Source organism: Neisseria animalis (assembly GCF_900636515.1).
GTDB lineage: Bacteria > Pseudomonadota > Gammaproteobacteria > Burkholderiales > Neisseriaceae > Neisseria > Neisseria animalis.
In genome coordinates, this window is sequence record NZ_LR134287.1 from 1554190 (window position 1) to 2015562 (window position 461373).

Sequence of the window (461373 nt, forward strand, 5' to 3'; positions counted from 1 at the left end):
AAGCATTAAACTTACCGAAAAACGCCATACAGATTGCAAAAACAGCCGCCCAAGTCATGATTTTCGGATTACTGTTTTTCGTAATCATCACCGCGCCCGTTACCTCACCGTAAGTCGTAACCGGAGGGCCGCCGATTAAACCCGCAACACACACGCCCAAACCGTCACCTGCCAGCGTCTTATCCAAACCCGGATCTTTCGCATAATCCTTACCCGTAACATTACCGATGGCCATAATACCGCCGATATGCTCGATAGCAGGCGCAATCGCAACAGGCAGCATAAACAAAGCAGCCTGCCAGTTTACCTCGGGCGTTTCAAAATGCGGCACAGCAAACCACGGCGCGGCCGCGATACCCGAAGTATCCACCACACCCAAAAACAGCGCCAGCACATACCCCGAAGCCACACCAATCAAAATCGGCACCAGCTTCATCATCTTACTGCCGAACACCGTAACAATCACCGTCACCGCAAAAGTAAACACCGCCAGCAGCAGCGACAAAGTATAGTCCATCACCTGCTGGCCGCCGGACTGCCCCATCGCCATCTGGCTGGCCGCCCCTGCCACCGACAAACCGATAACCATAATCACCGGCCCGATGACCACCGGCGGCAGCAAACGGTGTACCGCCGCCAAACCGCGCCACTTAATCAGCGCGGCAAACACAAAATACATAAAACCGGCCGCAAACAGACCGAACATGGTCGAAGGCAGCCCCCATTCCCCGATGGAATAAATAATCGGCGCGATAAACGCAAAAGACGAGCCCAAGAAAATCGGCACTTTGCGCTTGGTCAGCAGTTGGAACAGCAACGTACCGATACCCGCGCCCAACAAAGCCATCGCAGGATTAAGACCGGTCAGCAACGGCACAAGCACCATCGCACCAAACGCCACAAACAAAATCTGCGCGCCCGATACAGCCAATTTAAGTTGTTGCATGGTTAAATTCCGTTAAACACATTAAGGTTTATTATACAACCGTTCCGAAAAGAATTTCATCTCAAAACACACAAGGCCGTCTGCAAAATCCCTGTTTTCCGCCACAGCAGTCCCGCCTCCCGCCTTGCCGCGTGCCAAACCCCAACCGCCGCAAGAATTGTAAACACCGCACCGCTCTGCTAAAGTTTATCCTTTCGGAATAAATCCCTACCGAACCACCCGATCAAACCGCAGGCAAAACGGCATGAACACAGGAAAACTGAATATCGTCTTCATCGTCCACAACATGTATGTATGGGACGCTCTAAGCAATATCTACCAAGAATGTATCCGGAATCCCCAAATCAATACCTATGTCATCATCGCAAACGACGAACATTCCGGAGAAACCATCAGCCAGAAAGCATACGCTGCCAAACTAACCGAATATCTGCTGGAATTGAAAATCCCCTACTTCAAAATTCCGCGCAACGACCCCGCATTGCTGCAGAAATTTTTTGACGACATACAGCCCGACTATATTTTCCGCCAATACCCTTGGGAAGATGACTACCCCACGCTGTTCAAACTGCCGAATTTAAAACCCTACAAGCTGATTTACGTTCCCTACTTCGCCCTCGACCTGATGCACTTTGTAATCAACAATCACAACATGGAAGTCGACTCTCCTTTCCACCGGCAATGCTACCGTATCTATTGCAACAGCCCATCCATGCTTGAAGCAGGCAAAGAAGCGGAGCGACAGCGGAGCGACAGCGGAGCGACAGCGGAGCGACAGCGGAGCGACAGCGGAGCGACAGCGGAAAAATTTGTCTATCTCGGCAATACCAAGTTGGAACACATTACCCTCAACCACCAACCGCAACACAATTTCCAACGCACCGGCAAGCTCCATATCCTATGGTGTCCGCACCACAGTATCGAAGGCACGGTTAACATCGCAACCTTCACCCAAAACTGCATGGACTTCGTCAGACTCGCACAACAAAATCCGCACAGCATACACATCAGGCTGCGCGCCCACCCGTTTTTATTCGCCAAACTCGATACCATGCTTCCCCAATTATCGGCTCAATTCAAGCAGCAATGGGCGGCACTCGACAACACTTCCGTTGATGAACATTGGGATTGCTTGGAATCATTCGGCTGGTCGGATCTGCAAATTACAGACGGCGTTTCATTCCTTGCCGAATATCCGATTATCGGAAAACCCAGCATTTTCATCGAAAAAGACGGACATATGCCTTTCAATGAAAACGGCAGACTTGCCGCTGCGTGCAACCATACCGCCCGAAATATGCAAGATGTCGTCCGCTATCTGCAAGATTATTTGAACGGCAGGCTGCCCAGCAAACAAAACGAGTTGGAACGCTTCAAGCAGCGTATTTCCTATCAGGGCGCCGCAAAAAGAATTGTGCAGGATTTGCTGCAGCATACGCCGTCCGAACCCTAGCCGCCAACGCAAACCATACTGCTTATATTGCTGTTTTATAGTCGAATAAAATAAGAATGAGACAAGGCAGCGAAGCCGCAGACAGTACACATAGTACGGCAAGGCAAAGCAACGCTGTATCATTCTTATTTTAAATGACTATAGAATACATTCTGACAACAAAGGCCGTCTGCAAATCGTGCATTTTGCAGACGGCCTTTCGGGTTTGGAAGCAAACTTCTGCAGCATTACCCGATTATTAATGAGCCGAAATGAGCCAATCGGCAGCCCGAATATCAGGCAAACACCAATTTATCCCCCTCTGCCGTAACCTTAATCTCGCTCTCGGGCGCATATTGTCCGGACAAGAGGGCTTTGGCCAGCGGGTTTTCGATTTCCGACTGAATTGCGCGTTTGAGCGGACGGGCACCGTAAATCGGGTCGAAACCGGCTTGGGCAATCAGGTCGAGTGCCGCATCGGATACCTGCAGGTGCAGGTTTTGCGCCGCCAAGCGTTTTTCCAAAGATTGAAGCTGGATTTTGGCGATGCTGCGGATATGCTCGCGCCTCAAGCCGTGGAACACCACCACTTCATCAATGCGGTTAATCAGTTCGGGGCGGAAGTGTTCTTTCACATCTTCCATTACCGTTTCTTTCAGCGCATCGTAATCGTCCGTACCCATTTGCTGGATATGCTGGCTGCCGATGTTGGAAGTCATCACCACCACGGTATTTTTGAAATCCACCGTGCGGCCCTGTCCGTCGGTCAGGCGGCCGTCGTCGAGCACTTGCAGCAGAATGTTGAACACATCGGGATGTGCTTTTTCCACTTCGTCGAGCAGAATCACGCTGTACGGCTTGCGGCGCACTTGTTCGGTGAGGTAACCGCCTTCTTCGTAGCCGACATAGCCCGGAGGCGCACCGATGAGGCGGGCGACACTGTGTTTCTCCATGTATTCCGACATATCGATGCGGATCAGGTGTTCTTCGCTGTCAAACAGGAAGCCTGCCAGCGTTTTGCACAACTCGGTTTTACCCACGCCGGTCGGACCTAAGAACAGGAAGCTGCCGTAGGGCTTGTTGGGATCGGCCAGACCGGAGCGGCTGCGGCGGATGGCATCGGCCACGGCACGCACGGCTTCGTCTTGTCCGACCACGCGCCGGTGCAATACTTCTTCCATTTTCAGCAGTTTTTCGCGCTCGCCTTCCATCATTTTGGCAACAGGAATGCCGGTCATGCGGGAAACGATTTCCGCTACTTCGTCTGCACCCACTTCGGTGCGGAACAGCTTGTTGGCTTTTTTTGCTTCCGGCTGGCTTTCCGCTGCCTGCAACTGTTCACCCAGCTTCGGCAGTTCGCCGTATTCCAACTCGGATGCGCGGGCATAATCGCCTTGGCGTTTGGCCTGCTCGATTTTTACTTTCAAATCGTCGATTTGTTTTTTCAAATCGGCGGAGCTGGAAGAAGCGGCTTTTTCGGCTTTCCAGATTTCGTCCAAATCGGCGTATTCTTTTTGCAGTCCGTCGATTTCTTCGTCAATCAGCTCCAAGCGTTTTTTGCTGGCTTCGTCGCTTTCTTTGCCGACGTGCATTTTCTCCATTTTGAGCTGGATGATGCGGCGGTCGAGTTTGTCCATCTGCTCGGGTTTGGAATCCAGCTCCATTTTGATGCGGCTGGCGGCTTCGTCAATCAGGTCGATGGCTTTGTCGGGCAGGAAGCGGTCGGTGATGTAGCGGTCGCTCAATTCTGCCGCCGCCACAATCGCCGGGTCGGTAATGTCGATGCCGTGGTGGATTTCGTAACGCTCCTGCAAACCGCGCAAAATTGCGATGGTATCTTCCACGCTCGGCTCACCCACCAATACTTTTTGGAAACGGCGTTCCAATGCGGCATCTTTTTCGATGTATTGGCGGTATTCGTCCAGCGTGGTCGCGCCGATGCAGTGCAGCTCGCCGCGTGCCAGAGCGGGTTTCAGCATATTGCCCGCATCCATCGCACCGTCGGTTTTGCCCGCGCCCACCAAAGTATGGATTTCGTCGATGAAAATCAGCGTATTGCCGTCGTCTTTGGCCAAATCGTTCAATACGCCTTTCAAGCGTTCTTCAAACTCGCCGCGGTATTTCGCACCGGCAATCAAAGCCGCCAAATCCAACACCAGCAGGCGTTTGTTGCGCAGGCTTTCCGGCACTTCGCCGTTGACGATGCGCTGCGCCAAGCCTTCTACAATCGCGGTTTTACCTACGCCCGGCTCGCCGATGAGCACGGGGTTGTTTTTGGTGCGGCGTTGCAATACCTGAACGGCGCGGCGGATTTCGTCGTCGCGGCCGATAACCGGATCGAGCTTGCCGTCGCGGGCACGCTGGGTCAGGTCCAGCGTGTATTTTTTCAAGGCTTCGCGTTGGTCTTCCGCATGGGCATCGTTCACGGTTTGTCCTCCTCTGACCGCATCAATCGCGGCATTGATGTTTTGCTCGGTGGCACCGGCGGCTTTCAGGATTTTGCCGGTTGCGTCGTTTTGCTGAACCAGTGCCAATAAAAACAATTCGCTGGCGATATAGGCATCGCCGCGCTTCACGGCCGCCTTGTCCGTCAGGTTCAATACTGCCTGCAACTCGCGGCTCGGCAGGATTTCGCCGCCGTTACCCGATACTTTCGGCAGCGCGTTTAAGGTTTGCGCCAACCGGCTTTTCACTTGGGCTACATTCACGCCCGCATGCGCCAGCAGTGCAGCCGCGCCGCTGTCGGCATCGTCCAGCATGGCTTTTAACACATGGCCGGCTTCCAGATAACTGTTATCAGCCGCCAATGCCGAACTTTGGCCGTCTGAAAGTGCTTGTTGGAATTTGGCGGTCAGTTTGTCGAATCTCATTTTAAGTTTCCTTCTCTCGGAAATATTTGCTTATCCCCTATATGCGCCCACCTGTGGATAACTCAATAGCCAAATTTCAACTCTATATTATATTTTTATAATTTATTGTTTTTATAGTAAATTAATTTAACTCCTTATGTGAATAACTTTTCAGACGGCATAATGGCAACAGGCCGTCTGTAAAATCTTACCGTTTCCGTTATCCCGCAAAATACCCCGTCAAAGCAAACCGGGCAGGCCGGATTCCAGCCCGGCAGGAGCATGGTTTGGACGCTTGAAGCCCGACGGATATTCCGCTTTTACTGCTGTTACACTATAATCAGTCTGTTTCGCCGTCGGCTGCCATTTTGCAGACGGCCTGATTATTTTTTAGGAAAGCCTACCATGAGCAAAAAACGCGTTTTAACCGGCGTAACCACCACGGGTATCCCGCACTTGGGCAATTATGTCGGAGCCATCCGCCCCGCCATCCGTGCGGCGCAAAGCTCCGATGTCGAATCGTTCCTTTTCTTGGCCGACTACCACGGCATCATCAAATGCCACGACCCGGCCATGATTCACGAATCCACCCAAGCCGTTGCCGCCACTTGGCTTTCCTGCGGCCTCGATCCCGAACGCACCACGTTTTACCGCCAAAGCGACATTCCGGAAATCATGGAGCTGAACTGGATTCTGACCTGCATCACCGCCAAAGGCCTGATGAACCGCGCCCATGCCTATAAAGCGGCGGTACAGGACAACTTGAACAACGGCCAAGAAGATTCGGACCACGGCATCGAAATGGGCTTATACAGCTACCCGATTCTGATGACTGCCGATATTCTGATGTTTAAAGCCAACGAAGTTCCCGTCGGCCGCGACCAAATCCAACACGTCGAAATGGCGCGCGACATCGCAGGCCGCTTCAACCACCGCTTTAAAGAAGTGTTTACCCTGCCGGAAGTCAAAATCGACGAAAACGTCGAGCTGCTGGTCGGACTGGACGGGCGCAAAATGTCAAAATCCTACGGCAACACCATTCCGCTGTGGGAAAACGACAAAAAAACCCAAAAATCAGTCAACAAAATCATTACCAATTTGAAAGAACCCGGCGAACCGAAACAGCCCGACGAAAGCCCCTTGTTTGAAATCTACAAAGCCTTCGCCACACCGTCCGAAACCGCCGACTTCACCCGAATGCTCGCCGAAGGGCTGGCTTGGGGCGAAGCGAAAAAACTTCTGGCGGCCAAAATCAATGCCGAATTGGCCGAACCGCGCGAACGCTACGCCGCACTGACCGCCAACCCGTCGCAAATCGAAGACATTCTGCAGGCAGGTGCCGCAAAAGCCCGCCAAGAAGCCCGGGAGTTGTTGAATCAAGTGCGCGATGCAGTCGGCATCCGTGCGCTGAAATAATCCCCGCAGACAAAAGGCCGTCTGCAAAACACATACCGCACACCGGTCTTGATACGCTGTTTTACAGACGGCCTTTTGTCTGAAATGTGCATTATTTAAGCAAACAGCCGTCTGCAAAATCCGTCTTCCCACGAAGTTTTTACAGACGGCACTTGTTAAAATCTGCCGAAACCCGAGCAAATTTGACAGCAAAGGCAAAATAAATTGGAATCATTACAACAACTTATAGAAATGTTAGTCAATTTTGCCAAATGGCTGTTGAAACTGCTCGACTTTTTGTTTTAAACTAGCGTAAATAAATTATTCCCGCAGCCGTTTTCATTATGCAAAACTTTATTCATTCAGCCGCTTACTATTATTGGTACCACACAAACGTGCGGTACTCTTTTGCGCTTGTCTGAAACAAAGTTTTAGTACCAAAGCAACGCAAACCGGGCCGCCACAATTCAGGCGGCTTTGTTATATCCACAACATCCCGGCAGCCGCCTGAAATCCAAACAAACATACGATTTTAAGGAACTGCCATGAACACCGCGATTCAAACCAACTGTCAAACCGTACAGCAAACCACACCGCTGCACCGTATCCGCCTGATTACAGACGGCAATACCCACCGTCCCGACCTCTGCAACAACGACCTCCCTGCCTCAGAAACCGCCTTAATCAGCGAAGCCTTGCTGCCGCAAATCCGCACCGTTGCCACCCTGATTGCCGCTTCCCGCCACACCTTCTCCCAAACCAGCCCTGCCGTATTCACCGAAGAAGCCGACTTCTTCGCCGCCCGCATTTTGGTTTTAGGCGTGCGCCGCTTCCATCTCGACATCACCCTGCTGCCCATGCTGAAAACCGCCAATCAACGCGCCCAGTCTTTCGCACAAGCACACGCGCTGCCCTTTACCGCCGCAGAAATGCACATGAGCCTGCACGCCGGCCGCCCTGCCAACCTGCTGATCATCGAAACCGAATGCGAAATGCCCGATTGCGGCAGTTTGGTGGCCAACAGCTTGGCGTTTGCCGCGCAATTACCGCAGTTGCCGCTGTAAAATGCCGTCTGCAAACCGCACACCCTGCCGCCTGCAACGCCCTTAAAAGACATCGGAAACACCTTAAAAAATCCACAAAACCCTTGATAATTTCCGAATTTCCACTATATTAAGCGCATCAGTTCCGCATATTGCGGCAACCGCGCCGACCTACTCGGCTCAGACAACCTTTTACTGAAACAGGAACAACGATGAAAAAAACGATTGCCTTAGCCGTTTTATCCGCCTTCGCGCTGGCTGCCTGCAAAGATGACACCAAAGCCCAACTCGAAGCACAACAAAAACAAATCGAAGCCCTGCAGCAGCAACTCCAACAAAACCAAGCCGCGCAGGAAGACAATACCGTTTACGCACTCGCCGCAAACGCCGTTCAGGAAACCATTCCCGCCGAAGCCCTTGCCAACAACGGCAACGGCGAACCTGTTACCGGAACAGACGGCCAGCAATACATCTACGACCAATCCACAGGTTCATGGCTGCTGCAAAGCCTCGTCGGTGCCGCCGCCGGTGCCTTCATCGGCAATATGCTTGCCAACAAATTCACCCAAGCCAAAAACCAAAACAGCCCTGTTGCCCAACGCGCGCGCGACAGCTACTACCAATCCGCCCGCCCGAACGCGCGCACCAGCCAGCAGTTGAACACCCGCAGCGTACCGGCACAACAGCGCAATGCCGCCACCACGCCGAATTACCGTCCTACGCAGGCCGCACCGTCCAACACCCGCCGTGCCACGCCTGCCCGCCGCAGATTCGGCCGCCGACGCTAACAGTTCCCATAAAAGCCGTCTGTATATCCGTGATCGCGATGCCCTGTTTCGCGCCACAGCATATGCAGACGGCTTTTTTGCACAATCCAAACCATTCCTTGCTGTTTTACGCCGCACTCGCTCCACCGAAACAGCTTATGCCGTCTGCAAAATCGGCACTATCTCCACCCTGCCTCCGCCGTACGAGCACCATAAAAATACAGACGGCTTTTTGCATAATCCAAACTACTTCTTGCCGTTTTACACCGCAGTTGTTCCGCCGACACAGCTTATGCCGTCTGCAAAATCGGAACTATCCCCGTTCCTCCCATTCCCGCCATGCCGGAACAACGCCGGATATTGAAATATCCCGTTCCGCCCAAACATAGCCTAAATCCCTTCATTCAACCGTTTCAAACGTCTTTACAGTACAATAAGGCCGTCTGAAAAAACCACACAAGGAAAACTCATGAGCCAACACCACAAGCTGATTATTTTAGGCTCCGGTCCGGCCGGTTATACCGCTGCCGTTTACGCCGCGCGTGCAAACCTCAACCCCGTCATCATTACCGGTATCCAACAAGGCGGCCAACTGATGACCACTACCGAAGTGGACAACTGGCCTGCCGATGCCGAAGGCGTACAAGGCCCGGAACTGATGGCGCGCTTCCTTGCTCATGCGGAACGCTTCGGCACAGAAATGATTTTCGACCAAATCCATACCGCCCAACTGCAACAACGTCCGTTCAAACTCATCGGAGATATGGGCGAATACACCTGCGATGCCTTGATTATCGCTACCGGCGCTTCCGCCAAATACCTCGGCTTACCGAGTGAAGAAACCTTCGCCGGCAAAGGCGTATCCGCCTGTGCAACCTGCGACGGCTTCTTCTACCGCAACCAACCCGTTGCCGTAGTCGGCGGCGGCAACACCGCGGTCGAAGAGGCTCTCTATCTGGCAAACATTGCCGAAACCGTTACCCTGATTCACCGCCGCGACAGTTTCCGCGCGGAAAAAATCATGGTTGAAAAACTCATGAAGCGCGTAGAAGAAGGCAAAATCATCTTAAAACTGAATGCCAATCTCGATGAAATCCTCGGCGACGACAAAGGCGTAAACGGCGCACGTCTGAAATACAACGACGGCAGCAGCGAAGACATCAGCGTACAAGGCGTATTCATCGCCATCGGCCACAAACCGAATACCGACATCTTCAAAGGCCAGCTCGATATGGACGAAACAGGCTACCTGAAAACCAAAGGCGGTACCGGCGACAATGTGGGGCTGACCAACATCGAAGGTATTTGGGCAGCAGGCGACGTGAAAGACCACACCTACCGCCAAGCCATTACCAGCGCCGCCTCCGGCTGCCAAGCCGCTTTGGACGCAGAGCGCTGGTTGGACAGCCAAGCATAAACACAGGCTGTTGAAACGATAAAAGCCGTCTGCAAAAATGCCATACAGCAAACCTTAAATGTTTCCGTATTCATTTTGCAGACGGCTTTTTATAGTCGAATAAAATAAGAATGAGACAAGGCAGCGAAGCCGCAGACAGTACACATAGTACGGCAAGGCAAAGCAACGCTGTATCATTCTTATTTTAAATGACTATACATAACCGCCCGATCGGAATCAATACGATTCAGCCTTATCCGACAGTTTGCCCGAATACGCAAACATGAGGCAGAATGCAAACAATATTCAGACCGCGCAATAACGGATTTCACCCTCAAAAGCCGTCTGCATATTACCGGCAAACCGAAAGCCGAACCCGAAAAACAAATTTCAATATGCTGCCGCGGTTTGCCTCAAATTTCCCCGCTTCGGCTATAATAGGAATGCAAAACAAGTTGTTTCCATTTGGCGGTTTTTGCTTATCCGCCCCAACCCGTAAACCACCTGAAATCAGAAAGAGGTATCACAACATGGCACGTTTAACCGTACACACTGTCGAATCCGCTCCGGAAGCCGCCAAACCGCGCGTTGAAGCAGCGTTTAAAAACAACGGCTTTTTGCCGAACCTGATTGGTGTGCTGGCCAATTCTCCCGAAGCATTGGCGTTTTATCAAGAAGTCGGCAAACTGAATGCTGCCACCAGCCTGACTGCGGGCGAAGTGGAAGTGGTGCAGATTATTGCCGCCAAAACCAACCAATGCGGCTTCTGCGTGGCCGGTCATACCAAGCTGGCAACTTTGAAAAAATTGTTGTCCGAGCAATCTATTCAAGCCGCGCGCGCTTTGGATGCGGGTGCGTTTGACGATGCCAAGCTGAGCGCACTGGCTGCCTTTACCCAAGCCGTAATGGCCAACAAAGGCGCGGTATCCGATGCCGAGCTGAAAGCCTTCTTCGATGCGGGTTATACCCAACAGCAATCGGTAGAAGTGGTATTGGGTGTGGCACTGGCTACTTTGTGCAACTACACCAACAACTTGGCGCAATCCGACATCAACCCTGAATTGCAGGCGTTTGCTTGATTCGCTGATACATAAATCTTACAAAAAGGCCGTCTGCAAAATGGTTTAACGCTTCCAACCATTTTGCAGACGGCCTTTTCTTACCGTTTATCCGCGTATTACTTTACGTACCTGCGGTATGGTGTGCAGATTGTGGATAATTTGCTGAACTTGCGCCAAATCGGCAGCCTTGATGATAAACCGAAATTCGATAAAGCCTTCTGTTCCCGCCAGTCTCGAAGGGGTATCAACGGATTCGATGTCGGCTCCGGCGCCTGAAATGGCTTGAGCCATCAATGCCAGCAGCCCGTGCGTATCTTCGGATTGGATATTCAGACTGATGCGGTAGCTTTGGCCGTTCATGCTGTCCCAGTCGGCATCAAGCTGCTGCTCGGGGTCGGTTTTGAGCAGTGTCGGACAGGTATCACGGTGAATCACCATGCCTTTGTCTTTAATCAATACCGCACGAATCGGATCACCGGAAACGGGGTGGCAGCACTCTGCCAAATGAACGCGCCCGCTTTCCTGACCGTTGGCTTTGATGGGACTGAGTTTGACTTTGCTGCCGAAGTGCTGCCCTGCCAGCTCGGCGATGTGCATGGCAACGGAGGCAGGCTGGGTGTGTCCCAAGCCGACGTTGTACAGCACTTCTTCAAACGAGGTTTGTTTGTTGTTCAAATCGGCAAGGTATTTTTCTTTGAGGCCGTCTGAAAGCAAAACGTCTTTCGGCAGCAGGCTGGAGAGTGCTTTTTGCAGCAGATTTTCGCCCAACATAATCGCATCGTGGCGGTTCATGTTTTTAACATATTGGCGGATGGCGCTGCGCGCCCGGCCGGAGACGGCAAAGTTGAGCCATGCAGGGTTGGGCTTGGCGTGTTCGGAGGTGATGATTTCTACCGAGTCGCCGGTTTTGAGTTTGGTACGCAAGGGCATCATGGTGTTGTTGATGCGTGCGGCAACGGTTTTATGACCGATGTCGGTATGCACGGCATAGGCGAAGTCAATCGGCGTAGCACCTTTGGGCAAGGTAAGGATTTTGCCTTTGGGAGTAAGGATATAGACTTCGTTGGGGAACAAATCGACTTTGACATGTTCGAGAAATTCGATGGCGTTGGCGCTGCTGGCCTGTAAGTCGAGAATGTTTTTCAGCCATCTGTTGGTATGCAGCATGGCTTGGTCGATGGTATTCTCGCCGGATTTGTAAATCCAGTGTCCTGCGACACCGCCCTCGGCCACGGCATCCATTTCATGTGTACGGATTTGTACTTCAATGGGCAGACCGTAAGGGCCGACAAGCGTGGTATGCAGGCTCTGGTAGCCGTTGCTTTTGGGAATGGCGATATAGTCTTTGAAGCGGCCGGGTTTGGGCTGGTAGAGCGTATGCAGCGCGCCCAGCGCGGCATAACAGGCAGGAATGTTGTTGACAATCACGCGGAAGCCGTAAATGTCCATCACTTCGGCAAAACGCAGTTTTTTGGCCAGCATTTTCTGATGGATGCTGTACAGGTTTTTTTCGCGGCCTTTGATTTTGGCTTCGATGTTTGCACCAACCAAGCGTTGCCCGAATGCGCGCAATACTTTGCCGACTACGTCGTGGCGGTTTTTGCGGCTGTTCTGCATGGCTTTACGCAGGGTTTCGTAACGTGCCGGATGGAGGTTTTGGAACGATAAATCCTGTAATTCCTGATAGGCGTTGTTCAAGCCGATACGGTTGGCGATTTGGGCATAGATTTCGAGGGTTTCTTTAGCGATGCGGCGGCGTTTGTCGGGGCGCATCGAGCCGAGCGTACGCATATTGTGCAGGCGGTCGGCGAGCTTGACGACAATCACACGCACATCTTTGGTCATGGCCAAAATCAGCTTACGGAAACTTTCTGCCGGATGCTCCGCCTGATCGTCGAATTTGAGTTTTTCCAGCTTGGAGAGCCCGTCTACCATATCAGCGATGGTATCGCCGAACTCTGCCGCCATCTGTACCTTGGTTACGCCGGTGTCTTCCAAAACATCGTGCATCACGCCGGCGCACAATCCCTGTATGTCCATGTGCCATATGGCTAATTGGGTAGTCACGGCAATCGGATGGGTGATGTAGGGTTCGCCGCTCTTACGGGTTTGCCCGTCGTGGGCATGGAAAGCATAGGCAACTGCCCGCTCAAGCTCTGCCTGTTCGTTTTCATTCAGATAGGAAGCTGTATCAAACAGCAGATTGCGCGCTTCTGCGGTAAGGGGGTCGTAAGGAGCAGTGGGCAATGGAGCGGGCATTTTCATACGTCCTCCTCGTCAATTTCAGCTTAAACGTGCAGCAGAATATAAAAAATTACAGATACGGAAACAGAAATACAGACGGCAAAACGCTCTTACTGTTTCCGGACCATTCGCTGCTTATTGTTGGTTTTAGCGGTTACGGTTCAATAATTCCGTACCCACCTGACCTGCTGCGATTTCGCGCAAAGCAGTAACGGTAGGTTTGTTATTGCGGATATCTTCAACCAGCGGTGCATTACCGTTTTCCAACTGACGGGCGCGACGGGCCGCCACCAGTGTCAAATCAAAATGGTTAGGGATTTTAGGAGTACAGTCTTCAGTAGTGATGCGTGCCATAATAATTTCTTTCAGTAAAATGCAAAATATAAAGTGATGGGTATATTGTCGCTGTTTTTTAGAAATTTTCCAACAAATTTGCTAAAAATCCCTGTTGCGCCGTTTTTTGCAGACGGCATGAGCGGACAATATTCAGCAAATCCGCTTCAGCCTGTGCCAAATCATCGTTGACAACAATATAATCGAAACCTGCCGCCTGTTCGATTTCGTGTCGCGCTTTCGACAGGCGGGTACGGATAACTTCCTCGCTGTCGGTTGCCCTGCCTTTCAAGCGGGCAGCCAACACTTCAAAAGACGGGGGCAGAATAAAGATGCTGTGTGCTTCGGGCAGCGTACGGCGTACCTGCTCCGCGCCTTGCACATCAATTTCCAAAATCACATCAAAACCCTGCTCGCTCAAGGCATTGACACCCGCAATGCTTGTGCCGTAATAATTACCGAACACGTTGGCATGTTCCAAAAAAGCATTCTGAGCAATGAGCGCTTCAAATTCCTCCTTAGAAACAAAATGATAATGCACACCATTTTGTTCACCCTCGCGCGGCGCACGGGTCGTATGCGATACCGAAACGCGCAAATCCGCATGATTGTTCAGCAGTCGCGAAACCAAAGTAGTTTTACCTGTACCCGAAGCGGCGGAAATGATGAAAATGTTGCCTCGATTAGAATCTTTCATGATGCCCTTTACCGGAAAATTTCCGAACAATAACCTGTCTTAATCATACCACAGCAACCCGTATTTTTCGAGATTCAGACAGCAGATGCGCTGTGTTACAATATCGGAATAAACCACCATACCGACAGAATACCCACCATGTTGATACACCGCGAAGTTATGGGCGCAAACGCGCTGGCGGAAAAAATCCGCAAAATTGAAAACTGGCCGCAAGAAGGCATATTGTTTCACGACATTACCCCCGTTTTACAAAATGCCGAATACTTCCGCCTTCTTGTCGATTTACTGGTCTATCGCTACATGAGGCAAAAAATCGATATTGTCGCCGGCTTGGATGCCCGGGGTTTTATCATCGGCGCGGCACTCGCCTACCAGCTCAACGTCGGCTTTGTTCCCATCCGCAAAAAAGGCAAACTTCCGTTTGACACCTTATCGCAAAGTTACGCATTGGAATACGGAGAAGCAACAGTAGAAATCCATACCGATGCCATACAGCCGGGATCCCGCGTTTTACTGGTTGATGACTTGGTCGCCACAGGCGGCACCATGCTGGCCGGCATCGAGCTCATCCGCAAACTCGGAGGCGAAGTTGTTGAAGCTGCTGCGATTTTAGAATTTACCGACTTGCCCGGCGGTACCAAAATCCGACAAAGCGGCGCACCGCTGTTCAGCCTTTGCCAAAACCAAGGCTGCATGTAAACATCAGAAACTGCCCATACACCCATGTTTGCGCCCTTTCTTGCACCACAAAAGAGCGCAAACACGCCTTTTCAACACCCTCTGCACAGCACCTTCGCCGAAAACAACATTTCCCAATGTTGCAAATCTGCAAAATTTACCAAACTTATCAAAAATAGAAAGTCAATTTTAAAACATAAAGTTACTTGAAAAACAGTAACAAAACCATCTCAAAAACCACCACCATCTCTTCCCTATACCCTCCAAAAATCAAGCAACTTCCACCCAACATGATAAAATTAACCGATTTGAAAGTATAATATCCTGTGCGGCATTTCTGCCGACTATACCTCTTCAAGGCTGTTTGGCGGACGGCATTACCATATAAAGGCCGTCTGCTGTTTTTGATTACATTATTATGGGAAGGACAAAATGAAAACCCGTCTGAAAGTTTTAGGCGCAGGTGTTTTAGCAATTGCTCTGACAGGCTGTGTAACACAATCACGCGAATATTGGCACAATTTCGAATCCAACAAAATCGTATCCGAAGTAGGCGAAAACGATGCCGCTTTGGTATTCTTCCGCGACAACAGCGGTTCGGAAACCGCCGCCGTCAACATCAACATCAACGGCGAATACCTGACTTCCTTACAACAAAACGGTTTCTCCCAAGTAACCACCTGTGCCATGCCGCAACGCATCGGCGCATTTGTTACCGGCACCGACAACGAATACCTGCGTAAAGAAAACCAAGGCAGCTTCTACAAACTGCCGAACGGCGAAGTATCTTACTTCCGTGTAACCGTAGGTGAAGACGGCCAAGCCGTTGTTACCCCTGTTGAAGCCGAAACTGCCCTTGCAGAAATCAACACCCGCAAGTTCCAAACCAACACTCTGCCGCGCGTAGAGAAAAAGAACACCTGTGTTGACCGCACACAACCCCGCACCTACACCTTAGACGCCTCTGCCCTGTTCCACTTCGACAAATCCGGCGCCAACAACGTATTACCTAAAGGCCAGCGCGAAATCCAAGAAGTCGCACGCGACATCCGTGAATATCCGGTACGCATCCGCGCCATCGAAGTAATCGGCCATACCGATCCTCAAGGCTCTGCCGCCTACAACCAACGCCTCTCTGCCGATCGTGCACAAACCGTCGGCAATATGCTGGTACAACTGGGCGTACCGGCCAACCTGATTCAAACCCGCGGTTTGGGTGAAAGCCAACCCGTAGTAAACGGTTGTGCCGAACAACACAAAGGCAACCGCGAAGCCCTGAATGCGTGCAACCAGCCTAACCGCCGTGTAGAAATCAAACTTTACGCACAACAATAATTTTAAAAGGGGACAAAATCCATGTCTAAAAACATTACCTTAAAAATCAACAGCGCAACAGAAACGCTGGAAACCCTGCAGTTCAATACAGCAGGTAACGCCGTAGTCCGCGTACAGGCACAAAACAACGTAAACTACGAATTTACCGACCACGCTACCGGTTTCGGTCCTGAAAACATCATGACCAAACGCATCGGCGACGATCTGCACATTGCTTTTGAAGGCAGCAACATCGAACAACCCGATTTGGTTATCGAAGGCTTCTACGCACAAGAAGACAACAGCCTGTTGATCGGCCAACACGAAAACGGCGGCTTCTACCCATATGTTCCTGAAAGCGGCCAAGTCAGCGATGCAGTAACCATGCTGGCAGACCAAGTATTCTCAGGCCAAGCATTGGGCGGCGAAATCATTGCCAGCCCGCTGTGGGTTTTCAATCCTCTGTGGTTGGTAGGCTTGGCTGCTTTGGCCGGCGGTATTGCTGCCGCAGCAGGCGGTGGTAGCGGCGGCGGTTCTCCTGCTCCCGCCCCTGCCCCACAACCGGAGCCACAGCCTGAACCTGCCCCACAACCGGAGCCACAGCCTGAACCTGCTCCTCAGCCCGAACCGCAACCCGAGCCTGCTCCTGCTCCACAACCGGAGCCGCAGCCTGAACCGCAACCCGAGCCTGCTCCTGCTCCGCAGCCTGAGCCGACTCCTGTAACTCCGCCAAAATCACCAAACGTAACAACCGTTGACACCAAAACCGAACACACCGGTGTTGTTCCGCCAACCAAAGACGGCGAGCAACCTCCTGTGATCAACGACGACACTCCGACTTTCAACGGCAACCTCTTAACTCCGGGACACACCGTTACCGTTACCGTTACCCATAGCGAAACAGGTGATACACACACCGTACACACTGTAGTTAAACCTGACGGTACTTGGGAAGTGGTGATGCATCCGAACCTGCCGGAAGGTACATACACCAGCACCATTACCGTTACCGATCCGAGTACAGGCCTGACCAGCGAGCCGACCAAAGGTAACCCGTTTGTGATTGACATTACCACACCGGAACCCGGCAGCTTCACATTTACCGCAACCGATGACTTCGGTACAGTAAAAGGCACCATTGCAGACGGCTCTATCATTGACGACAGAACACCGACTTTCTCCGGTACAGGTACTCCGGGTGACACCATTACCGTAACCGTAACCGACAAAAACGATCCGAACAAAGTATTCACTGCAAAAACCGTAGTGGACGCAGACGGCAACTGGACTGTGGACATCCGCACCCTGAATCCTAATGCGACTTACACCAGCAAAATTACCGCTACCGACCCGGCGGGCAATACCGGTGAAGCAGTAAACGGCCCTGAGTTTACTCTGGAGGATCTGAATGCTTCCAAACAACTGGAAGTAATCATCAATACCGGTATTGACGGCGTTGTTGAGTATCCTGATTTGTTTGAAAAAGAAGCCGCACCGACCGTTCGCGTCTTCATCAACAAACTGGGTACTGCCGGCTACAAAGAAGGCGATGTCCTGAAAGTAACCGACCAAGCAGGCAACGAGTTGTACAACAAACCTTTGACTGCTGAAGATTTGGCGAAGAACCACGTTGAAGTATTGCTGCCTGTACCAACTGACAACACCGACGTTACCGTAACTGCAACTGTCGGCAGCGATACTGCTGTTGCTACTGCACAAACCGACCTTGCTCCTGCCGTTGTTACTGCTGTAGCAAGCACTGCTACTGTAAGTGAAGGTGAAAACTTGGTTACTACCGTTACCCTGAGCAACCAAAACGGTGTGGACAATTTGGCAGTTGAAACCAACGGCACTGCAGACGCTACCGACTTTGGCAAAGCAATCTACAGCCAAGGCGTAACCGTAAATGCAGACGGCACTGTGAATGTAGATTCTACCGTAGAATCATTCACCATCACTACACCGGTATTGACCGACGGCTTGGTGGAAGGCGCTGAAGACATCACTTACACCGTAGGCGGTGTTGCAGCCAATAAAGTAACCATCAATGACGTATTGTCTGCTTCTCCGCTGACTGTTGGCGCAGTAGAGCTGGATTTGACCGCTGCACAAGCAGACGAAGCAGCCGGCGAAGTGCGTACCTTCGGTGCTGATGCCGACCAAGTAACCTTTGAAGGTCTGTTCATCGACTTGGCTCAAGGTGCTGCCAGCGCAACGGTAGACTTGGGCAACGATGATGCTGCGGCAACCGCCGGATTCACCGCTGCTGCAGAAGCTCCGGCAGGTTACACCGCTTACGCGACAGATGCAGGCACTCAAGTGTATGTCCAAGACGGTATCGAAGTAATCTAATCTGTCTGTTATACAGATAGCAACAAAACACCCCCGAACATTCCGCTCGGGGGTGTTTTTTATCTCCGAAATACCTAGAAAAAATCTGCCTTATCCGCAAGCACGCATAATGTCTTATAGTCGAATAAAATAAGAATGAGACAAGGCAGCGAAGCCGCAGACAGTATACATAGTACGGCAAGGCAAAGCAACGCTGTATCATTCTTATTTTAAATGACTATAAATATTCAAAACACAAAATATGGGCATATCCATACTTAAAAGCCGCATTCAAACCCAAACTTCATCAATCATCAAAATACCATTTCCACTCCATTGATTAAAAATTGTCAACAAAATACATTCCCTGAAATTTCATTTCAGTATAAAATAAACGTCTGTTTGTCATTTAAAAACAAAGAAAACCAACATACAGCACATTTTGCAGACGGCATGAAACACGCAAAGGCCGTCTGCAAATCCACCAAATCAAAAATATCCATTCAAAACCACGGACCCCGCCATGACCACGACCACCGCCCCGCAGCGTATCCGCGAGATTCCCTACAACTATACTTCCTATACCGACAAAGAAATCGTCCGCCGCCTCTTGGGAGCCAAGGCTTGGGAGATTTTGCAAGACTTGCGCGGCCAACGCCGCACCGGCCGTTCGGCGCGGATGCTGTTTGAAGTATTGGGCGATATGTGGGTGGTGGAGCGCAACCCGTATCTGGTGGACGACCTGCTCGAACACCCTGCCCGCCGCGAAGCTCTGGTTCGGGAAATGTGCCACCGTCTGGGCGAAATCCAAAACCGCCGCGACGACAATCCGCTGGTAACGGAGTTGGTCAAAGCGGCAGAAGAAGCGGTGGCGCGGTTTAACGCCGGCTTTGAGGAAACCCGCCGCAAGCGCGAACGTGTTTTGGCGCGCTTGAGCCGGATTACCAAACCGCACAATATTATGTTTGACGGTTTGGCACGGGTAACGCACGTTACCGATGCAACCGACTGGCGCGTGGAATATCCGTTTGTGGTCATCAATCCCGACTCCGAATCGGAAGTCGCGCCTTTGGTCAAGGCTCTGATCGAGCTGGACTTGGTGATTATCCCGCGCGGCGGCGGCACGGGCTATACCGGCGGTGCCGTACCATTGGTAGCCGACAGCGCCGTAATCAATACGGAAAAACTGGATATCCACAACGGCGTGCAATACGTCGCCCTGCCCGGCTTGGAAGGCAAGCATCCGATTATCCATTGCGGCGCGGGTGTCGTAACCCGCCGCGTAGAAGAAACGGCACATAAAGCGGGTTTGGTGTTTGCCGTTGATCCGACTTCCGCCGATGCTTCCTGCGTGGGCGGCAATGTGGCGATGAACGCGGGCGGTAAAAAAGCGGTGCTGTGGGGCACCGCGCTCGACAATCTGGCTTACTGGCAAATGGTTAATCCGCAGGGCGAATGGCTGCGTATCGAACGCGTGCGCCACAACTTCGGCAAAATCCACGATGAAGAAACTGCTGTTTTCGATGTCCACACTTTGTCTTCAGACGGCCTCAGAATCACCAAAACCGAACGTCTCGAAATCCCCGGCCACAAATTCCGCAAAGTCGGTTTGGGCAAAGATGTAACCGACAAATTCCTGAGCGGCCTGCCCGGTGTGCAGAAAGAAGGCACCGACGGCATCATCACCAGCGTGGCTTTTGTCCTGCACAAAATGCCCAAACACACACGCACCGTGTGTATGGAATTTTTCGGCACAGTCGCCAACGCTACGCCTTCCATCGTGGAAATCCGCGACTATCTGCTCGGCCACGGTTCGGTCAAACTCGCCGGTTTGGAGCATCTTGACTGGCGTTATGTCCGTGCCGTCGGTTACGCCACCAAAGCGGCGGGCAAAGGCCGTCCGAAAATGGTGCTGATTGCCGACGTGGTGTCCGACGACGAAGCCGCCGTGCAGCAAGCCGCCGAACACATGGTGGAAATGACCCGCAAACGCGAAGGCGAAGGCTTTATCGCCGTTACCCCCGAAGCGCGCAAAACCTTCTGGCTCGACCGCGCCCGCACCGCCGCCATCGCCAAACATACCAACGCCTTTAAAATCAATGAAGACGTGGTGATTCCGCTGGAACGCTTGGGCGAATATTCAGACGGCATCGAGCGCATCAATATCGAGTTGTCCATCAAAAACAAACTGGCTTTGTGCAACGCCCTGCTGGAATACCTGCAAGGCCGCCTGCCCGTCGACAAAATGGGCACGGATCTGCCGAGCAGCGAATTATTGGGCGACCGCGCCAAACACGCCCTCGCCCATGTGTCTGCCGTCAAAGAGCGTTGGGAATGGCTGCTGGACAACATGGATGCGCCGCTGGCCGAATATAAGGCGCGTTACGGCAAAGCCGTATTCGCCAGCGAAGAAGCACAAGACCGCGAAAGCTGCTTTATCGCCTTCCGCGACTTCCGTTTGCGCGTTTCCATCAAGTCCGACGTGATGAAACCGCTGACGGAAATTTTCAGCGGCAAAACCGACACCAAAATCATCGGCGCACTGAGCAAAATCCACAGCAAAGTTGTGCGCGGCCGCGTCTTCGTCGCCCTGCATATGCACGCGGGCGACGGCAACGTCCACACCAACATTCCCGTTAATTCCGACGACAGTGAAATGCTTCAGACGGCCTATCAAGCCGTCGACCGCATCATGCACATCGCCCGCAGCTTGGGCGGCGTGATTTCCGGCGAACACGGTATCGGCATTACCAAAATGGAGTTTTTGAGCGACGAAGAGATGCAGCCCTTCTGGGATTACAAAGCCCGTATCGACCCCGACAACCGCTTCAACCGTAAAAAACTGATGAAAGGCAGCGACCTGCGCAATGCCTATACACCGTCGTTCGAACTTCTGGGCGCGGAATCGCTGATTATGGAAAAATCCGATTTGGGCACCATCGCCGAATCGGTGAAAGACTGCCTGCGCTGCGGCAAATGCAAGCCCGTCTGCTCCACCCATGTGCCGCGTGCCAACCTGCTTTACAGCCCGCGCAACAAAATCCTCGGTGTCGGCCTTTTGACCGAAGCGTTTTTATACGAAGAACAAACCCGCCGCGGCGTATCCTTAAAACACTTTGAAGAGCTGACGGACTTGGGCGACCACTGTACCGTCTGCCACCGCTGCGTGAAGCCCTGCCCTGTCAACATCGACTTCGGCGACGTAACCGTTGCCATCCGCAATTATTTGAATGACAGCGGCCACAAACGCTTCTCGCCCGCAGCCGACCTCGGCATGGCCTTCCTCAACGCCACCAATCCCAAAGCCATCAAAGCCCTGCGCGCAGCCATGATCCAAACCGGCTTTCCGGCGCAAAACTTTGCCTACAAAATCGGCAAACTGCTGCCTGTCGGCACCAAAAAACAAAAAGCCGAACCGAAAGCAACCGTAGGCAAAGCCTCCGTTAAAGAGCAGGTTATCCACTTCATCAACCGCCCGCTGCCGAAAAGCGTGCCCGCCAAAACACCGCGTTCGCTCTTAGGCATCGAAGACGATAAAAGCATTCCGATTATCCGCAACCCGCAAACGCCGGAAGACAGCGAAGCCGTATTCTACTTCCCCGGCTGCGGTTCGGAGCGTCTGTTCAGCCAAATCGGTCTGGCTACCCAAGCCATGCTGTGGCACGTCGGCGTACAAACCGTTTTGCCGCCGGGCTATATGTGTTGCGGCTATCCGCAGGAAGCAGGCGGCAACAAAGCCAAAGCCGAACAGATGTCCACCGACAACCGCGTCGCCTTCCACCGCATGGCCAACACGCTGAACTACCTCGACATCAAAACCGTCGTCGTCAGTTGCGGCACCTGCTACGACCAGTTGGAAAAATACCGTTTTGAAGAAATCTTCCCCGGCTGCCGCATCATCGACATCCACGAATTTCTGCTTGAAAAAGGCGTGAAGCTCAACGGCGTACAAGGGCAGCAATACCTTTACCACGACCCCTGCCACAGCCCGATTAAAACCATGAACGCCACCAACATGGCCAGCGAACTCATGGGGCAGAAAGTCGTTTTGAGCGACCGCTGCTGTGGCGAAAGCGGCATGTTTGCCGTCAAGCGTCCCGACATCGCCACCCAAGTGAAATTCCGCAAGCAGGAAGAAATCGGGAAAAACCTGCAAGAGCTGGGCGCACAACCCGGCGAGCAAGTCAAAATGCTCACCTCCTGCCCCGCCTGTCTGCAAGGCTTGAGCCGCTATGCCGACGACAACAACATGCCTGCCGACTATATCGTCATCGAAATGGCCAAGCATATCCTCGGCGAAAACTGGCTGGACGAATTTGTCGCCAAAGCCAATGCCGGCGGCGTAGAGAAAATACGCCTGTAAGCCGTAAGGCCGTCTGTAAAATATCCATTTTGCAGACGGCCTTCCCTGCAAGGCAACCCTTATTTAACCGCGTATCATCACCCATACAGATAAAATATCGCCGGCATAAAATACGGAATACCGCTTAACCTTACTGCCGGCATAAGCTCCACCATGAATACACTCTACCTCGCTTCCGGCAGCCCGCGCCGCCGTGAGATTTTGGAAAACTTAGGCTATACCGTCATCCGCATTCCCGCCGAGATCGATGAAACGCCGTCTGCAAACGAACCTGCCGCCGATTATGTGCAACGCATGGCGCGGGAGAAAAACGCCGCCGCCGTCGCGCAATGGTTTTGCGGACACGATGCGCCGCCCGACTGTCCGATATTGACCGCCGACACCACCGTCGCCCATCAAAACCATATCCTCGGCAAACCGGAACATGCCGGACATGCCGCCGAAATCTTGTCGCTGCTTTCGGGGACGACACATCAGGTATTCACCGCCGTTTGCGTGTATTGGCAGGGCGAAACCCGCGCCGTATTGCAGCAGAGCGATGTGCGCTTTAAAACTTTGTCGGCAGCCGAAATCCAAGCCTATACCGACAGCGGCGAGCCGATGGACAAAGCGGGCGCATACGGCATCCAAGGCTTGGGCGGCGTGTTTGTCGAACATTTGCAGGGCAGCTTTACCGGCGTGATGGGTTTGCCGGTGTTTGAAACTGCGGAGCTTTTACGCGGCTTCGGTTTGGCTGTGCCGCCGTTTGCAAAGGCCGTCTGAATCGTGGCAGCTTGGGCTTGCCGCATCTTTGGCATGTAAATCGGCCAAGCAAAGCCGGGATTGCATTCCAACCTGCAAACAGTCTGTTCCCACCATAATTTTTTCAGACGGCCTTTGTCATTCCCGTAAGGTTTTCAGTTACAATACATCCTGAAAGCAACTGATTTAAAAAGAAGCAGCATGAAAGAACACAAAGCCCGGAAGCGTTTCGGGCAGAATTTTTTGCAGGATACGCGCATCATCAGCGATATCGTCAACGCCGTGCGCCCGCAGCCCGACGATATAGTTATCGAAATCGGTCCGGGCTTGGCGGCGATTACCGGGCCGTTGGCAGGAAAGCTCAACCGGCTGCATGTGTGCGAAATCGACCGCGATATTGTCAAGCGTTTGAAAACGCTGCCGTTTGCCGATAAATTGGTGATACACGAAGGCGATGTCTTGCAATTCGATTTCAACAGCGTTGCCGGTAAGAAAAAAATCGTCGGCAATCTGCCTTACAATATTTCCACGCCGCTTTTGTTCCGTTTGGCCGATGTTGCCGACGATGTAACCGATATGCACTTTATGTTGCAGAAAGAAGTGGTCGAACGCATGGTGGCCGCGCCGAAAACCAACGACTACGGCCGTTTGGGCGTGATGCTGCAATATTTTTTCGACATGGAAATGCTGATTGAAGTGCCGCCCGAGTCTTTCGACCCCGCACCGAAAGTCGATTCCGCCGTGGTGCGTATGATTCCGGTGAAACACCGCATCGGCGAAGCTGCGGATTTCGGGCATTTTTCCAAGCTGGTCAAAGCCGCCTTCCACCAACGCCGCAAAACCATCCGCAATAATTTGAAAGACATCGCCTCCGACGACGATTTGCAGGCCGTCGGCATCAGCCCGCAAGACCGTGCCGAACACATCGCGCCGGAACTGTATGTAAAACTGAGCAATTATCTGGTGCAAAAGGCCGTCTGAAAGAATATTAAAATCATGATTAAATTCAAAAACGTACATAAACATTTTAAAGACCTGCACGTCATCAACGGCGTGAATTTGGAAGTGAAGCAAGGCGAAGTGGTGGTGGTATGCGGGCCTTCGGGCAGCGGCAAATCCACGCTGATCCGCACGGTCAACCAGCTCGAATCCATCGAAAGCGGCGAAATCTGGGTGGACGGCATCAACGTTGCCGACCCCAAAACCGATTTGAACAAAGTACGCGAAGAGGTCGGCTTTGTCTTCCAAAGTTTCAACCTTTATCCGCACCTGACCGTCTTGGAGAACATCATCCTTTCGCCGATGAAAGTCAAGGGACAAAGCCGCGAACAAGCCGAGGCCAAAGCGATGGAATTGTTGGAGCGCGTCGGCTTGGCACACAAAAAAGACGCGCTGCCGAGCCAGCTTTCCGGCGGCCAGCAGCAGCGCGTAGCGATTGCCCGCGGCTTGGCAATGGAGCCGCGCGTGATGCTGTTTGACGAACCGACTTCCGCACTCGATCCTGAAATGGTCGGCGAAGTGTTGAAAGTGATGAAGGATTTGGCACTCAGCGGCATGACCATGATGTGCGTTACCCACGAAATGGGTTTTGCCCGCGAAGTGGCCGACCGCGTGATTTTCGTCGATCACGGCCAAATCATCGAAGAAGCACCGCCGGAAGAGTTTTTCACCCATCCGAAACACGAGCGAGCCAAACAGTTTTTACAGCAGGTGATGACGCATTAAGTTTTCTGCCCCGCAAACCATCGCATCGCCTGCGGGTTTGGATATGCAGTCCGATCAGACAGGCCGTCTGAAAGCGGCGCATGATTCCGGTGCAAAAAGAGCATGATGCGCCGGAGCACATCCTATGCAAAGTTTGATTTCAGACACGCAATCCGCAGGCCGTCTGAACATGCTCATCATTTTGCAGATAAAGAAAATGATGCGTCGGGCCGATTGCCTTCGAATCCGCTTGCAGATTTGATGTTTGGCGATGCCGTACTTTTCAGACGGCATTTTCCCGCAACAGACAAGGAAAAACCATGTATTTTGTTGACCGTACCGCCGTGGTATTGAAACCGACCGCACGTTTTCTGGAGTGGCTGAAAACTGCCGATGAGGATATGCCCGATTTGACCCTGGAACAGCTGCGTACCAACTGTTCCGTGTTTCTCGTTCCCGAATTTGATGAGCCGGAGGAAGTGGTTTCCTACTTCGACGAACGCTACCGACAGATTTTTGAAGCAGAGCTGGCAGGTTGGGACACCGATCGGGCAAGATGGCCGCAAGACATGAGCCTGAAAGCATTTTGGGAGTTTTTCGATATCGAAATCCACGATATGGTATTGGACATGGAAGAAGCCGATTTAAATGTATCGCCCGTGTTCGACAATATGATGTAAGCCCATGCCTGCGCCGGATTCACAGCATACCTATCCGCCTTTTGCCGTTAGACTGCGCCCTTCGCATTTTTTGAGGTGCGCGTCAGCCGTCCTGCACATGACCGCTGCGGCCATCTGCCTGACCTGCTTCTACGGCATAATGATGTGGGCGGGTTTGGCGGCATTATCGTTCAGTGCATTTCATGCTTGGCGCGTAACCGGATTGAAACATACCGGATCCGTACATAAAATTGCCGTCAACCCGCAACTTCGCGCCGCAATTTTTATCGGGCAAAATCAGACGGCATGGGAAGCAATATTGCTGGATTCCAGTACCGTTACCGCAAATGCCCTGTTTCTGCATTGGGATACGGGCAGCCGCAAAATATGGCATGCCGTACTGCCCGATATGGCTGATGACGAAAGCTACCGCCGCCTGCGCGTATGGGTGCGTTGGTGCCAAACCAAAGACAATACGGCACCGTTGCCGTCTGCAAAAGACGATTTTCCCATGCCGTAGCCCGAACAACCCGCCGTCCCCTCCTTACGTTACGGCAAAGCAACCGGTACCGAACTTTAATCCGGCGCGAATGCCCCCATGTTATGACTTGATGAGCCTATTTTAAAACAGGCCGACCTCGGAAAAACCGCATGAAAACACTTCAAGACTGGCTTTCCCATTTAGAAACCGCCCATAGCGGCGGCCCGATTGATATGGGTTTGGAACGGATTGGCGCAGTTAAAGAACGCATGAACCTCAATCCGCAATGCCCCGTCGTCGCGGTTGCCGGAACCAACGGTAAAGGCTCGGTATGTGCTTATCTGTCGCATATCTATGCACAGGCAGGCTACAAAGTCGGCACATTAACCAGCCCCCATCTGCTGCGCTTCAACGAACGCATTGCCGTTAATACCCGACCCGTTTCCGATGAGGCGATTATTGCTTCGTTCGAGCGCATCGAAGCCGCGCGCGGCGATATTTCGCTGACCTATTTTGAATTTAATACACTGGCGGCCGTCGATATTTTTATCCGCGAAAATGTGGACGTGATGGTGTTGGAAGTCGGATTGGGCGGCAGGTTGGATGCAGTGAACGCATTTGATGCCGATTGCGCCGTCGTTACCAGCATCGATTTGGATCATCAAGCCTTTTTGGGCGACACCGTAGAAAAAGTCGGTTTTGAAAAAGCAGGCATTTTCCGTGCGGGCAAACCGGCAGTGTGCGGGCAAAATCCCCCGCCCCAATCCCTGCTCGGACACGCCGAAGCAACCGGTACGCCCCTGCTGCTGATTAAGCGCGATTTCGACTTTATCCCGTTTGAAAACGTACAGTGGAGTTACCGTTACCACCCCCATTTTGCAGACGGCCTCAAGCGCAACCGCAACGCCCTGCCCTTACCGGCATTGCGCGGCGCGTACCAAACCGCCAATGCCGCCTGTGCGCTGACTGTTTTGGAAGTATTGCACGACCAACTGCCCACAGACATCGGTGCCGTCAAGCGCGGCTTGGTACTGGTGGAAAATCCCGGGCGTTTCCAAGTATTGCCCGGCCGGCCGCTGACCGTACTCGATGTCGGCCACAACCCTCATGCCGCCCGCGCCCTGCGCCGCAGCCTGATTAATCTTGCCTTTGCCCAAAACCGCACCGCAGTTTTCAGTATGCTGGCCGACAAAGACATCGACAGCGTACTGGAAACCGTGAAAGACCAGTTTGACGAATGGCATATCGCCCCGCTCGACGTACCGCGCGGCATGAGCATCGACGCTTTACAGGAAAAACTTGCAGCACACGGCATCACACGCTTCCGTATTTTCGACAATATACAGACGGCCTATCAAGCTGCTTTGGCGAAATCCGGCGAAAATGATAGAATTGTCGTATTCGGCTCATTCCACACCGTAGCCGAAGTCATGGCGGCGTTGGCATCATAACGGCAAACGCATTCGCGCCGGAACTATTTTCCGGCACCGAGTTCACTACCCATAGGAATTTCCCATGTCTGACGATAAACAAACCGAAGTGCTGACCGGCTACGAACAACTCAAACGCCGCAACCGCCGCCGTTTGGTTGCCGCTTCCGGACTGGTAGTGCTGTCCGGCATCATGTTTGCCGCCACCATCGGCTCAGGCGGAAGCGACCGCTCCCAACAGGAAACCGTCAACGCCGAAAAAGCGCAACAAGACATACAGCCCGTAATCTTAGAGCCTGCATCTGCTGCCGAACCGGTCGAACCCATTCCAGCAGCCGAAAACAGATCTGAAAATGCAGACGGCCTGCAGGAATCCGCCGAAATCCTGAAACCGCAAACCATTCAGGGTCAGGAAGAGCCTGCGCCGCTGGTACTGATTAACGACAAACTCGTAGACAGCGACATCAAAGGTCTCGAAGAATCCGAACGCCTGTTGCAAGAAGAAGCAGCCAAACGTGCGGCGGAAGAAAAACGTGCCGAAGAGCGCCGCCAGCGTTTAGCCGAACAACGTGCCGCCAAACGCGAAGCACAGCGCAAAGAAGCAGCCGAACGTGAAGCCGCCGCGAAAAAACGGGCAGCAGAACGCAAAGCACAAGCCGAAAAAGCAGCAGCCGAACGCAAACAGGCCCAAGCAGCCAAAGCTGCCGCCGAGCGCAAAGCAAAACAAGAAGCAGCGAAAAAAGAAGCAGCCAAAACCAAACAGGCAGCCGCACAAACATCATCGGGCAAGTCTTCCCGCCAAGATTCCTCACGCGCCGAAAAACCGCAAAGCAGCCAGCGCGCCGCCATTCAGGCAGGCTATGCAGAGAAAGAACGTGCCCAAAGCCTCCAGCGCAAAATGAAAGCAGCCGGCATCAACTCTAAAATCATTGAAATCAATACCGACAACGGCAAAGTGTACCGTGTAAAATCCGAAGCCTATAAGAGCCGCGAAGCTGCCGGCCGTGATTTGGAAAAACTGCGCGTACACGGCATCGGCGGTGCGATTGTCAATGAGTAAAGCCCGATGAGCAATATTCCGCTTGCCGACATACTGGCTTTGGCCGTTATCGTTTCCTGCTTTTTCATATCGATGAGCAGAGGGGTCATCGCCGAAGCAGGTTCGCTGATTACTTGGATTGCCGCGTTTTTTGCCGCCAAAACCTTTGCCGTGCAGTTTGCCGACATCGCTTTCCAAACCATGCAGCCCCGCGCGTTGGCGGTTGCCCTGTCGTTTGTGATGGTTTTTATCGCCATACGCGTGGCGTTGTACCTGATACGCTCCCTGCTTACCTCGGCCGTATCCGCATTGGGCTTGGGCAGCGTTAACCGCCTGCTCGGCGGCATATTCGGCGCAATCAAAGGCGTACTGTTGGTTACGCTGGCGGTAATGGTCTGCTCGTTTACCGATTTGCCCTCTAGCGAAGGCTGGCAGCAGTCGTACACTATCCCCTATTTCGAGCTGCTGGCGCAAATAGTCATGCCCTATCTGCCCTACGGCGGAGCGGCAACAGAAGATTTCCTCTGACAACAACCGTTTGCAGACGGCATATTCCGCAAAATGCCGTCTGCAAACGGTTTTGATGTTCTTTATTTCAGCAGCCGGCGCAATCCGGCAAATTTCAGAACCCTCGGGTTTACCTTATTTTGGAGAAAACACCCATGTGTGGCGTATTAGGTTTGGTGAGTCATGAACCGGTCAACCAATTATTGTATGACGGCTTGCAAATGCTGCAACACCGTGGTCAGGATGCCGCCGGCATCGTAACCGCAGAAGGCAGTATGTTTCATATGCACAAAGCCAAAGGCATGGTGCGCGAAGCCTTTCGCACCCGCAATATGCGCGACCTGATCGGCAATGCAGGCATCGCCCATGTCCGCTACCCTACTGCCGGCAACGCGGGCAGCAGTGCGGAGGCGCAGCCTTTTTACGTCAGCTCGCCCTTCGGCATCGTGTTGGCGCACAACGGCAACCTGACCAATACCACCGAACTGTACGAAAACGTGTGCAACAAACACCTGCGCCACATCAACACCAGTTCCGATTCCGAAGTATTGCTCAACGTCTTCGCCCACGAACTGCGCCATGAAGTATCCGGCAACAGCGACAAACGCCTGAACATCGACAATATTTTCAACGCCGTCCGCCAAGTACATACCCTCGTTCGCGGCGCATACGGCGTGGTGGCCATGATTGCCGGTTACGGTATGCTGGCTTTCCGCGACCCCCACGGCATCCGTCCTTTGGTTTTGGGTACGCAAACCGATGCCGAAGGCAGAAAATCCTATGCCGTTTCTTCCGAGTCCGTTGCCTTCAATGCCATCGAATTTGATTTGGAACGCGACATCGCTCCGGGCGAAGCCGTATTCATCACTTTCGACGGCAAATTCTACTCGCGCCAGTGCAGCGAACACGCCAAACTCAGCCCCTGCCTGTTTGAATACGTTTATTTTGCCCGCCCCGACTCCGTGATCGACGGTGTATCCGTTTACCAGTCCCGTTTGGACATGGGCATTTCGCTGGCAGAAAAAATCAAACGCCAACTGCCGCTTGACGACATCGATGTTGTCATGCCGATTCCCGATACCAGCCGCCCCAGCGCCATGGAACTTGCCGCACACCTGCAAAAACCCTATCGCGAGGGTCTGATTAAAAACCGCTACATCGGCCGCACCTTCATCATGCCCGGCCAAGCAACGCGCAAAAAATCCGTGCGCCAGAAGCTCAGCCCGATGGAAACCGAATTCAAAGGCAAAAGTGTGCTGCTGGTGGACGACTCTATCGTACGCGGTACTACCAGCCGCGAAATCGTCGAAATGGTACGCGCAGCCGGAGCGCGCAAAGTCTATCTTGCCTCCGCCGCCCCCGAAATACGCTATCCCAACGTGTACGGCATCGATATGCCGACCCGCGAAGAATTGATTGCCAACGGCAGAACCCCTGAAGAAATTGCACGGGAAATCGGTGCGGACGGAGTAGTATTCCAAGAGTTAAGCGATTTGGAAGCCGCCGTCAAAGCCTTAAACCCGAACATCGTATCCTTCGATTCTTCCTGCTTCAACGGTATTTACCAAACCGGCGACATCGATGAAGCCTACCTGCAACGCCTTTCCGCCGAAAAAGCCGGTTGCGGCGGGCTGAAAGTGCATCCGAGCAAAATGGAGCACAGCATCAGCATCAGCAGCGATGAAGAATAAACCATACGACTGACAGCAAAAGCCGTCTGCAAAATCAAATTTGCAGACGGCTTTTTATCAAGGTTTCACCCAACATATAGTCGAATAAAATAAGAATGAGACAAGGCAGCGAAGCCGCAGACAGTACACATAGTACGGCAAGGCAAAGCAACGCTGTATCATTCTTATTTTAAATGACTATAAAAGTTTGACGCGACAACCGGCCATACGCACCCGTCAGCGCAACAATGCAAAACGCAGGAAATCGGCAAAATGATTTGCCCAATGGTATTCGTGATGAATTTCATGCGCCATGATTCGCAAGCGGATATTGTCCAGCGGGTGTCCGGTGCGGATAAGCGCCTGATAATAATGCAGCGTGCAATCAATATAGGCTTGGTTCATATTGGAAATGAAATGTGAATCTATTTCATCTCCTTCATTGGTGCCGACTTGGATAAACACGCGGCTGTTGCGGTCTATCGGGTGGTGGTGGATAAAAGCGTTGAAGTCCTGCTCGTTAAACCACGAAGCCAGCGAAAACACGCCCAAATGCCCGAAAACATTCGGGTATGCCGCGCCCATGTAGGCGGTAATGATGCCGCCCATCGAGCTGCCCGCCAGCAGGGTATGCTCCCGCTGCGGCAAGGTGCGGTAACTGCGGTCGATAAACGGCTTAACCGTTTCCACCACCCATTTCCCATACATCATGCCCATGCCGCCTGCGTGGGCAGTTTCCGGCGTAGAGCCCGTATTGGTACGCCACGGCCCGTATTCGTCCAGCCTTTGCGTACCGGCATTGTCGATGCCGACAATAATCAGCTTGGGCAAATCGTGCTGCTTTTTAACGGTCGGAATGATTTTCCACGAATGCCCCGAATAAGACTCTTTACTGTAAAACACATTCTGCCCGTCGTGCATATAAACAACGGGATAACGCGCCTCCGGCTCATTGTAATAGTCTTTCGGCAGCAATACGCGCACGCGTCGGGCATGGTTAAAATACGGCACATGAAGGAAATGCTCCTCCATTTTCAAATAATCGGGTTGAAACTGCATAAACCGTGGCTTTTCTCGGGTCAAAGCCGCGATTTTAACAGATTTAGCCTGTTAAGCGTTACGAATGTTACAATGAGGCCGTCTGCAAAATGCCCGTAGGAAGCCGTTTATGTTCACGCCCAAAATCATTTTTTTCGACATCGACGACACGCTTTACCGTAAAGAGAGCGATACCGTCCGCCCCTCGGTTGCCCTTGCATTGCGCGCCTTGAAAGCACGCGGTATCCTGACCGCGATTGCAACGGGCAGGCCGCCTGTTGCCATTCCTCCCAAAATTAAAGCCCTGATTGCCGAAACCGGTACGGATATGCTGGTTACCATCAACGGCCAGTATGTCGAGTTTCGCGGCAAGCCCCTGCACACCGCTGCCATGAATACCGATACCCTTGCCGCCATGGCTGCCTATTTCGACGGCAAAAACATTCCTTATGCCTTTGTCAACCATGCCGAAATCGCCGTTTCCGAACCCGTACCGCAAGTAGAAACCGCCTTGGCAGACATTCTGCCCGTACACCCTACCGACAAATATTATTTCCGCACCGCGCCCGTATATCAAATGCTGGCTTTCTATTCTGCCGACCGCGATCAGGAAGTGGCCGGCGACATTGCGGCGGCCGGTCTGCAAACCGTACGCTGGCACAAGCAGGCGGTTGATATGCTGCCTGTCGGGCATTCGAAAGCCCAAGGCATTACCGCCGCCATCGCCAAGCTCGGTATCGCCATGCAAGATGTCATGGCTTTCGGCGACGGCTTAAACGATGTCGAAATGCTGCAAAGCGTCGGTTTCGGCGTGGCAATGGGCAACGGTGCGGCAGCCGCCAAAGCTGCGGCGCGCCATATCTGCCCGAGTGTAGATGAAGACGGCGTTTACCGCGGGCTGAAAGACTTAGGGATTATCGACGGCTAGCCCTGCTTTCCTGTGATGGCCGTCTGCAAAATATCCGGTATTGCTTTTCCTTCCTGCGGCTTATGAATCCAAACCGTCCGTTTTCCATACCCGCAACCCTGCTCCGCTTCATATTGCCGTGCTGGGTAATCGGCGTGGTGCTTTCTTTCGCGCTTCCCGCCATACCGCATTGGGCGGTATGGCCGTCTGCATTTGCCCTGTTGGCGGCGGCAGGATTGCGGTGGCGCACGGCGTGGCTGCTGCTTGTCCTGCTGCTCGGCACGGGCTACGGCGTATGGCGTACCGAAAATGCCCTCTCTGCCCAATGGCCGCTGCACCGCTCGGAGGCGGCCGAGCTGACCATCGAAGTTGCCGACATTCCCCGCATCAATGAAAAACGGGTTCAATTTACCGCCACTGCCCGCCATTCTTCCGGACAAACATTCACCCTGCTGCTTTCAGACTACCAACTGCGCGACTGGGCAGTCGGCAGCCGCTGGCAGGTTTCCGCGCGGGTACGTCCCGTAATCGGAGAAGTCAACCTGCGCGGTTTCAACCGCGAAACATGGGCGCTGGCAAACGGTATCGGCGGCGTGGGAACGATCGGCAAAGTCCGCCAACCGCTGGCAGACGGCAGCCGCGCAAACCTTACCGCCCTCAGGGAAACCGTCAGCCGCCGCTGGCAGCATACTCCCGAGTACGGTCATGATTTTGCAGACGGCATTGCCCTGATGCGCGCCTTAAGCATAGGCGAACAATCCGCCCTGCGCCCCGAATTGTGGCAGGCGTTCCGTCCTTTGGGGCTGACACATCTGGTCAGCATTTCGGGGCTGCACGTTACCATGATTGCGCTGATGGCAGGCTGGCTGGTCAAACAATTCTTGCGCCGCCTGCCCTTTACCCCTGCCAAACCCCGCCTGTGGATACTGTTCGGCGGCTTAAGCGCTGCGCTGCTTTACGCGGGCATGGCGGGATTCGGCGTACCGACCCAACGCAGCATACTGATGCTGGCCGCCTTTGCTTGGACATGGTGGCGCAGCCGTACATCATCAGTATGGGCAGGCTGGTGGCAGGCACTCGCCGCCGTGTTATTACTCGATCCCCTTTCCGTATTGGGCGTAGGAACTTGGCTGTCGTTCGGTTTGGTTGCCGCCTTAATTTGGGGCAGCTCGGGCCGTCTGCAAATACGCGGTTTGCAGACGGCCTTGCGCGGGCAATGGGCGGCTTCGGTATGCTCCATCGTCTTACTCGGCCATCTGTTTGCCGCCCTGCCCTTAATCAGCCCGATAATCAACGCCATCGCCATTCCGTGGTTTTCATGGGTGTTAACCCCTTTGGCATTATCCGCTTCCGCTCTACCGTTTACCCCCTTGCAATGGACGGCGGCAGCCTTGGCAGAATATACCCTGCGCTTTTTATTATGGCTTGCCGCATACGCCCCCGAATGGCCGGTTGCCGCCGCCCCGCTGCCGCTTACCCTGTTTGCAGCCGCTGCTTCCCTACTAATCCTGTTACCTCGCGGCTTGGGTTTGCGCCCGCTGGCATGGCTGGTGCTGGCCGCCTTTGTCTTTTACCGCCCCGAAAAAGTCGAAACAGGCCGTCTGCAAATCACCGTTATGGATTCAGGCCAAGGCTTATCCGTATTACTCCAAACCGCCCGCCGCACTCTGCTGTTCGATACCGCCACCCTTCCTACCGCCGTTTCCAACATCATTCCCACCTTAAATGCCCTCGGCATACGCCGCTTGGACGCACTCGTCCTCTCCCATCACGACAACGACCACGATGGCGGTTTTGCCGCCGTACAACAATACACGCAACCGGCAACCCTCTGGGCAGGCCAACCCGAATACTATCCCAACGCGCAACCGTGCCGCCGCCAACAATGGCAATGGGACAACGTATGGTTTGAATTTCTTACCCTGCCCGCACACGACAACCAAGCAGACAACGACCAAAGCTGCATCTTACGCGCAGTTGCCGGCGGAGAAGCTATTTTACTGACCGGCGATTTGGCCAAAAAAGGCGAGCTGGCCTTGCTCGAGCAATACGGCAGCAAACTGTACAGCCAAGTGTTAATATTGGGGCACCACGGCAGCAACAGCGCATCTTCAGGAACTTTTCTCAACACCGTTTCACCGCAATATGCCGTTGCCTCCAGCGGCTACGGCAATGCCTACGGACACCCGACACCCGCCGTACAAACCCGCGTCAGCGCACACGGCATTACTCTGCTCCGCACCGACCAATCCGGCGCGTTGCGGTTTGAACTCGGCAGCGGCGAACCCTATCGGGGCCGTCTGCAAAAACACAAGTTTTACTGGCAGAAAAAACCATTCGATTACTATAGTCGAATAAAATAAGAATGAGACAAGGCAGCGAAGCCGCAGACAGTACACATAGTACGGCAAGGCAAAGCAACGCTGTATCATTCTTATTTTAAATGACTATAGCCTCAACCCTGCACGTCGATGCCGCCCCGCCATCCGTCCAAACTTTTCCAAACATCAAAATCCTCCCCTGCTTGTCGCTTGTTCCCGCTACACCACAACCGTTTCCATTTCACCCAACCCCAAACGCAGACGGCAGGCGATAGCAACCCTATCCGCCCAATCATCATTTTCTTCCAATCCGTCATAAAAAAAGACCATAAAAAAAACAGGGCGCGAACGCCCTGTTTTACTTTGCTCGGAAATTAATCCTGCTTGATTACCATTGGTACAACGCACCTGCACCGATACCAACGTTACCGTTGCTGTTGGCAGAGAAGTTACCTTTGATAATCCAGTTACCGCCGTCGCTCATAGACGACAGACCGATTGCCATCGCAGATTCGCCACCATAGTAGCCACCGCCGATACCCAAACCGGTTGCGCCCGGACGGGTAACTTGCGGGATAGAGCCTTGTGCAATCGCACCGGCAACACCTGCATTGGCTTTCTTACCGACATTGTCAATATCGTTTTTCAGTTGGCCCAAACCATGTTTCAACTGATTCACGTTAACAGCGTCTGTACCGTTTACACCCGGCGCAACATTGGTAATGCGGACCGGTTCGCCGTTGGCATTACCGATAGCGATGTTACCTTCGCCGTCAGCACCAATTTTCGGACCGTTTTCGCCGCCAACTTGGAGCGTATCGACTTTGATGTCTTTCGCCAAGTTGTATACCACAGCGTTGTCGTCAGCAGATTTGCTGATGGCAATATTGCCGTCAGTATTTTTCATATCCACTGTCGAACCCGGTTTCACCACAGAACCGTTTTCACCTTGAGCAGTCAGCGTGAAGCCGGAATTGTTGATTGCTTTGGCAATGTCGTCAGCAGTTGCCAATTTGCCTTCATTTCCGGCCGGAACTTGTACTTGGCCATTGGCATGTTCAAATTCCGTTGTGTGTACTGTCAAGCCTTTACCCGGCTCGTTGGTAATGGTTGTACCGTCAACTTTCACAGACAAGTCGTAGTTGGTCACGCCGGTAGCAGGATGTACGGTTTCGCGTACAGTAACCGAATCATCAGCAGAAGATACTGTGCTCTTCGCACCTTTCACCGCTGCATTCAACTGACTCATGTTTACTGCATCGTCCGGATTCACACCGGCTTTAACACCTGTGATCGTCTTACCGCCTGCATCGAGACCGTCAACAGTCAGGCTCGGGCCGCCGGCAATGGTCAGACCTTTGCCGTCCAGCGTTGCATTACCGGTAGTTACGCTGTCCAGTACCAAGTCTTTGGCAATGTCAACGGTGTAAGTAACATCGTTGTCGCCGTCACGTTTGCCGTGGGTTACGGTAACGTTGTCGCTGCCTGCTTTCACATTGGTACCTTCGGCGTTTACGGTGTAGATAGACTCACCGTTTGCACCGACTGTATGCGTAACATTGGCTACGTTGGTACCTGCGCGTACTTCAGACTTGGTTACGCCGGCCAGCGCGTTTTGCAGGTCGCCTACGTTAACTGCATTGTTCAGCATATCGCCGGAAGCGTTAATCAAGGCTACCTGATTACCGTCTTCGTCTTTCAGACCGCTTTCCAAGTTGACGATTTGTACCGGAGCACCTTGATCGCCTCGACCCAGATGGATGTTGCCTTTAGGCGTAACATCAATCTTCGTATCGCCGAAGGACAGGGAACCTGTTTCACCCAAGTTTACGTCTTTGTTCAACTGGATGGTCAGGGTGCTGCCGCCGTCTGCTACTACGTTGATGTTGCCTTGTGCAGAAACGAAGCTCGAAGTATCACCTTTTGCTTTATCGCCCACAATGTGAACTGTGCTGTTCAGTTTGTGCGGGTTCAGGGTATCGCTGTTGTTACCGGTGAAGTACAGACCGTCGTTCAGGGTCGCTACTTCTTCCTCATCACCATTCGGCTTGGTGTAGATGATGCGGGTCTTGCTCTTGCCGTCTACACCGTCGTTACCATCAAGACCTTTTTCGCCTTTACCCATGGTGAGGCTTGCATCTTTACCGTCTACGCCGTCTTTGCCGTTAACACCGTCCAAACCACGGAAGGTGATTGCGTCAGGGACGATTGTAATGCCGTCCACACCATCACGACCGTCTTCGCCGTGGAAGGTAATGGCGTCAGGCGTCAGACTGATACCGTCTTTGCCGTCTTTACCGTTGATGCCGATAAAGCCGTCTTTACCGTCTTTACCGTCTTTGCCCAAACCACCGAAGGTTACTCGGTCGTCTGTTGAGTAAGTGATGTTGCCGTCTGCTGTGTGCTCGACAATCATGTTCTTACCGGCAATCAGGGTTACGGTTTCACCTGCTCCGATGAACTCGCCGTCTGCAAGTGAGGCATCTGTGGTGTTCTTACCGTCTTTAGCTTTGTCCGCTTTCAGCGTGAAGCCTGATTTGCCTACTGCTTCGTTTACGGCAAGTTTCAGGTCGCCTACGTTAACAGCGTTGTTGTTAATCGTATCCGGTGCGTCTGTGATGGTGAAGGTATTGCCTGCTTCATCTTTCAGACCGCTGTCCAGATTTACGATTTGTACAGCTTCTGTACCGTCTTTGCCTTTACCCAGATTGATGTTGCCTTTTTCGGTTACGTCAATCTTCGTATCGCCGAAGGACAGGGAACCTGTTTCACCCAAGTTTACGTCTTTGTTCAACTGGATGGTCAGGGTGCTGCCGCCGTCTGCTACTACGTTGATGTTGCCTTGTGCAGAAACGAAGCTCGAAGTATCACCTTTTGCTTTATCGCCCACAATGTGAACTGTGCTGTTCAGTTTGTGCGGGTTCAGGGTATCGCTGTTGTTACCGGTGAAGTACAGACCGTCGTTCAGGGTCGCTACTTCTTCCTCATCACCATTCGGCTTGGTGTAGATGATGCGGGTCTTGCTCTTGCCGTCTACACCGTCGTTACCATCAAGACCTTTTTCGCCTTTACCCATGGTGAGGCTTGCATCTTTACCGTCTACGCCGTCTTTGCCGTTAACACCGTCCAAACCACGGAAGGTGATTGCGTCAGGGACGATTGTAATGCCGTCCACACCATCACGACCGTCTTCGCCGTGGAAGGTAATGGCGTCAGGCGTCAGACTGATACCGTCTTTGCCGTCTTTACCGTTGATGCCGATAAAGCCGTCTTTACCGTCTTTACCGTCTTTGCCCAAACCACCGAAGGTTACTCGGTCGTCTGTTGAGTAAGTGATGTTGCCGTCTGCTGTGTGCTCGACAATCATGTTCTTACCGGCAATCAGGGTTACGGTTTCACCTGCTCCGATGAACTCGCCGTCTGCAAGTGAGGCATCTGTGGTGTTCTTACCGTCTTTAGCTTTGTCCGCTTTCAGCGTGAAGCCTGATTTGCCTACTGCTTCGTTTACGGCAAGTTTCAGGTCGCCTACGTTAACAGCATTGTTGTTAATCGTATCCGGTGCGTCTGTGATGGTGAAGGTATTGCCTGCTTCATCTTTCAGACCGCTGTCCAGATTTACGATTTGTACAGCTTCTGTACCGTCTTTGCCTTTACCCAGATTGATGTTGCCTTTTTCGGTTACGTCAATCTTCGTATCGCCGAAGGACAGGGAGCCTGTTTCACCCAAGTTTACGTCTTTGTTCAATTGGATGGTCAGGGTGCTGCCGCCGTCTGCTACTACGTTGATGTTGCCTGCTGCGGAAAGGAAGCTGTCTGAAGTCGCTTTGTCTACGCCTTCGCCTTCAATGGTAACCAGACTGTTGAGTTTGTGTTTGTTCTCAACGTCGTTGTTACCGGTAAAGCGCAAGCCGTCTTCCAGCGTGGCCAGTTGTTTGCCGTCAAATTCAAGACGCAGTTCGCTTTCGCCGTCGCGGCCGTCCAAGCCGTTGGCGCCGTCCAAGCCCGGTAAGCCGTCAACCATTTTGAGGCTGCCGCTTTGGCCGTCTTCGCCGTTCTTGCCGTGGAAGACGATGGCTTCAGGGGTGATGGTTACGCTGTCGCCGTCTGCGCCGTTAACGCCCAGCGAGCCGTCTTGACCGTCTTTGCCCGGACCGATGTCCACTTTGTGTGACAAGCTCACTTCGAGGGCTTTGCTGCCGTCCTCGTTGGTTACAACGTTGGTGTTGATGTTGCCGTCACCTTTGATTTGGGCGGTTGTACCCAAGTCTTGTTTGAACTCGTTGCCGTTCTCGTCTTTCAGACCGTAGGCATCGGCGCTCACTTCTTTAACGGTTGTTTTCAGGTCACCTACGTTTACGGCGTTGTTCAACTGGTCGCCTGCGGCATCAGCTATGCTGAAGGTGCTGCCGTCAGGATTTTCCAAACCGCTCTTCAGGTTAACGATTTGTACCGGGCCGCCTGTGGTCGAGCCTTCACCCAGATGGATTGCGCCGTCTGTGTTGCTGCTGATGACAGGACCTGTGGTGTCGCCAAACTGTACGCTGTTGAAGTTCACATCGTCTTTAGTGGCGTAGGTGAAGGTTTGACCGTCTTGTACCAAGGTCAGGTTTTTGCCTGCTTGGAAGGTTACGGTTTCACCCGGTTTCACCAATTCGCTAGATGCACCTGTGGCGTTCTCGCCCGCTGCGGTAACGTTCCAGCCTGAGTTGTTGATGGTGTTCACAACATCGTTTGCTGACAATACCATGGTATCGCCGCCTTCGATGTTACCTGCTACGCCCAAGCCGTTGATAACGGGTGCGTCTGCTTTCGGTACGTTTACGTTGTAGATGGTTTGACCGTTGTCGCCTGTCGAGGTCGTTACGTCCGCTAAGCCGCTGCCTGCTACTTCTACGGTAGAGGCTTTGATTGCGTCTTTCAGGTCGCCTACGTTAACAGCATTGTTGTTAATCGTATCCGGTGCGTCTGTGATGGTGAAGGTATTGCCTGCTTCATCTTTCAGACCGCTGTCCAGATTTACGATTTGTACAGCTTCTGTACCGTCTTTGCCTTTACCCAGATTGATGTTGCCTTTTTCGGTTACGTCAATCTTCGTATCGCCGAAGGACAGGGAGCCTGTTTCACCCAAGTTTACGTCTTTGTTCAATTGGATGGTCAGGGTGCTGCCGCCGTCTGCTACTACGTTGATGTTGCCTGCTGCGGAAAGGAAGCTGTCTGAAGTCGCTTTGTCTACGCCTTCGCCTTCAATGGTAACCAGACTGTTGAGTTTGTGTTTGTTCTCAACGTCGTTGTTACCGGTAAAGCGCAAGCCGTCTTCCAGCGTGGCCAGTTGTTTGCCGTCAAATTCAAGACGCAGTTCGCTTTCGCCGTCGCGGCCGTCCAAGCCGTTGGCGCCGTCCAAGCCCGGTAAGCCGTCAACCATTTTGAGGCTGCCGCTTTGGCCGTCTTCGCCGTTCTTGCCGTGGAAGACGATGGCTTCAGGGGTGATGGTTACGCTGTCGCCGTCTGCGCCGTTAACGCCCAGCGAGCCGTCTTGACCGTCTTTGCCCGGACCGATGTCCACTTTGTGTGACAAGCTCACTTCGAGGGCTTTGCTGCCGTCCTCGTTGGTTACAACGTTGGTGTTGATGTTGCCGTCACCTTTGATTTGGGCGGTTGTACCCAAGTCTTGTTTGAACTCGTTGCCGTTCTCGTCTTTCAGACCGTAGGCATCGGCGCTCACTTCTTTAACGGTTGTTTTCAGGTCACCTACGTTTACGGCGTTGTTCAACTGGTCGCCTGCGGCATCAGCTATGCTGAAGGTGCTGCCGTCAGGATTTTCCAAACCGCTCTTCAGGTTAACGATTTGTACCGGGCCGCCTGTGGTCGAGCCTTCACCCAGATGGATTGCGCCGTCTGTGTTGCTGCTGATGACAGGACCTGTGGTGTCGCCAAACTGTACGCTGTTGAAGTTCACATCGTCTTTAGTGGCGTAGGTGAAGGTTTGACCGTCTTGTACCAAGGTCAGGTTTTTGCCTGCTTGGAAGGTTACGGTTTCACCCGGTTTCACCAATTCGCTAGATGCACCTGTGGCGTTCTCGCCCGCTGCGGTAACGTTCCAGCCTGAGTTGTTGATGGTGTTCACAACATCGTTTGCTGACAATACCATGGTATCGCCGCCTTCGATGTTACCTGCTACGCCCAAGCCGTTGATAACGGGTGCGTCTGCTTTCGGTACGTTTACGTTGTAGATGGTTTGACCGTTGTCGCCTGTCGAGGTCGTTACGTCCGCTAAGCCGCTGCCTGCTACTTCTACGGTAGAGGCTTTGATTGCGTCTTTCAGGTCGCCTACGTTAACAGCATTGTTGTTAATCGTATCCGGTGCGTCTGTGATGGTGAAGGTATTGCCTGCTTCATCTTTCAGACCGCTGTCCAGATTTACGATTTGTACAGCTTCTGTACCGTCTTTGCCTTTACCCAGATTGATGTTGCCTTTTTCGGTTACGTCAATCTTCGTATCGCCGAAGGACAGGGAGCCTGTTTCACCCAAGTTTACGTCTTTGTTCAATTGGATGGTCAGGGTGCTGCCGCCGTCTGCTACTACGTTGATGTTGCCTGCTGCGGAAAGGAAGCTGTCTGAAGTCGCTTTGTCTACGCCTTCGCCTTCAATGGTAACCAGACTGTTGAGTTTGTGTTTGTTCTCAACGTCGTTGTTACCGGTAAAGCGCAAGCCGTCTTCCAGCGTGGCCAGTTGTTTGCCGTCAAATTCAAGACGCAGTTCGCTTTCGCCGTCGCGGCCGTCCAAGCCGTTGGCGCCGTCCAAGCCCGGTAAGCCGTCAACCATTTTGAGGCTGCCGCTTTGGCCGTCTTCGCCGTTCTTGCCGTGGAAGACGATGGCTTCAGGGGTGATGGTTACGCTGTCGCCGTCTGCGCCGTTAACGCCCAGCGAGCCGTCTTGACCGTCTTTGCCCGGACCGATGTCCACTTTGTGTGACAAGCTCACTTCGAGGGCTTTGCTGCCGTCCTCGTTGGTTACAACGTTGGTGTTGATGTTGCCGTCACCTTTGATTTGGGCGGTTGTACCCAAGTCTTGTTTGAACTCGTTGCCGTTCTCGTCTTTCAGACCGTAGGCATCGGCGCTCACTTCTTTAACGGTTGTTTTCAGGTCACCTACGTTTACGGCGTTGTTCAACTGGTCGCCTGCGGCATCAGCTATGCTGAAGGTGCTGCCGTCAGGATTTTCCAAACCGCTCTTCAGGTTAACGATTTGTACCGGGCCGCCTGTGGTCGAGCCTTCACCCAGATGGATTGCGCCGTCTGTGTTGCTGCTGATGACAGGACCTGTGGTGTCGCCAAACTGTACGCTGTTGAAGTTCACATCGTCTTTAGTGGCGTAGGTGAAGGTTTGACCGTCTTGTACCAAGGTCAGGTTTTTGCCTGCTTGGAAGGTTACGGTTTCACCCGGTTTCACCAATTCGCTAGATGCACCTGTGGCGTTCTCGCCCGCTGCGGTAACGTTCCAGCCTGAGTTGTTGATGGTGTTCACAACATCGTTTGCTGACAATACCATGGTATCGCCGCCTTCGATGTTACCTGCTACGCCCAAGCCGTTGATAACGGGTGCGTCTGCTTTCGGTACGTTTACGTTGTAGATGGTTTGACCGTTGTCGCCTGTCGAGGTCGTTACGTCCGCTAAGCCGCTGCCTGCTACTTCTACGGTAGAGGCTTTGATTGCGTCTTTCAGGTCGCCTACGTTAACAGCATTGTTGTTAATCGTATCCGGTGCGTCTGTGATGGTGAAGGTATTGCCTGCTTCATCTTTCAGACCGCTGTCCAGATTTACGATTTGTACAGCTTCTGTACCGTCTTTGCCTTTACCCAGATTGATGTTGCCTTTTTCGGTTACGTCAATCTTCGTATCGCCGAAGGACAGGGAGCCTGTTTCACCCAAGTTTACGTCTTTGTTCAATTGGATGGTCAGGGTGCTGCCGCCGTCTGCTACTACGTTGATGTTGCCTGCTGCGGAAAGGAAGCTGTCTGAAGTCGCTTTGTCTACGCCTTCGCCTTCAATGGTAACCAGACTGTTGAGTTTGTGTTTGTTCTCAACGTCGTTGTTACCGGTAAAGCGCAAGCCGTCTTCCAGCGTGGCCAGTTGTTTGCCGTCAAATTCAAGACGCAGTTCGCTTTCGCCGTCGCGGCCGTCCAAGCCGTTGGCGCCGTCCAAGCCCGGTAAGCCGTCAACCATTTTGAGGCTGCCGCTTTGGCCGTCTTCGCCGTTCTTGCCGTGGAAGACGATGGCTTCAGGGGTGATGGTTACGCTGTCGCCGTCTGCGCCGTTAACGCCCAGCGAGCCGTCTTGACCGTCTTTGCCCGGACCGATGTCCACTTTGTGTGACAAGCTCACTTCGAGGGCTTTGCTGCCGTCCTCGTTGGTTACAACGTTGGTGTTGATGTTGCCGTCACCTTTGATTTGGGCGGTTGTACCCAAGTCTTGTTTGAACTCGTTGCCGTTCTCGTCTTTCAGACCGTAGGCATCGGCGCTCACTTCTTTAACGGTTGTTTTCAGGTCACCTACGTTTACGGCGTTGTTCAACTGGTCGCCTGCGGCATCAGCTATGCTGAAGGTGCTGCCGTCAGGATTTTCCAAACCGCTCTTCAGGTTAACGATTTGTACCGGGCCGCCTGTGGTCGAGCCTTCACCCAGATGGATTGCGCCGTCTGTGTTGCTGCTGATGACAGGACCTGTGGTGTCGCCAAACTGTACGCTGTTGAAGTTCACATCGTCTTTAGTGGCGTAGGTGAAGGTTTGGCCTTCTTGTACCAAGGTCAGGTTTTTGCCTGCTTGGAAGGTTACGGTTTCACCCGGTTTCACCAATTCGCTAGATGCACCTGTGGCGTTCTCGCCCGCTGCGGTAACGTTCCAGCCTGAGTTGTTGATGGTGTTCACAACATCGTTTGCTGACAATACCATGGTATCGCCGCCTTCGATGTTACCTGCTACGCCCAAGCCGTTGATAACGGGTGCGTCTGCTTTCGGTACGTTTACGTTGTAGATGGTTTGACCGTTGTCGCCTGTCGAGGTCGTTACGTCCGCTAAGCCGCTGCCTGCTACTTCTACGGTAGAGGCTTTGATTGCGTCTTTCAGGTCGCCTACGTTAACAGCATTGTTGTTAATCGTATCCGGTGCGTCTGTGATGGTGAAGGTATTGCCTGCTTCATCTTTCAGACCGCTGTCCAGATTTACGATTTGTACAGCTTCTGTACCGTCTTTGCCTTTACCCAGATTGATGTTGCCTTTTTCGGTTACGTCAATCTTCGTATCGCCGAAGGACAGGGAGCCTGTTTCACCCAAGTTTACGTCTTTGTTCAATTGGATGGTCAGGGTGCTGCCGCCGTCTGCTACTACGTTGATGTTGCCTGCTGCGGAAAGGAAGCTGTCTGAAGTCGCTTTGTCTACGCCTTCGCCTTCAATGGTAACCAGACTGTTGAGTTGTGTTTGTTCTCAACGTCGTTGTTACCGGTAAAGCGCAAGCCGTCTTCCAGCGTGGCCAGTTGTTTGCCGTCAAATTCAAGACGCAGTTCGCTTTCGCCGTCGCGGCCGTCCAAGCCGTTGGCGCCGTCCAAGCCCGGTAAGCCGTCAACCATTTTGAGGCTGCCGCTTTGGCCGTCTTCGCCGTTCTTGCCGTGGAAGACGATGGCTTCAGGGGTGATGGTTACGCTGTCGCCGTCTGCGCCGTTAACGCCCAGCGAGCCGTCTTGACCGTCTTTGCCCGGACCGATGTCCACTTTGTGTGACAAGCTCACTTCGAGGGCTTTGCTGCCGTCCTCGTTGGTTACAACGTTGGTGTTGATGTTGCCGTCACCTTTGATTTGGGCGGTTGTACCCAAGTCTTGTTTGAACTCGTTGCCGTTCTCGTCTTTCAGACCGTAGGCATCGGCGCTCACTTCTTTAACGGTTGTTTTCAGGTCACCTACGTTTACGGCGTTGTTCAACTGGTCGCCTGCGGCATCAGCTATGCTGAAGGTGCTGCCGTCAGGATTTTCCAAACCGCTCTTCAGGTTAACGATTTGTACCGGGCCGCCTGTGGTCGAGCCTTCACCCAGATGGATTGCGCCGTCTGTGTTGCTGCTGATGACAGGACCTGTGGTGTCGCCAAACTGTACGCTGTTGAAGTTCACATCGTCTTTAGTGGCGTAGGTGAAGGTTTGACCGTCTTGTACCAAGGTCATGTTTTTACCTGCGGCGAAGGTTACGGTTTCGCCCGGTTGTACCAACTCGCTTGAACCACCTTCTGAAGTTACATACCAACCGCTTTCGTTGATGGTTTTCGCCACTTCGTCTGCGGTAATCAGGCTGGTGGTGTCGCCGGCATCGGCTACTTTACCGCCGTTTACGGTCAGGTCGATGGTTTTAACTTTCAACTCGCCTGTTTCAGAGTCTTTTTCCAGCGTTTTGTTGTCGGTTTTAACGGACAGGTCGAACTCAGCCGCACCATTGGCGTTGGTGCCTGTCTTGATGTCTACTGACTTGTCGGTTGATACAACAGTTTCTTTTGACTCCGCTACCGTGTCTTTTAACTGTTTCACGTTAACAGCATCTGTGTCATTCTCACCCGCTTTGACGTTGGTGATGTTGACTGAATCGCCGTTCGGACCTTCTACTTTCAGGTTGCCGCCGTCAGCGGTAATCTTAGGACCTGTGTCGCCAAACTGTACGCTGTTGAAGTTCACATCATCTTTAGTGGCGTAAGTGAAGGTTTGGCCTTCTTGTACCAAGGTCATGTTTTTACCTGCGGCGAAGGTTACGGTTTCGCCCGGTTGTACCAGCTCGTTGGTGCCGTTTTCAGCTGCGGTAACGTTCCAGCCTGAGTTGTTGATGGCATTAACCACTTGGTCTGCGGTGAAGACGGTGGTATCGCCGCCTTCAACGTTTACCTGACCTGCGGTAAAGGTTGCATCGCCCGCTTTCGGTACGTTTACGTTGTAGATGGTTTGACCGTTGTCGCCTGTCGAGGTGGTTACTTGCGCCAGACCTTCGCCGGTTACTTCGGTTTTAGCCGCTTTGATGTCTTGATTGGTTTTGTCGATTACTTGATACAGTTGCGAACCGTTGATGGCATCGGTTGAGGTTGCGGTAATTTGACCTGCGGCAACGTTTTGGATTTGGCGTTCTGCGCCAACATCGCCAACAGATACCACACCTGCCGGTGTTTTACCGGCAAAGCCTGAATAAGTAACATCACCAATAGTTGCGCTTGAAGTCGGAGTGGCGGCAACTGTGGTCGAGCCTGCGCCCAAGGCTACCGAATTGGCTTCAGTTGCTTTGGCATTATGACCCAAAGAAATAGCGTTATCTGCGGTGGCAGAGGCGTTTACGCCCATGGTCATGGAGTATGTGCCTGTTGCGCCACCGATTTGGTGGTACAAACCTGCGTTATTGGCTTGTTTTTCTTGAATACGAGCGAACTTCTCTTTCAGGTTGTTCAACTCTTCTTGCAATTCCGCACGCACTTCCATATTGGTTGCAGCATTTACTTCTGCTTGTTTTGCATCAATATCGGCTTGCGTTACGCTGAACCAGTCGTCATATTGCTCTTGAGTACCGTCGTTAACGTGGGTGTAGCCGTTTTTCACTTTGGCGGCCAGAGAGAAGAGCTGAGAACCGTTTACCGCGTCGGTAGAGTCTTTGGCAATCAAACCTGCTGCCAAGTTTTGGATACGGCGTTCTGCGCCGACATCACCGACAGAAACCACGGAAATCGGTTGTGCGCCTTCAAAGTTACGACCCAAGCCTGCCCAGCCTTCGTATTCTACGCCGTTGATTTCTACTTGGTCGTAGTAAGACATACCGGCAGTATTTGCTGTTTTTGTCGTGCTGGTTACACTGTTCGCACCTAAGGCAACAGAGTATTTGCCGTTAGCAACTGAGCCTTCACCCAATGCAGTTGCAGATGTTGCAGTTGCTGAAGAACCTGCACCCACCGCAGTTGAGTCAGTAGCAGATGCTGTTGAGTTGTTACCTAACGCAGTTGAAGCGTAGCCATTTGCACTAGATTCACTACCAAATGCACTTGCCTTTTGAGCAGTAGCTTCTGATTGAGCACCTGCTGCTGTTGAGTAAATACCTGTTGCATTAGATTTATAACCCGTTGCAACCGCACCTTTTTTATCAGCCAAAGCCCCTGTACCCACAGCTGTTGATTCATTGCCAGATGCTGTAGATTTATTACCTAAAGCTGTTGAAGCATAGCCACTTGCTGTGGTTTCACTACCATAAGCACTTGAGTTTTGAGCAGTAGCTTCTGATTGAGCACCTGCTGCTGTTGAGTAAATACCTGTTGCATTAGATTTATAACCCGTTGCAACCGCACCTTTTTTATCAGCCAAAGCCCCTGTACCCACAGCTGTTGATTCATTGCCAGATGCTGTAGATTTATTACCTAAAGCTGTTGAAGCATAGCCACTTGCTGTGGTTTCACTACCATAAGCACTTGAGTTTTGGTCAGTAGCTTTTGCCAGAGCACCCGTTGCTGTTGAGTAAATACCTGTTGCTAATGCTGCATTACCTGTTGCAACCGCACTTGAGTTTGTTGCTTTTGCATCAGAACCTGTTGCAACAGCATTATTAGCTGTTGCTTGTGCATCAGTACCCGTTGCTGTTGCAGAATGACCTGTAGCATCAGATCCTTTACCTAAAGAAGTCGCATAAGTACCACTTGCTGTTGCATCTGTACCTAATGCAGTAGAAGACTGTCTGCTTGCAAGTGCATTAAAACCGATAGCGATAGAGTCAGCTTCGTTTGTAGAAGTTGGCTTAGCAATTGCACCTTCACCAATAGCAATACCGTGGTTAGCAGTTGAGCTTGAACCTTTACCGATAGCAATTAAACCACCAATATCATCAGTTTCGCTACCACCATAAGCGTTTTTACCGATTACCACATTGCCGTCTGTAGTTGCATTACCACCCATAGTGGTTTCATCGCCCGGAATATCTGATCTTGCGCCGGGACCGATTACTACGGAGTTCAATGTACCCACAGCAGCTTTACCGATGGTTACAGAGCCTTCACCCCTTGCTGTAGCACCACTACCCACAGCGATTGCAGAGCCACCATTAGATACAGCAGCAGTATTAGTGCCTTCATGAATAGAAATCAAACCATCAGCCGCTGTTGCTGCAAAGGCCGTCTGAGAAATGGCGAATGCACCAATCAGCGCAACCATCATGCGGCTTACGGTACGGCGCGCGCCTGTTGCGCTGCTGCCTTCTTTGCTGGAAGTTTTCCCTTTATTGGCAGCCAATTCGGATACTACAACTATCCGACCGGTTGCCTCGTCGTATTTTGTTTTATAAATCTTATTCATGTATTAAGAACTTTAATATTTAATAAGTGTTAGTGAATATTGTTTTCCCACACTTCCAATTCGGCGGTACTGCTGCTTCTCTTTCCATGCGGTATTTGGAAACGGCAAGGGGAGCGTATCCCCTTTTCGGGACGCTCTTGCCGCGCGCTTTGCTGCCTGCTGCTTTTTGACTTTTTTACTGGCAACAGACAAATCCCAGCAGCATTATACTGCGTTTTGCCATGGGTTTATAGTGGTTGGGCAAGATGGGAAGGAGTTGATTTGCTTTTATTTATCGGCTTTTTTGCGCCTGCTTATCTACCTGCACGGGTGTATGTTTTAAGCTGCTGAAAAAAAAAAAAAAATGGCGGGGTTTGGGGCGGCGGGGTTTGGCAGGGGATTGTTGTTTTTTTGCAATGGCAGCGAAAAAAGCTAAGGCTTTGAATTTGCGAAATTTTAGAGCTTTTATTCAGTTTTTGACAGCAGATCGGCGCGAGGCTTTTTGCAGACGGCCTTTGCGGGGGTTTGGGGGTTGGGAGCGGGAATGTGCTGCGGGGTTTTGGGAACGGGAGTTTGGCCGCTTTAGGAAGGGTAATTTTTTGATAAGTTGGGGTATGGTTTTGCAAACAACAGGTATAGTCATTTAAAATAAGAATGATACAGCGTTGCTTTTCCTTGCCGTACTATGTGTACTGTCTGCGGCTTCGCTGCCTTGTCTCATTCTTATTTTATTCGACTATATAGTCATTTAAAACAAGAATGATACAGCATTGCTTTGCCTTGCCGTACTATGTGTACTGTCTGCAGCTTCGCTGCCTTGTCTCATTCTTATTTTATTCGACTATATAGTCATTTAAAACAAGAATGATACAGCATTGCTTTGCCTTGCCGTACTATGTGTACTGTCTGCAGCTTCGCTGCCTTGTCTCATTCTTATTTTATTCGACTATATTATCGGTTTTGATTTTGGGTTTGGTTTGTTGTTTGTTTTGCAAAGGTTTCGGGCTAGGGGGATTTTGGGGGTTTTGGGGTGTTTTGTTGGGGCTTGAGCCATTGCCATTGCTCTTTGAGGGTTTGGGCGATGGCTTTTTGTTTTTCGGCGGGGGTGTGCATTCCTTGGGTTAATCGGCGGTAATCTAGGGTAAGGGCGGGGTTGTCGAGGCTGCCGCTGATTTGCAGGGGTATGGGTTTGGCTTGGGGATTGCGGGGGTTGTAGATGATCAGGGTTTCGTTGAGTTTGTTGCGGGCGAAGTCGGTATGGCCGCTGCTTAGGGCGTGCAGGCTTTCGGCATACAGGCGGGTGTTTTGGTGGCTGCCGATGCCGTTTTGTATGTTGCTTTGGTAGGTAAAGCGGGTAAAGGGGGTTTGGGGATTTTGGGCGGTTTGGTTGATTTTGCCGCTTTGGAGAATGTTGTGCAGGTCGATGCCGTGCCAGATGCCGTCTGTAATATCGAGGTTGATGCTGCCGCTCAGGGTTTGACTGATGGGGCGGATGTTTTGGGCGTTCAGGTCGATGGCGGCTTGGGCGGTACCGCTCAGGTTGCGGAAGTTGAAGGTGTCTTGCAGCAGGGGGCGGATGTGTACGCCGCTGATGTGCTGCTGCAGGCGGTAGCGGAGGGGTTGGGTGTTGGACAGGGAAAATGTGCCGTTGGTTTTGCCGCCGTAGAGTTCGGCTTGGAAGGGGGATACGGCCAGCTCTTTGCTGTTTGCGCGGATTTGGGCGGTCAGGTTGTCCATCTGCGCGCGGGGAAGCTGTATGCTGCCGATGCGGAGATTGGCGGCGATTTGGGGGGCGTTCGGCTGCGCGAGCCATGCGGGATATTCGGGGTTTGCTTGGCTGATTTCCTGCCAATAGGGGGTAAGGTTGAGCTTTTGCAGGGCAACGGCGGCTTCTATTTGGGCGATGCCTGCGGGATTGCGGCGGCCTTGTAGATTCAAGACGGCGGGGCTGCGGTCGAACAGGCCTTGGAATGCGCCCTGCCAGCTTTGGTCGGGGGCGATGTTCAGGCTGCCTTGTAGGTCGGTATTGAAATGGGGGGCGGTAGGCTCGGTAAGGGTTTGGCGGCGGAGGGTGAGCTTGAGCGGTTTGGTTTCGATGCCTGCGCCCTGCTGCCAGAGCAAGGGGGCGGCGGCGGTAAATTGGGTTTGGTGGTAAACGGTTTGGTGGCTGCCTTTGATTTCTGCGGCGGCAATGGTGGCGACTTTGGGGCGGAGGTTGGCTTTGTCGAGGGTAAGGGTGGCGCTCCAGCGGCTATGCTGGTCGGCGGCGGTAAGGGTACTGCTCAGGGTGTTGATGTGCAGCCGCTCGGGGGTAAGCTCCCATTGGGGGATTTGGGCGGTAAGGTGGAGGTTTTGATGGCTGCTGTCTGCGCTGATTATGGTATGAGCGGCTTGCAGGCGGTGCTGCTGCGGCTGCCATTGCAGGGCGGCTTCTGCTTGGATTTCTAATGGCTGATTTTGCAGACGGCCTTGGGCTTGCAGGCGGAAATCGGGTATGCGCCAGCTTTGGGCTTCTGCTTTCCATACGCCCTGCCCCTGCCATGTTACGGGGTGGGTTTGATGGGGTAAGGTGCCGCTGATTTGAAAGCGGCGGCCGTCTGCTTTTTCGGCTTGCAGGTTGAGATTGAGGGCTTGGATTGTTTGGCTGCCTGCGGGGGTTTGGATTTGCAGACGGCTGTTGGCGATAATCAGGCGGTTGACGGCGGCGCTGCGGCGTTCGGCAAGGTCTTGTATGCTCCAACTGCGGTCTTGGTTTTGCTGTATGGAGGCTTCGGCATGGTCGATAATCCATTTTTCGATGATGGGTTGGCGCTGCCAAAGGCTCTGCCATGCGAAGCCGATTTGGGTGCGCTTGATGCGGATGGCGGCATCGCGGCGGTCGGGGCGCGAGATGATGATGTTGTGCAGGGTAAGGGTTGGGCGGGGAAACCAGCTTCTGCCGATTTCGCTGTCGAAGCGAATGGTACGGCGGGTATTTTGCAGGGCTTGGTCTGCCCATGCCTGTATGCGCTCGGGGCTGAAAATGTGGTACACCGACGCGCTCATGCCGACAAACAGCAATACGGCGGCGGTTGCGCCGAAGGCTGCTAGTTTGAGGCGGTGTTTGTTGGCGTTAAAAAGGCGGTCGGGCATGGCTGGGGCGCGGAAGGGGTTTGGGCAGTCAGTATAGCAGGTCTTGGCGGCGGTTTGCAGTTTGCAGACGGCCTTATGGCTATCGGTAGCTGCTCGCCCATTGGTCGGTATATTGGGGGAGCTTGTCGAGATAGGCGGCTACGGCATCGTATTGTTCGGCGGCATCGTTGATTTGGTTGATGGCGCGGCGGACGGCCTCGCCTTCGGGCATGGGGCTGAGATACCAGCCTAGATGTTTGCGGGCTATGCGGAGGCCGTCTGCGCTGCCGTAGAAGGTGTGCATGGCTTGCAGGTGGGCAAGTATGGTGCGGCTGCATTCGGCAAGGCTGAGGGGCGGCGGCAGGGTTTTATGCGCCAAATAGTGTTTGATGTCGCGAAACAACCACGGCTGGCCTTGTGCGCCCCGCCCTATCATAACGCCGTCTGCGCCGGTTTGCGCTTGGACGGCGGCGGCTTTTTGCGGGCTGGTGATGTCGCCGTTGACCCATACGGGTATGTGCAGACGGCTTTTGACTTCGGCTATCAGGCCGTATTCGGCTTCGCCTTTGTACATTTGGGTGCGGGTGCGGCCGTGGACGGCTAAGGCGGCAATGCCGGATTCTTCGGCTATTTTGGCGATGGCGGGGAGGTTTTTGTGTTCGTCTGCCCAGCCTAAGCGGGTTTTGAGGGTAACGGGTACGGTTGACGCGCCGACTACGGCTTCGAGTATGCGGGCAACGAGTTTTTCGTTTTGCATGAGCGCGCTGCCGGCGGCAACATTGCAGACTTTTTTGGCGGGGCAGCCCATGTTGATGTCGATGACTTGTGCGCCTTGCGCGATATTGTAGCGGGCGGCTTCTGCCATCACGGCGGGGTCGTTGCCGAGGATTTGTACGGCGATGATGCCGTTTTCTGCGGAAAAGTCGCTGCGGTATTGTGATTTTTTGGTGTGCCGCAAGCTGGGATCGCTGGTGAGCATTTCGCCAACCGCCCAGCCTGCGCCGTATGCTCTGCACAGGCGGCGGAAGGGTTTGTCGGTAATGCCTGCCATCGGGGCAAGGGCGATGGGGGTTTCGATGTGGTATGTGCCGATATTCATGATGTCGGGGTTTCGGGTGGGGTTATACCGTCTGCAAAAAGCAGGTTGATGTTTTTTTCGGTTTGGCGGGAAAGTTCTTCTATGCTGATGCCGCGCAAGGCGGCGGTTTCGGCGGCAATGCGGCGGATGTTGGCCGGGGTGTTGACGGCGTTTTTCAGCATGAAGGGGCTGTCGGTTTCCAATACGATGCGCTCCGGCGGCAGCTTGGCGGCGGCTTGGCGGACTTTTTTCGCTGTCGGGTTTAGCAGCAATGAGCCGATGCCGATGTAAAAGCCGTACCGTATCAGGCTTTCGGCTTCTTCTAGGCTGCCTGAAAAGGCATGGATAATGCCGCCTTGGGTAAAATTTGCGGCTTTGACGGCGGCAATCACGGCGGCGGAGGCTTTGACGTTGTGGACGATAATCCGCCGCTTGAGCCGCTGCGCCAATTCAAGCTGCCTGATGAAAACCTGCTGCTGAACCGCCCATGCTGCTTTGTGCTGCTGGAGATAGTCCAGCCCTGCTTCACCTACCCATGCTTGCGGATATTGCTGCAACAGGGTTTCCAAGCTCTGCCAGTTTTGCTCGGATATATCGGCGGCAAACCACGGATGTATGCCGAATGCGATGCGGATTTGCTGATTTGCAGACGGCCTTTCGGGTAAATCTGCGACTTGCTGCCAATCGTGTGGCGCAGTGGCGGGAACAAGAAAGCGGTATACGCCTGCTGCTTCGGCTTCTGACAATACGCTAGGCAGGTTGTTTTGCCATACGGGTTCGGCCAAGTGGCAATGGCTGTCGGTAAAACGTATCATCGGCGGGGTTTGGGGTGGTTTGAGGTGCTTTATTGTATCGCTTTCTGCTTTTCTTTGCCCGATATAGTCATTTCAAATAAGAATGATACAGCGTTGCTTTGCCTTGCCGTACTATGTGTACTGTCTGCGGCTTCGCTGCCTTGTCTCATTCTTATTTTATTCGACTATATATATTGTGGCGTGCGCCTGATAATGCCGTCTGCAAATGGAAAAAAAGCCGCCCTATTTTCATAAGGCGGCTTTGCTGTCTTTTTGCAGACGGCCTGATTATTTGTTCAGCTCGTTTGCCAGATACAGCCATGTTTCGATAACGGTATCCGGGTTCAGCGATACGCTCTCAATACCCTCTTCTACCAGCCATTTGGCAAAATCGGGGTGATCCGACGGGCCTTGGCCGCAGATGCCGACATATTTGTTTTGCTTGCGGCAGGCGGAAATGGCCAGATGCAGCATGACTTTAACGGCAGGATTGCGCTCATCGAAGGTTGAGGCAATCGGGCCGCCGCTGTCGCGGTCCACGCCCAAGGTGAGCTGGGTCATGTCGTTTGAGCCGATGGAGAAGCCGTCGAAGTATTGCAAGAACTGCTCCGCCAGCAGCGCGTTGCTCGGCACTTCGCACATCATAATCAGGCGCAGGCCGTTTTTGCCGCGCTCCAAGCCGTGGCTCTTCAGGATTTTAATCACGGCTTCGGCTTCGCTCAAGGTGCGGACAAACGGAATCATGATTTCGACGTTGGTCAGCCCCATTTCGTCGCGAACGCGTTTCAAGGCTTTGCATTCCAAGGCGAATGCGTCGGCAAAGTCTTCGGAAACATAACGCGCCGCGCCGCGGAAGCCCAACATCGGGTTTTCTTCGTGCGGTTCGTAGATGTTGCCGCCGACCAAGTTGGCGTATTCGTTGGATTTGAAGTCGGACATGCGGACGATGGTTTTACGCGGATAAACCGATGCGGCCAGCGTTGCCACGCCTTCGGCGATTTTGTCGACATAGAAATCTACCGGAGAGGCATAGCCTGCAATACGGCTGCTGATTTCGGCTTTCAGCTCGTCGTCTTGTTTGTCAAATTCCAACAAGGCTTTCGGGTGGATACCGATTTGGCGGTTGATGATAAATTCCATACGCGCCAAGCCGATGCCTTCGCTCGGCAGGCCGGAGAAGCTGAATGCCAATTCGGGGTTGCCGACGTTCATCATCACTTTAACCGGCGCTTTCGGCATATTGTCCAAAGCAACATCGGTTACTTCTACGTTCAGCAGACCTTCGTAAATCAGGCCGGTATCGCCTTCGGCACAAGATACGGTTACTTCTTGGCCTTCAGACAGCAATGAAGTCGCATCGCCGCAACCTACTACTGCGGGAATGCCCAATTCGCGCGCGATAATCGCGGCATGGCAGGTACGGCCGCCGCGGTTGGTTACGATGGCGGAAGCGCGTTTCATTACCGGCTCCCAATCAGGGTCGGTCATGTCGGTTACCAATACATCACCCGCTTCCACGCTTTCCATTTGCGAAGCGTCTTTCACCAAGCGTACTTTGCCTTGGCCGACTTTCTGACCGATGGCGCGGCCTTCGCACAAGACTTTTTTCTCGCCGCTGATGGTGTAGCGGCGCAGGCTGCGGGTGCCGTCTTCTTGAGATTTGACGGTTTCGGGACGGGCTTGCAGGATGTAGAGCTTGCCATCGATACCGTCGCGACCCCACTCGATGTCCATCGGGCGGCCGTAGTGTTTTTCGATAATCAGCGCGTAATGTGCCAATTCGGTGATTTCTTCATCGGTAATCGAGAAGCGGTTGCGGTCTTCTTCCGGCACATCGATATTGGTAACGGATTTGCCTGCTTCTGCTTTGTCGGTGAAAATCATTTTAATCTGCTTGGAACCCATGGTCTTACGCAGAATCGCCGGTTTGCCTTGTTTGAGCGTCGGCTTGAATACATAAAATTCGTCGGGGTTAACCGCGCCTTGAACCACGTTTTCGCCCAAGCCGTAAGATGCGGTAATAAAGACAACTTGGTCGTAACCTGATTCGGTATCGATACTGAACATTACGCCCGAAGAGCCGCTGTCGGAACGCACCATGCGCTGCACGCCGGCAGACAAGGCTACGATGTCGTGTTCAAAGCCTTTATGAACACGGTAGGAAATGGCGCGGTCGTTATACAGGGAGGCGAACACATGGTGCATGGCTTCTTTAACATTATCCAAGCCGTTGATGTTCAGGAAAGTTTCTTGCTGGCCGGCAAACGAAGCGTCCGGCAGGTCTTCGGCTGTTGCAGACGAGCGCACGGCTACGGAAATATCCGGCGTACCGGCATCGGCAACCATTTTGTTCCATGCCTCTTCGATTTCGGCATTCAACTGGTCGGGGAACGGCGTATCCAAAATCCATTGGCGGATTTCTTTGCCCACGCGCGCCAACTCTGCCACATCGTCCACGTCCAATTTTGCCAAGGCTGCGGAAATACGGTCGCTCAAACCTTCATGAGCCAAAAATGCACGGTAGGCTTCGGCAGTCGTGGCAAAACCGCCCGGCACACGCACGCCTTTTTCAGCCAGCTGGCTGATCATTTCGCCCAAAGAGGCGTTTTTACCGCCTACGCGCTCGACATCGGTCATGCGTAGGTTTTCAAACCAAATTACATAGTTCTCAGCCATTTTTCATCCATTCGTATGTATGTTAAAAAAGAAATGAATCAGCCTGAATATTCTAAGTCATACAATCCCGCCCTGTCATGTATTTTATATGCGGAAAACGGCTGATGCCGTCTGAAAAATTGCGGACGTTTGCCTTGTAGTAAAATGAAACCTTATCTACCCGATATGTGGAAAACCGCTGATTTCCTTATAATTCATAGGCTTTAAAATAAGTTAATGATTTTCCGAACATTCGATAAATATGATAAATCAGCATAAAATGCTAATTTTTTCAAAATAACTTATAAAAAATGTGTATTTTAATTTTATTTAATTCTGTTGTAATGTTGTGTAATCTTTACACAATGCTTTATCTCCGCCCGTGCTCTTGATATGATAATCGCCTGAAACCCCTATTCCAAAATTTATTTTTTACAGAAAGAATACCATGACCGCACCGCGCCATATTTTCTATATTTCCGACCGCACCGGCCTGACCGCCGAAAATATCGGCGAAGCCCTGCTCAACCAGTTTGGCAATCTCGAGTTTAAGCGTTCTACGTTCCCGTTTATCGATACACCGGAAAAAGCTCAGGCGGTTGTTGAGAAAATCAGCCAAGCCGCAACCGCCAGCGGCCAGCGGCCGATTGCGTTTGTCAGCGTGGTCAATACCAATATCCGCAGCATTATCCAATCTGCCAACGCTTTCCAAATCAATTTTTTCGATACCTTTCTGCCTGATTTGGAAAAAGAACTGCACACCGAAGCAGTGCAGGCCGTACAGGGCCATCACGGTATCGGCGATACGGAACGCTACGATGCGCGCATGGAAGCGGTGAACTTCTCTCTGAGCCACGACGACGGCATCAGCGATAAAAACCTGAAAGAAGCCGATGTGATTCTGATGGGCGTATCCCGTTCCGGCAAAACGCCGACTTGTCTGTATCTGGCCATGCAGTACGGTATCCGCGCCGCCAACTATCCGCTGATTCCCGATGATTTGGAATCTTCCGATCTGCCGCGCATGATTAAACCTTATAAAGACAAAATCTTCGGCCTGACCATACAACCCGAACGGCTGCAGGCTATCCGCCAAGAACGCCGCCCAAACTCTACTTATGCGGAAATCCGCACCTGCCGCAGCGAAGTTGCCGATGCACAGGCCATGTTCAAACGCCACGGCATTCCGTTTACCAACACAACGGATAAATCGGTGGAAGAGCTGGCCGTACACATTCTGCAGGCATGCAAATTAAAACGCCGTTTCTGAACATCCGGCCTGCTGTTTGACCCATGCCGTCTGCAAAAACACGATTTTGCAGACGGCATTGCATTTATTTACTTCAAGCTGCGTTATAGTGGTATTTTAAATATTGTCTGAATCAGGGAGGATTTTTCATGATATTCCGCGCACTCGTTCCAGCGCTGCTCTTGGGTGCAGCCTTGCCTGCAAGCGCCGACACGCTGCATTACAACATCATTGAGTTTTCCGAAAGTGCCGGCATGGAAGTTCCCCGCGACACCATGACTGCTCATTTTCAAATCGAATCCGAAGGCAAGGAACGCGCTGCCGTCAATGCTGCCTTTACTCGAAAATTCAATGAATTTAACCGCAAAGCGCAAACCAAATCCTTCCAAACCGAACTGCTGAACCGCTCCGCCACACCGCGTTACCGCTACGACGATGGCAAGCGCACGCAAACCGGCTGGGTAGAAACGGCCGAATTTAAAGTAGAAAGCCGGGACTTTACCGCACTCAACCGTCTGATTGCAGAAACGCAAAACCTCGCCAACCTCCAACATACCGCTTTCAGCATTTCCAAAGCCAAGCGCGAAGCCGCCATCGACGAAGTCAGCAAAGCGGCGATTGTGCGCTTTAAAGAACGGGCGGAAACACTGGTGGGAACGCTGGGACACTCCGGCTACAAAATCGTCAAACTCAACTTGGGGCACATCGGCAGCGGTAATATCGGCGGCGCTGTGCCTCAAATGAAAATGCTCCGCTCCGCCGCACCGATGGCAGCGAGCATGACGGCAGATGCCATCGACCCTTCCTCCCCCGGTTCGGAAGAAGTCAGCATTACGGTAAACGGCTCAATCCAGTTTTAAGGCCGTCTGCATATTCCCCAAACGGCAATCCGCGGCGGTTGCCGTTTTCATTTGCGGTCATGCGGATTTCAGGTAAAATTCCCGCATATTGCAAACGAAAATAAAAACTTACGTCCGTTTATCCGCCTCCGCCGCAGAAATGATTTTCTGCCGCCGGCCAATTTCGATTTGCCCTGTCTCTACCAAGGATTTCTCATGAGCAAAAAACTCACCGCTCCGACCGAACTGCCCGACGAAGACGATTTGCGCGCCGTGCTGGCATACAATATGCGGCTGTTCCGCGTCAATAAAAAATGGTCGCAGGAAGAACTGGCCCGACAGTGCGGCTTGGACCGTACCTATGTTTCCACAGTCGAGCGCAAACGCTGGAACATTGCCTTATCGAACATCGAAAAAATGGCTTCGGCATTGGGCATATCCGCCTACCAACTGCTGCTGTCGCCGCAGGAGCGTTTGCGGCTGATGACTGAAACATACGGTGAAACCGCTCAAACCGCCGCACCGGAGCTGTCAGATTCAGATCCTGCCACCACAGCTTAAACCACCGTTGGCAGGCCGTCTGCAAAATACGCTGCGGCAGTTGCCAAACATGGAGCAAAACCATGCCTTACCGCCAAACCGCCCGAAATCTGTTCGAGCAACAACAGCAGCAAGCCATCGCCAACTTTCTGGCCAAACCGCAGCCCACCGTATTTTTTCAGGCGCATTGTGCGGCAGTAGAAACCCTTCTGCGTACATTGTGGTCGCCCCTTTTCGACGGCAGCGGTTTGTGTCTGATGGCAACCGGCGGTTTCGGGCGCGGCGAGCTTTACCCTCATTCCGACTTGGATTTGGCCATCGTCTCGACATCTGAAATTGCAGACGGCATACAGGAAAAAATCGCCCTGTTTATCCAAACGCTTTGGGACATGAAATTCAAGCCCTCGGTAAAAAGCGGCAGCGTCGCCCAACTGTGCGACAGCGCGGCGGAAGACATTACCGGCGATACGGCATTTCTGGAAGCGCGCCTGCTGTGCGGCGATGAAGCACCCGCACGGCAGCTGATACAGGAAACCGCCGCACGCCGCGATGTTACCGCCTTTATCGAAGCCAAGCTGCTGGAAATGCACCAGCGCCACAACAAATCACAAGGCTCGGGAGCGGTACTCGAGCCGAACATCAAAAGCTGTCCGGGCGGTTTGCGCGATATTCACACCATGCTGTGGCTGGCCAAGGCGCAAGGCTTGGATACCGGCTTGGGCGCATTGATTTCCCAAGCCATTCTTACCCGTACCGAAGCGGGTATGCTGTCGCAATGCTACAAACAGCTTGCCGCCATCCGTATCCATCTGCACATCTGCGCCCGCCGTGCCGAAGACCGGCTGATTTTCGATTTGCAGGGGAAAGTAGCCGAAAGCATGGGCAACCATGACGACGACCTTCGGCGCAAAAGCGAAAAACTGATGCGGATTTTCTACCGCACCGTCAAAACCGTTACCCAACTCAACGGCATTCTGCTGCCCATGCTGCAAGGCCGGGTTTCCCACCAACCGCAGCAGGCACGCTTTCCCATCGACGGCGATTATGTACAGATCGGCAATCAGATTGCCGCCGCCGATACTGCTGTTTTCCAACGCGATTCGCGCCATATTTTCAAAATTATCGAACTTTTGCAGGAGCGCAACGACATTACCGCCCTTGAGCCGCAAACGCTGCGTGCATGGTGGGCGGCCACACGCCATATCGACCGCCGTTTTTACAACGATGAAGCCAACCGCCGCCGCTTTGTCGGCTTTTTCCGCAACAGCCAAGGTTTGACTCATGTTTTGCGTTTTTTAAATTTATACGGCGTACTCGGCAGCTACCTGCCCGCATGGGAAAAGATTGTCGGCCTGCTCCAGCATGATTTGTTCCATATTTACCCTGTGGACGATCATATCCTGACCGTTGTCCACAATATGCGCCGGCTCTCGCTCGACAGCCACAGCCACGAGCTGCCTTTTGCGTCCGCGCTGATGCAGAGCTTTCCGCAGCAATCCGTGCTGTATCTGGCGGCGTTTTTCCACGACATCGCCAAAGGGCGCGGCGGCGATCATGCCATTGAAGGAATTGCCGATGCGAGACAGTTTGCCGCCGACCATTTCCTTTCCGTGGAAGAAGCCGACCTGCTCGCATGGCTGGTTGAAGATCATCTGCTGATGTCGGCAGTCGCGCAAAAAGAAGACATTCAAGACCCTGATGTGTTGCGCGCATTTTGCGAACGCGTACAAACCCACGAACGGCTGGCCGCTTTATACCTGCTGACCGTTGCCGATATTCGCGGCACCAATCCGAAACTGTGGAACAACTGGCGTGCCAGTCTGCTGGAAAGTCTGTTTCACGCCGCCACCCGCTATCTTTCCGGCAACGGCAACAATGCCAAAGCGGTCTTCAGCCACCGCCAACAAGAAGCCGTCGAGCTGCTTACCCGCGCCGGCGCACCGGAAAAGCAACAGAAAAAATTGTGGAATGCTTTGGGCTCGGCTTATTTCGTGCGCCACCAATCGCGTGAAATACTATGGCATACCGCCAATTTGGTACACGACTTTGAAACGCCGCTGATACGCAGCCGAATCCTGCCGAAAAGCGACAGTTTCCAAGTGATGATTTTTATGCCGAACGGTCCGCGTCTGTTTGCCCGCCTCTGCCGTATTTTCAGCCGCCACGGTTTCGACATTCTGGCAGCCCGTGCATTCATTACCGAGCACAACTATATCCTCGATACTTTTATCCTGCATATTCCCGCCCAGCACGATCCCGACGACTACCCCAATATCCAAAGTGCGCTGGAAGCGGAACTCAACAGCTTCATACACGGACATACCGTACTGGATCAGCAAAGCTATCATTACCGCATCAGCCGCCGCAGCCGCTTTTTGCCCCTTGCACCCAGCGTAACCATCACGCAGGAAGAAGACTACCCGGGCTGGTACACGGTTGATGTGATTGCCGTCAACCGCGCCTACCTGCTGGCCGACCTTGCCGAAGTATTCTTTGCCCACGAAGTCAGCCTGCGTTATGCTAAAATCGCCACGCTGGACGAACGTGTCGAAGACAGCTTTATCGTGTACAGCCAATGTTTGGACAACCCCAAACACCAGCAGGCGCTCAAACAGGCTTTACTGGCGCAGTTAACCGTATAAACACCAACCCGACGCACAATATGCCGTCTGCAAAAGTCTGCCACGCGGTGCAAACTTTTGCAGACGGCCTAATCATTATTCTTTATCCGTATCGGCACGATAATTACTCAAAAAAGAACATATCCTGCTGCCGCACCGTCTGAGATACCGTTTTGTCGCTTTTTTTATAGTCGAATAAAATAAGAATGAGACAAGGCAGCGAAGCCGCAGACAGTACACATAGTACGGCAAGGCAAAGCAACGCTGTATCATTCTTATTTTAAATGACTATATTTTAGCCGAGCAGATTTTTATCTCTGCCGGCTACTGCACAAACCATTTGCCCAACTGCCACACCGCCCATGCAGCCACCAGCAATCCGGCACACATTCTTACCGCTTTATGCTGCAATACCCGCTTCAGCTGCACGGCGAAAAAACCCATCGCCAACAAATTCGGCAGCGTACCCAACGCAAACGCCAACAAATACAGCGCACCCGTTGCCGCACTGCCGCTGCCCAAGGCATACAGCGATGCGCTGTACACCAAACCGCAGGGCAGCCAACCCCACAGCAAACCGACACCGAAACACGCAGGTACCGAACGTATCGGCAACAATTTGTTCAGCAGCGGATTCAATCGTTTCCACACCGGCTTGCCCAAGGCTTCGATTTTCACCGCCGCCGCCGACAATCCGGCAAGATACAGCCCCAGCAACAGCAGCAGCAGATTGGCGGCAACAAACAAGGCCGTCTGCACCGTGCGCGTTTCGTCCAGCAGCATGCCCGTCTGCCCCAGCAATCCCATCAACGCACCAATCAGCACATAACTGCTGATACGCCCCAAGTTCAATAATACAATCAAACCCAAGCGGTTAATGTTCGGCGGCAGTTGCAGCGCAAACGCGGAAGACAAACCGCCGCACATACCGACACAATGTCCTCCACCAAAAAAACCGAGCAAAAACAAAGTAAAAAGCGTTATCTCACTACTCATGCCAAACTTTCCCCAAGCAATCCGGCATTATTGTAGCGTTAAAGCATGGGGCTTTCCATACGACACGGCACTCCTCAAATAAAGACAACAACCTGCCGCTCCGGCATACGCTTTTGCAGACGGCCTTTCTGCTATAATCGCTCTATTCGAATTTTATCTTGCATACGGAACAATCATGTTTACCCAAGCCTCCCGAGAATTATCCACTGTCCGCGATTTGCTGCGTTTTGCCGTCAGCCGTTTCAACGATGCCGAATTGTTTTTCGGCCACGGCAGCGACAACGCGCACGACGAGGCTGCCTATCTGATTCTTCACACCCTCAATCTGCCGCTGGACACACTCGACCCCTATCTTGATGCCAAACTGCTGCAACAGGAAAAAGAAGAAGTTTTATCGCTTATCGAACGCCGTGTTACCGAGCGGCTGCCGGTTGCCTACCTGACCCGTCAGGCATGGCAGGGCGATTTTGATTTTTATGTGGACGAGCGGGTTATCGTACCGCGTTCATTTATCTACGAGCTGCTTGGCGACGCGCTGACTCCGTGGATCGAACACCCCGAGCTGGTACACCGCGCTTTGGATTTGTGTACCGGCAGCGGCTGTTTGGCGATTCAAATGGCACACCACTATCCCGCCGCTGAAATCGATGCGGTCGATTTGAGTTTGGACGCGCTGGAAGTGGCGGCTATTAATGTCGAAGATTACGGCTTGGAAGAACGCATCAACTTGATTCATACCGATTTGTTTGAAGGCTTGGAAGAAACCTACGATTTGATTGTCTCCAATCCGCCTTACGTTGATGCCGAATCGGTGGAATCCCTGCCGGAAGAATACCTGCACGAGCCGGAACTTGCCTTGGGCAGCGGCGAAGACGGCTTGGACGCCACCCGCCAAATCATTCTGCAAGCCGCCAAATACCTGAATCCGCGCGGTGTGTTGCTGGTTGAAATCGGCCATAACCGCGATGTTTTGGAAGCCGCCTATCCCGAGCTGCCGTTTACTTGGCTGGAAACCAGCGGCGGCGACGGTTTCGTTTTCCTGCTGACGCGCGAACAGCTTTTGGGTGAAGAATAACCCGCTTTTTGCCATACCGCCTGCCAAGCCCGAACGGTCATTTGCCAAACGCATGACAGAAAGATATAGTTTGGGGCATACAAAATGAAACAAAGCAACACCGGCAAGATTGCCCAAACAAAAGGCCGTCTGCAAATCAGCCTGATAAAGATATTCTTGTTGAATACTCTTTAGTCAAGATGTACCGTTCGCTTGATACGGCCAAATCCGTTGATAAATGCAGCAGTCGGCCGAAGCAAAGCAAAAATTGCAAACCCGCCCAAATCCCCCAACCCATGCAAACACGGCTTTTATCGGCCGTATTTGCCCATTTAAAGGAATGATGATGAAAGCACTTTTCACCCTATTGACTTTGACCCTGCTTGGTTTGAGCGCGTGCAGCGACAACAAACCGAACGAAGCCTCTGCAGTAGCCGCCGAAGCCACTGCAAGCGATGAAACCTCCATCTTTGATGAAGAAGATGAAGAGGCGGAGCAAGATGATGCTGGAGCGGTGGCAGAAGCTGTTGCAGACGAAGAAGCATTCGCTGATGAGTTCGCTGAAGACGAAGAAAATGCAACAGAATTGACCGATACATCTGCCGCAGACGAAGAAGAATCAGAAACTTCCGCAGCACCTCAAACAGATTTCCGCAAGCTGTTAGCCTCTGCAACAAAAGGTAAAATGATGTATTACACATCCGGTCTTGATGAGGTTCAAGGGTTTGATATGCTCATCAGCCAATATTGCAAAGACCCTGTAAAGAATTATCGACAAATGATCAGAACGGCCACCGCGGAATTTGGCGAACACAATGAGCGGGTGATTGTTGCCAATGGTATTTTACTTTCGATTTCCACTATATGCGTTGCAACGGAAAAAGGAGAAGAAGAGATACCGGTAGAAGAAATGCTTTTCTCCGGCAGAAATAATTGCGCGGACAAAGCGGAGAAATTAGACGGAATGTGTGATCTTACCATTGGTGAAGCCGCGATAATTTTCCTGGATAAAATTGAGAAGAAATAATCCGACTCATCTATAGTCGAATAAAATAAGAATGAGACAAGGCAGCGAAGCCGCAGACAGTACACATAGTACGGCAAGGCAACGCTGTATCATTCTTATTTTAAATGAATATATTTCACTCCATAAAAAAACCACAGACCTTTTGGCTTGTGGTTTTTTGTTTGATGGCGGAAATCGCTATCGTACTGAAAACCGCTTCAAAGCCGCCGCGTTTGTTTTCGCCAAGCCGCGTATGGACAAGTGCGTCTTCAGGGAATACATACTCTGTATGCTGTTTTGCAGACGGCCTTTAGCGTTTTTCGGTTATTCCACGATATATCCTTCTTCGTCCCATTGGATTTTTTCAACCAATCTGTCGTCTTGATACACCGATTCAGATTTTTTTGAACCGTCTGGATACCAATCCAATACAATTCCGTTTCGCAAACCGTTTTTGATGGTCAGCTCCGAGAGCAAACGCCCGTCTTCGTCCCAAGTAATAATGGCGGTCGGCTTGTCGTTGACCATCGTCATCTCGGTTTTCGGTTTGCCGTCGGGATACCATTGTTTCCAATAGCCGTTGGCTTTGTCTTTTTTGAATTGGATTTCGCTTTCTTTATTGCCGTTGCGGTAATAACGCGAACCCGTTCCTTCGCTCAAACCGTTTGCATAAGGCATCACCGCGGATTTTTTACCGTTGGGATACCAGTTGGTCCATTCTCCATCGGGTTTGCCGTTGCGGTAGCTGCCGACCATTTTCTTTTGGCCGTTGAAATGCCACAAAGTCAGCTTGCCGTTGCCCAATACCGGTACGAACTCTTTAATCTGGGCAGCCGGCACTTTATACGGATCGGAGTATTTTTTCATGGAAGGATAATAAAAATCCTGCACCTGCGCCACACCGGCTGTTACTTGATACTGGCGCACATAGGCCGCCGAAGGCATGGTTGCCGTCAGTTTGCCTTGCTGGTTGAAGTAAACCGAATGGGGCTCTGCCCAAGCCGCCGCTGCCAAACCGCCGAATATACCGGCTGTCAGCGCGCTGTGAAGAAAACGGTTCATAAGCCTTCCTGAAAATATTTGTTTGCCTGTCCGCTGCCATTATAGGCTATTCGGCCGTCTGCCGTAAGTCTTACTGCCTGAGTCTGCTTACAGCAGATCCAAAGCCTTCAATGCAGTGCCAAGGTCTTGCGCCGTTTGCTGGTATGAAACCGACAAAGTCAGCAATGCGGTGGCGGTTTCCAGATTACACTTGCCGGCATTTACCACGCCCGCCTGCCGCAACGCGCTGCCTTGTGCATACACGGCGGCTGCACAACCCTGAGCTGCCTGACTGATGTTCAACACCAAGCCCCCTTTCCGCACAAAACTGCCGACTGCTTCGATAAAACCGGCATCGGCGGGCGCATTGCCGTGTCCGTAACTTTGCAGAATCAGTCCGCGAGCCGAAGTATGCTTCAGGCCGTCTGCAATATGCCGTACCGTACAGCCCGGTATCAGCGTGCAGCAGACCACCTCCGCCTCTGCCGACGGACAGCGTACGGCAAACGGCTGCACTTCCTGAGCCCGTTGCGCCTTGATGTGATGCCAAGCCGAACCGTCCCATTCTGCCAATGCGCCGAAATGAGGATTATCGAAACCGGCGGCTACTTCCGTACTGACCTTGCTGCTGCCGACTGCGGGAAACAGTTTGCCGTCAAACGCAATCACAACCTGAGGCAGCGCCAAATCAAATGCGGCCACGGCGGTGGCCAGATTGCGCGGCGCATCGCTTCCCTCCGCGTCATAAGGCCATTGCGATCCGGTCAGCACCACAGGCTTGTCCAAGCCCTGTATGGCCAAGGCCAGCATATTGGCGGTATAGGCCATCGTATCCGTACCGTGCAGCACCAATACCCCGTCGTATTGCGGAATTTTTTCAGCCAACAGCGTCAGCCAGTTGCGCCAATCTTCCAATGTTACCGCTGAAGAATCAATCAACGGGCTGCAGACATGCCAATCGAATACCAAGCCGTCTGCAAACGGCTGCAACGCCTTGCCGACCAAAGCGGTATCGGGGCGCAGGCCGTCGCTTCCGCTGCTCATACCGATGGTTCCGCCGGTGTACAAAACAAAGATTTTTTTCGGATTCATCATTGCCATCATCTATATCCTATTCCAAACCGTTTTGCAGACGGCCTTAGCGCCTTGCCGGCAGCCTGCTGTCGGCCAGTATGCCCAGTGCCGCTTTGCTTCTGAACACCATACACAATATTTTGACTGCAAACCTTTTATTGAAGCGGCTCGGATAATCCCGCAAAGCGTAATCGTAACCCGCCGCCTGCAACCGCTCAAACAATTCCTGTCTGCCAATGCCGAGCTTCAGCATATTGACCAAATGGATAAACTGAAAAGAATCGCGAATTTCCCGCAAGCGTTTTGCCGTATCGCCAACCGCCTGAAAATCTTCCGACAACTTGCTGTAACCGCGCACCGCCGCGCCGATGTCGTCTAAAAACTTCTGATTTTGCGCTGCCGTCCGCTTTGCCCGCATCACAGACTGCGGGTTGTCGGTATAGCCATAAACCTGCTGCCCGCTCGCCAAAATACTGTCTGCATAACGCAAATAACCGAGCACAAACAAGCCGTCTTCCAAATAGCTCATGTTTTCATCAAACCGCAACGCGTGCCGCACGAGCAGCTCCCGTTTGAATACATAGGCCCAAACATACGAGGTAAACGGCACTTCGGTTAAAAAACTGTCGCGCCGCAAGGTTTTTGCAGACGGCATATAACGGCTGTCGGCATTGAAATGCAGCAAATCCGCACGGATTTCCGCCGCTTGTTCCAACAACGCTGCCAATTTGGGTGCATCGATATTGTCATCGTGATCCATAAACGCCGCATAACGCCCCGTTGCCGCCGCCAAGCCGATGTTGCGCGCGCGGCTCACTCCGCCGTTATCCGTTTCAATCAGCTTTACATTCAGCGCACGCGCTTGTGCCGTCTGCAAAAATGCATTCAAGCGCTCAGAAGTATCGTCGGTTGAACCGTCGTTAATCAGAATAAATTCGGTATCTGCCACCGCGCCGTGCAGCGCCGACAGGTTGCGTATCAAGTTGTCGATAAAACGGCTGCCGTTGTACACCGGCACAATCAGGGAAAAAAATGCCATTATTCAGCCTCAAACACATAAAAGAAAAGGCCTCCGACTGCCGAAAGCCTTTTCTCTGCGGATTATTGCACCGTACCGTTTTTCTTTGCCGCGCGCGCTGCCTTGCGGTTGTTTCTCAATTCGCGCAACTTGGCGCGGAAAAAACTCGCACGCCGGCGTTTGCGCCACCAGAACCACAATAAAACCGCCGCGCCGATACCCAGCAGGATAAAAATACCCGCTTGAAACTGGTGCACTTTAGCCATCAGCCAATCGGTATTTTTAGCACCGTATTCGCCCAAATACACCCAAACAGGCACGGAAATCAATGCCGCCAGCCCGTCCATCATTAAAAAACGCCAATAGGAAACGCCGCTGATGCCGGCGGTAATGAATACCGGCGTACGCAACCCGGGCAGAAAACGGGCAACAAACAATACCCAGTTGCCGTATTTGTCAAACTTTTCCTGCACTTGAGCGTAACGCTTCGGGGTCATCACCCGGGCAATCGGTTTGAACTTCAGGATTTTGTGCCCCCAAATCCGACCGGCGGCAAACATACAGCCATCGCCGACCAATACGCCGAGCATACCGACCAAAAACATCATGTGTACGTCGGTATAGCCCAAACCGGAAATCACACCGCCCGTTACCAGCGTGATGTCTTCGGGAATCGGCACGCCGAAACCGCAGGCTACCAGTACGAGAAATACGGCGGCATAACCGTATTCGACAAAAAACTCTTCCAAAATCGCAAACATCGGCAAGCATTCCTGAAATGGGGTCAACAGAACGCCGCCGCCTTTTTCAGACGGCTTTTCGGCAAATCGCAAACAGCTATTTTACCAACAGATACAGAAGGCTGAAAGGGTTGCAGCGAAAATACCCGCCAAGTTGCTTCCTAACCGCGCATTTCGCATGGCCGGCGGGCGTTTGCGCGCATACCGCCACGCGCCGGCAATCCAACGAATAATACTGAAAGCCGTCTGCAAATTCGGTGTTTTATGGTCTCCAAACGCCTCTTTCCGCTTTACACTTGTTTCCGTCTCCAAAATTTAATCATGCCGTAACAAATCAACCGTCCAAGCATTAAAAAAACACAACAAAGCCGTCTGCATATTTCCGCAAAACGGTTTTACAGACGGCTTTATCCCTTATCTGCTATGCCAAGGTTGTATCCAAAGCGTTGGAAATATCCTGCCAAATATCATCGACATCTTCCACGCCGATAGAGAAACGCAACAATCCGACCTTGATGCCCATTGCCGTTTTCACATCATGCGGCACACCGCTGTGCGACTGCGAATAACAATGGTTGACCAGACTTTCCACACCACCGAGGCTGGCCGCCATTTTGACCATGTTCATGTTGCGGATAACGCTGTTGGCCGCTTCTTTCGTATCGTTTTTCAGATAAACCGTTACCACGCCGCCCACACCGCGCGGCATTTGCTGTTGCGCCAGTTCGTAATGTTCGTGCGAAACCAAGCCGGGATAAAACACCTGCGCTACTGCCGGATGCGTTTCCAAACGCTTGGCAATCTCCAGCGCATTTTCACAATGCGCCTTCATACGCAAAGCCAGCGTTTTGATGCCGCGCAACACCAGCCAGCAATCCATCGGCCCCGCCACCGCACCGCTGTTGACCATCATATTCTGCAACGGTTTGGCAAGCTCTTTGGTTTTCACCACCACCACACCCATCAATACATCGGAATGGCCGCACAAATATTTGGTGGCCGAGTGGAACACAATGTCGCAACCCATCTCCAGCGGATTTTGCAGATACGGCGTGGCAAACGTATTATCAATCCCCACCAAAGCACCGGCCGCCTTCGCCTTGGCCGCCAGCTTGGGAATATCCACCAATTTCAACAGCGGATTGGACGGCGTTTCCAACCACACCATCTTTACCTTGTGCTCCGCCAAAATCCGGTCGAGGTTGTCGGGATTGCCCAAATCGGCAAACACCACGTTTATCCCCCATCGGGCATACACATCATTCAGCAAATCGTATGCGCCGCCATAAATATCGGCAACCGCCACAATCGTATCACCCGGTTGCAGGAAAGTACGCCATACCGCATCAATACCCGCCATACCGCTGGCGAAAGCAAAGCCCGCCGCACCGTGTTCCAAATCCGCCACCGTATCTTCCAACACTTTGCGGGTCGGATTGCTCAAACGCGAATAACGGTAAGGAATCTGTTCGCCGATTTCCTGCATGGCAAACATACTGTTCTGATACACCGGCGGCATCAGCGCACGGTTATGCTCATCGCAATCATAGCTGGAGTGAATGGCCTTAGTCGCAAATTTCATGGTGGTACGCCCGTTAAGAAATAAACGCTTCATTCTATCACTATCTGAAAAATAGCAACAATCAATTAAAAGCCCCTATTTTGATTTTAGATTAACCTCCACAAGTGATATAATCTCGCATTTGCAAAACCGATTTTTGCAGACGGCATAACCAAGTAAAAAAACCGTCCGAACACACACAGCGACTTATCCGCTTAATCTCTAAGGAAAACACGCATGAACGCCATTGCAGACGTGCAATCAACCCGCGACTTACGCAACCTGCCGATTAACCAAGTCGGCATCAAAGACCTCCGTTTCCCCATCATACTCAGCAGCGACGAAGGCGAACAGGCCACCGTTGCCCGCCTGACCATGACCGTCCGCCTGCCTGCCGAGCAAAAAGGCACCCATATGTCGCGTTTCGTCGCCCTGATGGAGCAGGAAACCGAAGCCATGAGTTTCGGCCACCTGCAAAAGCTGACCCGCGACATGGCCGCATTATTGGAATCCGAAAGCGGCAAAATTACCGTTTCCTTCCCGTTTTTCCGCAAAAAAACCGCCCCCATTTCCGCCATCCAATCCCTGATGGATTACGACGTTACCCTGATCGGCGAACTGGAAAACGGCAAATACCGCCACAGCATCAAAGTGCTGGTTCCCGTAACCAGCCTCTGCCCCTGCTCCAAAGAAATTTCCCAATACGGCGCGCATAACCAGCGCTCCCACGTTACCGTTACGCTGACCGTAAACGAAGAAGTCGGTATCGAAGAAATCATCGACTGCGTGGAAAATCAGGCCAGTTGCCAGCTCTACGGCCTGCTCAAACGCCCCGACGAGAAACACGTTACCGAAAAAGCCTACGAGAATCCGAAGTTTGTCGAAGACATGGTTCGCGATGTCGCCACCGCACTGATGGCAGACAAGCGAATCGAAAGTTTCACTGTCGAAAGCGAAAATTTCGAATCTATTCACAACCATTCCGCTTATGCTTATATCGCTTACCCTTAAAGCGGTATTGCCTCAAGCCACGGATATAAAAAAGGCCGTCTGTATTTTTGCAGACGGCCTTTTTATCTTTTCACGCCACTTGCTGCCATAAAATAGTGGCAGCCGTCAGGCGTTTTCCAAATAAAACGTGCAGATAGCAACAAGGGCTTTGGTTTTTGAACCGCCTGCTTTGGCTATTGCGGCATCGATAATATCCATCTCGGCAGCTTTGGCGTTAATGCCCATTACCCGACGTTCTCCGCTGGCGAGTTTGGCTTTATTGAAAGCCGCAGCGGTTTTGGCGCGTAGTTTCTTAGTAAGCAAGGCAGACCTCGTATTGTGATTGATTGGGATACTGTAGAAAAGTTATGCGCTTTGCATTGCACGGGAGAGGAAATTGCGGGGGTTTTAAAGATTGACTATGACACGTTACAACGAGCGGTAAAGCGTGAATTTGAGATGACTTTTGCGGAGTATTTTAAAAAGCACGCTGCAAAAGGGAAAATGAGCTTGCGAAGAAAGCAGTTTGAGATTGCGAAAGTGGAAATGTTTCAATGCTGATTTGGCTTGGTAAGCAGCATTTGGGTCAGGCGGATAAGGTGGATAATATAGTCGAATAAAATAAGAATGAGACAAGGCAGCGAAGCCGCAGACAATACACATAGTACGGCAAGGCAAAGCAACGATGTATCATTCTTATTTTAAATGACTATAAATTGGTTCGTGCGGGAGTTGAGCGAAAATCTGGAATGGTTTATGCGTGAGCTTTTGGCGGGCAATGCGCCGAAAATGTTGATTGAGGCACCACCGCAACACGGTAAAAGTAAAGCGGTGGTTGATGCGTTGGCTTGGCTGGTCGGGCTGAATCCTGATTACAAGATTATTTTCAGTTCGTTTTCGGAACGGCCGGGGGTTCGGGCAAACTTATAGTCGAATAAAATAAGAATGAGACAAGGCAGCGAAGCCGCAGACAGTACACATAGTACGGCAAGGCAAAGCAACGATGTATCATTCTTATTTTAAATGACTATAAAATTGCAGCGTGTGTTTGATTCGGCAAAATATCGGCGGGTGTTTCCAAATACTCAAATCTTTAACCGACCAACTTGGCACACACGGGCACAACAGAAACATCAAGGCCGTCTGCAAAATCCCAACCCGTTTTGCAGACGGCCTCAACCCCATCGATTCAGCAAACCGGCTCCAACCGGAAAAGCCGTTTTCTTCAATTTCCTGCCTACCTGCCCTGCTTTTTCCAATCATTTTCATTCATGAAAAAACATATCGAAAAAGCAAAAAAATGCACACATTCGAAAGAATGTGTGCCAAGTCTACAAAGGAGAAATAGAGGAGAAACTATTAACTGACTACTCGAACCAGCTAACGGAGCGAATTATGCCTAAATTCAGTCGGCACAGCAAGGCTTTTCTTATAAAATTTCTTAATTTCTCCATTTACACATTTTAATTATGTAATCGAATTTCAGCATCACTGTTTTGGCTTTAAAAAGGTTATCGAACGCATTACCGTGAGACTTCTCCGACATATAGTCGAATAAAATGAGAATGAGACAAGGCAGCGAAGCCGCAGACAGTACACATAGTACGGCAAGGCAAAGCAACGCTGTATCATTCTTATTTTAAAAGACTATACAAGTTCTCTTTACAGTATGGGTTGATTTACAGACGGCTTTTGCAGACGGCCGTTCAAAAACGAAAAAAACGCGCATATCGTTTCGGATATGCGCCAAGTCTACAAAGGAGAAATAGAGGAGAAAAAATCAAGCTGCTTGGTGCAACTCAATGGTTGTATTGTGCACTTTTTTAACTTTTACGTCAACAGGCCGTTTCAAAAAAGTTATGATTTGTATCAAAAAAAGCAACAAACCATATATTTTATTTCGTTTTACATTCTTTATTGATTAAATTCGATTAAAAATAACCGATTTGTTTTCCTTTTAAAATCATATATTGTTTGAGATTCGGACTGCCAAGCTGTCGGCTGCCTCATTCCGTGCTTTACGGCTGCTTTCCGGCGATTGGGTATTGAGTGAAGACCATTGCTCGCGATTGCGCGCTTTGTTGATTTCAGACGGCAATTTATCCGCCTTCCACGGGGCTTTTCCGCTACCGATGTCCATACGCGCTTGTGCCGCATGGCCGCGCGTTTGGAGGACGGAGAGCAATTCCAATGCGCGGGCAGCAAGCAATGTAAGAGTTTCTGCGCCGATATGGAGAGTTTGCCTGCCGCTGATTTTATCGGAAATATCCTGCATATTCGGCAATACGCCTCCGAGCAATCCCCCGATTGCCGTACCCAATCCGAGCGAACCGCCCAATGTAACGATGTCCAAGCCCATGCCGATTAATGCGCCGGCGGTTGCGCCTTTGCCCGTGCGGATACCGTATTGCAGTAATAAATCACTGTCGAACGGATCTTGTTCAAACGGTTGCAGCACCCAATCGTTGCTGCCGATCTCGCTGTGGTAGAAGCGGTACAGTTGCAGCAGTTTCCGCTGAAGCTGCCGTTCAAGCTGGCGTACCTCTGTTTGCATGGTTTGCAATACGGGCTCCGGAGAATCATCGGCATCGATTTCCTGCCGGTAAGCGGCTATGTCCAACAAAAAGTCGGCAATTTCATAACGCGCTTCTTTATCCAGCATTTGCCATTCTCGGCGGCGCATATCAATCAGCCTGTCTAAGGGCATACGGCTTGGCAGCATTGTGGCCAGATTGTCCCACAACCTGATTTCGCCTTCAAAATCAAAGGCAACGGTATCGAATGAGCTGTAAACGTGCAATGTTCTTCTGGCCAGCATTTCCGCCCATGCGCCCAAGTCCTGCCCGCCGGTAAAGTTAAACACGGGCATCACCGGCTTGGCGCACCAAGACAATACGGTTAATTCGTCTTTGTATTTTGCCAACACAGGCTCCCTTGCGTCCACCACATACAGTGCCATATCGCTCTGCATAAGTTGGCGCAAGACTTTGGCCTCCTGATTGAAATCTGATGCAGCCTCTTCACTGTCTAAAAAACGGTGCAGCCGCTCGATACCGTCTTCACGCGCCGAAGTATTCGTTTCCAGCCAGTCTAAAACCCCACCGGCATCTTCCAATCCGGGGGTATCATACAGGCGCACCAATGTTTCGCCCCCATCCGAAACCGCTGCTTCTTCTACATGGCGCGTGGTTGCAGGAGCATTTTTTACTTCGCCGAATGCGCCGTCCCGCAACAATGTTCTCAATAAAGACGTTTTACCCGTATTGGTGTGGCCGACTACGGCGAGAGATAAAGGTTTGGCTGTATTCATGTTTATCCACACAGTTAAAGCAGCATAGGGTCAACACATTTATGCCCATACACTGCCGATTTGAAGCTGCTATCCTTAATGAAATGAAGTTATCCGTATCCGCTGCAGGTTGCACATCGGCAAAACACCGTTGCCCATACCCAAATCATACGGCGCAAAACGAAACGCAAACCGCAATACAGCTTCTCTTTCTTGATTTCAAATGGCTGCAAATGATGTCTTGGTTATGCTTGCTGCCCATTATGCCGTCTGTATATTTTGCAGACGGCTTTTTCAGACATTATCCGAATCCGTATGCCTCAAACGCATTTCCTGCGCCAATTTCGGCGGCGCAAGCCAAGCAACCCCACGTTCGCTTAACGCCTGCTGCCATTGCACCAATCTTTCCCCGATACCGTCCGAATGCTCCGCCTCCGCCAGCAGTTGCACCACAATACCGCCTTGTGCAGCTTCCGCCAAACGCACTATCTGCCTCAACATACCGCGATCCGGCACCTGCCGCATCCGCACGCCGACAAGCAACTGCATCGGTTGCGCCGACAAGCGCGCCAACCATTCCGCTTCAGCATTCCTGTCCGCCAACACACCGCCGTCTGCCCATTCCTGCCCCAAAGTATGTCCGAACCAATCCTTATCCGGCCACTCCGTTTCCAGCATCACCGCCCACTTCGGCGCATCGCTCAAATAGATTTTTGGCGAAACCGCTTCTACTTTTTCCTGCTGCGTATCCGCGTCCACCACTTTTACCTGCCAGCGGCGGATAATATTCTGATAATACGGCTTCTCCAACGGCAGCTCCGCTTCCGCCGCCTTAAACAACACCTTGCACACCAACCATGCGGCCAAACGCGGCAAAATACCGTATGCCAGCATACTGCCGATGAGCAGACCCGACCACGCGCGCGCATCGGCAACATTACTGCCCAACCGCCCTTGCAATACCGCCGCCGAATCCGGAACAGGAAAACCCAACTTGGCCGGCAGCCACGACAACCACGCCACTGCCTGTACCGAAGCCTCATTGCTCAACAGCGTACTTTCCCAGTTGAACGTATATTGCCGCACCAGCAACAACAGCAATACCGACACCAGCATTCCCGATAAGGTTGCCAGCCAAAGGCCGTGGGTTGTCGTACCCAGCAGCCAACGTGCAGACGGCCTGCGCCATTCCTCGGCAAACAGCCGCAACAAAGCCTGATTGACCGAATCCTTGCCGCGCAGCCAAGTCGCCGGGCTCACCGCCCAACGCCCCGGTTTCAGGCGCAAACCGACAGACAGCAACCACACCGCCATCATCAGCGTATTCATGCCCAATACGCTTGCCAAAATCAGGAAAAAATTCAGACCTTGGCTGTCCATCAACAAATAAGTTGCGGAGAAACCGGTTGTAAACATCAGCGAAGCCGCCACTACCCACAGCCAAAACGACCCCGCCCGCGCCTGTTCCAAACTGTGTTTCAGCAAATGATTGCGGTCCACCATCTCGGCACGGCGGATAAGTTTCTGCTCAAAACCGCCCTCAACAGGGCGCAGAGACTCGGTAACCTGCTCGGGATCGGCAGGAAAAACATGACCGCTCTCTTCCAAAATGCGGACCAGTTCGACCAATTTGCGTTGCGGATTCAACATAACCAATAAAAAAGCCGTCTGAAAAGAAGGTTGATTTTAACACAAGCCCTTTGCAGACGGCATTTTGCTCAAACAGAAACCTTGCTTTATCCGACTTGCCCTGCCTTATTCATGATACGGCTTTGCTTTTTCTGAGGCCGCCGCATGATACAGAATCAAACAAAACGGCAGGCAGTATGATACGTCAGCCTGCGACTTCGGCAGTTCAGCCAAATTCTCTTGAAACAAGGCAAAGCAAGGCCGTACATTCCGCACCACATGACAGTATCTGTACAGACTGCGACCTGTCCGCCCGATTTCACAGCCATTTATCTATCGGCGGAAAACTTTGTCCGCCTTTCTTGCCGGTAAAAAGGCCGTCTGCAAAATCGCTGTTTTGCAGACGGCCTTTGTGTTGTTTGAGCCAAACTTTACAACACTACGGTCGGATACGAACCGATTACTTTCACAAACGAAGCACGTTCACCCAACTGCTTCAATGCCGCTTCAACCTTACTGTCAAGCTGATGGCCTTCGATGTCGATAAAAAACAAATATTCCCACAATGCCGATTTGCTCGGGCGGCTTTCTATTTTGGTCATCGAAATGCCGGCATCGGTAAAGGTTTGCAGCAGCCCCATCATGGCACCGGCACGGTTTGGAGTGGAGACGACAAGGGAAGTTTTATCGCTGCCGCTGGGCTGTGTATCCTGATGGCCGAGTACAATAAAACGCGTAGTATTGTTCGGCTCGTCTTCGATACATTGGGCGGCGATGGTCAGGCCGTAGATTTCGGCTGCGGTTACGGCGGCAATGGCTGCGGTGGTCGTATCATCGGATTCTGCAACCAAACGCGCGGCCTCGGCGTTGCTGGATACCGGAATGCGCTCGGCCTGCGGCAGATTGCGTCCGAGCCAGTCATTGCATTGCGCCAATGCTTGCGCGTGGGCGAATACTTTGGTTACACCGTTGATTTCACTGCTGTCTTTCCGCATTAAATTATGGTGTATCCGCACCACCACTTCGCCGCAGGCTTTCAATGCGGAAACAGCCAGCAAATCCAAGGTTCGGCCGATTGAGCCTTCAGTAGAGTTTTCCAATGGCGCAACCAGATAATCGGCTTGTCGGGTTTCAACCTGTTTGAAGCAGTCGTCCACCGTCATACAGGCGCGGGTATAAGCCGCATGGCCGAAATGTTTGATGGCTGCCTGTTGAGTAAACGTACCTTGCGGCCCCAAATAAGCAATGGTCAGCGGACGCTCCACCGCCAAACATTCGCTCATCACTTCCCTGAAAAGCCTTGCTACGGACTCATTCGGCAGCGGACCTTTGTTCAGGTTCTGAATACGGCGCAATACTGCGGCTTCACGCTCGGGGCGGTACACTGCCCCCGTGCCTTTCAATTCGCCGATGGCATGTGCATGGGCGGCACGTTGGTTCAGCAGCTGTAACACGGTGGCATCGATTTCATCAATCGCATCGCGGTGGGGTTTTAATTGCTCGTCAATCGACATGGCGGCTTCCTGCTGTCACTATAAATTGGAATAAACGGGATTTTAGCATTAAAAATGCCGTCTGAAAGCTGCTCAGACGGCTTATCAAGGAAAAATTTCCCGAAATTCTTATATTTCGGCATTTTGTATCAATCAGGCATTTTCCGCTTAATTTTTATTCAAAACATGGCTTTGTTTTTATCATTTTCAATCCATGCCTGATGCGAGCAAACCCACAACAAGACGATACCGCATACGGTTGCCGTCAGCATCATGCCCGCCATAACCAGTGCAGAGCCGTTGTGCAGCCAAGTCGTCAGCAGCCCCATGCTGGCAGCGATAACGGACTGGCATACGCCCAACACCGCATTCGCGCTGCCGCTTTCCTGCTTGAAATAACTCATGAAACACGCCTGTGTATTGGCCGATACCAAGCCCTGCGTGCCCACAGAAAGCATCACACACGCCACCAGCGCCCATAGCGGCGGCAGCTCGAGCAGCAATACTTGCAGCACCATCAAGGCATTGGCGGCAAACTGCACGATAATGCCCCAACGCAGAATACTCTGCGGATGCGAGCCGCTTTTCAGCCGCCACGCCGTGATGCGGTTAAAAGTTGCCATCGTGATGATGTTCAGCGCAAATATCCACGCATAACCGTGTGGCGACACATCATAAAGGTTCATGTAAACAAATGATGATTCGGTCAGGAAAGCAAACATCGAGGCAAAGCTGAATGCTTGGAAAAACAGATAACCCATCGCCGCGCGCGTCCGCAATACCCGCTTAAACCGCCCTGCCACCACAGCAAAAATATCCGCACCGATTTTTTCGGTTTTCAGCGGTTTGGGCAGAAAACGGGCCACCAACGCCAGCAGCAACAGCGTATAAACCAGCAAAAAACCGAAAATCGCCCGCCAACCGCCCAAAGCCAGCAGCAGCGACCCGACCATCGGCGCCATCAGCGGCACAATCATCAAAATAATACCGATGAGCGCAAACATCTGCGCCGCCTGCCGTCCTTCATAGTAATCGCGCACTGTCGCACCAACCACCACCACCGTCATACCGGCGCCGAATGCCTGCAACGCGCGCAGCAGCAGCAACTGGTCGGCAGTCGTAACCAATGTCAACCCGAACAGGCTGACCGCGTGCACCACCAAACCCACCAGTGCAACCGGCTTGCGCCCTTTAATGTCCGAAACCGCACCGCCGGCAACCTGCCCGACGGCCACGCCGAATAAAAACATACTCAGGCTTTGTTCGATACGGTGGATATTCGAACCGAGATCGCCCGCCATCTGCGGCATGGCAGGAAGATACGTATCAATGGAAAACGGCATCAGTGCCACCAGCATTGCCAGCAGCGTGGCCATTTGTTTTTGCGTCAGCGGCAGCACCACTTTCGTATTGCTCATAATGCTCTCTTTTTCAGGATTGCCCCGCAACCGTACGCCTCATCACCAAACAGCCTTACCGGCCAACGCCGCGCACGGTGCAAGCGAAAATGCCCGCAAGTTTCGCACTTGCAGGCATTGCTGTTCCAGCGTTTGGGTTCGCACTTGCATTTTACGGGGGGAAATTCAGACGAATGCCGTCTGCAAAATAATGATTAAACAACTTGAATGATAACATATTTTGCAGACGGCATTTCAGCCCCGCAGCTACTGTTTGCCACTTCTTGCGGCAGCATTATGCCGTCTGCAAAACAACAGCCTCGCCTCAAGGCAGATTGTTGACATTATCCCGTTGCAATTATTTGGCTTAAATCAAAAATAACAATTTTTTACAAATTATATTTAAAAATTTTATATCAATAAATAATTAAAAAATAAACTTTAAATCCAATATTTAATTTAAAAATAATAATAAATATTAAAAATAAAAAATACAAATTTCAGAATGTCAACAATTTTACAAAAATTACCCTTGTGATGAAAAAAAAACAGGCGTATATTCCGCCCTGACAAAACTATTTTTTCCTATCCACTTCAACCTTCGGAGAATTCAAATGAGCAATTTGAATACCTTGTTTGCCAATCTGAAACAGAAAAACCCCAACCAAGAGCCATTCCACCAAGCGGTGGAAGAAGTATTCATGAGTTTGGATCCGTTTTTGGCGAAAAATCCCAAATACACCCAGCAAAGCCTGCTGGAGCGCATCGTAGAGCCTGAGCGCGTCATCATGTTCCGTGTTACTTGGGTGGACGACAAAGGCCAAGTACAAGTCAACCGCGGCTACCGTATCCAAATGAACTCAGCCATCGGCCCCTACAAAGGCGGCTTGCGCTTCCACCCCACCGTTGATTTGGGCGTGTTGAAATTTCTGGCCTTCGAGCAAGTATTCAAAAATGCTTTGACCACGCTGCCGATGGGCGGTGGCAAAGGCGGTTCCGACTTCGACCCCAAAGGCAAATCCGATGCGGAAGTGATGCGTTTCTGCCAAGCCTTTATGACCGAACTGTACCGCCACATCGGCCCCGATACCGACGTACCGGCGGGCGACATCGGCGTGGGCGGACGCGAAATCGGCTTCTTATACGGCCAATACAAAAAAATCCGCAACGAATTTACTTCCGTGCTGACCGGCAAGGGCTTGGCATGGGGCGGCAGCCTGATCCGTCCGGAAGCAACCGGTTACGGTACGGTTTACTTCGCACAATCCATGCTGGAAACCCGCGGCGACAAAGTTGAAGGCAAACGCGTAGTAGTTTCCGGTTCGGGCAATGTGGCGCAATACGCTTGCGAAAAAGCCATTCAGTTGGGCGCGAAAGTCCTCACCGTTTCCGATTCCAACGGTTTCGTATTGTTCCCCGACAGCGGCATGACCGAAGCACAACTGGCCGCGCTGATCGAATTGAAAGAAGTCCGCCGCGAGCGCGTATCCACTTATGCGAAAGAGCAAGGTCTGCAATATTTCGAAGGCCAACGTCCGTGGGGTGTGAAATGCGACATCGCCCTGCCTTGCGCGACCCAAAACGAATTGGACGAAAACGATGCCAAAACCCTGCTGGGCAACGGCTGTTTCGTTGTGGCGGAAGGTGCAAACATGCCGTCCACTCTGGGCGCGGTAGAGCAATTCCTGAAAGCCGGTATCCTGTATGCCCCGGGCAAAGCCTCCAACGCCGGCGGTGTGGCCACTTCGGGTTTGGAAATGAGCCAAAACGCCATCCGCCTGTCTTGGACGCGCGAAGAAGTAGATGCGCGTTTGTTTGACATCATGAAAGCCATTCATGAGTCTTGCCTGAAATACGGTAAAGAAGGCGATAAAGTCAACTACGTTAACGGCGCGAACATTGCCGGCTTCGTCAAAGTGGCCGATGCGATGCTGGCTCAAGGTATCTAATCCCTCGAAGCCGACTGTCTGATATGGCAAAAGCCGTCTGCACACTGCATTTGAATGCAATGTGCAGACGGCTTTTATAGTCTTTTAAAATAAGAATGATACTGCGTTGCTTTGCCTTGCCGTACTATGTGTACTGTCTGCGGCTTCGCTGCCTTGTCTCATTCTTATTTTATTCGACTATATCTTGCAAACGCCATACAAACCGATAAATAATGCCGCCAAGCCGCAAACAGCAGACTTTGCATACATACCTTCCGGCAATTTTTCCGACAAAAGAAAAAGTTTCATTTTTCAGGCGGCCGGCACGCCCTACCCAAATCAGCCGCCGATTTCGGCAAACTTCTCCCAATTTGCCCGCACATAAACCGCGGCTGCTTCCAAGTCCTCGTCTGCCACCTCATAATATTCAGCATCAAGTTCTTCAAAATCAGCAAATTTTGCACGAATATCGTCCAAAGGCGTATTATTTTCAGCCATTTGCTCGATTGCTTCGCCGTGTTGGGCATATAAGGCTTTGGCTTTGTCCAGAATCTTCGGCGTCGGCTTGATACGCCAGCGGCGCAGGCTGTCGGCCACCGGATTGTAGAAAATATACTCGCCGTAACCCGAAGCAATCAGTTGCACAAACCCGCCCTCCTGAACTTGGCTGTCGAGATAGCAATAAGCCGTCAGCGTATGTTGTTCGTCATTGAGGGACAACATTTCCGCATCACCATTGCGCTCGGTATGTTCGAGATAAGCCGCACACAAGGCGTAGAGAAATTCGGCAGAATCTTGGGAATGAAAATCTTCGGGCTGAAAAAGTATGCTCATGGGAATAAGGCCGTCTGCAAATAACAAAAAACCAAATAGTGAGTATAAACCATAATACCGCCAAACAACCATATGGCGGCAGGCGGCAAAGCAAGCTATCTTATCATGCCGCCCCTGTTTTACAGACGGCAACCGCGTTGTGGCACAATCTCTGCCTATGCACTTTCTTCCCGCCTTGTGTTATTGTAGCCATACAACAATGATAAGGAAACCATCATGCACACTTTAAATTTCCGACAGCCGCGCTTTGCCGAGCTGCCCAACACTTTTTATTCGAGCGTTGCCCCCGAACCGCTGGATTCACCGTACTGGATTGCGTTGAATCATGACTTGGCGGCGGAACTGTGGCCGTCTGCAAATCCAATGGCAGACTTACAATCAGCAGAAAATCTGGCCGCTCTTTCCGGCTGTGCGGAACACTACACACCGCAACCGCTGGCCACCGTGTACAGCGGCCACCAATTCGGCGTTTATGTTCCACGCTTGGGCGACGGGCGGGCAATCTTGCTGGGCGATGCCGCCGATTCACAAGGAAAACTGTGGGAAATCCAGCTCAAAGGCGCGGGCAAAACACCGTACTCGCGCTTTGCCGACGGGCGGGCGGTACTGCGCTCCAGCATACGCGAATACTTGTGTTGCGAAGCCATGCACGGCTTGGGCATTCCGACCACGCGCGCGCTGGCGCTCACCGGCAGCAATAACCCTGTTTATCGCGAAGAAGTCGAAACAGCAGCCGTGCTGACCCGCATCGCCCCCAGCTTTATCCGCTTCGGTCATTTCGAATACCTGTTTTACACAGGGCGTGAAGATGAATTAAAACTGCTGGCGGATTTCGTTATCCGACACCATTATCCCGAATGTACGGAAGCGGACAACCCCTATTTGCTGCTCTTGGAACAAATCGGCCGCCGCACCGCACAAACTGTTGCCGCATGGCAATGTACCGGCTTCTGCCACGGCGTCATGAATACCGATAATATGTCCGTTCTGGGGCTTACTCTGGACTACGGCCCGTTCGGTTTTTTAGATGCCTACGACCGCCGCCACATCTGCAACCATTCCGACCGCGAAGGCCGCTACGCCTTCAACGCCCAACCCTACATCGCCCACTGGAACATGGCAGCCTTGGCACAATGTTTTGAAACATTAATCCCCGAAGCAGAGCTGAATCTCCTTATCGAACAATGGCCAACGGTTTTTCAGACGGCATACCTAAAACACATGCGCCTGAAGCTCGGCCTGCTGGCCGAACAAGCAGATGATGAAGAGCTTGTTGCCGACCTGTTTGCCGCACTGCAAGGGCAGCAGGCAGATTTCACGCTGTTTTTCCGCCACCTGAGCCTGCTTTCCAATGCCCACGGCGACCCTTTGCCGTCTGCATTATCCGCCTTATTTGCAGACGGCATTCCACAACAACTGGCCTTATGGCTGGGACGCTATCGCCGCCGTCTGCGCGCCGAAAACAACGAAGCAGAAGCACGCGCCCAACGCATGAACCGCACCAACCCGCTGTATGTATTGCGAAACCATCTGGCAGAACAAGCCATTGCCTTGGCGAAAACGGGAGACTACCGCGAAATCGAACGCCTGCGCCGTTGTTTGGCCGACCCCTACCGCGAGCGTGCCGAATTTGCCGATTTCGCCGGACCGGCACCCGCATGGGCGGCGGAAATTTGCGTCAGTTGCTCAAGTTGACCTGTGTATATCGGATAACAATGAAATAAAGTAGCTTGGTCAAGCTCCCCTTTCGGTAAGGTTCAGCAACGTCATCAAACCGAATGGAAACCGCTGTATTCCGCAATGCCGGTTCCATACCGCAACAAAAGCGGAGCAAACCCTATTAACCATCTGCTGTCCGAACAATACACACCAAAAGGCCGTCTGCAAAATATGTTGCGGAAACCCGTTTCCCATACTTTTGCAGACGGCTTTTTATAGTTGGATAATACAAAATGAAACAAACCGGTAAAGCCGTATCATTCCGCATTCAATAGCTATACATATGTCGGCTTAAGGATTCATAATCCGCGCCAGCAATGCTTTTTCCTTACCGGCCATATTCGGGATTTTCACCTGAATGCCGTTGCCCGGCGCGACATCGACAGGCTCGCCTTTTTTGGTCATTTGCGCCAATTTGACGGTTTCGTTGCCGCCCGGGTGGATGATTTCCAGCGTATCGCCCACGGCGAAGCGGTTTTTCACTTCCACAGTGGCCCAGCCTTCAGCATCGATTTCGGTAACGTGGCCGACGTATTGGCTTTGTTTGGCAAGCGAATGGCCGCTGAGGTAGTTTTGGTAGTCTTGTGTTTGGTGGCGTTCCAAGAAGCCGCTGGTATAGCCGCGGTTGGCCAAACCTTCGAGTTCGGCGAGCAGGCTGTAATCAAACGGGCGACCGGCGACGGCATCGTCAATCGCTTTGCGGTATGACTGGGCAACGCGGGCAACGTAATACAGTGATTTGGTGCGGCCTTCGACTTTCAGGCTGTCCACGCCGATTTCGGCCAGCTTGTGCACCACTTCGATGCCGCGCAGGTCTTTGGAATTCATGATGTAGGTGCCGTGTTCGTCTTCCATAATCGGCATCATTTCGCCCGGACGGTTGGACTCTTCAATCAGGAATACTTTGTTGGCGGCAGGGTGGCGTTGCTGGCCGTTGATGCCTTCGAAGTTTTGGTTGGCCTCTTCCTGCGCTTTGTCAAAATTGAAACCCTGCAGCAGCTTGGCATCGCCCATATCGTCTGTTTCGGCATCGTGCACTTTGTAATCCCAGCGGCAGGAATTGGTGCAGGTACCTTGGTTGGGGTCGCGGTGGTTGAAGTAGCCCGAAAGCAGGCAGCGGCCGGAATAGGCAATGCACAATGCGCCGTGGATAAACACTTCCAGTTCGATATCGGGGCATTCTTGGCGGATTTCTGCGATTTCTTCCATAGAAAGCTCGCGCGACAAAATAATGCGCTCTACGCCGACTTTTTCCCAAAACTTCACACCCCAATAGTTGGTGGTGTTGGCCTGTACGGAAAGGTGAATCGGCATTTCCGGCCATTTTTCGCGCACGGTCATAATCAGCCCGGGGTCGGCCATAATCAGCGCGTCGGGCTTCATCGCAATCAGCGGTTCCATATCAGAAACAAAGGTTTTCAATTTGGAATTGTGCGGCAGGGTGTTGACGGTGAGGAAGAATTTTTTATTGCGCTCGTGCGCTTCTTTGATGCCCTGCGCCAATACGTCGAGCTTGGCAAATTCGTTGTTGCGCGCACGCAGGGAATAGCGCGGGCTGCCGGCATATACGGCATCGGCGCCGAAATCGTAGGCGGCGCGCATACGTTCGAGACCGCCGGCAGGAAGGAGGAGTTCAGGTGCTTTCATGATGTGCTGGTTTCATTAACAATACAGTCGTTCGGCTCGGGCAATAAGACCAAGCGCCAATCCCTGCGGCAACACTCTGTGCCGGCAACGGGCAACAACTGTATTTTCAGACGGCCTGACAAGATAACTGCTTTTGCCGCCTGAAAAAATATTCGGAAAAATCAGCGGGATTATCCGCTTTTTTACCGGCAGGGTCAATTTACGCCCTGCTCCTTTTCATTCACACACCCTTATCCGACCGATATTTTTACGGGAAAAGCCGTCTGCAAATGCTAAATTTTACACTTTCTTAAAGAAAGCACGTTCAAGCGGCGGTTTTTATTGTAAAATACTCGGTTTGATTTTCAGCAATATGCACTGCATACCCGCAGAGGCGGTTTTTCTGCCTCCGCCTGCGTTTGGCACACAATATTTTTAGAGTGGCTTATGGATTTCCGTTTCGACATTATTTATGAATACCGCTGGATGTTCCTTTACGGCGCGCTGACAACGCTGGGACTGACTCTCGCCGCTACTTTGGGCGGTACGGTACTGGGTTTGCTTGGCGCGCTGGCCCGGCTGGTAAGTTTTGAAAAAGGCAGTGCGCCCGTTCGCGCGGCGGCATGGGTGTTACGCAGCATTTCGGCGCTGTATGTTACACTGTTTCGCGGTACGCCGATGTTCGTACAGATTATTATTTGGTATTTCGTATGGTTTACCGCATTGGTCAACCCTACCGATGGTCTGATTATCAGCGGGGAAGCTGCGGTAGAACTCCGCCGCGAATACGGTGCGATTATTGCCGGCGTACTTGCTCTGGCAGTCAATGCCGGTGCATACATTACCGAAATTTTCCGCGCCGGCATCCAGTCTATCGACAAAGGCCAGCTCGAAGCCGCCCGTTCACTCGGCCTGAGCTATCCCCAAGCCATGCGTTATGTGGTTCTGCCGCAGGCTTTGCGCCGTATGCTGCCTCCGCTTGCCAACGAATTTATCACGCTCCTGAAAGACAGCTCCCTGCTTTCCACCATCGCAGTTGCCGAACTGCTGTATGTTCAGAAAACCATTTCCGGACGTTACTCCGTCTATGAGGAACCGCTGTACACCATCGCGCTGATTTACCTGCTGATGACTACCTGCTTGGGCTGGTTCTTCTCCCGCTTGGAAAAACGGTACAGCCCGCAACACCGCTAACCTTCTCAAAAGCCGTCTGACAATTTTGCAGACGGCTTTATCTATTTCGCATATCCGTTTCCACGGATAACATTGTTGACAATTTCAGCCGTTTTGATACATTATCGGCTGGTTATACACTTCCATTTTTCCGTTTACCCAAGGACGAAACAAGATGTTCTCAAAAAGCATTACCATCGAACAATACGATCCCGAATTGGCCGCAGCGATGGCTGCCGAAGTCAAACGCCAGCAAGACCATGTCGAGCTGATTGCCTCTGAAAACTACGTCAGCTGCGCCGTTATGGAAGCCCAAGGCTCGCAACTGACCAACAAATACGCCGAAGGCTATCCTGCCAAACGCTATTACGGCGGTTGCGAACACGTTGATGTGGCCGAGCAGTTGGCCATCGACCGCGTGAAACAACTGTTCGGCGCGGCATACGCCAACGTACAGCCGCACTCCGGCTCACAAGCCAACCAAGCGGTTTACGCTTCCGTATTGCAACCGGGCGATACCATCTTGGGCATGAGTCTGGCACACGGCGGCCACCTGACCCACGGTGCTTCCGTAAACATTTCCGGCAAACTCTACAACGCCGTTACCTACGGCTTGGACGAAAACGAAGTGCTGGATTACGCCGAAGTAGAACGTCTGGCGCTGGAACACAAGCCGAAAATGATTGTCGCCGGCGCATCTGCCTACGCCTTGGAAATCGACTGGGCGCGCTTCCGCGAAATCGCCGACAAAGTGGGCGCATATCTGTTTGTCGACATGGCGCACTATGCCGGTTTGGTAGCCGGCGGCGAATACCCGAACCCCGTGCCGTTTGCCGACTTCGTCACCACCACCACCCACAAAACCCTGCGCGGCCCGCGCGGCGGCGTGATTCTGTGCCGTGACAATACCCACGAAAAAGCCCTGAATTCCGCCATTTTCCCAAGCCTGCAGGGCGGCCCGCTGATGCACGTCATCGCCGCCAAAGCCGTTGCCTTTAAAGAGGCTTTGCAACCCGAATTCAAAGAATACGCCAAACAGGTGAAAATCAACGCGGCCGCCATGGCGGAAGAGTTGGTGAAACGCGGTTTGCGCATCGTATCCGGCCGCACCGAAAGCCACGTTTTTCTGGTTGACCTGCAACCGATGAAAATCACCGGCAAAGCCGCCGAAGCCGCTTTGGGCAACGCCCACATCACCGTGAATAAAAACGCGATTCCGAACGATCCGGAAAAACCGTTTGTTACCTCCGGCATCCGCATCGGTGCCGCCGCCATGACCACCCGCGGCTTCAACGAAGCCGATGCCCGAGTGTTGGCCAATCTGGTTGCCGACGTACTGGCCGCGCCGGAAGACGAAGCCGTATTGGCGCGCGTGCGCGAGCAGGTAACTGCTTTGTGTGAGAAAAATCCGGTTTACGGCGCGTAACCCGTATTCCATGATGGGTTGAGAAAATCAACCTAAAAGGCCGTCTGCAAAATGCTTTATCCATTTTGCAGACGGCCTTTTCAACAACTGTACGGTTATTCTGTTTAAATCAATATAAGCAGAATAGAAATTTCATACCTCAACATTCGGTTCAAAATCTGTTTGCTGTTGTATCGTCATTGAAAACACAGAAGATACGACCTTGCCAAACCTTACTCAGAGAACGCTTGCTTCGGCTGATGAAACAGCAAATCCGCCGAATCTTTTTACAGCGCATTACCGCATTCTGTGATGGGTTGAGAAAATCAACTTAAAAGGCCGTCTGCAAAATGATTTATCCATTTTACAGACGGCCTTTTCAAGAGCTGTACGATTGTTTTATAGTCATTTAAAATAAGAATGATACAGCGTTGCTTTGCCTTGCCGTACTATGTGTACTGTCTGCGGCTTCGCTGCCTTGTCTCATTCTTATTTTATTCGACTATATTTAACTCGATATAAGCAGCCGAACCGCACTGTCTGTGGCTTTGCTGCCTTGTTTCATTTAGTATTGCCCGACCATATTTGCCGCGCGCTTTATCCGAGTAAAGTCTGAGCCGGCAAATACCGGGAAATGATGCGTTTAGGCAATCTCCAACCACATCACTTGATACGGCTTCAACACCAAATCCTGATTTAATTTAACGGTTTCTCCGCTGATTAAATCTTTGACTTGTGCCGGCATGGCCTGCAGGGTATGCGCGGAAATGGTTTGGGCAAATTCGCTGAAGTTGCCAAACGCCAACAAGGCATTATTGCGGATATAGCCGATAATATGTTTGTTGTTGGTGTTGAACGTAACCAGACGGCCGCCGTCAAAACGCTTGTTGCTCTGGCGAATCTGAATCATATGGCGCAAGCCTTGGTAAATCTGCCCTGCCGTAGTGGATTCGTCATGCCGCTGACGGTACAGCGTTTCATTGTAACGCGGCCGGTGCGCCCAGCGGCTATCGTCTGCTTTATTGTGGTCGTTATACCAATCGTCATCATTGAGCGTGCCGACTTCGTCACTCAAGTAAATCAACGGCAACCCGCCGGTACTCAAGGCGATACTGTACAACAGCTTGATTCGGTCAACGGCATGGGGATCGTTTTGCGCCAAACCGGCCAATGCTGCCGCCGTACCGCTTACGCGGCAATCGCCTGTATTCGGGTTGAATTGGAAAGGTACGCCGCGCGCAAAACTGCCGTCGAAATGGTTCACAAAGAAACGGTTCAGGAATTGGCGGTGTCCGTAGCCGTGGATACCGAAATGGGCGGCATCTTCATCGGCAAACGTCCAACCAATATCATCGTGGCTGCGGACATAGTTCACCCAAGCAGTATGTTCGGGCAGGTTGTGACGGTAAGTCAATGCTTGTTGCAGCAGGTTGACTTCCCGCGTGGCCAGCGTATTCCAGAGCAAGGCCATTTGCAAGGGGTTGTAACCGATTTGACACTCATTTTGCCCGATATACTGCACTACTTCATCAGGGTGGACAATCGCTTCGGATTTGAAGAATACGGCAGGCGCGGCAATCCGCATCACGGCATTAAACGCACGAATCAGCGCGTGCGCCTGCGGCAGGCTTTCGCAAGTCGTACCCATCTGTTTCCAGATAAATGCCACCGCGTCCATACGCAGAATATCGACACCCAAATTGGCAAGGAACATCATTTCCCCCGCCATGGCATTGAATACCCACGGATTGCTGTAATTCAAGTCCCATTGGAAGGAATTGAAAGTCGTCCATACCCAGCGTCCGTCTTCAAGTTGCGAAAAACCGCCCGGGTGTTGGTCGGGGAAAATCTCGCGCAAGGTGCGGTCGTATTGGTCGGGCATCCAACGGTCGGGGAAGATATAGTAAAAGTTGTCGTACATCGGGTTGCCGGCGGCGCATTCGACAGCCCACTCATGCTCGTTTGACGTATGGTTGAAAATAAAATCAACCACCGTGGAAATGCCTGCCTCATGCAGGGCTTTGATGACATCGCGCAAGTCATCAATCGTGCCCAATGCAGGATTGACATCCCGATAGCTGCTCACGGCATAACCGCCGTCGCTTTTACCTTCAGGACATTTAAACAAGGGCATCAGGTGCAGATAAGTCAATCCCAACTCTTGGAAATATGGGATTTTGGCTTTCAGCCCCTGCAAATCGCCGGCAAACAAATCGACATAGCAAACGCCGCCAACCTGCTTGTGCGACAGAATCCAATCGGGATCTGCCTCGCGCGCCGCATCAATCGCTTTCAATGCTTTACCGCGTTTGGCATAGCTGTGCCAAGAATTGGAAACCAACTGCTCCAGCATCGGCAGCACGGCCTCGTTACTGCCGTACACATTGTCCAACTCGTACATCAGTTTGGGAAAATGCGTATGCAGACGGCCTTCAAACGCTTTCCAGTCTTCCGACTGTTCAATGCTCTTACGCTGCTCCGGCGTGTAAACCGACAAAGTGTGGTTTTTCAAATGCTGAAGGGTTAAATCGACCTGTTGGGTTTGGGTCAGCATGGTATCGGCTCCAATTCAAAAAGCTGACATCGTTTTTCCAGACGGCCTGTAAACCGCCCGAAATCCATATACACGGCAAAACAGTAGAAAAAAAGCCTGCGCCGCTGCGGCCGGCTTTAATCGACAATATTCTGCTGTAAAATTTTTCATTTCAGTCCGGCTATCATACTGCAAGAATGCTTTATTGCCTAGCCATGCGCCCAAACAGAATCCGTCTTCTTCCAACTGTTTTCCGGCTTGGGGAAGCATATCGGACTGGCACAAAAAAATAAAGCAAAACAGTCTGCCGCACACAACGCCCATATTCGGCGGAATATGTCAAAAAAGCCCCCGAAAGGGAGCTTCTTCCTAGCTGATTAAGCAAACGGATGATGCAGAACTATGGTTTCTTCGCGATCGGGGCCGGTCGAAACAATGGCCACCGGCGCACCGCATACTTCTTCAATGCGCTTCAAGTAGGCTTTGGCGTTTTCCGGCAGCTTGTCATATTCTTTAACACCGAATGTCGATTCGCTCCAGCCCGGCATGGATTCAAAAACCGGTTTGCACTGTGCCACCAAATCCGATCCCAACGGCAGAATATCTGTCCGACTACCATCAGGCAGTTCATAACCTACACAGATATTGATGGTCTCGATACCGTCCATCACATCGAGTTTGGTGATACACATGCCCGAAATACCGTTTACCTGAATTGAGCGTTTCAAAGCAGCCGCATCAAACCAACCGCAGCGGCGCGCACGGCCGGTTACCGAGCCGAACTCATGGCCGCGTTCCGCCAAACCTGCACCGATGTCGCAGAATAATTCGGTCGGGAAAGGACCGGAACCCACACGGGTCGTATAGGCTTTAACGATACCCAATACATAATCCAGCATTTGCGGACCAACACCCGCACCGGCAGAAGCCGCACCAGCCAAGCAGTTGGACGATGTGACAAACGGATAGGTACCGTAATCGATGTCCAACAGCGTGCCTTGCGCGCCTTCAAACAACAGTTTTTCACCTTTTTGGTGTTTGTCGTTCAACACGCGGGAAACATCGGTAATCATCGGCACGATGCGCGGGGCCACTTTTCTGATAACCGCCAACACATCTTCTGCTTTGACCGGCTCCGCATTGTGCAGGTGTTCCAGTTGCACGTTGTAATAAGCCAAAATCGCGTCCAGTTTTTCCGGCAGCGTATCCAAATTCAGCAAATCGCCGACGCGGATTGCACGGCGGGCAACTTTGTCTTCGTAAGCCGGGCCGATACCCCGTCCGGTTGTACCGATTTTGCTCTTGCCGCGCGAAGCCTCGCGTGCTTGGTCGAGCGCGATGTGGTAAGGCAGAATCAACGGGCAGGTCGGTGCGATTTTCAGACGGCCTTCTACGTTTTTCACGCCTGCCGCATTCAACTCATCGATTTCGCCCAACAAGGCTTCGGGAGAAACCACCACTCCCGAACCGATGAAGCAGTCCAACTGTTCATGCAGAATGCCACTGGGAATCAGGCGCAAAATGGTTTTCTTGCCGCCGACTACCAGCGTATGGCCGGCATTGTGTCCGCCTTGGAAACGAACCACACCGGTGGTTTCCTCCGCCAGCCAGTCCACAATTTTGCCTTTACCCTCGTCGCCCCATTGCGCGCCGATTACTACCACGTTCTTAGCCATAACATACAACCTTTTAAACAATAACTTTCAAACAATCGTCAAACTTCTACAACCTGCCAAATGCCGTCTGTATTTTGCAGACGGCCTGCAACCTCGTTCGATCCGTTGTAATCAATACCGTAATCTACCACCACACATTGACCTTGCGCCCGCAATTCTTCAATCGCCTCTCCGGCTGCCGCAACATCTTTCCAATCGACGACAACGACCGACTGCCTCTCGATGGCCGGCAAGCGTCCGATAAAAGTTCGCAAATCGAAGCTGAATCCGGTCGCCGGACGGGAGCGGCCGAAATATCTGCCCAAGCCGTCGTACCGCCCGCCCCGCGCCACCGCGTCGTGGCTCTTGTCTCCGTAAGCCGCATACAGCAGGCCGGTATGGTAATTGTCTACGCGCAGTTCCGACAAATCGATGTGTACCGCGCGTTCCGGGAATGCATCGCATACCGCCTGAAGCTCGTCCAGCGCGCTGCCTACGGCAAACAAATCCGGCAACTGCGCGCGCGCCTCTACCAACACTTCTCTGCCGCCGTACAAAGTCGGCAACAGGGCAAACGCTTTCGCCCACATACCGTCGAGCTGCCATGCTTTAACCAATACGCGTACTGCTTCAGCATCTTTGTCCTGCATCAGCGCCAACAGTTGCGCCGACTGTTCGCCGTCCAAATTCGCCGCTTGCGCCAATGCGCGGAACACGCCGATGTGTCCGAGCGACAACAGCACTTCACCTATATCGGCAACCACCATGCTTTTCAACATCAGGTCTATCAACTCGATATCCGCTGCAATATCGGCAAAACCGTACAGCTCCGCCCCCACTTGCAGCGGCTCGCGCGTACTCAGGAAACCGTCCGGACGGGCGTGTAAAACCGAACCTGCATAACACAGGCGGTTGATGCCGTTATTGGCCGAAAGCAGGTGTGCGTCAATCCGCGCCACTTGGGGAGTAATGTCGGCACGGATGCCGAGCTGGCGTCCGCTGATTTGGTCGGCCACCCGAATGGTTTTCAGCGACAAACCCGCATCGATTTGGGTCAGCAGCGAACTGCTGTACTCCATCAACGGAGGCTGAACCAATTCGTAGCCGTGTACGCGGAACAATGCCAAAAGCTGCTCGCGCGCACTTTCCAACTGCCGCGCCGTTGTCGGCAGCACATCGGCGACGTGTTCGGGTAATTGCCAAGACTGCATGAAGATACCTTTTAAATTTTCAAACACCAATCGAACGCAAAAAGGCTGTCTGACTGAAGTTTTGCAGACGGCCTTTTTTGTTCTCCGCCTTGCATTCCGCCCTTTCGGCGGTTTCTCCTCCCGCCTTGCGGCAGGTTGTTCCGATTTCAGTCAAACAGCCCCGTATGACGGCACAAACCGCCGAGTTATTAAAACCAAACTTTAACATAAAACCGCAGAAAGCCAAATAAAAATTGACAATTTTCCCGCAAAGGCCGTCTGCAAAATGCCCTGTTGCCTACTCTGCCACTTTGGCGCGCACAAAAGATTCCGCCATGTCTTTCAGCGCATAACGGTCTTTCCCCGCGTAGTCCTCAGGCATAATCGGCGGCGCGAAATCCAAACGGATCCGTATCTGTTTCATCGACACAATCCGCCACAACGACACCGCCAGATTGACATCCGCATAGGAAGGCACGGTAGAACGCCGCCCTTCTCCGTCATAATAGCGCAATGCCGCCACCTGAACAGGCGCGGAAGCGTCCAGCGCAGACTGGAACAATGCGGCTTTAAACGGCAGCACGTTTTCTCCGGAAGAGGTACGCGCTTCGGGGAAAAAGCTGACGTTGCGCCCCGAACGCAATGCTGCGCCCATTGCTTGATTGATGGGTTCTATATCACGGCGCGATTCCCGATTGATAAACACCGTTCCCGCATTTTTACCCATTTTCCCCAAAACAGGCCAAGTGCTGATTTCCTGTTTGGCGATAAAACTGCTCGGACATACCGCGCTCATGGCAAAAATATCCAGCCAAGAGACATGATTGGCCACTACCAGCGTTCCCTTGCGGGAGGATTGCAGCGTATCGGTTTCCAGCTCGATGTCCAACGCCGCCAGCGCACCCCTGCCCAGCGTAACCAACGCTTCTTCCCGCTGCCGCTCGTTACTGCCGTCCAAACTGCCTAGGTTTCTGCCCGTCCGGTAGAGCCAGCGACACAAACGCAGCAAACGGCTCAAGCGTGTGGCAAACGATGCTTTTTGTGAAGTCATAAACAATTCTTTTTATATTACGGGTTTAATCAAATATTACTCAAACATACGGCGCACGGGCAATTTTACAGACGGCCTGACAGGGTCTTGCCGTACTTATTTCTGGCAAACAGCGCAATAAAACGTCCCCCGCTGGCCGATAATGCTTTTTTCCACAGGCGTACCGCAACGGCGGCAAGCCTCACCCGCACGCCCGTACACCATATATTCTTGTTGGAAATAACCGCTTTTACCGTCGCTGTTGACAAAATCGCGCAAAGTGCTGCCGCCTGCCGCGATTGCCCTGCCCAATACGTCTTTTACCGTTGCAGCCAATGTTTCACACTCCTGCTCGGAAAGAAGGTTTGCCGGACGGTAGGGAGAAATGGCGGCTTCAAACAAACTTTCATTCGCATAAATATTGCCCACTCCGACCACCAACGCATTATCCATCAAGGCGGTTTTCACGGCTTTTTTCTGCTTCTGCAGCGCACGGTACAGGTATCCGCCGTTGAAATCCGGCGACAACGGCTCCGGGCCTGCATTGTGCAGCAGCGGGTGGTATTCCGCCGCCCCCTCGTACCATAAAACCGCACCAAACCTGCGCGGATCGCGATATACCAGCAATGTGCCGTCTGCAAAAACAATATCGACGTGGTCGTGTTTGTCGGGCGCACCCGCCCTCTCATCGCCGGCAGTAAAAATTCTCAAGCTGCCCGACATACCCAAATGAATCAGCAGACAACCCGTCTGAAAACGGATAATCAGGTATTTTGCCCGACGGCTGCATTCGAGAACGGTCTGCCCCTTCAAAATTTCCGCCAAGTCGGGATGTACCGGCCAACGCAGCTTGGGCTGGCGTACGGTTACGCGGTAAACGGTTTTACCGGTAATATGCGGCTCGATACCGCGTAAAGTTGTTTCCACTTCCGGCAATTCGGGCATAATCATTCGCTCAAAAAAGTTATCATACAAAATGCAGACGGCCTTATCCGCTTTACCGCAACTCAACCAAGCATCATACAGCGTTGCCGCGCCCTGCTCAAAAACAGGCCGGTTCAGGCTGCCGAAACCGCATTCCTGTACTGTCAATATCGTCTGCGGCTTTACTGCATGGTCTCATTTTGGGTTATCCGACAATATTTCAAACCCATGCCGTCTGCAAAATACACCATCCGCTCAATCCGGCACGCGCGCCGCACCCAATACCAACACTTCTTCCATTTGCGTTTCACATTCCGGCAAAAGATGTACGCCCGCCGCCTGCTTCACCAGCACCAAACCGTACACCGCCGCACATTGCGGCCACCAGCGGTCGCCCGCCTTTTCCAAAAACTGCCAAAAACGCAAGGCCGAAAGGCTGCCTGCCGCCGGCACATACACCATGAATTTACCGTATTCTATGCTGAAACCCAAGGCTTCCGCGTGTTGCTTCAATTCAGACAGCGATAGACAATGCTCGCGCCGCGGCAGCCGTTTGCCATCGAACCAACGGCTGAAATACCATAAAGAATGCGGATTAAAACCTGTTAATACCAATCTGCCGCCCACTTTCAACACGCGCGCGGCTTCAGCCAGCGCCAACAACGGGCAGCCTGCATATTCATGAGTGTGCGGCATCAGCAACATATCTAGAGAACGGTCGGCCCATGCCGTTGCACAAACCGCCATCTCCACATCTTCCGGAACATATATAATCTGTTCGGACGGCCTCAACCAACGGGCACCCAGCTGTACGGCCAGTTGCTTTTTCTGCGGCACATGGCTGTCAAAAAATGCTTTTTCCTTTTCTGCCGCATAACGCCCTGCTGCTGTGTACTCAAACCACTGCATTCCTCACTCCCGTCCGCATCCGTCCGAACCGGCAAAATCTACCGCACCATTATAATCTCTTTCTGCACCTTTCCAACACTTACACCGCGCCCGCTGCAAATATTCCCCGGTAAACTTGACGATACGCCCGCCCGCACATTACCATCGAAAGATTAAATTTTCCCTATATTATCGATATTTAATTAGCTTTTCCTATGGCAAAATTCAAAACCATTGCATTAACCCTGTCCGGCTTATCCGTATTCTCCGTCGCACACATTCAGGCAGCACCCGCCTCCCCCAACCAAGTCGGCATGGCGATGATGCGTCTGAACGCCTCGCTGTTCGATCAGGCGAAAGCACAAACATTCGGTTCGGGCAGCCTGTGGGCATCATTGAGCAAAAACTTCCGCATGCACGAAGTCAACCCCGAAATCGTCCGCCGGCACGAAAACCGTTTTGTCAGCGGCAGCGCCTATTTTGACCGCACCATCAACCGCGGTAAGCCCTATATGCACCATATTGCAACCGAAGTAAAAAAACGCAATATGCCGGCAGAAATCGCCTTACTGCCATTTATCGAAAGCGCATTTGTTACCAAAGCCAAATCACACGTCGGCGCATCGGGCCTGTGGCAGTTTATGCCTGCAACCGGCCGCCAATACGGCCTCGAGCGCACCGCATTATATGACGGACGGCACGATGTCTATGCCGCCACCGACGCTGCTTTGAACTATTTGGAATACCTGCACGGACTGTTCGGCGACTGGTCTTTGGCACTGGCTGCCTACAACTGGGGCGAGGGCAACGTCGGCCGCGCCATCAACCGCGCCCGCGCACAAGGCTTGGAACCTACCTACGAAAACCTGCGTATGCCGAACGAAACCCGCAACTACGTTCCCAAACTGCTGGCCGTCCGCAACATCGTTGCCAATCCGCAGTCATTCGGCATAAACGTTAGCGAAATCAAAGACCGCCCCTACTTCAAAGCCTTAACTTTGGACAAACCGATCGACCAAAGCGCCATCACACGCTTGGCAGGCATCAGCGAAAGCGAATTTCTGGCACTCAACCCCGCTTTCAACGCACCGGTATTTATCCCGAAAGCCAACCGCAAACTCCTGTTGCCCGCTTCCGCAGTCGATACGTTTGAAAAAAATTACCGCAATGCCGACCCCGACAGCCTGCTGTCATGGGACATCTACACCCCGTACAGCAAAACCAGCCTGAGCAGCATCGCAGCTGAAACCGGCATGAGCATTGCCGAAATCAAACGCTTAAACGGCATCAGCAGCAACACCCTTTCCGCAGGCCGCAGCATATTGGTGGCCAAAAACACAGCTGGCAGCAAACCCGCTGCTTCCAACATCGACTTTATCAGCAACACCAGCGATTTCGCACCGGAAATATCCACCTTGGCAGCCGCTCCGCTTGAAAACACACCAAACTCCGGCGCAGCAATTGCCACCCTTATCAAGCCTGACAACTTGCCGAGTGTAACACCGGACATCATCGACCTGACCCGCCCGAGCGAAACCGCCGCACAAACCGACAGCTTCCCGCAGGAAAGCCCGTATAGCGAACAAACGCCGAAACAAATCGCTACCCTCCTGCCACAACCTACCCCACTTGACGCGGCCATCAGCGAACCGCTGCCCCTGCCTACCCAAGGCCGTCTGCAAAATGACGAAGCAGCCGACTCACTGATGCAGTTGGCAGACGGCCAAATCATGCAACACAATGCCGCCGAAGCCGTCCGCGAAGCCATCGAACAGGCTGACGCACGCGAAGCCGCCGCTCGCGCACGCGCAGAAACCCGCGCCCGTCAGCAACGGCGCAGCGAAGCACGTCTGGCACGCGCCCGCACCGCCACCGTACCCAACGGAATGCACCGCGTTGCCGAAGGCGATACCCTGTTCAACATCGCCCAACGCTACAACCTGAGCGTAGCCGATTTGATTGTGACCAACAACATCAAAGGTAACAATATCCGTACCGGCCAAATCCTGAACGTCGCCGCCGCGCCTGCCCAAGCCGTATCAAATACGCGCAACGTATCCTATACCGTAAGAAAAGGCGACACGCTGAACACCATTGCCAACCGCTTCAATGTCGAAGTCAACGACATCCGCCGTTGGAACAAAAACACCCGAACAGTCAGCCCCGGACAGCGTTTGAAACTGATGGGCAGCTAATCTCTACTGTCCATTCCATTCCGCCTAGAAAAGGCCGTCTGCAAAATATACAGACGGCCTTTTCTATATTCGACAACCGATACCTTATTGGCATAGCCGTTTGACACAACATGATACAGCGTTGCCCCCTCCTCCAAAGAGATGGTTTGGAAACCGCAAATCCGCCACATCACGAACTGCACAAATTCTCCCACCATTCCCGCCCGCGCGTGGAAGCATAGCGGACTTGTACAGCTAATGACCAACATCTGGCAATTTTCTATTTACAGAATGAGTTACCGTTTTATAGTCGAATAAAATAAGAATGAGACAAGGCAGCGAAGCCGCAGACAGTACACATAGTACGGCAAGGCAAAGCAACGCTGTATCATTCTTATTTTAAATGACTATACAATACTATCCAACCCGTTTCCCAAACAACTGTATTACTCTGTGTCAGATAACTACAATAAAAGAAATACCACCGCCTCATACAAAATATAACCGCCCCCATTTACGAAGCAAATACAGCATTACCGTTTCAAAGTATAGTCGAATAAAATAAGAATGAGACAAGGCAGCGAAGCCGCAGACAGTACACATAGTACGGCAAGGCAAAGCAACGCTGTATCATTCTTATTTTAAATGACTATAAAAAGATATTTGAACAAACTGCCAAATCATCAAACTTCGCAAACAATCCAATGTGCCAAATTTTGTGCCAACGGTATACCTGACTCAGACCGTCCCATTCCCAACAGACAACTTTACACCAAAGAAAAACCGCTAAATCTTTGAAAATTTAGCGGTTTTGGTGTTCTAGACAACTCTGGAATATGGTGTTTGGTGGAGGCGGGGGGAATTGAACCCCCGTCCGAAAGTCCTCTACAAAGCGTTCTACATACTTAGTTGTGTCTATTTGAAATCTTATTTTCCTCGCGCCGACCAACAGGCTTTTGGAAAACCAGTTACCTTAAATCTCATTTCCTGCCAAGTAACCCGACAGAAAACCAGTCAATGTAAAATGACGTTGCGGTAGCCTAAACTACACAGCCCATTGACCAACTGCTGCAACGGCAGGCCTTAAGCGGCCAGTGCGTAAGTTTCGTCGTTTGCGACTATTTTCGTTCAGTGTTTTACGGGAATCTGAGACCCCGGTATGCCCGCATCTGCTTCGCAACCCCCGTCGAAACCAAGATCGCCCCCAGATAGGAAAGTGCGATTATACGCGTGTTTGGGGGATTTGCAAACGGACTGTGCGAAAAAGCCGTCTGCAAAATGCCAAATTTACAGACGGCCTTTCTTCATTTATCCGCTTATCCCACCAGCTCTTTACGCAGCTTGCGGGTAACGTTCATCATGGCTTGCAGCTGCTCGACGGTTTCTTTCCAACCGCGTGTTTTCAAGCCGCAGTCCGGGTTTACCCACAAACGCTCTACCGGCACCACTTCCGCCGCTTTGCGCAGCAGATGTTCGATTTCCGCTTCGGTCGGTACGCGCGGGCTGTGGATGTCGTATACGCCCGGCCCGATGTCGTTGGGATATTCGAACTCGCCGAATGCGGTCAGCAGTTCCATATCGGAGCGCGACGTTTCGATGGTGATTACATCGGCATCCATAGCGGCAATGGCGGGCAGGATGTCGTTAAACTCGGAATAACACATATGGGTGTGGATTTGCGTGCTGTCTTCGCAGCCTGTCGACGACAGGCGGAAGGCTTCGCCCGCCCAGGCCAGATAGGCATCCCAATCGGCGCGTTTCAGCGGCAGACCTTCGCGGATGGCGGGTTCGTCAATCTGAATCACTTTGATGCCTGCTTTTTCCAAATCCAATACTTCGTCATTCAATGCCAAGGCGATTTGTTTGCACACGGTGGCGCGCGGAATGTCGTTGCGCACGAAAGACCATTGCAGAATCGTTACCGGACCGGTGAGCATGCCTTTCATCGGGCGTTTGGTCAGGCTTTGCGCGTAGGTTGACCACGCTACGGTCATCGCGTTCGGGCGGCTGACATCACCGAAGATAATCGGCGGTTTCACGCAGCGGCTGCCGTAGCTTTGCACCCAGCCGTATTGTGTGAAGGCAAAGCCGCTCAACAGCTCGCCGAAGTATTCCACCATGTCGTTGCGTTCGGCTTCGCCGTGTACCAACACGTCGATGTCCAGCTTTTCCTGCTCTTCCACCACCAGTGCGATTTCTTTTTTCATTGCCGCTTCGTAGTCGGCAGCACTCAGTGCGCCTTTTTTAAACGCGGCACGGGCTTGGCGGATTTCGGTGGTTTGCGGGAACGAACCGATGGTGGTGGTCGGCAGCGCGGGCAGGTTCAGCCATGCCTGTTGTGCTTTGATGCGCTCGGCAAACGGTGATTTGCGCCGGTCGGCATCGGCAGGCAGCTCTGCGAGGCGGCGGGCTACGTCGGCACGGTGGATTTCGGTGCTGGCGGCACGCGATTCGGCGGCAGCGCGGCTGGCGGCAAGTTCGGCGGCAACTGTTTCGCGGCCTTGGTTCAGCGCGGTTTTCAAAACGCGCAACTCGTCGGTTTTCTGCAGGGTGAATGCCAGCCATGAATACAAATCGGGCTTGCCGGCTTTCAGTTTTTCTTCCACCGACAAATCATAAGGCGTGTGCAGCAGCGAGCAGGAGCTGGAAATCCACAAACGCTCGCCCAGTTTCGCTTTCAAAGGCTCCAAAACGGCCAATACTTTTTCCAAATCGGCACGCCAGATGTTGCGTCCGTCGATTACACCGGCAGACAAAACTTTGCCGTAGTCGGCAAACGCGTCCAGCTGCTCGGGGGCGCGTACCAAGTCGATATGCAAGCCGTCAACCGGCAATTCTTTCAGACGGCCTGCGTGTTCGGCAACCGAGCCGAAATAAGTCGAAAGCAGGATTTTGGCGTTGGCTTGGCTCAAGGCAGCATAAGCAGTTTCATACGCGTCCAGCCATTCCTGCGGCAAATCCACCGCCAGCGCAGGCTCGTCGATTTGAATCCATTCCGCACCGGCCTCTGCCAAAGCAGTCAGGATGCCAACGTAAACCGGCAGCAGTTTCGGCAGCAAATCCAAACGGTTGAATGCGGTCTTGCCTTTTTCTTTACCCACCCACAGGAAAGTCAGCGGGCCGACGATGGTCGGTTTGGCATTCAAGCCCAATGCTTTGGCTTCTTGCAGCTGCTGCACATAATGCGCGGCATTGGCTTTGAATTCGGTGTCGGCGTGAAACTCAGGCACGAGGTAGTGGTAATTGGTATCGAACCATTTGGTCATTTCGATGGCGAATTGGTCTTTATTGCCGCGCGCCAGTTGGAAATACTGTTCCAAAGTCAGGTTTTGGCTGTCGAAGCCGAAACGCGCCGGAATCGCGCCGGTCGCCACCTGCAAATCCAAAATGTGGTCGTAAAACGTAAAATCACCGACGGCAACGAAATCGGCAGCGGCTGCGGCCTGATGCTTCCAGTTTTTCTCACGCAGGCCTTTGGCCACTTCCAACAACTCTTGCCCGCTGATTTCTTTGCGCCAGTATTTTTCTTGGGCAAATTTCAATTCGCGGAATGCGCCGACGCGCGGGAATCCTGAAAAATGTAAAGTAGTCATGGTCATTCTCCTGTTGAAATCAAAATATCCGAATCTGTTTCAAAATCTTTCTGAGGCCGTCTGTAAAACATAAGGCCGGTCATGCCGCATCTGCCTGCGGGCGCACGCCCAAGATATGGCAGATGGCGTAAGTCAGCTCACTGCGGTTTAAGGTGTAGAAATGGAAGTCTTTTACGCCCTCGCGCGACAATACCTTCACCATATCGCTGGCCACGCTGGCGGCCACCAGGTTCCTCGTGCCTTGGTCGTGATCCAAACCGTCATACATCCGCGCCAGCCAGCTCGGGATTTTGACATTGGTCACTTTCGCCATTTTGCCCAATTGTCTGAAATTGGTTACCGGCAAAATGCCCGGCACGATTTCGGCATCAATGCCCACCGCTACGCAGCGGTCGCGGAATCGCAGATAGCTTTCCACATCGAAGAAAAACTGGGTAATCACATGGCTGGCGCCGGCATCGACTTTGCGTTTCAAATTAATCAGATCGGCCTGTGCCGATTTGGCCTCGGGGTGCACTTCCGGATACGCGGCCACCGAAATTTCAAAATCGGCCACATCGCGCAGCAAGGCCACCAAGTCCGATGCGTAAAACGGCTCTTTTGCCTGATAACCCGCCGGTTCGTCGCCGCGCAGGGCGACAATGCGGCGGATGCCGCTGTTCCAATAATCTTGTGCAATCCGGCGCAATTCTTCCGGCGCGGCATCGATGCCGGTCAGGTGCGGCGCGGCTTCGATGCCGGTTTGACGCTTGATGTTTTTCACAATATCGTGCGTCCGCGCCCGCTCGCCGGAGTTGGCACCGTAGGTAACGGAAACGAATTTCGGGTTCAGCACTTTCAAACGGTCGACCGAGTTCCAAAACATCGCAGCCATTTGCTCGTTTTTCGGCGGGAAAAACTCAAACGAGACATTGATGTCGCTGCCCAATTCAGCCAAATTATGATTCAGCGCATTAATTTCTTTTGCATAGCTCATGATGTTTCACCTCTCCAACGGCTTTATTGCTTTGTTGTTTGAGTGATATTAAATCCGCCAAGATTATGAGTCAATTTATAAATTTTACAGATAAATATTAATTTTATTCATATTAAAATAATGGTAAAAATTCAAAAAATAAAATTTACCTGTTTAAAATAAATGAGTTATATAAAAAGGCCGTCTGTAAAATACCTATATTTTTACAGACGGCCTTTTAAAATAATTTGATTTGAACCGATAAACCCTGCTTGAGCACTCATGAAAAATTTATCGGGAAATATGAATAAAATCAATACAACCGCCTGAAAAGCAGACGGCTGTCGAGTCGATACATGCTGTATTATCTGCCCAAAATATTCCGCACAAACCGAGGTTCGCGCTTGATGAGATACCACATCAACGGCACATTGCCCAAGGCAACAATCAGATACAGCAAGGTAATGCTGTCGAACAGCATCAGCAATACCGCGCTCAATACGGCGGCGCATACCATAAATACGCCGTTGACAATATTATTGGCGGCAACGGCATGGGCGCGGAAAGTTTCACTGGAGGCCGTCTGCAACCAAGTATAAAGCGGCACGGAGAAAAAGCCGCCGAAAAAGCCGATGAGCAGCATCACCAGCATTACCGGATAAGCGTTACCCTGCGATAAAAACCACATGATCCCGTTTAACTCGTGAAAACGCTGCCCGTGTGTCAACCATACCAGCAGCAAGCCGCAAACCGTCAGCCCCATTGTTCCGAACGTTACCAAGCCCAACACCAAGCGTTCGCGGCTGAATTTGGCACACAATACCGAACCGGCCGCAATGCCGATGGAAAACAATGCCAACATCAAGTTGAACACATTATCGTTGCCGCCGAGATGGATTTGGGTAAACGTCGGCAGCTGGGTGGTATAAACCGAACCGACAAACCAAAACCATGAAATACCGATGATTGCGGTGAATACCGGCTTTTCCGCCACCGCTTCGCGCATCAATGCCGCCGTACCCTTGGCAATATTCGCCTCAATTTTGATTTGCGACACTTTTGCCGGTACAGACGGCATAAACAAACTCGCCAATGTTCCGGCCGCCGCAACGGCCAACACAATCATACCGACAATATGCGGCGGAATACCGGCAACGGCCGTACCCAAAATCTGCCCGAACAGAATCGCCAAAAACGTACCCGATTCAATCAGGCTGTTGCCCATCATCAACTCTTTATCGTTGAGATAATCAGGCAAAACAGCATATTTGAGCGGGCCGAACAGCGTTGATTGCGTGCCCATGCAAAACAGGCAAAACAGCAGCAACGGCGCCGATTGGATATAAAAACCGAATGCCGCGGCCGCCATCACCGCAATCTCCAACACCTTAATCCAACGCGCCAAAACCGCCTTGTCAAATTTGTTGCTCAACTGCCCGGACAATGCGGAAAACAGAAAATACGGCAAAATAAACAACAACGCCCCCAAATTCAGCATCTGGCTGGGCGGCAGCATATCGTTTTGTCCCAAACCGTAAAAGCTGATCATCACAAACAGCGCGGTTTTGAACACATTGTCATTAAATGCGCCGAGAAACTGGGTGGCAAACAGCGGCGCGAAACGGCGGCTGGTTTGGAAACTCAAATAATCTTTTTTTACACTCATTGCGGCTCTTTATCATTCGGCTGTCGGTGTGCCGTAGAATCATCGTCCATCAGGATACGGTGTGCGGGCCCTTCCAAATCATCAAATTGGCCACTTTTGCCCGACCACCAGAAAAAATAGCCGATAATCAACGCCAACAGAATACTCATCGGTATCAGAATAAACAAACTTTCCATTACATTGTTCCCGTCAAATCATTCAACACCAACACCTGTCCCCCCACCGTCAGATACTCGTTGCGGATACTGCCGATATTGTATTCCCCGTCAAACAGCTCCACCCGATCTTTTACAATCCGCCACGACAACGGCGCTTCCACCGACTGCAACGGCTCAAGCACCGCTTCTGCCGCACGGTCGGAAGAAGGCTGCTCCCGTTGCAGCTTCACAACGAAACTGCCGCTCTGCGGCTGATCCTGCCATTCCTCGTCGCCTGCCATCACCAAAAAACCCAAATGATCGCCCGTTTGGGTATGAATACTGAAATAATTCATGACAAACTGCCTTTAAACACAACGGAAAGCCGTCTGCAAAACCAACCATCTGATTTGCAGACGGCCTATCCTCAAAAAATAACAACCGATACAAGGCAGCACAGCGCCGACAACACGAATACCACCGACACCGCCGCCATCGACATTCCCCAACTGCCCGTCTTAACTTCCGATACCCGATTACTGGTTATCGCGTATCCACTTAATCCAACGCTCAAACAAATCCGGCTCCAGCGCGGCAATCACCGAGCGTTTGAACACATGCTCCCCGCTCCAAAAGTCATCGCCCTCCAGCGTACTCAAACAACCGCCCGCTTCTTCAAAAATCAACGCCCCTGCCGCATAGTCCCACAGCTTCTGCCCGCCGTGCACATACACATCATAACGCCCCGAAGCCAGATAACACCAATCCAGCGTACTGCTGCCCATACTGCGTATCGTACCGAACGGCGCGAGCGTATTCATACGGCTGGAAAGTTTGCCCGAACGCAGATATTTGATTTCCACGCCCGCAATCGCCTCATTCAACTGCTTCTTTACCCGGCGCAACGGCAGCTGCGTACCGTTCAAAAACGCCCCTTCCCCGCTGGCCGCATAAAAACATTCCCCGCTGACCGGATTGTAAATCACACCGTATTGCGCGCGCCCGTGCTTCACATAGGCAACGGAAATCGCAAAATGCGGTAAGCCGTTGATAAAATTATTCGTACCGTCTATCGGATCGACAATCCACAAACCATCGTCTTGGGAATGCAGCCGCCACAAGTCCGTCTGTTCGCGCGCCGTCATTTCCTCGCCCAACATCGGGCTGTCGGCAATCAGCGGCAAGGCCGCAGCAAACGCACGCTGTGCCGCCAAATCCGCCTCACTGAGCATACTGCCATCGTCTTTGAGGTAAGACGGCGTATTCAAAAAACGCGGCATCACCTCGGTTTGAGCAATATGGCGCACCACGTTTTGCAGTTGGTATAACACTTTTTATCCTTAAAATATTGCTATTTCAGCACGAAAACGCCATCATATCGGCATTTATCCCGTACTTTTCCGCACATTATACGCCAACACGGACGAAACACTATGCCCCGCTTCTATCTGAATGCGCCGCTTGCTGCCGGACAGGCACTCGACCTGCCCGACAACATCGTGCGTCATCTCAACGTCTTACGCATGAAACCCGATGAAGACATCACGCTGTTCAACGGCAACGGCAAGGCTTATCCCGCCAAATTATACAATTTGGAAAAACGCCGTGCCGCCGCCGAAATCCTGCGGGAAGAAACGCAAAACAACGAATCGCCGCTCGACATTACGCTGATACAGTCCGTATCCAGCGGCGAACGCATGGATTTCACCCTGCAAAAAAGCGTCGAACTCGGCGTTGCCGCCATTCAGCCCGTTATCAGCGAACGCTGCGTGGTACGGCTGTCGGGGGGGCGCGCCGACAAACGTGTTGCCCGCTGGCAGGAAATTGTCATTTCCGCCTGCGAACAAAGCGGACGCAATACCGTTCCGCAAGTATTGCCGCTATGCTCTTTACAGACGGCCTTGGCGCAAATGCCGTCTGCAAAAACCAAGCTGCTGATGAGTTTGAACCGCGCTCAAACCCTCAAGCAGATTACGCCGTCTGCAGACGGCATCATCTTTATGGTCGGCCCCGAAGGCGGCTGGACGGCGCAAGAAGAACAGCAAGCGTTCGATAGCGGCTTTCAAGCCGTTACTTTGGGCAAGCGTGTTTTGCGTACCGAAACCGCCTCCCTCGCCGCCATTGCCGCCATGCAGACCTTGTGGGGAGATTTCGTCTAATCGCCTGATTGTCTGATTGCCCGACTGTCGTAATATATAGTCGAATAAAATGAGAATGAGACAAGGCAGCGAAGCCGCAGACAGTACAGATAGTACGACAAGGCAAAGCAACGCAGTATCATTCTTATTTTAAAAGACTATACAGACGGCATCCAATCCCAAACCGCCTCCCAAACAAACCTGCTATCTCCCCTTTCCACCCGTTTCTGCCGGCACAAGCAAACAAAAAGGGAAAAACGGCCGTCTTTCCCTTTCTGGCTTTATTTGATGGTCGGAGAACGCATGAAGACAATCCAACCGCAAGCAATACGGAGCGGCGGCGTACGACACCGACAACTCAATCAAGCTCCCCTGCTTCGGCAAGGTGCGGCAACACCGTCTTATTCCGTGTCAAATATAGTCGAATAAAATAAGAATGAGACAAGGCAGCGAAGCCGCAGACAGTACACATAGTACGGCAAGGCAAAGCAACGCTGTATCATTCTTATTTTAAATGACTATAACCATATTTTGCAGACGGCATTACCGCCCGCTTGGTTTAATCGCTGAGGTTTTTCCTTCTTTTTGCAGCCTCACCGGCTTCTTCCATCGACTGCTTCAACTCTTCCCAAGTAATCACTTTGCCGGCTTGCGGACGGAAAGTAAATTCCGGCTTGCCATAGCGGTCATACACCGTTTCCGAAACCACATTCAGCGCCAGCTTGCCGCCGTTTGCCTGCACATATTGGCGTGCGGCTTTCAAACGGCCTTTACGGTCGAAATACAAATCGTTGTACAGCGGACTGCCCAGCATTTTCTCCATGCTGAACGGCAATGCCTGCGGATTGATCCTATCCGCCAAAAATTGACGTACCGTCTCATACCCCTGCGGATAAGTACCGCGCTCAGGTGTTTGCTGCAAACGGTTCATTTCCGCATCGAATACTTCGGCAAAACGCTGCGCCATCAGTTTTCGGTTGTGGCTGTCCAACACATAATGCACGCGGTAACGTGCGCCGTGTTTGCTGCCGAACGCATCCATTTTTTCCAGCGTATAGGCTTCGGGCGGCAGCGCGCCGAAAGACGCGGCATTGGCTTTCAACAAGGCTTCGGCGGCATGATTCAGCGGCAGCCCTGTGCGGATTTCTTCGGGAAGCAATACTTTCAGCGGCTCGTCCACCAAGCGGCGGCGCATGGGTTCTTCGACAAAAAAGCCGGTAATCAGCGGGAAGGTAGCGGGAAAATCGACGGTCAGGCTGAAATCGTTGCCGTCCAGCAGCATCGGAAACGATACGCGGTGGTATTCATTGCGGTTGTCCAACTCCAACACCGGTACGACTTCAACTTTCTTACGGCTCAAATCCACCGCCCCACTGTATTTGAACTTGGCATTGCTCAAATACGCCTGAGCCCCCTGATAGGCCTGCAACATATCCGCCGCCTTGCCGCCGATGTTGTTCACTTCCCTCAACATCTCCAAACGGGACAAGGCTTCATAGTCTGCCATGCTGTCCCATTGCTTATCGGCAAGCGTTTCTTCGTTTTCCGGCTCGTGTCTTGCCTGAAACGGGCGGGCTGCCACCTGCTTCACAATGCCTTGCCCCGTCGGGCTGGTATAAGCACGCAGTTCGCCGTTGAAGTTGAAACTGTAATCCTGTTTCAACAGTCGGTTTTGTGAAATTTGAACCATTTCCCGCGCCGACTTGCCGTCCAACGAAGTACACGCGCTCAAACCGAATGCGGCTGCCAAAACAAACAATAAAGGGCGTTTCATCACTTTCTCCTTTGTTTTAAATGTTTTAAAAATATTCTTAGCCAACCATACCGGCTTGAGCCATCACCGTACAAGGCCGTCTGCAAAATGCACCGGTGTCGGCAATTTGCAGACGGCCTGTCGCCAAACCGTTTCAAGCAGTTACAAACCAAACAACGACTTATCGCCTTTCCCTTCGCGGATTAATTCCGTGCCGTCGGTCATATCGATAACAGTAGTCGGTTCCGTACCGCACCAACCGCCGTCAATCACCAAATCCACCGAATGTTCCAAACGGTCGCGGATTTCGTAAGGATCGGTCAACGGCTCTTCATCTTCCGGCAGCATCAAGGTACAACTCAACATCGGCTCGCCCAATTCGGCCAGCAAAGCCAGCGCAATGGTATTTTCAGGAACGCGCAGACCGATGGTTTTACGCTTGGGGTGCAGCGTACGGTTAGGTACTTCTTTGGTCGCCTGCAAAATAAAAGTATAGCTGCCGGGCGTAGCGGCCTTGAGCTGGCGGAACTGGCTGTTGTCCACCTTGGCATAAGTACCCAACTCGCTCAAATCGGCACACATCAGCGTAAGATGGTGGCGTTGGTCGATTTTGCGAATATCGAGAATTCTTTCCATCGCATTTTTCTCGCCAAGACGGCAACCGAGCGCATAACAGGAATCGGTAGGATAAACAACCACACCGCCGTTGCGAACAATATCTGCCGCCTGCTTAATCAAACGCTCTTGCGGGTTATCGGGGTGAATGGCGAAAAACTGTGCCATGATATGAATCCTTACTGCTGTTTTATCGTAAAACCGACATTGTAAAACTTATTGATTGGAAATACAAAAAAGCCGTCTGCAAAATGTACCCGTGTCGGCAATTTGCAGACGGCTTTTGAATATTCGTTTGTCAGCGGAATAAATCAAGTGCCTTCACAAACACCATCACCACGCCGTAAACCAGCGGAATGCCCACCAACGCCCACCGCCACCATACGCCGAAGCCGCCGCGCGAAACATTCTCACTGATTAAATAAGCATCGGATACCGCCGTTTCATCATCGGGATTGCCGCTGTACGCCGCCGCTGCCACATCTTTTTCATGGTGTTTCTCATGCACGGCCTTCACACACAGATTACACAGCAAGCCCAGCAGCAGCAAAGCCGCCATGATATACATGGTGACGCTGTATGCCTGCGCCGCGGGTACGCCGCTGTCAATCTGGCTTTGGCGGATATAGTTGACCAATACCGGGCCGATAACCGCCGCAGTTGACCAGGCCAGCAGCAGACGGCCGTGAATCGCGCCGACTTGGTAAGTGCCGAACAAATCCTTCAAATAAGCGGGAATCGCGGCAAAACCGCCGCCGTACATCGACATAATCACGCAAAAGCCCGCTACAAACCACACTTTGTTACCGCTCCCGCCAATCGACGGCACAGCAAAATACAGCAGCGAACCGAGAACGAAAAACACGGTATAAGTATTCTTGCGGCCGATTTTATCCGACACGCTCGACCACACAAAACGCCCGCCCATATTAAACAGGCTCAGCAGGCTGACAAAGCCCGCCGCCGCACCCGCACCGATTGCCGCCTGCCGTCCCACCGAAGCCTCGGAAAACAGCTCCTGAATCATCACCGATGCCTGACCCAACACGCCGATACCGGCGGTCACATTCAGGCACAACACCCAAAACAGCAGCCAAAACTGCGGCGTTTTCATGGCCCGGTTCACATTCACATGATTGCTGCTGACCAACTTGCCGCCGGCTTTCGGCGCGACATAACCCTCCGGTTTCCACCCCTCGGCAGGCACGCGGATGGTAAACGCGCCGAACATCATCAGGGCGAAATAAAACACCGCCAACACCCAAAATGTCTCGGCCACGCCCACCGAAGAGGCATCCGCAAAATGGTTCATCAAAGCCACCGACAAAGGCGAAGCCAGCATCGCGCCGCCGCCGAAGCCCATAATCGCCAAGCCTGTCGCCATACCCGGCTTGTCGGGAAACCACTTCATCAGCGTGGATACCGGCCCGATATAGCCCAAGCCCAAGCCGACACCGCCGATAACCCCGTTGCCCAGATACAGCAAAACCAGATTGTGCGTACTCACGCCGAGTGCCGACACGACAAAGCCCAAAGCAAAACAGCAGGCCGCAACAAACATCGCCTTGCGCGGGCCGACACGCTCCATCCAAGTGCCGAACAGAGCCGCCGACGCGCCCAATACCGCCAGCGCGATACTGAAAATCCAACCTACCGTCGTCAGCCGCCAGTCGTCAGGAGCAGATTCGGTAATGCCGATTACTTTGGTCAGCGGCGCGTTAAACACCGAATAAGCATAAATCTGGCCGATGGACAAATGCACCGCCAACGCGGCAGGCGGCACCAGCCAACGGTTGAAACCCGGCTTGGCAACTGTGGCCTCACGGTCTAAAAACTTCATAATTACCTCGGATAATAAAGAGAACGGAACTTCTGTTTTGCAGACGGCATCAGGCAGTATTGTCGCCGCCTTATGCCATTGCCGCAAAAGGCCGTCTGCAAATCCATAAAATGCTTGCTGCCTGAAATGCAAAAACTCCACAAGGCGGCCGCGTACAGCCGCTGTGGAGGTTTTAATCAAACAGGGTTTGATGGTCGAATCATACAAAACGAAACAGAACATGAAGCCGCAGCATCCCGGCAGGCTTGCCGTGTCGGCGGCGGCTATTTTGTTAAGCACTTGTTATGCGGTGAAACAGCCATACAAACAGCAAACTTCACATACTTTATTTTACACGATTTGTATGCGGTTTAGGATATGCAGGCCGCCTGCTTCAATGCTGCCGCTGCCTGTTTGGCATCATCTGCCTGTGTAATCGCGCTGATGACTGCTACGCCGTCTGCACCTTGTGCAATCAACGGCTTGATGTGTTCCTGTTTGATGCCGCCAATCATCACAACCGGTATGGTAATGCCGGCTTTTCGCGCTTCGCCGATACACTCCATGCCGGTCGGTGCTTGGTGCTTTTCTTTCGATAATGTCGGGAATACCGGCCCCAAGCCGCAATAATCTGCCACACCTTCAGCCTGCGCCTGACTCAGTTGTTGCAGATTGTGGGCGGACAAGCCGATAATCATCGGCTTGCTTATTTTTCGCTTGATTTCGGCAGGGCTGATGTCTTCCTGCCCCACATGAATGCCGTCTGCATTTAAGGCCACCGCCAAATCCAAGTCGTCATCAACGAAAAAAGGAACGCCGTAACGGCGGCAAAGTTCGCGGCATTGTGCGGCCAATGCCCGCTGCTGCTCGGGAAAGTCTGCCAGCGAGTTCTTGCCTTTGTCGCGAAACTGGAAACAGGTAATCCCGCCCTGCAAGGCCTGTTCCAATACCGATAAAAGATTATCGGCACGATTTGCAGACGGCCTGTCGCAATCTTGCGAACCGGCAACAAAATAACATTTCAGTATGTTTCTGATGTCGTTCATGGCCGCTCCTGTTTGATGCGTGCATAAGCCCAGTGGTTGGTCGGCCCGTGTCCTGCGCCGATATTCAGCGAATGTTCGATGGCTGCGCTGATAAAGTCTTTAGCGGTTTTTACCGCTTGCAGCAGCGGTTGCCCTTTGGCAAGCTCCGCGGTCAGGCAGGCAGAAAACGTACAGCCTGTGCCATGAGTATGCCGTGTCGGGAAACGGGGGCTTTCCAGTACAAAATCCCCTTCCGGCGAAAAAATCCAATCGCGGCAGACTTCACTTTGCGACTGCTGCAAATGCCCGCCCTTCAGTACCACGGTTTTTACCCCCATATCCTGCAACACTGCTGCGGCTGCGGCGGCACTGTCATCGTCGCAGACGGCAATACCGGTTAAGGCTTCCGCCTCCGGAAGGTTCGGTGTAATCACCTCAGCCAGCGGCAGCAGTTCCGTTTTCAGAGCATGAACGGCATTTTGCTGCAATAAAGACGCACCGCCTTTGGCAATCATAACGGGATCCAAAACCAGACGGCCAAAATCATATTCCGCCAATGCCTGCGCCAAGCAACTGATGATTTCCGCATTGCCGAGCATACCGATTTTAAAGGCGGAAATATCGAAATCTTCGGCTACGGCTTTCAGTTGTGCCGTGATGGTCGGCAGCGGCACAAGGTGTACGTCAAACACGCCCAGCGTATTTTGCGCGGTAACCGCAGTCAACACCGAAGTGCCGAACACGCCCTGCATCTGAAAGGTTTTCAAATCTGCCTGAATACCGGCACCGCCGCCGCTGTCGGAGCCGGCAATCGTCAGTGCTTGAGCAATCTTATTCATAAACAATCCTCGCATTTTGTTCGATAACGGCAGCAGACAATGCACCCAATTCATTCATCAGATTCACGCCGAACTGCCCCAGCTCTGTCGGTTTCAGCGACGCGGCGGCCAACTCTCCGGCCACGGCATAAGCCGTACATGCTTCACAAACCGCCTCAAACACTTTACCCTCCGCTACCGCAGCGAATGCACCGCATACCGCACCAAGCAAACAGCCGGATGCTGTAATGCGGGTAAACATCGGCGTGCCGTTATGGATTTTTGCCAAACGCAAGCCGTCGCTGATGTAATCGGTTTTGCCGCTTACAGCCGCGACACAGCGGTATTGTTCCGCAACGCGCCTTGCAATGGCGGCAACATCTGCCTCGCCTTCCCCGGCATCTACGCCTTTTGCCTGCCAAGCAACGCCGGCAAGGTGCGCCAACTCGCCCACATTGCCGCGAATTACCTCAAATTCCACTTCTTCCAGCAAACACGCCACCATTTCACGCCGGTAAGGTGTTGCCGCCACGCCGACAGGGTCGAGAATCACCGGAATGCCGGCGCGGTTGGCACTCTTACCGGCCAAAATCATGGTTTCCGGATCTTTGCCGCTGAGCGTGCCGATGTTGATAACCAGCGCGCGGCTGATTTGCGGCAAAGCCTCCATTTCTTCCAGCGCCGCAGACATCAGGGGCGACGCACCTATGGCCAGCAAACCGTTTGCCGAAAGGTGGGCGGCTACCGTATTGGTAATATTGTGAATCAGCGGATTTTGCCGACGGATTTGGTCTAAATAAACAGATTTCATACTGTTTTCCTGTCTGTTGTCGAAAACGGGAACGAACAGGGGAAAACGAAGAAGATAGAGAAAGAAGAACGCACGAAGCGGCAGAACAACAAGAAAAACCGAATATACTTAGTTTCCTACGTCAGTATTAACTGCATCAGGTTCACGGGTATCTCTCAGCTTCTTCAAAGCACCCCGACTAAATCAAACATTCCGATTTATGCCGTCTGCAAACCGGCTTCCTGTTTGAGGAGCGGTTCAAACGACCGCCCTATTATACCCAAAGAAAACACCGTGAAAAAGTCCCTCCCCGACTACTTTTCAGACGGCAGCGAAACACGCTATCATCGCTTTTCTATACAAGGAAACACCATGCAAACCCAAAAAGTCATTACCCACATTACCGCTTGGCTCAAAGACTATGCCGCCAATGCCCATGCGAAAGGTTTTATTGTCGGCGTATCCGGAGGCATCGATTCTGCCGTTGTGTCCGCACTTGCCGCCCGTACCGGTATGGACGTATTGCTGCTCGAAATGCCCATACGCCAACAAGCCGACCAAGTCAGCCGCGCGCGCGAGCATATGGCGGATTTGAAACAGCATTATCCAAACGTAAACTGCCTGACCATCGATTTAACCCCTACGTTTGATACCTTCGCCGCCGATGTAGACGTTGACGAAAACGATTACCCTGCCAAAGCACTCGCGCTGGCAAATGCCCGCTCGCGCCTGAGAATGCTTACCCTCTATTATTACGGGCAAATCAACAATCTGCTGGTTACCGGTACGGGAAATAAAATCGAAGACTTCGGCGTGGGATTCTTTACCAAATACGGCGACGGCGGCGTAGACATCAGCCCGATTGCCGATTTGACCAAAACCCAAGTTTACCGGCTTGCCGCTGAGCTTGATATTGCAGAATCCATTCAAAAAGCCGTACCGACCGACGGCCTTTGGGATACGGAGCGCACCGATGAAGAGCAAATGGGCGCAAGTTATCCCGAGCTCGAATGGGCGATGAGCGTTTATGGTACTTCCAAACCCGAAGATTTCAGCGGCCGCCAACGCGAAGTATTGGAAATCTACACCCGCCTGCACAAAGCCATGCAGCACAAAATCAATCCGATTCCCGTCTGCACCATTCCGCCGGAATGGTTGGCGTAATCCCGAGCGTTCAAGCAGGCTGCCGATAGCAATAAGCCGTAACGGTGTTCCGGCGATATACCGGCTTTATCGCTTGCTTCTGCAAACTGCCTGAACGCACAGCCCAAAAGAAAACACCAAAAGGCCGTCTGCAAAATCCTCATTTGATTTTACAGACGGCCTTTTACAGCAACAATGCCACCCAATCACTACTTTCCTGCTGCAAACAACATACGCCGACTGTCCTATCTTGCGGTCGGTACCGTTATTTCACGCAAAATCATACGGCGTTACTGAACTTTGCACGAAAGGAGCTTGAAAGTCTGCTGATCCGTTATTTGTACAGTTTGCGGACTTACGGTCTTGTGTTGTGCTGCCCAAGTCTAAAACATTAAAACACCAAAAGGCCGTCTGTAAAATCTTTAATTGATTTTGCAGACGGCCTTTATTCGACAGGCAAGCCTTAAGCCTTAGCCTGCCAAGAGTCTTTCAGCGTAACCGTGCGGTTGAACACGGGTTGTTCCGGGGTATGGTCGTAGCGGTCGGTGACGAAATAGCCCAAACGCTCAAACTGCCAGCGGCTTTCCGGCGGCAGCTGTGCGGCAACCGGCTCGGCGTAAGCAGTGATTTCCTGCATGGATTCGGGGTTGAGGAAATCGGTAAACGGCAGGTATCCGCCGTCTTCTCCGCGCACGGCATCAGGCCGTTCGACGGTAAACAGGCGGTCGTAGAGGCGTACTTTGATTTCGGCGGCGTGTTCGGCCGACACCCAATGGATGACGCCTTTTACTTTGCGGCCTTCGGGATTTTTACCCAAAGTATCGTGGTCGATGGAGCATTTGAGTTCGACAACCTTGCCGTTTTCGTCTTTCACGGCTTCGTCGCATTTGATGACATAGCCGTGGCGCAGGCGCACTTCGCCGCCGGGGGTCAGGCGTTTGAAGCCTTTGGGCGGAACTTCGGCAAAGTCGTCGGCTTCGATATAGATGGTGCGCGATACGGGAATGTCGCGCTCACCCAAGTCTTCACGGTTGGGGTGGAAGGCGGCGCGGCGGCTTTGGGTTTGGCCGTCTGCAAAATTGGTCAGCGTGACTTTGAGCGGGTTCAATACCGCCATCAGGCGCGGCGAGGTGTTTTCGAGTTCTTCGCGCACCGCGCCTTCGAGTACGCTCATGTCAACGATGTTTTCGGATTTGGAAATGCCGACGCGTTTGGCAAACAGGCGCAGGCCTTCGGGCGTGTAGCCGCGGCGGCGCATTCCGGAGATGGTGGGCATACGCGGGTCGTCCCAGCCGGAAACATGGCCGTCTGAAACGAGCTGGTTGAGCTTGCGCTTGGAGGTGATGGAATACAGCAGCTCCAAACGGGAAAACTCATATTGGCGCGGGCGGGTGGCGTGCGGCGCGGGAATATTGTCGAGCACCCAGTCATAGAGCGGACGGTGCGCTTCAAATTCGAGCGTGCACAAAGAATGGGTGATGCCTTCGATGGCGTCGGAAATGGCGTGGGTGTAGTCGTACATCGGATAGATGCACCATTTGTCGCCGGTGTTGTGGTGGCGGGCGCGGCGGATGCGGTAAATCACCGGATCGCGCATATTGACGTTGCCCGCCGCCATGTCGATTTTCAAACGCAGGGTTTTGCTGCCGTCTGCGAATTCGCCGTTTTTCATACGCATGAACAAATCGAGGTTTTCTTCAATGCTGCGGTCGCGATAAGGGCTGTTTTTTCCCGGCCCGGTCAGCGTGCCGCGGTATTCGCGCATTTCTTCGGCGGTCAAATCATCAACATAGGCTTTGCCGTCCCGAATCAGACCGACGGCGTAATCAAACAGGCGGTCGAAATAATCGGATGCGTAACGCGCTTCTCCCGCCCACTCAAAACCCAGCCAGTGTACGTCTTCTTTGATGGAGTTAACGTACTCTTCGTTTTCTTTTTCCGGATTGGTGTCGTCGAAGCGCAGGTTGCACAAGCCGTCGTAAACATAAGCCAGACCGAAGTTCAGGCAGATGGATTTGGCGTGGCCGATGTGCAGGTAGCCGTTGGGCTCCGGCGGAAACCGTGTTTGGATAGCGGTGTGTTTGCCGCTTTGCAAATCTTCTTCGATAATGGTGCGGATAAAATGATTATCGGCAAATTGTTCTTTATTCAGCATAATTTTCTTTTGTCTGGTTGGCTTTCAGACGGCCTCCGCGCCCGTTTGGCGGTTTGGCCGTCTGCAATCGAAATCGGTAAACGCTTATTGTACCTGACTTGTCGGGTTTGATAAATCGGCAGGCACCAGCCACTCGACAGCGGCGGCTTGCAGGATTTTTTGCATGGCGGCTTCGGGCGCGCGGTCGGTAAATACTTTGTCGAATTCGGTAATATTGCCGAGCCGCACCAAGGCATTGCTGTTGAATTTGCTGTGGTCCACACCGAGAAAACGCACGCGCGCATTGTTCATCATCGCCTGCATGACGCTGACTTCCTTATAATCGTAATCCAGCAGCGATCCGTCGGCCTCCACGCCGTGGGTACTCATCACGGCATAATCGACTTTAAATTGATTGATGAAGTCAACGGTTGCCACGCCGGTAACGCCGCCGTCTATGGGACGAACCACACCGGAAGTGATGATGACGGTATAGTCGTCGCGGGCGGAAGCCATTGAGGCAACATAAATATTATTGGTAATAATCCGTAGGTTTCTGCGTTTTTTAATCAAGGCGGCGGCAACGGCTTCCATTGTGGTGCCGATGCTGAGAAACAACGAGGCATTATCGGGAATCTCTTCGGCAATTAATTGGGCGATGGCGTTTTTTTCGTCCTGACGGCTGTTGCGCCTGCCCTGCTGCAATTCGCTTTCCAACACGTCGCCTATGGTCGCGCCGCCGTGGTAGCGGCGCAAAATGTTTTCTTCGCTGAGAATATTGATGTCTCTGCGTATGGTTTGCGGCGTAACGTCCAGCGCGGCGGCAAGCTGCTCGACCGACATATAGTGCTGCTCGCGTACGAGGGTGATGATGTTTTCATGGCGTTGGATTCGAGGTTTCATAGATTCTCTCTGTGTTTTTCATTTTTATCATGACGATGCCGTCTGCAAAACGGCACGTTGTGATTGTGCCAAATTCTGTTAAGCCGCTCAACCGAAAGACGAAAAGACGACCATTAAAAACGGGGCAGCAACATTGACGATAAAGCCGAAACTGATTGCCAGCGGCACGGCCTGCAAACCGCCCGAGCTTTGGATAACGGGCAAGGTAAAGTCCAAACTGGTGGCACCGCCCGAGCCGACCGCCGCGCTGGGGTGGCGGCGCATCAAAAACGGGATAAACACCAAAGCGAAAAACTCCCGCCCCAAGTCGTTCAGCAGCATGATACTGCCCCACACCGCGCCGTAAGCCTCGGTCATCACCAAGCCTGAAAGCGAATACCAGCCGAAGCCCGAAGCCATCGCCAGCCCCTTCGTCCACGACACTTCGGGTATCAGCGCGGCAAACAGCAAACCGCCGGCCAAGGAAGAGGCCATCATAATCATAGCGGTTTGCACGCCGCGTTTGTTGATTAATACTTGGCGCAGGATAACGCCGCTGCCGTTCAGTTGTACGCCCACCAGCAGTATCAACGCCATCAGGCAGTACATTCCCAAATTTTCAGACGGCAGCCAAATATTCGCCAAAACTTTGCCGAGTAAAAATCCCAGCACCACGCAGCCTACCTGCTTGATGCTGCCGGAAATGCTGACAGCGGCTTTTTTGCCCGTACCTTGAGTCTGCCACGGGTAGCGGCGGTCAAACCACATCAAAGCTGCCAAATTCGCGCCGATGGTGCATACAAACAGCAAAACTGTCGTCCCCAAAATCGTATGAATCTGCCCGCCGAGATTTTCCACCCGCGACAGTGATACGCCGATAAGCAGCAGCACCGCGTACACCAAACCCGACAACATCTTGTCAATCACCGGCAGATAAGATTTCGGCACTTTAACAAAAAAACCGAGAAACATCGGTGTCAGCACCGATACCAAAGTAATCAGACTTTCCATAAGCGTCAAACAGATAAAACAAAACCGCCCGCAGGCGGAATCATGGAACAACACAGAATTCGGCAAGGCAGTAAAGCCGCAGACAGTACGGGCAGTACGTTATAGCACGGTACGCCGTCATTCTGTATCAAATGACCATACGGGACAATACAAAAGGCCGTCTGCAAAACCGCTTGCGGAAAGACAGCGTTCGGCCCGAAGCAAACAGGAATTTCAGACGGCCTTTACCGCCTGAAATTCCTGCAAATTTACCTTATTCCGAATAAGTAAACTTTGCACGTTTGACGTTACACAGCAGCTCGTAAGCAATCGTACCGGCCGCATCCGCCACCTCGTTGGCGTTTACCGTATCGCCCCACAGCTCGACTTCGCAGCCCAAACCGTCTTGTGCGGCATCCAGCTCCACCATCATCATGTCCATAGACACCCTGCCGATAACGCGGCTGCGGATACCTTCTACGGCAACGGGGGAATTTGTGGAGGCGCGGCGCGGATAGCCGTCTGCATAACCGCAGGCAATCAGACCGATTCGCGTAGATTTACTCGTGTAAAATGTTGCGCCGTAGCCCACCGGCGAGTGCGGCTGCAAGACCCGTTCGCCGAAAATCCGGGTAGTCAGGCGCATCACCGGCTTAAGCCGCTCATCAACACCTCCGAACGGCGAAATACCGTACAGCGCGATACCCGCCCTGCCCCAATCACGGCGCGCTTCGGGTACGTTTAAGATTGCGGCGGAGTTGGCAAGGCTCTCTTCGCCCGGCAAATCTTCGCAAGCCAAGTCAAAAGCCTCCAACTGCATTTCAGTCATGCCGTTTTCCGGCTCGTCCGCACAGGCGAAATGACTGAATTTCACAATCTTGCCCACGTTCCGGCACTGCTTCAACGCCGTAAACGCCGCCGCATAATGATGTGGGAAAAAACCGGCGCGGTGCATACCCGAATCCATTTTCAACCAAACATCAACCGGCTGCTGCCAATCGTGTGCAATCAACGCTTCCAACTGCCATTGGCTGCAAACCGCCGGCCAAAGGCGGTATTTGTCTACTACGGCATATTCTTCCGCCTCAAATACCCCCTCCAGCAATACAATCGGCTGCCCGATACCGCTTTCCCGCAACTCTACCGCTTCATCAAGCGTTGCCACGGCAAAGCCGTCTGCCAAATCCGCCAATGCGTGTGCACAGCGTACCGCACCATGACCGTAAGCGTTTGCCTTGACCACTGCCAACAGCCTGCCGCCATGGACGGCTTTCAAGGTTTGGTAATTATGGCGCAGGTTATCCAAGCGGATTCTGGCATTTAAAGGACGCATAACGGCTTCTCCGGTTGTTTTCAGACGGCTTGGTTTGGGATTATAAAGCGGTAGTACAGTTTTTCAAAATATTTATACATTAACAAAGGCAGCCTGACACGGCTGCCTTTCAGATAATGCTTTATACGTCGTAAGTCCCCATAACGCTTGCGCTGGCCAAAATATGTCCCTGCATGGCAAAGTGCAAATCATTAAAACGGAAACCGCGCGGCAAATCCAACACCGTATCCAAGGCATACACAATCAATTCGTAGCGGTGGCGGCAGTTCGGCGGAGCCATGCCGCCGTAGTAAGAAGCCTCATCGATATCGAATTTGCCCAATACACTTGCCCAAGAATTAGCCCCTTGAGTGTAATCTTGTGCGGAGATGCTGTCGTTTTCCGCTACAACGGTACGCTTCAAATCGGAAATCAGCCAGTGTATCCACACAAAACCGCTGGCGGTAATCGCATCTTTGTCCTCCAACACCACCGCGAAAGACTGCACCCCCTCGGGAGCATCGGTAATCTCGAAGGGAATCGAATAAGTCGGCATACCGTTCGGGCTGAATTGGCTGCCGCGTTTGCCGTATTTGTCGGCAAATTCGCCGTTGACAATCGCTGTCGTATGAACTTTCATTGCTTCTCTCCTCTCAAAAAAGACCATGGCAGAAACCCGATTGTAGCGGATTTTTCACGGTTTATGACAATCTCCCGAAACACTCGGCAAACAAAACCGCCCATCTTGCCCGAAATGCGGTTTTGCAGACGGCCTGAAGCCGCCGGAATGTTATAATTCCCTACCTTTCCCGAGTGCAAAAACCTTATGAAACTCAATCCCCAACAACAAGCCGCGGTCAATTATCTCGGCGGGCCGCTTTTGGTGCTGGCCGGTGCAGGCAGCGGCAAAACCGGTGTCATCACCCAAAAAATCAAGCATTTGATTCTCAACGTCGGCTATCCTGCCCATCAAATTGCCGCCATTACGTTCACCAATAAAGCCGCCAAGGAAATGCAGGAACGCGTGGCCAAAATGCTGCCCAAATCCCAAGCACGCGGGCTGACGATTTGCACGTTTCATTCTTTGGGCATGAGAATCCTGCGCGAAGAAGCCGGCGCACTCGGCTACAAAAAGAATTTTTCCATTCTCGATGCTGCCGACAGTGCCAAAATTATCGGCGAACTGCTGGGCGGCAGCGGCAAAGAGGCCGTATTCAAGGCGCAACACCAAATTTCGCTTTGGAAAAACGGCTTGCAATCACCCGAACAAACTTTTCAGACGGCCTCCGACGAATGGGAACGGCAGATTGCACAGATTTATGCCGGTTATCAGGCCACTCTGGAAAGCTATCAGGCGGTGGATTTCGACGACCTGATCCGTCTGCCGGCCCTTCTTTTGCAGCAAAACAGCGAAATCCGCCACAAATGGCAGCTGCGTCTGCGCTATCTGCTGGTGGACGAATGCCAAGATACCAACACCTGCCAATTTACGCTGATGAAGCTGCTTACCGGTGCGGAAGGCATGTTTACCGCCGTGGGCGACGATGATCAGTCTATCTACGCATGGCGCGGCGCGAATATGGAAAACCTTCGCAAAATGCAGGAAGATTATCCGCAGATGAAAATCATCAAATTAGAGCAAAATTACCGCTCCACCGCGCGGATTTTGAAAATTGCCAACAAAGTCATTGAAAACAATCCCAAACTGTTCAAAAAAACCCTGTGGTCGCAATTCGGCATGGGCGAAGTGGTGAAAGTAGTTGCCTGCCAAAACGAACAACACGAGGCAGAATGGGTGGTCAGCCAGATTGTGAAACAAAAATTAGTCGGCGGCGACAAAACCCAATATGCCGATTTCGCCGTGTTGTATCGGGGCAACCACCAAGCGCGTATTTTTGAAGAAGCCCTACGCAGCGCGCGCGTTCCCTATCAATTATCGGGCGGACAAAGTTTTTTCGACAAAGCGGAAATCAAAGACGTTTTGTCATATATCCGCCTGATTGCCAACCCTAACGACGATCCGGCTTTCCTGCGTGCCGTCACCACGCCCAAGCGCGGCATCGGAGACGTAACACTGGGCAAACTCAATACCTACGCCCATGCCCACGAATGCAGCCTGTATGAGGCGGCTCAAACCGAAGAAGCCCTCGGCCTGCTCACCCCCGCCAACCGCGAACACCTGCAAACATTTATGAACATGATGGAGGCCTACCGCAACCGTGCCGAAGCGGCGGATGCCGGTGAAATCATTACTAGCCTGCTGGAAGAAATCGGCTATGAAAACCACTTGCTCAACAACGAAGAAGGTAAAGCCGCCGAAATCAAATGGCGCAATGTCAGCGACCTGACTTCATGGCTGGCGCGCAAAGGCGAGCAAGACGGGAAAAACATCATCGAAATCGCCCAAACCATCGCACTGATGACGCTTTTAGAAGGCAAAAGCGAAGAAGAAACCGATGCGGTCAAACTTTCCACCCTCCACGCTTCCAAGGGCTTGGAATATCCTTATGTTTTTCTGGTCGGCTGCGAAGAAGGCATTCTGCCCCACAACGACAGTATTGAAGAAGGCAACGTCGAAGAAGAACGCCGCCTGATGTATGTCGGCATTACCCGCGCCAAACGCCAGCTTACCCTGACCCACTGCATCAAACGCAAGCGCATGGGAACATGGCACTTCCCCGACCCCAGCCGCTTCATCGACGAAATGCCGCCCGAAGACATCAAAATTCTGGGCAGGAAAGGCGGCGAACCCATCGTCAGCAAAGAAGAAGGCAAAAGCCATCTGGCAAGCCTCCGCAGTATGCTGGCGGCCAAAAGAGGCTGAACAGCCCGTGTCCCGGCAAGACAAAGGCCGTCTGTAAAATGCAGCACTATCCGAATTGGCGATGTGCCGGTTTTGCAGACGGCCTTTCGACAGCGTTTTGCTTTGATTTCAATAATTTTAATCGGAAGAGATCGGGTTTGTAGACTGCCCGCAACAGCCGTGTTACACTCCTGAAATCAAGAAGAATGAAAATTGTTTTCTGCAACCCTATCCAAACGGAATAAAAACATGAAAAAATATCTGCCCTTTTTACTGCTCCCTGTGTTTCTTGCTGCCTGCGGTGGTGCATCAGCGCCGCAAACCAGCTTCAAAGACAGCTTTATGGAAGGTTGTATCGAACAAGACAGCGATAAAGAACTCTGTTCTTGCGTTTATTCCGAACTTGAAGACAAATACGGCAAAGAGCACTTAGAAAAAGTAGGCCAAGACGAATCGCTGGCCGATGAAGAAATGGTTGAATTTATTGCCACATCAACCATGACCTGCATGGGCATCCGATAAATCCGCTCCTGCCGGATTGTCGCCAAAGCATAAAAATATATGCCGTTTTAATTTTTATGTGTTTGCATGGCTGTTCCGGCTGCTTGAGCCTCGCATAAATGCCGTCTGCAAATCAAACTTTCAGGCGGCATTTTGCTATAATCCGCTTTTCTTTTCACGCTGCATCTGCCATGTCCGCACCCAAAGCATTTGCCATACTCGGTCCGACTGCCGGCGGCAAAACTGCCCTTGCCCTCCAAATCGCCGAACATCTGCCGGTAGAAATCATCAGCTTAGATTCGGCGCTGGTGTACCGCGATATGGATATCGGCACGGCGAAGCCCACTCTCGAAGAACGTTCTGCCGCGCCCCATCATTTGATTGACATCATTTCCCCGCTGCAAAGTTACAGCGCGGCAGAGTTTGTCCGCGACTGCACCCGTTTGGTTGTTGAAATCCATGAGCGCGGACGTTTGCCGCTGATTGTCGGCGGAACGATGATGTATTTCCATGCGCTGACCGCGGGTTTGAACAATCTGCCGGAAGCGGATGCGGCAACCCGTGCTGCGTTGCAGGCGGATAAGGCTGCGTATGGTTTGAGTTATTTATACGAAAAACTGAAAATATGCGACCCCGACAGCGCAAGCCGTCTGCAACCGGCCGACAGCCAACGCATCGAACGCGCCTTGGAAGTCTTTATGCTGACCGGCAAACCGTTAAGCCGCCATTTCGCCGAGCAGCAGCAATACACGCCGCCGCTGGATTTGCACACCATTGCCCTCATTCCGGAAAACCGCGCCCTGCTGCACGAGCAAATCGGCAAGCGTTTCGACAGTATGCTGGCACAAGGATTTCTTGATGAAATGCAGATGTTGCGCGGAAAATATCCCGAACTGACTGCCGATATGCCGTCTATGCGCTGCGTCGGCTACCGTCAGGCTTGGGATTATTTGGAAGGCTTGGAAAATTACGCCGATTTTGTCGAAAAAGGCAAAGCAGCCACCCGCCAGCTCGCCAAACGCCAACTGACTTGGTTGCGGAAAATCCCGCTTTCTGCCTCGCTCGATCCCTACGGCGGTCAAGACTGTTTCCCGACAGCCGAGGCATTGCTCAAGCAGCATTTCGATGTATGATATATAAAGTTTGATTCCGCCAACGCTTATCCGTAACCCATCTTGCCTGTTCCTGCACCGCGCCACAACCCACAGCCATGCTTGCTACCCCGCCTATTGCTCCGAAAACTCTGGCCGCGCTTCATTCCCTCGGCATCCGTACCCTTGCCGATTTGCGCGGGCATGGCTCCGTGAAAACATTTTTGCTGCTGAAAGCTGCCGGATTAACCGTTACCTTCAGCACCTTGTGGCAGCTTGAAGCCTTATCGTCGGATATTCCTGTCGGGGATTTGAGTGATGCCCAAAAAGAAATATTGAAACAATCCGTGAAAAACCACGCCCCCGTTGCCGTGTTCCCCGCACTGCCGGAAATGGAAAGATTTATGCAGACGGCCTTAGAACAGGCAAAACAGGCGGCGGCGCTGGGTGAAATACCGGTAGGAGCGGTAGTGGTTAAAAACGGCGAAATCATCGCGGCGGCACACAATGCCTGTGTCAGCAGTTGCAATATCAGCCAGCATGCCGAAATCCGCGCCTTATCGCAGGCAGGTGGAATGCTGCAAAACTACCGCCTCGAAAATTGCGATGTGTATGTTACTTTAGAACCTTGCAGCATGTGTGCCTCCGCGCTGATACAAGCACGGGTGAAACGGGTTGTCTACGGTGCGGCAGAACCCAAAACCGGCGCAGCGGGCAGCGTGGTGAACCTGTTTGCAGATACCCGTCTGAACAAACATACGGCCATCTGCGGCGGCATATCGGAACAAGCCTGCCAAGCAGTTTTGCAGGATTTTTTTGCCGCCAAACGCCGGTAAGGCCGTCTGCAAAACCAAGCGCCGCGCACCAACCCAAGCTGCGTTATAATAACGCCCTGCCAATTTGTATTGATTTATCCGCCATGAACCCTTCGCATTCCCTGCTTGTCCGCTGGCTCATTGTCTGCCTGATTCCTTTGGCCACCCTGTTGTTTTTTCATTTGTTTCCGCCGCATAACGATCCGACCCAATATCTGATTAACGGCATCATTTTTGCATGCGAAGCCACGTTTTTATTTAAATTCGTACTGTTTGAAGTCATCAAACATCATTTGAAGCAGGAGCCGGAACTCAAAAGAAAGACTGCTTGGCTGTTTGCCCCGATTGTGCTGCTGATTGTTTACCTGTTTCACTATTTCGGCGCATTCTGATTTGCAGACGGCCTCTCCCTACCTGAAATAATAAGGACATTTCCCACCATGATTATCCACCCGCAATTCGATCCGGTATTAATCAGTATCGGCCCCGTAGCCATCCGCTGGTATGCCTTGAGCTATATTGTCGGCTTTATCCTGTTTATCTGGCTCGGCCGCCGCCGTATCGCCCAAGGCAATACCCTGTTTACCCGCGAACTGCTCGATGATTTCCTCACTTGGGGCATTCTCGGCGTGATTCTCGGCGGACGTTTGGGCTATATTCTGTTTTACAAATTCTCCGACTACCTCGCCGACCCCGTCAGTATGTTTAAAGTTTGGGAAGGCGGCATGTCGTTTCACGGCGGCTTTTTGGGCGTGGTCGTGGCGATGTGGCTGTTCAGCAAAAAGCACAAACTCGGTTTTTTGAAAACCATGGACTTCGTTGCGCCGCTGGTACCGCTGGGCTTGGCTTCCGGCCGCATCGGCAACTTTATCAACGGCGAATTGTGGGGGCGCGTGACCGACATCAATGCCCCGTGGGCGATGGGTTTTCCGCAGGCGCATTACGAAGACGTTGCCGCCGCCGCACACAATCCGCAGTGGGCGCAATGGCTGGCGCAATACGGCATGCTGCCGCGCCATCCGTCACAACTTTACCAGTTTGCATTGGAAGGCATCTTCCTGTTTGCCATCGTATGGATTTTCTCCAAAAAAACACGCCCTGCAGGACAAGTCGCCTCCCTGTTTCTCGGCGGTTACGGCTTTTTCCGCTTTATCGCCGAGTTTGCCCGCCAGCCCGACGACTACCTCGGCCTGCTGACTCTGGGCTTGTCGATGGGACAATGGTTGAGCCTGCCAATGATTGTTTTAGGCGCAATCGGTTTCATTTATTTCGGTAAGAAAAACCGTTTGAATTGATGATTAAAACAACATCAGGCCGTCTGTAAATTTCGCTTCCCGATTTGCAGACGGCCTTGTAGGGAAACTTCATGCAAAAACACATCTTATCCCTCGACCATAAAACCATTTCCGTCTATCCCGCCGAGCAAGCCGATTCTCCCCTGCTGCTGACCTTTCTCAGCCAAGCAGAATCCGATGAGCTGGCCGCATCAACCGGCAGACACATCACACTCGTCAGCATCGACGAACCCCAGTGGGAACGCGCCTTCACACCGTGGGCCGCCCCTGCCGCATTTAAAAAAGCACCCGATTTCAGCGGCGGTGCCGACGACTATCTGACTTGGCTGACAAACAGCGTATTGCCCGAAGTCCTGCAGACTTATGCCTTGCAGCCGCAATGGTACGGGCTGGCAGGCTATTCGTTGGGCGGATTGTTTGCCGCTTACGCAGCTTATCAAAACACACCGTTTACCCGCTTTGCCTCCGTATCCGGCTCATTGTGGTTTGACGGCTGGGCAGAATTTATAACGCGCAACCACCTGCAGACTTTGCCGCACCAAGCCTATTTTTCCGTCGGCGATAAAGAAAAAAACAGCAAAAATCCGCGTATGGCCGTCGTCGAAACCCATACCCTCGCCACACAGCAAAACTGGCAGGAACAAGGTGTACACTGTATTTTCGAGCTGAATAACGGCGGCCACTTCGAACAAGTACCGCAACGCATGGCAAAAGCAATAGCTTATTTATCAACCAACGCAACTGAAAATATCTAGTTATCTGATACCAAATGTTACAGCCTTGCCGTACCTGACTCAAAAAGTATAACCAAGCTGCTGGAACAGCAAATCTGCCAAACCGTATATCCCCTACGTCCACAGTTTTACCACCTTGTTTCATGCAGAAACATCCGGCTATACATAATCAAAAACCAGTAAAAGGCCGTCTGCAAAATGCCTGTTTTGCAGACGGCTTTTTATTCTTTACAGACCGGTTTTAAAAGCAATCCTCCGGCACGCGTACCCAACCTTCCATAATCACGCGCGCGCTGCGGCTCATCACGGCTTTTTTCGCCGTCCATTGGCCGTCTGCAAATTCTGCCGCCGCGCCGACGCGCAAGGTGCCGGAAGGGTGGCCGAAGCGCACGGCTTCGCGCTCGCCGCCCCCTGCCGCCAGATTGACCAGCGTACCCGGAATGGCGGCGGCGGTGGCGATGGCGACGGAAGCCGTGCCCATCATGGCATGGTGCAGTTTGCCCATCGACAGCGCGCGCACCAGCAAATCGATGTCGGTAGCTTTAATTTCTTTGCCGCTGGAGGCGGTGTAGCCGGCAGGCGGGGCGACAAAGGCGATTTTCGGCGTGTGCTGGCGGGTTTCCGCTTCTTTCAAATCCTGAATCAAGCCCATTTTCAGTGCGCCGTAGGCACGGAGTTTTTCAAAAAATGCCAATTTATCCGCATCGCCGTTGATGTCGGACTGCAACTCGGCAGCGGTGTAGCCGATGTCGGCGGCATTCACGAATACGGTCGGAATGCCCGCGTTAATCAGGGTGGCTTTCAGACGGCCGATTTCGGGAATGTCCAATTCGTCAACAATATTGCCGGTCGGGAACATACTGCCCCCGCCGTCGGCCGGATCGAGAAATTCAATCACTACTTCGGCGGCGGGGAAGGTTACGCCGTCGAGCTCGAAATCGCCGGTTTCCAATACTTCGCCGTTTTGCATCGGTACATGGGCGATGATGGTTTTGCCGATATTCTTCTGCCAGATGCGGACTGTACAGATGCCGTCTGAAGGAATTTTGCTTTTGTCCACCAAGCCTTGCGACACGGCAAACGCGCCCACGGCGGCGGTCATGTTGCCGCAGTTGCCGCTCCAGTCGACAAAGGGCTTGTCGATGGAAACTTGGCCGAAAAGGTAATCCACGTCATGACCGGGCTCTTGCGATTTATCCAGAATCAAGGCTTTGCTGGTGGACGAGCTGGCATTGCCCAAGCCGTCAATCTGCTGTTTGTAGGGGTCGGGGCTGCCGAGTACGCGCAATAAAATCTTATCGCGCGCCTCACCCGGCTGCTGTGCCGCCTCGGGCAGGTCGGTGCGTTTGAAAATAATCCCTTTTGACGTACCGCCGCGATAGTAAACGGCGGGGATTTTGATTTGCGGCATTTTACTCCTCCTCTGGGTTTTCCATGGTTCTGCCCATGAATAATGTTTTTTCAGACGGCCTTTCAATACCATGCCGTCTGAAACAGACGGTAACTGCGGCCCGGATGGAGCATCCGGTTTCCGATAATTTTATTGGGCGGTCAAACCACCCTGCCATTCTACGGCTTGACTGTTGCAGTATGCGCCGAGGCGCATCCTATGCCTGCCAACCCGATATTTCCAATTATTCCGTTGGATTTGCAAGCCAAGCTGCCGTTTTCCTTATAAATTTTCAGACAGGCATTGTGTTTTCAGACGGCCTCGACATATTCACTGATTTCAATCAAATTGCCGTCGGGGTCGCGGATATACAGCGAGCGGATTTTTCCGGCCGCACCGGTGCGTGCAACGATGCTCTCTATAATCGGTACACCTTTGTCCTGCAATTCTTCAATAACAGCTTCAAGCGGCGTTTCGCTAATCAAACACAAATCCACCGCACCGCAAGTGGGTTTGTCCGCTTTCGGCTCGAACTCTTTGCCTTTTTGGTGCAGATTGATTTTCTGATTACCGAACTTCAAGGCTTTGCGGTTTCCCAAAAAGGTTTCTTCCTGAAAACCGAGGATTTGTGTGTAAAACGCGATAGTGCGGTCAATATCGGCAACGGTGAAAACAATGTGGTCGATATGGGAGATTTTCATCATTTATCCTTTTTTCAGACGGCCTTTTGGACGGCAGACCGTCTGAAATCAAATAACATGCTGTCCGGGTTGGCAAACCTGCCTACTGCCCATTTCTAAAATCGGTTTAGCCTTTCGCCAACCGGACAATCCGCCATGCACCCGCGCAAACCAGCACGAATACCGCCGCACCGACCACCAGATCGGGATAACGCGAAGCACTCATCCAAGTCAGTATGCCCGCAGCAACTACGCCTAGATTAATAATGATGTCATTGGAGGTAAAAATCATGCTGGCACGGATATGGCTCTCTCGGCTGCGGCTGCGGTTCAAAATATGCAGACACCAGGCATTGGCACACAAAGCCAGCAGCGACACGGCTATCATCAGACGGAAATCAGGCAGCATTTCCCAACCGAAAAACCGGTACAGGGTTTCCGACAACCCGACGAATGCCAAACCGAACTGGAACACACCCGCCGCCAACGCCACCCTTTTTTTCGCCAACGCGCCTGCACCGACGGCCAGTAATGCCAGCAGATAAACAAAGCTGTCGGCCAGCATATCCAGACTGTCCGCCAACAGACCCATCGAACCGGCCAGCAGCCCTACGCCGCATTCTAGCAGGAAAAATACGAAGTTTACCGCCAATACGCGGTAAAGCAGCCCGCGCTCCTGCAGGTTTTCCTCATCCCGCCCTGCCGCTTCCGGAGGCAGACTGTCGGCGGCCTCGTCTGCGGCAATGCTGCTGCCGAAATCCAACGTATCCAGCGCGGCCAGCAAAACGGCCGACTGATTCTCGTGATATGCCGTCATTTCCCGTGCGGCAATATCAAAAGACAGATAACGGATACCTTCCACCCCTTCCAAACGCATCCTAATCAGCCGCTCTTCCGACGGACAGTCCATCTTGGCAATTTTAAAACGGGTTTTCCTCATTACGTTTCTCTTGTTTTGCTTTCAGACGGCCTCGTAAAGGTATGGAAAACAGGCCGCTCTCCGGATTATCCGTCCAGATATATTCAATATTCCGCTCAATCTCTTCCGCTACTGCCCTACCGGAATGGTCTGCAACAAATCCCAACTCCATATCCATCCCTGCCGACATATCTGACGGCGTATACAACCTGCCGCCTTGCCCAACGCACAGACGACTGCCAATCCACCCCCACCCGTAATTCCCACCCGGCCAAACGCTTTTTATTTTATCGGAAGCAGCATGTTATCCGTCCGAACACCCACAGACGGCGGGTTTGGACGGACTGCCAAAGCAGCCGTTCCATACCGCCGTACCGTCTTCGTTCCGCCCGTATTTTTCTGTGTGATTCGGCTATATCTCAAAAAGGGAATATCGGGCATTTATGCCCGGCCTTGTACCGAACAGCCCGTATCATAAACAGGCGGCATCCGCCCGGCCGCCACCCGTACCCGGCCAAGGCCAACAACCGCAGCATAGCTTAAGGAGCGGACGGGCAACTCACCAACGCAACCGAATGCAAGGCAGGTTTATGATGAGTACGCAAAACTACGGCGGTACCGACATCGCCAAATGAAATTTCGTCATCGGCATCACGTCTTCACCAAAGACCGAAACCAATAACGAAAAATGACTTCTCCATACCGTCGGATACCTGAAAAAACATCAGATTCCACTCATGGCGATGGAAAGCACCGGCAGGCTGGAAATCCCCTACGGCATTGCAGATTTTCAGACAGGCATTATTTTTCTAATCCAACCTACTTTTCAGACGGCCTGATTACACCAATGCGGCGGGCCGGTAAGCCCGCCTTACGCCGCTAAGCCGCATTGCCTTCCAAAAAGTCCTGCGCGAAGCGTTGCAATACGCCGCCCGCTTCGTAAATCAGCACTTCTTCGGCGGTGTCCAAACGGCTGGTTACGGGCACTTCGACCGTTTCGCCGTTTTTGCGGTGAATGACCAAGGTCAGGTCGCCGCGCGGGGTGCGTTCGCCGATGACATCGTAGGTTTCGGTGCCGTCCAATTCGAGCGTATGGCGGTTTACGCCTTCTTTGAATTGCAGCGGCAGCACGCCCATGCCGATGAGGTTGGTGCGGTGGATGCGTTCGAAACCTTCGGCCACGATGGCTTCCACACCGGCAAGGCGCACGCCTTTGGCCGCCCAGTCGCGCGACGAGCCTTGGCCGTAATCCGCGCCTGCCACGATAATCAGCGGCTGTTTGCGGTCCATATAGGTTTCGATGGCTTCCCACATGCGGGTAACCCGGCCTTCCGGTTCGATGCGGGCGAGCGAGCCTTGGCGCACCGTGCCGTCTTCGTTTTTCACCATCTCGTTGAAGAGTTTGGGGTTGGCGAAGGTGGCGCGTTGGGCGGTGAGGTGGTCGCCTCGGTGGGTGGCGTAGGAGTTGAAGTCTTCTTCGGGCAAGCCCATTTTCGCCAGATATTCGCCCGCCGCGCTGGCAGGCAGGATGGCGTTGCTCGGCGAGAGGTGGTCGGTGGTGATGTTGTCGGGCAGAATTGCCAGCGGACGCATACCTTTGAGGGTGCGCTCGCCCGCCAATGCGCCTTCCCAATAAGGCGGACGGCGGATGTAGGTAGACATCGGCCGCCAGTCGTAGAGAGGACTTGGGGCTTTTTCGGCAGCTCCGGTGTCGAACATGGGGATGTACACGTCGCGGAACTGCTGCGGTTTCACATATTCGGCGACGATTTCGTCGATTTCTTCGTCGGTCGGCCAGATGTCTTTCAGGCGGATTTCTTTGCCGTCTGCAATACCGAGCACGTCGTTTTCAATGTCGAAACGGATAGAGCCTGCAATCGCATACGCCACAACCAGCGGAGGACTGGCCAAAAACGCTTGTTTGGCATAAGGGTGGATGCGGCCGTCGAAGTTGCGGTTGCCCGACAACACGGCGGTGGCGTACAAATCGCGGTCAATGATTTCCTGCTGGATTTTCGGATCGAGTGCGCCGCTCATGCCGTTGCAGGTAGTGCAGGCGAAAGCGACGATGCCGAAGCCGAGTTTTTCCATTTCAGGCAGCAAACCGGCTTCTTTCAGATAAATTTCCGCCACTTTGGAACCCGGTGCGAAGGAAGATTTCACCCACGGCTTGCGGGTCAGGCCGAGTTTGTTGGCGTTGCGCGCCAGCAAGGCGGCGGCGACGACGTTGCGCGGATTGGAGGTGTTGGTGCACGAGGTAATCGCCGCGATAATCACCGCACCGTCGGGCATTTTGCCGTCGGCCGGGGTTTCGTAAGGTTGAGCCAAGCCTTTGGCGGCCAAGTCGGCGGTGGCAAAACGAGCGTGCGGGTTAGAGGGGCCTGCCATATTGCGTACTACGGTGGACAGGTCAAACTTCAACACGCGCGGATATACGGCACTCTCCAGCGCGTCCGCCCACAAGCCTGCGGTTTTGGCATAGTTTTCCACCAGCGCGACCTGCTTTTCATCGCGGCCTGTCAGTTTCAGATAATCAATGGTTTGGCGGTCGATGTAGAACATGGCGGCGGTCGCGCCGAATTCGGGAGTCATATTGGAAATGGTGGCGCGGTCGCCGACCGACAGGCTGCGCGCGCCTTCGCCGTAGAATTCGACAAATGCACCGACCACGCGCTCTTTACGCAAAAACTCGGTCAAAGCCAGCACAATATCCGTTGCGGTAATCCCCGGCTGGCGTTTGCCGGTCAGCTCCACGCCGACAATATCGGGCAGGCGCATCATGGAAGCGCGGCCGAGCATCACGGTTTCGGCCTCCAAACCGCCCACGCCCACGGAAATCACGCCCAATGCGTCCACATGCGGGGTGTGCGAATCGGTGCCCACGCAGGTATCGGGGAAGGCCACACCGTCTTTCACCTGAACCACGGGCGACATTTTTTCCAAGTTAATCTGGTGCATAATGCCGTTGCCCGCCGGAATCACGTCCACATTTTCAAAGGCGGTTTTCGTCCAGTTGATAAAGTGGAAGCGGTCTTCGTTGCGGCGGTCTTCGATTTCGCGGTTTTTACGGAAAGCATCGGGGTCGTAGCCGCCGCATTCCACGGCCAAAGAGTGGTCGACAATCAGCTGGGTCTGCACCACGGGATTGACCTTGCTCGGATCGCCGCCTTTTTCCGCAATCGCATCGCGCAAACCGGCCAAATCCACCAGCGCGGTCTGCCCCAAAATATCATGGCATACCACCCGCGCGGGGAACCACGGGAAATCCACTTCCTGCTTGTTGTCGATCAGTTGGGTCAGCCAAGACTGCAAAGTCGGCAAGTCAACCTTATCGGCGCGGTTGACCAGATTTTCCGCCAAAATGCGGCTGGTATAGGGCAGCTTGTCGTAAGAACCCGCGCGGACTTCCTCGCACGCGGCACGCGCATCGTAGTATTCCAGATTGGTGCCGGGCAGGGGTTTGCGGTATTTTGCGTTGGTAGTCATGATATTTTTCCTTTGGGTTGTGTTTTTCTTTTGAACAAAATCAAGGGTACTGCTGTTTTGCAGACGGCTTTTTCAGAGGTAAGGCCGTCTGCAAAATGAAACGGTACGGCTATTGCCGTTTGCGGCGGGAAGGTATGCCGAATATGTGTAATGCCAAACCCGCCATCACAATCCCCATACCCGCCCAATGCCAAATGCCCAAACGCTCGTTTAAGACAACGTAGCCGACCACAAGGGCGAATACGGGCACAAGTAAGGCAAACGGGGTAACTTTTCCGGCCGGATGACGGGAAAGCACCGATCCCCAAGCCGTGTATCCGATAAGGCTGGAGCAATAGGCCAGAAACACAACGCCTGCCACGCCTTTAATGCTCAGATTTCCGATATGGTTCACGATGCCGCTGCCGCCGTATAAATATAGGGAAGCGGCGGCAAACGCGGCAAATGCCGATACACTGCCCCACACCACCAGCGCCAGCGGAGAAACTCTGCCGATGTGCTTGACCGTAATATTTCCGACTGCCCACGACGCTCCCGCGCCCAAAACCGCCAACAGCGCCGACAGCGGCAACGTGCCTTGGTAATGCCCGACACCGATGAGCAGCAAACCGACTGCTGCGGCAGCCATGCCCCAAAGATGTTGCAGGCAAACAGGTTCGCGGAAAAAAACAGCCGATACCAGCACGGTAAAAAACACCTGCACCTGAACCAGCAAGGCCGCCAAACCTGTCGGTAAACCCAAGTCCAGCGCGGTAAACATCAGCGCAAACTGCCCGAAGCTGATGCTTAATCCGTACAACACCAGCCATGTCCAAGCTGTCTGCGGACGCTTGACCCACCACACGGCAGGAAACAGCACCAACAGAAAGCGCAACATACCCAGCAACATTGGCGGCAGCTCGTCCAGCGCAATTTTCATGAAAAAGAAATTGATGCCCCATACGGCAACCACCGAGGCAATCAATGCGGCATCACGGCTGTTCATGGTTCCGTTCCCGTATCCGTACCGCAACCGCCAAACGCATACCGCTCGCAGCCATAGCAGGCGGTACACTCGGTGCGGGCAGCGGATTTGCTGCTTCATCGGCTCAGTCATTCTCTTTGGATAAAATCAACCGACACGGCCGCAGTAATGATTTTTTCAGACCATAGAGGCCGTCTGCAAATTTTCCGCCAACCTCATCAAGCATGATTGGCGGTATCAAATATACGCTTCGGCACGGCAATATATTTTGGTATAGCTTTCTGCCGCCAAATCGCGCGTTTCCACCGTAATTTCACAATAAGCAATATGTGGAGGAACAGCCGAACGGATATTTTCCGCTACCGTTTCGGCAAGCTGTTTCTTCACTTCGCCCCCCCGCCCCGCCATCAACAGCAGCGCGGCATGGATAAAATTCCGCGTTTGTCCGCCGACCAGACAGTCATCATACGCCATGGTGCGGATTTTAATGTCGGCTTCGGCAAAACAGCCGCTCTGCCGCAATCCTTCATGACAGGAACGCATCAGCGCTACAGTATCCAGCGGCAGGCTGCGGTTGTATTCGATAACGAGGTGCGGCATAGGTTTTCCCAAAAATAACAAGGCAGGCTTCAACCCTTGTTTCGGCAATCGGCGGGTTGAAACCCACCTTGCTAAGATGGATTGATATTTGCAGACGGCCTTTTTACGCTGCTCGTTCTGCTGAACACGGCAAGCAGCATTCCGACAGCATCGCGCTGTTTATCCGTTTATCAGCCTTATCCGCCGTCAAAGGCCGTCTGCAAACAACATTAACGCTCGTCAATCGGTACAAACGGCAACTCGTCCGGACCGGTGTAATTTGCGCTCGGGCGGATAATTTTACCGTCCTGACGTTGTTCGATAACGTGCGCGCTCCAACCGGTGGTACGCGAAATGACAAACAGCGGCGTAAACATTGCTGTCGGTACGCTGAGTTTTTGGTAAGACACGGCCGAGAACCAGTCCAGATTCGGGAACATTTTTTTCTCGTCCCACATCAGGGTTTCCAAACGCTCGGCAATATCGAAGAGGCGCATATCGCCTTTTTCTTCCGAAAGCTCGCGTGCTACTTCTTTAATCACGACATTGCGCGGGTCGGCAATGGTGTACACAGGGTGGCCGAAACCAATAACGATTTCTTTGCGTGCAATCCGTTCGCGGATGTCCGCCTCTGCTTCGTCGGCATTGCGGTAGCGTTTTTGAATATCGTAGGCCACTTCGTTTGCGCCGCCGTGCTTCGGTCCTTTGAGTGCACCAATCGCGCCGGTGATACAAGAGTAAATATCCGAACCCGTACCGGCAATCACGCGGGCGGTGAAGGTTGACGCATTAAACTCATGCTCCGCATACAAAATCAAAGAAATGTGCATGGCTTTGATTTGCGATTCGGTCGGGCGGCGACCGTGCAGCAGGTGCAGGAAGTGGCCGCCGATGCTTTCTTCGTCGCTGTCGAGCGAAATGGTTTTACCGTTGTGGGTATATTGGTACCAGTAGAGCAGAATGCTGCCCAAGCAGGCAATCAGTTTGTCGGCGATGTCCCGCGCTTCGCTGACCGGCTGGCTCTCACGTTCGGGGTGTACGCAGCCGAGCATGGAAACGCCCGAACGCAATACGTCCATCGGGTGGGTATGCGCCGGCAGGTTTTCCAAAACTTTAATCACCCGCATCGGCAGATTTCGCATGGATTTGAGTTTGGCTTTGTACGCTGCCAGCTCGTGTTTGTTTGGCAGGTGGCCGTGAATCAAGAGATGCGCTACTTCTTCAAATTCGCAATAGCGGGCCAGATCGAGAATGTCGTAACCTCGGTAGCTCAAATCATTACCGCTGCGGCCTACGGTACACAGTGCGGTGTTACCCGCCGCTACGCCGGAGAGGGCTACGGACTTTTTGGGCTTGAAAGTCGGGGTTTCGGTAGTCATGATTTTCTCCTGTTTGTTTCTGCTTATGGTTTGGTTTATTGTTTTTCAGACGGCTTTTCGGCGAAACTGCCGTCTGAAAAATAAGTGTTTCGGCAGATATTATTTTTGGAACAGTTTGTCCAGCTTCTGCTCGAAATCATGGTAGTTCAAATGCTCGTACAATTCGGCACGGGTCTGCATGGTATCGACTACGTTTGCCTGAGTACCGTCGCGCATGATGGCTTCGTACACGTTCAATGCCGCTTTGCTGGCCGCACGGAAAGTGGAAAGCGGATACAGCACCAATGACACGCCGTTTTCAGCCAATTCCTGCTGGGTATAAAGCGGCGTTGCGCCAAATTCGGTAATATTGGCCAAAACGGGCACTTTTACCGCATCGGCAAATTTTTTGTACATGGCCAAATCAGTCATGGCTTCCGGGAAAATCATGTCCGCACCGGCTTCCACACAGGCTTGCGCGCGCTCGATGGCGGATTCCAAACCCTCTACTGCCAGCGCATCGGTACGCGCCATGATGACAAAGTTTTCATCAACACGGGCATCAACGGCTGCTTTAATGCGGTCAACCATTTCATCTTGCGAAACAATGGCTTTGTTCGGGCGATGACCGCAGCGTTTTTGCGCCACCTGATCTTCGATATGTACCGCCGCCACGCCCGCACGCTCGAAGTTGCGGATGGTGCGTGCGATATTGAATGCACCGCCCCAACCTACATCAATGTCCACCAGCAACGGCGTATCGACATTATCGGTAATCCGCCGCGCGTCAATCAGCACATCTTCCATGGTGGTAATACCCAAATCGGGGATACCGCAAGAACACGCCGCTACGCCGCCGCCGGAAAGATAGATGGCCTTGAAACCGCTGTTGGTCGCCAAACGTGCAAAATAAGCGTTGACGCAACCGACTACTGCCAACGGATTGGAATCACGGACGGCTTCACGGAAACGCAAGCCTGCTGATGGTCGGGTCATAATATGCTCCTCTTTGATTATAGGTTGTTCAGATACTTCAAACTGCGTCTGGAAACTTTTGCAGACGGCATTCAAACTGATTCGGAGCTTGCTTGGCGTATAGAAAATTATTATTGGTATTTTTAAGAATTACTGATTTGGGGAATGCTGCGCCATCGTTTAACAGAAAACGATTTCAAACGGCTGCTGCCGTAAAATGCAAAACAACCTCCCTCAAACCGGAAAAATCAACACAGGGATTGTTGCGGTACACCGCGAGATATTCCTTTGTAAATGTAGTTTGGTGTAATTTTTATGTTTTGTAAAATCTAAGCGATAATTTTTTCCCTGTCAAATACTTTTTTGCATTTATATCTTACTGATTTGCAGACGGCCTACCGCTGCCGGATTTCATTTAAAATAAAACATTATCAAATAACCCCATATATAAAGTGGTTATTTGGTTTTTGAGGGCAAAATACCGGCCAAACCCTTAAAATCGATTATTTTCAAACAATGGGAAAAATCAAAAGATGCAGGATAAAAGCGTATTTTGAAACGTTTTTTCAAACACACGGGAGCAATACCGCTCTATCCGGAAAGAAATTTTGCAGGCAATCTTCTGCAAAGCGTACAGACAAAAAAATAACCGCTGTCAAAGCGGCTGAATGGTGGCCAGAGGCGGAATCGAACCGCCGACACACGGATTTTCAATCCGTTGCTCTACCAACTGAGCTATCTGGCCGATATAAGAGGAAAGCGCATGAAATATACAGCCTGAATGGTGGCCAGAGGCGGAATCGAACCGCCGACACACGGATTTTCAATCCGTTGCTCTACCAACTGAGCTATCTGGCCTTCGCATATTTCGTTGCAAGACACGCATTAAACCAAAATTCGCACCGTTTCGCAAGCATTCATCAGGAAAATCTTTACACAAAAACCTAAGCATTTGTTTTCAATTAACTTAAATTTCAGGACAATCAAACCCTCCGCTTTAATCTTTTCCTCTGCCATCTGAAATAGTGGCAAACCTTTTTTTACGTTACAATATACCGCTCATACCATTACCGCGATATACCTATGCTTTATCAGTTTTTAAAAGATATGTGGGACATTCTGCGCCTGCACTACCGCAACCCTGAAGAATATATTTACGGGCTGCCCGTAGTGGCGGCGGTATTGCTGCTTTTAGGCGTAATCAACGCGGCCAGTATGGAGCCATTATTCGGCAGCGGTACGGCGGCAGTTGTTTTTGCCGTGTTACTGACTGCATTGAAATGGCTGCTGCTAGCGCGCATGATGCAGGCGGTACTGCACCGCTATGGTGCGCCCCGCCTGCCGCTGCTCGGCTTTACGCTGCTTTCGGAAGCGCTGGTAATTCCCATGCTGGCGATACTTTATGTACCGCAACTTTCCGCTGTTTTGCTGTTTTGGCAGATTTGGACGTTTTGGGTTCAAATCATCGGTTTTATGAAAATGGGAAACGTATCAGGCTGGAAAGTCCTGCTCGGCTATGTTGCCTACTTCATCGCCACCCTGCTTGCCGGTACCGTATTGCTGCTGGTTTTCGTCATGTTCGGCTGGTTTGATGCCGAATTGCTCAACCAACGCTTGGAAAGTATCGTCGCCCAATAATATCTGTTTCGGCAAAAGCCGTCTGCAAATGGCAGGATAACGCATTTCGTTGCCCCGCCATTTGCAGACGGCTTTTTCTTCCCAAACCTCGATATTGACAGCCGATTAGGAGGATACCAATGATACGGTATCGTATCCCTCAGCCCTTTCCTCGCTCCTAAGGGCATCAGCCGAAGCATTATTTGAAAAACTGTCCGCAGCAGGCTTTGAATTTTTTACCCGACCCGCAGAAGCACGGCTGTTTCATGGTTGGCAGCGGCACAGTCGGGTCAATAAAATACCAGCGTCCGCCAATCAATACAAACGCCGAAAGCTCATGGTGTTCGCACGCTTCCCCATCTTCTTGGAAACGCGCCACAAATTCCACTTGTGCATGAATCTTCCCGATATGCGGTATATGCTTCAACACCGTCAGCCCCAGCCACCGCGTATTTTCGCTCCATGACCGCAAAGCACGTTTGTCCAACAAATGCTGTTGCACCGGCACGGTTGTTTCCACAATATAATCAATATGCTGCAACACATAAGCACAATAGCGCGAGCGCATCAGAGCCTCCGCATCCGCCGCCGTCTGCCGCCCCGTATGCAGCGGTTCGCAACAAGCGGCATAGCTCCGCCCCGATCCACACAGACAATTTTGCTGATTTTCCATCATCAATCATTCCATCAAACAAAGATACATCAATACACCATTATATAAGTTTGCGGAGACAACAACACATTACAGACGGCCACAACCGTCTCAAAATGCCGTCTGCATATTACATCAGAGAAAATAATCGGAGCGCCGCCGCATAAGCTGTTAGAATAGCGGCTTTCGATTTTTGCCTTCCGAGTTTCCGCATGACCGCCACCGTTCAGACCCTCAACCGCCTGCTGCCGCAAACCCAATGCAGAGAATGCGGCTACAACGGCTGCCTGCCTTACGCCGAAGCCTTGATCTCGGGCGAAGCGGCAGTCAATCTGTGCGCCCCGGGCGGCGAAGCCGTTATGCGGGATATTGCCGGCATACTGGGCAAACCCGAATGCACCCCCGCCAAAATCCAAACCAAAGCACTGGCATGGATTGACGAATCTGCCTGTATCGGCTGCACCGCCTGTATCCGCGCCTGCCCCGTCGATGCCATCATGGGCGCACACAAATTAATGCACACGGTTATCCGCAACGAATGTACCGGCTGCGGACTTTGCGTTGCCCCCTGTCCTGTTGATTGTATCCATATGCAGCCGGTCGAAACCGACTTTCTGCCACAAGCGCGACACCTTGCCGCAAGCGACAATCCGCGTTTTGCCGCCGCCGAACACGCCCTGCGCCGTTACGAATGGCAAACCGCGCGCAAACAGCGCGACACTGCCGAGCGCAAAGCCATGCTTGCCGAACGCGAAGCTGCCACCAAAGCCAAACAGCAGACGGCCTCCGCAACGGAACACCCCGCCAAGCCCGCATTCAACCCGATGGATCTGATTGCCAAGGCCATGTCCAAAGCACAAACCCAACAAGAGCGGCTGGTTACCTCTGCCAACAGAGAAACCTTCAAATCGCGCCAACTCGAAGAAGCCAAACAACGCGCCGAGTACCGCCGCGCACAACGCGACATAAAATACGGCAACGAAGCCGAAAAAGCCGCCGCACTGGTTTTCCTGCGCCGCTACAAAGCCGAACAGGAAGCCTTAAAAGAAGCGAAAGAAGCGGAAAAAACCCAAGCAAGCAAATAATGCCCCCTATTTTGGGCAGAAGTGGCAAGCCAATACTCAAAGGCCGTCTGCAAATCCGCACCCTACGCCCGATACATCACACCACATCGGGCAGCTTTTTGCAGACGGCATATACCGTTTCTCGGCGCAATATCCGCCCTTGTTTTCCCGCCTTATTCGGAAACAATCATATCCCACCCTCCGCCTTGCCATATTTCCACCCCATCAAACCCAATACTTTTCACAAATATTCCACCAAACAATCAAATAGTTATATAAAATTACATTACTTCCCCCATCAAACCCGACAGCCGGCAACCGACAAAAAACCTCTTCCGCCCCACTTTTCAATAAAACATTAATTACACACCGCTACATTTCTGCTATAATTTGCCCGAATTTTGATACACAACCCATCAACAAAAAGGAACGATCATGGGCATTAAAGTTGCCATCAACGGCTACGGCCGTATCGGACGCCAAGTATTACGCGCCATTTACGATTACAACCTGCAAGACCAGCTTGAAATTGTCGCGGTAAACGCCAGCGGCAGCTTGGAAACCAACGCCCATCTGACCAAATTCGACACCGTTCACGGCCGCTTCGATGCCGATGTCTCCCACGATGCCACCCACCTGATTATCAACGGCCGCAAAATCCCTTATTTCTCCACCCGCAACCCGGCCGAGCTGCCGTGGAAAGATTTGGGCGTAGATTTGGTTATGGAATGTACCGGCGCGTTTACCAGCAAATCCAAAGCCAACGTCCACTTGGAAAGCGGCGCGAAAAAAGTATTGATTTCCGCTCCGGGCGAAAGCGATGTTGACGCTACCGTGGTTTACGGCGTGAACGACGACGTACTCACCGCCGACATGACCGTAGTGTCCAACGCTTCCTGCACCACCAACTGTCTGGCGCCGGTTGCCAAAGTATTGAGCGAAAGCGTAGGCATCGTAAAAGGCGCGATGACCACTATCCACGCGCTGACCAACGACCAAACCGTTACCGACGTGCGCCACAAAGACCTGCGCCGTGCCCGCAGCGGTGTGGAAAACATGATTCCCACCAAAACCGGCGCAGCCAAAGCCGTGGGCTTGGTATTGCCTGATTTGAAAGGCAAGCTCGACGGTTTGGCGATTCGCGTTCCGACCGTAAACGTCTCTCTGGTAGACTTGAGCTTTACCGCAGGCCGCGACACCAGCGTGGAAGAAATCAACGAACTGCTGAAAGCCGCTTCGGAAGAAGGCCGTCTGAAAGGCGTATTGGGCTACAACACCCTGCCGCTGGTTTCCATGGACTTCAACCACACCACCCAAGCCAGCAATTTCGACGCTACCTTAACCAAAGTCGTGGACGGCAACATGGTTAAAGTCTTCGCTTGGTACGACAACGAATGGGGCTTCAGCTGCCAGATGCTGCGTACCGCCATGCGTATGTTCGGCTTGGAAGTGCGCCCGTTCGCCTAATCCGCCGTTCAGCATAAAAAGGCCGTCTGCAAATCAGGAGACACCGTTCACCCTGATTTGCAGACGGCCTTTTATAGTCATTTAAAATAAGAATAATACAGCGTTGCTTTGCCTTGCCGTACTATGTGTACTGTCTGCGGCTTCGCTGCCTTGTCTCATTCTTATTTTATTCGACTATATCAATCGGGCAACACAAAACCAAGCAAACCGCAAACCATAGCGGCAGAAAGGCGCAGCCGCTTTACCGCTTCTGCAACCCAAGCTCATCACCGGCATTCATCATAATATGTGATACAAGGTCTTCAGCCATACCGCCTCCTTAAGCAGCATCATGAACCATAAAAATTTATCCGTAATAATGACCGTCTGATTGTCGAAACCCGCCGTCTGCCCGCAGAACGACACGGGGTGTATCTTTTATGAAGCAAAGCCCGCCCTGCCGATACGCCGTTACCGCACCCATTCTGCCGTTCAAATACCCAACACACCAATCCTCACCGCACCATATCCAAAACATACCGCCTTCACTATAATAAGCATTATCCGATTTCACATTCCTGTTTCACCATGCCCAAAGCCACTTTCTATACCCATGTCGCCCAACCGGAAGTTTTCGCCAACCGGCTTGCCGCACGCGCCGTAAAAGAATCACGCGTATTGCTGTGGGTGGGGCAAACCGACGTACTGGAACGCCTCGATCGGGATTTGTGGCAACCGCCGGAAAGTTTTATGCCGCACGAAATTTGGCAGCCCCAACACCCCATTCCGCCTGAAACGCCCCTGCTTCTGGCCTCTGCGCCTCAATTGCCCCCGTTACCGGCAGACTTTACCGTACTCAACCTTTCTCCTGATTTTTGGCATACTGCGCCCACCGTTCCCGCCCGTGTTTTAGAAATTGTCGGCACCAGTTTGGAAGAATTGGACGAAGCACGCGCCCGTTTCAAAGCATACCGGCAAAACGGTTTCGCCATCGAACATTTCAACATGCAGGATAAAGCCTGAACCGCCTCCCAAGGCCGTCTGCAAAATGCAAACGCCGTCTTTACATACCGCGATTTAATTTTTCAGACAACCTGATTATTTTTCGCACAAACTGGGCTATAATCCCATTTTCCCTTCCAACCAGAGAAATACCGTTATGAACAAAACTTTCAAAATCGGCGCCATCGCCGTAGCCGCCGCCCTTTCTTTGGCAGCCTGCGATAAAAAAGACGCGGGCAGCGAAGCCGTTCCTGCCGCCTCTGCTGCAAGCAACGACATCGCTTCCATCGGCAACACCCTGCAACAAGCCAGCTATGCCATGGGCGTGGACATCGGCCGCTCCTTGAAACAAATGAAAGACCAAGGTACGGACATCGACTTGAAAGTGTTCAATGAAGCCCTGCAAACCGTTTATGAAGGCAAACAGCCGAAAATGGACGAATTGCAAGCCCAAGAAGTCATGATGAAATTCCTGACCGAACAGCAAGAAAAAGCCAAGGCCAAACAAGAAGCCGATGCCAAAACCAATAAAGAGCAAGGCGAAGCCTTCCTGAAAGAAAATGCCAAAAAAGAAGGGGTGAAAACCACCGCTTCCGGTTTGCAATACATCATCAAATCCGAAGGTACCGGCAAACAGCCTAAGAGCAAAGAAGAAGTGGTTACCGTTGAATACGAAGGCCGCCTGATCGACGGTACGGTATTCGACAGCAGCAAAGGCAAAGATCCGATTACCATTCCGCTGAACCAAGTTATCCCGGGCTGGACCGAAGGCGTGCAACTGCTGAAAGAAGGAGGTGAAGCCACGTTCTTTATCCCTTCCGAACTAGCCTACGGCGACCGTGCCGCCGGTGACAAAATCGGCCCGAATGCTACTTTGGTGTTCGATGTCAAACTGCTGAAAGTCGGTGCTGCAGAAGAAATGCCTGCCGTACCGCCGGTAGAAGTGGAACTGAAAAAAGTCCAATAATCTCCGGTTAAACAGCCCGACCAAACGGGCAAACCAACCCAAGGCCGTCTGTATTTTTGAAATACTCAAAATGCAGACGGCCTTTTGCATTGAAAACCCATCATCAAATTACACAAGGCTGCAAAACCGCACACAATATAGATATAGTCGAATAAAATAAGAATGAGACAAGGCAGCGAAGCCGCAGACAGTACACATAGTACGGCAAGGCAAAGCAACGCTGTATCATTCTTATTTTAAATGACTATAATACGGCTTGGCAGACTTACCGCTTCCGCAGCTTAACCCCGTCCGCACTTCAATCAAGGCTGTATCATTTGGTATAAAGTGACGATATTCTTCCGCCCAAACTGTTGGTCAACAATCCATACCGACCAACAACCTCCTTTTCAACCTCCTTTTCAATCTCCTTTTCAATCTCCTTTTCAATCTCCTTTTCAACCGCTCTAATAAACAACCGACTTACCTAAACGGCATTCTCTATACTTGGTTTCTTCCCCATTCCGCTATACAATACGCGCGGACGACAAACCCTTTCCGGCCATGCCCCATGCATCCGCCGTGTATCCCCAGAAAGCACGCACCATGAAAAACATCGTTATCCTGATTTCCGGTCGCGGCAGCAATATGCAGGCGATTGTCAATGCCAACATTCCCAATGCCCGAATTGCCGCCGTATTAAGCAACAACGAACAGGCAGCCGGTTTGGCTTGGGCGGCAGAGCGCGGCATTGCCACCGAAAGTATCAACCATAAAGCATTTGATTCACGCTTGGCATTCGACCGCGCCATGATGGACAAAATTGATGCTTACCAACCTGATTTGGTGGTATTGGCAGGCTTCATGCGGATTTTAACGCCCGAGTTTTGCACACATTACGAAGGCCGTCTGATTAATATCCACCCTTCCATTTTGCCTTCGTTTACCGGCCTGCATACCCACGAGCGCGCTTTGGAGGCGGGCTGCCGCGTGGCCGGCTGCACCATTCACTTTGTGACCGCCGAGTTGGATTGCGGCCCGATTATTTCCCAAGGCATCGTCCCGATTTTGGACGGCGACAGTGCAGACGACATTGCTGCCCGCGTATTGACCGTAGAACACCAATTGTTTCCGCAAGCCGTTGAAGATTTCGTTGCAGGCCGTCTGCAAATCCACGGCAACCGCGTGTTGAACGAAGCATTCAGCGCGGAAGGCCAATCGCTGCTTGCCTGATTGCCCCGTTTCCAGACAACGGCAAACAAAAGCCGTCTGAACTTCAGTTTTGCAGACGGCTTTTCTGTATTGAATCAGCCTTAATCCGCCCGTTCCGGCAAAACAGGCAGGCACATCACGGCTGCTCACCGCCATACCGCCTGATTAAACGCTTTTTCGGATATAGTCGAATAAAATAAGAATGAGACAAGGCAGCGAAGCCGCAGACAGTACACATAGTACGGCAAGGCAAAGCAACGCTGTATCATTCTTATTTTAAATGACTATAAAACACGACACACCGTATCATGCCGCATCCGATTGCCCCGTATGAAACAGCCATACAAAAAGCCGCCTGAACATTCCATGTCAGACGGCTTTTGTCCGTTACAGCCCTATCAGGCAATCAAACCCAACAGATTCAGCAGGAACAACACCGAGAATCCGGCAAGATACACCAAGCCGACATAAGTCAGCACTTTCATTGCCGGCGTTACCTTGTGCTTTTTATCGTCTTTAACCAGCCAGTAGTTCAACCATGCGAATACCGGAGCCGCCAAGAAAGCGGTAATCATGGCGAATTTCAGCAATGCGCCCATCGCGCTGTTGAACCACAAAATCAAGGCCAAACCGGAACCGGCTACCCACAAAATCCAAGCGGTCAGCCCTTTTTCCGCCTGCTCCGCGCTTCTGCCGCGAATCAGACGCGAAGTTTCGGTCAACGCCCGCGCATAGCCGTCGACAACCGTAATGGTCGTGCCGAACATACAGGCAAATGCGATAAATGCAACCAGCGGACGCGCCCATTCCCCGATGGTTACCGCATACATATTGATTAACTGGCCGACATATTTGCCACCCGCCATCTGTACTTCTTCACCGTTTCCGTATTGGACGTATGCACCCAAAATCAGGAATACCACCGCCAACAGCGCGCTGGTCATAAAGCCGGTATTGAAATCAAACATACCGTCGCGGTAGCTGACCGGATCGATTTTCTGACGGGCCGTTACCCATTGCGAGTTGATGGCGGAAATCTCAATCGGCGCAGGCATCCAGCCCATCAGCGCGATGATGAAACCCAAAGAAGCCATGTTCCACGGAGACGGCTCGACAAAATCCGGCTGCATCTGCATACCGCGCGACATAGCAATACCCGCCGCGACAACGGTTGCCACCGACAAGCTGACGACAATCAGCTTGGATACCCTGTCCAATGCCTTATAGTGGCCGGCCAGCAGAAGCAGCAGTGTCAACGCCATCACGCACACGGCCACCGCATTGTTCGACATCGGCAAATCAGGCAGCGCCACTTTGACAATCACGGCCGTTACCACCGCTACCGCTCCTGCATTGATGGTTGCCGCAAAAAAGCACAAAATCAAAAATATCCAAAGATATACCCGGCTTTTCTCCGCATAGCCTTCAATCAGGCTTTTGCCGTTATCCAGAGTATAGTGCGCGCTGAAACGGAAAAACGGATATTTGAACAAATTGGTCAGCAGGATAATCACGGCAAGCTGCCAGCCGTACAGCGCGCCCGCCTGTGTCGAAGCAATCAGATGCGAACCGCCGATTGCAGCGGAAGCCATCAGGATGCCCGGCCCCAAAGCATGAATACGGTTGCGCCAAGAAGAAGTGTGTGGTGAAGTCTGGTTCATAAACAATCCGCCTTTTGCAGACGGCCTTTCTGTTAAAATCAGTAAAAGAAACGTATTCTAGCTTAAAGTTCAACCGTTCATTGATATTTCATTGGCATTTTCAATCAATAAACTGCAAAAAACTTCCATTACACTCATCAAAGCATACAAAAACGACTTATTCCTGCTAAAAAACCATTTGCAGACGGCCTAGTATCGCTTTCTGAACATATCATACGATTTCACACCCTCTGCCGTTCTGTCATGATTTTGTAACATTTCCCGATTAAGGTAACGTCTGCCGAGATAAAACGCTTTACTTCTCTTTACCGTTTTGTGAAAATAACAGATACAGTCAGGAAAATCGGTTTACCCGACACAAAAAATGTTCCGTAAACCGCCCGCCTTTCCTGCTACAATGTATTGTTGCCGTCTGTAATTACCGCTGCGGCCGCAATATCTTGCTGCTTTTACCTAAGGAAACCATCATAATGACTACCGCACCTACCGGCGCATTTGTCAAACGAGTCAACATCATCTTCGCCACCCTGCTTGTCGGCATGGTCGGCTATTTTATTTTGTGGGGGCTGGACTACACCCACGGCAATCATACCACTCTCTTCCTGCTGGCCACGCTGTTCGGCGTATTCATGGCATTCAATATCGGCGGCAACGATGTGGCCAATTCTTTCGGCACATCAGTCGGTGCCGGTACGCTGACCGTACCGCAAGCCTTGATTATTGCCGCCATTTTTGAAGTCAGCGGCGCCGTGATTGCCGGCGGCGAGGTTACAGACACCATCAGAAAAGGCATTATCGACCTCGGCGCGATGGAACTCGACCCGATGCAGTTTGTCTACATCATGATGTCTGCCCTGCTGGCTTCCGCATTGTGGTTGCTGTTTGCCACCAAAAAAGGCCTGCCTGTTTCCACTACCCATGCCATTGTCGGTGGTATTGTCGGCAGCGCCATCTGTTTCGGCATCATCAACGACAGCGGTCAGGACACTTTCGAGCTGATCAAATGGGACAGACTCGGCCAAATTGCCATTTCATGGGTACTCTCTCCCCTGTTGGGCGGCTTCGTTTCCTATGTATTATTCAGCCAAATCAAAAAATACGTTCTCGATTACAACGCTGCCGCCGATTTGCGCCTGAAAACCATCAAGCAAGAAAAGAAAGCCTACAAAGAGCAGCACCGCTTGGCTTTTGAAGCCTTGGACGAACATGAAAAAGTCAAAGCCGCTACGGCCATGGCACGCGACGCCCAGATTTACGGCGATCCCGATTCCGACCCCGCCGAGCTGGAATCCGAATACTACAAAAAACTGCACGCTTTCGATGTTGCCAAAAGCAATGTAGACGGTTACCGCGCCCTGCAATCTTGGGTTCCGCTGATTGCCTCCATCGGCAGCATGGTGATTGCCTCCATGTTAATCTTCAAAGGTCTGAAAAACCTGCACCTCGGCTTGGGCGACATCGGCAGCTATCTGATTATTTTCATGATCGGCGCGATTGTTTGGGCGACTACTTTCGTGTACGCCAAAACGCTCAAGCGCAAAGACTTGGCGAAATCCACTTTCCTGATGTTCTCATGGATGCAGGTCTTTACCGCGTGCGGCTTTGCCTTCAGCCACGGCGCCAACGACATCGCCAACGCCATCGGCCCGTTTGCCGCCATTTTGGACGTACTGCGTAGCGGCGACATTGCCACTCAAAATACCGTTCCCCCGATTGCCATGCTTACTTTCGGTATCGCCCTGATTGTCGGCTTGTGGTTCATCGGTAAAGAAGTGATTCAAACCGTCGGCACCAACCTTGCCGCCATGCACCCTTCTTCCGGCTTTGCCGCAGAGCTGGCCGCTGCCGCCGTGGTCATGGGCGCGTCCCTGCTGGGTCTGCCGGTATCCAGTACCCATATTCTGGTCGGCGCAGTACTCGGCATCGGCTTGGTCAACCGCAATGCAAACTGGGCAATGATGAAACCCATCGGTTTGGCATGGGTCATTACCCTGCCCTCTGCCGCCCTATTGTCGGTTATCTGCTTTATCGTATTGCGTAACGTATTCTGACAAGCAAGCCAACATTAAAAGGCCGTCTGCAAAATACCAAATTTGCAGACGGCCTTTTTAGTTGAATATCGGATTCAAGCAAGAATCATATGCTCGGACAACACCCAACAAACAAGGTCGGGAAAAGCTGGGAAACTGCCAACAATCAAAAATACGGATAGCCAAGCAACTCCGCATCATTTTGTGTTGCCCGACGGTACAAGGTTGCAGCCCGCAGCCAAAAGAAACGCTGAGACCTTGGCAAAAAAACAAGAAACGAACCAAACTGATACTAGAGGTAAATTTTATAGTCGAATAAAATAAGAATGAGACAAGGCAGCGAAGCCGCAGACAGTACACATAGTACGGCAAGGCAAAGCAACGCTGTATCATTCTTATTTTAAATGACTATACACCCGCTCGCTTACTTGAGCTTTTTCGCTTGCTTGGGCTTTTTGAAGTTATAACTTTCAAGGTATTTATTAAATTTTCGGGCGGGTGTAAAACCCGTCCCTACAAGCCCTTGTCATGAATTTTGCAAAGGTCTCAAACTGTCGAAACAGCAAGGCCATCTGCCCTGCCGCGATATTGCCTGCCGCTTGCCGTCCCATTCCTTTTGACTCTCCGACCAATCCGACTCATCGTACCGTAAAACAAACCGGCGGCGTGACGAGACCGAAAAAAGCCGTCTGCACATTGAATTTGCAGACGGCTTTTTGAGTTGGTTTGGAAATATATAGTCGAATAAAATAAGAATGAGACAAGGTAGCGAAGCCGCAGACAGTACAGATAGTACGACAAGGCAAAGCAACGCTGTATCATTCTTATTTTAAATGACTATATTTATTTGAAAATATATTCTTCGGGCATTTCATCAAAGCTGACGACTTTACCGCCCTGCATTTGTGCAAATTGTTCTGCCTGCCCTTTATCGGCAAACGGCAGCGCATCTTCCGCGCCCATACCGCCGATAAAGTCGGTGTCAATCACATAATAGGCTTTTTTCGCATCTATCCATGCATTGTCGGCATTGGGCTTGCTCCAATCGGTTACTTTGCCCATATCGGTTACATAGATGATATGGATACCTTTCGGCTCTTCCGGCAGCTTAGTATAGCCGAACATCTGCTTGATGGTGGAAAACCAAACCGGTTTGTCGGGCTTGCCGTTCAGGAAGATTTGCGCTTTCGGGCCGTTATGCTCGGAAAGGTTCATGGTGCAGTAGTGGCCGACCGAATGATCGGTAATGGCTTGCGGTGCAGGCGGCGGCGCGGTGTTTTCTTTTGTTCCGCAAGCGGCCAGCAATACGGCTGCGGATAAGGCGGTGAGTACGGTTTTCATCATATTTGTCGCTTTCCAAAAATCCATGCTGCCAAAGCAAGGGGAACGGCTACCCACAATACTTGGGCGGCAAGCAGTACGGGCAGGCTCAGGCTGAGTTGCTCGCTCAAGCCAGCCATTCCCGCATACATCGCGGTATTTTCATAGCCGGTCAAGTTTAATAAACGGTAAATATCGGTGGGGTTAAACAATAAAACCGCTTCGACTACGGGGGCGGTAATGGTTTGCTGCGTATCGGCAACCAGCACGCCGAGTAAAGCCATATCGAAAATCACCACGAAAAACAGCCACACGCCGATGGCAATCCCCGCCGCCGTACCGCGCTCTTTCACTTTGGCACTGATCAGATAGCCCATCGCCAGAAACGCCGCACCGAGAATGATGCTGGCCGCTATCAGCGATAAAAACGGCTGCCAAGCCTCCACGTCGATGCCGCCGTGCGCCAATTGCAATGCGATACCGGCAAGGCCGTATCCTGCAGTTGTCGCCAAAGTCAGGATAATCAAGTGTCCGATAAACTTTCCTGCCAAAATCTGGTTGCGCGAGATGGGATAACTGAGCAGCAATGCCATCGTGCCGCGTTCGATTTCGCCAATCAGCGCATCATAGGCCAACAGCATGGCAATCAGCGGAATCAGGAAAATCGACAGGCTGGAGAGGCTGACCACGGTAACGGTCAGCGGATCGACTTTCACCGATCCGGTCGGCGAACTGCCCAAAAATCCGAGTGATAAGGCCAATGCCGCCAACAGCAAGGCGGCGGCCAACACCCAGCGGTTGCGCAGACTGTCGCGTACTTCTTTGCCGGTAATAATCCAAATCGGGCTCATACATCCTCCCTTTTTAAGAATTGTGCGTACATTTCGTCTAAAGTCGGCGTGTGGATGTCGAGAAAATCAAGCTGCGACAAATCGCCCAGTTCGGCCAAGAGCGCCATGCGTTCTTCCGCTTTGCATTCCGCCCGGTAAGTGAGGCCGTCTGCACTTTGCCAGCGCGCCGACAGGGGTTTGGCCTGCTTCAGGCGCACGGTCACTTTCAGCGGCAGGCCGCTTTGTACATGCAGTTCGTCCATACTGCCGTCGGCTACTTTGACACCGTTTTTCATCACGACAATGCGGTCGGCGTGGCCGTCCAGCTCCGCCAGCGCATGGGTACTCAACAATACGGTCGCGCCCTTGCCGTTGAGTTCGCGCACCACTTCGTAAAACATCTGCCGCGAGGCCGGATCGAGGCCGGTAGTCGGCTCGTCAAACAGCAAAACTTTCGGTTCGCCCAATAAAGCCTGCGCCAAGGCCAAACGCTGGCGCATCCCTTTCGAGTAAGTCCCCACGCGGCGTTTGGCGGCCTGTGAAATGCCGACGCGCTCGAGCAGTTCTTGGTTTTTGTCCAACGGCTGTTTTTTCAGTTTGGCATAAAACGCCATGGTTTCCAAACCGGTCAGCGAAGGATGCAGCGCGACGGTTTCGGGCAGATAGCCGATTTGCGCGCGCAATGCCGCACCCGCTTTGCTGCCGGTGCGACCGCCCAGCAGCATGACTTCGCCTTCGGACGGTGTAATCAGCCCGAGTATCAGCTTCATCATAGTGGATTTGCCGGCACCGTTGTGTCCGGCCAAGCCCACGCTCTCTCCGGCCTTCAGCACCAAATCAACTTGGTTGACGGCTTTCTGTTCGCCGAAACGCTTGGTCACGTTTCTTAATTCGACAGGATTGGTCATCGGATTCCTTTGCTTGTTTTTGGGTTTACAGACGGCATTTTGTATGCCTGAAGGCCGTCTGAAATATTTTTTACCGTGCAGCAGGCTGCACGCTGCGGCTGAAAGGAGTTTGGCGGCATTTATGCTGTGTGCCGCACGCTATGTATTATTTGCAGACGGCATAAATTGGCTGAGGCCGTCTGCAAAATACCCAAACGGATAAAACACTTCTTTCACCCGCGGCGAAAAGGCTGCCTTATGCCCTATTATTGACTTGGGCCGCCCTGCACGGTTGCCTCGCCCGCCCATTGCGATTTTTCTTTTTCCGCAATTTTCTGCAAATCGTCTTTAATCTGCAAATAGCGCGGCATTACGCTGTTTTGGTGGGGTTTCATCAGCGGCTTGCTGTCGGTAACGCCGCCGGGCATGATGGCGGGAAACTGCGCCTGCGCCCATTTAACAATGCTGACGGCGGGGCTGTTCATCAGCAGCCGTGCAACAGGAGCGCGCCAGATGATTTGGTCGATAATGCCGTTGGGACGGTAAGCACTGTCGCCGATGCCGTCGCCGTCCAAGTCAAACGCGCTGTTGTCGCTCCAATAGTTGCCGCGCCCGTCTTCCGCCCAATCAAGAAAGCGGGTGCTGACGTATTTGACTTGGTTTTCGTTTTGGACAAACGAATTTTCACTCAAGTTCGTACCTTCGATGGCGGCGGTAAAATGAATGCCGATGGCGCAGTTTTCAAAATAATTGCCGCTGATGTCGTTGAAATTGGCGTTATACACAAAAACGCATTTGTCGGCACGGTAAATGATGTTGTCGGCAATTTGGGAATGGTTGACGTAATTAAGCATGATGCCTTGGTCGCGGCTGTTGACGGCGATATTGCCGAATACTTTGATGCGGTCCGAAAACATCATGGCATAGCCGATATTGTTGCCGATGGAAATATTGCCGCTCACTTCGCTGTCGTTGGTGTACATATAATGCACGGCAAAGCGCACATCGGTGAAACGGTTGTTTTTATAGGTATTATGGGTACTGGTATTGGAGAAAATCCCGTCGCGCCCTTTGGAAATATCGTTGCCGACCACCTGCGCGCCCGGTGCGTTCCATACGGTTACGCCGTTGCCGCGCTCGTTGGTACGCAATTCGGCATTGCCGACAATTTTGTTTTCGCGCACCATGGCATCTTTGGAGCCGTGCAAATAAACGCCGACCGAGTTATCGAGAATATTGTTGTGCTCCACCAATGCGCGTTCGGCACTTTCTTCGAGATAAATACCGGCATCCATGTCGGGCAGACTCAGCCCGGAGCGGGTTACGGTAAGATTACGGATAACGACATCGGGGGCGTGTACGGCAATCGTCCGGCCTTTGCGGTCGCCTTGGATTTCCGCGCTGCGGTCGGCCGGCCCTTCGAGAACCAGCGGTTTGCCGATATGGATTTTGGTCTGATAAACACCCGGCGCGAATTTGAGCGTATCGCCTGCTTGGGCGCGGGCGATGGTGGCATTGACATCATCTTGCGGAGATACGTTGATAACAGCCGCCGATGCCGTCTGCAAAATAAAGGCGGCAGCCGAAATCAGAACGGCACGCTGCAATGAGTGTATACGGAAAAATGCAGGCATATTCTCTCTCGATGTTTTGACGGCTTGGTGCGAATCGTTTGGCCGCTTGATTGATGGCGACGGCTACCGGCCGCTGAGACACAACCATAGTGCTCACGGCTTATTTGTTTGGTTTTAACCGTCCGTATTTTATAACAAAGCCGTCTGTAATTCTAATTGTTTAGATAAATATAACTATTTAATATACTCTAAACTTTTTCAAACTGCTTTGTTATAGTCATTTAAAATAAGAATGATACAGCGTTGCTTTGCCTTGCCGTACTATGTGTACTGTCCGCGGCTTCGCTGCCTTGTCTCATTCTTATTTTATTCGACTATATAAAGGCCGTCTGAAAATTACTTTTTTCAGACGGCCTGTCCGGTATTAATAAATCAATTAACTGTCAATACCTTATGCTTTAGGTTTAACAATCATCTGACCGGACATTTCCATGTGCAGCGCGTGGCAGAACCATTGGCAGTAGAACCAGTGTACGCCCGGCAGGGTTGCTTTGAAGGTAATGGAAGAAGTTTGTTGCGGGCCGATTTCCATTGCCAAGCCGTAGCCTTCCAAAGTCCAGCCGTGGGTCAGGTCTTCGATGGTCTCAACGTTGGTTACGTATACGGTAACTTCGTCGCCTTCGTTCACTTCAAAGTTCGGTACGCTGAATGACGGCGCAACAGCAGTCATGTACACGCGCACTTTGTTGCCTTCGCGAATCACGTTGGAGGCTTTGGTCAAGTCCACACCGTCTTTTTTCGCTTGCTCTTCCGCATCTTTCCACCACCATGCGTCGCGTTGGCGATCCCATGTTTTGGCAGGGTTCACTTTGGAAGCGGCCACCAGACACATATCGTGCGGTTCGGCAAAAGTCGGATTGTCGTGTACCAGCTTCATTTCGTCGCCGGAAATGTCGATTAATTGGTCGCATTCCGGTTTCAGTGGGCCGGCATTCAAGAAGCGGTCTTTGGAAAACTTGTTCAAAGACACCAGCCATTGACCGTCTGCTTCTTTGGTTTCGCCCATGGTCGAGTGGTTGTGGCCCGGTTGGTAGTTGACATCGAGTTTTTGCAAGATGTATTCCACTTTGGCATCTTTGTTTTGGTAAGCCTCAATCGCTTTTTCGATGTTCCATTTACACATTTGGCTGTCGATAAACAGCGTGGTGTAAGCGTTGCCGCGGCCGTCGAATGCGGTATGCAACGGGCCCAAGCCCAATTCCGGTTCGGCCACGACGACATCGCGCGGTTGGATTTTGTCTGCAAACAAATCGTCCAGCTTGTTCACATCCAATACGGTAACGGTCGGAGACAGTTTGCCGTTGAGCATGATGTATTTGCCGTCCGGAGACGCGTTACAGCCGTGTGGAGAGTTCGGCACAGGGATATAGCGGGTAAACGGAGAATTGGCTTCGGCGCGGCCGTCCACCATTTTCACGCCGTTAACTTCTTTGTATTGGCCGTTTTTAATGGCTTCTTCGATGGCGGCCAGATTGAATACGACACACCAGTCCTGCTCGTTGGCAGATGCGCCTTGTACGGTCAGCGCGCGCTCGGAGTTGTAGCAGGTTGAGAACGAGTATTTGCCTTGGTAGTCGGCATCGCCGTTGTCCAAGTTGCCGTCAACCAATACCTGCCATGCGATTTCCATGGTTTCGCCGTCGATGGCGGTGTAAACGGCGTTCCAAGTTTTTGGGTCGTCCCAAGTACCAAAACCGTCAACCGGAATGATGTGTTCGCCGTTGGCGAAGATGTAGCCGGTTTTCGGATAGCGTTGCGGACGCAGGCCGTGTACACCTGATACGTTTGGCAACTCGACGATTTTGTCGGTTTTCATCACGTTCAAATCGATACGGCAAACGCGGTTGTTCGCTTTATCGTTGGCGTAGGCATAGCGGCCGTCGTAAGTGCCGTCTGTAAACGACAAGTGCGGGTGGTGCAAGTCGCCGTTGGGCAGGCAGCGCAGATTGTTGTCTTTCAGGAATTTGTTGGTGGCAGGCGTATTGTGTTCGTTCAAAATACGCAGGCTCTCGTTGGTACGTCCCCAGCCGGTTGCGCTGTCCATGTTGAACACCGGAATACGCATCAGCTCACGCATGGAAGGCACGCCCACCAAGCGGATTTCGCCTGATTGACCGCCGGACAGGAAGCCGTAGTATTGGTCGAGTTCGCCCGGGCCGATGTGCGAAGTCATCGCACCTGAAGAAGATTCGGCTTTGGCAGCAGGTGCCGCACCGGAAGCAGCGGCTTTATCGCCTTCTGCTTTAGAACAACCTGCCAAGCCCAACAAGCCCGCACCGGCAATGCCCGCGCCTGAAGCAGCGGCAGTACCTAAGAACGAACGGCGGCTCAAACCGGTTTGGTCTAATTTTTCGTCTGACATAACAACTCTCCTTGGTTAAGTTTCGGTATTGCCGTCTGCAAATCGGAGAACCCGCTGCTTACAGATACGGGGGGGTCTGCATTTTGCAGACGGCCTACCGCATGATTAAGGGTTTTACTGCTGATTTATTTTTCCACCGCAATCCGTTTTTCGGAATCCGGCTTTACAAAATGGACAACTTGTTCCTGCTGTGTTTCATGTTCGGCTTTTGCAGCCGCCTGCTTTTGTTTTTTCTTGTTGGTTGCCACTACTTGCGGACAACGCTTGTCGTGATGGTACATCACTTGACAGTGCAGACACTGAATACATTCGTTCGGGTGGATATCGCCTTCGGGTGCAATCGCCTGAACCGGACATTCGTGGGTACAAATCTGACAAGGGTTGCCGCACATTTTGTAACGGCGCAGCCAGTCGAAGATACGGAAGCGTGCCGGAATCGCAATCGCTGCACCGAGCGGACAAAGGTAACGGCAGAAGAAGCGTTCGATAAACAAACCCGCCACCAGCAATGCGACAGCAAACAATACAAACCACCATTCGCGCATAAATTTCAAAATAATGGCTGTTTTAAACGGTTCGATTTCGGCAAAATGCTCCGCCATACCCAAGTCATACAGCGATACTGCCAAGAGACCGAAGAAAATCACATACTTCACGGCACTCAAACGGGTATGCAGCAAATGCGGCACGGTAATCTGTTTCACACCCATTTTTTTGGCAATGCGGTTGGTCAGCTCTTGCAGCGAACCGAACGGACACAGCCAGCCGCAGAACGTACCGCGGTTCCACAGCAGCATGGTTGCCGCTGTAAACAGCCACAAAATGAATACCAGCGGATCCATCAGGAAAAATTCCCAGTGGAAATCGGTCAGAATGGCCGAAAATAAGGTCAGGGTATTCACCACCGACAGCTGCGCCTGCGTGTACCAGCCGATATAAAACAGCGTAAAGGTCAAAAAGCAGATGCGGAAGCGGTCGTACCATTTCTCATAGCGCACAATCCAGTCTTGGAACATAAACACCAGCAGCAAGATAGCCAAGGCGATACCGACAACGATAATCTGCCCTTGTTTCGCCTGCCAAACCTGTTTCCATAATTGGTTGGATTCGCTGTTTTCCGTAGCAGCGTCAACAATACCGGCCGTCTGATTGGCAAGTTTTTTGGTTTCTTCCACCGGCGCGGCGGCAACGGTAACGCTTACCGGCTCGGCATTCGGATCGTCCACATAATAGCCTTGCGGCAGTTCGTAATCCAAATCGGTTGTGACAAATGCTTTTTCATTCACGCCCAAGACGCGCTGAATCATCAGCTGGAGCCGCCACGGTTCGGCAGCGTCAAATTGAATATCTTCAGGAATGGTAAACCACGAAACTTCTTTGAATGCCGGCGCACCTTCAGCTGCCAAAGCCACAACGCGCTCGTGCTGTGCATCGGTGAAACGGAAAGTAGTCTCACCTTGAATCATTTCGATACGGTCGAAAATACCTCCGCGCACATAGCCCGAACCTTTCCAAGAGTAGCGGCCTTCACCCGCCACCAATACTGCCTGCTGGCCGGGTTTCAGACGGCGTTGCAAGTTCTCCCAACCTGCTTCGCCCAACAGACTTTTACCGATGGAAGGTTGGCTGACAACGGTTACATACATATCGACAAAGGTATCGCTGCCCGGCCCTTTTTCCGCATGCTCTGCCGAACCTTCTTTGCCGTTTTGCTCAAACAGTTTGTTTACTTCGTCCACCGTCATGTGCAGTTTGGCAATGGCTTTTTGCTCCAACAGCGCATTCCAAGATTGAATGTCCTGTTTTTCCATGCCGACCGCACGGCGCGGACGAGTCTGCACTTCTACTGCCGCTTCACCGGCAGCACCCGCCTCCGCAACCTGCGCCGTACCCAGTTTGTATTCATGGGCAATGGCTTTGACCGAACGCTGCAAACTGTCGTTAATCACCATCAGCGTAACCGTCGCACCGCTGATAATATCTGCCGGCGCAACGCCGGGCTTGGGCGGATCGGTTAAAAAATTCAAACCGATGTAGTTGTCGATGAATTTATCGACACGCTCTTGTGGAATACCGATTAACACAATCGGCTCATTGTGTGCCACCAGCTTCGCCCCGGCAATCGTGCCGTCGTTTGCCAAAGCCACCATGGTATCAATCGGTTTGCTCGAATAACCGCGCGTACCGACCACATCAGTGGTGATGTACACCAAACCAAGCTGCTCATCGCCTTTATATACGCGCGCAACCATGGGTTTACCCTCCGGCTCGCCGTAGCGGTCGGCAGTCGGGAAAATTTCAGACGGCTGAATTTTGCTCAAGAACTCAGGCAAACGCTCGGCATAAGCCGGTATGCTCGATACCGACAATACCAGCATCATCAAAAATGCCATTACCCAACGCCGCAGCATCAAGCTGCCTGCCTTTATTTGTTCCGAACCATTCATGGCCTACTCCGCCCTATCCATACGCTGATACTCAAAACACCTATATTATATGAATCAACTATGGCTAATAATTTGATATAAATCAAATTTACAAAGTTTAAAAATGACTTCGGCAACCATCTAATACTTTTTAATTAGCTCAAATATTGGCTAATCTTATGGTTTATTTTATGTTGTTTGTATTAGTTTATTAGATATATAAAATATAACAATTAAATAATATAGTCATTTAAAATAAGAATGATACAGCGTTACCAATGTTCTTATGTACCGTATGTACACGGCGAGCATTGTCACCTTGTCTCATTTTTATTTTAATCCACTATATTCATTATAGATAATACTTTTAACCATAGAGATATGAGAAAGGCCGTCTGCAAAATCGCAATTTGCAGACGGCCTTTCTCAAGCTGAAGCCGCTAAAACCATCAAACGGCTACAGCGTTATGAGGCGAACATACGTTTTTATAGTCATTTAAAATAAGAATGATACAGCGTTGCTTTGCCTTGCCGTACTATCTGTACTGCCTGCGGCTTCGCTGCCTTGTCTCATTCTTATTTTATTCGACTATATTTTAAGCAAACCAGCCGCGTATCCGCTCCAATCCGCCAAAGCGGACGCAGGCATCAGCGTGTTGTTGCGCTTTAGGCTTCGCCCGATACGCCACGCCGATTCCCGCTTCCTGCAGCATGGGAATATCATTCGCCCCATCGCCCATCGCCAGCACCTGCTGAGCCTGCAAGCCCAGCGATTCCCGATGTTGCACCAGCAAATCCGCTTTTGCTTTCGCATCGATAATCCGTCCGTTCAAACGGCCGGTTAATTTGCCGCCCTCCGCTTCCAATACATTCGCATACTGGTATTCAAAACCCAACCGCTGCTGCAGGCGTTGGGTAAAGAAAGTGAAACCGCCCGACACCAGCATAAACTTCACGCCGTGTTTGCGGCACTCTTTCAACAAAAACTCCGCGCCCGGCGAGAGTTTCAATACTTCATCATAAACCTGCTGCAAGACCGATTCGTTCAGTCCCGCCAACAATGCGACGCGCTCGCGCAAAGACTGCTCAAAATCCAACTCGCCCCGCATAGACCGCTCGGTAATTTCCGCCACCTGTTCTTTCAAACCGACTCCGGCGGCAATTTCATCTACGCATTCGATGGTAATCAACGTAGAATCCATGTCGCTGACAATCAAACCCAAATCGCCAAACGCCATATCCGGCAATATGGCAAAATCAATTTCCTGATGCAACAAAGCCGCCGCTGCCTGCTCGGGCAACACAAAATCTTCGGCCACCGCAAAACGCAAGCTGCCTCCCTGCCCTGCCGCAGGCGCAGCCAAATCCAAATCCGCCAATGCAGACAAATCGCAGGCATTCAAATCGTGGTGCTGCAAAACCAATACGTTCGACATAATATCCACCGGAAACAAAAGAAAAACAATTATATCGGATATGGTACGAAACTAAGGAATAAAAATACCGTATGCAGCCTTATCCGCCCATTTTGCAACAGAAAAACAAACAATGCCGTCTGCAAAATCCGCCGCAAGCTCCGTGGCAGCAGATTTTACAGACGGCATTCCGTTTCGTTCTGTCTACTTACTTAAAACAAAAAATTCAATCAGCAGGTTTTTGAAAATAAAGCCGAATACGCCGAATCCCAAAACGAAAAACAGCATAATCATGCCAAACCGCCCTGCTTTCGATTCTTTACCCAAATTCCAAACGATGAAACCCAAGAAAATAATCAAAACCGACAGGCAGATTTTCAATGCCCAATCAGCAAATACCGCTTCATCCATATTATCCGTTCCTCCCGCGTGCTACCGAATGTACAACACATATTTACAGACGGCATTATGCCAAAGCCCGTTGCAAATCAGCAATCAAATCATCAGCATATTCCAAACCGACCGACAAACGCACCAAGCCCGGGCGGATATTGGCCGCCAACTTGTCTTCGGGAGACATTCTGCCGTGCGTAGTCGTCCACGGATGGGTAATCGTTGAGCGCACATCGCCCAGATTGGCCGTTCTGGAAAACAGCTCCGCACGATTGATCACCGACCATGCTTTTTCCTGATTTTCCACTTCAAAACCGATAACGATGCCGCCGCCGTTTTGCTGCTTGGCAACCAAATCCGCCTGCGGGTGTTCCGGCAGGCCGGCATAATATACTGCCTTAACCTGAGCATGCGTTTGCAGCCACTGCGCCACCTGCAAAGCATTGGCAAACTGTTTTTCCATGCGGACAGACAGCGTTTCCACACCGCTCAACAAATTCCACGCATTAAACGGCGACATCGCCAAGCCGCAGGAATTGCAATAAACCGCCACCTGACCCATCAACTCTTCCGAGCCGGACAATACGCCGCCCATGACCCTGCCGTGTCCGTCTATCGCCTTGGTTGCCGACTGTACCGAAATATCCGCACCCAAAGCCAACGGCTGCTGGCCAACCGGCGACATCAGGCTGTTGTCCACCACCAGCAATGCGCCCACAGCGTGTGCCATTTCCGACAAAGCGCGCAAATCCGCCACTTCGCCCAAAGGATTGGACGGCGTTTCCAAGAAGAATAATTTGGTGTTTTCCTTAACCGCCGCCTGCCATTCGGACAAATCCGTTTGGGAAACCAAAGTAACCTCGATGCCGAATTTGGTGACCACGCCATTGATAAATCCCGCTGTTGTACCAAACAGATTACGGCTAGACACCACATGATCGCCTGCTTTCAGAAACGTGAAGAATGCCGCCTGAATCGCCGACATACCGGTTGATGTCGCCACCGAACGCTCCGCGCCTTCCAAAGCGGAAATGCGTTCCTCAAAGGCCGCAATGGTCGGATTGGCGGTGCGCGTATAGGTAAAGCCTTTCACTTTTTTGGCAAACAAAGCCTCGGCATGCTCCGCACTTTCCCACATAAAACTGCTGGTCAGAAACAGAGCCTGATTATGTTCGAGGTATTCGGTTTGCGCTTTGCCCCCGCGAATGGCAAGCGTTTGAGGGTGGCGTTTTTGGGTCATATTCATTGCTCCGTTTGGGCAAATGCCGTCCGCAAATCGTGATGTTCCGCAAGATACGGCACAACAAATCAAAACCGGAAAAGCAATCATCTGCCACCTGCCGCTTTTCATCTCGAATGGACGATACCGCCATGATGGTACGGGCAATGTATCCGGTACGATAATTGTTGCTTCAATTTGCAGACGGCCTTTGCCGTCTCATCGATTAAATTGTTAACATTTTGCGCCTATTTTGGCTGTCTTTCAAGGGACAAACAGAAACGGCACGCGGAAAATACCGATATGAAAACCGGCATTCTGCAAAATTCAGGTTTTTCAGCAATCAAAAACCGCCTGAAAAAAGCAGTAACAGACATACTTTTTCCAGACGGCTTCAAACGGCATGATGAACGGCTTATTGTTTAATGCGGCACTTTCAGCCCCAGCCATTTGACCGAACCGTTGCCGTCCAATTCTTTAACCACCAAGCCGAAATCGCCGATTTCAATACGGTCGCCTTCAACAGGGTGCTTGCTTTCCGCCCGCTGCTCAAACAATTCCAACAAGCTCAAGCTCTCTTCGCCTGCTTCCAGCTTCAAGCCGTAAGCCTGCGCCAAATCTCCGGCGCGACTGCCGGGATCGACAACAAACTCGCCGAAGAAATCGAAATTCATGCGAACCGTGCTGCCGGTTTCAGTGAAATATTGCGCCATTTTGTCCACTTGATCGGGCGGCAGGATATACCAAGCGGTATCGTTTTCACGCAATACCGTGTCGCTGTGCAGCTCGACCTTTCTGCCTTCCCGAATCAGTGTGAAGCAGCGCCATTCGTAAGACGAAGAAATCGGCGCGACTTTATCGGGGTGCACACCCTCCGCTTCCGATTCTGCCACCACGCGATACGCCGTCAACTGCACGCTTTCGGTTTCCGACAGCCAAATATCCTGAACATCTACCGGCTCTGGCTTGGGCGGCATGGCCACTTTCAAACGGTGTGCCATCACCGGAATGGTTGTTCCCTGAATCAACAGCGAGAGCACGACCACGGCAAAAGCCACATTAAACAGCAAATTGGAATTTGGTACGCCCATTACCAAAGGCATCATCGCCAGCGTAATCGGCACCGCGCCGCGCAAACCCAGCCAACTGATGTAAATCTTCTCGCGACGGCTGTAATCGCCTTTCCACAAACCGGTAAACACGGCAATCGGACGGGCCACCAGCATCAGAAAGGCGGCAATCACCACAGCATCTGCTCCGTTTGCCAACACATCCGACGGCGTAACCAACAGGCCGAGCACCACAAACAATGTTGCCTGCGCCAACCAAGCCAAGCCGTCCATTACCCGCAAAACGTGTTCCGTTGCCAAGCTGTGCTTGTTGCCGACAATCACACCGGCCAAATACACGGCCAAAAAGCCGCTGCCGCCCAGCATATTGGTGGACGCAAACACAATCAGGCCGCCGGAAACAATCATCAGCGCATACAGGCCGTCTGCAAGATTCAAACGGCGCACCAGTTTCGCCAGAATCCGCCCGCCCAGCCAGCCGATCAGCAAACCGAAGAAAATCTGCAAGATCAGCATCCACAAAAATGCAAACACGCCCGACTGTTCAGGCTGCATAATCATGGTAATCAGCGCGGTCACCAAAAAAATCGCCATCGGGTCATTCGCGCCCGATTCGATTTCCAGCGTTGCCTGCACACGCTCGTTCAAACGTACGCCGCTGTTACGCAGGAGACTGAACACCGCCCCCGCATCGGTCGAACCGACAATCGCCGCCATCAATACGCCGAACTTCCAATCCAAGCCCAGATAAAACGTGGTAAAAATCCCCAGCAGCACAACCGTTGCGAACACCCCCCATGTCGCCATCACCGCCGCCGGTTTCAAGACCAGACGTATGCTGCTCATACTGGTACGCAAGCCGCCGTCCAACAAGATAACCGCCAATGCCAACTGACCGATGACATTCGCCAGCGGAAAGCTGTCGAAACGGATGTGACCGATACCCTGCTCTCCCGCCAGTATGCCGACCGCCAAAAAACCCAGCAGCAAAGGCATACCGAAGCGTGCCGACAAAGTTGTCGCCACCACGCTGACAAACAGCAGCACCCCGCCCAATAAAAACAGGCTGTTCATCCAATCCACGTTTTATTTTCCCCTTGTAAAGCATTTACTCAAAATAAACGACTGTATTTTAACACAGGAAATGCCGTTTATTTCCTGATATTTCCCATCTTTTCAATATTTAAACCCCTTATCGAGCATGATATGGTTTTTGCAGACGGCCTGTCCGCACCAAGCCGTCTGCAAAAGCCGTCTGCAAAACTTTCCGAAACACCCGCCGCGCCGCAGCCCTGCAAGAAAGCCGTTTTTTGGTTATAATAATGGGTTTTAACGCATAATCTGCAACACATTACCCCTAGGAAACATCATGGCGTTTGCCTCGCTCTTTACCCTGCTCGACGATATTACTACCGTTTTAGACGACGTTGCCCTCATGACCAAAATGGCGGCAAAGAAAACCGCCGGAGTGGTCGGCGACGACTTGGCGCTGAATGCCAACCAAGTTACCGGCGTTTCCGCCGAACGGGAACTGCCGATTATCTGGGCAGTTGCCAAAGGTTCGTTTATCAATAAAGTCATTCTCGTTCCGGCCGCGCTGCTGCTTTCCGTTTTCCTGCCTGCTGCCATTACACCGCTGTTGATGATAGGCGGCGCGTATTTATGTTTCGAAGGCGTGGAAAAACTGCTGCACAAGCTGCTGCACCGCCGCGAAACAACGGCAAACGGCCACGCAACCGATGAAATCGTCGATGAAAAAGCCAAAATTACCGGCGCAATCCGTACAGACTTTATCCTGTCTGCCGAAATCATCATTATCGCCCTCGGCGTTGTCGGCACATCATACGGACTATTGACCCAATCCCTCGTATTGGCCACCATCGGTATCGGCATGACAGTATTGGTATACGGCTTGGTTGCCGTGATCGTCAAACTCGATGACTTCGGCATTTACCTGATTAACCGCGGGCGCGGTGCTGTGTTCGGCCGCGGCATCATTGCCTTTATGCCGTGGTTTATGCGCGCATTGAGCATCATCGGCACACTTGCCATGTTTTTGGTCGGCGGCGGCCTGATTGCCCACAATTTCGCTCCCCTCCACCACTTCTTAGAAGCCAAGCAATGGCTGGACGGCGCAACAGGCAACCTTGCCAACCTCATTGTCGGCATTATTACCGGTGCGGCAGTTTGCGCCGTCGTACTGCCACTCATAAAAATATTCGGTAAAAAACACTAAACCGCCAAGCCGCCAAACCTTAACCCTTTTCGATGAACCATATGCCGTCTGCATTTTTATCTTTTACAGACGACCTTTTCCAAAGCGTATGAAACTCACCCGCAAGCTCGAACATTATCTGCAAATGCCGCTGCTGCACTGGCCGCTGATTGTCCTGATTGCCGCAGCCACGCCGCTGACTTTTGCCCCCTATTACCACTTCTGGCTGATGCCGCTGCTGTTTGCTGCACTTATCCGCCTGATTGAGCTGCGCCCCCAACGTGCCGTACCAACCGCCTACCTGTTCGGGCTGGTTGCCTACACCTGCCAATTTTACTGGGTACATACCGCCCTGCACGAGGTTTCCGGCCTGCCCAACCTTTACGCCCTGCCCATGACCCTGCTGCTGCCGGCGTTTCTCGCACTCTATCCCGCACTCTGCTTCTGGTTGTGGAAAAAATTCCATCACGCCCGCTGGCTAAAAACCGGCCTTATCCTGCCGATACTCTGGACGCTCACCGAATACCTGCGCGAAACCCTGTTTACCGGATTCGGCTGGGGCGCGCTCGGCTACTCCCAAATTACCAAATCCAGCCCGCTCTCCGGCTTTGCGCCTGTCGGCGGCATCCATCTCGTTACCCTTGCCACAGCCTTTATCGGCGCATGGCTTGCCTTGCTGATCAACAACCCCGGCCGTCTGAAAAACCGCGTAATGCCCTTGTGTTTCAGCTTGGCCGTCGTTACCGCCGGCTACATTTTCCAAGAAACCGATTTTACCCGCGAAGACGGCACAACCAGCACCGTTGCCCTCGTTCAGGGCAATATCGCCCAAACCCTCAAATGGGAAGAAGAGCAAGTCATTCCCACCATACAAAAATACTACGAACACGTCAGCAAAACCCGAGCAGACATCGTGATTCTGCCCGAAACCGCCCTGCCCGTCATGCGCCAAAACCTGCCCAACGGCATACTCTCCCAATTTGCCGAACAAGCCCAAAGCAACGGCAGCGCACTCGCACTCGGCATCAGCCAGTACACCGAAGACGGCAACGGCTACGAAAACGCCGTCGTCAACCTTTACCGTTACCACGGCGAAGCCACCCCGCCCTACTACGCCAAAAACCACCTCGTCCCATTTGGCGAATACAAACCCCTGAGCGCTGTTACCGCCCCGCTTTACAAACTGATGAATATGCCCCTGTCCGATTTCAAAAGCGGCGGGAAAAACCAAACCCCCTTACACATGAAAGGCCAAAAAGTCGCCTTCAATATCTGCTATGAAGACGGCTTCGGCGACGAACTCATCGCCACCGCCCGCCAATCCACCCTGCTTGCCAACGTCAGCAACATGGCTTGGTACGGCGATTCCAACGCCATGTTCCAGCAGCTCCAGCAATCCCAAGCACGCGCCATGGAACTCGGCCGCTACATGGTACGCGCCACCAATACCGGTGCCACCGCCATCATTTCACCCAAAGGCAACATCATCGCCGCAGCCGAACCCAATACCGAAACCGTATTGGAAGGCCATATTAAAGGTTACACCGGCGAAACCCCCTACATGAAAATGGGTGGCTCAAACTGGCTGGCCGGCAGCTTGGCCGTACTGGCGGTATTGCTGTTTGTGTGCCGCAGACGTATACATGAAGCAGATTAAGCAGCTTGCTATAAAAAGGCCGTCTGAAGTTGGTTACTGAACGTAATCCAATTTCAGACGGCCTAGTCACAACTGATTAAATATCAAACCCGTGCATAAAATAAGGCGACCCGTTATTCCACTTGACCAAATGGTCACCTTTACCGAGTAATTTCTCTGCCCCTGTTTCGTCCAGAATGATTTTAGATTCAGTAGATTTTTGCACACTCAGGGCAATTCGAACCGGCAGATTGCTGCGCAGCGTTCCGTCTAAAGTCTGCGCATCCGGACGTTGCGTTGCCAAAATCAAATGAATACCGGAAGCACGAGCTTTTTCCGCCAACATCATCAACTGTTTTTCGATACCGTTGTGCTGCTTTTTCAAATTGGCCAACTCGTCTACCACAATAACACGGTAGCGCGGGCGAACGGATAACGGCAACTGGCTGATTTTTTGTGCGCCATACTGTTTCATCAGCGAATAGCGCTGCTCGGATTCATTCACCGAATCAACCAAAAATTGATACATCTCATCATAATCATCTAAAATCCGCTCTTCCCATAAATCTTCTTCTTTTTCAAAGACCAGATAATCCACCTTTTTCGGATCAAGAATGGCAACATCCAATTTATCCTGACCTTTGCACAAATCAAACAAACTGCGCAGCATGGTACGCAAAAATACGGATTTGCCCGAGCCGGTCGTTCCGCCCACCAACAAATGCGGAGCAGCGGCCAAATCTTCAAAATGCGCTTTACCGTATTCATCTATGCCCACACATACCGGCAAAATATAATCTTGGTCGTATCCCTCCAGCGCTTCGGCAAATTTGGTCGCACCGAGCTTGTGCCACTGCTTTTCAGGACGCAACAATTTGACATCATATGCATGACTTTCATTGTTATAACACGGTACGATATGCAGCGCATTTTCTTTAATCCCAAGCTCAGAACACAAACCCTGATGATATTTTTCCAAATCGGCATATTTGCTCAACCGCAGACGGTAAATATCATAACGCGCTCCGGCGTGGCTGAAATTCAACTCTCTCACAGGAATACCCAAGCGTTGGAACGCACCGCGCAAATACTGTTCCCGGTTTTCAGACAGCACCTCGCTATCCGTATCGGCAAGGCCGTCTGTAAAATGGGCTTTCCCGGCATTTTTAACGGCCAACTCAGTCAATTCATTCAAAAACGCCTGCCGCGCCTCCAAATCAGAATCGGGCTTGAAGCGTTTGCATCCCTCCCAGAAACTATCCAATTCGACCGCACCCGTATGCCAAAGCGTTTGAATCAATGTATATAAATCATCTTTGGTGACAGCTTTATCGGGATTTAAGCGGAACAAAGTTTCACTCAGCAAAGCCAGCCACAGTCGTGAGTAATCCTGAAAACAGGTTTGGAAAGAGGGTATCTCTATCCCACCCTTTCCTGTCGGCGCAGGAATCAAACGGTGTGACGATTCAGTAAAGCCCTTAGCAAAACAATAACCGATACACAGCATCGCCCAATCGAAATTATTATCCAATGGCGGCAACGCTCCCGAATCCATCAATTTTTCACGAATATCTTTCGCTTCCTTACTGGAAATAATCCGCTTCTCACCCATCAGCGTATGGAAATAATCAGTATCCCAGCCGTTTATATTGTCCACTTGGTACATTCTTTTCCCCTTTATTCAAAATACACATCGGCAACGACACGCGAGCGCGCCCCCGCACTGTCTAAAGATTCCGCCTCCACGAGATAAGTACGGCTGACATGAGGTTCTAAACGTCGGCACACTTCCGGTGTAATTTCCGTATCCTGAGACAATAAAATTACCTGCTGATCCAAATTACACCAGTGCCTGAACAAACCTTCCCGATGTCCTTCATCCAAACGTGCCAGAGGGGTATCGATGATAAACGGCGCATGATAACGGGTTACTTCCGCCAGAGCCGATACCAGCGACATAATTAAAATCTGCATTTGCCCTGCTGACAAATCTACACGTGACTCATAGCCGTCTCGACCAAAGATACCCATACGCCCATCGCTTTCCACACGGATTCTGTCGATACGCTCGTCATGCGCAATGGCACGATTGATACGCGTTGCCGCTTCACCAACTTCTTTAACTTTCCTTTTCAGCAGTTCCTCAGTCAAACGGATAATCACCTTATCCACTTCACCCGCTCTGCGTGATTTAAGCAGGCGCGGATTACTGTCGCTGATTTTATCCTGTAAATCCCCGACCTCTTTCTGAAAGCGTTGGTAGTCTTTCTTTTGGCGGATAACATTACTGTTCAGATAGCCTACCTGCTCTTTAAATTTTTCCGTCTCTTCATTGGTTTTTTTCAACTGTTCAACCAATTCGTCTTTATTGGTTCCTCTCAGTAATTCGATTTCTGCCAAAATCTTTTTGCGCTCCTCCTCCCGTTTTTCATTTTCAGCCAAAAATGTACCGATCTGCTCTTGCGGCATTCCCCGTAACCGGCTGATTTCGTTTTGAATCTCAGCATGAGCATTAACCGATAGATAATTGTGTTCAATCTTATCGGCACATTCGGACGGCAGAGGATAAAATAAATCCTCCCAGCAGTCTTTGACCGCCTCTTTCATCAAAGGCTGGCTCAAAATCATATTGGCCATTGCCCCCAACGCCTGATTGACTTTATCGCTGGAAACAAACGCATTCCAAAAATCATCTACTTTTTCAGCAATTTGGTTTTTGCCTGCTTCATGATTCAGGCGGTTTTTCTCTTTTTGCAACTGCTGCTGCAATACTTTCAAATTTTCCCTAGGTAAAAATGCCAACGGCATAGCCTTAATCGCAGCCTTAACCTTTTCCTCGAATTCGGCCATTTCTTTTTCCAGCCGTTCACGTTGACGCAGTAAATCTTCAGAAGTACGGATATCGCTGCCGCCACCCAACTGCTGCATCAGTTGTTCGCGCTTAGCTGCCGCCTGCTGCCATTTTTTATCTGCTTCAGCAAACTCTTCCTGCGTCACTTGCAAAACCGCTTCTGCCGATTGCAGGTTGGTTTCCGCCTTACGCAAATCATCCTGCATTTTTGCGGTTGCCCCTTCGGAAATACATTTACTGCGGTAATCTTTCAGACTGACCCGCAGTTTTTCCAATAATGTTACACCCAACAAACCTTTCAGCGCGGTATTCAACCATAAACCGGTGCCGCTCTGCTGCGCCGTTTGAACGATTTTCTCGCCGTCAAAAAAGAAAAACGGCGCATAATCAAACGGCAGAGCAAATGCGTTGATGTATTTGTCAAGATCTTTTTCATCAATCAGATTATAGACGCCGTTTTTCATGATTTCAGCGGTTACACTGCTGCCGTACTCACCCGAGAATACATTGCGGTCGCTTCCAAAATGCCACTTTCTCCGGATACGCAAGCCGTGTTGGGCTTCACGGTAATTCTGGCGGATTTCGATTTCCAAACTCATGGTGTACTGGCCGTATTTGGTTTCGGCTTCGTGATACAGGGCAGATTTAAGAAATTCGGGATAACTGCTTTTCTGCGTATTCAAACCCGCACGCTGCAAGTGGCTGATAGCATCTTTGCCGTACAGGCACAAATAAACCGCTTCTAAAAGCGTGGTTTTGCCATGGCCGTTTTGTGCACCGATTAACACGATATTTTTACCATCTTCAGGCGTGGGAAAACTGAATGCAGCATTATCGTAAGATTTGAAGTTGCGTAATTTGATTGAATGAATCCACATATTTCTTATTTCCAGTATTTTGAATTACCAAAAACATCATCAAACATATCCGTCATCCCGCGACGGCGTATTTTCTCCTGCTGCTCCCGTTCCCATGCTACCAACTCTGCGATGGCATCTACTGCTACCCCATGCTCAAGCGCAATCTCTTCCATCAGCTTTTTAGCCTCCGGCTCACTCCACAGCAGCAAATCGCCGACTTGTTCCTGTATTTCCGTATTCATGCATTTTTCCTTGTGTAAGTCTGGATAAGGTCTTGCGCCCAAATCTGTTTGATAAGTTCGATTTCTTCCTGAGTGATTAACTCGTTGCCGTAGGCCGTCTGCACATCCAGCAACCGCTGTAAAATCATCTGTCGTGCTTCCACAGTAAACGGGCCGGGAATATGCTTGCCCTGCTTGATGGTTACCGTACCGTTTCGCCGTTCCACCTGCCGGTATTCCGGCAGATTCCGAATTTCCACCAACCAATCACGAAATTCAATCAAAGGCTGATATTCTGTTTTTCCCACATCAACAAAACCCTGCAAACTCTTATCTTTATTGACCACCGTACAAGTCCAGCAACCAAATCTGCTGGAATTGGTGCCGCAACCGGGTGCTTCGTCTTGAGACAACACAATCGGACACTCTCCGCCCGCCGCTTCGCGGTACAACTTAATCAGGCTGTCGTGCGTACCTCCCCAAGGCGGATTGTGCGAAGCGAGAAACTCCCATACGTCATCGGTACTCAAATCGACAATCGGCCGGTACACAAAGGCATTTGCCAAGCTGCTGTGCGGAGTCAGATTGGAGTTTTCAATATTTTGATGGCTCTCAATACTGGCTTTTCGGGTAGCCGATTCATCCTTACGCACGCCCAAAATAATGATGGCAGCACCGCTTTCACTCACTTTGTTTTTGATAAAACCACTGGTCGGTTCGATTTTCAAACGGTCGGTACACCAGCGCATACTTCGGTTGGGTGAGGGATAACCTTTGCCAATCAATAACGTCCAAAAAGTTTCGCTTAATTTGGGCGTAGTCACTTCACCATTAACGGGCAACTTATAAATTTCAGCGGCACGCAGGATTTTTTCCAATGTGCCGCGCATATGCTGCACCACCAGCGGACTTTCTACCAAAGTATCGTTTGAAACAAAATGAACTTGGCGGCGGCGTAACGATGGAGGAAGTTCCAACAAGGCTTCAAAAACAAGATGGGCAACCAGTGTGCTGTCTTTACCGCCGGAGAATGTAACTATCCATGGATAAGTTTGGACATCACTTAAATATTCTTCAATAATTGATTGGCGGATTAAAGAGAGCGGTGTCTCCTGATGTATTGGTATGATATTCATATATGATATTTTATATTATTTGCACCTAAAATGGGAGCAAATAGCATTGTACCTAAAATTGGTGCAATGAGGAATATGCGCTTATCAGTACACTCTGTCGAACTGACTTACCTACGGCATTTATTTACCCAGCGTCGCTTGGAATTAGGCTTATCCCAACGCGCGTTGGCAGACCGTTTAGGGGTGGTTTATTCGTTTATTGGAAAAGTTGAAACAGGAGACCGCCGTTTGGATATTTTTGAATTTGTACAATACTGTACGGGTTTGGAATGGAATGCTTTGGAAGTTTTACAAGATCTGATGTCGGTATGCGAGCAGCAAAATAATCATTTTCTTTTAACCGCATTGCCCACATCACAATTAAAATGATAAAGATAGACATTAAAAAATAACTCAAAATAATATTGACTGCCAAATGCTCCAACCACCCTCCCCCCTTTTGCACCATTATCATGAATTGAAAATAAAAAGGCCGTCTGCAAAATTTTGCAGACGGCCTTTTTGCTTCAAAATGCAACGGTTACGCAAGTTATGCGTTACCTTCTTGCTGCTGTTGGTACAACGCTTCAAAGTTGATGGGGGCAAGCAATACCGGCGGGAAACCGGCGCGGGTAACGGTACTGGAGATGGCTTCGCGCGCATAGGGGAACAAAATGTTCGGGCAGGCTACGCCAAGCAGCAGTTGGGCATCTTCTTCGGGAATGTTCTCCAAACGGAAAATACCGCTTTGGGTTACTTCGTTTAAGAACATGGTGCGTTCGCTGTTCAACTTGGCCGTTACCGTGATGGTTACGTCCACGCTGTAAATGCCGTCTTCCAGCTTGGCATTGGTGGTCGATACGCGCATATCAACTTCAGGCTCGCCGTTTTCCAAGAAAATCTGCGGCGCATGCGGTACTTCCAAAGACAAATCTTTAACGTACAGTCGCTCGATACTGAATACGGGTTGCAGTTCTTCTGACATTTTATTTCCTATCATTCAAAGAGTTATGATTCAAGTAATTCTACCAGCTCACCTTTTTGCTGTAAGGCGTATAAATCGGTAAAGCCGCCGACGTGTGTATCACCGATAAAAATCTGGGGAATACTGCGCTGGCCGGAAAGTTGCTGCATCTCGGCAAAATCAGCAGGGTTTTGATCGACGCGGATTTCTTTAATTTCGGTTACGCCTGCCGCGGCAAGCAGCTTTTTCGCCATCAGGCAATAAGGGCAGAACGCACCGGTATACATGGTTACGGGTTGCATAATATGTCTTTCGCTGATTGTCCTGATACTATATGGGCTGACGGCATTTTTTACAAGAGTATGCCGTCTGAAATTTTTGCAGACGGCCTTTCCCTGCAATGGAAAAACACAATATTTTGCAGTATCATATCGGCTTTGGTCAGGGTAAGACAGCAAAACTGCTTTTGCCATCTGTTTTCGCTTGAGAACCGATTGCAAAAGTTTTTTTATATTGATTGGAACCGATTATGTTAGCCGGAATCCCGATTCCCAAAGACACCATACGTCCGCCGGAAACCGTACTCGTCAACATTACCCCTCAGGAAACGCGCGTAGCGGTATTGGAAGAAAACAATATCTGCGAGCTGCATATCGAGCGCAACAGCGAACACAGCTTGGTCGGCAACATCTATTTGGGCGTGGTGCGGCGCGTATTGCCCGGTATGCAGAGCGCATTTATCGACATCGGTTTGGAACGTGCCGCTTTCCTGCACATTGTTGATGTTTTGGAACAACGCCGCAATCCCGATGAAACGCAGCGCATCGAGCATATGCTGTTTGAAGGGCAAACCATTCTGGTTCAGGTTATCAAAGACCCTATCAATACAAAAGGCGCAAGGCTTTCCACTCAAATTTCGCTGGCGGGACGCTTTCTCGTCCACCTGCCGCAAGACGAACACATCGGTATTTCCCAACGCATCGAAGACGAAACCGAACGCCAAAACCTACGCGACCGCCTGCTCAACCTGCTGCCCGAAGAAGCGGGACACGGCTACATTATCCGAACCAATGCCGAAAACGCCAGCGACGAACAGCTTCAAGCAGACATCAGCTACCTCACCAAAGTTTGGGAAAATATCCAACTCCAATCCAAAACCCAACCGCCCGAAACCCTGCTCTATCAGGATTTGCCGCTGGCCTTACGCGTCTTGCGCGATATGTTCAGCATCGACACACAGAAAATTCTCGTCGATTCCACCGAAAACTGCCGCAGAATGCTGTCGTTTGCCGAACAATACGTACAAGGCGCAGTCGATAAAATCGAGCTGTTCAAAGGCGACCGCCCACTGTTTGAAACCCACAACGTCGAACAAGAAATCAGCCGCGCTCTGCAACCGCGCGTCAACCTGAACTTCGGCAGCTATCTCATCATCGAATCCACCGAAGCGATGACCACCATCGATGTCAACACCGGCGGCTTTGTCGGCGCGCGCAATTTCGATGAGACCATCTTCCGCACCAATCTCGAAGCCTGCCACATCATCGCCCGCGAGCTACGGCTACGCAATCTCGGCGGCATCATCATCATCGACTTTATCGACATGGCACAGGATTCACACCGCGAAGCCGTCTTGCAAGAGCTTGCCAAAGCCCTGAGTTTCGACCGCACCCGCGTTACCCTCAACGGCTTTACCAGCTTGGGACTGGTCGAGCTTACCCGCAAACGCTCGCGTGAAAACCTCAACCAAATCCTATGCGAACCATGCCCCTCCTGCCAAGGGCGCGGCCGCCTGAAAACACCGCAAACCATCTGCTACGAAATCCAACGGGAAATCGTCCGCGAAGCCCGCCGCTATGATGCCAAAGAGTTTCGCATTCTCGCCGCACCCAACGTCATCGACCTCTTTTTAGACGAAGAATCCCAGTCGCTTGCCATGCTGATTGCCTTCATCGGCAAACCGATTTCATTGGCAGTAGAAACCGCCTACACGCAAGAGCAATACGACATCGTGTTAATTTAAACTTGGCATCATGACATTATTGAAATAAGGCCGTCTGCAAAACCGCATTTTGCAGACGGCTTTTGCTGCTCTCCAACTTCCCGCAAGCGAACCGCTCTTTTCCGCCCAAACAATAAAAAAGCCGTTCGGGGCAATCTTCCGATTATCCCGAACGGCTTTGCTTGGATACAGAAAATATAGTCGAATAAAATAAGAATGAGACAAGGCAGCGAAGCCGCAGACAGTACACATAGTACGGCAAGGCAAAGCAACGCTGTATCATTCTTATTTTAAATGACTATACAACGCTTACTCTGCCAACTCGCTCTGCTCGTGCGCCATCATTTCCTGTCCGACATTACCCAGCAGGCTCAGATAACGCTCGTACTGTTTCAAAATATCCGCAATCAGCTCTTCACGGCTCATATAGCGCACATCGTAACCTGTTCTGCCGTCTGCAAAATAAGTAATCGGCAAATAAGTTTGCGTTTTACGGATATGCGGCAGGTAGTCTTCTTCCACCAACTGCTCCGCAACTTCCTGCTCAACCGATTTGATACCGTACACAAAATTACGAACCGTCGCTTTTTCCACCACCAGCTCCACCGCCGGCTCCGACTGATCGAACATCACATTAATCTGCGTACTCAAACCATACTCAGACGACATTTCACTACTCAGCTCCCGCATGGCAGGCAAAGCGGTATATTTCAAGAAACTGCGGATATCCCCCTCTTGCGAGTGGTTCAACATCTGCTCCAACCGCTCTTTCCAACGCTCGCCCGTCCAAAAAATACTGGTCGGCGTGATTTTCGCACTAAAATATTTTTTGTCATTCACCAAAGCCTTCCACAAGCTGAACGCCATCAGCAGCATCAATACGGCAAACGGCAGCGCGGTAATCAGCGTCATGGTCTGCAACACGCCCAAGCCGCCGCTGCCCAATAAAGCAATGGCCACCGCCGACATCAGCACGCCCCACATGACAGCCTGCCATTTCGGTGCCGCCATGCCTTTGTCGCGCGAAGCAATATTATTCAGCACATAAATACCCGAGTCGGCGGAAGTAATGAAAAACAATGCAATGATAATCAAAGCAACCACGCTGCTGATGGCAGACAGCGGCAAATAATCCAAGAACGCAAACAACAGCGTTTCGGGCGAGCCGGTCATGGCAGCCAACGCACCGTCAGCCACATGGGTATCCAGCCAGATTGCGCTGTTGCCGAATACGGTAAACCACAAAATACTGAACACGCTCGGTACAGCCAATACGCCGAACACAAACTCCCGAATGGTACGGCCTTTGGAGATACGGGCGATAAACAGGCCGACAAACGGAGCCCAAGAACACCACCACGCCCAATAAAGAATCGTCCAACCGCTGAACCAAGAAGTATTATCCGGCTCGTAAGTATAAGTTTTGAAACTCAATTCCACCAAATTGGACAAATAAAAACCCAAGTTATCACTGAATGCCGACAGCAGGTACAAAGTCGGGCCGCTTACCAATACAAACAGCATTAATGAAGCCGCCAGCACCAAATTGGTTTCGCTCAGGATTTTCACACCCTTACCCACGCCCGATACGGCCGAAATCACCGCCAGCGACATAACCACGACAATCACCGCAATCTGCAAACCGAAATTACTCTCGGCAATCCAACCGATTTGCTGCAGCCCCGAACTCATCTGCGCCGCACCAAAACCCAGCGTTGTGATGATACCGAACAGCGTTGCCACCAATGCCATCACATCAATCGCATCGCCGAAACCGCCGTTAATTTTATCTTTCAAAAGCGGATAAAAGCAGGAGCGCAATGCCAGCGGCAGCTTGTAGCGGAAGCCGAAATAAGCCAGCGCCAACGCAATCACACCGTATACCGCCCAAGCATGGATACCCCAGTGGAAAAACGTGTGCAGCATGGCAGACTGTGCATTACCGTTACTGATTGGCGAAGTGAAATGTGACAAAGGCTCTGCCACGCCGAAAAACATCAAGCCCACGCCCATGCCGGCGGCAAACAGCATCGCCAGCCACGACATAAACGAAAACTCCGGCTCTTCCTCGTCCGAACCGAGCTTGATACTGCCGAGATTACCGAGACTGACCAAAATCAGAAACAGCAGGAAAACGGAAACAATCAAAATGTAAAACCAGCTAAAATGCTTGAAAATCGCTGTTTTAGCCAAGTCCAACATATTCTGCGTCGCCTCAGGAACCAACAAGGTAGCGGCAAGCAAAGACAAAACGGATAATAAGGTAGTGCTAATCACCACCGGATTAAACGACGATTTTTGTCGGATAAATGAGAACATACTCAACATTCCTTCATATTTTATCGTTAAATGAAATGGAAATTTTCAGACGGCCATACACGGTATCCGTTCAGGCGCGGAAGAAAAGTAAAATTGAAAGTTTCAATGAAACCATAAGTTTGATAGCTTGCAATGATAACATAAAACCCCAACATTCCCAAATCAGCCGCTAAACCTGCCGAAACGGCCGCGCAAAACAGCAAAAGGCCGTCTGCAAAACGCCCGATTCAAAACAGGCATTTTGCAGACGGCCTTTGATGCGGCAAAATCTTTTAGCCGCCCAAATACCAGAACTTAACCGCCCACAATACGGCTACTACCCATACCATCGGCGGTACGTCTTTCGCACGGCCGCACAGCAGCTTAATCACCGCATAGCTGATGAAGCCGACGGCGATGCCGTCTGCAATCGAGTAAGTAAACGGCATGAAGACAATGGTCAGGAAAGCGGGAGCGGCTTCGGTCATGTCGTCCCAATCAATCTCTTTGGCACTACGCAGCATCTGCACGCCCACATACAGCAACGCGGGTGCGGTGGCGAATGCGGGCACACTCTGCGCCAGCGGTGCGAACACCAGACAAGCCAGCATCAATACGCCGACTGTTACGGCGGTCAGACCGGTGCGTCCGCCTGCCGCCACGCCCGCCGCGCTTTCTACATAAGGCGTGGTCGAAGACGTACCCATGGTCGCACCGGCGACAATCGCGGTGGAATCCGCCAGCAATGCGCGTTTCAGACGCGGCAGTTTGCCGTCGACCAGTAGACCGGCGCGGTGGGATACGCCGACCAGCGTGCCTGTGGAGTCAAACAAGTCCACCAAGAAAAATACGAAAATCACGCTGACCATGCTGACGGTGAACAAACCTTCGAAATCCATCTGCATAAACGTCGGCGCAACACTCGGCACGCTGCCGACTACGCCTTTAAACTCGCTCAAGCCCAGCAGCGACGACACCGCAGTCAGTGCCAGAATCGTGATGATGAGTGCGGCGCGGATGCGGAAATAACCCAATACCACCACCATCGCGAAACCCGCCATCGCCAGCAACACCGAAGGCTCGTGCACATCGCCCAAGCCGACCAGCGTTGCCGGATTATCGACAATCACACCCGCGCCTTTGAGCGCAATCAATGCCAAAAACAGGCCGATACCGGCGGCAATCGACATTTTCAAACCCATGGGCAGCGCGTTTACCAACATCTCGCGCACTTTAAACAGGCTGAATACGATAAAAATAATGCCCGACATAAACACCGCACCCAAAGCTACCTGCCAAGGCACGCCCATGCCTTTGACCACGGCAAAGGTAAAGTAAGCGTTCAAGCCCATGCCCGGCGCAAGCGCAATCGGATAATTGCCGACAAAGCCCATCACGAAGCAGCCGATGGCGGCGGCGATACAGGTTGCCACAAACACCGCGCCCATATCCATACCCGCCTCGCCCAAAATCAGCGGATTGACGATGATGATGTAGCACATGGTCAAAAACGTGGTTAAACCCGCCATCAGCTCCGTGCGGACATTCGTGCCGTTTTCGCTCAAGCGGAACAGTCGGTCAAACAAACTGGAATGTGAAGTATTCATTAGATTTCAACAATAAAAAGAAAAAGAATGTTAATTCGACATTATACTGAAAATCCGAGCGCAATACTGCTTTTCATGCTAAAAACATCGTCCCGCCCGCTCTTTCGGCAACACAGCCAAACCGCTACGCTCCATCAGGCAGCAAAACCGTTTTGCCCGATTTTGCAGACGGCATGGTTTTCCGGCAAACCGTCAAAGGCCGTCTGCAAAATCACGTTTTCCCTTCACAGCATATCATCGGACAACGCTCCACCAAGCCAAACAACCGAGCCGCAGACAATACCAGTCATACGGGCGGCAACCTGCTGCTTCAACAGTTTTGCCAAACCCATTCTTGGGGCAAAATCCCGCAGCGCCGTACCGCTTCGGGTTAATAAACGAGACAATCGCCGCCAAACGCCGCCCGTACCCGCCTTGATGTACAACAGCCGTCCCAACCCGACAAAAAAGCCGTCTGCAAAATCCGCCAGTAACGGTTGTGATGATGCAGATGGCTTGTAACGGATTGCCAACAGATTTGCAGACGGCCTTTCAACCAAGCCGCAGACAATACCAATCACACAGGAAGAAAACCATTCAATTCAATAGCCTAGTTAATCCCATTCTTGGAAAAATCCCGCAACGCTGTACCGCTTCGGGTTAATGCACGAGATAAACGTCGCCAAACGCCGCCCGTACCCGCCTTGATGTACAACAGCCGTCCCAGCCCGACAAAAAAGCCGTCTGCAAAATCTGCCTTCAACGGCTGTGATGATGCAGACGGCTTGTAACGGATTGCCAACAGATTTGCAGACGGCCTTTACCCTTGCTGCACGATATCCGCCAGCGGCCAGCGCGGTTTCACATTAAATGCCCCCGCTTCCTGCCGGTTATGCAAGCGCATCGCACCGGCGAAAGCAATCATCGCACCGTTGTCGGTACAGTATGCCAGCGGCGGGAAATACACTTTTACCGCTTCTTCGGGGTGGGATTGCTTTTTATTTGCAGACGGCCTCTGTACCGTCAGACGGCTGAATTCGTCACGCAGCTTCCAGTTTGCGCCCACGCCGCCCGCCACCACCAAGGTGCGGAACCCTGTATCCAGCAAGGCTTTTTTCGACTTAGCCACCAGCACGTCCGCCACTGCGTCCTGAAAGGCGCGGCAGATGTCGTTGCGTGTTTGCTCGGGAATCTCATTACCGCCGCTTTCGGCGCGCACTTTTTCCACTGCAGTCAGCACGGCGGTTTTCAAGCCGGAAAAACTCATCTGCAAATCATGCGAATGCAGCATGGGGCGTGGAAATTGGAAGGCATCGGCACGGCCGAGTCTGGCCAGCTCCGAAAGTTTCGCCCCGCCCGGATAAGGCAGCCCCAACAGCTTGGCGGTTTTATCAAACGCTTCGCCCGCCGCATCGTCCACACTCTCGCCCAGCAGCGTGTAATCGCCGATGCCGCGCACGGCCATAAACTGCGTATGCCCGCCCGACACCAGCAAAGCTACAAACGGAAATTCGGGTTTGTCGTCCGCCAAGAGCGGCGACAACAAATGCCCTTCCAAATGGTGCACCGGAATCACAGGCTTATCCAGCGCAAACGCCAGCGCGTTGGCATAGCTCGAACCTGCCAGCAGCGCACCGCCCAAACCCGGCCCCTGCGTAAAGGCAACCGCGTCGATGTCGCCGTAACCGACACCCGCCTCCTGCAGGCAGCCTTCGGTCAGCGGCACGAGGCGGCGGATGTGGTCGCGGCTCGCCAGCTCCGGCACCACGCCTCCGTATTCGGCGTGCATGGCCATTTGGGTGTGCAGGTGGTGCGCCAGCAAACCGCGTTCGGTGTCGTATAAGGCAACACCTGTTTCGTCACAAGAAGATTCAATTCCTAATACCAGCATTGTTTGAGGCCGTCTGTAAAACAAGCCGTCATTTTAGCGGATTTTGCCCGGCCTGCGGATTTTACGCGCAAATTTCCGCGCAACACCAAATTAAGCTAAAATACGCGCACTCTGTTTTTCCGCAAGCACATGACTACCGAAACCAAAAACTATCTTACGCCTGTCGGCTGGCAGGCATTGAAAGACGAGCTGTACCAGCTTGTCAATAAAGAACGTCCCGAAATCGTGCAGGTTGTCAACTGGGCGGCAGGCAACGGCGACCGCAGCGAAAACGGCGACTATCTTTACGGCAAACGCCGTATGCGCGAAATCGACCGCCGTATCCGCTTTTTGACCAAGCGTTTGGAAGCCGCCGTAGTCGTCGATCCGGAACAGCGCGAGCCGACCGACCAAGTTTTTTTCGGTGCAACGGTAACCCTGCTGCGCGGCGACGGCAGCGAACAGACGGTAAAAATTGTCGGCGTGGACGAAATCGATACCGCCCAAAACAAAATCTCATGGATTTCGCCGCTTGCCCGCTGCCTGATTAAAGCCCGTGAAGGAGACGAGGTAGTATTGCGCGGGCCGGACGGTGCGGAAACCATTGAAATTTTGGAAGTTGCCTACTGCCGTATCGATTGATTGCCCACGATACGCTTTCCATGCCAAGGCTGCCTTATATAGTCATTTAAAATAAGAATGATACAGCGTTGCTTTGCCTTGCCGTACTATGTGTACTGTCTGCGGCTTCGCTGCCTTGTCTCATTCTTATTTTATTCGACTATATTATCTTCGGTATAATCAAAAGCCGTCTGTAAAAATGCGCCCGCATATCATTTTGCAGACGGCATTATTCCGTATTTTTGAATCCCGCCGTTGTCAGACGGTATGTTCCATACATGTATAAAGTTATCCCGATTATCCATATCCTGTCCAAGCTCGGCGTATTGTTTTCGCTGCTGATGCTGGTGCCGACACTGATGGCGCACTTTACGGCAGACGGTACGTTTTCCGCCTTTGCCCGTACTGTTTTGGTAACACTTATCGGCTCGTGTACCGTATGGATTCTGACCATGCGCTACCAACGCGAAATGCGGGTACGCGACGGCTTTACGCTGGTGATGATGTTGTGGGTCGCTTTTGCCGTGTCCGCCGCCATGCCGATTTATCTGTATATGCCGTCGATGAGCTTTGTCGATGCGTTTTTTGAAGCAATGTCGGGGCTGACCACTACCGGTGCAACCGTTATCAGCGGTTTGGACTCGCTGCCGCCCACGCTGAACTTCTGGCGGCATATGCTCAACTGGCTGGGCGGCATGGGGATTATCGTATTGGCTGTGGCGATTCTGCCGATGCTGGGCGTAGGCGGCACGCAGATGTTCAAAGCGGAAATCCCGGGAGTGGACAAAGACAGTAAAATGGCACCGCGCATTTCCCAAGTGGCGAAAAAGCTGTGGCTGTTTTACAGTCTGACCACGCTGGCGGCATTCTTATCTCTGTATTGGGCCGGCATGAGCTGGTTTGACGCGCTGTGCCATGCGATGTCCACCGTTGCTTTGGGCGGCTTTTCCACCCACGACGACAGCATTGCCCATTTCGATTCGCCCGCCGTAGAAGCCACGATTGCCTTGTTTACCCTGTTTGGAGCCATCAATTTCGCCAGCCATTTCAGCGCATTCGGCAACCGTTCGCTAAAAGTGTATTGGAAAGACGAAGAATGCCGTATGTTGTTGCTGGTATTGTTCGGCAGTATCTCGGCGGCGGCTCTGTATCTCTGGCAGCAACAGGTTTACAGCACGCCGGAAGAAGCCTTGCGCTTTGTCGGCTTCAACTTCATCTCCATCGGTTTGGCCAGCGGCTTTGCCAATGCCGATTTCGGTACTTGGCCGCTGTTTGTTTCCCTGTGGATGTTCTTCCTCTCCAATCTGCTTGCCTGTTCCGGCTCGATGGGCGGCGGCATTAAAAACGTGCGCGCGCTGGTTTTGTTCAAATTCAGCCTGCGCGAAATGACCATATTGCTGCACCCGCGCGCCGTCCGCACCGTTAAGGTAAACAGCCGCTCCATTCCCGAACGCATGGCATTGGCGGTGATGTCGTTTATTTTTGTCTATTTCATGACCGTTGTCTTGTTCAGCTTCCTCCTGATGGCTTCGGGTTTGGACTTCGTTACCGCCTTTACCGCCGTAATTGCCTGCATCACCAACGCCGGCCCGGGCTTGGGCGAAATCGGCCCCGCCTACAATTACGCAGGGCTGACAGCCGTACAAAAAGGCTTATGTACCGCCGTTATGCTGTTGGGGCGTTTGGAAATTTTCACCGTACTGATGCTGTTTACACCGGCATACTGGAAAAAATAACCTTCGCGGGCATAAAAAGGCCGTCTGCAAAACGGGCAAACCGCATTTTGCAGACGGCCTTTCAGCAACGGCAATCCGTATTAGGCCAGAATCTTGCCCGCAATTTCACCCACGTCTTTCGACAAACCTTCTTGCGCGGCGATGCGTTGCAGTTCGGCGGTCATCAACGCGCGGCGTTTGGGCTCGAGCTTGTTGCAGATATTGAATGCCTGTACCAGACGCGCGGCAACTTGCGGATTGAAGCGGTCGATTTCCAACACTTTTTCCGCGATAAAAGCATAGCCGCTGCCGTTTTCCGCATGGAAATGCGGCACGTTGCGGCTGAAGCTGCCCAACAGCGAACGCGCTTTGTTCGGGTTTTCCAAGCTGAATTTCGGATGGTTTAAGGCTGTCCGAACCTGCTGGAGCGTATCGCTGCGGCGGCTGCTGCCGACGAGCGTGAAATATTTGTCCATCACCAGCGCGTCGTCGGCGAACTTGGCGGCAAATTTGGCCAATAATCCGTTGCGTTTGTCGCTTTCATGATGGTTGGCGGCAGAAAGCATACCCCATTCGTGGGTCATGTTTTTCGCCATTTTGTCGTATTCGAGCGCGATAAAGTCTATGGTTTCCGGCTCGGCACGCAATGCCAGCGCGCGCATCGCATTCCGCAGCGCGCGCCATCCGGCGCGGTCGGGATCGTATTCGTACACCTCCCCGCCGCCCTGCTCTTCCTGATTCTGTGCGTTCAGGAGCAATCCGGCGATTTCGTCGGCGTAGGTTCGGGCGATTAAATCCAACAGGGCTTCCCGTGCCTGATGAACGCGCAGCGGGTCGATTTCGTTTCGATCCGCCCAACATTCGGCTTCAGACGGCACTTGCAGCAGCAGGGTTTTAAACGCGGGATTCACATCAGCGCGCAATACATAGCCTACCGCCGCCAGCAATCCGCCGTGTCCGGGCAGCGGCAGCCCCTGAGCGAGCGCGTATTCGTTGGCGGCCACTGCGCGGCGGTACAGTGTTTGCGCCGCCTCCCAACGGGCAAAGGCATCGGTATCGTGCGACAGCAGCAATGCCAGTTCTTCATTGCGATACGGATAGTTCAGATGCACCGGTGCGGAAAAACCGCGCAACAGCGATGGCACTACGCTGCGCCCTACGCCGGCCAATACAAATTCCTGTTCGGCCTCTTCCAGCACCAGCACCGCCTCGTACACATGCCCGCCCTGATAGCCGAAGGCCGTCTGAACGCCGCTTTCCGCATCCAGCAAGGCCACTTTCAGCGGCATCATCATCGGTTGTTTTTCCGCCATGTCGGGCGTGGCGGGAATACTTTGTCTGACCGTCAGCACATAATCGCCGTTGTCTTTCAGACGGCCCGATACGTCCAAAACAGGCGTACCGGCTTGGCTGTACCACAGCGCGAACCGGTCGAGATTGGTTTCATTCGCATCCGCCATCGCCGCGCGGAAATCGTCGCAGGTGACCGCCTGCCCGTCATGGCGTTGGAAATACAGTTTCATGCCCTTTTGGAAACCCTCTTCGCCCAGCAGGGTATGATACATACGCACCACTTCCGCACCTTTCTCATACACGGTCATGGTGTAAAAATTATTCATCTCCTCATAGCTGGCGGGGCGCACCGGATGAGCGGTCGGCCCCGCATCTTCGGGAAACTGGTGTTGGCGCAGGAGCCGCACGTTTTCAATACGCCGCACTTCGCGTCCTGCACGGTCGCCCGAAAACTCCTGATCGCGGAACACAGTCAGACCTTCTTTGAGCGAAAGCTGGAACCAGTCGCGGCAGGTGACGCGGTTGCCCGTCCAATTGTGGAAATACTCGTGCCCGATAACCGACTCGATGCCTTCGAAATCCGCATCGGTAGCGGTCCGGCTGTCGGCCAGCACATATTTGGTGTTGAAAATATTGAGACCTTTGTTTTCCATCGCACCCATATTGAAATCGCCCACCGCCACAACCATAAACATATCCAAATCATATTCGAGGCTGAAGCGCGTCTCGTCCCACTTCATCGCGTGTTTCAGCGATTCTATTGCAAACGGCACTTTCGGCTTGTCCGCTTCGGCGGTATAAAACTCAACCGCCACCTTGCGCCCGCTGCGGGTGGTAAAACTGTCTTTCGTAACCGCAAAACCGCCCGCCACCAAAGCAAAGAGATAGCTCGGCTTGGCAAACGGATCCGCCCATTTCACCCAATGGCGGCCGTCTGAAAGATTGCCGCCGCCGGTTTTATTCCCGTTGGAAAGCAGCACCGGATAACGCTTTTTATCCGCCGTGATGGTGGTTGTGAACTTCGACATCACATCCGGACGGTCGGTGTAATAAGTAATCTTTCGGAAACCCTCCGGCTCGCACTGGGTAAACAGATTGCCGCCGCTCTCATACAAACCCATCAGCGATTTGTTTTCAGACGGCAGCAGGCGCGTTTCCACTTCCACGACAAAACTTTCAGACGGCACTTGGCGCACGGTCAGCTTTTCATTTGCCGGATCCAGCTCGAAACCAACCGTTTCGCCATCGATTTTCAGCGAAAGCAGCTGTGCCGAACCGTCCAACACCAACGGCTCGCCCGCCCTTTTCGGATTCACCACCAACCGCGCCCTGACCAGCGTATGGCCGTCGAAAATATCAAAATGCAAATCGGTCTGACACACCTCATACGCAGGAGCTTGGTAGTCTTTCAAATAGTGGACGGTTTTAGTCATTTTTCTCTGCTTTCAAAATGCGGAAATAAAAAAATATATGGTTTCAGACGGCCTGATCTTCAAGGCCAGGAAAATGTAAAAAGGCCGTCTGTAAAATTGCGGTTTTGCAGACGGCCTTTGTGTCGGACGGGATATGGCAAGTCTCTGAATATGAAAGACAGTCAGATGAATCAAAGTGGCAAAGTGCGGGCTTGTGCAGAGGGTGTGATGAGGACTGTAAACTCCGTATCTTTTGGAATCGGGACGGCTATATTTGATATATAAGCAAAAAAACGGCGATACCTTACAGTACCGCCTAAGCTGCTTTGGTCATAAAACGCCAAAAAAACTGTTGCAAATTTTTATTTGGCTACACAACGGAAGCCTAAGTTTTTCAAGGAATATTTTGCTTGCAGGCTGGTACGGATGCCGAAGCGCATAAATGCTGCGTAGTTGGTCGGGTCGCTGGCACCGACTGATGCGCCGCTGCAGAACATTTGGCTGTCGGCGTTGCTGGAGTTGAGTTGACTGCTGTTGAAGTCTTCCGTCCATTCCCAAATCATGCCGTGCATATCGTAAATGCCCCAGTAGTTTGGTTTGTTCTGTCCGATATTACGCAAACCGCTGCGACCGCCGTCTGCATACCAGTCGAGAATGGTGCGGTTAAAGCCTTCTTCGGCTGTGCCGTTGATTTGGGTGGCTGAGGCTTGGGCGGCAAATTCCCATTCGTCGATGGTCGGCAGGCGTTTTCCTTGTGCGGTGCAATAGGCGTTGGCTGCAAACCATGAAACATTGGTTACGGGGTGTTTTCGATCAGATGGTTTTGGGGCAAAACTGTTGCTGCCGTTTTGTATCCAATGTTTCAGATAGGACGCTTCGGCTTGTTTGGAGCCTACTTTGCCTTTTTTCCATTGCGGATGTTTGTTGACGAATTCGGCAAATTCGGCATTGGTTACGGGGTATTTGTCAATTTGGTATGGTTTCACGCTAATCATCGGTGTTTCTTTTTTCAGATACAGCGGGCGGTAGCTGCCGCCGTCTACTTTAACCATATCTGATGCTGCGGCACCGCTGCCGATCAGTGCGCTGCTTAAAACGAGGATTTTTGCGAGGGTTTTCATGATGCGCTCTTGTTTATTTTAAACAGGTAAATGGATTTTGCAGACGGCCTTTCTTGTCAAACGGCGTTATCCAAGCCGTCTGCAAAATCAATCTATGGGACTGAATGTGGGGAAAAGCCGCTGTTACCCTCGTTTTCATTAAGATAACAGCGGCTTTTGACAATTTGATTACAAGTCAATCAAATCATTAGTAAGCATTAGCTGCTGATGCGGCTGAAGCTGCTGCCGGAGCTGGTGCGGCAGAACCTTCAGGTTGGTAAGCAGTATCGCTCAGTTTTGGAGTCATGATTTCAGGGTTGGCTTCGCCTTCTACCTTCAGTTGACCCAGTGCGCCTTTATTGAAGGCACGGAAGATAGAGTGGTCAACCAGAGTGTAGCTTCCCGGAGTGTCGATTTTGAACTCAACGATGGCTGCGCCGCCGGCAGGAACGATGGTGCTTTGTACGTTTTCGTTAATCAGTTTGCCGCCTTCAACATATACTTTATCGAAGATTTCACCGATAACGTGGAAAGAAGACACCAAGTTCGGACCGCCGTTACCTACATACATACGAACGGTGTCGCCTACATTGGCTTTCAATGCGTTTTCACCGGCAATCGAACCTACATGACCGTTGAATACAACGTATTCGGGTTGTTCTGCGATGGCTTTGTCCATGTCAAATGCTTGCAGGCCTTGTGCGCCGTATTTGCCTTTGGTGTAGAAATCACCTTGTACGATGTAGAATTCTTTATCCACTTTCGGCAAGCCTTCTTTTGGCTCCACCAGAATCAAACCGTACATACCGTTGGCAATATGCATGCCTACAGGAGCAACAGCACAGTGGTAGATGTACAGACCGGATTGCAGCGCTTTAAAGCTGAATGTGGAAGTACGGCCGGGTGCAGTAAAGGTTGCTTCAGCACCACCGCCGGGGCCGGTAGCCGCGTGGAAGTCCACATTATGCGGTACGGTTGAAGAAGGGTCGTTGGAGAACTCAACTTCTACGGTATCGCCTTCGCGTACACGAATCATTTGACCCGGAACATCGCCATCGAATGTCCAGTAGTGGTAATCCACACCATCAGCCATTTTCATGGTTTTTTCTACGGTAGTCATTTTCACACGCACTTTAGCCGGATGATCGCGATCGATTGCAGGCGGTACTTCAGGTGCATGAGTGGTTACCGCATCAATAACCGGAAGCTCGCTTGAAGGTACATCGGCAGCTTGTGCAGCAGGTGCAGAGGCCTCCACAGCCGCAGCAGGTGCAGCAGCTTGCTCGGCAGGTTTGTCGCCACCACAGGCAGCTAAGGCGAACATAGAGGCAATGATTGCAGCTAAGGCTTGGCGTTTCATAGTAGTATTCCTTTTGTGGAAAAAACTGGTTTCAAAAACAGGTTAATGTGTAGTTTTGAGTAATTATGTAGGCATTCAGCTTAACACACATTGACATAAATCAAATTATTCATTAAATATGAACCTTTATTTACCAAACTACTACTTAGTAAGTATATTTTACTAAATATTTATAATTATCTCCTATTCATAAACACTAATACTTTGTGCTTTATTTTACAACCCTCCGCACACAAACGAGAATAACTTTAAATCACAGAAAACTTACCGTTAAAATAAAAGCGACAAAACCGTTTCTTTAGATAAAAAACCGTGCTACAATCCTTAACATTCATATTCAATGAATTTATAACCACTTTCCACTTTAATACCAAAAGGAGTACTTGAAATGGGACAATACAAGAAACTCTGGTATCTGCTGTTTGCAGTACTGGTAGTTTGTTTTACCATTCTTGGCTATATGGGTGGCGAGGTTTACAAGAAAGCCCCGCCGTATCCTGAAAAAATCGTTTCTACCTCAGGCACGGTCCTGATGACCAAAGATGACATTCTTGCCGGTCAATCTGCTTGGCAGACCACCGGCGGTATGGAAGTCGGCTCTGTATTGGGTCACGGTGCCTACCAAGCTCCGGACTGGACTGCCGACTGGCTGCACCGCGAGTTGGTAGCATGGTTGGACATTACTGCTGAAGCAACTTACGGTAAAAAATTTGCCGACCTGAACGCTGAAGAACAAGCTGTTCTGAAAACCCGTCTTGCCGACGAATACCGCGAACAAAGCCGTATTCAGGAAGACGGCAGCGTAGTCATCAGCGATACGCGCGTGAAAGCCATCGAAGCCATTACGCCTTACTATATGGGCGTGTACGGCGACGATCCTGCCTTCCAAAAAACCCGTGAACACTTCGCAATGAAAAACAATACATTGCCTAGCGTTGAAGCGCGTAAAAAACTGTTCAACTTCTTCTTCTGGACTTCTTGGTCTGCTTCGACCAACCGCCCGGGCGAAACCTACACCTACACCAACAACTGGCCTCACGAGCCTTTAATCAACAATGTACCGACTACCGAAAACTATATGTGGTCTTTCACCAGCGTGGTACTGTTGCTGATGGGTATCGGTTTGCTGATGTGGGGTTACTCTTTCTTGACCAAACATGAAGAAGTTCAAGTACCTACCGAAGATCCGCTGTCTAAAATCCAGTTGACTCCTTCTCAAAAAGCCTTGGGCAAATACGTTTTCCTGACTGTTGCCTTGTTTGTGGTACAAGTATTGCTGGGCGGTCTGACTGCTCACTATACTGTTGAAGGCCAAGGTTTCTACGGCATTGATACCGCTCTGGGTTTTGAAATTGCCGACTGGTTCCCATATGCCCTGACCCGTACTTGGCATATCCAATCCGCTATTTTCTGGATTGCAACAGGCTTCCTGACTGCCGGCTTGTTCTTGGCGCCGATTGTGAACGGCGGCAAAGATCCGAAATTCCAACGCGCTGGCGTAAACTTCCTGTATATTGCCCTGTTTATCGTTGTTGCAGGCTCTTATGCAGGTAACTTCTTCGCATTGACCCACATCATTCCGCCTGAACTGAACTTCTGGTTCGGTCACCAAGGTTACGAATACCTTGACTTGGGCCGCTTCTGGCAACTGCTGTTGATGGTCGGTCTGCTGCTGTGGCTGTTCCTGATGCTGCGTTGTACCGTCAGCGCCTTTAAAGAAAAAGGCACCGACAAAAACCTGTTGGCCATCTTTGTGGCTTCTATGGTCGGCGTAGGTGTGTTCTACGCACCGGGTCTGTTCTATGGTGAGAAATCTCCGATTGCCGTGATGGAATACTGGCGTTGGTGGGTGGTTCACCTGTGGGTAGAAGGCTTCTTTGAAGTATTTGCTACGGCCGCCTTTGCCTTTATTTTCTACAATATGGGTTTTGTACGCCGCAGCACTGCAACCGCTTCCACTTTGGCTGCTGCCGCCATCTTTATGTTGGGCGGTATTCCGGGTACGCTGCACCACCTGTACTTTACCGGTACGACTTCTGCCGCAATGGCCATCGGTGCATGTTTCTCTGCTCTGGAAGTGGTTCCTTTGGTACTGCTTGGCCGCGAAGCCTACGAACACTGGTCTTACCAACATTTGTCTCCTTGGGCAAAACGTCTGCGCTGGCCGCTGATGTGCTTCGTAGCCGTAGCATTCTGGAACATGATTGGTGCAGGTGTATTCGGCTTCCTGATCAACCCGCCGATTTCCCTGTTCTACATCCAAGGTCTGAATACGACTGCCGTACACGCTCACGCCGCTCTGTTTGGTGTATATGGTTTCTTGGCTCTGGGCTTCGTACTGTTGGTTGCCCGCTACCTGAAACCGGACGTTGAATTTGACGACAAACTGATGACTTGGGCATTCTGGCTGCTGAACGGCGGTCTGGTCGGTATGATTGTCATCAGCCTGCTGCCTGTCGGTGCAATCCAAGCATACGCTTCCATCACTGAAGGTCTGTGGTATGCACGCAGTGAAGAGTTCATGCAAATGGAAATTCTGGATACTCTGCGCTGGGTTCGTACTGCTGCCGACTTGGTATTTATCGGCGGTGCGGTATGTGTCGCATGGCAAGCAACCAAAATCGTATTCAGCCGCAGCAAATAATGCTTTAAACTGAAACAATCACTCAAAGGCCGTCTGCAAATCAATTTGCAGACGGCCTTTTTTACATCTCATTTTAACGTGCATATCATCGATGTTTGCCACATTCATATCATCAACCATATAGCCGGATAATGATTAGGTTCTCTCCCCTTCCGGTTACCGAAGCTCTTTCCAATCAGAATACATCTTACTCAATGTAGATACTGGTTAAGTGCGGAAGCAACCCGCTCCAACCGTCGGTACTTACTCTCTATGCCGTCTGCAAATCTCCGTTACCATATCAGTTATCATGTCTTACCGGATATTTTCAGATTAAAACACCACATTGTTAACGACTATGATTTATTGGTTTCCCGTTATCACAACCAACCTATCTTCCGCCAACCTGTTTTCATTAAACAAGCCATCACAGCCCGAGTCATAATGCTTCTTCAACACACGCCAACCCGCGATGCATTCATTGTATCAATATTTTGAGCAACAGATATGCAAGCATACCTCCGCTATCCCATACGCACCTGCTTCCGACTTTAAGCAACAACAACCGGCGTTTGACTGCAAACTTGCCCAAACAAGCAAAACAAGTTTAAGCAAATATTATATAGTCGAATAAAATAAGAATGAGACAAGGCAGCGAAGCCGCAGACAGTACACATAGTACGGCAAGGCAAAGCAACGCTGTATCATTCTTATTTTAAATGACTATATTATTTAAAATAAGAATGATACAGCATTACCGCACCTTGCCGTTATCCGTACCGTCTTCGGCTTTACCGCTTTGTCCCATTCTGTGTCATCCGACTAAATACCGCCCCCATCACTCACTCTTACAAAAAGGCCGTCTGCAAAATCCTACCTTACGGCAAGTATTTTGCAGACGGCCTTACGGTTAGCGCGTACGGATAACGCCCGATTAACGTTCGGTTAATGCGCTTTTCATTCGTGTTAACGGCTTCGTCAGATACTGGAAGACGGTTTTTTCACCGGTTTTAATATCCACCGTTGCCACCATACCCGGAATAATCGGCATTTCTTTACCGTTTTTATCTTTCAAACTATTGTTTTCGGTTTGCACCAAAATACGGTAATACACCTGATTGGGGTCGAGTTTCAAATCATTCGCACGATTCTGAGCAGAGTTGCTTACCGTATCCGGACTGATTAAGGTTACGTTACCGTCCAGACCGCCGTAAATGGCATAATCATACGCACTGATTTTAACCGTTGCCGGCAACCCCGGACGCAAAAAGGCAACATCTTGCGGACGGATATAAGCCTCTACCAGCAGCTTGTCATCTAAAGGTACAATCTGCATAATTTCCTGCCCGGCAGATACGACACCGCCTACCGTATTGATTTTGACATCTTTTACAATGCCGCGCATAGGAGAACGGATTAAAGCCCGATCTACCGGATCGGCACGCATGGCCATATTTTCCTGAGCCTGCGCCAGTTCCGCTTCTGCTTTAACCAATTCATTATTGGCATCGGTCATATAGCGGTTTCTGCGTTCTGCAATCTGCAGGGACAAATCACTGGACTGCCGTTGCATACGCAACAGTTCTACTTCCGATACCACACCTTGCGCCACCATCGGCGCTGTAATGGAGATCTCCCGATCCAATGCCGCTTTACTGAAACTCAGGCTTTCAATAGCTTCCGTGACCGCGCGGCGGCGTGCGGCAAAGGCAGCCTGTTCGCGCTGGCGCAGCTCGTTGCCGACATTTTTCGGAAAGCTCAAAGGAACACCGTAGGCTTCTGATTTCAGGCGGGCAACTGTGGCTTCCAGATTCTGTACTTTGGCTTCACTTTCACGCAATACGGCCGAGCTGCGCGTATCGTCCAATTTCAGCAACACCTGCCCTTTTTCAACAATATCGCCCTCTTTTACCGACAACTCGGTAATAATGCCGGGATCAAGACTTTGAATGACCTGCTCACGACTGCTGGGAATGACGTTGCCCTGTCCGCGCGTTACTTCTTCCAGAGGGCTGTTGTACGCCCAAATGACAAATACCACTAACAAGGCGAAAAACAGCATAACTACCCAAAACTGACCGCTGTGTTTTTCTTTTTGCAATGCGGCGTTTAAGTCGTTGACCAATCCTAAATCTTTGGATTTGATGCTGTTTTCCCTGTTTAAATCTGTTGTTTTCTTACTGCTCATAATGTTCGGTGACTTTCTGAAAGGTCGAATGATTTAGGCTTGTTCGCTTTGTCGTGCCTGTGCGGCAGCCTGAGTTGGCGGAACTTGTGCAGATTTTGTATTTTGGGCCTGCTCATTCCTTCTTAACTTTTGCAACACTGCATCACGCGGTCCGTCCATAACAATTTTACCGTTATGCACCACCACAACCCGTTCAACAATCTGCAACACTTGCGGACGGTGTGTAACCACCAGCATCGTCCGATTTCCTGACCACTGGGCAATGGCTTTCAGGGCGGACAATTCCGTATCTTGATCCAAACTTGCTGTCGGCTCATCCAACAATACCACGCGTGAATCACGCAAAGTCATGCGGGCCAAAGCAACCAGTTGTTTCTGACCACCTGACAAACCCATGCCGTCTTCGCCCAACGGCATATCCAACCCACGGGGGTGGTTACGGATAAGTTTATCCAAACCAAAGCGTTGCAAGGCCGAAATCAAATCTTGATCGCTGGAATAACCGTCCATGCGCGCCATATCCAGATTTTCACGCAACGTACCCAAAAACAAACGCGGAGACTGCCCCAACAACAGCACTTGGTTACGCAGAAAGTTCGGATCGATTTGACGCATATCGACACCATCTAACGTAATATTGCCTTTGCTGCCGTCATACAATCCGCTTGCCAACTTCAGCAATGTACTTTTACCGCTGCCGATGCGGCCGAGAATGCCAACTTTTTCGCCCGGACGGATGGTCAGATTCAAACCGCTGACTGCCTCCCCGCCGTCTTCGTTATATTGGAAAGACACATTGTCAAAAGACAAACCGCCCTGTACATGATCCAAGGCAATGTATTTGCGCTCAGGGTCGCGTTCAATCGGCCGTTCTACAATGTCATTCACCGCTTTCAACGCAATTTTTGCCTGTTGGAAACGGGTTGCCAATGCCGCAACCTGCGCCAACGGTGCCAACGCACGTCCCGACAAAATAACCGCAGCAATCAGCGCACCCATGGTAATCCGGCTTTCCACATTATCGGCATGAACCAGATAAGTACCCACCAACACCAAACCTACGGTATTCAACTGCTGCATAGAAGTGGCAAAAAACGAAATGAAATTGCCCGAATCCTTCAATTTGATACTTGAAGCAGCGGTCTTGGCCGTATATTCGTCCCAACGCTGCAATGCCCAAGCAGTCGCATTGTTGGCTTTTAATGTTTCGATTCCTTCCAGCGCCTCAACAGCCAAACCGGAACGCTGAGCCCCTTCCCTCATCGCCTCGTTCATTGAACGCGCCATCGGACGCTGCATCAATACGCTGACAATAATCACGATCGGGATAATTACCATCGGTACAAAAGCCAGCTTGCCGCCTACCATGGCAATCACGGCAACAAACAGCAACAAAAACGGCAAATCCACTATCGTCAGCAGCGTGGCACTGGTCATAAACTCGCGCACGGCTTCAAATTCACGCAAATTACTCGCGTAAGAGCCTGCCGAAGCCGGACGGTCAATCAGTCGTAGCGACAAAACGCGGCGGAACAATGCCGAGCTGATGATCAAATCAGCTTTTTTACCGGCTATATCCGTCAAGTGGCCGCGAATCATTTTGGCGACAAACTCGAACAAAATGGCCAAAAACACCCCAATACTCAATACCCACAGGGTCTCATAAGCCTGATTCGGCACAACCCGGTCATACACATTCATCACATACAGCGAGCTGACCAGCGCCAACACGTTGATGATGATGGTAGCTAAAATAACTTGGTAATAATAGCTGCGGAACCGCCAAATCACCTTCCAAAACCATGCCTTCGGCAAATGGTATTCCGGCAGGTCGGAACGGTTGTCCGAAACCATTTTCTGCTTGATAAACCAACAATATCCCAAGTACACAGCAGATATTTGCTCGTGCGACAAAACCTGCTCCAAGCCGCCTGCCTGACGGATTTGATAACTGCGGTCGCGCCCTACTCCTTCGATTTTGGTGACGACAACCGCTTCCTCATTTTGCAACACCAGCACAACCGGCACAGCAAGCGACGGAATATCCTCCAATTTGCGCTTGGAAAGCGTATTCTCAAAGCCGTGGCCGCGCAAAACTTCGCTGAGCGAATGATAATTGACATTCAGTTTTCTATCGCGCACCACCTCGGCGGACAATGCAGCCTCGGCAACAGGTGCGCCCAACAGACGGGTTACCAACGCAATATGTTCGATAATGGATTTCATGTTGTTATTTCACGTAATAATGTATTCAATTTGCTTCCGTACCGTCTTCACCGATACCCGCCCAACTGCCAACGTTCGACTGGGTAACCAGATACTCCAATGCCGCATCGCGAAAATCATTGCGGGCAGCAATATTTTCCTGCTCGATACCGGATAAAGAGGTATATGCACCCAGCACATCAGTCAGCGTCCTTCTGGCAATGCGGAACTGCATTTCATAAACCCGGACAACATCTTTCTGAGCTTGGATATGCTCTGCCGTTACCTTCTCCCGCTGCTCGTTTTGCAACATATTGATTTCGGCCGTCTGACTTTTTTCTTCATTGTCTTTTAAAATCTGCTCGGTTCGCGCTTCGGCTGCAGAAAGTGTGTGTGCATTTTTCTGCACATTATGGCGTGAAGCGATGTCCAAAACATTCCACTCCACATTGAAAAACAGCTCGCGGTTTTCGCGTGTGGCGCTGCCTTCCAAGTTGATGGCAGGCAAACGCTGGCGGCGTGATGCTTCAAGCTCCGCACCCGCACTCTTCTGCTCGGCAAGCTGTGCCTGATAAGACGGATTGCTGCCTTTATCTGCATTTCGGTAACGCTGGATAAAAGAAACCGCCGTTTCACTGGCAAACGGATCTTGCAAATCTGCGGCAGAGAGTTTTTTACCCGTATAACGCGACAGCCGGCTCAATGCGATTTCCATGGCTCGGCGTTGCTGCACAATCGACGTTTCCACCTGAAGCTGGCGCGACTGCGCTTCAATCAGTTCCGAACGGCGGCCTTTGTCGTATTTCACAATAACATTCAAATCTTTCATCAGGTTATTGTGGCGGACCAAGCTCTGCTGAAGCACCCGCAGCATTTCTTTGGCGCGCAATGCTTCCAAATACAGCTTGCCGATTTCCTGCCCGAGCTGTTCTTGGGTTTCATAAAACTTATGGTGGAAATACGCTTCTTTATGCTTGTCGCGCTCTACGGAAGCCTGAATCGCTCCCCATGAATACACATTTACCCTGCCCCGCACACCAATGCCGTCGTCCCGGTCATTGCTGGGATTTTTGTGATGCTGCGTCAAAACAGAAGTACCCGTTAACGCCAAAACAGGATAATGCTGGGCAAAGGTTGCCTTGGTTGTACTGCGTGCGGATTCTTCATTGGCTTTTGCCTCGGTCATCACCGGATCGTAACGCAGGGAGTTTTGCAAAATAGTCTGCAATTCCACTGCTTGAGCCGTCTGGACCGCACAGACGAGTGATGCCGCTGCCAAACTTTTCAGCAGCGGCCGTAAAATCGGTTTGGAAAAACCAAACGGAAAATTTTGCATGATTTGCATAGGATTCACAAAGAAATATCCGTAATTTGTGTAGAAAAGCCGATGACGGCTTGCCGTCTGCATACAGTATAGCACTTTCGCGGCCATACACTCCGCCTGTCTCTGCAACACAGTCCCGAATACTTTTTTGCAGACGGCCTTTCCTGTTGTTTTTCTTTATTTTGTTAATCTGTTCACACAGAATATTGTTTCAGCGAAATCACCGTATCTTTACATACGGTGTTGCATTTTCGCAAAACGGCAAGCCTTCCGAATTTCAAACCGCCTGCCGTCTGCCGCCCTATTATTTGTTGTGTGCAGCGATAACCTGCAGCATTTGCGCCAAAACTTTCGGATTGCCGGCCACCACATCGCCGCTTTCCAACCAGCCTTCGTTACCCCGCATATCGGTTACGATACCGCCTGCTTCCTGCACAATCAATGCACCGGCAGCAATATCCCACGGCTTCAGGTTAAACTCAAAGAAGCCGTCCAAACGGCCGGTTGCCAAAGCACACAAATCCAAAGATGCCGCACCTTCGCGGCGCGCGCCGGCAGTCTTCGCCAAGAAGTCCTTCAGAATCGCCAGATACTTGTCCATCATGCTCTGATCGACAACAGGAAAGCCCGTACCAATCAGGCAGCGGTTGAGTTCGATACGGTTGGAAACGCGGATGCGGCGGTCGTTGAGCAATGCGCCCTTGCCGCGTGAAGCCATATACAAATCATTGCGTTCGGGCGCATACACCAAGGCTTCCTGCAGTACGCCTTTGTGCAGCAGCGCCATAGAAATTGCATATTGGGGATGTCCGTGCAGAAAATTGGTTGTGCCGTCCAGCGGATCGATAATCCATTCGTATTCCGCATCGGCTTTACCGTGGGAGCCGCTTTCTTCGCAAGTGATTTTATGGTGCGGATAGGCTTCTTTGAGCGCCTCGACCAAAATCATTTCCGACTCGCGGTCAACACTGGAAACAAAATCGTTGAATGCCTTACTGTCTACCTTAACGGTATCCAAACTGCCGCCGGCACGAATCATCATCTGACCGGCTTTGCGGGCGGCTTTAAATGCGGTATTTAAAATCGGGTTCATAATCGTCTTTCTAATCGGGTACAATAGCCGCCGACACACGCCGAAACGGTCCGCGCAAACAACGGCATTCTCAGCATCTGCCGCTTTTGCAGACGGCAATGCCCAACGCTTTCACGTTTCCAATGTTGTTAAAGAACATTTCAAACGGCATTTTGACCATATTCATGCCGTCTGAAAAAAATTGATTGCGCCATTATAACCCATCAGCAAGCAAACCGAAAACAAAACATGACGATTTCCAAGCCTACCCTACCCGACTATCTCGACAATATCCGCATCGTGCTGACGCGTACCAGCCACCCGTCCAACATCGGCAGCGCCGCCCGCGCCATGAAAACCATGGGGCTGCACCGACTCACGCTGGTTGCACCGAATCTGATGGCCACACCGATGACCGAAACGCCGCCCGTATTCAATCCGCAACAGCCTGAAACCTTCCGTCTGCCGGAAGAAAGTTTCATACTGGCTTCCGGTGCGGCAGACGTCTTGGAGCGTGCCGAAATTACCGCTACTCTGGAAGAAGCTGTTGCCGACACTTCCATCAGTTGTGCCTTAACCAGCCGCCGCCGCGAAATCACTGCACCGCTGCAAACCCCGCGCCAGCTTGTGCCCGAGCTTTTACAAGCCGCCGCACGCGGCGAACAGGTTGCTTTGGTATTCGGCAATGAAACATTCGGCCTAAGCATTGAAGAAGTGCAAGCCTGCAACCGCCTCATGACCATCAGCGGCAATCCCGACTACTTCTCGCTCAATCTTGCCCAAGCCGTACAAGTTGTCTGTTACGAGCTGTTCAGCCAAACCGACATGGCGATGACCCATCTTCAGCAGGAAGACCACGCCGCGACCCTTGAGCAAATCAAAGGCATGGTCGATCACATGGAATCGCTGATGCACGACATCGACTTTTTCAGACGGCGCAACAGCGAGCGTCTGATGCGCCGTATGCAGAACCTGTTCGGCCGCGCCAACACGCAAACCGAAGACATCGACATTCTGCGCGGTTTTTTCAACACCCTGAAGCAAAATCTGAAAGATAAGCAATAATACAGACGGCCTTTTACCGGCAAATCGCCCCATTGTCTGCCTGTATGCCGTCTGCAAATCACGCCGAGCCCGTTCAATACCGCCAACTCAACAGATGGAACGACACAGCAGGCGCAGCAACGCCGTATCGCTCCATCTCGAATGGCTGTATATTCGGCATAAGATACCGCTTTGCCCGATTGGGAAGCACGCCGGTAATCTTATAAAACCCAAGCAAACCCTATCGTTATCCTATCTGCGCTCTCAGCCCGGACCGATACAACCGCACAAGCTATCTGAAAAACATGAACTACTCCCTAGATGCCCTTTGGTGGAAGCTCACCGATTCCGCCGTCCGCGACCTTGCAAGCCTGCTGACCGCTCCCGCCCTGTGGCACAGCAGCAAAGAATTGCCGGTACAGGATTTGCTGGGCAACCGCGGTTTCCGCCTGCTGCTGGCGCTGGATCAACATCCGCAACCGCTTCATCAGTATTTGTCCGTTCACGCCCCGTTTGGCAAACGTTTGGGCTTATACGCCGAAAAACTGCTGGCTTTTTGGTTTGACCACGCCCCGCACACCGAACTTTTGGCACACAATCTGCCCGTACCGGCTGCCGACCGGCAAACCGTCGGCGCGGCGGATTTTATCGTTTTGCTCAACGGCACGCCCTACCACATCGAATTGGCCTGCAAATACTACGGCAGCCCCGACCATTCGACAGACGGCTTGTGCGGCCTCAACCGCCAAGACCGGCTGCGCGACAAAGCGGCCAAGCTGCACCGGCAAATGATGCTGCTGCAAAGTGCAGACGGCCTCCGCGCCTTGAAACAACATGATTTGCCTGCCCGCATACAAACCGCTTCCATTATCCGGGGCATGGCCTTTTTTACAGACGGCATTACCGCGTTTGAACCGCCGCTTAACCCTTATGCTTGGCGCGGTCTGTATCTTCCCGATTGGCAACAATACCGCTTTGCCGCACAGCCGCATGCACGCTATTGCGTTTTAGACCGCATGGCATATCTTTCACCAGCCCGCATACCCGAATCGGAAACCTTAAGCGCCGAAGCGGTACAACAAATCGACAGCGGTTTGGTTGCCGTCTTGGCACAACGCCCCGACGGCTACTGGCACGAAATCCAGCGTTTAATGAAAACAGAAACCGATGCGTCCAGCCATCAAACACCATCGCCTATTTTTTAAGCAACATGATTTTCTTATTTATAATTAACAATTTAAATGAGTTTTCCACATATCTTACACAAAGCCGACCTGATATTATCAGTATAATTTTCCAAACTGTCTAAAATTTAGGCAGTTTTATTTTATACTGATTTTTCAAACCACAAGCCCTCTTATCCACAATCCGCCCACAGTTGTCCGTTACTTTACTTGGGATAATTTGCAGACGGCCTCACAGCCGAAAATTGCATACCGCCGCCGATAAAACAATCATCACCCGTTATTTATTCCCCCATCGGGCAACAGAAAACAAGACAGCAAAACCATAAACCGTACAGAACACGCGTGTCGGCGGACTTGCTGCTTCGGCAGCTTGGTCAATCAATCTTTTCTCCTTGAGCAAAGTTCAGCGATACCGCTTCATTCCGTGTTATAGTCATTTAAAATAAGAATGATACAGCGTTGCTTTGCCTTGCCGTACTATGTGTACTGTCTGCGGCTTCGCTGCCTTGTCTCATTCTTATTTTATTCGACTATAAATGGTCATACAAAGGTTTCAGACGGCATCTTCAGTTTGGTAAAAGCCTTAACCTATGCTGGAAAACTTACCCTCGGGTATCATGCCCTGAAAGCGGAAAACGGAAAGCAGGTATTCTGGATTTTTTGCACACATTCGTTTTAAACCCATACGCTTTCCGCAAAAAGGCCGTCTGAACATTCGTTTCAGACGGCCTTTGCTATGTCAAGCAATAACGGCGCGGATTACGCTTCCATTTGTTTGGCTTGAATCGCAGTCAGCGCGATGGTGTACACAATGTCGTCGACCAATGCGCCGCGCGACAAATCGTTAACCGGCTTACGCAAACCTTGCAGCATCGGACCCACGCTCAACACATTGGCGTTGCGCTGCACGGCTTTGTAAGTGCAGTTGCCGGTATTCAAATCGGGGAACACCAATACCGTAGCCTGACCTGCCACTTTACTGTTTGGCGCTTTGGATTTCGCTACGCTCGGCACGGTAGCCGCATCGTATTGCAACGGACCGTCGATGGCCAAATCCGGGCGTTTTTCTTGGGCGATTTTGGTCGCTTCGATGACCGCGTCCACATCGGGACCGCTGCCGGAGTTGACGGTGGAGTAGGAAATCAATGCCACTTTCGGATCGATACCGAACGCATTGGCGGAATCGGCGGTTTGAATGGCGATTTCGGCCAATTGCTCGGGAGTCGGGTTCGGATTCACCGCACAATCGGCAAAGGCCACCACTTGGTTCGGCAGCAGCATGAAGAATACGCTGGATACGATGCTCGCACCCGGTGCGGTTTTAATCAGCTGCAATGCGGGGCGGATGGTGTTGGCGGTGGTGTGAACCGCGCCGGATACCAAACCGTCCACATCGTTTTGCGCCATCATCATGGTACCCAATACAACCGTATCCTGCAGTTGCTCGCGCGCCTGTTCTTCGGTCAGACCTTTGGACTTGCGCAATTCGCACATCGGTGCAACATATTGCTCGACCAAGGTGGCGGGATCGATGATTTCCAAAGATTCCGGCAGGGTGATGTGGCGTTCTTTGGCAACGGCTTCCACTTCGGCGCGCGGTGCCAGCAAGACGCAGCGGGCAATGCCTTTTTCATGACAAATCACCGCAGCCTGTACGGTACGCGGCTCGGCACCTTCCGGCAACACAATGCGCTTGTCGGCTTTACGCGCGGTTTCAATCATGTTGTAACGGAATTGCGCCGGCGACAAACGGCGGCGGGTACGGTTCAGCAGCTCGGAAGTGTCGCGCAAATTGTCGCTTGAGCCGAAGAAGGTCAGGCCGGTTTGCTCGGCCACGGCTTCGCCCACACCTGCTTTGGCGTTGTCCAAAATGAAACCGGCCAACACGCCCGGTGCGGTTACATACGCCTGTTTCGCCAGATTCAGCTTGTTGACCATATATTCGACATTATCGTCTCGGCTAAAGGCGGCAAATACCACGGCAGCATCCAGCGACAATGCCAATTCTACGTTTTTGCTGGCCAAGAAGATTTTTTCGGCATCGGGACGGATGCCTTCGATAACCAGATTGTCGGCATCCAAAGCGGCGGTTTCGCCGACTACCGCATCGAACCAATCGTCGCTCTTGCCTTGGCAGATTAAACGCTCGGCCTCACCGCTGTCGTCCAACACACAAAAAGTGCCGGTATTCAATGCATCTGCCACTGCGCGCGTTACGGCGGCACTGTCGGTACCGGTGGAAACCGGCACAATCAAAATATTTGCCATTTGTTTTGTCCTTTTTGCTCAAATCATGCCGCACCGTTCGTGCGGTTCGGCTTCCTGCTGGTTTATACAGGATAACAGGCCGTCTGAAAAGGGCTTCCATGCTCACTCTGCCGATTTTGCAGACGGCTTTTGCGTTAAATCGTTCATATTTTAACATACAGACCGCGCCCTGTTTACCGCAGTTTTTGTCTTTACCCTTGTCGTTTGTACGGTTTCATAAGAAAATATCCGTCTCGACACATTTACGGAAAGGAAACCGGCATGACCACATTCCCCATCGCCCGCTCCGGCGACAACACCCTTGAAATCCAAGGAAAAATGGCCAACCGCCACGGTCTGATTGCAGGCGCGACCGGCACGGGCAAAACCGTCACCCTGCGCCGCATGGCGGAAGCCTTCAGCAACGAAGGCGTACCGGTATTTTTAGTAGATGTCAAAGGCGATTTGTCGGGCATTACCGAAGCAGGCAGCGACAGCGGCAAAGTCGGCGAGCGCATTGCCGAATTTAATCTGGGCGGCGGATGGCTGCAAAATTTCCCCGTGCGCTTTTGGGACGTATTCGGCGAAACCGGCATTCCCGTGCGCGTTACCGTATCCGAAATGGGCCCCATGCTGCTGGCACGCCTGATGAACCTGAACGACACGCAGGAAGGGCTGCTCAATCTGGTCTTCAAAGTCGCCGACGACAACGGCTGGCACATTCTGGATTTGAAAGACCTCCGCAGTATGCTGCAACACGTTTCCGAACACGCTGCCGAATACCGCACCCGATACGGCAACGTCTCCGCCGCCAGCGTCGGCGCCATCCAACGGCAACTGCTTACCCTTGAAAACGAAGGCGCGGAGCAGTTTTTCGGCGAACCCGCCCTCAACCTCGAAGACTGGATGCAGACCGAAAACGGCAAAGGCATCATCAACATTCTCAATTCGGAAAAACTCATGCGCTCGCCGCGCATGTACAGCGCGTTTTTGCTGTGGATGTTGGCCGAATTGTTTGAAATGCTGCCCGAAGTCGGCGACATGGACAAACCCAAATTCGTCATGTTCTTCGACGAAGCGCATCTGATGTTCGACAACGCCGCCAATGCGCTGGTCGAACAAGTCGAACAAGTCGTCCGCCTCATCCGCTCCAAAGGCGTGGGCGTTTACTTCGTTACCCAAAACCCGCTCGATTTGCCCGATACCATCTTGGGGCAACTGGGCAACCGCGTCCAACACGCCCTGCGCGCCTTCACCCCGCGCGACCAAAAAGCCGTCCGCGCCGCCGCCGAAACCTTCCGCAGCAACCCCGCCATCAACGTAGCCGAAGCCATCGGCGAACTGGGCGTAGGCGAAGCACTGGTTTCCTTCCTCGACGAAAAAGGCATGCCGGCTCCGGTAGAGCGCGCGCTGGTGCTGCCGCCGCAATCCGCCCTCACACCGCTGAGTGCCGAAGCGCGCAACGCACGTTTCCAAAGCGACAGCCTGTACCCTGCCTACAAAGATATGGTTGACAATTACTCCGCCTTTGAAGCCCTTATCGAAGCCAACGCCCAGGCAGCCGCCGAAAAAGAAGCCGAAGCCGCCGCCAAAGAACAGGCCAAAGCCGAAAAAGCCGCAGCAAAAGAAGCGGAAAAAGCCGAACCCGGCCTGCTCGACGGTTTCTTGGGCGGCCTGACCGGCGGACGCAAAAAATCCGGACAAGGCTTGGGCTACAACGTCGCCGACTCCATCGGCAGCCAAATCAACCGCCAAGTCACCAACGCCATTTCCCGCAGCGTGATGGGCATTATTAAGAATATGCTGAAATAAGCCACGTTCATCACTCTGCCCGTCAAAAGGCCGTCTGCAAACGATATTTTGCAGACGGCCTTTTATCGTTATGCCACACAACATGATACGGCGCGACAGCATTTTGCTCAAAAAGGCGTTGGGCAACACTACTGAAGCAGCCAATCCGCCCAAGCGTACCGTTTACTGCCTGCGGTGTTATAGTCATTTAAAATAAGAATGATACAGCGTTGCTTTGCCTTGCCGTACTATGTGTACTGTCTGCGGCTTCGCTGCCTTGTCTCATTCTTATTTTATTCGACTATACCACCCTATCTCATTCTATGTGATTTGCCTGCCATTGAAGCGTGCCAGATGGTAAAACCGGAAGACGGCTCAAACTCCGCCGCCGTCATTTCTCCGCCATATATGCCCCAAGCGGCAGTTTGGCGATATAATGCCGTATTTTGCAGACGGCATTTCATCATGAGTAAAGAGCTTTTAGGCTTGTTTTTTCTTCCGCTGGGCATTATCAGCATGTGCATGGCGGCATTGTGGCAAATGTATGTGATGATGACGGAAACTTATACCCTCAATCGTTATCAAGACAAACAATTGGTTTGGCGCGTGGCAGCATTGTTTTTAAGTTTCAGCTTGGCGGTGTATTGGTTGTGTCCGAATGCGCGGAAAAAAGGCATTGTCTTTCTGATTTTGGGCGCAGGCGGCGCACTGATGTTCGGCTTGGCGCGGCTGTGGCTGCCGTTTGCAGGCTGATGTTTGAACTGGCGGACGACACACGGCATCCATCAGCTTTTACATCCAACTTTAATACAACTTATTGATTAATCATATTATTATATTGATTAAACTGCTGTACCGGCCAATCATGCCGTCTGCAAATCGCATATTTGCGCCATTTGCAGACGGCATATTTCGTTAAATCCATCATTTCCCACCGAACCCCACGGCCTTGCAAGACCTTGTTCACAGCAGGGCTTGAGCAAACAGCCGAAACAGCCGCCCCGTACGGCCTGAAACCTTTGCACAAAACAGGAAACGAACCAAAACTGATTATATAGTCATTTAAAATAAGAATGATACAGCGTTGCTTTGCCTTGCCGTACTATGTGTACTGTCTGCGGCTTCGCTGCCTTGTCTCATTCTCATTTTATTCGACTATAATAAGTACCTTGAACGTTACCACTTCAAAAGTCCAAACAAGCAGGCAGGTGTAAAACCCGCCTACAAACCCTTGCAATGAATTTGGCAAAGGTCTCGGTTTGCACAGTCCGTCGCTTGGCTGCCTTGTCTGATTGTGCGTCATCCGGCAATAAAAAAACCTCCGCAATGTGCGGAGGTTTTGCTGCATATAAGGTGGTTATTTGATGCGCATGTCGCCGGTTTCGACAAAGCGTTGGTGCCAAGACAGGGCTTCGCTCAAAATGTGCGGCGTATGCAGGCCGCCGGCCTTTTCGGCGCGGTCGTAGTAATCGCGCAGCATGTCGCGGTAGTCCGGATGTGCACAGTTGTTGATAATCAGTTGGGCACGTTGGCGGGGTGATTTGCCGCGCAAGTCTGCCATGCCTTGTTCGGTTACGATAAACATGACATCGTGTTCCGTATGGTCGTGGTGCGAAACCATCGGTACGATACAGGAAATCGCGCCGTCTTTAGCCACGGAAGGTGATACGAAGAATGAGAAGAAGGCATTGCGGGTAAAGTCTCCCGAACCGCCGATGCCGTTCATCATTTTGGTACCCATCACATGGGTAGAGTTTACGTTGCCGAAGATGTCGGCTTCAATCATGGCGTTCATACCGATGACCCCCAAACGGCGGATTAATTCGGGGTTGTTGGTGATTTCCATCGGGCGCAATACGATTTTGTCGCGCAAGAACTCGATGTTGTCGTTGAAGCGTTGCAGCGCGTCCGGACTGAACGACAATGCAGTGGCGGAAGCGGATTTCATTTTGCCGGAAATAATCAAGTCCAGCATACCGTCCTGCAATACTTCGGTAAAGCCGGTCAGGTTTTCGAACGGTGCGTCCTGCAGACCTGCCAGTACCGCGTTGGCAACGTTGCCCACGCCGGACTGCAGCGGCAGCAGGTTGGCAGGCAGACGGCCTGCTTTGACCTCATGGTCGAAGAAATCGATGATTTGTGCGGCAATGCGTTTGGAGTTTTCGTCAGGATCGGCAAATTTGCTGTTGCGGTCGAACGAGTCGGTCAGTACGATGGCGGCGATTTTGTCCAAGTCGCACTCCAAATACGGCGAACCGATGCGGTCGTCCGGCTTAACCAGCGGAATCGGCTGGCGCAGCGGCGGCGTACCGATGTCGAAGTAAATATCGTGCATGGTTTCCAGCAGCGGATTTTGTTTGGCATTGATTTCGATGATAATCTTATCCGCAGCTTTCAATACTTCGTTGCAGTGGCCGACACCCATTGCCGGAATGATTTTGCCGTCTGCGGTAATGCCGGTGGCTTCGATGACGGCAACCTGCATTTTGCCGTAGAAGCCGTTACGGATTTGTTGCTCGACGTGGGAGAGGTGCATATCCTGATAGTGGATATTGCCGGCGTTGATGCTGTTGCGGATGCCGGGGTCGGATTGGAACGGGTTGCGGAAGTTGACGGCATTTGCCGCCGCCAGTACGCCGTCGCACTCGGGGGCGGTAGAGGCACCGGTAATCATGTTGATTTTAAATTCTTCGCCGCGCGCGTGGGCAGCTTTGGCTTTTTCGGCAATGGCGGTAGGCAGGGCTTTCGGGTAGCCTGCGCCGGTAAAGCCGGAGATACCCAGCGTCATGCCGTGCTGGATAAATTCGGCTGCTTGCTCGGCAGATATGATTTTGCCGCGCAAACCTTGGTGTTGTACGCGTTCTGCTGCTGTTGCTGTCATATTGCGTTCTCCTCAAAGGGACAAAACCCTGATGGGTTCAGAGTTTGTTTGTGGTTAAATGAACCGCTTCTTCGGAAATGTAGTAAGAAGAAAGCGGAATATACGGAATATATAATAAAGGTTTTCGGGTGTAAAGAAGGGATAAGACGGGAGCGGCAATTTTCGGCTTGCCGGTTGCCGTACTGCTCCGTACCCGCCGAAATATGGTTTTTGCAGACGGCATAAACATGTAAAAACCCGATTGCATATTGCATCACAATCGGGTTTGGAAACAACCGAACTTACCGTTCGCTGTATTCGCGCACTTCGTAAGAATAAGACAATTCCTTACCGGCTTTTTTCTGCGCCAGATAATCATCGTACACCGCACGGATTTCCTTACGCAGCAAAAACAGCGCGATTAAGTTGGGAATCACCATGAAGCCGTTGAACATATCCGACAAGCTCCACACCAAATCCACTTTGCCCAGCGTACCCAACACAATCGCAGCCAACACCAATGCGCGATACAGCGCCAAATGTTTGCCGTTGAACAAAAAACGGATATTGGATTCGCCGAAATAATACCAACCGATAATAGTGGTGAATGCAAAGAACGTCAGGCACACGGCCAACAACTGCCCGCCGATGCCCGGAAACGCCATGGTAAATGCCTGCTGTGTAACCGCCGCGCCTTTCAAGCCCAAACCGTCGGCACCGGTCAGCAAAATAATCAGCGCGGTTGCCGTACACACCAAAATCGTGTCGATAAACACGCCGACAAACGCCGCCATGCCCTGCAATACGGGGTGCTTCACATCTGCCGTCGCATGGGCGTGCGGTGTCGAACCCATGCCCGCTTCATTGGAAAACAGGCCGCGCGCCACACCGTAACGGATTGCCTCCCGCATACCGATACCAGCCGCGCCGCCCAATACCGCTTCCGGATCAAACGCCGCCACAAAAATATGGTTAATCATCGGCGAAATGTTCTCGGAATACTCAAACAAAATCGCTACCGCGCACAAAATATAAACCACCGCCATAAACGGCACGACAAACTGTGCCACATGGGCAATCCGGTTTACCCCACCGATAACCGTCAATCCGGCCAAAACAGCCAACACGATGCCCACAGCCAAAGCCGGCACATCAAACGCCACCGTTACCGTCGAAGCAATCGAGTTTGCCTGCGTCGCATTACCGATAAAGCCCAACGCCAAAATAATGGCCACTGCAAAAAAACATGCCAGAAAATGCGCCGCGCCCTTGCCGATTTTCGGTGTCAGACCGTAGGTAATGTAAAACGCCGGGCCGCCGATGTATTTGCCGTTGCTGACCACACGGTATTTCTGCGCCAGTACCGCCTCGGCAAAAATCGTGGACATACCCAAAACCGCCGACAGCCACATCCAAAAAATCGCACCGGGGCCGCCCGCCGTAATAGCCGTGGCCACCCCTGCTACGTTGCCTGTACCGATTTGCGCCGAAATCGCCACCGCCAACGCCTGAAACTGGGATAAAGATTTATCATCGCCGTTTTTCTTTTTAAACAGCCCGCCGAAAACCGATTTGAATCCCGCACCGAATTTGGTAATCTGCGGCACACCCAAATAAACCGTAAAAAACACACCGATACCGATTAACGCGTAAATCAGCAGGTAATCCCACAAAATAGAATTGACCGCACCCACCAGTGCAGACAATGTTGCTTCCATAACAACCTCAAAATTCAAAAAAACAAACAAAAACAGACAAAACCATATCCATTGCGGCGAGCAGGCCGGCAAGCGGACAAAAAGGCCGTCTGCAAAACATTAACTAAGAAACATTCCATACAATCATACTGCAAAACCGTTCGATTTCAAATACAAAACTAAAACTCGCATAACAAAGTTTAACAATTATCAAAGTTCATCAGCCACACAAACCGCATTCAGACCGCCTGCCGTTATGCTAAAATAACCGCCTTAAAATCGAACGCACCCGTGTCATACACGCCACGGTTCAGAAAGGACAAACACATGGCAGGCCATAGCAAGTGGGCGAATATCCAACATAAAAAAGCCCGACAAGATGCCAAACGCGGCAAAATCTTCACCAAACTGATTAAAGAAATCACCGTAGCAGCCCGTCTCGGCGGCGGCGATGCCGGCGCCAATCCCCGCCTGCGTCTGGCTTTGGAAAAAGCAGCCGAAAACAATATGCCCAAAGACAACGTACAACGCGCCATCGACAAAGGCACAGGCAATCTGGAAGGCGTAGAATACGTAGAACTGCGTTACGAAGGCTACGGCATCGGCGGTGCCGCCCTGATGGTAGACTGCCTGACCGACAACAAAACCCGTACCGTTGCCGACGTGCGCCACGCCTTCAGCAAAAACGGCGGCAACCTCGGCACAGACGGCTGCGTTGCCTTCAACTTCGCCCATCAAGGCTATTTGGTTTTCGAGCCGGGCGTTGACGAAGACGCACTGATGGAAGCCGCGCTGGAAGCAGGAGCAGAAGATGTCGTCAACAACGACGACGGCTCAATCGAAGTCATCACCTCGCCCAACGACTGGAGCACCGTCAAAGCCACCCTCGAAGCGGCAGGATACAAATCCGTAGACGGCGAAGTTACCATGCGCGCCCAAAACGAAACCGAATTGAGCGGTGAAGATGCCGTCAAAATGCAAAAACTGCTGGACGCATTAGAAGACTTGGACGACGTACAAGACGTTTACACCTCCGCCGTCCTCAACCTCGACTAAGCAACACCCGTCCGCACCAAAAAGGCCGTCTGCAAACTCCATTTTGCAGACGGCCTTTTCCACATCAACACAACAAAATCAGCGCACAGCTCCGCTTTTCCACCAAGCCAGCCACACCAGCAGCAGCACAAAAGCAAAATACAGCACACTCCATACCGGCAGAGCCACGCCCAAAAAATAATCCGGCACCGCACAATTCCCAAAGCCGCGTACCACAAACTCCCAATGGTCAAACAACGGCCAATCGCGCAAACGGAACGTCCACGGCGCACCGCAAGCCGGAGCCTCACCCGCCGGCAGACTTTGCAACCACATCTGGTACACCGCCACACCGGCCCCATAAACCGCCGGCACACTGACCACCACCGCCCCGAACAAACGTGCCCCCCTGCCCGTCAGCGCAAACAGCGCACAAACCAACGCCGCCAATCCCACCGCCAACACCGACAAACGCTGCAAAATACACAGCACACAAGGACTCAAACCCAACACATATTGAGAAAAAAACGAACCGCACGCCGCCAACACCGACAATACGACAATACCCCAAAGCGTTTTACGAAAAATATTCATCGTCATCAAACCAAACCAATCATGCACACAATTTAGCACAAAACCGCCCTGTAATCACTTGTAAGACTTGCGCCAGATTAAACAGACGAAACAAAAAAACAAAGGCCGTCTGCAAAATCAAACCAACCCGTCCCGCCATCCTACTCCGGCGTTCTCCAGCCCCGCCAGCCGCCGCCGAACAGATTTGCCCCAGCCCCGACAACACCGCCCCCGTATTTGCCGCACTACGCCGAATCATAAAAGGCCGTCTGTAAATTTGCAGACGGCCTTTTATGTGTTTACCAGTTTCAAAATAATATAGTCGAATAAAATAAGAATGAGACAAGGCAGCGAAGCCGCAGACAGTACGCATAGTACGGCAAGGCAAAGCGCTGTATCATTCTTATTTTAAATGACTATATAATGATTCCAAACATAATGATGACGTTGATTGTAAGCAACCGGATTTTATGGTCATGTCCCACAAAAGCACACAGCATTGCCGCACCTTGTTCAAAAAATATTCAACAAAGCCGTCTGCTGATATTTACCTCTTTCCTGCTGGCTTGGCGTTTTGAATTTGGCGGTCGGTAAGAGCCTTAGCCGGTAAACCTTTGCGGTGGTTTGCTGATACTTTTTCAGGGGTTGTGGGTGCTTGTTGAAAAATATACCAACAAAAAAGGTTCATTCAACGATACGGCATAAAACCGTATGATACGGAAACTTTCAAAAAGCAAAAAACCAAATCAGGCTAAAAGCCTTATCAAATATGGATTTGGTTGATTGTATGGGACGTTATAAGACGTAAAAAAGCAGCCTTAAAGCTGCTGATTTTTTAAGTATGGTGCGGACGGAGAGACTCGAACTCTCACACCTCTCGGCGCCAGAACCTAAATCTGGTGCGTCTACCAATTTCGCCACGTCCGCCAATCTTATGGAATGGCGCATTATACACAGAATCGGCGATTCTGCCAATGCAGACGGCAAACTGATTTTCAAGGTCTTACCTGCAAAAATACGGCGGCAGTGTCAAGCCGATAAAATCCATATCATCGGATTGTACACATCATCAGGGGACTTAAAATAAACCATTCTCGTCAGATATAGTCATTTAAAATAAGAATGATACAGCGTTGCTTTGCCTTGCCGTACTATGTGTACTGTCTGCGGCTTCGCTGCCTTGTCTCATTCTTATTTTATTCGACTATAAAATCCCAAGCGGTATCAAGTTGCCGCCTGATTTCATGACTGCGTTTTGAATTGCTTATTTATGGAATGATTATTAAAAGGCCGTCTGCAAATCAAATTTACAGACGGCCTTTTATCAATAATCCAATAACTTAACGCGTTACCGGCTTGTATTTGATGCGTTTCGGTTTCGCGCCTTCTTCGCCCAAACGGCGTTTTTTGTCGGCTTCGTATTCCTGATAGTTGCCGTCGAAGAACACCCATTTGGAATCGCCTTCCGCCGCCAGAATATGCGTGGCGATGCGATCGAGGAACCAGCGGTCGTGCGAAATCACCATCACGCTGCCGGCAAATTCCAACAGCGCGTCTTCCAGCGCGCGCAGGGTTTCCACGTCCAAATCATTGGAAGGTTCGTCAAGCAGCAGCACATTGCCGCCCGCGAGCAGGGTTTTCGCCAAGTGCAGACGGCCGCGTTCGCCGCCCGAGAGGTTGCCCGCGATTTTGCTCTGGTCGCTGCCTTTGAAATTGAAGCGGCCGAGGTATTGGCGCGCGGGGATTTCAAACTGGCCGACTTGCAGGATGTCGCGGCCTTCGGCGATGTTGTCGAACACGGTTTTGTCGTTTTGCAGGCCGTCGCGGCTTTGGTCGATCAGGCTCATTTTCACGGTTTGGCCGATTTTCACTTCGCCGCTGTCGGGCTGCTCTTTGCCCGAAATCAGTTTGAACAGTGTGGATTTACCCGCACCGTTGGGGCCGATGATACCGACAATCGCGCCCGCCGGCACTTTGAAGCTCAAATCGTCAATCAGCACTTTGTCGCCGAAAGATTTGGAAACATTCGTAAATTCAATTACTTCGTTACCCAAACGCTCTGCTACCGGAATAAAGATTTCCTGCGTTTCATTGCGTTTTTGATATTCGTAATTGCTCATTTCCTCAAAACGTGCCAAACGTGCTTTGGATTTGGCTTGGCGGCCTTTGGCATTCTGGCGCACCCATTCCAATTCCTGCTTCATCGCCTTGATGCGTGCGGCTTCTGATTTGGCTTCGTTGGCCAAACGCTGCTCTTTTTGTTCCAGCCAAGACGAATAATTGCCTTTCCACGGAATACCGTGGCCGCGGTCGAGCTCCAAAATCCATTCGGCGGCGTTGTCCAAGAAATAGCGGTCGTGCGTTACCGCCACCACTGTGCCGGGGAAACGCACCAGAAATTGCTCCAGCCATTCGACACTCTCCGCGTCCAAATGGTTGGTCGGTTCGTCCAGCAGCAGCATGTCCGGCTTGCTCAACAACAGTTTGCACAAGGCCACGCGGCGTTTTTCACCGCCCGACAACACGCCGATTTTAGTATCCCAATCGGGCAGGCGCAGCGCGTCGGCAGCGATTTCCAATTCGTGTTCCGCACCGCCGCCTGTGGACGAACCTGCCGCGATAACCGCTTCCAAACGGCCTTGCTCTTCCGCCAGCGCGTCAAAATCCGCGTCAGGTTCGGAATAGGCGGCATACACTTCTTCCAAACGTTTCTGCGCCGCCGCCACTTCGCCCAAACCGCTTTCCACTTCTTCGCGCACGGTTTTTTCAGGGTCAAGTTCAGGCTCTTGCGGTAAATAACCAATTTTAATGCCGCCCATCGGCACGGCTTCGCCTTCAAATTCCTTGTCCACGCCCGCCATAATGCGCAACACGGTGGATTTGCCCGCACCGTTCAAACCGAGCAAGCCGATTTTCGCACCGGGGAAAAAAGAAAGGGAAATGTCTTTGATGATGGTTTTCTGCGGCGGCACAACCTTGCTCACACGCAGCATGGAATAAACGTATTGGGCCATGAATCTCTTTCGATAGGACAAATAAGATACAGATAACTGGATTTTAACCGAAAAATCGAAATCAGGCAGCCGAAAACAGTTGAATGCCGTCTGCAAATACAGCCAAACATCATACAAACGAAACGGCATTACCGAAAATTTGCCGTCTGCATGGTTCTGCCGACCTCAGCCGTCCGTTTGTTCGGCTCACTCCGCTCCGCAATATTACCAACCTGTCTGCCGCCTGTTTCCCGCATTTTGCAGACGGCATAATATCGAAAATCCGACAGTGGAAAGCGGTAAAAACCATTTATTTCTTATTGACATAAAACAACAGGCTTGTCGGTTTCCGCGGTTTGATTTATCCTGCTTGCAATAATGTTTGGCAAAATAGGGAGAAACCATGCAACTGCATATCCTCAATAACCCGAAAGACGCGGCTTTGGCTGCCGATGCGGAATTTCTGAAACAGTCGCTGTTCAACCTGCTTCATGAAGAAGCCTCTCCGCTGGTGGTGGAAACCGTTAAACTGTTATCAGCTTCAGACGACAGCGGCGCAGTCATCGAAAAAGTCCTTCCCCAGCTTGACGAGCGGCAAACCCACGATTTGACGTTGGCTTGCGGATTGCTGGCGCAAATCTTAAACATCGCGGAAGACGTGCACCACGAACGCCGCCGCCAAGTCCACGAAGATGCGGGACACGATGCGGCGGAAGGCAGTTTGTCCGATACCGTCCGCAAACTGCGTGCGGGAAAAGTGGACGGCAAAACCCTGCAAAACCAGCTTGACGTTACCAATGTTACCGCCGTGCTGACCGCCCACCCTACCGAAGTGCAACGCCAGTCGGTATTGAGTTTCAACCGCCGTATCCGCGCCCTGCTGCCCAAACGCGAACGCTGCACCAATGCCGTGGCGCTGGAAGACTTGCGCCGTGAAATCGACACCATTCTGCTCGGCTTGTGGCAGACCAGCGAAACGCGCCACTACAAAATCACCGTCAACGATGAAATCAACAACGGCGTATCCATTTTCCCTATGAGCTTTTTCGAGGCGCTGCCGAAACTTTACCGCGGTATGGAACGCGATTTGCAGACGGCCTATCCGAGCATTCGCGTACCCGACATTCTGAAAATCGGCGGCTGGATCGGCGGCGACCGCGACGGCAATCCGTTTGTTACCGCCGAAACCCTGCGCCATGCCTTCAAACGCCATGCGGATGCGGTTTTCCGCCTGTATCGCGGCGAACTCGACAAACTCTATCGCGAGCTGCCGCTTTCCATACGCCGCGTCAAAGTCAACGATGACGTTCTCAAAATGGCCGATGCTTCTCCCGACAATGAGATTGCCCGTGCGGAAGAACCCTACCGCCGCGCCATCGCCTACATCATGGCACGCGTGATGGGCAAAGCCCGCACCATCGGTTTGGGTTTGGGCAGCAAATTCGGCTACGGCGAACCCTACTCAAGCGCACAGGAGTTTTTGGACGACCTGAACACGCTGCAACGTTCATTGCGCGACAACGGCAGCAGCCTGATGGCCGACGGCCGCATTGCCGACATTATCCGCACCGCTTCGATTTGCGGTTTCCACATGATGCCGCTGGATTTGCGCCAACACGCCGAAAAACACGGCGATGTAGTGGCGGAACTGTTCCAATACGCCGGTTTGGAAGATTACTGGCAGCTTTCCGAAGAAGACAAACAGACGGCATTGCTGCGCGAACTGCAACACCAGCGTCCGCTGTCCAGCCCGTTTGTTACTTACAGCGAACACGCCCGCCGCGAATTGGCGATTTTTAACGAAGCGCGCAAAATCAAAGACGAGTTTGGCGAAGATGCCGTTACCCAATGCATCATTTCCAACTGCGAACGCCCCAGTGACTTGCTGGCGGTGGCGCTGCTGCTGAAAGAAAGCGGCCTGCTGTCCGTTACCGACGGTAAACCGCACAGCCGCATGAACATCGTTCCCCTGTTTGAAACCATCGAGGCTTTGGAAAACGCCTGCCCCGTTATGGAAAAAATGTTTGGTTTGGAATGGTATCGCGCATTGCTCTGCAGCCGCGACAACATTCAAGAAATCATGCTCGGCTATTCCGACTCCAACAAAGACGGCGGTTATGTGGCCAGCTCGTGGTGTCTGTATCAGGCAGAATCGGGCTTGGTCGAACTCTTCAAAAAATACAGCGTGCGTATGCGCCTGTTCCACGGACGCGGCGGCAGCGTCGGCCGTGGCGGCGGCCCGTCTTACCAAGCCATTCTGGCACAACCTGCCGGCAGCGTGGCGGGGCAAATCCGAATTACCGAACAGGGCGAAGTCATCACGGCCAAGTACGCCGACCCGAGCAATGCCCGCCGCAATCTGGAAACGCTGGTTGCCGCTACTTTGGAAACCAGCCTGCTGCCCGAGCAGAAAGATCCCGATCCGGTGCTGATGCAGTCGTTGTCGGATATTTCGTTCCGCTACTACCGCGAATTGATTACGCATGAAGACTTTATCGACTACTTCCTGCAAACCAGCCCGATTCGCGAGATTGCCACGCTCAACTTGGGCAGCCGTCCGGCCAGCCGCAAAACATTGGCACGGATTCAGGATTTGCGTGCCATTCCGTGGGTATTCTCATGGATGCAAAACCGCCTGATGCTGCCGGCTTGGTACGGCTTCGGCAGTGCGGTTGCCGTCCTGTGCGAACAAAATCCGGCCAACATGAAGCTGATGCAGGAACACGCGAAAAACAACCCGTTCTTCCAAGCCATGCTGTCCAATATGGAACAGGTGATGGCGAAAACCGACATTACGCTGGCGGAAGACTACGCCGGCTTAAGCGAATCGCCCGAAAAAGCCGCCGTGATTTTTGCCATGATTAAGGAAGAATACCTGAAGAGCAGGAAAGCCCTGCTGGACATTCTGCAAACTCAGGAGCTGTTGAGCGACAACCGCAGTCTGGCACGTTCGCTTGCGTTACGCATTCCTTATCTGAACGCGCTCAACGGCTTGCAGGTTGCCATGCTCAAACGCCTGCGCCAAAACCCCGAAGATGCCCATGCCCTGCTGATGGTACACCTGACCATCAACGGCGTTGCACAAGGTTTGCGTAATACCGGCTGATGACATACGGCACAACAAAGGCCGTCTGCAAAAATGGCAAGCCTTTTCTTTCGGCAAACCATTTTGCAGACGGCCTTTTTACTGCCGGACAGGCAGTTTCAGCATATCCGAAACCTGCCCGATACCGCCGGCTTTCATATATAGTCGAATAAAATAAGAATGAGACAAGGCAGCGAAGCCGCAGACAGTACACATAGTACGGCAAGGCAAAGCAACGCTGTATCATTCTTATTTTAAATGACTATATCGTTAAGCGTTCAACAACGCCTCGTCCAAAGTCAGCTCTTCATTTTTATTGACTTTCACGCCACGTGCCGATACGTTTTCAGCAATCTGCTGCGCTTCAGCCAAGGAGTGCATTTGGTAAGTACCGCATTGGTATTCGTTCAATTCCGGAATCTGTTTCTGATCCCGCACCGCCAGCACGTCTTTCATCGAAGCCAGCCAAGCATCGGCAACCTGCGCCTCATCGGGCGTACCAATCAGGCTCATGTAAAAACCGGTACGGCAGCCCATCGGAGAAATATCGATGATTTCAACCTGATCGCCGTTCAGATGATCGCGCATAAAACCGGCAAACAAATGCTCCAAAGTATGAATGCCTTTTTCCGGCAGAATTTCTTCATTCGGGATACAGAAACGTAAATCGAATACAGTAATCGTATCGCCTTTCGGAGTCGTCATGGTTTTCGCCACCCGCACGGCAGGAGCGTGCATACGGGTATGGTCGACTTTGAAACTGTCTAATAATGGCATATCGGTATCCTTAATGTCCCGAGGCAGGCAGCCGCCCGCCGCATTGCAAAATATTCCCACAGCAGACCGCACAGGCCGTCTGCAAAATGCTCATTCTACCGCATTTACACGGCACGAATCACGATTTCTTCACCCGCCGCCTCGCTCAACACGCGGTTCAACACAGAGAAAAACTCACTGCCGTCGCGCGTTGCCAGCCATTTTCCGTCTTGTTCGGAAAAATGATAACCGCCGCTTTTCGCCGCAATCCACAGTTCCTGATTGGGCGTATGGCGGTTTACAATAATCTGCGTACCGTCGTCAGCCTCTATGGTCAGCACATTGCCGGCAGCTTGGCAGTCGAAATCCCAGCCGTTTTCATCAATTTCGTCTTCGATGCGGGCAAACAAAATTTCAGTATGGCGGATAAACTCACTTTCAGTCATCATGGCTTTTTGCGTCATTTTTGTTTAAGATACCGAATCTTGCCACATTCGAGCACATTAAGAAAGTTCCCACATGAAGTCCGGTGCATTTTTCACAGTTTTGTCCGCACTCCTGCTGTCTGCCTGCGGTTTCAAAGGCGATTTGTACCTGCCGAAAGAAAACGACAAAGCCAAATTCGGCATCATTCAAACCGGCCTGCCGATTTTCAAACCCTCCCAAGAACCCACCTCAAAAATCACAGAATAATCATGACTCTATATTGCGAACAAACCCCGTTTACCCAACTAGCCGAACAATTCGGTACCCCGCTGTATGTATACAGCCAAGCCGCGCTGAATCAGGCATTTTCAGGCTATACCGAAGCCTTTGCCGCACTTGACCCGCTGATTTGCTACGCCGTCAAAGCCAACGGCAACCTCAGCATCATCAAACACTTTGCCTCACTGGGCAGCGGCTTCGACATCGTATCCGGCGGCGAACTCGCCCGCGTATTGGCCGCCGGCGGCGAAGCAGCCAAAACCATCTTCTCCGGCGTCGGCAAAAGTGAAGCCGAAATCGAATTTGCACTCGAAGCAGGCGTAAAATGCTTCAATATGGAAAGCATTCCCGAAATCGACCGCATTCAGCAAGTGGCCGCACGCATGGGTAAAACCGCGCCCGTATCCCTGCGCGTCAACCCCGATGTCGACGCCAAAACCCACCCCTACATCTCCACCGGCCTGAAAGCCAACAAATTCGGCATTGCCTACGCCGATGCCATTGCCGCCTACCGCCATGCCGCACAACAACCCAACCTGAAAATCGTCGGCATCGACTGCCACATCGGCTCCCAACTGACCAACCTCAGCCCGCTGGTTGAAGCCTGCGAACGCATTCTGCTGCTGGTTGACCAACTTGCCGACGAAGGCATTGCCCTCGAACACATCGACTTAGGCGGCGGTGTCGGCATCGTCTACAAAGACGAAAACGTACCCGACCTGAAAGCCTACGCCCAAGCCGTGCAGCAACTCATCGGCAACCGCAGTCTCAAGCTGGTACTCGAACCCGGCCGCAGCTTGGTCGGCAACGCCGGTACATTGCTGACCAAAGTCGAATTTATCAAAAAAGGCGAAGAAAAAAACTTCATCATGGTCGATGCCGCCATGAACGACCTCATGCGCCCCGCCCTGTATGAAGCCTACCACCACATCGAAACCGCCGAAGCAAGCAACGCCGCACCGTTTACCGCCGACATCGTCGGCCCGATTTGCGAAACCGGCGACTTCCTAGGCAAAGACCGCACACTCGCCTGCCAACCCGGCGACATCCTGGTTGTCCGCAGCGCCGGCGCATACGCCGCCAGCATGGCCAGCAACTACAACGCCCGCAACCGCGCCGCAGAAGTCATGGTAAGCGGCAACAGCGCGCGCCTGATCCGCCAACGCGAAACGCTGGAACAGCAAATGGCCAACGAACTCGCCTGCCTGTAACACCGCCGCGCAAAATTAGCGCAACAAAAGCCGTCTGCAAAATCCGATTTGCAGACGGCTTTTACTTATCCCGACACCCAAACAATGCTAAAATCAAAGCCCGAACCACAATAAACAACCGAGGAGCGATGATGACCCCAACCCTTTCCCACGTTCAAGCCGTTGCCTTCGACTTAGACGGCACACTCTGCGATTCCGTACCCGACTTAGCCGCTGCCGCCGAAGCCATGCGCGAACACTTGGGCTTGGAAGCCCTGCCTGCCAAAGTAGTAGAAAGCTACGTTGGCGACGGCATCGGCACACTCGTACACCGCGTCATCACCAACGACCGCGACATCCCTGCCGATCAAGCCGTTTGGGAAAAAGGCTTCATCTTCTTCATGCAATACTACCGCGAACACCTGAGCGACTTCACCCGCCCCTACCCCGAAACCGAAGCCGGCTTGGGGCTGCTCAAAAGCCTCGGCATTCCGCTGGTCGTCATCACCAACAAAACCGAAATCCTTGCCGTAGAACTCTTAAAACAGCTCGGACTGGCCGACTACTTCAGCCTGATACTCGGCGGCGACAGCCTGCCCGAAAAAAAACCCAGCCCCCTGCCGCTGATACACGCCGCCGAAGTATTGGGCATAGACCACGCCAATATGCTGATGGTAGGCGACTCCAAAAACGACATCCTCGCCGCCAAAGCCGCCGGCTGCCTGAGCGTTGGCGTAACCTTCGGCTACGGCGACATGACCCTGCTCTCGCAAGACAAAGCCACCAAACCCGACTGGCTGATCGGCAAACTGCCCGAAATCTACGAAAACCTGCAACCGCAGAAAGAACAAGACGAAGCCTAAAACCCAATCTCTCTGAAAAAGCCGTCTGTAAAACACCGCTCCAATACCCGAAGACCGTGTTTTGCAGACGGCTTTTTTACACTTCTTTACAATAAAACTGACTTATTTCATTAGTTCTCCAATTGACGGCAACTGTTTTTTTTAGACTTATATAAATTTAATTTAAGCATTTCAGCATAAAATATTATTTACTCTTATAAAGGTTTAATGAGACATATGCGGCTACTTCTTATTTTTACCACACCACTCATCATTTGTATTATATTTATATATTTTACATATAACCAAGAAAATTTATCCATTATATTTTCCTCAGCTCTTGCATTATGTGCTTTTCTTATCCTATGTATTATTAACTCATTTACGAAAGCCAAATTTAAATTATTAGAGTTAATTGCATTGACCATTCTCCCTACTATGGCAGTTTTTATTATGGAAGAAATAATTAAACATTTTTACCCACAACTTCCACAAGTGCTTAGTATTATTGTCATGCTTGGTTTAAGTATTTTCTTTAACGCTGCGATAAAAACAGATTCTTAATTTTTCAGATTACTTCATCAATCTAAATAGGACGATAATTATGTCTAAAAAACTGATTGCTATTCTCGGTATCAGCCTGAGCCTGTTTGCATCACAAACATGGGCAGCAAACAATCAGGAAGTTCAGGAAATTGCCGCCAAAACCTTTCCAATCTGCCAAGAGTTGATTCATACTCGGTATGTTTTCCTAGAAGGAGATGAAAATAAAAATGAAGCACTTAAAGATTGGCAACTTGTTGTATCTTCAGTATCAAATGATGCCCAACTTTCTCCGGAAACAATAAAAAGAGCCGAAAACAATTGCTCAATCAGACTTTCTGAAAGTATAGATCTAATCATACATGAGTATCAAAAACAAACTGGTTTTACAAAAGAACAATTAATACAAGATATCAAAAAATTTCAATCCGCCCCCTCCCCAATCAATCCAAACCCTAAATATTAAAGTTCTCTCTAAAATAACCATCAAGCCGTCTGAAATTCAGACGGCTTTTCCCATTCCCACGCCGCCGCCGTTTCATGCTATATTGCCGCATTCCTTTTATTCTAACGGCTTGACTACATTTTTTATGGGCAAACACATTTTACTGGGCATCAGCGGCGGCATTGCGGCGTACAAATCCTGTGAGTTGGTGCGGCTGCTGAAAAAGCAGGGGCATGATGTTACTGTGGCGATGAGCCGTGCGGCAGCGGAATTTGTGTCGCCGCTGACTTTTCAGGCTTTGAGCGGCAATCCGGTGCTTACCGATACCCACGACGGCGCATCGGGCGGCAACGGTATGGCGCACATCAATCTTACCCGCCAAGCCGATGTGTTTCTGATTGCGCCCGCCAGCGCAAACACGCTGGCCAAAATCGCCAACGGTATCGCCGACAACCTGCTGACCAATCTGGCGGCGGCGCGCAAATGTCCGCTGGCGGTCGCGCCGGCGATGAATGTGGAAATGTGGCACAACCCGGCCAACCTGCGTAACATCGCGCAGCTTTGTGCAGACGGCATTACCGTTTTCCAACCGGCCAACGGCGAACAGGCTTGCGGTGAAAGCGGCTTGGGGAGAATGCCGGAAGCGGCGGAACTGGCGGATTTGCTGCCCGATGTATGGTCGCCCAAGCCGCTGCTTGGCAAAAAGGTTTTGCTCACTGCCGGTGCGACTTTTGAAGCCATCGATCCAGTGCGCGGCATTACCAATATTTCCAGCGGGCAGATGGGTATGGCGTTGGCGCGCGCCTGCCGTACCGCCGGTGCGGAAGTATCGCTGGTTTACGGTCAGATTCAGGCAGCCTTGCCCGCCGACCTGCACCACAGCGAGCAGGCGGTCAGTGCGGAAGCGATGTATCGGGCGGTACACCGCTTGATTGCAGAACAAGATGTTTTTATCGCTGTGGCCGCCGTGGCCGATTACAAGGTAAAAAACAGCAGTGCCCAAAAGCTGAAAAAAGACGGTACGGGCCGGCCGCCTGTGATTGAATTGGCGGAAAATCCCGACATTCTAGCCTCGGTTGCCGCGCTGCAGAATCCGCCTTTCTGCGTGGGCTTTGCCGCCGAAAGCGAAAACGTCCTTGAATATGCGCGCGCCAAGCGTTTGAAGAAAAATGTGCCGATGCTGGTGGCCAATCAAGTTTCTCAGGCAATGGGCAAAACCACCAACCAAATTACGATTATCGATAATAATCAGGAGCTTTCATTTCCGGAAACCGGCAAACAGCAGGCTGCCGAAGCAATCGTTTCCCGTCTGGTGCAATTATTGCCGTAAACCCGGCCGAACAATACAAAATGAGGCCAAGCAGCCAAGCTGCAGGAAATACGAATCATACGGGCGGCAAAACGGCTGCTTCAGCAGTTTAAGCAACGCTCTCTTTTAAGCAAGGCGCAGCAACGCCTTATCTGTTTTGTTTCCGGTAATTGTCTGTACCTGCCCGAGAAAGGCCGTCTGCATATTCTGTTTTGCAGACGGCCTTTTTGCGTCTTCCCGCGCCATACCGATTATTTCTATCGTCATGAAAGTGCTGGAAACACCGCTTTTCCCGCTTCGATATAGTCATAAAAATTTCCCAATCCCAAGTCTCCGCATACTTGTCGGGCGGTTGGTATTTCCTACTAATATTTGCTGTAACATGTAAATTTGTGTTAGATTACGGGAAGAATTTACCGTTTTACCGAGAAATCAAATGCCGTCTGTATTTTCGGCACTATTATGGAGAAATGGCATGAATGCCGTTGTAATTGCAGTCATTGTGATGCTGGCTTTATCGCTGGCAAGGGTACACGTGGTACTCAGTTTGGTCATCGGCGCATTTGTCGGCGGCCTGATTGCGGGTCTGCCGCTGGCAGATGTCGCCGCGGCGGGAGGCTCGCCGGCACAAGAAGGGATTATTACCGTCTTCCAAAACGGTTTGGCGGGCGGTGCGAAAATCGCGCTGTCTTACGCCATGTTGGGTGCATTTGCGATGGCGATTACCCATTCGGGGCTGCCGCAGCAGCTTGCCGGAGCGGTAGTCCGCAAGTTGAACAAAGGCGGTGTATCCGACCATGTATCTTCAGGTTTCAGCAAAATAAAATGGGGCTTGCTGGCGGTGATTTTGGTAATGGGCATCATGAGCCAAAACGTCGTGCCGATTCATATTGCCTTTATTCCGATGGTGATTCCGCCGCTGCTTTTGGTGTTCAACCGCCTGCAGGTCGACCGCCGCCTGATTGCCTGTGTGATTACTTTTGGTTTGGTTACCACTTATATGTATCTGCCTTACGGTTTCGGCGCGATTTTCCTGAACGAAATCCTGTTGAGCAATATCCAGTCGGCAGGCATGGATACGAAAAACATCAACGTCATGCAGGCGATGGGCATTCCCGCACTGGGTATGGTGGCAGGTTTGGTGCTGGCGTTCCTGCACTATCGCAAACCGCGTATTTATGAAAACAATCAAGTCGATACCGACAGCCAAACCGCTTCTGAAAACCAGCCCGAACCGTCTTCCTACCGCAGCTTGGTGGCGGCGGTGGCGATTGCCGTCTGCTTTGCCATCCAGTTGGTTTACAATGATGCGCTGCTGTTGGGCGCAATGCTCGGTTTTGCCGTATTCATGACTTTGGGCGTGGTCAAACGCAGTGAGGCCAACGATGTGTTCGGTGCGGGTATCCGCATGATGGCGATGGTCGGTTTCATCATGATTGCCGCACAGGGTTTTGCCGCTGTGATGAAAGCCACCGGCGACATCCAGCCGCTGGTTGAGGGCAGTATGGCGGTGTTCGGCGGCAGCAAAGGCATGGCGGCGTTTGCCATGCTGGTGGTCGGCCTGCTGGTAACGATGGGCATCGGCTCGTCTTTCTCCACCCTGCCGATTATTACCGCGATTTATGTACCGTTGTGCGCCGCTTTGGGCTTTTCACCGTTGGCAACAGTTGCCATCATCGGCACGGCCGGTGCGCTGGGTGATGCCGGCTCGCCCGCTTCCGACTCTACGCTCGGCCCGACCATGGGCTTAAACGCGGACGGCCAGCACGACCACATCTACGATTCCGTTATCCCGACTTTCCTCCACTACAATATTCCGTTGATGGCGGCAGGTTGGATTGCCGCGATGGTGCTGTAAATGGAAGCATTGGAAAACCGCATCATCGAGCTGGAAATTCAGACGGCATTTCAGGCAGACTTAATCGACAGCCTGAACGATACCGTTGCCAAAATGCAGCAAACTCTGGATTTGCAGCAGGAACAATTAAGGCTGCTTTACCGGCGTATCAACGATAAAAGTGCGGACGGCGGGCAAAACGAAGCATACAGCCTGCGCGACGAGATTCCGCCGCATTATTAGCCGTTCCCAACGCTTTATGCCGTCTGCAAAACGAAGGATTCTTGCAAACCTTCCGTTTTGCAGACGGCTTTTTATAGTCATTTAAAATAAGAATGATACAGCGTTGCTTTGCCTTGCCGTACTATGTGTACTGTCTGCGGCTTCGCTGCCTTGTCTCATTCTTATTTTATTCAACTATACATCAAAACCAACATACAACATACTCTTACCGTTTACTTCCCCGGCAATCCATTACATTTTTATTTCATTTAAAAACATTACCTTAAAAAAAACAGAAAAAAATATCCCATTTTCAGCACAAACAGAGCTTGCACAAAGCAGCAGTTTTTGGTTTAATAGCAGCTTAATGTTTTTGAACACGGGTGATTAGCTCAGTTGGTAGAGCGTCTGCCTTACAAGCAGAATGTCGGCGGTTCGACTCCGTCATCACCCACCAAGTTCCCTTTTATCGCAACAATGCAGTAAAATGCGCGGTGGTAGCTCAGTTGGTTAGAGTACCGGCCTGTCACGCCGGGGGTCGCGGGTTCGAGCCCCGTCCGCCGCGCCAACATTAAACATTGAAATCAGCTCTTATTCTTTCTAAGATTTGCAGCAGGTTTCCAACAGATTCAGGGTGATTAGCTCAGTTGGTAGAGCGTCTGCCTTACAAGCAGAATGTCGGCGGTTCGACTCCGTCATCACCCACCAGTTTTCTATTTACTGCAGTAATGCAGTAAAACGCGCGGTGGTAGCTCAGTTGGTTAGAGTACCGGCCTGTCACGCCGGGGGTCGCGGGTTCGAGCCCCGTCCGCCGCGCCAATTTTCAAAAGCATCGGTATTTTGTTCCGGTGCTTTATCATTTCGGGTGATTAGCTCAGTTGGTAGAGCGTCTGCCTTACAAGCAGAATGTCGGCGGTTCGACTCCGTCATCACCCACCATATGCAGACGGCCTTGTGTTTTACACTAAGGCCGTTTTTTTCATTTTACCGTCCTTCCTGTTTATCCCTTTTATCCGACCTCTCAACCGTTTGGCACAATCCGCATTCCTGCGCCATTCAAACAAATATATAGTCGAATAAAATAAGAATGAGACAAGGCAGCGAAGCCGCAGACAGTACACATAGTACGGCAAGGCAAATCAACGCTGTATCATTCTTATTTTAAATGACTATAGTTACTTAATACCAAATGATACGGCGCTATCTCCTCTTATCGCACCATCTGTGCAGCCTGCGGCTTTGCTGCATCGTCTCATTCTGCATGATTCGACTATCGAATACGGCACGCACACCTTCTCTTTATCCATATCCTCTTTCCATAATGCCTGCCAATCCCTGCCTCTTTAACCGCACACCCCACCCCTTAAAACCCACATTTTTCAAACCAAATCTTAACATTTGCAAAAACAACTTGACCTATTACAACAGATTACGTAAAGTAACCCACTCACTTCAAAAATTGGTAAAACCAATTTACAACATAACTGCCATTCCCAAGCCGTGAGGCTTTATTGCAGTGTGTTTTTCAGACGGCCTGCTCCGGCTCGCCGGTTTCACAATAAACCATAAGGAATTGTTGTATGGCTTTGTTCCTCAGCATTTTCCCCATCGTGCTGCTGATTTGGCTGATGGTGAAAAAAAACAGTATGCCTTCCTACATCGCGCTGCCCATTACCGCAGCATTGATTTACGTGATTAAAATTACCTACTTCGGCGACGATTTTATGTTGCTGAATGCTACCGCCGCTTCCGGTTTGGTTGCCACATTAACGCCGATTACCGTGATTTTCGGTGCGATCATGTTCAACCGCATGATGGAAACCACCGGCTGTATCGACATCATCCGCAAATGGCTGGCCACCATCAATCCGAATCCTGTGGCGCAGCTGATGATTATCGGCTGGGCGTTTGCTTTCATGATTGAAGGTGCTTCAGGCTTCGGTACGCCTGCCGCGATTGCCGCACCAATCTTGATGAGCTTGGGCTTTAATCCCTTGAAAGTGGCGATTTTCACTTTGGTGATGAACTCCGTACCGGTATCGTTCGGCGCAGTCGGCACACCGACTTGGTTCGGCTTTGCTCCGTTGAACCTCACTCCTGAAGAGATTCTGACCATCGGTAAGCAAACCGGTATCATGCACTTCTTTGCCGGTCTGGTTATCCCCGTTATCGGTTTGAGCTTTATCGTACCGTGGGCGGAAATCAAGAAAAACATCGGCTTTGTGTACATCAGCATTCTGGCCTGTACCATTCCTTATGTTGCACTGGCAATGGTTAACGAAGAATTTCCGTCTCTGGTTGCCGGCGCAATCGGCCTGATGATTTCCGTATTTGCCGCCAACCACGGCTGGGGCTTGAGCAAAGAGCACCCGAAAGATCCGAATGCGGAAAAAGTACCGTTTGCCCAAGTGGCCAAAGCCTTGGCTCCGCTGGGTATGCTGATCGGTATGCTGGTCATTACCCGCATCAAGCAACTGGGTCTGAAAGGTCTGCTCACCAGCACCGAACCTTGGTTCAGCTTCTCACTGCCGGGCTTGAGCGACATTACCGTTACCCAATCTCTGACCATCATCTTTGCCGACATCTTCGGCACAGGCGTGGTTGACCGCTACCAAACCCTGTATGTACCGGCATGGATTCCGTTTGTCCTGACCGTATGGATTTGTATCATTCTTTACAAAACCAAATTTGACGATGCTTGGAAATTCTACGTTGCCACCTTCAACCAAACCAAAAAACCGCTGCTGGCATTGATGGGCGCGCTGATTATGGTCAAACTGATGATGGTTGGCGGCGACAAATCCATGGTAAAAGTTATCGGTACCGAATTTGCCGCCATGGCCGGTGAGCATTGGATTTACTTCTCGCCATACTTGGGTGCAATCGGTGCATTCTTCTCCGGCTCGAATACCGTATCCAACCTGACGTTCGGCCCGATTCAGCAACAAATCGCCTTGGATACCGGCTTATCCGTTACCCTGATTCTGGCGTTGCAGTCTGTAGGTGGCGCAATGGGTAACATGGTGTGTATCAACAACATCATTGCTGTCTGCTCGGTGGTTAATGTCAACAACTCCGAAGGTGCGATTATCAAGAAAACCGTTATCCCGATGGCTCTTTACGGTATCATCGCCGTAATCGTCGCCATGATACTGTTTATGTAATCCTCTGAACAGCAAAGCCGTCTGCAAAAGCCCGGTGGAAACCATATCCGTTTCCGGCTTTTGCAGACGGCTTTTTTACATCTCAAAATTCGCGTAATTACCCAAAACAACCAACCATATCACGCAACACAACATTCCCCTCTTATAGTCGAATAAAATAAGAATGAGACAAGGCAGCGAAGCCGCAGACAGTACACATAGTACGGCAAGGCAAAGCAACGCTGTATCATTCTTATTTTAAATGACTATATATGGTGAAGCAAACCGTTGCAGCATGAACCTGCCCTACCGAAAGAAAAAACCGCCGAAACAGCAAATCCGCCGCTCCATTGCCGATTGCCCGCAGCCTCTATTTTTCTCTAATGCACAATATAGTCGAATAAAATAAGAATGAGACAAGGCAGCGAAGCCGCAGACAGTACACATAGTACGGCAAGGCAAAGCAACGCTGTATCATTCTTATTTTAAATGACTATATTTTCCAAACATACAAGCCAATCCCGCTTCACACCCATCAATGCTATAATCCGCCCTATCCAACTCCGAACATCACACCATGCAAGCCGATACCCCAGAGACCATGCGCCTTTCCAAACGCATGGCACAACTAGGATTATGTTCCCGCCGCGAAGCCGACAGCTACATCGAACAAGGCTGGGTCAAAGTCAACGGCCAAACCGCCGTACTCGGCCAAAAAGTAACCGAAGCCGACCGCATCGACCTCCACAAGCAGGCACACGAAACCCAAGCCGCGCGCGTAACCATCTTACTGAACAAACCCGTCGGCTACGTCAGCGCACAAGCCGAAAAAGGATACAAAGCCGCTGCCGAGCTGATTACGCCCGAAAACCAATGGGAAGGCGACGACAGCCGCATCCGCTTCAACGAAAAACACAAATTCGGCCTTGCCCCCGCCGGCAGACTAGACATCGATTCCGTCGGGCTGCTCGTACTCACCCAAGACGGCAGAATCGCCAAACAACTCATCGGCGAACACAGCAACAGCGAAAAAGAATACCTCGTTCGGGTGCGCGGCAAACTCGACAACCAAGGTCTCGCCCTACTCAACCACGGCTTGAGCTTAGACGGCGAAAAACTGCGCCCCGCCAAAGTAGAATGGCAAAACGAAGACCAATTGCGCTTTATCCTGAAACAAGGCAAAAAACGCCAAATCCGCCGCATGTGCGAGCTGGTTGGTCTGCGCGTCGTCGGCCTCAAACGCATCCGCATGGGCAAAGTCAAACTCGGCAAACTTCCCCCCGGCAAATGGCGTTATCTGAAAGCAGGCGAAACATTCTGACAGCGTTGTGCCGGCACACATCCGCCAGCTAGGATACCCCCAACCCCTCCGCCGACATCAGGCCGTCTGCAAAATCAAACAGACGGCCTCAACAGCAAAACAGCAAAACAGCAAAACCGTATATTTTGTTGCGTCCGGCCGACAATATTTTTCAGGAAATTGTTCCGCACAATATGAAATAAAACACAAAAAGCATTATCCCAAACACCCGATTTGCATTTTTATTTTCTTTCACTGCAACATTTTCACAACAAAAAAACCTGATTTTATGCGTAAAGAATAAAATCAAATAATAACAAACCGATTTCATCAATAATATACATAATTTAACTTTACTTAACACAAAAACCGTAGGCATTATGTATAATGAACTCCGTCTGAGTAAGACTTATCCGCAAGGGTAAGTAGTGAGTAAGACGTTTTCCCCGTAATGTGTTTGGCCATCTATACTTTTCCCCTTTGTATAGATGGTTTTTTTTGCCTACTGCACAGACAGCACGTTTTCAGCCTGAAAGAAAAATTAAAAATATCCGCCTGCTGCCGCAGCATATTTTTTCATTTTCTTTCAAGTAAAGCCGCGAATCGGATTTGCAGACGGCATACAGGCCGTCTGCAAAACGCTCAAACCTTACCGCAAAACCATACACCCCGATACACCAGCAGGAACACAGTTTCATGGACGCTTTCATTGCCCTTTTCAGCGGCATCATCGATTTTATCCTCCACATCGACCAACACTTGACTGCCCTTGCCTCGCAATACGGCGTATGGATTTACGCCATTCTGTTTATCATCGTATTCTGCGAAACCGGCCTTGTCGTTACCCCGTTTCTGCCGGGCGATTCCCTGCTGTTTGCTGCCGGCGGGATTGCCGCATTGGGCAGCATGAACATTCATCTGATGGTTTTACTGCTGCTGGCGGCGGCCATTCTCGGCGATGCCGTCAACTTCGCCATCGGCAAATATTTCGGCGAAAAACTGTTTGCCAACCCCGATTCCAAAATTTTCCGCCGTGCCTATCTGGAAAAAACCCATGCCTTTTATGAAAAACACGGCGGAAAAACCATCATCATCGCCCGCTTCGTGCCGATTGTCCGCACCTTTGCCCCATTTGTCGCCGGCATGGGGCACATGGACTACCGCAAATTTATCCGCTACAACATCATCGGCGCAGTTGCTTGGGTGGTGCTGTTTTCTTATGCAGGCTATTTCTTCGCCAACATTCCTGCCGTGAAAAACAATCTGGCGCTGGTGCTGGCAGCCATCATCATTATTTCGGTTTTGCCCGCCGTTATCGAAATCGTCCGCGCCCGCAGCAAAGCGAAGAAGAACGCCGACTGACAACCAACCCTAAAAAAGCCGTCTGCAAAATCACGAAGCCTGATTTTGCAGACGGCTTTTCCTATCAATATCTGATGATTAAATATCTGATTATCGGTCTTCCGATAAAAACGCATCAATACCATTTTCACAGCGGACGGTGCGATTGCTCAATGTGGTTTGCAAACGCACATCATTCTTCGGCAAAGCGTCCCGCTCGGCTTCGTGATGATAGAGATGGTATGCCACGCCGGCGAATTTGAGATTGTGCCGTTTCATGCCGTTATGGTAGCAGCGGGCGACAAATTCGCTGTCCTCCCTCCCCCAGCCGACAAACTCATTGTCAAAGCCGTTAACCGCCAGCGCATCTTCACGAAAAAATCCCATATTGCAGGTTTTGATGCCCTTGTGCTGACAACTTCCCCGACTGCCGGCATATGAAGACAAGAACCGGCAGCGCACCGCCGAAATGCGTTTACCGATGCCTTTGCTCCAAGCAGAAAGTTTCGGCAAACCGTTTTCGGAGAGAATTTCCCGAGTGCGCGTTTCGGTCAGCAAAACCCGCGAACCTTGTATCAGGCGGCCTTTGTGCGCCCTATCGATATGATCGGCAATAAAGTGCGGCTCAAGCAGCATATCGCCATCAATCAAAACAATATAATCACTTTGTGCCATGGCAATGGCACGGTTTCTTGCCTCTGCCGCACGGAAACCGTCGTCCGGCCGCCAAGCGTGCTTGACCGGCACGGGGGAAACCTGCCGGAAACGGCGTACCACTTCGGCCGTTTCCTCACCCGAACCATCATCGGCAATAATGATTTCGTCGGGCAGACGGGTTTGCGCCAATGCCGATTGCAACACTTTCTCCAAAGCATCGGGACGATTGTAAGTCGTTATCACCAAAGCCGTGGAAAGCCGGCGGTTTCGCTCGTAAAGTTTGACATATTTGTAGTACGAACCTTGCGCGTTGGCAATCGAAATCGTCAGCCCGTCCGCACCATACATAAACCCGCGTTTAAACAGGTAGTTTTTGATAAACGATACGCCGCCGTGCAATAATGCTTTCGATAAAGAAGCCGGTTTTTTGTATTGGTTTTCATCGGCATACAGTGAGCTGTACTGCTGCATTTTCTTAACCAATCCTTCGGCATTCTCAAACGAATAATGCTTCAGGCAACCCGGCAAAACCTGTTTGACCGATTCCGGCGGCAGAATCAAAGCCTCGTGAACCTGACGGTCGGAAAAGCGGGTAAATTCCCTGTGGTAAAGGCGCGGCAGAACATCAGGATACCAACCGCATGCTTTAATCAAACGGCGGTTATAGTGGTTCAGGCGTGAAAGCATAAAGATTTTGCGGGGATTGTTTTCGGCTACTGCCGCGCGAATCCCTCCAATCAATACTTCATCGGCCACTTCATCGCTATCGATACTGAAAATCCAATCATGTTTTGCCAGCCTCTGCCGCACGGTTTTTCATCGGCCCGAAACCATCAAACTCATGGTAACAGCAGCGGACATTGGCAAACTGCGCGGCAATTTCCAAAGTTCTGTCGGTCGAACCGTTGTCCAGCAGCAGTATTTCATCAAAATCCGCCAATGCGTCCAATACTTCGGCAAGATGAGGTTCGGAGTTTTTTACCAATATGGCAGCAGTGGCCGGAATGGGGGGTGTCGGGGTCATAAAAGAAGCCGTCTGAAAAACTGTCTGCGTGTATTTTACCCGATATACCGCTACAATACGCATTTGATTTTACAGACGGCCTTTCCAACCATGCAGCTTATTCTTGCGCCCATGCAGGGGCTTTGCGATGATGTGATGCGCGATTTGCTGACCCGTATCGGCGGCTACGACGAATGCGTAAGCGAGTTTGTCCGCATTACCCATACCGTGCATTCCCGTGCCACATGGCTCAAACACATACCGGAAATCGCCACCGGCAACAAAACCTTTGCCGGTACGCCCTGCACAGTGCAGCTTTTGGGCAGCGATGCGGACAATATGGCGGTCAACGCGCTGGAAGCGGTGCGTTTCGGTGCGGACAAAATCGACTTGAATTTCGGCTGCCCCGCGCCGACGGTCAACAAACACAAAGGCGGAGCGGTGTTGCTGAAAGAGCCGGAGCTGATTTTCCATATTGTGAAAACCCTGCGCGAACGCTTGCCCGCGCATATTCCGCTGACCGGAAAAATGCGTTTGGGATTTGAAGACAAAAGCCTTGCTTTGGAATGTGCGGCGGCGATTGCAGACGGCGGCGCATGCGGCCTGACGGTACACGCGCGTACCAAGGTCGAAGGCTACGAACCGCCCGCGCATTGGGATTGGGTCAGGAAAATCCGCGAAGCAGTAGATATTCCGGTTACCGCAAACGGCGATGTGTTCAGCTTAAAGGATTATCTGGAAATTAAAGAAACCAGCGGTTGCGACAGCGTCATGATCGGGCGGGGGGCGGTAATCCGGCCGGATTTGGCGCGGCAGATTAAGCAATACGAGGCGGGCAATGCGGTATCGGAAGCGGATTTTGCTGAAATTGCAGGCTGGATAAGGCTGTTTTTCGACTTGTGCTTGGCCAAAGAAAGCAACAACAAATATCCCGTTGCCCGTTTGAAACAATGGCTGGGCATGATGAAAAAAGCCTACGCGCCCGCACAGGAATTGTTTGAACAAGTGCGCCCGATTAAGGAAGCCGATGAAGTTCGAAGGATTTTGGCGGTATTTGAGCAAACGCAAATATAGTCATTTAAAATAAGAATGATACAGCGTTGCTTTGCCTTGCCGTACTATGTGTACTGTCTGCGGCTTCGCTGCCTTGTCTCATTCTTATTTTATTCGACTATAAATCTGAATGCGGCAAAATAAGCGTAAAGGCCGTCTGCAAAATCAGGATATGCGATTTGCAGACGGCCTTTCCACAAACCCTTTCAAATTTTACACAGCCTGCCAACCATCTGTAAGCAACAATGCTATACTGTAACAATCAATCCGTTTAAAAATTCTGTTGCAACAATATGCCCGCCTCGCCCGTTACCATTACATCTTACAATATGCACAAAGGAATGTCGGCGCTCAACCGCAAGGTGCAGCTCAACCGCATGGCGGAAGAGTTGAAAGGCTTAAATTCCGATGTATTGTTTCTGCAGGAAGTGCAGGGGCTGCATATGGAACGCAGCAGCCGCTTTTCCGAGTTCCCCGACCGGCCGCATTACGATGTTTTGGGCGAACATTTGGATTTTCACCGCAGCTACGGTAAAAACGCCGTCTATCCCGAACGCCATCATGGCAACGCCATTCTCAGCCACCTGCCGATTGATACGCGCCACAATCTGGATATTACGGTGAATAAAATGGAACAGCGCGGTATGCTGCATTGCGAAGTGCTGCCCGAAGGTTGGGAAACGCCGCTGGTCTGCCTGTGCGCCCATTTGAACTTGCGCGAACCCGACCGTGCCAAACAATATCGGGCGATTTTTGAATATGTCAGCCGCCACATCAGCAGCGACAGCCCCTTGGTCATCGCCGGAGATTTCAACGACTGGCGGCAGAAATCGGCCTTATCGCTGGGCAAGGCTTTAAACTTGGAAGAAGTTTTTGTGGATCAGCAAGGCAAACGGCCGAAAACCTTTCCTGCCCGTATGCCGCTGTTGAGCCTTGACCGCGTTTATACGCGCAATTTGGAAATTTTGGATACCCAAATCCACAACAGCACCAACTGGCAAAAACTCTCCGACCACCTGCCGTTGAGCGTCAAATTCAAACCCAAATTACCCTGAACCGTACAATCGGCAGCATGACAACAGCCGCGATATGTCCGCCTTGGCTATCGTCTTCTCTCAGTTGCCGTTCATCATGATGCAGTCGAATCACACAAAGTGAGCCAAGGCAATACCATTCGGCAAACCGGTTGCTTCATCGGCAGCTTGCCCCCTCTTTGAGCAAAACGCGGCAACGCCGTATCATTCTGCGTTCAATAAGCATACCAAAGGCCGTCTGCAAAACAGCATACGCCATTTGCAGACGGCCTTATCTTGATTTTTCTGTCAATCCGTTCAGCCTACCGCTTTTCCTGCCTGCGTATCAAATACACCGCCAGCAGCGCGAAAATAATGGTCGGCAGCGCACCGGCAAGAAACGGCGGAATACCGTAAAGCTGGCTGGTAAAGCCGAACAAACGTCCGGCGAAGTGAAACGCCAAACCCAAACAAATGCCGCCAAACAGCTTCAAGCCCATGTTGCCGTGGCGCGTATTTTGCGGCGTAAAAGCAAAAGCCACCAAAGCCATCACCCAAGCGGCAACCGGATACACCAGCTTGCGCCACCACGCAATCTCATAGGTTTGCGTTTGCTGGTGGTTATTTTCCAAATGGGTGATGTAAGTCGTCAACTCCGCCACCGACATTTGCTCAGGATCGACCAGCAATACATCAAGCAGACTGCTTTTCAACGAAACCGGCCAAGATTCCTCTACGGTCTCGGAAATATCGATTTTGTCAGCCCCCAAAACGCTGCGGCGCACGTTTTTCAGCAGCCAACTGCCGTCTGCATTGAGCACCGCCCGTTCCGCTTCAGCAGCTTCTACCAGCTCGTGACAGTCGTCATGCCGCCAAATTTTAATTCCCAAAAGCGTATGGTCGGGCAGCATCTCGCGCACATTGATGATATTGTTTTGCTCTTTCAGCCACAAGCCCGAAGCACCGGCACTGATTTTCCCGTGAACCGCGCTGGCTTTGATGTTTTCCGCACGCTGGCTCAACGACGGCGCTACCCACTCTCCCAACACAGCCGTTGCCACAGCAAAAATCAAACCGAATTGCGACAAAATCAGCAACAGCCTTTTGGTACTCAACCCGCTGGCTTTCATGACCGTCAATTCACTGCCCGAAGCAAGCTGGCTCAACGCAATCAATCCGCCGATTAATACGCCCAGCGGCATCAATTCATAGGCGCGCGCGGGCATCTGCAACAACACATATTGCGCCATTTCCCAGCCGCCGTAATTTCCCCTGCCGAGATTGCCCGCTTCATCAATGATTTCAAAAAAACTGTACAACGCCAAAAACGCCAACAGCGCATACACGGCCATCACAGCCATCTGGCGGATAATATAACGCGAAACCAAATTCATTATTTTCCGCCTTTCAGGGTCAGACTTTTACCTACTGCCTGCCAAAACGGCTGCGCCGGCATACTGCGAACCCTCAACAGCACCACCGCCACCAGAAAAACCAGCACGTGCATCGGCAACAAACCGACAACAAACGGAATGCTGCCGTCTTCCACCGCACGGCGCAACAGGGTCAAGCCGTTTTGGTAAATCAAAAACATACCGATGGCAATCAGAATATTGTAAGTATGCCCTGTCCGCGGATTAAAGTACGACAGCGGCACAGCCAGCAGGCACAACAATAAAACACTGATCGGCAGCGATACGCGCCACATCAGCTCCGCGCGGTGTTGCGGATTGCTGCTGCCGACAAGCTGCTCGGTCGGAATGGTACGGCGGTGGGAAATCGGATCGACAATTTTCGGCGTGGTGCTGATAATCAGATTGAGCTTTTCAAACGATACCTGATTGTAATCCCCTCTGCCGGGCGTACCGCTGTAACGGTAGCCGTTACGCAGCTCTAAAGTGCGCTTGTTGTCTTCCAAAGAGAAGTTGCCCTCTTTGGCAAAGACCACCGTATCATTCCCTTTTTCGTCCTGCTCCCGCAAAAACAAATTTTTCATAACCCCCGAACCGGCATCGAAGGTTTCCACAAAATATACCCGGTCGCTGCGTTTGCCCAAAGAATTAAACGTACCGGCCTCCACCAGCGATAATTCCTGCTTTTGCTTGAGCAATTCCGCATATTCGCGGCTGCGTAACTCCGCCCAAGGCATTACCCAAAGCTGCATCACCGCAATCAGCAAGGAAAAGGGAACGGCAAACTGCATAACCGGCTTAATCCACTGGCGCAACGCCAAGCCGCACGAGAGCCATACCGACATCTCGCTGTCGCGCCAATAGCGGGTCAGCACCGTCAGCGTACTGATAAATGCCGTCAACACCAATAAAAGCGGTGTCATACCGATGACCCAGAAGCCGACCAATGCCAGCACTGCTTCCGTTGCCACCCGTCCGTCTGCCGCCCGACCGAGCAGGTTGATGGCCTGTGTCGAAACCAATACCGCCAGCAGCACCACAAATACGCCCACAGCGGCAAACGACAGCTCTTTAATGAAATTCCGTTGGTAAATCATAGCGTTCAATCAAAAAACAAATGCAGCCCCTGCTGCAAAGCGGCGTTTATCCATAATTTTGCATGAGGGTCGGCAAGCAGCACATTATGGAAATGCTCTTCGTCCACCCCGACAAAACGGACGGTATCCAACCCCTCCAGCAACCAACGCCCCATTGAATGCACGCCCAAAATATCTTCAAACGGCACATTCCGCAACGGCGGCGTAATGGTACTCTCGTAAGCAAACCAATCCGCCACACCCAAAGGCGCAAAGCGGAAACCCTGCTCTTCCAAACCCTGCCGCCACAGCCCGGAAAGCAACACATCTTCATTCGCCGCCGTCGAAAACGCCACCGCTATCTTAATGTCTTCCTGCCTACCGCCCGAATGCGGAGGGCGAACCGGTTGCGGCATTTCCGGCGGCACAAACAAACCGTAGCGGCGCGGGGCTTCCAGCAATCTGCGGCTTCTCAAACTGAAACCGCCGTTTTGCAACTCATAACCGTCCATCGGCAGCTGTTTGGTTACACACTCAAACCATTTGTCCGACCAACCGATTTCCCAAACACCATTTTGCAGACGGCCTAATTTCGGAATCGGCGCACCGAGATAATCGTATTGCCAAAACTCATCGCGCCAGTTTTTGCCGTCCAACACCCAGCCGTCGTTCTGCACCACCAAGCAATAATCCGTTTCGATCAAATCGGCGAGCAGATAAAGCATGAAATAATTGTATTCCAAATAACCAAACGGGCGGCAGGCATAATGCGCCAGCGGCAGCGCGGACAATTCAGCCTCATCAAAAGCCCTCGGCCGCGACGGGCTGACCAGCAATCCCCGCGCACCGGGCAGCTCCCGGCAGCTTCGCGCCACAGCATAAGCCGATCCTTCCGTATAGGCATCGCTGCCGGTTACCGCAACCACGGTCAAATTGGAAAAAGACATCGCAATCCAATCAAGAAAATCAGGCCGGCGGCAAGGTTTCAGACAAGGCAAACATGGAGTACAATCCAAATCACTGTTTACAGACGGCATGATAATCGGAAAATACCCGCCCATGCCGTCTGTAAAACGCATACCGCCCACAAACAGGAGAACAAACGTGGAATTTAGCACAAAAGCCGAAACATTGCAGCCGCAACCGACAGGCGCGCAATTATTTGTCTGCACCGAAACCGCACAGCCTGAAAACGATACCGCCCGCGCACTCTGCCAATCGCTGGAAGAAGGACAACAGTTTGCCGAAGCCAAAATCCCCACTGCAGACGGCATTCAGGCCGCAGCCGTATTGCGTCTGAAAGATTTAAACCGCGCCTCATTGAACAAAGCCGCTGCCGAAGCGGCCAAATGGGCGCAACACCAAACACACGTCGGCGTAGACATCAGCCTGTTCGGTGAAACCGATGCACCGAATGTAGCCGAAGCCCTCGCCGTCGCATTCGGCAATGCCGCCTACCGTTTCGACCGCTACAAAAAAGAGGCCAAGCCGGCCAAATTCGAAACCGCCGTATTCCACAGTGCCCATACCGATAAAGTCAATGCGGCCTTGGCAGTCGCCGAAGCGCAAGTTTACGGCCAAACCATCTGCCGCGATTTGGGCAACGCCGCACCAAACGAATGCACACCGGAATTTTTGGCACACACCGCCAAAGCCGAAGCCGAAAAACTCGGTGCTGCCGCAAAAATCATCGGCAAAGACTATATTCAAGAAAACATGGGCGCGTTCTGGTCGGTTGCCAAAGGCAGCGTCCAAAACCCTTACTTGGTCGAATTGAGCTACTCCGGTGCCGCCGACAAAACCGCCGCCCCCATCGTTCTGGTCGGCAAAGGCATCACCTTCGACAGCGGCGGCATCTCGCTCAAACCCGGTGCCAATATGGACGAAATGAAGTTTGACATGTGCGGCGCGGCTACCGTTATCGGCACTTTCTGCGCGGCGGTCAAGCTGAAACTGCCGATTAATCTGATTGCCATCGTTCCCACCTGCGAAAACATGCCCGCCGGCAACGCCAACAAACCGGGAGATGTCGTGAAAAGCATGAACGGCTTGACCATCGAAGTCTTGAACACCGATGCCGAAGGCCGTCTGATTTTGTGCGACGCGCTGACCTACGCCGAACAGTTCAAACCCCAAGCCGTGATTGATGTCGCCACCCTCACCGGCGCGTGCATCATCGCACTGGGACATGATGTCAGCGGCGTGATGGGCAACAATCAGGATTTGGTCGACAGCCTGCTGGCCGCCTCCAAAGCCGTGGACGACAAAGCATGGCAGTTGCCGCTGTTTGACACCTACAAAGAACAGCTCAAATCCAACTTTGCCGACCTGCCCAACATCGGCACACCCGGCGCGGGCACGATTACCGCCGGCACCTTCCTCTCTTACTTCACCGAAAACTATCCGTGGGCGCACCTCGACATCGCGGGCACGGCATGGAAATCCGGCGGCGAAAAAGGCGCGACCGGCCGCCCCGTACCGCTGCTGTTGAACTATTTGCGTCATTTGGCGTAAGCCCCGCGCGCAAGACAAAAAGGCCGTCTGTAAAACCAGCCTGCGGATAAATTTCCGCCCGGCGCGTTTTACAGACGGCCTTTTATAGTCGAATAAAATAAGAATGAGACAAGGCAGCGAAGCCACAGACAGTACACATAGTACGGCAAGGCAAAGCAACGCTGTATCATTCTTATTTTAAATGACTATACTGCTCCGCTTCGGGCAATGTTTCGTCTGTTACGGCTTTTTCGCCAACATCGTTACAAATTTAAACTGGATCGGATTGCCAAACTCGTCTTTCGCGTGCATCGCGCCGAGTTCTTCCCGATATTCCAAAATATCCCAATCCTGATAGCAGCGGCGCAGCTCCTCTTCTTGAAACTTGAACGGAAACGGCATAGGACAAGGAAAATCGGGCGTATCCATGGCCGAAACAATCAGATTGTAACCGCCCGCGCGGGTATGCGCCTGCATATCGGCGATAACGTGCGGCACACGCTCCGGCTGTAAAAACATCAGCACCACCGTTGCCACAATATAATCATAATCCTCCTGCAAAGCGGCGGCGTTCAAATCATACAGCTCCGTGCGGATTTTCAAGCCCTCCTGCCGCGCCAACTCCGCCACATGGTGCAGCGCGTTCGGATTGGTATCGACCGCCGTTACCTCGAAATCCTGCAAACCGAGAAACAGCGCATTGCGCCCCTGTCCGCACCCCATATCTAAGGCTTTGCCGGCCGGCACAATATCCTGCGCCGCACGAACGGCCGAATGCGTGGCACTCATGCCGTATTTCTTACTGAAATAATCGGCCGCTTCGCAATAAAACTCCAATTGGATACGCACATCATCGCTTTGCGGTTCGATGCGGTGCCATGCCTGCGGTTCGATAATCCAATCGCCGCTGTTGCTATCCAAACTGTGTACCGAAGTTTCCGCACCCGTTTCATCTAAGCCGATAAAATGCAGACGGCCTTGTAACACCACCAACCGCCCCCAAGTACCCACAGCGGTATTGTGCCGTTCCAACAACGCGGCAGGAATGTCTTCCGCCGTCCAAACGGGCATTTGCCGGTAACACAACAATTCCTGTTGCTCGCTCATTTTTCCATTTCCGAAATTTAATAACATTCATATTATATTCTTGTTTTATCGGAATGCAAACGCAAATATGCAGACGGCCTGCAAACAGCCGCCGTAGCCGCTTCGGGCTGTGATAAAATCTGCGGCTGAACATACCGGCATTTTCCCTTTTGGCGGCACACGCCTGCCGCTCATGCCGTCTGCAAAATGGAGCACATCATGGAAAAAACCGTTTATCTCTATACCGATGGCGCGTGCAAAGGCAATCCGGGCGCAGGCGGCTGGGGCGTGCTCATGCGCTACGGCGAACACGAAAAAGAACTTTTCGGCGGCGAAGCGGAAACCACCAACAACCGTATGGAGCTGACCGCCGTCATCGAAGGCTTGAAAAGTCTGAAACGCCGCTGTTCGGTGGAAATCTGCACCGATTCCCAATATGTGAAAAACGGCATGGAAAGCTGGATACACGGCTGGAAAAAAAACGGCTGGAAAACCGCCGCGAAAAAGCCGGTTAAAAACGATGATTTATGGAAAACACTCGATGATTTGGTCGCCCGCCACGATGTCCGCTGGGCATGGGTAAAAGGCCATGCCGGACATACGGAAAACGAACGCGCCGACCGTTTGGCCAATCTCGGCGCGGAGCAGTTTTCCTGAACAATAAATATTTGCCCTGTTCAAGCCGATAGGCATTGACGGCAAACTTTTATGGCACGGCATTCAACCATCATGCGGTAAAAACGGCTGTCAGAGCGGCAAACAAAGAATGTTTCCAAACAAAGGCCGTCTGCAAAACAGGCAATCCGATATTCGAATATGCCTGTTTTGCAGACGGCCTTTTTTATAGTCTTTTAAAATAAGAATGATACTGCGTTGCTTTGCCTTGCCGTACTATGTGTCCTGTCTGCGGCTTCGCTGCCTTGTCTCATTCTTATTTTATTCGACTATAATAACAACAATGTACAAACACACTGCCGCACGCAACACTTCCGCCAAACCGTTATATTGCCGCATCACACGGCATCAAACCAGCCATAAAACCGCAGACCGTGCAAACAGCAAAAACGGGCGAACCTGCCGCTTTCGCAGTTTCGTCACGCCCTCTTCGGCAAAGCGCAGCCATTCCGTATCAATCACCGTATCTTCGCACCGCTGCCGCAAACCGCATGAAAAACCCGTTACCACAGCAATGCAGCCGTATCATTATCGGGTTTACCCGCCCGGCAGACGGCTTACCCGACGCGGTATTTACCCCGAATATCGCAGGTATTTTCCGCCGCTTATTCCTGAAACAGAAAATGCCCCAGCTTGTCCGCTTTGGTATGCAGATAGCGTTCGTTTTCGGCATTCTCGCCCACTTGCAGCGCACGGCGTTCGACGACATTAATGCCGGCTTGTTGCAGCGTTTGGACTTTCTCGGGATTGTTGGTCAGCAGCTTGACCGCCGCAATGCCCAAGTGGTCGTAAATATGCTTGGCAAGCATAAAGTCGCGCGCATCAACGGGCAAACCGAGTTCCACATTGGCTTCCACCGTATCCAGACCTTTATCCTGTAATTGATAGGCGCGGATTTTGTTGATCAAACCGATACCGCGCCCTTCTTGGCGCAAATAGACAATCACGCCCCGCCCTTCCTGCTGCACGGCCTGCATGGCCGCCTTGAGCTGGGGGCCGCAATCACATTTTTGCGAAAACAGTGCGTCTCCGGTCAGACACTCGGAATGGACGCGCGACAACACGGGCAGGCCGTCTGCAACATCGCCCATCACCAGCGCAACGTGTTCCTGACCGCCCGGCTCTTCAAAACCGTGCATGGTAAACACGCCCCATTCGGTCGGCAGCCGGCAGGCGGCAACGAATTTAAGTGCATCAGTCATCTTGCGTATCCTCTTGATTGTCTTCGATGTTCAGCAGTTTTTTCAGCGGTTCGGACAATTCCAATGCCAATGCCGTCCACTGGATTTGCGCGGCTTCGTCTGCCTGTCCGCCGCCCTCAAATTCAATGTGGACAACCCCCAGCACCGCACCGCTGCGGGTGCAGACAGGAGCCGAAATCTGACTGCCGCAGGCTTGGTTGCGTTCGCCTTCCAATTCGCCGTTTTCCAGCCAATATGCCGTATCGTTACAAAGGTTCAGCCAGCCGCTTTGTGCCGTCCGGCCTGCCAGATGGCTGCGGCTGCTGTCGCCGTCCACCGTCAGGATATGTTCGATAAGTTCCCCCTGACGGCTCAAACACACCAGCCCCAAAGCCGAATTTGCAGACGGCATCAGCGCGTAAACCACCGCACTGCGTACATTTTTGCTACGGCTGTATACGGAATCCAAAGCCATATAGATTTGCTTCAGCAGAACCTCGTGTTCCGCATTCTGCCCGACATGGTCCGCCAGCCGCACACCGTCATGTTCGTACCACAATACGGAGCGGTCTATCGAAGCATTGCCCAAATCCATTACCGCACGCACGCCTGCACAGGCAAGCTGTACCTCGTCTTGCGGCAGTTTCAGCCCTTGGGTCTGTAAATAATCTTTAATCAGCGAAGCAGGCATCAGCCTTTCCTTATTGCAATAATATGGTTATCTTGACGGAAAAAGCCGTCTGAACATTTTCCGAACTTTCAGACGGCCTTACACAGTTTCAGGGCGATTATATGGGGTATGCCCGCAATATTTCAAGAAAACCCGCTTTCTTCTCGCCGTTGCTGCCAGAGTGCGGAAATTTCGTTATAATCTGATTTCATTCATTTAACATTCGAGCCATACGCTACGGCTTGGCGCATCCTTTCTAAAAGTGACGACACCATGATTATTATCGTTTTGGGCTTGGCCATCATTCTGGCGGTTATCGCCTACAATATGTATCAGGAAAACCAATACCGCAAACAGGTGCGCGAGCAGTTCGGCCATTCCGACAAAGACGCGCTGTTGGCGAGCAAAGTCAACCATGTACGGGACAATAAAGAAACCGGCGGCAAAGGCTTGTTTTTGAAAAAACCGAACAAGGCGCAGGAAGCCGCCATGCGTAATCTGCAAGAGCAGGACGAGTTGTTCGAGGCCAAAACCAAGGCCAAAGCGTCCGCACAAAAAGCCGCCCACGCCGAGCCGGTGCAGCCTGCCTTGACAGGTTTCGACAGCCATGCCGCCGCAGCGGAAGAAAATACGGCCGAAGCAGAGCTGCCGTTAATCAGCTTGGAAGAGCTGGCGCAAAGCGAGCTGCCATGGTTCGACCCGCGTTTTGACTACCTTGCTTACATCGCTTTGGATAAAGCGCAAGAGTTGCACTCATTGCCGCGCCTGTCGGAAAGCCGCCGCTTCCAAATCATCGGCTGCACCACAGACGACCGCTTCCAAGTTGCCGAGCCGATTCCGGGCGTACATTACCAAGCGTTTGTGATGGGCTTGCAGGCAGTCAGCCGCAGCGGTGTGGCCGCAGCCGAAGAGTTGGAAGACTTCAACCGTCGTGTTGATGCCTTTGCCCAACAAACCGGCGGCCGCGTCAAGCATACCGATACCGCTGCCTTTACCGAAGTGGCGCAAGCCTTGGACAACTTCTGCGTCCGTGTCGACCAAACCATTGCCCTGCACTTGGTGTCGCAGGCCGACATCAGCGGCTCAGAACTTCGCGCCACCTTGGAAAACGCAGGCTTCCAGCTCGGCAGTGACGGCCTGTTCCATTTTGCAGACGGCAACGGCTGCCAAATGTTCGCCATCGGCACCATGGACAATACACCGTTCTCCGGCGCTGCACTGGCCGCCCAAAACTATCAGGGCTTCAGTATGCTGCTGGATATTCCGCACGTTCCCGCCGGCGAAAAAACCTTCGATCAATTTATGGACTTGGCGGTCAAACTGTCCGGCCAGTTGAGCCTGAATCTGGTAAACGACAAATTGGAAGAAGTTTCAACGCAATGGCTCAAAGACGTACGCAACTACGTTTTGGCGCGTCAGGAAGAAATGCTGAAAGTCGGCATCAAGCCCGGCAGTAAAGCAGCCAAACGCCTGTTCTCCTAACTGCTCATCAAACGGATATGCTGAAAATACGGCATATCCGTTTTTTATGCCGTCTGCAAATTCCCATCAAACGCCCCCTGCCCTGCCGCACATTCAAACTTTAAGCAACTATAGTCATTTAAAATAAGAATGATACAGCGTTGCTTTGCCTTGCCGTACTATGTGTACTGTCTGCGGCTTCGCTGCCTTGTCTCATTCTTATTTTATTCGACTATACTTCTCAAACCTTGCCCCTACCTAATCGGTCTGCCCCGTAAAAGCCCGAACATTCAAGCGCAAGCAGTATCCGAACAACAACCGTGCAAAACAAGCCGTATGTTCAATTTCATCAGCCATCTGCCTGCCCGCACCACAAAGCCGTGCCGTCTTTTGCCGCAAACAGCCCGACCAATCCACCCTTCAAGCAGTATTTCCTCTCCGGCAATCACGTCTATTGCCCTCTTCCGTACACATTTTCAGGTAAAATCACGATTATTTGATTTTTGCAGACGGCCTAAGCCCCCGAAATGCCGTCCGAACCACCGCCATGAACCAGATTCTACAAAAAATCCAAAACTTTACCGCGCTGCTCAACCGCTACGCTTACGAATACTACACCCTCGACGCGCCCAGCGTGCCCGATGCCGAATACGACCGCCTGTTCCGCGAACTTGAGGCATTGGAACGCGAATACCCCGAACACCGGCAGCCCGACAGCCCCACCCAACGCGTCGGCGGCGCGGCCTTGGCCGGTTTTGAAACCGTGCGCCACGAAGTGCCGATGCTGTCGCTGAACAACGCCTTTTCACCACAAGACGAAAACGGCGTATTCGACCATGCCGAGATGTATGCCTTCGACGAACGCGTGCGCGGCGGCTTGGGTGCGGAAACGCCGGAATATGTCATCGAACCGAAATTCGACGGTCTGGCCGTCAGCCTGCTCTACCGCGACGGTATCTTGGTTCGCGCGGCAACGCGCGGAGACGGCACCAGCGGCGAAGATGTCACGCAAAACGTCAAAACCATTGCCAATATCCCTTTGCGGCTGCACGGCAACCATCTGCCAGAACTGATTGAAGTGCGCGGCGAAGTGCTGATGCTGAAAGCCGATTTTGCCGCACTCAACCAACGCCAGCTCGAAAGCAGGCAAAAGCCGTTTGCCAACCCGCGCAACGCGGCAGCGGGTAGCCTGCGCCAGTTGGATTCCAAGATTACAGCGCAACGCAAACTGCATTTTTTCGCCTACGGCATCGCGCAGCAGCAAGGCGGTTTGACGGCGGCAGAACACATTCAAGAGCTGGCTTATTTGGACGGACTCGGTTTCAGCCTGCCCAAAGGACACTACGCCTGCTTCTCCAATATTGCCGCCGTACTGGCTTTTTACGAACAAATGCAGGCCGAACGCCCCGATTTGCCCTATGAAATCGACGGCATGGTGGTCAAAGTCAACAGCTTGGCGCAGCAGGAAACGCTGGGCTTTGTTTCTCGCGCGCCGCGCTGGGCCATCGCGCACAAATTCCCGGCCGAAGAAGCATTAACCATTGTGGAAGCCATTGATGTACAAGTCGGCCGAACCGGCGCGGTCACCCCCGTGGCCCGCCTGCAGCCGGTATTTGTCGGCGGCGTAACCGTGACCAACGCCACTTTGCACAACGAAGGCGAAACCCAGCGCAAAGACGTACGTGTCGGCGATACGGTGGTGGTGCGCCGCGCGGGAGACGTGATTCCCGAAGTGGTGCGCGTGGTGTGGGAACGCCGTCCGATGAAAACAATTGACACCGTGCCTGCCGCTACGCTTTCAGACGGCCTGCAAAATGATTTGTTTGCCGATGCCGCGATGCCGTCCGAACCGGTGCAAACCGCGCAGGTGCCGCTTTATCCGCAATACCGCCTGCCCGATGCCTGCCCGATTTGCGGCAGCAGCATCGAGCGCGAAGAAGGCGAAGCGGTGGCGCGCTGCAGCGGCGGCATGTTGTGTCAGGCACAACGTGCGCAGGGGCTGATTCATTTTGCTTCGCGCAAAATGATGGACATCGACGGTTTGGGGCAAAAACACATCGAACAGCTGGTGGCGCAGGATTTGGTGCGCCATTTTGCCGATTTGTACCGCTTGGATATTCCGACTTTGCAGAAAATGAAGGAAAACGCCGATGCCATGCCGTCTGCAAATGAGCCGGACGGCACAGCAGGTTTATCGGACAGTTTGAAAAAGACTTCGGACGGTACTGCAAAAAAACAGCCGACCAAATGGGCGGAAAACATTCTGGCCGGTTTGGAAGCCAGCAAGCAGCCGGATTTGGCGCGTTTCCTGTTCGCACTCGGCATACGCCACGTCGGCGAGCGTACCGCCAAAGTATTGGCGCAGGCATTCGGCAGCTTGGAAAACGTCCGCCGCGCACCCGAACCGGTGCTGGCCTGCCTGCCCGACATCGGCACAGTCGTCGCCCGCTCCATCGCCCAATTCTTCGCACAAAACGAACAGCAGGCCATGATAGACGAATTGCTTGCCGTCGGTGTCCGCCCGAAAGAACAGGCCGTTACGCTGCCGTTGGCGCAATACCTTGCCCCCGAAAGATGGATTGCCCGCCTGCCCGGTTTCAAAACCAGCGAAAACAAAGCCGCCGCCCTGTGGGACTTGGCCGGAAAGAGCATAGAAGGACTAATCTGCGACAAAGCCCTGCCCGCCGAGTGGCAGCAGTGGCGCGATATTGAAACCAATACCGTCCTGCTGCATACCATGTGCCGGTTTTTAGCCGGCATGCCGTCTGAAAATACCGGCGGCGGTTCAGACGGCCTCCACGCTGCCGCCGCAGGTAAAACCTTCGTACTCACCGGCACGCTGCCCACCCTCAAGCGCGATGAGGCGCAGGCCATGATTGAGGCCGCAGGCGGCAAAGTATCCGGCAGCGTTTCCAAAAAAACCGATTTTGTGGTTGCCGGCGAAGCGGCAGGCAGCAAACTGGAAAAAGCCAACGCTTTGGGGATTGCCGTTTTGGACGAGGCTGCGCTTTTGGATTTGTTAAAACCGTAAAAGCCGTGAATTTTTATTATAATATTCAGTCAGATTAAACGGTTTATCTGTAAAATAATCCGAACTGTTCATATGGAGAAGCCATGAAACCGATTAAAAAAGCCGTTTTCCCCGTAGCCGGCATGGGTACACGCTTTTTGCCCGCCACCAAAGCCAGCCCCAAGGAAATGCTGCCGATAGTGGACAAACCCCTGATTCAATACGCCGTTGAAGAAGCGGTTGAAGCGGGCTGTACCGAAATGATTTTCGTCACCGGCCGCAACAAACGCAGCATCGAAGACCATTTCGACAAAGCCTACGAATTGGAAACCGAGCTGGAACAGCGCAACAAGGAAAAACTGCTGGCGCGCGTCAAAGACATTCTGCCCTCCGGCATCACCTGCCTGTATATCCGCCAAGCAGAGGCTTTGGGGTTGGGACACGCCGTATTGTGCGCCCGAGCCGCCGTCAACGACGAACCGTTTGCCGTCATTCTTGCCGACGACCTGATTGACGCACCCAAAGGCGCGCTGAAACAGATGGTGGATATTTACAACCAAAGCGGCAACAGCGTATTGGGCGTTGAAACCGTCGACCCCTCGCAAACCGGCTCATACGGCATCGTCGAAGTGGAACAGCTCAAAAGTTTCCGGCGCATTACCAACATCGTTGAAAAACCGAAGCCGGAAGAAGCACCGTCCAATCTGGCGGTAGTCGGCCGTTATATCCTGACCCCGCGCATTTTCGACTTACTGACCAACCTGCCGCGCGGTGCGGGCGGAGAAATCCAGCTGACCGACGGCATTGCCCGCCTGCTCGACCATGAATTTGTATTGGCTCATGCGTTTGAAGGCAAACGCTACGACTGCGGCAGCAAACTGGGCTACTTGGAAGCCACCGTCGCCTACGGCTTGAAACACCCTGAAACCGGCAAAGAGTTTGCCGAACTGCTGAAACGGTACGCCGGCTGAGCCGACTGTCAAACCTGTTTTTTTTATAGTCGAATAAAATAAGAATGAGACAAGGCAGCGAAGCCGCAGACAGTACACATAGTACGGCAAGGCAAAGCAACGCTGTATCATTCTTATTTTATTCGACTATACATAGTTGAGATAACAGCAACCGCAAAATGCCGTGGCAGCCATACAAAGGCCGTCTGCAAAATACACAGTCATTTAAAATCATCGCAAAACAAGGCAGCAAATCCGCCGACCTGTACTGTTCGTACTGTCTGCGGCTTCGCTGCCTTGTCTCATTCTTATTTTATTCGACTATATTTTGCAGACGGCCTTGCCGTAAACAACAAGCGATTAAAACAATCCAACGGCTGAAACAACAGGCATGCGGCTTTACCCCTGCTGCGCCAACCGGCAGATTGTTTATCGATACGGCGTTATTTCTTCAAAATATACTTCCGCACGGCGGCATTGTGCTCGTCCAGCGTATGGCTGAAGTGGCTCAGACCCGTACCGTCCATTTTAGATACAAAATACAGGTATTTTGTATCGGACGGGTGTGCCGCCGCTTCCAGCGAAGCCTTGCCCGGCAGCGCAATCGGAGTGGGCGTCAGACCTGCGCGCGTATAGGTATTATAAGGCGTATCACGGCGTAAATCTGCCTTGCGGATACGGCCTTTGTAAGCGGCACCCATACCGTAGATAACGGTCGGATCGGTTTGCAGACGCATTCCGATGGCCAGACGATTGGCAAACACCGCCGAAACGTGCGCCCTGTCGGCAGGGTGTCCGGTTTCTTTTTCAATCAGGCTGGCCATAATCAGCAGCTCATACGGCGTTTTATAAGGCAGACCACTTTGGCGTTCGTCCCATGCTGCGGTCAGTTGGCGCTGCATGATGCGGTAGGCGGTTTTATAAATCTGCAAATCGCTGCTGCCGGCATCTATTTCGTAGGTATCAGGAAAAAACAGCCCTTCTGGGTTGGCAGACGGCGCATCCGGTGCAATTTCCTTCAGCAGTTTTTCATTGCTCCAGCCCCGTGTTTCATGACGGATGTCGTCCGTATTATCGATGATACGGCGCATATCGGCAAACCTCATGCCTTCCACAATCCGCACGGTAACCGAATCGGGACGGCTGCCCAAAATGCGCTGCAATACCGTCCAAGACGATACTTTGGCCGGCATACGGTATGTTCCGGCATGAAGTTGGTCATGCACACCCATCAAATAGGCGGCGGCAACCAAGACATGGCGGCTGTACACCGCATCATCTTTGGCTAGTTTGTGGCTGACGGCGGAAATGCCCTGATTTTTTTCCACCCGTATGCGGTAAGGCTTGCCGTTGTCTTTCGGTATGAATAAAAGAGCGGCAAAGGCAACCGCAGCCAAGGCGGCCAGCAGCACGGCCCGTTTCAATAATTTTTTCAACATGGTAGGATTTGAGATAATGATGTTATTCGGGTTAGTATAACTGAATTTATCGTTTTTTATGCGTTTGTTTTCCCAAGGCCGTCTGCAAATGAATGATTCTGTCTGGCAACAGGGTTGGTGGCGCAATGCCCGCCACGCCTTTTCGCCCAATTATGCCCCGCGCGCGCGCGAAGAAGAAGTGTCGCTGGTGGTATTGCACAATATTTCCCTGCCGCCGTTCGAGTACGGCACGGGGGCGGTGGAAAAACTGTTTACCAACCAAATCAATCCTGACGAACACCCGTTTTTCAGCGTCATCCACGAATTGCGCGTTTCCAGCCATTTTCTGATTACGCGGGAAGGCGAAGTGGTGCAGTTTGTTTCCTGCGACGATACGGCTTACCATGCCGGCGTTTCGTCTTTTCAAGGTCGGGAAAAATGTAATGCGTTTTCAGTCGGCATCGAGTTGGAAGGTTGCGATTTTGAGCCGTTTGCCGAAGCGCAATATCAGGCATTGCAGCCCCTGCTGACCGATTTAATCCGCCATTATCCCATCGGTGCCATTACCGGCCATCAAGACATCGCGCCCGACCGGAAAACCGATCCCGGCCACTTTTTTGACTGGGCGCGTCTGCAAGCGGCGGGTTTTCCTGTTGTCCGCTGATTCTCTGTTTGGCACACTACCCTCTTCCGCCAAAAGTCTTTGCGCCGTACATTTTGCAGACGGCCTGCAGCCGGTACGATTTGTTCAGGCATAGGTCAGTTTCAACGGCATAATCCCTGTTTGGCTAAATTCGGCGTGTGCCTTGACTTCCGCCAAACGGCGGCAGATTGCTTCGGTAACGGCTTCCGCGCGGGAACGGTCTTCCTCGGTAATCCGTTCCGGCTGCCGTCCGAACAAAGCCACATCCAACAAACGCTCGGCATGTATGCCCGCACGGTAACGGTGGCGTACAGCCGCCGCCTGTTCGTCAAAAGCGGTTGCCACCACGCTGCTGCGCGTCAGCGCGATGCCCAATGCGGCATCTTCTCCGCCAAACCGCCTGAACAATCCGTCTTGGGGAAAACCGCCGCAGGCCAATAAAATGCTGCGGCGAAATACCATGTTTCCACCCACCGTCATCGCCAGCCGCTGCCATGCTTCCGAAAATCCGGCGTGTTCGGTATATCGTTCGGGGAAGCCCCACGGTTTCAACTTCAAACGCACCAAACTCAAATAATCAAACTGTTCCAATGCCAAATATGCGGCAGACAGCACATCGGTTTCGTAAACATCATCGGCGTCCAGAAATGCCGTAAAATCCGCCTGACTCTGCAAAGCCCCCCAATTTCGAGCCACAGACACACCGCTGTTGCGCGGCAGAAATTCAGCGCGGACGTTGGCATACCGCGCCGCCAACGAGCGTATCAATTCCGCCGTACCGTCTTGCGAACCGTCGTCCACCAGCCACACCAGCGAAGCACACGGCTGCCCGACGGCACTTTCCACCGCTTCTTCCAGCGTATCGGCGGCATTGTAGCAGGGAATAACAATATCCAAAGTAGGTTTGCGGCTCATCGGCAGCCTTTCTGCAGAAAAGGCCGTCTGCAAAGCCCGATTTGCAGACGGCTTTATGGTCGTTGAATACAAAATCATACCGCGTTGCCGCGCCTTGCTCAAAGCGGGGCTTGACGAAACGGCTGAAACAGAAAGTCTGCTGAAGCGCATTGCCTGCGGCCTTACGGCTTTGTCTCGTTTTGCCTGATGCGGCAATACAGTTTATTCCGCCTTATCCGCATGAGCGCGGAAATCAGCCCATTTTTCTGCTCCGTTCCGTCAGGCAGACGGCATAAAGCATACCCGCCGCCCTGCCCGTTTTACTCAAGCAGCAGTTTACCGCCTTGCTTCATTCAAAACTCAGACGCGGGATTGGGCAGGCCGACCATCATACTTATTGCCTGTTTGCCGCCCATTGCCGCATGGCAGGCGGATAATGCGGCAACGGCAGCTCTACAGGCCGATACGTTTTGCATACTTTTTTTCCGCTGCAATCAAGCAGCTTCCCAGCGCGGTACTTTAGTAAACAGACGGTAAAAATTCTCGGTGGTATAAGCGGCGACTTCTTCCAAGGTTTCGCCACGCAGTTTCGCCACAAATTCAGCAGTGTGCCGCACATAAGACGGCTCGTTCTGCTTGCCGCGCTTGGGTACGGGGGCGAGAAACGGCGCATCGGTTTCCACCAAAATCCGATCGGACGGTACATATTTTGCCGTCTCCTGAATCAGAGGCGCATTTTTAAACGTTACCAAACCGGAAAACGAAATATACAGCCCCAAGTCCAGCGCGGCTTTGGCAAACGGAATATCCTCGGAAAAACAATGAATCACCCCTGCATGGGTATTGCATTCCTTCAACATTTTCAAGGTATCCGCCGCCGCATCGCGCGTATGCACAATCACCGGCAACCCGCTCTCGTTCGCCGCTTCGATGTGATCGGCAAAACGCTGATGCTGCCATGCCAAATCGCCTTTGCACCAATAATAATCCAAACCGGTTTCGCCGATTCCGACAACTTTCGGGTGTTTCGCCCGCTCCACCAGCTCGGCTACGGTAAATTCCTCCGCGTCTTCGCGGTCCGGGTGAATCCCCACCGTGCAGTAAATATGCGGATATTGCTCGGCGATGGCGGATACTTCGTCAAAACTCTGCCGGCTCACGCTGATGGCCAATGCCTGCTTAACGTCTTGCGCCGCCATGTTTTCCAACACTTCCGGCAGCCGCTCCGCCAAGCCCTCAAAATTCAAATGACAATGTGAATCAATCAGTTGCATAATTTTATAATGTAAAAGTCGTACGTTCGCTGCGGATTTCGTCCCCCAGCTCGGTTTCAATCAGTTGTTTCAGGCGGCGGCAGTCTTCGTTGCTGCCAAACGCCAAGCCCACGCCGCGCGGACGTTGTGCCGACATCCCTGCCGGGCTGATCCATGCGGTTTTGACGGGCAGATCTTGAAAACGACGGTTGCCGATTTCTACCGTCAGCAACACGTTCTGTCCCAGCGATAAGATATCGTCGGTCGGCACAAACAAACCGCCGTTTACCAAAAACGGCATATAGCATTGATACAGCATGGTTTTGTCCCGAATCCGCAAAACCAGCGTTTTCAACGGAAAATCATTGTCTGTCATCGTTTCAACCTATTTGTTTTGCCAGAAATCCAAATAATCGATCAGCAGCGATTCCAATTGCATTTTCACGCTGAGCGTATGATAGCCGTAAGGTACCAGCCTGTTCAGACGGCCTGCCAGCGCAAACAGCCGCCCCGCATCGGTTTTGGCGGCGGTTTTGGCCGACTCGCCTGCAAAATCGGGATAATACAGCGGCGGCATACCCTGCTGCGCCAAGCCTATGTCCAACAGCCATTTGTGCAGCCAGTCGAGAAACACCGCCAGAGGCTGCTTCTGCTTATCGAAAGCCGCCGCATAGTCCAATATTGCCAACAAACGCGGCGCCGCCAGCAGACGGATGAGTTCGGCACGCATTTCGTCCGCTTCCGGCATATGGTCAAACAACGGCGCGCCGCTGTGGAAAGCCAATAGCGAGCCGGCATCCGCCACGCCTTTGTCGTTCAAATAAGCCAAGGCTTCCTGATGGGAAGGCGCAGGCAGCAACATTTGGCGGCAGCGGCTTTTGATAGTCGGCAGCAGTTTGTCCCGCGCATGGGTAACCAGCAGAAAAACCACATGTGAAGGCGGCTCTTCCAATACTTTCAGCAAACCGTTTGCCGCCTGCACATTCATGGCTTCCGCAGGGTGTACCAAAACCACGCGCCGTCCGCCCCGCACGCTGGTCAGATAAATGTTGTCGACAATTCCGCGCACGGCATCAATTTTAATCTGCAACAGCTTGCGCCCGACCGCACCGTCTTCGGGCAATTCCGGCGCAAGTTCGTAAAAGTCGGGGTGGCTGCCCTGTTCGAGCAGATGGCAGGAAGCGCAATCACCGCAAGGCTCGTTTCCGGCTGTCGGCGATTCGCACAACAATGCTTTCGCCACAAAACGCGCAAACGCGGTTTTGCCGGTATTCTCCCTGCCGGTAAACAGCCAAGCGTTCGGCTGGTTTTGCCAATGCCCGGCCAGTTGCCGCCATTGGGAAGCGTGCCACGGATAAATCATGATTGCACAAATGGAAACAAGACAATGCCGCCATTATACCGTGAAACGGCAAAAGCCGTCTGCAAACGGCATATTCCGTATTTTGCAGACGGCTTTGCGATTTATTTGTCGGCCGAAATTGTTTACAATATCGAAATCTCCGCACCTGAACACAACAGAAAGGCAAAAATGCAGATTACCTCGAAATGGATAGACGGCATGTGCTTTGTCGCCACCAACGAACTCGGCCACAGCATCGTTATGGAAGGCGCGGCTGCCGAAGGAGAAGCAAAACGCGGCCCCAGCCCGATGGAAATGTTGCTGATGGGCATAGCCGGCTGCTCCAGCATAGACGTGGTCATGATTGCAGAAAAACAGCGCCAGCAGATTACCGACTGCCGCGCCAAAGTAACCGCCAAACGCGCCGACAGCATTCCGAAAGTCTTTACCGACATTCATATCCACTTTACCGTTGTCGGCCACGATCTCACAGAAAGCGCAATCGAGCGCGCCGTTCAGATGTCTGCCGAAAAATACTGCTCCGCATCGATTATGCTGGGCAAAGCGGCAACCATTACCCACAGCTTTGAAATAGCGGCAGCCTGATTTTGCAGACGGCCTTCGGGCAAAATACCGGCAAAAGCCGTCTGCAAAATCAAATAAGCAGATATATCCGCACTACCGCCCACGGATATATCTGCTTATTGAATGATATTGTTTTCTCTCTCTAATCAGCCTTTATACAAACTTGGCCTTTTCGAGACCTATTGTGCAAGCTGCTTTTAAAATTGTCAACAATTTATTGTAGCAAATGTCGGAGTGGACTAAAATAAAGTCCGACAAGCCCGCAAATGCAGACGGCATAACCCTGCCGCAGCTTACCCGCGGAACAACTGACCCGTGCACCCGCACAACACCCGAAACATCATGACCGATACCGACAAATTCCTCCACGCGCCGACCGCCTCCTCGCTGATTGCGGAAGAACGCCACGACTCCGAACTGTTCCGCGTATATGCCGCCATCTTAGACGGCATTACCGACCATATTTTCCTGCCCGGCAACAAGCTGACCGAATCCGAGCTGTGCCGCCAGATGGTTTGCTCCCGCAACACCGTCCGCAGCGCATTGTCGCTGCTCGCCCACGACAAAATCGTCGATTTGCAGCCCAACCGCGGCGCATTTGTCCACGTTCCCGATTTAAAAGAAACGCGCGATGTATTCAATACCCGCATCGAAATGGAAAGCATGATTTTGGATATGCTGATCGATTTGCCCGATTTGGAAACACGCCTGCAACCGCTTTACGCCATGACGGAACAAGAAGAAACCGCTTCCGAACGGGGCGACCGCGTCGGTTGGAACAGACTCTCCAATGCTTTCCACGTCGAATTGGCACGCCTGCTGGACAATGCCGTCTTATTCGACATCATCAACACCTTATGTGCCCGCTCCTCGCTGATTGTCGCCGTATTCGACACCAAACGCCACGAACCGCGCAGCATCAATACCCATACCCACAGCGAACATCGGGAAATTCTCGACCTGCTGCTGGCAGGCAAACGCAACCGCGTCATCAAAATCATGCGTAAACATCTCGGCGCGTGTGTCGAGCGCTTGGAAAAACGTTTTGAAACCCTTTAAACCAAATACCTGAAGCGGCATGGCCAAACGATACCGACCATGCCGCCACACCCGGCGTGATTGGCGCAAGTTATATTGACAACAGCCGGTACGAATGATTTTAACAACAGGCATACCGGCGCCATATGCCTGCACCGCCATACCGCCCCACCCCTACCGCTTTTTGCAGACGGCATTTTCCATGTCCGACCACCGTATCAACCACGAACCCGCCTTCCTACTTGCCTCCACCCCGTGGCGCGAAAGCAGCCTGTGGCTGGAAATGTACAGCCGCCGCTACGGACGGGTTGCCTTACTGGCGCGCAGCGCACGCAAACGCATGAGCGAATTGCGCGGCATACTCGTACCCTTCGTTCCCATCAGCGCATCATGGTACGGCACTCAAGAATTAAAAACCCTGCACCGCGCCGAATGGCTGGGAGGCTGGCAACAACCGCAAGGGCGCGCCTTATTCAGCGGGCTGTACATCAACGAAATCATGCTCAAAATGACTGCGCGTGAAGACCCTCAACCCGAATTGTTCGACAAACTTTCCGCAACCCTGCAAACCGTCTGCACCGAAAACAACCACATCGCCGCCCTGCGACGCTTTGAATGGACCATGCTGACCCTGCTCGGACACGCACCCGATTTGCATCACGACCAAGACGGTTTGCCCGTCCGCGCCGACAAACAATATTGGCTCATGCCGCAAGACGCGTTACGCCCGTATTCTCCAAACGATACCCCGCCGCCGCAAGGCATAACCGTAGGAGGAGATGTTTTAATCCAACTGCGCGACGGCGAATTTGCAGACGGCTTTGCCCTGCAGCAATCTTTAAAAATTACCCGCCTGCTGCTGGATTTCCACCTGCCCGACGGCATTACTTCCAGACAGGTATTGCAGCAGCTACAACAATTCCAAACGGCATAAAATACAGACGGCATACTCCGTAATTCGTGGAATATGCCGTCTGTATTTTGCACCATTCCCCTTAAATATCATCAAATACAGCAGAATTGCACAAAATATAGTCGAATAAAATGAGAATGAGACAAGGCAGCGAAGCCGCAGACAGTACAGATAGTACGACAAGGCAAAGCAACGCAGTATCATTCTTATTTTAAAAGACTATAAAACAAGTCAGCCAAACCGCAGACAATACAGCGAATATGAAGCGGCAGAGCGGCTGCTTCAGCAGATTGGTCAAGCCCCCTCTTTTAATCAAGGTGCAGCAACGCCGTATCATGCCGAGTCGAACAACTCAATCGTCAGCCACCGTAAAGAACCGCAGCGGACAACGCGCCGCAAACCCACGGTACGGCAAATACGACTATATTGTTTCGTTTTGATTGGAACAGGCATACCTCAAGCCAACCCCAAGCGTAATCGTATCCCCCAAACAGCAAAAACCTCCGCAAGCAAAATGCCTTACGGAGGTTTGGTAACACCTGAGCAGTGTTTTCAAACGGCTTCTTACATCATGCCGCCCATACCGCCCATGCCGCCCATATCAGGCATTGCCGGTTTTTCTTCCGGGATTTCGGCAATCATGCAGTCGGTAGTCAGCATCAGGCCGGCGATAGATGCGGCGTGTTGCAAGGCAGAGCGGGTAACTTTGGCAGGATCCAATACACCCATCTCAATCATGTCGCCGTATTCGCCGCTACCGGCGTTGTAACCGAAGTTGCCTTTGCCTTCCAACACTTTGTTCACGACCACGCTCGGTTCGCCGCCGGCATTGGCAACGATTTGACGCAGCGGAGACTCGACGGCGCGCAATACGATTTGTACGCCCGCGTCTTGATCGGCATTGCCGGTGTGCAGGTTTTCCAAAGCGGAACGCGCGCGCAACAGAGCAACGCCGCCGCCGGCCACCACGCCTTCTTCAACGGCAGCACGGGTAGCGTGCAGCGCATCTTCCACGCGGTCTTTCTTCTCTTTCATTTCCACTTCGGTCGCCGCGCCGACTTTGATAACGGCCACACCGCCGGCCAGTTTTGCCACGCGCTCTTGCAGCTTCTCTTTGTCGTAATCGCTGGTTGCCACTTCGATTTGCTGGCGGATTTCGGCCACACGGCCTTCGATTTGGGCAGCATCGCCGAAACCGTCGATAATGGTGGTGTTTTCTTTGCCGATTTCAATGCGTTTTGCCTGACCCAAGTCTTCCAAAGTCGCTTTTTCCAGAGACAGGCCGACTTCTTCGGAAATCACCGTACCGCCGGTCAGGATGGCGATGTCCTGCAACATGGCTTTGCGGCGGTCGCCGAAGCCCGGAGCTTTTACGGCAACGGTTTTCAGAATACCGCGGATATTGTTCACCACCAAAGTTGCCAAGGCTTCGCCTTCGACATCTTCGGCGATAATCAGCAGCGGACGGCTGGTTTTGGCGATTTGTTCCAACACCGGCAACAGGTCGCGGATATTGCTGATTTTTTTGTCGAACAGCAATACAAACGGATTATCCAACGCAGCGATTTGTTTTTCCGCATCGCTGATGAAGTAAGGCGACAGGTAGCCGCGGTCGAACTGCATACCTTCCACCACGTCCAGCTCATTTTCCAAAGATTTGCCGTCTTCAACGGTAATCACGCCTTCTTTGCCTACTTTTTCCATCGCTTTGGCAATGATGTCGCCCACCTGCTCGTCAGAGTTGGCGGAGATGGAACCTACTTGGGCGATTTCTTTGGAAGTTTCGCAAGATTTGGAAATATTTTTCAACTCGCCTACCAGTGCGGCAACCGCTTTGTCGATACCGCGTTTCAGGTCGGTAGGATTCATGCCGGCGGTAACGTATTTCATACCTTCCGCCACGATGGCTTGCGCCAGCACGGTTGCGGTGGTCGTACCGTCACCGGCCACATCGTTGGTTTTGGAGGCAACCTCTTTCACCATTTGCGCACCCATGTTTTCGAATTTGTCTTTCAATTCGATTTCTTTGGCTACGGTTACACCGTCTTTAGTGATGTGCGGGCCGCCGAAAGCACGGTCCAATACCACATTGCGGCCTTTCGGACCCAAAGTGACTTTTACCGCATTCGCCAGCGTATTCACACCGTTTACCATTTTTTGGCGGACTTCGTTACCAAACTGTACATCTTTTGCTGCCATGTTTTAGCTCCAAAATTTTAATCATTGAATGAATAAGGTTTGATGCCGTCTGCAAAACAACCTACCGCTTTTTCAGACGGCCTAACGTACCGGGGACAACATAAAGCGCGGCGCAACAGTTGAAATACTTGCCGTTTCGGCCCGTTTCCGATTCTGTAAAACGGTATGCCCGCCGCCCGCACTTTCTTTCGTACTTACTCGACGATGCCGAAAATATCCTCTTCGCGCATTACCAGCAGTTCTTCACCGTCTGCTTTGACGGTCTGGCCACTGTATTTGCCGAAAATCACCTTATCGCCGACTTTAACGTCCAGCGCACGGCGTTGGCCGTCTTTGCCGACTTTACCGGCACCTACGGCAATTACTTCGCCCATATCCGGTTTTTCAGCAGCAGCACCCGGCAAAACAATACCGGATGCGGTTTTTTCTTCTGCTTCCAAGCGTTTTACGACTACGCGGTCGTGTAAAGGACGGATGGTCATGTTTTTTCTCCAAAAAATCAGATTGTTTGATAAAAGAAACCGCAGCCGCAGCAATACCTGCCGCCGCAATACCAAGCAAAGTGGAGTCGGCAGCGGCAAATTCAAGTCCTCCCGCACAGAAAAAACACACCCGCCCTGCCACAATATCCGAAAGTGCCGTCTGCAAATCCCTTTAGCACGCCCTGATGCAACCATCGGCAAAATTTACAGAAAAATAAATTTATTACAAAACAAAAAGATTTTCATTTCCTCATTTATAAACGTTGACACAAGATTTGCAAACAATTACCATTTGCTATTGATAATTGTTGTTATTTATCTCTGTTCAACATGAAGTGATTGCCACAAAAGAGGAACTGTCATGAAAAAAACCATTCTTGCCGTTGTCATCGGTAATGCTTTTGCCCTGCCCGTACTGGCGGCAAGCGAGCCGCAGCAAAATGTTACGCTTGACGAAGTAACCGTCAAAGCCGACCGTCAAGGGACGAAAGTCAAAACCAACCTTGTTACCCTGCGTGAAAAAGACGAAAAAACCGCCACTGATTTGCGCGGCCTGCTGTCCGAAGAGCCTTCTATCGACATCGGCGGCGGCAACGGCACTTCCCAGTTTCTGACCATCCGCGGCATGGGGCAGAACTCTGTGGACATCAAAGTCGATAACGCCTACTCCGACAGCCAGATTCTTTACCACCAAGGCCGTTTCATCGTTGATCCTTCCATGCTGAAAACCATTTCCGTACAAAAAGGCGCGGGTTCTGCCAGCGCGGGCATCGGCCAGACCAACGGTGCAGTTATCGCCAAAACCGTTGACGCAACCGACCTGCTCAAAGGCACGGACAAAGACTGGGGTGTAAAACTGAATGCGGGTTACGCCAGCAACGACGGTAGAAGTTACGGCGCGACCGTGTTCGGACGCGCAGGAGAACATGCCGATGCCCTGTTCTCGTTCAACCGCAACGATGAAGACAACTACAAACCGGGCAAAGGCTATACCAATGCAACCGGCGGCAAAACCCTGCCTTACAGCGCACTGGACAAACGCGACTACTTGGCGAAAATCGGTATCAACGCCGGCGATCACCGCATTGTTTTGAGCCGCATGCAAAACCAGCACCGCGGCACCCGTCTGGTGCGTGAAGAGTTTGCCATTGCCGAACCGCGTCTGAGCCTGCAACGCCAAGCCCCCGCCTACCGCGAAACCACGCTGACCAACAACAACATCGAATGGACGGCAAACAATCTGGGCTTTATCGACAAACTCGAAGCCAACGCCTACCTGATGGAAAACAAACGCTATTCCGCCGACGACAGCGGCTGCGGCTACTGCGGCAATATCGAGGGTCCGACCAAGACCACCATCACCACCAAAGGCGCGAACCTGAATCTGGACAGCTACATCAACGATACCCTGCTGAAATACGGCGTAAACTACCGTCATCAGGAAATCGAGCCCCACGCCTTTCTCAGCCGCACCCACTCTTTGGTTAATCCAACCAAAGCCGACAGCGGCGTATATGTAGAAGCCATTCACGACATCGGCGACTTTACCCTGACCGGCGGCCTGCGTTATGACCACTTCAACATCAAAGCACACGACGGAAAATCCGCTTCAGGAAGCAAAGTCAATCCGAGCGTGGGCATCATCTACCAACCGACCGACACACTCAGTTTCAGCGCGACCCACAACTACGCTACCCGCAGCCCGCGCCTGTATGACGCACTGATGAACCACGGCCGCCGCGGTGTCGTTTCGATTGCAGACGGCATCAAAGCCGAACGCGCCCGCAATACCGAAGTCGGCTTCAACTATGACAACGGAACATTTGCCGTCAACGGCAGCTACTTCTGGCAGAAAATCAGCGATGCGATTGCCAATCCGCAACAACGCCACGATGCCAACGGCAATCCTATCGAAGGCACACGCGAAGCGACCAACGCCGGTTATATCAAAAACAAAGGCTACGAGCTGAACGCTTCTTACCGCAACGGCGGTCTGATTGCCCGTGTCGGCGTAGCGCACAGCAAACCGCGTATTTACGACACCCACCCGGACAACCTGCTGAGCGACAATCCGGAGTTTGCCGTACAAGTCGGCCGCACTTGGACTGCCGAACTGGCATACCGCTTTGCCAAACCGAACTTGGAACTCGGCTGGCGCAACCGCACGGTTGAAAAAGCCAAAGGCTCGGTATTGGTACGCAACAACAACGGCGGTGTCGATGAAGTCAAACGCGACAGCTTCAACGTTAACGACATCTACGCCAACTGGAAACCGACAGGCAAAGACAACCTGAACGTAAACTTCTCTGTCAACAACGTGTTCAACAAATTCTACTATCCGCACAGCCAACGCGCAGCCGTAACCACCCCGCCGGGTACGGGTCGCGACTTCCGCTTGGCGGTAAACTACAAGTTCTAAGATTGGGACACGACAATGCCGTCTGAAAATTTTTCAGACGGCATTTTTACGGTTTGACGCAACCGCGACAGCCAACAAATTTTCAGCAGGACAAACAACACCGCAAAGCAAACCGCAGCACCAGCCGCAATCAAAGACACAGAACGGGCTAAAGCAGCAAGTCGCGGAAAACCCTACGAATACAGCAAAGCAAACCGGTAGCGTATCCGGCCGAATGGAGAAGGCAATCAATTACACAAAAAATTCTTGTCTAATTTGCAGACGGCCTTTTTATCGCCTTTATCGCCGAATGACACAGAATAATGACACAGAATGAAGCAAAGCCGCAGACTGCACAGACCATACGGTTCGGCAGACTTGCTGTTTCATCAATTTGGTCAAACTCCCTTTTTCGAGCAATGCGAAACCACGCCGTATCATGCCGTGTTCAATCAAACAAACCTACCCCCTATTGCAGACGGCATGAACCACCGTGCAGCTGTCTGCAAATTTCCGCAAACCGCCGCCCGCCCCCTTGCCGTCTGTACCGTTTTATGCCAAAATGCAAAAGATAATAATTCCCAACATTAAGGAGTATCTCTTGAAACATTCCAAATTCGCTTTGGCACTCTTCGCCACATTCGCCCTTGCCGCCTGCTCGCCATCTGAAAAAGCCGCCGCGCCGGAAGCCGGTGCATCTGCCGCCGCACATGACCACTCAGCGGCGGAAAGCGTAAGCGTTGTCACCGCTCGCGGTGAGACTGCCGTACCGCTCAAGCCGGAGCGCATCGCCGTGTACGATTTGGGCATGATTGACACCTTGGGCAAACTGGGCGTACCCATCGGCGCATCAATCGACGAATCCCGTTTGGAATACACCCAAGATACGATTAAAGACGCAGTAAAGGCAGGTACGCTGTTCGAGCCGAATTACGAAGCACTCAATGCCTACAAACCGCAATTAATCATCATCGGCAGCCGCGCCGCAAAAGCATTTGACCAACTCAATGCCATCGCACCGACCATCGAAATGACCGCCGACACCCAAAACCTGAAAGCCAGTTCGCAAGAACGCATTAGCGCATTCGGCAAGATTTTCGGTAAAGAAGCCGAAGCAGAAAAACTGAACGCGGAAATCGAAGCCGCTTTTGAAACCGCCAAACAAGCCGCCGCAGGCAAAGGCAACGGCTTGGTTATTTTGGTCAACGGCGGCAAACTGTCGGCCTACGGCCCGTCTTCGCGCTTGGGCGGCTGGCTGCACAACGACATCGGCATTCCCGCCATCGATACCGCAATTAAAGAAGGCAGCCACGGCCAGCCCGTTACATTTGAATACATCAAACAGAAAAATCCCGACTGGCTGTTTGTATTAGACCGTGGTGCCGCCGTCGGCGAAGAAGGCACAGCTGCCAAAGACGTGCTGGACAACCCGCTGGTTGCCGACACTACCGCTTGGAAAAAAGGCCAAGTCGTCTATCTCGTTCCCGAAACTTATTTGGCGGCAGGCGGCGCACAAGAGCTGCTGAATGCAACCAAACAGGTTACGGATGCGTTTAACGCGGCGAAGTAAACATCTTCTTGCATGATTTCAATGCAACAGGCCGTCTGCAAAACAGCCCTCATCAAGTTTCGATTTCAATGCGGTATTTTGCAGACAGCCTTTTTCTGTTTAAAAGTTGAAAAATAAAGTTGCCAGACAACAGCAAATTTGAAGCCAAGCATTAAAACCGCAGACGGCACAGATTTTTCGGGTCGGCGTGCTTACTGATTCATCAGCTTAGCCCAAACCTTTCTTTGGGCAAGGTGCGGCAACGATGTGTTATTCGGTGTTGCATGGTCGTAAATGCAATAAAGGCCGTCTGCAAAACAGCCTCATCAAATTTCGATTTCTATGTATAGTCGAATAAAATAAGAATGAGACAAGGCAGCGAAGCCGCAGACAGTACACATAGTACGGCAAGGCAAAGCAACGCTGTATCATTCTTATTTTAAATGACTATAGTATTTTGCAGACGGCCTTTTTCTGTTTAAGAGTTAAAAAATAAAGTTGCCAGACAACAACAAATTTGAAGCCAAGCATTAAAACCACAAACGGCGCAGATTTTTCGGGTCGGCGTACTTACTGATTCATCAGCTTAGCCCAAACCTTTCTTTGGGCAAGGTGCGGCAACGATGTATCGTTCGGTGTTGCATGGCCATATTTCCGACAATGGATAAAAACGAAAATAGGCCGTCTGCTTTTCAGGCATAAAAAACCGCAACAGACAAATCGTCTGCTGCGGTTTTTTCCACACTTGATTAACCGTGCAATGCGCGCTTGTCGGCAGCCAACGCCGCTTCGTGCACCACTTCCGACAGAGTCGGGTGTGCATGAATGATGCGGGCGATGTCTTCGCTGCTGGCGGAAAATTCCAAACCGGTTACGCCTTCGCTGATCAGTTCGCTCACTACCGGGCCGATCATGTGTACGCCCAAGATGCGGTCGGTCTTGGCATCTGCCAATACTTTAACCGTACCTTTGGCTTTACCCATCGCCAATGCGCGGCCGTTTGCGCCGAAACCGGACGTACCTTTTTTGTATTCGATACCTTCGGCTTTGAGCTGCTCTTCGGTTTTGCCTACCCAAGCGATTTCAGGGTCGGTGTAAATCACAAACGGTACGTTGTTGAAATCGATATGCGGTTTCTGACCGGCAATACGTTCGGCCACGGCCACACCCTCATCGCTGGCTTTGTGTGCCAACATCGGGCCGCGTACCACGTCGCCAATCGCCCATACATTCGGCAAATTGGTGCGGCAATCGCCGTCCACTTTCACAAAACCGCGTTCGTCTTTTTCCAAGCCTACGGCTTCGGCGTTCAATCCGTTGGTGTTCGGAATACGGCCGATGGCAACAATCAGTTTGTCGAATTGTGCGGTATGCGCTTCGCCTTTGGCGGTTTCGTATTGTACGGTTACGCCGTTGTCGGCAGATTTGATTTCGCCGATTTTCACGCCCAGTTCAATCGCCAAGCCTTGTTCTTTGGTGAAGTATTTGAACGCTTCTTTGGCAATTTGCTGGTCGGCAGCAGCCAAGAAAGTCGGGGCGGCTTCGAGAATGGTTACTTCCGCGCCGACGCGTTTCCATACCGAACCCATTTCCAAACCGATTACGCCCGAGCCGATTACGCCGAGTTTTTGCGGTACGGCGGTCAGGTTCAATGCGCCTTCGTTATCCAATACGTTGATATTGTCGATGGCGATTTGCGGCAGCGGACGCGGTACGGAGCCGGTAGCCACGATAACGTGTTTGGCTTCGACAACGGTTTTCTCGCCTTTGTTGTCCACTTCGATTTGATACAAGTCGCCGTTTTTGCCTTTAAAAGAGCCCAAGCCGTGCAGGCTGTCCACTTTGTTTTTTTGGAACAGGAATTTCACGCCGCCGGTCAGCTTGGTTACGATAGCGTCTTTGCGCTCAATCATTTTGGCCGCATCGAATTTGATGTCGCCCACGGTAATACCGTGTTCGGCAAAATCGTGTTGTGCGGCATGGAAATGTTCGGAAGACTGCAGCAGGGCTTTGGAAGGAATACAGCCCACGTTCAGGCAGGTACCGCCCAACGCAGGGGCATCGCCTGCTTTGTTCACGCCCGCATCGATACAGGCGGTTTTGAAACCCAGTTGTGCGGCGCGAATGGCAGCTACATAACCGCCGGGGCCGGCACCAATTACGACTACATCATATTGAGACATTATCTATTTTCCTTGATATGGGAAACCGTAAAGGAAACAGGCCGTCTGCAAATCTGCGGACAAGGCAGTTGGCGAAAAGCTACAACACTCCGCCCTATTCTGCCGTTTTCCGCAGTATTTCCAAACAATCTTGGCTTATACGGTTTCCGGTATTTCTCGGTGTTACATAAATACAGACGGCATTTTGCGGAAAATACCGCAGTGATGCCGTCTGCAAATCGATTACAGATCCAACAACAGACGGGCCGGATCTTCCAGCGCATCTTTAATGGCCACCAGAGTCAGCACGGCTTCGCGGCCGTCGATGATACGGTGGTCGTAAGACAAGGCCAAATACATCATCGGGCGCACCACAACTTGGCCGTTTTCCACTACGGCGCGCTCTTTGGTGGCGTGCATACCCAAAATCGCAGATTGCGGCGGGTTGATAATCGGGGTGGACATCATCGAACCGAAAGTACCGCCGTTGGTGATGCTGAATGTACCGCCGGTTAAATCTTCCAAAGCAATTTTGCCGTCTTTGGCTTTTACAGCGTAATCCACGATGGCTTTTTCAATATCAGCAATGCTCATTTGGTCGGCATCGCGCAGAATCGGTACAACCAGACCGCGCGGGCTGCCGATGGCAATACCGATATCGAAGTAGCCGTGGTATACGATGTCGCTGCCGTCAACAGACGCATTGATAACCGGATATTTTTTCAGTGCGGCAACAGCGGCTTTAACAAAGAACGACATAAAGCCCAGCTTCACGCCGTGTTCTTTCTCGAATTTTTCTTTGTATTTGGCACGCAAGTCCATTACCGGCTTCATGTTGACTTCATTGAATGTCGTCAGAATGGCATTTTCTTGCTGCGAAGCCAACAGACGTTCCGCTACACGGGCACGCAGGCGGCTCATCGGTACGCGCTGCTCGGGACGGGCACCGGCCGGTACGGGTGCGGCAGCTTTAGGCGCAGCAGCAGGAGCAGCCGCTTTAGTGGCAGCAGCGTTTTGCACATCTTCTTTCAACACGCGGCCGTCGCGACCCGAACCTTGCAGGCTGTTGACATCCACACCGGTTTCGGCAGCCAGTTTGGCAGCAGCAGGCATGGCGGCAGCAGATTGTGCAGCGGCAGGAGCAGCCTCAGCAGCAGGTGCGGCTTCGGCGGCAGGCGCGGCGGCTGTTGCAGTAGCGGCGGTGTCGATGCGAGCCAATACTTGATCGGCAACAACGGTTTCGCCGTCTTGGGCAACGAGTTCCACCAATACGCCGGCTTGCGGTGCAGGTACTTCCAGCACAACTTTGTCGGTTTCGATGTCAATCAGGATTTCATCGCGAGCAACCGCTTCGCCAACTTGTTTTTTCCATTCCAACAGCGTGCCTTCTGATACGCTTTCGGACAACATCGGTACTTTTACTTCGATAATCATTTTGTGTCTCCGTATGGCCGTTTCAGACGGCCTGTGATTTGTTTGGCGGCAGTCCGCCCGCAGGAGGACTGCCTCTCCTCAAGATTAGATGGACAATGCGTCTTCAACCAATTGTTTCAGTTGGGCAACGTGTTTGCTCATGTAGCCGACTGCCGGTGACGCGCTGCTCGGACGGCCTGCGTAAGACAGGGTTTGTCGTTCGCCAATCACGCCTTCGATACGGTGGCGGATTTGGTAGAACGCACCTTGGTTTTTCGGCTCTTCCTGTGCCCACAGCACTTCTTTGGCATTCGGATATTTCGCCAGTTCTGCTTTTACTTCGGCATCCGGGAACGGATAGAGCTGCTCGACGCGGATAATCGCTACATCGTTTTCCAGCTTGCGTTCGGCGCGGCCTGCTGCCAAATCATAGTAAACTTGACCGGCACACAGAATCACGCGTTTCACGCTGCTGTTGTCGGCGCGCTCGACAGTATCGCCGATAACCGGACGGAAGCGAGAACCTTCGGTGAAGTTTTCCAGCGGACTCATCGCGCCTTTGAAGCGCAACAGGCGTTTGGACATGAAAATCACCAGCGGTTTGCGGTATGAACTCAACACTTGGCGTTGCAACAGATGGAACATTTGCGACGCTTCAGACGGCATGATGATTTGCATATTGTTTTCGGCACACAGTTGCAGCCAGCGTTCTACACGGCCTGAAGAGTGCTCGGGGCCTTGTCCGTCGTAGCCGTGAGGCAGAATGGTGGTCAAACCGCACAAACGACCCCATTTGGTTTCGCCGGACGACAGGAATTGGTCGATCACCACTTGTGCACCGTTGGCAAAGTCACCGAACTGGGCTTCCCAAATGGTCAGCTTATCCGGTGCGGAGCAGGCAAAGCCGTATTCGTAGGCCATAACTGCTTCTTCGTTCAAAATGGAGTCAATCACCAAGAACCCGGCAGCCCCATCGCCCATGTGCATCAACGGAACGTATGCGCCGTCGTCCCAGCGTTCGCGGTTTTGATCGTGCAATACGGCGTGGCGGTGTGAGAATGTACCGCGGCCTGAGTCTTCGCCGGAAATACGCACGCCCGCACCTTTGGTCAGCAGGTTGGCATAAGCGATGGTTTCGGCCATACCCCAGTCGATAGGCTGCTCGCCTTTGGCCATACCTTTACGCGCTTCGATAACGCGCTTGGCGGTCGGATGCAGGGCAAAACCTTCCGGTACGGCCGTAAATTTTTCAGCCAAGCGTTGGATGTCGGCAGCCGGAATACCGGTTTCCACATCTTCACGCCAATCATTGCCTTGGTATTTGCTCCAATCAATGCTGGTACGTTGGAAATTGCTCAATGTGGTTTGCTCGACGTGTTCGCCTTTATCCAATGCCTCACGATAAGCCTGTACCAAACCATCGGCTTCTTCGGCAGTTACCACGCCTTCGGCTACCAGCTGCTCAACATACATGGCACGGGCACCCGGATGCTGACTGACTTTTTTGTACATCATCGGTTGGGTCAGTGTCGGATCGTCGCCCTCGTTGTGACCCCACTTGCGGAAGCACACTACATCGATCACAATGTCTTTACCGAATTTTTTACGGTAGTCTAAAGCGGCTTGAATGGCAAAGCATACGCGCTCCGGATCGTCACCGTTGACATGGATGACCGGAGCCGCCACCATTTTGGCGATATCGGTACAATGTACGGTCGAACGGGTATCGCGGACATCGGAAGTGGTGAAGCCGATTTGGTTGTTGACCACGATATGAACCGTACCACCGGTGGTGTAACCGCGTGTTTTGGAAAGGTTGAAAGTGGCTTGGTTCACGCCCAAACCGATAAAGGCCGAATCGCCGTGAATCAATACCGGCAACACCTTTTCGCGACCGTTTTCACCCAAGCGTTTTTGCTTGGCGCGTGCAGAGCCTTCTACAACCGGATTCACGATTTCCAAATGCGACGGGTTGAATGCCAGCGAAACATGTATCGGGCCGTTCGGCGTAGCGATATCAGAGCTGAAGCCCATATGGTACTTCACATCGCCGCTCGGCAATTTAATCTCGGCGCGGCCTTCGAACTCGGCAAACAAATCGCCCGGTTTTTTACCCAGCGTATTGACCAATACATTCAGACGGCCACGGTGTGCCATACCGATAATGACTTCTTCCACACCGTCTTTACCGGCATGTTGGATCAGGTAGTTCAAACCTGCAATCACACTCTCGCCGCCTTCGATACCGAAACGTTTTTGACCGACGTATTTGGTATGAAGATAACGCTCCAGTGTTTCGGAAGCGGTTAACTCTTTCAGGATTTTACGTTTCTGTTCCGCATCGAAACGCGGTGTAGAAAGCACGCTTTCAAAATAGTTGCGCACCCAACTGCGTTCTTCAGCATTCGGAATGTGCATATATTCCAGAGCAATATGGCCGCAATAAGTTTGTTTCAGATTTCTGATGATATCGGACAGTGCCATTTTGCTGCTGCCGGAAAAATCATCGTCGCCGATGCTGAACTGAATCGCCATATCGGAATCGCTCAGACCATGAAACTTCGGATCCAAACCTTCCACATATTGCGGCGGCGTACGCTTCAACGGATCGAGCTGTGCCGCACCGACACCTTGGATACGGTAAGCCGACATCAGGCGCAAAACACCGACTTGTTTTTTCATCATGGCTTCATCAATACCACCGGCAATCGCAGCGGTAGCCTTGCTTTTTGCCAGATTGGCAAATGATTCGCGAATCGGAGCATGTGCGATGTCAACATTGACCGCACCCGGCTGCTTCGCCAAATCGCTGAAATACTGTTTCCAGTTTTCATCTACCGAATCGGGATTCTCCAAGAAGCTCTCGTATAACTCCTCGATATAAGGGGCATTAGAACCAAACAGATAGGAGAAATTGAGTTTATCATCCATCATGGTGGCGCTCTTTTCTTTAATGTATAAATAAAAGGGAGTTTGCAGACGGCCTTAAGCCTCTTTCCAACAACCTGCCGTCTGAAATACGGGTTTATTCTACCGCATTTCTATATAAATTACTTGAAATTACGTCCGGATTATCAAACTTTTTTCAAACCAAATGATTATAAACAAAAGCAATCAATCCGACAGACTACAGCTAACTACTTGCAAATGGTTATTTTTGATAACAAAAACCCGTCCCACGGGTTCGGACAACCTGAGGACGGGTTTATTTCTTCAATCATATGGATTGAATTAACGTTGATCGGCCGGAACAAAATCGCGACGTTGCGCACCGGTATACAACTGGCGCGGACGACCGATTTTCAGGCTTGGATCGCCAATCATTTCGTGCCAATGGGAAATCCAACCTACACTGCGCGCCAAAGCAAAGATTACAGTAAACATTTCAGTCGGAATACCCAATGCCGACAAGACGATACCTGAGTAGAAATCGACATTCGGATACAGTTTACGCTCAACAAAGAATGGATCTTTCAGCGCGATTTGCTCCAACTCCATTGCCAACTTGAATTTCGGACTGTCTTCCAAACCTAACTCTTTCAGCACCTCATAACAAGTTTCGCGCATGATGCTGGCACGCGGGTCCATGTTGCGGTATACGCGGTGGCCGAAGCCCATCAAACGGTATTTGCGCTGCTTCACACCTTCCATGTATTCCGGTACGCGGGATACATCGCCGATTTCGTCCAACATTTTCAACACAGCTTCGTTCGCACCGCCGTGAGACGCACCCCACAAGCAGGCAATACCGGCTGCGATACAGGCAAACGGGTTTGCGCCCGAAGAGCCTGCCAAACGTACGGTAGAAGTTGAAGCGTTTTGCTCGTGGTCGGCATGCAGGATAAAGATGCGGTCCAATGCGCGCGCCAACACCGGGTTGGGTTTATATTCCTCACACGGTGTCGCAAACATCATGTGCAGGAAGTTTTCGGCGTAGGTCAGGTCATTTTTCGGATAGTTGAACGGCAAACCGTTGGAATAACGGTAACACATGGCCGCAATCGTCGGGATTTTGGAAATCAGACGGTAAATCGCAATCTTACGGTGTTCCGGATCGGTAATATCCAAGCTGTCCTGGTAGAAAGCGGACAATGCACCCACCACACCTACCATCATTGCCATCGGGTGTGCATCGCGGCGGAAACCGCGGAAGAACCAAGTCAGTTGCTCATGCAGCATGGTGTGGTTGTGTACGATTCGGTCAAACTCTTCTTTCTGCTCGGGAGTCGGCAGTTCGCCGTAAATCAGCAGATAGCAAACCTCTAAGTAATCAGACTTCTCTGCCAGTTGTTCAATCGGATAACCGCGGTAATACAACAGACCTTGTTCACCATCGATATAGGTAATTTTGGATTCGCAGCTTGCGGTGGAAACAAAGCCGGGGTCAAACGAAAACAGACCGGTCGTTTTGGTCAGGTTGCGGATATCCACAACGTCATGACCGATACTGGCTTCCAGTACCGGCAATTCCAATTCTTGATCTGAAGTATGAAGTTTGACTGTTTTAGACATTCTCTGGCTCCTTTGTAAAATGGGGCTTTACGCTGCCGCCGTACAATAATCGGTATCGGCGACACGGTCTTGTTTTCAGACGGCACATTCCAGTTTGCCTGTTTTCATCGTTTTCCAAACACATGAAAACTGAGGCACGACTCATGCCTGTCTGATTCGTTCGAGCATGGAAACCAAATGGGTTTTCTCTGTTTGCCGGTGTCCGTTAATCAAGGCAAGCAATTCTTGATCCTGAAATTCGAGGATTTCGACAAACGCCGCCAACTCTTGGTCATTCAGTCGCTCAAATTCTTTTTCCATAAACCTGCCGAAGACCAGATCCAATTCCAACAGTCCCCGGCGGGTTTGAAAACGGATTTTCCGTTTTGCAGTATCGTCAAATACCATCATCTCGTTAAACTGCCCGTTTCAGCATGATTTCTTTAATCTTACCGATTGCACGGGTCGGGTTCAAGTGCTTCGGACATACATCAACGCAGTTCATAATCGTATGGCAGCGGAACAGACGATACGGGTCGTTCAAGTCGTCCAAACGCTCGTTGGTGATGGTGTCGCGGCTATCGGCAATGAAACGGTAGGCATTCAGCAAACCTGAAGGACCGACGAATTTGTCCGGATTCCACCAGAATGACGGACAGGCAGTCGAACAGCAGGCACACAAAATACATTCGTACAGACCGTCCAACTCTTTACGCTCTTCTTGAGTTTGCAGACGTTCTTTGTCGGCATCGATCGGCGTATCGTTGACCACATACGGCTTGATGGAGTGATACTGTTTGAAAAACTGGGTCATATCGACAATCAAATCGCGCACCACCGGCAAGCCCGGCAGCGGACGGATTTGTACCGGCTGTTTCAATCCGCGGATGTCGGTCAAACAAGCCAAACCGTTTTTACCATTGATGTTCATGCCATCGGAACCGCAAATACCTTCGCGGCAAGAACGGCGGAAAGACAGCGTATCATCTTGCGCTTTGAGTTTAACCAGCGCATCCAGCAATTTCACATCGGTCGGTTCGATTTCCAACTCGTATTTCTGCATATACGGCTTGTCATCGACATCCGGATTGTAACGGTAAATTTCAAAACTTACTTTTTCCATGAGAAGTGTTCCTTTCTCACAAGCGGCTTGCTGCGTATTATCAATGCTTCAAGCAGCTGATAGAGAGTATATTGTTCTGATATTTGCAGACGGCCTTGATTATGCAACGAGGCCGTCTGCAAAAGTACACATACTGAATCAGTAAACCCGCTTAGCCGGCTCGATATAGTCAACGGTCAACGGCTTGGTATGTACCGGCTTGTATGTCAGCGTGTTGGTCAACGGATGATACAGGGTGTGTTTCATCCAGTTTTCATCATCACGCTCGGGGTGGTCGTCGGAAGCATGGGCACCGCGCGACTCTTTACGCGCCTCGGCAGACACCAGCGTGGCTTTGGCCACTTCAATCAAGTTATCCAATTCCAAAGCCTCGATACGCGCGGTATTCCAGACTTTGCTCTTGTCTTTGATTTCGGTTTTCTTCACGCGCTCGGCAAGTGCCATCACTTCTTTGACACCCTTGCTCAGAATCTCGTCGGTACGGAATACGCCCGCATGCAGTTGTACGGAGCGTTGCAGCTCGCGACGCAGCGCATCGACATTTTCACCGTCGGTTTGGTTATCCAAGCGTTCCAAACGCTGGCGGGTCAATTCGCCGGCGTTCTCAGGCAGAGCCTTCCAGCCTTCTTGGGCACGGATGTATTTAATCATGCTGTCGCCGGCAGACTTACCGAATACCACCAAGTCCAGCAGGGAGTTGGTACCCAAACGGTTCGCGCCGTGTACGGACGCACAGGCGCACTCGCCCGCCGCATACAAACCTTTAACCGGTACTTCGTATTCATCGCCTTGCGGCACGATGACTTCGCCCAAGTAGTTGGTCGGAATACCGCCCATCATGTAGTGGGTGGTCGGCACCACGGGAATCGGGTCTTTAATCGGGTCGATACCGGCAAACTGAATGGAAATCTCACGGATGCCCGGCAGTTTTTCCATAATTTTTTCAGCACCGATGTGGTCGATTTTCAGCAATACATGGTCTTTGTTTTTACCGCAGCCGCGGCCTTCGTAAATCTCCATCGCCATTGCGCGGGAAACCACGTCGCGGGAAGCCAAGTCTTTTACAGTCGGTGCATAACGTTCCATAAAACGCTCGCCGTTGGCGTTCAGCAGAATACCGCCCTCGCCGCGCACACCTTCGGTAATCAACACCCCGGCACCGGCCACACCGGTCGGGTGGAATTGCCAGAATTCCATGTCTTCCAGCGGAATACCCGCACGGGCGCAGATACCCAAACCGTCACCTGTATTCATAAAGGCATTGGTTGAGGAAGCATAGATACGGCCTGCACCGCCTGTTGCGAACAGCACTGCTTTGGCATGGAAAATATAAACTTCGCCGCTTTCCATTTCCATGGCGGTTACACCTACCACATCGCCGTCTTCATTGCGAATCAAATCAAGCGCAGTCCACTCCACAAAGAATTGGGTATTGGCACGGACGTTTTGCTGGTACAGCGTATGCAGCATGGCATGGCCGGTACGGTCGGCCACGGCACAAGCACGCTCTACCGCACGCTTGCCATGTTCGGCAGTATGGCCACCAAACGGACGCTGGTAGATTTTGCCGCTTTCCACGCGGTCAAAAGGCATACCCATGTGTTCCAGCTCGATAACGGCTTCCGGCGCCGCACGGCACATAAACTCAATCGCATCTTGGTCGCCCAGCCAGTCCGAACCTTTTACAGTATCGTACATATGCCAGTCCCAACGGTCTTCCTGCACATTACCCAAAGAAGCGGAGATACCGCCTTGGGCTGCTACAGTATGCGAACGGGTCGGGAATACTTTGGACAATACGGCACAATTCAGGCCGGATTTGGATAATTGGAGAGCAGCACGCAAACCTGCACCACCACCGCCGACAATCACGGCATCAAATTTACGGACAGGATATCCCATACTACATTACCCCCAAATTACTTGAATAGAATAGAACATACACGCCACCAACCACACGATGGTTGCAGCCTGCAGAAACAAACGGAGTCCGAACGGCTTGATATAGTCCATCCACAAGTCGCGGATACCTACCCAAGCATGCCAAAACAGCGCAACAAAGCTGATTTGGGTAAACAGTTTTACCCAAGGATTGCTCCAGAATGCCTGCCATTCGCCGTGCTCATTCGGCAACAGCAATAAAAACGCCACCAGTGCGATGGTATAAACCAGCATGATTACCGCAGTCACGCGTTGAACCGCCCAATCTTTCAAGCCGTAATGGGCACCGGCTAATTTACGATCTACCATAACAACGCTCCAATCACGACAGTCAGAGTCAGAGAACACGCCAACACGATTTTGGCAGTCAGGCGTGCCGTTTTCAAATCCAATCCTTTATGCGCGTCCAAGAACAAGAAGCGCGTACCGGCACAAGCATGGTGCAGGAATGCCCACAGCAGGACAATCAAGCCCAGTTTTACAATAGGATTGGCAACGAAAGCGAGATAAGACTCGAACACGGATTCACGATCCAAAGAAGCGGCAAGCAAGCCCAGCAAAAGAGGCAGGGCAATAAACAAGAGTACGCCGCTGATACGGTGCAGAATCGAGACAATTCCCGGAATCGGCAGGCGAATCTTAGGGAGATCCAAATGGACTGGACGCGGTTTGGCAGCCATAAGTTGTTCCTTTGTCATTATTTTCTTCTCAAAACCGGCGCAGCATACAGCTACACCGAATTACACCCTATAATTTACCTTGTTTATTGCCGTTTGAACAGTCTAATATGTCAACAATCTAATAATTTTTTACAAAACCCTGCAAAAGAAAGCCTATCTGCTTATTTTTATTTACTTCATTATGGGCGGTTATTCCGATGAATATATACAACAACTTGAATAACCTAGTTTTCTTATCGGATATTTTTCATTCATCACCCCGTAAGGCCGTCTGCAAACAGACGGTTGCATTTTGCAGACGGCATGATTGCATGAAACTGCATAATGCTGACGTTTCTTTTCATATTCTGCTTCTATACTTTTCACGATTTGCCGCCAAACGGCAAGCAAAATCCCGTTTCCCGACTGATGAAAGGTTTGGCATGAACAAGCGCCCCGCTCCCGAAGAGTTTATTCCGACATTCCGCCGCAAAAAGCTGGACGAACCGGGCTTTCTGCGTAAACTTGCCCGCTTTGCCGGACGCTTGGGCGCACCTGTCGTCCGCCAGCTTTACGCCCTGTATTTTCTTTGGAAATCGCCGCACACCCCCAAACGCGCCAAACTGATTATTGTCGGTGCGCTGGTTTATTTCTTCAGCCCGATCGACAGCCTTCCCGATTTGCTCGGCCCGTTGGGTTTCAGCGACGACATTGCCGTCATCACATTGGTATACAGTCAAATGAAAGCCTATCTCACCGAAGACATACGCGAGCAGGCAAGGATAGCGACCAACCGCTTATTGGGTCGTTCTTCCTAAACTTTCCCATCATCGATACACAAATGCCGTCTGCAAAATGGTTTTGGGACAACCCTATCCATTTTGCAGACGGCATTTATCGTTGAATCACACGAAATCAGCCAAGGCAGTAAAGCCGTATGGTTCACTCCGAGCGCAACGCCCGTATCAAAACCGGCCGAACCATTTGCCTTGATGCTTGTATTTATTGCAGCAAAAACACCATCTTTTCACGCATATTCCCGATACTGTCAGCGTTTCAACGCCAGCGTCAACACTCCCGCCGTTACCAATCCCAAACCTATCCATTCCTGCGTGCTCGGGCGTTCGTCGAGAAACACCACCGCCATCAGGGCGACCAAGACGAGGCTGAATTTGTCTACCGGTGCGACTTGCGATGCATTGCCCATTTGCAGTGCTTTGAAATAAGCCAGCCACGATGCGCCCGTTGCCAGACCGGATAAAATCAAAAACGTCCAATTCCGCCCTGTAAACCCGCTCACGCCCTGCCATTTGCCGGTGTAGGTCAAAAACAGAACCAGCGCGGCAACAATCACCAGCGTGCGGATAAAAGTGGCAAAGTCGGAATCAATGCCCTGTAAACCCATTTTGGCGAAAATTGCCGTTAATGCGGCAAAAGCGGCGGAAGCCAATGCCCAGAAAAGCCACGGTTGTGCACTCATATCGTTCTCCAAGTCGTTAGCGGGACACACTTTAACCGATGATGCGCTTGGAATTTGCGCTGCGATTCGTTCTCAAATTAAAGCGGAATAACGGTATAATAGGCGTGATACGGTTGGAAATCCAGCATTATGCCGTCTGCAAACGGATAACCGCTCTCGGATTTCAACGCCTGCCGCTGCTCCGGCTTGGCTCAGCCGCTCTTTTCTTCATTCTTCAGAACAGGAAACGACATGAGCTTTAAAACCGATGCTGAAATTGCCCAATCTTCCGTTATGCGTCCGATTGGAGAAATTGCGTCTCTGGTGGGTTTGAATGCCGCCGATATTGAGCCGTACGGCCATTACAAAGCCAAAATCGATCCGGCGGCGGCGTTCAAATTGCCGAAAAAACAGGGACGGCTGATTTTGGTAACCGCCATCAATCCGACTCCGGCCGGCGAAGGCAAAACCACAGTAACCATCGGTTTGGCGGATGCCTTGCGCCACATCGGCAAAGAGTCGGTCATCGCCTTGCGCGAACCCTCGCTCGGCCCCGTGTTCGGCATCAAAGGCGGTGCGGCAGGCGGTGGCTATTCGCAGGTTTTGCCGATGGAAGACATCAATCTGCACTTTACCGGCGACTTCCATGCCATCAGTGCCGCCAACAACCTTTTGGCCGCCATGCTCGACAACCACATCTACCAAGGCAACGCGCTGGACATCGACCCGAAACGCGTTTTGTGGCGGCGCGTAGTCGATATGAACGACCGCCAATTGCGCAACATTATCGACGGCATGGGCAAACCGGTTGACGGCGTGATGCGTGCCGACGGCTTCGACATCACCGTGGCATCGGAAGTAATGGCCGTGTTCTGCCTCGCCAAAGACATCAGCGACTTGAAAGAACGCTTGGGCAACATTCTGGTGGCCTATGCCAAAGACGGCAGCGCGGTTTACGCCCGCGATTTGAAAGCCCACGGAGCAATGGCGGCCTTGCTGAAAGATGCGGTTAAGCCGAACCTGGTGCAAACCATCGCCGGTACGCCTGCCTTTGTTCACGGCGGCCCGTTTGCCAACATCGCACACGGCTGCAATTCCGTGATTGCCACCCGTCTGGCAAAACACTTGGGCGATTATGCCGTTACCGAAGCCGGTTTCGGCGCGGACTTGGGTGCGGAAAAATTCTGCGACATCAAATGCCGCCTGGCTCAGTTGCAACCCGATGCCGCCGTGGTCGTTGCGACCGTGCGCGCCTTGAAATACAACGGCGGTGTGGCACGCGCCGATTTGGGCGAAGAAAATCTGGACGCATTGGCCAAAGGTCTGCCCAACCTGCTGAAACACATCGGCAACATGAAAAACGTCTTCGGCCTGCCCGTGGTCGTTGCCGTCAACCGCTTCGTATCCGACACCGATGCCGAGTTAAACCTGATTCAGACGGCCTGTGCCGAATACGGCGTGGAAGTTTCTTTGGCGGAAGTATGGGGCAAAGGCGGCGCGGGCGGCGCGGATTTGGCGCAAAAAGTCGTCAACGCCGTCGAAACGCAACCGAATACCTTCCAATTCGCCTACGACGCGGCCGACACCATTCCGAACAAAATCCGCGCCATCGCCCAAAAAATCTACGGCGCGGCCGATGTCGATTTCAGCACCGAAGCACTTGCCGAAATCGCCTCTCTGGAAAAACTCGGCCTCGACAAACTGCCCGTGTGCATGGCGAAAACGCAATACTCATTGAGCGACAACGCCGCCCTGCTCGGCCGTCCCGAAGGTTTCCGCATCAATGTACGCGGTATTACCGTCTCCAACGGCGCAGGCTTCATCGTAGCCTTGTGCGGCAATATGATGAAAATGCCCGGACTGCCGAAAGTACCGGCGGCGGAAAAAATCGACGTAGATGGAAACGGCGTGATTCACGGCTTGTTCTAACTGCCAAGCCGTTTAAAAGGCCGTCTGCAAAATCATGGTTCATTTTGCAGACGGCCTTTTTGCGGCATTTCAGAAAGCAAACGCCTGAATTTTGCCGTTTCAGTATACAATCAACCAAAATGCAGACGGCCTTTTCCGTTAATTTTCTTTTGTATAGTCGAATAAAATAAGATAAAAATGAGACAAGGCAGCGAAGCCGCAGACAGTACACATAGTACGGCAAGGCAAAGCAACGCTGTATCATTCTTATTTTAAATGACTATACCACGAAAAACCATGCCCAATCCGCATGACTCAAGCGGTTTGCCCATCAGAACAGGCAGGTCTCGCAATGCCAATCCCGGTACTTCGAGCCATCATCGGATACCTTCGCGCAGGGTGTGCCGCCGCATGATACGGCCGCCTGCCCACATGCAACGCTTGCGGACAACCATTGCTCATTGCCCTGCATGGCTGCCGCCGCTGCATTTCCGCTCTTACAAAGCGCGGTCGAAATACATATCCACACCGCTTGCTTCGCTCATCCACATCAAGTAGTCCATCACTTTTTGCGGCCACTCGATACCACGCACGATGGTCAGGTTACGCAACACCGGAAACAGCAGAATATCTTCCATCGACACTTCACCGCCGACACCCAAGTTCTCGTCACCAACCAGCGGTTCCAGCTCCTGCAAATCGGCATGAATGCGCGCCAGATATTTCGCGGTTTTGTCGAGATTGGCAGCAAAATTGCCGATGTTTTTTTCTTTTTTGTCTACAAAATATTTTACCGCTTCCCGCGTGGCAAATTCCGGCAGGCCGATTTTCACCATGCGCGGCTGCACCAATTTATTGCCGTATTCGCCCACTTTGTCCAACCAAGCCTGCAATTCGGGGCGGATTTCCTCTTGCAGACGGCCTTTACCCGCCAGTTCGTCAACATAGCGCACAATATCCAAGCTCTCGCCCATAAACAGGCCGTCTGCTTTTTGCAGAATCGGCACCTGTTTCGCACCAATCATCGAAACCGGCGTTTCTTCATCATCGTTCAACAGAATTTCCGTTTCCAGAGGCAGCGCGCGCAAGCCGAAAATCATGCGGGCACGGACACAAAACGGACAATGGTCGTAAATATACAGTTTCATATGCAATCTTCTACAATCTCCAAAATAACGGCGATACTTTACTCCTTGCGGCGAACCGAAACAATGCCCGCCATACAACCTTTTGATTAAATGATAAAAAGTTATACCTTCTAATAACAAGAAATCCGGTTATCCGCACCTTTTTCTTTTTCCCTGCTACAATAGCCGTTCTCTCACCGCTTTGAGAAAGAGAAATGCCATGACACAGCACGCCAGCAACATCGCTCCGGATTTAAACCATTACCGCGAATGGTTCGAAGCCTATCTTGCCCGTCAAAACGAGCAAGATGCCGCCCTTTTGCAGACGGCCTTATCGCTGGCGGAGCAGCATTATCCCGCCGATTTGCTCACTTTCAGCGGCGAGCCGGTAATGAGCAACGTATTCGGTGCGGCAAAAATGGTCAACGAAATGGACTTGCTGCCCGATGCCGTGGCCGCCACCCTGCTTTCCAGCATCTCCCTCTGCCTGCCCGACTGGCAAACCGTCGTTACCGAACAATGCAACGCCACCGTTACCGAATTAGTCAAAGGCATAGACGAAGTACACAAACTGACCCAATTCGCCAAAGTCGACAGCCTCGCCACGCCGGAAGAACGCGCCCAACAAGCCGAAACCATGCGCAAAATGCTGCTGGCCATGGTTACGGACATCCGCATCGTGCTGATCAAACTCGCCATGCGTACCCGCACCATGCAATACATCGGCGTTTTGCCCGACAGCCCCGAAAAACGCGCCATCGCCAAAGAAACACTGGATATTTTCGCACCGCTCGCCAACCGCTTGGGCGTATGGCAGCTCAAATGGCAGCTCGAAGATTTGGGTTTCCGCCACCAAGAACCTGAAAAATACAAAGAAATCGCCAAGCTCCTCGATGAAAAGCGTACCGAACGCCTGGAATACATTGAAAACTTCCTCAATATCCTGCGCGGCGAACTCTCCAAGTTCAACATCCGTTTCGAAGTAGCCGGACGGCCGAAGCACATTTACTCCATTTACAAAAAAATGGTGAAGAAAAAGCTCGATTTCGACGGCCTCTACGACATCCGTGCCGTGCGGATTCTGGTGGAAACCATTCCCGAATGCTACACCACGCTGGGCATCGTCCACAGCCTGTGGCAGCCCGTGCCCGGCGAATTCGACGACTACATCGCCAACCCCAAAGGCAACGGCTACAAAAGCCTGCATACCGTCATCGTCGGCCCCGAAGACAAAGGCGTGGAAGTCCAAATCCGCACCTTCGACATGCACCAGTTCAACGAATTCGGCGTGGCCGCCCACTGGCGTTATAAAGAAGGCGGCAAAGGCGATTCCGCCTACGAACAGAAAATCGCATGGTTGCGCCAACTGCTCGACTGGCGCGAAAACATGGCCGAAAGCGGCAAAGAAGACCTCGCCGCCGCCTTCAAAACCGAACTCTTCCACGATACAATTTACGTTCTGACCCCGCACGGCAAAGTCCTGTCGCTGCCCGCCGGCGCAACCCCCATCGACCTCGCCTACGCCCTGCACAGCAGCATAGGAGACCGCTGCCGCGGCGCAAAAGTAGAGGGGCAGATTGTGCCCCTTTCCACCCCGCTGGAAAACGGCCAGCGCGTGGAAATCATCACCGCCAAAGAAGGCAAACCGTCGGTCAACTGGCTGCACGAAGGCTGGGTCAAATCCAACAAAGCCATCAGCAAAATCCGCGCCTACATCCGCCAGCAAAACGCCGACACCGTGCGCGAAGACGGCCGCACCCAGCTTGACAAACAACTGGTCAAAACCAACCCCAAACCCAATCTTCAAGAATTGGCGGAAAAGCTCGGCTTTAAAAAGCTCGACGAGCTCTACACCGCCATCGGACAGGGAGAGGTCACCCCGCGTGCGATTCAAAAAGCCTGCGGCCTTTTGAACGAACCGCCGCCTGCTCCCGTTACCGAAACCACCATCGTCAAGCAATCGAAAATCAAAAAAGGCGGCAAAAACGGCGTATTGGTTGACGGCGAAGACGGCCTGATGACCACCTTGGCGAAATGCTGCAAACCCGCGCCGCCCGACGACATCATCGGCTTCGTTACCCGCGAGCGCGGCATTTCCGTACACCGCATAACCTGCCCCGAAATCCGCCATCTGGCCGAACAATCGCCCGACAAAGTATTAAACGCAAGCTGGGCGGCCATGCAGGAAGGCCAAGTATTTGCCGTGGATATCGAAATCCGCGCCCAAGACCGCAACGGCCTGCTGCGCGACGTATCCGACGCACTGGCGCGCCACAAACTGAATGTTACCGCCGTACAAACCCAGTCGCGCGATCTTGAAGCCAGTATGCGTTTCACATTGGAAGTCAAACAAGTCAACGACTTACCGCGCGTATTGGCAAGTTTGGGCGATGTCAAAGGCGTATTGAGCGTCACACGCCTGTAAAACCGATACAAAAGGCCGTCTGCAAAATCCCATTTGCAGACGGCCTTTCTTGCCGGCAACGTACAGCCGTTCAAATCACATAAAAATAAATACACACAAACTGCGCCAAACTGCCGCCGAGCACAAACAAATGCCAAATGCCGTGTCCGTGTTTGATTTTCTCATCGTTCACAAACCAATAAATCCCCACGCTGTACAGCAAACCGCCCAACGCCAGCCAAAACAGCCCGGCCGCCGACAAGGTTTTCGCCAACGGATACAAGGCCACCAGAATCAGCCAGCCCATCACCACATAAATCAGCAGCGACAACCTGCGCGTTTCACTCCGCAAGCCGATGGTTAATTCCTGCACAATTCCCACCAGCGCCAGCCCCCACGACACTCCGAACAGCGACCAACCCCAGCCGCCCTTAAGCGTAACCAGCGTAAACGGCGTATAGCTGCCGGCAATCAGCAGATAAATCATACAATGATCCACCTTCTGCAACACCGTCTTCGCCTTAGGCTGCGGAATACTGTGGTACAGCGTCGAGCCGGCATACAGCAGTAACAGGCACACTCCGTAGGTTACCGCTCCTGCCAGCTTATACGGATCGAAATCCTGCACCGCCTTCATAATCAGCAGCACCAAGCCCGCCCCTGCCAGCAGCGCACCCGCCAAATGGCTGTACGCATTAAAACGCTCGCCGTGATACATAATATTCATTCTCAACACAAACTGCTTGCAGTGTACGCCGAAACCCCGACAAACAAAACCATTGCGACAATAAAAATAAGTTAAAGCCCCGCTGTTCAATACACAACGGGGCGAATCAAAAAAGCAGGTTAAAATGGCACGATTTCTCATCTTCGTGATTCTGTTACCTATCGCTCACAACGCTTACCAACAGAATGATTGATTAACCCAACAGGGCAGTTAAAGAGACCGCCCGCGACAACCTTCTTCTCTCTGCATTGTCAAGCCGTTTGCCGAAATGGATATGATCGATGCAGCCATTACCAAGGAGAAAAGCGAGCAGCTAAAAAACCAAAGCCCTTATTGCCGTCTGCCTGCTTTATCCTGAAAATGCTTCACTCCCCCCCCAATCCCGTTTTTTTTCGCTGCCACATTTTCCGCATAATCAACCATACGGTCATTAGCACCGCTTACTGTGTACAATGCTTCCTGTTCCAACATATAGTCGAATAAAATAAGAATGAGACAAGGCAGCGAAGCCGCAGACAGTACACATAGTACGGCAAGGCAAAGCAACGCTGTATCATTCTTATTTTAAATGACTATAATCAAAAGGCCGTCTGCATATTTGCAGACGGCATAAAAAGGCAAATATACAGATGGGAATGAAATCCCAACGAATACGCGTATCTGTTAAGGCTTGTCGTGCGTGCAACCCAACCTGCCTTCACCTTCAAAGCCTCACACCCCCAAATACCCTTCCCGACTGCTCAACCATCTCTCCAAATGCGCCTCCACAATATCCGGCCGCTGTTCGATCAGTTGCGGGGCGGTTTCGCGGGCTTTTTCCAAGAGGTGCAGGTCTTCTTCGAGGTTGGCGAAGCGCAGCATGGGTACGCCGCTTTGGCGTGCGCCGAGAAATTCGCCGGGGCCGCGGATATTGAGGTCTTGGCGGGCGATTTCGAAGCCGTCGGTGTGTTCGTAAATCACTTTCAGACGTGCTTTGGCCAGTTCGCTTAACGGCTCGGCAAACAGCAGCACGCAATGGCTGGCGGCGGCTCCGCGCCCGACGCGCCCGCGCAGTTGGTGCAGTTGCGCCAAGCCCATGCGTTCGGCGTGTTCGATGACCATCAGGCTGGCGTTGGGCACGTCCACACCGACTTCAATGACGGTGGTGGCCACTAAAACATTCAGACGGCCTGCGGAAAATTCGGCCATCACGCCGGCTTTTTCGGCGGCTTTCATGCGCCCGTGCACGAGGCCGACGGATAATTCGGGCAAGGCCGCTTGAAGGGCTTCGAGGGTTTCGGTGGCGGTTTGCAGTTGCAGGGGTTCGCTCTCTTCAATCAGGGGGCAGACCCAATAGGCCTGCTGTCCTTTGCGGCAGGTGTTCAACACGAAGCCTTCGACTTCGGCGCGGCGGGCGTTGTTGACCAGCCGTGTTTTAATCGGGGTGCGGTTGGGCGGCAATTCGTCAATCACGGAAACGTCGAGGTCGGCGAAGAAGCTCATCGCCAGCGTGCGTGGGATAGGAGTAGCCGACATCATCAGTTGGTGTACGTCTTGGCCTTTGTTTTTCAAGGCCAAACGCTGCGCCACACCGAAACGGTGCTGCTCGTCGACAATCACCAAGCCTAAATTTTGAAACTGCACGTCGTCTTGAAACAGCGCGTGCGTGCCGACGGCAATCGGGGCGAGGCCGTCTGAAACGGCGGCTTTGTTTTGCTCTTTTTCTTTTTTGCGCTGGCTGCCGGAAAGCCATGCCACGGCCAAGCCCATAGGCTCAAACCATTGTTTGAACTTAATGTAGTGCTGCTCGGCAAGGATTTCGGTGGGTGCCATCACCGCGACTTGGCAGCCGGCTTCGATGGCGGTAAGCGCAGAGAGCGCGGCAACAATGGTTTTGCCGCTGCCGACATCGCCTTGCAGCAGGCGGTGCATGGGGTGGGTTTGCGCGAGGTCAGCGCGGATTTCGCTTAAGACGCGCTGCTGGGCGGCAGTAAGGGTAAATGGCAGGCTGCGAATGAGCTTACCGGATAATTCTCCACTTTCTTTCAACGACTTAGCCGTACCACTGACGCGTTTTTGCCGCGCCAGCCGCATGGATAATTGCTGCGCCAGAAGTTCGTCGAATTTGAGCCGCTGCCATGCGGGGAGCGTGCCGTCTGAAAGTTGGTAGATGGTAAAGCTGGGCGGCGGCGCGTGCAAAAGGCGCAGGCTTTCGGCCAGATGCGGCAGTTTCAGACGGCCTAATAATCCGTCGGGCAGGGTGTCGTGCAGCGGAACCACTTCCAAGGCCGTCTGAATGATGCGGCGCAAGGTGGGCTGGTTGAGGCCGTTTACAGTGGGATACACCGGCGTGAGGCTTTCGGCCAGCCCGCTGTTTTCGGCATCGCGGATTTTCGGGTGAATCATCTCGTCGCCGTAAAAACCGCGTTTGATTTCGCCCACGGCGCGGATGCGTTTGCCCACCGCCATCTGTTTCTGATGGCTGGGGTAGAAGTGGATAAAACGCAGGTGCAGCACACTGCCCGAGCCGTCTGCAATCTGTACGATAAGCTGCTTGCGCGGTTTGAACTGCACTTCCTGATGCAGCACTTCGCCCTCCACTTGGCAGGGCGTGCCGGCGGGTGCGTCGGCAATCGGCATGATGTGGGTTTCGTCTTCATAGCGCAGCGGCAGGTGCAGCACGATGTCCCACGGCGTGTGCAGATTGAGTTTTTCCAGCTTTTTGGCGGAAACGTCGGTGATTTTGAGCTGTTTTTGGTGAACGGGCAGCATGTCATTTCTTCCATTTGCAGACGGCATGATAGCAAACTTCGCCGCCGCTGCTCAATTTCAGACGGCTTTTATAACCAAAATCCATAAACGGCAAAGCAAACATTATTTCCCTTTGTGCTGCAATCTGTATAGAGTAATGAAAAAATCACTTTGGAGTATCCTGATGAACGCTATCCGCACTTTCTCACTCGCCGCACTCGGCGCATTTGCCCTTGCAGCCTGCTCGCCTGCCGAAAAAACCGGCAACGCCGCTTCCGGCGCAGACACCGCCGCCGGCAGTAACGCCGTCAAACTGCTGAACGTTTCCTACGATGTCGCACGCGATTTCTACAAAGAATACAATCCCTTGTTTATCCAAGCATACCAAGCCAAACACAATGGCGCGCAAATCGATGTGCAACAATCACACGGTGGTTCGAGCAAGCAGGCACTTTCCGTTGCCAACGGTTTGGCTGCCGATGTGGTGACCATGAACCAAACTTCCGACATCGAGTTGTTGGAAAATAAAGGTTTGGTCAAATCCGACTGGACAACCCGCCTGCCCGACAATGCCGTTCCCTTTACCAGCACCACCGTTTTCTTGGTACGCAAAGGCAATCCCAAACACATTCAGGATTGGAGCGATTTGACTAAAGACGGCGTACAAATCGTTATCGCCAATCCGAAAACCACCGGCAACGGCCGCTATGCCTTTCTCGGCGCATACGGTTACGGTTTGAAAGCCAACAACGGCGATGAAAGCAAAGCGCAAGAGTTCGTTGCCGCCCTGCTGAAAAACGCCCCCGTATTTGAAAACGGCGGACGTGCGGCCACCACCACGTTCAGCCAGCGCAACATCGGCGACGTACTGATTACTTTTGAAAACGAAGCCAACCATGTCAGCAAAAAGCTCACGCAAGACCAGTTTGAAATCGTTTACCCGAGCTACACCATCTTGTCTGAAAGCCCCGTTGCCGTAGTGGACAGCGTGGTTGAGAAAAAAGGCACTCAGGAAGCTGCCAAAGAATATCTGGAATATCTCTGGAGCGAACCGGCACAAGAGCTTGCCGCCAAACTCTACCTGCGCCCGCGCAACGCCGATGTTTTGGCGAAACACAAAGCCGATTTTCCCGATATGGAAACCTTCTCACCCAATGAAAAATTCGGCACTTGGGAAGAGATTATGAAGAAATACTTTGCCGACGGCGGCTTGGTAGACCAACTCTCGCCTAAAAAATAAACGGTAAAACAAAAGGCCGTCTGCAAAACGCATACCCGTTTTTGCAGACGGCCTTTTTATGGATTTTCGGTAGGTTTTCGGCGGCACAACATTCATTCAGCCCGAGACCTTTGCACAATTCATGACAAGAGTTTATCAGGGAGGATTTTATAGTCGAATAAAATAAGAATGAGACAAGGCAGCGAAGCCGCAGACAGTACACATAGTACGGCAAGGCAAAGCAACGCTGTATCATTCTTATTTTAAATGACTATACCAACGCCCGACCGCTTACAGCCGTCGGGCGTTCTTGCCAAGCCGTCTGCAACTTGACATTTCAACAGAAAAATCAATAAGATTACAAACGCATTCCCTCATCAAAAAACCAAACCGAAAACAAGCCGCAAGACCTCGAATCCTACCTGTGTTCAACCTTGCCCCGCCACTTTCGGAACACAACCCACCGAACATTTTGCCAGCATGGAACAACCCGATTTCTTCTCCATACCCAGCCCCTGCATCGGCGTATGCGAAGCCAACAGCAAAGGCTATTGCAAAGGCTGCCTGCGTAGCCGTGAAGAGCGGCTGTACTGGCAAAGCATGAGCGACGGCCAGAAGCACCAAGTCATGCGGCTTTTATCCGTGCGGCGCAGCAAAATCCGTTTAAAAAAACTATCGCTTGACGATGACCTGAATATCGAAGCGCCCGAACAGATAGAGCTTGTTTTTTAAGTTTCCACACCAAAAGGCCGTCTGCAAAATCCCAAATTTGCAGACGGCCTTTTCTCAAGCCTCGACTGCTGCCAGCAAAGGGGCAAGCAGTTCGACAATCATGTTTTCAAACAGCGGCTGCATAACCGGCGGCTGCTCTTCCCTGCCGAACACCAAAGCCACTTCGGTATAGCTTTCCTGTCCTTTCGCGCCTTTGCTGTCCCGATAGGCCGACAATGCTTTTTGTTGTGCGGCTTCCCAATCGTTTTTCTTGAGATATTCTTCCGCCGCCGCCAGCGAGGTTTTGGCGAAAAACGGCAGTGGCCGCGACTGTCCGATGTGGTAATAATCCAGCCATCTGCCCAACATTTCCCGCGCCTGTTGCGGCGGAATATCGGGATAAACCGTTGTTTCGCCGTTGCTGACCAAATACGTCCGGCAACCTTCTTCGCCAAGCGTTTGCGGTCGGACGGCGCAAAAAATCAAATGTTCCAACATTAAAGCGATTTTGGCGGGCGCATGGAGGGATGTGTTTTGAAACACCATCTGCCCTGCTTCATGCAGCAGCCCCAAACTGCCTTGTAAAATAAAACGGTCAAACACTAATTCATAGGCATACGGCGGCTGCTTCGGGCTGTCCAGCAAAGTTTGGTCGATCTGCTTGGCCGCCGTCTGAAAACGCTGCTGCCACAACACGCCGAGCTCGCCTGCCGGCAACAGGCTTTCGGCTTCAAGTTTTGCCGCAACCCCGCCGAAATCGCTGTGGTTGCGCCGCGCTTCCAAATAAGCATCAGCAATATATCCGCCCTCCCGAGGCTCGAACGGCTCGGCGGATTCCCAAGAGCCGTCATGATACGGCTCCTGCCACGCCAAGGTATTTCTCAACCAGTGTTTCACGGGATTGCGCCAAAAGTTCAGCAATTCCGACTGCGAAACGGAAACCGCTTCATTTGCAGACGGCATTTCGCCCAGCGGTTCGCTGAAAAACGCTTCTTCCGCTGCTTGCGGGCTGTTGAGTGCCGCCGCATAATCACTGCGCGTGCTGAACAGGCCGTCTGCATTTTGCTGCCCGACAAAATACCTTTGGGAAAATGCCTGCAACGGATGCTGCACCACCCAATTCTCCACCAAATCCCTGCTTCTCGTTCCCGTCATTGCGGCAACGGTATCCAACAGCTCGCTGACCAATGCAGACGGCGCAAGCTCGTCGTCGTTGCGTATGCTTCTGCCGACATACGACAAATAAAGGATTTCGCGCGCGCTGAGAATGGCTTCAAGAAACAGATAACGGTCGTCGTCGCGGCGGGCGCGGTCGCCTTTTTTCGGGTGTTTCGCAATCAAATCGAATGCCGCTGCTTTGGTGTTGCGCGGAAAATCGCCGTCGTTCAAACCAATCAGGCACAATACTTTAAACGGCAGGCTCCGCATCGGCACCATGCTGCAAAACGTGATGCCGCCGCGCAAAAATCCGGCTTGGCTCTCGCTGCTCAAAAAGCGGCGCAGATGGCGGATAACCGTATGCTGCGGCAATATTCCGTCAAACTCCGCCAAAGCCGCTTCTTCCTGCCATTTCGCCAAAGCCTGTTCAAACTGCTGCAAGGCATACTGGTCGTTTTCAGACGGCAGAAACAACGCCTGCACCAATTCCCGCGCACGCTGCACCCACATACCGACATCCGCCGGCTGCTTCCATTGTCCGACAATATGCGCCAGCGTGTGCAGCAACGCGGCAAAGCGACTGAACATGCCGATTCGGTTGACATCGCTGTGCCAAGCGCTGACGTTCTGCCATACGCCGCTGCCGCCCTCGGGCAGCATCCAGCCCAACACCAGCCTGTCCGCCGCCTGCTGCCAAGTAAACAGATTATCCGCCTCTCCGCGCATTTCGCCGTCCAACCCCCAATGCACGTTCAATTCGGCAACCGCATCATGCAGCAGCGGTACATCGTCTTCTTCCAGCTCGAAGCGGTTCAGTACCAGCGCACTTTCCAGCAACGGCAGCACTTTATCCACTTCAAAACGGCTTTCCAACAAATCCAATACCTGCTCCAGCGCATACAGCAACGGCTGGCGGCGGCTCAGTTTCACGTCCGACAAAGAATACGGCAGAGCCTGCGCGCCGCCCTGCGCCTGTCCGAACACGGCTTCGATAAACGGGCTGTACGGCTCGATATTCGGCGTCAGCACCGCAATATCGTGCGGCTGCCAATCCGGGTGTTCCTGCAGAATCTTCAAAATCCCGTCTTTCAACACCTGTAATTCGCGCAACGGACTGTGTGCCGAAACAATACGGACAGAACCGTCATGAAGCAGTTTTTCCCTTTCATTTGCAGACGGCCTTTCCTGCCCGCCGCCCGGCATATTCAGCGTTTGAATATCAAACTGCAAGCAGTGCAGCAGGCTGTCGCGCCCGCTTTCAAACGGACTTTCAAACACCGGCGTTTCCAGCTCGATTTCCGACAGAAAATCAAAAAAATCACGCCCCTGCTTGCCCAAAGAAGCCAGCAGCGGATGCCCTGCCTGACTCAAATCCGGCTCATCGCCGCCCCGCAAAATCTGCGCCGCTTCGATCACATTGCCCCAATAATGCTCGCTCGGATTCAAGGCAAACACGAATACCTCGCAATGCTCGGCAATTTTTTGCAGCAGTTGCAGATACATCGGCGCCATCGTAGAAATCCCGAACACAAAAAAACGCTCGGGCAATTTGTCTGCCGACAGTGCCCCCAAAAGCTGCTCCCACAATGCCACACGGTGCGGCGCAGACCGGCTACCGTCGTCCAAAAAACGCCACAATTCCGCCTGCCAGCGTTCATCATCGCCCAAATCCAGCAACTTCCCTGCCTGCCACGCATCAATCCATTCGGGGCGGTACACCAAATATTGGTCAAACATATCCGCAAGCTGTCCGGCAAGCTGGTAATCCGCCGAATCCCCGCTGCCCAAATAACTTTGCAGCGCCTCGCGGCTGGCGGCAAACGCAGAGGCCGTCTGAAAATCTTCCCGTCGGAACAAATCCAACAGCCGCCAACGCATCACTTCAGGAGAAAACGGGCTGAGCGCGGGAATGCCCGGAATAAATTCGCGCATCAGCCGCCAAGTCAGACCCGCAGGCAGGCTGAAGCGCAGATTTGCCGCCACACCGGTTTCGCGCGCGAGAAAACTGCTCAAATAACGGCGCATTCCCTGACTCTGCACAATAATTTCTTCCGCCGCCAACGCATTCGACAGCGGACGCACCTGCTGGATTTTACAAAACAAGGCCGCCAATGTTTCCAAGCGGTTGGACTGATAAAGATAGAATTTGGATTCGGGCATGATGAATGATTCGTTGGACACAGGGCCGTCAAAAGCAATCCGCACCGCCTTTCCGGCCCCGTTGGGAAACAGCACGGCTCAAACCGCAGCAAACCGCCCGCTCATGATGTTCAAAAACAAACGGTTTGCCGGATACGGGCATGATAAGGCCGTCTGCAAAAAAATGGTAGTTTGATTTTTCCCAACCTCCGCAATAATCAGGCAGTGCCACAAGTCGGCAAACAAAATATAGTCGAATAAAATAAGAATGAGACAAGGCAGCGAAGCCGCAGACAGTACACATAGTACGGCAAGGCAAAGCAACGCTGTATCATTCTTATTTTAAATGACTATACAAAACCATCTTGCAATATTTATTCGGAATATTCATGCCGTATTTTGCCGCCCGCATATCATCAAACAGCGTTTTTGCAGACGGCTTTTTGGGGTGATTTTGTCGTTTTTTGCGTTTTGTCAAACAGGTTGCATTTATTTTTAGTAAAATATAATTCTTTGTAACTAGTTATATGTGATTAAAATGGTCGATACGCAACAGAATACTCTTTCCCGCGATGCGGCAGCTGCTGCCAACCGCCGTTACCTGACAGTGTGGCGGTGGCATTTTTACGCCGGTATTTTTGTCGCGCCTTTTTTGATGCTGCTGGCGGCAACAGGTTTGGCAATGTTGTTGCTTGCCAATATCAGCGGAAGAGAGGGCGAACGGCTTGAAATCACGCCGCAGGCGGCGGTGCAGCCGCTTTCCGTTCAGGCGGAATCGGCACGTGCTTCTCTGCATTCCGAAACCGCATCCGTGGTGCAGTATATCGCGCCGCGTGCCGATAATATGGTTGCTGTGTTCCGTGTGAACGACGGCGGCAAGGCGGTAATGGCGGCGGTCGATCCTTATACCGCGCAAGTGGTGAAAACTTATCCGCGCAATCAGGACTGGTATCATTTGATGGACGAAATCCACAGCGATATGCTGATCGGTACGTTTGGCGATTATCTGTTGGAAACCGCGGCATCACTGACGATTCTGCTGATTGTCAGCGGCCTGTATCTGTGGTGGGCGAAGCAGGGGGATTTGAGTGCCGCGAAGAAGCTGAGAAATATGCTGTTTCCCGTTTGGGGCAGCGGCAGGAATGCGTGGCGCTGCGTACACAGCATGCTCGGTACATGGCTGTCGTTAGTTTTACTGACGTTTTGTCTGTCGGGCATTGCATGGGCGGGCATTTGGGGCGGCAAAATGGTGCAGGCTTGGAGCCAATTTCCGGCAGGCAAATGGGGTGTTGCGCCGAATCCGGAATCCGATGCGGCCACGCACGGGAAGTTATTGAACGACGGTAAAACCAAAGAAGTGCCGTGGGTATTGGAGCTTACACCCATGCCTCAATCGGGCACGACTTTGGGAGAAAACGGCATTGCCCCCGGCGAGCCGATAACTTTGGAAACGGTTGACCGTTATGCACGCGAAATCGGTTTCCGCGGACGCTACCAGCTTAATCTGCCGCAGGGCGAAACCGGTGTTTGGACTTTAAGCCAGGATTCGATGAGCTACGATGCCAACAGCCCCACCATCGACCGTACAGTACATATCGACCAATACAGCGGTAAGTTGCTGGCGGATATCCGTTATGACGACTACAACTGGTTCGGTAAGTTTATGGCAGTAAGCATTGCGCTGCACATGGGTACGCTGGGCTGGTGGAGCGTGGCGGCAAATGTATTGTTTTGTCTGGCAGTCATTGCCATGTGCGCCAGCGGTTTTGTGATGTGGTGGAAACGCCGCCCTGCACATGCGGTCGGCCTAACCCCGCCTGCACAAAAAACCAAGCTGCCGCCGTTTTGGGCAATGGCTGCGCCGCTGCTGCTGATTGCCACCGTATTCCCGACTGCCGTTGCGGCCATTCTGCTGGTCTGGGTGTTGGATACGTTGGTTTTGGCGCGTGTTCCGGCATTGGCAAAATGGTTTAAATAAGGTTTGAATGAAGCCGGAAAGGAACGGGACGGCGGGCAGTAGTGCGGTACGGTCAGGCGGAGCGGGAAAATATCGCCAGTGCAATGACGGCCGCCGCAGTACTGCATTGCCGTACGGTTTGTATGCTTTGTACTCCGCCATCTGTATCAGTTGCCGTTTTCCGACTGTGCTCCGCATCTTTCCGATTTTGCCAATGACACGGCAGCCGTTGCAACATTCAAAACGGCTGCCGTCTGCATTTCAAAACCGCAATATCGCGTTATAATCTAGCGGTTCGAGCAAAGTCTGTCCGTTTTGCAGACGGCATAGCAGGAAAACAAATGAAATATAAAGACTTACGCGACTTTATCGCCCAACTTGAAGCAGACGGCAAACTCAAACGCATCAGTATGCCCGTGTCGCCGCATTTGGAGATGACCGAAATCGCCGACCGCGTATTGCGTGCCGGTGGGCCGGCGTTGCTGTTTGAAAACCCCGTGCGCCAAGACGGCACACCTTACCGCTATCCCGTGCTGGCCAACTTGTTCGGCACGCCCGAGCGCGTGGCTTTGGGTATGGGGGTAGGCGATGTTTCCGCCTTGCGCGAAATCGGTAAAACCTTGGCCTATTTGAAAGAGCCGGAGCCGCCCAAAGGCATTAAAGATGCGTTTTCCAAGCTGCCGCTCTTAAAAGACATTTGGAGCATGGCACCGAATGTGGTGAAAAACGCGCCGTGCCAAGAGATTGTTTTGGAAGGTGATGAGGTGGATTTGACCGCACTGCCGATTCAGCACTGCTGGCCGGAAGATGTGGCGCCGTTGGTGACTTGGGGCTTAACCGTTACCCGAGGGCCGCACAAAAAACGCCAAAACCTCGGCATTTACCGCCAACAGCTCATCGGCAAAAACAAGCTGATTATGCGCTGGCTGTCGCACCGCGGCGGTGCGTTGGATTATCAGGAGTTCCGCCGTCAAAACCCCGACAAACCCTATCCCGTAGCCGTGGTTCTGGGTTGCGACCCTGCCACCATTTTGGGCGCGGTTACACCCGTTCCCGATACTTTGAGCGAATACCAGTTTGCCGGCCTGTTGCGCGGTTTGCGTACGGAATTGGTGCAATGTATCGGCAGCGATTTGCAGGTGCCCGCGCGGGCGGAAATCGTGCTCGAAGGCGTGATTCACCCGAACGAAACCGCGTTGGAAGGGCCTTACGGCGACCATACCGGTTATTACAACGAGCAAGACCGGTTCCCCGTGTTTACCGTCGAGCGCATCACCATGCGCAAAGATCCGGTTTACCACAGCACCTACACGGGCAAACCGCCTGATGAGCCGGCCGTTTTGGGCGTGGCGTTAAACGAAGTATTCGTGCCGCTGCTGCAAAAGCAGTTTCCCGAAATCGTCGATTTCTACCTGCCGCCCGAAGGCTGTTCCTACCGCATGGCGGTAGTGAGCATCAAAAAGCAGTACGCCGGACACGCCAAGCGCGTGATGATGGGCTGCTGGTCGTTCCTGCGCCAGTTTATGTACACCAAGTTTATTATCGTGGTAGATGACGATGTGGACTGCCGCGACTGGAAGGAAGTGATTTGGGCGGTTACCACGCGCATGGATCCGGTGCGCGATACCGTGCTGGTGGAAAATACCCCGATCGATTATCTCGATTTCGCCAGCCCGGTCAGCGGCTTGGGCGGCAAAATGGGCTTGGATGCGACCAACAAATGGCCGGGTGAAACCGACCGCGAATGGGGACGCGTAATTCGAAAAGACCCTGCCGTTACCGCCAAAGTCGATGCCATGTGGCAGGAATTGGGCTTGTAGCGGAGATTTCTGCTATAAAGGCCGTCTGCAAAATCAAATTTGCAGACGGCCTGAAACCTTGGTAAAAACAGGAAACAAACCAAAGCTGAGGGTCGGGTCAGGTTTTACACCCGCCCGAAAATTGAACAAACACCTTGAACGTTACCACTTCAAAAAGCCCAAGCAAGCGGGGGTAAAACCCGCCCCGACAAGCCTTGTGATGAATGGTGCAAAAGCCCCGGCCTTATTGCGGATACAACAAGCAAATCAGCGGCAAAGGAAAACGGGCGGCAAATCCATACCGCTGCATCTACCCTCTTGTTCGCACCCGGCGCGGCTTGGCGCACGCTGCGTTAATGTGCCATTTCCTGCACGGCTTGGTTCAGCCCCACCGCCAGCGATTCGAGCATGGCGGTGTAGCCGTCGCCCTGCTGCACGGTTTCGGCGTGAAACGGGCGGCTTTGTCCGTCGGGCCACAGGGCATAACCGCTGACAATGGTTTTGCCCAGATAGCTGCCGTTAAATGCTTCGACATAGATTTTCAGCTGCTGCGCGCTTTGGCTGCGGGCGGCAGGTACGAAGGTGTAGCGGTGGTTCAGGCGGTTGAGCTTGTTGCTCAGGCTGTTTGCCAATGCGCCGTCCAGCGGGGTTGCCCACAGGTGGTTGCGGGCGAAGTTGAGATGGTGGGCATCGGTTTGGTACACCAGCCCGCCTTTGTTCAATGCGCTGTTCAGGTACACGTTAACAGCGATTTCGCTGCCCTGCCGTGCGGGCTGGATATATTGGCTGTCGGGCAAAACGAAATAGCTGGGGCTTTGGGTGCTGCCGCAGGCGGCAAGCAGGAATGCGGCGGCAAGGGGGGCAAGGCGCATCAGCGGCCTCCTTTCGGAATCGGGTCTTTGGTGCTGCTGTTGAAAATCAGCGCGTTGGGTTTTTCTTTCAGGGTATCGATAACGGGCTGAACGTCTTTCAGGGTTTTATCCAGATTGTTCAGGGTTTGCTGTACGTCGCGGTAAACCGGCGATTGCGGCGATACGCCTTTCAGCACTTGGCGCAGCTCTTTCAGGGTTTGGTTCAATTCGTTCGGAATGTTTTGCGTTTGCGGTCGGGCAACCAGTGTATTCAACGAATTTAAGGTTTTGTCGGCGGTTTTCAGCGTGGTTTTCAGCTCTGCCAGCGAATTGTTCAAACTGCCGACGGTTTTATCCAGCGGCAGGCGGTTGAGTTTGTCGAGCAAGGCAGCCGCTTGCGCCTGTATATCGTCCAAACCGCCGCCCTGTGTGGCGATAACGGTATCTCCGCCATATACGCTGTGCGGTTTGAGTTTGGGCAAAGACGAAAGCCGGTCAGTCAATTCAATCATTTTACTGCCGGTAATCAGGTTGTTGCTGCTGATGGTGGCGGTCAGCCCTCTGGATAATGCCGTCTGAAATTGTTGCCGCCAATAATCTTTGCTTTGCGCCTCCGCATTGATTTCGATACGCGAAGGTTCGATACGCAAACGGACAGGAATCCAGCCGTCTTCCAGCAAATAAAGGCTGTCGTTGGGCGCGAAATACGGCACGTCTGCGACAACACCAATGTTGATGCCTTTGTATTCCACCGGCGCGCCTGCGTTCAAGCCGCGTACGGATTGTTTGAAAAAGGCAGTGTAATACAGCGAACGCTCGCCGGCGAGGTTTTCGACTTCGCTGCGGCTGCCGTATAACGTAAATTTGTCTTCGTTCACCACGGCACGGTTGCTTTCCCGCTTGGGAGAATCAAAGGAGATGGCGCCGGAAAGCAATGCGGCAAGCGGCGCGGAATCCAAGCTGATTCCGCCGCCGTCTGTTTTGATATTGATGCCGCTTTCCAGCCAAAAGCGGCTGCCGGCATTAATCAGTTTATCGTTCGGACTTTGGATAAAAATGGTGTAATGCACTTTTTGCGCGGCAGGGTCGAAATGCGCGCTTTCGATTTGCCCGACCATAAAGTTTTCAAACAAAATAGGACTGCCGACGCTCAAGATGCGGTCATTCTCTCCTTCCAGCTTCAAACGCAAACCGCTTTGTCCGATGGCAGCAATCGGCGGAATATCCAACACCTGAAATTCGTATTTGGCCTCTTCGCTTTTGCCGGGCGTAAAGGCAATATACGAACCGGACAGCAGCGTACCCAAACCGGTTACACCGCTTTGGTCGATACGCGGCTTCACCACCCAAAACTGGGTATCGCTGCGGATTAAATCTTTCACATCGGCATTCAGTTGCGCGGTAATCTGCACACCTTTCTGATCTTCGCGCAGCTTGATTTTCGTAACCCTGCCGACATTGACATCCAAGACCTTGATAACCGTATTGTTTACCTCAATCCCTTCGGCACTGTCCATCAGCAGCGTTACCGTCGGGCCGGTATTGCGTATCTGCTTCATCAGCAGCCAGCCGCCGGCAATCAGCGCCAGCAGCGGAATCACCCACACCACCGAGGCAAACACATTGGTTTTTTTGACACGCGCAGGTGCAGCGGCCAAATCATTGCTTTTATCGTTCATATCACACATCTATGCCGTCTGCATTTTCGGCACGTTTGTACCATTTATCCCAAATCAGACGCGAATCAAAAAAGTAAGCGGAAAGCATCGTCAACACCACCACCAAACAAAAATACAGGGCGGCCTCGCCCGGCACGACACGGGCAAGATTGGTATGAAACGCGCTCATCAAAATAATAATCACAAAAATATCAATCATCGACCAGCGGCCGACCGATTCCGTCAATCGGTATATCACCGCCATCTTCGGCGCAGCCAGCGGCGGCCGGCATATCGAAGCCGAAGCAATCAATACCGCCATCGCCACAATCTTCAAAATCGGAATCAGAATACTGGCGCAAAAAATAATGGCCGCAATCAAATGATCTCCCTCTTTCCACATATACACAATACCATTAAAAATCGTATTGATTTCCAAAGCAGTAGGATTGGAAGAAATCATAATCGGCAGCAAATTTGCCGGCACATACAACACCGCCGCCGCAATCAGAAATGCCAGAGAAATGCCCAAACTCTTCGGCCTCCTGCGGTACAAATCCGCACCGCAAACACCACATTCCTGCTCGTCTTTATCACGAAAATACAAACAACGGCTGCAACAGATTTTATTACCGTCTGCCGTCTGCACCACATCATAACCGCGCATACGGTGAATATGATAATACACCCAGTGCGGCGGCACCGACACCACCGTCCGCACCAACATCAAAGCCAACCCGAACATCAAATAAAAAGCCGGCCCGAACGACACATCAGCCACCGCCGACAACTTAATATACGCCACCAAAGTCGAAATAAAAAACACATCGACCATAATCCAATGGCGCAGCCTCGCCAGTATTCTCGTCGCCCCAAACAAACCGGGCAACACCCTTCCCCGCACCAGCGCACCGTACACATACAAACACAACAACAAATAAAGCAACGGCGTACCGAAAGTCAGCACAAACATCACCTCGGCAAGAAAACCAAAGTCCTGCAACACCAAAAGACGCATCATTTCCGGCAGCGACAAAATAGACACCACCCCGAACATCTCAACCGTTACAAACATCATGCTGTACACAAACGCCATCAGCACCAGCGAAGCCGACGCATACGCCAACGGCGCGGCAAACGGATGCTTTTCCACCTGCACGACTTCATGATTGCAAGTCGGACAATGCACCTCATTACCCTCTTCCAAGCGCGGAATATCCATACGGCTGCCGCAATCCGGGCAATCCACAACATGTGCAGGCAAAGCAGTACCGGCATACCCGCTCCGCTCCTGTCCGAAGCGGAAGCCGGTTTGGATAAACTTCATATCTAACCAAACATTTCCCCGCCCGCCGCCAAATCCGCAGCAAACGGATAACAAATATCAAATCAAGCGCGCCATTATAGAGCAAAACTTCCAAACCGTGAACCAAAGCCACCACAATGATAAGCAGATGAAAAGCCAAATAAAAAATTTGAAAACAGCCCAAATCCCCCCGCCTGCCGCTACCCGCTTTTTGCCAAAATTAAAACAAAAAAGGCCGTCTGCAAAATCCAATAGATTTTACAGACGGCCTTGATATTTATTCTTCCAACATACTGCCGATTTCCTGTGCCGCCTGCCGCATTTCCGGCAGGAATGCCAGCAAGTCTTCGAGCGATTTTCTGATAATCGGGGAATGTACTATCAATCCGCCCAAGAAATTTCCTTTCCCGTCGGCAATCGGTACGGCGCACCCTACCAAACCGGCCACAAACTCCTGATCATCCGTGCCGTAGCCACATTTTTCGGTTTGCTTGATATCCGCCAGCAATGCCTGCGTATCGGTAAGCGTATTCTGCGTCAGACGTGTCAACGTCATGTTTTCAATCTGCCGTTTACGTTTGGCGGCATTGAGCGTGCTCAAATACAATTTGCCGCCTGCGGTGCAGTACAGCGGCACTTGTGTGCCGACGGGCAGGTAAACCTGAAGGGGCCAGTTGGTCTGTACGCGGTCGCTGTACACCATCGCATTGCCGTGCGGAATGCTGATGCCGCAAGTTTCACCGATTTTTGCCGACAAACCGTTTAATACCGCCTCCCGCTCCGCTTTGAAGCGTTTGTTCTGCCAGATGTTGATGCTCATGCGCTGGGCGCGGACACCGGGAACCAACCCGCCCTGCAAATCGGTCTGAATGAAGCCCTCTCCCTCCAAAAGTTGCAACAGGCGGTGCAAACTGGGTTTGGGAATGCCCAATTCCTGTATCAAATCATACGGCACAAGTGGGCGTTCTGCCTCTGCAACAGTTTCTAAAATTTCTAACACCCGCGTAATCGAAGATCCGCGTACGGATTCTGTTTCACTCATAACAAACGGCTTCAAAGGTTGGCAATACGGTATTTTAGGTCATTTTTCTGCCGTCATAAACTGCCGTTTCATTTCAAAATTCTCCCCTACGAGCAAATGCTCAACTTTTTTTATCAATAAAATCAATTAATTAAATCTAAAATTTGGTTAGCTTTCCCGAATCAGGTTGAATGTTGTTTTTCTTTGTTATAAGTTTCACAAAACGATACTTTTTGTATCGTTTTATAAAAATAACAAAGGAGGAAAGGATATGTTGAGTCTGACCGGTATTGTTTTGTCGCTCATCCTGCTGATGTTTCTGGCCTACCGCGGCCACAGCGTACTGATTCTTGCGCCGGTACTGGCCATGCTGGCGGTATTGTTCAGTGCGCCGCCGAACGAACTTTTAGGTACGTATACGCAGGTGTTCATGCAGGGAATGGGCGGCTTTGCCGTCAAGTTTTTTCCGGTTTTTCTGCTGGGTGCGGTTTTCGGCAAGTTGATGGAAGATTCGGGAGCGGCGCATACGATTGCTTATGCCTTGGTGAAACGCTTGGGGCGGCAGCAGGCGTTGCTGGCGATTGCGCTTTCGTCGGCGATTCTGACCTACGGCGGTGTGTCGGTATTTGTGGTGACGTTTGCGGTGTTTCCGATTGCGGCGGCGTTGTTTCGTGAAATCGATATTCCAAAACGTTTGATTCCGGGTGCGATTGCTATCGGTTCGCTTACATTTACCATGACAGCGTTGCCCGGTTCGCCTGCGATTCAAAATGCGATTCCGATGCCTTATTTCCAAACCGATGCTTTCGCCGCGCCCGGGCTGGGACTGGTTGCTTCGCTGATTATGTTTACCGGAGCGGTTTGGTGGATGAAAGGCCGTCTGAAGCGTGCTTTGGCGGCAGGCGAAGGCTACGGCGACCACCACGACAGCCACATCAAAGAGCAGGATTTCAAACACCTGCCGCCGCTGTGGGGAGCGGTTGCTCCGATTGTTTTGGTGATTTTTCTGAACTATGTGCTGACCAAATTCATGCTGCCTGCAATGGATACGGCGTATCTGGCTGAAAAGAAATTCGGCGGCGTTTCGCTCAACTCGGTGGCGGGCTTGTGGGCGATTATCGCGGCATTGGCGGGAGGCTGTCTGTTACTGGTGTTTGCCAACATGAAATATTGGCGCAATTTGAAAAAGTCGGTCAACGACGGTGCGATGGGTTCGCTGCTGCCGATTTTCAATACCGCTTCGGAGGTGGGCTACGGCACGGTTATTGCGACCTTGGCAGGTTTTGTGATTCTGCGTGATTTTCTTCTGGGGCTGTCGCCCGGCAATCCGCTGGTTTCCGAAGCCATCGTCATCAATGTAATGGCGGGCATTACCGGCTCGGCTTCGGGCGGCATGAGCATTGCCTTGAGCGCAATGGGTGAAACCTATATGCAGTTGGCGGCACAATTCGGCATTTCCCCCGAACTGATGCACCGCGTGGCCTCCATCGCTTCGGGCGGATTGGACGCACTGCCGCACAACGGCGCGGTGATTACCATGCTGACCATCTGCGGGCTGACCCACAAAGAATCGTATCTGGATATTTTCGTGGTATGCGTCGTTGTGCCGCTGGCGGCTTTGGCTGCGGTGCTCGTACTGGGTACGGTATTCGGATCGTTTTAAGCAGACATGCCGTCTGAAAACCGCTTTCTTTTTTCAGACAGCCTTTACAAACACCATAGCAGAAAAGGAGAAACATAATGTCCGCACCGATTGTTTTACCCCGCCTCATGCACATCGGCAGAAACGCCTGCGGCAAAATACCCGAAACACTGGCCGCGCTCGGCTGCTCCAAGCCGCTCATCGTTACAGACAAAATGATGGTCCAACTCGGTTATACCGCCCGCATCACCGATATTCTTACCGCGTCCGGCATCACCGCCGACATTTACAGCGACACCGTGCCGGAACCGACCGACACGTCGATTGCCGGCGGCGTGGAAATGGTCGGGCGCGGCGATTACGACAGCGTGATTGCCTTAGGCGGCGGCAGCCCCATCGACAGTGCGAAAGCGATTGCGGTAATGGGCAAACACGGCGGCAGCATCCGCGACTACCGCTTCCCGCGCCAAGTCAACGAAGCGGGACTGCCGCTGATTGCCGTACCGACTACTGCCGGAACGGGATCGGAATGCACCCGTTTCACCATCATCACCGACGAAGCGGCAAATGAAAAATTATTGTGCGTCGGTTTGGGATTTATGCCGGCCGCGGCAATCGTCGATTATACGCTGACCGTAAGCGTGCCGCCGCGTACCACCGCCGACACCGGCATCGACGCGCTCACCCATGCCATCGAAGCTTATGTCAGCCGCAAAGCCAATCCGTTCAGCGACATGCAGGCACTCGCCGCCATGCGTTTGATCGGCCCCAACCTGCGCACGGTGTATCACGACGGCGGCAACGAAGCGGCTCGCGAAGCGATGATGCTGGGCTCCATGCTGGCAGGCATGGCGTTTTCCAATGCTTCGGTGGCTTTGGTACACGGCATGAGCCGCCCCGTCGGTGCGTTTTTCCATGTGCCGCACGGCCTGTCCAACGCCATGCTGCTGCCTGCCGTAACCGCCTATTCGATTCCCGCCGCCGAAAGCCGTTATGCCGACTGCGCCCGCGCTATCGGCGTTGCCCTGCCCGACGACGGCAACGACACCGCCAACCGCAAATTATTATCCGAGCTCGAAGCCCTCAACCGCGAATTGAACGTGCCGACCTTGGCGCAATTCGGTGTCAGACGCGAAGATTTCGATGCCGTTACCGATACGATGGCACAGCAGGCACTGGCTTCCGGTTCGCCCGCCAATAACCCGCGTATTCCCGAACACGAGGAAATCGCCGCACTTTACCGCCAACTGTGGTAAGGCCGTCTGAAGTACCGGGGCGTTTTCAGACGGCATCAAACACCTTTCAAACAACGCGTTATGTTTGCAACGCTTAACCAAGGAGAAACATCATGACCCAAACCATCGGCCACTTCATTAACGGCAGCATCATCGAAGACACCGCACGCACGCAAACCGTGTTCAACCCCTCTACCGGCGAAGCCGCAAGAAAAGTCGCACTGGCTTCTAAGACCACCGTCGAAGAAGCCGTTGCCGCCGCCCAAGCCGCCTTTCCGGCATGGCGCAACACCCCGCCCGCCAAACGCGCACGGATTATGTTCCGCTACAAAGAGCTGCTCGAGCAAAACCGTGAAAAAATCTGCCGGCTCATCGGCTCGGAACACGGCAAAATCGTACACGATGCGGCGGGCGAATTGCAGCGCGGCATTGAAAACGTCGAATTTGCCTGCGGCGCGCCCAACCTGCTTAAAGGCGAATACAGCAAAAACGTCGGCCCCGACATCGATTCTTGGAGCGACTTCCAGCCTTTGGGCGTAGTGGCGGGCATTACCCCTTTCAACTTTCCGGCAATGGTTCCTTTGTGGATGTTCCCGCTCGCCATCGTGTGCGGCAACACTTTTGTCTTGAAGCCGTCCGAACGCGATCCGAGTGCACCGCTGTTTTTGGCGCAGCTTTTAAAAGAAGCCGGCCTGCCCGACGGTGTAATGAATGTGGTCAACGGCGATAAAGAGGCGGTCGATACCCTCTTAACCGATCCGCGCGTGCAAGCCGTGAGCTTTGTCGGATCCACTCCGATTGCACGCTACATCTACGCCACCGCTACCGCCAACGGCAAACGCTGCCAAGCCTTGGGCGGCGCCAAAAACCACGCCATCGTGATGCCCGATGCCGATTTGGATAACGTGGTCAATTCGCTCTTGGGCGCGGCTTTCGGCTCGTCGGGCGAACGCTGCATGGCTTTGTCGGTGGCCGTGGCGGTGGGTGACGAAACCGCCGACCGCATGATTGCCGGCATCAAAGAAGGCATGAAAACCATGAAAGTAGGTGCGTTTTCCGACGAAAGCAACCATTTCGGCCCGCTGATTACCGCCGAACACAAAGCCAAAGTGGAAAGCTACATCGACAGCGCGGAACAACAAGGCGCAACGATTGTGGTGGACGGCCGCAATCCCGAAGTGCCGTCTGAACTTGCCAAAGGCTTTTACCTCGGCGGCACGCTCATCGACCGCGTTACACCCGAAATGACCAGTTATCAGGAAGAAATTTTCGGCCCCGTACTGCAAGTGGTGCGCGTCAAAACCATGCAGGAAGCGATGGAGCTGATTAACCGTCACATCTACGGCAACGGCACCTGCATCTACACCCGCGACGGCGAAGCAGCACGCTATTTTGCCGACAACATTCCCGTAGGCATGGTCGGCATCAACATCCCGCTGCCCGTCCCCGTTTCCTATCACAGCTTCGGCGGCTGGAAACAGTCGGCATTCGGCGATTTGGGCGCATACGGCCCCGACGGCGTGCGCTTTTACACCCGCCGCAAAACCGTTACCCAACGCTGGCCGACTTCAGAAGTACGCGAAGGAGCAGTATTCTCCATGCCGACTTTAGGCTGAGTGAAACAGCGGACAAGTTTTGGTTTTACACACAGATACAGCTAAAAAGTAAATCCATAGCCGGCCTTCAAACAAAACAGGCCGTCTGCAAAACTTTCAGACGGCCTCCGGCCAAAGGAGGAACACAATGAGCATTCAAAACATCCTGTTTGTCGGTTTGGGCAATATGGGTGCGCCGATGGCCGCCAACCTGCTCAAAAAAGGCTACGCCTTACAGGTATCCGATCTCAACCCTGATGCAGTATCCGCCTTAACCAAACAAGGCGCACTATATGCCGCCGATTTGACACAAGCCGCCGCCCAAGCTGATGCCGTCATCACCATGCTGCCGGCAGGCAAGCATGTCAAAAGCGTTTATCTCGGTGAAAACGGCTTGTTCGGCCGTCTGAAACCCGACACCCTCGTCATCGACTGCAGCACCATCGCCGCCGATGATGCAAGGGAACTCGCCGCCGAAGCACAGGCACACCGTTTGCGTTTTTTAGAAGCACCCGTATCCGGCGGCATCAGCGGCGCGGCGGCAGGTACATTGAGCTTTATGATTGGCGGCAGCGGGGCCGATTTTCAGACGGCCAAGCCGCTGCTTGAAAGCATGGGCAAAAACATCTTCCATGCGGGCGGCAGCGGTGCGGGTCAAACCGCCAAAATCTGCAACAACATGCTTTTAAGCATCTTAATGACCGGCACCGCCGAAGCACTCGCCTTGGGCATCAAAAACGGCCTCGACCCCAAAGTATTGTCCGGCATTATGGCCGCCAGCTCGGGCGGCAACTGGGTACTTGACCGCTACAACCCCTATCCCGGCGTAATACCCGAAAGCCCCGCCTCCAAAGGCTACCGCAACGGCTTCATGTCCGCACTCATGCTCAAAGACCTCGACCTCGCTCTCGACAACGCCCGAACCGTCGGCTTAGCCGCACCAATGGGCGAAAACGCCCGCGCCTTGTACCTCAACATGAAAGCCCGAGGCCTGCTCGACTCAGACTTTTCGGCGGTAATGAAACTTTACACGGATATAGTCAAGTAACGCAAAATGAGATAAAGCAGCAAAGCCGCAGAGCTTACAGACAGTACAGGAAAGCGGACTTGCTGCTTCAGCAGTTTGGCTTCCTCTTTAAACAAGAGAGAGCAACGCGGTCTCATTCTGTGTTAAACAACTATGAAAGAATAGTTTTCACCACAAGCACTCCGAAACTTTTCGTATTCAGACCACTTGTGATTTGTTATTCACCGCAACAGAACTCCCGAACAACCCGACTGACATCATCACTATAGTCGAATAAAATAAGAATGAGACAAGGCAGCGAAGCCGCAGACAGTACATATAGTACGGCAAGGCAAAGCAACGCTGTATCATTCTTATTTTAAATGACTATAAAATTTCAGTGAAAAAGGCCGTCTGCAAAACCCGATGGATTTTACAGACGGCCTTTTACTTCAAACCATTATTTTAATGGCGGAAATGGCGGATACCGGTTACCACCATCGCCATGCCGTGTTCGTCCGCGGCGGCGAACACTTCCTCGTCGCGCATCGAACCTGCGGGGTGGATAATCGCTTTGATGCCTTGTTCCGCAATCACATCAATGCCGTCGCGGAACGGGAAGAATGCGTCAGAGGCGGCACACGCGCCGTGCAAATCCAGATTCGCATCTTGTGCTTTGCGGGCGGCGATGCGGGTGGAATCCACGCGGCTCATCTGACCTGCGCCGATGCCGTAGGTCTGGCCGCCTTTGCCGAATACGATGGCGTTGGATTTCACGAATTTCGCCACGTTCCACACAAACATCAGGTCCTGCCATTCCTGCTCGGTCGGTTGGCGTTTGGACACTACTTTCAAATCCTCGCGGCGGATTTGGTGGATGTCGGGCGTTTGTACCAGCAGCCCGCCGCCGACGCGTTTCAATTCGAAGCGGTTGGCACCGGCCGAGAGCGGCACTTCCAACACGCGCACGTTTTTCTTGGCGGCGGCGATTTCCAAGGCTTCGACGGTAAACGACGGTGCCATCAATACTTCCATAAACTGGTTGTCGGTGATTTGTTTCACCGTTTCGCCGTCCACTTCGCGGTTAAAGGCGATGATGCCGCCGAACGCGCTGGTGGTGTCGGTGGCGTAGGCCAGTTTGTAGGCGGTCAACGTGTCGGCAGCCACGGCCGCGCCGCACGGATTGGCGTGTTTCACAATCACGCAGGCGGGCTGGTCGAAGGATTTGACCGCTTCCCAAGCCGCATCGGAATCGGCGATGTTGTTGTAAGACAATTCCTTGCCCTGCAATTGTTTGTACGCGCTCAAGCTGCCCGCCGCCGGATAAATGTCGCGGTAAAACGCGGCTTGTTGGTGCGGGTTTTCGCCGTAGCGCATATCCTGCACTTTTACCCAGCTTTGGTTGAACTGGCTCGGGAACGGGTTGACCTCCGGCTCGCCCGCCAGTTTTTCGTCTGACAGGGAAGTCAGATAATTGGAAATCATGCCGTCGTATTGGGCGGTGTGGCTGAAGGCTTTGCGCGAGAGGTTGAAACGGGTTTTGTCGCTCAATGCGCCGGCGTTGCTTTCCAGCTCGGCGGCAACAGCCGGAAAGTCGGCGGTATCGGTGACGATGGCGACGTGTTTCCAGTTTTTCGCGGCGGACCGCACCATGGTCGGGCCGCCGATGTCGATGTTTTCAATTGCGTCTTCCAAAGTGCAGCCGGGTTTGGCGATGGTGGCGGCAAACGGATAGAGGTTGACGGCGACCAAATCGATGTTGCCGATTTCGTATTCTTCCATTTTGGCAACGTGTTCGCTCAAATCGCGGCGCCCCAGGATACCGCCGTGGATTTTCGGGTGCAGCGTTTTCACGCGGCCGTCGAGCATTTCGGGAAAGCCGGTGTAATCAGCCACTTCGATAACGGGCACGCCCGCATCGGCCAGCAGTTTGGCGGTGCCGCCGGTAGACAAAATCTCAACGCCCAGCTTGTGTAAGGTTTGGGCAAACTCAACCACGCCGGTTTTGTCGGAGAGGCTGATGAGGGCACGTTTTACGGTTGCCATTTGGTTTCCTTTTATGAGAGAAGTTTCGGAAGAAAACGGAAATTCAAAGCCGTACCCATGCAGATTTTACGAAACTGAAACGAAGTTTCTGCGAAGCTGAAACGGCTTTGGGAAAGTAAATTTTTTACAGCGCGTATTATCCGCCATTTTGGAGTTTTTGGCAGTAAAAATGCCAACAATTTTAAGGGGAATTTGCCAAAAGGCCGTCTGCAAAATTGATGGTTCGGGCGGTTTGGGCAAAGAATATTTTTGGCAAATCTTGAATGTGTTGCGAAATAAGATTACGGACTTCCCTTATTTACAGGATATAAAATTTAAAGAAATATTAAGCCGGCCCTCCGTTCCATTATCTAGGCAAGGTCAGCCATCAATGGGCGGCAGCTTGATTCCTTTTTCGCTTGTTTTAAAACCGCCACCAGCTCGCTGGTGTTGATTTCGATTTCAATCATGTTGGAATAAATTCCATATAGGCGGGTGTTACCAATGGGCAACGGGTCGGTGTTATGTTTCTCATACGCCGGTTTATGTCAGTTCGAGTCCGGCCACCGTCTATATACTTTCTCAAAGGCAAGAGGATTTCCTATTGGTAAAGGTTAGGTGTTCCTATTATGCAGGTTCGATTCCTGCTCCTCTTTCCTTATTCATCGTCCGGTTCTGTCTTTGTGCAGAACCCGTTTTGCCTGTTTGGCATCAGCAATACCGGCACGGTTAATCTTTTTCATTTTTCTGCAAACCTGAAGCCACTTGACTCAACTTCCCTTGTATTGCCCGCAACTGTTCTCCGGCAGTATTCAGCTTGTTTTTCAACCTTATGTTCTCTTGATAAAGATTAACCAGTGTTTTTTCTAATCCCACATGCCCTTGATAAAGATTGGCCAACTTCTCCTCGGCGGGAACCGACAATTTGATGCATTCAATCAAATCAGGGGTAATATGCGTATCGACTGCATTGGCCAGTAGCTTTTCTACAAAACAAGACAATAAAAAGTCCTTGCTTTGATTGAAATTTTTCGCAAATTCAAATGAATCTGCAAATAAAGATACCAACTCAAGGGCTATTTCACCCGCGTTCTTTTTGCTAAAGCCACGACCGGAAAAATTATGATGTTTTGCAATCTCAAAATTATCATGATTCAAATAACCGCAACCGCCAAAGTGGTCATAACAGTAAACCGGCTTATGGCTTAACAGAGCATATTGAACCGTTTTCCCTATCGTTACAATAACATCATACCCGCCAATCAGTTGCGGCGTAATTTCAACTTGCGTTGTCCGCATACCGATAAAATCAACAGTAACGCCGTTTTGACCCAGCAATTTAGCCGCTTCAACCATTTCCGTAGGCGGATGATTGGAAATCACGGCAATTTTCTTTAATTGCGCCAATCCCGTATTGGCTTGAACAAACTCATCAGGCGCGGCATTGTGGCTGACCGTTACTTGCTGCGGCGGTATGCCGAAACTGCTTAATTTTTCACGCGTTTCCTCGCTATTGGCAACAAAGTTTGCCTGCAGCTTCTTCATGTAAGGCAAAGCGCTCATTTCAAACATTTCAAATGGCGACAAATGTACTGAAATGATTTTCAATGAAAAATTTGATTTGTCGATTTGTGGATTCGCTGATTCGCTGATTCGCTGATTCGCTGATTCGCTGATTCGCTGATTCGCTGATTCGCTGATTCGCTGATTCGCTGATTCGCTGATTCGCTGTTTTCCCGTTTGTTTATGTTTAAACAAACGGGAAAACAGCGAATGCTGAGACCATACCAAGTCGTATTCTGACACATCAATATCATCGATGTTTCCAATAAGATCCGCCGCAGCAAAATGCTGCACCACAGGCCGGCCGAAAACATTGGCATAAACATGAACCACATCATTTTTCGCTTTAAAGTAGCGGTACAACTCTAAAATCTGTACTTCACTGCCTGCATACACTGCCAACTGATTGGTTAAAAGCAATATTTTCATTAGTCAATGTTTCCTTGATTGAGTCTTGGCGAAAAATTTAGGGTTTATCGGGTATTATCCTTAATTCATACATGATCGATAATGAAACGGGAAATGCTGTTCAATACTTATTGTGATAATCCCAAGCTACGTTTTGCAGACGGCCTTTTCCCGCCCCAACCACTTCGGCAACATACCTGCCAGCAGCGCTGCCGCAATCACAACGACTACACCCGATACGGCCAACGGGGAAAGCCGCTCGCCCAGCAACACTACCGCCAATAATACGCCGAACACCGGCTCAAGCGAAATCAACAGCCCCGACAAGTTGGCCGATACGCTGTTCATGCCTTTGTTCCACAACCAATAGGCAAACCAACTGCAACCGATACCCAAATACAGTAGAGCCGCTATGCCTTGGACATTCCAATCAATCTGCGGCGCAGGCGACAACACCAGCACAACCGGTAAGCACATAACTGCCGCCGCCGCAATCGACACCGGCGTATATGCTGCCGCGCCGATGTCGGCAATCAGCTTCTGCGTCGGGCGCATGACCAAGCAAAACACCAATCCTGCCAAAAACACCAGCAGGCAGCCGAACAAATCAATTTCTCCGCCTTCCTCGCCACCGCCTAAAATCAGCAGCAACACGCCGAAAAATGCTGCCGCGCCGCACAACCAGTGATACCACTCTGCCTTGTCGCGAAAGAAGAAATGGCCGACCATCACCATCAAAATCGGCTCCAGCCCGACGATGGTTACCGCACTGGCGGCCGAGGTATATTGCACGCCGATTAACTGCAGCATCAGCACCGCCACATAGTTGCCAAACGCCAGCCACAACAGCGATTTCCATTTGTCTTTCGGAATGCGCCCGAGCACGCGGCGGCAGGCCGGCAACACCAGCAATGCGGCAATCAGCAGGCGGATTTGTACCGCCCACACCGCGTCTAACATGGTGTAGGCGTATTTCGCGGCGATAAACGAACTGCCCCACATAAACAAGGCGAGAATTTGAAAAAACATATTTGCAGACGGCCTTAGGCTTCCAACAGGCCGTGTTGCAGCAGTTTTTTACGCAGCGTGTTGCGGTTCAAACCCAACATGGCTGCCGCTTTGGATTGGTTGCCGCCGCATTCTTCCATCACGCAGGCAAGCAGCGGTTTTTCTACTTGGTTCAATACCATATCGTAAACGGCACAAGGTGTTTCGCCGTCCAAATCTTTGAAATACTGCCTGATATTGTGTTCGATACATTGGGCGATGTCGGGGATATTGTTTTTCATATTCATTGTTCCGTAGGATTTGAAGCGTTTATTTCGGATTGTCGGTCTGCACAAGTGGCTAAAAAGCCGTCTGAAAAATCGCGGTTTATCTTTTTCAGACGGCCTCAAAACAAATTATATATGCAGAAACGATATATTATGCGTCAATGTTTTGTGCAATCAAGGCGTTGTTCTCGATAAAGGCGCGGCGCGGTTCGACTTCGTCGCCCATCAGGGTTACAAACACTTCATCTGCCGCAATCGCGTCTTCAATGCGTACTTTCAGCAGGCGGCGCACGGCGGGATCCATGGTGGTTTCCCACAACTGCTCGGGATTCATCTCGCCCAAGCCTTTATAACGCTGTATGCTCATGCCTTTTTGCGCCGCGCTCATCAGAATGTCCAATGCTTCTTCAAAGCTGCCCACTGCCTGTTCGTTTTCGCCTTTCACCAGCTTGGCTTCTTGTCCGACCAGACCTTTCAGCGCGGCAGCGGTTTGGCTGATGGTTTGATACGCTTTGCTGCTGAGGAATTTCGGCTCGATGTAGCTGACCATCACATTACCGTGCAGCTTGCGGGTGATTTTGATGAAGTGTCCGCCTTCGCTGCCTTCCACACGCTCCAATGCTACTTCTTTTTCATCGAGCAGTGCGGTCAGGTTGGCGATGGCTTTGTCTGTGCTTTCCGTTGAGGACAAATCAACCGTATCCGCATACAGCATGGCATTCAACACCAAATCATCAATCACGCGGCTTTCTTGTGCGATGGCGGCTTTGGCCTGCAAAAACTGCTTGGCTGCGCCCGCCAACTCTTCACCCTCGACAATGCGGCCGTCTGAAATGAGTTTGGCTTTATCCACCGCCAGACTCAACAGCCATTGGTCTTTTTCGGCTTCGTCCTGCAAATAACGCTCCTGCTTGCCGTATTTGGCTTTGTAAAGCGGCGGCTGGGCGATGTAGATATAACCGCGCTCCACCAGCTCCGGCATTTGGCGGTAGAAGAACGTCAGGAGCAGCGTGCGGATGTGTGCGCCGTCCACATCGGCATCGGTCATAATGATGATGCGGTGGTAGCGCAATTTTTCGGGGTTGAACTCTTCTTTGCCGATACCTGCGCCCAAAGCGGTAATCAGTGTCGCAACCTCTTGGCTGGCAAGCATTTTTTCAAAACGTGCTTTTTCCACGTTCAAAATTTTGCCTTTGAGCGGCAGAATCGCTTGGAATTTGCGGTCGCGCCCCTGTTTGGCGGAACCGCCGGCGGAATCGCCCTCGACCAGATACAGTTCCGACAACGCAGGATCTTTTTCCTGACAGTCTGCCAGCTTGCCGGGCAGACCCAAACCGTCCATCACACCTTTTCGGCGCGTGATTTCGCGGGCTTTGCGCGCCGCTTCTCGCGCACGGGCGGCTTCAACGATTTTGCCGGTAATGATTTTGGCTTCGGTCGGATTTTCTTCCAAAAATTCGGTCAATGCCTGATTGATGACTTCGTTCACGACAGGTCCGATTTCGCTGGAAACCAGTTTGTCTTTGGTTTGCGAAGAGAATTTCGGATCGGGCAGCTTGACCGACAATACACAAGTCAAACCTTCGCGCATATCGTCGCCGCTGGTATCGACTTTGGCTTTTTTCGCCACTTCGTTGGCTTCGATATAGCTGTTGATGGTGCGCGTCATCACTTGGCGCAGCGCGGTCAGATGCGTACCGCCGTCACGCTGCGGGATATTGTTGGTGAAGCATTGCACCGACTCCTGATAGCTGTCGTTCCACTGCATCGCCACTTCCACACCCATACCGTCTTTTTCGCCGGCTGCATAGAAGATTTTTTCATGCAGCGGCGTTTTTTTGCGGTTCATGTATTGGACGAAACCCGCCACGCCGCCGGAAAGCGCGAAACTCTCGTGTTTGCCGTCGCGCTCGTCGGTCAGCTCGATGTCCACACCGTTGTTTAAAAACGACAATTCGCGGATGCGCTTGGCTAAAATATCAAAACTGTATTCCACCGTACCGAATGTGGCCTCGCTGGCAAGAAAGCGCACGGTCGTACCTTTTTTATCGGTATCGCCGACCACGGCCAACGGTTTTTCCGATGCGCCGTTGATAAAGCGCACGAAATGCTCTTTGCCGTCGCGGTAGATGGTCAGCGTTACCCAATCGGACAGCGCATTAACCACGGAAACGCCGACACCGTGCAGGCCGCCGGAAATTTTATAGCTGTTGTTGTCGAATTTGCCGCCCGCGTGCAGGATGGTCATGATGACCTCCGCTGCGGAAATGCCCTCTTTCGGGTGTATGCCCGTCGGCATGCCGCGGCCGTTGTCGGATACGCTCACGGAATTGTCCGCATGGATAATCACACGGATTTTGTCGCAATGACCGGCCAAAGCCTCGTCGATGGCGTTGTCCAATACTTCGAACACCATGTGGTGCAGGCCGCTGCCGTCCTGCGTATCGCCGATATACATACCCGGGCGTTTGCGCACGGCCTCCAAGCCTTCGAGCACTTGGATACTGTCGGCACCGTATTCTTCGTGTTTTTGGTCGGTCATAATGTCTTTTCTTTTGAAACTAAAGGGAAATTCAAATTCAGGCCGTCTGAAATTCCGAAACGGGAAACCAATCGGACCAAACGGCAAATAACACAAAATTATACCTGATTTTGATGGGAAATTCAGCAAAAAGGCCGTCTGAATATTTTCAGACGGCCTTCGTTATTCCGACATCAAATCCGCATCGGCATTACGATGTATTTGAAATTCGGATTGTTCGGTACGGTAAACAGCGTCGAGCGGTTGGCATCGCCGAAAGCGAGCTGCATGTCTTCCGAATGGATATTGCGTAATACGTCCATCAGGTAGCCGATGTTGAATCCGACTTCGAGTTCGCCGCCCTGATAGGCGATTTCCAGCTCTTCGCGTGCTTCTTCCTGCTCGTTATTGGAGCAGACCACGCTCAGCAAGCCCGGTTGCAGGAACAATCTTGCACCGCGGAATTTTTCGTTGGCCAAAATCGCCGCACGCTCCAATGCACCCAACAAGGCTGTGCGCGAAACCAAGAAAATTTTATCATTGTCCAGCGGAATCACGCGGTTGAAATCGGGGAATTTTCCGTCGATGACTTTGCTGACGATAACGGTATCGTTGCAGCGGAATCGCACTTGGTTGTTCAGCAGCTCGATACTGATTTCTTCGCTCGGATGATTCAGGAGCTTGAAGAGTTCCAATACGGTTTTGCGCGGCAGAATCACTTCGGCTTTGGGCAGCTCCGCTTCGATTTCGCTGGCGGCATAGGCCAGACGGTGGCCGTCGGTGGCGACGAGGCGGAGTTGCCGGCCTTCCACCTGCATCAATAAGCCGTTGAGATAATAGCGGATGTCTTGAACGGCCATGCTGTATTGCACTTGCGACAACATGTTTTTAAAGTTTTCCTGCTTGAGCGAGAATGCCACGCTCACATCCTCGCCCACGCTCATCAGCGGGAAATCCTCGGCCGGCAGGGTTTGCAGGGCGAAGCGGGATTTTCCGGCCTTAAGTGTCAAACGGTTGTCCGCCCAATCCAAAGAAACGATGGCGCTCTCGGGCAGGGCGCGCAGAATGTCTTGGAGTTTCTTGGCATTGGTGGTAATGCGGAAATCACCGGCAGAGGCTTGCGGGCCGGCGGTATTGATTTGGATTTCCAAGTCGGTTGCCAAAATATTGGTTTGGCCGCCGCTGCTTTCGAGCAGGACGTTGGACAGAATCGGCAGGGTGTGGCGTCGTTCGACAATGCCGGTTACGGCTTGCAGCGGCTTGAGCAGGCTGTCGCGGTCGGCTTGTAAAATCAACATGGGGTATTCCTTGTGATCAGGGTTAAGCGGGAATATCGGGGTTTGTTTTGCAGACGGCCTGTTGAGATACCGATGCCGTCTGCAAATCAGTTTTGAATCATAATCAGCAGTTTTTCATAATCCTGCGCCAATTCGGGATCTTCTTCGCGCAATTTGGCAACGGCTTTCACGCCGTGCATCACGGTGGTATGGTCGCGGTCTCCAAACGCAGCTCCGATGGCGGGCAAGCTGAGATTGGTCAGCTCCTTGGTCAGGCTCATGGCAACCTGACGCGGACGGGCGATGTTGCGCGTCCGCTTTTTGCCGACAATCTCGGCAGGCTTAATCCGGTAATGCTTGGCGGTTTCAAAAATAATCATGTCGGCGGTGATGACTTTGTGCTTCACCGCAATGATGTCCTGCAGCGACTCGCGTGCCAAATCAATATCGATGGGCTTGTTCATAAAACGGCTGCTGGCGCTGACGCGGTTGAACGCACCTTCCAGCTCGCGCACATTGGAACGGATGAGGTTGGCAATGAAAAACGCCGCTTCTTCGCTGATTTTCACGCCGGCGGATTCCGCTTTCTTCTGCAAAATCGCCACACGCATTTCCAACTCGGGCGGTTCAAGTTCCAGCGTCAAACCCCAAGAAAAACGGGATTTGAGGCGGTCGTCCATATCTTCGATTTTGGCAGGCAGTACGTCGCAGGTCAGAATCAACTGTTTTTTTTCATTATGGAAATGGTTGTACAGATAGAAAAATTCTTCCATCGTACGGTCTTTGCCTTTAATAAACTGAATATCGTCGATAATCAGCAAATCATATTGCTTGTATTGTTGCTTGAACGCATCAAACGTACCGTTGCGCGCGGCAACCATCAGGCTGCGTACATAATCATCAGCGTGCATATAGCGCACCTTGGCATCCGGCTTGTTTTTCAGCAATTCGTTGCCGATGGCCTGAACCAAGTGGGTTTTACCCAAGCCAGTGCTGCCGTACAGGAAAAACGGGTTGTAGTTTGTCCCCGGGCTTTCCGAAATCGCTTCCGCTGCCGCAGCGGCAAGGCGGTTGCCCTTACCCGCCACCAATGTTTCAAACGTATAATCCGGCGACAGATTGGTTTTCTGATAACGCGCTTCTTCCGCCTCGCGCCGAACTTCTTCATTGATTTTCCCGACAGCCGCCTTCGGCTCTTCCGTTTTCGCGGCAGCAGCAGGCTTAGGCTCTTGCGGCAAACTTTTCAAACGCGCCGCCAAAATCTCCTGAGCACTTTTCTTTGATAACGAGCGGACGTTTTCAGATGGCGGCACATCAGATTTTTGTTCTACCGCCGTATCTGCCGTATCTTTATATCCCGCATCCGCCGCACCGCTTTCCGCCATCGCATAAGCCTGCCCCGCCCCGGGCTTGAATGCAAACGCACTTTGTTGCGGCGCAAGCTCGGCGCGAACCTGTTCGATTTTGGCAGCAAACTGGTTTTTGAGCATATTGCAGGCAAACTGGTTTTTGCCGTACACCACCCACACACCATCCTCCTCGCCCACGGTCAACGGCGCAATCCATTGACGGAACTGCTGTTCCGTAAGGGTATCGGAAAGTCTGCGGAGGCACAGCGGCCAAAATTCTGCTAACGTCATATCAGGCTCGGTACGGAACATCAAAACAACGGCAAAGGCCGTCTGCAAAACGGCGGCACGCCCGAAATCCGCGCACTGACAGCGCATATTAATCAGACGGCGTACCGGATAAAAATACACAGTCTGCCGATTATAACTGATTTTTATCCACAGGACAGCGGGACCGTCTGATTTTTTGTCCACAAACCGCCCACCTGCCGTCGATACCGCCTGAAAACCGCACCGCAACCACACACCTCACCGCATCTCCGCACAAACCTTTCATATTGATTGACAAAAGTTGAAAATTACGGTGTAATTCACAGTTTAATTCCACCCTTACCGATTTTTAGGAAAAAATATGAAACGCACTTATCAACCTTCAGTGACCAAACGCAAACGCACCCACGGCTTCCTGGTACGCTCCAAAACCCGCGGCGGCCGCGCAGTATTGGCCGCACGCCGCGCCAAAGGTCGCAAACGCTTGGCCGTATAATCTTGGATTACTCTTTCGGCAAGCAGTACCGCTTATTAAAAACGGATGATTTCTCATCCGTTTTTGCATATCGCAACCGCAAAAGCCGCGAACTGCTGCAAGTTTCACAATCCGGCGACAATGGCCTGAACCACCCCCGCCTCGGTTTGGTGGTCGGCAAAAAAACCGCCAAACGCGCCAACCGCCGCAATTACATGAAACGCGTTATCCGCGACTGGTTCCGCCTGCACAAGGCCGAGTTGCCGCCGCATGATTTCGTGGTGCGCGTCAGCCGCGCCTTTACCGCCGCCGAAGCCGCCCAAGCGCGCATCCAACTGGCGCAACTGATGATAAAGAAACGCTGATGTCCGCACTGCTGGCAAAACTCATGCTCTGGCTGATACGCTTTTACCAATACGCCGTCAGCCCCCTGATTCCGCCGCGCTGCCGCTACACGCCGACCTGTTCGCAATATGCTGTTGAAGCGGTTAAAAAATACGGCCCTTTCAAAGGCGGCTGGCTGGCCGCCAAACGCATTGCGCGCTGCCACCCCTTTGGCGGAAGCGGACACGATTCCGTCCCGTAAAACGGAGCATACCGCTTGCCGAGGCCGTATTCCAAGCGTACCAAACAAGATACGACCCGTCCGGCACGGCTTCCATATTGCGTTCATCGGGTCGGATATTCCATTTGCAGACGGCCTTTTGCACACTTCCCCTGTTCATTCCCCGCAATTTCTATATAATGCCGTCTGAAACTGCATTTTTACCCCTATTTACATTCCGGAAGTTGTTATGGATTTTAAAAGACTCTTGGCATTTTTTGCCATCGCCTTGGCGATTTTGATGGGCTGGGAACAATTATTCCCGTCCCCGAAACCGTCTCCGGCACAACAACAGGCAGCTCAGCAGCAACAGACTGCGGCCACCGCCAAAACCGAAGCCGCACTCGCCCCTGCCACGCCGATAACTGTTACCACCGATACGGTTAAAGCCGTCATCGATGAAAAAAGCGGCGACTTGCGCCAACTGACCCTTCTGAAATACGAGGCCAACGGTGATGAGAAAAAACCGTTCGTCCTGTTTAACGACAGCAAAGACTACACTTACGTCGCCCAAGCCGAATTACTGGACGCACAAGGCAACAACGTCTTGAAAGGCGTAAACTTTACCGCCGCGCAAAAAGACTACACCCTCAATGGCGACAAGGTAGAAGTCCGTCTGAGCGCGCCGGAAACCAACGGCCTGAAAATCGACAAAGTCTATACCTTTGCCAAAGGCAGCTATCTGATTAACGTACGCTTCGACGTTGCTAACAGCAGCGGCCACCCCGTCAGCCTGAACGCCAACTACAACGTCGTGCGCGACAACAGCGAGCCTGAAGGCCAAGGTTACTTTACCCATTCCTATGTCGGCCCCGTAGTGTACACCCCCGAAGGCGACTTCCAAAAAGTCGAATTTTCCGATTTGGACGATGATGCCAAATCCGGCAAAGACGAAGCAGAATATGTCCGCCGCACCCGAAGCGGCTGGCTGGGCATGATTGAGCATCACTTTATGGCAACATGGATTCTCCAGCCCAAAGACCAAGCCAGCATCTGCGCGGCAGGCGACTGCAGAATCGACATCAAACGCCGCAGCGACAACCTTTACAGCGCCAGCGCAAGCATTCCGCTGACCGCCGCGCCGGGTAACGGCAGCACCGTCATCGCCGCCAACCTCTATGCCGGCCCGCAAACCACCGACGTCATCGCCGGTATCGCCGACAACCTGCAACTGGCAAAAGACTACGGCAAAGTACACTGGTTTGCCTCACCGCTGTTTTGGCTGCTGAACCAACTGCACAACATCATCGGCAACTGGGGCTGGGCAATTGTTGCCCTGACTGTCATCGTCAAAGCCGTACTCTATCCGCTGACCAACGCTTCCTACCGCTCGATGGCCAAAATGCGCGCCGTTGCGCCGAAGCTGCAAGCCATCAAAGAAAAATACGGCGACGACCGTATGGCGCAACAGCAAGCCATGATGCAGATGTATAAAGACGAAAAAATCAACCCGCTCGGCGGCTGTCTGCCGATGCTGTTGCAAATCCCCGTCTTCATCGGCCTGTATTGGGCGCTGTTCGCTTCCGTCGAACTGCGTCAGGCACCGTGGCTGGGCTGGATTCACGACTTGAGCCGTCCCGATCCGTTCTATATCCTGCCGCTGATTATGGCTGCAACCATGTTTGTTCAAACTTATTTGAACCCGCCGCCTACCGATCCGATGCAGGCGAAAATGATGAAGATTATGCCGCTGATTTTCTCAGTAATGTTCTTCTTCTTCCCCGCCGGTTTGGTACTCTACTGGGTAGTGAACAACCTGCTGACTATCGCCCAGCAATGGTACATCAATAAGAGCATCGAGAAACAACGCGCCCAAGGTGAAGTGGTTTCTTAACATGCAACAATAAAAAAGGCCGTCTGCAAAATGCCGATTTTGCAGACGGCCTTTTAAATATCCGTATCACACCGAACACAACAAGCCGACATCAGCGTACAGACGGGGCGTGTGCCAAACTTGTCGTCATAGTCATTTAAAATAAGAATGATACAGCGTTGCTTTGCCTTGCCGTACTATGTGTACTGTCTGCGGCTTCGCTACCTTGTCTCATTCTTATTTTATTCGACTATACCAATCCTTAGCTGTAACAGCTCAGGCGCAGCAACACCGCATCATGCTTACTTTAAACAGTCGAGAACAAAACAAGGAAACAAAGCCACGGCATAACGGTATAAAAGCCGTCTGCAAAATCAATATTACCCCCATCAGACAACAAAACATTTAAAACCGCAAACATTCCACAGCAGAACCGGCCAATCAAGCCGGACTGCACAATCAGCAAACACAGCAACGCCGTAACGCCGTATCAAATGATTACCGCCATGCCACTCAACAACAAATGGCTGAAGATACAAAAAGATACAAAAAACGCTTTGACTATTTCCCTGCCATACCCATCAACTTACAAGCCCTGCTCTGCCGCATTTTGCAGACGGCCTTCAAAATTGCTCAAATCCACGCCTGCCCGTGCCGCTGCTGCTTTTACCTCTGCCACGGCAACACCGTTCTGCACCTGATGAAAACCCCACAATAAAGAACAGCGCGTACCTGTACGGCAGTAAGCCAATACCGGTTTTCCGTTTGTACGGCCCAACAATGCTTGAAACCCCTCCACGTCGGCAGCAGAAATTGTCGGCGCGGTAACAGGCTGATGATAAAAACAGTCAATCCCTGCCGCAGACAGCCATTGTTGTACTTGTGCAACATCGGGCTGCCCCTCTTCTTCCCCATCGGGACGGTTGCAGATAACTGCCCCAATACCCAGCTCAACAGCCTGCTTCACATCTTCCTCGCGGATTTGCGGTGCAATATAAAGATTATCGTCCAATTGAGCAATCGCCATCATTTCTCCTTTACTATAGTCGAATAAAATAAGAATGAGACAAGGCAGCGAAGCCGCAGACAGTACACATAGTACGGCAAGGCAAAGCAACGCTGTATCATTCTTATTTTAAATGACTATATGTATGATTTACAGACGGCATAACCATATAAAAAGCCGTCTGCAAAATCAATACTGCCTCCGGCAGGCATACAGAAATCCATCTGAAAATCGAAAAGCATTCCACGGCCGTTTCGGCAAACCCAACCCGTCTCCTACCGATTAAACAACCAATTTTCTAAGCGTTCTTTATCGACAATCCGCAGCAATGCGGTTGCCGCTTCCGCCGCCTGAACCGTCAATACACTTTCATGCAGCACGCCCGAACGGAAAAAGTGTACGCGGACACGCTCGCCAACGGCATATTGCGACCACTGCCCCGCCAAATCCGTACAGCTGTAACCATTCACGGCAATGATTTTATCTTGGGGACACAGCGCACCGTTTTCCGCGCTGCCGCCATTCAGCACATGAGTCAGCACCGCATAATCGGCATGCTGTTTGAACCGCGCACCCAAATCGGGAGCCGCCGAAACTTCAACCGTATCCGTAACCACACCCCCTCCGTGACTGCGCGGCAGAGCGTGCCAAGCCAATTCGATACCGACACTTGCCAAGCACTCCTCCAACGGCAAATCCTCAGTCGAATACAAAGCCGTCTGAAAAAAGTCCTCCAAATCCAAACCCGTTATTTGCCGGCATCTTACCTGCCATTGCTTTTCGGGTATGCCCGACCGGGTGGCACACCAGTCAAGATAATGCTGCTGCATCACATTATCCAGCGACTGCTTGCCGCCACTCTTTTGCCTGATGAGCAAATCCAAACACAATGCCGCCAGCGCACCTTTCTGATAATAGCTGACGATGGCGTTCGGACTGTTTTCATCTTGTTTGTAAAACTTATTCCACGCCGTAAAGCTGGACTCTGCCAATGTCTGTTGCAGACGGCCTTTGGTCTGCTGTACGCGCGTAATGGCCTGTGCAAGCAATAAAACATAAGCATCGGGTGCAATCACGCCGCTACGCGCCAGCAACAAGTCATCATAATAAGATGTAATGCCCTCAAACGCCCAAAGCTGCTCCGTATAATTTTCCTTAGACAAATCATAAGGCGCAAACACTTCAGGCTTGATGGATTTCACGTTCCACGCATGAAAATACTCATGGCTGAACAATCCGAGCAGTTGGGTGTAGTCGGAATTGGCCGCAGCCATACCGTGCGGCGGCAGACTGTTGCGGTCGGCAAGCAGCGCCGTACTGCTGATGTGCTCCAATCCACCGTAAATATTATCGCCAACGTGCAGCAAAAACCAATATTCCGCAAACGGCACCGGCTTCGGAAACATCGCCAATTCGGCCTCGCAAATTTTCCGAATGTCGCCGACCAAACGGGCTCGGTCAAAATCCCGGTACAAACCGCTCAATGCAATACGGTGCGGAATACCTGCCGCCTCAAAATCCAAAAACTCAATCCGCCCCAACTCAACCGGACAATCAATCAATTCACCGTAAGAGGCCGTCTGAAAAACCTGCTCCCCTATTTGCGGCAAAGCAGTCGCCACCTGCCAACCTACGGGCAGCTCCAACAGCTCAACCCGATGCGGTTGGCTTTCATAACCTTTCACACTCAAAAACAAACACGCACCGTCAAAAAAGCCGCGTTCGGTACTTAAAAAAGAACCGCGCACCGACAAATCAAACGCATAAACGGTGTAGCAAATCTGCCACTCCCCGACCTGCCCTTCCGCCAACCACCTGCTCTTGCTTTGCTGTACCAGACCCACTTGCCCGCCATTGCAAAAAGCATTGATTTGAACAATATGACGTGAAAAATCACGAATCAGATAACTGCCCGGCACCCAGTCGGGCAATACAACTTCAACGGGCAATGGTTTGTTTTGACTAAAACTTAATACAATCTGCCACTGATGGGCTTTCGGGTTGGGTGTGATTTTATAATTTAGCATAACTATTATTTTATTTGTTAAATTCTATTATTTAATATTCAATAAAAGTGAATATTTAATTTACATCAAAAAGATTTCTCAAAAAAGGGGACTTGAAAAATCCGAACCAGTAAAATACAGATTCCGCAAAACCAGAAGTTTGATTTTACTGGTTTTTTAGCCAAACAGCCAATCTCTGCGGGGAAGCGCGCAAATGTAATACTGCTTGGCGCGTTTTTATAAATATGTTAAATTAAGAAAAATTTAAACTTCGGCATAACTGTTTGTCATCAAACAGTCTTATCGTGAAGATATAAAAATTTTTCATTCCCATAATTTATGGAGACTCTCCCATGGACACACAAACTTATAACTACAAAGTGGTGCGCCAGTTCGCCATCATGACTGTAGTTTGGGGGATTGTGGGTATGCTGGTCGGCGTAATTGTTGCCGCCCAATTATACGCACCTTCTCTCAATTTATCCGAAATCGGCCCGTGGTTCCACTTCGGCCGTCTGCGTCCGCTGCACACCAATGCGGTTATTTTCGCATTCGGCGGCTGCGGCTTGTTTGCCACATCATACTATGTCGTACAGCGTACCTGTAACACCCGACTGTTCTGCGGCCCCTTGGCTGCTTTCACTTTCTGGGGTTGGCAGGCGGTTATCGTACTGGCCGTTATTACCTTGCCGCTGGGCTACACCCAAGGTAAAGAGTATGCAGAGCTGGAATGGCCAATCGACCTGCTGATTACTTTGGTATGGGTTGCCTATGCCATCGTATTCTTCGGTACGATTGCCAAACGCAAAGTGAAACACATCTATGTAGCCAACTGGTTCTACGGTGCATTCATCTTGGCGGTTGCATTGCTGCACATTGTCAACAATATCAGCATTCCGGCCAGCGTGATGAAGTCTTACCCTGTATATTCCGGCGCAATCGACGCAATGGTACAGTGGTGGTACGGTCACAACGCCGTAGGCTTCTTCCTGACTGCCGGCTTCTTAGGTATGATGTACTATTTCGTACCGAAACAAGCAGGCCGTCCGGTTTACTCTTACCGCCTGTCTGTCGTGCACTTCTGGGCATTGGTCTTCACTTATATGTGGGCCGGTCCGCACCACCTGCACTACACCGCCCTGCCCGACTGGACTCAATCTTTGGGTATGATTCTGTCGCTGATTCTGTTTGCACCATCTTGGGGCGGCATGATTAACGGTATCATGACCCTGTCTGGCGCATGGGACAAACTGCGTACAGACCCGATTCTGAAGTTCCTGATTGTTTCATTGTCCTTCTACGGTATGTCTACCTTCGAAGGCCCGATGATGTCCATCAAAACCGTAAACGCCTTGAGCCACTACACCGACTGGACGGTAGCACACGTACACGCCGGCGCATTGGGTTGGGTAGGCTTTGTAACCATCGGTTCCGTTTACTACCTTGTTCCGCGCCTGTTCGGCAAAGAGCAAATGTACAGCACCAAATTGATTGAAGCACACTTCTGGATCGCCACCATCGGCGTCGTACTCTACATTGCCGCAATGTGGATTGCCGGCGTGATGCAAGGTCTGATGTGGGGTTCGTTGAACGACGACGGTACGCTGACCTACTCTTTCGTAGAATCAGTAAAACGCACCATGCCTTACTACGCCATCCGTGTAGCAGGTGGTCTGTTGTACTTGGCAGGTATGTTCATCATGGCATACAACGTTTACCGCACCATCATCAGTGGCAAAGCGGTTGATGCCGAGATTCCTGCGGTTTCGCAAACCCACCACTAATATAGGAAAAGGCTACCAAAATGAAATTACAACAATTAGCTGAAGAAAAAGTCGGCATTCTGATTGTATTTACCTTGCTTGTGGCCAGCGTGGGCTTGTTGATTGAGGTCGTGCCGCTGTTTTTCTCCAAAGCAGTTACCCAACCCGCACCCGGCGTGAAGCCATACAGCGCACTGCAGGTAGCAGGCCGCGATGTATATGTCCGCGAAGGTTGCTACAACTGTCACTCGCAAATGATTCGTCCGTTCCGTGCAGAAACCGAGCGTTACGGTCACTACTCCATTGCCGGCGAGTCGGTTTACGACCGTCCGTTCCAATGGGGCTCCAAACGCACCGGTCCGGATTTGGCCCGTGTAGGTGGTCGTTATTCAGACGAATGGCACCGTATCCACTTGATCAATCCGCGCGATGTCGTGCCTGAATCCAATATGCCCGCATTCCCGTGGCTGGCTCAAACCAAAGTCAACATCGATGCAACCATCGGCAACATGAAAGCCTTGCGCGCCGTCGGTACGCCTTACAGCGATGAAGAATTGGCCAAAGCACCTGAGGAATTGAAAAACAAATCCGAACTGGATGCCGTTGTTGCCTACCTGCAAGGCTTGGGCTTGGCATTGAAAAACGTAAGGTAACATCATGGACATCAACTGGGTACGCTCGCTTTTTACAGTTTGGGTTTTTATCAGCTTCATACTGGTGCTCTATATTGTGTTTAACCGACGCAATAAGAAAAACTACGACGATGCTGCCAACAGTATTTTCGACAATGAAAACAACACTGATGAAAAAAACGGGCGTTAACCGGTTTGTCCGTGACCACGGAGCATAAAGAATGAACACAACATCCCAATTTACCAGTAATTTCTGGAATATATATATTGCCGCCATCGTCGTGCTCAGCTTTATCGGTTTGGCTTGGCTGCTGATTTCGCAAAACGTCGTCAAACTGAAAAAAGGCGAAGAGGCGAAAACCACGGGTCATGAATGGGACGGTATTGAAGAATACAATAACCCCCTGCCCCGCTGGTGGTTCTGGCTGTATGTATTGACTTGGATTTTTGGTGCGGTTTACATCGTACTCTACCCCGGCGTAGGCGATTTCAAAGGCGTATTGGGCTGGACCAGCCACAATCAATATGAAAAAGAAGTAGCCAAAGCCGAAGAGCAATACAAACCTCTGTATGCCAAGTTTGCCAACATGCCGATTGAGCAAGTGGCAAAAGATCCCCAAGTGCAGCAAATCGGTAAGAATATGTTTGATACTTACTGTATCCAATGTCACGGTGCGGACGCCAAAGGTTCCAAAGGCTTCCCGAACCTGACCGACCACGACTGGCTGTGGGGCGGCGAGCCTGAGCAAATCCGTGAAACCATCGAAAAAGGCCGTGTCGGCGTGATGGCTGCATGGGGTCCTGCCTTGGGTGAAGAGCGCGTAAAAGACGTAGCACACTATGTAATGTCCCTGTCCAAACCTAAAGACCAATACGACGAAGACCGTGCCGCACGCGGTAAAGCACTGTTCCACGGCGGTCCTGCCAACTGTTTCACCTGTCACGGTGATCAAGGTCAAGGCGTACAAGGTTTAGGTCCGAATCTGTCCGACGATGTATGGTTGTGGGGCGGTACGCAAAAAGCGATTATCGAAACCATCACCAACGGCCGCCACGGTCAAATGCCTGCTTGGGCAAACTTCTTGGACAACGACAAACTGCATATCATGACTGCATACGTTTGGGGCTTGTCCAATAAAGACGGCAAAGCGCCTGCTCCTAAAGCGCAACCTGCCGCCGCTGCTCAGCCCGCAACAGCATCAGCCGCCGCAGCCCAACCTACTGAACCTGCCGCTCCGGTAGCAGAACAAGCAGCAGCTCCGGCCGATGATGCAGACGGCGTGGTACTCTCAAATAAAGACGGCAAACCGCAAGGTATCTTCTATTTCGCCACCGGTAAAAGCGATGTTTCCGCCAATGCCGCCGGCGTACTGGAAGAAATCATCAAAGCTGGTAAAGACGGCAAACGTCTAGTTGTCAGCGGTTATACCGACAGCACCGGCAATGCCGCAGCCAATGCCGAGCTCTCTAAAAAACGCGCCCAAGCCGTACAAGCGTTTTTTGAAGCACAAGGCGTGAAAGCAGAAAATATCGAATTGCGTAAGCCTGAAGATACAACTGCCGCCCAAGGCGACAATGCTGCCGGCCGCCGCGTAGAAGTAACCGTAGAAGGCTAATCCCCTACTACCGCCCAGCCGCTCCTTAGGAGCGGCTTTTTATTGTCCAAACATTTCATCAAACAGCATTAATGCCGTCTGCAAATAGGAAAATCAGTTATAATTCACCATTTCAATCTGTCTGCCGACATCGGAAAACATTCCAAGTGTTCATTTCCAACGCAAAGCGGTAAATCAAAAACCGTACGGATATAGTCGCTTCCATTCAGATTGATACAGCATTTTCCGTACCTTATGTACGCTTTATACTGCCGACTACCCTACCCCGAGCCAAATGAAACGGCTATCCCGCGGCAAGATAAGTCAGTATTGCAACCGTTGCAATTTTCGACATACCGGCAGCCTGCAATACGCGGTTCGTAACCCTCCCGCGATACCAAAACTAGGAATCTTTATGCACAATCAAAAAGCCTTGGTCATCTTTTCCGGTGGTCAAGATTCAACCACCTGCCTGCTGCAGGCCATTGAAACATATGGCCGCGGCAATGTGCAGGCCATTACCTTTCAATACGGCCAACGCCATGCCGTCGAGCTGGAACGCGCGTGCTGGATTGCACAGGATTTGGGTATTCCCCAAACCGTGCTTGACTTGAGCTTGATGCAGCATATTACCCGCAATGCCTTGATGAGCGATGGAGCGGAAATTCAGACGGCCGAAAACGGCATACCGAATACGTTCGTCGACGGGCGCAATGCCTTGTTTCTGCTTTATGCCGCCATTTTTGCCAAGGGTCAGGGTATCCGGCACATTATTGCCGGCGTGTGTGAAACCGACTTTTCCGGCTATCCCGACTGCCGCGACATCTTTGTCAAGTCCATGAATGTTACCCTCAATCTGGCGATGGATTACGATTTCCAAATCCACACCCCGTTGATGTATCTGACCAAAGCGCAAACGTGGAAGCTGGCCGACGACTTAGGCCGTCTGAATTATGTACGCGAACATACCCATACCTGCTACAACGGCGTTATCGGCGGCTGCGGCGAATGTCCGAGCTGCATATTGCGCGAGCGCGGTTTGGCAGAATATCTGGCGGAAAAGCCATGAAGCCGGTATTGGCCGCATCTATATCGGATAACACAGAATAAGACAAGGCAGCAAAGCCGCAGGCAGTACGGATATGGTACGGGTTGGCGGAGTTGCTGCTTCAACAATGTAGTCAGGCCGCTTCTTGGGGCAAGGTGCGGCAACGATGTATCATTCTGTGTTGAATGACTATATCACGCCGCTCTTTTCCGTATGCAGATAAGGAAAAACAAAGGCCGTCTGCAAACCGGCAGCGAAACCCTTATTCGAATGAAACCGTCCGCCATCTAGCCAAACGCCGCTATTTGGGCATTACACCCATAATGAGACCATGAAAATCACTAAAATCTTCACTTTTGATTCGTCGCACATGCTCGACGGTCACGACGGCAAGTGCCAAAACCTGCACGGCCATACTTACAAGCTGGAAATTACCGTTTCAGACGGCCTGATTCAGGGCGGGGCGAAAGACGGCATGGTAATGGATTTCACCGACCTCAAAGCCATCGTCAAGCAGCAAATCATCGACCCGTTCGATCACGCCTTTATCTACGACGGCAGCAATGAGCGGGAAAGCCGAATCGCCGCGCTGTTGGAGGAGTGGAACATGAAAACCCTGCGCCTTCAACGCCGCACCACCGCCGAAAACATGACCGTTGAAATATACGGCCGTCTGCAAAATGCAGGCATAAACGTATGCAGCGTCAAGCTGTGGGAAACACCGACCTCTTGCGCCGAATACGAAGGAGAAAACGAATGAGCCTGTTGGGTACACTGCTGGTATTGCTGGTGGCCGCCGAGCATTTTTACATCGCCTATCTGGAAATGACGCAGATTCCCAGCGAGAAAGCCGCCAAGCTGTTTCAGCTGCCGTATGAATTTTTGCAGCAGAAAAGCGTGCAAAATATGTTCAGCAATCAGGGGCTGTACAACGGTTTTCTGGCGGCAGGCCTGTTGTGGGCACAGTTTGCCGCGCCGGACAACGCGCGTTTTCCCGCAACCATGCTGTTTCTCGGCTTTGTCTTGATTGCAGCCGCATGGGGCACGTTTTCCACCGGCAATAAAAGCATCGTATTGAAACAAGGTTTGCCCGCCGCATTGGCGGCTTTGGCAGTATGGGCGGCGGCATGACTGAAATCCGTCCGGAAAATCCGCGATACCGCCTGGTCGAAATGTTCGAAAGCCTGCAAGGAGAGGGTTACAACACGGGCATGAGAGCCGTTTTCCTGCGCTTGGGCAAATGCAATCTTGCCTGCGGGTGGTGCGATACGGATTATTTAACATTCGAGATGACCGGCCTGAGCGATATCTTAGGCCGTCTGAAACAATATACTGCCCGAACCGTTATCATTACCGGGGGCGAACCGACCATCCAGCCGCATCTGGATATTCTGCTGGATACGCTTAAAGCACAAGGTTATTACCTTTGCATCGAAACCAACGGCCTCAACCCTGCGCCGCCGCAAATCGATTTTGTCGCCGCCAGTCCGAAAGCCTGCTATGCCGGAAAATATACCAAACAATATATCGAAACCGCAGATGAAGTACGGATTGTCGCCGACGGCGATGTGACTGCGTTTGCCGAAGAAATGGAGCGCAAAATCCGTGCCCGTCATTATTATCTGTCGCCTTGCGAGCAAAACGGTGAAATGAATATTTACGACACCATCCGCCAAATCGGCCTGCTCAACAGCCGCCCGAATGCCCCCGTGCATTGGTCGCTGAGTTTGCAGACGCATAAGCTGGCCGGAATAGAATAGCAAAAATACAACAGCAAAACCGGCATCCTGCAGGTTATCTAAAAAAATATCGCCCAATAAAATATAGGGCGATATAGTCGAATAAAATGAGAATGAGACAAGGCAGCGAAGCCGCAGACAGTACAGATAGTACGACAAGGCAAAGCAACGCTGTATCATTCTTATTTTAAATGACTATACAAAGCAATACAGCCGTATCGTCCTATATTTTTTGTCCAATCCGCATCACAAAGCCGTCTGCAAATTGCCCCCGAAACCTTTGTTTCACATTCGGCCAATTTGCAGACGGCTTTTTCAGTCTGTCAGACTATGATTTACTCCAGCACTACTTCCACACGACGGGCTTCGGCATTGTCGCCGCTGCCTTCGCTGTTTTCAGGCTTACGCAACTCGATTTGCTCTTCCGCTACGCCCAAGCCCATCAAAGCATTCTTCACCGCAAACGCGCGCTGTTTGGACAACTCTTCGTTTTGCGCCTGATTACCGGTCGTATCATGGAAACCGGATACAACTGCTTTTTTACCCTCTTTCACGCCGGCAATCACGTCTTGCAAGGCTTCCTGCGCGCCAGCCGCCAAATCGGATTTTCCGCTGGCAAAATAGAATTTCACGATACCGTTTTCCACCACCACGGCAGAACCGTCGGCAGCTGCTCCGCTCTCATCTTGAGAAACGGCAGTATCCATACCATCGGCAGCAGTATCCGCACCTTCGGCATCGGCGGTTCCCATTGAATCGGCATCAGCAGATCCCTCGTACATCACTTCGGTTTCCTCAACTGTTGCCTCGGAGCCGTTCTCCGCCGCATTGCCGTCTGCTATTTCAGCAACCGCCGCTTTGCCGTAATCGGGCGAACCTTCAATCTTGCCCGTTTCCCAGCCCCATACCGACAGAAACAGCGTTACCGCCGTTGCAATACCTGCCGCACCGCCGGCAATCCACAAACCCAAGCGTTGTTCTTTGTGATCGTTGTTGTCAGACATCGTCTTTCCTCTTTGATACATGATTGGAAAATAAAAATCAAAACCTGTCGGCATTATACCTAAAACCCGCCCGAAAAAAACAACCCTGTCTGTTTTCAGACGGCATATCGCGACGCGCTGCCTATAAATCTGTTCAAACCCCTGTCAAACCAGTAAAATGAACACCTTATTGTTTATTTCAGATTGCAAATACTACCATGCTGACTTTCCAACAAATCATCTTCAAACTGCAAACCTTCTGGGCCGAACGCGGCTGCACCCTGATTCAACCTTTCGACATGGAAGTCGGCGCGGGCACTTCGCACCCCGCCACCTGCCTGCGCGCACTCGGCCCCGAGCCGTGGTATGCCGCCTATGTGCAGCCCAGCCGCCGCCCGAAAGACGGCCGCTACGGTGACAACCCCAACCGCCTGCAACACTACTACCAATTCCAAGTCGCCCTCAAACCCGCGCCCGCAGATATTCAGGATTTGTATCTCGACAGTCTGCGCGAATTGGGAATCGACCCGAAAGTGCACGACATCCGTTTTGTGGAAGACGACTGGGAAAACCCCACCCTCGGCGCTTGGGGCTTGGGCTGGGAAGTGTGGCTCAACGGCATGGAAGTGACCCAGTTTACCTATTTCCAGCAGGTCGGCGGCATCGACTGTTCGCCCGTGCTCGGCGAAATTACCTACGGCATCGAACGCCTCGCGATGTATCTTCAAGGCGTTGAAAACGTTTACGATTTGGTATGGTCTCACACGCCCGACGGCCAGGCCGTCAGCTACGGCGACGTGTATCACCAAAACGAAGTGGAACAATCCACCTACAATTTCGAATACAGCGATGCCGAATGGCTGCTGCGCCAGTTCAACGACTACGAAGCCCAAGCCAAACGCCTGCTGGAAATCGAAGATGCCTCCCTCGCCCTTCCCGCCTACGAATTGGTACTGAAAGCAGGCCACACCTTCAACCTGCTCGACGCGCGCGGCGCGATTTCCGTTACCGAACGCGCCACCTACATCGGCCGCATCCGCACCTTAAGCCGTGCCGTAGCGCAGAAATTTGTAGAAAGCCGCGAAAAATTAGGCTTCCCGCTGATTAAAAACCAAGCAGCCTAATGCTGTAGGTTGGGTTGCAAACCCAACAGAATCCGGCAGTGCAGGTTGGATTGTCCCAAAAAAACCAACATGGTTGACACCGTGTTTTTCGGGATTCCATGCCAACCCGCACCCCCAAATTGCAGACGGCCTGAATACAGGTTGCGCAAACCCAATAGACACGATTATTGTGATACCGGCATCTGCCGCCAAGGCCGTCTGAAACCCTATCCAAACTACAAAACGCCGACCAAACAATATGATAGAAAAACTCACCTTCGGACTTTTCAGCAAAGAAGACACCAAAAGCTTTATGCGGCTGATGAATTACGTCAAACCGTATAAAGCCCGTATTATTTGGGCATTACTGGCCATCGTCGGCGTTGCCGCCACCGAAAGCTATCTGGCGGCTTTTATCGCCCCCTTGGTCAACCAAGGATTTGCCGTCCCCACCGCAGCCCCCGAGCTGAGCCAAGCCACCGGCATCATCGCCACCCTGCAAAACTGGAAAGCGCAATTTACCCACCTGATTTGGGGAACGGAAAACAAAGTCTGGATTGTCCCGCTGTTTTTCATTTCCCTGATTATTATCCGCGGCATCTGCCGCTTCACCAGCACCTATCTGATGACCTGGGTTTCCGTCATGGCCATCAGCCATGTACGCCGAGACATGTTCGGCAAAATGCTGCTGCTCTCCTCCGACTTCCACCAAAAAAACCCCTCCGGCACCGTATTGATGAACATCGTGCAGATGGCCGACAGCTCAATCAACAACGCCAGCAACGTTTTCATCACCCTTACCCGCGACTCCATGATCGTTATCGGCTTAGTATGCGTACTGCTGTATCTCAACTGGCAGCTCAGCCTGATTGTCGCCCTGATGTTCCCTCTGCTGTCATTGCTCTCACGCTATTACCGCAACCGCTTGAAAGGCATCATCTCCAGCGCACAACAAAGCATCGGCACATTAAACAACGTAGTAAACGAAACCCACCAAGGCCACCGCGTCATCAAACTGTTCGGCGGGCAGCCCCAAGCGGCCGAACGCTTTGCCAAAGTAAACGGCACTTTGGTACGCCTCGGAAAAAAAATCACCCAAGCCACCGCAGCCCGTTCCCCCATCAGCGAACTGATCGCCTCCGGCGCACTCGCCATCGTCATCTTCGTCGCACTCTGGCAAAGTCAGAAAGGCTACACCACCATCGGCGAATTTATGGCCTTTATCGTCGCCATGCTGCAAATGCTCGGCCCGATTAAAAACCTCGCCAACATCAGCATTCCCATGCAGACCATGTTTCTCGCATCCGATGCCGTGTGCGGTTTTTTAGACGAGCAACCCGAAAAAAATACCGGCACAAAAACCCTCGGCAACATTACAGGCCGTCTGCAATTTGAACACGTCGATGTCCGCTACCAAGAAGAACACCGCAAAGCCCTCGACAACTTCAATTTAGACATCCGCGCAGGTGAAAAAGTAGCCTTGGTCGGACGCTCCGGCAGCGGCAAAACCACCGCCGTCAACCTGCTGCCCCGCTTTGTCGAACCCAGTGCCGGCAAAATTCTGATAGACGGCACCGACATAGCAGATGTCGAATTGAGCAACCTCCGCTCCCAATTCGCCCTTGTTTCCCAAGATGTCTTCCTCTTTGACGACACCCTGCTTGAAAACGTACGCTACAGCCGCCCCGAGGCAAGCGAAGAAGAAGTACTCGCCGCACTCAAAGCTGCTAATCTGCAAGACTTGGTCGCCAACTCCCCGCAAGGGCTGCACCAGCACATCGGTGCCAACGGCAGCCAACTTTCAGGCGGCCAACGCCAGCGCGTCTCCATCGCACGAGCCATTCTCAAAGACGCACCGATACTGCTGCTCGACGAAGCCACCAGCGCACTCGACAACGAATCCGAACGCCTCGTCCAACAAGCCCTTGAGCGTCTGATGCACGGTCGCACCAGCATCATCGTCGCCCACCGCTTGAGCACCATCGAAGAAGCCGACCGTATTATCGTGATGGACGACGGTAAAATCATCGAAGAAGGCACACACGCCGAACTCTTGGCACAAAACGGCTACTACGCCGCATTGAGCCATATACCGAAACAAGAAGGCAAATAAACCTTCAGACGGCATGACTGCATTGGGTGCCGTCTGAAAACCATACAGATTAGGAACTGCCATGAATACCGCCCCTCCGCTTGTTTCCGTGATGATTCCCTACTACAACTGCAAAGCATACATCGCCGAAACAATCGAATCAGTCGAACAGCAAACCCATTCCAATATTGAAATCATCATTATTGATGACGGCTCTACTCAAGAACACAGGGACTATTTACAAAATTATTTGGCCGGCAAGCCCCATATCCGCTACGCATTTCAGGAAAATCAAGGCGTATCGTCCGCCCGCAACTACGCCGCCCGTTTGGCAGGCGGCAAATATTTTCTGTTTCTCGATGCAGACGATGTGATTCTGCCTGAATACACCGCCAAAGCAGTAGCAATATTGGAAAGCAATCCTGACTGCAAACTGGTTTATCCCCAAGCAGAATTTTTCGGGGTACAAAGTGGTCTGTGGGAAATACCGCCTTACGAAGATTTTAGAAGCCTGCTGATGGGAAATAAATTTCCTTCTATTTCATTTCACCGCGCTACTGACTATCGGGTGCTAGATGGCTTCGATGAAAGTTTAGATACTCATGAGGACTGGGATTATTGGATTCGGATATTGAAAAACGGAGGAACAGTATATCAAATTCCAGAAATACTGTTTAAATACAGAAGACGAAGCAGCCAAGACTCCCTCATTGATAAACTGTCGGCAAATCCTGAGCTTAACCGTCTGAATTGGCAAAAAGTATGCAACAAACATCAAGATTTGTTTTTGCAATATAATTTAGGTTATGTCGACTTAGTCCACCTTATCTGCAACATGAAACAGCACGATACCGAACAAACTCAGAAAATACAAACACTTGAAAATGAAGTATCAGACCATGTTGAATTAACCCTTTTTGCCAACAGCATGGAACAGAAAAATATGGAACAAACCAAGAAAATACAAGAGCTTGAAGACAAATTAGGTAAGCTCAAACAAGCATATGACAATGCCAGATACCGGGAAAGCATGAGAGCCTTGCACCGCGAGCAACAATCCGACTCCACGCCCTCTCCCGCCGTGTCAATAAACGGGCATGCAATGCTCCGATATATTTACAAAAGCCCGAGTTATCAAATCATTCGTGCCGTAAAAAAATTGAATTGGAAAATAAAAAAACGCCCTAAGAAACCCCTTTTCTTTCCGACTACCGAAATACAGAGTTATCAGGAAGCTGTCCGAATCCTAAATTCGACAGCATGGAGCTTACTCAGCCCTATCCATTTCCTGTACAAACTCATCAAAAAAGAAAAATAGCATGAATACCCTGAAACACAACCGTCCCGTTAAACCATCTGCGGAAGATTGGGAAAACCTCAAACAAAACTACCCCCCCCCCCGTCAGATGCTGAAGTTGTTGATGTTCTGATACCTGTATATGGAGCGCCAAACGATACACTCCGCTGTATCTACAGCGTATTAACCGCACGAACCAAAACCCCTTTCAACCTTTTGGTTATTGAAGATCGAGGCCCTGATGATGACTTGCGGGTAAAACTTAACGAGTTCAGCCAAGATTTCCAATTTGAATACCACCAGCATGAAGAAAACAAAGGTTTCGTACTAACCTGCAACTATGGATTCTCGCTCCATCCTGAACGAGATGTCGTGCTGCTGAACTCCGACACACAAGTCTATGATGATTGGTTGGATAATCTGCTGGCTTGCGCCGAAAAATATCCGACGGCGGGAACAATTACCGCCATGTCCAACAGTGCCACCATTTGCAGCTACCCCTGTTTTGTCGAAGACTACCCTTACCAATACGAAATTTCCGATGCCGAATTAAGCGTATTTTTTGCCGAAGCCAACCGGCTTGAGACGGTCGATACCCCAACCGGTGTCGGCTTCTGTATGTACGTCCGTCGGAAATGCTTGGAAAACATCGGATATTTCGATTATGAATCATTCGGCAAAGGATATGGCGAAGAAAACGATTTGTGCGTCAGGGTAGAAAAAGCAGGCTGGCGCAACCTGATAGCCGGTGGAGTATTCGTACGCCATCACGGAAGCAGTTCTTTCAGTTCCGAAGTAAGAGAAGAGCGGGTCAAACACGCTTTGAAAATCATCAAAAAACTGCATCCCGGCCACCTTCCCAGCGTTTCAAAATTCATTGAAGCCGATACAGTTGCAATTTTCAGACAACGAGTGGACATGAAGCGTTTAAAACATTTTATACAAAACAAACCCGTTATGCTGTTTGTCAGCCACAACTTAGGTGGCGGTACAGAAAAACACCATTTGGAAATGGTAGAAAAGCTGGCTGCTGAAGGCTATGCCGTTATTTCATTAAAACCAAACAAAAAACAGCAACCCGTATTACATTTGGAAGGGATTCACCCTCTGCCGAACATTCCTATTCCCCGAAATACAGACGGCCTTATCCGCTTCCTGAAAGAAGAAATCAAAGCAACGGCAGTACATTTCCACCATTTAAAAGGTTTTACCACGCTGTTTATCGACAACTTAACGAATGCACTCCGAGTATCCTCAATCCCTTACTACTTTACCGTACATGATTATCTGCCTATCTGTCCGCAAATTACCCTAATGAAAGCAGGACATTCCATCTTTTGCGGAGAGCCTGACAAAGAAGAATGCAACCACTGCATACAAGGTAATCCGGAAGCACAACCTCATCAATACGACATTCAAAAATACCGGCATTGGTATGGCAACATATTACACGGCGCAGAAAAAGTATTCGTACCTGATGAAGATGTGAAATGGCGGCTGCAACGCTACTTCAACGGCTTACCTATTCATGTACGCCCTCATTTCGATATTTGGCCTGAATATCATGATGCCCTCCGTCCATTCGACATAAACTCAAACAGAAGAATCGGCATTATCGGAGCAATAGGATTGCACAAAGGCTTCAATATGGTTTGCGAGCTTGCCGAAAAATGCCGCCGCTTAGGTTTGGACATTACCTTTGTCATCATCGGTTATACCATGGACGACAACAGATTGCGTTCGCTAGATAATGTTGAAATTCTCGGCGCATACCAAGATAAAGAATTACAAGAAACAATCCATAAAGCCGACTTGGATGCCATTTGGTTTCCTGCAGTATGTCCCGAAACCTACTCCTATACATTAAGTGCGGCACTCTCCGTAAAAGGTATGCCGATTATCGCATTCGATTTTGGCGCAATTGCCAGAAGATTGCGAAACTGCAACGGCATTTTGATTCCAATTGAAAAAATGTTGAAACCGGCACAAGTTTTACCGTATTTATTACTGGATTTCCGACACCATCAAATCCAAAATGTAAGCACACGCAGCGAATATTCATCAATGATTCGCGACTATTACCAAATGACGGAATAACCAAATGCAGCACGGTAACATCTTTCATTGGACTATATAAACCAAAGTAGCGATTTACAGACGGCATTTTCCAGCAAAAAGCCGTCTGTAAATTTTAAATACCGGTACTTATTTATCATAACAATATACAAACTTGGATAATTACATGAACAGTAGGTTTCAATGGGCTGACCTTTGCAGAATTTATGCCATTTTTTTGGTTATAGTCATACATGTATCCGCAAAATATTTAATCGACTTTACCGGTATCCATGAATCAAATTGGTTATTTGCCAACCTGTTTGATTCATTTGCCCGAGTAAGTGTTCCCTTATTTTTCATGTTATCCGGGGCATTACTTCTCAACACAGAAAAAATATCCGGCAATACACTATCCGGAATATCCGGAAGAATATGGAAAATTACTATTCCACTAATATTTTGGAGTATTATTTACGTTTTACACCTTAAACATTATGGTGTGGATATAAAGTTTACCCATATGCTGCATGAACCGGTTATGTATCACTTATGGTTTGCATATGCTATGATTTTTATCTATGCAACCCTTCCATTCATTAAAAACCTCTATGAAAATATTAACAAAAGCCCTAGTTTAATATTTTATCTGCTTACATTATGGTTTACCGTTTATCTGATTAAAGGCTACATATCCATAGGATTTCTCAACCCTATGGGCATTAACTACAGCCCTGTTTTCGGTTATATCGGATACTTTATATTAGGTGGATTATTGATTCGCTATAAACAAGCAATTCTTAACAAAGTTAAGAAAACTACCGTTCTATATATTTTCTTACTTTCATCACTAACAACTTTCATCGCCACAATCTGGCTGAGCTACCATGCAAACACAACTATAACGACAGCATACGAATATTTAACAATAAACGTAGCAATGGCAGCACTCTCAATATTTGTTTTAATATTCGATATTAAAATAAACAGTAAGTATAATAAAATACTAAAAACCATCTCCGAGAATGTGTTTTTTATCTATTTCATACACTTACTCATTATGTCGAAAGTTGAAACCATATTTTCAGGTATGCCCGCCCTAATAGAGATACCCCTGACTTCATTGCTAACCTTAGCAATCAGCTTAGTTATCGCTATAATAGTCAGGAAAATCCCCAAAGCTCCAATAATAACCGGTTAAATACTTTGCAGATGGCTTACATCACAACAAAGCCGTCTGCAAATCCGGTTTCCGGCCAATGAAAAACAAAACGCCATGACCAACCTGATTGAAATCTACCAAACTTCAGACGGCCAAACCCAAGTCGAAGTCAGATTTGAGCAAGAGACCGTTTGGCTGTCGCAGGTACAGATAGTTGCACGCCGAAACAACTTGTTTTACCGCATCTTTCCATTGAAATCTATTTTGATATAGACTAGACTAACCAAACTTAGTCTGATATTTGAGAGGTACTGTCATGCAAACCGTCAATATCCATGAAGCCAAAACCAACCTCTCCCGCTTGCTGGAGGGTGCGGTACACGGCGAGCCGTTTATTATTGCCAAAGCGGGCAAGCCTATGGTACAGGTGCTGCCTTACCAATCCGAACACAAAAAAAACAAGCGTATCGGCTTTATGCCAGACATGCAGATTCCTGATGATTTCAATGAGATGGGAACAACGGAAATTTCAGCCCTGTTTGGTGGGGCGACAGAATGAAATACCTGCTGGACACGCATATCCTGCTGTGGGCAGCCTGCGGCAGCCAGAAATTAAGCGGTACTGCCTGCGACATCATTGAAAATCAGGATAATGATCTGCTGTTCAGCGCGGCCAGTATCTGGGAAATTGCCATCAAATCCGGCTTGGGGCGTGCCGACTTTGTTGTCAATCCCGTATTGTTCCGCCGCGCCCTGCTGGACAACGGCTATATCGAACTGCCGATTAATGGGCTGCATTCTGCCGCCACCGCCAATCTGCCCGACCTCCACAAAGACCCGTTTGACCGCATCTTAATCGCCCAGTCGCAAATTGAAGGGATTGTGCTATTGAGCGCAGATGAAAAAGTGGCGGCTTACGGCAACACTGTTCAATCCGTTTAAACTCTATTTCAACTATAATCACGCCATACGAAAAAGCGCAGCCGCTTGTTATCTTAAAGAAAGTAAAAAATGACCCAAACCCTGTTAATCGAACTTTTAACCGAAGAACTCCCGCCCAAAGCCCTCAATACTTTGGGCAACGCCTTTGCCTCCTCCGTTGCCGAAGGCTTGGAAAAAGCCCAACTGATTGACGGCTCAACAGAATATACCGCCTATGCCTCGCCGCGCCGCTTGGCGGTGCAGGTGAAAAACGTCAAGCCCGTGCAGGCCGACCAGCAGATTGTGAAAAAAGGCCCGGCGGTGGCAAACGGCATGAAAGACGGCGTGCCGACCAAGGCTTTGGAAGGTTTTGCACGCGGTGCGGGCGCGAAAATCGAAGATTTGAAAATCATCCACGACGGCAGGCAAGACGTTTATGCCTACGAATACACGCAAACAGGCAAAAGCCTGTCCGAACTCTTGGAAGACATCATCAATCAGGCGGTGAAAAAGCTGCCGATTCCGAAAGTGATGCGCTGGGGCAGCAGCACCTTCACCTTCGTGCGCCCCGTACACGGGCTGGTGGTGCTGCACGGTTCGGATGTGGTGGAGGTCAGCGTACTCGGCCTGCAAAGCCGCAACCAGACTTTGGGGCACCGCTTTCTTTCAGACGGCCTCATCACCATCACCGATGCCGACAGCTACGCCGAACAAATGAAAAACGAAGGCCGCGTCATCGCCTCGTTTGCCGAACGCAAAGCCGCCATTCAGGCAGCCTTGAACGACAACGCAGGCCGTCTGAACGCCTGCGTGGCCGCCGACGAAGCCCTGCTCGACGAAGTTACCGCGCTGGTGGAATGGCCGGTGGTGCTGGAGGCCGGTTTTGAAGAACACTTCCTTGCCGTGCCGCAGGAATGCCTGATTCTGACCATGCAGCAAAACCAAAAATACTTCCCGCTGCTCGACCAAAACGGCAAGCTGATGAACCGCTTCCTGCTGGTTTCCAACTTGGAAACCGCCAATCCGTCGCACATCATCAGCGGCAACGAGCGCGTATTGCGCGCGCGCCTTTCCGATGCCGAATTTTTCTACAAGCAAGACCAAAAAGCCACGCTGGAAAGCCGCCTGCCCAAGCTCTCGCAAGTGGTGTACCACAACAAACTGGGCAGTCAGGCCGAGCGTCTCGACCGCCTGATGAGCATCAGCGGCCACATCGCCAAAGCACTCGGGGCAGATGCCGCCGCAGCCGAACGCGCCACCCGCCTATCCAAAGCCGACCTCGTTACCGAAATGGTCGGCGAATTTCCCGAATTGCAAGGCACCATGGGCAAATACTACGCCCGTCTCGACGGCGAAAGCGAAGAAATCGCCAACGCCATCGAGCAGCACTACCGCCCGCGCTTTGCCGGCGACGGGCTGCCCGAAGGCAAAACCGCCACTGCCGCCGCGCTGGCCGACAAACTCGAAACCCTCGTCGGCATCTGGGGCATCGGCCTGATTCCCACCGGGGACAAAGACCCCTACGCCCTGCGCCGCTCCGCGCTCGGCATCCTGCGTATGCTGATGAACAACGGCCTGCGTATCAGCGACGTGCTGAACGCCGCATTCGCTACCTTCCCCACCGGCAAACTCTCTGAAAACACCGTTGCCGAAGTGGCCGACTTCATGCAGGCGCGCTTGGCCGTTTTGCTGCAAAACGACTATCCGCAAGACATCGTTGCCGCCGTATTGTCGCAACGCCCCGACCATCTGGACGACTTGGAGGCCAAGCTCAAAGCCGTAGCCGCGTTCAAACAGCTTCCCGAAGCCGCCGCGCTGGCCGCCGCCAACAAACGCGTGCAGAACCTCTTGAAAAAAGCCGATGGCGGGCTTGGCGCGGTCAACGAAGCCCTGTTGCAGCAAAGCGAAGAGCAAGCCCTGTTTGCCGCCGCACAAGCCTTGCAGCCCAAAATCACCGCCGCCGTCGCCCAACGCGATTTTCAGACGGCTTTAACCGAGCTGGCCGCCATCAAACCGCAAGTCGACGCTTTCTTCGACGGCGTGATGGTGATGGCCGACGATGCCGTCGTCAAACAAAACCGCCTGAACCTGCTCAACCAACTGGCAGAGCAGATGAACGCGGTGGCGGATATCGCGCTGTTGGGCGAATAAGAAATTTGCAGACGGCCTTTCATCGGCAAAGGCCGTCTGTAAAATCCCAAAGCCAATTAAAAAGCCGTCTGTAAATGGTTGAGACAACTGTTTACAGACGGCCTTTACCCTTATAGCCGTTTAACAGGACAATGCTGAAACCCATTGAGATAAATATACAGGGGTCTGTGAGATAAATGGGATAAAGGGGGACTTTGGCGGATGATGTGGTATGGGGAAATTGCAACGCTGTTGCATATAGTGCAACAAAATGGAACGGGCGGATTTGCCCGTTTTTTTTCTTTTTACAGCCCTTTTGAGAGAGAGTCAAGAGCGATGTCGAGCAGGCGTTGTTCGGCTCCGGTTTGGAGTTGGCCGTCTCCGTTGACGGGGAGGTATGGCCGGGCGGGTATTTCCACCTGTTTGACTTTTCTGAACCCTTTCCCTGTCGGTATCATGAGATACGGTTTGTTTTTGGCTTTTACCGTACCGCCCATGTGGTGGATGGCGGCGTAGGGTTTGTTGCTGCCGATGCGGGCGAAGCCCTTGCCTGTTCGGGTGCTGATGCTGGCGGCCAGTTGGCCGTCTTTTTGCAGGGTTTTGCCGTTTTCTTCTGCGGCGCGGCGGCTTTGTTTCCATTTTTTCCCGTCCCAGCTTTCGCTGTCGAAGTTGTCCTCGGTCAGACTGACCATTTCGGCGGCAAGCCCGCGCATCATAGGGCGGGTATCGGTGGCATTTTTGAGGAGTTGGCTCAAGCCGCGTTCGAGTTTGTCCGCGTCCAGACTGATTTCAATCATTTCAAGCTCTCAACCTTTCAATAATTCCAGTACCCAAGCCAATGCGCCTGCGCTCAGGCTGTTTTTGAAACGCTCGTTTTTCATCATTTCTTTCAACGCGACCCGTGCAATGTCGGGATGGACTGCTTGGGCTTTGTCGACGGCTACCTGCGCCATGCGGCTGAGCATGGTTTTGCCCTGATTGGCGTTGAAACCGGCATTGGGGGCAACGAACTGCCTGCCGATGCGGATACCGGTGCGTCGGGCGTGGCGTTGCTCGCCGGTAAAGCGGTTTTCGCCGATGTCTACGGTGATGGTTTCAAGTTCGGGGCTTGGCAGCACTTTGTCCCGGCCGCGTTCGGCGGATAAGGGGCGCACACGGCAGCGGCAGCGGTAATCCAGCGGCGGATAGAGGCTGTCCCACACCGGGTCGTCGGCGCGGTATATCCTGCCGTGCAGCAGGCGGTGGGTTTCGCGGGTGCGGCTGTCGTTGACGGCGATATATTCCCAATAGGGATGGGTATCCGCCGCTTCTTTCATTTGAACATACCGGCCTGCCATATAGGCCGACTGCATATTGGTCATATAGATGGTTTTCAGGCGGTGCGGGCTGCCGAGCATGGCCGTCTGAAATTCTCCGGTATCGGGATTCGGCACTTCCTGCCGTCCCCACCAGCCTTTGCGCTGCAAGACGGGCGTGATTTCTTGGCTGAACTGCTCCGGCGTTTGGCCTGTTTCGGCGGCTTTGACCACCGCGCTGTAAATATCGTTGGCCACGTCCATGCCTGCGGTTTTGGCAACGGTAAACGCGGTGGCGTGCGCGTCGTCCAGCATATCCTGCCAGTCCCACGATACCGCTACGCCTTTCTGCTTCAGATAGGCAACGGCGGCTTCGGGCTTCATCTCAAATACGGCTTTGATATCTTCGGGATTCATTGCACCAGCTCCTCTGCGGCTTCAATCCTGCCGACCAGTTCGGATAAAAAAATCAGCCGTGCCAACTCTTCCTGCAAGGCGGTGTCGTCCATATTCGGGTAAGCCGCCGCCAAGCGGTCGAGCAGGTTTTCGGCGGTTTCGCCCTGCTGCAAATCGGCCATCAATGCGGCGGTCAGGGCTTGGCTCTGCGCGTTCAGACGGCCTGCATCGGGAGTAAGTGTGTCGATGACCATGCCTGCATCGGCGAAGTGTTCCGTTTCGGCAAAATCCAAAGGCGTTGCGGTTTTCAGGCCGTCCGAATGCTCCGGCGTTTCCACATTTCCCACCACGGCAATGTCTTCATCACTCAGATTATAGGCACGCTTCCAATAGCTTTCGCTCAGGCGCACGCCGCAGGCGGTGAGGATTTGGTCGCGTTCGGCCTGCTCTTTGCCGCCTTCGGATTCTTCAAACAAGACGAACTTAGGCCGCACCTCGTCCGTGCCGAAATTCAGGTCGCACACCCAGCCGATCAGTTCGTTCAGACAACTTTCGACAATGCGGCAGTCGCTGTCGCGGATGTCTTGGGTCACTTCCAAGCCCGCCGTCGCGCTGGCGTGGTTGGTGTCTTTTTCGGTGGTTTGGTCTTGGCCGAGCAGCGCGATGGCGATTTCGGAACGGCAGTAGCGGATAAAGCGGTCGTACACGTCCGCACTGCCCTGTTTGCCGGCGGCTTCTTTGATTTCGACGCTGGAATCGTTCGGAATGCTGGCCACAGCGTTGCCGATAAGCTGTTCGAGTGCGTCCAAGAGTTTGTCGGTATCGGCAGGTGTGTTGCTGCGCGGTTCTTTGCCGATAATCCACGGTGCGCCGAATTTCTCGGCGAACTCCGCCCAGAATTTCAAACCGCCGCGCTTGAACACGGTCGGCCAATACACGCTGGCCAAGTCGCCCGTGCCGTAGGGGTTGGTATAGCTGGCGTTTTGCGTGGGGCAAAGGAATTTATAGTCGGGCAGCGGCTCGTTGCCGTCTGAAAAATAGCGGCTGAAATGCAGACGGCCTTCGTCGTCGAAATGAAACCACTCCTGCGGCTTGGCTTCGATTTCGGACGGCAGCCACAGCTTATCCTGCCGCCATACCACTTCAATCGGCTGGTAACCGAACAATGCGGCATCAAGGATTTGGTTGATGAGGCGGTATAAATCCAAACCGTCAAACAGCGCGGCCACCGCTTCGGCGGTTTTGGGGGCAACGCTGTCATCGTCCAGCCGCCAGTCCATGCCCGCCACGGCGGCTTTGCGGCGGCGTACATGGCCGGCGACAATCGGGTCGGACAGCAGTTCGCGATAGACAGCGATGTCTTTATCGAGTTTTTTTAACACGGGGTCGGGATTGGGCAGCCAGCCGCCGAAGCCGCCTACGCCCATAAAGCGTTGTGCGGCGGCGATATGGGCGGTAAGGTTGTCGGCATTGAGGGCGACTTTGCCGGCGGGGGTTTTGAGTTTGAAATGGGGCTTTTTCATTTGCAGACGGCCTCAATATCGAATCATTGTTTTACGGATTTTGCCGCAGACACGGCAGCGTTGAATAAAGCATCGTGCGGGCGGCAAACGGTCTTTTTCGTTTTCAAATACGCTGACTTGGTCGATTAGCTCGAATGTGTGCAATCCGAATAAGGAATGGAACAGTCTCATCTTAATATCCTCCGGTCAGACGGCTTCTGCGCCGTACATTGCGGCTGGTAACGCGCACCGGGCCGGTATCTTCATGCGCCGCGTTCAATGCCAAGAAACACGCCCATGTGCGGTCGGCGTGGCCGTTGGCATCGCTTTCGGCCACAAAACGCGGTGCGCCGGTGGCGGAGGTGGTTTTTTGCAGCTTGTGCAAATCGGTGCGCAGCTCTTGGTTAATCGGAATGCGGATTTTTTTGTCTTCAAACGCTTCTTTACCGATGGAGGCCATCGCCAGCTTGGAAGCGGAGGTAAACAGCACGCCTTCCACGCGGCTTTCGCCGTGCCGCCGCTGCGCGTCTTCGACGGGCTTTTCGCCCATGCCGGTTTTATCCATGCAGCAGCGGATGACGCGGTAGCGGTCGAACACATCGTCCAGTAATGCGTCCTGCTCGGCAAAGCTCGCACGGCGGCGGGTAATCAGTTCGCGCGTCCACAGCACATCGCCGACTTGCTCCAACACCCACACGACAAATAAATCGTTGCGGATGCCGATGTCCGCGCCGACAAAGCACGGGTTGCCGCCGTAGTATTCGGGCAGCCCCGCCTGTTCGTGTTCCACGCCGTGAATCAAATCATAAGAGAGCCAAGCCGATGCTTCGTCCAGCCATTGCAGCTCGAATTCCTGCGCCCATGCGTCGGGGTCGTTCAGACCGGCTTTGAGTTGTGCGGTGTCGCGCGGCAGGCCGTCTGCAACGGCTTGGTAAATGTCGACGATGTGGCGGCTCCACTCTTTATTTTTATCATCGGTAACGAGTTCGTAGAATTTGTTGCCCTTGCCGTTGGGCGTGGACACCACGCGCAGCTTCCAGCCTGCGGAAATCACCGGAAACAGGGCTTTCCAAATCTCGCGGCTGTCTTTGTGGAAGGCGAATTCGTCCAAAAACACATTGGCGGAGAAGCCGCGGGCGGTGTCGGGATTGGCGGGCAGCGCGGTGATTTTGCTGCCGCCGGGCAGCACCACTTCCAGCGCGTTGGTGGCGGCATCAAACGGTACTTGCAAAATCTCGCAGGCCATGCCTGCCGCTTCCAAATGGCGTTTCACGCCTTCGTTCATCGCTTCTTTGGCCTGCCGCTCGCCGCGCGACAGAATCACCCAGCGCGTGCGTTTGCCCTGCGCTTCCGCCTCCAAGCAGTCCAACACGATTTCCAGCGTGGTGGTAAAGGTTTTACCCGTCTGACGGGCAAACATCCCCACCTTGAAACGGCTGTCGTCCGCCAGCCATTTCTTTTGGTAGGGATAGAGGGTTAAGGCGGGCGAAGTCATGAGAACACTCCGTACACTTCCTGCCGGATGCGTTTGAGCGTGTCCGCATCCAAACCGCTGCCCTGTTTGGCGGATTCGGCTTCCAGTTCGGCGAATTTGCGTGCCATTTTGTCTTGCAGGGCCGTCTGAAACTGTTTCAAACGGGTGGTGGCGGAAATCAGCGGGGCGATGTTTTTGGCGGTCGCCGCCATCATGCCCAGCCGCTCGGCGGCTTCCATATCGTTTTGTTCGCCCACTTCCACCAGCGCGTTGAACAATTCGTCCTGAATCATCGCCGTAAGGGCGGCAGAAAGTTTGTTGTCGTCATCGGCGGCTTTTTCCGCCAACAGCCGCGCTGCTTCGGTGCTGGCCTTGATGGATTTGAACCGCTTTTCCACTTTCTGCCCGTAGCGGTGCGCCGCCGAGCGGCTGATTTCGTAGCCCTGCGCCTGCAACCATCCGGCCAAAGCCTGATAATCGGCAAAACCGTTTTCCACCAGCTTTCGTTCAAACTCGTGGCGCACGGCTTCGGGCAGCTGTTCGACTGTACTTCTGCGTGCCATATCAAGCCCACACTTTCTCGGGTCGGGCGATGCCGGGGCGGCATTCGACCGTGTATTCGGCGATGTCCACGCCCAAGCTGGTCAAGTCGGCAAACCATAAGCCGTGCGGCGTTTTGCTCACGTCCACCAGCTTGCGGTCGGCCAGATAGTCGAGCTGCTGGCGCAATTCCAGCGCGGTGGTTTGCGGGTAAATCGCATTCATGATGTCGAGCAGAAAGGTTTCCGCCGTGGTGTGCGGACGGGCTTTGTTCAGTGTATTAAGAATCTGCCAGCGCATGCCTTCGCGCCGCTGCTTGGCCATCAATTCTTCGCTAATCATTTTTTTGGCTCTCCATCTTGTAAATCTCGGTCAGCTTCTCGCTGATTTTGTCGATTTTGGCTTCCAGCACCACTTGGTTGCGGATGTAGTCTTCGCGCAAAACATAGGTCATCGGCAAGGCTGCGGAAAACTCGCCAAGCGTCCGCTCCATCTGCTCCACTTTGCTCTGCAGGCGTTCGTACTGCTTCTGCCGCTCAGCCTGCTGCGCCTGAAACTGAGCCAGCAGCATTTTGCCGAATCCCCAGCAGACGCCCAGAAACGAGAGCAGGAAGCCGACCAACTGCCAAAACTCAATACTGATAAAGGTTTTATTGTCCATTACGGCCACCCGCGTTCGAAATATTCCTGACACAGCACGCAGCGGGTGCAGCCCCGGACGGCCTGCCGCCGCGCTTCGGGAATGGTATCGCCGCAGTCTTCGCATTCGTACGTGCTCGCGTCCACGGTTTCAAACCGCCTGGCCTTATAGAGGGCTTCGGCCAAAAAGACGGCTTCGTTTTCAGCGGCTTTGTCGATAATGTCGGTCATTTGCTGTTCTCTTGCTCATACCACGCCTGCCAGCCGGAAACCTGATATTCCAGCTTCTGCACATACGCTCCGAGGCGTACGGCGTGGTCTAACAGTTGTTGGGGTGAGCCGCCGCCCAGACGCTCGGGGCGTTCGTGAACGAGCAGCAGCTCGGAAGATACCGGCGGCATTTCCGCCTTTTCGATTACCTTAATCGGCGTGGCCGAGGGCGCGGTTGTAGAGGCGCACGCTGTCAGAGCCAATGCCGTTAAAACCGCCGCCGTCTTTTTGTACCGTTTCATCAATCTGTTTCTCCAATTGCGCCGCTTGGCGGTCGATTTCTTGGTAGGCCGCCGCCAGATCACGGCTTTGCTGTTGGGCAAAGTCCATCCACTTTTGCTTTTCGGCGGCGGCTTCGGCGAGCTTGGCCGCGTATTGCTGCTCGGCAGCCAGAGCCGAAGCCTGATAAGTGGCGATGATTTCGGCTTTATCGGCATCCGCCTGTTTTGCCGCAGCCTGATAACCGCAGAAATACAGAGCCGACACCGCCGCCACCAGCAGCAAAGTTGAAATCAAGGTTTGCCACACCGGGCTAAGCGTTTTCCACATCGTCTTTACCTTTGTTGATTTGCGCCACTTGGGGAATGGCCGCAATGCCGCGCTTGATTAAGGCGTAGCCGCCGACCATCGCGCCGTATGCCCACCACAGCCACTCGGGGGCTTCGGGGGTTTGGGCGAATTTGACGGTCATCGCTGCGGCAGCCACGTTTGCCCACAGCTTGGTATGCGAGATTTGCCCGGTGGCGGGGTTGACAATCAGGCCGGAGAGCCATTTAAGCAGTTTCATTTACACCCCCAGCATCGATTTCAAAGCCGCTTCGCTCGGAATAAACACCACACCGAGCAACGCAACAATCATCAACGTATCGCTAAAATCCCATTTGCGGCGCACTAAAATCAGAAAATGGTTTTTCAGAAAAAACATCCGGAAAACGAAAGCGATGACATACAGCCAAAGATAGCCGTTACAAATGACGTCAACGGCGTGAATAATATCGATTAACCAAAGTTTCATTTTTTCAAACGGCCTTATGCTTCATTTTTAGAAAAGCCGCCTGCCAAATTCAGTCGCGGCAGCTTGTACCGACTGTCGAGCGGGTGGCGCGGCGCGCCTTTTTCGGACGGCCACACATAGGCCGTAACGCGGCTGCGCGGGAATTTGGCAATGCTGACCTTATTACCCTGATTGCCGCCCAGCACCATCAGGTTGCCTTGGGCGTCCTGACCGACCACAAAGCCCACATGACCGCCGCCCTGGCGTTCTAACACCACGATGCAGCCATAGGCCGGTTGCTTTAAGCGCGTGCCTGCCTCTGCCCATGCCTTGGCACGGTACCAATGCTTGGGCAGTCCGCGGCCCGTGCTGCGGCAGCAATGCGCCACAAACGTACCGCACCAAGGCGTTTCGTCATCGCGCCACCACGCATTTAAAGCGGCTAACCAGTTGATGATGGTCGGGTTGTGTTTTTTACCGGGAATCTCGGCAAGGCCGATATGGCGGCGGGCTTCCGCCACCCACGGCAGCTCGGTTTTGATAGACATGAAAAAAATCCCTGTAACTGAATAATCGGTTACAGGGATTTTGGCAAAAGGCTGTTTGAAAGGATTTTAAACGGCTTTAAAAATTACTTTTGGACATGAGACAGATAGAACTCACAAATGGCTTTTAAGGCTTGGGTCCGGCTACCGCCTGCCAGTTTGACGGCTTCGTCAATCAAATCCAAATCGGCGGCATGGCCTTTAATCAAAAACTGACGGTATTCTCCGCTTTCCAGCTTCTCTCTGTTAAATTCGGCAGCGGTTTGGGCGCGTAGGCGGCGGCTGTGGTCGGTTAGATTTGCCATTGGAAATCCTTTGTGGTATAAATGTTTTAAGAAAGTTCGGGAGATGAGGCGGTGTTACCACCGCCCCGGTTTGTGTTTTAATTAGTACGCTTTGCTAGAGAGAACTAATAAAATCACTAAGATTAGGATTTTAATCATCTTCATCACCTCCTTTCTTTTTCGATTCCCGCCGCTCCCAACGGCGGGTTTCTTATTTCCTAATCCATGAAACGAATTATAGTATATCTTATAAAGAAAGGCAAGCAAAAAAATAAAAAACAGCCTGAAATGTTTGGTTTCAGGCTGTCTTACAAATCAGCAAATACTTTCACAGGGAATACCGTCACCGTCCCTATCAAGACGGCGAACGCCGCATTTATTCAAATAAAATTTCGCTTCAGAGCAGGAGCTCATCTCTTTACAGAAGCGTTTTCCCGAACAGGTAAACTTCCCGCCTGTTTTAGGCATGGCATAAGACGGTTTAATCTGTTGGGTGACCATTCCCGCTTTCTTGCCGTTTCTGAACTCGCTGGGATAAATCGGATTGGGTTCAGACCAAAGGCCAAGGCTGGCAGCTCTTGCCCGCTCTTCCAAGCGGATATATTCCGTGTCTCTGACATATTTCCGATAAGCCCATGCGTAGCCTGATTTAACCATCTCCTTATTGATATTCAGACCACCGGAAAATACCTCTGCCAATGTGCGGCCATATTTATCTGCGCCATCGGTTTTAAGTGTAACGTATTGCCCATGTACCCACCTGGACAGCTTTTTACGGGCAGCACTACCAAAAGCCTGCCCGCGCTCGGGGGCATCAATCTGGTTCAACCTCACTTTGAGCTGTTTGCGTGTATCTGTCAAACAAGTCAGTGTATCGCCGTCGGCAATACCGACAACCCGGCAATGAATATCCTGCGCTGCTGCGAATGATGAAACTGCCAATAAAATCAACAATGAATATTTCATAACCGATTATCCCGCCTTGTGAACTTCAGAATCTTCGGGTTTTTTCTCTGCCCTACGGGCCATATACAAAATCATCTCTCTGTCTTTATCAGCAGCTTCGTTGAACAACTTCAGCAACTCCAGATCCTCATCGCTTAAAGCTACTTTTTCTTCCTCAGCTTTGCGGCCATAAGCAGCTTTGGGTTCTTGTAATGTATTTACCTGCAAAGAAGAGAATCTCGCAGCATATCGCGTGCCCAGTTGTTCGTCTGCAATAAACGGCTCTCCAATGCCTGCAATTAACCAGTTCAAATTTACACCCAAATGAGTGCTTATTTTAAATAAACCCTCTGTATCAGGCTTACGCTCCCCACTTACATAATTCTGAGCAGTACGATATACCAATCCTGTCATTTCAGAAAAATCTTTTATTTTCAAGTTTTTAATTTTCAAAATTTCTTTCAGGCGGATATTTACACTCATTTGTTCATTTTCCTGTTGCAATATACTCATTTGTTCGTATAATATACACATATCAGCACAAATTAAACCAAACAGGCACACAAGGGGCTAAACAATGGTTAAGCGCACCTATCTTGTAACAGCTTCTTACCCTGCCTTTCGGTATTTGAAATGCGTAATCATTCTATCACAGAAAGACACTAACTTATGAGAAGACAAGCAATTGATTTTAAGCCACTTCCCTATCCGCAAACGCCTGAGACGGCGGCTGCGTGGTTTCGGAAACACGGTGTATGTAAAGCTCATTGGGCACGTTATTTCGGTTTTGAGCGTACTGTCGTAGAGCACCTACTACGGGGCAAACTCAAAGGAAACTACGGTCAAAGCCATGAGGCAGCGGTAAAGCTCGGGTTAAAAGAGTCTGTATAAAGCAGGAGCCAAATATGAAATTTAAATTAGTTAAAGCACGTTATTTTCGATTTAGGCGTCAGGCATGGGTAATAAGACCACCAGAAAAAAAGATACTTTCCGAGCAGCAGTTAAAAGAAAATTTTGCCAAGAACGGCAAAACGCTGGCTCAGTGGGCACGAGAGAACGGCTATCAGCCGCGTGAGGTTTACTTGGTTATTGGTGGGCAAAACAAAGCCAAATATGGACGGGGTTTTGAAATCGCCCGCAAGCTGGGTTTGAAATAGGAGCAGAAGATGGCAAGCAGTAAAGGCATTCGGATTTTAAAGGTCTTCAAGGCGTTGGAAGCCCACCCGATTATCGGTATCAGCAACAAAGAGATTTCAGACGGCCTCGGCATTCCGGCCAGCTATGTGAGCCGGGACTTGGACGATTTAATCAGCGAAGGCTTGGTGGTCAAATTGGATAACGGCAATTTTGCATACAGTATCAGAACCCTACAAATCGCCGAACGGTTCAGACGGCAGCAGGAACGGCTGCAAGGCAAGATTGCCGAAGTGGGCAGACGGGTTGAAGTGGACTAAACGATTTTGAAATTTCCTGACGTAAGGAAATTTGGAGATAAAAAATGAACAACGACGTAATCGAACATGAAGTTATGGATGTGGTTGCTAACCAAAACCACCAAGCTGCGCACAGCGTGATGGTGATGGAGCAATGGGGAAACGGAGAAACCTATAACGAAGAACGCTGGATTGAACGCGGACGCCAAGCAGTACGCCAAACAATGGAAGGGATGTTTGAGCTGGGCAGAGCTTTGATTATTTTAAAAGAGCATACGCAGCATGGCCGATTTATGGAAATTGTTAAGAGCCAGTTTGGTATTGGGCATAACGAAACTGCTCGTTTAATTGCCGCTACCCAACGTTTCGCGACCCCGCAAATGCAGAAAGCAGCCCCAAAGCTGATGGATTTAGGCAAATCCAAGCTGCTGGAACTGCTGGTAGAAGAAGATGTGACGCTGATTGGTTTGGCAGAAGGTGAAGAAGTTAACGGTATGACTTTGGATGATGTCGACCGTATGACAGTGCGTGAACTCCGTGCTGCCCTGCGCGAGAGCCGAGAAACGGCGGAAGCGAAAGACAAGGTCATTGCTGACAAGAATAAAAAAGTCGACGAGCTGGCGGAGAAGCTGGAAAAAAGCAAAAAAACCGTGAAAGAACCGGACGCGGCGGATGTGGGCAGCGAGCTTGCCATGCGTCTGACCAGCCTGGAAGTGGGCATCCGCTCGCAGGTCAGCCGCCTGAAAGAGATGTTCGAGCAGATGAACGCGCATACGGAGGCGCACGGTATCGACCACCGCGCCAAGATGGTCGGCACCATCAATCAGATTATTTTGGATTGCGAAACCCTGCGCTCGTCTTTCGCGCTGCCGCAAGATGCGCCGACGGACGATATGCCGGAGTGGTTGAAGCAGGAGGATTGAGATGAATCCCGCATTAAACGAGCGGCTTACTGCTGTGGCCACCCATGCGGACACGCTGGGGCGCGGCGACAAGTCGGCCTATTTGAAGCAGCAGGCGGCGGAATTGGGCATGAGTTTGGCCACGCTCTACCGCAAGCTGGAGGCGGTGGCGGTCAAACCGAGCCGCAAGCGGCGCAGCGATGCGGGCAGGTCGGAACTGAGCCTTGACGAAGCCAAATTGATTTCGTCGGCTCTGATGGAAGCCATGCGGCGCAACGGCAAGCGGCTGATGGCGGTACGGCAGGCGGTGGAAATGCTGCGCGCCAACGGCAAAATCGAAGCGGCGCGGATTGACGAAGAAACGGGCGAAGTGCTGCCCTTATCGGAATCGACCATTATCCGGGCGTTGCGCGAATACCGGCTGCACCCCGACCAGCTTTTGCAGCCCGACCCTATGAACCGCATGAAGTCGGAACACCCGAACCATTGCTGGCAAATCGACCCGAGTTTGTGCGTGCTGTATTACCTGCCGCGCCAAGGAAAGGACACGGGGCTGCGGGTGATGAAAGAGGAAGAGTTTTACAAAAACAAACCGAAAAACGTGGTGAAGATTGAGCAAGACCGCGTATGGCGCTATACCGGCACCGACCACGCCAGCGGCGCGATTGTTGCCCGCTACTACTTCGGCGGCGAGACTTCGGCCAACCTCTGCGACTTTTTCATCTACATGATGCAGGCCAAAGAAGACATCGGCAAAGACCCGTTTCGCGGCGTACCGCGCATGGTGATGCTCGACCCGGGCAGCGCGAATACTTCGGCAGCATTCAAAAATCTGTGCAAATCGCTGGATGTGCATGTGCAGATTAACAAGCCGGGCAATCCGCGGGCGAAAGGCCAGGTGGAAAAAGGCAACGATATTGTGGAAACGGCGTTTGAAAGCGGCCTGCGCTTTACCGAGGTGGCCGACATCGACCAACTCAACGCGATGGCGGAACGCTGGATGCGCTACTACAACGGCACGCAAATCCACAGCCGCCACGGCCTGACCCGCTATCAGGCTTGGAACAGAATCAAGGCGGAGCAGCTGGTTTTGCCGCCCCCTGCGGAATATTGCAGGGAGTTGGCTCTCAGCGCGCCGAAAGAGGCAAAGGTATCGTCCGATTTGGAAATCCGCTTCGGCGGCCGCTATTACAGCGTGAAAGACATTCGGGGCGTATTGGTCGGGCAGAAACTGTTGGTGGCCAAGAACCCTTGGGAAACCGACGGCGCACGGGTGGCAACCTATGATGCCGATGGCAACGAAATCTGGCAGGCAGTACCGCAGATTGAGTTTGACGAAATGGGCTTCCGAGCCGATGCCGCAGTTATCGGGGCGGAATACAAAGGCCGGATCGATACCGTCGCGCAGCAACATGCCAAGGAGCTGGACAAATTGGCGATGGGCGCGGACACATTGGAAGAAGCGGCGGCCAAACGCAAAGGTAAGGCCGTACCGTTTAACGGCGAAATCGACCCCTACAAACATCAGGAAGATACGCTGGCCGCACGCAATACGCTGTATCTGCCGAAACAAGGCACGCAGATGGAATACAACCGTATGGAAGTAGCCGAGCAGGTGCTCTCCAAGGTGGAAATGGCCAAGCTGTTGAAACCGCGCATCGAAGCCGCGGGCGGCGATTGGAAACAGGCGGTCAGGATGCTTCAGACGGCCTATCCGCAAGGCATAGAAGCAAGCAGATTGGACGAGGCGTTCGATAAATTGATGAATGCAGGCCGTCTGAAAATTCACAGAACGGGAAGCTTATGAAAGCAGCGTTTAAACAAATCGGCAAATCCTATGCTGCCGCTGCCGCCGAAATCGGCTGCAGCAAGCCGATGTTGGTAGCGGTGGTGAACCACGGGAACTGGCCGAAAAAAGGCGCAAACGAATTGCGCGAAAAACTGAAGCAGTATTTTGAAAAGAATGGTGCGGACATCCCAGCGAGCCTGAGAAACGAGCCGGAAGCCGCACCTGCCCACCCTAATGAAAGCGAGGACAAAGAGATGTTACTACGAAAAGCGAAAATCAACCAAGCCGCCAAACAGCATTTCGGGCTGGTGCGCGACCCGTTCCACGATGAAATCCAGTCTGCCGATGATGTGTTTATGACCCCCGATGTGCGCTATGTACGCGAGGCGATGTTTCAGACGGCCTGCCACGGCGGCTTTGTGGCGGTGGTGGGCGAAAGCGGCGCGGGCAAATCGACCCTGCGCGAAGATTTGCAAGACCGCATCAACCGCGAAGGCCGCCAGATTGTGCTGATTGAGCCGTATGTGTTGGCGATGGAAGACAACGACCAGAAAGGCAAAACGCTCAAGGCGGTGCATATTGCCGAAGCGATTTTGGAAGCGGTATCGCCGGGCAGCAGCCCGAAACGCAGCCCCGAAGCGCGTTTCCGCCAAATCCACCGCGCCTTGCAGGAAAGCGCGAAGGCGGGCAACAAGCATTTGCTCTTAATCGAAGAAGCGCACGGCCTGCCGCTGCCGACGCTGAAGCACCTGAAACGCTTTTTTGAATTGAAATCGGGCTTCGAGCGGCTGTTGGGCATTGTGCTAATCGGGCAGACCGAGCTGGCGCAGAAGCTCAGCGAAAACAATCCGGCTGTCCGCGAGGTGGTGCAGCGTTGCGAAGTGGTGACGCTCCTGCCGCTGACCGACGGCAAATTGGAAGGTTATCTGAAGCACAAGTTTGCCCGCGCCGGAGCGGACGTTACCCAAATTCTGGCACAGTCGGCCATCGACGCTGTAGCGGAGCGGCTGACGGTAAAAAGCCGCAGCAGCAAAGGCACGGAGCTGCACAGCCTGCTCTATCCGCTGGCGGTTAACAACTTGGTATCTGCGGCGATGAATCAGGCGGCGGAGCTGGGCTTCGATACGGTAGACGGCGATGTGGTGCGGGGTGTGTGATGAGCGCGAAACGATTGATTACCGCCTATATCCTGCTGCTGTGGCTGGCGGTGTTGGCGATATTTTCTGCCTGCTCCCCGCAGGGTGCGGCGGCGGCAGAAGCGGCGGAGGCACACGAGGCTTGGGAAAAGGTGTACGGCGGTATGAATGAGGCCGAATTGATGGCGGGCGTGGTGTATGAGCCGATTGGAGGGTGTGATGAAGATTGAGCGGGATTACGGCAGGATTAAGGCCAAAGTGTGGCGCGAGCGCAGCGGCTGCGTATGCTGCGAGCTGTCGGATACGCAGGGGGTGTTTATTTTGCTGCTGGTATCGGCGGATGCCCTGGAAGAAGAAGCCGATGTGGTGGCTCAGGCATTGCGCTGTTTGAGCAGCGAAGATTTGAGAAAGGCGGCTTGAGATGGGAGCCAAAATCTACGCGCTGTACAAAGGGGAAAACTTGATTGATACGGGTACGGTTTACCAGTTGGCCAAACGGCAGAATGTGCAGGTCAAAACCATACGTTATTACCAAACCCCGAATTACCAAAAACGCAATCACGGCCATAACCATCGGGTTCTGGTTTTACTGGAAGGAGATTGAGCCATGAAACTACGCTGCCCCGCCTGCGGCGCGGCCATGAGCTTGGAGGTATTGATTGCCCATGACGACGCACGCGAAGCCTTGATTGCGCTGACGGGCATTTCCGACGAACTGACCCGCGCCATGCTCAAGTATCTGACCCTGTTTCGGCCGTCTGAAAAAGATTTGAGCTTTGCCCGTGTAGCCAAGCTGCTCGGGGAGCTGCTGCCGATGATACGGGCGGGGGAAATCAGCCGCGGCAGAAAAGCCTACCCCGCGCCGAGGGAAGCATGGATTTGGGCGGCCGGCCGCTGCCTCGAAGCCCGCGACAAAGGCCGCTTGACCCCGCCTCTGTCGTCGCACGGCTTCCTGCTGGAAAACATCACATTCTGGCAGCCTGAAGCAACGGCGGTAATGTCCGCGGCAGAGCGGCAGCCCCGTACTGCGGCGGCGGAGCAGAGCAAGCTGCGCGACGGGGTCGGCGGGTTGATGGCATGGGCGAACGGAGCGGGAGATGACGGATGACTGGCTGAAACGGGAAATCGCGCGGGGTTTTACGCTTTTGGCCGCGCTGAACCTGAAAGGCCGCCCCGCCGCCAAAGATTTGACCGCCGTCGCCCAAGTGTGGCACGGGCTGCTGATGAAGCAGGAGTGGCAGCCCGAACGCGATACCCCGCGTATCCGGGCGGCGTTTGAGGCAATCGCGGCCACATCAGGCGAATGGCCGAACCCCGTAGATTTAAACAAACACCTGCCGCAGATACCTGTGAAGATGGTGCCGAGGCTGGAACGGAAGCACGTTAAAACACCTTATGCCGCCGAAGTAATGGCGGAAATCAAAAGCCGTCTGAAAAACGCACCCGTATCGAATCGGAACTGGATGCACACGCCGAAAAGCCGGACGGTGGATGAATGCAAACGGATTTATGCCGAAAGGCAGAAAGAGAAAAATCCTTCCGAAAAAAAGTTTGAAAACAGACAATGAAAGGAAAAAAAATGACGCAAGAAATTAAATTTGATGGAAATTTGTTGCGGGTCTGGGAAGTAGCCGAGCGGTTAAGCATTTCCACCGCCGCAGTTTGGTACAAAACCAATCCGAACAACCGCCGATATGACCCCGATTTTCCCAAACCAATCAAAGTATCTTCCAATGTAACAGGATGGATTGAGCAGGAACTTAATAATTACATCGAGATGTTGGCCGACAAGCGGAACGAACCACCAACCCATGAGGAAGCTATCCATGAAATTGAAGAACATTCTTTCGATTTGGAAGTGACGGAAAAAGACGGTCTGTTTGGTGTGAATGTTTACGGCCAGCTATGCAGTTTAACCATTTCACCGAGTTTTAAGACAAGTAACAAGGCAATCAGCAACGGGCTGAAACTGATGGCCAAACTGATATAGATATTTACGGATAAGGAAAAACAAAATGACTGATTTAACCCAATACAGACAAGACGCCAAGGGCAATTTAATCCCGCTGGCCAATATTAAAGAAACCGACCTCTTGCGCGACGAGCTGGTGATGGAAATCGTCGGCAAAGCTCAGGCGGTGCAGGAAAACATTGCCGACTTCAAACGGCAGGCGATGGACGATATTGCCGCTTTCGCCCAGCTTTCCGCAGACCGTTACGATGTGAAGCTGGGCGGCAAGAAAGGCAACATCAGCCTGCACAGCTTCGACGGCCAATACCGCGTGAATCTGGCGATTCAGGACACGCTGGTCTTCGATGAAGGGCTGCTGGCCGCCAAAGCCCTGATTGACGAATGCATCAACGAATGGACGGAAGGCAGCCGCAGCGAGCTGAAAACGCTGATTAACGCCGCTTTCCAAGTGGACAAAGAGGGCAACCTCTCCACCGCCCGCGTGCTCGGCCTGCGCCGCTTGGAGATTAAAGACCGCAAATGGCAGACGGCGATGGAGGCACTTTCAGACAGCCTGCAGGTGCATACCAGCAAGCCGTTTGTGCGCGTGTACAAGCGCGATGCGGCGGGAGCGTATCAGTTGATGAATTTGGATATTGCGAAGGTGTAGCGATGGCGAAGATTAAGATTATTTTGGAAGACACCGATACAGGCATGAAAATGTCGGCTTTCGGAGCTGCATTTGATGAGCATGCCCCTGACCTGACAGATGCCCAGCGGATGTTGGTCATGATTAAAAGGGCAATAGAAATGGCTTTGACCTGTACTGTCGGCACTCAGAATGAAACCAAACACTAAACCCGCGCGGCACGGCCTGCCGCATTTTAAAACTTGGAGCAACCCATGAATAAAACCGAACTGATTGCCGCGATTGCCGAACAATCCGGCCTGACCAAAGCGGATGCAACCCGCGCATTACAGGCGTTCGAATGCGCCGTGATTGGCGAGCTGGCGGGTGGCGGCGAAGTGGCGTTGACCGGCTTCGGCACCTTCCGCGCCGTCAAAGTCGAAGCGCGCAACGGCCGCAATCCTAAAACGGGCGAAGCCATTTTACTGCCGGCGCATACCGCCCCGAAATTCAAAGCGGGCAAGGCTTTGAAAGATGCGGTCAATCCGTAAGGCCGCCCCCGCGCAAATGCCGTCTGGAATATTTCAGGCGGCATTTTTTTATTTGCCATCCCATTATTTTGCGGATAGAATAATTTATAACAACCTGATTATTAATGTAAAAAGTGCAACGCTGTTGCACTTTTTAAGAGTTGGGACGAAACAAGAATGGAAACCGCCACCCAAAAACGCAGCCGCCTGATTAAGCTCCTGCACGTTGCCAAGCCCAAGCTAATGATGGCCGATGGGGACTACCGCTGCCTGCTGGCCAATGTGTCGCAGGGTAAAACCAGCAGCACCAAATTGTCGTTGGAAGAGCTGGAGCTGGCTCTGCGGGCGATGAAGGCGCGGGGTTTTGTGGTGGCGGTCAAACCTCAGGGCAGCCGCGCGGATATTCCGGTGTTCGAGCCGCAGGAAGATATGGCCGGGCAGGTTAAAAAAATCCGCGCCTTGTGGCTGGAGCTGCACTGTTTGGGCGCGGTACGCAATCCGTCGGAGCTGGCTCTGGCCAAATTTGTGAAGCGGATGACGGGTGTGGATTATCAGGGTTGGTTGGACGTAGATAATGCGTCAAGGGTGATTGAGCATTTGAAGAAATGGGTTTTACGGGTCGGAGGTACGGTATGAGCGTAGCAGATAACAAACGGGCGGCTGAATTGATGGCCGATATGGAAGAACAGATTACGGCATGTTTGGTGTCGGTGTCGAACACAGACCGGCAGACCGCACGAATCACGGCGCGGCAGGTATCGGCGCATATCAGCAAGCATTGGGGCGGCCAGCTTTTGTATATCCCCAAAAACCATTTGGGCAAGCTCGATGAGCGCGATGCGGAAATCTGGCGCAAGTTCGACGGCACAAACCACGCCGAGCTGGCGCGTGAGTTTGATTTGACCATGCAGCAGATTTACAAGATTGTGCGCGATGCGGCGGCTTATCATCGGGCGAAACGGCAGATTGATTTGTTCGCTTCGTAGCCTTCCAAGCGCAATAGCGGTCAGGTTTTGTCCTGACCGCTTTTATATTGCGTTTCTCGGAGTGGTCGGGGGTTTGCCTACCCTGCAGCCGAAACGCGCTTAAAACGCAAATTTGGGGCTTTTTTAAAACCGGCGGCAGGCGGCCTGATTTTGCACCGTGTTTTTAGGTGGTGCATTTTTAGATACCCGTCGGGTGGCTCAATTTCAGACCACAACTGTGGCTCAATTTTGCACCACATTTTTTAAGTGGTGCACTTTTAGATGCCTGTTTGCCGTCTGAATTTTTAAAGTCCTTTAAAAGACCCCGCCTCTGTGGCGGGCGACAATCCCTGCAACGATAACGCAGGGATTTTTTTATGCCCAAATTGTTTGAAATCTTTAAGTCCGGCACACGCACAGACCACAACGGCCGCCGCATCACCATCAGCGACGGCGATGTGGCGCAGGCTGCTGCGGCCTACGACCCGGCTCTGTTCCAAGCGCCGATTGTTATCGGCCATCCGCACAGCACCGCCCCGGCCTACGGCTGGGTGGGCAGCCTGAAAGCCGACGGCGGCGTGTTGAGCGCGGACTTCGCGCAGATGGACGAAGGCTTTGTGGATTTGGTTAAGGCCGGCCGCTACAAAAAAGTGTCGGCGAGCTTTTATCCGCCCGACAACCCGAACAACCCCAAGCCCGGCGTGTGGTATCTGCGCCATGTCGGTTTCTTGGGCGCGGTGCCGCCCGCCGTCAAGGGTTTGGCCGCGATTGATTTTGCCGAAGACGACGGCGCGGTGTCGTTCGGCGGAGCAGATGAACCCGCGCCACCCGAAAACCCTTTATCCGATTTACCCGAACATGAACACAAGGAGACCCCTATGTCGCCCGAAGAATTGCTGGCGCAGGAAAAAGCCGCCCGTGAAGCTGCCGAAGCGCGCGCAGCCGATGCGGTAGCGGAGTTAGAAAAGCTCAAAGCCGAGCAAGAGCGCGATTTGCGCGACGCGGCGCACCAGCGCAATACCGACTTTGCCGAAGGCTTGGTAAAAGAAGGCCGTCTGAAACCTGCCGACAAGGATTTGGCGGTGCGCGTATTGGACTTTGCCGAATATCCCGAGCATTACACGGTGGAATTTGGCGAGAACACATTAACCGAAGCCTTGCGCAGCTTTTTCAGCAACCTGCCGAATATGGCGTTAAACAGCCATCTGGCCAAAGGCCGCCCGACCGTGAAACCGGCAGGCCTGTCCGCCGACTTTGCCGAAGCCGCCGACCCCGAAGCCCTGAGCCATCACGAACGCGCGTTGGCTTTGGCTGAAAAAGAAGGCATTGATTACGCCGAGGCGGCGCGCCGCACGGCTGCCGTTTAAACCAAAAGTTGCGACACCGCAACATTTCAAAAGGAAAAAAACATGAGTACTGCCCATTTGAAACAACTGCGCGGCCAGGTCGATCCGGTATTGACCCAACTCGCCCTCGGCTACAAGCAGGCCGACTTTATCGCCGAACGCGTGTTCCCGGTGGTGTTTACCGATAAGGAAGGCGTGCGCGTGCCGGTATTCGGCAAGGGTTCGTTTGTGGAATACGACACCGAACGCGCGGTGGGCGCGGCCTCCAACATCATCACGCTGGACAGCCCGGGCTATCTGCCGGTGGTGCTGGAAGAGCACGATTTGGCGGCGGGTGTGGACTACCGCGAGCAGGCCGAAAGCCAATACGACGAACGCGCCAAGGCCACGCGCCGCGCGGTCAAGGGCGTGCAGCTGCGCCAAGAAATCGAAACGGCGCGCCTGCTCTCCGGCAAGGCGGCTTACGAATCCGGCCACAGCAAAGATTTGGCGGCCGCAAGTGCGCAATGGAGCGATGCGGGTGCCGATGTGCTGTCTGAAATTGCCGATGCCAAAGAAGTGGTACGCGCCGCCTGCGGCGTAACCCCGCGCGTGTTGGTGGTGGGCGCGAGCGTATTGCACGCTTTGCAGAAAAACGAAGCCCTGCGCGGCGCATTGGGTTCGCAGGAGCGTAAAACGCTGCTGAGTACCGAGCAAATCCGCAATCTGTTGGATTTGGACGACATCATCGTCGGCGGTGCGGTATCGACCCCGCACGCCAAAAAGCAGACCGCCGATGTATGGGGCAAGTTTGCCAGCCTGATTGTGCGCCCGAATGCGGCTTCAGGCGGTAACGATGAGGGCGAGCCGAGCTTCGGCTACACCTTCCGCCGCCGCGGCATGCCGCTGGTCGACCGCTACGAAGAAGTGGGCGGCAAGGTGGAATACGCCCGCTACACCGACATCCGCAAAGCGGCGGTGGTGGGCTCGACTTGCGGCTTTTTGTTTGAAAAAGCGATTGCTTAAACCCTTTTCAGGCTGCCTGAAACCCTTTCGGGCAGCCTATGGAGAACATCATGGCACAAACCAAACAAGTGGTTTTAACCACTACCGTCAAAGCAGCCAGTCCGATTGTGGCCAACCGCTTTGTGAATTTTGAAAACAAACAGGCCAAAGCCGGTGAAGCGGTGTTGGGCGTGTCGCCTTACGACTGCGATGAAGGCGATACCGCCGCGGTCGACGTCATCGGCATTGCGCTGGTGGAGGCAGGCGGCGCAGTAGCGGCCGGTGTGGAAGTAGGCGCAGACGCACAGGGCTGCGCGGTAACGGGTGCGGCAAAAGTTGCGGGCACGGCATTGACCGCTGCCGAAGCGGCGGGCGACATCATCCGCGTATTGCTGAAAGGTTAAACGTTATGGCTAAGATTTATATTGCCAACACGCCGCTGATTCTGCAGGACGAAGCGGGTAAAGACTTCCGCGTGGAAACGGGCGAAGCGGTGGAACTGACCGACGCGCAGTACGAAGCGGTGGCGGCGCACGTTAGCCCTACTTTGACCACCGGCGAAGAATTGGACGCGCAGCAGGCGGAAGCGGCTGCGGAAGTTTCAGACGGCCAGCCGTCCGAAACCGAAGCGGAAACTGAACCTGCCGACACCGGCAAACCCAAACGCGGCTCCCGCCGCACCAAGACGGAGTAAGCCGTGTACATCAGCCGCGAAGATTTGGCCGCCGCCGTCAGCCGCACCGAGCTCATCCAGCTATCCAATGACGACGGCTACGGCAGCGAGCCCGACTGGGCCATCGTCGACCGCGCCATTGCCTACGCCTGCGAGCTGGCCGACGGCTATCTGATGGGGCGTTATACCCTGCCGCTCGACCCCGCGCCCAGCCTGCTGCGCCCGATTTGCACGGATATTGCCAGATGGTGGCTGCACCAGCGGCGGATTAACACGGCGGACTTTCCCAAGCCGCTGGAAGCGGCGCACGCCAACGCGGTGAAGCTGTTGGAGCAAATCCGCGACGGCAAAATCCATTTGGGCGTGCGCGTCGGCGATACCGCCGAACCGTCCGGCGGTGCGGTGGAGCAGGCGCACGGCGAGCGCGGCGCGTATCAGGTGCGCGCCAACAGTCGGCAGGATTGGAGCGGCTACTGATGGCTTCGACCCGACCGATACTGCTTGCCCTGCGCGAGCATTTGCAGGCGGCCTTGCCCGATTACGCGGTGGAGCTGTTTCCCGACAATCCAGCAAGCTACCGCTTTATCCACCCCAAGGGCGCGGTGCTGGTGGGCTATCAGGGCAGCCGTTTCAGCCGCCCCGACGGGCTAGGTATGATAGGCCAGCAGCGCGACATCACGCTGCACCTGACCGTGTTCGGACGCGGCCTGCACCACGACGGCGCGGCTTTGGATTTGCTCGACGCGCTCAGGCTGGCCGTTACCGGTTACGCCCCGCCGCATTGCCTGCCCTGCCATCTGCTCTCGGAAGCCTTCCTGAGCGAAGACGGCGGCGCATGGCAGTATGAACTGCGGGTGCAGACCGAAACGCAGCAGGTGCAGGTGTGCACGGATGAAAACCTGCCCAAATTTATTGCCGCCCGCTACCGCCGCGACGGCCAAGCATTAGATACCGATTTAAAACCCAACCAGCCATAGGAGATTGAAACATGGCAGCAGCATTCCACCACGGCACGGAGACCATCCGCATCGACGGCGGCTCCAACCCCGTTTACACCGTTGACGGCGCGATTACCGCCATCGTCGGCACCGCTCCGGCGGGCGCGGTCAACGAACTGACCGTATGCCAAACCAAAAAAGACTTCGCACAGTTCGGCACGCAGACCGGCCAAGGCTTCACGCTGCCCGATGCGGCGCACATCTTTACCCGCTACGGCTCGGGCATCGCCTATGTGGTCAACGTGTGCGACCCCGACAAACACAAAACCATGGTACAGGGCGAGGCTTTGGCAGTTGATGCCGACACCCTGACCGCCCGCACCGCACATATCGCGCTGCAAGCGGGCTACACCGTGCGCGACGGCGGCGCGGAATTGGGCGAAGGCGCGGATTACACCATCGATGCCGCCGCAGGCGGAATCGTGTTTAAAACCAAGCCGGACAATCCGACTATCGACTACACCTACACCGACCCGGCCAAAGTTACCGAAGCCGATATTCTCGGTGGTTTTCAGGCAGCCACGGGCAAGCGCACCGGCTTGGAATTGCTGACCGAAGGCTTCAACCGCTTCGGCGCGGACGCGAAAATCATCATCGTGCCCGAATACGACCAAACCGCAGCCTGCGCCGCGGCCATGATTGTGCTGGCGGAAAAACTCCACGCCGTCGCCTATATCAACGCCCCCAAAGGCACCGGCCTGTCGCAGGCGATGGAAGGACGCGGCCCGAACGGCAGCATCAACTTCAATACGTCCAGCGACCGCGCCCAGCTCTTCTATCCGCACGTTACCGGCCTGCTCGGTACGGAAGCCTTGGCCACCCATGCCGCCGGCCTGCGCATGAAAACCGATGTGGAAAACGGCTATTGGTTCAGCATTTCCAACCGCGAGCTTTTGGGCGTAACCGGCGTGGAAACCGGCCTGACCGCCCGCGCCGACGACCCGCAGAGCGAAACCAACCGCCTCAACGAAAAAGGCATTACCACCGTCTTCAACAGCTACGGCACGGGTTACCGCATGTGGGGCAACCGCTTGGCGTGTTTCCCGACCGTCAGCCATATCAAAAACTTCGAAACCGCACAACGCACCGGCGATTTGATTGACGAGAGTATCCGCCGTGCCGAGCTGCAATACATCGACCGCCCGATTGACGACGCGCTCTTGGACAGCTTGGTGGAAACCGTGCGCACCTATCTGGGCACGCTGCGCTCCATCGTCGGCTTCAACGTCGGCTTGGATTACGACTACGATTTGGCAGATTCGTTCAGCAAAGGCCAAGTGCCGATTGTGTACGACTACACGCCCAAGCTGCCTGCCGAGCGCATTACCAATACCAGCGTGATGACCCGCAAATATCTGGCCAACCTCGTCAGCGGTAATTAAGAAAGGATTAAACGATGAGCCAAATCAACGCCATCTACAATGCCAACGTCTATATCGACGGCAACAACCTCTTGGGCAAAGCCGCCGAATTCAAACTGCCGGAAATGGAAATCGGGCAGGACGAATTCAAAGGCTTAGGCTTAGCAGGCACCATCAAACTGCCCAACGGCGTGGAAGCCCTCGAAGGCGAAATCACATGGAACAGCTTCTTTCCCGAAGTCGCCAAACGCGCCTCGCACCCGTTCAAATCGGTGCAGCTGATGGTGCGCGCCAACTACCAGACCTTCGACGCGCGCGGCCTGGCGCAGGAAGTGCCGCTGGTGACCTTTGTAACCGTGATGTTCAGCAAAAACGCGCTGGGCGGCTACAAACCCAAAGAAAAAGCCGAGTTCTCCAGCACCTACCAAGCCACCGAAATCCGCCAAATGCTCGACGGGCGCGAAGTGCTGTATTTCAACGCCTTTACCAACACTTACCGCGTGGACGGCCAAGACGTACTCAGTCAGATGCGTAAGAACATCGGCGCGTAGCCCTGCCACACCGAACCCCGGAACAAGAAACACCCTGCTTTACGGCAGGGTGTTTTTTTAAAGGCGTTTAAAAGCCGCACCTTTACAGACGGCCTAAACTGGTGCCTGAAACGCGGGATTGTTCCGGCCGGACCCGCACGGCCTGTTTTGAAAAAGGATTGCAAAAATGACTGAGAAAAACGAATCGCAAAAGCTGCAGGAGCAACTGGGCATCGGTAAGGAAATCGTACTGGTTGAGCCGCTTGATACGCCGACCGGCAAAGTGGAGAAGCTGACGCTGCGCCGTGTGAAAGTGAAAGACTACAAGCGCGCCGCCGAACAGTATCCGGACAATGCCGCCTTGCAGCAGCTGGCGACTCTGTCGCTGGCCAGCGGTCTGATGGAAGAAGATTTTGACAACCTGTGCTGGGAGGATTACCAGCAAATCAGCAAATTTTGTCTTGGCGTTTGATTGGGAGGCGTTTTATCAGGCAGCAGCCGATTTAGCTTGGTGGTTCGGCTTTTCGCCGGGCGACTTGGACGGGCTGTCGCCTGATGAGATTGTGGCTTGGCAACGCCAAGCCAACAGACAGATTAAAGCGAAGTATTCGAAACTTTAGCGGCTTTGGCAGCTTTGGCTTGGGCGCGCTCTTCAAGGAAATTGCGGCGCGCCCGAAGCCACCACGCTGCAAGCATACCTATAACGGCAGCAATGATACCGATACCTGTGCCGAATATAAGCATGACGGCAACAGTAACCGCAGCAGCAATGAGAAAGCTACCTCCGGCTATCCATAGAGATAGAAATACTGCTATGCAGGACACAGCAATAACGGTAACGGTAACACCTTCGGCAACATTCATATAAGTGTTGTCTGTACGCATTCTATTTCCTTTCCTATAACTGTATTTTTAGCGCAGGTATCCGACAATGTCAAAAGAATTGTTAGTCGGCGTCGTGATCGGCGCATCCCTTAAAGCCGGTTTTGCAACAGTTTTCGGGCGGGCGGAGCAGACCGTCAAGGCTCTGGGCAGCGAAATCAAAAACGCGACCAAGATGCAGGAGCAGTTCGGCCGCGCCCTGCGTGCGCGCCAAGCACTCAACCCCACCCACAACCTTGCCAAAGAATCCCGTGCCTATGCCGAACTGAGTATGTCCATCAAACGGGCAACCGTCGCGCAAAACAATCTGAATCAGGCTTTGGCCAAACAGGCTTCCGCCCGCCAATTCCGCGCCAATCTGCGCTCGGAAATGACGGAAACGGCAGCACATGCCGCCGTGGTTACCGGCCCTGTTATCGGTGCGGTCAAGAAGTTTATGGAGCAGGAAGACGCTTCCGCCGATTTGAAAATCTCCATGATGCGTAAGGACGGCAGCTTCGGCAAGTTCGAGGAAATCGACCGTTTGGCCACGCAGTGGGGTGCGGCACTGCCCGGTAATAAAACCGACTTTACCAACATGGTAAAAGACCTGAAAAGTCAGGGTATTTCCGACGACACCATTATCAACGGCGGCGGTCTGGCAACCGCACAATTAAATGTAGTTATGGACATTCCGATTTCCGACGGCAGTTTCTTTGCCAAAAACATGGAAGCACACGGTATCAAGGAAAGCGAGTTACTGCCGTCTGCTGACCTGACCCAACGCGCTTATTTTGCTGCAGGCTTGAGCAAAGAAAATATGTTTGGTGCGATGAAATACTATGCACCATTAACCAACATACTCGGCTATACAGGGCTGGAGCATCAAAAAAAGATTTATGCCGTTGAGGGTATGGCCGCGACCAAAGGTGTCGAGGATACTCAATTCGGTACAAACTTTGCCTCCTTCTTAACTCGGCTCTCCAAAGGTCCTGCAAACTTGGAATCTGCCAAAACAGGGACAAAAGGCAAACTGAAAAACATGATGCAGGATGCGGGCGCAGAGTTTAATTTCTTCAACCCTGACGGCACGATTAAAGACTTAAGGGAAATTACAGGAATCTTAGAAACCGAATTCGGCAAAATCAAAGCGAAATACGGCGACAAAGGTGTAATGGATATTTCCGATGCAATGTTTGGACCGGAGGGCAACCGTGTAGCATCTAACCTGATTCAGCAAGGTGTTAAAGGCTTTGACGAAATGATAGCCAAAATGGACGACCAAGCCTCCATTCACGACCGCATTAAAGTCAAAACCAACACCTTGTCTTCGGCTTTCGAAGCCTTGGGCGGCGTTGCGGAGAATACGGCTGCCATTTTTGGAGGAATTTTCGCAGAGGATTTGAAGGGTTTGGCTACCGGTTTTCAAAACCTGATGGAAAACCATATTGCCCCTTTTATCCAAAACAATAAAGCCGTCATTAAATGGCTTTTGGGTTTGGCCGGCGGTTTTTTATTGCCAAAATGGCTATCTTGGCATTTGCCTACGGTATCTCTATGACTGCTATGCCATTCCACGCATTTATGGTATCCATCGCCAAATTCAAAGCCCTAAAAGCCCTGTACGGTCTGTTCCGTGCCGGACAAATCAGCAAAGGTGTGGCGGTGTTCCGCGCATTGGGCATGTCTGCCACGGGTGCGGCCACGGCGGCAAAATGGCTGACGCTGGCCATGCGGCCGCTGGGTGCGGTATTCGGTATGCTGGCCAAATTACCCGGTGTCCGCCAACTCGGTATGGGGCTGCTGTGGCTTAAAAACATTGTGGTCTTCATCGGCCGCTCGCTGCTGACGACCGTCCCCGGATTTGCGGTACTGGCCGTAGCCGCCTTGCTGATTTACAAATACTGGCAGCCGATTAAGGCGTTTTTTGCAGGACTGTGGGAGGGGTTGAAGCAGGGACTGGCTCCGATTGCACCGATGTTCGAGGGTTTGTCCGGCGTGTTTTCGGGGTTGTGGTCAACAATCCAGCCGTTTGTGCAGCCAATTATCGACTGGTTCACGGAGTTTTTCAGCATTACCCAAGCAGCCGAAGGCGGCGTGCGCAGTTTCGGCGAATCGGTCGGCTTGTGGATAGGCGAAAAGATTTCTGCCGTGGTGTCTTGGATAACCGAAAGGGTCGAAGCAATCAAAACCGCTTTTGACGGTGGTTTGGCAGGTATCGGCGCATTGATACTCAACTGGTCGCCCGTCGGCCTCTTCTATCAGGCTTTTGCGGCGGTTATGGACTATTTCGGCATCGAGATGCCGGCCAACCTGACCGGCTTTATCTCTGCCGCCATTAACGCGCTCAGCAACCTGATTATGACGTGGTCTCCTGTAACTGCCTTTATGACGGCGTTTCAGGCCGTATGGTCTTGGCTCTCGGGCTTGGGTGCAATCTTTACCGCCTACGGCAGCCAAATGATTGACGGCTTGGTCAACGGCATCAAAGCAGGTGTCGGCCGGGCGGTGGAAGCGGTTCAAGGTGTGGTATCGATGGTTAAATCCGCCTTTACATCCGACCGCAAAGGTATGGCTATCCATTCCCCGAGCCGCGTGTTTATGCGCTACGGCGGATTTATTACCGAAGGTCTGAGCAAGGGTCTGCAACGCGGCGCAGCCGGACCGGTATCGTCTATCGGCGGCATGGCAAATCAGCTGAAACAGCGTTTTTCACGCAGTAGCGGACGGTTGTCAGCCGACTTGTCTGCCGAAATGTCGGCAAACGCCGCAGAATTCGCCCAAGCGCGGCAGCAGCGCGGGCAGGAAACGGCAGCCGCTACTGCGGCAAACGGCAGTATCACAATCAACTTCAATCCTACCATCCACGCCCCCGGCGGCGATACCGCGCAGATTCAGACGGCCTTGCAGATGGGTTTGCGCGAGTTTGAAGAGCTGTTCCGCAGGATGATGGCGGACAGGGAACGGAGGGCATATTGATGCCGTTGGTTTCAACCCTCACCCCCAGCCCTCTCCCGGTTGGGAGAGGGGGACGATGTGCCGCTACGCGGGGTGTATTGATTGGGAGGGCATATTGATGTACGCACAACTGGGAGATGTACGCTTCGAACTGTTGCAGGGTTTCGAACGGCTGGAGGCGCGGCACGAGGCGAGGTTTGCCAAGCACGAGGTGCTGGCCGGACGGCCGCGTTTGCAGGCGGTGGGCAACGAACTGACCGAGCTGCGTATCGGCATCAGGCTGCATTGGCTGCTGGGTAATCCCGATACGGCCTATAAAGGTTTGCTGACCGCTTTGGAGGCGCAGCAGGCGGTGTCGCTGGTATTCGGCAGCGGCAGGTTTGTCGGCTGGTTTGTGATTGAACGGCTTTCCGAGCGCACGCTGATTCAGGACGGCAAAGGCCGCACGGCGGCGCGTGAACTGGATGTGAAGCTGACCGAGTTTGTCGGCGACCCGAACAATCCGCTGCCGACCCCGGGCATCGCGCAGGCGGGCAAAAACCCGCTGCTGGGGCTGCTGCCCGAATCGGTGCAGGCGCAGGCTTCCGACCTGATGCAGGCGGTGGAGACGGGCATCAAAATCTACCGGGAGGCGGAAAGCGGCGTGCGCGATTTGCAGCGGCTGGCCGGTGCGGTGCGCGAGCTTAAAAACGACCCGGCAGGCGCGTTGAATATGCTGGGCGAGGCTCTGGAGACCGGGAGCGGCGTATTGGGCCGTCTGAACAATCTGCCGCAGGTAACATCGCTCATCGGTGATTTGTCGGGCGCGGCAGAGATGGCGGCGCAGGCTTCGCAGGCGGCTTCGGAATTGGGCGGTGCGGCGGCTTCTGCACGGGCTGCATTTGAGAGCGGCAATCCGCTTGATTGGCTGGAAGGCGGCGCAGACGCGGTGGAACGGGCGGGCGGCGCATTGGCAGACGGTGCGGCGGCGGTGGAAACGCTGACCGCATGGCTTGCGGTACGGAGGGACATCTGATGAGTGCGGTTATCCGCTACACCACGCGCGACGGCGACCGCTGGGACTTAATCGCGCACAAGCATTACGGCAACGCGCTTATGACAGACGGGCTGATGGCGGCCAATCCGCACCTGCCCTTGGCCGAAGAGTTTAAAAGCGGTTTAACCGTGTTTGTGCCGGTGTTGGAACACAAACCGCAAAACAGCCAAGCGGCGATGCCGCCGTGGATGCGGTAATTGCAGACGGCCTGAAAGGACACAACAATGGACGCTTTGGGCGCATTTTTAAAACTGAACGGCTTCACAGGCAGCGGCAGCAGCCATCCCGTAACCCGCCCCGACTTTGTAATTAAGTATGAGCAGAAAGACATCACCGGCGAGATTTCGCCCTATCTGATTTCGTTCGGCTATACCGATTATTTGGGCGAGCAGTCCGATGAACTGCAGGTGGAATTTGAAGACACCGATGGCCGCTGGCTGCGCGGCTGGTATCCCGAACACGGCGACCGTCTTTCTTTAAGCATGGGCGACCAATTCACGGGCTTGGTGGATTTGGGTTTCTTCGAGATTGCCGAAATCGAATACAGCACCACCCCGAGCGTGGTCATCCTGAAAGCCTTGTCCACCGGCATTACCAAAGCCAACCGCCGGCTGCAACCGCGTGCCTACGAAAAAACCACACTGGCGAAAATCGTGCGCGAAGTGGCAGGCCGTCTGAAACTCAAGCCCGACGGCGAGGTGCGCGACATCAAAATCGAACGCGTTACCCAGTATCAGGAGCGCGATGTCGAGTTTCTGACGCGGCTGGCGCGGCAGTACGGGCATACGTTTAAAATCGTCGGCGACAAGTTGGTGTTTACCGACAATGTGAAGCTGGCCGAACGAGAGGCGGTGGCGGTATTGCTGCCCGAAGACATCACGCGCCTGCGACTGCGCGATTTGATTAAGGGTGTGCCGGACAAGGCGGTGGTGTCGGGCTACGATGCCAAAAAGAAAAAGGCTTTTACCGCCACGCGCAAAGCCAAGCCGCGCCGGGCGAAAGCCAAGCGCGCAGCCAGCGGCGACACGCTGCGGATTATACCTAACAAGGGCGAGAGCCAAGACCAGACCAACGCCCGCGCCGATGCCGCCCTTGCCGCCGCGCAGGACGAGCAAATCGCGGGCAACGTGTCGTTGTTCGGCAACGCGCTCTTGGTGGCCGGACAGGTGGTGGAGCTTAAAAACCAAGGCAAATTCAGCGGCCGCTATCTGGTCAAACAGGCGCGGCACGATTTCAGACGGCATTCCGGCTACACCACGGAATTGGAAATCAAAATGGTGGAATACATTCCCGAAACCCCCGAACCCCCCGAAACGGAGCGCAATAATGAAACAGCAGACAACCCATGATTTCGGCGCAACCCTGCAATTCGGTATTGTGGCGGCGGTGGACGAAGCCGGCCACAACCTGCGCGTGCGCCTACCCGCCTTGGAAGACATGGAAACCGACTGGCTGCCGATGATTACCTTTGCGGCGGGCGGCAATCAATTTTACAGCCTGCCCGACGAGGGCGAGCAGGTGGTGTGCCTCTTGGACGCACAGGGAGAGAGCGGCGCGGTGCTGGGTGCGACCTACAACGCCGCCGACAAACCGCCCGCCGCGAGCAAAGATATGTGGGTGCGCCGGTTTAAAAACGGCACGGTCATCGAACATGACCGCAAAACGGGTGATGTGCGGGTCAAGACTTCGGGCGTGGTTACGATTGATGCCGATGCGGTGGTGGAAAAAACGCTGACGGTAAACGGTCTGCTCACTTATACCGCAGGCATGAGCGGTTCGGGCGGCGGCGGAGCTTCGGCCATGATTGACGGTGCGGTTCATGCGACGGGCGACATTACGTCCGGCGGCATCAGCCTGCCCAACCACACCCATCCGGGCGATTCGGGCGGTACCACCGGCAAACCTCAATAAAAAAACCGCCCGCATGGGTGCGGGCGGAAAACAGATGTTTTTTTATGCGGTTATTGACTGAAATACAGGATTAGGGCTAATATTGCTTTCAAGGCATCAGCCTTAACCGTGATTTTCAGAACAAACCGCTTTGACCGTAGGTAGATCTGAATCACATATCTCACCTCCTTTAAGGGGTGTGATTTGCAAACCAGCCCCGACGGCCATCGGGGCTTTTTTGCAACCCCGTACGGATTATCATACAAACAGATAGAACCACGCAATCTTTAAAGCCGTTTAAAAGCCTTTCAGACGGCATTTTGCCAAAATCCCTGCAACCGATTATTCAGTTGCAGGGATTTTTTATGCGCTTCGACCACCCCGTATCCACCCACTGGCAGATTGCCCCCGACGGCAGCGGCATCACGCAGGGTGCGGACGACATCGGCCTGTGCATTCACAACATTTTGTCCACCCGCAAAGGTGCGGACGTAACCCGTCCCGATTTCGGCAGCAGCCATTTTGATTACATCGATACGCCGGAAGACGTGTTTGTCCCCAATGCCGTGCGCGAAGTGGTGCGGGCGGTGCAGACATGGGAGCAACGCGCGGTAGTGGAAGAGGTAACGTTTGGCGGTAATGCGCCGCACATCGTGATGACCGTGCATTGGCGCGTGGCGGACGATGTGGGCGGCGAAGTGTACCGCACCGGTTTGGATTTGGAGGCGGCGGCATGGATTTGAGCAAACTGAAGCGCGAAGACGTAAAAGCGGTGGAAGACGATTTGGCGGCGGTACTGGCCGCAACCATCGCCGATTACGAAGCGCGCAGCGGCAAAACCCTGCAACCGGCTCATATCGAGCGGCTGCTGATTAACACCTATGCCTACCGCGAAACCCTGACCCGCAAGGCACTCAACGAAGCCTACCGCCAGCAGCACCCGCGCTTTGCCACGGGGCTGATGCTCGACATCTGCGGCGACGATGTGAACACGCCGCGCCTGCAGGCTTCCGCCGCACGCTGCACCATCCGCTTTTCGGCGGATGCGGCGGCATTGGCAGGGATTCAGACGGCCTTTATCCCGGCCGGCACTCCGGTATCGGCGGGCGAAGTATCGTTTGCCACCGCAGAAGCGGCGGTACTGACCGCCGAACGCCCCACAGCATCGGTAGAGGCCGTCTGCACCCAGAGCGGCGCAATCGGCAACGGCTGGTCGGCCGGACAAATCAACTCATTGGAAACACAGCCCGCAGCCGGAGTGGAAATCAAAGCCGCCAACATTACCGTACCGTCGGGCGGCGCGGATGTGGAAAGCGACGAAGACTACCGCCGCCGCATCCTGCTCGCGCCCGAGAGTTTCAGCGTGGCCGGGCCCGTGGGTGCGTATGAGTATTTCGCCCGCGCCGTCAACCAAACCATCTGTGACGTGTACGTCGACAACCCCAAAACTGCAGACGGCCAGCCCGTCGGCGGGCAGGTGCGCGTAACCGTACTGACCAAAACCGGTATGCCGTCCGAAGAACTGCTGAACCAAGTACGCGAAGCCTTATCCGCCGAACGCCGCCGCCCCTTGTGCGATTCGGTTACGGTGGCCGCCCCGACGGCGGTGGATTACGCGCTGGATGCCGAGCTGGTTTTATACACCGGAGCCGACCCCGACAAAGTCGTTGCAGCCGCCAAAAGCGCATGGGCGGAATACGAAGCCGCAAGACGTGAAAAACTGGGGCTGGACATCGTACCGCTGGATATTCAGACGGCATTGAAAGTAGACGGCGTGTACAACGTCATCCTGCGTTCCCCGACCCTGCGCGTGGTGGCATCCGGCCAATGGGCGCGCTGCACGTCGGTACGCATCACCGCCGCCGCGCAGCAGCAGGAGGGGTAAACCGTGGCCAAACTCTCCTACGCCGACATCATCGAACGCGACCAACGCTACAAAATGCTGGCCGACTTGGGTTTGCGCCTGTCCGACATCGAAGCGGCGAAACTCATGCCGCGGCTGGTACATCTGGTTGCACCCGAACATCTGGACCTGCTGGCCGAGAGCCGCAGCATTTTGGGTGCGGACGGCTACTGGCTGGCGGAATCCGACCAAGCCCGCCGCCGTCTGATTAAAGGCGCGTACGAGCTGCACCGCTACAAAGGCACGCCGTGGGCCATCCGCGAAATTGTGCGACGGCTGGGCTTCGGCGAAGTGGAAATCATCGAAGGCATGGGCAACAAACGGCACGACGGCGAAATCACGCGCAACGGCCGCTACGCCCACGGCCACAGCGACCGCTGGGCGCACTACCGCGTCATCATGAGCCACCCGGTTACCAACGGACAGGCAGCCCTGCTGCGCCACACCCTGCGCGCTTTCGCTCCCGCCCGCTGCGTACTGGCCGCGCTCGACTATCAGGCATCCGCCGTACGCCACAACGGAAAAATCACCCGCGACGGCCGCTTCAACCGCGGCACGGCGTAACACAAGGAAAGAAAACATGGCAAACCTAGTAGAAACCAACCGCTGGGAAGCGGGCATTTACCAGTTTGAAACCTCCGACCCCGTGATGGGCGGCCCCAACGGCATCGACAACCGCCCCACGCGCGAGCTGGCCAACCGCACCCTGTGGCTCAAAACCGAGCTGGCGAAAGCCGTACAGAGCATAGGCAGCAACAAAACCGCCGCCGATGCCGCCTACGCCCGCAAAACCACCGCATTGACCGCAGGCGCGGGGCTGACGGGTGGCGGCACGCTGGGCGGCAACGTCTCGTTCTCGCTCGGCACACCGTCCGACCTGACCGAAAACAGCACCAGCGAATCCGTCAGCAATACCCACAGCCACAAGCTGCCACGCGCCTCCACCTCTGCACGAGGCATCGTCAAGCTCAACAACACCCTGACCGGCACCGCTGCCGACGAAGCCCTGACCGCTGCACAGGGCAAAGCCCTCAAAGCCCTGATTGACGGCGTATCAGACGGCAGCTTCAAGCTGCGCGGCGAAATCCCCGCTACCCAAAACCTCAATGGATTGAGCGCGCCCGACCAAACCGGCGTATGGCACCAGTCGGCCAATGCACGCTCGCTGCCCGGGCTGAATTATCCCGTGCAATACGCGGGTACGTTGTTTGTTTTACCCGCCGTGGCAGGCGGTACACAAGTCTATATCCCGTACAACAATACGGGTATTTGGACGCGCACCCAAACATCGGGCAGCAGCGGCTGGAACGCATGGAAGCAACTCGGCAGCGACAAAGCCGCCCAATCCGTCGTGATGAATGCCGGAAACGGTCTGACCGGTGGCGGCGATTTGAGTCAAAGCCGTACCCTGACACTCGGCATACCGTCAAGTATCGGCGCAACCAGTACCAACAGTGTCGGCAGCAACACCCACAGCCATGCCGTCGATAAGGCCAGCACCACACAGGCAGGCATCGTCAAACTGAACAACAGCCTGACTTCGGACAGTACGGTTGAAGCACTGACAGCCGCACAGGGTAAGGCTTTAAAAGGCTTAACCGACGGCAAACTTGGCAACAGTGGCAACCAAACCCTGACTAACGGCGTACTCAATATCCAGCGCAATGCATGGGAAAAACTGCGTTTTACCAATCCGGACGGCAGCTTCTGGCGGTTTGAAGCGGAGCCTGTCGGTAACAATGCGAACGGCGCACGGTTTAACTTCGTCTTCAACGGTGCGGGAGGCGGTTCCGAAGTCGGCCGCGTAGCTTTTCCGCGCGTAGAGGGCGGAGAGACGGCAGCGTATCAGAGTTGGGTCAATGCGCGTATTACTGCTGAAAAGCCTTATCTGCAAACCATTAACTACTACGACGACCAAAGCGGCGGCTACGCCCAAACCGGCTTCTATCGCGGCAACGGCGCACAAATCGACGGCAAAAACACGTCGCCGATGGAAATCCACATCGCCCACCCGTCTTACACAAACAATGCCTACGCCCGAGGTATCGGTTTTGCCTACGGCGGCAACTTCGGTTTGTACACCACTTCGTGGGACAAAGACGGCGTGTATCAGGGCATGAAAACCGTGCTGACCGAAGAAAACGGCGTGATGCTCACAGGCAATCAGACAATAGGCGGCGTGAAAACATTGAGCGGCGGCATGCTGAAAATCGACCGTTCCGGCCGCCTTGCCGAAATAGGCGTTGGTGCTGCCGATACCTATTTGATGAACCGCACCAGCAACAAAGCCCTGCAACTCAAAGACGACGGCACGCTCGCATACAGCAACGACAAAATCATGCTGTATTCCGACCGCTCCGATGCGGTAAACCTGAACGACACGTCCAAACTCGCCACCAGCCGCGCCGTCAAAACCGCCTACGACAAAGCGGCGGCAGCCGAAACCGCAGCCGGTTTAGCCGGTCCGGCAGGCACAGTTGCTTTCATTGCAGGTGCTTATGCTCCCGCAGGCTGGCTCAAATGCAACGGCGCGGCAGTCTCCCGTACAACCTACGCCAAACTGTTCGCCGCCATCGGTACGCATTACGGCGCAGGCAACGGCTCGACCACCTTCAACCTGCCCGATTTGCGCGGCGAGTTTATCCGCTGTTTGGATGATGGGCGAGGAGTGGATGTCGGACGTGTTTTAGGCACAGTACAAACCGATGCCATGCAGCAATGGTTTGCGGAACTGACCCTGCAGCGCGCCCAAGTTAACAGGGAAGAAATCGTAAACGGGGCAGTGCAGTTTTTGTCCAGCGACAAAAGTAATGCCATTCCCGGCGGTGGTTGGGCGGTTTCGCGCACCATCATCGGTCCGGCTGTAAATAACTCCGCGCGTACTGCTGCCGAAACCCGCCCGCGCAACATCGCTTTACTGCCCATCATCAAAATCTAATCCCGAAAGGACGACACCATGAACACCCAAATCCAATGGACCAAACCCGTCTGCCAGCTTGACTCTGAAGGCATTTATATCGGACAAACTGAAGCCGAACTGGACGTTTACGCCAAAGACGGCAGCTATCTTGTCCCCGGAGGCTGCATCGAAGCCGAAGCCCCGTCCGAAATCCCCGCAGGCAAAGCCGCCAAATGGAACGGAGAAGGCTGGGACTTTATCGATGACCACCGCGGCCAAACCGCCTACGACACCGCCACCGGCGAAGCCGTCATCATCGAAAAAGCCGGTGCGCTTTCAGACGGCCTCACGCTCGAGCTGCGCCCGTCGGAGTGTCACAAGTGGAACGCTAAAAAGAAACAGTGGCAGCCCGACCCCGACAAACAGGCCGCCAAAAAAGCCACGCTGCAAGCCGCCGCATGGGAACGCATCAAAACGCGCCGCAGCGAAGCCGTGCAGTCGGGCGTGTACGTCGCATCCGTGCAGAAATGGTTTCACAGCGACGCGCCCAGCCGCCAGCAGTACATCTTTTTACGCACCTTGCCCGCGCTGCCCGACAACCTGCAATGGAAAACCATCGACGGCAGCTTCGTACAGATGACCAAGCCGCTGCTGGACGAACTTTCCATGACGCTTTTAACGGCGGAGCAGGCAGACTTTGCCAACGCCGAACGCCACCGCACCGCCATGTTGCAGGCCGACAAGCCCGAAGAATACGACTTCTCCGGCGGTTGGTCGGCCGCCCCCGATATTCAGACGGCCTGAAAACCGTAGGTCGGGCATTTCTGCCCGACACCACCTAAAAAAACAAAGGAAACCGACATGACCCGAGTTTATCTGGCCTGCTACAAAGGCGGCCGCGACTGGACGGGCTGGCAAAACGCGTGGCCGTACCTCAAAGCCCGCACCGCCGACTACCTGATCCGCCTGTTCACGCGCGGGCCGTACAGCCATTGCGAGATTGCCGTATCGGACGGCGGCAGACAATACCGCTGCTACTCCAGCTCCGTGCGCGACGGCGGCGTGCGCCTCAAAACCATGCCGCTGCCGTCTGCAAAATGGGACTTAATCCCGCTGCCGCCCGAAACCGCCGCCCATGCCGCATATCTGTACGAACAAACCCGAGGTGCGGGCTACGACTGGCGCGGCGCATTGGGCACGGTATTGCGCCTGCGCCAAAGCGGCACCCGCTGGTTCTGCTCCGAATGGTGCGCCCGGGCATTACGCCTGCCCGGAGCGTGGACGTACAGCCCGAACGCGCTGGCGGCACGGATGCGGCAACCCGATTTTTAAACCGCTTTAAAAGCTCCAAAGCAAAAGCCCTGTCAAACTGACAGGGCTTTCTTAACGGAAAGACGGCAACGCGGCAGGTGTTGGAGCACCCACCGCGCCGGCCGAGCAGAGTAAGCCTGCATTGACCTAAGCCGCCACCTCGCGAGGCAGGGCGGATTGTATCACTAACCAATGTGGGAGACACCAAAAAATGCAATTCCGTTGCAAAAACTGTAACAAACTGTTGGCCGTCGGCAGCGGCGACTTCGAAATCAAATGCCCGCGCTGCAAGGAAACCAACAGCTGCCGCTCTTTAACAACCGGGAATGCCGTCGAGCATCGTGACCCGAAAGGAAACCATGAATGCCCGACCATCCGAACTCCAAACCGGTAAACCCGCCGTCGGCAGCCTCTTTGCCGGCATCGGCGGCTTCGACCTCGGCTTCGAGCAAGCCGGATTTCAGACAGCATGGCAGGTCGAAATCGACCCCGTCTGCCGCGCCGTACTCGCCGACCGCTTCCCCCATGCCCGACAGCACGAAGACGTGCGCACCTGCCTGCAGGAGCTTGCTGCCGTCGATGTTGTCGTCGGCGGCTTCCCCTGCCAAGACGTTTCACAAATGGGCAAACGGCGCGGCCTTGCCGGAGAACGCACGGGTCTGTTCTTCGACGCGGTGCGTATCGTGCAAGCCCTTCAACCGCGCCGGTCTGCTCTTTTCAAACGATGGCCGCGACTTCCAAACAGTCCTTGAAACGCTTGCCGAATGCGGGTATGTGGGATACTGGCGCGTGCTGGACAGCCGTTATTTCGGAGTCCCCACAAAACGCCGCAGAGTATTCGTGGTCGCAGGTCTTCGAGAGCTGCCCCCCGCAGAGCTGCTGGGTGATGCCGGACCAATGGAACGCCTATCTGGCCAGACGGAAGCGGGCAGTCCGTGGGCGGACGCTCATCCTACGCTGCTTGCAGGTTTCCGCGACGGGACAAGTATCGACCTCTCGGGCGGAAATGTCGTCGCTGTCGCCGACAGCAGGGATAAGATGGCTGAGCGGGCGCGAGAGGCTGAGGATTATGGGCTTCGACGGGGACTGGATGCGGCCGGCGCTGCGGAAGCTCGGGCTGCCGGAAACGCCGTCTGTCCGCAAGTCGCCCACTGGATTGCCGAAAAACTCATCAAAACATTCTGATTGAATCCTATCGAACGCCTCGAGCGTCTTCCTCTCTCTATATATTAAGATAAGGAAGATACGATATGCGTACCGACACACCCCTGCCGATTATCCCGTGGATGGGCGGCAAACGCCGTCTGGCAAAACGCCTGCTGCCCATGTTTCCCGAACATACCTGCTATGTAGAACCCTTCTGCGGCGGCGCAGCCTTATTCTTTCTGCGCCCCGAACCCGCCAAAGCCGAAGTGCTCAACGACATCAACGGCCAGCTTATCAACCTCTACCGCGTGGTGCAGCACCATTTCGACGAGTTCGTGCGCCAATTCGAGTGGACACTGACCGGTCGCGAAGTATTCGCCCGTCTCCAATCCACACCGCCCGAAGCGATGACCGACATCCAACGCGCCGCACGCTTCTTCTACCTGCAACACAACGCTTTCGGCGGCAAAACCGCCGGCCAACATTTCGGTACCGCCACCACCGCCCGCGCATGGAACGCCGCCGACATCGCAGGCCGTCTGAAAGCCGCACAGCAACGCTTGGGCGGCGTCATCATCGAAAACGAAGCGTGGGACAAATGCTTCAAACGCTACGACCGCGAACACACCTTCTTCTACCTCGACCCGCCGTACTGGCAGACTGCAGGCTACGACCGCGCCTTCGATTGGCCGCAATACGAACTGCTGGCCAAAATGATGGCCGGGAGCAAAGGCAAAGCCATGCTCTCCATCAACGACCATCCCGACATCAGAGAACTGTTCAAAGACTTCCGTACCGAAAGACTGGAGTTGGCCTACAGCGTTTCCCGTGACAAAACGCCCAAAACCAGCGGCGAACTGGTCATCTGCAACTGGTAGGCCGTCTGCAACAGACAAAACAAAAGCGACGCCGCCGTCGCTTTTGTTGTCTCGATTCTATATTCTCCGCCCCTTATCAATGACACGCCGCCACAACAACAACCAACCCGTGCAAATAAGGCGTACCCGCAGGCAACCCCGTTTCCCGAGCCAGTTCCTTGCCGAACGACCAGTCCAGCCATCTGTCCACCGCCGCAGCCACCGCAGCACGCCCATCCAAACCGTTTAATAAACCACCCACCACATCATCCGCAAAATGCCGCCCGTGGCGCGTATCCAAAAACAAAGCCGCATCTTCGAGAGATTCGCCGGTTGCCGCCGCAATCCCAAGTACCGCAGCATTCCACAACTCCTGCGGCTCGTCATGGTGCAGGGCGACCGTACCGAAAAAACCATAATCTTCATTTTGGGTTTGCGGGATATTCATATCATGCTCCTTATTTAAGTCAGACACATGATGCCGTACATCCTCCCCAAAGCCGAGCAACCCGATTGCTTTGTTCCGGCATAAATAAAAATTCCTGCCTTTGTCCGGCAGGAATTGCAACTTTATTGCACATAGTCAACAAAATCAAAAACGATTTATCTCAAAAAATACGGAGATTTTTCGCGCGCGGCTTCACAATGCCGCCGTCAAACAAAACTACCTGAACCTGCTCAACCAACCGGCGGCAGATGAATGCGGTGGCAGATATTGCGCTGTTAGGCGAACAAGAAATTTGCAGACGGCCTTTCATCGGCAAAAGCCGTCTGTAAAATCCCAAAGCCAAGCAAAAAGCCGTCTGTAAATGGTTAAGACAACTGTTTACAGACGGCTTTTACCGTTAGAGCTGTTTAACCGCATGATACGACGTTGCTGCGGCTTTGCTTGATATTGCGTTAACTCAATATATCTTTATTCAAACAAATCAAATAATTATAGTCTTTTAAAAAGAAAATGATACTGCGTTGCTTTGCCTTGTCGTACTATCTGTACTGTCTGCGGCTTCGCTGCCTTGTCTCATTCTCATTTTATTCGACTATAAATAAATATATAGTTAATTAAAATAAAAATAGGACATTAATGCAGCAGTAAAATTATCTGAACCGGGCAAAACCGAACGCATATATTTTTTAATATTTGCCCATGTTTTCTCTATCGGATTCAATTCGGGAGAATAAGGTGCAAGCGGTAGAATTTCATGTCCGCAACGATGTGCCATCTCTTGCAAAATACTTATTCTGTGAAATCTTGCATTATCTAAAATAATCAATGATTTTGGTGTCAAATCAGGTAACAGCATGGTTTCAAACCATGCTTCAAAAAAAGTACTGGTCATGGTGTTTTGATAAACCATGGGTGCAATCAGTTTTTGCCCGATTTGTGCAGCAACCAATGACAACCGTTGATATTTCTTCCCACTTATCTTGGTTTTAACCATTTGCCCTTTGGGGTTGCGGGCGTAGGGGCGAAAGAAATAGGTATCGAATCCTGTTTCGTCCAAATAAACCGGTTGATAATCCGAAAATTGAGCTAATCGGGCTAAATAATGCGCTACTTTCGAAGGGTCTTGTTCTCTGTAAGTGGTGGTCTTTTTTTACGTGTGATACCCAGCTTTTTGAGTGCATAAAAAACAGCTTGGGCTGTGCAGTTAAACACTTGGGCGATTTCATGTAAATGGGCATCAGGATTCTGACCGACATATTGTTTGAGTTTTCCTGTATCCAGCTTGGCAGCATTTTGTCCTTTCACTTGATGTTTCAGGCTGCCTGTTTGCTTTTCCAGTTGTATCCAAAGATAGAGTGTATTTCTTGATATGCCGTAGGTCTTGGCTGTTTGGCTGGCGTTATTACACTGCTTGTAATGGTTCAATGCTTTTTCCCGCAAATCTATTGAATATGCCATTTTTTACTCAAAATAAATCAAAATTGTACTGTTTTATTTTTAAATTACTATAAATTCAAAAAACGGCAGCCTCTGCAAACCTGCCGCCGTCAGGCCGACACTCACCAAACAAACTCCTATTTGCTTTCGGGCGTACATTCCTGCACCAGCAAATTATCGACAATCTGTTCGCCTTCCGCGCTGTCAAACTGCTCGTGGCGCACCAGAAAACCGTTTGCCTCGCGGTAATAATCTTGGCCGAACTCTTTACCGATGGTCCATGTTTCATTGCCGTTGCTGAACGCGGTCAAATCCTCATTGCTCAACTCGGGGCTGTACGGCGCGGTAAACGTAGTACCTTGAAATTTAACTTGCGCTGCTACCCCCGCGCTGCTCTGATAATAGCGCACCTCGATTTTACCTTCTTCACAGCGGTAACTCTGCCACTTCGCCTGATTCAATTCAGACAAAGTCTGTTCCGCAGTCTTCTGTTCCGCCGCAGAGGCAGCAATATCCGAAGCAGCCTCCGACTTCGGCATTTCAACAACCGATTCTGAAGCTGCCGTCTGCACTTCGGTATCCGGCAAAGCAGACGACGCTGCAACTTTCTGCCCGTCATCACCCGCACTACACGCCGCCAACAAGACCACAACAGCCAAAGAAATCATCTGCTTCATGAGCCATTCCACCATGTATCAATCTCAATGCAAGCGAGTGTAACACGAAGCCGCCGCAGTTTACACCTGCCGTATGCCCCTATGCCGTCTGCAAAATGCCGTTTTGCAGACGGCATAATTGACCGCTACCGCGCTTACCCTTATATTCCATACTCAAGCAGACTATTTTTCCGTCAAACCGTAATCTCTTGCTATAATGACCCGAAAAACCGACCGTTTGCCCACCGCGCAAACCGCAGGAAAAGATAACATACACGGCTGAACCGCCCTACCGTATCAGCCCCGCCATACTGATAAAGAATCTGCCATGAGCCACACCCCGTTATTGGATTTAATCGATACGCCGCCACAGTTGCGCGCGCTGGATAAAGCACAGCTGCCGCAGCTGGCCGCCGAATTGCGGAGCTTTCTGTTGGAGTCCGTCGGCAAAACCGGCGGGCATTTCGCCAGCAACCTCGGCGCCGTCGAATTAACCGTTGCCCTGCATTATGTGTACGACACGCCGAACGACAAACTGGTGTGGGATGTCGGCCACCAGAGCTATCCGCACAAAATCCTGACCGGCCGAAAAAACCAGATGCACACCATGCGCCAATACGGCGGCTTGGCGGGTTTCCCCAAGCGCAGCGAGTCGGCATACGACGCATTCGGCGTGGGGCATTCCTCCACTTCCATCGGTGCGGCTCTGGGCATGGCGGTTGCCGACAAACTGGCCTGCAAGTCCAACCGCAGCGTCGCCATCATCGGCGACGGCGCGATGACTGCCGGACAAGCCTTTGAAGCACTCAACTGTGCGGGCGATATGGATGTGGATTTGCTGGTTATCCTCAACGACAATGAAATGTCGATTTCCCCCAATGTCGGCGCGCTGCCGAAATATCTGGCCAGCAACGTCGTGCGCGATATGCACGGCCTGCTCTCCACCATCAAGGCGCAATCCAGCAAAGTTTTGGACAAACTGCCCGGTGCGATGGAAATCGCCCAAAAAGTCGAACACAAAATCAAATCGCTGGCCAGCGAAGCCGATCATGTCAAACAATCGCTGTCGCTGTTTGAAAACTTCGGTTTCGACTACACCGGCCCCGTGGACGGCCACGATGTCGTGCAACTCGTCGGCGTATTGAAAGAATTGCGCGGCAAAAAAGGCCCGCAGCTTCTGCACGTCATCACCAAAAAAGGCAACGGCTACAAACTGGCGGAAAACGACCCGGTCAAATACCACGCCGTGGCCAACCTGCCCAAAGACGGCATGCCGTCTGAAAACAAACCTGCCGCCGTGGTAAAGCCCACTTATACGCAGGTTTTCGGCCAATGGCTGTGCGATCAGGCAGCGGCAGATTCCCGCCTTATCGCCATTACCCCCGCTATGCGCGAGGGCAGCGGCTTGGTGGCGTTCGAGCAGCAGTTTCCCGACCGTTATTTCGATGTCGGCATCGCCGAACAACACGCCGTCACGTTTGCGGGCGGCTTGGCCTGCGAAGGCGCAAAACCGGTGGTGGCGATTTATTCCACCTTCCTGCAACGCGCTTACGACCAACTGGTGCATGACGTTGCCCTGCAAAACCTGCCGGTCATGTTTGCCGTCGACCGCGCCGGCATCGTCGGTGCCGACGGTCCGACACATGCAGGTTTGTACGATTTGAGCTTTTTGCGCTGCATACCCAATATGGTGATTGCCGCACCCAGCGACGAAAACGAATGCCGTCTGCTGCTTTCCACCTGCTACCGTCTCGACACGCCGAGCGTGGTGCGCTATCCGCGCGGTTCGGGTTGCGGCGCAACGGTTTCAGACGGCCTCGATACGGTAGCCGTCGGCAAAGGCATCATCAAACGCCGTGGCAGCCGGACCGCCGTCATCGCCTTCGGCAGCATGGTTCAGCCCGCCCTGCAGGCCGCCGCCGCACTGGATGCCACCGTTGCCGACATGCGCTTTGTGAAGCCGCTGGACGAAGAGCTGATTCTCGAATTGGCGCAGTCGCACGACTATATCGTTACCGCCGAAGAAAACGCCGAACAAGGCGGCGCGGGCAGCGCGGTATTGGAAGTATTGGCGAAACACGGCATCTGCAAGCCGGTGCTGCTGCTTGGCGTAGCCGATGTCGTTACCGAACACGGTGCCGCCGACAAGCTCTTGGACGACTTGGGCTTGAGCGCAGCAGCCATGCGGCAGCGCATCAGCACTTGGCAGCAATCGCTGTAATACCCTCGCCGCCATCTCTGAAACACAACAAAAGGCCGTCTGCAAAACGCATGAAATCAATGCCGTGAGCATTCATGCTGTTTTGCAGACGGCCTGATGCCTTTGTCAAAACAGGAAACAAACCCAAACTGACGGTAGGGCAGTTTTTACCCCCGCCCGAAAATTGAATACCTTGAAAAAGCTACCACTTCAAAAAAACCAAGCAAGCAGGCGGGTATCAAACCCGCCCCTACCAACCCTTGTCATGAATGGTGCAAAGGTCTCTGCCTTGAAGCAATTTATAGTCGAATAAAATAAGAATGAGACAAGGCAGCGAAGCCGCAGACAGTACACATAGTACGGCAAGGCAAGGCAAAGCAACGCTGTATCATTCTTATTTTAAATGACTATATTTTCCGTCAAACATCAATCAACGGCTGATACCGATAAAACTTTCCCCGCCGTTTTTCCGTTCGCGCCATTGTTTCCGCAGCGAACCGTCGGAGCGACCGTCTGTCGGTACATCTTGCTCAAACTGCCACAATACATTCGCTCCCCCGCCTATCGGGTACGAGCCGCGCAAACCAACATGACTGCCGAAATCCGCCACGCCGTTTTGCGAAGCACTTTTCCCGTCAAAACGGATTTGTGCCGCTTCCACACCCGCAGCCACCTTACCGTACCACTGCACGTCCGACCAAGCCGGTGCCGCCGCAAAAACCAGCAAAGGCAGAAAAATCATCTTCATCGTTTGGTTCCTGAAAAAAATAAGTGTGATAGTATAGTCGAATAAAATAAGAATGAGACAAGGCAGCGAAGCCGCAGACAGTACACATAGTACGGCAAGGCAAAGCAACGCCGTATCATTCTTATTTTAAATGACTATATAATCAGAATGCCCGTAAACAAATCATAATTCAGGCAAATACCGGTATCAACAAGGAGAGCAGATGAAAACCTTACGCGCCGCCGCCATACAAATGGTTTCCGGCATCAATCCCGAAGTCAATATCCGCACCATGCAACGCTTGGTACGCGAAGCCGCCGCCCAAGGTGCCGATTGGGTATTGCTGCCGGAATACTGGCCGATAATGGGGCGGCAGGACACCGACAAACTCGCCATAGCCGAAACCCTCGGCAACGGCCGTCTGCAAAACGCATTAAGCGAAACCGCACGGGAATGCCGCGTTACCCTGTTTGGCGGCACGATTCCGCTGCAAAGCCCCGACCCCGGCAAAGTCATGAACACCCTGCCTGTTTACAACCGCAACGGCGAGCTGATTCACCATTACCACAAAATGCACCTATTCGGCTTTTCCGGCTTGAGCGAACGCTATTCCGAAGCCGACACCATCAGCGCCGGAACCAGCGTTCCCGATTGCCGCGCCGATGACATTAAAACCGCACTCGGCACCTGCTACGATTTGCGCTTCCCCGAATTTTTCCGTGCCCAACAGCCGTTTGACATTCTGCTGCTGCCGGCCGCATTCACCTACACCACCGGCAAAGCCCATTGGGAACTGCTACTGCGCGCGCGCGCGGTAGAAAACCAATGCTATATTGTTGCCGCAGGGCAAGGCGGCATACACGAAAGCGGCCGCCGAACATTCGGCCACAGCATGATTATCGACCCTTGGGGCGATGTACTTGCTGTTCTCCCCGAAGGAGAAGGCGTGATTACCGCCGAACTCGATGCCACCCGCCTGCAAAGCGTCCGCACCCGCCTGCCCGCGCTGCAACACCGTATTTTGTGATCAAAACGCCAAAGGCCGTCTGCAAAAACAATCCCGAAAGCAAGATTTTGCAGACGGCCTTTTCTTGCGCGGTCAAACTGTCTGCGCCCACAAATCCCAAGCAAATTTGCCGATAATCAGACAGAGCAGCGCCATAAAGCCGTAGCGCAGAAACACCGTACCGCCGCGTATCGCCAACCTTGCCCCGATGATGCCGCCGCACAGATTGGCCAGCGCCAACGGAACTGCCCACGCCCAGACAACATGGCCGTTTGGCACGAAAAATGTCAGCGCGGCAAAATTGGTGGTAAGGTTGATGACTTTGCCCGAAGCGTTGGCCGTCAGAAAATCGTAGCCGTAAAAACGTACGAATACAAAGGCCAACAGGCTGCCTGTGCCGGGGCCGAAAATGCCGTCATAAAATCCGATAAGTCCGCCGAAAAACAAACCCCATAAAGTTTCCTTACGGGTTAATGCGCGGGTGCGGACGGTTTGCCCCAAATCCTTTTTCCAAAAAGTGTAGGCAAACATGGCCAGCATAATCAGCAGCATTACCGGCTTCATGTATTCCGTCGGGAAATACGCAACGGATTTTGCGCCTAAATACGAAGCAGCAAAAGCCAGCAATGCGGCAGGCAGCAACATTTTCCACGGCACGGGTATTTTGCGGACATACTGCCATGTTGCCGTTGCCGTACCGGAAAACGACGCGACTTTACCGACACCCAATACGGTCGGCACCGGCGTATGGTGCGGCAGGATATTGAACAGGCCGGGAATCTGCAACAATCCGCCACCGCCGACTGCCGCGTCCATTAGTCCGGCCAGAAAGCCGATGAGTACCAGAAAATAAAGTGTCGTTTCCATTGCTTGCCCGCGCTGCCGCCAAATGGCAAACAGTTTAACAAAGCCGTCTGCAACCGTCTATTTGCAGACGGCCTTTTGAGTAAGATTAAGAGCAGTCGGCACTTATCCGCCCAAAACACGGGCAGTTCCAATCTGATTACCGCTGCCATGTGAATAACCGCCGAACAGCAAACCGCAGGTAATGCCCGTCAAGGCGCGAAAATGCCCTACCAAACCAAATGGGAACGGCCATATCCGTGCAAAGGCCGTCTGTATTTTTGCAGACGGCCTTTTGAGCAAGATTAAGAGCAGTCGGTACTTATCCGCCCAAAACACGGGCAGCTCCAACCTGATAACTGCTGCCATGTGAATAACCGCCGAACAGCAAACCGCAGGTAATGCCCGTCAAGGCGCGGAAATGCCCTGTCAAACCGAATGGAAGCGGCCATATCTGTGCAAAGGCCGTCTGTATTTTGCAGACGGCCTTTGTTTGTATCGCCATGATTATTGCGTTTTGGTTTCCGTAACAAAACCGATTTTGCTGATTCCGGCTTCCCGTGCCGCGCCAAGGGCTTTGTTGACATAATCATATGCTACCGATTTGTCGGCGGCGATGGCAACGATAAGGTCTTCATTGGCGGCTTTGGCTTCTTTCAAGCGTCCGGCAATGTCTTCCGCGCTGAGTTTGACGCCGGATTCCGCGCCAATATAATACGCGCCTTCGGCATCAATGGTCAGACGCAGCGGTTCTTTGGGCTGCTGCTCTTTTTTCGCCGCCTGTTCGGAAGCGGTCGGCAACTCCAGCGGAATCGAGTGCGTCAATACCGGCATGGTAATCATAAATACAATCAACAACACCAGCATCACGTCAACCAGCGGCGTAACGTTGATGTCGGACATGGGTGCGTCATCATCGTGATTCATCGAACCGAATGCCATGACTTAATCCTTTTGGTTCAACAGGCGGACGTGCAAATCGTGGGCGAATGCGTCCAAGTCCTGTTTGATGGTTTTATTGCTGCGGTTGAGGAAGTTGTAGGCCAGCACGGCGGGGATGGCGACAAACAAACCGGCTGCGGTGGCAACCAAGGCTTCGCCAATCGGGCCTGCTACGGCGGCAATACTCATTTGTCCGCTTTGGCTGATATTGATTAAGGCATGGTAAATCCCCCAAACCGTACCAAACAGCCCGATAAACGGCGCGGTCGCACCAATCGAGGCTAAGGAAGTCATGCCGCCGTCAAACTGCCGCATACTCCGGCTCATGCTGCTGCGGATTTGCGACACCAGATATTCGTTGAGCGGCAGGGCTTCCGCCAGCGTTTTGGCTTCAGTGTTCCGATAATTGCGGTAGGCGGCGATGGCATCGGCGGTCAACGTGCCGATTGGGGCGGTCATGCCCTGCACTTTCTTGGCCGCTTCTTCCAGCGACGCCGATTCCATGACTGCCTGCTTGGCGGCAGTATTGCCCTGCTTGGCCTGATACAGCTTGATGATACGCAGGATAACCACGCTCCACGTTACCACGCTCATCAACACCATCACCAAAAATACGCCGATAAGAACGTAATCGCCTGATTCAAATACTAAAGCTAAATTCATGTTGTTTTCCGAAAATCATCTGTTGGATTGAAATATTGGGTCGGTATACCTGTTTGCAGACGGCATATCAGTTCAAACTGAAATTGACCGGTATGGTGTAAAGCGTCCATGCTGCGGCATTGAAACCGCCTTTCTTCGCGGCATTGCGTGCGGCTCTGTCCAAGCTCGACGAACCGCTGCTTTTTACCACTTTTACGCTGTTCACCTTACCGCCCGGGGCAACCAGCACTTCCAAGACAACCCTACCCTCTTCGCCGTTTTCCAATGCCGACGGCGGATAAGGCGGTCTCGGGATACTGCCGCCGGATTTTATCGGGTTGCTTTTACTGCTTCCTACACTGCCGCCGCTGCCGCCGTTTCCTGCCCCGTGTTCGCCTTTTTTGCCGCCGCTGCCGCCGCCCGAACCTTCTCCTCTGCCGCTGCCTTCGCCTTTGATACCGCTGCCGCTGCCTTTATGTTCGTTTGCGCCGCCTCCTGCTCCGCCTGCATTGTCCGACTTGGCGGCCGGTTTGCCTTCTGCTTTAGCCGATACGGGTTTGCCTTCGGGTTTGGCCACTGCAGGTTTTTCCGCTTTCGGCGCAGGCTCTGCTTGGGGCTTGGGCTCGGGCGTATTGTGCTGTTTGGTTTCGGTTGGAACTTTTTCAGCCGGTTTCGGTTTGGCCGCCGGTTTTGGAGCGGGTTTTGGCTGCTGTATGTCGGCATCCGCTTTTTTACTGATTACCGGCTTGATAACCGGCTTTTCCGGTGCGGCTGCTTTGGGCTTGGGCTGCTCCGCTTTGGTTTTGGGCTTAGGCTTAGGCTGCTCGGAACGCAGTGCTACTTTCTCCGCAACGGGCATACCGGCACCTTCCGCCGCGCCGTTGCCGCCGCCGAAATCGCCCAATTCAATAAATTCGATGTGCTCTATCACCTCCTGCCGGAGCGGGACGGCACGCCACAGCAATGCCAGCAGTCCGATGTGCAAAAGTGCCACCACTGCCACAACGGTAGGATTGATTATTTGTTCATGTTTCATCATCGCAATATATTAATAGTAATTATTTACGTTTGCAATCTATTTCTGCGGCAGCGCGGTTTTTCATTTCCATACCATCGAGAAACCGTCTTTTTCTGCCAAACAGTCTCTGCGGCGCTCGGCAATCCTGTTGGGCATCAAGCAAACCACCGATATGCCGTCTGCATTTTTAATGCAACACACTTTGACCGCCGCGTTCAGGTGTTGCCCGCTGTACAAACGCCTGCCAACCGCCTGCGGTTTGCCGATGATTCATGAAAAAAGGCCGTCTGAAACTGATTTTCAAACGACCTTTCAAAGGCTTTAATCCGGCACATTCGGCCACGCATATCACTGATACGGTTTGCCGCTCAAGCGTTTTGCCGCAAACCGCTCATTTTGCAGACGGCCTTACACTGTTCAGGCGCTTTCTACCATGATGTCGATTTTGGGAAAATACAACAAATCGCAAGTCGGTTTGTTCAACAAATCCTGCAAGGTAAAACCGTCCAGATAATTGAAAAATGCTTTGACCGCACCGCTTAAAATACCGGTTAAACGGCAGGAAGGCGTAATCAGGCATTCGTTGTTTTCGCTCATGCATTCGACAAGCTGCATCGGCTCCAGATGGCGGACAACCGCGCCGATGTTGATTTTCTCGGGCGGCATGGCAAGTTTCAAACCGCCGCCCTTACCGCGTATGCTGGTCAGAAAACCGCCTTTTACCAAGGCAGTAACCACTTTCATCAGGTGGCTTTTGGAAATACCGTAAGTATCGGCGATGGTGGCAATGTTGACCAAAGAATCGTCGTTGACGGCAGTGTAAATCAATACGCGCAAACCATAATCGGTATGTTGGGTCAGGTACATTTTTTGCCCTATTCTGATTTATAGTCGAATAAAATAAGAATGAGACAAGGCAGCGAAGCCGCAGACAGTACACATAGTACGGCAAGGCAAAGCAACGCTGTATCATTCTTATTTTAAATGACTATATTTTATTCTTCTGTCCGGCAGGAATACAGTCGGATTGCCGTTTTGAAGCAGAAAACGGCATGGATATTTGACTTTCTGCTGCACTAAGTTTCATAATATATGAAACTTATTATTTAAGCTAGTATCCGATGTGAATTTATTTGTATTATCCGCATCTTTTTATATCATATCCCCATCTGCCGCCGCCGAATTATTAAGATGATAACCTTATTTCCTAGCCGGCAGACTGCTTTGATGATTCCGAGGATCCGCCATGAAACCGCTCAAACGTCATTCCGCCCTGATTGAATTATCGCGCGAACACCATCATTCGCTGGCTCTGTGCCTGCGGATTCTGCGTGCGCCGTCCGAAAGCCATCAGGCGGAAATCGAGCCGCATGCTGCCGAGCTGGCGGTGCATTTCCAAGAAGAGGAGCAGCAGTTTGCGCCGTATTGGGCTCATATCGATCCTGCCTTGCGCGAGCGGTTTGAAAACGATCATGCCAAACTGCGCGGCATGATGGCCGAGCCGCGCTATACCGATGAAGCGTGGAATACTGATTTTGCCACCACTTTGCGCGAACACGCCCGCTTTGAAGAGCGCGAGCTGTTCCCCGCCGTCGAGCCGTATCTGCCCGAAGCGTCTGCATAGCGGCAAGGCCGTCTGCTTTTTTGCAGGGTGCAGACGGCCTTATCGCCAAAACTGCCCGATTTGCCTGCCCGCATCGACTTGCCGAGATTCAGCATTATCGTTGAAGCACGCAACATCAGGCAAAACGGCAAAACCGCAGGCGGTACAGATTCATACGACAAGGTATGGCAACGCCGCATCATTCTGTATTACATGACTATTTTTAAGGATTTCACTCATGACTTCCCTCCTCAAGCACCCTGTTTGGGCAATGGCTTTCCGACCGTTTTACTCGCTTGCCGCACTATACGGCGCATTGTCGGTGCTGTTGTGGGGCTTCGGCTACCGCGGCACGCCCGAATTGCCCAATTTTTTCTGGCACGCCCATGAAATGATTTGGGGTTATGCGGGTTTGGTCGTTGTCGCATTCCTGCTGACCGCCGTCGCCACTTGGACGGGGCAGCCGCCCACACGCGGCAAAGCATTAATCGGCTTAACGGTATTTTGGCTGCTGGCGCGTATCTGCGTATTTATTCCCGGCTGGGGGGCGGCAGCCGGCGGCGTGTTCGGCACAATATTTTTCTGGTATGCCGCCGTGTGCATGGCCTTACCCGTTTTCCGCACCCAAAACAAGCGCAATTATGTTGCCGTATTCGCCATTTTCGTTTTGGGCGGAACGCATTTGATGTTCCACCGCCAACTTGCCCAGTTTGACGCACAATCCATGCTGGAAGGCTTGCAGGCCGGTTTGATGATGGTTGCCGGCTTTATCGGCTTGGTCGGTATGCGGATTATTTCGTTTTTTACCGCCAAACGCCTGAACGTGCCGCAAATCGCCAGCCCGCAATGGGTGGGACACGCTTCGCTGTGGCTGCCGATGATTGCCGCCATGCTGATGGCGCACCAAATCCTGCTGCCGCTGGCCGCGCTGGCCGCCTTTGCCGCCGGCATCATCAGCATGGTGCAGGTGTACCGATGGTGGTATCCGGCCGTATTGAAAGAGCCGATGTTGTGGATATTGTTTGCCGGCTACTTCTTTACCGGACTGGGTTTGAGTGCGACAGGGCTGGCATACTGGTTTCCCTCCTACCTCAGCTTGGGCATACACCTGATTGGTGTGGGCGGTATCGGCGTACTCACGCTCGGCATGATGGCGCGCACCGCATTGGGGCATACCGGCAATGCCATCTACCCTCCGCCCAAATCCGTACCCGTGGCATTTTGGCTGATGATTGCCGCCACGCTGGTACGCGCTTTCGCCGCCTTTGCAAGCGGCACGGCATACACCCACAGTATCCGGACTTCCGCCGTATTATTTGCTGCTGCCCTGCTGGTTTACGCATGGCGTTATATCCCGTGGCTGCTGCGCCCGCGTGCAGACGGCAAACCGGGTTGACCATAATTTGAAACGATAAAAGGCCGTCTGCAAAAAGCATGGAAACCATGATTTCCATATCGCTTTTTGCAGACGGCCTTTCGGTATCTTTTTTATCGATATTGCCTACGAAACCGGAACAAGCGCGTTATAGTCATTTAAAATAAGAATGATACAGCGTTGCTTTGCCTTGCCGTACTATGTGTACTGTCTGCGGCTTCGCTGCCTTGTCTCATTCTTATTTTATTCGACTATATATTCAGCACGCCACCCTGCCTGCTTCAGACTTTCCGTTGCACCGTTTCGACCACTGCCGCCGAAAGCTGCTTACTGTCCTTTCAACCATTCGTCCCGCGTGTTTTTCGCTTCTTCAAAATAACGGTACAAGGCCGCAGTATCGCCCTTTTCCAACATATCGCGCAACACCGCCAACTGCGCTTCCACTCCGGACAGCAGCCCGAGCAGGCTGTTTTTGTTTGCCATACAAATATCCGTCCAAATCGCCGGGTGGCTGGAGGCAATGCGGGTAAAGTCCCGAAAGCCGGAAGCGGCAAACTGCAAAAAACGCTGCCCGTCGGGGTGGTCAAACATTTCATGCACAAAGGCAAACGCCAATAAATGCGGCAAATGCGATACCGCGGCGAAAATTGCATCATGCTCCGCCGCACTCATGCGGAAAGTTTTTGCGCCCACCGCCTGCCACAACGCCTCCACACGCTCGATACCGCCTGCCTGTTCCCTGCCGTGCGGCGTAATAATCAGCTTTTTATCCTGATACAAACCAAATTGCGCCGCCAACGCACCATGACGGTCCGAACCCGCAATCGGATGGGTGGCAATACAATTCGGAAGAAATTCGGGCAGATAAGATTCAAATGCCGCCAATGCCGACTGCTTGGTACTGCCCACATCGGACACCAGCGTATCCTGCCGTAAAAAAGGCTTGATGGCACGGCAAATCTGCGGCAGCGTTGAAACCGGCGTCGCAATCAGCACCAAATCCGCATTGCCTATGCTTGCTTCGCTGATTTCGGTAAAAGCCTCGTCAATCACCTTCCGCTCCAACGCGCGTTCGAGATTGTCGCGGCTCAAATCCACGCCCGCTACACGCTCCACCAGCCCCAAGCGTTTCAAATCCAATACAAACGATCCCCCGATCAGGCCAACGCCTATCAGGGTAATATGCTTGAGCGGGAGAGAGACGGACATAAATATGCTTTGTCAAAACGGAAAAGCCTAGTTTACCCGATTGGCACGCAATCCGAAAGAAAAGCCGTCTGCAAATTCAGCATTTTGCAGACGGCTTGAGACCTTGGCAAAAACAGGAAGCGTACCCAAACTGATGGCAGGGGCGGGTTTTATACCCGCCAGAAAATTTAATACCTTGAAAAAGTTACAACTTCCAAAAGCCCAAGCAAGCGGACGGTGTCAAACCCGCCCACAAGTCCTTGCAATGAATTTTGCAAAAGTCTCGGACTTTACGGAACACTCAGCAAACCGCAGACGGCACGAAGCATACAGGGCAGCGGATTTTCGGCTTCCCGCCCCCCTCTTTGAGCAAAGCGACAATGCCGTATCGCGGCGTATCAAATATAGTCGAATAAAATAAGAATGAGACAAGGCAGCGAAGCCGCAGACAGTACACATAGTACGGCAAGGCAAAGCAACGCTGTAGCATTCTTATTTTAAATGACTATAATCATAAATGCAGGAAATAACCACACACCACGTTTCACACCGTTTCCACACGAAAAAGAAAAACCCCGACAACCTGAAGATTGTCGGGGTTTCGGCGGTTTACCGTCTCACGGAAAACCGATTATTATCCTGCCAGACGGTTATCCGCGCCTGACGGTTTTTTGAACCGCTTGGCAGTCTCGCTTAACAGGGTTTCGATTTCCAACCACATTACAGCAGTCCCGGATTGCCTTGTGCCGGATCGGTGGCGCGTGCGGCTTCTGCATCGGCAACGGTCAGACCCAATGCTTTGGCAACGCCTTCGCCGTAAGCCGGATCACATTTGACGCAGTTGCGGATGTGGCGGTATTTGATGAAGTCCGGCGCATCGCCCATGGCGGCGGCGGTATTGTCGAACAGGGCCTGTTTCTGCTTGCCGCTCATCAGGTTGAACAGCGCGCGGGGCTGGCTGAAGTAGTCGGCATCATCTTCGCGGTAGTTCCAGTGTGCGGCATCGCCGTTGATTTTCAAAGGCGGCTCGGCAAATTGCGGCTGCTCCTGCCATTGTTGGTAGCTGTTCGGCTCGTAATGCAGCGTGCTGCCGTAGTTGCCGTCCACGCGGCCTTGTCCGTCGCGGGCGTTGCTGTGTACGGGGCAGCGCGGCGCATTCACCGGAATCTGGTTGCGGTTTACGCCCAAGCGGTAGCGTTGCGCGTCGGCGTAGTTGAACAGACGTGCCTGCAGCATTTTGTCGGGTGATGCACCGATACCGGGTACGAGGTTGCTCGGTGCGAAGGCTGATTGTTCCACATCGGCAAAGAAGTTTTCCGGATTTTTGTTCAGCTCGAACTCGCCCACTTCAATCAGCGGATAGTCTTTTTTCGGCCATACTTTGGTCAGGTCAAACGGATGGTAAGGCACTTTTTCGGCATCGGCTTCCGGCATAACCTGCACATACATGGTCCATTTCGGGAAGTCGCCGCGTTCGATGGCTTCGTACAAGTCTTTCTGATGGCTTTCGCGGTCTTGGCCGATGATTTTTTCCGCTTCTTCGTTAGACAGGTTTTCAATGCCCTGCCGGGTGCGGAAGTGGAATTTCACCCAGAAACGCTCGCCCGCTTCGTTCCAGAAGCTGTAAGTGTGGCTGCCGAAACCGTGCATATGGCGGTAAGACTTCGGAATGCCGCGGTCGCTCATGACGATGGTCACTTGGTGGAAGGCTTCGGGCAGCAGCGTCCAGAAATCCCAGTTGTTGGTTGCGCTGCGCATATTGGTGTGCGGGTCGCGTTTGACGGCTTTGTTCAAATCGGGGAATTTGCGCGGGTCGCGCAGGAAGAATACGGGGGTGTTGTTGCCCACCATATCCCAGTTGCCCTCTTCGGTGTAGAACTTCAGTGCGAAGCCGCGGATGTCGCGTTCGGCATCCGCCGCACCGCGCTCGCCGGCCACGGTAGTGAAGCGGGCGAACATTTCGGTTTTCTTGCCGACTTGGCTGAAAATTTTGGCACGGGTGTATTTAGTGATGTCGTTGGTTACGGTAAAAGTACCGAAAGCGCCGCTGCCTTTGGCGTGCATACGGCGCTCGGGAATCACTTCGCGCACAAAGTCGGCCAGTTTTTCGTTCAGCCACAAATCCTGCGCCAGCAAGGGGCCGCGCGAACCGGCGGTGAGGCTGTTTTGGTTGTCGGCAACGGGTGCGCCGTTGCTCATGGTGAGGTGGGTAACTGGACATTTGTTCATGGTATTGCTCCTTATAAGGAATAAAACAGACTTCGGGGATTTAATTTACAATTTGTCGGAAAGCGTATTCGTAACCGGTTTCCTGATGGAATAATTCTTCAATCGTCACGTCCTGCTCCTTTGTTTCAAACTATGAAAAACATCATAACCTAAAATTTTCTCTATTAAAACTATGAAACCGATTTTGTTTAGCTATTTTAAATTGGTTTTTCATTTTTGATAGCTTTAAGAAATTACCTCCTACTATAACGCTTACTCCCGAGTATTTCAACATTTCATCTTTTCAGCAGTTTGACTATATAATGAGTCCATGAATATCCCCAAAACCACCCGCATTCTCGGTATCGACCCCGGCAGCCGCGTTACCGGCTTCGGCGTGATTGATGTATGCGGACGCGAACATTTTTATGTTGCTTCCGGCTGTATTAAAACCATACCCGGGGACGAGCTGGCGGGACGGATTGCCATCATCTGCGAACATATCGGCGAAATCATCGATACCTACCGCCCCAATCATGCGGCGGTGGAGCAGGTTTTTGTCAACGTCAATCCGGCGGCAACCCTGATGCTCGGTCAGGCACGCGGCGCGGCCATTGCAGCGCTGACCATGCGCGGCCTGCCCGTTTACGAATATACTGCATTGCAGGTCAAACAGGCGGTTGTCGGGCAAGGCAAGGCTGCAAAAGAGCAGGTGCAGCACATGGTGGTGCGTATGCTCGGTTTGTCGGGCACTCCGCAGGCAGATGCGGCAGACGGCCTTGCCGTCGCGCTGACCCACGCGCTACGCAACCACGGCCTTGCCGCGCAACTCAACCCCAACGGTATGCAAATCAAACGCGGACGGTTTCAAGGTTGACCTCATGCCGTCTGCAAAACCGCTGCCGTACCAACATTTACCCACCCGAAGGAAAACCCATGAACGAAACCATTCAAACCCTGTTGCAACACCGCAGCATACGCAAATTCAAACCGCAACCTTTAGACAAAGCAACGATTGACCTGCTGGTCGAAGTTGCACAGCGCGCCTCCACCAGCAGCTATATGCAGGCCTGCACCATCATCAGCGTGACCGACGAAACCATCAAACACGAATTGGCGGTTCTCGGTATGCAGGAATATGTGCGCGACAACGGCCATCTGTTTATCTTCGTTGCCGACACCGCCCGCAACTCTGCCATTGCCGAAACACAAGGTCTCGACCCCGTGTACCAAAGCAGCGCCGACCGCTTTCTTGCCGGCGTGTACGACTGTGCCATCGCCGCACAAAATATGGTTGCCGCCGCCGAAAGCATGGGCTTGGGCGCAGTCTATCTCGGTACGATTTTGAACGATGCCGCCAAAGTCATCGAACTGCTCGGCCTGCCGCCGCGCACCTTCCCCGTATTCGGTCTCGCGCTCGGCTATCCCGAATTTCAACCGCGTCTCAAACCGCGTCTGCCGTCTGCAATCGTACACATGGAAAACCGCTACGTTCCCGTAACCGAAACCGCACAACAGCAGGCGCTGGCAGAATACGATGCGGAAATGGCAGAGTATTACAGCAAACGCGGCAGCGGCAGCCGTGAAGAAACCTTCAGCCGCATGGCGGGAAAATACACCCACACCCAACAGGCAAAACGTACCCAATTAGGCAAATTAATCCGCCAACAGGGATTCTTTACCGAACTGGACAACCAAGACTAGCCCGACCGTCCGCCCATGCCGTCTGCAAATTGCTGCACCGCTTCCGCACACGCTTCCTGAAGCCGCAGCATTGGCCGCATACCGGTTTGCAGACGGCCTTTTCCGCCCCACTCCCGCCCAAGCGCCCGCTTTTTGCCGAACACCATGATGAAATTCGCCTTTTTCCTGCTCTATTTAATCCAACTGCTGCCCTTCAAACTCCTCCACCGGATTGCAGACAGCATAGGCATACTGGCTTATTACGCCGTCAAACCTCGCCGCAAAGTGGGAGAAACCAACTTACGCAAATGCTTTCCCGAGTGGAGCGAAGCGCAACGCAAAGCCGTGTTGAAACGCCATTTCCAACACATGGGCAAGCTGTTGTTTGAATACGGGCTGTACTGGTATGCCCCCGCCGAACGCCTGCGGAAATTCGTGCGCTATCAAGACAAACACCATCTCGACAACGCGCTGGCGGCAGGAGAAAAAGTAATTTTGCTCTACCCGCACTTTACCGCTTTTGAAATGGCGGTTTACACGCTCAACCAAGACATCCCGCTGACCAGCATGTATTCCCACCAGAAAAACAAAGCGATGGACGAGCAAATCCTCAAAGGCCGCCACCGCTACGACAACGTCTTCCTCATCGGGCGTACCGAAGGCTTGCGGGCAATCATCAAACACCTCCGCAAGAGCGATGCACCGTTTCTTTACCTGCCCGATCAAGATTTCGGGCGCAACGATTCGATATTCGTCAACTTCTTCGGCATTCAAACCGCCACCATTACCGGCTTGAGCCGTATTGCCGCCCTAACCGGTGCGAAAGTCATTCCCGCCATTCCCTTCCGCGAGGCCGACAATACCGTAACCCTGCGTTTTTACCCCGCATGGGAACACTTCCCCGGCGAAGACATCACCGCCGATACCCAACGCATGAACGACTTCATCGAAGCCCGCATACGCGAAATCCCCGAACAATATTTCTGGCTGCACAAGCGTTTCAAAACCCGTCCCGAAGGCGAAGCAGGTTTCTATTAAAACTACAAAAAAATTACATTTTCCCACAGCCCGAAGCGTTTTCGGGCTGTTTTATTTCCTTCTAAACCAATCCCGCTCCCATTATCTTTCCCGCTACCCCTGTCGCTTACGCCAGCACGCAAAATACCCAAACCATAGGGATTATGAAGGCCGTCTGCAAAACGCGCCTCTTCTCCGTGCCGAATAAAATTCCCAAAAGATGAATTTTTAATTAACATATTAAATTAAATTTACTTTAAAATCATATATTTATAAAATAGTCGCAATTTTCGGCAATCCTCACCAAAACAGATTGTTTTTATAAAATTTCAAAATATTTTTAAATTTGGATTTTAATTTTAAAAATAAATAATATAAATAAAAATATTTTAAAAAATTAAAATAAACAGCATATAATAAATATACATCAAGCAAGATTTTTAACAACGAACCGCTTGCCAAGCCAATTTTTTTCGCGTACATTTCACTACATCGAATTACACATTTTCAGACGGCATAACAGCCGTGTTGGAAATTACGGAATCTCCCTTACGGGGCGTTTCGACAAACCCTTACTGCTGTCGGAACGAATTCTTTGTCCGCGTGGAGTTGAGCCGCGCAGATAAAGCCGCAGGTGCAAGCCTGCATTGTTTGTGAAGCGTAAATCTCTGATTTGAGGTATTGGGGCAATCCTGTGGGGGATTGCCTCTTTTTTTATCTGCGGCTTCATGCCACAATGCCGTTATATCCAAAAGACGGAGTACAGCCATGACCCCGATACTTGCTTTCGACATCGAAACCGTACCCGATGTACACGGTATCCGCCTGCTCTACGACCTGCCCGCCGATGTACCCGACAACGATGTGGTGCTGTTTGCCCAACAAAAACGCCGCGCCCAAACCGGCGGCGATTTTATGCAGCACCATCTGCACCAAGTTGTCGCGATTTCCTGCTGTATGCGCTGGGGCTCGGAAAAAATCCACGTCGGCACCATCGGCGAACCGAACGACAGCGAAGAAACCGTGATTGCCAAGTTTTTCGAGCTGGTTGAAAACCATACGCCGCAACTGGTCAGTTGGAACGGCGGCGGCTTTGATTTACCCGTACTGCATTACCGCGCCCTGATTCACGGTATTGCCGCCGCCCGTTATTGGGACATGGGCGAAGGCGATTTCGGCGACAGCCGCGATTTCAAATGGAACAACTACATCAGCCGCTACCACAACCGCCATTGCGATTTGATGGATTTGCTCGCCCTCTACCAGCCGCGTGCCAGCGTACCGCTTGATGACATGGCGAAATTGTGCGGTTTCCCCGGAAAACTCGGCATGGACGGCAGCAAAGTATGGGAGGCTTACCACCAAGGCCGTCTGAAAGACATCCGCGATTATTGCGAAACCGATGCCGCCAATACCTATCTGATGTATCTGCGTTTCCGACTGATGAGCGGCGCGCTCGACGGCGACGAATACGAAGTCGAAGTCAAACGCCTGAAAAATTATTTGAAAGAGCAGGCCGAAAGCAAGCAGCATTGGCGGGAATTTATCGCTGCATGGCGGTAATGCCGTCTGCAAAATCACAAAAAGCCGTCTGCAAAACGCTTTCCCGCGTATTTGCAGACGGCTTTTTCTCCATACGGCAAAACAGCACGGCAACGGCATAGCCGTTTCCATTTGCTTCGATACCGCATGACTGCGCCTTGTTATAGTCGAATAAAATGAGAATGAGACAAGGCAGCGAAGCCGCAGACAGTACAAATAGTACGGCAAGGCAAAGCAACGCTGTATCATTCTTATTTTAAATGACTATATCGACTTGATGGAAGCGGCTATATTTTTCGGCAAAAGCAGCCGTACCCGCCACCGCCTTCTCCGGCAGTAAACAAATTCCATTCCGAATATGTCATCATGGAATACCGAAAGGCGTTACTGCGCCTTGCCCACAAAATGTACCTGCCCAAACTGTTCAGACCGTTCAAGCAGCCGCCCCGCCCTCCCATCTTATAGTCGAATAAAATAAGAATGAGACAAGGCAACGAAGCCGCAGACAGTACACATAGTACGGCAAGGCAAAGCAACGCTGTATCATTCTTATTTTAAATGACTATATCTGTGGCGTTACCGCCTTGTCTGATTGGATATTGGCCGATGATACAGACGGCCTTTCCGCTCCAGCCGGTACTTTATGCCGCCGAAAAACGTACTTCCTCCCCGAACACTTCCGCCCACAAACGGCGTACATATTGATAATGTTCGGTCAACGTATCGGCAACCACCGCCGCATCGCGCAATTTCGCATGGTGTTGCTGCTGACGGTAACAGCGGTAAGCCGTCCGGCATTGTTCTGCCAACTCCTTATCAATCAAACCGCAATCGGCGGCAATCCCCAACAGCGCGATGTTGCCGTAATTATCGAGCAGTTCGGGATAGCGGCGGGCGTAAGCAAGAATCAGGTATTGCACGATAAATTCCACATCAACCACACCGCCCCGCGCATACTTGACATCGCTGTCTGCGGGCGGGTGGGTGGCAAACATTTTCTCCCGCATTTCAATAATTTCCCGCGCCAGCTCTTCACTATCGCGTTCGGCGGTCAGCACTTCGCTGCGGATACGATCGAATGCCGTCTGCATATTTTCCGCACCGCAAATAAAGCGGGCGCGGGTCAGCGACTGGTGCTCCCACGTCCACGCATTTTCGCGCTGGTATTTTTCAAATGCGGCCATGCTGTGCGCCAGAAAACCGCTGTCGCCGTTCGGCCGCAAACGCAAATCGACTTCATAGAGCGTCCCCGCTCCGGTGGCCGTGGAAAGCCAACTGGTCAGACGGCGGGCGAAACGGGTATAGACATCGGGCGCATCGGGGTGCGGGTCGTCATACACATAAACCAAGTCCAAATCCGAGGCATAGCCCAATTCCTTACCACCCAGCTTGCCGTAACCCGTTACCGCAAACAGCGGTTGCTCGCGGTGTTTCTTCGGCATATCCGCCCAAACATACGGCAGCGCGGCGGCAATCACAGTATCGGCCAGCAGAGAAAGCTCGTCCGACAAGGACTCCACCGTCCATAATCCGGCCAAGTCCTGAACGGCAAGACGGAATATCTGGGCGTGCTGGAAATGGCGCAAAACGTCCATCTGCGCTTCGGTGTCGCCGTTACAGTTGTTCATGCCGTCTGCAAGTTCGGCCGCAAGTTTCGGCCAGTCGAAATGTGTTTCCAATAATTGCGTACTGATCAGCTCGTCAAGCAGAATCGGATAACGGGTCAGATAACCGGCCACCCATTCGCTCTGCCCCATGATTTCGGCAAGGTGTTGCAAGGTTTGCGGGTGTTCGTTCAAAAAGGCCAGATAAGCGGAACGGCGGCTGATGTGTTCGAGAAAATCCAACAGGCGCAACAGCGTGCCGGTAGGATTGTCCTGCATGGCGGCGGCCTGCACCAGTCGGGGAACGGCAGCATCGAAACGCGGTTGGGCGTGTGCCGAAAGATGGCGGTATTTATTGCCGTGCCGGATTTGGTTCAACCGCCCGACAACCGCTTCCGCATCGAAACCGGCATTTTGCAGACGGCCTGAACGCTCTTCTTCATCAAGTGTATCCTGCCACACCCACTGCCATTCGTGTCCCGCCGCTTCATCTGCATCTTCCGGCTCGCTGAGAATATCGTTAAACAACTTGTTGACTTGCCGGCGGTGGGCATTCAGGCCGTCTGTAAATGCGGCATAATCGGCAAAACCCATGCTTTCGGCAAGAAGCTGCTGCTGTTCGGGATTTTCCGGCAGGGTTTGCGTTTGCCGGTCGTCCCAATATTGCAGCCGGTGTTCGACATCGCGCAAAAAGCAGTAAGCCGACAACAACATCTCCACCTGCTCCGCCGGCATGATTTCCAACTCGGCCAGTTTGTGCAGGGTCTCGCGCGTACCCTTCAACTGCAAGGCGCGCACCTGCCCGCCGCGTATCATTTGGAAAATCTGCGCGACAAATTCTACTTCGCGGATACCGCCCGCGCCGAGTTTCACATTGTTTGCCATACCCTTTCTGCTGACTTCGTCACGGATTTGGCGGTGCAGACGGCGCATACCTTCATACGCGCTATAATCCAGATATTTGCGGAACACAAACGGCCTTACCAGCGCGGCGATGTCGTTCGGATAAGGCGTAACCACACGTCCCTTACACCAAGCATAACGCTCCCACTCCCTCCCCTGCTGAATCAGATACTGCTCCAGCGCGGTTTCGCTCAACACCAGCGGCCCCGAATCGCCGTCCGGCCGCAAACGCATATCCACTCGGAAAACCTGCCCGTCGGCGGTAATATCGTTCAGCAGAGTAATCAGCTTCTGCCCGACTTTGGTAAAAAACTCCTGATTTTCGCGCTCGCGGCGGCCATCGGTTGCCCCCGATTCAGGATAAACAAAAATCAAATCAATATCGGACGATACGTTCAACTCATAACCGCCCGCCTTACCCATCGCCACCACGCTCAAATGCTGCGGCGTTTGCGTGTATCTGCCTACAGGCGTGCCGTACAAACCCTGATAATAAGCATACGCAAATTCCAGCGCGGTATTGACAGCAAAATCGGCAAACAGCGTGATGGTTCGCGTTACCTCTTCCAAACTGCTGATACGGTTGACATCGCGCACGATGATTTGCGACACCACATAACGGCGCAACAGGCGCAACTGCCGCGCCAACGTTTCTTCGTCTTCCTCCGCACGGATTTTTTCCCAATCGGCAAACGCCTGAAAATCATCAAGCGTCAGCTCTTTTTCCAGCATCGGCAGAAAAATTTCCGGCTTGAGGTTGCCGTTATCAAGATGGCGGGCGAGATATTGGGAATAGCGGCGGGCAGTATCGAGTATGGTCATGGCATTGTGCAGAAAAAAAGCAATAAAAGTTATCATAACAACAAAGTATGCCGCACGAAAGAGCCGCCGCCACAAACAACAAACCGACAGCCTGAATCCCCTAAAATGCAGACGGCCTTTACCGCAAACCACTCAACCCAAACCCAATAAAAAGCAGCCCGCGCCCCCTAAAATACAGACGGCCTTTCCCGCCTGTTTGACCGTTTCCATCAGAAAAACCGGCCAAGGCCGTCTGCAAAAACAGGCAGCCTTTTACTAAATGCCCTGCTTTCGCTAAAATCAAAACCTTTGCACCTTTTATCTTTCCTTTTATGCACCACAACGATACCGATTACATCGGCACACGCCGTCTCTCCGTGGCTCCCATGCTCGACTGGACCGACCGCCACTACCGCTACATGGCGCGCCAAATCACCCGCCACACATGGCTGTACAGCGAAATGGTCAACGCCGGCGCCATCAACTACGGCGACAAAGACCGCTTTTTAATGTTCAACGAAGGCGAACAGCCCGTCGCTCTGCAACTGGGCGGCAGCGAACCCTCCGAACTGGCGCGTGCCGCCAAAACCGCCGAACAATACGGCTACAACGAAATCAACCTCAACTGCGGCTGCCCCAGCCCGCGCGTGCAGAAAGGCGCGTTCGGCGCGTGTTTGATGAACGAAGCCGATTTGGTGGCCGACTGCCTCAACGCCATGCAGGACGCGGTCAACATTCCCGTTACCGTCAAACACCGCATCGGTATCGACCGCCAAACCGAATATCAGGTTGTCGCGGATTTTGTCGGCACGCTGCGCGGCAAAACCGCCTGCAAAACCTTTATTGTCCACGCCCGCAACGCTTGGCTCGACGGCCTTTCGCCCAAAGAAAACCGCGATATTCCGCCCTTGAAATACGACTATGTTTACCGCCTCAAGCAGGAATTTCCCGATTTGGAAATCATCATCAACGGCGGCATCACCACCAACGAACAAATTGCCGAACATTTAAACCATGTCGATGGCGTGATGATCGGACGCGAGGCCTACCACAACCCGATGATGATGCGCGACTGGGACAGCCTGTTTTACGGCGACACCGCCACCCCGGTTGCCTATCAAGACTTAGTACAGCGGCTGTTTGCATACAGTCAGGCACAAATCCGGGCCGGACGCGGCACGACACTGCGCCACATCGTCCGCCACAGCCTCGGCCTCATGCACGGCCTGAACAAAGCGCGAGTATGGCGGCGTATGCTCTCCGATGCCGCGCTCTTGAAAGACAACGACGGCAGCCTGATTCTCGAAGCGTGGAAAGAAGTCGAACAAGCCAACCGTTGGGACTGATTTTGCAGACGGCCATACCGACGACAACATGGCGGCACAGCAAGCCGCATACGGCTTGACCGCACCGTACCTGCTGATGCGGCACGCTGTCATCTTTACCAGCGGGATTTTCCAAACAGCTGCCGCCGCTTCAGACAGCATAACCGCGCCCTGTTCGACCACAAACTTCATCAAACTGCCGCAAAAGCCGTCTGCAAAATGTTGCCTGCAACTTGAGCCCGAAACCTTTGCAAAACTCATTATAGTCATTTAAAATAAGAATGATACAGCGTTGCTTTGCCTTGCCGTACTATGTGTACTGTCTGCGGCTTCGCTGCCTTGTCTCATTCTTATTTTATTCGACTATACAACGGCTTGTAAGGGCGGGTTTTACACCTATCCGCTTGCTTAGGCTTGTGGAAGTTGAAACGTTCAAGGTATTCAATTTTCGGGCAGATGTAACCCCCCTGCCATCCGTTTTGGTTCGTTTCCTGTTTTTTGCAAAGGTCTCTGCCCGTCTGCGCAAAACAAATCACGCGCACCAACAAAAAAGCCGTCTGCAAAACGCATTCCTGATACGTTTTGCAGACGGCTTTGTCGTGAGGATATTTTATTTCAGCGGCGTCATGTTCATGTATTCCAACAAGAAATTGGTAAATGCAGGATTATTCGGCTTGCTGTCCATGTTTTTCCAGCGTTGCTGCCAACCGCGCAAGGTACTTTGAATTTGGGTTTTAGATTGCTCGGAGCTGATGACTCCGCGTTGGCTGTCTATCGCGGAGCGCAGGTACACATCGTACACCGCATCATCTACGGAATTGCGGCCAACCAATTGGATACGGAAACGGTTGAGCAGTTGCGCCGCCTGAACCTTGGTCAGCTTGCCTTGGCTGACTTGGCTCACCAAGCGTGTTGCTTCATCGCGGAGTTTGGCAACGTCCGTCCAATGCGAAGCAGCCAAACGGTAATCTGCTGCGGGAATGTCGGCAACTCTGGTGTTGGTGGGATTAACCGGCACTTCTTTCAAAGTCGGCAGGTAGATGGTTTCACAACCTGCCAGTGCCGCCAATGCAACTAAAAGGGGGATATGTTTTTTCATGGGTGCTATTATAATGGATTCTGCCGTTAAACCAAACTATTGAACGCTGTCGAAATCGCTATTTGTCGAATTACAACAGATTGCAGACGGCCTGAGCTGCAAAAAAGGCCGTCTGTAAAACGGCCTTTTTCGTCAACGGGGAAATTATGCCAAATCGGCAAACAGCGGAGTAGAAAGGTAACGCTCGCCGTAAGACGGAATCACCACAACAATCAGCTTGCCGGCGTTTTCCGGTTTCTTCGCCAACTGCAGCGCGCTCCATACGGCGGCACCGGAAGAAATACCCACCAAAATGCCTTCTTTTTCCGCCATGGCGCGGGCGGTTTCAAAAGCAGCTTCGTTAGGAGCTTTAATCACGCCGTCGTACACTTTGGTATTCAGTACGGCCGGAACGAAACCTGCGCCGATACCCTGAATCGGGTGCGGGCCTTTTTCGCCGCCGCTCAATACCGGAGAGGCTTCAGGTTCTACGGCAAATACTTGAACTTCAGGCTTGCGCTGTTTCAACACTTCGCCCACGCCGGTAATCGTACCGCCCGTACCTACGCCGGCCACGAAAATATCCACATTGCCGTCGGTATCGCGCCAAATTTCTTCGGCAGTGGTTTCACGGTGGATTTCAGGGTTGGCTTCATTGTCAAACTGGCGTGCCAAGAAGTAAACGTCCGGTTTTTCATCAACCAAAGCCTGAGCCTTGGCAATCGCTCCGCCCATGCCTTCAGCCGCAGGCGTCAGAATCAGCTCCGCACCGAAAGCACGCAGCAGCATTTTGCGCTCTTTACTCATGCTTTCCGGCATGGTAATGGCCAGCTTGTAGCCGCGCGCCGCACACACCATGGCCAAACCGATACCGGTATTGCCGCTGGTCGCTTCGAGAATAACGGTGTTTTTGTTGATTTTGCCGGCTTTTTCCGCCGCATCAATCATGGCTTCGGCAATACGGTCTTTCACGCTGTTACCCGGATTGAAAAACTCCAGCTTTACGGCAACCTGCGCCTGCAAGCCTTCGGTTAAGCGGTTTAATTTGACCAAGGGGGTGTTGCCGATTAAATCGGTAATGCTGTTTGCAATATTCATGTCCAACTCCTGATTTATCTGTTTGTCGTCAAAATACGGATTTGCAGACGGCATGGCCAAGCCGCAACCCTACTCCGACCGTCTTATCATACAGGTTTCATCATACGGGCAAGCCGTCTGAAAAACCAATATTAAATACTTCTGAATTTATAACTTTTGGTTTACATCCTTCCGTCCAGCGCGATGCCGATGATGCAGCCCCATTGCAGCACAAACGCCAACAGGCAGCCCGCATACCACTGCCGCAGGCTGAAACAATAGGCAGGCCGCCGCTCGATCAGACGGCGGTGAACGTAAAACACAGCCATCAAAACCGCCTGCAATACAAACCAATCCAGCGGCTGCAACGCATAAAACTGCAGCATCGCAGGCAACACCGCCAGCGTCAGGCCGTTCGGATAATGATACCACATCAGTCCGAGCGTCAGCACAAAGGCCGCGGTCATGACCATATTGCTCAAGGCAAACAAAGCCAGCCATTCAAACCGCCTGTCCGGTTTGACCGCCGCATCTTCCGCCGTTGCCTGCCGGAAATCAATCCAAAAAAACACGCTTGCCACAGTCAGATAAAAATGCGGCAGCATCAAAGGCCCGATATGCGTCATGCCCCAAATGCCCAGCAGCAGCCGCGAGCCGAGTACCGAAACCCCCAGCCACAACAACACGCTGCCCCAAAACCATTGGAACATTCCCGCACGAAATATCAGCAGCAGCCAAATCAAACCGTAAACCGCCGCCGACCATACATTCCAATCCGCAACCATCAGTAGCGCAACTCACCTTCAAATACCGTTTCCACAGGGCCGGTCATCAACACATGCCCGCCCGGCTGCCACTCGATAAACAAATCTCCGCCCGGCAGCGTTACCTTAACCGGCACACCCGCGTCCAACAACCCCAAACGCACGCCTGCCACCACCGCCGCGCACGCCCCCGTACCGCAGGCCTGCGTTTCACCCGCACCGCGCTCGTACACGCGCAAACGCACGGCTTGTCGGTCAACCACCTGCATAAAGCCCACGTTTACCCTGTCGGGAAACTGCTTGTTCGGTTCGATTGCCGCACCCAAACGCTCTACCGGCGCACGCTGCACATCTTCCACCAGCAGCACCGCATGGGGATTGCCCATGTTCACGCACGATACCGGCACGCTCTCCAAACCGGTCTGCACCTGATACGTCAACGCATCGTCCGCCTCGCCCGCTACCGCCACAAACGGAATTTCAGACGGCCGGAAACGCGGTTTGCCCATGTTTACCGTCACCAAACCGTTGTCCAACAGCTTGGGTACAATCACGCCGCCTGCGGTTTCCACCACAATTTCTTTCTTATCGGTCAAACCCTTATCCGCAACAAAGCGCACAAAACAACGCGCCCCGTTACCGCACTGCTCCACTTCGCCGCCATCGGCATTGAAAATCCGATAACGGAAATCCGCCGCATCGGAAACCGGCTTTTCCACCACCAGCAACTGATCGAAGCCCACCCCGCGAAAACGGTCAGCCCACTGCGCCAACGGAGCTTCCAGCGGATTAAAATCCTGATTCACGGCGTCCACCACCACAAAATCATTACCCAAACCGTGCATTTTGGTAAATTTCAGCGTTTTCAATACAATATCTTTCTTCGCAAATTACAGTTTCAGCCGAACCCGCCGGCCATCACGATACCCAAACGTCCGACTACCCGAACGCCGTATTCTACCATTCCCCGCGCTCCCATTATACGGGCAACCCGCATATAAATAAAAAAGCCGGTGCAGACAGCAGTTTCCCACCCGAAAATCCCGTCCTGTTGCCGTTTTTACCCAAGCTAACATTTTCAAACCGTCAAAACCGATATACTGGCGAATGCAACAAATCCTACAAAAATATTCGGAAACAACCATGAAACACATTATCGCACCCGTTTTACTGACCGCCTTGCTCAGCGCCTGCACCGCCACCCCTTCCGGTATGTCTGTCGGCCTCGGCATCGGCTCACGCCTCGGCAGCCACATCGGTTTGGGCACATCGCTCAATATCCCCATCGACTTCGACCGCCGTAAAACCGGCAACATCGACAGCCCGAACATTCTCGACGAGCAAATCATTACCTACTTCGATGCCAAAGGCAATGCTTCCAACAGCGCCGTCAAAGGCGGCTACTACCGCCAATTACTCAACAAACGCGGCAACGACTACATCGTACAGGACTTCTACGGCGACAACGGCCGCAAACGTACCGACCCCTACACGCTCAGCCGCAACCAACTGATGCAGTTCCACGCCCTGCCCGAAAACGGCTCGCTGACCACCTACGCTTACAACGGCAATGTCATGCAGCAGCAGGTTTTCCAAAACGGCAGACTGATCAGCGCGAAATACTGATGCAAAGGCCGTCTGCAAATGCTGCAAACCCGTATTTTGCAGACGGCCTTGCTTAAATAAATTATCTTCTCATTCAAATATTTGTAAGATAACTACGATTTTTCCGCATTTTTTCGATTGACACATTTCCTCCAGACGATATAATACGCCCCATTCCCCGATAGCTCAGTCGGTAGAGCGACGGACTGTTAATCCGCAGGTCCCTGGTTCGAGCCCAGGTCGGGGAGCCAAATTTTACAAGCCCTAAACAAGAAATTGTTTAGGGCTTGTTTGCTTTTCCGCGCAAGCAATCAGGATACGGATACCGATTTATACCCGCATCAAAACAGCAATCATCACGGGCAGGCGTTGATACAGTCGAACCACGCTGCATAAGGCAAGTCGGTCAAACCGCAAACAATACAGGCAATACAGGGTGGTAAACTTGCTTCAACAGCTTGTCAAACTTTCTTGGGCAAAGCCCAGCAACGCTGCATCATTCCGTATTCAATAAGCCCTCAAGAAAATATCCCGAAAATTAAGCAACAAGCAAAAACATATTGGGCCGCGCAACAACCGAATAACCGTCCCTTTGAACTGCCCCGAATAAGCAGACGGCAATCAAACCGCTCCGCTGCTTCGCTATACCCACCAAACCGCTTGCCAGCATACCAAAGTATCAAACGCCGACAATACTCTTCCAAACAACGTTCCCCTTGTTTTATCAGCCGCCGAAAACCGGTCTATGCTTTGCAAACTTACCGCTTGCTGTTTACAGCTTTTCAGCAACTGCTTTCAACGCAAACAAGCCCTAAACAATTTCTTGTTTAGGGCTTGTAAAATTTGGCTCCCCGACCTGGGCTCGAACCAGGGACCTGCGGATTAACAGTCCGTCGCTCTACCGACTGAGCTATCGGGGAATTAAGAAAAGAATTATATCCGCCAACATTCCTACTGTCAAGCATTTTATCGCAACTTGCCGCCAAAGCAGTATCATCTTACTGAATTATCAGCTTTTATCGTTTTCCCAAGTAAACGGCAAACCCTCATCTTCCGGTATGCTTTCCATGCGGACATAGCCCTGCGCCCTGCCGATTTCCTGTAAGCGTTGTGCAGACGGCTGCTTGGCCAATTCATCAAATACGGAATGTTTGCCCAAACTGCTGCCCCAAACGCGCATTCGTTCTTTGACTTCGTTGCCGCTGCTGCCCAGCTCCACATACAGCAGCCATAAATGTTCCGCATAGCCCTGAAGATTTCGGTGGCGGTAATCCATGCTCAACAAATCAATAATTCTTGCCGCCGGTTTGTCAGATTGCCGGATAGCCTGTTCGTAATACTGCAATGCCGTCTGATAATCGGCATCATTTTGTTTGCTGTCAACAGTCTGCCGCGCCATGCCCTGCTGCATAAAATCGCCTGCCGCCGATACCTCGCCGTTACCGTTGCTCCAAGAAGAAACAGCCGGCACGCTGCTCCCCGTCCGCTCCAACGGCAGGGGTTGCCCGTGGTTCCGGCGGTAACGCAAATACAGCAATACCAGCAGCAACACCAACAATAAAATCATCAACAGGGAGTAATCCAAAACAACTTCCTCAAGCGCCAACACCCACCGCCATCGGGCGGCAGGCCGTGCCAAACAAAGCAAACATCATACCACAACCTTATCCGCCCCGTTCTGCACGGCTGATTTCCCCGACCTACCGGCTCCGCTCAAATACGCCGATGGATTCCACATGCGCCGTTTGGGCAAACATATTCATCACACCTGCCGTCTGCAAAACATAACCTTTTGCCACCAACACCGCCGCGTCGCGGGCAAATGTTGCCGGATTGCACGAAACATACACGATTTTCTGCGGCAGATACGGTTCGTGCAATGCCTGAACCACCGCATAAGCACCGCTGCGCGGCGGATCGAGCAGCATTTTGTCGAACCGCCCCCACGAAGCCAGCGTTTGCCGATCGGTTTCAAACAAATCAGCAACCATAAATTCCGTTTGCGCCGCACAGCCGTTGTGTGCCGCATTTTCCGTCGCACGCGCCGCCAGCGTTGCCGAACCTTCAATGCCCACTACTTTCGCACCACATTTTGCCATCGGCAGGCTGAAATTGCCCAAACCGCAAAACAAATCGGCAACCCGCTCCCCTTGCCGAATCTCCAGCAACCGCAATGCTCTGCCGACCATCAGCGCATTGGTTTCGGCATTGATTTGGGTAAAATCTCCCGGGCGGTACGGCATCACAACATCAAACTCCGGCAGCGTATAAGCCAACTGCGGCACATGGTGCGGATAAAACGCTTGAGCCTGCTCCCTGCCGCATTGCAGCCAAATCTGCCAGCACTGTTCCGCCGAGGCATAATGGCGGTCAAACCACTCGCGCAAACGGGCAAGGCTTTTTGCAGACGGCCCTTTGCCCCAACCGATATTGGCCAGCGTTACCTCATTACTGCGGTAAAACTCGATAAATTTCGCGGTATCGCCATAATCCGATAATGTTTGCAGCACCGCCTTCCAATCCGGCAACGCCGCCGAAACATATTCCGGCAAAACGGCACAAGACTCTATATCCACCACATCATGACTTTTCTGCGCTTGGAATCCCAACTGCAGACGGCCTTTCCCGTCCGCCGAGATACTCAGACGCGCCCTGTCGCGGTAATGCCACGGCGTACCGTATATCGGCGGCAAAAGCTGCTGCGGCACAACCTTACCGATGCGCGCCAACTGTTCTTCCATTATCCGCTGCTTATACGCCACCTGCGCCGTCGCTTCCGCGTGTTGCAGCACACAGCCGCCGCATATGCCGAAATGGCGGCAGCGCGGTTCTACACGCTCGTTTGCCGTCTGCAAAACCTCCGTGGTTTCCGCTTCGTCAAACTGCTTTTTGCTCCTGACAACCCGAAACCTGACTTTTTCAGACGGCAGCGCGCCACGCACAAATACCGTTTTGCCACCGACACGCGCCACCCCGCGCCCTTCGTAATCCAACGAATAAATTTCCGCCACACCGCTGTTTTGTTGGTTTTGCTGCATATTGTCCGACCGTTTCCATCAAAATCTTTACGGCTTCTGCCGTACCACCGCATATTTTCGCACAAAAACACACAATATTAGGGTATGATTTACACCAAACAATCTTAAAATTCCCACTACAGCAAACCACCATGAAAAAACTGTTTTCCGGCATTTTCGCACTCGGTATCGCGGCGGCCGCCCATGCCAACACACCCCTGCCAGACGTATCGCCCGTATCCGAAGGGCAGCACGTCTTCATCAACATTCCCCAACAGCGGCTGTTTCTCTATACCGACGGCAAGCTCACCAAAGCCTACCCCGTTGCTGTCGGCAAAGCGGCCACCCAAACCAATTTGGGCGAACACAAAATCGGCGTCAAAGCCTACAACCCTACTTGGCACATTCCCAAGTCTATTCAAAAAGAGCGCGGCGACGGTGTCAAAACCATACCGCCCGGCCCGAAAAACCCGCTCGGACCGGTATTTGTACGCCTCGGCGATCCCAAGCTGGGCTTGGGCATACACGGTACCAACGCCCCCTCCAGCGTACCCGGTGTCCTCAGCCACGGCTGTGTCCGCATGAAATCTCCGGACGCGCTTGAATTTGCCAAAACCATCAGCACCGGCGCGCCGGCTTCCGTGATTTACCAAATGGCAACGCTCAACGAAGATGCCAACAAAAACCTTTGGCTGGCCGCCTACCGCGACCCTTACAAGCAAAAAAACCTCGACACCGCGGCCTTGAAAAAAAGTATTGCCGCATGGGCGAAAGCCAACGGTAAAACCATCAACGCCAAGCGTGTCGATGCCGTGTTGAAAAACCGTACCGGCGCGGCAAACTGCCTGACCTGTGCGCCGAAAGTCAAAATGAAAACCCCGCTGAAATCCCTTGCGTGGAACAGCGGCAGCGGCGCATACAGCAAGCCCAAAGCCGTGGCCAAGCCTGCGCCGGTCAAAGACGAAACCCTGCCGGACGGCAGCGGTGTAGAAGTCAATGTCGGCGATATGCTGCCGGATAGCGGCATGAGCCTGCCGCGCCTTCCAATCCCCGCCGGCACATCTGCCGATGAAGCGGTGGAAACCTTGTTCTGATGCTCTCAACAGCCGAACAAACCGCCTGAGGCCGTCTGTAAAACCGCAAGCAGCCGTTTTGCAGACGGCCTTTCCATACTGTCTTGCCCAAGCGTATAAAAAACTTTTCAGGCAAGCCGCTTGGGCTTACACTATCGCCTTGAAATATAGTTATTTCACACAACACGATAAGGCGTTGCCGCGTCTTGCCCGAAGAGGGAACGGATTAAACTGCCGAAGCAGCCAGTCCGCCAACCCCAGCCTGCGGTTTTGGTCTCATTCCGCATGATTCGGCCATACTGCTGAAACAAACATCGCGGCTGATGCTGCCATACGGCTTGTTTCCCACACTTCACCCATACAACCCCACGGAGCCTCCCCATGACTGCAAAAATCAAAGCCGGTATCGTCGGCGCGACCGGTTATACCGGTGTCGAACTGCTGCGCCTGTTGAGCACCCACCCCAATGTCAAAGTAACCGCCGTAACCAGCCGCAGCGAGGCCGGAACGTCTGTTGCCGATTATTTCCCCAGCCTGCGGGGAATTTACGATTTGGTTTTCCAAACGCCCGATGAAGCGGCACTCGAGCAATGCGATGTTGTCTTTTTTGCCACGCCCAACGGCGTTGCCATGAACGAAGCGCCGGCATTATTGGCAAAAGGCGTGCGTATCGTAGATTTGTCTGCCGACTTCCGCATCAAAGATATTGCCGTGTGGGAACAATGGTACGGCATGAAACACGCCAGCCCCGATGCGGTTGCACAAGCGGTGTACGGTTTGTGTGAAATGAACCGTGAGCATATCGCTGCCGCACAACTGGTGGCCAACCCGGGCTGTTACCCGACCTGCGTTTCCCTGCCGCTGCTGCCGCTGCTGCGTGCAGGCCGTCTGCAAAAAGGCATGCCGCTGATTGCCGACTGCAAATCAGGCGTTTCCGGTGCGGGGCGCAAAGCCAGCGTCGGCTCTTTATTGTGCGAAGCAGGCGATAATTTCAAAGCCTACGGCATCGGCGGACACCGCCACCTCCCCGAAATCAAGCAAACCCTCTCCTCCCTGCAGGACGGCATAGCAGACGGCTTCGTATTCGTGCCGCACCTCACGCCGATGATTCGCGGCATGCACGCCACGGTTTACCTGCATTTGGAAGACGGCACCCGGCCCGACGAAATCCTGCGCGAGTTCTATCGAAGCAGCCCGTTTGTCGATGTCATGAATCCCGGCTCGACCCCCGAAACCCGCAGCGTTCGCGGTGCCAACCTCTGCCGCATCAGCATTCAAAAAGCCGCCGGCAATGAAAATGTTTGGATTATCCTTTCCGTTATCGACAATCTGGTTAAAGGCGCGGCAGGACAAGCCGTTCAAAACATGAACATCATGTTTGGCTTTGCCGACAACGCCGGCTTGCAACAAGCACCGTTACTGCCGTAATCGCCGACATCAAACACCAAGTATTCAAGGCAAAAGCCGTCTGCAAATCGCTGTTTTGCAGACGGCTTTTTATAGTCATTTAAAATAAGAATGATACAGCGTTGCTTTGCCTTGCCGTACTATGTGTACTGTCTGCGGCTTCGCTGCCTTGTCTCATTCTTATTTTATTCGACTATATAAAAAATGATGATGCGGATTGGTATCGTCAACAACAACCGCACCGATTTATTGGGCAAAGTGTTGCCAAGGCTTACGACATTGTCCCCATTGCCGTTATGCCGTTAAAACGACCGTGCTGCCATATCAAATAAGACAGCGCCGCAAAACATACAAACCATACTTCACGGCGCAGCAGCCGCATTCAAAAAAACAAAAACATATACAGCAGCGACTTCCTGTCTACTGCCCGATACACCCGACTTGCCCGCTACACTCCTATCAGCCGCAACAAGCATCCGCAATCGGCAACACTGTATTAAGCCTGTTTAAAAACTTTCCAGAATCTCCTCCGGCACGCTGCCATAATGCTCCAGCAAAGTTGTCCGCCCCATTTCCCCGCTATCTTCGTCATATTCTTGGGCTACCGCCAGCACACCGGCGTGTTTTTCCGACAAACGCCCTGCACGGCGCAAAGCCTCATCTTCACGGTTAAACTGCATTACCGCAGCAGATTCCAATACGGTTCTGCTTTTTATTGTTTTTTCATCAAAGGCCTGAACGATATATGTTGTTTGCATGATTCTCTCCCGTGTTTTTTATCCGAAAATAAAAATTACTCGTACACAACACCGGCCAGCATCTCGCCTTCATCCAAATGCCCGTAAAACTGCTCCCAATCATGCGAAGCCTCTACCATGTCGCATTGACGGGCAAGCTCCTGCTGCTTCGTACTCATATTTTCCAATACCAGATAGCCCAACTGCTCGCACTCGTATGCCGACAAGGTCATTTGAGCCGATTGTGCTTCCGAATAGCTCACAGGGAATGCCACCAAACCCAAAGCCAATGCAGCCACAGCCAACCAAGTATTTTTACGATAGCCGGTCATTTTCCGATTCCTTCTTTAAAAGACAAAACAATCAAACTAAGATTTTTCTTACAAATATTTTATTTCAGTACTCTAAACATAATCCTGATTGTAAAACAGGCATAAAAATAAAGTTTTTCATATAAATTACGAATAACTTAACCCCACCTGAATAATACTCAGAAAAAACATAAATTGCAATACTTTTTCTTAGGATTGCTAATTTTTTTCTTACATTTTTTTAAAAACTAAAGTAAAATAACATTCAACGCAACAAGGTGTATAAAAAAGCACACCCTATATCAAGGATTACCATGAATACCTTTAAAGACCGCCTTGCTTTCTTATGGAAAGACGAAGCCCGGCAAGCAAAAATTGCCGCCGATATTGACATGACCATCGCAGGATTCAGCCGAATTTGGAATGAAGGCGGTTTACCGAAATCCGAAACCCTGAAAAAAATCAAACAACTGAAAGGTTGCAGCATCGATTGGCTGCTCACCGGTGAAGGAGAACCCTTCCCCAACTCCACCATACAAAACACCACCGCCTACGACACCTTGGGCAATACGGTTGATGTCGATGAGTTTATTTTCGTCCCCCTCTACGATATTCAAGCCGCAGCGGGACACGGCCGCTTGGTGGATAACGAACAGCCCCTGTTTACGCTGGCTTTCCGCCGCGACTGGGTTGAAACCTATGTTACCCGCGATACGAAAAACCTTTCCGTTATTTCCGTAAAAGGCGATTCGATGGAAGGCGTACTGAATGACGGCGACACCATCTTGGTCAACCACAACCACACCACGCCCCGAGACGGCCTGTATGTATTGCGGCTGAATGAAAACCTGTTGGTAAAACGCTTGCAACTGATGCCCGGCGGCATCATCAATGTCATCTCCGCCAACGAAGCCTACCCTGCTTTTGAAATCGACTTAAAAAACCCCGAAGACGACGTGGCCATTATCGGGCGCGTGGAATGGTTCGGTCGCATGATTTAAATCTGTTGCAGATTTAAATCACAGCAGCGGCGCTTGAATTTTAAGCATTTGACCAAACTTGCTTTCATAAAGTGTTTGCGCGACAATACACATAACATTCATATCAAAGGAAACACATCATGTCAGATGAAAGCCCGATTATCTTTACCGACAGCTGCTGCACCAAAGTAGCTGATTTGATTGCAGAAGAAAACAATCCCGAATTGAAACTGCGCGTCTTTGTCAACGGTGGCGGCTGTTCCGGCTTCCAATATGGTTTTACTTTCGATGAAATCAAAAACGACGATGACTTTGAAATCACCAAAAACGGCTTGACTTTCCTCGTTGATCCGATGAGTTATCAATATCTGGTCGGTGCCGAAATCGACTACACCGAAAGCCTGCAAGGTTCGCAATTCGTTATCCGCAACCCTAATGCGGAAACCACTTGCGGTTGCGGTTCGTCGTTCTCGGTATAAAACGCTTGAAAGGCCGTCTGCAAAATGCCGATTTTGCAGACGGCCTTTTTGATTAATATGCTACCGATACCGCATTGCACCATCTCTTAATACACGCTCCCAATCCCCTTCCCCGCCATAGTAAAAGTTAAATTTACCGACTATAATGCCGATTTATCCAGCCTTCCCGAATGACCGTTATGAAATGGTTCAACCGCATTAAAACCATCTTCCGCACCCTTTATCTTTTCAACTTGTCGGAGCTGTTTGTTCCATATATCCGGCAAGACTGGCTGCGCCGTCTGATTGGAAAATTGCCACAGTCTGCCGAATATGCCGGCGAACCGCTGCCCGTCCGCCTCCGCCTTGCTCTCGAAAGTCTTGGACCGATTTTCATCAAATTCGGACAGGTTCTCTCCACACGCCCCGACCTGATTCCTCACCCCTATGCGGTCGAATTGGCCAAACTACAAGACAAAGTTCCACCGTTTGACGCCCAACTTTCCCGCACCCAAATTGAAAAATCTCTCGGGCGCGCCATTGGCGATTTGTATGCAGAATTTGAAACCGAACCGGTTGCCAGCGCCTCCATTGCCCAAGTGCACAAAGCACGGCTGTACAGCGGCGAAACCGTAGCAGTCAAAGTATTGCGCCCGAACTTGGTTCCCGTTATCGAACAAGACCTTGCTTTAATGCGTTTTGGAGCTGCTTGGATCGAACGGCTGTTTGCAGACGGCAAACGCTTGAAGCCGCGCGAAGTGGTTGCCGAATTTGATAAATATCTGCACGACGAATTGGACTTGATGCGAGAGGCGGCCAATGCCAGCCAGTTGTACCGCAATTTTCAAAACAGCGATATGCTGATTGTGCCGAAAGTCTTTTACGACTATTGCTCTCAAGACGTATTGACCATCGAATGGATGGACGGTACGCCGGTATCAGATGTTGCCACGCTCAAATCCGGCGGCATCGACTTGGAAAAACTTGCCGATTACGGTGTAGAAATCTTCTTTACCCAAGTGTTCCGCGACGGCTTTTTCCATGCCGATATGCACCCCGGCAATATTCTCGTTGCCCCCGACAACCGCTACATCGCCTTGGATTTCGGTATCGTCGGCACTTTAACCGATTACGACAAACGCTATCTGGCCATTAACTTCCTCGCGTTTTTCAACCGTGACTATCATCGGGTTGCCACGGCACACATCGAGTCGGGCTGGGTTCCTGCCGATACCCGCGCGGAAGAATTGGAGGCCGCCGTCCGCTCGGTATGCGAACCGATTTTCAATAAGCCGATTTCCCAGATTTCCTTCGGCTTGGTTTTAATGCGCTTGTTTGAAGTCAGCCGCCGTTTCAATGTAGAAATCCAACCTCAGCTCGTTTTACTGCAAAAAACTCTGCTGAACATCGAAGGACTGGGGCGGCAACTCAATCCCGATTTGGATTTGTGGGCAACCGCCAAGCCGTTCCTGACCAAATGGATGAATGAGCAAATCGGCCCCAAAGCCCTGCTCAACAATCTGAAAAACGAAGCTCCCGATTGGGCACAAATCCTGCCTGCCCTACCGCGCAAACTCAACGCATTGGTTGATGAAAACCGTCAGCAGGAAATGCGCGATGCCTATATTCATTTGGTTAAGGTACAGCAACGGCAAAGTTTATGGCTGGCGGCAATCGCCATTACCTTGTTGTTGATTTTGCTGTTTAAATAAAAAAAGCGGTTGGAGCGCACCAACCGCTTTTTTCGATACCAATGTTCCCAACAGGCCGTCTGCAAATCATCGTTATTGTTATAGTCATTTAAAATAAGAATGATACAGCGTTGCTTTGCCTTGCCGTACTATGTGTACTGTCTGCGGCTTCGCTGCCTTGTCTCATTCTTATTTTATTCGACTATATCGATAATTTGCAGACGGCCTGCCTATGATGAAAAACCCAAGCCGTGAAACCATCGTCAAATAACGCAATACAAAAGCAAAACAATAAGCAATCAGTATAAACTGCTATCGGTAAACTTACTGCTTCAACTGTGTCCCGTCCAATTCTTTATTTCATTCGGGTGAAATAATGCCCTTTAAATATAGCTTGAAACCTTGGCAAAATTCATGACAAGAGAGCTTGTAGGGGCGGGTTTTACACCCTCCCGCTTGCTTGGGCTTTTGAAGTGATAACTTCCAAGGTATGTATTAACTTCAGGCGGGCGTAAAGCCTGCCCCTACAATCAGCTTTGATTCGTTTCCTGTTTTTTTGCAAAGGTCTAAGCCATTTCACACAGAATGATTTGTTGTACCTTTCTATATTATCCGTACCGCCTGCGGCTTTGCAGCCTTGTCTTATTTCGTGTGGTTCGGCCAGATATGGCATACCTGCTCCCAACCCGAACATTCATTATTTTTTGATTTGCATCGTTCTGAATCAACTCTGTTTGGCTTTGTCTTTTGAACAAAAAAGCCCTGCTTTTCAACAGGGCTTTTTCAAACTGTTCAAACCTTTAAATTAAGGCTTGGCGAAACCGTGTACGCCGTTGTATGGAGACGGAATCCATTGGTCGCCGGTAGCCGGAGAGTCAGTCAGGGCGCGTTCGCCTTGTACTTGGCCCGGAGCAACTTGACGGGTTACCAAGCTGCGGATTTTCACGTCAACGCGACGGTCAGGCTCGATACATGCAATCAGAGCTTCACGACGTTTGGCTTTAGAAACTTTTTTACCCAGTTTGGCTACTTCTGCTTCACAAGCAGCAGTCATGCGGGCTTGAGATTCACCCAGACCGGCAGCAGAGATTTTGCTTGAAGCAACGCCACGGCTTACCAAGTAGTTGGCAACGGCGTAAGCACGACGCTCAGACAGGGCTTGGTTGTATTGTTCGGAACCCATGAAGTCGGTGTGGCCTTCAACACGTACGGCTTGTACGTTGGTGTTGCTCAGGCGTTGAGCCAGAGTGGTCAGGGTTTCTTGAGCTTGCGGACGCAGGTTGTCTTTGTCGAAGCCGAACAGGGTAGCGGCAGACAGAGAAACGGTTTCATCGGCATACTCAGGAGCTTGTTCTACTGCAACAGCGTCGCCACACTCGATACGGCCTTGGTTGGCTTTGTCGAAGTAGCTGTTTTTCCAGCATTCGCCGTAGCTGTTACGGACAACTTCTTGAGATTGGCTGCTTACAGTGTAACCGTGTTTGGTGTGCGCTTCGCTTGCCATTGCAGTACCTGAAGCTACCAAGGCAACGAACAGTGCGCTTAATTTCAGCTGTTTGGTCATTTTATTCCCTCATCAAAATTGTTATGTAACGGATACTGAGCAGCCGTTACAGCTTTAACAATCACAGGCCGTCTGAAAACGGCGGTAAATTGGATGTTTCAGGCTGAACTATAAAGAAGCCTGAGGCAAATTGTCAACTTAAACGCTGATTTACCGCCCTCAAACTGCCTGTTTCCTAATAGTGAATCATGCCGAAAAATCAATGCCGTGTCATTTATTTGCTTGAAAAACAGGGGGAAACCGCTGCATTCGTTGCACAAAAGCAACAAGCATTTTGCAGACGGCTTTTTAGGCCGGCTGGAGAACAGATGATAGTTTGAGTAAAAACAAAAACTTCGCTAACAACACCACAGCTTTCGCCAAAATATGTTAAATTACCCTGCCTTTGTCGCACATAATCCACACAACCCGACCCGCCATGAAATTACAACAACTCCGCTATGCTCTTGAAGTTTACCGCCATAATCTGAATGTATCCGAAGCTGCCGAAGCCCTTTATACTTCGCAGCCGGGGATTTCCAAGCAAATCCGCCTGTTGGAGGAGGAATTGGGCGTTCAGATTTTTATCCGCAGCGGCAAGCGGGTGGTTTCGGTATCGCAGCCGGGAAAGGCTGTATTGGAAATTTCCGAACGGATTTTGCGCGATGTGCAAAACATTAAAAACATCGGCAGCGAGTTTACCGAATTCGACTGCGGATCGCTGACGATAGCCACCACGCACACACAAGCCCGTTATGCCCTGCCGAACATTGTTGCAGAATTTGTGAAGCGTTACCCGAAAGTCCATCTGACCATCAAGCAGGGCAGCCCTGCTGCGATTGCACAAATGGTCAGCAACGGTGAAGCAGATATTGCCATCATCACCGAAAAGCTGGACGACCACCCCGAGTTGCGCCGTCTGCACTGTACGGAGTGGACTCATGCCGTGGTTGTGCCACACAACCACCCGCTGCTCGAATGCAGAAATCCGCTCAGTATCGAAGATTTGGCTTCTTTTCCGCTGATTACTTACGAATTTGCCTTTACTTCCGGCAGCAGTATCGCCCGCGCGTTCAACAAAGCCAAGCTGGAGCAGCCCGAAATCGTTTTGTCGGCGGCAGATACGGATGTTTTGAAAACTTACGTCAAACTGGGCTTGGGTGTCGGCTTGATGGCGAAAATGGCATACCACGCCCAAAACGACCAAGATTTGCAGCTTGTCGATGCGGCGCATTTGTTTGAACCATCGCCAATTTGGATTGCCGTCCGCTCCGATACCTATCTGCGCGGCTATACTTACGATTTTATTGAAATGTTCGCCCCCAAACTCAACAGGGAAGCCGTCGACCGCATTTTGTACGCTCCGATTGTGGAAGATTTCTCCATTTAAGAAATCGGGCAAACGCTCTTCTCAACGCAAATCATGCTCCAATCAGCAAAATTGTACGCTGCCGGCAGGCAAGTTCGCCGTTTCATATAAAAAGGCCGTCTGCAAAATCCGCATGATGCGTTTTGCAGACGGCCTTTTCATGGAATTTTCCGCCTCACATGGCGTGGGCGCAACCCGATACCATTTTCTTCAAGGCTTGCGAATCTAAAATTTGAATATGCTTGTGTTCCACCTTAATCAAACCATCGTGATGGAACTTGGATAAAGTACGGCTGACCGTTTCCAATTTCAAACCCAAATAACTGCCGATTTCCTCACGCGACATCCGCAAGATAAAATCATTGGCAGCAAAACCTCGCGAATACAGGCGGTTGGACAAATTCAGCAAAAACGCCGCCAAACGCTCTTCCGCACGCATATTGCCAAGCAGCAGCATTACCCCCTGATCGCGCACAATTTCGCGGCTCATCAAACGGAAAAAATGCGTTTGCAGACTGGGAATGTTCTGCCCCAACTCTTCCATGTGGGCAAACGGCAGCTCGCACACTTCGCTGTCTTCCAAGGCCACCGCATCGCAGCTGTGGATATGCGAGCAAATACCGTCCATACCGACCAATTCGCCCGACATAAAAAATCCGGTTACCTGATCGCGGCCGTCTTGGCTGGCAACCGTTGTTTTAAAAAAGCCGGCACGAATGGCAAACAATGATGCAAACGGCTCTCCGGCGCGAAACAGATACTCGCCTTTTTTCAAACGGCGGCTCTGCCGGATAACTGCATCCAGTTGAGAAAACTCGCTCGGCATCAGCCCCACCGGCAAACAGAGTTCGCGCAGCGAGCAGGTCGAGCAAAGTGCTTTCATCTGATGTGCAGCGTTATGATTGGCCATAAAACACCTTTTTCAAAACAGCTTTTATGCTTATTATTGTAAAAATCCATGCCGCTTCAGACTGACCAAGAATTGATTCATGTCAAAGCAGCTTTATTCTGACGTGGCATTCTATCAAACTATCCCCAGTTTGCCTAATCATTACACCGTAACCACAAACACACATCCATCATGAAAATTATTCCCATACAAAACCACTCCGCTTCCGAACAGCCGGAATTCGACCGCGAATTGATTGCCAGCCTGCCCGCCAGCGGCCCCCGTTATACCTCCTACCCGACGGCAGACCGTTTTCACGACGGTTTTCGCGAAGCAGAATACACCCACGCGCTCAGCCTGCGGAACATGGGCGCGCTGAACAAACCGCTGTCCCTGTATATCCATATTCCCTTCTGCAACACCATCTGCTACTACTGCGGCTGCAACAAAATCATCACCAAAGACAAATCCCGCGCAGATGCCTACATCGAATATTTGGAACGGGAAATGGAACTGCTCGCGCCACATCTGGGCGGCCGCCACCAACTGGCGCAACTCCATTTCGGCGGCGGTACGCCCACCTTCCTGAGCGACGACCAGCTCGAACGTGTATTTGCCATGATACGCAAACACTTCCAGCTCGTACCCAACGGCGAATACTCCATCGAAATCGACCCGCGCAAAGTCAGCCGTGAAACCGTACTCCATTTGGGCAGGCTCGGCTTCAACCGCATGAGTGTCGGCATTCAGGATTTCGACCCCAAAGTACAGGAAGCCGTCAACCGCATTCAAAGTTTTGAAGAAACCAAAGAAGTCATCGATGCCGCACGGGAAGCAGGTTTCAAATCCGTCAGCGTAGATTTGATTTACGGCCTGCCCCACCAATCCATCGACAGCATCAAAACCACCATCGACACGGTTTTGAGCCTCGACCCCGACCGCCTCGCCCTCTATCACTACGCCCATTTGCCGCACATTTTCAAACCGCAACGCCGTATCGACACCAATGCAGTACCCGGCAGCGAAGAAAAACTCGATATGTTGCAATATTGCGTACACACCCTTACCGACCGCGGCTATGTCTTTATCGGCATGGATCATTTTGCCAAGCCCGACGACGAGCTGTCTGTCGCCCTCAAAGAAGGTTGGCTGCAACGCAACTTCCAAGGCTACTCAACCTATGCCGATTGCGATTTGGTTGCCATCGGCGTATCGAGCATCGGCAAAATCGGCAGCACTTACGCCCAAAACGAACGCGACATCGAAGCCTATTACGCCGCCATCGACGAAGGCCGTCTGCCTATTATGCGCGGCTACCAGCTCAACCAAGACGACCTGCTGCGCCGCAACATCATTCAGGACTTGATGTGCCGCTTTGCCTTGGATTTCCAAATTTATGAAAATATGTTCGGCATTCCGTTTGACCGCTATTTCCAAACAGAACTTCAAGACTTGGCCAAACTTGCCGATTTGGGCTTGGTACGCCTGCAGCCGCACGGACTGACCGTTACCCCGAAAGGCCGCTTCCTGATCCGCAATATTGCCATGGTATTCGACTACCATTTGCGCCACAAAGAAACCAAAGCGCAATATTCCCAAACCGTATAAACCGCTTATTCGCTTGTTTTCTTTAAAAAGGCCGTCTGCAAAACAGAATTTGCAGACGGCCTATCGCTTTCGTTTTTTGAACCTGTTACACTATACTTTTCTTTACAATCGTATTTGGGTTTTCAATCCGGCGCGGCACACGCACTCCATGCCGTGTAACCGCTCCGCAACCGGAAACCCTGCCGGACATTTCCATCAAATAAGGGTTTTATCATATGTGCCAGCTGCTCGGCATGAACTGCAACACCCCTACCGACATCATGTTTTCCTTCGAAGGCTTCCGCCGACGCGGCGGCATTACCGACCACCATGCAGACGGCTTCGGCATCGGTTTCTTTGAAGGCAAAGGAGTGCGCCTGTTTCACGACGACAAACCCAGCGCAAACTCACCCGTCGCCGACTTGGTACGCGCCTACCAAATCAAATCGGAAAACGTCATCGCCCATATCCGCAAAGCATCGCAAGGCCAAACCTCTCTGGCAAACACCCACCCCTTTATGCGCGAACTCTGGGGCGAGTACTGGCTGTTTGCCCACAACGGCCACCTGATTGATTTCTCGCCCGAAGACGGCGGCTTTTACCGTCCTGTCGGCAGCACCGATTCCGAGCTGGCTTTCTGCCACATTCTCAACAACCTGCGCCGCCGCTTTCCGGAAAAACCCGACGAAGCCGACCTGTTTGCCGCCATTGCAGAGCTGACGCGCGAAATCCGCACCTACGGCCTGTTCAACTTCGTCCTGTCCGACGGCGACTGCCTGTTTGCCCACGCCAGCACACTGCTGCACTACATCGTCCGCAAAGCCCCGTTCGGCAAAGCGCGCCTACTGGACGACGATGTGATGATTGACTTTGCCGAAGTAACCACCCCCAGCGACAAAGTTGCCGTTATCGCCACCCTGCCGCTTACCCGTGATGAAACATGGCAGCAACTGGCTGTCAACGAATTGGCAATGTTCCGCCAAGGCGACATCGTCCGTACCGACAAACCCGACCCCCCAGTTTACATGAGCGTGGAAGAAGGTTTGGAAATCGCCCGTGCTGCCGGCGTATCCGTATAGCTGTTGTAAAAAAACAGCACCCCCCAACACTGCTCAAAACATACAAAAAGCCGTCTGCAAATCAAATTTTCAGACGGCTTTTTGCGGTTGGTCAAAACCTGCGGCACCGCACTCCGCTACAATCAATCTGCTTCCCGCTCATCTGCCGTCTGCATATTGGCCACTTCCTCATGGTGTGCAGCAAACCACCCGCCGACCACTTGATTGACCTCTTCAATCCCCTGCTTTTTCAGGCTGGAGAACAGTTGCACGCTGACAGACTGACGCTCCATATAAGGTTTGAGCGATTTCTTGACCGCACCCAGCGTTTTGATTTGGTCGTTTTTCGACAGCTTGTCCGCTTTCGACAACAAAATATGCACCGGCCTACCGGTAATGTGGAAAAAGTCCAACATCTGCACATCCAACGCCTTAAGCGGATGGCGCGCATCCATAATCAGCACCAGACCGATAAGCTGGCGGCGCGTTTGCAGATAATCGCCCAACAACTTAACCCAATGCGCGCGCACGGCTTCCGGCACCTGTGCATAACCATAACCCGGCAAATCCACCATAAACTGCCCGCCGGCCAGCTCAAAAAAATTGATGTGCTGGGTACGCCCCGGCGTTTTGGAAACATAAGCCAAACGCACATGATTGGTCAGCGTATTGATGGCGCTGGACTTACCCGCATTACTGCGACCGACAAAAGCAATTTCGGCAGGCGTATCGGGCAAATCTTTCAGGTGGTTGACCGTAGTAAAAAATTTTGCGTTTTGAAAGAGGTTCATAGTAGTAATTTCATGTAAATTTGGTATAGAATACCACGTTTATAGAATTATCGGTTTGAATCGGGTAAAATTCCCCCGTCCGTTTTGTTTGCAAACAGGTCGGCATTTCCCGGTATTTGAATATAAAAAGGGCATTGGCAGCCGGGGCTTTCCACCCCCTTCGATGCTGTAACAGGAGCACTCCATGAAACGATTGACTTTATTGGCGTTAGCCTTGACTGCAGGCGCGGTATCGGCAGCACCTAAAGCAGATATCAACAAAGGCAAAGAAATCGCCACCACCATCTGCGCCGCCTGCCACGCAGCAGACGGCAACAGCGGCATCGCCATGTACCCGAAAATCGCCGGGCAGCACGCAGCCTATACCTATCAGCAAACCCTCGACATTAAAGACGGCAAACGTACCAACGGTTCTGCCGCCGCCATGAAACCGATGGTGATGAGCCTGTCCGAACAGGATATCCGCGACGTATCCGCCTACTATGCCAAACAACAGGCAAAACCGGGCGAAGCCAATCCTAAAGAAGATGTCGAATTGGGCGCGAAAATCTATCGCGGCGGCATTGCCGAGCAAAAAATTCCCGCCTGTATGTCCTGCCACGGCCCTGCCGGTGCGGGTATGCCGGCCGGTGGTACCGAGCTTTCAGGCTATCCGCGTTTGAGCGGCCAACATAAAGCCTACATCGTAGAGCAAATGAAAGCCTATAAAGCAGGCCAACGCAGCAACACCATCATGGCAGACATCGCCAAACGTATGTCTGACGAAGAGGTCAACGCCGTGGCCAACTTTATCCAAGGTCTGCACTAATCCGGCTGCAGCATAACCTTACAGGCCGTCTGAAAAATGTGATTCCGCATCAGATTTTTCAGACGGCCTTTATCGCGACAAAACAAACAAAATACTTGCGCGCACCAACAGCCAGCCGCCTGCAACCAAACAGCAGAATACAGCCGCCGGCGTGCAGATAACATTTCTGCCAAACCGTTCGCCCCATGCTTGTATTGCCAAACCAACGCCACAGCATGAAACCAAGCGGTGTGTAGCAGGCCGTACAAAATCAGCAAACTTGCCGCTTCAGCAACTTCATCAAACCCACTCTTTGGGGCAAAACGCAGTAACGCTGTACACTCCGTACCAAATGACCATCAAACGATGTAAGAGATAAAGAGGAAAGCTGTGTTTAACGAAATAATGCTGGCGGTGCTGAATTTTCTGACCTCGCTTTTAACGGCGGTATCGGGACTTGGTGGCGGCATGATTTTAATCGGGCTGATGCCGATGTTTTTACCTGCTTTGGCGATTATTCCCGTGCATGGCGCAACGCAGCTTGCCAGCAATGCCAGCCGGGCATGGTTTGGACGGAATAAGATTGACTGGCGCAATGTTTATCCGTTTTTGCTGGGTTCGCTGCTGGGCGTAGCAGTATTTGGCATGGCGGTGCGTTTTATCGAGCTGCAAATGATTCCGCTGTTTATCGGCGTGTATATTTTGCTGATTCAATGGTCAAAAACAGTCAACCGCTGGCTGAAAAGTATGCAGAATTTCTACCTGATCGGTTTTTTACAGACGGGTTTGGGGATTTTTGTAGGCTCTCCCGGCCCGCTGAATATGCCGCTGCTCATACAGAAATACGATGACAACGATACCGTTATCGCCATGAGTGCCATACAGCAATCGATATTGCATTCCGCCAAAGTATTGATTTATGTCGCGATGGGCTTTGCTTTTTGGGAATATTGGCAGGTGGTACTGGCGATGGTCGTCTCCGCAATACTGGGTTCTTGGGTAGGCGTGCGTATCCGCAGTTACGTTCCGGCAAGTTTTTTAAAGCGGATGTTGCCTTGGCTGTTAACAGCCCTCGCCATCAAAGTCATCATCAGCAACTTAATCACACTGGGCTGGGTACAACTGAGTTGGTTTGGCTTGGGCTAGGCTTGGGATAAAACAGCCGTGATGATGGATTTGCTCGAACAACAACCAGTGCATTTCGCCTGACGGGTATTGCATTTGCTTAATGTCCACACCTCCGATTGAAGACCAAAACAAGCAAAAAACACTCCGCCCCACCTGCACTGCCGTCTGCATATTTTCATACAAACCCCCGATAAATTTTTTCACATTGCGGCATCGCGCATTTTGCTTCATGATTACGCTTTTGCCTGCATTCCGTTTCCAGAACCGCCGACACCATGAGCCAGCCTTCCAAATCAGTTCCTCTTATCCGCCGACCGTGGTTTGCCTTTCTCAGCTCCATGCGCTTTGCCGTAGCATTGTTGAGCCTGCTGGGTATCGCCTCCATTATCGGTACGGTTTTGCAGCAAAGTCAGCCGTCTGCAACTTATCTGGTCAAGTTTGGCCCATTTTGGACACAAATCTACCAGTTTCTCGGCCTGTATGACGTATATGCCTCGGCATGGTTTGTCATCATCATGCTGTTTTTGGTCATTTCCACCGGCCTGTGTCTGATTCGCAATGTTCCGCCGTTTTTGCGTGAAATCAAATCCTACCGTGAAAACGCCAAAGAAAAATCCCTCGCCTCCATGCGCCATTCCACTTTGCTGGACAAACACATTTCTCCTGAAATTGCCGCCCGCTATTTAAAAGTACAAGGCTTCTCCAGTAAAACCGTAAACCGCGAAGACGGCTCGGTATTGGTTGCGGCCAAAAAGGGAGCAATGAACAAATGGGGCTACATCTTTGCCCATGCCGCATTAATCGTTATCTGCTTGGGCGGCCTGATAGACAGCAACCTGCTCTTGAAAGCCGGCATGCTGACCGGCCGTATCGTACCCGACAACAATGCCTTGTACGCCAAAGATTTCAAACCCGAGAGTGTCTTAAGCAAAGGCAACCCTTCATTCCGCGGCAACGTCAACATCAACGAAGGGCAAAGTGCCGATGTTGTTTTTCTGAACGCAGACAAAGGCATGCTGGTACAAGATTTGCCGTTTGAAGTCAAACTTAAAAAATTCCACATTGATTTCTACAACACCGGTATGCCGCGCGACTTTGCCAGTGATTTGGAAGTTACCGACAAAGAAACCGGAGAAACCATCGAGCGCACTATCCGCGTCAACCACCCGCTCACTCTGCACGGCATTACCATTTACCAAGCCAGTTTTGCAGACGGCGGTTCGGATTTGAAATTCAAAGCATGGAACCTTGCCGACCCCGACCGCACCCCGGTTACCCTCAAAGCCACGTCCATGCGCGACTTCCCGCTGACCATCGGCGATACCGAATTCAAATTGGAGTTCGACCAATTCACCGCGCTCAACGTGGAAGACATGAGCCAGCCGCCTGAAAACCGGCCGCAAAGCCTGCAAAACACCCTAAACGACGTGCGTGCCGTTACGCAGGAAAACAAACGCTTTACCAATATCGGCCCGTCCATCATATACCGCATCCGCGACAACGCCGGACAAGCAGTCGAATACAAAAACTACATGCTGCCCATCAAACAGGAAGAAGACTACTTCTTTATTACCGGCACACGCAAAGGTTTGGAACAGCAATACCGCTGGCTGCGAATTCCGATGGATAAAAACGGCAAAGCCGACACCTTCATGGCCATGCGCGAACTGCTGAACAACGAATCCGCGCGTCAGAAAGTCGTTGCCCAAGCTACACTCGGTGCACCTGCCGACATACGCGAACAATTCAGCACAGCCGCAGCCAACACCCTGTCTGCTTTCGCACAAGGCGGCTATCTCGCACTGGACCGTCTGATTACCCAAAACATTCCTGCAGAAGAGCAGGAAAAAATGCAGGGCTATTTCTACCAAATGCTTTTCGGTGTCATGAACGCCGCTTTAGACGAAACCCTGAAAACATACAATCTCGGCGAATGGCAGCAAGACGAAGCGCGCCAACGCTTCCTGCTGCACAGCATGGACGCTTACACCGGCCTGACCGAATACCCCGCCCCCATGCTGATGCAGCTCGACGGCTACACCGAAGTACGCTCGTCCGGCCTGCAAATGACCCGCTCGCCTGGTGCCTCGCTTGTCTATCTCGGCTCGGTACTGCTGGTACTGGGTACGATTTTCATGTTTTACATTCGTGAAAAACGCGCATGGCTGCTGTTTACAGACGGCAAAATCCGTTTTGCCATGTCATCAAGCCGCAACGAACGAGACCTGCAAAAAGAATTTCCGCAACACACCCAGCGTCTGCAACAACTGGCGGAGGATTTAAACCATGACCGACCAAACTAAAGCCATACCCGAACACGATCTACTGACCCAGCAGTCATTTATCCGCACCTTGGGTGCTGCCGACTGGCTGTTTGCCCTGCTGATTGCCGCTTGTGCCCTGTTCGCACAAATGCATATCAACCACCACATGGACATCTACGAAGTCTTTATTCTGTGGAGCAGTGCACTCTGCGCCATTCTGCTCGGCTGGTTTTTCAAACCCATGCGTTGGTTTACCCCCCTGACCATGGCATTGGCCTACGCCGCCGTATCCCTTTACAACGGCAGTATCCAAAATGCAGACGGCTTTCTGCTCAAATATTTCCTCAGCAGCCAATCGGCGATTATGTGGCAGTGTGCCTTTATCATCTTCGCCCTGTTTGCCTATATGATTGGCGCAGCGTTTGCCGTCAAGAAAAACACCCAAAGCAACACCCTGCTCGGCATGGGTACGGTGTTCGGCTGGATTTCCGCCGTTGCCGGCTTTACCGGCCTCTTGGTACGCTGGCACGAAAGCTATTTGCTTCGCCCCGATGCCGGACACATTCCCGTGTCCAACCTGTATGAAGTATTCATCTTGTTTTTGGTGATTACCGCACTGATGTATCTCTACTACGAACGCAAATTTGCCGTACAGAAACTCGGCGGCTTCGTTTACACCTTTATGGCTGCCGTGGTTGCTTTTGTCTTGTGGTACAGCATTTCCCGCGAGGCGCACACCATTCAGCCGCTGATTCCCGCATTGCAGTCGTGGTGGATGAAAATCCATGTTCCCACCAACTTTATCGGTTATGGCGCATTCTGCATCGCCGCCATGCTCGGCATAGCCGAACTGTGGGCAATCCGCAGCGAAGAGTCCGGCAAAAAATCATGGCTGCCGCCATCGCAAGTGATTGAAGAAGTTATGTACAAAGCCATCGCCGTCGGCTTCCTCTTTTTCACCATCGCTACTATTCTCGGCGCACTCTGGGCGGCCGACGCGTGGGGACGCTATTGGAGTTGGGACCCGAAAGAAACATGGGCATTTATCGTCTGGCTCAACTACGCCGTCTGGCTGCACCTGCGCCTTGTTGCCGGCTGGCGCGGCCGCGTATTGGCATGGTGGGCGATTATCGGCCTCTTCGTTACCGCCTTCGCCTTTATCGGCGTAAACATGTTCCTCAGCGGTTTACATTCTTACGGCACGTTGTAAATCGGATGGCAACAGTGCTTCAGGCCGTCTGAAAAGCAGGGCGGGCAACCCGGTTGCCCGCCCCGTTTTATAGTCGAATAAAATAAGAATGAGACAAGGCAGCGAAGCCGCAGACAGTACACATAGTACGGCAAGGCAAAGCAACGCTGTATCATTCTTATTTTAAATGACTATATTTCCAACAAAAATAATTTCATAGCGTGTGCCTTGGCGCACAATCCCCGCAAACGCCCAAAGGCCGTCTGAAAACACCATAGCGTGCGCCTCGGCGCACAAAAACCGCCCGGTTGCCTTTTCAGGAAATCCTGACCAACCATTCCGGTCTGTCGGGAAGAGACGCTGAAAATGAAAAACGGACGGGAATCTTCCGTCCGTTTGTGCGTTTGGAAAAAGTTTGTGTGCGGCAGCCTGCTGCTTTACAGGCTACTCCGAACCCAAACCCACCGGGTTGGGTAAGCGTTTTTCCGTGTTGTGGCGCAGCAGGGCGGCACTGCGGTAGAAGCCGTGGGCGAATTTGCTGTACGGCATGGTCAGGAAAAACGTCATCACGGCGGCAAGGTGCAGGCAGAGCATCAGGGCCAGAGCGGGCGTGCCGCGTGTGAGCCAGAGGATGATGCCTGTGGCGGCAATGATAAACAGCAGGGCGATGAAGCCGCGGTCCATGGCTTTTTGCTGTGCCAATACATGTTCGGGATGGCGGCGCGTGTGCAAACGCCATAATCCTGCGGTGCCGATAATCATCAGTGTACCACCCGCCGCGCCTAAGATTTTCGGTATGCTCGGCAAATCATAAGGTGCGCTCCAGCCAAAGAGATAGTGATACACCGTGCCCAAGGCAGTGGCGGCGAAACACAACATAAATCCGTAGAACGTGAAATGGTGGCAGCGGCGGCGCGCGAGTGTGAAAGCATCGTCTTCGTTGTTGCAGCCCGCGCCGTGTCCACCGTCTAAATATTTGAGCGACAACACGTTATGGGCGGCTTCTGCGGCGGCGGGTGGGGGGACGGGTGTGCCGCCGGTTACAGGCGTGATGTCGCGCCAGAATTGGCGCACGCCCATGGCCAACGCAACCAAGGAAAACAAAAATACCGGTGCAAACAGGCCGACCATCAGATTATGCGGGAAAAGATTGTAAAAATTACCGCCGAAATCCACCGCGCCCCACAGTGCGTCCCAGCCCTGTCCGCCCAAACCGACGGCCAGTATCAGAAAAAGTGACAATGCGGCAAAGGCAGCCAGCGTCAGCGTCAATCCGTTGCGACGGTAGAGTTTGCCCAAGGGGCGCGGCCATGAGTATTCCTGATAGGTTTGTCCGCGAACGGCGGCCATGGTTTGCGGAATGCTGATGGCGAAGCTGTGCGGCGGTGCGTATTGGCAGGAATGCAGACAGGCTCCACAGTTGTGGCAGAGGTTGGCCAGATAATTCACATCGGCTTTGCCGAATTCCAAGCGGCGCGTCATCGCGGGGAAAACGGCGCAAAAGCCTTCGCAATAGCGGCAGCCGTTGCAGATATTTAGAACGCGGGCAGCTTCTTGCTCGTCTGCGCTGAGAGGAACATGCTCGCCGTTAGCAAGTGCTTGTGCTTGCCGGGTCAGTTCTTGGAGGGTTTGCATGGTGTAATCCTTTTCTTCTTGTAGATTTCTTATCGGACTTTATCGGAAACAGGGCCTCTTTGTGCGGGGTGTCCGAGCACAGAGTTTGCTGCATTCACGCCGGCAATGCGCCCGAAGGCAGTTCCGATCGACAACCCTACGCCTGCGGTATAGCCCTTGCCCAACACATTACCGGCCATCATTTCTCCGGCCACGTACAGATTGGAGCTGGCTTCGCCATTAAAACGTACGGCGGCAGTATCATCCGTGCGCAATCCAAGATAGGTAAATGTTACGCCCGGCCTCAGGGCGTAGCCGTAAAACGGCGGCTTGTCGAGCGGCAATGCCCAATGCGATTTTTCGGGCGTGATGCCTTCCGTGCGGCAATCATCCAGCACGGTATGGTCAAACCGGCCGGGGCGGCAGGCGGCATTGTATCGGCGCACGGTTTCGGTAAACGCGGTAACATCCAACTGCAACTGTCCGGCAAGTTCTTCCAACGTATCGGCCTTTGCGCCTTTGAATACGGGCGGCATAAAACGGCCGACTGCTTTGGAGTCGATAATCGAATAGGCAATCTGTCCCGGCTGCTGCGCCACCAAACGCCCCCAAATGGCATAACGTTTCGGCCAAAAATCTTCGCCTTCGTCGTAAAAACGTTGGGCATCACGGTTCACCACCACACCCAGCGACACACAGTCAATCCGCGTACAAATACCGCCGTCGTAAAGAGGCGCATGGGCATCAATGGCGACCATATGCGCCTGAGTGGGGTCGCCCAAACTGTCGGCACGGTGGTCTTCAATCATATGGCGCAACAACACGCCTTGGTTAAAGGCTGTGCCACGAATGATGAAATTATCCGCCGGCCACTCACCGCGCTCGTTTTGTCCCCAAGCTTCGCGCAGCCATTCGCGGTTGGACTCAAAACCGCCCGCCGCCAGCACACACGCTTTGGCGGTAATGCGCTTGCCCTTGCTCCAGGCCGCCTGAAAAACGCCGTTTTCAATCTCCAAACGGTCAACCGGCGATTCATAATGAATTTCCACACCCAGCTGCTCTGCGCTGCGGTAATACGCATTCACCAGAGCCTTGCCGCCGCCCATAAAAAACGCATTCGTGCGCGCCACATGCAGCGCACCGGAGAGGGGCGGTTGGAAATGCACACCGTGGCGGCGCATCCACGGGCGGCAGGTGGAAGACGCGCGAATCACCATGCGTGCCAAATGCTCGTCGGTGTTGCCGCCGGTTACTTTGTACAAATCCTGCCAAAATTCTTCTTCCGGATAGGCATCCACCAACACATCCTGCGGCGCATCGTGCATACAGCGCAAATTGCGGGTGTGGGCGGAATTGCCGCCGCGCCGGTTTTTGGGTGCGGCTTCGAGCAGCATCACGCGCACACCGGTTTCCCGCGCCATCAAAGCAGCGCACAAGGCGGCATTGCCGCCGCCGATGACCAATACGTCGGTATCCATATTTCTCCTTTTTTCTTATCCTGTTAAGTTGAATCATATCAAATTTATGCCAACAACGGTATAGAATTTGTAGTCATTTGTAAACACAAAAAACATCGGAATGGGCATATGCTGAAAAGGTGTATAGGAAACTACAAATTAAAAAGCTGTCTAAACACAATTTGCAGACGGCCTTGAGTAAAAAACGGCTACAATCAGATTGTATATTTATATTAACTTCGGATAAAAAACTAAAGAAATTCTCTTGGGGTGCTATTCTTTTTATTTACAATAAGTTATATTAAACCCCGCACTATAATACAACTATTTATCCGGCTCAACCCATTATTTTTAATCCTGCTAAAAACCGCTAATTTGTGTAAAATAACCGCACATTGATGATTTTACAGACGGCCTATTCCGCTTTTTCAGGTGGTTTGTGCCGATTTCAGATAGGAACGCCATGTTACTGATCCCTGCAATCGATTTAAAAGACGGAAGCTGCGTACGCCTGAAACAGGGCCTGATGGAGGAAGCAACCGTATTTTCCGACTCTCCTGCCGAAACTGCGGCGCATTGGTTCAAACAAGGTGCGCGCCGTCTGCATTTGGTGGATTTGAACGGTGCTTTTGCCGGCGAGCCGAAAAACTTTCCAGCCATCAAAGAAATTCTGGCGGAGGTTGCACAACATATTCCCGTACAGTTGGGCGGCGGCATCCGTGACTTGGCTACTATTGAAAGATATTTGGATTTGGGTTTGACCGATGTCATCATCGGTACGGCAGCGGTAAAAAATCCCGAATTTGTCCGCCAAGCCTGTAAAGAGTTTGCCGGCCATATCATCGTCGGCCTTGATGCCAAAGACGGCATGGTAGCAATTGACGGCTGGGCAACGGTAACCGAACACCATGTCGTCGATTTGGGCAAGCAGTTTGCGGACGATGGTGTCAACAGTATTATCTACACCGACATCGGTCGCGACGGTATGATGAGCGGCGTAAACATCGAAGCTACGGTCAAGCTGGCGGAGGCCGTCTGCATTCCGGTTATTGCGTCGGGCGGCTTGACGGACTTAAACGACATTCGTGCTTTGTGTGCCGTTGAAAAGAGCGGCGTTGCCGGAGCCATTACCGGACGTGCCATTTACGAGGGCAGCATTGATTTTGCCCAAGCCCAGCAGCTTGCCGACTCGCTGGCAGCCTAAACATTCTGCCTGCCATGTTATGTTGTCGCGTAACGTGGCGGGGCTGATGGTTTGCATCACAGAGGAAATATGCTGGCAGCGTTCGTATTGGGCTTTTGGCTGGTTTGGTCGGCAAACCGGGAAATCTATCCTTTGAGTGAAGGATTGTGGTTTACCATTATTGCTGCATTTCTGCGCCAACTTGCGGAATTTGACATGCCGTTAATTGATGGATATTGGGCGGCTTTCAACGGCACGGTTTGGATGTATACTGCCGCAGTATTGGTGATTGCCAACCGCTTCGGCAGCAATTTTGCAACGGTATCGCTGATGGCCGCGGCGGCGGGTATCGGTTATTTCCAACTGATTTTGCACCTGCCTTCGTGGTTGGGCAGTTTGACAACATAAAAAAAGCCGCTTTCATGCCGTCTGCAAAACATCATGACAAACAGCCGTTTTGCAGACGGCCTTTACCTTGTACGGACAGATTGGATTATGGCATTAGCAAAACGTATCATTCCCTGCCTCGACGTGGACAACGGCCGCGTGGTCAAAGGCGTAAATTTCTTAGGCCTGCGCGACGCGGGCAACCCTGTCGATGTTGCCAAACGCTACAACAACGAAGGTGCGGACGAGTTGACCTTTCTCGACATCACCGCCAGCAGCGACAACCGCGACACCATTTTGCACGTCATCGAAGAAGTCGCCTCGCAAGTTTTCATTCCGCTGACCGTCGGCGGCGGCGTGCGCTCGGTGGCCGATGTCCGCCGCCTGCTCAATGCGGGTGCGGATAAAGCCAGCATCAACACCGCCGCCGTGACCAATCCCGATTTGGTCAACGAAGCCAGCAGCTTTTTCGGTTCGCAGGCAATTGTGGTCGCCATTGACGCAAAAGCCGTCAATCCCGAAAACACCCGCTGGGAAATCTTTACCCACGGAGGCCGCAAACCGACCGGACTGGATGCGGTCGGATGGGCAGTGGAAATGCAGAAACGCGGCGCAGGGGAAATCCTGCTGACCAGCATGGACAGGGACGGCACCAAAGCCGGTTTCAACCTGCCGCTGACACGCGCCATCAGCGAAGCCGTGGACATTCCCGTCATCGCCTCCGGAGGTGTCGGCAACGTGCAGCACCTGATTGACGGCGTGAAAGAAGGCAAAGCCGATGCCGTATTGGCCGCGAGCATTTTCCACTTCGGCGAAGTCGGCATTCGCGAAGCGAAACTGGCGATGCAGGCGGCAGGAATCGAAGTGCGGCTGTAATGTTCAGACGGCATACTCCGACCCGTGCCGTCTGAAAAGCCATTTCCCTACCACCCTTTCACGGAAACACCATGGAACTCGATTTCACCCTGACCCAATATCTGTTAATCGGCATACTCGGCATCGTTGCCGGCATCATCAACATGATGGCGGGCGGCGGATCGAATCTGATTTTACCGGTATTGATGATGTTCGGTATTCCTGCCGACATCGCCAACGGCACCAACCGTGTCGGCGTACTGCTGCAATCAGTATCGGGTTTGCAGGGATTTTACAAAGCAGGCAAACTGCCGACCGCGGATCTGCCCGCCATCATGCTGCCCACACTGATCGGCGGCATCATCGGCGCACTCGCCGCCTCGTTCGCCCCCGTAAGCATCCTCAAACCCATGCTGCTCCTGACCATGCTCGGCGTAGCGGCATTGGTGGCATTCCGCCCCGATTTGCTGGTGCACGCTCCCGATGTCCGTCCCGTGCGCGTTGCCGACCGTCCGCAATCCCGTTGGGCTTTGGCTGCCGTCGGCATTTACGGCGGATTTGTCCAAGCCGCCGCAGGATTCGTCCTGCTGCCGGTTTTGGCTGGGATGCTGTGTTATGATTTGGTACGCGCCAACGCGCTCAAAGTCTGCTGCACACTGGGTTTCACCCTTGTCGCGCTCGCCATTTTCATCTCGCGCGGACAAGTCATGTGGGACATCGGCTTAGTGCTTGCCATATGCAGTGCGCTCGGTGCGCGCATCGGCGTGAAAACCGCCATCAAGCTGCAACCCGACACCCTGCGTAAAATCCTTTTTGCCATGACCCTGATTGCCGTCGTTTTAGCCTTATTGAAATAGATTTTGCGGGGCCGTCTGCAAAAACACGGCTTTCAAACGGCCGTAACAAAACCGGCATAAGATGCGCCGACACCCTCCGTCGGGCGGAACCCTGCCTTTGCCGTTCAGACGGCATTTCCCCGGTCGGGCAAAACCGCACCCCGGTGCCGGAACAGCGCGATTCCAACCACTCAGGAAATCTTAATGAACAGCGAAAACCTTTTAAAATCCGTCAAATTCGATGAAAAAGGCTTGGTATGCGCCGTCGCGCAAGACTGGCAGACCAAACGCGTATTGATGGTGGCGTGGATGAACGCCGAAGCCCTGCAGAAAACCGCCGAAACCGGTTTCGCCCATTATTACAGCCGTTCGCGCCGGAAACAATGGATGAAAGGCGAAGAATCCGGCCACACGCAGAAAGTCCGCGAATTGCGCTTGGACTGCGACGGCGACGCGGTGGTGATGCTGATTGAACAACACGGCGGCATCGCCTGCCATACCGGCCGCGAAAGCTGCTTTTACCGAGTTTGGCAAAACGGCGGATGGCAGACCGTTGATACTGTTTTGAAAGACGAAGAGCGTATTTACGGGCATAAACATCCGTAAGGCCGTCTGCAATTTTTCAGCTTGGGTTGCAAACCCGACTTTTCCATGATTATTTATGTCTTTATCGGGTTCGCAACCCGACCTGCACAAAAAACACCATGACCGACATCCTCACCCAAATCCAAAACGTCGTCGATTCGCGCAAAGGCGCGAATCCCGAAGAATCCTACGTTGCCCAGCTTTTGCACAAAGGCGGAGACAAAATCCTGAAAAAAGTGATTGAAGAAGCCGGCGAAGTATTGATGGCCTCCAAAGACGGCGACAAAGAACACATCGTTTACGAAACCGCCGACCTGTGGTTCCACAGCATGATTCTGCTCGCCCACCACGGCCTGCGGGCCGAAGATGTCATCGCCGAACTCGCACGCCGCCAAGGTTTGTCGGGGCTGGCGGAAAAAGCCGCCCGCACGGAATAATGAAACTGGCGCGGCAGACGGAAACTGTATTACAATCCCGTTAACCTTTTCCCATGCCGTCCGAAACAGGCAGATTGAACCGCAAACCCGGCAAAATGATGAAATCGGCAATGTTGGACAGTCCGACACTACCGTCCTTTCCATACCCTGATTTTTTCAGACGGCCTCTCGGAGCTTTATCTATGAGCAACTGTATTTTCTGCAAAATTACCGGAAAAGAAATCCCGGCAAGCATCGTTTACGAAGACGACGACATGCTGTGTTTCAAAGACATCAATCCCGCCGCACCGGTACATCTGCTGCTGATTCCGAAAACCCATTTCGACTCACTGGCACACGCACAGCCGGAACACGGAGCACTGCTCGGCAAAATGATGCTGAAAGTACCCCAAATCGCCGAGGCAGCCGGCCTGCACAACGGCTTTAAAACCTTAATCAACACCGGCAAAGGCGGCGGGCAGGAAGTGTTCCACCTTCATATCCACATCATGGGCACGCCGGCCTGAATACCGCTTCCGCAGCCCGCCCCGCAAGTGCAGCGGTAAAACGGGCAGTACCTAACTTTATTTATTTGATTACACTTCACTTTTTTCCAAAGGATTTTTAACATGGGCAGCTTTTCCATCTGGCATTGGATTATCGTTTTAGTCATCGTTGTTTTGGTATTCGGCACCAAAAAACTGCGTAACGTCGGCAAAGACTTGGGCGGTGCCGTGCATGACTTTAAAAAAGGTCTGAACGAAGGTGCAGACGGCCAAGTCAAAAAAGACGACGTTATCGAGCACAAAAAAGAAGAAGACAAAGCCTAAACCATGTTTGATTTCGGTTTAAGCGAACTGCTGCTGGTCGGCGCAGTCGCACTGGTCGTATTAGGCCCCGAACGCCTGCCCCAAGCCGCCCGAATGGCGGGCAACTTGGTCGGCAGGCTGCAACGGCTGGTAGCCGGCGTCAAGCAGGAATTAAACACTCAGGTAGAGCTGGAAGAGTTGCGTAAAGCCAAGCAGGAATTTGAAAATGCCGCCGCGCAGTTTCAAGAAGAAGTCAAACACGTCGGCAAAGATGCGCAAGACAGCCTCAACGAAATTACAGACGGCCTCAAGCCGTGGGAACGCCTGCCCGAGCAGCGCACTCCTGCGGATTTCGGGGTAGACGCTCAAGGAAATCCCCTGCCTGAAGCAGGCGATAACGGTTCAGACGGTGCAAAACCGGCAGACAGCGACGAGATGCCGTCTGTAAAAACAACCGAAGCCGCCGCCGAAACATTGGGAGAAGCCGCAAGCGAAAACACTGCGGAATATGCCGCCGAAACTACCGCCGATTCCGACCAAGCATGGCGCGACTACCTGACCGGCGCCAAACCTGCCGCAGTGCCGCAGGTCAGCTATACCGAAACCGTGCTGCCTGCCGCCGAAACCGCCGCGCCGTTTTCCACAGGGCTGCACTCTCCGTCCCTCCGCCAACAAGCCATGCGGCGCAAACGTGATGTCCGCCCGAAATTCCGCGCGCAACCGAAACTTCGTATCCGTAAAAAGTGAGTAAACGGTGTCTGATTCTTCCATCGAACAACCCACACAACCCTTAATCGAGCACCTGCTCGAACTGCGCCGCCGCTTGGTTTGGACGGTGTGCGGGATAGTGTTGTGTTTTCTCTGCCTGATGCCGTTTGCACAGGATTTGTATTCGTTTGCCGCCAAACCGCTGATGGCTTCTCTGCCCGACAACACCAGCATGATTGCTACTGATGTGATTGCGCCGTTTTTCGTTCCCGTCAAAGTAACCTTAATGGCTGCTTTTTTGGTGTCGCTGCCGCATACGCTGTATCAGATGTGGGCGTTTGTCGCTCCCGCGCTGTACCAAAACGAAAAACGCCTGATTACGCCGTTGGTATTGTCCAGCCTGATTCTGTTTGCCGTCGGCATGGCTTTTGCTTATTTTCTGGTGTTTCCCGTCATCTTCCAATTTCTCGCGGGCGTTACCCCCGTCGGCGTGAACATGGCAACCGACATCGACAAATACTTGTCGTTTATCTTGGGTATGTTCGTGGCATTCGGCATGACGTTTGAAGTACCTGTTGTGGTGGTTTTGTTGGCCAAAATGGGCATCGTCAGCACCGAACAGCTCAAGTCGGCACGGCCTTATGTGATTGTCGGCGCATTCGTGGTTGCCGCCATTGTTACGCCGCCCGATGTCATTTCGCAAATCCTGCTGGCTGTGCCGCTGGTGGTGCTGTATGAAGCAGGTATCTGGTTCAGCCGTTTTATCCGCTCGAAAGAGCAGTCCGATACCGATGACAACCCGCCGCAACCGCCTGCGACAACTGCTTAAAACAGGCTGCACTGCTTCTCTTTACCCTATCCGTACCGCCCGAGGTTTGCCGTTTTGTCTCGTTCCGTGTAACTTTACCTTGCTCAAGGCCGTCTGAACCAAATGACACTTTTGCAGACGGCCTTTGCTGTATAAAGGCAACAAATTGAAACCTCGCACCCTTTTCCTGATTTCATTTGTACTCTTACTCGCAGGCTGTTTCAATCACCGCGACCTTGCCGGCTTGGGGCCGCTGCCGGAAATACAGACTTGGTTTCAGCCCGGCAGCCAATCCCGTATGGCAGCTTATCCGGCACACCGCCAATGCAGAGAAACAGCAGCCCAACACTTCAGCGCAGGCGATGCGCGGGATAAGGCCATAGCAGACTGTATGTATGCCAAAGGCTTCCGCTTCAATCCCGACATCATCGGCTGGTGCCGGCGCAAAATCAACCAAGATTCCTATATCTGCCGCCACCGTAAAGAATACGACCCCAAAAAAATTTGGGAATAACATACCCAAAACCATGAAACGATACACCCCATCATGACTCCAAACCCCAAACAACACTGGTCCTACCCTGCTGCCTGTTTCAGCCTGATTGCGCTGATTGCCTTGAGCCTGTCATGGGAGCTCTGGCTTGCGCCTTTGCGCGAAGGCGGTTCGTGGCTCGCACTCAAAGCCCTGCCTCTGTGTCTGCCGCTGGCAGGAATTTTGAAAGGCAAAGTTTATACCTATCAATACAGCTCCATGCTGATTTTGATTTATTTTGCCGAAGCCGTGATGCGGATTTTCGATGCAGCCCCCGCCGGCAGATACTGCGCGGTTGCCTCAGTGGTGTTATGCACCGTATTCTTCATTGCCTGTCTGGCTTTTATCGGACAGCATAAAAAGGCAAATCATTAATGTACCCTCATTTTACAGACGGCCCTGCAAGCGAATGGAGTAGGCGGCTTATCCCGCTATGGGTATGTTTCTTATGGATTAGCGTTGCGCCGTTCCTGTCGCTGTACCGTGTCGGCCCGCTGTCGAGCTTTTATCTGGAAGCAGGTTCTCTTTCAGGCGCGGTATTTTTGGTACTGGCCACCGCATATCTCGGCTTGCTGAATGTACGCCCTTCTGCTGCCTCCGTCGGTTTCTTACTGCTGGCGGCATTTTGGTGGATACAAGCCCGTGTATTGAATCTGACCTATCCGGGCATGAACGACATGGTCGTTTGGACATTTATTATCCTTGCGCTGACCGCATGGGCGTGCCGCGCTTGGGTGGCCGGATACGGGCAAGAGCGTGTTACCGCCGTCTTGGCATGGTCCATACTGGCCGGCGCGTTGTTGCAGGCGCTGATTGCCTTTATGCAATTCAAAGGCTGGGCCGGAGCCGAATGGTTTCACGGCATTTTGGCTGTCGGCGGAAAAGACGGCATCAACGGCCAGCTCGGACAGCGCAACCATCTGGGACACTACCTGATGTGGGGCGTTTTGGCAGCGGCTTGGCTGTGGGGTATGCGTAAAATGCCGGCATGGGCAGGTTTGTTGCTGCTGTTGCTGCTGACTGCTGTATTGGGCTTGGTCAACTCGCGCACGATTTTTATTTATTTATTAGGCGTGGGCGCACTACTTGCTGTGTGGCGTTTATCCGGCGGCCACGAAACCGCACGCTTGGTGCGGACCATGCTGCTTGCATTAATATTGGTTGCACTGTTTCAATTCGGTATGTCGCCATTATTGGAATGGCTGGGTTCCGATGGCTATCAAACAGCTGCCGAACGCGTTGCCTCCAGCGGATTTCAAGGCTCGGCGCGCGATGTCGAATGGCGCAAGGCATGGGCAGCTTTCCAATCCGCACCGCTTTTGGGACACGGCTGGAACAGTTTCGCACAGCAGTCTTTCCTGATACACGCCGAAACCCGCACCTTCTCCAACAATATCATCAGCGTACTGTTTACCCATTCCCACAATCTGATTTTGCAACTTTTGGCAGAAGTCGGCATTTTCGGTACATTACTGGCAGCATTCTGCCTGCTGGCTGCGGTTTGGCGTATGCTGCGCCGTCCCTTGCAGCCCGCTTCCCTGCTGCTGCTCGCGCTGATGACGGTAACGCTGTGCCACAGTATGCTGGAATACCCGCTGTGGTATATCTATTTTCTGACACCATTTGCCCTGATGTTGTCGCTCTCCCCGGCACGGCACACCGATTTTGCAGACGGCCTCCGCACGGCCAAACGCTTCAATCTGACCGCCGGCATACTCTCATTATTACTTATCGGCGGCATCGCACGCCTAGGCTGGCATTACACCGAATTGGCGGAATACAACCGCAAACCGGCAAATGAAACCGCCTCGGAAAACGCCCGCAAAATCGAAGGACTGCGCCGCATTGCCGCTGCCGAACCAATGTTGCGCTATTATGCCGAGCTCAGCCTCTCCCGCCGTGCCGATCCGTCTGCCGCAACCGTCTTCCCGTGGGCAGAACAAGCCGCAATCAACGCCCTGAGCTACCGCCCGTATGCCAATGCCTACCAAGTCGGCCTGTACCTCTACCGCAAAGGCGAAACCGAACGCGCCGAAAAATGGATGCAGGCAATGTATTACTACTACCCTTACCAAATGCCGTTTTATGCCGGAAAAATCCGCGCAAACGCCGCCCTACAGCCCCTTTTGCCGCAACTTTTAGCCGACTGCCAAACCTTTGCCGCCACACCAAACCGACCGCAAGCCAAGCATTGCGGCCGATAGTACAAAAGATTAAGTGTATGTTTGCAGACGGCTTTTTCAACAAACAAGGCCGTCTGCAAAATGTAAAGCCCTTTACAATCATTGCAAAAAAGCGCAAACGAGCCACTCAATCTGCTATCAGAAATACATTATTGTATGTTAAGATGAAAATCTATTGAAATCCGACCGTGCGGCAGCCTGTTGCAAACCCTGCCGCCGCGCCGTCCCGAAAACAAGACAGCCGCGCCTGTCGGAATCAGCTCCTATCTGTTTCCCGCAGTTTCTGCAACTGTCCGGCGGGCGTACCGCCAAACCAACAAAAAGGAAATTCCATGAGCCGCGTATTACTGGTAGATGATGATGCCTTGCTGACCGAACTGCTGACCGAATACCTGACCGCCGAAGGTCTGAACGTACACAGCGTACCCGACGGAGAAGCAGGCGTACAGGAAATCCTGACCGGACAATACGATGTTGTCGTACTCGATTCCATGATGCCGAAAATGAACGGTTTGGACGTACTCAAAAACGTACGCGCACAAAGCACCGTACCGGTCATCATGCTCACCGCTAAAGGCGATGACATCGACCGCATCATCGGCTTGGAAATGGGTGCGGACGACTATGTACCCAAACCCTGCACCCCCCGCGAGCTGCTGGCGCGTATCAACGCCATTCTCCGCCGCGCCCAAAACAGCGCCGAGCAAAGCAATACGCCCAACAGCATTGCCGTCAGCGATGTGGTACTTTACCCGGCCAAACGTCAGGCAACCATCAAAGACACTCCGCTGGAGCTGACCAGTACCGAATTTAACCTGCTGGAAGTGTTAATGCGCCATGCCGGACAAGTCGTCAGCAAAGAAACCCTGTCTGTCGAAGCACTCGACCGCAAGCTGGCGAAATTCGACCGCAGCATTGACGTACACATCTCCAGCATCCGCCACAAACTCGGCGATGCTTCGCTGATTCAAACCGTGCGTGGCTTGGGTTATCTGTTTGTTAAAAACTAAAACGCAGGGAGCCGCTACTCCCCTGTTCCCGCGCGGCAACGCGCAACATGCCGTCTGAAAAAACGGCCATCACACTTCCGCCCCACTCGGGCGGAAGTGCCGTATCCCGCCAACCGAGCCATATACCGCATGAAACTGTTCCAACGAATCTTCGCCACATTTTGTGCAGTCATCATCTGCGCGATTTTTGTGGCGAGTTTTTCATTCTGGCTGGTGCAAAACACCCTTGCCGAAAACCAGTTCAACCAGCGACGGACCATTGAAACCACGCTGATGAACAGCCTTGTTTCCGCCTTTAAATCGCGCGGAGATGCCGGTGCGCGCGAATTATTGGGAGAATGGCGGCACAATCCCGTTTCCAACGCCGTATTCGTTATCCTCGGCGATGAGAAAAAAGACATCTTAGGCCGCAACATCGACGGCAGAACCATCGAACGCGCCCGCGAATTTGCCGCAAACAATCCCGATTCCGAACTGGTACACATCGAATACGGACGCTTCGGAGAAGAATACCTGTTTTTCGTGCGCGGTTGGGACACTCAGGAAGCCAAACGCCTCCACAGCACACTGTTTATCCCCGGCTTACCGCTTGCACCGATTTGGCATGAATTCATCATCTTATCGTTCATCATTTTGGTCGGACTGCTGATGGCGTACATTCTCGCCAACAACATCACCAAACCCGTCCGCATACTCGGCAGAGGCATGAACAAAGTCGCCAACGGCGAACTGAACACCCGCATCTCGCAACAAATGGACGACAGGGACGACGAACTTTCCCAACTTGCCGGACAATTCGACAAAATGGCGGAAAAACTCGAAAAACTTGTCGCCAAAGAACGCCACCTGCTGCACCACGTTTCCCACGAAATGCGCTCGCCGCTGGCGCGTATGCAGGCCATCATCGGCCTGATACAGGCGCAGCCTCAAAAACAAGAGCAATACATCAACCGCTTGGAAAGCGAATTGACCCGCATGGATTTGCTGGTCGGAGAGCTGCTGACCCTTTCCCGCTTGGAAACCTCCAATATTCCGCTGGAAAAAGAAGACATGCAGCTGCTGCCTTTCCTTGAACACTTGGTGGAAGACAGCCAAACCGTTGCCCAGCAAAACAATCAAAGCATCGTATTGCACAGCGATTCCAAAGTTCCCGCCCAAGCCACCATCTCGGCCAACGAACGCTATCTGTACCGTGCGTTTGACAACATTATCCGCAATGCCATGAATTACAGTCCGGAAGGGAGCCTGATACAGATTAAAATCGGGCAAGACAGCAAAAACTGGATTGTCGACATTGCCGACAACGGCCCGGGCGTGGACGAAATGCAGCTTCCGCACATCTTCACCGCCTTTTACCGCGCCGACTCCAGCGCCGGTAAGCAAGGTACCGGCTTGGGGCTGGCCTTGGCAAAACACATCATCGGGCAGCACGAAGGCAAAATCATGGCGGAAAACATCAAACCGAACGGCTTGAATATCCGCTTTATCCTACCGAAGAAAAAGCCGTCTGAAAAAGCAGTAAAACCCGCCCAGGCCAATGCCTGAATCATAATCAATGCCGTCTGCATATTTTCTATCCGTTTTGCAGACGGCATTATCTTCTCAAAAGCAGACCAACCCGCCACGGAGCAGCAAGCGCATGAACACCCCAGCCAGCCAGCCAGCCAGCCAGCCAGCCAGCCAGCCAGCCAGCCAGCCAGCCAGAATATGATATAAGTTTTATCGTTCCTGTCTACAACACCGCCGAATATTTATCCGAATGTTTGCAAAGCATCATCATGCAAAACATTCATCGGGAAATCATCGCCGTAGACGACGGCTCGACCGACAGCAGTGGGAACATCTTGGCGGAGTTTGCTGCAAAATTTGACTTTATCCGCATCATTACCCAGCCCAACAAAGGCGTATCGGCCGCGCGCAATGCCGGCCTGCGGGCAGCAAAAGGAAGGTATGTCTACTTTGTCGATTCAGACGATTACCTGCTGCCAAACCGCCATTTCCGCGACTACCTTGCCGCCATGCAGCAATATCGGGCGGTCATACTGAAAGGCTGCTCAAAATGGGAGCACTTAAACGACGAATTTACCCTCCCTTCCATGCCCGAAATCCGCGAAACCGCCCTTGCAGTGTACAGCCATTTGCAAACCGAACAGCATGGTATCCAAGCAGTTTCCGCGGCCGAATACCTTCCCTACTTGATACAGAAAGGTTTTTCGCCCGACTTGTGGGCGCATATTTTCGATACTGCCTACCTGCGGCGGCACAAGCTGACTTTTGATGAATCGCTCAGCCATGCCGAAGATACGCTGTTTGTCATTCAGGCATTAACCTGCGAACCGATTACCCTGATTGAGAGCAGCGAAATTTTGTATTACTACCGCGAGCGGCCGAACAGCGCCGTCCATCAAGCCGACACCACCGCTGCCTTCCACTCCTGCCTGCGCGCCATCAACGCCCTGTGGCAGTACCTGCGGCAAAACCGCTTCGATACGCAAACCCATCTGCATATCGTGATGGTTGCTTCCAGAATTTTAGAATTTGCTATGGGGCAATTCCTCAACTGCAAGCCGTCTGCAAAAACCGCCTTGAGCAAAGCCATCACGCCGGACTTATTCGCCCTGTACCAAATGTCTGCCGCATTGGAGTACCGCATACACGGACATGCTTCTGCCGATTTCCACAAAATTGGCGAAGTATTCCGCCAATGTCTGCAATCTGCCGGACAGCCGTCAAAGCATATGGAAAATTCAGGGCTTCGGCTATAAAATAGCACAAGACCAATCCCAGCAGGAGCCGCCCATGCCCGCCCAACCCATGCCCGGTTATTTCTTTTCCCCGCAGCACATCATACTTGTCGGCGCAAGCGAACGGGCGCACAGCTTGGGCGAGCGCATACTCAGCGCATTACTCGGTTCTGCCTATCAAGGCAAAATTACACCGGTCAACTTGCGCCACCCCGCCGTAGCCGGTCTGCAAGCCTATTCCGCATTAAGCAAAATCCGCGAACCTGCCGATCTGGTACTCGCCGTAACGCCGCCCGACAGCTACGATGCCCTGTTCCGCGCCTGCCGCAAGCAGCAGTTCCACCACGTTATCGTGATTCAAGACTGGGAAACGCACAATGAAGACGCATGGCGAACCGCTGCCGCAGCCATACGCCGGCACAACGGCGACGAACTCAACATCAGCGTTTGCAACAGCGCCGCCATCCAACTTCCTGCCAACGGCCTCAATACCGGCATACTGCCCGACTTTCCCGCCGGCCACACCGCCATACTGACCGGCGCAACCTCTGTCAGCAGCGAAATCAGCCAAATGCTCCAGCGTATGCGGCAAGGCGTATCCCGCCACATCAGCCTGAACTACGCCCTCAGCCCCACTACCTCCGCCGACTGGCTCAACCGCTTCGGCCACAACCGCCATACCCGTGTTGCCGTCGTCCACTACAACCCTCTGGAAAATCCGCGCAAACTGTTTTCCGCCATACGCTCGTTTACCCGTCATACCCCGCTGGTCTTATACAGCAGCCACGATGCAGATACCGAAGAACGCGCCGTACTGCACGCCCTTGCACGCCATGCAAACTTCCTGCCCGTATTCGGCAGCGAAGAGCTGGAGGCCGCCCTGCACGCCGCACTCGGCAATCTCAAGCCTGTCGCCAACCTCAGTATTCTGTCCGACACCCCAAGCGGCTGGCTGGACGCGCCCGCCCGCGCATTCGGCATCAACACCATCAGACCCAGCGAAAAAACCGTTCCCCGCCACGGCTATATCGGCAGCCACCCGACCCCGACGCAATTCCGCAGTTTCTCCGTCAAAGCGTTGCAAAACAACCACACCGAAGCCCTGCTTACCGTCATCGCCCCCAAATCAAACGAAGACGAGCTGGCCGCCACCCAAATCCTGAAACGCTTGGCACAACAATCCGACACCCCTTTGCTCATCAGCAGCAAAAATGCAGACGGCCTGTTACACTTTAGCCGCCCCATGCAGGCATTGCAGGCAATATCCCTATGCAACACCGCCGAACACCTCCGGCAGATACAGCAACAAATTGCACCGCCCAAATCAGGCCGTCTGAAAACCATACACACCCAAGCCGTCGACAAAGCCATTGCCGCCAAAGACTGGGGTGCGCTTGCCGACGCACTCGGCCTTCCCGAATACCAAGCCAAACCTTCCCACCCGGCTGCACAACTGGTTTTCAAACGGCACCCGCATTACGGCGCAGTACTGACCGCCTCCACCCAAGGCAACACACTTGCCCTCCTGCCGCCGTTTACCACAGCAGACCAAAACCGTTTGGCAGAATTTCTCGACTCGGGTCGCCTGAAAAACGCCCTCAACCGCCTGCTCCATGCCCTGAACTTTCTGACAAAAGAAGAGCGCATATTCGGAGAGATCCTCATTTATCTCGGCAGCAACGGCCTGAGCAGCGACTTCAAGCCGTCTGAAAAACCGAAAACGCGCACCGCCGCCAAATCCCTGCAAAACGCCGCAGAATTTATCCGCAGCCGCAACGCCGCAGCCGCCGACTTCCTGCTCCACACCGGAGAAGCCGCAGCGGGTCTGCTGAGCAAAACCGAAGCAGACGAACCGCCGCCGCCCGAAACCGTACTGGCTCCCTACCCCTCCGACTATCCGCAAACCCTTACCCTGAAAAACGGACAAACCGCAACCGTCCGCCCGTTTGAACCGGAAGACGCAGAAGCCAAACAAACATTTGTCCGCAGCCTTTCCCCCGAAGCACGTTATACCCGCTTCATGGCGCACACCAACGAACTGCCCCAACCCACACTCGCCCGTTTCAGCAAACTGGATTACAGCAGCGAAGGCGCATTTATCGCAGAAAATGCAGACGACATCATCATCGGCATCAGCCGCTTCAGCCGCCTCTCGCGCGACGAATGCGAATTCGGCATTACCCTGTCGGAAAGCGCACGGGGCAGCGGACTGGCTCAAGAACTGATGCGGCAGATTATCCTGCTGGCCGCCAAACAAGGCTACCGGAGCATGAGTGCCGAAATCCTGAAAACCAACACCGCCATGCTCAAGCTGGCGGAAAAAACCGGCTTTACCCTGATAGAATCCGACCAAGACAAAGAGCTTTATCAGGCCAAACTCAACCTTTCCGCCACACCCGAAGCCCCAAAACGCAAATTCAGGCAATAAATGCTTGCATAAAAACCACAAATTACCCTAAAATGGGCGGTTTCTTATATTCTCCGATTTTCTCAAAGGATTCAAAAATGGTAGTTATCCGTTTGGCACGCGGTGGTTCTAAACACCGCCCCTTCTACAACGTAGTCGTTACTGATTCACGCAACCGCCGCGACGGCCGCTTCATCGAGCGTGTAGGCTTCTACAACCCTGTTGCCAATGAAAAACAAGAGCGCGTCCGCTTCAATGCCGACCGCCTGAACCACTGGGTTGCCCAAGGCGCACAAGTCAGCGATGCCGTTGCCAAATTGATTAAAGAGCAAAAAATCGCCGCTTAATTACCCTGCCGCACATGACCATGACCGACACTCAACAACGGGTAGCCATGGGCTACATCAAAGGCGTTTTCGGCATTAAAGGCTGGGTAAAAATTGCAGCCTCAACCGAATACAGCGACAGCTTGCTGGACTACCCCGAGTGGCTGCTAAGCAAAGACGGAAAAACCCTGAGCGTATCAGTGGAAGCCGGCAAAGTCGTCAGCGGCGAACTGCAAGTCAAATTCAAAGGGATTGAAGACCGCGACCGTGCATTTTCCCTGCGCGGCTACACCATCGAAATCCCGCGCGAAGCATTTGCTCCTGCCGAGGAAGATGAATACTACTGGGCAGACTTGGTCGGCATGCAGGTTGCAAATACAGACGGCATCGTCCTCGGCGAAGTCAAAAACCTGATGGAAACCGGCGCGCACGACGTATTGGTTATTGAAGGCGAATACGGTCAAAAACTGATTCCCTTCGTTTCGCAATATATCGAAAACGTCGACAACGACAATCGAACCATTACCGCGGACTGGGGCTTGGATTACTGATGTTTATCCAAAGCATTACCCTGTTTCCGGAAATGTTCGACAGCATTACCGAATACGGCGTTGTCGGCCGTGCCCGCAAACAGGGATTATGGCAGTTTCAAGCCATCAACCCGCGTCGTTTTGCCGACAACAAACTCGGCTACATCGACAAACCGCCGTTCGGTGGCGGACCGGGCATGATTATGCAGGCTCCACCCCTTCAAGCTGCGATTGATGAAGCCAAGCAAGCCTGCCAAGGCAAAGCGAAAGTTATCTATCTCAGCCCCCAAGGCAAACCGCTTACCCATCAGAAAGCAGCAGAGCTGGCCGCCGAAACCGATTTGATTCTGCTGTGCGGTCGGTATGAGGGCATAGACGAACGCCTGCTGCAAAGCAGTGTGGACGAAGAAATCAGTATCGGCGATTTTGTCGTTTCCGGCGGCGAGCTGCCCGCCATGATGCTGATGGACGCAGTATTGCGGCTCGTACCCGGTGTATTGGGCGATATGCAGTCGGCACTGGAAGATTCTTTTTCAGACGGCCTTTTAGACTGCCCCCACTACACCAAACCTTTAGAGTTTCAAGGCATGGGCGTACCCGAAGTTTTACGTTCGGGCAATCATGCCTTAATTGCGGAGTGGCGCTTGAAACAATCGCTGCAACGCACCCTGACGCGCCGACCCGATTTATTGGCAAAGCGCACGTTAATCCCAAAGGAATCCCGCCTCTTACAGGAAATCCTGTCCGAACAGGACAACTTGGCAGAGCAACGGGAAATCCAATCATAATTTAGGAAAAACAATGAATCTGATCCAACAATTAGAGCAAGAAGAAATTGCTCGCCTGAACAAAGACATTCCCGAATTTGCTCCGGGCGACACCGTAGTCGTATCCGTACGCGTAGTAGAGGGCAACCGCAGCCGTCTGCAAGCATACGAAGGCGTGGTAATTGCCCGCCGCAACCGTGGTCTGAACAGCAACTTCATCGTGCGTAAAATCTCCAGCGGCGAAGGCGTTGAGCGTACTTTCCAACTGTACTCTCCAAACGTAGAGAAAATCGAAGTGAAACGCCGTGGTGACGTACGTCGTGCCAAACTGTACTACCTGCGCGGCCTGACCGGTAAAGCAGCCCGTATTAAAGAAAAACTGCCTGCCCGTAAAGGTTAATTTACATCAGGCTGAAACCCGCTTTCCCAAGCGGGTTTTTCGTTGTATGGCCGTCTGCTTTTTCCCTCCTCGCTTTGCTGCCGTTTTACAGACGGCCTGTTCCGAAAACACAGCCGTCCGCCATACAACCGCTTCCATTTACATGCAGAAACGGCATAAGCAATACGATAAATGCGGCAACGCTGTACATCAAGCCAAACCGAACACCATCAAAAAGTATAGTCATTTAAAATAAGAATGATACGGCGTTGCTTTGCCTTGCCGTACTATGTGTACTGTCTGCGGCTTCGCTGCCTTGTCTCATTCTTATTTTATTCGACTATAAAACGTCATACCGCAAACAATCAGCAGCATGGCAAAACACAACCATGCCGTATTACTTTCATTTCACATGGCCGCACCTCAAAAACAAAACGGCACCTCCCAAACCGCCGACTGGCGCATTTAAAAACAATACCGACTTGGTTTTTCAGCCTTTTCACTATAAAATGATTTTTTACGCTTGAGCGATTATTCTCCATGAAATGCCCTTTCTGCCAAAACAGCACCACCCAAGTGACAGACTCGCGCCAACTGGAAGATGTCAACAGCATCCGCCGCCGCCGCCGCTGCCCCTCGTGCGGACAGCGTTTCAGCACCTTTGAAACGGTAGAAATGCGTATGCCCCAAGTCGTCAAGAGCAACGGTACCCGCGTACCGTTCAATCCGCACAAGCTGTACACCAGCCTTGCCCGTGCGCTGCATAAACGTCCCGTTTCGCCCGACACCATCGAAGAAACCGTAGCATTAATTGAATTGCGCCTGTACCAGCTCGGCAAAAAAGAAGTGCCGTCGCAGTTGGTCGGCGAAATGGCAATGCAAGAGCTGGCGAAAATCGACCAAGTAGCCTATGTGCGCTTCGCTTCTGTTTACAAAAGTTTTAATGACGTTTCCGAATTTACCCAAGCCATCGCCACGCTGCCTCAAGCACAATCCAAATCCGAAAAGGCCGTCTGAAATGTTTGACGATAACGACAGATTAATGATGCAAAACGCCCTGAGCCTCGCTTGGCAAGGGCGTTTTTCCACTTCTCCCAACCCCCGGGTCGGCTGCGTGATTGCACACGGCAGTCAGATTGTCGGTCAAGGTTTCCATGTCCGCGCCGGGGAGCCGCACGCCGAAGTCCACGCATTGCGGCAGGCAGGTGCAGCCGCAAAAGACGCAACCGCTTATGTAACGCTCGAACCGTGCAGCCACTACGGACGAACCCCGCCCTGTGCCGAAGCCTTGGTACATTCAGGCATCTCTCGTGTTGTGGCCGCCATGACCGATCCCAATCCCCTTGTTGCCGGAAAAGGTTTGGCCATGCTGCACGCAGCAGGTATCCAAATCGAGAGCGGCCTGCTGGAGCAGGAAGCACGGATACTCAACCGGGGATTCTTATCGCGCATCGAACGCAGACGGCCTTTTATCCGCCTCAAATGCGCCGCCAGTTTGGACGGCAAAACCGCGCTTGCAGACGGCAGCAGCCAATGGATTACCGGCCAAGCGGCGCGGCACGACGTACAAATCCTGCGTGCCGAAAGCTGCGCGGTGCTGACCGGTATCGGTACGGTATTGGCCGACAATCCGCGCTTGAACGTACGCGCATTCCCCACCTTGCGCCAGCCTGCCCGCGTGATTTTGGACAGCAAACTGCAAACACCGCCGGAGAGTCATGTCGTAACAGACGGCAGCAGCCCTACCATTATTGCTACCTTAGTGGACGATGAAAACCGCCACCGCAGTTATCTTGCCCATTCCCATGTCCGCATCATCAGGCCGTCTGCAAACCGGCACGGTCAAATCGATCTGCACGACTTGCTCGGCAAGCTGGCGGAGCTGGGTTTCGGCGAAGTCATGGTCGAGGCCGGTGCGATACTGACTTCGGCCTTCATTGCTGAAGATTTGGCCGATGAAATCATACTGTATCAAGCACCGAAAATCTTAGGCAATCCGGGGCGCGGCCTGCTTACTTTGCCGGAAAATCCCAGCGCGCTGACACAATCTGCACCTTGGCATACCGCTGCCGTAGAAACCGTGGGCAACGATGTCAAATGGACTTTGCAGCGTATGTAAATATCCGCTGTAAGCCGTCTGCAAAACCGCGTACAATAGCGTAACTTTTCCTTTTGGCGATAAAACCATGAAACACGCAACCCTCCGCAAATTTACCGACCAAACCGCCACCATAGGCATTGTCGGCTTAGGCTATGTCGGGCTGCCGTTAATGTTGCGTTATACCGATGTCGGCTTCCGTGTTTTAGGATTCGACATCGATACGGAAAAAGTCGGCAAACTCAACCGCGGCGAAAGCTATATCGAGCATATTTCCGCTGCCAAAATCGCCGCCGCCCGACAAAAGCTGTTTGAAGCCACCACCGACTTTACCCGCATTGCCGAAGCCGATGCGGTGATTTTGTGCGTACCAACCCCGCTGAACAAATACCGCGAGCCGGACATGAGCTTCGTTATCCGAACCGTCGAAGCGATTCAGCCACACCTCAAAGCCGGCCAAGTCATCTCCTTAGAATCAACCACCTACCCCGGTACTACCGAAGAAGAGCTGCTGCCGCGCGTAGAAGCAGACGGCTTGGTTGTCGGCAAAGATGTTTTTCTGGTGTACTCGCCCGAACGCGAAGACCCGGGCAACCCGAATTTTGAAACCCGCACCATTCCCAAAGTCATCGGCGGCCATACGCCTGCCTGTCTGGAAGTCGGCATTGCGCTGTATCAGCCTGCCATCGACCGTGTCGTGCCCGTCAGCTCCACCAAAGCCGCCGAACTGACCAAACTGCTGGAAAATATCCACCGCGCCGTCAACATCGGCTTGGTCAACGAAATGAAAATCGTGGCGGATAAAATGGGCATCGACATTCACGAAGTCATCAATGCCGCCGCAACCAAACCGTTCGGCTTTGTCCCTTACTATCCCGGCCCCGGCTTGGGCGGACACTGCATTCCCATCGACCCGTTTTACCTGACATGGAAGGCACGGGAATACGGTGTCAACACCCGCTTCATCGAGCTGGCGGGCGAAGTGAACTCCGCCATGCCCGATTACGTTATCGGCAAAGTATCGCTGGCCTTAAACGAACACAAGCGGTCGTTAAAAGGTAGCAAAGTTTTGGTTTTGGGCATTGCCTACAAGAAAAACGTGGACGATATGCGCGAAAGCCCCTCGGTGGAAGTCATGGAGCGGCTGGCCAAACTGGGAGCGGATATTTCCTACTCCGACCCTCATGTGCCCGTATTCCCCAATCTGCCCGGCCATACGCATTTCAAGCTGCAAAGCGAAGTGTTGACCGCAGAAAGCATTGCGGCATTTGACTGCATCGTGCTGACCACCGACCACGACAAATTCGATTATCCGCTGATTCTGCAGCACGCCGCCCTCATCATCGACACGCGCGGACGCTTTCCTGCAACGGCTTCCAATGTAGTCAAAGCATAAAGTACGCAAACAAAGCCGTCTGCAAAATGATTACCTTACGCAAAATCGCCGGTTACGCACTCGGTCCTGTCGGCGGTGCGGCATTGGGGCTGGTTTCCCTGCCTCTGATGTCGTGGTATTTCTCCGCCGAAGACATCGGCCGCATGATATTGCTGCAAACTGCCGCCGCCTTGCTGCTGATTATTTCGGGTTTGGGTTCGGATCAGGCATATATCCGCGAATACCACAATGCCGCCGACAAAGCCTCGCTGCTGAAATCGCTGGCCGCCGTACCGCTGCTGCTCGTTGTATTGATGTTGCTCCTTGCCGCCGGCACCGCTGCGCCGCAACTTGCCATGCTGCTGTTCGGGCTGCCCGATTTTGGTTTGGGCATCATGCTGATCGTGTTTTTCGCCCTTGTTCTGCCCATGCGCTACGGCGGGCTGATTTTGCGTATGCAGGAAAAAGCATGGTTGTTTTCCGTCAGCCAACTGCTGCCCAAACTGTTGCTGCTGTTGCTGACAGCATTTTGCCTGTTGGCAGGGATTCGGGCGGATACCTCGGTTTTGATGGCACTCTTGCTTGCTGCACAAATATCCGGTGCCGCCGTTTTACTGTACCAAACCCGCCGCGAAACTGCCGCCGCCCTTGCCTCAAGCTGGCAGCGTGCTGTTTTTGCAGACGGCATACGCTACGGCATTCCGCTGGTTTTCAGCTATCTTGCCTACTGGGGTTTTACTTCTGCCGACCGTTTCGCCCTGCAACATTTCGGCAGCTTGGCAGAACTCGGTATTTATTCGATGGCCGTCAGCGTCGGGGCGGTTGCTTTAGTGTTTCAAAGCGTATTTTCCACCATTTGGGCGCCCATGGTGTTCGAGTGGGTAGAAAAGGGCATCCATCTGGATAAAATCAGTCCGGTTGCGCTCGACATGACCCGTCTGATTACCGCCCTTGTCTGCATCACCGGCCTGTTGTCGCCTCTGGCAGCGTGGGTTTTGCCACCGCAATATGCCGATGTGCAATTTATCCTGCTCTGCTGTATGCTGTTTCCGCTGTTTTATACCCTGACCGAAGCCAGCGGTATCGGCCTGAACGTCGTGCGCCGTACGGGATTGCTGTCTTTGGTTTCGCTGGCGGCATTAGTGTGCAACGGCCTGCTGCTGGCATGGCTTGTTCCCGCTTGGGGTGCAAAAGGCGCGGCTGTCTCGACCGCCGTATCGTTTTGGCTGTTTTCCGTACTCAGAACCGAACTTTCCTCACGCTTGTGGCAAAATCTGCCGCGCCGGAAAATATACACCCACACACTGTTCTGCCTGCTGCTCTGCCTAAGCTATACCATATGGGGCACACCCGAAAACTATCCGCTGTTTGCCCTGATTTGGCTGGCCGTATTGTCCGCCCTGTATCTGGCCAACCGCCGCCGCTTGTCCGCACTGACCGCCGAATTGAAAGGCCGTCTGCAAAACCGCTGATTGCTATGCATATATTGATTATTCCGTCTTGGTATCCGCAAAGCCCCACCGATGTAAACGGTATTTTCTTCCGTTTGCAGGCACAAGCATTGCAGCGTGCGGGACACAAAGTCGGCGTAATCGCCGGACACTTCCGCTCGCTCAGGCAAGGCATCGTACCGGTATTGTCCGGCCGTTACGGCATCGAACACTTTACCGAACAAAACGTCCCGACCTACATCTACCACCATACCGCCTTTTTTCCGCGCCTGCCCCCGGAACAGCGCGCATGGTTGAAAGCCGGGCGCAAACTGTTTGAGCGTTATACCGCCGAACACGGAATGCCCGATATTCTGCACGCCCATTGCATCAATCAGGGCGGCATCATGGCTGCCGACATCAGCCGCCGCCACGGCATTCCCTATATCGTTACCGAACACAGCAGCACCTATGCCCGCGGCATGATACGCAGCTGGCAGCGTCCGTCGATGTATCAGGCCGCCCAAGGCGCGTCGGCACGGCTTGCCGTCAGCCGCCACTTCGCGCAACTGCTGGAGCGCGAATACCCGGGATTGGACTGGGCATACCTGCCCAACCTGCTCGCGCCGCATTTTGAACAAGAACCGCCCGCCCCGCGCCCGGCCGATAATGCAGACGGCTTTACCTTCTGCACGGTTGCCCATCTGAACCCCAATAAAGGTTTCGATATCCTGCTGCAAGCCTTCGCCACGGCAAAACAGCAACGCCCCGCACTAAAACTCGACATCGGCGGCGGCGGTGCCATGTTAGGCCGTCTGCAAAATCTGTCGGCACAACTCGGCCTGCAAGACAGCGTGCGTTTTCTCGGAGCAATGAGTCATCAGGAAGTTTTGACCCTTATGCGGCAAAGCCATGCTTTCGTGTCGTCCAGCCATATCGAAACCTTCGGCGTGGTACTGATTGAAGCCTTATCGCAAGGTCTGCCCGTAGTCGCCACACGCAGCGGCGGGCCGGAATCCATCGTCCGCCCCGACAACGGCATCTTGGCAGAATGCGGCAACCCCGAATCCCTTGCCCGAGCCATGATTGCCCTGTACGACCGCCGCAGCCGCTACCCCGCCGACCTCCTGCGCCGCCAAACGCTGGCAGAATTTGGCGAAGCCGCCGTGATTGGCCGTCTGCAAACCATTTTACAGACGGCCTCCGGCAAATCCCAACCCGTGGCGGAATACGCCGAATCAACGCAAACAAGAGAAAAACCGTGAAAATTGTTTTAACCACTTCCATGTCAGGCTTGGGCGGTACGGAAAACGCCACGTTCCGCTTGGGCAGACTGCTGCAAAGCCGCGGCCACGACATCATTCTGGCTTCTTCAGACGGCCCGCTGATTGAAGAAGCGCAAAGTCTGGGTATCCGATGGCGCAACATCGATTTTTATCAGGGTGGCACGTTCGGCTACCTGAAAAGCACGTTGGCATATTTGAAAATGCTCAAGCAAGAGCAGCCCGACATCGTCCACTGCCAAATGGCGCGGATTGTCCCCGCCTGCGCCATTGCCGCCAAACTCGCCTCCCCCGCCACCAAAGTGTTCTACCACTCGCGCGGCCTCGATCCTGAAACCTACCCGAAAATCGCCAAACTGTTCGACAAATTGGGCGTGTACATCATCGGCAACTGCCGGCACGAGCGCGACAAGCTGATACGCTACGGCTTCCCCGCCGAGCGCGTAACCTACACCTACAACGCCCTGCACCGCCCCGAAGGCAGCGCACACAAACCCCCTCGCAACGAAATCGTATTGGGTACTTTATCGCGTTTGGACAGCGTCCGCGCCGTACACCTGATGTTGGACATCTTCAAACAGCTTACCGATCTCAAGCTGCCTGTCCGCCTGCACATCGCCGGCATCGGTGAAGAATCGGACCGCCTCAAAGCACAAGCGGTACAGTTGGGCATCGACAGCAAAGTTACCTTCTTAGGCGGCGTGCGCGACTTAACCGCCTACTTCTCCGAAATCGATATTCTGGTCAACACGCCGCACTGTATCGGCGATCACGGTGCCGGCGTGGGCAATAATATTTTAGAAGCCGGCCTGTACGATACGCCCGTCGTTACCTACGACATGGCAGGCATTTCCGAGATGGTCGTCAACGGCCAAACCGGCTACTGCATACCGTTTGGCGAGAGCGGACAATTTATCGAAGCCGTCCGCACTTTGGTGGAAAACCCCGAACTGCGCCGCAAAATGGGGGCTGCCCTGCACCGCCACGTGACCGAACGCTGTTCGGACGATGAAATCTACCGCACCACTTTAGCCGCTTATGCCATGTAAGGCCGTCTGCAAAATGAATATCGCCATCGCTGCTCCTTTTTGCTCGCTGCCGTCCGAACCGCATTTCAACCGGTTTTGGTATCTGGCCACGCTGTTGGCGCAAACGCACAACGTCCTGCTGATTACCAGCAATTTCCGGCATTACGACAAAACGTTCAGACGGCCTGAAGATGCCGAAGCTGCCTCCCAAGGCAATTTGAACGTTTTACTGCTGCCCGAAAGCGGCTATACCCGCAATGTTTCGCTGCGCCGTCTGTACAGCCACCGCGTATTCGTGCGCCATTTCCGCAACTGGCTGCAACACCAGCCCCAAGGTGCGTGGGACATCATCTACTCGGCTTATCCGCTGATTGCCACCAACCTGCTGCTGGGAGAGCACAAAACGCGTTTGGGCTGCAAACTGGTGCTGGACGTACAAGACGTATGGCCGGAATCTTTTTCATCGGTGATACCGCTGCTGAAAAAAATTCCCCACCGCCTGCTGCCGTTTGCCGCCCGCGCCGACCAAGCCTACAAAAATGCAGACGGCCTGATTGCCGTATCGCAAACCTATCTCGAGCGGGCGCGCGAAGCCAATCCCGACGTACCGGCCGAAGCAGTATTCATCGGCGCGGATTTTCCCAAGCTCGAAGCCGCACCCGCCCGAACGTTCGACGGCGGCAAAATCCGTTTTTTCTACCTCGGCACATTAAGTTTCAGCTATGATGTGGAAACCGTATGCAGGGGCATTTTACAGTTGCACCGGGAAGGCGCGGCGGTCGAGCTGCATATTCTCGGCGGCGGCCCCGATGAAGCGCGGTTGAAACAATATGAAAGCGAAGCCGTCTGCTTTTACGGCTACCTGCCCTATGCTGAAATGATGTCGGTTGCCAAAGGTTGCGATATTGCCGTCAACCCGATACACGCCCACGCCATGCAGTCGGTTACCAACAAACTGTCCGACTATATGGCCTTACAAAAGCCGGTGTTGAACAGCCAGACCGATGCTGAAGCCGTCCGCCTGCTGTCGCTCCTGCCCCACGAACATTACCGCTCCGGCAATGTGGAAGATTTTGTACGCGCCGCACGCCGCCTGATGCCGCGCCACCGAGAAAAAGCAGACGGCCGACAAGTGGAAAACCTGTTCAAACGCGATATTTCCTACCGAAAAATCATCTCGCTGATAGAAAGCCTGAACCGTGAATAATGTTCTCAAACGCCTGTTTGACATCATCGTTTCCGCAACCGCGCTGTTGCTGCTTGCCCCGCTGATGCTGATACTGGCCTGCCTGATTTACCAAAAACTGGGCAGCCCCGTACTGTTTGTACAGGAACGCCCCGGCAAAGGCGGCAGACCGTTTAAAATGTACAAATTCCGTTCCATGCGCGATGCATTCGATGCAGACGGCACACCGCTGCCGGACGGAGAACGTCTGACAGCGTTCGGCAAAAAACTGCGTGCCGCCAGCTTGGACGAACTGCCCGAATTGTGGAATGTTTTAAAAGGCGACATGAGTCTGGTCGGCCCCCGTCCGCTGCTGACTGCCTACCTGCCGCTGTACAGCCGCTTTCAGGCGCGCCGCCACGAAGTCAAACCCGGCATTACCGGCTGGGCGCAGGTCAACGGCCGCAACGCGATTTCGTGGGACGAAAAATTTGCGCTCGACGTATGGTACGTTGATAACCGCAGCCTGCTGCTCGACTTGAAAATCCTGCTGCTGACCGTTAAAAAAGTCTTTGCCCGCGAGGGTATTTCCGCCACCGGCGAAGCCACCATGCCCGCGTTTACCGGAAACCGCCATGAAGAAAAATAATATCCTGATTTTATCCGCCGGACGGCGTGTCGAACTGCTGCAAGACTGCCGCCGCGAAGCCGCCCGTTTTGCAGACGGCATCAAAGTGCTGGCCACCGACCTCAATCCCGCTTTGTCGGCCGCCTGCCGCGTGGCCGACGGTGCATTTGCCGTGCCGCCGGTTGCTGCCGAAGACTATATCGACAGCATTTACCGCTTGGCCGTCCGTGAGCAGGTCGGCCTGATTATCCCAACAATCGACACCGAACTTGCCAAACTTGCCGCCGCCCGTTCCCGTTTTGCCGCCGACGGCATACACATCGCCGTATCCGATCTGCCGCTTGTCGCACAATGTCGGGACAAACGCCAAACCGCCACTTTGTTTGCCTCTTTCGGTATCGACTCTCCGAAAATTTATGCGCGGGACAACCTGCCCCTGCCCTGTTTCGCCAAACCCTACGATGGCAGCCGCGCCATCGGTGCCAAGCGGATTGACACCGCTGCCGAGCTCACGCCCGATCTGCTGGCCGACGAAAAAATGATGTTCTGCCAACTCATCGACCTTGAGCACGAGTTTGCCGAATTTACCGTCGATATGTATTACGACCGGCAAGGCCGTCTGAAGTGTGCCGTGCCGCGCGAACGCTTGGAAGTCCGCAACGGCGAAGTCAGCAAAGGCATCACGCGCAAAAACACCCTGTATGCCGCCCTGCTGGAAAAAATGTCAACCGTTCCCGGCGCGCGCGGCTGCCTGACCGCACAATTTTTCTGCCGCAGAAACGATGCTCTGTTTTACGGTGTGGAAATCAACCCCCGCTTCGGCGGCGGTTTTCCGCTCACTTATGCCGCAGGCGGCAACTATCTGAACTGGCTGATACAGGAATATCTTTACGATACCGATGTTCCGTTTTACGGACAATGGGAAGACAAGCTGATGATGTTGCGTTACGATGCCAAGGTGTTGGTACATGAACATGATTAAGCCGTCTGAAAGTGTGGTGGTGTTCGATTTGGACGACACGCTGTATGCCGAATACGATTACAAGCTGTCCGGCATTCGCGCCGTCTGCACCCTGATTGCCGAAACCCACCCGCAATTCGATGCGGAATCGCTGGCCGCTTCCATCCGCGCCGACCGTAACAACTGGCTGGACGAACTGTGCCGCTTATGCCGTCTGAATCATCATGAGCAGCAATCCCTGCTGTGGGCATACCGGCTGCACCGTCCGAACATCCGCCCTTATCTTCCTGCCGATGAATTTGTCCGCCTGACTGCCCCCTTTGCCGCGCGCGCACTGATTTCAGACGGCCGCAGCATTTCCCAACGCCTGAAACTGGCCGCTTTGGGATTATCCGCAGTCTTCGAGCATATTCTGATTTCCGAAGCGGAAGGTTCGGAAAAACCGCAGCCGGAACGCTTCGACTTTATCCGCCGCCATTACCCGCATTGCCGCTGGATTTACATCGGCGACAACATCAAAAAAGATTTCGTTACCCCCAATCGGCAAGGCTGGCTGACCATAGGGATACGGCCGCAACCGCACCATATCCACCTGTGCCACCCTTCCGACGCACCCCCCGACCATCTGCCGCAACTTTGGATAAACAGCTTATCCGAACTGCCCGACCTGCTGAATAGAGAAACATCATGCTGAATACCCGCCTGTCGCCTTGGCCGTCTTTTACCGCCGAAGAAGCCGAGGCCGTTTCCCGCGTTTTACTGTCCAACAAAGTCAATTACTGGACGGGTAGCGAGTGCCGCGAATTTGAACGCGAATTTGCCGCTTTCGCCGGTACGCAATATGCCGTAGCCGTCGCAAACGGTACGCTGGCATTGGATTTGGCACTCAAAGCCTTGGACATCGGCGCGGGAGATGATGTAATTGTTACACCGCGCACCTTTCTTGCTTCCGCCTCCGCCATCGTTACCGCCGGTGCCAATCCCGTCTTTGCCGATGTGGATTTAAACAGCCAAAACATCAGCGCGGCAAGCATCCGTGCCGCATTAACGCCCGCCACCAAAGCCGTCATCGTGGTTCATCTGGCCGGAATGCCGGCCGAAATGGACGAAATCATGGCACTCGCCGAGCAACACGGTTTGTGGGTCATCGAAGATTGCGCCCAAGCCCACGGCGCACGCTACCGGGGCAAATCCGTCGGCTCTGTCGGCCACATCGGCGCATGGTCGTTCTGCCAAGACAAAATCATGACCACCGGCGGCGAAGGCGGCATGGTGACCACCAACGATGAAAACCTGTGGCAGAAAATGTGGTCGTATAAAGATCACGGCAAAAGCTACGATGCCGTGTACCGCCGCGAACACGCCCCCGGTTTCCGCTGGCTGCACGAAAGTTTCGGCACAAACTGGCGCATGACCGAAATGCAGGCGGCAATCGGGCGTATCCAACTCAAGCGGATGTCACAATGGCTGAACCGCCGCCAAGCCAACGCCGCCGCTCTTGCTGCCACTTTGGCACGTTTCGACAGTATCCGCCTGCAACACGTTCCCGAGCATATCTGCCACGCGCAATATAAATTTTATGCCTTTGTGCGCCCGGAACGTCTGGCCGACGGCTGGAGCAGAGACCGCATCGTGAGCGAGTTGAACGAAGCAGGCGTACCCTGCTATCAGGGCAGTTGTGCCGAAGTTTATTTGGAAAAAGCCTTCGACAACACCCCATGGCGGCCTCAAAGCCGTCTGCAAAATGCGGTCGAACTGGGCGAAACCAGCCTG

397 protein-coding genes, 10 tRNA genes, 1 other RNA gene, 2 pseudogenes and 1 riboswitch (2 of these 411 cut by a window edge) are annotated in these 461373 nt (G+C 52.5%); of the genes and pseudogenes, 224 read left to right on the plus strand and 186 right to left on the minus strand.

Annotated elements, in window-relative coordinates:
* Positions 1–946: the 5' portion of a uracil-xanthine permease family protein gene (locus EL111_RS07275; RefSeq protein ID WP_123795874.1), read on the minus strand. 272 nt of this gene lie to the left of the window's left edge; 946 of the gene's 1218 nt are visible here — the first part of the coding sequence; its start codon is at positions 944–946; its stop codon lies off the left edge, out of view.
* Between the two features lie 244 nt (positions 947–1190).
* Here EL111_RS07275 and EL111_RS07280 point away from each other — a divergent pair, with 244 nt between their 5' ends.
* Entirely contained in the window at positions 1191–2399 is a 1209-nt protein-coding gene (locus EL111_RS07280; RefSeq protein ID WP_123795873.1) for a hypothetical protein, read from the plus strand.
* 275 nt (positions 2400–2674) lie between these two features.
* Here the strand turns inward: EL111_RS07280 and clpB are convergent, their stop codons facing one another.
* A complete protein-coding gene (gene clpB / locus EL111_RS07285; RefSeq protein ID WP_123795871.1) occupies positions 2675–5248 on the minus strand; it encodes an ATP-dependent chaperone ClpB in 2574 nt (857 codons plus the stop codon).
* 384 nt (positions 5249–5632) lie between these two features.
* On the opposite strand from clpB, the gene trpS reads away from it, so the two are divergent.
* The 5 genes from trpS to EL111_RS07310 all read left to right on the plus strand — a co-directional run bounded on the left by trpS (position 5633) and on the right by EL111_RS07310 (position 10907).
* Positions 5633–6643, plus strand: coding sequence for a tryptophan--tRNA ligase (gene trpS / locus EL111_RS07290; RefSeq protein WP_123795870.1), 1011 nt, complete (start codon positions 5633–5635; stop codon positions 6641–6643).
* Positions 6644–7167: 524 nt separating this feature from the next.
* Positions 7168–7686, plus strand: a complete 519-nt coding sequence (locus EL111_RS07295) for a hypothetical protein (RefSeq protein WP_123795868.1) — start codon at positions 7168–7170, stop codon at positions 7684–7686.
* Positions 7687–7877: 191 nt separating this feature from the next.
* Positions 7878–8453: a hypothetical protein gene (locus tag EL111_RS07300; RefSeq protein WP_123795866.1), complete on the plus strand. Its 576-nt coding sequence runs from the start codon at positions 7878–7880 to the stop codon at positions 8451–8453.
* 448 nt (positions 8454–8901) lie between these two features.
* Complete coding sequence (gene trxB, locus EL111_RS07305; protein WP_123795864.1) at positions 8902–9849, plus strand: thioredoxin-disulfide reductase; 948 nt, start codon at positions 8902–8904, stop codon at positions 9847–9849.
* 509 nt (positions 9850–10358) lie between these two features.
* Positions 10359–10907, plus strand: coding sequence for a carboxymuconolactone decarboxylase family protein (locus tag EL111_RS07310; protein WP_123795862.1), 549 nt, complete (start codon positions 10359–10361; stop codon positions 10905–10907).
* An 87-nt stretch (positions 10908–10994) separates the two neighbouring features.
* Here the strand turns inward: EL111_RS07310 and EL111_RS07315 are convergent, their stop codons facing one another.
* The 3 genes from EL111_RS07315 to gmk form a co-directional block, all read right to left on the minus strand.
* The gene (locus EL111_RS07315) at positions 10995–13148 is read right to left on the minus strand and encodes a RelA/SpoT family protein (RefSeq protein ID WP_123795861.1); all 2154 of its coding nucleotides are present in this window, start codon (positions 13146–13148) and stop codon (positions 10995–10997) included.
* 132 nt (positions 13149–13280) lie between these two features.
* Positions 13281–13487, minus strand: coding sequence for a DNA-directed RNA polymerase subunit omega (rpoZ, locus tag EL111_RS07320; protein WP_123795859.1), 207 nt, complete (start codon positions 13485–13487; stop codon positions 13281–13283).
* Between the two features lie 58 nt (positions 13488–13545).
* Positions 13546–14163 (minus strand): guanylate kinase, encoded by a 618-nt coding sequence (gene gmk / locus EL111_RS07325; RefSeq protein WP_123795857.1) that lies wholly within the window; start codon positions 14161–14163, stop codon positions 13546–13548.
* 138 nt (positions 14164–14301) lie between these two features.
* Between gmk and EL111_RS07330 the strand changes: the two genes are divergently transcribed.
* The 13 genes from EL111_RS07330 to purF all read left to right on the plus strand — a co-directional run bounded on the left by EL111_RS07330 (position 14302) and on the right by purF (position 31101).
* Entirely contained in the window at positions 14302–14862 is a 561-nt protein-coding gene (locus EL111_RS07330; protein WP_123795855.1) for an adenine phosphoribosyltransferase, read from the plus strand.
* 411 nt (positions 14863–15273) lie between these two features.
* A complete protein-coding gene (locus EL111_RS07335) occupies positions 15274–16176 on the plus strand; it encodes an OmpA family protein (RefSeq protein WP_123795853.1) in 903 nt (300 codons plus the stop codon).
* Between the two features lie 21 nt (positions 16177–16197).
* Positions 16198–18507: an Ig-like domain-containing protein gene (locus EL111_RS07340; RefSeq protein ID WP_126325850.1), complete on the plus strand. Its 2310-nt coding sequence runs from the start codon at positions 16198–16200 to the stop codon at positions 18505–18507.
* 502 nt (positions 18508–19009) lie between these two features.
* On the plus strand, positions 19010–22849 hold the full coding sequence (locus EL111_RS07345; protein ID WP_123795849.1) for a DUF3683 domain-containing protein: 3840 nt from the start codon (positions 19010–19012) through the stop codon (positions 22847–22849).
* A 153-nt stretch (positions 22850–23002) separates the two neighbouring features.
* Positions 23003–23611, plus strand: coding sequence for a Maf family protein (locus tag EL111_RS07350; RefSeq protein ID WP_123795847.1), 609 nt, complete (start codon positions 23003–23005; stop codon positions 23609–23611).
* 180 nt (positions 23612–23791) lie between these two features.
* On the plus strand, positions 23792–24571 hold the full coding sequence (gene rsmA / locus EL111_RS07355; RefSeq protein ID WP_123795845.1) for a 16S rRNA (adenine(1518)-N(6)/adenine(1519)-N(6))-dimethyltransferase RsmA: 780 nt from the start codon (positions 23792–23794) through the stop codon (positions 24569–24571).
* Positions 24572–24586: 15 nt separating this feature from the next.
* Positions 24587–25315 (plus strand): amino acid ABC transporter ATP-binding protein, encoded by a 729-nt coding sequence (locus EL111_RS07360; RefSeq protein ID WP_123795843.1) that lies wholly within the window; start codon positions 24587–24589, stop codon positions 25313–25315.
* A 299-nt stretch (positions 25316–25614) separates the two neighbouring features.
* Entirely contained in the window at positions 25615–25974 is a 360-nt protein-coding gene (locus tag EL111_RS07365; protein ID WP_123795841.1) for a hypothetical protein, read from the plus strand.
* Between the two features lie 4 nt (positions 25975–25978).
* Positions 25979–26473, plus strand: a complete 495-nt coding sequence (locus EL111_RS07370) for a protein YgfX (protein WP_331838655.1) — start codon at positions 25979–25981, stop codon at positions 26471–26473.
* A 131-nt stretch (positions 26474–26604) separates the two neighbouring features.
* Positions 26605–27885, plus strand: a complete 1281-nt coding sequence (folC, locus tag EL111_RS07375; protein ID WP_123795839.1) for a bifunctional tetrahydrofolate synthase/dihydrofolate synthase — start codon at positions 26605–26607, stop codon at positions 27883–27885.
* A 64-nt stretch (positions 27886–27949) separates the two neighbouring features.
* Positions 27950–28924 (plus strand): cell division protein FtsN, encoded by a 975-nt coding sequence (ftsN, locus tag EL111_RS07380; RefSeq protein WP_123795838.1) that lies wholly within the window; start codon positions 27950–27952, stop codon positions 28922–28924.
* Positions 28925–28930: 6 nt separating this feature from the next.
* A complete protein-coding gene (locus EL111_RS07385) occupies positions 28931–29431 on the plus strand; it encodes a CvpA family protein (RefSeq protein WP_123795836.1) in 501 nt (166 codons plus the stop codon).
* A 134-nt stretch (positions 29432–29565) separates the two neighbouring features.
* Positions 29566–31101 carry an amidophosphoribosyltransferase gene (gene purF / locus EL111_RS07390; RefSeq protein WP_123795834.1) on the plus strand — a complete coding sequence of 512 codons (1536 nt, stop codon included), beginning with the start codon at positions 29566–29568 and terminating at the stop codon, positions 31099–31101.
* 216 nt (positions 31102–31317) lie between these two features.
* Here the strand turns inward: purF and EL111_RS07395 are convergent, their stop codons facing one another.
* A complete protein-coding gene (locus EL111_RS07395; RefSeq protein WP_123795833.1) occupies positions 31318–32139 on the minus strand; it encodes an alpha/beta hydrolase in 822 nt (273 codons plus the stop codon).
* 109 nt (positions 32140–32248) lie between these two features.
* Between EL111_RS07395 and EL111_RS07400 the strand changes: the two genes are divergently transcribed.
* On the plus strand, positions 32249–33046 hold the full coding sequence (locus tag EL111_RS07400; RefSeq protein WP_123795831.1) for a Cof-type HAD-IIB family hydrolase: 798 nt from the start codon (positions 32249–32251) through the stop codon (positions 33044–33046).
* A 62-nt stretch (positions 33047–33108) separates the two neighbouring features.
* Positions 33109–35388 carry a DNA internalization-related competence protein ComEC/Rec2 gene (locus EL111_RS07405; RefSeq protein ID WP_123795829.1) on the plus strand — a complete coding sequence of 760 codons (2280 nt, stop codon included), beginning with the start codon at positions 33109–33111 and terminating at the stop codon, positions 35386–35388.
* A gap of 346 nt (positions 35389–35734) precedes the next feature.
* Here the strand turns inward: EL111_RS07405 and EL111_RS10565 are convergent, their stop codons facing one another.
* From EL111_RS10565 to ppsA, 6 genes are all read right to left on the minus strand, one after another.
* Entirely contained in the window at positions 35735–44695 is an 8961-nt protein-coding gene (locus EL111_RS10565) for a YadA-like family protein (RefSeq protein ID WP_164715654.1), read from the minus strand.
* Positions 44696–44778: 83 nt separating this feature from the next.
* A complete protein-coding gene (locus EL111_RS10570) occupies positions 44779–48693 on the minus strand; it encodes an ESPR-type extended signal peptide-containing protein (RefSeq protein ID WP_164715655.1) in 3915 nt (1304 codons plus the stop codon).
* Positions 48694–49677: 984 nt separating this feature from the next.
* The gene (locus tag EL111_RS07470) at positions 49678–51804 is read right to left on the minus strand and encodes an AsmA family protein (RefSeq protein ID WP_126325851.1); all 2127 of its coding nucleotides are present in this window, start codon (positions 51802–51804) and stop codon (positions 49678–49680) included.
* A gap of 79 nt (positions 51805–51883) precedes the next feature.
* Positions 51884–52882 carry a tRNA dihydrouridine synthase DusB gene (gene dusB, locus EL111_RS07475; protein ID WP_123794480.1) on the minus strand — a complete coding sequence of 333 codons (999 nt, stop codon included), beginning with the start codon at positions 52880–52882 and terminating at the stop codon, positions 51884–51886.
* Positions 52879–53673, minus strand: a complete 795-nt coding sequence (locus EL111_RS07480) for a TatD family hydrolase (protein WP_123794694.1) — start codon at positions 53671–53673, stop codon at positions 52879–52881. The genes dusB and EL111_RS07480 overlap by 4 nt, the downstream gene beginning before the upstream one ends.
* A 270-nt stretch (positions 53674–53943) precedes the next feature.
* Entirely contained in the window at positions 53944–56331 is a 2388-nt protein-coding gene (gene ppsA / locus EL111_RS07485) for a phosphoenolpyruvate synthase (protein ID WP_123794481.1), read from the minus strand.
* A gap of 427 nt (positions 56332–56758) precedes the next feature.
* On the opposite strand from ppsA, the gene ppsR reads away from it, so the two are divergent.
* The 4 genes from ppsR (at position 56759) to glnD (ending at position 61580) form a co-directional block, all read left to right on the plus strand.
* Positions 56759–57580, plus strand: a complete 822-nt coding sequence (gene ppsR / locus EL111_RS07490) for a posphoenolpyruvate synthetase regulatory kinase/phosphorylase PpsR (RefSeq protein WP_123794482.1) — start codon at positions 56759–56761, stop codon at positions 57578–57580.
* A 131-nt stretch (positions 57581–57711) separates the two neighbouring features.
* The gene (locus EL111_RS07495) at positions 57712–58419 is read left to right on the plus strand and encodes an SIMPL domain-containing protein (RefSeq protein ID WP_123794696.1); all 708 of its coding nucleotides are present in this window, start codon (positions 57712–57714) and stop codon (positions 58417–58419) included.
* Positions 58420–58614: 195 nt separating this feature from the next.
* The gene (locus EL111_RS07500) at positions 58615–58959 is read left to right on the plus strand and encodes a helix-turn-helix domain-containing protein (protein ID WP_123794483.1); all 345 of its coding nucleotides are present in this window, start codon (positions 58615–58617) and stop codon (positions 58957–58959) included.
* A gap of 62 nt (positions 58960–59021) precedes the next feature.
* On the plus strand, positions 59022–61580 hold the full coding sequence (gene glnD, locus EL111_RS07505; RefSeq protein ID WP_123794484.1) for a [protein-PII] uridylyltransferase: 2559 nt from the start codon (positions 59022–59024) through the stop codon (positions 61578–61580).
* A gap of 303 nt (positions 61581–61883) precedes the next feature.
* Here the strand turns inward: glnD and EL111_RS07510 are convergent, their stop codons facing one another.
* On the minus strand, positions 61884–62555 hold the full coding sequence (locus EL111_RS07510) for a sulfite exporter TauE/SafE family protein (protein WP_123794485.1): 672 nt from the start codon (positions 62553–62555) through the stop codon (positions 61884–61886).
* A 175-nt stretch (positions 62556–62730) separates the two neighbouring features.
* Here EL111_RS07510 and prmB point away from each other — a divergent pair, with 175 nt between their 5' ends.
* Positions 62731–63630, plus strand: coding sequence for a 50S ribosomal protein L3 N(5)-glutamine methyltransferase (gene prmB, locus EL111_RS07515; protein WP_123794486.1), 900 nt, complete (start codon positions 62731–62733; stop codon positions 63628–63630).
* Positions 63631–63847: 217 nt separating this feature from the next.
* Positions 63848–64636 (plus strand): hypothetical protein, encoded by a 789-nt coding sequence (locus EL111_RS07520; protein WP_123794487.1) that lies wholly within the window; start codon positions 63848–63850, stop codon positions 64634–64636.
* Between the two features lie 303 nt (positions 64637–64939).
* Here EL111_RS07520 and EL111_RS07525 read toward each other — a convergent pair whose 3' ends face one another.
* From EL111_RS07525 to EL111_RS07545, 5 genes are all read right to left on the minus strand, one after another.
* The gene (locus EL111_RS07525) at positions 64940–65677 is read right to left on the minus strand and encodes a toxin-antitoxin system YwqK family antitoxin (RefSeq protein ID WP_123794488.1); all 738 of its coding nucleotides are present in this window, start codon (positions 65675–65677) and stop codon (positions 64940–64942) included.
* 87 nt (positions 65678–65764) lie between these two features.
* Positions 65765–66751, minus strand: a complete 987-nt coding sequence (locus tag EL111_RS07530; protein WP_162842950.1) for an asparaginase — start codon at positions 66749–66751, stop codon at positions 65765–65767.
* Positions 66752–66794: 43 nt separating this feature from the next.
* Positions 66795–67769 (minus strand): glycosyltransferase, encoded by a 975-nt coding sequence (locus tag EL111_RS07535; RefSeq protein ID WP_123794490.1) that lies wholly within the window; start codon positions 67767–67769, stop codon positions 66795–66797.
* A 62-nt stretch (positions 67770–67831) separates the two neighbouring features.
* Entirely contained in the window at positions 67832–68509 is a 678-nt protein-coding gene (locus tag EL111_RS07540; protein WP_123794698.1) for a DedA family protein, read from the minus strand.
* A 400-nt stretch (positions 68510–68909) separates the two neighbouring features.
* Positions 68910–70070 (minus strand): trans-sulfuration enzyme family protein, encoded by a 1161-nt coding sequence (locus EL111_RS07545; protein ID WP_123794491.1) that lies wholly within the window; start codon positions 70068–70070, stop codon positions 68910–68912.
* Between the two features lie 216 nt (positions 70071–70286).
* On the opposite strand from EL111_RS07545, the gene folE2 reads away from it, so the two are divergent.
* Positions 70287–71060, plus strand: a complete 774-nt coding sequence (gene folE2, locus EL111_RS07550; RefSeq protein WP_123794492.1) for a GTP cyclohydrolase FolE2 — start codon at positions 70287–70289, stop codon at positions 71058–71060.
* 105 nt (positions 71061–71165) lie between these two features.
* On the opposite strand, the gene EL111_RS07555 is transcribed toward folE2, so the two are convergent.
* The gene (locus EL111_RS07555; RefSeq protein WP_123794493.1) at positions 71166–71363 is read right to left on the minus strand and encodes a hypothetical protein; all 198 of its coding nucleotides are present in this window, start codon (positions 71361–71363) and stop codon (positions 71166–71168) included.
* Between the two features lie 15 nt (positions 71364–71378).
* Between EL111_RS07555 and EL111_RS07560 the strand changes: the two genes are divergently transcribed.
* Both EL111_RS07560 and EL111_RS07565 read left to right on the plus strand, forming a co-directional pair.
* Complete coding sequence (locus tag EL111_RS07560; protein ID WP_123794494.1) at positions 71379–71600, plus strand: hypothetical protein; 222 nt, start codon at positions 71379–71381, stop codon at positions 71598–71600.
* A 144-nt stretch (positions 71601–71744) separates the two neighbouring features.
* Positions 71745–71969 carry a hypothetical protein gene (locus EL111_RS07565; RefSeq protein ID WP_123794495.1) on the plus strand — a complete coding sequence of 75 codons (225 nt, stop codon included), beginning with the start codon at positions 71745–71747 and terminating at the stop codon, positions 71967–71969.
* A gap of 1033 nt (positions 71970–73002) precedes the next feature.
* Here EL111_RS07565 and EL111_RS07570 read toward each other — a convergent pair.
* The 4 genes from EL111_RS07570 to EL111_RS07585 all read right to left on the minus strand — a co-directional run bounded on the left by EL111_RS07570 (position 73003) and on the right by EL111_RS07585 (position 78868).
* On the minus strand, positions 73003–74349 hold the full coding sequence (locus EL111_RS07570; RefSeq protein WP_123794496.1) for a GTPase/DUF3482 domain-containing protein: 1347 nt from the start codon (positions 74347–74349) through the stop codon (positions 73003–73005).
* A gap of 273 nt (positions 74350–74622) precedes the next feature.
* Positions 74623–75978, minus strand: a complete 1356-nt coding sequence (locus tag EL111_RS07575) for a DUF2868 domain-containing protein (protein WP_123794497.1) — start codon at positions 75976–75978, stop codon at positions 74623–74625.
* A gap of 410 nt (positions 75979–76388) precedes the next feature.
* Positions 76389–77471: a prephenate dehydratase gene (pheA, locus tag EL111_RS07580; protein ID WP_123794498.1), complete on the minus strand. Its 1083-nt coding sequence runs from the start codon at positions 77469–77471 to the stop codon at positions 76389–76391.
* A gap of 158 nt (positions 77472–77629) precedes the next feature.
* The gene (locus tag EL111_RS07585; protein ID WP_231998372.1) at positions 77630–78868 is read right to left on the minus strand and encodes a multidrug effflux MFS transporter; all 1239 of its coding nucleotides are present in this window, start codon (positions 78866–78868) and stop codon (positions 77630–77632) included.
* Between the two features lie 593 nt (positions 78869–79461).
* Here EL111_RS07585 and gdhA point away from each other — a divergent pair.
* Complete coding sequence (gene gdhA / locus EL111_RS07595; protein WP_123794499.1) at positions 79462–80796, plus strand: NADP-specific glutamate dehydrogenase; 1335 nt, start codon at positions 79462–79464, stop codon at positions 80794–80796.
* Positions 80797–81114: 318 nt separating this feature from the next.
* Here gdhA and EL111_RS07600 read toward each other — a convergent pair whose 3' ends face one another.
* Positions 81115–81609, minus strand: a complete 495-nt coding sequence (locus tag EL111_RS07600; protein ID WP_123794500.1) for a DMP19 family protein — start codon at positions 81607–81609, stop codon at positions 81115–81117.
* A gap of 216 nt (positions 81610–81825) precedes the next feature.
* Here EL111_RS07600 and EL111_RS07605 point away from each other — a divergent pair, with 216 nt between their 5' ends.
* Entirely contained in the window at positions 81826–83304 is a 1479-nt protein-coding gene (locus EL111_RS07605; RefSeq protein WP_123794501.1) for a protein adenylyltransferase SelO, read from the plus strand.
* A gap of 315 nt (positions 83305–83619) precedes the next feature.
* On the opposite strand, the gene trhP is transcribed toward EL111_RS07605, so the two are convergent.
* Positions 83620–84975 (minus strand): prephenate-dependent tRNA uridine(34) hydroxylase TrhP, encoded by a 1356-nt coding sequence (gene trhP, locus EL111_RS07610; RefSeq protein ID WP_123794502.1) that lies wholly within the window; start codon positions 84973–84975, stop codon positions 83620–83622.
* A 426-nt stretch (positions 84976–85401) separates the two neighbouring features.
* Here trhP and EL111_RS07615 point away from each other — a divergent pair, with 426 nt between their 5' ends.
* Both EL111_RS07615 and glyA read left to right on the plus strand, forming a co-directional pair.
* Positions 85402–86148, plus strand: coding sequence for an amino acid ABC transporter permease (locus EL111_RS07615; protein WP_123794503.1), 747 nt, complete (start codon positions 85402–85404; stop codon positions 86146–86148).
* Between the two features lie 154 nt (positions 86149–86302).
* Positions 86303–87553 (plus strand): serine hydroxymethyltransferase, encoded by a 1251-nt coding sequence (gene glyA, locus EL111_RS07620; RefSeq protein ID WP_123794504.1) that lies wholly within the window; start codon positions 86303–86305, stop codon positions 87551–87553.
* Between the two features lie 622 nt (positions 87554–88175).
* On the opposite strand, the gene EL111_RS07625 is transcribed toward glyA, so the two are convergent.
* From EL111_RS07625 to EL111_RS07650, 6 genes are all read right to left on the minus strand, one after another.
* Entirely contained in the window at positions 88176–90086 is a 1911-nt protein-coding gene (locus tag EL111_RS07625; RefSeq protein ID WP_123794505.1) for an alpha-amylase family protein, read from the minus strand.
* 356 nt (positions 90087–90442) lie between these two features.
* Positions 90443–91741, minus strand: coding sequence for an adenylosuccinate synthase (locus tag EL111_RS07630; protein ID WP_123794506.1), 1299 nt, complete (start codon positions 91739–91741; stop codon positions 90443–90445).
* Between the two features lie 38 nt (positions 91742–91779).
* On the minus strand, positions 91780–92931 hold the full coding sequence (locus EL111_RS07635) for an ATP phosphoribosyltransferase regulatory subunit (RefSeq protein ID WP_123794507.1): 1152 nt from the start codon (positions 92929–92931) through the stop codon (positions 91780–91782).
* Positions 92932–93208: 277 nt separating this feature from the next.
* Positions 93209–93961: a 1-acylglycerol-3-phosphate O-acyltransferase gene (locus EL111_RS07640; protein ID WP_123794508.1), complete on the minus strand. Its 753-nt coding sequence runs from the start codon at positions 93959–93961 to the stop codon at positions 93209–93211.
* Between the two features lie 96 nt (positions 93962–94057).
* A complete protein-coding gene (gene mutM, locus EL111_RS07645) occupies positions 94058–94885 on the minus strand; it encodes a bifunctional DNA-formamidopyrimidine glycosylase/DNA-(apurinic or apyrimidinic site) lyase (RefSeq protein ID WP_123794701.1) in 828 nt (275 codons plus the stop codon).
* A gap of 234 nt (positions 94886–95119) precedes the next feature.
* Positions 95120–95773 (minus strand): class I SAM-dependent methyltransferase, encoded by a 654-nt coding sequence (locus tag EL111_RS07650; RefSeq protein WP_123794509.1) that lies wholly within the window; start codon positions 95771–95773, stop codon positions 95120–95122.
* 194 nt (positions 95774–95967) lie between these two features.
* Here EL111_RS07650 and EL111_RS07655 point away from each other — a divergent pair, with 194 nt between their 5' ends.
* Positions 95968–97947: a lytic transglycosylase gene (locus EL111_RS07655; RefSeq protein WP_123794510.1), complete on the plus strand. Its 1980-nt coding sequence runs from the start codon at positions 95968–95970 to the stop codon at positions 97945–97947.
* Here the strand turns inward: EL111_RS07655 and EL111_RS07660 are convergent.
* The 8 genes from EL111_RS07660 to EL111_RS07695 all read right to left on the minus strand — a co-directional run bounded on the left by EL111_RS07660 (position 97944) and on the right by EL111_RS07695 (position 105608).
* A complete protein-coding gene (locus EL111_RS07660) occupies positions 97944–98195 on the minus strand; it encodes a hypothetical protein (RefSeq protein ID WP_123794511.1) in 252 nt (83 codons plus the stop codon). The genes EL111_RS07655 and EL111_RS07660 overlap by 4 nt on opposite strands.
* Positions 98196–98770: 575 nt before the next feature.
* Positions 98771–99132: a transfer-messenger RNA gene (ssrA, locus tag EL111_RS07665) on the minus strand.
* Positions 99133–99242: 110 nt separating this feature from the next.
* On the minus strand, positions 99243–101519 hold the full coding sequence (metE, locus tag EL111_RS07670) for a 5-methyltetrahydropteroyltriglutamate--homocysteine S-methyltransferase (protein WP_123794512.1): 2277 nt from the start codon (positions 101517–101519) through the stop codon (positions 99243–99245).
* A 79-nt stretch (positions 101520–101598) separates the two neighbouring features.
* Positions 101599–102495: a methylenetetrahydrofolate reductase gene (gene metF / locus EL111_RS07675; RefSeq protein ID WP_123794513.1), complete on the minus strand. Its 897-nt coding sequence runs from the start codon at positions 102493–102495 to the stop codon at positions 101599–101601.
* A 343-nt stretch (positions 102496–102838) separates the two neighbouring features.
* Positions 102839–104140 (minus strand): MFS transporter, encoded by a 1302-nt coding sequence (locus EL111_RS07680; protein WP_123794514.1) that lies wholly within the window; start codon positions 104138–104140, stop codon positions 102839–102841.
* Positions 104137–104316, minus strand: a complete 180-nt coding sequence (gene ccoS / locus EL111_RS07685; RefSeq protein ID WP_123794515.1) for a cbb3-type cytochrome oxidase assembly protein CcoS — start codon at positions 104314–104316, stop codon at positions 104137–104139. The genes EL111_RS07680 and ccoS overlap by 4 nt, the downstream gene beginning before the upstream one ends.
* The gene (locus EL111_RS07690; RefSeq protein WP_123794516.1) at positions 104316–104633 is read right to left on the minus strand and encodes an HLGFF motif protein; all 318 of its coding nucleotides are present in this window, start codon (positions 104631–104633) and stop codon (positions 104316–104318) included. The genes ccoS and EL111_RS07690 overlap by 1 nt, the downstream gene beginning before the upstream one ends.
* 180 nt (positions 104634–104813) lie before the next feature.
* Positions 104814–105608 carry an inositol monophosphatase family protein gene (locus EL111_RS07695; RefSeq protein WP_123794517.1) on the minus strand — a complete coding sequence of 265 codons (795 nt, stop codon included), beginning with the start codon at positions 105606–105608 and terminating at the stop codon, positions 104814–104816.
* 102 nt (positions 105609–105710) lie between these two features.
* On the opposite strand from EL111_RS07695, the gene EL111_RS07700 reads away from it, so the two are divergent.
* Positions 105711–106436 (plus strand): 16S rRNA (uracil(1498)-N(3))-methyltransferase, encoded by a 726-nt coding sequence (locus EL111_RS07700; protein WP_123794518.1) that lies wholly within the window; start codon positions 105711–105713, stop codon positions 106434–106436.
* A gap of 538 nt (positions 106437–106974) precedes the next feature.
* Here the strand turns inward: EL111_RS07700 and EL111_RS07710 are convergent.
* From EL111_RS07710 to thiM, 6 genes are all read right to left on the minus strand, one after another.
* Positions 106975–108189, minus strand: coding sequence for a hypothetical protein (locus EL111_RS07710; RefSeq protein WP_123794519.1), 1215 nt, complete (start codon positions 108187–108189; stop codon positions 106975–106977).
* Between the two features lie 141 nt (positions 108190–108330).
* Positions 108331–108951, minus strand: coding sequence for an L-threonylcarbamoyladenylate synthase (locus EL111_RS07715; RefSeq protein WP_123794520.1), 621 nt, complete (start codon positions 108949–108951; stop codon positions 108331–108333).
* A gap of 130 nt (positions 108952–109081) precedes the next feature.
* The gene (locus EL111_RS07720; protein WP_123794521.1) at positions 109082–110623 is read right to left on the minus strand and encodes an L-lactate MFS transporter; all 1542 of its coding nucleotides are present in this window, start codon (positions 110621–110623) and stop codon (positions 109082–109084) included.
* 350 nt (positions 110624–110973) lie between these two features.
* The gene (thiE, locus tag EL111_RS07725; protein ID WP_123794522.1) at positions 110974–111648 is read right to left on the minus strand and encodes a thiamine phosphate synthase; all 675 of its coding nucleotides are present in this window, start codon (positions 111646–111648) and stop codon (positions 110974–110976) included.
* The gene (thiD, locus tag EL111_RS07730) at positions 111645–112481 is read right to left on the minus strand and encodes a bifunctional hydroxymethylpyrimidine kinase/phosphomethylpyrimidine kinase (RefSeq protein ID WP_197717752.1); all 837 of its coding nucleotides are present in this window, start codon (positions 112479–112481) and stop codon (positions 111645–111647) included. The genes thiE and thiD overlap by 4 nt, the downstream gene beginning before the upstream one ends.
* Entirely contained in the window at positions 112459–113256 is a 798-nt protein-coding gene (thiM, locus tag EL111_RS07735; protein ID WP_123794524.1) for a hydroxyethylthiazole kinase, read from the minus strand. Before thiM ends, thiD begins: the two co-directional genes overlap by 23 nt.
* 96 nt (positions 113257–113352) lie before the next feature.
* Positions 113353–113443: riboswitch (TPP riboswitch) on the minus strand.
* Between the two features lie 164 nt (positions 113444–113607).
* Here thiM and nadE point away from each other — a divergent pair.
* Positions 113608–114399, plus strand: coding sequence for an NAD(+) synthase (nadE, locus tag EL111_RS07740; protein WP_123794703.1), 792 nt, complete (start codon positions 113608–113610; stop codon positions 114397–114399).
* Between the two features lie 442 nt (positions 114400–114841).
* Here nadE and EL111_RS07745 read toward each other — a convergent pair whose 3' ends face one another.
* The 5 genes from EL111_RS07745 to EL111_RS07765 form a co-directional block, all read right to left on the minus strand.
* Complete coding sequence (locus tag EL111_RS07745; protein WP_123794525.1) at positions 114842–116533, minus strand: glutamine--tRNA ligase/YqeY domain fusion protein; 1692 nt, start codon at positions 116531–116533, stop codon at positions 114842–114844.
* Between the two features lie 84 nt (positions 116534–116617).
* Positions 116618–117415, minus strand: a complete 798-nt coding sequence (locus EL111_RS07750; RefSeq protein WP_123794526.1) for a DeoR/GlpR family DNA-binding transcription regulator — start codon at positions 117413–117415, stop codon at positions 116618–116620.
* An 87-nt stretch (positions 117416–117502) separates the two neighbouring features.
* Complete coding sequence (locus tag EL111_RS07755; protein ID WP_123794527.1) at positions 117503–118405, minus strand: LysO family transporter; 903 nt, start codon at positions 118403–118405, stop codon at positions 117503–117505.
* A 253-nt stretch (positions 118406–118658) separates the two neighbouring features.
* On the minus strand, positions 118659–119717 hold the full coding sequence (alr, locus tag EL111_RS07760) for an alanine racemase (RefSeq protein WP_123794528.1): 1059 nt from the start codon (positions 119715–119717) through the stop codon (positions 118659–118661).
* A 121-nt stretch (positions 119718–119838) separates the two neighbouring features.
* Positions 119839–120336, minus strand: a complete 498-nt coding sequence (locus tag EL111_RS07765) for a YbhB/YbcL family Raf kinase inhibitor-like protein (RefSeq protein ID WP_123794529.1) — start codon at positions 120334–120336, stop codon at positions 119839–119841.
* A gap of 186 nt (positions 120337–120522) precedes the next feature.
* Between EL111_RS07765 and rep the strand changes: the two genes are divergently transcribed.
* The 7 genes from rep (at position 120523) to EL111_RS07800 (ending at position 126956) form a co-directional block, all read left to right on the plus strand.
* On the plus strand, positions 120523–122520 hold the full coding sequence (gene rep, locus EL111_RS07770; protein WP_123794530.1) for a DNA helicase Rep: 1998 nt from the start codon (positions 120523–120525) through the stop codon (positions 122518–122520).
* A 228-nt stretch (positions 122521–122748) separates the two neighbouring features.
* On the plus strand, positions 122749–123021 hold the full coding sequence (locus EL111_RS07775) for a hypothetical protein (protein ID WP_123794531.1): 273 nt from the start codon (positions 122749–122751) through the stop codon (positions 123019–123021).
* Positions 123022–123191: 170 nt separating this feature from the next.
* On the plus strand, positions 123192–124133 hold the full coding sequence (gene miaA, locus EL111_RS07780; protein WP_123794532.1) for a tRNA (adenosine(37)-N6)-dimethylallyltransferase MiaA: 942 nt from the start codon (positions 123192–123194) through the stop codon (positions 124131–124133).
* Between the two features lie 77 nt (positions 124134–124210).
* Positions 124211–124927: a tRNA adenosine(34) deaminase TadA gene (gene tadA / locus EL111_RS07785; RefSeq protein ID WP_123794533.1), complete on the plus strand. Its 717-nt coding sequence runs from the start codon at positions 124211–124213 to the stop codon at positions 124925–124927.
* An 83-nt stretch (positions 124928–125010) separates the two neighbouring features.
* Positions 125011–125298, plus strand: coding sequence for a hypothetical protein (locus EL111_RS07790; RefSeq protein ID WP_123794534.1), 288 nt, complete (start codon positions 125011–125013; stop codon positions 125296–125298).
* A gap of 48 nt (positions 125299–125346) precedes the next feature.
* Positions 125347–126201, plus strand: a complete 855-nt coding sequence (gene lgt, locus EL111_RS07795) for a prolipoprotein diacylglyceryl transferase (RefSeq protein WP_123794535.1) — start codon at positions 125347–125349, stop codon at positions 126199–126201.
* A gap of 71 nt (positions 126202–126272) precedes the next feature.
* On the plus strand, positions 126273–126956 hold the full coding sequence (locus EL111_RS07800; protein WP_123794536.1) for an alpha/beta hydrolase: 684 nt from the start codon (positions 126273–126275) through the stop codon (positions 126954–126956).
* Positions 126957–127176: 220 nt separating this feature from the next.
* Here EL111_RS07800 and prpF read toward each other — a convergent pair whose 3' ends face one another.
* From prpF to EL111_RS07855, 10 genes are all read right to left on the minus strand, one after another.
* Positions 127177–128346, minus strand: coding sequence for a 2-methylaconitate cis-trans isomerase PrpF (gene prpF / locus EL111_RS07805; RefSeq protein WP_123794537.1), 1170 nt, complete (start codon positions 128344–128346; stop codon positions 127177–127179).
* Positions 128347–128636: 290 nt separating this feature from the next.
* Entirely contained in the window at positions 128637–129029 is a 393-nt protein-coding gene (locus EL111_RS07810) for a VOC family protein (protein WP_231998373.1), read from the minus strand.
* 103 nt (positions 129030–129132) lie between these two features.
* The gene (locus tag EL111_RS07815; RefSeq protein WP_123794538.1) at positions 129133–129945 is read right to left on the minus strand and encodes a cation efflux transmembrane domain-containing protein; all 813 of its coding nucleotides are present in this window, start codon (positions 129943–129945) and stop codon (positions 129133–129135) included.
* An 858-nt stretch (positions 129946–130803) separates the two neighbouring features.
* Entirely contained in the window at positions 130804–133410 is a 2607-nt protein-coding gene (acnD, locus tag EL111_RS07825; RefSeq protein WP_123794540.1) for a Fe/S-dependent 2-methylisocitrate dehydratase AcnD, read from the minus strand.
* 109 nt (positions 133411–133519) lie between these two features.
* Positions 133520–134395 (minus strand): EamA family transporter, encoded by an 876-nt coding sequence (locus EL111_RS07830; protein WP_162842944.1) that lies wholly within the window; start codon positions 134393–134395, stop codon positions 133520–133522.
* Positions 134396–134611: 216 nt separating this feature from the next.
* On the minus strand, positions 134612–134974 hold the full coding sequence (locus EL111_RS07835) for a 5-carboxymethyl-2-hydroxymuconate Delta-isomerase (protein ID WP_123794542.1): 363 nt from the start codon (positions 134972–134974) through the stop codon (positions 134612–134614).
* Between the two features lie 209 nt (positions 134975–135183).
* Positions 135184–136332, minus strand: coding sequence for a bifunctional 2-methylcitrate synthase/citrate synthase (prpC, locus tag EL111_RS07840; protein WP_123794543.1), 1149 nt, complete (start codon positions 136330–136332; stop codon positions 135184–135186).
* Positions 136333–136431: 99 nt separating this feature from the next.
* Positions 136432–137307, minus strand: a complete 876-nt coding sequence (gene prpB, locus EL111_RS07845) for a methylisocitrate lyase (protein WP_162842945.1) — start codon at positions 137305–137307, stop codon at positions 136432–136434.
* A 648-nt stretch (positions 137308–137955) separates the two neighbouring features.
* Positions 137956–138031: transfer RNA gene (locus EL111_RS07850), tRNA-Phe, on the minus strand.
* Positions 138032–138068: 37 nt separating this feature from the next.
* A tRNA-Phe gene (locus tag EL111_RS07855) sits at positions 138069–138144 on the minus strand.
* 249 nt (positions 138145–138393) lie between these two features.
* On the opposite strand from EL111_RS07855, the gene EL111_RS07860 reads away from it, so the two are divergent.
* Positions 138394–138924 (plus strand): hypothetical protein, encoded by a 531-nt coding sequence (locus tag EL111_RS07860; protein WP_331838658.1) that lies wholly within the window; start codon positions 138394–138396, stop codon positions 138922–138924.
* Between the two features lie 178 nt (positions 138925–139102).
* On the opposite strand, the gene EL111_RS07865 is transcribed toward EL111_RS07860, so the two are convergent.
* Positions 139103–139576 carry a YchJ family protein gene (locus EL111_RS07865; protein ID WP_123794708.1) on the minus strand — a complete coding sequence of 158 codons (474 nt, stop codon included), beginning with the start codon at positions 139574–139576 and terminating at the stop codon, positions 139103–139105.
* A gap of 191 nt (positions 139577–139767) precedes the next feature.
* On the opposite strand from EL111_RS07865, the gene EL111_RS07870 reads away from it, so the two are divergent.
* From EL111_RS07870 to purN, 5 genes are all read left to right on the plus strand, one after another.
* A complete protein-coding gene (locus tag EL111_RS07870; protein WP_123794545.1) occupies positions 139768–140640 on the plus strand; it encodes an RnfABCDGE type electron transport complex subunit B in 873 nt (290 codons plus the stop codon).
* 414 nt (positions 140641–141054) lie between these two features.
* The gene (gene gap / locus EL111_RS07875) at positions 141055–142086 is read left to right on the plus strand and encodes a type I glyceraldehyde-3-phosphate dehydrogenase (protein WP_123794546.1); all 1032 of its coding nucleotides are present in this window, start codon (positions 141055–141057) and stop codon (positions 142084–142086) included.
* A gap of 567 nt (positions 142087–142653) precedes the next feature.
* Positions 142654–143088, plus strand: coding sequence for a DNA polymerase III subunit chi (locus tag EL111_RS07880; RefSeq protein ID WP_123794547.1), 435 nt, complete (start codon positions 142654–142656; stop codon positions 143086–143088).
* A 136-nt stretch (positions 143089–143224) separates the two neighbouring features.
* Entirely contained in the window at positions 143225–144034 is an 810-nt protein-coding gene (locus EL111_RS07885; protein ID WP_123794548.1) for an FKBP-type peptidyl-prolyl cis-trans isomerase N-terminal domain-containing protein, read from the plus strand.
* A 585-nt stretch (positions 144035–144619) separates the two neighbouring features.
* Positions 144620–145246 (plus strand): phosphoribosylglycinamide formyltransferase, encoded by a 627-nt coding sequence (gene purN, locus EL111_RS07890; RefSeq protein WP_123794710.1) that lies wholly within the window; start codon positions 144620–144622, stop codon positions 145244–145246.
* A 377-nt stretch (positions 145247–145623) separates the two neighbouring features.
* Here purN and EL111_RS07895 read toward each other — a convergent pair whose 3' ends face one another.
* A complete protein-coding gene (locus EL111_RS07895; RefSeq protein WP_123794549.1) occupies positions 145624–146886 on the minus strand; it encodes an Nramp family divalent metal transporter in 1263 nt (420 codons plus the stop codon).
* A 470-nt stretch (positions 146887–147356) separates the two neighbouring features.
* Here EL111_RS07895 and EL111_RS07900 point away from each other — a divergent pair, with 470 nt between their 5' ends.
* Positions 147357–148937, plus strand: coding sequence for an inorganic phosphate transporter (locus EL111_RS07900; RefSeq protein WP_123794550.1), 1581 nt, complete (start codon positions 147357–147359; stop codon positions 148935–148937).
* Between the two features lie 822 nt (positions 148938–149759).
* Here the strand turns inward: EL111_RS07900 and EL111_RS07905 are convergent.
* From EL111_RS07905 to metZ, 9 genes are all read right to left on the minus strand, one after another.
* Positions 149760–150257 (minus strand): nitrous oxide reductase accessory protein NosL, encoded by a 498-nt coding sequence (locus tag EL111_RS07905; protein ID WP_123794711.1) that lies wholly within the window; start codon positions 150255–150257, stop codon positions 149760–149762.
* Complete coding sequence (locus tag EL111_RS07910) at positions 150257–151087, minus strand: ABC transporter permease (protein ID WP_123794551.1); 831 nt, start codon at positions 151085–151087, stop codon at positions 150257–150259. Before EL111_RS07910 ends, EL111_RS07905 begins: the two co-directional genes overlap by 1 nt.
* Positions 151084–151974 (minus strand): ABC transporter ATP-binding protein, encoded by an 891-nt coding sequence (locus tag EL111_RS07915; protein WP_123794552.1) that lies wholly within the window; start codon positions 151972–151974, stop codon positions 151084–151086. The genes EL111_RS07910 and EL111_RS07915 overlap by 4 nt, the downstream gene beginning before the upstream one ends.
* Before the next feature lie 245 nt (positions 151975–152219).
* Entirely contained in the window at positions 152220–153587 is a 1368-nt protein-coding gene (locus EL111_RS07920) for a nitrous oxide reductase family maturation protein NosD (RefSeq protein ID WP_123794553.1), read from the minus strand.
* A 391-nt stretch (positions 153588–153978) separates the two neighbouring features.
* The gene (gene nosZ / locus EL111_RS07925) at positions 153979–155949 is read right to left on the minus strand and encodes a TAT-dependent nitrous-oxide reductase (protein WP_123794554.1); all 1971 of its coding nucleotides are present in this window, start codon (positions 155947–155949) and stop codon (positions 153979–153981) included.
* A gap of 125 nt (positions 155950–156074) precedes the next feature.
* Positions 156075–158360, minus strand: coding sequence for a NosR/NirI family protein (locus EL111_RS07930; protein ID WP_197717787.1), 2286 nt, complete (start codon positions 158358–158360; stop codon positions 156075–156077).
* A 611-nt stretch (positions 158361–158971) separates the two neighbouring features.
* Positions 158972–159811 (minus strand): phosphoserine phosphatase SerB, encoded by an 840-nt coding sequence (gene serB / locus EL111_RS07935; RefSeq protein ID WP_123794555.1) that lies wholly within the window; start codon positions 159809–159811, stop codon positions 158972–158974.
* A gap of 183 nt (positions 159812–159994) precedes the next feature.
* A complete protein-coding gene (locus EL111_RS07940) occupies positions 159995–160201 on the minus strand; it encodes a DUF2788 domain-containing protein (RefSeq protein ID WP_123794556.1) in 207 nt (68 codons plus the stop codon).
* A gap of 55 nt (positions 160202–160256) precedes the next feature.
* Positions 160257–161423: an O-succinylhomoserine sulfhydrylase gene (gene metZ, locus EL111_RS07945; protein WP_123794557.1), complete on the minus strand. Its 1167-nt coding sequence runs from the start codon at positions 161421–161423 to the stop codon at positions 160257–160259.
* A 282-nt stretch (positions 161424–161705) separates the two neighbouring features.
* Here metZ and EL111_RS10795 point away from each other — a divergent pair, with 282 nt between their 5' ends.
* Entirely contained in the window at positions 161706–161828 is a 123-nt protein-coding gene (locus EL111_RS10795; RefSeq protein WP_269471071.1) for a hypothetical protein, read from the plus strand.
* Here the strand turns inward: EL111_RS10795 and EL111_RS07950 are convergent.
* Positions 161825–163555 (minus strand): potassium/proton antiporter, encoded by a 1731-nt coding sequence (locus EL111_RS07950; protein WP_162842946.1) that lies wholly within the window; start codon positions 163553–163555, stop codon positions 161825–161827. The genes EL111_RS10795 and EL111_RS07950 overlap by 4 nt on opposite strands.
* 286 nt (positions 163556–163841) lie before the next feature.
* On the opposite strand from EL111_RS07950, the gene EL111_RS07955 reads away from it, so the two are divergent.
* Positions 163842–164708 (plus strand): DUF808 domain-containing protein, encoded by an 867-nt coding sequence (locus EL111_RS07955; protein WP_123794558.1) that lies wholly within the window; start codon positions 163842–163844, stop codon positions 164706–164708.
* A gap of 88 nt (positions 164709–164796) precedes the next feature.
* Positions 164797–166344: an apolipoprotein N-acyltransferase gene (lnt, locus tag EL111_RS07960; RefSeq protein WP_123794559.1), complete on the plus strand. Its 1548-nt coding sequence runs from the start codon at positions 164797–164799 to the stop codon at positions 166342–166344.
* A 76-nt stretch (positions 166345–166420) separates the two neighbouring features.
* On the opposite strand, the gene EL111_RS07965 is transcribed toward lnt, so the two are convergent.
* The 4 genes from EL111_RS07965 to dndC are packed head-to-tail and all read right to left on the minus strand — an operon-like array spanning position 166421 to position 171391.
* Entirely contained in the window at positions 166421–167989 is a 1569-nt protein-coding gene (locus EL111_RS07965; RefSeq protein ID WP_123794560.1) for an FtsK/SpoIIIE domain-containing protein, read from the minus strand.
* Between the two features lie 11 nt (positions 167990–168000).
* Entirely contained in the window at positions 168001–170052 is a 2052-nt protein-coding gene (gene dndD / locus EL111_RS07970; RefSeq protein WP_123794561.1) for a DNA sulfur modification protein DndD, read from the minus strand.
* A 5-nt stretch (positions 170053–170057) separates the two neighbouring features.
* Complete coding sequence (locus tag EL111_RS07975) at positions 170058–170276, minus strand: DNA modification system-associated small protein (RefSeq protein WP_123794562.1); 219 nt, start codon at positions 170274–170276, stop codon at positions 170058–170060.
* Complete coding sequence (dndC, locus tag EL111_RS07980) at positions 170273–171391, minus strand: DNA phosphorothioation system sulfurtransferase DndC (RefSeq protein WP_123794563.1); 1119 nt, start codon at positions 171389–171391, stop codon at positions 170273–170275. The genes EL111_RS07975 and dndC overlap by 4 nt, the downstream gene beginning before the upstream one ends.
* A gap of 30 nt (positions 171392–171421) precedes the next feature.
* Here dndC and EL111_RS07985 point away from each other — a divergent pair, with 30 nt between their 5' ends.
* Positions 171422–171760, plus strand: coding sequence for a helix-turn-helix domain-containing protein (locus EL111_RS07985; RefSeq protein ID WP_415065120.1), 339 nt, complete (start codon positions 171422–171424; stop codon positions 171758–171760).
* A 160-nt stretch (positions 171761–171920) separates the two neighbouring features.
* Here EL111_RS07985 and secB read toward each other — a convergent pair whose 3' ends face one another.
* Together secB and grxC are read right to left on the minus strand one after the other, a co-directional pair.
* Positions 171921–172355, minus strand: coding sequence for a protein-export chaperone SecB (gene secB, locus EL111_RS07990; protein ID WP_123794564.1), 435 nt, complete (start codon positions 172353–172355; stop codon positions 171921–171923).
* A gap of 23 nt (positions 172356–172378) precedes the next feature.
* On the minus strand, positions 172379–172636 hold the full coding sequence (gene grxC / locus EL111_RS07995; RefSeq protein WP_123794565.1) for a glutaredoxin 3: 258 nt from the start codon (positions 172634–172636) through the stop codon (positions 172379–172381).
* 227 nt (positions 172637–172863) lie between these two features.
* Between grxC and rng the strand changes: the two genes are divergently transcribed.
* A complete protein-coding gene (gene rng, locus EL111_RS08000) occupies positions 172864–174357 on the plus strand; it encodes a ribonuclease G (RefSeq protein ID WP_123794566.1) in 1494 nt (497 codons plus the stop codon).
* A gap of 288 nt (positions 174358–174645) precedes the next feature.
* On the opposite strand, the gene EL111_RS08005 is transcribed toward rng, so the two are convergent.
* From EL111_RS08005 to tsaD, 4 genes are all read right to left on the minus strand, one after another.
* Positions 174646–176661 (minus strand): BCCT family transporter, encoded by a 2016-nt coding sequence (locus EL111_RS08005; RefSeq protein WP_123794719.1) that lies wholly within the window; start codon positions 176659–176661, stop codon positions 174646–174648.
* Between the two features lie 266 nt (positions 176662–176927).
* Positions 176928–178241, minus strand: coding sequence for an NCS2 family permease (locus EL111_RS08010; protein ID WP_123794567.1), 1314 nt, complete (start codon positions 178239–178241; stop codon positions 176928–176930).
* A gap of 224 nt (positions 178242–178465) precedes the next feature.
* Positions 178466–178801, minus strand: coding sequence for a hypothetical protein (locus EL111_RS08015; RefSeq protein ID WP_123794568.1), 336 nt, complete (start codon positions 178799–178801; stop codon positions 178466–178468).
* Positions 178802–179040: 239 nt separating this feature from the next.
* Positions 179041–180111, minus strand: coding sequence for a tRNA (adenosine(37)-N6)-threonylcarbamoyltransferase complex transferase subunit TsaD (gene tsaD, locus EL111_RS08020; RefSeq protein ID WP_123794569.1), 1071 nt, complete (start codon positions 180109–180111; stop codon positions 179041–179043).
* 129 nt (positions 180112–180240) lie between these two features.
* Between tsaD and greB the strand changes: the two genes are divergently transcribed.
* Both greB and EL111_RS08030 read left to right on the plus strand, forming a co-directional pair.
* On the plus strand, positions 180241–180732 hold the full coding sequence (gene greB, locus EL111_RS08025; RefSeq protein ID WP_123794570.1) for a transcription elongation factor GreB: 492 nt from the start codon (positions 180241–180243) through the stop codon (positions 180730–180732).
* Positions 180733–180989: 257 nt separating this feature from the next.
* Positions 180990–182447: a TrkH family potassium uptake protein gene (locus EL111_RS08030; RefSeq protein WP_123794571.1), complete on the plus strand. Its 1458-nt coding sequence runs from the start codon at positions 180990–180992 to the stop codon at positions 182445–182447.
* An 80-nt stretch (positions 182448–182527) separates the two neighbouring features.
* Here the strand turns inward: EL111_RS08030 and pepN are convergent, their stop codons facing one another.
* The 3 genes from pepN to nirK form a co-directional block, all read right to left on the minus strand.
* Complete coding sequence (gene pepN, locus EL111_RS08035) at positions 182528–185152, minus strand: aminopeptidase N (RefSeq protein WP_123794572.1); 2625 nt, start codon at positions 185150–185152, stop codon at positions 182528–182530.
* Positions 185153–185493: 341 nt separating this feature from the next.
* A complete protein-coding gene (locus tag EL111_RS08040) occupies positions 185494–186252 on the minus strand; it encodes a formylglycine-generating enzyme family protein (RefSeq protein WP_123794573.1) in 759 nt (252 codons plus the stop codon).
* 187 nt (positions 186253–186439) lie between these two features.
* The gene (gene nirK, locus EL111_RS08045; RefSeq protein WP_123794574.1) at positions 186440–187591 is read right to left on the minus strand and encodes a copper-containing nitrite reductase; all 1152 of its coding nucleotides are present in this window, start codon (positions 187589–187591) and stop codon (positions 186440–186442) included.
* 388 nt (positions 187592–187979) lie between these two features.
* Here nirK and EL111_RS08050 point away from each other — a divergent pair, with 388 nt between their 5' ends.
* Positions 187980–190235, plus strand: a complete 2256-nt coding sequence (locus EL111_RS08050; RefSeq protein WP_123794575.1) for a nitric-oxide reductase large subunit — start codon at positions 187980–187982, stop codon at positions 190233–190235.
* Between the two features lie 913 nt (positions 190236–191148).
* On the opposite strand, the gene EL111_RS08055 is transcribed toward EL111_RS08050, so the two are convergent.
* The 4 genes from EL111_RS08055 to EL111_RS08070 all read right to left on the minus strand — a co-directional run bounded on the left by EL111_RS08055 (position 191149) and on the right by EL111_RS08070 (position 197024).
* Positions 191149–192402, minus strand: coding sequence for an HlyD family type I secretion periplasmic adaptor subunit (locus EL111_RS08055; protein WP_123794576.1), 1254 nt, complete (start codon positions 192400–192402; stop codon positions 191149–191151).
* 33 nt (positions 192403–192435) lie between these two features.
* On the minus strand, positions 192436–194628 hold the full coding sequence (locus EL111_RS08060; protein ID WP_123794577.1) for a type I secretion system permease/ATPase: 2193 nt from the start codon (positions 194626–194628) through the stop codon (positions 192436–192438).
* A 25-nt stretch (positions 194629–194653) separates the two neighbouring features.
* Complete coding sequence (locus EL111_RS08065) at positions 194654–195943, minus strand: TolC family protein (protein ID WP_415065822.1); 1290 nt, start codon at positions 195941–195943, stop codon at positions 194654–194656.
* A 292-nt stretch (positions 195944–196235) separates the two neighbouring features.
* On the minus strand, positions 196236–197024 hold the full coding sequence (locus EL111_RS08070; RefSeq protein ID WP_123794578.1) for an inositol monophosphatase family protein: 789 nt from the start codon (positions 197022–197024) through the stop codon (positions 196236–196238).
* 228 nt (positions 197025–197252) lie between these two features.
* Here EL111_RS08070 and EL111_RS08075 point away from each other — a divergent pair, with 228 nt between their 5' ends.
* Complete coding sequence (locus EL111_RS08075; RefSeq protein ID WP_123794579.1) at positions 197253–198068, plus strand: RNA methyltransferase; 816 nt, start codon at positions 197253–197255, stop codon at positions 198066–198068.
* Positions 198069–198352: 284 nt separating this feature from the next.
* Positions 198353–199252, plus strand: a complete 900-nt coding sequence (locus EL111_RS08080; RefSeq protein WP_123794580.1) for a DUF1853 family protein — start codon at positions 198353–198355, stop codon at positions 199250–199252.
* 741 nt (positions 199253–199993) lie between these two features.
* Here EL111_RS08080 and pta read toward each other — a convergent pair.
* Complete coding sequence (gene pta / locus EL111_RS08085; RefSeq protein ID WP_123794581.1) at positions 199994–201502, minus strand: phosphate acetyltransferase; 1509 nt, start codon at positions 201500–201502, stop codon at positions 199994–199996.
* 261 nt (positions 201503–201763) lie between these two features.
* Here pta and EL111_RS08090 point away from each other — a divergent pair, with 261 nt between their 5' ends.
* Both EL111_RS08090 and EL111_RS08095 read left to right on the plus strand, forming a co-directional pair.
* On the plus strand, positions 201764–203293 hold the full coding sequence (locus EL111_RS08090) for a helicase HerA-like domain-containing protein (protein ID WP_123794582.1): 1530 nt from the start codon (positions 201764–201766) through the stop codon (positions 203291–203293).
* A gap of 444 nt (positions 203294–203737) precedes the next feature.
* On the plus strand, positions 203738–204025 hold the full coding sequence (locus EL111_RS08095; RefSeq protein WP_123794583.1) for a hypothetical protein: 288 nt from the start codon (positions 203738–203740) through the stop codon (positions 204023–204025).
* Positions 204026–204629: 604 nt separating this feature from the next.
* Here EL111_RS08095 and scpC read toward each other — a convergent pair.
* Together scpC and EL111_RS08105 are read right to left on the minus strand one after the other, a co-directional pair.
* Complete coding sequence (scpC, locus tag EL111_RS08100; protein ID WP_123794584.1) at positions 204630–206153, minus strand: succinyl-CoA:acetate CoA-transferase ScpC; 1524 nt, start codon at positions 206151–206153, stop codon at positions 204630–204632.
* Between the two features lie 281 nt (positions 206154–206434).
* Positions 206435–207850, minus strand: coding sequence for an alanine/glycine:cation symporter family protein (locus tag EL111_RS08105; protein ID WP_123794585.1), 1416 nt, complete (start codon positions 207848–207850; stop codon positions 206435–206437).
* A gap of 306 nt (positions 207851–208156) precedes the next feature.
* On the opposite strand from EL111_RS08105, the gene EL111_RS08110 reads away from it, so the two are divergent.
* Entirely contained in the window at positions 208157–208885 is a 729-nt protein-coding gene (locus EL111_RS08110) for a YebC/PmpR family DNA-binding transcriptional regulator (protein ID WP_123794586.1), read from the plus strand.
* Between the two features lie 78 nt (positions 208886–208963).
* Here EL111_RS08110 and EL111_RS08115 read toward each other — a convergent pair whose 3' ends face one another.
* From EL111_RS08115 to ettA, 3 genes are all read right to left on the minus strand, one after another.
* Positions 208964–209458 carry a disulfide bond formation protein B gene (locus tag EL111_RS08115; protein WP_123794587.1) on the minus strand — a complete coding sequence of 165 codons (495 nt, stop codon included), beginning with the start codon at positions 209456–209458 and terminating at the stop codon, positions 208964–208966.
* A gap of 821 nt (positions 209459–210279) precedes the next feature.
* Positions 210280–210364, minus strand: a tRNA-Leu gene (locus EL111_RS08120).
* Positions 210365–210777: 413 nt separating this feature from the next.
* Positions 210778–212451 carry an energy-dependent translational throttle protein EttA gene (gene ettA, locus EL111_RS08125; protein ID WP_123794589.1) on the minus strand — a complete coding sequence of 558 codons (1674 nt, stop codon included), beginning with the start codon at positions 212449–212451 and terminating at the stop codon, positions 210778–210780.
* A 382-nt stretch (positions 212452–212833) separates the two neighbouring features.
* On the opposite strand from ettA, the gene ppc reads away from it, so the two are divergent.
* Complete coding sequence (gene ppc / locus EL111_RS08130) at positions 212834–215536, plus strand: phosphoenolpyruvate carboxylase (protein WP_123794590.1); 2703 nt, start codon at positions 212834–212836, stop codon at positions 215534–215536.
* A gap of 249 nt (positions 215537–215785) precedes the next feature.
* Here ppc and luxS read toward each other — a convergent pair whose 3' ends face one another.
* Complete coding sequence (gene luxS, locus EL111_RS08135) at positions 215786–216292, minus strand: S-ribosylhomocysteine lyase (protein ID WP_123794591.1); 507 nt, start codon at positions 216290–216292, stop codon at positions 215786–215788.
* A 104-nt stretch (positions 216293–216396) separates the two neighbouring features.
* The gene (gene cyaY, locus EL111_RS08140; protein ID WP_123794592.1) at positions 216397–216720 is read right to left on the minus strand and encodes an iron donor protein CyaY; all 324 of its coding nucleotides are present in this window, start codon (positions 216718–216720) and stop codon (positions 216397–216399) included.
* Between the two features lie 70 nt (positions 216721–216790).
* Between cyaY and lptM the strand changes: the two genes are divergently transcribed.
* From lptM to coaBC, 5 genes are all read left to right on the plus strand, one after another.
* The gene (gene lptM / locus EL111_RS08145; RefSeq protein WP_123794593.1) at positions 216791–216964 is read left to right on the plus strand and encodes an LPS translocon maturation chaperone LptM; all 174 of its coding nucleotides are present in this window, start codon (positions 216791–216793) and stop codon (positions 216962–216964) included.
* 2 nt (positions 216965–216966) lie between these two features.
* Positions 216967–218187, plus strand: a complete 1221-nt coding sequence (gene lysA / locus EL111_RS08150) for a diaminopimelate decarboxylase (protein ID WP_123794594.1) — start codon at positions 216967–216969, stop codon at positions 218185–218187.
* Between the two features lie 131 nt (positions 218188–218318).
* Entirely contained in the window at positions 218319–219029 is a 711-nt protein-coding gene (locus EL111_RS08155; RefSeq protein ID WP_123794723.1) for a phosphoglycolate phosphatase, read from the plus strand.
* A 583-nt stretch (positions 219030–219612) separates the two neighbouring features.
* Positions 219613–220017: a hypothetical protein gene (locus tag EL111_RS08160; RefSeq protein WP_123794595.1), complete on the plus strand. Its 405-nt coding sequence runs from the start codon at positions 219613–219615 to the stop codon at positions 220015–220017.
* Between the two features lie 124 nt (positions 220018–220141).
* Positions 220142–221326 carry a bifunctional phosphopantothenoylcysteine decarboxylase/phosphopantothenate--cysteine ligase CoaBC gene (gene coaBC, locus EL111_RS08165; protein WP_123794596.1) on the plus strand — a complete coding sequence of 395 codons (1185 nt, stop codon included), beginning with the start codon at positions 220142–220144 and terminating at the stop codon, positions 221324–221326.
* Between the two features lie 105 nt (positions 221327–221431).
* Here coaBC and EL111_RS10575 read toward each other — a convergent pair whose 3' ends face one another.
* Positions 221432–221572 (minus strand): hypothetical protein, encoded by a 141-nt coding sequence (locus tag EL111_RS10575; RefSeq protein ID WP_164715656.1) that lies wholly within the window; start codon positions 221570–221572, stop codon positions 221432–221434.
* Between the two features lie 208 nt (positions 221573–221780).
* Between EL111_RS10575 and EL111_RS08170 the strand changes: the two genes are divergently transcribed.
* The 10 genes from EL111_RS08170 to EL111_RS08215 all read left to right on the plus strand — a co-directional run bounded on the left by EL111_RS08170 (position 221781) and on the right by EL111_RS08215 (position 229169).
* Positions 221781–223163, plus strand: coding sequence for a Na+/H+ antiporter family protein (locus EL111_RS08170; protein WP_123794597.1), 1383 nt, complete (start codon positions 221781–221783; stop codon positions 223161–223163).
* Positions 223164–223385, plus strand: coding sequence for a SlyX family protein (locus EL111_RS08175; protein ID WP_123794598.1), 222 nt, complete (start codon positions 223164–223166; stop codon positions 223383–223385).
* A gap of 360 nt (positions 223386–223745) precedes the next feature.
* Positions 223746–223821, plus strand: a tRNA-Val gene (locus EL111_RS08180).
* 34 nt (positions 223822–223855) lie between these two features.
* Positions 223856–223932, plus strand: a tRNA-Asp gene (locus EL111_RS08185).
* Between the two features lie 64 nt (positions 223933–223996).
* Positions 223997–224072, plus strand: a tRNA-Val gene (locus EL111_RS08190).
* Between the two features lie 34 nt (positions 224073–224106).
* Positions 224107–224183: transfer RNA gene (locus EL111_RS08195), tRNA-Asp, on the plus strand.
* A 44-nt stretch (positions 224184–224227) separates the two neighbouring features.
* A tRNA-Val gene (locus EL111_RS08200) sits at positions 224228–224303 on the plus strand.
* A gap of 641 nt (positions 224304–224944) precedes the next feature.
* Positions 224945–226528 carry an L-lactate permease gene (locus EL111_RS08205; RefSeq protein ID WP_123794599.1) on the plus strand — a complete coding sequence of 528 codons (1584 nt, stop codon included), beginning with the start codon at positions 224945–224947 and terminating at the stop codon, positions 226526–226528.
* A 556-nt stretch (positions 226529–227084) separates the two neighbouring features.
* A complete protein-coding gene (locus tag EL111_RS08210; RefSeq protein ID WP_123794600.1) occupies positions 227085–227828 on the plus strand; it encodes a pseudouridine synthase in 744 nt (247 codons plus the stop codon).
* 675 nt (positions 227829–228503) lie between these two features.
* Positions 228504–229169 (plus strand): DedA family protein, encoded by a 666-nt coding sequence (locus tag EL111_RS08215; RefSeq protein ID WP_123794601.1) that lies wholly within the window; start codon positions 228504–228506, stop codon positions 229167–229169.
* A gap of 90 nt (positions 229170–229259) precedes the next feature.
* Here EL111_RS08215 and EL111_RS08220 read toward each other — a convergent pair.
* A pseudogene (locus EL111_RS08220) lies at positions 229260–230829 on the minus strand (glycosyltransferase family 2 protein).
* 90 nt (positions 230830–230919) lie between these two features.
* Here EL111_RS08220 and EL111_RS08225 point away from each other — a divergent pair.
* Both EL111_RS08225 and EL111_RS08230 read left to right on the plus strand, forming a co-directional pair.
* On the plus strand, positions 230920–231882 hold the full coding sequence (locus EL111_RS08225; RefSeq protein WP_123794603.1) for a tRNA dihydrouridine synthase: 963 nt from the start codon (positions 230920–230922) through the stop codon (positions 231880–231882).
* A 272-nt stretch (positions 231883–232154) separates the two neighbouring features.
* Positions 232155–232916 (plus strand): endonuclease/exonuclease/phosphatase family protein, encoded by a 762-nt coding sequence (locus tag EL111_RS08230; protein WP_123794604.1) that lies wholly within the window; start codon positions 232155–232157, stop codon positions 232914–232916.
* Positions 232917–233197: 281 nt separating this feature from the next.
* On the opposite strand, the gene lptG is transcribed toward EL111_RS08230, so the two are convergent.
* The 3 genes from lptG to EL111_RS08245 are packed head-to-tail and all read right to left on the minus strand — an operon-like array spanning position 233198 to position 236309.
* Positions 233198–234268, minus strand: coding sequence for an LPS export ABC transporter permease LptG (gene lptG / locus EL111_RS08235; protein ID WP_123794605.1), 1071 nt, complete (start codon positions 234266–234268; stop codon positions 233198–233200).
* The gene (lptF, locus tag EL111_RS08240; protein ID WP_123794606.1) at positions 234268–235383 is read right to left on the minus strand and encodes an LPS export ABC transporter permease LptF; all 1116 of its coding nucleotides are present in this window, start codon (positions 235381–235383) and stop codon (positions 234268–234270) included. The genes lptG and lptF overlap by 1 nt, the downstream gene beginning before the upstream one ends.
* Positions 235384–235388: 5 nt before the next feature.
* Complete coding sequence (locus tag EL111_RS08245; RefSeq protein WP_123794607.1) at positions 235389–236309, minus strand: DUF5672 family protein; 921 nt, start codon at positions 236307–236309, stop codon at positions 235389–235391.
* A 157-nt stretch (positions 236310–236466) separates the two neighbouring features.
* Here EL111_RS08245 and EL111_RS08250 point away from each other — a divergent pair, with 157 nt between their 5' ends.
* A complete protein-coding gene (locus tag EL111_RS08250; RefSeq protein ID WP_123794608.1) occupies positions 236467–237876 on the plus strand; it encodes a leucyl aminopeptidase in 1410 nt (469 codons plus the stop codon).
* Between the two features lie 219 nt (positions 237877–238095).
* Here the strand turns inward: EL111_RS08250 and tehB are convergent, their stop codons facing one another.
* Positions 238096–238962, minus strand: coding sequence for an SAM-dependent methyltransferase TehB (gene tehB, locus EL111_RS08255; RefSeq protein WP_123794609.1), 867 nt, complete (start codon positions 238960–238962; stop codon positions 238096–238098).
* A 198-nt stretch (positions 238963–239160) separates the two neighbouring features.
* On the opposite strand from tehB, the gene rnhA reads away from it, so the two are divergent.
* Positions 239161–239598, plus strand: a complete 438-nt coding sequence (rnhA, locus tag EL111_RS08260) for a ribonuclease HI (protein ID WP_123794610.1) — start codon at positions 239161–239163, stop codon at positions 239596–239598.
* Positions 239599–240221: 623 nt separating this feature from the next.
* On the opposite strand, the gene ribA is transcribed toward rnhA, so the two are convergent.
* Complete coding sequence (ribA, locus tag EL111_RS08265) at positions 240222–240818, minus strand: GTP cyclohydrolase II (protein ID WP_123794611.1); 597 nt, start codon at positions 240816–240818, stop codon at positions 240222–240224.
* Entirely contained in the window at positions 240811–241488 is a 678-nt protein-coding gene (locus EL111_RS08270; RefSeq protein WP_123794612.1) for a hypothetical protein, read from the minus strand. The genes ribA and EL111_RS08270 overlap by 8 nt, the downstream gene beginning before the upstream one ends.
* A gap of 252 nt (positions 241489–241740) precedes the next feature.
* Between EL111_RS08270 and EL111_RS08275 the strand changes: the two genes are divergently transcribed.
* The 3 genes from EL111_RS08275 to galU all read left to right on the plus strand — a co-directional run bounded on the left by EL111_RS08275 (position 241741) and on the right by galU (position 246909).
* A complete protein-coding gene (locus EL111_RS08275) occupies positions 241741–242949 on the plus strand; it encodes a cell division protein ZipA C-terminal FtsZ-binding domain-containing protein (RefSeq protein WP_123794613.1) in 1209 nt (402 codons plus the stop codon).
* A gap of 526 nt (positions 242950–243475) precedes the next feature.
* The gene (gene ligA / locus EL111_RS08280; protein ID WP_123794614.1) at positions 243476–245959 is read left to right on the plus strand and encodes an NAD-dependent DNA ligase LigA; all 2484 of its coding nucleotides are present in this window, start codon (positions 243476–243478) and stop codon (positions 245957–245959) included.
* A gap of 83 nt (positions 245960–246042) precedes the next feature.
* Positions 246043–246909: a UTP--glucose-1-phosphate uridylyltransferase GalU gene (gene galU, locus EL111_RS08285; protein WP_123794615.1), complete on the plus strand. Its 867-nt coding sequence runs from the start codon at positions 246043–246045 to the stop codon at positions 246907–246909.
* A 422-nt stretch (positions 246910–247331) separates the two neighbouring features.
* On the opposite strand, the gene mltG is transcribed toward galU, so the two are convergent.
* Entirely contained in the window at positions 247332–248327 is a 996-nt protein-coding gene (mltG, locus tag EL111_RS08290) for an endolytic transglycosylase MltG (protein ID WP_123794616.1), read from the minus strand.
* An 88-nt stretch (positions 248328–248415) separates the two neighbouring features.
* Between mltG and ampD the strand changes: the two genes are divergently transcribed.
* The gene (gene ampD / locus EL111_RS08295) at positions 248416–248970 is read left to right on the plus strand and encodes a 1,6-anhydro-N-acetylmuramyl-L-alanine amidase AmpD (RefSeq protein ID WP_123794617.1); all 555 of its coding nucleotides are present in this window, start codon (positions 248416–248418) and stop codon (positions 248968–248970) included.
* Positions 248971–249054: 84 nt separating this feature from the next.
* Here ampD and EL111_RS08300 read toward each other — a convergent pair whose 3' ends face one another.
* The 5 genes from EL111_RS08300 to EL111_RS08315 all read right to left on the minus strand — a co-directional run bounded on the left by EL111_RS08300 (position 249055) and on the right by EL111_RS08315 (position 252459).
* Complete coding sequence (locus tag EL111_RS08300; RefSeq protein WP_123794618.1) at positions 249055–249864, minus strand: glycosyltransferase family 2 protein; 810 nt, start codon at positions 249862–249864, stop codon at positions 249055–249057.
* Between the two features lie 332 nt (positions 249865–250196).
* Positions 250197–250319 (minus strand): hypothetical protein, encoded by a 123-nt coding sequence (locus EL111_RS10800; protein ID WP_269471072.1) that lies wholly within the window; start codon positions 250317–250319, stop codon positions 250197–250199.
* Positions 250320–250337: 18 nt separating this feature from the next.
* Positions 250338–251117: a TatD family hydrolase gene (locus EL111_RS08305; RefSeq protein WP_123794619.1), complete on the minus strand. Its 780-nt coding sequence runs from the start codon at positions 251115–251117 to the stop codon at positions 250338–250340.
* 4 nt (positions 251118–251121) lie between these two features.
* Positions 251122–251472, minus strand: coding sequence for a PilZ domain-containing protein (locus EL111_RS08310; RefSeq protein ID WP_123794620.1), 351 nt, complete (start codon positions 251470–251472; stop codon positions 251122–251124).
* 9 nt (positions 251473–251481) lie between these two features.
* Entirely contained in the window at positions 251482–252459 is a 978-nt protein-coding gene (locus EL111_RS08315; protein WP_123794621.1) for a DNA polymerase III subunit delta', read from the minus strand.
* A gap of 168 nt (positions 252460–252627) precedes the next feature.
* On the opposite strand from EL111_RS08315, the gene EL111_RS08320 reads away from it, so the two are divergent.
* From EL111_RS08320 to recO, 3 genes are all read left to right on the plus strand, one after another.
* Positions 252628–253044: an OsmC family protein gene (locus tag EL111_RS08320; RefSeq protein ID WP_123794724.1), complete on the plus strand. Its 417-nt coding sequence runs from the start codon at positions 252628–252630 to the stop codon at positions 253042–253044.
* A gap of 321 nt (positions 253045–253365) precedes the next feature.
* On the plus strand, positions 253366–254082 hold the full coding sequence (locus EL111_RS08325; protein ID WP_123794726.1) for a GntR family transcriptional regulator: 717 nt from the start codon (positions 253366–253368) through the stop codon (positions 254080–254082).
* A 181-nt stretch (positions 254083–254263) separates the two neighbouring features.
* Positions 254264–254995: a DNA repair protein RecO gene (gene recO / locus EL111_RS08330; protein WP_123794728.1), complete on the plus strand. Its 732-nt coding sequence runs from the start codon at positions 254264–254266 to the stop codon at positions 254993–254995.
* Positions 254996–255538: 543 nt separating this feature from the next.
* Here recO and groL read toward each other — a convergent pair.
* A complete protein-coding gene (gene groL, locus EL111_RS08335; protein WP_123794622.1) occupies positions 255539–257173 on the minus strand; it encodes a chaperonin GroEL in 1635 nt (544 codons plus the stop codon).
* Between the two features lie 194 nt (positions 257174–257367).
* Positions 257368–257655, minus strand: a complete 288-nt coding sequence (gene groES / locus EL111_RS08340; protein ID WP_085363411.1) for a co-chaperone GroES — start codon at positions 257653–257655, stop codon at positions 257368–257370.
* Between groES and EL111_RS08345 the strand changes: the two genes are divergently transcribed.
* The 3 genes from EL111_RS08345 (at position 257654) to EL111_RS08355 (ending at position 261623) form a co-directional block, all read left to right on the plus strand.
* Positions 257654–257989 (plus strand): hypothetical protein, encoded by a 336-nt coding sequence (locus EL111_RS08345; protein ID WP_123794623.1) that lies wholly within the window; start codon positions 257654–257656, stop codon positions 257987–257989. The genes groES and EL111_RS08345 overlap by 2 nt on opposite strands.
* 27 nt (positions 257990–258016) lie before the next feature.
* Entirely contained in the window at positions 258017–260074 is a 2058-nt protein-coding gene (locus EL111_RS08350; protein ID WP_123794624.1) for a TonB-dependent siderophore receptor, read from the plus strand.
* A 541-nt stretch (positions 260075–260615) separates the two neighbouring features.
* Positions 260616–261623 (plus strand): siderophore ABC transporter substrate-binding protein, encoded by a 1008-nt coding sequence (locus EL111_RS08355; protein ID WP_123794625.1) that lies wholly within the window; start codon positions 260616–260618, stop codon positions 261621–261623.
* 728 nt (positions 261624–262351) lie between these two features.
* Here the strand turns inward: EL111_RS08355 and lpdA are convergent.
* From lpdA to sdhC, 9 genes are all read right to left on the minus strand, one after another.
* A complete protein-coding gene (gene lpdA / locus EL111_RS08360; protein ID WP_123794626.1) occupies positions 262352–263785 on the minus strand; it encodes a dihydrolipoyl dehydrogenase in 1434 nt (477 codons plus the stop codon).
* 222 nt (positions 263786–264007) lie between these two features.
* Positions 264008–265198 (minus strand): 2-oxoglutarate dehydrogenase complex dihydrolipoyllysine-residue succinyltransferase, encoded by a 1191-nt coding sequence (gene odhB / locus EL111_RS08365; protein WP_123794627.1) that lies wholly within the window; start codon positions 265196–265198, stop codon positions 264008–264010.
* Positions 265199–265282: 84 nt separating this feature from the next.
* Complete coding sequence (locus EL111_RS08370) at positions 265283–268111, minus strand: 2-oxoglutarate dehydrogenase E1 component (protein WP_123794628.1); 2829 nt, start codon at positions 268109–268111, stop codon at positions 265283–265285.
* Positions 268112–268408: 297 nt separating this feature from the next.
* Positions 268409–269689, minus strand: coding sequence for a citrate synthase (gene gltA / locus EL111_RS08375; RefSeq protein ID WP_123794629.1), 1281 nt, complete (start codon positions 269687–269689; stop codon positions 268409–268411).
* A gap of 141 nt (positions 269690–269830) precedes the next feature.
* Entirely contained in the window at positions 269831–270079 is a 249-nt protein-coding gene (locus EL111_RS08380; RefSeq protein ID WP_123794630.1) for an FAD assembly factor SdhE, read from the minus strand.
* A gap of 4 nt (positions 270080–270083) precedes the next feature.
* Positions 270084–270791 (minus strand): succinate dehydrogenase iron-sulfur subunit, encoded by a 708-nt coding sequence (locus tag EL111_RS08385; protein ID WP_123794631.1) that lies wholly within the window; start codon positions 270789–270791, stop codon positions 270084–270086.
* Positions 270792–270929: 138 nt separating this feature from the next.
* Positions 270930–272693: a succinate dehydrogenase flavoprotein subunit gene (sdhA, locus tag EL111_RS08390; RefSeq protein WP_123794632.1), complete on the minus strand. Its 1764-nt coding sequence runs from the start codon at positions 272691–272693 to the stop codon at positions 270930–270932.
* Between the two features lie 6 nt (positions 272694–272699).
* Positions 272700–273041 (minus strand): succinate dehydrogenase, hydrophobic membrane anchor protein, encoded by a 342-nt coding sequence (sdhD, locus tag EL111_RS08395; protein ID WP_123794633.1) that lies wholly within the window; start codon positions 273039–273041, stop codon positions 272700–272702.
* The gene (gene sdhC, locus EL111_RS08400; protein ID WP_123794634.1) at positions 273035–273412 is read right to left on the minus strand and encodes a succinate dehydrogenase, cytochrome b556 subunit; all 378 of its coding nucleotides are present in this window, start codon (positions 273410–273412) and stop codon (positions 273035–273037) included. Before sdhC ends, sdhD begins: the two co-directional genes overlap by 7 nt.
* Before the next feature lie 422 nt (positions 273413–273834).
* Between sdhC and EL111_RS08405 the strand changes: the two genes are divergently transcribed.
* Entirely contained in the window at positions 273835–274209 is a 375-nt protein-coding gene (locus EL111_RS08405; protein ID WP_123794635.1) for a YkvA family protein, read from the plus strand.
* A 230-nt stretch (positions 274210–274439) separates the two neighbouring features.
* Here EL111_RS08405 and EL111_RS08410 read toward each other — a convergent pair whose 3' ends face one another.
* Positions 274440–274871, minus strand: coding sequence for an EamA family transporter (locus tag EL111_RS08410; RefSeq protein WP_123794636.1), 432 nt, complete (start codon positions 274869–274871; stop codon positions 274440–274442).
* Between the two features lie 231 nt (positions 274872–275102).
* Here EL111_RS08410 and EL111_RS08415 point away from each other — a divergent pair, with 231 nt between their 5' ends.
* On the plus strand, positions 275103–276779 hold the full coding sequence (locus EL111_RS08415; protein ID WP_123794637.1) for a formate--tetrahydrofolate ligase: 1677 nt from the start codon (positions 275103–275105) through the stop codon (positions 276777–276779).
* Positions 276780–277255: 476 nt separating this feature from the next.
* On the opposite strand, the gene EL111_RS08420 is transcribed toward EL111_RS08415, so the two are convergent.
* On the minus strand, positions 277256–277906 hold the full coding sequence (locus tag EL111_RS08420; RefSeq protein WP_123794638.1) for a GrxB family glutaredoxin: 651 nt from the start codon (positions 277904–277906) through the stop codon (positions 277256–277258).
* Between the two features lie 199 nt (positions 277907–278105).
* On the opposite strand from EL111_RS08420, the gene EL111_RS08425 reads away from it, so the two are divergent.
* On the plus strand, positions 278106–280310 hold the full coding sequence (locus EL111_RS08425; RefSeq protein WP_123794639.1) for a RelA/SpoT family protein: 2205 nt from the start codon (positions 278106–278108) through the stop codon (positions 280308–280310).
* 70 nt (positions 280311–280380) lie between these two features.
* On the opposite strand, the gene trhA is transcribed toward EL111_RS08425, so the two are convergent.
* Both trhA and recG read right to left on the minus strand, forming a co-directional pair.
* A complete protein-coding gene (trhA, locus tag EL111_RS08430; protein WP_123794730.1) occupies positions 280381–281007 on the minus strand; it encodes a PAQR family membrane homeostasis protein TrhA in 627 nt (208 codons plus the stop codon).
* A gap of 720 nt (positions 281008–281727) precedes the next feature.
* Entirely contained in the window at positions 281728–283767 is a 2040-nt protein-coding gene (gene recG, locus EL111_RS08435) for an ATP-dependent DNA helicase RecG (RefSeq protein WP_123794640.1), read from the minus strand.
* Positions 283768–283939: 172 nt separating this feature from the next.
* Between recG and EL111_RS08440 the strand changes: the two genes are divergently transcribed.
* A complete protein-coding gene (locus EL111_RS08440; RefSeq protein ID WP_197717788.1) occupies positions 283940–284986 on the plus strand; it encodes a sulfate ABC transporter substrate-binding protein in 1047 nt (348 codons plus the stop codon).
* A 459-nt stretch (positions 284987–285445) separates the two neighbouring features.
* On the plus strand, positions 285446–285697 hold the full coding sequence (locus EL111_RS08445) for a DUF1289 domain-containing protein (protein WP_123794641.1): 252 nt from the start codon (positions 285446–285448) through the stop codon (positions 285695–285697).
* A 54-nt stretch (positions 285698–285751) separates the two neighbouring features.
* Here EL111_RS08445 and recC read toward each other — a convergent pair whose 3' ends face one another.
* Positions 285752–288994 (minus strand): exodeoxyribonuclease V subunit gamma, encoded by a 3243-nt coding sequence (gene recC / locus EL111_RS08450; protein ID WP_123794734.1) that lies wholly within the window; start codon positions 288992–288994, stop codon positions 285752–285754.
* Positions 288995–289511: 517 nt separating this feature from the next.
* Between recC and EL111_RS08455 the strand changes: the two genes are divergently transcribed.
* Together EL111_RS08455 and ubiD are read left to right on the plus strand one after the other, a co-directional pair.
* Positions 289512–290951, plus strand: a complete 1440-nt coding sequence (locus EL111_RS08455) for a PepSY-associated TM helix domain-containing protein (RefSeq protein ID WP_123794642.1) — start codon at positions 289512–289514, stop codon at positions 290949–290951.
* A gap of 320 nt (positions 290952–291271) precedes the next feature.
* Positions 291272–292750, plus strand: coding sequence for a 4-hydroxy-3-polyprenylbenzoate decarboxylase (ubiD, locus tag EL111_RS08460; RefSeq protein WP_123794643.1), 1479 nt, complete (start codon positions 291272–291274; stop codon positions 292748–292750).
* A gap of 332 nt (positions 292751–293082) precedes the next feature.
* Here ubiD and EL111_RS08465 read toward each other — a convergent pair whose 3' ends face one another.
* From EL111_RS08465 to EL111_RS08480, 4 genes are all read right to left on the minus strand, one after another.
* A complete protein-coding gene (locus EL111_RS08465; RefSeq protein WP_123794644.1) occupies positions 293083–293601 on the minus strand; it encodes a PqiC family protein in 519 nt (172 codons plus the stop codon).
* Positions 293601–295259 (minus strand): intermembrane transport protein PqiB, encoded by a 1659-nt coding sequence (gene pqiB, locus EL111_RS08470; RefSeq protein ID WP_123794645.1) that lies wholly within the window; start codon positions 295257–295259, stop codon positions 293601–293603. The genes EL111_RS08465 and pqiB overlap by 1 nt, the downstream gene beginning before the upstream one ends.
* A gap of 1 nt (position 295260) precedes the next feature.
* Positions 295261–296565, minus strand: a complete 1305-nt coding sequence (locus EL111_RS08475; RefSeq protein ID WP_162842947.1) for a paraquat-inducible protein A — start codon at positions 296563–296565, stop codon at positions 295261–295263.
* 256 nt (positions 296566–296821) lie between these two features.
* Positions 296822–297586, minus strand: a complete 765-nt coding sequence (locus tag EL111_RS08480) for an IclR family transcriptional regulator (protein ID WP_123794646.1) — start codon at positions 297584–297586, stop codon at positions 296822–296824.
* Positions 297587–297836: 250 nt separating this feature from the next.
* On the opposite strand from EL111_RS08480, the gene EL111_RS08485 reads away from it, so the two are divergent.
* The 4 genes from EL111_RS08485 (at position 297837) to mmsB (ending at position 303085) form a co-directional block, all read left to right on the plus strand.
* Positions 297837–299228, plus strand: coding sequence for a GntP family permease (locus EL111_RS08485; protein ID WP_123794647.1), 1392 nt, complete (start codon positions 297837–297839; stop codon positions 299226–299228).
* Positions 299229–299305: 77 nt separating this feature from the next.
* Positions 299306–300463, plus strand: coding sequence for an iron-containing alcohol dehydrogenase (locus EL111_RS08490; protein WP_123794648.1), 1158 nt, complete (start codon positions 299306–299308; stop codon positions 300461–300463).
* A 92-nt stretch (positions 300464–300555) separates the two neighbouring features.
* Complete coding sequence (locus EL111_RS08495; protein WP_123794649.1) at positions 300556–302058, plus strand: CoA-acylating methylmalonate-semialdehyde dehydrogenase; 1503 nt, start codon at positions 300556–300558, stop codon at positions 302056–302058.
* Between the two features lie 85 nt (positions 302059–302143).
* Positions 302144–303085 (plus strand): 3-hydroxyisobutyrate dehydrogenase, encoded by a 942-nt coding sequence (gene mmsB / locus EL111_RS08500; protein WP_331838786.1) that lies wholly within the window; start codon positions 302144–302146, stop codon positions 303083–303085.
* Positions 303086–303508: 423 nt separating this feature from the next.
* Here the strand turns inward: mmsB and purH are convergent, their stop codons facing one another.
* The 7 genes from purH to dnaA all read right to left on the minus strand — a co-directional run bounded on the left by purH (position 303509) and on the right by dnaA (position 313751).
* On the minus strand, positions 303509–305089 hold the full coding sequence (purH, locus tag EL111_RS08505; RefSeq protein ID WP_123794651.1) for a bifunctional phosphoribosylaminoimidazolecarboxamide formyltransferase/IMP cyclohydrolase: 1581 nt from the start codon (positions 305087–305089) through the stop codon (positions 303509–303511).
* Positions 305090–305797: 708 nt separating this feature from the next.
* On the minus strand, positions 305798–307060 hold the full coding sequence (locus tag EL111_RS08510) for a hypothetical protein (protein WP_126325852.1): 1263 nt from the start codon (positions 307058–307060) through the stop codon (positions 305798–305800).
* Positions 307061–307186: 126 nt separating this feature from the next.
* Positions 307187–308068, minus strand: coding sequence for a DMT family transporter (locus EL111_RS08515; protein WP_123794654.1), 882 nt, complete (start codon positions 308066–308068; stop codon positions 307187–307189).
* Between the two features lie 14 nt (positions 308069–308082).
* Positions 308083–308328, minus strand: a complete 246-nt coding sequence (locus EL111_RS08520; protein ID WP_123794655.1) for a Fis family transcriptional regulator — start codon at positions 308326–308328, stop codon at positions 308083–308085.
* A gap of 136 nt (positions 308329–308464) precedes the next feature.
* Positions 308465–310855 carry a DNA topoisomerase (ATP-hydrolyzing) subunit B gene (gene gyrB / locus EL111_RS08525; protein ID WP_123794656.1) on the minus strand — a complete coding sequence of 797 codons (2391 nt, stop codon included), beginning with the start codon at positions 310853–310855 and terminating at the stop codon, positions 308465–308467.
* Positions 310856–311028: 173 nt separating this feature from the next.
* Positions 311029–312132 (minus strand): DNA polymerase III subunit beta, encoded by a 1104-nt coding sequence (gene dnaN / locus EL111_RS08530; RefSeq protein WP_123794657.1) that lies wholly within the window; start codon positions 312130–312132, stop codon positions 311029–311031.
* 86 nt (positions 312133–312218) lie between these two features.
* Positions 312219–313751: a chromosomal replication initiator protein DnaA gene (gene dnaA, locus EL111_RS08535; protein ID WP_123794738.1), complete on the minus strand. Its 1533-nt coding sequence runs from the start codon at positions 313749–313751 to the stop codon at positions 312219–312221.
* Between the two features lie 340 nt (positions 313752–314091).
* Here dnaA and rpmH point away from each other — a divergent pair, with 340 nt between their 5' ends.
* From rpmH to yidC, 4 genes are all read left to right on the plus strand, one after another.
* Complete coding sequence (gene rpmH, locus EL111_RS08540) at positions 314092–314226, plus strand: 50S ribosomal protein L34 (protein ID WP_002214728.1); 135 nt, start codon at positions 314092–314094, stop codon at positions 314224–314226.
* A gap of 2 nt (positions 314227–314228) precedes the next feature.
* Positions 314229–314570: a ribonuclease P protein component gene (gene rnpA / locus EL111_RS08545; RefSeq protein ID WP_123794658.1), complete on the plus strand. Its 342-nt coding sequence runs from the start codon at positions 314229–314231 to the stop codon at positions 314568–314570.
* Positions 314570–314791 (plus strand): membrane protein insertion efficiency factor YidD, encoded by a 222-nt coding sequence (yidD, locus tag EL111_RS08550; RefSeq protein ID WP_123794659.1) that lies wholly within the window; start codon positions 314570–314572, stop codon positions 314789–314791. The genes rnpA and yidD overlap by 1 nt, the downstream gene beginning before the upstream one ends.
* A 208-nt stretch (positions 314792–314999) precedes the next feature.
* Positions 315000–316643, plus strand: a complete 1644-nt coding sequence (gene yidC, locus EL111_RS08555) for a membrane protein insertase YidC (RefSeq protein WP_123794660.1) — start codon at positions 315000–315002, stop codon at positions 316641–316643.
* Between the two features lie 565 nt (positions 316644–317208).
* On the opposite strand, the gene EL111_RS08560 is transcribed toward yidC, so the two are convergent.
* Positions 317209–317649 carry a TIGR01244 family sulfur transferase gene (locus EL111_RS08560; RefSeq protein ID WP_123794661.1) on the minus strand — a complete coding sequence of 147 codons (441 nt, stop codon included), beginning with the start codon at positions 317647–317649 and terminating at the stop codon, positions 317209–317211.
* A 254-nt stretch (positions 317650–317903) separates the two neighbouring features.
* Entirely contained in the window at positions 317904–319655 is a 1752-nt protein-coding gene (locus EL111_RS08570; RefSeq protein WP_123794662.1) for a M61 family metallopeptidase, read from the minus strand.
* A 332-nt stretch (positions 319656–319987) separates the two neighbouring features.
* Between EL111_RS08570 and ccoN the strand changes: the two genes are divergently transcribed.
* The 8 genes from ccoN (at position 319988) to EL111_RS08610 (ending at position 326432) form a co-directional block, all read left to right on the plus strand.
* Positions 319988–321418 carry a cytochrome-c oxidase, cbb3-type subunit I gene (gene ccoN / locus EL111_RS08575; protein ID WP_123794664.1) on the plus strand — a complete coding sequence of 477 codons (1431 nt, stop codon included), beginning with the start codon at positions 319988–319990 and terminating at the stop codon, positions 321416–321418.
* 20 nt (positions 321419–321438) lie between these two features.
* The gene (gene ccoO / locus EL111_RS08580; protein WP_123794666.1) at positions 321439–322050 is read left to right on the plus strand and encodes a cytochrome-c oxidase, cbb3-type subunit II; all 612 of its coding nucleotides are present in this window, start codon (positions 321439–321441) and stop codon (positions 322048–322050) included.
* 4 nt (positions 322051–322054) lie between these two features.
* On the plus strand, positions 322055–322219 hold the full coding sequence (locus EL111_RS08585) for a cbb3-type cytochrome oxidase subunit 3 (protein ID WP_123794668.1): 165 nt from the start codon (positions 322055–322057) through the stop codon (positions 322217–322219).
* Between the two features lie 31 nt (positions 322220–322250).
* Complete coding sequence (ccoP, locus tag EL111_RS08590; protein ID WP_123794670.1) at positions 322251–323645, plus strand: cytochrome-c oxidase, cbb3-type subunit III; 1395 nt, start codon at positions 322251–322253, stop codon at positions 323643–323645.
* Positions 323646–324039: 394 nt separating this feature from the next.
* Positions 324040–324693 (plus strand): 7-cyano-7-deazaguanine synthase QueC, encoded by a 654-nt coding sequence (gene queC, locus EL111_RS08595; RefSeq protein WP_123794671.1) that lies wholly within the window; start codon positions 324040–324042, stop codon positions 324691–324693.
* Positions 324694–325003: 310 nt separating this feature from the next.
* On the plus strand, positions 325004–325432 hold the full coding sequence (gene queD / locus EL111_RS08600; protein WP_123794673.1) for a 6-carboxytetrahydropterin synthase QueD: 429 nt from the start codon (positions 325004–325006) through the stop codon (positions 325430–325432).
* Complete coding sequence (locus EL111_RS08605; protein WP_123794675.1) at positions 325429–325803, plus strand: DUF1304 domain-containing protein; 375 nt, start codon at positions 325429–325431, stop codon at positions 325801–325803. Before queD ends, EL111_RS08605 begins: the two co-directional genes overlap by 4 nt.
* Positions 325800–326432: a 7-carboxy-7-deazaguanine synthase QueE gene (locus tag EL111_RS08610; RefSeq protein ID WP_123794677.1), complete on the plus strand. Its 633-nt coding sequence runs from the start codon at positions 325800–325802 to the stop codon at positions 326430–326432. The genes EL111_RS08605 and EL111_RS08610 overlap by 4 nt, the downstream gene beginning before the upstream one ends.
* Positions 326433–326746: 314 nt before the next feature.
* On the opposite strand, the gene EL111_RS08615 is transcribed toward EL111_RS08610, so the two are convergent.
* On the minus strand, positions 326747–327415 hold the full coding sequence (locus tag EL111_RS08615; RefSeq protein WP_123794679.1) for an OmpA family protein: 669 nt from the start codon (positions 327413–327415) through the stop codon (positions 326747–326749).
* Between the two features lie 197 nt (positions 327416–327612).
* On the opposite strand from EL111_RS08615, the gene glyQ reads away from it, so the two are divergent.
* The 9 genes from glyQ to glyS all read left to right on the plus strand — a co-directional run bounded on the left by glyQ (position 327613) and on the right by glyS (position 338175).
* Positions 327613–328518, plus strand: coding sequence for a glycine--tRNA ligase subunit alpha (gene glyQ / locus EL111_RS08620; protein WP_123794680.1), 906 nt, complete (start codon positions 327613–327615; stop codon positions 328516–328518).
* Between the two features lie 238 nt (positions 328519–328756).
* Entirely contained in the window at positions 328757–330610 is a 1854-nt protein-coding gene (gene msbA, locus EL111_RS08625) for a lipid A export permease/ATP-binding protein MsbA (RefSeq protein ID WP_123794682.1), read from the plus strand.
* 61 nt (positions 330611–330671) lie between these two features.
* The gene (locus EL111_RS08630; protein WP_123794684.1) at positions 330672–331907 is read left to right on the plus strand and encodes a glycosyltransferase family 2 protein; all 1236 of its coding nucleotides are present in this window, start codon (positions 330672–330674) and stop codon (positions 331905–331907) included.
* Between the two features lie 150 nt (positions 331908–332057).
* Complete coding sequence (locus EL111_RS08635) at positions 332058–333983, plus strand: glycosyltransferase (RefSeq protein WP_231998443.1); 1926 nt, start codon at positions 332058–332060, stop codon at positions 333981–333983.
* A gap of 145 nt (positions 333984–334128) precedes the next feature.
* A complete protein-coding gene (locus EL111_RS08640; protein WP_123794687.1) occupies positions 334129–335142 on the plus strand; it encodes an acyltransferase in 1014 nt (337 codons plus the stop codon).
* 75 nt (positions 335143–335217) lie between these two features.
* The gene (locus EL111_RS10580) at positions 335218–335376 is read left to right on the plus strand and encodes a virulence RhuM family protein (protein WP_162842949.1); all 159 of its coding nucleotides are present in this window, start codon (positions 335218–335220) and stop codon (positions 335374–335376) included.
* Positions 335377–335419: 43 nt separating this feature from the next.
* Positions 335420–335662, plus strand: a complete 243-nt coding sequence (locus EL111_RS08645) for a type II toxin-antitoxin system Phd/YefM family antitoxin (RefSeq protein WP_123794689.1) — start codon at positions 335420–335422, stop codon at positions 335660–335662.
* On the plus strand, positions 335659–336045 hold the full coding sequence (locus tag EL111_RS08650) for a type II toxin-antitoxin system VapC family toxin (protein WP_123794691.1): 387 nt from the start codon (positions 335659–335661) through the stop codon (positions 336043–336045). The genes EL111_RS08645 and EL111_RS08650 overlap by 4 nt, the downstream gene beginning before the upstream one ends.
* 69 nt (positions 336046–336114) lie before the next feature.
* Positions 336115–338175: a glycine--tRNA ligase subunit beta gene (gene glyS, locus EL111_RS08655; RefSeq protein ID WP_123794693.1), complete on the plus strand. Its 2061-nt coding sequence runs from the start codon at positions 336115–336117 to the stop codon at positions 338173–338175.
* A 284-nt stretch (positions 338176–338459) separates the two neighbouring features.
* Here the strand turns inward: glyS and EL111_RS08660 are convergent, their stop codons facing one another.
* From EL111_RS08660 to EL111_RS08735, 16 genes are all read right to left on the minus strand, one after another.
* Positions 338460–338951, minus strand: coding sequence for a phage virion morphogenesis protein (locus EL111_RS08660; RefSeq protein WP_126325853.1), 492 nt, complete (start codon positions 338949–338951; stop codon positions 338460–338462).
* A 9-nt stretch (positions 338952–338960) separates the two neighbouring features.
* Complete coding sequence (locus EL111_RS08665) at positions 338961–339866, minus strand: phage head morphogenesis protein (protein WP_123796440.1); 906 nt, start codon at positions 339864–339866, stop codon at positions 338961–338963.
* Positions 339863–341368 (minus strand): DUF935 domain-containing protein, encoded by a 1506-nt coding sequence (locus EL111_RS08670; RefSeq protein WP_126325854.1) that lies wholly within the window; start codon positions 341366–341368, stop codon positions 339863–339865. The genes EL111_RS08665 and EL111_RS08670 overlap by 4 nt, the downstream gene beginning before the upstream one ends.
* A gap of 172 nt (positions 341369–341540) precedes the next feature.
* Positions 341541–342842: a terminase large subunit domain-containing protein gene (locus tag EL111_RS08675; protein WP_066079429.1), complete on the minus strand. Its 1302-nt coding sequence runs from the start codon at positions 342840–342842 to the stop codon at positions 341541–341543.
* A complete protein-coding gene (locus EL111_RS08680; protein ID WP_066079426.1) occupies positions 342839–343384 on the minus strand; it encodes a DUF3486 family protein in 546 nt (181 codons plus the stop codon). Before EL111_RS08680 ends, EL111_RS08675 begins: the two co-directional genes overlap by 4 nt.
* Before the next feature lies 1 nt (position 343385).
* A complete protein-coding gene (locus EL111_RS08685; protein WP_066079422.1) occupies positions 343386–343703 on the minus strand; it encodes a hypothetical protein in 318 nt (105 codons plus the stop codon).
* Positions 343696–344022, minus strand: a complete 327-nt coding sequence (locus tag EL111_RS08690; RefSeq protein ID WP_066079419.1) for a TrbJ/VirB5 family protein — start codon at positions 344020–344022, stop codon at positions 343696–343698. The genes EL111_RS08685 and EL111_RS08690 overlap by 8 nt, the downstream gene beginning before the upstream one ends.
* Positions 344022–344231: a TraR/DksA family transcriptional regulator gene (locus EL111_RS08695; RefSeq protein WP_066079416.1), complete on the minus strand. Its 210-nt coding sequence runs from the start codon at positions 344229–344231 to the stop codon at positions 344022–344024. The genes EL111_RS08690 and EL111_RS08695 overlap by 1 nt, the downstream gene beginning before the upstream one ends.
* A complete protein-coding gene (locus tag EL111_RS10750; RefSeq protein WP_162842978.1) occupies positions 344228–344401 on the minus strand; it encodes a hypothetical protein in 174 nt (57 codons plus the stop codon). Before EL111_RS10750 ends, EL111_RS08695 begins: the two co-directional genes overlap by 4 nt.
* Positions 344402–344420: 19 nt before the next feature.
* Positions 344421–344819, minus strand: coding sequence for a hypothetical protein (locus EL111_RS08705; RefSeq protein WP_066079412.1), 399 nt, complete (start codon positions 344817–344819; stop codon positions 344421–344423).
* Positions 344803–345057: a hypothetical protein gene (locus tag EL111_RS08710; RefSeq protein ID WP_115225457.1), complete on the minus strand. Its 255-nt coding sequence runs from the start codon at positions 345055–345057 to the stop codon at positions 344803–344805. The genes EL111_RS08705 and EL111_RS08710 overlap by 17 nt, the downstream gene beginning before the upstream one ends.
* The gene (locus tag EL111_RS08715; protein WP_066081431.1) at positions 345058–345285 is read right to left on the minus strand and encodes a hypothetical protein; all 228 of its coding nucleotides are present in this window, start codon (positions 345283–345285) and stop codon (positions 345058–345060) included.
* A gap of 14 nt (positions 345286–345299) precedes the next feature.
* Complete coding sequence (locus EL111_RS08720) at positions 345300–345812, minus strand: NlpC/P60 family protein (protein WP_066081436.1); 513 nt, start codon at positions 345810–345812, stop codon at positions 345300–345302.
* A gap of 83 nt (positions 345813–345895) precedes the next feature.
* Positions 345896–346114 carry a hypothetical protein gene (locus tag EL111_RS08725; protein WP_066081496.1) on the minus strand — a complete coding sequence of 73 codons (219 nt, stop codon included), beginning with the start codon at positions 346112–346114 and terminating at the stop codon, positions 345896–345898.
* A 294-nt stretch (positions 346115–346408) separates the two neighbouring features.
* Complete coding sequence (locus EL111_RS08730; RefSeq protein ID WP_115225497.1) at positions 346409–347059, minus strand: thermonuclease family protein; 651 nt, start codon at positions 347057–347059, stop codon at positions 346409–346411.
* A 6-nt stretch (positions 347060–347065) separates the two neighbouring features.
* Positions 347066–347521 (minus strand): helix-turn-helix domain-containing protein, encoded by a 456-nt coding sequence (locus EL111_RS08735; RefSeq protein ID WP_162842979.1) that lies wholly within the window; start codon positions 347519–347521, stop codon positions 347066–347068.
* A gap of 186 nt (positions 347522–347707) precedes the next feature.
* On the opposite strand from EL111_RS08735, the gene EL111_RS08740 reads away from it, so the two are divergent.
* The 27 genes from EL111_RS08740 to EL111_RS08870 all read left to right on the plus strand — a co-directional run bounded on the left by EL111_RS08740 (position 347708) and on the right by EL111_RS08870 (position 362884).
* Positions 347708–347929, plus strand: a complete 222-nt coding sequence (locus tag EL111_RS08740; protein ID WP_082790477.1) for a DNA-binding protein — start codon at positions 347708–347710, stop codon at positions 347927–347929.
* Positions 347930–347943: 14 nt separating this feature from the next.
* Complete coding sequence (locus tag EL111_RS08745) at positions 347944–348195, plus strand: helix-turn-helix domain-containing protein (protein ID WP_115225461.1); 252 nt, start codon at positions 347944–347946, stop codon at positions 348193–348195.
* A gap of 9 nt (positions 348196–348204) precedes the next feature.
* Complete coding sequence (locus tag EL111_RS08750; protein WP_115225462.1) at positions 348205–348492, plus strand: helix-turn-helix domain-containing protein; 288 nt, start codon at positions 348205–348207, stop codon at positions 348490–348492.
* A 44-nt stretch (positions 348493–348536) separates the two neighbouring features.
* On the plus strand, positions 348537–349394 hold the full coding sequence (locus EL111_RS08755) for a DUF3102 domain-containing protein (protein WP_066081292.1): 858 nt from the start codon (positions 348537–348539) through the stop codon (positions 349392–349394).
* A 1-nt stretch (position 349395) separates the two neighbouring features.
* Positions 349396–351180, plus strand: a complete 1785-nt coding sequence (locus tag EL111_RS08760) for a TnsB C-terminal domain-containing protein (RefSeq protein ID WP_123795579.1) — start codon at positions 349396–349398, stop codon at positions 351178–351180.
* The gene (locus EL111_RS08765) at positions 351177–352319 is read left to right on the plus strand and encodes an ExeA family protein (protein WP_066077530.1); all 1143 of its coding nucleotides are present in this window, start codon (positions 351177–351179) and stop codon (positions 352317–352319) included. The genes EL111_RS08760 and EL111_RS08765 overlap by 4 nt, the downstream gene beginning before the upstream one ends.
* The gene (locus tag EL111_RS08770; protein WP_066077528.1) at positions 352319–352528 is read left to right on the plus strand and encodes a hypothetical protein; all 210 of its coding nucleotides are present in this window, start codon (positions 352319–352321) and stop codon (positions 352526–352528) included. Before EL111_RS08765 ends, EL111_RS08770 begins: the two co-directional genes overlap by 1 nt.
* Positions 352497–352718 carry a hypothetical protein gene (locus tag EL111_RS08775; protein ID WP_123795580.1) on the plus strand — a complete coding sequence of 74 codons (222 nt, stop codon included), beginning with the start codon at positions 352497–352499 and terminating at the stop codon, positions 352716–352718. The genes EL111_RS08770 and EL111_RS08775 overlap by 32 nt, the downstream gene beginning before the upstream one ends.
* Before the next feature lies 1 nt (position 352719).
* Entirely contained in the window at positions 352720–352902 is a 183-nt protein-coding gene (locus EL111_RS08780; RefSeq protein ID WP_066077523.1) for a hypothetical protein, read from the plus strand.
* A gap of 3 nt (positions 352903–352905) precedes the next feature.
* Positions 352906–353406 (plus strand): HI_1489 N-terminal domain-containing protein, encoded by a 501-nt coding sequence (locus EL111_RS08785; protein ID WP_123795581.1) that lies wholly within the window; start codon positions 352906–352908, stop codon positions 353404–353406.
* The gene (locus EL111_RS08790) at positions 353396–353866 is read left to right on the plus strand and encodes a hypothetical protein (protein ID WP_123795582.1); all 471 of its coding nucleotides are present in this window, start codon (positions 353396–353398) and stop codon (positions 353864–353866) included. The genes EL111_RS08785 and EL111_RS08790 overlap by 11 nt, the downstream gene beginning before the upstream one ends.
* Before the next feature lie 11 nt (positions 353867–353877).
* The gene (locus EL111_RS10755; RefSeq protein ID WP_231998378.1) at positions 353878–354288 is read left to right on the plus strand and encodes a helix-turn-helix transcriptional regulator; all 411 of its coding nucleotides are present in this window, start codon (positions 353878–353880) and stop codon (positions 354286–354288) included.
* A gap of 25 nt (positions 354289–354313) precedes the next feature.
* Entirely contained in the window at positions 354314–354919 is a 606-nt protein-coding gene (locus EL111_RS08800; RefSeq protein WP_123795583.1) for a DUF3164 family protein, read from the plus strand.
* A 2-nt stretch (positions 354920–354921) separates the two neighbouring features.
* The gene (locus EL111_RS08805) at positions 354922–355107 is read left to right on the plus strand and encodes a hypothetical protein (RefSeq protein ID WP_123795584.1); all 186 of its coding nucleotides are present in this window, start codon (positions 354922–354924) and stop codon (positions 355105–355107) included.
* Between the two features lie 45 nt (positions 355108–355152).
* Positions 355153–355428: an HU family DNA-binding protein gene (locus EL111_RS08810; protein WP_123795585.1), complete on the plus strand. Its 276-nt coding sequence runs from the start codon at positions 355153–355155 to the stop codon at positions 355426–355428.
* Positions 355429–355584: 156 nt separating this feature from the next.
* Positions 355585–356043 carry a regulatory protein GemA gene (locus tag EL111_RS08815; RefSeq protein ID WP_123795586.1) on the plus strand — a complete coding sequence of 153 codons (459 nt, stop codon included), beginning with the start codon at positions 355585–355587 and terminating at the stop codon, positions 356041–356043.
* Entirely contained in the window at positions 356040–356393 is a 354-nt protein-coding gene (locus tag EL111_RS08820) for a Mor transcription activator family protein (RefSeq protein WP_123795587.1), read from the plus strand. The genes EL111_RS08815 and EL111_RS08820 overlap by 4 nt, the downstream gene beginning before the upstream one ends.
* Positions 356394–356749: 356 nt before the next feature.
* Positions 356750–357739, plus strand: coding sequence for a 2-oxoacid:acceptor oxidoreductase (locus EL111_RS08825; RefSeq protein WP_123795588.1), 990 nt, complete (start codon positions 356750–356752; stop codon positions 357737–357739).
* A 42-nt stretch (positions 357740–357781) separates the two neighbouring features.
* Positions 357782–358723, plus strand: coding sequence for a hypothetical protein (locus EL111_RS08830; RefSeq protein ID WP_123795589.1), 942 nt, complete (start codon positions 357782–357784; stop codon positions 358721–358723).
* A gap of 50 nt (positions 358724–358773) precedes the next feature.
* Positions 358774–359106, plus strand: coding sequence for a DUF2190 family protein (locus EL111_RS08835; RefSeq protein WP_123795590.1), 333 nt, complete (start codon positions 358774–358776; stop codon positions 359104–359106).
* A 5-nt stretch (positions 359107–359111) separates the two neighbouring features.
* Positions 359112–359396: a hypothetical protein gene (locus tag EL111_RS08840; RefSeq protein ID WP_123795591.1), complete on the plus strand. Its 285-nt coding sequence runs from the start codon at positions 359112–359114 to the stop codon at positions 359394–359396.
* A 3-nt stretch (positions 359397–359399) separates the two neighbouring features.
* Positions 359400–359852: a gp436 family protein gene (locus EL111_RS08845; RefSeq protein ID WP_123795592.1), complete on the plus strand. Its 453-nt coding sequence runs from the start codon at positions 359400–359402 to the stop codon at positions 359850–359852.
* The gene (locus EL111_RS08850; RefSeq protein ID WP_123795593.1) at positions 359852–360352 is read left to right on the plus strand and encodes a Gp37 family protein; all 501 of its coding nucleotides are present in this window, start codon (positions 359852–359854) and stop codon (positions 360350–360352) included. The genes EL111_RS08845 and EL111_RS08850 overlap by 1 nt, the downstream gene beginning before the upstream one ends.
* Positions 360353–360363: 11 nt before the next feature.
* A complete protein-coding gene (locus EL111_RS08855) occupies positions 360364–361755 on the plus strand; it encodes a phage tail sheath family protein (protein WP_123795594.1) in 1392 nt (463 codons plus the stop codon).
* A gap of 14 nt (positions 361756–361769) precedes the next feature.
* On the plus strand, positions 361770–362285 hold the full coding sequence (locus tag EL111_RS08860) for a phage major tail tube protein (protein ID WP_123795595.1): 516 nt from the start codon (positions 361770–361772) through the stop codon (positions 362283–362285).
* A gap of 166 nt (positions 362286–362451) precedes the next feature.
* Positions 362452–362736 carry a phage tail assembly protein gene (locus EL111_RS08865; protein WP_123795596.1) on the plus strand — a complete coding sequence of 95 codons (285 nt, stop codon included), beginning with the start codon at positions 362452–362454 and terminating at the stop codon, positions 362734–362736.
* The gene (locus tag EL111_RS08870; RefSeq protein ID WP_123795597.1) at positions 362726–362884 is read left to right on the plus strand and encodes a GpE family phage tail protein; all 159 of its coding nucleotides are present in this window, start codon (positions 362726–362728) and stop codon (positions 362882–362884) included. The genes EL111_RS08865 and EL111_RS08870 overlap by 11 nt, the downstream gene beginning before the upstream one ends.
* On the opposite strand, the gene EL111_RS08875 is transcribed toward EL111_RS08870, so the two are convergent.
* Positions 362859–363149 carry a hypothetical protein gene (locus EL111_RS08875; RefSeq protein WP_123795598.1) on the minus strand — a complete coding sequence of 97 codons (291 nt, stop codon included), beginning with the start codon at positions 363147–363149 and terminating at the stop codon, positions 362859–362861. The two genes, EL111_RS08870 and EL111_RS08875, sit on opposite strands and share 26 nt — an antisense overlap.
* A 46-nt stretch (positions 363150–363195) precedes the next feature.
* Between EL111_RS08875 and EL111_RS08880 the strand changes: the two genes are divergently transcribed.
* From EL111_RS08880 to EL111_RS08955, 15 genes and pseudogenes are all read left to right on the plus strand, one after another.
* Positions 363196–364686 carry a phage tail tape measure protein gene (locus EL111_RS08880; RefSeq protein ID WP_123795599.1) on the plus strand — a complete coding sequence of 497 codons (1491 nt, stop codon included), beginning with the start codon at positions 363196–363198 and terminating at the stop codon, positions 364684–364686.
* Positions 364683–366104, plus strand: a complete 1422-nt coding sequence (locus EL111_RS08885; protein WP_123795600.1) for a phage tail protein — start codon at positions 364683–364685, stop codon at positions 366102–366104. Before EL111_RS08880 ends, EL111_RS08885 begins: the two co-directional genes overlap by 4 nt.
* A 97-nt stretch (positions 366105–366201) precedes the next feature.
* Entirely contained in the window at positions 366202–367098 is an 897-nt protein-coding gene (locus tag EL111_RS08890) for a phage tail protein (protein WP_123795601.1), read from the plus strand.
* Positions 367098–367316 (plus strand): tail protein X, encoded by a 219-nt coding sequence (locus tag EL111_RS08895; protein WP_197717753.1) that lies wholly within the window; start codon positions 367098–367100, stop codon positions 367314–367316. Before EL111_RS08890 ends, EL111_RS08895 begins: the two co-directional genes overlap by 1 nt.
* A 27-nt stretch (positions 367317–367343) precedes the next feature.
* Positions 367344–368468, plus strand: coding sequence for a phage late control D family protein (locus EL111_RS08900; RefSeq protein WP_123795602.1), 1125 nt, complete (start codon positions 367344–367346; stop codon positions 368466–368468).
* The gene (locus tag EL111_RS08905) at positions 368446–369030 is read left to right on the plus strand and encodes a phage baseplate assembly protein V (protein WP_197717754.1); all 585 of its coding nucleotides are present in this window, start codon (positions 368446–368448) and stop codon (positions 369028–369030) included. The genes EL111_RS08900 and EL111_RS08905 overlap by 23 nt, the downstream gene beginning before the upstream one ends.
* A gap of 344 nt (positions 369031–369374) precedes the next feature.
* Positions 369375–369752 (plus strand): GPW/gp25 family protein, encoded by a 378-nt coding sequence (locus EL111_RS08910; protein ID WP_123795603.1) that lies wholly within the window; start codon positions 369375–369377, stop codon positions 369750–369752.
* Positions 369743–370894: a baseplate assembly protein gene (locus tag EL111_RS08915; protein ID WP_123795604.1), complete on the plus strand. Its 1152-nt coding sequence runs from the start codon at positions 369743–369745 to the stop codon at positions 370892–370894. Before EL111_RS08910 ends, EL111_RS08915 begins: the two co-directional genes overlap by 10 nt.
* A gap of 3 nt (positions 370895–370897) precedes the next feature.
* On the plus strand, positions 370898–371476 hold the full coding sequence (locus EL111_RS08920; protein WP_123795605.1) for a phage tail protein: 579 nt from the start codon (positions 370898–370900) through the stop codon (positions 371474–371476).
* Positions 371477–371492: 16 nt separating this feature from the next.
* On the plus strand, positions 371493–373850 hold the full coding sequence (locus EL111_RS10590; protein ID WP_162842980.1) for a tail fiber protein: 2358 nt from the start codon (positions 371493–371495) through the stop codon (positions 373848–373850).
* 18 nt (positions 373851–373868) lie between these two features.
* A complete protein-coding gene (locus EL111_RS08935; protein WP_123795606.1) occupies positions 373869–374615 on the plus strand; it encodes a DUF4376 domain-containing protein in 747 nt (248 codons plus the stop codon).
* Between the two features lie 57 nt (positions 374616–374672).
* Positions 374673–375143, plus strand: coding sequence for a hypothetical protein (locus EL111_RS08940; protein ID WP_123795607.1), 471 nt, complete (start codon positions 374673–374675; stop codon positions 375141–375143).
* Positions 375144–375333: 190 nt separating this feature from the next.
* Positions 375334–375516 (plus strand): Com family DNA-binding transcriptional regulator, encoded by a 183-nt coding sequence (locus EL111_RS08945; RefSeq protein ID WP_123795608.1) that lies wholly within the window; start codon positions 375334–375336, stop codon positions 375514–375516.
* A pseudogene (locus tag EL111_RS08950) lies at positions 375482–376307 on the plus strand (DNA cytosine methyltransferase). Before EL111_RS08945 ends, EL111_RS08950 begins: the two are co-directional and overlap by 35 nt.
* 65 nt (positions 376308–376372) lie before the next feature.
* Positions 376373–377146: a DNA adenine methylase gene (locus EL111_RS08955; RefSeq protein WP_197717755.1), complete on the plus strand. Its 774-nt coding sequence runs from the start codon at positions 376373–376375 to the stop codon at positions 377144–377146.
* 76 nt (positions 377147–377222) lie between these two features.
* On the opposite strand, the gene EL111_RS08960 is transcribed toward EL111_RS08955, so the two are convergent.
* The 3 genes from EL111_RS08960 to EL111_RS08970 form a co-directional block, all read right to left on the minus strand.
* On the minus strand, positions 377223–377573 hold the full coding sequence (locus EL111_RS08960; protein ID WP_123795609.1) for a hypothetical protein: 351 nt from the start codon (positions 377571–377573) through the stop codon (positions 377223–377225).
* Between the two features lie 610 nt (positions 377574–378183).
* Positions 378184–379031, minus strand: a protein-coding gene (locus EL111_RS08965) for an IS630 family transposase (protein WP_126325855.1) whose coding sequence is annotated in 2 segments (ribosomal slippage) — positions 378184–378716 and positions 378716–379031 — 849 coding nt in all. Because the reading frame shifts where the segments join, the coding sequence is not laid out codon by codon here.
* Between the two features lie 116 nt (positions 379032–379147).
* Entirely contained in the window at positions 379148–379687 is a 540-nt protein-coding gene (locus EL111_RS08970; protein ID WP_123794963.1) for an ACP-like domain-containing protein, read from the minus strand.
* Positions 379688–379994: 307 nt separating this feature from the next.
* On the opposite strand from EL111_RS08970, the gene dxs reads away from it, so the two are divergent.
* Positions 379995–381887, plus strand: coding sequence for a 1-deoxy-D-xylulose-5-phosphate synthase (gene dxs / locus EL111_RS08975; protein WP_123794964.1), 1893 nt, complete (start codon positions 379995–379997; stop codon positions 381885–381887).
* 409 nt (positions 381888–382296) lie between these two features.
* Here dxs and EL111_RS08980 read toward each other — a convergent pair whose 3' ends face one another.
* The gene (locus EL111_RS08980; protein ID WP_123794965.1) at positions 382297–382614 is read right to left on the minus strand and encodes a porin; all 318 of its coding nucleotides are present in this window, start codon (positions 382612–382614) and stop codon (positions 382297–382299) included.
* A 202-nt stretch (positions 382615–382816) separates the two neighbouring features.
* On the opposite strand from EL111_RS08980, the gene EL111_RS08985 reads away from it, so the two are divergent.
* Complete coding sequence (locus tag EL111_RS08985) at positions 382817–383620, plus strand: carbon-nitrogen hydrolase family protein (protein WP_126325856.1); 804 nt, start codon at positions 382817–382819, stop codon at positions 383618–383620.
* A 72-nt stretch (positions 383621–383692) separates the two neighbouring features.
* On the opposite strand, the gene EL111_RS08990 is transcribed toward EL111_RS08985, so the two are convergent.
* The 6 genes from EL111_RS08990 to EL111_RS09015 form a co-directional block, all read right to left on the minus strand.
* Positions 383693–384466 carry a sulfite exporter TauE/SafE family protein gene (locus tag EL111_RS08990; protein ID WP_123794966.1) on the minus strand — a complete coding sequence of 258 codons (774 nt, stop codon included), beginning with the start codon at positions 384464–384466 and terminating at the stop codon, positions 383693–383695.
* Positions 384467–384568: 102 nt separating this feature from the next.
* Positions 384569–384811, minus strand: a complete 243-nt coding sequence (locus EL111_RS08995; protein WP_123794967.1) for a hypothetical protein — start codon at positions 384809–384811, stop codon at positions 384569–384571.
* Between the two features lie 138 nt (positions 384812–384949).
* Positions 384950–385384: an ExbD/TolR family protein gene (locus EL111_RS09000; protein WP_123794968.1), complete on the minus strand. Its 435-nt coding sequence runs from the start codon at positions 385382–385384 to the stop codon at positions 384950–384952.
* Between the two features lie 3 nt (positions 385385–385387).
* On the minus strand, positions 385388–386047 hold the full coding sequence (locus EL111_RS09005) for a MotA/TolQ/ExbB proton channel family protein (protein ID WP_123794969.1): 660 nt from the start codon (positions 386045–386047) through the stop codon (positions 385388–385390).
* Positions 386048–386114: 67 nt separating this feature from the next.
* A complete protein-coding gene (locus EL111_RS09010; RefSeq protein WP_123795147.1) occupies positions 386115–387062 on the minus strand; it encodes an energy transducer TonB in 948 nt (315 codons plus the stop codon).
* 399 nt (positions 387063–387461) lie between these two features.
* Positions 387462–387911 (minus strand): Rrf2 family transcriptional regulator, encoded by a 450-nt coding sequence (locus EL111_RS09015; RefSeq protein WP_123794970.1) that lies wholly within the window; start codon positions 387909–387911, stop codon positions 387462–387464.
* 379 nt (positions 387912–388290) lie between these two features.
* Between EL111_RS09015 and EL111_RS09020 the strand changes: the two genes are divergently transcribed.
* Together EL111_RS09020 and EL111_RS09025 are read left to right on the plus strand one after the other, a co-directional pair.
* Positions 388291–388668, plus strand: coding sequence for a hemerythrin domain-containing protein (locus EL111_RS09020; protein ID WP_123794971.1), 378 nt, complete (start codon positions 388291–388293; stop codon positions 388666–388668).
* A 217-nt stretch (positions 388669–388885) separates the two neighbouring features.
* A complete protein-coding gene (locus EL111_RS09025) occupies positions 388886–390043 on the plus strand; it encodes an NnrS family protein (RefSeq protein ID WP_123794972.1) in 1158 nt (385 codons plus the stop codon).
* A 306-nt stretch (positions 390044–390349) separates the two neighbouring features.
* Here the strand turns inward: EL111_RS09025 and EL111_RS09030 are convergent, their stop codons facing one another.
* Together EL111_RS09030 and EL111_RS09035 are read right to left on the minus strand one after the other, a co-directional pair.
* Positions 390350–391231 carry a prephenate dehydrogenase gene (locus tag EL111_RS09030; protein WP_123794973.1) on the minus strand — a complete coding sequence of 294 codons (882 nt, stop codon included), beginning with the start codon at positions 391229–391231 and terminating at the stop codon, positions 390350–390352.
* A gap of 699 nt (positions 391232–391930) precedes the next feature.
* Positions 391931–393439 (minus strand): catalase, encoded by a 1509-nt coding sequence (locus EL111_RS09035; RefSeq protein ID WP_123794974.1) that lies wholly within the window; start codon positions 393437–393439, stop codon positions 391931–391933.
* Positions 393440–393749: 310 nt separating this feature from the next.
* Here EL111_RS09035 and ruvC point away from each other — a divergent pair, with 310 nt between their 5' ends.
* Together ruvC and EL111_RS09045 are read left to right on the plus strand one after the other, a co-directional pair.
* Positions 393750–394295, plus strand: a complete 546-nt coding sequence (ruvC, locus tag EL111_RS09040; protein WP_123794975.1) for a crossover junction endodeoxyribonuclease RuvC — start codon at positions 393750–393752, stop codon at positions 394293–394295.
* 59 nt (positions 394296–394354) lie between these two features.
* Positions 394355–395122: an NADPH-dependent oxidoreductase gene (locus EL111_RS09045; RefSeq protein ID WP_123794976.1), complete on the plus strand. Its 768-nt coding sequence runs from the start codon at positions 394355–394357 to the stop codon at positions 395120–395122.
* Here EL111_RS09045 and EL111_RS10595 read toward each other — a convergent pair.
* Positions 395119–395268: a hypothetical protein gene (locus EL111_RS10595; protein ID WP_162842961.1), complete on the minus strand. Its 150-nt coding sequence runs from the start codon at positions 395266–395268 to the stop codon at positions 395119–395121. The genes EL111_RS09045 and EL111_RS10595 overlap by 4 nt on opposite strands.
* Position 395269: 1 nt before the next feature.
* Here EL111_RS10595 and EL111_RS09050 point away from each other — a divergent pair, with 1 nt between their 5' ends.
* Together EL111_RS09050 and EL111_RS09055 are read left to right on the plus strand one after the other, a co-directional pair.
* On the plus strand, positions 395270–396139 hold the full coding sequence (locus EL111_RS09050; protein WP_123795148.1) for a lipid A biosynthesis lauroyl acyltransferase: 870 nt from the start codon (positions 395270–395272) through the stop codon (positions 396137–396139).
* Positions 396140–396886: 747 nt separating this feature from the next.
* Positions 396887–397681 (plus strand): 3'-5' exonuclease, encoded by a 795-nt coding sequence (locus EL111_RS09055; protein ID WP_123794977.1) that lies wholly within the window; start codon positions 396887–396889, stop codon positions 397679–397681.
* A 620-nt stretch (positions 397682–398301) separates the two neighbouring features.
* Here EL111_RS09055 and glnE read toward each other — a convergent pair.
* Positions 398302–400989, minus strand: a complete 2688-nt coding sequence (glnE, locus tag EL111_RS09060; protein WP_123794978.1) for a bifunctional [glutamate--ammonia ligase]-adenylyl-L-tyrosine phosphorylase/[glutamate--ammonia-ligase] adenylyltransferase — start codon at positions 400987–400989, stop codon at positions 398302–398304.
* Between the two features lie 311 nt (positions 400990–401300).
* On the opposite strand from glnE, the gene dusA reads away from it, so the two are divergent.
* Together dusA and EL111_RS09070 are read left to right on the plus strand one after the other, a co-directional pair.
* Positions 401301–402314: a tRNA dihydrouridine(20/20a) synthase DusA gene (dusA, locus tag EL111_RS09065; RefSeq protein WP_123794979.1), complete on the plus strand. Its 1014-nt coding sequence runs from the start codon at positions 401301–401303 to the stop codon at positions 402312–402314.
* A gap of 28 nt (positions 402315–402342) precedes the next feature.
* Complete coding sequence (locus tag EL111_RS09070) at positions 402343–402567, plus strand: hypothetical protein (protein ID WP_123794980.1); 225 nt, start codon at positions 402343–402345, stop codon at positions 402565–402567.
* Positions 402568–402903: 336 nt separating this feature from the next.
* Here EL111_RS09070 and EL111_RS09075 read toward each other — a convergent pair whose 3' ends face one another.
* The 4 genes from EL111_RS09075 to dapF form a co-directional block, all read right to left on the minus strand.
* On the minus strand, positions 402904–403392 hold the full coding sequence (locus EL111_RS09075; protein WP_123794981.1) for a prokaryotic membrane lipolipid attachment site family protein: 489 nt from the start codon (positions 403390–403392) through the stop codon (positions 402904–402906).
* Between the two features lie 144 nt (positions 403393–403536).
* Positions 403537–404469 carry a cysteine synthase A gene (cysK, locus tag EL111_RS09080; RefSeq protein ID WP_123794982.1) on the minus strand — a complete coding sequence of 311 codons (933 nt, stop codon included), beginning with the start codon at positions 404467–404469 and terminating at the stop codon, positions 403537–403539.
* A gap of 161 nt (positions 404470–404630) precedes the next feature.
* The gene (locus EL111_RS09085) at positions 404631–405233 is read right to left on the minus strand and encodes a hypothetical protein (protein ID WP_123794983.1); all 603 of its coding nucleotides are present in this window, start codon (positions 405231–405233) and stop codon (positions 404631–404633) included.
* Positions 405233–406081 carry a diaminopimelate epimerase gene (dapF, locus tag EL111_RS09090; protein WP_123794984.1) on the minus strand — a complete coding sequence of 283 codons (849 nt, stop codon included), beginning with the start codon at positions 406079–406081 and terminating at the stop codon, positions 405233–405235. Before dapF ends, EL111_RS09085 begins: the two co-directional genes overlap by 1 nt.
* Before the next feature lie 274 nt (positions 406082–406355).
* Here dapF and EL111_RS09095 point away from each other — a divergent pair, with 274 nt between their 5' ends.
* Positions 406356–406838: a NemA protein gene (locus tag EL111_RS09095; RefSeq protein ID WP_123794985.1), complete on the plus strand. Its 483-nt coding sequence runs from the start codon at positions 406356–406358 to the stop codon at positions 406836–406838.
* 154 nt (positions 406839–406992) lie between these two features.
* Positions 406993–407068: transfer RNA gene (locus EL111_RS09100), tRNA-Asn, on the plus strand.
* 593 nt (positions 407069–407661) lie between these two features.
* Here EL111_RS09100 and EL111_RS09105 read toward each other — a convergent pair.
* The 3 genes from EL111_RS09105 to rlmD form a co-directional block, all read right to left on the minus strand.
* Positions 407662–407737 (minus strand) — tRNA-Asn (locus tag EL111_RS09105).
* 89 nt (positions 407738–407826) lie between these two features.
* Positions 407827–408402, minus strand: coding sequence for a hypothetical protein (locus tag EL111_RS09110; RefSeq protein WP_123794986.1), 576 nt, complete (start codon positions 408400–408402; stop codon positions 407827–407829).
* Between the two features lie 115 nt (positions 408403–408517).
* Positions 408518–409855, minus strand: a complete 1338-nt coding sequence (rlmD, locus tag EL111_RS09115; protein ID WP_123794987.1) for a 23S rRNA (uracil(1939)-C(5))-methyltransferase RlmD — start codon at positions 409853–409855, stop codon at positions 408518–408520.
* A gap of 131 nt (positions 409856–409986) precedes the next feature.
* On the opposite strand from rlmD, the gene EL111_RS09120 reads away from it, so the two are divergent.
* On the plus strand, positions 409987–410928 hold the full coding sequence (locus EL111_RS09120) for a L,D-transpeptidase (protein ID WP_123794988.1): 942 nt from the start codon (positions 409987–409989) through the stop codon (positions 410926–410928).
* A 360-nt stretch (positions 410929–411288) separates the two neighbouring features.
* Complete coding sequence (gene argC / locus EL111_RS09125; RefSeq protein WP_123794989.1) at positions 411289–412335, plus strand: N-acetyl-gamma-glutamyl-phosphate reductase; 1047 nt, start codon at positions 411289–411291, stop codon at positions 412333–412335.
* 485 nt (positions 412336–412820) lie between these two features.
* Here the strand turns inward: argC and EL111_RS09130 are convergent, their stop codons facing one another.
* Entirely contained in the window at positions 412821–413072 is a 252-nt protein-coding gene (locus EL111_RS09130; RefSeq protein WP_123794990.1) for a hypothetical protein, read from the minus strand.
* A 35-nt stretch (positions 413073–413107) separates the two neighbouring features.
* Positions 413108–413383: a hypothetical protein gene (locus tag EL111_RS09135; RefSeq protein ID WP_123794991.1), complete on the minus strand. Its 276-nt coding sequence runs from the start codon at positions 413381–413383 to the stop codon at positions 413108–413110.
* Positions 413384–413676: 293 nt separating this feature from the next.
* Between EL111_RS09135 and EL111_RS09140 the strand changes: the two genes are divergently transcribed.
* The 3 genes from EL111_RS09140 (at position 413677) to ubiB (ending at position 416512) form a co-directional block, all read left to right on the plus strand.
* Positions 413677–414363, plus strand: a complete 687-nt coding sequence (locus tag EL111_RS09140; protein WP_123794992.1) for a S24 family peptidase — start codon at positions 413677–413679, stop codon at positions 414361–414363.
* A gap of 119 nt (positions 414364–414482) precedes the next feature.
* Entirely contained in the window at positions 414483–414821 is a 339-nt protein-coding gene (gene erpA, locus EL111_RS09145) for an iron-sulfur cluster insertion protein ErpA (protein WP_123794993.1), read from the plus strand.
* Positions 414822–415000: 179 nt separating this feature from the next.
* Positions 415001–416512, plus strand: coding sequence for a ubiquinone biosynthesis regulatory protein kinase UbiB (ubiB, locus tag EL111_RS09150; RefSeq protein ID WP_123795149.1), 1512 nt, complete (start codon positions 415001–415003; stop codon positions 416510–416512).
* A 784-nt stretch (positions 416513–417296) separates the two neighbouring features.
* Here the strand turns inward: ubiB and EL111_RS09155 are convergent.
* The gene (locus tag EL111_RS09155) at positions 417297–418055 is read right to left on the minus strand and encodes an OmpA family protein (RefSeq protein ID WP_123794994.1); all 759 of its coding nucleotides are present in this window, start codon (positions 418053–418055) and stop codon (positions 417297–417299) included.
* Between the two features lie 418 nt (positions 418056–418473).
* Between EL111_RS09155 and EL111_RS09160 the strand changes: the two genes are divergently transcribed.
* Positions 418474–419424, plus strand: coding sequence for a CysB family HTH-type transcriptional regulator (locus EL111_RS09160; RefSeq protein ID WP_123794995.1), 951 nt, complete (start codon positions 418474–418476; stop codon positions 419422–419424).
* 154 nt (positions 419425–419578) lie between these two features.
* On the opposite strand, the gene fnr is transcribed toward EL111_RS09160, so the two are convergent.
* A complete protein-coding gene (gene fnr / locus EL111_RS09165; protein ID WP_123794996.1) occupies positions 419579–420313 on the minus strand; it encodes a fumarate/nitrate reduction transcriptional regulator Fnr in 735 nt (244 codons plus the stop codon).
* A gap of 171 nt (positions 420314–420484) precedes the next feature.
* On the opposite strand from fnr, the gene hemN reads away from it, so the two are divergent.
* The gene (hemN, locus tag EL111_RS09170) at positions 420485–421900 is read left to right on the plus strand and encodes an oxygen-independent coproporphyrinogen III oxidase (protein ID WP_123794997.1); all 1416 of its coding nucleotides are present in this window, start codon (positions 420485–420487) and stop codon (positions 421898–421900) included.
* 215 nt (positions 421901–422115) lie between these two features.
* Positions 422116–422958: a class II glutamine amidotransferase gene (locus EL111_RS09175; RefSeq protein WP_123794998.1), complete on the plus strand. Its 843-nt coding sequence runs from the start codon at positions 422116–422118 to the stop codon at positions 422956–422958.
* A 122-nt stretch (positions 422959–423080) separates the two neighbouring features.
* On the opposite strand, the gene yihA is transcribed toward EL111_RS09175, so the two are convergent.
* Entirely contained in the window at positions 423081–423728 is a 648-nt protein-coding gene (gene yihA, locus EL111_RS09180; RefSeq protein WP_123794999.1) for a ribosome biogenesis GTP-binding protein YihA/YsxC, read from the minus strand.
* 184 nt (positions 423729–423912) lie between these two features.
* Here yihA and EL111_RS09185 point away from each other — a divergent pair, with 184 nt between their 5' ends.
* The 4 genes from EL111_RS09185 (at position 423913) to ccsB (ending at position 429117) form a co-directional block, all read left to right on the plus strand.
* On the plus strand, positions 423913–424536 hold the full coding sequence (locus EL111_RS09185) for a c-type cytochrome (protein WP_123795000.1): 624 nt from the start codon (positions 423913–423915) through the stop codon (positions 424534–424536).
* A 369-nt stretch (positions 424537–424905) separates the two neighbouring features.
* Complete coding sequence (locus tag EL111_RS09190) at positions 424906–425661, plus strand: sulfite exporter TauE/SafE family protein (RefSeq protein WP_123795001.1); 756 nt, start codon at positions 424906–424908, stop codon at positions 425659–425661.
* A 320-nt stretch (positions 425662–425981) separates the two neighbouring features.
* Positions 425982–427946 (plus strand): cytochrome c biogenesis protein ResB, encoded by a 1965-nt coding sequence (locus EL111_RS09195; protein ID WP_231998445.1) that lies wholly within the window; start codon positions 425982–425984, stop codon positions 427944–427946.
* On the plus strand, positions 427930–429117 hold the full coding sequence (gene ccsB, locus EL111_RS09200; RefSeq protein WP_123795003.1) for a c-type cytochrome biogenesis protein CcsB: 1188 nt from the start codon (positions 427930–427932) through the stop codon (positions 429115–429117). The genes EL111_RS09195 and ccsB overlap by 17 nt, the downstream gene beginning before the upstream one ends.
* A 423-nt stretch (positions 429118–429540) precedes the next feature.
* On the opposite strand, the gene tcuB is transcribed toward ccsB, so the two are convergent.
* Together tcuB and tcuA are read right to left on the minus strand one after the other, a co-directional pair.
* On the minus strand, positions 429541–430731 hold the full coding sequence (tcuB, locus tag EL111_RS09205) for a tricarballylate utilization 4Fe-4S protein TcuB (protein ID WP_123795004.1): 1191 nt from the start codon (positions 430729–430731) through the stop codon (positions 429541–429543).
* A 29-nt stretch (positions 430732–430760) separates the two neighbouring features.
* On the minus strand, positions 430761–432188 hold the full coding sequence (tcuA, locus tag EL111_RS09210) for an FAD-dependent tricarballylate dehydrogenase TcuA (RefSeq protein WP_123795005.1): 1428 nt from the start codon (positions 432186–432188) through the stop codon (positions 430761–430763).
* Positions 432189–432630: 442 nt separating this feature from the next.
* Here tcuA and hisA point away from each other — a divergent pair, with 442 nt between their 5' ends.
* The 32 genes from hisA to EL111_RS09370 all read left to right on the plus strand — a co-directional run.
* On the plus strand, positions 432631–433371 hold the full coding sequence (gene hisA, locus EL111_RS09215; RefSeq protein ID WP_123795006.1) for a 1-(5-phosphoribosyl)-5-[(5-phosphoribosylamino)methylideneamino]imidazole-4-carboxamide isomerase: 741 nt from the start codon (positions 432631–432633) through the stop codon (positions 433369–433371).
* 69 nt (positions 433372–433440) lie between these two features.
* Positions 433441–433758, plus strand: a complete 318-nt coding sequence (locus EL111_RS09220; RefSeq protein ID WP_123795007.1) for a multidrug transporter MatE — start codon at positions 433441–433443, stop codon at positions 433756–433758.
* An 87-nt stretch (positions 433759–433845) separates the two neighbouring features.
* Positions 433846–434613, plus strand: a complete 768-nt coding sequence (gene hisF / locus EL111_RS09225) for an imidazole glycerol phosphate synthase subunit HisF (RefSeq protein ID WP_123795008.1) — start codon at positions 433846–433848, stop codon at positions 434611–434613.
* Positions 434614–434684: 71 nt separating this feature from the next.
* On the plus strand, positions 434685–435449 hold the full coding sequence (locus tag EL111_RS09230; RefSeq protein ID WP_123795009.1) for a sulfite exporter TauE/SafE family protein: 765 nt from the start codon (positions 434685–434687) through the stop codon (positions 435447–435449).
* A gap of 183 nt (positions 435450–435632) precedes the next feature.
* Positions 435633–436034 carry a phosphoribosyl-AMP cyclohydrolase gene (gene hisI, locus EL111_RS09235; RefSeq protein ID WP_123795010.1) on the plus strand — a complete coding sequence of 134 codons (402 nt, stop codon included), beginning with the start codon at positions 435633–435635 and terminating at the stop codon, positions 436032–436034.
* 98 nt (positions 436035–436132) lie between these two features.
* Positions 436133–436450: a phosphoribosyl-ATP diphosphatase gene (locus tag EL111_RS09240; RefSeq protein WP_123795011.1), complete on the plus strand. Its 318-nt coding sequence runs from the start codon at positions 436133–436135 to the stop codon at positions 436448–436450.
* 182 nt (positions 436451–436632) lie between these two features.
* Positions 436633–436956, plus strand: coding sequence for a histidine triad nucleotide-binding protein (locus tag EL111_RS09245; RefSeq protein WP_123795012.1), 324 nt, complete (start codon positions 436633–436635; stop codon positions 436954–436956).
* 102 nt (positions 436957–437058) lie between these two features.
* Positions 437059–437259: a Sec-independent protein translocase subunit TatA gene (gene tatA / locus EL111_RS09250; protein WP_123795013.1), complete on the plus strand. Its 201-nt coding sequence runs from the start codon at positions 437059–437061 to the stop codon at positions 437257–437259.
* 3 nt (positions 437260–437262) lie between these two features.
* Positions 437263–437985 (plus strand): Sec-independent protein translocase protein TatB, encoded by a 723-nt coding sequence (gene tatB, locus EL111_RS09255; protein WP_123795014.1) that lies wholly within the window; start codon positions 437263–437265, stop codon positions 437983–437985.
* Between the two features lie 7 nt (positions 437986–437992).
* A complete protein-coding gene (tatC, locus tag EL111_RS09260) occupies positions 437993–438775 on the plus strand; it encodes a twin-arginine translocase subunit TatC (protein WP_123795015.1) in 783 nt (260 codons plus the stop codon).
* A gap of 145 nt (positions 438776–438920) precedes the next feature.
* Positions 438921–439268, plus strand: coding sequence for a hypothetical protein (locus EL111_RS09265; protein WP_123795016.1), 348 nt, complete (start codon positions 438921–438923; stop codon positions 439266–439268).
* Between the two features lie 33 nt (positions 439269–439301).
* Positions 439302–439661, plus strand: a complete 360-nt coding sequence (locus tag EL111_RS09270; RefSeq protein ID WP_123795017.1) for a DUF2069 domain-containing protein — start codon at positions 439302–439304, stop codon at positions 439659–439661.
* Positions 439661–441490, plus strand: coding sequence for a PglL family O-oligosaccharyltransferase (locus EL111_RS09275; protein ID WP_123795018.1), 1830 nt, complete (start codon positions 439661–439663; stop codon positions 441488–441490). The genes EL111_RS09270 and EL111_RS09275 overlap by 1 nt, the downstream gene beginning before the upstream one ends.
* 311 nt (positions 441491–441801) lie before the next feature.
* Entirely contained in the window at positions 441802–442479 is a 678-nt protein-coding gene (gene misR / locus EL111_RS09280; protein WP_123795019.1) for a two-component system response regulator MisR, read from the plus strand.
* Positions 442480–442608: 129 nt separating this feature from the next.
* On the plus strand, positions 442609–444024 hold the full coding sequence (locus tag EL111_RS09285) for a HAMP domain-containing sensor histidine kinase (RefSeq protein ID WP_123795020.1): 1416 nt from the start codon (positions 442609–442611) through the stop codon (positions 444022–444024).
* A gap of 176 nt (positions 444025–444200) precedes the next feature.
* Positions 444201–445244: a glycosyltransferase family 2 protein gene (locus EL111_RS09290; protein ID WP_415065829.1), complete on the plus strand. Its 1044-nt coding sequence runs from the start codon at positions 444201–444203 to the stop codon at positions 445242–445244.
* Positions 445245–445278: 34 nt separating this feature from the next.
* Positions 445279–447651 carry a bifunctional acetate--CoA ligase family protein/GNAT family N-acetyltransferase gene (locus EL111_RS09295; RefSeq protein ID WP_123795022.1) on the plus strand — a complete coding sequence of 791 codons (2373 nt, stop codon included), beginning with the start codon at positions 445279–445281 and terminating at the stop codon, positions 447649–447651.
* Positions 447652–447728: 77 nt separating this feature from the next.
* Positions 447729–447977 carry a 30S ribosomal protein S16 gene (gene rpsP, locus EL111_RS09300; RefSeq protein ID WP_123795023.1) on the plus strand — a complete coding sequence of 83 codons (249 nt, stop codon included), beginning with the start codon at positions 447729–447731 and terminating at the stop codon, positions 447975–447977.
* A gap of 20 nt (positions 447978–447997) precedes the next feature.
* The gene (gene rimM / locus EL111_RS09305; protein WP_123795024.1) at positions 447998–448507 is read left to right on the plus strand and encodes a ribosome maturation factor RimM; all 510 of its coding nucleotides are present in this window, start codon (positions 447998–448000) and stop codon (positions 448505–448507) included.
* On the plus strand, positions 448507–449274 hold the full coding sequence (gene trmD, locus EL111_RS09310; RefSeq protein WP_123795025.1) for a tRNA (guanosine(37)-N1)-methyltransferase TrmD: 768 nt from the start codon (positions 448507–448509) through the stop codon (positions 449272–449274). Before rimM ends, trmD begins: the two co-directional genes overlap by 1 nt.
* Positions 449275–449287: 13 nt before the next feature.
* On the plus strand, positions 449288–449653 hold the full coding sequence (rplS, locus tag EL111_RS09315; RefSeq protein WP_066078375.1) for a 50S ribosomal protein L19: 366 nt from the start codon (positions 449288–449290) through the stop codon (positions 449651–449653).
* 519 nt (positions 449654–450172) lie between these two features.
* A complete protein-coding gene (gene nrdR, locus EL111_RS09320; protein WP_123795026.1) occupies positions 450173–450649 on the plus strand; it encodes a transcriptional regulator NrdR in 477 nt (158 codons plus the stop codon).
* 1 nt (position 450650) lies between these two features.
* Positions 450651–451751 (plus strand): bifunctional diaminohydroxyphosphoribosylaminopyrimidine deaminase/5-amino-6-(5-phosphoribosylamino)uracil reductase RibD, encoded by a 1101-nt coding sequence (gene ribD / locus EL111_RS09325; protein ID WP_123795027.1) that lies wholly within the window; start codon positions 450651–450653, stop codon positions 451749–451751.
* A gap of 67 nt (positions 451752–451818) precedes the next feature.
* Positions 451819–453126, plus strand: coding sequence for a nucleotide sugar dehydrogenase (locus EL111_RS09330; protein WP_123795028.1), 1308 nt, complete (start codon positions 451819–451821; stop codon positions 453124–453126).
* A gap of 26 nt (positions 453127–453152) precedes the next feature.
* Complete coding sequence (locus tag EL111_RS09335; protein ID WP_231998382.1) at positions 453153–454577, plus strand: lipopolysaccharide biosynthesis protein; 1425 nt, start codon at positions 453153–453155, stop codon at positions 454575–454577.
* Positions 454578–454582: 5 nt separating this feature from the next.
* Entirely contained in the window at positions 454583–455800 is a 1218-nt protein-coding gene (locus tag EL111_RS09340) for a glycosyltransferase (RefSeq protein ID WP_123795029.1), read from the plus strand.
* Positions 455797–456867, plus strand: coding sequence for a glycosyltransferase family 4 protein (locus tag EL111_RS09345; protein ID WP_123795030.1), 1071 nt, complete (start codon positions 455797–455799; stop codon positions 456865–456867). Before EL111_RS09340 ends, EL111_RS09345 begins: the two co-directional genes overlap by 4 nt.
* Positions 456868–456880: 13 nt before the next feature.
* The gene (locus EL111_RS09350; protein ID WP_123795031.1) at positions 456881–458053 is read left to right on the plus strand and encodes a glycosyltransferase; all 1173 of its coding nucleotides are present in this window, start codon (positions 456881–456883) and stop codon (positions 458051–458053) included.
* Positions 458046–458660 carry a sugar transferase gene (locus EL111_RS09355; protein ID WP_123795032.1) on the plus strand — a complete coding sequence of 205 codons (615 nt, stop codon included), beginning with the start codon at positions 458046–458048 and terminating at the stop codon, positions 458658–458660. Before EL111_RS09350 ends, EL111_RS09355 begins: the two co-directional genes overlap by 8 nt.
* Positions 458647–459621, plus strand: coding sequence for an ATP-grasp domain-containing protein (locus EL111_RS09360; RefSeq protein WP_123795033.1), 975 nt, complete (start codon positions 458647–458649; stop codon positions 459619–459621). The genes EL111_RS09355 and EL111_RS09360 overlap by 14 nt, the downstream gene beginning before the upstream one ends.
* On the plus strand, positions 459608–460294 hold the full coding sequence (locus EL111_RS09365; RefSeq protein WP_162842962.1) for an HAD family hydrolase: 687 nt from the start codon (positions 459608–459610) through the stop codon (positions 460292–460294). Before EL111_RS09360 ends, EL111_RS09365 begins: the two co-directional genes overlap by 14 nt.
* Positions 460288–461373: the 5' portion of a DegT/DnrJ/EryC1/StrS family aminotransferase gene (locus tag EL111_RS09370; protein ID WP_123795034.1), read on the plus strand. 93 nt of this gene lie beyond the right edge of the window; 1086 of the gene's 1179 nt are visible here — the first part of the coding sequence; it begins with the start codon at positions 460288–460290; its stop codon lies beyond the right edge, outside the window. The genes EL111_RS09365 and EL111_RS09370 overlap by 7 nt, the downstream gene beginning before the upstream one ends.

Excerpts from the sequence above, each read along its gene's own strand:
- EL111_RS07280 (WP_123795873.1), top strand. The coding sequence starts at position 1,191 with ATGAACACAGGAAAACTGAATATCGTCTTCATCGTCCACAACATGTAT.
- clpB (WP_123795871.1), bottom strand. The coding sequence starts at position 5,248 with ATGAGATTCGACAAACTGACCGCCAAATTCCAACAAGCACTTTCAGAC.
- trpS (WP_123795870.1), top strand. The coding sequence starts at position 5,633 with ATGAGCAAAAAACGCGTTTTAACCGGCGTAACCACCACGGGTATCCCG.
- EL111_RS07295 (WP_123795868.1), top strand. The coding sequence starts at position 7,168 with ATGAACACCGCGATTCAAACCAACTGTCAAACCGTACAGCAAACCACA.
- EL111_RS07300 (WP_123795866.1), top strand. The coding sequence starts at position 7,878 with ATGAAAAAAACGATTGCCTTAGCCGTTTTATCCGCCTTCGCGCTGGCT.
- trxB (WP_123795864.1), top strand. The coding sequence starts at position 8,902 with ATGAGCCAACACCACAAGCTGATTATTTTAGGCTCCGGTCCGGCCGGT.
- EL111_RS07310 (WP_123795862.1), top strand. The coding sequence starts at position 10,359 with ATGGCACGTTTAACCGTACACACTGTCGAATCCGCTCCGGAAGCCGCC.
- EL111_RS07315 (WP_123795861.1), bottom strand. The coding sequence starts at position 13,148 with ATGCCCGCTCCATTGCCCACTGCTCCTTACGACCCCCTTACCGCAGAA.
- rpoZ (WP_123795859.1), bottom strand. The coding sequence starts at position 13,487 with ATGGCACGCATCACTACTGAAGACTGTACTCCTAAAATCCCTAACCAT.
- gmk (WP_123795857.1), bottom strand. The coding sequence starts at position 14,163 with ATGAAAGATTCTAATCGAGGCAACATTTTCATCATTTCCGCCGCTTCG.
- EL111_RS07330 (WP_123795855.1), top strand. The coding sequence starts at position 14,302 with ATGTTGATACACCGCGAAGTTATGGGCGCAAACGCGCTGGCGGAAAAA.
- EL111_RS07335 (WP_123795853.1), top strand. The coding sequence starts at position 15,274 with ATGAAAACCCGTCTGAAAGTTTTAGGCGCAGGTGTTTTAGCAATTGCT.
- EL111_RS07340 (WP_126325850.1), top strand. The coding sequence starts at position 16,198 with ATGTCTAAAAACATTACCTTAAAAATCAACAGCGCAACAGAAACGCTG.
- EL111_RS07345 (WP_123795849.1), top strand. The coding sequence starts at position 19,010 with ATGACCACGACCACCGCCCCGCAGCGTATCCGCGAGATTCCCTACAAC.
- EL111_RS07350 (WP_123795847.1), top strand. The coding sequence starts at position 23,003 with ATGAATACACTCTACCTCGCTTCCGGCAGCCCGCGCCGCCGTGAGATT.
- rsmA (WP_123795845.1), top strand. The coding sequence starts at position 23,792 with ATGAAAGAACACAAAGCCCGGAAGCGTTTCGGGCAGAATTTTTTGCAG.
- EL111_RS07360 (WP_123795843.1), top strand. The coding sequence starts at position 24,587 with ATGATTAAATTCAAAAACGTACATAAACATTTTAAAGACCTGCACGTC.
- EL111_RS07365 (WP_123795841.1), top strand. The coding sequence starts at position 25,615 with ATGTATTTTGTTGACCGTACCGCCGTGGTATTGAAACCGACCGCACGT.
- EL111_RS07370 (WP_331838655.1), top strand. The coding sequence starts at position 25,979 with ATGCCTGCGCCGGATTCACAGCATACCTATCCGCCTTTTGCCGTTAGA.
- folC (WP_123795839.1), top strand. The coding sequence starts at position 26,605 with ATGAAAACACTTCAAGACTGGCTTTCCCATTTAGAAACCGCCCATAGC.
- ftsN (WP_123795838.1), top strand. The coding sequence starts at position 27,950 with ATGTCTGACGATAAACAAACCGAAGTGCTGACCGGCTACGAACAACTC.
- EL111_RS07385 (WP_123795836.1), top strand. The coding sequence starts at position 28,931 with ATGAGCAATATTCCGCTTGCCGACATACTGGCTTTGGCCGTTATCGTT.
- purF (WP_123795834.1), top strand. The coding sequence starts at position 29,566 with ATGTGTGGCGTATTAGGTTTGGTGAGTCATGAACCGGTCAACCAATTA.
- EL111_RS07395 (WP_123795833.1), bottom strand. The coding sequence starts at position 32,139 with ATGCAGTTTCAACCCGATTATTTGAAAATGGAGGAGCATTTCCTTCAT.
- EL111_RS07400 (WP_123795831.1), top strand. The coding sequence starts at position 32,249 with ATGTTCACGCCCAAAATCATTTTTTTCGACATCGACGACACGCTTTAC.
- EL111_RS07405 (WP_123795829.1), top strand. The coding sequence starts at position 33,109 with ATGAATCCAAACCGTCCGTTTTCCATACCCGCAACCCTGCTCCGCTTC.
- EL111_RS10570 (WP_164715655.1), bottom strand. The coding sequence starts at position 48,693 with ATGAATAAGATTTATAAAACAAAATACGACGAGGCAACCGGTCGGATA.
- EL111_RS07470 (WP_126325851.1), bottom strand. The coding sequence starts at position 51,804 with ATGCCCGACCGCCTTTTTAACGCCAACAAACACCGCCTCAAACTAGCA.
- dusB (WP_123794480.1), bottom strand. The coding sequence starts at position 52,882 with ATGAATATCGGCACATACCACATCGAAACCCCCATCGCCCTTGCCCCG.
- ppsA (WP_123794481.1), bottom strand. The coding sequence starts at position 56,331 with ATGGCTGAGAACTATGTAATTTGGTTTGAAAACCTACGCATGACCGAT.
- ppsR (WP_123794482.1), top strand. The coding sequence starts at position 56,759 with ATGACCGCACCGCGCCATATTTTCTATATTTCCGACCGCACCGGCCTG.
- EL111_RS07500 (WP_123794483.1), top strand. The coding sequence starts at position 58,615 with ATGAGCAAAAAACTCACCGCTCCGACCGAACTGCCCGACGAAGACGAT.
- glnD (WP_123794484.1), top strand. The coding sequence starts at position 59,022 with ATGCCTTACCGCCAAACCGCCCGAAATCTGTTCGAGCAACAACAGCAG.
- EL111_RS07510 (WP_123794485.1), bottom strand. The coding sequence starts at position 62,555 with ATGAGTAGTGAGATAACGCTTTTTACTTTGTTTTTGCTCGGTTTTTTT.
- prmB (WP_123794486.1), top strand. The coding sequence starts at position 62,731 with ATGTTTACCCAAGCCTCCCGAGAATTATCCACTGTCCGCGATTTGCTG.
- EL111_RS07520 (WP_123794487.1), top strand. The coding sequence starts at position 63,848 with ATGCAGCAGTCGGCCGAAGCAAAGCAAAAATTGCAAACCCGCCCAAAT.
- EL111_RS07525 (WP_123794488.1), bottom strand. The coding sequence starts at position 65,677 with ATGAACCGTTTTCTTCACAGCGCGCTGACAGCCGGTATATTCGGCGGT.
- EL111_RS07530 (WP_162842950.1), bottom strand. The coding sequence starts at position 66,751 with ATGATGAATCCGAAAAAAATCTTTGTTTTGTACACCGGCGGAACCATC.
- EL111_RS07535 (WP_123794490.1), bottom strand. The coding sequence starts at position 67,769 with ATGGCATTTTTTTCCCTGATTGTGCCGGTGTACAACGGCAGCCGTTTT.
- EL111_RS07540 (WP_123794698.1), bottom strand. The coding sequence starts at position 68,509 with ATGTTTGCGATTTTGGAAGAGTTTTTTGTCGAATACGGTTATGCCGCC.
- EL111_RS07545 (WP_123794491.1), bottom strand. The coding sequence starts at position 70,070 with ATGAAATTTGCGACTAAGGCCATTCACTCCAGCTATGATTGCGATGAG.
- folE2 (WP_123794492.1), top strand. The coding sequence starts at position 70,287 with ATGAACGCCATTGCAGACGTGCAATCAACCCGCGACTTACGCAACCTG.
- EL111_RS07565 (WP_123794495.1), top strand. The coding sequence starts at position 71,745 with ATGACTATAAATTGGTTCGTGCGGGAGTTGAGCGAAAATCTGGAATGG.
- EL111_RS07570 (WP_123794496.1), bottom strand. The coding sequence starts at position 74,349 with ATGAATACAGCCAAACCTTTATCTCTCGCCGTAGTCGGCCACACCAAT.
- EL111_RS07575 (WP_123794497.1), bottom strand. The coding sequence starts at position 75,978 with ATGTTGAATCCGCAACGCAAATTGGTCGAACTGGTCCGCATTTTGGAA.
- pheA (WP_123794498.1), bottom strand. The coding sequence starts at position 77,471 with ATGTCGATTGACGAGCAATTAAAACCCCACCGCGATGCGATTGATGAA.
- EL111_RS07585 (WP_231998372.1), bottom strand. The coding sequence starts at position 78,868 with ATGAGCAATACGAAAGTGGTGCTGCCGCTGACGCAAAAACAAATGGCC.
- gdhA (WP_123794499.1), top strand. The coding sequence starts at position 79,462 with ATGAGCAATTTGAATACCTTGTTTGCCAATCTGAAACAGAAAAACCCC.
- EL111_RS07600 (WP_123794500.1), bottom strand. The coding sequence starts at position 81,609 with ATGAGCATACTTTTTCAGCCCGAAGATTTTCATTCCCAAGATTCTGCC.
- EL111_RS07605 (WP_123794501.1), top strand. The coding sequence starts at position 81,826 with ATGCACACTTTAAATTTCCGACAGCCGCGCTTTGCCGAGCTGCCCAAC.
- trhP (WP_123794502.1), bottom strand. The coding sequence starts at position 84,975 with ATGAAAGCACCTGAACTCCTCCTTCCTGCCGGCGGTCTCGAACGTATG.
- EL111_RS07615 (WP_123794503.1), top strand. The coding sequence starts at position 85,402 with ATGGATTTCCGTTTCGACATTATTTATGAATACCGCTGGATGTTCCTT.
- glyA (WP_123794504.1), top strand. The coding sequence starts at position 86,303 with ATGTTCTCAAAAAGCATTACCATCGAACAATACGATCCCGAATTGGCC.
- EL111_RS07625 (WP_123794505.1), bottom strand. The coding sequence starts at position 90,086 with ATGCTGACCCAAACCCAACAGGTCGATTTAACCCTTCAGCATTTGAAA.
- EL111_RS07630 (WP_123794506.1), bottom strand. The coding sequence starts at position 91,741 with ATGGCTAAGAACGTGGTAGTAATCGGCGCGCAATGGGGCGACGAGGGT.
- EL111_RS07635 (WP_123794507.1), bottom strand. The coding sequence starts at position 92,931 with ATGCAGTCTTGGCAATTACCCGAACACGTCGCCGATGTGCTGCCGACA.
- EL111_RS07640 (WP_123794508.1), bottom strand. The coding sequence starts at position 93,961 with ATGACTTCACAAAAAGCATCGTTTGCCACACGCTTGAGCCGTTTGCTG.
- mutM (WP_123794701.1), bottom strand. The coding sequence starts at position 94,885 with ATGCCCGAATTGCCGGAAGTGGAAACAACTTTACGCGGTATCGAGCCG.
- EL111_RS07650 (WP_123794509.1), bottom strand. The coding sequence starts at position 95,773 with ATGCAGTGGTTTGAGTACACAGCAGCAGGGCGTTATGCGGCAGAAAAG.
- EL111_RS07655 (WP_123794510.1), top strand. The coding sequence starts at position 95,968 with ATGGCAAAATTCAAAACCATTGCATTAACCCTGTCCGGCTTATCCGTA.
- EL111_RS07660 (WP_123794511.1), bottom strand. The coding sequence starts at position 98,195 with ATGTTGGTCATTAGCTGTACAAGTCCGCTATGCTTCCACGCGCGGGCG.
- metE (WP_123794512.1), bottom strand. The coding sequence starts at position 101,519 with ATGACTACTTTACATTTTTCAGGATTCCCGCGCGTCGGCGCATTCCGC.
- metF (WP_123794513.1), bottom strand. The coding sequence starts at position 102,495 with ATGAGCTATGCAAAAGAAATTAATGCGCTGAATCATAATTTGGCTGAA.
- EL111_RS07680 (WP_123794514.1), bottom strand. The coding sequence starts at position 104,140 with ATGAGTGTAAAAAAAGATTATTTGAGTTTCCAAACCAGCCGCCGTTTC.
- ccoS (WP_123794515.1), bottom strand. The coding sequence starts at position 104,316 with ATGGAAAGTTTGTTTATTCTGATACCGATGAGTATTCTGTTGGCGTTG.
- EL111_RS07690 (WP_123794516.1), bottom strand. The coding sequence starts at position 104,633 with ATGAATTATTTCAGTATTCATACCCAAACGGGCGATCATTTGGGTTTT.
- EL111_RS07700 (WP_123794518.1), top strand. The coding sequence starts at position 105,711 with ATGCCCCGCTTCTATCTGAATGCGCCGCTTGCTGCCGGACAGGCACTC.
- EL111_RS07710 (WP_123794519.1), bottom strand. The coding sequence starts at position 108,189 with ATGAAACGCCCTTTATTGTTTGTTTTGGCAGCCGCATTCGGTTTGAGC.
- EL111_RS07715 (WP_123794520.1), bottom strand. The coding sequence starts at position 108,951 with ATGGCACAGTTTTTCGCCATTCACCCCGATAACCCGCAAGAGCGTTTG.
- EL111_RS07720 (WP_123794521.1), bottom strand. The coding sequence starts at position 110,623 with ATGAAGTTTTTAGACCGTGAGGCCACAGTTGCCAAGCCGGGTTTCAAC.
- thiE (WP_123794522.1), bottom strand. The coding sequence starts at position 111,648 with ATGAACGACATCAGAAACATACTGAAATGTTATTTTGTTGCCGGTTCG.
- thiD (WP_197717752.1), bottom strand. The coding sequence starts at position 112,481 with ATGCGAGGATTGTTTATGAATAAGATTGCTCAAGCACTGACGATTGCC.
- thiM (WP_123794524.1), bottom strand. The coding sequence starts at position 113,256 with ATGAAATCTGTTTATTTAGACCAAATCCGTCGGCAAAATCCGCTGATT.
- nadE (WP_123794703.1), top strand. The coding sequence starts at position 113,608 with ATGCAAACCCAAAAAGTCATTACCCACATTACCGCTTGGCTCAAAGAC.
- EL111_RS07745 (WP_123794525.1), bottom strand. The coding sequence starts at position 116,533 with ATGCTGAATAAAGAACAATTTGCCGATAATCATTTTATCCGCACCATT.
- EL111_RS07750 (WP_123794526.1), bottom strand. The coding sequence starts at position 117,415 with ATGAAACCTCGAATCCAACGCCATGAAAACATCATCACCCTCGTACGC.
- EL111_RS07755 (WP_123794527.1), bottom strand. The coding sequence starts at position 118,405 with ATGGAAAGTCTGATTACTTTGGTATCGGTGCTGACACCGATGTTTCTC.
- alr (WP_123794528.1), bottom strand. The coding sequence starts at position 119,717 with ATGCGTCCTTTAAATGCCAGAATCCGCTTGGATAACCTGCGCCATAAT.
- EL111_RS07765 (WP_123794529.1), bottom strand. The coding sequence starts at position 120,336 with ATGAAAGTTCATACGACAGCGATTGTCAACGGCGAATTTGCCGACAAA.
- rep (WP_123794530.1), top strand. The coding sequence starts at position 120,523 with ATGAAACTCAATCCCCAACAACAAGCCGCGGTCAATTATCTCGGCGGG.
- EL111_RS07775 (WP_123794531.1), top strand. The coding sequence starts at position 122,749 with ATGAAAAAATATCTGCCCTTTTTACTGCTCCCTGTGTTTCTTGCTGCC.
- miaA (WP_123794532.1), top strand. The coding sequence starts at position 123,192 with ATGTCCGCACCCAAAGCATTTGCCATACTCGGTCCGACTGCCGGCGGC.
- tadA (WP_123794533.1), top strand. The coding sequence starts at position 124,211 with ATGCTTGCTACCCCGCCTATTGCTCCGAAAACTCTGGCCGCGCTTCAT.
- EL111_RS07790 (WP_123794534.1), top strand. The coding sequence starts at position 125,011 with ATGAACCCTTCGCATTCCCTGCTTGTCCGCTGGCTCATTGTCTGCCTG.
- lgt (WP_123794535.1), top strand. The coding sequence starts at position 125,347 with ATGATTATCCACCCGCAATTCGATCCGGTATTAATCAGTATCGGCCCC.
- EL111_RS07800 (WP_123794536.1), top strand. The coding sequence starts at position 126,273 with ATGCAAAAACACATCTTATCCCTCGACCATAAAACCATTTCCGTCTAT.
- prpF (WP_123794537.1), bottom strand. The coding sequence starts at position 128,346 with ATGCCGCAAATCAAAATCCCCGCCGTTTACTATCGCGGCGGTACGTCA.
- EL111_RS07810 (WP_231998373.1), bottom strand. The coding sequence starts at position 129,029 with ATGATGAAAATCTCCCATATCGACCACATTGTTTTCACCGTTGCCGAT.
- EL111_RS07815 (WP_123794538.1), bottom strand. The coding sequence starts at position 129,945 with ATGAGGAAAACCCGTTTTAAAATTGCCAAGATGGACTGTCCGTCGGAA.
- acnD (WP_123794540.1), bottom strand. The coding sequence starts at position 133,410 with ATGACTACCAACGCAAAATACCGCAAACCCCTGCCCGGCACCAATCTG.
- EL111_RS07830 (WP_162842944.1), bottom strand. The coding sequence starts at position 134,395 with ATGAACAGCCGTGATGCCGCATTGATTGCCTCGGTGGTTGCCGTATGG.
- EL111_RS07835 (WP_123794542.1), bottom strand. The coding sequence starts at position 134,974 with ATGCCGCACCTCGTTATCGAATACAACCGCAGCCTGCCGCTGGATACT.
- prpC (WP_123794543.1), bottom strand. The coding sequence starts at position 136,332 with ATGACTACCGAAACCCCGACTTTCAAGCCCAAAAAGTCCGTAGCCCTC.
- prpB (WP_162842945.1), bottom strand. The coding sequence starts at position 137,307 with ATGACCCGACCATCAGCAGGCTTGCGTTTCCGTGAAGCCGTCCGTGAT.
- EL111_RS07860 (WP_331838658.1), top strand. The coding sequence starts at position 138,394 with ATGTGGGACATTCTGCGCCTGCACTACCGCAACCCTGAAGAATATATT.
- EL111_RS07865 (WP_123794708.1), bottom strand. The coding sequence starts at position 139,576 with ATGGAAAATCAGCAAAATTGTCTGTGTGGATCGGGGCGGAGCTATGCC.
- EL111_RS07870 (WP_123794545.1), top strand. The coding sequence starts at position 139,768 with ATGACCGCCACCGTTCAGACCCTCAACCGCCTGCTGCCGCAAACCCAA.
- gap (WP_123794546.1), top strand. The coding sequence starts at position 141,055 with ATGGGCATTAAAGTTGCCATCAACGGCTACGGCCGTATCGGACGCCAA.
- EL111_RS07880 (WP_123794547.1), top strand. The coding sequence starts at position 142,654 with ATGCCCAAAGCCACTTTCTATACCCATGTCGCCCAACCGGAAGTTTTC.
- EL111_RS07885 (WP_123794548.1), top strand. The coding sequence starts at position 143,225 with ATGAACAAAACTTTCAAAATCGGCGCCATCGCCGTAGCCGCCGCCCTT.
- purN (WP_123794710.1), top strand. The coding sequence starts at position 144,620 with ATGAAAAACATCGTTATCCTGATTTCCGGTCGCGGCAGCAATATGCAG.
- EL111_RS07895 (WP_123794549.1), bottom strand. The coding sequence starts at position 146,886 with ATGAACCAGACTTCACCACACACTTCTTCTTGGCGCAACCGTATTCAT.
- EL111_RS07900 (WP_123794550.1), top strand. The coding sequence starts at position 147,357 with ATGACTACCGCACCTACCGGCGCATTTGTCAAACGAGTCAACATCATC.
- EL111_RS07905 (WP_123794711.1), bottom strand. The coding sequence starts at position 150,257 with ATGAAAACCGTACTCACCGCCTTATCCGCAGCCGTATTGCTGGCCGCT.
- EL111_RS07910 (WP_123794551.1), bottom strand. The coding sequence starts at position 151,087 with ATGAGCCCGATTTGGATTATTACCGGCAAAGAAGTACGCGACAGTCTG.
- EL111_RS07915 (WP_123794552.1), bottom strand. The coding sequence starts at position 151,974 with ATGACCAATCCTGTCGAATTAAGAAACGTGACCAAGCGTTTCGGCGAA.
- EL111_RS07920 (WP_123794553.1), bottom strand. The coding sequence starts at position 153,587 with ATGCCTGCATTTTTCCGTATACACTCATTGCAGCGTGCCGTTCTGATT.
- nosZ (WP_123794554.1), bottom strand. The coding sequence starts at position 155,949 with ATGTCAGACGAAAAATTAGACCAAACCGGTTTGAGCCGCCGTTCGTTC.
- EL111_RS07930 (WP_197717787.1), bottom strand. The coding sequence starts at position 158,360 with ATGCTGCGGCGTTGGGTAATGGCATTTTTGATGATGCTGGTATTGTCG.
- serB (WP_123794555.1), bottom strand. The coding sequence starts at position 159,811 with ATGTCGAACGTATTGGTTTTGCAGCACCACGATTTGAATGCCTGCGAT.
- EL111_RS07940 (WP_123794556.1), bottom strand. The coding sequence starts at position 160,201 with ATGGATGAAGCGGTATTTGCTGATTGGGCATTGAAAATCTGCCTGTCG.
- metZ (WP_123794557.1), bottom strand. The coding sequence starts at position 161,423 with ATGACCCAAAAACGCCACCCTCAAACGCTTGCCATTCGCGGGGGCAAA.
- EL111_RS10795 (WP_269471071.1), top strand. The coding sequence starts at position 161,706 with ATGAAAACCGGCATTCTGCAAAATTCAGGTTTTTCAGCAATCAAAAAC.
- EL111_RS07955 (WP_123794558.1), top strand. The coding sequence starts at position 163,842 with ATGGCGTTTGCCTCGCTCTTTACCCTGCTCGACGATATTACTACCGTT.
- lnt (WP_123794559.1), top strand. The coding sequence starts at position 164,797 with ATGAAACTCACCCGCAAGCTCGAACATTATCTGCAAATGCCGCTGCTG.
- EL111_RS07965 (WP_123794560.1), bottom strand. The coding sequence starts at position 167,989 with ATGTACCAAGTGGACAATATAAACGGCTGGGATACTGATTATTTCCAT.
- dndD (WP_123794561.1), bottom strand. The coding sequence starts at position 170,052 with ATGTGGATTCATTCAATCAAATTACGCAACTTCAAATCTTACGATAAT.
- EL111_RS07975 (WP_123794562.1), bottom strand. The coding sequence starts at position 170,276 with ATGAATACGGAAATACAGGAACAAGTCGGCGATTTGCTGCTGTGGAGT.
- dndC (WP_123794563.1), bottom strand. The coding sequence starts at position 171,391 with ATGAATATCATACCAATACATCAGGAGACACCGCTCTCTTTAATCCGC.
- EL111_RS07985 (WP_415065120.1), top strand. The coding sequence starts at position 171,422 with ATGGGAGCAAATAGCATTGTACCTAAAATTGGTGCAATGAGGAATATG.
- secB (WP_123794564.1), bottom strand. The coding sequence starts at position 172,355 with ATGTCAGAAGAACTGCAACCCGTATTCAGTATCGAGCGACTGTACGTT.
- grxC (WP_123794565.1), bottom strand. The coding sequence starts at position 172,636 with ATGCAACCCGTAACCATGTATACCGGTGCGTTCTGCCCTTATTGCCTG.
- rng (WP_123794566.1), top strand. The coding sequence starts at position 172,864 with ATGTTAGCCGGAATCCCGATTCCCAAAGACACCATACGTCCGCCGGAA.
- EL111_RS08010 (WP_123794567.1), bottom strand. The coding sequence starts at position 178,241 with ATGAATACTTCACATTCCAGTTTGTTTGACCGACTGTTCCGCTTGAGC.
- tsaD (WP_123794569.1), bottom strand. The coding sequence starts at position 180,111 with ATGCTGGTATTAGGAATTGAATCTTCTTGTGACGAAACAGGTGTTGCC.
- greB (WP_123794570.1), top strand. The coding sequence starts at position 180,241 with ATGACTACCGAAACCAAAAACTATCTTACGCCTGTCGGCTGGCAGGCA.
- EL111_RS08030 (WP_123794571.1), top strand. The coding sequence starts at position 180,990 with ATGTATAAAGTTATCCCGATTATCCATATCCTGTCCAAGCTCGGCGTA.
- pepN (WP_123794572.1), bottom strand. The coding sequence starts at position 185,152 with ATGACTAAAACCGTCCACTATTTGAAAGACTACCAAGCTCCTGCGTAT.
- EL111_RS08040 (WP_123794573.1), bottom strand. The coding sequence starts at position 186,252 with ATGAAAACCCTCGCAAAAATCCTCGTTTTAAGCAGCGCACTGATCGGC.
- nirK (WP_123794574.1), bottom strand. The coding sequence starts at position 187,591 with ATGAAACGCCAAGCCTTAGCTGCAATCATTGCCTCTATGTTCGCCTTA.
- EL111_RS08050 (WP_123794575.1), top strand. The coding sequence starts at position 187,980 with ATGGGACAATACAAGAAACTCTGGTATCTGCTGTTTGCAGTACTGGTA.
- EL111_RS08055 (WP_123794576.1), bottom strand. The coding sequence starts at position 192,402 with ATGAGCAGTAAGAAAACAACAGATTTAAACAGGGAAAACAGCATCAAA.
- EL111_RS08060 (WP_123794577.1), bottom strand. The coding sequence starts at position 194,628 with ATGAAATCCATTATCGAACATATTGCGTTGGTAACCCGTCTGTTGGGC.
- EL111_RS08065 (WP_415065822.1), bottom strand. The coding sequence starts at position 195,943 with ATGCAAAATTTTCCGTTTGGTTTTTCCAAACCGATTTTACGGCCGCTG.
- EL111_RS08070 (WP_123794578.1), bottom strand. The coding sequence starts at position 197,024 with ATGAACCCGATTTTAAATACCGCATTTAAAGCCGCCCGCAAAGCCGGT.
- EL111_RS08075 (WP_123794579.1), top strand. The coding sequence starts at position 197,253 with ATGACGATTTCCAAGCCTACCCTACCCGACTATCTCGACAATATCCGC.
- EL111_RS08080 (WP_123794580.1), top strand. The coding sequence starts at position 198,353 with ATGAACTACTCCCTAGATGCCCTTTGGTGGAAGCTCACCGATTCCGCC.
- pta (WP_123794581.1), bottom strand. The coding sequence starts at position 201,502 with ATGGCAAATATTTTGATTGTGCCGGTTTCCACCGGTACCGACAGTGCC.
- EL111_RS08090 (WP_123794582.1), top strand. The coding sequence starts at position 201,764 with ATGACCACATTCCCCATCGCCCGCTCCGGCGACAACACCCTTGAAATC.
- EL111_RS08095 (WP_123794583.1), top strand. The coding sequence starts at position 203,738 with ATGAGTAAAGAGCTTTTAGGCTTGTTTTTTCTTCCGCTGGGCATTATC.
- scpC (WP_123794584.1), bottom strand. The coding sequence starts at position 206,153 with ATGACAGCAACAGCAGCAGAACGCGTACAACACCAAGGTTTGCGCGGC.
- EL111_RS08105 (WP_123794585.1), bottom strand. The coding sequence starts at position 207,850 with ATGGAAGCAACATTGTCTGCACTGGTGGGTGCGGTCAATTCTATTTTG.
- EL111_RS08110 (WP_123794586.1), top strand. The coding sequence starts at position 208,157 with ATGGCAGGCCATAGCAAGTGGGCGAATATCCAACATAAAAAAGCCCGA.
- EL111_RS08115 (WP_123794587.1), bottom strand. The coding sequence starts at position 209,458 with ATGAATATTTTTCGTAAAACGCTTTGGGGTATTGTCGTATTGTCGGTG.
- ettA (WP_123794589.1), bottom strand. The coding sequence starts at position 212,451 with ATGGCCCAATACGTTTATTCCATGCTGCGTGTGAGCAAGGTTGTGCCG.
- ppc (WP_123794590.1), top strand. The coding sequence starts at position 212,834 with ATGCAACTGCATATCCTCAATAACCCGAAAGACGCGGCTTTGGCTGCC.
- luxS (WP_123794591.1), bottom strand. The coding sequence starts at position 216,292 with ATGCCATTATTAGACAGTTTCAAAGTCGACCATACCCGTATGCACGCT.
- cyaY (WP_123794592.1), bottom strand. The coding sequence starts at position 216,720 with ATGATGACTGAAAGTGAGTTTATCCGCCATACTGAAATTTTGTTTGCC.
- lptM (WP_123794593.1), top strand. The coding sequence starts at position 216,791 with ATGAAGTCCGGTGCATTTTTCACAGTTTTGTCCGCACTCCTGCTGTCT.
- lysA (WP_123794594.1), top strand. The coding sequence starts at position 216,967 with ATGACTCTATATTGCGAACAAACCCCGTTTACCCAACTAGCCGAACAA.
- EL111_RS08155 (WP_123794723.1), top strand. The coding sequence starts at position 218,319 with ATGACCCCAACCCTTTCCCACGTTCAAGCCGTTGCCTTCGACTTAGAC.
- EL111_RS08160 (WP_123794595.1), top strand. The coding sequence starts at position 219,613 with ATGTCTAAAAAACTGATTGCTATTCTCGGTATCAGCCTGAGCCTGTTT.
- coaBC (WP_123794596.1), top strand. The coding sequence starts at position 220,142 with ATGGGCAAACACATTTTACTGGGCATCAGCGGCGGCATTGCGGCGTAC.
- EL111_RS10575 (WP_164715656.1), bottom strand. The coding sequence starts at position 221,572 with ATGACGATAGAAATAATCGGTATGGCGCGGGAAGACGCAAAAAGGCCG.
- EL111_RS08170 (WP_123794597.1), top strand. The coding sequence starts at position 221,781 with ATGAATGCCGTTGTAATTGCAGTCATTGTGATGCTGGCTTTATCGCTG.
- EL111_RS08175 (WP_123794598.1), top strand. The coding sequence starts at position 223,164 with ATGGAAGCATTGGAAAACCGCATCATCGAGCTGGAAATTCAGACGGCA.
- EL111_RS08205 (WP_123794599.1), top strand. The coding sequence starts at position 224,945 with ATGGCTTTGTTCCTCAGCATTTTCCCCATCGTGCTGCTGATTTGGCTG.
- EL111_RS08210 (WP_123794600.1), top strand. The coding sequence starts at position 227,085 with ATGCAAGCCGATACCCCAGAGACCATGCGCCTTTCCAAACGCATGGCA.
- EL111_RS08215 (WP_123794601.1), top strand. The coding sequence starts at position 228,504 with ATGGACGCTTTCATTGCCCTTTTCAGCGGCATCATCGATTTTATCCTC.
- EL111_RS08225 (WP_123794603.1), top strand. The coding sequence starts at position 230,920 with ATGCAGCTTATTCTTGCGCCCATGCAGGGGCTTTGCGATGATGTGATG.
- EL111_RS08230 (WP_123794604.1), top strand. The coding sequence starts at position 232,155 with ATGCCCGCCTCGCCCGTTACCATTACATCTTACAATATGCACAAAGGA.
- lptG (WP_123794605.1), bottom strand. The coding sequence starts at position 234,268 with ATGAATTTGGTTTCGCGTTATATTATCCGCCAGATGGCTGTGATGGCC.
- lptF (WP_123794606.1), bottom strand. The coding sequence starts at position 235,383 with ATGATTTACCAACGGAATTTCATTAAAGAGCTGTCGTTTGCCGCTGTG.
- EL111_RS08245 (WP_123794607.1), bottom strand. The coding sequence starts at position 236,309 with ATGTCTTTTTCCAATTTGACCGTGGTTGCGGTAACCGGCAGCGATGCC.
- tehB (WP_123794609.1), bottom strand. The coding sequence starts at position 238,962 with ATGAGCGAGCAACAGGAATTGTTGTGTTACCGGCAAATGCCCGTTTGG.
- rnhA (WP_123794610.1), top strand. The coding sequence starts at position 239,161 with ATGGAAAAAACCGTTTATCTCTATACCGATGGCGCGTGCAAAGGCAAT.
- ribA (WP_123794611.1), bottom strand. The coding sequence starts at position 240,818 with ATGACTGATGCACTTAAATTCGTTGCCGCCTGCCGGCTGCCGACCGAA.
- EL111_RS08270 (WP_123794612.1), bottom strand. The coding sequence starts at position 241,488 with ATGCCTGCTTCGCTGATTAAAGATTATTTACAGACCCAAGGGCTGAAA.
- EL111_RS08275 (WP_123794613.1), top strand. The coding sequence starts at position 241,741 with ATGATTATTATCGTTTTGGGCTTGGCCATCATTCTGGCGGTTATCGCC.
- ligA (WP_123794614.1), top strand. The coding sequence starts at position 243,476 with ATGAACCAGATTCTACAAAAAATCCAAAACTTTACCGCGCTGCTCAAC.
- galU (WP_123794615.1), top strand. The coding sequence starts at position 246,043 with ATGAAACCGATTAAAAAAGCCGTTTTCCCCGTAGCCGGCATGGGTACA.
- mltG (WP_123794616.1), bottom strand. The coding sequence starts at position 248,327 with ATGTTGAAAAAATTATTGAAACGGGCCGTGCTGCTGGCCGCCTTGGCT.
- ampD (WP_123794617.1), top strand. The coding sequence starts at position 248,416 with ATGAATGATTCTGTCTGGCAACAGGGTTGGTGGCGCAATGCCCGCCAC.
- EL111_RS08300 (WP_123794618.1), bottom strand. The coding sequence starts at position 249,864 with ATGAGCCGCAAACCTACTTTGGATATTGTTATTCCCTGCTACAATGCC.
- EL111_RS10800 (WP_269471072.1), bottom strand. The coding sequence starts at position 250,319 with ATGCAAAACGTATCGGCCTGTAGAGCTGCCGTTGCCGCATTATCCGCC.
- EL111_RS08305 (WP_123794619.1), bottom strand. The coding sequence starts at position 251,117 with ATGCAACTGATTGATTCACATTGTCATTTGAATTTTGAGGGCTTGGCG.
- EL111_RS08310 (WP_123794620.1), bottom strand. The coding sequence starts at position 251,472 with ATGACAGACAATGATTTTCCGTTGAAAACGCTGGTTTTGCGGATTCGG.
- EL111_RS08315 (WP_123794621.1), bottom strand. The coding sequence starts at position 252,459 with ATGATTTATCCGTGGCACGCTTCCCAATGGCGGCAACTGGCCGGGCAT.
- EL111_RS08320 (WP_123794724.1), top strand. The coding sequence starts at position 252,628 with ATGCAGATTACCTCGAAATGGATAGACGGCATGTGCTTTGTCGCCACC.
- EL111_RS08325 (WP_123794726.1), top strand. The coding sequence starts at position 253,366 with ATGACCGATACCGACAAATTCCTCCACGCGCCGACCGCCTCCTCGCTG.
- recO (WP_123794728.1), top strand. The coding sequence starts at position 254,264 with ATGTCCGACCACCGTATCAACCACGAACCCGCCTTCCTACTTGCCTCC.
- groL (WP_123794622.1), bottom strand. The coding sequence starts at position 257,173 with ATGGCAGCAAAAGATGTACAGTTTGGTAACGAAGTCCGCCAAAAAATG.
- EL111_RS08345 (WP_123794623.1), top strand. The coding sequence starts at position 257,654 with ATGTTTTTTCTCCAAAAAATCAGATTGTTTGATAAAAGAAACCGCAGC.
- groES (WP_085363411.1), bottom strand. The coding sequence starts at position 257,655 with ATGACCATCCGTCCTTTACACGACCGCGTAGTCGTAAAACGCTTGGAA.
- EL111_RS08350 (WP_123794624.1), top strand. The coding sequence starts at position 258,017 with ATGAAAAAAACCATTCTTGCCGTTGTCATCGGTAATGCTTTTGCCCTG.
- EL111_RS08355 (WP_123794625.1), top strand. The coding sequence starts at position 260,616 with ATGCAAAAGATAATAATTCCCAACATTAAGGAGTATCTCTTGAAACAT.
- lpdA (WP_123794626.1), bottom strand. The coding sequence starts at position 263,785 with ATGTCTCAATATGATGTAGTCGTAATTGGTGCCGGCCCCGGCGGTTAT.
- odhB (WP_123794627.1), bottom strand. The coding sequence starts at position 265,198 with ATGATTATCGAAGTAAAAGTACCGATGTTGTCCGAAAGCGTATCAGAA.
- EL111_RS08370 (WP_123794628.1), bottom strand. The coding sequence starts at position 268,111 with ATGATGGATGATAAACTCAATTTCTCCTATCTGTTTGGTTCTAATGCC.
- gltA (WP_123794629.1), bottom strand. The coding sequence starts at position 269,689 with ATGTCTAAAACAGTCAAACTTCATACTTCAGATCAAGAATTGGAATTG.
- EL111_RS08380 (WP_123794630.1), bottom strand. The coding sequence starts at position 270,079 with ATGATGGTATTTGACGATACTGCAAAACGGAAAATCCGTTTTCAAACC.
- EL111_RS08385 (WP_123794631.1), bottom strand. The coding sequence starts at position 270,791 with ATGGAAAAAGTAAGTTTTGAAATTTACCGTTACAATCCGGATGTCGAT.
- sdhA (WP_123794632.1), bottom strand. The coding sequence starts at position 272,693 with ATGGGATATCCTGTCCGTAAATTTGATGCCGTGATTGTCGGCGGTGGT.
- sdhD (WP_123794633.1), bottom strand. The coding sequence starts at position 273,041 with ATGGTAGATCGTAAATTAGCCGGTGCCCATTACGGCTTGAAAGATTGG.
- sdhC (WP_123794634.1), bottom strand. The coding sequence starts at position 273,412 with ATGGCTGCCAAACCGCGTCCAGTCCATTTGGATCTCCCTAAGATTCGC.
- EL111_RS08405 (WP_123794635.1), top strand. The coding sequence starts at position 273,835 with ATGAACAAGCGCCCCGCTCCCGAAGAGTTTATTCCGACATTCCGCCGC.
- EL111_RS08410 (WP_123794636.1), bottom strand. The coding sequence starts at position 274,871 with ATGAGTGCACAACCGTGGCTTTTCTGGGCATTGGCTTCCGCCGCTTTT.
- EL111_RS08415 (WP_123794637.1), top strand. The coding sequence starts at position 275,103 with ATGAGCTTTAAAACCGATGCTGAAATTGCCCAATCTTCCGTTATGCGT.
- EL111_RS08420 (WP_123794638.1), bottom strand. The coding sequence starts at position 277,906 with ATGAAACTGTATATTTACGACCATTGTCCGTTTTGTGTCCGTGCCCGC.
- EL111_RS08425 (WP_123794639.1), top strand. The coding sequence starts at position 278,106 with ATGACACAGCACGCCAGCAACATCGCTCCGGATTTAAACCATTACCGC.
- trhA (WP_123794730.1), bottom strand. The coding sequence starts at position 281,007 with ATGTATCACGGCGAGCGTTTTAATGCGTACAGCCATTTGGCGGGTGCG.
- recG (WP_123794640.1), bottom strand. The coding sequence starts at position 283,767 with ATGCTGCCCGTTCACCAAAAACAGCTCAAAATCACCGACGTTTCCGCC.
- EL111_RS08445 (WP_123794641.1), top strand. The coding sequence starts at position 285,446 with ATGGAACAACCCGATTTCTTCTCCATACCCAGCCCCTGCATCGGCGTA.
- recC (WP_123794734.1), bottom strand. The coding sequence starts at position 288,994 with ATGCCCGAATCCAAATTCTATCTTTATCAGTCCAACCGCTTGGAAACA.
- EL111_RS08455 (WP_123794642.1), top strand. The coding sequence starts at position 289,512 with ATGGTCGATACGCAACAGAATACTCTTTCCCGCGATGCGGCAGCTGCT.
- ubiD (WP_123794643.1), top strand. The coding sequence starts at position 291,272 with ATGAAATATAAAGACTTACGCGACTTTATCGCCCAACTTGAAGCAGAC.
- EL111_RS08465 (WP_123794644.1), bottom strand. The coding sequence starts at position 293,601 with ATGCGCCTTGCCCCCCTTGCCGCCGCATTCCTGCTTGCCGCCTGCGGC.
- pqiB (WP_123794645.1), bottom strand. The coding sequence starts at position 295,259 with ATGAACGATAAAAGCAATGATTTGGCCGCTGCACCTGCGCGTGTCAAA.
- EL111_RS08475 (WP_162842947.1), bottom strand. The coding sequence starts at position 296,565 with ATGAAGTTTATCCAAACCGGCTTCCGCTTCGGACAGGAGCGGAGCGGG.
- EL111_RS08480 (WP_123794646.1), bottom strand. The coding sequence starts at position 297,586 with ATGAGTGAAACAGAATCCGTACGCGGATCTTCGATTACGCGGGTGTTA.
- EL111_RS08485 (WP_123794647.1), top strand. The coding sequence starts at position 297,837 with ATGTTGAGTCTGACCGGTATTGTTTTGTCGCTCATCCTGCTGATGTTT.
- EL111_RS08490 (WP_123794648.1), top strand. The coding sequence starts at position 299,306 with ATGTCCGCACCGATTGTTTTACCCCGCCTCATGCACATCGGCAGAAAC.
- EL111_RS08495 (WP_123794649.1), top strand. The coding sequence starts at position 300,556 with ATGACCCAAACCATCGGCCACTTCATTAACGGCAGCATCATCGAAGAC.
- purH (WP_123794651.1), bottom strand. The coding sequence starts at position 305,089 with ATGGCAACCGTAAAACGTGCCCTCATCAGCCTCTCCGACAAAACCGGC.
- EL111_RS08510 (WP_126325852.1), bottom strand. The coding sequence starts at position 307,060 with ATGAAAATATTGCTTTTAACCAATCAGTTGGCAGTGTATGCAGGCAGT.
- EL111_RS08515 (WP_123794654.1), bottom strand. The coding sequence starts at position 308,068 with ATGTTTTTTCAAATTCTCGCCTTGTTTATGTGGGGCAGTTCGTTTATC.
- EL111_RS08520 (WP_123794655.1), bottom strand. The coding sequence starts at position 308,328 with ATGAAAAACAATATCCCCGACATCGCCCAATGTATCGAACACAATATC.
- gyrB (WP_123794656.1), bottom strand. The coding sequence starts at position 310,855 with ATGACCGACCAAAAACACGAAGAATACGGTGCCGACAGTATCCAAGTG.
- dnaN (WP_123794657.1), bottom strand. The coding sequence starts at position 312,132 with ATGTTGATTTTACAAGCCGACCGCGACAGCCTGCTCAAGCCGCTGCAA.
- dnaA (WP_123794738.1), bottom strand. The coding sequence starts at position 313,751 with ATGACGTTAGCAGAATTTTGGCCGCTGTGCCTCCGCAGACTTTCCGAT.
- rpmH (WP_002214728.1), top strand. The coding sequence starts at position 314,092 with ATGAAACGCACTTATCAACCTTCAGTGACCAAACGCAAACGCACCCAC.
- yidD (WP_123794659.1), top strand. The coding sequence starts at position 314,570 with ATGTCCGCACTGCTGGCAAAACTCATGCTCTGGCTGATACGCTTTTAC.
- yidC (WP_123794660.1), top strand. The coding sequence starts at position 315,000 with ATGGATTTTAAAAGACTCTTGGCATTTTTTGCCATCGCCTTGGCGATT.
- EL111_RS08560 (WP_123794661.1), bottom strand. The coding sequence starts at position 317,649 with ATGGCGATTGCTCAATTGGACGATAATCTTTATATTGCACCGCAAATC.
- EL111_RS08570 (WP_123794662.1), bottom strand. The coding sequence starts at position 319,655 with ATGCTAAATTATAAAATCACACCCAACCCGAAAGCCCATCAGTGGCAG.
- ccoN (WP_123794664.1), top strand. The coding sequence starts at position 319,988 with ATGGACACACAAACTTATAACTACAAAGTGGTGCGCCAGTTCGCCATC.
- ccoO (WP_123794666.1), top strand. The coding sequence starts at position 321,439 with ATGAAATTACAACAATTAGCTGAAGAAAAAGTCGGCATTCTGATTGTA.
- EL111_RS08585 (WP_123794668.1), top strand. The coding sequence starts at position 322,055 with ATGGACATCAACTGGGTACGCTCGCTTTTTACAGTTTGGGTTTTTATC.
- ccoP (WP_123794670.1), top strand. The coding sequence starts at position 322,251 with ATGAACACAACATCCCAATTTACCAGTAATTTCTGGAATATATATATT.
- queC (WP_123794671.1), top strand. The coding sequence starts at position 324,040 with ATGCACAATCAAAAAGCCTTGGTCATCTTTTCCGGTGGTCAAGATTCA.
- queD (WP_123794673.1), top strand. The coding sequence starts at position 325,004 with ATGAAAATCACTAAAATCTTCACTTTTGATTCGTCGCACATGCTCGAC.
- EL111_RS08605 (WP_123794675.1), top strand. The coding sequence starts at position 325,429 with ATGAGCCTGTTGGGTACACTGCTGGTATTGCTGGTGGCCGCCGAGCAT.
- EL111_RS08610 (WP_123794677.1), top strand. The coding sequence starts at position 325,800 with ATGACTGAAATCCGTCCGGAAAATCCGCGATACCGCCTGGTCGAAATG.
- EL111_RS08615 (WP_123794679.1), bottom strand. The coding sequence starts at position 327,415 with ATGTCTGACAACAACGATCACAAAGAACAACGCTTGGGTTTGTGGATT.
- glyQ (WP_123794680.1), top strand. The coding sequence starts at position 327,613 with ATGCTGACTTTCCAACAAATCATCTTCAAACTGCAAACCTTCTGGGCC.
- msbA (WP_123794682.1), top strand. The coding sequence starts at position 328,757 with ATGATAGAAAAACTCACCTTCGGACTTTTCAGCAAAGAAGACACCAAA.
- EL111_RS08630 (WP_123794684.1), top strand. The coding sequence starts at position 330,672 with ATGAATACCGCCCCTCCGCTTGTTTCCGTGATGATTCCCTACTACAAC.
- EL111_RS08640 (WP_123794687.1), top strand. The coding sequence starts at position 334,129 with ATGAACAGTAGGTTTCAATGGGCTGACCTTTGCAGAATTTATGCCATT.
- EL111_RS10580 (WP_162842949.1), top strand. The coding sequence starts at position 335,218 with ATGACCAACCTGATTGAAATCTACCAAACTTCAGACGGCCAAACCCAA.
- EL111_RS08645 (WP_123794689.1), top strand. The coding sequence starts at position 335,420 with ATGCAAACCGTCAATATCCATGAAGCCAAAACCAACCTCTCCCGCTTG.
- EL111_RS08650 (WP_123794691.1), top strand. The coding sequence starts at position 335,659 with ATGAAATACCTGCTGGACACGCATATCCTGCTGTGGGCAGCCTGCGGC.
- glyS (WP_123794693.1), top strand. The coding sequence starts at position 336,115 with ATGACCCAAACCCTGTTAATCGAACTTTTAACCGAAGAACTCCCGCCC.
- EL111_RS08660 (WP_126325853.1), bottom strand. The coding sequence starts at position 338,951 with ATGATTGAAATCAGTCTGGACGCGGACAAACTCGAACGCGGCTTGAGC.
- EL111_RS08665 (WP_123796440.1), bottom strand. The coding sequence starts at position 339,866 with ATGAATCCCGAAGATATCAAAGCCGTATTTGAGATGAAGCCCGAAGCC.
- EL111_RS08670 (WP_126325854.1), bottom strand. The coding sequence starts at position 341,368 with ATGAAAAAGCCCCATTTCAAACTCAAAACCCCCGCCGGCAAAGTCGCC.
- EL111_RS08675 (WP_066079429.1), bottom strand. The coding sequence starts at position 342,842 with ATGACTTCGCCCGCCTTAACCCTCTATCCCTACCAAAAGAAATGGCTG.
- EL111_RS08680 (WP_066079426.1), bottom strand. The coding sequence starts at position 343,384 with ATGGCACGCAGAAGTACAGTCGAACAGCTGCCCGAAGCCGTGCGCCAC.
- EL111_RS08685 (WP_066079422.1), bottom strand. The coding sequence starts at position 343,703 with ATGATTAGCGAAGAATTGATGGCCAAGCAGCGGCGCGAAGGCATGCGC.
- EL111_RS08690 (WP_066079419.1), bottom strand. The coding sequence starts at position 344,022 with ATGGACAATAAAACCTTTATCAGTATTGAGTTTTGGCAGTTGGTCGGC.
- EL111_RS08695 (WP_066079416.1), bottom strand. The coding sequence starts at position 344,231 with ATGACCGACATTATCGACAAAGCCGCTGAAAACGAAGCCGTCTTTTTG.
- EL111_RS10750 (WP_162842978.1), bottom strand. The coding sequence starts at position 344,401 with ATGCCGCCGGTATCTTCCGAGCTGCTGCTCGTTCACGAACGCCCCGAG.
- EL111_RS08705 (WP_066079412.1), bottom strand. The coding sequence starts at position 344,819 with ATGTGGAAAACGCTTAGCCCGGTGTGGCAAACCTTGATTTCAACTTTG.
- EL111_RS08710 (WP_115225457.1), bottom strand. The coding sequence starts at position 345,057 with ATGAAACTGCTTAAATGGCTCTCCGGCCTGATTGTCAACCCCGCCACC.
- EL111_RS08715 (WP_066081431.1), bottom strand. The coding sequence starts at position 345,285 with ATGAAACTTTGGTTAATCGATATTATTCACGCCGTTGACGTCATTTGT.
- EL111_RS08720 (WP_066081436.1), bottom strand. The coding sequence starts at position 345,812 with ATGTCTATCAAAACCGAGCTGCCGTGGGTGGCGGAAGCCCGCCGCCAT.
- EL111_RS08725 (WP_066081496.1), bottom strand. The coding sequence starts at position 346,114 with ATGGCAAATCTAACCGACCACAGCCGCCGCCTACGCGCCCAAACCGCT.
- EL111_RS08730 (WP_115225497.1), bottom strand. The coding sequence starts at position 347,059 with ATGAAATATTCATTGTTGATTTTATTGGCAGTTTCATCATTCGCAGCA.
- EL111_RS08735 (WP_162842979.1), bottom strand. The coding sequence starts at position 347,521 with ATGAGTGTAAATATCCGCCTGAAAGAAATTTTGAAAATTAAAAACTTG.
- EL111_RS08740 (WP_082790477.1), top strand. The coding sequence starts at position 347,708 with ATGAGAAGACAAGCAATTGATTTTAAGCCACTTCCCTATCCGCAAACG.
- EL111_RS08745 (WP_115225461.1), top strand. The coding sequence starts at position 347,944 with ATGAAATTTAAATTAGTTAAAGCACGTTATTTTCGATTTAGGCGTCAG.
- EL111_RS08750 (WP_115225462.1), top strand. The coding sequence starts at position 348,205 with ATGGCAAGCAGTAAAGGCATTCGGATTTTAAAGGTCTTCAAGGCGTTG.
- EL111_RS08755 (WP_066081292.1), top strand. The coding sequence starts at position 348,537 with ATGAACAACGACGTAATCGAACATGAAGTTATGGATGTGGTTGCTAAC.
- EL111_RS08760 (WP_123795579.1), top strand. The coding sequence starts at position 349,396 with ATGAATCCCGCATTAAACGAGCGGCTTACTGCTGTGGCCACCCATGCG.
- EL111_RS08765 (WP_066077530.1), top strand. The coding sequence starts at position 351,177 with ATGAAAGCAGCGTTTAAACAAATCGGCAAATCCTATGCTGCCGCTGCC.
- EL111_RS08770 (WP_066077528.1), top strand. The coding sequence starts at position 352,319 with ATGAGCGCGAAACGATTGATTACCGCCTATATCCTGCTGCTGTGGCTG.
- EL111_RS08775 (WP_123795580.1), top strand. The coding sequence starts at position 352,497 with ATGAGCCGATTGGAGGGTGTGATGAAGATTGAGCGGGATTACGGCAGG.
- EL111_RS08780 (WP_066077523.1), top strand. The coding sequence starts at position 352,720 with ATGGGAGCCAAAATCTACGCGCTGTACAAAGGGGAAAACTTGATTGAT.
- EL111_RS08785 (WP_123795581.1), top strand. The coding sequence starts at position 352,906 with ATGAAACTACGCTGCCCCGCCTGCGGCGCGGCCATGAGCTTGGAGGTA.
- EL111_RS08790 (WP_123795582.1), top strand. The coding sequence starts at position 353,396 with ATGACGGATGACTGGCTGAAACGGGAAATCGCGCGGGGTTTTACGCTT.
- EL111_RS10755 (WP_231998378.1), top strand. The coding sequence starts at position 353,878 with ATGACGCAAGAAATTAAATTTGATGGAAATTTGTTGCGGGTCTGGGAA.
- EL111_RS08800 (WP_123795583.1), top strand. The coding sequence starts at position 354,314 with ATGACTGATTTAACCCAATACAGACAAGACGCCAAGGGCAATTTAATC.
- EL111_RS08805 (WP_123795584.1), top strand. The coding sequence starts at position 354,922 with ATGGCGAAGATTAAGATTATTTTGGAAGACACCGATACAGGCATGAAA.
- EL111_RS08810 (WP_123795585.1), top strand. The coding sequence starts at position 355,153 with ATGAATAAAACCGAACTGATTGCCGCGATTGCCGAACAATCCGGCCTG.
- EL111_RS08815 (WP_123795586.1), top strand. The coding sequence starts at position 355,585 with ATGGAAACCGCCACCCAAAAACGCAGCCGCCTGATTAAGCTCCTGCAC.
- EL111_RS08820 (WP_123795587.1), top strand. The coding sequence starts at position 356,040 with ATGAGCGTAGCAGATAACAAACGGGCGGCTGAATTGATGGCCGATATG.
- EL111_RS08825 (WP_123795588.1), top strand. The coding sequence starts at position 356,750 with ATGCCCAAATTGTTTGAAATCTTTAAGTCCGGCACACGCACAGACCAC.
- EL111_RS08830 (WP_123795589.1), top strand. The coding sequence starts at position 357,782 with ATGAGTACTGCCCATTTGAAACAACTGCGCGGCCAGGTCGATCCGGTA.
- EL111_RS08835 (WP_123795590.1), top strand. The coding sequence starts at position 358,774 with ATGGCACAAACCAAACAAGTGGTTTTAACCACTACCGTCAAAGCAGCC.
- EL111_RS08840 (WP_123795591.1), top strand. The coding sequence starts at position 359,112 with ATGGCTAAGATTTATATTGCCAACACGCCGCTGATTCTGCAGGACGAA.
- EL111_RS08850 (WP_123795593.1), top strand. The coding sequence starts at position 359,852 with ATGGCTTCGACCCGACCGATACTGCTTGCCCTGCGCGAGCATTTGCAG.
- EL111_RS08855 (WP_123795594.1), top strand. The coding sequence starts at position 360,364 with ATGGCAGCAGCATTCCACCACGGCACGGAGACCATCCGCATCGACGGC.
- EL111_RS08860 (WP_123795595.1), top strand. The coding sequence starts at position 361,770 with ATGAGCCAAATCAACGCCATCTACAATGCCAACGTCTATATCGACGGC.
- EL111_RS08865 (WP_123795596.1), top strand. The coding sequence starts at position 362,452 with ATGACTGAGAAAAACGAATCGCAAAAGCTGCAGGAGCAACTGGGCATC.
- EL111_RS08875 (WP_123795598.1), bottom strand. The coding sequence starts at position 363,149 with ATGCGTACAGACAACACTTATATGAATGTTGCCGAAGGTGTTACCGTT.
- EL111_RS08880 (WP_123795599.1), top strand. The coding sequence starts at position 363,196 with ATGTCAAAAGAATTGTTAGTCGGCGTCGTGATCGGCGCATCCCTTAAA.
- EL111_RS08885 (WP_123795600.1), top strand. The coding sequence starts at position 364,683 with ATGACTGCTATGCCATTCCACGCATTTATGGTATCCATCGCCAAATTC.
- EL111_RS08890 (WP_123795601.1), top strand. The coding sequence starts at position 366,202 with ATGTACGCACAACTGGGAGATGTACGCTTCGAACTGTTGCAGGGTTTC.
- EL111_RS08895 (WP_197717753.1), top strand. The coding sequence starts at position 367,098 with ATGAGTGCGGTTATCCGCTACACCACGCGCGACGGCGACCGCTGGGAC.
- EL111_RS08900 (WP_123795602.1), top strand. The coding sequence starts at position 367,344 with ATGGACGCTTTGGGCGCATTTTTAAAACTGAACGGCTTCACAGGCAGC.
- EL111_RS08905 (WP_197717754.1), top strand. The coding sequence starts at position 368,446 with ATGAAACAGCAGACAACCCATGATTTCGGCGCAACCCTGCAATTCGGT.
- EL111_RS08910 (WP_123795603.1), top strand. The coding sequence starts at position 369,375 with ATGCGCTTCGACCACCCCGTATCCACCCACTGGCAGATTGCCCCCGAC.
- EL111_RS08915 (WP_123795604.1), top strand. The coding sequence starts at position 369,743 with ATGGATTTGAGCAAACTGAAGCGCGAAGACGTAAAAGCGGTGGAAGAC.
- EL111_RS10590 (WP_162842980.1), top strand. The coding sequence starts at position 371,493 with ATGGCAAACCTAGTAGAAACCAACCGCTGGGAAGCGGGCATTTACCAG.
- EL111_RS08935 (WP_123795606.1), top strand. The coding sequence starts at position 373,869 with ATGAACACCCAAATCCAATGGACCAAACCCGTCTGCCAGCTTGACTCT.
- EL111_RS08940 (WP_123795607.1), top strand. The coding sequence starts at position 374,673 with ATGACCCGAGTTTATCTGGCCTGCTACAAAGGCGGCCGCGACTGGACG.
- EL111_RS08945 (WP_123795608.1), top strand. The coding sequence starts at position 375,334 with ATGCAATTCCGTTGCAAAAACTGTAACAAACTGTTGGCCGTCGGCAGC.
- EL111_RS08955 (WP_197717755.1), top strand. The coding sequence starts at position 376,373 with ATGCGTACCGACACACCCCTGCCGATTATCCCGTGGATGGGCGGCAAA.
- EL111_RS08960 (WP_123795609.1), bottom strand. The coding sequence starts at position 377,573 with ATGAATATCCCGCAAACCCAAAATGAAGATTATGGTTTTTTCGGTACG.
- EL111_RS08970 (WP_123794963.1), bottom strand. The coding sequence starts at position 379,687 with ATGAAGCAGATGATTTCTTTGGCTGTTGTGGTCTTGTTGGCGGCGTGT.
- dxs (WP_123794964.1), top strand. The coding sequence starts at position 379,995 with ATGAGCCACACCCCGTTATTGGATTTAATCGATACGCCGCCACAGTTG.
- EL111_RS08980 (WP_123794965.1), bottom strand. The coding sequence starts at position 382,614 with ATGAAGATGATTTTTCTGCCTTTGCTGGTTTTTGCGGCGGCACCGGCT.
- EL111_RS08985 (WP_126325856.1), top strand. The coding sequence starts at position 382,817 with ATGAAAACCTTACGCGCCGCCGCCATACAAATGGTTTCCGGCATCAAT.
- EL111_RS08990 (WP_123794966.1), bottom strand. The coding sequence starts at position 384,466 with ATGGAAACGACACTTTATTTTCTGGTACTCATCGGCTTTCTGGCCGGA.
- EL111_RS08995 (WP_123794967.1), bottom strand. The coding sequence starts at position 384,811 with ATGGCAGCAGTTATCAGGTTGGAGCTGCCCGTGTTTTGGGCGGATAAG.
- EL111_RS09000 (WP_123794968.1), bottom strand. The coding sequence starts at position 385,384 with ATGGCATTCGGTTCGATGAATCACGATGATGACGCACCCATGTCCGAC.
- EL111_RS09005 (WP_123794969.1), bottom strand. The coding sequence starts at position 386,047 with ATGAATTTAGCTTTAGTATTTGAATCAGGCGATTACGTTCTTATCGGC.
- EL111_RS09010 (WP_123795147.1), bottom strand. The coding sequence starts at position 387,062 with ATGAAACATGAACAAATAATCAATCCTACCGTTGTGGCAGTGGTGGCA.
- EL111_RS09015 (WP_123794970.1), bottom strand. The coding sequence starts at position 387,911 with ATGTACCTGACCCAACATACCGATTATGGTTTGCGCGTATTGATTTAC.
- EL111_RS09020 (WP_123794971.1), top strand. The coding sequence starts at position 388,291 with ATGAAACCGCTCAAACGTCATTCCGCCCTGATTGAATTATCGCGCGAA.
- EL111_RS09025 (WP_123794972.1), top strand. The coding sequence starts at position 388,886 with ATGACTTCCCTCCTCAAGCACCCTGTTTGGGCAATGGCTTTCCGACCG.
- EL111_RS09030 (WP_123794973.1), bottom strand. The coding sequence starts at position 391,231 with ATGTCCGTCTCTCTCCCGCTCAAGCATATTACCCTGATAGGCGTTGGC.
- EL111_RS09035 (WP_123794974.1), bottom strand. The coding sequence starts at position 393,439 with ATGAACAAATGTCCAGTTACCCACCTCACCATGAGCAACGGCGCACCC.
- ruvC (WP_123794975.1), top strand. The coding sequence starts at position 393,750 with ATGAATATCCCCAAAACCACCCGCATTCTCGGTATCGACCCCGGCAGC.
- EL111_RS09045 (WP_123794976.1), top strand. The coding sequence starts at position 394,355 with ATGAACGAAACCATTCAAACCCTGTTGCAACACCGCAGCATACGCAAA.
- EL111_RS10595 (WP_162842961.1), bottom strand. The coding sequence starts at position 395,268 with ATGGTGTTCGGCAAAAAGCGGGCGCTTGGGCGGGAGTGGGGCGGAAAA.
- EL111_RS09050 (WP_123795148.1), top strand. The coding sequence starts at position 395,270 with ATGAAATTCGCCTTTTTCCTGCTCTATTTAATCCAACTGCTGCCCTTC.
- EL111_RS09055 (WP_123794977.1), top strand. The coding sequence starts at position 396,887 with ATGACCCCGATACTTGCTTTCGACATCGAAACCGTACCCGATGTACAC.
- glnE (WP_123794978.1), bottom strand. The coding sequence starts at position 400,989 with ATGACCATACTCGATACTGCCCGCCGCTATTCCCAATATCTCGCCCGC.
- dusA (WP_123794979.1), top strand. The coding sequence starts at position 401,301 with ATGCACCACAACGATACCGATTACATCGGCACACGCCGTCTCTCCGTG.
- EL111_RS09070 (WP_123794980.1), top strand. The coding sequence starts at position 402,343 with ATGGCGGCACAGCAAGCCGCATACGGCTTGACCGCACCGTACCTGCTG.
- EL111_RS09075 (WP_123794981.1), bottom strand. The coding sequence starts at position 403,392 with ATGAAAAAACATATCCCCCTTTTAGTTGCATTGGCGGCACTGGCAGGT.
- cysK (WP_123794982.1), bottom strand. The coding sequence starts at position 404,469 with ATGAATATTGCAAACAGCATTACCGATTTAATCGGCAACACCCCCTTG.
- EL111_RS09085 (WP_123794983.1), bottom strand. The coding sequence starts at position 405,233 with ATGGTTGCGGATTGGAATGTATGGTCGGCGGCGGTTTACGGTTTGATT.
- EL111_RS09095 (WP_123794985.1), top strand. The coding sequence starts at position 406,356 with ATGAAACACATTATCGCACCCGTTTTACTGACCGCCTTGCTCAGCGCC.
- rlmD (WP_123794987.1), bottom strand. The coding sequence starts at position 409,855 with ATGCAGCAAAACCAACAAAACAGCGGTGTGGCGGAAATTTATTCGTTG.
- EL111_RS09120 (WP_123794988.1), top strand. The coding sequence starts at position 409,987 with ATGAAAAAACTGTTTTCCGGCATTTTCGCACTCGGTATCGCGGCGGCC.
- argC (WP_123794989.1), top strand. The coding sequence starts at position 411,289 with ATGACTGCAAAAATCAAAGCCGGTATCGTCGGCGCGACCGGTTATACC.
- EL111_RS09130 (WP_123794990.1), bottom strand. The coding sequence starts at position 413,072 with ATGCAAACAACATATATCGTTCAGGCCTTTGATGAAAAAACAATAAAA.
- EL111_RS09135 (WP_123794991.1), bottom strand. The coding sequence starts at position 413,383 with ATGACCGGCTATCGTAAAAATACTTGGTTGGCTGTGGCTGCATTGGCT.
- EL111_RS09140 (WP_123794992.1), top strand. The coding sequence starts at position 413,677 with ATGAATACCTTTAAAGACCGCCTTGCTTTCTTATGGAAAGACGAAGCC.
- erpA (WP_123794993.1), top strand. The coding sequence starts at position 414,483 with ATGTCAGATGAAAGCCCGATTATCTTTACCGACAGCTGCTGCACCAAA.
- ubiB (WP_123795149.1), top strand. The coding sequence starts at position 415,001 with ATGAAATGGTTCAACCGCATTAAAACCATCTTCCGCACCCTTTATCTT.
- EL111_RS09155 (WP_123794994.1), bottom strand. The coding sequence starts at position 418,055 with ATGACCAAACAGCTGAAATTAAGCGCACTGTTCGTTGCCTTGGTAGCT.
- EL111_RS09160 (WP_123794995.1), top strand. The coding sequence starts at position 418,474 with ATGAAATTACAACAACTCCGCTATGCTCTTGAAGTTTACCGCCATAAT.
- fnr (WP_123794996.1), bottom strand. The coding sequence starts at position 420,313 with ATGGCCAATCATAACGCTGCACATCAGATGAAAGCACTTTGCTCGACC.
- hemN (WP_123794997.1), top strand. The coding sequence starts at position 420,485 with ATGAAAATTATTCCCATACAAAACCACTCCGCTTCCGAACAGCCGGAA.
- EL111_RS09175 (WP_123794998.1), top strand. The coding sequence starts at position 422,116 with ATGTGCCAGCTGCTCGGCATGAACTGCAACACCCCTACCGACATCATG.
- yihA (WP_123794999.1), bottom strand. The coding sequence starts at position 423,728 with ATGAACCTCTTTCAAAACGCAAAATTTTTTACTACGGTCAACCACCTG.
- EL111_RS09185 (WP_123795000.1), top strand. The coding sequence starts at position 423,913 with ATGAAACGATTGACTTTATTGGCGTTAGCCTTGACTGCAGGCGCGGTA.
- EL111_RS09195 (WP_231998445.1), top strand. The coding sequence starts at position 425,982 with ATGCGCTTTGCCGTAGCATTGTTGAGCCTGCTGGGTATCGCCTCCATT.
- ccsB (WP_123795003.1), top strand. The coding sequence starts at position 427,930 with ATGACCGACCAAACTAAAGCCATACCCGAACACGATCTACTGACCCAG.
- tcuB (WP_123795004.1), bottom strand. The coding sequence starts at position 430,731 with ATGCAAACCCTCCAAGAACTGACCCGGCAAGCACAAGCACTTGCTAAC.
- tcuA (WP_123795005.1), bottom strand. The coding sequence starts at position 432,188 with ATGGATACCGACGTATTGGTCATCGGCGGCGGCAATGCCGCCTTGTGC.
- hisA (WP_123795006.1), top strand. The coding sequence starts at position 432,631 with ATGTTACTGATCCCTGCAATCGATTTAAAAGACGGAAGCTGCGTACGC.
- EL111_RS09220 (WP_123795007.1), top strand. The coding sequence starts at position 433,441 with ATGCTGGCAGCGTTCGTATTGGGCTTTTGGCTGGTTTGGTCGGCAAAC.
- hisF (WP_123795008.1), top strand. The coding sequence starts at position 433,846 with ATGGCATTAGCAAAACGTATCATTCCCTGCCTCGACGTGGACAACGGC.
- EL111_RS09230 (WP_123795009.1), top strand. The coding sequence starts at position 434,685 with ATGGAACTCGATTTCACCCTGACCCAATATCTGTTAATCGGCATACTC.
- hisI (WP_123795010.1), top strand. The coding sequence starts at position 435,633 with ATGAACAGCGAAAACCTTTTAAAATCCGTCAAATTCGATGAAAAAGGC.
- EL111_RS09240 (WP_123795011.1), top strand. The coding sequence starts at position 436,133 with ATGACCGACATCCTCACCCAAATCCAAAACGTCGTCGATTCGCGCAAA.
- EL111_RS09245 (WP_123795012.1), top strand. The coding sequence starts at position 436,633 with ATGAGCAACTGTATTTTCTGCAAAATTACCGGAAAAGAAATCCCGGCA.
- tatA (WP_123795013.1), top strand. The coding sequence starts at position 437,059 with ATGGGCAGCTTTTCCATCTGGCATTGGATTATCGTTTTAGTCATCGTT.
- tatB (WP_123795014.1), top strand. The coding sequence starts at position 437,263 with ATGTTTGATTTCGGTTTAAGCGAACTGCTGCTGGTCGGCGCAGTCGCA.
- EL111_RS09270 (WP_123795017.1), top strand. The coding sequence starts at position 439,302 with ATGACTCCAAACCCCAAACAACACTGGTCCTACCCTGCTGCCTGTTTC.
- EL111_RS09275 (WP_123795018.1), top strand. The coding sequence starts at position 439,661 with ATGTACCCTCATTTTACAGACGGCCCTGCAAGCGAATGGAGTAGGCGG.
- misR (WP_123795019.1), top strand. The coding sequence starts at position 441,802 with ATGAGCCGCGTATTACTGGTAGATGATGATGCCTTGCTGACCGAACTG.
- EL111_RS09285 (WP_123795020.1), top strand. The coding sequence starts at position 442,609 with ATGAAACTGTTCCAACGAATCTTCGCCACATTTTGTGCAGTCATCATC.
- EL111_RS09295 (WP_123795022.1), top strand. The coding sequence starts at position 445,279 with ATGCCCGCCCAACCCATGCCCGGTTATTTCTTTTCCCCGCAGCACATC.
- rpsP (WP_123795023.1), top strand. The coding sequence starts at position 447,729 with ATGGTAGTTATCCGTTTGGCACGCGGTGGTTCTAAACACCGCCCCTTC.
- rimM (WP_123795024.1), top strand. The coding sequence starts at position 447,998 with ATGACCGACACTCAACAACGGGTAGCCATGGGCTACATCAAAGGCGTT.
- trmD (WP_123795025.1), top strand. The coding sequence starts at position 448,507 with ATGTTTATCCAAAGCATTACCCTGTTTCCGGAAATGTTCGACAGCATT.
- rplS (WP_066078375.1), top strand. The coding sequence starts at position 449,288 with ATGAATCTGATCCAACAATTAGAGCAAGAAGAAATTGCTCGCCTGAAC.
- nrdR (WP_123795026.1), top strand. The coding sequence starts at position 450,173 with ATGAAATGCCCTTTCTGCCAAAACAGCACCACCCAAGTGACAGACTCG.
- ribD (WP_123795027.1), top strand. The coding sequence starts at position 450,651 with ATGTTTGACGATAACGACAGATTAATGATGCAAAACGCCCTGAGCCTC.
- EL111_RS09330 (WP_123795028.1), top strand. The coding sequence starts at position 451,819 with ATGAAACACGCAACCCTCCGCAAATTTACCGACCAAACCGCCACCATA.
- EL111_RS09335 (WP_231998382.1), top strand. The coding sequence starts at position 453,153 with ATGATTACCTTACGCAAAATCGCCGGTTACGCACTCGGTCCTGTCGGC.
- EL111_RS09340 (WP_123795029.1), top strand. The coding sequence starts at position 454,583 with ATGCATATATTGATTATTCCGTCTTGGTATCCGCAAAGCCCCACCGAT.
- EL111_RS09350 (WP_123795031.1), top strand. The coding sequence starts at position 456,881 with ATGAATATCGCCATCGCTGCTCCTTTTTGCTCGCTGCCGTCCGAACCG.
- EL111_RS09360 (WP_123795033.1), top strand. The coding sequence starts at position 458,647 with ATGAAGAAAAATAATATCCTGATTTTATCCGCCGGACGGCGTGTCGAA.
- EL111_RS09365 (WP_162842962.1), top strand. The coding sequence starts at position 459,608 with ATGAACATGATTAAGCCGTCTGAAAGTGTGGTGGTGTTCGATTTGGAC.